The 420,000-nt window shown below is 65.2% G+C and carries 375 protein-coding genes, 2 tRNA genes, 1 pseudogene and 1 riboswitch (1 of these 379 only partly in view); of the genes and pseudogenes, 191 read left to right on the plus strand and 187 right to left on the minus strand.

Going from position 1 to position 420,000, the window contains the following annotated elements; genetic code table 11:
* The 15 genes in view from IB256_RS12295 to IB256_RS12365 are tightly spaced (at most 47 nt apart) and all read left to right on the plus strand, a layout consistent with a single transcriptional unit that may run on beyond the window.
* Positions 1 to 710, plus strand: the 3' portion of a protein-coding gene (locus IB256_RS12295) for a glycosyl transferase (RefSeq protein ID WP_225601754.1). 169 nt of this gene lie to the left of the window's left edge; only the last 710 of its 879 coding nucleotides appear in the window; its start codon lies beyond the left edge, outside the window; the stop codon is at positions 708 to 710.
* The gene (locus IB256_RS12300; protein ID WP_192402739.1) at positions 694 to 2,235 is read left to right on the plus strand and encodes an HAL/PAL/TAL family ammonia-lyase; all 1,542 of its coding nucleotides are present in this window, start codon (positions 694 to 696) and stop codon (positions 2,233 to 2,235) included. The genes IB256_RS12295 and IB256_RS12300 overlap by 17 nt, the downstream gene beginning before the upstream one ends.
* Entirely contained in the window at positions 2,228 to 2,665 is a 438-nt protein-coding gene (locus IB256_RS12305) for an acyl-CoA thioesterase (protein WP_192293132.1), read from the plus strand. The genes IB256_RS12300 and IB256_RS12305 overlap by 8 nt, the downstream gene beginning before the upstream one ends.
* Positions 2,659 to 3,252, plus strand: coding sequence for an outer membrane lipoprotein carrier protein LolA (locus tag IB256_RS12310; protein ID WP_192402741.1), 594 nt, complete (start codon positions 2,659 to 2,661; stop codon positions 3,250 to 3,252). Before IB256_RS12305 ends, IB256_RS12310 begins: the two co-directional genes overlap by 7 nt.
* The gene (locus tag IB256_RS12315) at positions 3,242 to 5,572 is read left to right on the plus strand and encodes an MMPL family transporter (RefSeq protein WP_192402969.1); all 2,331 of its coding nucleotides are present in this window, start codon (positions 3,242 to 3,244) and stop codon (positions 5,570 to 5,572) included. The genes IB256_RS12310 and IB256_RS12315 overlap by 11 nt, the downstream gene beginning before the upstream one ends.
* Positions 5,566 to 6,759, plus strand: a complete 1,194-nt coding sequence (locus tag IB256_RS12320) for a sodium:proton antiporter (protein ID WP_192402743.1) — start codon at positions 5,566 to 5,568, stop codon at positions 6,757 to 6,759. The genes IB256_RS12315 and IB256_RS12320 overlap by 7 nt, the downstream gene beginning before the upstream one ends.
* Positions 6,746 to 7,984, plus strand: a complete 1,239-nt coding sequence (locus tag IB256_RS12325) for an NAD(P)/FAD-dependent oxidoreductase (RefSeq protein WP_192293140.1) — start codon at positions 6,746 to 6,748, stop codon at positions 7,982 to 7,984. Before IB256_RS12320 ends, IB256_RS12325 begins: the two co-directional genes overlap by 14 nt.
* Positions 7,985 to 7,999: 15 nt before the next feature.
* A complete protein-coding gene (locus tag IB256_RS12330; RefSeq protein ID WP_192293142.1) occupies positions 8,000 to 8,722 on the plus strand; it encodes a class I SAM-dependent methyltransferase in 723 nt (240 codons plus the stop codon).
* A gap of 2 nt (positions 8,723 to 8,724) precedes the next feature.
* Entirely contained in the window at positions 8,725 to 9,228 is a 504-nt protein-coding gene (locus tag IB256_RS12335) for a hypothetical protein (protein ID WP_081515435.1), read from the plus strand.
* A complete protein-coding gene (locus tag IB256_RS12340; RefSeq protein WP_192402745.1) occupies positions 9,225 to 10,433 on the plus strand; it encodes a beta-ketoacyl-[acyl-carrier-protein] synthase family protein in 1,209 nt (402 codons plus the stop codon). Before IB256_RS12335 ends, IB256_RS12340 begins: the two co-directional genes overlap by 4 nt.
* Positions 10,430 to 10,927, plus strand: a complete 498-nt coding sequence (locus IB256_RS12345; protein ID WP_081515433.1) for a hotdog family protein — start codon at positions 10,430 to 10,432, stop codon at positions 10,925 to 10,927. Before IB256_RS12340 ends, IB256_RS12345 begins: the two co-directional genes overlap by 4 nt.
* Complete coding sequence (fabG, locus tag IB256_RS12350; RefSeq protein WP_081515432.1) at positions 10,924 to 11,652, plus strand: 3-oxoacyl-ACP reductase FabG; 729 nt, start codon at positions 10,924 to 10,926, stop codon at positions 11,650 to 11,652. The genes IB256_RS12345 and fabG overlap by 4 nt, the downstream gene beginning before the upstream one ends.
* Complete coding sequence (locus IB256_RS12355; RefSeq protein WP_192293146.1) at positions 11,652 to 12,878, plus strand: beta-ketoacyl-ACP synthase; 1,227 nt, start codon at positions 11,652 to 11,654, stop codon at positions 12,876 to 12,878. Before fabG ends, IB256_RS12355 begins: the two co-directional genes overlap by 1 nt.
* A gap of 47 nt (positions 12,879 to 12,925) precedes the next feature.
* Positions 12,926 to 13,324: a hypothetical protein gene (locus tag IB256_RS12360; protein ID WP_192402747.1), complete on the plus strand. Its 399-nt coding sequence runs from the start codon at positions 12,926 to 12,928 to the stop codon at positions 13,322 to 13,324.
* A 27-nt stretch (positions 13,325 to 13,351) separates the two neighbouring features.
* Entirely contained in the window at positions 13,352 to 13,792 is a 441-nt protein-coding gene (locus tag IB256_RS12365) for an excinuclease (protein WP_192293148.1), read from the plus strand.
* A 129-nt stretch (positions 13,793 to 13,921) separates the two neighbouring features.
* Here IB256_RS12365 and IB256_RS12370 read toward each other — a convergent pair whose 3' ends face one another.
* The gene (locus tag IB256_RS12370) at positions 13,922 to 14,815 is read right to left on the minus strand and encodes a LysR family transcriptional regulator (protein WP_081515428.1); all 894 of its coding nucleotides are present in this window, start codon (positions 14,813 to 14,815) and stop codon (positions 13,922 to 13,924) included.
* Between the two features lie 245 nt (positions 14,816 to 15,060).
* Between IB256_RS12370 and IB256_RS12375 the strand changes: the two genes are divergently transcribed.
* Positions 15,061 to 16,392, plus strand: a complete 1,332-nt coding sequence (locus IB256_RS12375; protein ID WP_192293651.1) for an MFS transporter — start codon at positions 15,061 to 15,063, stop codon at positions 16,390 to 16,392.
* A gap of 243 nt (positions 16,393 to 16,635) precedes the next feature.
* Positions 16,636 to 18,027: a GABA permease gene (gene gabP, locus IB256_RS12380; RefSeq protein WP_192293150.1), complete on the plus strand. Its 1,392-nt coding sequence runs from the start codon at positions 16,636 to 16,638 to the stop codon at positions 18,025 to 18,027.
* A gap of 191 nt (positions 18,028 to 18,218) precedes the next feature.
* Here gabP and hemE read toward each other — a convergent pair whose 3' ends face one another.
* The 11 genes from hemE to IB256_RS12435 all read right to left on the minus strand — a co-directional run bounded on the left by hemE (position 18,219) and on the right by IB256_RS12435 (position 34,144).
* The gene (hemE, locus tag IB256_RS12385; protein ID WP_138213939.1) at positions 18,219 to 19,283 is read right to left on the minus strand and encodes a uroporphyrinogen decarboxylase; all 1,065 of its coding nucleotides are present in this window, start codon (positions 19,281 to 19,283) and stop codon (positions 18,219 to 18,221) included.
* A gap of 156 nt (positions 19,284 to 19,439) precedes the next feature.
* Positions 19,440 to 20,858 (minus strand): FAD-dependent oxidoreductase, encoded by a 1,419-nt coding sequence (locus IB256_RS12390; protein ID WP_192293154.1) that lies wholly within the window; start codon positions 20,856 to 20,858, stop codon positions 19,440 to 19,442.
* Positions 20,859 to 20,885: 27 nt separating this feature from the next.
* Entirely contained in the window at positions 20,886 to 25,331 is a 4,446-nt protein-coding gene (gltB, locus tag IB256_RS12395) for a glutamate synthase large subunit (RefSeq protein WP_192293156.1), read from the minus strand.
* 461 nt (positions 25,332 to 25,792) lie between these two features.
* Positions 25,793 to 27,484, minus strand: a complete 1,692-nt coding sequence (locus tag IB256_RS12400) for an AAA family ATPase (protein ID WP_192402749.1) — start codon at positions 27,482 to 27,484, stop codon at positions 25,793 to 25,795.
* 6 nt (positions 27,485 to 27,490) lie between these two features.
* Entirely contained in the window at positions 27,491 to 28,597 is a 1,107-nt protein-coding gene (aroB, locus tag IB256_RS12405; protein ID WP_192293160.1) for a 3-dehydroquinate synthase, read from the minus strand.
* Positions 28,598 to 28,647: 50 nt separating this feature from the next.
* Positions 28,648 to 29,166, minus strand: a complete 519-nt coding sequence (gene aroK, locus IB256_RS12410) for a shikimate kinase AroK (RefSeq protein ID WP_081515781.1) — start codon at positions 29,164 to 29,166, stop codon at positions 28,648 to 28,650.
* Positions 29,167 to 29,174: 8 nt separating this feature from the next.
* Complete coding sequence (gene pilQ, locus IB256_RS12415; protein WP_192293162.1) at positions 29,175 to 31,253, minus strand: type IV pilus secretin PilQ; 2,079 nt, start codon at positions 31,251 to 31,253, stop codon at positions 29,175 to 29,177.
* 53 nt (positions 31,254 to 31,306) lie between these two features.
* Positions 31,307 to 31,831: a type 4a pilus biogenesis lipoprotein PilP gene (pilP, locus tag IB256_RS12420; RefSeq protein WP_192293164.1), complete on the minus strand. Its 525-nt coding sequence runs from the start codon at positions 31,829 to 31,831 to the stop codon at positions 31,307 to 31,309.
* Positions 31,828 to 32,490 carry a type 4a pilus biogenesis protein PilO gene (gene pilO, locus IB256_RS12425; protein ID WP_192293166.1) on the minus strand — a complete coding sequence of 221 codons (663 nt, stop codon included), beginning with the start codon at positions 32,488 to 32,490 and terminating at the stop codon, positions 31,828 to 31,830. The genes pilP and pilO overlap by 4 nt, the downstream gene beginning before the upstream one ends.
* Positions 32,487 to 33,080: a type 4a pilus biogenesis protein PilN gene (gene pilN / locus IB256_RS12430; protein ID WP_192293168.1), complete on the minus strand. Its 594-nt coding sequence runs from the start codon at positions 33,078 to 33,080 to the stop codon at positions 32,487 to 32,489. The genes pilO and pilN overlap by 4 nt, the downstream gene beginning before the upstream one ends.
* The gene (locus IB256_RS12435; RefSeq protein ID WP_017520515.1) at positions 33,080 to 34,144 is read right to left on the minus strand and encodes a pilus assembly protein PilM; all 1,065 of its coding nucleotides are present in this window, start codon (positions 34,142 to 34,144) and stop codon (positions 33,080 to 33,082) included. The genes pilN and IB256_RS12435 overlap by 1 nt, the downstream gene beginning before the upstream one ends.
* Positions 34,145 to 34,330: 186 nt before the next feature.
* Between IB256_RS12435 and IB256_RS12440 the strand changes: the two genes are divergently transcribed.
* Both IB256_RS12440 and IB256_RS12445 read left to right on the plus strand, forming a co-directional pair.
* Positions 34,331 to 36,760: a penicillin-binding protein 1A gene (locus IB256_RS12440; RefSeq protein WP_192402751.1), complete on the plus strand. Its 2,430-nt coding sequence runs from the start codon at positions 34,331 to 34,333 to the stop codon at positions 36,758 to 36,760.
* A gap of 176 nt (positions 36,761 to 36,936) precedes the next feature.
* Positions 36,937 to 37,404 (plus strand): hypothetical protein, encoded by a 468-nt coding sequence (locus tag IB256_RS12445; protein ID WP_192293172.1) that lies wholly within the window; start codon positions 36,937 to 36,939, stop codon positions 37,402 to 37,404.
* Here IB256_RS12445 and IB256_RS12450 read toward each other — a convergent pair.
* The 8 genes from IB256_RS12450 to tkt all read right to left on the minus strand — a co-directional run bounded on the left by IB256_RS12450 (position 37,398) and on the right by tkt (position 45,511).
* Positions 37,398 to 37,892: a YgjP-like metallopeptidase domain-containing protein gene (locus tag IB256_RS12450; protein ID WP_081515415.1), complete on the minus strand. Its 495-nt coding sequence runs from the start codon at positions 37,890 to 37,892 to the stop codon at positions 37,398 to 37,400. The two genes, IB256_RS12445 and IB256_RS12450, sit on opposite strands and share 7 nt — an antisense overlap.
* Positions 37,893 to 37,941: 49 nt before the next feature.
* Entirely contained in the window at positions 37,942 to 38,712 is a 771-nt protein-coding gene (locus IB256_RS12455; RefSeq protein WP_192293174.1) for a class I SAM-dependent methyltransferase, read from the minus strand.
* A gap of 37 nt (positions 38,713 to 38,749) precedes the next feature.
* Positions 38,750 to 39,181 carry a hypothetical protein gene (locus IB256_RS12460; RefSeq protein WP_192293175.1) on the minus strand — a complete coding sequence of 144 codons (432 nt, stop codon included), beginning with the start codon at positions 39,179 to 39,181 and terminating at the stop codon, positions 38,750 to 38,752.
* Positions 39,182 to 39,269: 88 nt separating this feature from the next.
* The gene (gene fba, locus IB256_RS12465; RefSeq protein ID WP_138213927.1) at positions 39,270 to 40,334 is read right to left on the minus strand and encodes a class II fructose-bisphosphate aldolase; all 1,065 of its coding nucleotides are present in this window, start codon (positions 40,332 to 40,334) and stop codon (positions 39,270 to 39,272) included.
* A 120-nt stretch (positions 40,335 to 40,454) separates the two neighbouring features.
* Positions 40,455 to 40,790, minus strand: coding sequence for an MliC family protein (locus IB256_RS12470; protein ID WP_192402753.1), 336 nt, complete (start codon positions 40,788 to 40,790; stop codon positions 40,455 to 40,457).
* 425 nt (positions 40,791 to 41,215) lie between these two features.
* A complete protein-coding gene (locus IB256_RS12475) occupies positions 41,216 to 42,379 on the minus strand; it encodes a phosphoglycerate kinase (RefSeq protein WP_138213924.1) in 1,164 nt (387 codons plus the stop codon).
* 28 nt (positions 42,380 to 42,407) lie between these two features.
* The gene (gene epd, locus IB256_RS12480) at positions 42,408 to 43,454 is read right to left on the minus strand and encodes an erythrose-4-phosphate dehydrogenase (protein WP_192293181.1); all 1,047 of its coding nucleotides are present in this window, start codon (positions 43,452 to 43,454) and stop codon (positions 42,408 to 42,410) included.
* A 59-nt stretch (positions 43,455 to 43,513) separates the two neighbouring features.
* The gene (gene tkt, locus IB256_RS12485) at positions 43,514 to 45,511 is read right to left on the minus strand and encodes a transketolase (protein WP_192293183.1); all 1,998 of its coding nucleotides are present in this window, start codon (positions 45,509 to 45,511) and stop codon (positions 43,514 to 43,516) included.
* Positions 45,512 to 45,735: 224 nt separating this feature from the next.
* On the opposite strand from tkt, the gene IB256_RS12490 reads away from it, so the two are divergent.
* From IB256_RS12490 to ligB, 3 genes are all read left to right on the plus strand, one after another.
* Positions 45,736 to 46,737 carry an ArsR/SmtB family transcription factor gene (locus IB256_RS12490; protein ID WP_192402755.1) on the plus strand — a complete coding sequence of 334 codons (1,002 nt, stop codon included), beginning with the start codon at positions 45,736 to 45,738 and terminating at the stop codon, positions 46,735 to 46,737.
* An 18-nt stretch (positions 46,738 to 46,755) separates the two neighbouring features.
* Positions 46,756 to 47,946 carry a methionine adenosyltransferase gene (gene metK, locus IB256_RS12495; protein WP_192293187.1) on the plus strand — a complete coding sequence of 397 codons (1,191 nt, stop codon included), beginning with the start codon at positions 46,756 to 46,758 and terminating at the stop codon, positions 47,944 to 47,946.
* A 148-nt stretch (positions 47,947 to 48,094) separates the two neighbouring features.
* Positions 48,095 to 49,762 carry an NAD-dependent DNA ligase LigB gene (gene ligB / locus IB256_RS12500; protein ID WP_192402757.1) on the plus strand — a complete coding sequence of 556 codons (1,668 nt, stop codon included), beginning with the start codon at positions 48,095 to 48,097 and terminating at the stop codon, positions 49,760 to 49,762.
* Between the two features lie 5 nt (positions 49,763 to 49,767).
* Here ligB and IB256_RS12505 read toward each other — a convergent pair whose 3' ends face one another.
* Positions 49,768 to 51,072, minus strand: coding sequence for a ferric reductase-like transmembrane domain-containing protein (locus tag IB256_RS12505; protein ID WP_192402766.1), 1,305 nt, complete (start codon positions 51,070 to 51,072; stop codon positions 49,768 to 49,770).
* A 172-nt stretch (positions 51,073 to 51,244) separates the two neighbouring features.
* Between IB256_RS12505 and IB256_RS12510 the strand changes: the two genes are divergently transcribed.
* Entirely contained in the window at positions 51,245 to 51,991 is a 747-nt protein-coding gene (locus IB256_RS12510) for a metallophosphoesterase family protein (protein WP_192293200.1), read from the plus strand.
* Here the strand turns inward: IB256_RS12510 and IB256_RS12515 are convergent.
* On the minus strand, positions 51,988 to 52,986 hold the full coding sequence (locus IB256_RS12515; RefSeq protein ID WP_192402767.1) for an alpha/beta hydrolase family esterase: 999 nt from the start codon (positions 52,984 to 52,986) through the stop codon (positions 51,988 to 51,990). The genes IB256_RS12510 and IB256_RS12515 overlap by 4 nt on opposite strands.
* A gap of 178 nt (positions 52,987 to 53,164) precedes the next feature.
* On the opposite strand from IB256_RS12515, the gene IB256_RS12520 reads away from it, so the two are divergent.
* Positions 53,165 to 53,563, plus strand: a complete 399-nt coding sequence (locus tag IB256_RS12520; protein WP_192293205.1) for a DUF1090 domain-containing protein — start codon at positions 53,165 to 53,167, stop codon at positions 53,561 to 53,563.
* A gap of 78 nt (positions 53,564 to 53,641) precedes the next feature.
* Here the strand turns inward: IB256_RS12520 and IB256_RS12525 are convergent, their stop codons facing one another.
* The 3 genes from IB256_RS12525 to IB256_RS12535 all read right to left on the minus strand — a co-directional run bounded on the left by IB256_RS12525 (position 53,642) and on the right by IB256_RS12535 (position 55,571).
* The gene (locus IB256_RS12525; RefSeq protein ID WP_192293207.1) at positions 53,642 to 54,109 is read right to left on the minus strand and encodes a c-type cytochrome; all 468 of its coding nucleotides are present in this window, start codon (positions 54,107 to 54,109) and stop codon (positions 53,642 to 53,644) included.
* A gap of 144 nt (positions 54,110 to 54,253) precedes the next feature.
* Positions 54,254 to 54,640: an MAPEG family protein gene (locus IB256_RS12530; RefSeq protein ID WP_151188562.1), complete on the minus strand. Its 387-nt coding sequence runs from the start codon at positions 54,638 to 54,640 to the stop codon at positions 54,254 to 54,256.
* Positions 54,641 to 54,740: 100 nt separating this feature from the next.
* Positions 54,741 to 55,571: an EamA family transporter gene (locus IB256_RS12535; RefSeq protein ID WP_192293209.1), complete on the minus strand. Its 831-nt coding sequence runs from the start codon at positions 55,569 to 55,571 to the stop codon at positions 54,741 to 54,743.
* A 146-nt stretch (positions 55,572 to 55,717) separates the two neighbouring features.
* Here IB256_RS12535 and IB256_RS12540 point away from each other — a divergent pair, with 146 nt between their 5' ends.
* Together IB256_RS12540 and IB256_RS12545 are read left to right on the plus strand one after the other, a co-directional pair.
* Positions 55,718 to 56,332, plus strand: coding sequence for a LemA family protein (locus tag IB256_RS12540; protein WP_192293211.1), 615 nt, complete (start codon positions 55,718 to 55,720; stop codon positions 56,330 to 56,332).
* Positions 56,329 to 57,321, plus strand: coding sequence for a TPM domain-containing protein (locus tag IB256_RS12545; RefSeq protein ID WP_192293213.1), 993 nt, complete (start codon positions 56,329 to 56,331; stop codon positions 57,319 to 57,321). Before IB256_RS12540 ends, IB256_RS12545 begins: the two co-directional genes overlap by 4 nt.
* 19 nt (positions 57,322 to 57,340) lie before the next feature.
* Here the strand turns inward: IB256_RS12545 and IB256_RS12550 are convergent, their stop codons facing one another.
* The 5 genes from IB256_RS12550 to gcvA form a co-directional block, all read right to left on the minus strand.
* Positions 57,341 to 58,117 (minus strand): ABC transporter ATP-binding protein, encoded by a 777-nt coding sequence (locus IB256_RS12550; protein WP_192293215.1) that lies wholly within the window; start codon positions 58,115 to 58,117, stop codon positions 57,341 to 57,343.
* Positions 58,117 to 58,923 carry an ABC transporter permease gene (locus IB256_RS12555; RefSeq protein WP_015479267.1) on the minus strand — a complete coding sequence of 269 codons (807 nt, stop codon included), beginning with the start codon at positions 58,921 to 58,923 and terminating at the stop codon, positions 58,117 to 58,119. Before IB256_RS12555 ends, IB256_RS12550 begins: the two co-directional genes overlap by 1 nt.
* 83 nt (positions 58,924 to 59,006) lie before the next feature.
* On the minus strand, positions 59,007 to 60,014 hold the full coding sequence (locus IB256_RS12560; RefSeq protein ID WP_192402769.1) for an ABC transporter substrate-binding protein: 1,008 nt from the start codon (positions 60,012 to 60,014) through the stop codon (positions 59,007 to 59,009).
* A gap of 193 nt (positions 60,015 to 60,207) precedes the next feature.
* Positions 60,208 to 60,615 carry an acyl-CoA thioesterase gene (locus IB256_RS12565; RefSeq protein WP_045215897.1) on the minus strand — a complete coding sequence of 136 codons (408 nt, stop codon included), beginning with the start codon at positions 60,613 to 60,615 and terminating at the stop codon, positions 60,208 to 60,210.
* 105 nt (positions 60,616 to 60,720) lie between these two features.
* A complete protein-coding gene (gene gcvA, locus IB256_RS12570; protein ID WP_192293219.1) occupies positions 60,721 to 61,629 on the minus strand; it encodes a transcriptional regulator GcvA in 909 nt (302 codons plus the stop codon).
* A 228-nt stretch (positions 61,630 to 61,857) separates the two neighbouring features.
* Here gcvA and IB256_RS12575 point away from each other — a divergent pair, with 228 nt between their 5' ends.
* The 6 genes from IB256_RS12575 (at position 61,858) to IB256_RS12600 (ending at position 70,022) form a co-directional block, all read left to right on the plus strand.
* A complete protein-coding gene (locus tag IB256_RS12575) occupies positions 61,858 to 63,039 on the plus strand; it encodes an acyl-CoA dehydrogenase (RefSeq protein ID WP_192293220.1) in 1,182 nt (393 codons plus the stop codon).
* A gap of 135 nt (positions 63,040 to 63,174) precedes the next feature.
* Positions 63,175 to 64,398 (plus strand): CaiB/BaiF CoA transferase family protein, encoded by a 1,224-nt coding sequence (locus IB256_RS12580; protein WP_192402772.1) that lies wholly within the window; start codon positions 63,175 to 63,177, stop codon positions 64,396 to 64,398.
* 329 nt (positions 64,399 to 64,727) lie between these two features.
* Positions 64,728 to 64,840, plus strand: a riboswitch (S-adenosyl-L-homocysteine riboswitch).
* A 22-nt stretch (positions 64,841 to 64,862) separates the two neighbouring features.
* Positions 64,863 to 66,272 (plus strand): adenosylhomocysteinase, encoded by a 1,410-nt coding sequence (gene ahcY / locus IB256_RS12585; protein WP_192293221.1) that lies wholly within the window; start codon positions 64,863 to 64,865, stop codon positions 66,270 to 66,272.
* A gap of 53 nt (positions 66,273 to 66,325) precedes the next feature.
* Entirely contained in the window at positions 66,326 to 66,856 is a 531-nt protein-coding gene (locus IB256_RS12590) for an HD domain-containing protein (RefSeq protein WP_192293223.1), read from the plus strand.
* A 54-nt stretch (positions 66,857 to 66,910) separates the two neighbouring features.
* The gene (gene metF / locus IB256_RS12595; RefSeq protein ID WP_138213901.1) at positions 66,911 to 67,759 is read left to right on the plus strand and encodes a methylenetetrahydrofolate reductase [NAD(P)H]; all 849 of its coding nucleotides are present in this window, start codon (positions 66,911 to 66,913) and stop codon (positions 67,757 to 67,759) included.
* 154 nt (positions 67,760 to 67,913) lie between these two features.
* Complete coding sequence (locus tag IB256_RS12600; protein WP_192402774.1) at positions 67,914 to 70,022, plus strand: DEAD/DEAH box helicase; 2,109 nt, start codon at positions 67,914 to 67,916, stop codon at positions 70,020 to 70,022.
* A 232-nt stretch (positions 70,023 to 70,254) separates the two neighbouring features.
* Here IB256_RS12600 and IB256_RS12605 read toward each other — a convergent pair whose 3' ends face one another.
* From IB256_RS12605 to pip, 7 genes are all read right to left on the minus strand, one after another.
* Positions 70,255 to 70,989, minus strand: coding sequence for an amino acid ABC transporter ATP-binding protein (locus IB256_RS12605; RefSeq protein ID WP_081515386.1), 735 nt, complete (start codon positions 70,987 to 70,989; stop codon positions 70,255 to 70,257).
* Positions 70,982 to 71,944, minus strand: coding sequence for an amino acid ABC transporter permease (locus IB256_RS12610; RefSeq protein ID WP_192293227.1), 963 nt, complete (start codon positions 71,942 to 71,944; stop codon positions 70,982 to 70,984). The genes IB256_RS12605 and IB256_RS12610 overlap by 8 nt, the downstream gene beginning before the upstream one ends.
* A 73-nt stretch (positions 71,945 to 72,017) precedes the next feature.
* Entirely contained in the window at positions 72,018 to 72,815 is a 798-nt protein-coding gene (locus tag IB256_RS12615) for a transporter substrate-binding domain-containing protein (RefSeq protein ID WP_081515384.1), read from the minus strand.
* A 223-nt stretch (positions 72,816 to 73,038) separates the two neighbouring features.
* Positions 73,039 to 75,612, minus strand: coding sequence for a glucans biosynthesis glucosyltransferase MdoH (gene mdoH / locus IB256_RS12620; protein WP_192402776.1), 2,574 nt, complete (start codon positions 75,610 to 75,612; stop codon positions 73,039 to 73,041).
* Positions 75,605 to 77,173 (minus strand): glucan biosynthesis protein G, encoded by a 1,569-nt coding sequence (locus tag IB256_RS12625; protein WP_081515382.1) that lies wholly within the window; start codon positions 77,171 to 77,173, stop codon positions 75,605 to 75,607. Before IB256_RS12625 ends, mdoH begins: the two co-directional genes overlap by 8 nt.
* Positions 77,174 to 77,374: 201 nt before the next feature.
* Positions 77,375 to 77,812, minus strand: coding sequence for a D-aminoacyl-tRNA deacylase (gene dtd / locus IB256_RS12630; protein WP_081515381.1), 438 nt, complete (start codon positions 77,810 to 77,812; stop codon positions 77,375 to 77,377).
* Positions 77,809 to 78,780 carry a prolyl aminopeptidase gene (gene pip / locus IB256_RS12635; RefSeq protein WP_192402778.1) on the minus strand — a complete coding sequence of 324 codons (972 nt, stop codon included), beginning with the start codon at positions 78,778 to 78,780 and terminating at the stop codon, positions 77,809 to 77,811. The genes dtd and pip overlap by 4 nt, the downstream gene beginning before the upstream one ends.
* Positions 78,781 to 78,958: 178 nt before the next feature.
* Between pip and IB256_RS12640 the strand changes: the two genes are divergently transcribed.
* Together IB256_RS12640 and IB256_RS12645 are read left to right on the plus strand one after the other, a co-directional pair.
* Positions 78,959 to 79,387, plus strand: coding sequence for a hypothetical protein (locus IB256_RS12640; protein ID WP_192293233.1), 429 nt, complete (start codon positions 78,959 to 78,961; stop codon positions 79,385 to 79,387).
* On the plus strand, positions 79,384 to 79,860 hold the full coding sequence (locus IB256_RS12645; RefSeq protein ID WP_192293235.1) for an NUDIX domain-containing protein: 477 nt from the start codon (positions 79,384 to 79,386) through the stop codon (positions 79,858 to 79,860). Before IB256_RS12640 ends, IB256_RS12645 begins: the two co-directional genes overlap by 4 nt.
* A 5-nt stretch (positions 79,861 to 79,865) precedes the next feature.
* On the opposite strand, the gene IB256_RS12650 is transcribed toward IB256_RS12645, so the two are convergent.
* The 3 genes from IB256_RS12650 to IB256_RS12660 are packed head-to-tail and all read right to left on the minus strand — an operon-like array spanning position 79,866 to position 82,425.
* Complete coding sequence (locus IB256_RS12650) at positions 79,866 to 80,765, minus strand: transporter substrate-binding domain-containing protein (protein ID WP_192402780.1); 900 nt, start codon at positions 80,763 to 80,765, stop codon at positions 79,866 to 79,868.
* 39 nt (positions 80,766 to 80,804) lie between these two features.
* On the minus strand, positions 80,805 to 81,155 hold the full coding sequence (locus IB256_RS12655) for a RidA family protein (protein ID WP_192402782.1): 351 nt from the start codon (positions 81,153 to 81,155) through the stop codon (positions 80,805 to 80,807).
* Between the two features lie 25 nt (positions 81,156 to 81,180).
* Positions 81,181 to 82,425 (minus strand): D-amino acid dehydrogenase, encoded by a 1,245-nt coding sequence (locus tag IB256_RS12660; RefSeq protein WP_192402784.1) that lies wholly within the window; start codon positions 82,423 to 82,425, stop codon positions 81,181 to 81,183.
* Between the two features lie 63 nt (positions 82,426 to 82,488).
* On the opposite strand from IB256_RS12660, the gene IB256_RS12665 reads away from it, so the two are divergent.
* Complete coding sequence (locus IB256_RS12665; protein WP_412547961.1) at positions 82,489 to 83,469, plus strand: LysR family transcriptional regulator; 981 nt, start codon at positions 82,489 to 82,491, stop codon at positions 83,467 to 83,469.
* Positions 83,470 to 83,598: 129 nt separating this feature from the next.
* The gene (locus IB256_RS12670) at positions 83,599 to 84,483 is read left to right on the plus strand and encodes a tetratricopeptide repeat protein (RefSeq protein ID WP_167523242.1); all 885 of its coding nucleotides are present in this window, start codon (positions 83,599 to 83,601) and stop codon (positions 84,481 to 84,483) included.
* Positions 84,484 to 84,598: 115 nt separating this feature from the next.
* On the opposite strand, the gene hutG is transcribed toward IB256_RS12670, so the two are convergent.
* The 9 genes from hutG to IB256_RS12715 all read right to left on the minus strand — a co-directional run bounded on the left by hutG (position 84,599) and on the right by IB256_RS12715 (position 95,990).
* Positions 84,599 to 85,402: an N-formylglutamate deformylase gene (gene hutG, locus IB256_RS12675; RefSeq protein WP_192402788.1), complete on the minus strand. Its 804-nt coding sequence runs from the start codon at positions 85,400 to 85,402 to the stop codon at positions 84,599 to 84,601.
* Positions 85,403 to 85,679: 277 nt separating this feature from the next.
* Positions 85,680 to 86,876, minus strand: a complete 1,197-nt coding sequence (gene hutI, locus IB256_RS12680) for an imidazolonepropionase (RefSeq protein WP_192402790.1) — start codon at positions 86,874 to 86,876, stop codon at positions 85,680 to 85,682.
* Complete coding sequence (gene hutH, locus IB256_RS12685) at positions 86,873 to 88,405, minus strand: histidine ammonia-lyase (RefSeq protein ID WP_192402792.1); 1,533 nt, start codon at positions 88,403 to 88,405, stop codon at positions 86,873 to 86,875. Before hutH (IB256_RS12685) ends, hutI begins: the two co-directional genes overlap by 4 nt.
* Before the next feature lie 49 nt (positions 88,406 to 88,454).
* On the minus strand, positions 88,455 to 89,270 hold the full coding sequence (locus IB256_RS12690) for a quaternary amine ABC transporter ATP-binding protein (RefSeq protein ID WP_192293251.1): 816 nt from the start codon (positions 89,268 to 89,270) through the stop codon (positions 88,455 to 88,457).
* A complete protein-coding gene (locus IB256_RS12695; RefSeq protein WP_045215843.1) occupies positions 89,267 to 90,121 on the minus strand; it encodes an ABC transporter permease in 855 nt (284 codons plus the stop codon). The genes IB256_RS12690 and IB256_RS12695 overlap by 4 nt, the downstream gene beginning before the upstream one ends.
* Positions 90,122 to 90,183: 62 nt before the next feature.
* Positions 90,184 to 91,155, minus strand: coding sequence for an ABC transporter substrate-binding protein (locus IB256_RS12700; RefSeq protein ID WP_192293253.1), 972 nt, complete (start codon positions 91,153 to 91,155; stop codon positions 90,184 to 90,186).
* A gap of 79 nt (positions 91,156 to 91,234) precedes the next feature.
* The gene (locus IB256_RS12705) at positions 91,235 to 92,647 is read right to left on the minus strand and encodes a purine-cytosine permease family protein (protein ID WP_192402794.1); all 1,413 of its coding nucleotides are present in this window, start codon (positions 92,645 to 92,647) and stop codon (positions 91,235 to 91,237) included.
* A gap of 202 nt (positions 92,648 to 92,849) precedes the next feature.
* Complete coding sequence (gene hutU / locus IB256_RS12710) at positions 92,850 to 94,517, minus strand: urocanate hydratase (protein WP_192293257.1); 1,668 nt, start codon at positions 94,515 to 94,517, stop codon at positions 92,850 to 92,852.
* 459 nt (positions 94,518 to 94,976) lie between these two features.
* Positions 94,977 to 95,990 carry an ABC transporter substrate-binding protein gene (locus IB256_RS12715; protein WP_192402796.1) on the minus strand — a complete coding sequence of 338 codons (1,014 nt, stop codon included), beginning with the start codon at positions 95,988 to 95,990 and terminating at the stop codon, positions 94,977 to 94,979.
* Positions 95,991 to 96,225: 235 nt separating this feature from the next.
* Here IB256_RS12715 and hutH (IB256_RS12720) point away from each other — a divergent pair, with 235 nt between their 5' ends.
* Positions 96,226 to 97,755 carry a histidine ammonia-lyase gene (gene hutH, locus IB256_RS12720; protein WP_192293261.1) on the plus strand — a complete coding sequence of 510 codons (1,530 nt, stop codon included), beginning with the start codon at positions 96,226 to 96,228 and terminating at the stop codon, positions 97,753 to 97,755.
* Between the two features lie 135 nt (positions 97,756 to 97,890).
* On the opposite strand, the gene IB256_RS12725 is transcribed toward hutH (IB256_RS12720), so the two are convergent.
* Both IB256_RS12725 and hutC read right to left on the minus strand, forming a co-directional pair.
* Positions 97,891 to 98,481 carry a HutD family protein gene (locus IB256_RS12725; RefSeq protein ID WP_192293263.1) on the minus strand — a complete coding sequence of 197 codons (591 nt, stop codon included), beginning with the start codon at positions 98,479 to 98,481 and terminating at the stop codon, positions 97,891 to 97,893.
* Positions 98,478 to 99,188: a histidine utilization repressor gene (gene hutC, locus IB256_RS12730; protein ID WP_151188577.1), complete on the minus strand. Its 711-nt coding sequence runs from the start codon at positions 99,186 to 99,188 to the stop codon at positions 98,478 to 98,480. The genes IB256_RS12725 and hutC overlap by 4 nt, the downstream gene beginning before the upstream one ends.
* A 235-nt stretch (positions 99,189 to 99,423) precedes the next feature.
* Here hutC and IB256_RS12735 point away from each other — a divergent pair, with 235 nt between their 5' ends.
* The gene (locus IB256_RS12735; RefSeq protein WP_192402798.1) at positions 99,424 to 100,788 is read left to right on the plus strand and encodes a formimidoylglutamate deiminase; all 1,365 of its coding nucleotides are present in this window, start codon (positions 99,424 to 99,426) and stop codon (positions 100,786 to 100,788) included.
* Positions 100,789 to 100,873: 85 nt separating this feature from the next.
* On the opposite strand, the gene IB256_RS12740 is transcribed toward IB256_RS12735, so the two are convergent.
* The 9 genes from IB256_RS12740 to thiI form a co-directional block, all read right to left on the minus strand.
* The gene (locus IB256_RS12740; protein WP_192402800.1) at positions 100,874 to 101,437 is read right to left on the minus strand and encodes a lipocalin family protein; all 564 of its coding nucleotides are present in this window, start codon (positions 101,435 to 101,437) and stop codon (positions 100,874 to 100,876) included.
* Between the two features lie 37 nt (positions 101,438 to 101,474).
* A complete protein-coding gene (gene bamE, locus IB256_RS12745) occupies positions 101,475 to 101,729 on the minus strand; it encodes an outer membrane protein assembly factor BamE (protein ID WP_081515360.1) in 255 nt (84 codons plus the stop codon).
* Positions 101,730 to 101,802: 73 nt separating this feature from the next.
* On the minus strand, positions 101,803 to 102,408 hold the full coding sequence (locus tag IB256_RS12750) for a DUF924 family protein (protein WP_192293269.1): 606 nt from the start codon (positions 102,406 to 102,408) through the stop codon (positions 101,803 to 101,805).
* On the minus strand, positions 102,408 to 103,421 hold the full coding sequence (locus tag IB256_RS12755) for a class 1 fructose-bisphosphatase (protein ID WP_138213875.1): 1,014 nt from the start codon (positions 103,419 to 103,421) through the stop codon (positions 102,408 to 102,410). The genes IB256_RS12750 and IB256_RS12755 overlap by 1 nt, the downstream gene beginning before the upstream one ends.
* A 232-nt stretch (positions 103,422 to 103,653) precedes the next feature.
* A complete protein-coding gene (gene estP / locus IB256_RS12760; RefSeq protein ID WP_192293271.1) occupies positions 103,654 to 105,561 on the minus strand; it encodes an esterase EstP in 1,908 nt (635 codons plus the stop codon).
* 101 nt (positions 105,562 to 105,662) lie between these two features.
* The gene (locus tag IB256_RS12765) at positions 105,663 to 107,027 is read right to left on the minus strand and encodes a DUF3999 domain-containing protein (protein ID WP_192402802.1); all 1,365 of its coding nucleotides are present in this window, start codon (positions 107,025 to 107,027) and stop codon (positions 105,663 to 105,665) included.
* A complete protein-coding gene (locus IB256_RS12770) occupies positions 107,024 to 110,740 on the minus strand; it encodes a DUF2339 domain-containing protein (RefSeq protein WP_192402804.1) in 3,717 nt (1,238 codons plus the stop codon). Before IB256_RS12770 ends, IB256_RS12765 begins: the two co-directional genes overlap by 4 nt.
* A gap of 201 nt (positions 110,741 to 110,941) precedes the next feature.
* Positions 110,942 to 112,762 carry a translational GTPase TypA gene (gene typA / locus IB256_RS12775; RefSeq protein WP_138523659.1) on the minus strand — a complete coding sequence of 607 codons (1,821 nt, stop codon included), beginning with the start codon at positions 112,760 to 112,762 and terminating at the stop codon, positions 110,942 to 110,944.
* A 170-nt stretch (positions 112,763 to 112,932) separates the two neighbouring features.
* Positions 112,933 to 114,387 (minus strand): tRNA uracil 4-sulfurtransferase ThiI, encoded by a 1,455-nt coding sequence (gene thiI / locus IB256_RS12780; RefSeq protein WP_192402806.1) that lies wholly within the window; start codon positions 114,385 to 114,387, stop codon positions 112,933 to 112,935.
* A gap of 331 nt (positions 114,388 to 114,718) precedes the next feature.
* On the opposite strand from thiI, the gene glnA reads away from it, so the two are divergent.
* Both glnA and IB256_RS12790 read left to right on the plus strand, forming a co-directional pair.
* Positions 114,719 to 116,128 carry a glutamate--ammonia ligase gene (gene glnA, locus IB256_RS12785; protein ID WP_045215805.1) on the plus strand — a complete coding sequence of 470 codons (1,410 nt, stop codon included), beginning with the start codon at positions 114,719 to 114,721 and terminating at the stop codon, positions 116,126 to 116,128.
* A 120-nt stretch (positions 116,129 to 116,248) separates the two neighbouring features.
* A complete protein-coding gene (locus IB256_RS12790) occupies positions 116,249 to 116,659 on the plus strand; it encodes a hypothetical protein (protein ID WP_192293279.1) in 411 nt (136 codons plus the stop codon).
* A 12-nt stretch (positions 116,660 to 116,671) separates the two neighbouring features.
* Here IB256_RS12790 and IB256_RS12795 read toward each other — a convergent pair whose 3' ends face one another.
* Positions 116,672 to 118,879, minus strand: a complete 2,208-nt coding sequence (locus tag IB256_RS12795; protein ID WP_192293281.1) for a mechanosensitive ion channel family protein — start codon at positions 118,877 to 118,879, stop codon at positions 116,672 to 116,674.
* A gap of 192 nt (positions 118,880 to 119,071) precedes the next feature.
* Between IB256_RS12795 and IB256_RS12800 the strand changes: the two genes are divergently transcribed.
* The 4 genes from IB256_RS12800 to ntrC all read left to right on the plus strand — a co-directional run bounded on the left by IB256_RS12800 (position 119,072) and on the right by ntrC (position 122,929).
* Complete coding sequence (locus IB256_RS12800) at positions 119,072 to 119,620, plus strand: DUF4124 domain-containing protein (RefSeq protein ID WP_192293284.1); 549 nt, start codon at positions 119,072 to 119,074, stop codon at positions 119,618 to 119,620.
* Between the two features lie 2 nt (positions 119,621 to 119,622).
* Positions 119,623 to 120,213: a DUF4124 domain-containing protein gene (locus tag IB256_RS12805; RefSeq protein ID WP_192293286.1), complete on the plus strand. Its 591-nt coding sequence runs from the start codon at positions 119,623 to 119,625 to the stop codon at positions 120,211 to 120,213.
* A gap of 206 nt (positions 120,214 to 120,419) precedes the next feature.
* Entirely contained in the window at positions 120,420 to 121,496 is a 1,077-nt protein-coding gene (glnL, locus tag IB256_RS12810; protein ID WP_192293288.1) for a nitrogen regulation protein NR(II), read from the plus strand.
* A gap of 2 nt (positions 121,497 to 121,498) precedes the next feature.
* Entirely contained in the window at positions 121,499 to 122,929 is a 1,431-nt protein-coding gene (ntrC, locus tag IB256_RS12815) for a two-component system response regulator NtrC (protein ID WP_138213866.1), read from the plus strand.
* Between the two features lie 325 nt (positions 122,930 to 123,254).
* On the opposite strand, the gene trmL is transcribed toward ntrC, so the two are convergent.
* Positions 123,255 to 123,716 carry a tRNA (uridine(34)/cytosine(34)/5-carboxymethylaminomethyluridine(34)-2'-O)-methyltransferase TrmL gene (gene trmL, locus IB256_RS12820; RefSeq protein WP_081515348.1) on the minus strand — a complete coding sequence of 154 codons (462 nt, stop codon included), beginning with the start codon at positions 123,714 to 123,716 and terminating at the stop codon, positions 123,255 to 123,257.
* A 52-nt stretch (positions 123,717 to 123,768) separates the two neighbouring features.
* On the opposite strand from trmL, the gene IB256_RS12825 reads away from it, so the two are divergent.
* Positions 123,769 to 124,167, plus strand: coding sequence for a hypothetical protein (locus tag IB256_RS12825; protein ID WP_225601728.1), 399 nt, complete (start codon positions 123,769 to 123,771; stop codon positions 124,165 to 124,167).
* 686 nt (positions 124,168 to 124,853) lie between these two features.
* Here IB256_RS12825 and secB read toward each other — a convergent pair.
* Genes secB through IB256_RS12840 form a run of 3 tightly spaced genes read right to left on the minus strand, consistent with a single transcriptional unit; the run spans position 124,854 to position 126,052 of the window.
* Entirely contained in the window at positions 124,854 to 125,336 is a 483-nt protein-coding gene (gene secB / locus IB256_RS12830; protein ID WP_017517171.1) for a protein-export chaperone SecB, read from the minus strand.
* A gap of 37 nt (positions 125,337 to 125,373) precedes the next feature.
* Positions 125,374 to 125,628, minus strand: a complete 255-nt coding sequence (gene grxC, locus IB256_RS12835; protein ID WP_045215790.1) for a glutaredoxin 3 — start codon at positions 125,626 to 125,628, stop codon at positions 125,374 to 125,376.
* Position 125,629: 1 nt separating this feature from the next.
* Complete coding sequence (locus IB256_RS12840; RefSeq protein WP_045215789.1) at positions 125,630 to 126,052, minus strand: rhodanese-like domain-containing protein; 423 nt, start codon at positions 126,050 to 126,052, stop codon at positions 125,630 to 125,632.
* A 145-nt stretch (positions 126,053 to 126,197) separates the two neighbouring features.
* On the opposite strand from IB256_RS12840, the gene gpmI reads away from it, so the two are divergent.
* The 4 genes from gpmI (at position 126,198) to IB256_RS12860 (ending at position 131,285) form a co-directional block, all read left to right on the plus strand.
* Positions 126,198 to 127,733, plus strand: coding sequence for a 2,3-bisphosphoglycerate-independent phosphoglycerate mutase (gene gpmI, locus IB256_RS12845; RefSeq protein WP_192293292.1), 1,536 nt, complete (start codon positions 126,198 to 126,200; stop codon positions 127,731 to 127,733).
* A gap of 138 nt (positions 127,734 to 127,871) precedes the next feature.
* Complete coding sequence (locus IB256_RS12850) at positions 127,872 to 129,161, plus strand: murein hydrolase activator EnvC family protein (RefSeq protein ID WP_192293294.1); 1,290 nt, start codon at positions 127,872 to 127,874, stop codon at positions 129,159 to 129,161.
* Positions 129,162 to 129,188: 27 nt separating this feature from the next.
* A complete protein-coding gene (locus IB256_RS12855; protein ID WP_081515343.1) occupies positions 129,189 to 130,499 on the plus strand; it encodes a S41 family peptidase in 1,311 nt (436 codons plus the stop codon).
* A 3-nt stretch (positions 130,500 to 130,502) separates the two neighbouring features.
* Entirely contained in the window at positions 130,503 to 131,285 is a 783-nt protein-coding gene (locus IB256_RS12860) for a divergent polysaccharide deacetylase family protein (RefSeq protein ID WP_192293296.1), read from the plus strand.
* Positions 131,286 to 131,373: 88 nt separating this feature from the next.
* Here IB256_RS12860 and IB256_RS12865 read toward each other — a convergent pair whose 3' ends face one another.
* From IB256_RS12865 to hisB, 7 genes are all read right to left on the minus strand, one after another.
* Positions 131,374 to 132,129: a substrate-binding periplasmic protein gene (locus IB256_RS12865; protein ID WP_192293652.1), complete on the minus strand. Its 756-nt coding sequence runs from the start codon at positions 132,127 to 132,129 to the stop codon at positions 131,374 to 131,376.
* A gap of 152 nt (positions 132,130 to 132,281) precedes the next feature.
* Positions 132,282 to 133,037, minus strand: coding sequence for a substrate-binding periplasmic protein (locus IB256_RS12870; protein WP_412547964.1), 756 nt, complete (start codon positions 133,035 to 133,037; stop codon positions 132,282 to 132,284).
* A gap of 298 nt (positions 133,038 to 133,335) precedes the next feature.
* Positions 133,336 to 134,106 carry an imidazole glycerol phosphate synthase subunit HisF gene (gene hisF, locus IB256_RS12875; protein ID WP_081515340.1) on the minus strand — a complete coding sequence of 257 codons (771 nt, stop codon included), beginning with the start codon at positions 134,104 to 134,106 and terminating at the stop codon, positions 133,336 to 133,338.
* Between the two features lie 110 nt (positions 134,107 to 134,216).
* Positions 134,217 to 134,954, minus strand: a complete 738-nt coding sequence (gene hisA / locus IB256_RS12880; protein WP_192293300.1) for a 1-(5-phosphoribosyl)-5-[(5-phosphoribosylamino)methylideneamino]imidazole-4-carboxamide isomerase — start codon at positions 134,952 to 134,954, stop codon at positions 134,217 to 134,219.
* Positions 134,955 to 134,994: 40 nt separating this feature from the next.
* Complete coding sequence (locus tag IB256_RS12885) at positions 134,995 to 135,255, minus strand: DUF2164 domain-containing protein (protein ID WP_045215778.1); 261 nt, start codon at positions 135,253 to 135,255, stop codon at positions 134,995 to 134,997.
* A gap of 3 nt (positions 135,256 to 135,258) precedes the next feature.
* Complete coding sequence (hisH, locus tag IB256_RS12890; protein ID WP_081515338.1) at positions 135,259 to 135,897, minus strand: imidazole glycerol phosphate synthase subunit HisH; 639 nt, start codon at positions 135,895 to 135,897, stop codon at positions 135,259 to 135,261.
* Positions 135,897 to 136,490, minus strand: coding sequence for an imidazoleglycerol-phosphate dehydratase HisB (gene hisB / locus IB256_RS12895; RefSeq protein ID WP_015479330.1), 594 nt, complete (start codon positions 136,488 to 136,490; stop codon positions 135,897 to 135,899). The genes hisH and hisB overlap by 1 nt, the downstream gene beginning before the upstream one ends.
* 140 nt (positions 136,491 to 136,630) lie before the next feature.
* On the opposite strand from hisB, the gene panM reads away from it, so the two are divergent.
* From panM to IB256_RS13105, 42 genes are all read left to right on the plus strand, one after another.
* A complete protein-coding gene (gene panM, locus IB256_RS12900; protein ID WP_192402815.1) occupies positions 136,631 to 137,029 on the plus strand; it encodes an aspartate 1-decarboxylase autocleavage activator PanM in 399 nt (132 codons plus the stop codon).
* A 140-nt stretch (positions 137,030 to 137,169) separates the two neighbouring features.
* The gene (locus tag IB256_RS12905; RefSeq protein WP_192402817.1) at positions 137,170 to 139,398 is read left to right on the plus strand and encodes an AsmA family protein; all 2,229 of its coding nucleotides are present in this window, start codon (positions 137,170 to 137,172) and stop codon (positions 139,396 to 139,398) included.
* Positions 139,395 to 140,462 (plus strand): A/G-specific adenine glycosylase, encoded by a 1,068-nt coding sequence (gene mutY, locus IB256_RS12910; protein ID WP_192402820.1) that lies wholly within the window; start codon positions 139,395 to 139,397, stop codon positions 140,460 to 140,462. Before IB256_RS12905 ends, mutY begins: the two co-directional genes overlap by 4 nt.
* Positions 140,459 to 140,731: an oxidative damage protection protein gene (locus tag IB256_RS12915; protein WP_138213851.1), complete on the plus strand. Its 273-nt coding sequence runs from the start codon at positions 140,459 to 140,461 to the stop codon at positions 140,729 to 140,731. Before mutY ends, IB256_RS12915 begins: the two co-directional genes overlap by 4 nt.
* Before the next feature lie 78 nt (positions 140,732 to 140,809).
* Positions 140,810 to 140,885: transfer RNA gene (locus IB256_RS12920), tRNA-Phe, on the plus strand.
* Positions 140,886 to 141,031: 146 nt separating this feature from the next.
* Positions 141,032 to 142,381 carry an alginate O-acetyltransferase AlgX-related protein gene (locus tag IB256_RS12925; protein WP_192402822.1) on the plus strand — a complete coding sequence of 450 codons (1,350 nt, stop codon included), beginning with the start codon at positions 141,032 to 141,034 and terminating at the stop codon, positions 142,379 to 142,381.
* 59 nt (positions 142,382 to 142,440) lie between these two features.
* Entirely contained in the window at positions 142,441 to 143,862 is a 1,422-nt protein-coding gene (locus IB256_RS12930; protein WP_192402824.1) for an MBOAT family O-acyltransferase, read from the plus strand.
* 259 nt (positions 143,863 to 144,121) lie between these two features.
* Positions 144,122 to 146,455: an LTA synthase family protein gene (locus tag IB256_RS12935; protein ID WP_192402826.1), complete on the plus strand. Its 2,334-nt coding sequence runs from the start codon at positions 144,122 to 144,124 to the stop codon at positions 146,453 to 146,455.
* A gap of 283 nt (positions 146,456 to 146,738) precedes the next feature.
* A complete protein-coding gene (locus tag IB256_RS12940; protein WP_045215765.1) occupies positions 146,739 to 147,512 on the plus strand; it encodes an ABC transporter ATP-binding protein in 774 nt (257 codons plus the stop codon).
* A gap of 14 nt (positions 147,513 to 147,526) precedes the next feature.
* The gene (locus IB256_RS12945; protein ID WP_192293306.1) at positions 147,527 to 148,279 is read left to right on the plus strand and encodes an ABC transporter substrate-binding protein; all 753 of its coding nucleotides are present in this window, start codon (positions 147,527 to 147,529) and stop codon (positions 148,277 to 148,279) included.
* A gap of 56 nt (positions 148,280 to 148,335) precedes the next feature.
* On the plus strand, positions 148,336 to 149,031 hold the full coding sequence (locus tag IB256_RS12950; protein WP_081515331.1) for an ABC transporter permease: 696 nt from the start codon (positions 148,336 to 148,338) through the stop codon (positions 149,029 to 149,031).
* The gene (locus IB256_RS12955) at positions 149,028 to 149,720 is read left to right on the plus strand and encodes an ABC transporter permease (RefSeq protein ID WP_138213830.1); all 693 of its coding nucleotides are present in this window, start codon (positions 149,028 to 149,030) and stop codon (positions 149,718 to 149,720) included. Before IB256_RS12950 ends, IB256_RS12955 begins: the two co-directional genes overlap by 4 nt.
* 66 nt (positions 149,721 to 149,786) lie before the next feature.
* Positions 149,787 to 151,007, plus strand: a complete 1,221-nt coding sequence (locus IB256_RS12960; protein ID WP_192293308.1) for a methyltransferase — start codon at positions 149,787 to 149,789, stop codon at positions 151,005 to 151,007.
* Between the two features lie 388 nt (positions 151,008 to 151,395).
* A complete protein-coding gene (locus IB256_RS12965) occupies positions 151,396 to 151,875 on the plus strand; it encodes a MarR family winged helix-turn-helix transcriptional regulator (RefSeq protein WP_192293310.1) in 480 nt (159 codons plus the stop codon).
* Entirely contained in the window at positions 151,872 to 153,353 is a 1,482-nt protein-coding gene (locus IB256_RS12970; RefSeq protein WP_192293312.1) for an efflux transporter outer membrane subunit, read from the plus strand. The genes IB256_RS12965 and IB256_RS12970 overlap by 4 nt, the downstream gene beginning before the upstream one ends.
* Before the next feature lie 14 nt (positions 153,354 to 153,367).
* Entirely contained in the window at positions 153,368 to 154,552 is a 1,185-nt protein-coding gene (locus IB256_RS12975; protein ID WP_192293314.1) for an efflux RND transporter periplasmic adaptor subunit, read from the plus strand.
* Between the two features lie 13 nt (positions 154,553 to 154,565).
* The gene (locus IB256_RS12980) at positions 154,566 to 156,104 is read left to right on the plus strand and encodes a DHA2 family efflux MFS transporter permease subunit (RefSeq protein WP_151188596.1); all 1,539 of its coding nucleotides are present in this window, start codon (positions 154,566 to 154,568) and stop codon (positions 156,102 to 156,104) included.
* A 74-nt stretch (positions 156,105 to 156,178) separates the two neighbouring features.
* A tRNA-Thr gene (locus IB256_RS12985) sits at positions 156,179 to 156,254 on the plus strand.
* 313 nt (positions 156,255 to 156,567) lie between these two features.
* Positions 156,568 to 158,004 (plus strand): mannose-1-phosphate guanylyltransferase/mannose-6-phosphate isomerase, encoded by a 1,437-nt coding sequence (locus IB256_RS12990; RefSeq protein ID WP_192402828.1) that lies wholly within the window; start codon positions 156,568 to 156,570, stop codon positions 158,002 to 158,004.
* 83 nt (positions 158,005 to 158,087) lie between these two features.
* Entirely contained in the window at positions 158,088 to 158,882 is a 795-nt protein-coding gene (locus IB256_RS12995; protein WP_192402971.1) for an ABC transporter permease, read from the plus strand.
* Positions 158,879 to 160,096 carry an ABC transporter ATP-binding protein gene (locus tag IB256_RS13000; protein WP_192402829.1) on the plus strand — a complete coding sequence of 406 codons (1,218 nt, stop codon included), beginning with the start codon at positions 158,879 to 158,881 and terminating at the stop codon, positions 160,094 to 160,096. Before IB256_RS12995 ends, IB256_RS13000 begins: the two co-directional genes overlap by 4 nt.
* Positions 160,093 to 161,496 carry a class I SAM-dependent methyltransferase gene (locus IB256_RS13005; RefSeq protein WP_192402973.1) on the plus strand — a complete coding sequence of 468 codons (1,404 nt, stop codon included), beginning with the start codon at positions 160,093 to 160,095 and terminating at the stop codon, positions 161,494 to 161,496. The genes IB256_RS13000 and IB256_RS13005 overlap by 4 nt, the downstream gene beginning before the upstream one ends.
* Positions 161,496 to 165,302 (plus strand): glycosyltransferase, encoded by a 3,807-nt coding sequence (locus IB256_RS13010; RefSeq protein WP_192402831.1) that lies wholly within the window; start codon positions 161,496 to 161,498, stop codon positions 165,300 to 165,302. Before IB256_RS13005 ends, IB256_RS13010 begins: the two co-directional genes overlap by 1 nt.
* Complete coding sequence (locus IB256_RS13015) at positions 165,299 to 166,714, plus strand: glycosyltransferase family 4 protein (protein WP_192402833.1); 1,416 nt, start codon at positions 165,299 to 165,301, stop codon at positions 166,712 to 166,714. The genes IB256_RS13010 and IB256_RS13015 overlap by 4 nt, the downstream gene beginning before the upstream one ends.
* A gap of 433 nt (positions 166,715 to 167,147) precedes the next feature.
* Positions 167,148 to 168,179, plus strand: coding sequence for a GDP-mannose 4,6-dehydratase (gmd, locus tag IB256_RS13020; protein ID WP_192402836.1), 1,032 nt, complete (start codon positions 167,148 to 167,150; stop codon positions 168,177 to 168,179).
* A 10-nt stretch (positions 168,180 to 168,189) separates the two neighbouring features.
* Complete coding sequence (locus tag IB256_RS13025; RefSeq protein WP_192402838.1) at positions 168,190 to 169,101, plus strand: NAD-dependent epimerase/dehydratase family protein; 912 nt, start codon at positions 168,190 to 168,192, stop codon at positions 169,099 to 169,101.
* A complete protein-coding gene (locus IB256_RS13030) occupies positions 169,098 to 170,252 on the plus strand; it encodes a glycosyltransferase family 4 protein (protein WP_192402840.1) in 1,155 nt (384 codons plus the stop codon). The genes IB256_RS13025 and IB256_RS13030 overlap by 4 nt, the downstream gene beginning before the upstream one ends.
* Positions 170,253 to 170,337: 85 nt before the next feature.
* Positions 170,338 to 171,480 (plus strand): glycosyltransferase, encoded by a 1,143-nt coding sequence (locus IB256_RS13035; protein ID WP_192402842.1) that lies wholly within the window; start codon positions 170,338 to 170,340, stop codon positions 171,478 to 171,480.
* A 191-nt stretch (positions 171,481 to 171,671) separates the two neighbouring features.
* The gene (locus IB256_RS13040; RefSeq protein WP_285887220.1) at positions 171,672 to 172,616 is read left to right on the plus strand and encodes a glycosyltransferase family 2 protein; all 945 of its coding nucleotides are present in this window, start codon (positions 171,672 to 171,674) and stop codon (positions 172,614 to 172,616) included.
* A gap of 4 nt (positions 172,617 to 172,620) precedes the next feature.
* Entirely contained in the window at positions 172,621 to 173,679 is a 1,059-nt protein-coding gene (rfbB, locus tag IB256_RS13045) for a dTDP-glucose 4,6-dehydratase (RefSeq protein ID WP_192293342.1), read from the plus strand.
* Positions 173,676 to 174,581, plus strand: coding sequence for a dTDP-4-dehydrorhamnose reductase (rfbD, locus tag IB256_RS13050; RefSeq protein WP_192293344.1), 906 nt, complete (start codon positions 173,676 to 173,678; stop codon positions 174,579 to 174,581). Before rfbB ends, rfbD begins: the two co-directional genes overlap by 4 nt.
* On the plus strand, positions 174,578 to 175,459 hold the full coding sequence (gene rfbA, locus IB256_RS13055) for a glucose-1-phosphate thymidylyltransferase RfbA (protein ID WP_192293346.1): 882 nt from the start codon (positions 174,578 to 174,580) through the stop codon (positions 175,457 to 175,459). The genes rfbD and rfbA (IB256_RS13055) overlap by 4 nt, the downstream gene beginning before the upstream one ends.
* The gene (gene rfbC / locus IB256_RS13060) at positions 175,459 to 176,004 is read left to right on the plus strand and encodes a dTDP-4-dehydrorhamnose 3,5-epimerase (RefSeq protein ID WP_192402844.1); all 546 of its coding nucleotides are present in this window, start codon (positions 175,459 to 175,461) and stop codon (positions 176,002 to 176,004) included. The genes rfbA (IB256_RS13055) and rfbC overlap by 1 nt, the downstream gene beginning before the upstream one ends.
* 64 nt (positions 176,005 to 176,068) lie before the next feature.
* Positions 176,069 to 180,043 carry a rhamnan synthesis F family protein gene (locus tag IB256_RS13065; RefSeq protein WP_192293350.1) on the plus strand — a complete coding sequence of 1,325 codons (3,975 nt, stop codon included), beginning with the start codon at positions 176,069 to 176,071 and terminating at the stop codon, positions 180,041 to 180,043.
* Positions 180,044 to 180,071: 28 nt separating this feature from the next.
* Positions 180,072 to 180,674 (plus strand): adenylyl-sulfate kinase, encoded by a 603-nt coding sequence (cysC, locus tag IB256_RS13070; protein ID WP_192402846.1) that lies wholly within the window; start codon positions 180,072 to 180,074, stop codon positions 180,672 to 180,674.
* 36 nt (positions 180,675 to 180,710) lie between these two features.
* A complete protein-coding gene (locus IB256_RS13075; protein ID WP_192293354.1) occupies positions 180,711 to 182,522 on the plus strand; it encodes a sensor histidine kinase in 1,812 nt (603 codons plus the stop codon).
* Positions 182,519 to 183,913 (plus strand): two-component system response regulator DctD, encoded by a 1,395-nt coding sequence (gene dctD, locus IB256_RS13080; RefSeq protein WP_192293356.1) that lies wholly within the window; start codon positions 182,519 to 182,521, stop codon positions 183,911 to 183,913. The genes IB256_RS13075 and dctD overlap by 4 nt, the downstream gene beginning before the upstream one ends.
* Before the next feature lie 586 nt (positions 183,914 to 184,499).
* The gene (gene arcD, locus IB256_RS13085) at positions 184,500 to 185,951 is read left to right on the plus strand and encodes an arginine-ornithine antiporter (protein ID WP_081515309.1); all 1,452 of its coding nucleotides are present in this window, start codon (positions 184,500 to 184,502) and stop codon (positions 185,949 to 185,951) included.
* Positions 185,952 to 185,967: 16 nt separating this feature from the next.
* The gene (gene arcA, locus IB256_RS13090; protein ID WP_081515308.1) at positions 185,968 to 187,224 is read left to right on the plus strand and encodes an arginine deiminase; all 1,257 of its coding nucleotides are present in this window, start codon (positions 185,968 to 185,970) and stop codon (positions 187,222 to 187,224) included.
* Positions 187,225 to 187,364: 140 nt separating this feature from the next.
* Positions 187,365 to 188,375 (plus strand): ornithine carbamoyltransferase, encoded by a 1,011-nt coding sequence (locus tag IB256_RS13095; RefSeq protein WP_192293358.1) that lies wholly within the window; start codon positions 187,365 to 187,367, stop codon positions 188,373 to 188,375.
* 69 nt (positions 188,376 to 188,444) lie between these two features.
* The gene (gene arcC, locus IB256_RS13100; RefSeq protein ID WP_065086519.1) at positions 188,445 to 189,377 is read left to right on the plus strand and encodes a carbamate kinase; all 933 of its coding nucleotides are present in this window, start codon (positions 188,445 to 188,447) and stop codon (positions 189,375 to 189,377) included.
* 255 nt (positions 189,378 to 189,632) lie between these two features.
* A complete protein-coding gene (locus IB256_RS13105) occupies positions 189,633 to 191,531 on the plus strand; it encodes a beta-ketoacyl synthase (protein WP_192402848.1) in 1,899 nt (632 codons plus the stop codon).
* Positions 191,532 to 191,605: 74 nt separating this feature from the next.
* Here the strand turns inward: IB256_RS13105 and IB256_RS13110 are convergent, their stop codons facing one another.
* Positions 191,606 to 192,430 carry an HDOD domain-containing protein gene (locus IB256_RS13110; RefSeq protein WP_139791463.1) on the minus strand — a complete coding sequence of 275 codons (825 nt, stop codon included), beginning with the start codon at positions 192,428 to 192,430 and terminating at the stop codon, positions 191,606 to 191,608.
* A 193-nt stretch (positions 192,431 to 192,623) separates the two neighbouring features.
* Here IB256_RS13110 and IB256_RS13115 point away from each other — a divergent pair, with 193 nt between their 5' ends.
* Together IB256_RS13115 and IB256_RS13120 are read left to right on the plus strand one after the other, a co-directional pair.
* Positions 192,624 to 193,163 carry a type 1 glutamine amidotransferase domain-containing protein gene (locus tag IB256_RS13115; RefSeq protein WP_192293364.1) on the plus strand — a complete coding sequence of 180 codons (540 nt, stop codon included), beginning with the start codon at positions 192,624 to 192,626 and terminating at the stop codon, positions 193,161 to 193,163.
* An 88-nt stretch (positions 193,164 to 193,251) separates the two neighbouring features.
* The gene (locus IB256_RS13120) at positions 193,252 to 194,448 is read left to right on the plus strand and encodes a class I SAM-dependent rRNA methyltransferase (protein WP_081515305.1); all 1,197 of its coding nucleotides are present in this window, start codon (positions 193,252 to 193,254) and stop codon (positions 194,446 to 194,448) included.
* Between the two features lie 164 nt (positions 194,449 to 194,612).
* On the opposite strand, the gene IB256_RS13125 is transcribed toward IB256_RS13120, so the two are convergent.
* Positions 194,613 to 194,927: a hypothetical protein gene (locus IB256_RS13125; RefSeq protein WP_192293366.1), complete on the minus strand. Its 315-nt coding sequence runs from the start codon at positions 194,925 to 194,927 to the stop codon at positions 194,613 to 194,615.
* A 376-nt stretch (positions 194,928 to 195,303) separates the two neighbouring features.
* On the opposite strand from IB256_RS13125, the gene ilvD reads away from it, so the two are divergent.
* Positions 195,304 to 197,142, plus strand: coding sequence for a dihydroxy-acid dehydratase (ilvD, locus tag IB256_RS13130; RefSeq protein ID WP_138213799.1), 1,839 nt, complete (start codon positions 195,304 to 195,306; stop codon positions 197,140 to 197,142).
* Between the two features lie 64 nt (positions 197,143 to 197,206).
* On the opposite strand, the gene IB256_RS13135 is transcribed toward ilvD, so the two are convergent.
* Positions 197,207 to 197,671 carry a pilin gene (locus tag IB256_RS13135; RefSeq protein WP_192293368.1) on the minus strand — a complete coding sequence of 155 codons (465 nt, stop codon included), beginning with the start codon at positions 197,669 to 197,671 and terminating at the stop codon, positions 197,207 to 197,209.
* Positions 197,672 to 197,939: 268 nt separating this feature from the next.
* Here IB256_RS13135 and IB256_RS13140 point away from each other — a divergent pair, with 268 nt between their 5' ends.
* Together IB256_RS13140 and IB256_RS13145 are read left to right on the plus strand one after the other, a co-directional pair.
* Complete coding sequence (locus IB256_RS13140) at positions 197,940 to 199,331, plus strand: nucleobase:cation symporter-2 family protein (protein WP_192402850.1); 1,392 nt, start codon at positions 197,940 to 197,942, stop codon at positions 199,329 to 199,331.
* Positions 199,332 to 199,379: 48 nt separating this feature from the next.
* On the plus strand, positions 199,380 to 199,847 hold the full coding sequence (locus IB256_RS13145; protein WP_192402852.1) for a metallophosphoesterase family protein: 468 nt from the start codon (positions 199,380 to 199,382) through the stop codon (positions 199,845 to 199,847).
* A 176-nt stretch (positions 199,848 to 200,023) separates the two neighbouring features.
* Here IB256_RS13145 and IB256_RS13150 read toward each other — a convergent pair whose 3' ends face one another.
* Together IB256_RS13150 and IB256_RS13155 are read right to left on the minus strand one after the other, a co-directional pair.
* Positions 200,024 to 201,397, minus strand: a complete 1,374-nt coding sequence (locus IB256_RS13150) for a GTPase/DUF3482 domain-containing protein (RefSeq protein WP_192293374.1) — start codon at positions 201,395 to 201,397, stop codon at positions 200,024 to 200,026.
* On the minus strand, positions 201,390 to 202,775 hold the full coding sequence (locus IB256_RS13155) for a DUF2868 domain-containing protein (protein ID WP_192293376.1): 1,386 nt from the start codon (positions 202,773 to 202,775) through the stop codon (positions 201,390 to 201,392). The genes IB256_RS13150 and IB256_RS13155 overlap by 8 nt, the downstream gene beginning before the upstream one ends.
* 163 nt (positions 202,776 to 202,938) lie before the next feature.
* On the opposite strand from IB256_RS13155, the gene IB256_RS13160 reads away from it, so the two are divergent.
* The 4 genes from IB256_RS13160 (at position 202,939) to IB256_RS13175 (ending at position 206,187) form a co-directional block, all read left to right on the plus strand.
* Complete coding sequence (locus IB256_RS13160) at positions 202,939 to 203,961, plus strand: hypothetical protein (protein ID WP_192402854.1); 1,023 nt, start codon at positions 202,939 to 202,941, stop codon at positions 203,959 to 203,961.
* Positions 203,958 to 205,025, plus strand: a complete 1,068-nt coding sequence (locus IB256_RS13165) for a hypothetical protein (protein WP_192402856.1) — start codon at positions 203,958 to 203,960, stop codon at positions 205,023 to 205,025. The genes IB256_RS13160 and IB256_RS13165 overlap by 4 nt, the downstream gene beginning before the upstream one ends.
* A gap of 20 nt (positions 205,026 to 205,045) precedes the next feature.
* The gene (locus tag IB256_RS13170; RefSeq protein ID WP_192402975.1) at positions 205,046 to 205,558 is read left to right on the plus strand and encodes a dihydrofolate reductase; all 513 of its coding nucleotides are present in this window, start codon (positions 205,046 to 205,048) and stop codon (positions 205,556 to 205,558) included.
* A gap of 359 nt (positions 205,559 to 205,917) precedes the next feature.
* Positions 205,918 to 206,187: a double zinc ribbon domain-containing protein gene (locus tag IB256_RS13175; protein ID WP_225601763.1), complete on the plus strand. Its 270-nt coding sequence runs from the start codon at positions 205,918 to 205,920 to the stop codon at positions 206,185 to 206,187.
* Positions 206,188 to 206,222: 35 nt separating this feature from the next.
* Here IB256_RS13175 and IB256_RS13180 read toward each other — a convergent pair whose 3' ends face one another.
* Together IB256_RS13180 and IB256_RS13185 are read right to left on the minus strand one after the other, a co-directional pair.
* Positions 206,223 to 208,013, minus strand: coding sequence for an acyl-CoA dehydrogenase C-terminal domain-containing protein (locus tag IB256_RS13180; RefSeq protein ID WP_192293384.1), 1,791 nt, complete (start codon positions 208,011 to 208,013; stop codon positions 206,223 to 206,225).
* Positions 208,014 to 208,015: 2 nt separating this feature from the next.
* On the minus strand, positions 208,016 to 209,251 hold the full coding sequence (locus IB256_RS13185) for a 3-hydroxyacyl-CoA dehydrogenase (protein ID WP_192402860.1): 1,236 nt from the start codon (positions 209,249 to 209,251) through the stop codon (positions 208,016 to 208,018).
* 104 nt (positions 209,252 to 209,355) lie between these two features.
* Here IB256_RS13185 and IB256_RS13190 point away from each other — a divergent pair, with 104 nt between their 5' ends.
* A complete protein-coding gene (locus IB256_RS13190; RefSeq protein ID WP_192402863.1) occupies positions 209,356 to 210,255 on the plus strand; it encodes a LysR family transcriptional regulator in 900 nt (299 codons plus the stop codon).
* Positions 210,256 to 210,475: 220 nt separating this feature from the next.
* Here the strand turns inward: IB256_RS13190 and IB256_RS13195 are convergent, their stop codons facing one another.
* From IB256_RS13195 to hslO, 5 genes are all read right to left on the minus strand, one after another.
* On the minus strand, positions 210,476 to 211,078 hold the full coding sequence (locus tag IB256_RS13195) for a nitroreductase family protein (protein WP_192293388.1): 603 nt from the start codon (positions 211,076 to 211,078) through the stop codon (positions 210,476 to 210,478).
* Positions 211,079 to 211,232: 154 nt separating this feature from the next.
* Positions 211,233 to 212,732, minus strand: a complete 1,500-nt coding sequence (locus IB256_RS13200) for a flavin-containing monooxygenase (protein WP_192293390.1) — start codon at positions 212,730 to 212,732, stop codon at positions 211,233 to 211,235.
* A 126-nt stretch (positions 212,733 to 212,858) separates the two neighbouring features.
* On the minus strand, positions 212,859 to 214,796 hold the full coding sequence (locus tag IB256_RS13205) for an ATP-dependent DNA helicase RecQ (RefSeq protein WP_192402865.1): 1,938 nt from the start codon (positions 214,794 to 214,796) through the stop codon (positions 212,859 to 212,861).
* A gap of 249 nt (positions 214,797 to 215,045) precedes the next feature.
* Positions 215,046 to 216,587, minus strand: a complete 1,542-nt coding sequence (locus tag IB256_RS13210; RefSeq protein WP_081515293.1) for a phosphoenolpyruvate carboxykinase — start codon at positions 216,585 to 216,587, stop codon at positions 215,046 to 215,048.
* Between the two features lie 168 nt (positions 216,588 to 216,755).
* Positions 216,756 to 217,649: an Hsp33 family molecular chaperone HslO gene (hslO, locus tag IB256_RS13215; RefSeq protein ID WP_138213783.1), complete on the minus strand. Its 894-nt coding sequence runs from the start codon at positions 217,647 to 217,649 to the stop codon at positions 216,756 to 216,758.
* A 119-nt stretch (positions 217,650 to 217,768) separates the two neighbouring features.
* On the opposite strand from hslO, the gene IB256_RS13220 reads away from it, so the two are divergent.
* Positions 217,769 to 218,569, plus strand: a complete 801-nt coding sequence (locus tag IB256_RS13220) for a phosphatase PAP2 family protein (RefSeq protein ID WP_192402867.1) — start codon at positions 217,769 to 217,771, stop codon at positions 218,567 to 218,569.
* A 45-nt stretch (positions 218,570 to 218,614) separates the two neighbouring features.
* On the opposite strand, the gene IB256_RS13225 is transcribed toward IB256_RS13220, so the two are convergent.
* A complete protein-coding gene (locus tag IB256_RS13225) occupies positions 218,615 to 219,007 on the minus strand; it encodes an RNA-binding S4 domain-containing protein (protein ID WP_045215645.1) in 393 nt (130 codons plus the stop codon).
* 134 nt (positions 219,008 to 219,141) lie between these two features.
* Between IB256_RS13225 and IB256_RS13230 the strand changes: the two genes are divergently transcribed.
* The 3 genes from IB256_RS13230 to IB256_RS13240 all read left to right on the plus strand — a co-directional run bounded on the left by IB256_RS13230 (position 219,142) and on the right by IB256_RS13240 (position 221,791).
* Complete coding sequence (locus IB256_RS13230) at positions 219,142 to 219,585, plus strand: ATP-dependent zinc protease (protein WP_263864846.1); 444 nt, start codon at positions 219,142 to 219,144, stop codon at positions 219,583 to 219,585.
* Positions 219,582 to 220,487 (plus strand): 30S ribosomal protein S6--L-glutamate ligase, encoded by a 906-nt coding sequence (gene rimK, locus IB256_RS13235; protein WP_038803545.1) that lies wholly within the window; start codon positions 219,582 to 219,584, stop codon positions 220,485 to 220,487. The genes IB256_RS13230 and rimK overlap by 4 nt, the downstream gene beginning before the upstream one ends.
* A gap of 374 nt (positions 220,488 to 220,861) precedes the next feature.
* Positions 220,862 to 221,791: a S66 peptidase family protein gene (locus tag IB256_RS13240; RefSeq protein ID WP_192293396.1), complete on the plus strand. Its 930-nt coding sequence runs from the start codon at positions 220,862 to 220,864 to the stop codon at positions 221,789 to 221,791.
* Between the two features lie 138 nt (positions 221,792 to 221,929).
* On the opposite strand, the gene IB256_RS13245 is transcribed toward IB256_RS13240, so the two are convergent.
* Together IB256_RS13245 and ompR are read right to left on the minus strand one after the other, a co-directional pair.
* Positions 221,930 to 223,249, minus strand: coding sequence for an ATP-binding protein (locus tag IB256_RS13245; protein WP_081515287.1), 1,320 nt, complete (start codon positions 223,247 to 223,249; stop codon positions 221,930 to 221,932).
* A 61-nt stretch (positions 223,250 to 223,310) separates the two neighbouring features.
* A complete protein-coding gene (ompR, locus tag IB256_RS13250; protein ID WP_192293405.1) occupies positions 223,311 to 224,051 on the minus strand; it encodes a two-component system response regulator OmpR in 741 nt (246 codons plus the stop codon).
* A gap of 274 nt (positions 224,052 to 224,325) precedes the next feature.
* Here ompR and IB256_RS13255 point away from each other — a divergent pair, with 274 nt between their 5' ends.
* From IB256_RS13255 to IB256_RS13270, 4 genes are all read left to right on the plus strand, one after another.
* Complete coding sequence (locus IB256_RS13255) at positions 224,326 to 226,668, plus strand: Tex family protein (protein ID WP_192402869.1); 2,343 nt, start codon at positions 224,326 to 224,328, stop codon at positions 226,666 to 226,668.
* A gap of 36 nt (positions 226,669 to 226,704) precedes the next feature.
* Entirely contained in the window at positions 226,705 to 227,067 is a 363-nt protein-coding gene (locus tag IB256_RS13260; protein WP_405307451.1) for a PaaI family thioesterase, read from the plus strand.
* Positions 227,068 to 227,232: 165 nt separating this feature from the next.
* A complete protein-coding gene (gene gshA / locus IB256_RS13265) occupies positions 227,233 to 228,819 on the plus strand; it encodes a glutamate--cysteine ligase (protein ID WP_192293409.1) in 1,587 nt (528 codons plus the stop codon).
* A gap of 143 nt (positions 228,820 to 228,962) precedes the next feature.
* Positions 228,963 to 229,409, plus strand: a complete 447-nt coding sequence (locus IB256_RS13270; protein ID WP_192402871.1) for a hypothetical protein — start codon at positions 228,963 to 228,965, stop codon at positions 229,407 to 229,409.
* Positions 229,410 to 229,416: 7 nt separating this feature from the next.
* Here IB256_RS13270 and argA read toward each other — a convergent pair whose 3' ends face one another.
* Both argA and argE read right to left on the minus strand, forming a co-directional pair.
* Entirely contained in the window at positions 229,417 to 230,715 is a 1,299-nt protein-coding gene (gene argA / locus IB256_RS13275; protein ID WP_081515281.1) for an amino-acid N-acetyltransferase, read from the minus strand.
* A gap of 180 nt (positions 230,716 to 230,895) precedes the next feature.
* On the minus strand, positions 230,896 to 232,035 hold the full coding sequence (gene argE / locus IB256_RS13280) for an acetylornithine deacetylase (protein ID WP_192402874.1): 1,140 nt from the start codon (positions 232,033 to 232,035) through the stop codon (positions 230,896 to 230,898).
* A gap of 187 nt (positions 232,036 to 232,222) precedes the next feature.
* Between argE and IB256_RS13285 the strand changes: the two genes are divergently transcribed.
* The 4 genes from IB256_RS13285 (at position 232,223) to IB256_RS13300 (ending at position 236,928) form a co-directional block, all read left to right on the plus strand.
* Positions 232,223 to 233,587: an inorganic triphosphatase gene (locus IB256_RS13285; protein ID WP_192293415.1), complete on the plus strand. Its 1,365-nt coding sequence runs from the start codon at positions 232,223 to 232,225 to the stop codon at positions 233,585 to 233,587.
* A 55-nt stretch (positions 233,588 to 233,642) separates the two neighbouring features.
* Complete coding sequence (locus IB256_RS13290) at positions 233,643 to 235,427, plus strand: GspE/PulE family protein (RefSeq protein ID WP_192293417.1); 1,785 nt, start codon at positions 233,643 to 233,645, stop codon at positions 235,425 to 235,427.
* Positions 235,428 to 235,552: 125 nt separating this feature from the next.
* Positions 235,553 to 236,479, plus strand: a complete 927-nt coding sequence (locus tag IB256_RS13295; RefSeq protein ID WP_081515277.1) for an SPFH domain-containing protein — start codon at positions 235,553 to 235,555, stop codon at positions 236,477 to 236,479.
* The gene (locus IB256_RS13300; protein WP_192293419.1) at positions 236,479 to 236,928 is read left to right on the plus strand and encodes an NfeD family protein; all 450 of its coding nucleotides are present in this window, start codon (positions 236,479 to 236,481) and stop codon (positions 236,926 to 236,928) included. Before IB256_RS13295 ends, IB256_RS13300 begins: the two co-directional genes overlap by 1 nt.
* 231 nt (positions 236,929 to 237,159) lie before the next feature.
* Here the strand turns inward: IB256_RS13300 and lgt are convergent, their stop codons facing one another.
* A complete protein-coding gene (lgt, locus tag IB256_RS13305; RefSeq protein WP_045215607.1) occupies positions 237,160 to 237,960 on the minus strand; it encodes a prolipoprotein diacylglyceryl transferase in 801 nt (266 codons plus the stop codon).
* A 20-nt stretch (positions 237,961 to 237,980) separates the two neighbouring features.
* Positions 237,981 to 238,763, minus strand: coding sequence for a sulfite exporter TauE/SafE family protein (locus IB256_RS13310; RefSeq protein WP_192293421.1), 783 nt, complete (start codon positions 238,761 to 238,763; stop codon positions 237,981 to 237,983).
* A gap of 114 nt (positions 238,764 to 238,877) precedes the next feature.
* Here IB256_RS13310 and IB256_RS13315 point away from each other — a divergent pair, with 114 nt between their 5' ends.
* Entirely contained in the window at positions 238,878 to 239,624 is a 747-nt protein-coding gene (locus IB256_RS13315) for an NRDE family protein (RefSeq protein ID WP_192402876.1), read from the plus strand.
* Here IB256_RS13315 and IB256_RS13320 read toward each other — a convergent pair.
* The 3 genes from IB256_RS13320 to IB256_RS13330 all read right to left on the minus strand — a co-directional run bounded on the left by IB256_RS13320 (position 239,621) and on the right by IB256_RS13330 (position 243,534).
* A complete protein-coding gene (locus IB256_RS13320) occupies positions 239,621 to 240,646 on the minus strand; it encodes a sensor domain-containing diguanylate cyclase (RefSeq protein ID WP_192293437.1) in 1,026 nt (341 codons plus the stop codon). The two genes, IB256_RS13315 and IB256_RS13320, sit on opposite strands and share 4 nt — an antisense overlap.
* A 97-nt stretch (positions 240,647 to 240,743) precedes the next feature.
* Positions 240,744 to 243,023, minus strand: a complete 2,280-nt coding sequence (ptsP, locus tag IB256_RS13325) for a phosphoenolpyruvate--protein phosphotransferase (RefSeq protein WP_081515272.1) — start codon at positions 243,021 to 243,023, stop codon at positions 240,744 to 240,746.
* Between the two features lie 31 nt (positions 243,024 to 243,054).
* Positions 243,055 to 243,534 (minus strand): RNA pyrophosphohydrolase, encoded by a 480-nt coding sequence (locus tag IB256_RS13330; protein WP_017520843.1) that lies wholly within the window; start codon positions 243,532 to 243,534, stop codon positions 243,055 to 243,057.
* A 147-nt stretch (positions 243,535 to 243,681) separates the two neighbouring features.
* Here IB256_RS13330 and IB256_RS13335 point away from each other — a divergent pair, with 147 nt between their 5' ends.
* Positions 243,682 to 244,338, plus strand: a complete 657-nt coding sequence (locus tag IB256_RS13335; RefSeq protein ID WP_192293439.1) for an HAD family hydrolase — start codon at positions 243,682 to 243,684, stop codon at positions 244,336 to 244,338.
* Between the two features lie 46 nt (positions 244,339 to 244,384).
* Here IB256_RS13335 and IB256_RS13340 read toward each other — a convergent pair whose 3' ends face one another.
* From IB256_RS13340 to ilvA, 3 genes are all read right to left on the minus strand, one after another.
* Positions 244,385 to 244,852: a DUF2269 family protein gene (locus IB256_RS13340; protein ID WP_192225113.1), complete on the minus strand. Its 468-nt coding sequence runs from the start codon at positions 244,850 to 244,852 to the stop codon at positions 244,385 to 244,387.
* A 10-nt stretch (positions 244,853 to 244,862) separates the two neighbouring features.
* A complete protein-coding gene (locus tag IB256_RS13345; protein ID WP_192293441.1) occupies positions 244,863 to 245,330 on the minus strand; it encodes a DUF2269 domain-containing protein in 468 nt (155 codons plus the stop codon).
* A 69-nt stretch (positions 245,331 to 245,399) separates the two neighbouring features.
* A complete protein-coding gene (gene ilvA, locus IB256_RS13350) occupies positions 245,400 to 246,926 on the minus strand; it encodes a threonine ammonia-lyase, biosynthetic (protein WP_192293656.1) in 1,527 nt (508 codons plus the stop codon).
* A gap of 189 nt (positions 246,927 to 247,115) precedes the next feature.
* Between ilvA and rpiA the strand changes: the two genes are divergently transcribed.
* The 3 genes from rpiA (at position 247,116) to IB256_RS13365 (ending at position 250,370) form a co-directional block, all read left to right on the plus strand.
* Positions 247,116 to 247,787 carry a ribose-5-phosphate isomerase RpiA gene (rpiA, locus tag IB256_RS13355; RefSeq protein WP_081515267.1) on the plus strand — a complete coding sequence of 224 codons (672 nt, stop codon included), beginning with the start codon at positions 247,116 to 247,118 and terminating at the stop codon, positions 247,785 to 247,787.
* A 93-nt stretch (positions 247,788 to 247,880) separates the two neighbouring features.
* Positions 247,881 to 248,213 carry a YegP family protein gene (locus IB256_RS13360; RefSeq protein WP_192402878.1) on the plus strand — a complete coding sequence of 111 codons (333 nt, stop codon included), beginning with the start codon at positions 247,881 to 247,883 and terminating at the stop codon, positions 248,211 to 248,213.
* Positions 248,214 to 248,426: 213 nt separating this feature from the next.
* Positions 248,427 to 250,370 carry an autotransporter outer membrane beta-barrel domain-containing protein gene (locus IB256_RS13365; RefSeq protein ID WP_192402880.1) on the plus strand — a complete coding sequence of 648 codons (1,944 nt, stop codon included), beginning with the start codon at positions 248,427 to 248,429 and terminating at the stop codon, positions 250,368 to 250,370.
* A 21-nt stretch (positions 250,371 to 250,391) separates the two neighbouring features.
* Here the strand turns inward: IB256_RS13365 and IB256_RS13370 are convergent, their stop codons facing one another.
* The gene (locus IB256_RS13370; RefSeq protein ID WP_192293448.1) at positions 250,392 to 251,315 is read right to left on the minus strand and encodes an SdiA-regulated domain-containing protein; all 924 of its coding nucleotides are present in this window, start codon (positions 251,313 to 251,315) and stop codon (positions 250,392 to 250,394) included.
* Between the two features lie 149 nt (positions 251,316 to 251,464).
* Here IB256_RS13370 and IB256_RS13375 point away from each other — a divergent pair, with 149 nt between their 5' ends.
* The 7 genes from IB256_RS13375 to IB256_RS13405 all read left to right on the plus strand — a co-directional run bounded on the left by IB256_RS13375 (position 251,465) and on the right by IB256_RS13405 (position 259,428).
* Entirely contained in the window at positions 251,465 to 252,481 is a 1,017-nt protein-coding gene (locus IB256_RS13375; protein WP_081515263.1) for an AraC family transcriptional regulator, read from the plus strand.
* 237 nt (positions 252,482 to 252,718) lie between these two features.
* Entirely contained in the window at positions 252,719 to 253,768 is a 1,050-nt protein-coding gene (locus tag IB256_RS13380) for an ABC transporter ATP-binding protein (RefSeq protein WP_081515262.1), read from the plus strand.
* Positions 253,765 to 254,679: an ABC transporter permease gene (locus IB256_RS13385; protein ID WP_081515261.1), complete on the plus strand. Its 915-nt coding sequence runs from the start codon at positions 253,765 to 253,767 to the stop codon at positions 254,677 to 254,679. The genes IB256_RS13380 and IB256_RS13385 overlap by 4 nt, the downstream gene beginning before the upstream one ends.
* Positions 254,676 to 255,464, plus strand: coding sequence for an ABC transporter permease (locus tag IB256_RS13390; protein WP_045215587.1), 789 nt, complete (start codon positions 254,676 to 254,678; stop codon positions 255,462 to 255,464). Before IB256_RS13385 ends, IB256_RS13390 begins: the two co-directional genes overlap by 4 nt.
* 43 nt (positions 255,465 to 255,507) lie before the next feature.
* Positions 255,508 to 256,557 carry an extracellular solute-binding protein gene (locus IB256_RS13395; RefSeq protein ID WP_081515260.1) on the plus strand — a complete coding sequence of 350 codons (1,050 nt, stop codon included), beginning with the start codon at positions 255,508 to 255,510 and terminating at the stop codon, positions 256,555 to 256,557.
* Between the two features lie 387 nt (positions 256,558 to 256,944).
* A complete protein-coding gene (locus tag IB256_RS13400) occupies positions 256,945 to 258,342 on the plus strand; it encodes an APC family permease (protein ID WP_192402883.1) in 1,398 nt (465 codons plus the stop codon).
* 54 nt (positions 258,343 to 258,396) lie between these two features.
* Positions 258,397 to 259,428, plus strand: coding sequence for a histone deacetylase family protein (locus tag IB256_RS13405; RefSeq protein ID WP_017520827.1), 1,032 nt, complete (start codon positions 258,397 to 258,399; stop codon positions 259,426 to 259,428).
* Positions 259,429 to 259,501: 73 nt separating this feature from the next.
* Here IB256_RS13405 and IB256_RS13410 read toward each other — a convergent pair whose 3' ends face one another.
* The 4 genes from IB256_RS13410 to IB256_RS13425 form a co-directional block, all read right to left on the minus strand.
* Positions 259,502 to 259,879 carry a NirD/YgiW/YdeI family stress tolerance protein gene (locus tag IB256_RS13410; protein ID WP_192293452.1) on the minus strand — a complete coding sequence of 126 codons (378 nt, stop codon included), beginning with the start codon at positions 259,877 to 259,879 and terminating at the stop codon, positions 259,502 to 259,504.
* A 118-nt stretch (positions 259,880 to 259,997) separates the two neighbouring features.
* Positions 259,998 to 260,915 carry an SdiA-regulated domain-containing protein gene (locus tag IB256_RS13415; protein WP_192402886.1) on the minus strand — a complete coding sequence of 306 codons (918 nt, stop codon included), beginning with the start codon at positions 260,913 to 260,915 and terminating at the stop codon, positions 259,998 to 260,000.
* An 84-nt stretch (positions 260,916 to 260,999) separates the two neighbouring features.
* Positions 261,000 to 261,665 carry a fumarylacetoacetate hydrolase family protein gene (locus tag IB256_RS13420; protein ID WP_192293456.1) on the minus strand — a complete coding sequence of 222 codons (666 nt, stop codon included), beginning with the start codon at positions 261,663 to 261,665 and terminating at the stop codon, positions 261,000 to 261,002.
* A 160-nt stretch (positions 261,666 to 261,825) separates the two neighbouring features.
* Positions 261,826 to 263,220, minus strand: coding sequence for an FAD-binding oxidoreductase (locus tag IB256_RS13425; protein WP_138213750.1), 1,395 nt, complete (start codon positions 263,218 to 263,220; stop codon positions 261,826 to 261,828).
* 190 nt (positions 263,221 to 263,410) lie between these two features.
* Here IB256_RS13425 and serA point away from each other — a divergent pair, with 190 nt between their 5' ends.
* Positions 263,411 to 264,640, plus strand: coding sequence for a phosphoglycerate dehydrogenase (serA, locus tag IB256_RS13430; protein WP_081515253.1), 1,230 nt, complete (start codon positions 263,411 to 263,413; stop codon positions 264,638 to 264,640).
* A gap of 62 nt (positions 264,641 to 264,702) precedes the next feature.
* Here serA and IB256_RS13435 read toward each other — a convergent pair whose 3' ends face one another.
* Both IB256_RS13435 and IB256_RS13440 read right to left on the minus strand, forming a co-directional pair.
* Positions 264,703 to 265,134: a DUF4399 domain-containing protein gene (locus IB256_RS13435; RefSeq protein WP_151188682.1), complete on the minus strand. Its 432-nt coding sequence runs from the start codon at positions 265,132 to 265,134 to the stop codon at positions 264,703 to 264,705.
* 143 nt (positions 265,135 to 265,277) lie between these two features.
* On the minus strand, positions 265,278 to 265,772 hold the full coding sequence (locus tag IB256_RS13440; RefSeq protein WP_045215561.1) for a DUF523 domain-containing protein: 495 nt from the start codon (positions 265,770 to 265,772) through the stop codon (positions 265,278 to 265,280).
* A gap of 255 nt (positions 265,773 to 266,027) precedes the next feature.
* Here IB256_RS13440 and IB256_RS13445 point away from each other — a divergent pair, with 255 nt between their 5' ends.
* The gene (locus IB256_RS13445) at positions 266,028 to 266,576 is read left to right on the plus strand and encodes a DUF6160 family protein (RefSeq protein ID WP_192293458.1); all 549 of its coding nucleotides are present in this window, start codon (positions 266,028 to 266,030) and stop codon (positions 266,574 to 266,576) included.
* Positions 266,577 to 266,588: 12 nt separating this feature from the next.
* Here the strand turns inward: IB256_RS13445 and IB256_RS13450 are convergent, their stop codons facing one another.
* On the minus strand, positions 266,589 to 267,227 hold the full coding sequence (locus tag IB256_RS13450) for a 2OG-Fe(II) oxygenase (RefSeq protein ID WP_192293460.1): 639 nt from the start codon (positions 267,225 to 267,227) through the stop codon (positions 266,589 to 266,591).
* Positions 267,228 to 267,327: 100 nt separating this feature from the next.
* Between IB256_RS13450 and IB256_RS13455 the strand changes: the two genes are divergently transcribed.
* The gene (locus IB256_RS13455; RefSeq protein WP_081515249.1) at positions 267,328 to 268,065 is read left to right on the plus strand and encodes a hypothetical protein; all 738 of its coding nucleotides are present in this window, start codon (positions 267,328 to 267,330) and stop codon (positions 268,063 to 268,065) included.
* 157 nt (positions 268,066 to 268,222) lie between these two features.
* Here the strand turns inward: IB256_RS13455 and IB256_RS13460 are convergent, their stop codons facing one another.
* Positions 268,223 to 269,161: an alpha/beta hydrolase gene (locus IB256_RS13460; protein ID WP_081515248.1), complete on the minus strand. Its 939-nt coding sequence runs from the start codon at positions 269,159 to 269,161 to the stop codon at positions 268,223 to 268,225.
* 123 nt (positions 269,162 to 269,284) lie between these two features.
* On the opposite strand from IB256_RS13460, the gene IB256_RS13465 reads away from it, so the two are divergent.
* Both IB256_RS13465 and IB256_RS13470 read left to right on the plus strand, forming a co-directional pair.
* Positions 269,285 to 269,860: a DUF6436 domain-containing protein gene (locus tag IB256_RS13465; RefSeq protein WP_192293462.1), complete on the plus strand. Its 576-nt coding sequence runs from the start codon at positions 269,285 to 269,287 to the stop codon at positions 269,858 to 269,860.
* Positions 269,861 to 269,948: 88 nt separating this feature from the next.
* The gene (locus tag IB256_RS13470; RefSeq protein WP_081515246.1) at positions 269,949 to 270,461 is read left to right on the plus strand and encodes a transcriptional regulator; all 513 of its coding nucleotides are present in this window, start codon (positions 269,949 to 269,951) and stop codon (positions 270,459 to 270,461) included.
* A 3-nt stretch (positions 270,462 to 270,464) separates the two neighbouring features.
* On the opposite strand, the gene IB256_RS13475 is transcribed toward IB256_RS13470, so the two are convergent.
* On the minus strand, positions 270,465 to 271,514 hold the full coding sequence (locus tag IB256_RS13475) for an AraC family transcriptional regulator (RefSeq protein WP_192293464.1): 1,050 nt from the start codon (positions 271,512 to 271,514) through the stop codon (positions 270,465 to 270,467).
* Positions 271,515 to 271,621: 107 nt separating this feature from the next.
* Here IB256_RS13475 and IB256_RS13480 point away from each other — a divergent pair, with 107 nt between their 5' ends.
* Positions 271,622 to 274,009 (plus strand): penicillin acylase family protein, encoded by a 2,388-nt coding sequence (locus IB256_RS13480; protein ID WP_192402888.1) that lies wholly within the window; start codon positions 271,622 to 271,624, stop codon positions 274,007 to 274,009.
* A 421-nt stretch (positions 274,010 to 274,430) separates the two neighbouring features.
* On the opposite strand, the gene IB256_RS13485 is transcribed toward IB256_RS13480, so the two are convergent.
* The 8 genes from IB256_RS13485 to IB256_RS13520 all read right to left on the minus strand — a co-directional run bounded on the left by IB256_RS13485 (position 274,431) and on the right by IB256_RS13520 (position 283,715).
* Entirely contained in the window at positions 274,431 to 275,303 is an 873-nt protein-coding gene (locus tag IB256_RS13485; RefSeq protein WP_081515243.1) for an ABC transporter permease subunit, read from the minus strand.
* Between the two features lie 82 nt (positions 275,304 to 275,385).
* Positions 275,386 to 276,267, minus strand: coding sequence for an ABC transporter permease subunit (locus IB256_RS13490; protein ID WP_138214270.1), 882 nt, complete (start codon positions 276,265 to 276,267; stop codon positions 275,386 to 275,388).
* Between the two features lie 26 nt (positions 276,268 to 276,293).
* Positions 276,294 to 277,448, minus strand: a complete 1,155-nt coding sequence (locus IB256_RS13495; RefSeq protein ID WP_015479458.1) for an ABC transporter ATP-binding protein — start codon at positions 277,446 to 277,448, stop codon at positions 276,294 to 276,296.
* Between the two features lie 149 nt (positions 277,449 to 277,597).
* Positions 277,598 to 278,668 carry a polyamine ABC transporter substrate-binding protein gene (locus tag IB256_RS13500; protein WP_225594893.1) on the minus strand — a complete coding sequence of 357 codons (1,071 nt, stop codon included), beginning with the start codon at positions 278,666 to 278,668 and terminating at the stop codon, positions 277,598 to 277,600.
* A 251-nt stretch (positions 278,669 to 278,919) separates the two neighbouring features.
* The gene (locus IB256_RS13505) at positions 278,920 to 280,020 is read right to left on the minus strand and encodes a polyamine ABC transporter substrate-binding protein (RefSeq protein WP_081515239.1); all 1,101 of its coding nucleotides are present in this window, start codon (positions 280,018 to 280,020) and stop codon (positions 278,920 to 278,922) included.
* A gap of 117 nt (positions 280,021 to 280,137) precedes the next feature.
* Positions 280,138 to 281,505: an aspartate aminotransferase family protein gene (locus IB256_RS13510; protein WP_045215532.1), complete on the minus strand. Its 1,368-nt coding sequence runs from the start codon at positions 281,503 to 281,505 to the stop codon at positions 280,138 to 280,140.
* A 61-nt stretch (positions 281,506 to 281,566) separates the two neighbouring features.
* On the minus strand, positions 281,567 to 282,925 hold the full coding sequence (locus IB256_RS13515; RefSeq protein ID WP_081515238.1) for a glutamine synthetase family protein: 1,359 nt from the start codon (positions 282,923 to 282,925) through the stop codon (positions 281,567 to 281,569).
* A gap of 40 nt (positions 282,926 to 282,965) precedes the next feature.
* On the minus strand, positions 282,966 to 283,715 hold the full coding sequence (locus tag IB256_RS13520; RefSeq protein WP_081515237.1) for a gamma-glutamyl-gamma-aminobutyrate hydrolase family protein: 750 nt from the start codon (positions 283,713 to 283,715) through the stop codon (positions 282,966 to 282,968).
* Between the two features lie 278 nt (positions 283,716 to 283,993).
* On the opposite strand from IB256_RS13520, the gene IB256_RS13525 reads away from it, so the two are divergent.
* From IB256_RS13525 to aguA, 4 genes are all read left to right on the plus strand, one after another.
* A complete protein-coding gene (locus IB256_RS13525; protein WP_024762139.1) occupies positions 283,994 to 285,373 on the plus strand; it encodes a glutamine synthetase family protein in 1,380 nt (459 codons plus the stop codon).
* 249 nt (positions 285,374 to 285,622) lie between these two features.
* A complete protein-coding gene (locus IB256_RS13530; protein ID WP_081515236.1) occupies positions 285,623 to 286,684 on the plus strand; it encodes a polyamine ABC transporter substrate-binding protein in 1,062 nt (353 codons plus the stop codon).
* Between the two features lie 55 nt (positions 286,685 to 286,739).
* The gene (locus IB256_RS13535; RefSeq protein WP_081515235.1) at positions 286,740 to 287,381 is read left to right on the plus strand and encodes a TetR/AcrR family transcriptional regulator; all 642 of its coding nucleotides are present in this window, start codon (positions 286,740 to 286,742) and stop codon (positions 287,379 to 287,381) included.
* A gap of 274 nt (positions 287,382 to 287,655) precedes the next feature.
* Complete coding sequence (gene aguA / locus IB256_RS13540; RefSeq protein WP_192402890.1) at positions 287,656 to 288,765, plus strand: agmatine deiminase; 1,110 nt, start codon at positions 287,656 to 287,658, stop codon at positions 288,763 to 288,765.
* 179 nt (positions 288,766 to 288,944) lie between these two features.
* Here aguA and IB256_RS13545 read toward each other — a convergent pair whose 3' ends face one another.
* The 18 genes from IB256_RS13545 to desA all read right to left on the minus strand — a co-directional run bounded on the left by IB256_RS13545 (position 288,945) and on the right by desA (position 312,586).
* Entirely contained in the window at positions 288,945 to 290,303 is a 1,359-nt protein-coding gene (locus IB256_RS13545; RefSeq protein WP_192293470.1) for an OprD family porin, read from the minus strand.
* A gap of 845 nt (positions 290,304 to 291,148) precedes the next feature.
* Entirely contained in the window at positions 291,149 to 292,270 is a 1,122-nt protein-coding gene (locus IB256_RS13550) for a polysaccharide biosynthesis/export family protein (RefSeq protein WP_192402892.1), read from the minus strand.
* A 31-nt stretch (positions 292,271 to 292,301) separates the two neighbouring features.
* Entirely contained in the window at positions 292,302 to 293,702 is a 1,401-nt protein-coding gene (locus tag IB256_RS13555) for an undecaprenyl-phosphate glucose phosphotransferase (protein WP_192293474.1), read from the minus strand.
* Positions 293,703 to 293,804: 102 nt separating this feature from the next.
* A complete protein-coding gene (gene rfbA / locus IB256_RS13560) occupies positions 293,805 to 294,680 on the minus strand; it encodes a glucose-1-phosphate thymidylyltransferase RfbA (RefSeq protein ID WP_192293476.1) in 876 nt (291 codons plus the stop codon).
* Positions 294,677 to 295,795 (minus strand): glycosyltransferase family 4 protein, encoded by a 1,119-nt coding sequence (locus IB256_RS13565; protein ID WP_192402895.1) that lies wholly within the window; start codon positions 295,793 to 295,795, stop codon positions 294,677 to 294,679. The genes rfbA (IB256_RS13560) and IB256_RS13565 overlap by 4 nt, the downstream gene beginning before the upstream one ends.
* 20 nt (positions 295,796 to 295,815) lie before the next feature.
* The gene (locus IB256_RS13570; RefSeq protein ID WP_192293481.1) at positions 295,816 to 298,431 is read right to left on the minus strand and encodes a GH39 family glycosyl hydrolase; all 2,616 of its coding nucleotides are present in this window, start codon (positions 298,429 to 298,431) and stop codon (positions 295,816 to 295,818) included.
* Positions 298,400 to 299,623, minus strand: a complete 1,224-nt coding sequence (locus IB256_RS13575; protein ID WP_225601731.1) for a glycosyltransferase family 4 protein — start codon at positions 299,621 to 299,623, stop codon at positions 298,400 to 298,402. The genes IB256_RS13570 and IB256_RS13575 overlap by 32 nt, the downstream gene beginning before the upstream one ends.
* 5 nt (positions 299,624 to 299,628) lie before the next feature.
* Positions 299,629 to 300,627, minus strand: a complete 999-nt coding sequence (locus tag IB256_RS13580) for a glycosyltransferase (RefSeq protein WP_192293485.1) — start codon at positions 300,625 to 300,627, stop codon at positions 299,629 to 299,631.
* 44 nt (positions 300,628 to 300,671) lie between these two features.
* Positions 300,672 to 301,199, minus strand: coding sequence for a transcription/translation regulatory transformer protein RfaH (rfaH, locus tag IB256_RS13585; protein ID WP_192293487.1), 528 nt, complete (start codon positions 301,197 to 301,199; stop codon positions 300,672 to 300,674).
* Entirely contained in the window at positions 301,196 to 301,945 is a 750-nt protein-coding gene (locus IB256_RS13590) for a WbqC family protein (protein WP_081515223.1), read from the minus strand. Before IB256_RS13590 ends, rfaH begins: the two co-directional genes overlap by 4 nt.
* 28 nt (positions 301,946 to 301,973) lie before the next feature.
* Entirely contained in the window at positions 301,974 to 304,187 is a 2,214-nt protein-coding gene (locus tag IB256_RS13595; RefSeq protein WP_192293489.1) for a polysaccharide biosynthesis tyrosine autokinase, read from the minus strand.
* A gap of 31 nt (positions 304,188 to 304,218) precedes the next feature.
* Positions 304,219 to 305,148, minus strand: coding sequence for a glycosyltransferase family 2 protein (locus IB256_RS13600; protein WP_192293491.1), 930 nt, complete (start codon positions 305,146 to 305,148; stop codon positions 304,219 to 304,221).
* 2 nt (positions 305,149 to 305,150) lie between these two features.
* Positions 305,151 to 306,671, minus strand: a complete 1,521-nt coding sequence (locus IB256_RS13605) for a lipopolysaccharide biosynthesis protein (protein ID WP_192402897.1) — start codon at positions 306,669 to 306,671, stop codon at positions 305,151 to 305,153.
* 10 nt (positions 306,672 to 306,681) lie between these two features.
* On the minus strand, positions 306,682 to 307,776 hold the full coding sequence (locus IB256_RS13610; protein ID WP_081515219.1) for a DegT/DnrJ/EryC1/StrS family aminotransferase: 1,095 nt from the start codon (positions 307,774 to 307,776) through the stop codon (positions 306,682 to 306,684).
* A 57-nt stretch (positions 307,777 to 307,833) separates the two neighbouring features.
* Positions 307,834 to 309,255 carry a hypothetical protein gene (locus tag IB256_RS13615; protein ID WP_192293495.1) on the minus strand — a complete coding sequence of 474 codons (1,422 nt, stop codon included), beginning with the start codon at positions 309,253 to 309,255 and terminating at the stop codon, positions 307,834 to 307,836.
* The gene (locus IB256_RS13620) at positions 309,255 to 309,722 is read right to left on the minus strand and encodes a hypothetical protein (RefSeq protein WP_192402899.1); all 468 of its coding nucleotides are present in this window, start codon (positions 309,720 to 309,722) and stop codon (positions 309,255 to 309,257) included. The genes IB256_RS13615 and IB256_RS13620 overlap by 1 nt, the downstream gene beginning before the upstream one ends.
* 576 nt (positions 309,723 to 310,298) lie before the next feature.
* Positions 310,299 to 311,267, minus strand: a complete 969-nt coding sequence (locus IB256_RS13625) for a sensor domain-containing diguanylate cyclase (RefSeq protein ID WP_081515216.1) — start codon at positions 311,265 to 311,267, stop codon at positions 310,299 to 310,301.
* 137 nt (positions 311,268 to 311,404) lie between these two features.
* Complete coding sequence (gene desA, locus IB256_RS13630; RefSeq protein ID WP_081515215.1) at positions 311,405 to 312,586, minus strand: delta-9 fatty acid desaturase DesA; 1,182 nt, start codon at positions 312,584 to 312,586, stop codon at positions 311,405 to 311,407.
* 178 nt (positions 312,587 to 312,764) lie between these two features.
* On the opposite strand from desA, the gene IB256_RS13635 reads away from it, so the two are divergent.
* The 7 genes from IB256_RS13635 to IB256_RS13665 all read left to right on the plus strand — a co-directional run bounded on the left by IB256_RS13635 (position 312,765) and on the right by IB256_RS13665 (position 320,355).
* Positions 312,765 to 315,038, plus strand: coding sequence for a putative bifunctional diguanylate cyclase/phosphodiesterase (locus IB256_RS13635; RefSeq protein ID WP_192402901.1), 2,274 nt, complete (start codon positions 312,765 to 312,767; stop codon positions 315,036 to 315,038).
* 140 nt (positions 315,039 to 315,178) lie between these two features.
* On the plus strand, positions 315,179 to 315,361 hold the full coding sequence (gene oscA / locus IB256_RS13640; protein WP_017520779.1) for a sulfur starvation response protein OscA: 183 nt from the start codon (positions 315,179 to 315,181) through the stop codon (positions 315,359 to 315,361).
* 168 nt (positions 315,362 to 315,529) lie between these two features.
* The gene (locus IB256_RS13645) at positions 315,530 to 316,528 is read left to right on the plus strand and encodes a sulfate ABC transporter substrate-binding protein (protein ID WP_045215475.1); all 999 of its coding nucleotides are present in this window, start codon (positions 315,530 to 315,532) and stop codon (positions 316,526 to 316,528) included.
* A gap of 124 nt (positions 316,529 to 316,652) precedes the next feature.
* A complete protein-coding gene (gene cysT, locus IB256_RS13650; protein ID WP_017520777.1) occupies positions 316,653 to 317,471 on the plus strand; it encodes a sulfate ABC transporter permease subunit CysT in 819 nt (272 codons plus the stop codon).
* Positions 317,472 to 317,481: 10 nt separating this feature from the next.
* Positions 317,482 to 318,354 carry a sulfate ABC transporter permease subunit CysW gene (gene cysW, locus IB256_RS13655; protein WP_192402903.1) on the plus strand — a complete coding sequence of 291 codons (873 nt, stop codon included), beginning with the start codon at positions 317,482 to 317,484 and terminating at the stop codon, positions 318,352 to 318,354.
* A 14-nt stretch (positions 318,355 to 318,368) separates the two neighbouring features.
* Entirely contained in the window at positions 318,369 to 319,358 is a 990-nt protein-coding gene (locus IB256_RS13660; RefSeq protein ID WP_138213714.1) for a sulfate/molybdate ABC transporter ATP-binding protein, read from the plus strand.
* Between the two features lie 247 nt (positions 319,359 to 319,605).
* Entirely contained in the window at positions 319,606 to 320,355 is a 750-nt protein-coding gene (locus IB256_RS13665) for a sulfite exporter TauE/SafE family protein (protein ID WP_192402905.1), read from the plus strand.
* 67 nt (positions 320,356 to 320,422) lie between these two features.
* On the opposite strand, the gene IB256_RS13670 is transcribed toward IB256_RS13665, so the two are convergent.
* Entirely contained in the window at positions 320,423 to 320,986 is a 564-nt protein-coding gene (locus IB256_RS13670; RefSeq protein WP_192293505.1) for a TetR/AcrR family transcriptional regulator, read from the minus strand.
* A 104-nt stretch (positions 320,987 to 321,090) separates the two neighbouring features.
* On the opposite strand from IB256_RS13670, the gene IB256_RS13675 reads away from it, so the two are divergent.
* Complete coding sequence (locus IB256_RS13675) at positions 321,091 to 321,819, plus strand: SDR family oxidoreductase (RefSeq protein WP_192402907.1); 729 nt, start codon at positions 321,091 to 321,093, stop codon at positions 321,817 to 321,819.
* A gap of 35 nt (positions 321,820 to 321,854) precedes the next feature.
* Positions 321,855 to 322,445: a 2-hydroxychromene-2-carboxylate isomerase gene (locus IB256_RS13680; RefSeq protein ID WP_192293509.1), complete on the plus strand. Its 591-nt coding sequence runs from the start codon at positions 321,855 to 321,857 to the stop codon at positions 322,443 to 322,445.
* Between the two features lie 110 nt (positions 322,446 to 322,555).
* Here the strand turns inward: IB256_RS13680 and IB256_RS13685 are convergent, their stop codons facing one another.
* Positions 322,556 to 322,957: a hypothetical protein gene (locus IB256_RS13685; RefSeq protein WP_081515207.1), complete on the minus strand. Its 402-nt coding sequence runs from the start codon at positions 322,955 to 322,957 to the stop codon at positions 322,556 to 322,558.
* 128 nt (positions 322,958 to 323,085) lie between these two features.
* Here IB256_RS13685 and IB256_RS13690 point away from each other — a divergent pair, with 128 nt between their 5' ends.
* Entirely contained in the window at positions 323,086 to 323,889 is an 804-nt protein-coding gene (locus tag IB256_RS13690) for a helix-turn-helix domain-containing protein (protein ID WP_192293511.1), read from the plus strand.
* Between the two features lie 6 nt (positions 323,890 to 323,895).
* On the opposite strand, the gene IB256_RS13695 is transcribed toward IB256_RS13690, so the two are convergent.
* Complete coding sequence (locus IB256_RS13695; protein ID WP_192402909.1) at positions 323,896 to 324,420, minus strand: DUF962 domain-containing protein; 525 nt, start codon at positions 324,418 to 324,420, stop codon at positions 323,896 to 323,898.
* A 74-nt stretch (positions 324,421 to 324,494) separates the two neighbouring features.
* Between IB256_RS13695 and IB256_RS13700 the strand changes: the two genes are divergently transcribed.
* The 3 genes from IB256_RS13700 to IB256_RS13710 all read left to right on the plus strand — a co-directional run bounded on the left by IB256_RS13700 (position 324,495) and on the right by IB256_RS13710 (position 326,942).
* Positions 324,495 to 325,184 (plus strand): Crp/Fnr family transcriptional regulator, encoded by a 690-nt coding sequence (locus IB256_RS13700; protein ID WP_192293515.1) that lies wholly within the window; start codon positions 324,495 to 324,497, stop codon positions 325,182 to 325,184.
* 204 nt (positions 325,185 to 325,388) lie between these two features.
* Complete coding sequence (locus tag IB256_RS13705) at positions 325,389 to 325,886, plus strand: outer membrane beta-barrel protein (RefSeq protein WP_192293517.1); 498 nt, start codon at positions 325,389 to 325,391, stop codon at positions 325,884 to 325,886.
* 288 nt (positions 325,887 to 326,174) lie between these two features.
* Entirely contained in the window at positions 326,175 to 326,942 is a 768-nt protein-coding gene (locus tag IB256_RS13710) for a hypothetical protein (RefSeq protein ID WP_192293518.1), read from the plus strand.
* 4 nt (positions 326,943 to 326,946) lie between these two features.
* Here IB256_RS13710 and ppk2 read toward each other — a convergent pair whose 3' ends face one another.
* Both ppk2 and IB256_RS13720 read right to left on the minus strand, forming a co-directional pair.
* Positions 326,947 to 327,828: a polyphosphate kinase 2 gene (ppk2, locus tag IB256_RS13715; protein ID WP_225601768.1), complete on the minus strand. Its 882-nt coding sequence runs from the start codon at positions 327,826 to 327,828 to the stop codon at positions 326,947 to 326,949.
* A gap of 241 nt (positions 327,829 to 328,069) precedes the next feature.
* Positions 328,070 to 329,035, minus strand: a complete 966-nt coding sequence (locus IB256_RS13720; protein ID WP_081515200.1) for a magnesium transporter CorA family protein — start codon at positions 329,033 to 329,035, stop codon at positions 328,070 to 328,072.
* Positions 329,036 to 329,124: 89 nt separating this feature from the next.
* Here IB256_RS13720 and IB256_RS13725 point away from each other — a divergent pair, with 89 nt between their 5' ends.
* The 3 genes from IB256_RS13725 (at position 329,125) to IB256_RS13735 (ending at position 332,663) form a co-directional block, all read left to right on the plus strand.
* Positions 329,125 to 329,406: a hypothetical protein gene (locus IB256_RS13725; RefSeq protein ID WP_192293522.1), complete on the plus strand. Its 282-nt coding sequence runs from the start codon at positions 329,125 to 329,127 to the stop codon at positions 329,404 to 329,406.
* Positions 329,407 to 329,487: 81 nt separating this feature from the next.
* Positions 329,488 to 329,721, plus strand: a complete 234-nt coding sequence (locus IB256_RS13730) for a TIGR02647 family protein (protein ID WP_081515198.1) — start codon at positions 329,488 to 329,490, stop codon at positions 329,719 to 329,721.
* A 92-nt stretch (positions 329,722 to 329,813) separates the two neighbouring features.
* A complete protein-coding gene (locus tag IB256_RS13735) occupies positions 329,814 to 332,663 on the plus strand; it encodes a class I adenylate cyclase (protein ID WP_192293524.1) in 2,850 nt (949 codons plus the stop codon).
* Between the two features lie 43 nt (positions 332,664 to 332,706).
* Here IB256_RS13735 and rnk read toward each other — a convergent pair whose 3' ends face one another.
* The 4 genes from rnk to IB256_RS13755 all read right to left on the minus strand — a co-directional run bounded on the left by rnk (position 332,707) and on the right by IB256_RS13755 (position 334,870).
* Positions 332,707 to 333,111: a nucleoside diphosphate kinase regulator gene (gene rnk / locus IB256_RS13740; RefSeq protein ID WP_081515196.1), complete on the minus strand. Its 405-nt coding sequence runs from the start codon at positions 333,109 to 333,111 to the stop codon at positions 332,707 to 332,709.
* Between the two features lie 181 nt (positions 333,112 to 333,292).
* Positions 333,293 to 333,499: a DUF1289 domain-containing protein gene (locus IB256_RS13745; protein ID WP_192293526.1), complete on the minus strand. Its 207-nt coding sequence runs from the start codon at positions 333,497 to 333,499 to the stop codon at positions 333,293 to 333,295.
* Positions 333,477 to 333,812, minus strand: coding sequence for an iron donor protein CyaY (gene cyaY / locus IB256_RS13750; RefSeq protein WP_024762102.1), 336 nt, complete (start codon positions 333,810 to 333,812; stop codon positions 333,477 to 333,479). The genes IB256_RS13745 and cyaY overlap by 23 nt, the downstream gene beginning before the upstream one ends.
* Complete coding sequence (locus IB256_RS13755; RefSeq protein ID WP_192293528.1) at positions 333,809 to 334,870, minus strand: AraC family transcriptional regulator; 1,062 nt, start codon at positions 334,868 to 334,870, stop codon at positions 333,809 to 333,811. The genes cyaY and IB256_RS13755 overlap by 4 nt, the downstream gene beginning before the upstream one ends.
* Before the next feature lie 153 nt (positions 334,871 to 335,023).
* Between IB256_RS13755 and lptM the strand changes: the two genes are divergently transcribed.
* The 6 genes and pseudogenes from lptM (at position 335,024) to IB256_RS13785 (ending at position 338,672) form a co-directional block, all read left to right on the plus strand.
* Complete coding sequence (lptM, locus tag IB256_RS13760; protein ID WP_081515193.1) at positions 335,024 to 335,164, plus strand: LPS translocon maturation chaperone LptM; 141 nt, start codon at positions 335,024 to 335,026, stop codon at positions 335,162 to 335,164.
* 145 nt (positions 335,165 to 335,309) lie between these two features.
* Positions 335,310 to 335,486, plus strand: a pseudogene (locus IB256_RS13765) (diaminopimelate decarboxylase); the annotation flags it as partial.
* Between the two features lie 13 nt (positions 335,487 to 335,499).
* Positions 335,500 to 336,330, plus strand: coding sequence for a diaminopimelate epimerase (gene dapF / locus IB256_RS13770; RefSeq protein WP_192293530.1), 831 nt, complete (start codon positions 335,500 to 335,502; stop codon positions 336,328 to 336,330).
* 11 nt (positions 336,331 to 336,341) lie between these two features.
* Positions 336,342 to 337,043, plus strand: coding sequence for a DUF484 family protein (locus IB256_RS13775; protein WP_192293532.1), 702 nt, complete (start codon positions 336,342 to 336,344; stop codon positions 337,041 to 337,043).
* Positions 337,044 to 337,077: 34 nt separating this feature from the next.
* The gene (gene xerC, locus IB256_RS13780; protein WP_192402911.1) at positions 337,078 to 337,983 is read left to right on the plus strand and encodes a tyrosine recombinase XerC; all 906 of its coding nucleotides are present in this window, start codon (positions 337,078 to 337,080) and stop codon (positions 337,981 to 337,983) included.
* On the plus strand, positions 337,980 to 338,672 hold the full coding sequence (locus tag IB256_RS13785) for an HAD family hydrolase (RefSeq protein ID WP_192293536.1): 693 nt from the start codon (positions 337,980 to 337,982) through the stop codon (positions 338,670 to 338,672). The genes xerC and IB256_RS13785 overlap by 4 nt, the downstream gene beginning before the upstream one ends.
* A 163-nt stretch (positions 338,673 to 338,835) precedes the next feature.
* Here the strand turns inward: IB256_RS13785 and sutA are convergent, their stop codons facing one another.
* The 4 genes from sutA to glnK form a co-directional block, all read right to left on the minus strand.
* Positions 338,836 to 339,168, minus strand: coding sequence for a transcriptional regulator SutA (gene sutA, locus IB256_RS13790; RefSeq protein WP_045215410.1), 333 nt, complete (start codon positions 339,166 to 339,168; stop codon positions 338,836 to 338,838).
* Positions 339,169 to 339,246: 78 nt separating this feature from the next.
* On the minus strand, positions 339,247 to 339,672 hold the full coding sequence (locus tag IB256_RS13795; protein ID WP_192293538.1) for a secondary thiamine-phosphate synthase enzyme YjbQ: 426 nt from the start codon (positions 339,670 to 339,672) through the stop codon (positions 339,247 to 339,249).
* Positions 339,673 to 339,779: 107 nt separating this feature from the next.
* Positions 339,780 to 341,114, minus strand: coding sequence for an ammonium transporter (locus tag IB256_RS13800; protein WP_192293540.1), 1,335 nt, complete (start codon positions 341,112 to 341,114; stop codon positions 339,780 to 339,782).
* Positions 341,115 to 341,156: 42 nt separating this feature from the next.
* Positions 341,157 to 341,495, minus strand: a complete 339-nt coding sequence (gene glnK, locus IB256_RS13805; RefSeq protein ID WP_003457590.1) for a P-II family nitrogen regulator — start codon at positions 341,493 to 341,495, stop codon at positions 341,157 to 341,159.
* 403 nt (positions 341,496 to 341,898) lie between these two features.
* Between glnK and IB256_RS13810 the strand changes: the two genes are divergently transcribed.
* Both IB256_RS13810 and IB256_RS13815 read left to right on the plus strand, forming a co-directional pair.
* On the plus strand, positions 341,899 to 342,186 hold the full coding sequence (locus tag IB256_RS13810; protein ID WP_081515185.1) for an accessory factor UbiK family protein: 288 nt from the start codon (positions 341,899 to 341,901) through the stop codon (positions 342,184 to 342,186).
* Between the two features lie 39 nt (positions 342,187 to 342,225).
* Entirely contained in the window at positions 342,226 to 343,716 is a 1,491-nt protein-coding gene (locus IB256_RS13815; protein WP_192402913.1) for a YifB family Mg chelatase-like AAA ATPase, read from the plus strand.
* On the opposite strand, the gene IB256_RS13820 is transcribed toward IB256_RS13815, so the two are convergent.
* Positions 343,713 to 344,201, minus strand: coding sequence for a RidA family protein (locus tag IB256_RS13820; RefSeq protein WP_192402915.1), 489 nt, complete (start codon positions 344,199 to 344,201; stop codon positions 343,713 to 343,715). The genes IB256_RS13815 and IB256_RS13820 overlap by 4 nt on opposite strands.
* A gap of 28 nt (positions 344,202 to 344,229) precedes the next feature.
* Positions 344,230 to 344,460: a DUF1127 domain-containing protein gene (locus IB256_RS13825; protein ID WP_192293546.1), complete on the minus strand. Its 231-nt coding sequence runs from the start codon at positions 344,458 to 344,460 to the stop codon at positions 344,230 to 344,232.
* 185 nt (positions 344,461 to 344,645) lie between these two features.
* Here IB256_RS13825 and IB256_RS13830 point away from each other — a divergent pair, with 185 nt between their 5' ends.
* Both IB256_RS13830 and IB256_RS13835 read left to right on the plus strand, forming a co-directional pair.
* On the plus strand, positions 344,646 to 346,094 hold the full coding sequence (locus tag IB256_RS13830; protein WP_192293548.1) for a PLP-dependent aminotransferase family protein: 1,449 nt from the start codon (positions 344,646 to 344,648) through the stop codon (positions 346,092 to 346,094).
* An 82-nt stretch (positions 346,095 to 346,176) separates the two neighbouring features.
* Complete coding sequence (locus IB256_RS13835) at positions 346,177 to 346,980, plus strand: TlpA disulfide reductase family protein (RefSeq protein ID WP_192293550.1); 804 nt, start codon at positions 346,177 to 346,179, stop codon at positions 346,978 to 346,980.
* 13 nt (positions 346,981 to 346,993) lie between these two features.
* Here IB256_RS13835 and IB256_RS13840 read toward each other — a convergent pair whose 3' ends face one another.
* The 3 genes from IB256_RS13840 to IB256_RS13850 all read right to left on the minus strand — a co-directional run bounded on the left by IB256_RS13840 (position 346,994) and on the right by IB256_RS13850 (position 351,462).
* Complete coding sequence (locus IB256_RS13840; protein ID WP_192402917.1) at positions 346,994 to 348,970, minus strand: methyl-accepting chemotaxis protein; 1,977 nt, start codon at positions 348,968 to 348,970, stop codon at positions 346,994 to 346,996.
* A 346-nt stretch (positions 348,971 to 349,316) separates the two neighbouring features.
* Entirely contained in the window at positions 349,317 to 350,369 is a 1,053-nt protein-coding gene (locus IB256_RS13845) for a haloacid dehalogenase-like hydrolase (protein ID WP_405307446.1), read from the minus strand.
* 184 nt (positions 350,370 to 350,553) lie between these two features.
* Positions 350,554 to 351,462, minus strand: coding sequence for an AraC family transcriptional regulator (locus tag IB256_RS13850; protein ID WP_192293554.1), 909 nt, complete (start codon positions 351,460 to 351,462; stop codon positions 350,554 to 350,556).
* A 229-nt stretch (positions 351,463 to 351,691) separates the two neighbouring features.
* Between IB256_RS13850 and rclC the strand changes: the two genes are divergently transcribed.
* Together rclC and IB256_RS13860 are read left to right on the plus strand one after the other, a co-directional pair.
* Complete coding sequence (gene rclC, locus IB256_RS13855) at positions 351,692 to 352,264, plus strand: reactive chlorine resistance membrane protein RclC (RefSeq protein ID WP_192293556.1); 573 nt, start codon at positions 351,692 to 351,694, stop codon at positions 352,262 to 352,264.
* Positions 352,265 to 352,290: 26 nt separating this feature from the next.
* Entirely contained in the window at positions 352,291 to 352,509 is a 219-nt protein-coding gene (locus IB256_RS13860) for a DUF2790 domain-containing protein (protein ID WP_192402919.1), read from the plus strand.
* A gap of 18 nt (positions 352,510 to 352,527) precedes the next feature.
* On the opposite strand, the gene IB256_RS13865 is transcribed toward IB256_RS13860, so the two are convergent.
* Positions 352,528 to 353,448 carry a LysR substrate-binding domain-containing protein gene (locus IB256_RS13865; RefSeq protein WP_192293560.1) on the minus strand — a complete coding sequence of 307 codons (921 nt, stop codon included), beginning with the start codon at positions 353,446 to 353,448 and terminating at the stop codon, positions 352,528 to 352,530.
* A gap of 140 nt (positions 353,449 to 353,588) precedes the next feature.
* On the opposite strand from IB256_RS13865, the gene IB256_RS13870 reads away from it, so the two are divergent.
* Complete coding sequence (locus IB256_RS13870; protein ID WP_192402921.1) at positions 353,589 to 354,983, plus strand: NorM family multidrug efflux MATE transporter; 1,395 nt, start codon at positions 353,589 to 353,591, stop codon at positions 354,981 to 354,983.
* Here the strand turns inward: IB256_RS13870 and IB256_RS13875 are convergent.
* Positions 354,980 to 356,656 (minus strand): putative bifunctional diguanylate cyclase/phosphodiesterase, encoded by a 1,677-nt coding sequence (locus tag IB256_RS13875; protein ID WP_138217084.1) that lies wholly within the window; start codon positions 356,654 to 356,656, stop codon positions 354,980 to 354,982. The genes IB256_RS13870 and IB256_RS13875 overlap by 4 nt on opposite strands.
* Before the next feature lie 293 nt (positions 356,657 to 356,949).
* Between IB256_RS13875 and rep the strand changes: the two genes are divergently transcribed.
* Together rep and IB256_RS13885 are read left to right on the plus strand one after the other, a co-directional pair.
* The gene (gene rep / locus IB256_RS13880) at positions 356,950 to 358,959 is read left to right on the plus strand and encodes a DNA helicase Rep (protein ID WP_138217085.1); all 2,010 of its coding nucleotides are present in this window, start codon (positions 356,950 to 356,952) and stop codon (positions 358,957 to 358,959) included.
* Between the two features lie 196 nt (positions 358,960 to 359,155).
* Positions 359,156 to 359,731: a xanthine phosphoribosyltransferase gene (locus tag IB256_RS13885; RefSeq protein ID WP_192402923.1), complete on the plus strand. Its 576-nt coding sequence runs from the start codon at positions 359,156 to 359,158 to the stop codon at positions 359,729 to 359,731.
* A 61-nt stretch (positions 359,732 to 359,792) separates the two neighbouring features.
* Here the strand turns inward: IB256_RS13885 and IB256_RS13890 are convergent, their stop codons facing one another.
* The 9 genes from IB256_RS13890 to IB256_RS13930 all read right to left on the minus strand — a co-directional run bounded on the left by IB256_RS13890 (position 359,793) and on the right by IB256_RS13930 (position 369,417).
* Positions 359,793 to 361,628 (minus strand): acetyl-CoA hydrolase/transferase C-terminal domain-containing protein, encoded by a 1,836-nt coding sequence (locus IB256_RS13890; RefSeq protein ID WP_318652559.1) that lies wholly within the window; start codon positions 361,626 to 361,628, stop codon positions 359,793 to 359,795.
* Between the two features lie 198 nt (positions 361,629 to 361,826).
* On the minus strand, positions 361,827 to 362,255 hold the full coding sequence (locus IB256_RS13895) for a c-type cytochrome (RefSeq protein ID WP_045217660.1): 429 nt from the start codon (positions 362,253 to 362,255) through the stop codon (positions 361,827 to 361,829).
* 172 nt (positions 362,256 to 362,427) lie between these two features.
* Entirely contained in the window at positions 362,428 to 362,976 is a 549-nt protein-coding gene (locus tag IB256_RS13900) for a cupin domain-containing protein (protein ID WP_024762080.1), read from the minus strand.
* 163 nt (positions 362,977 to 363,139) lie between these two features.
* Complete coding sequence (alr, locus tag IB256_RS13905; RefSeq protein ID WP_192293564.1) at positions 363,140 to 364,219, minus strand: alanine racemase; 1,080 nt, start codon at positions 364,217 to 364,219, stop codon at positions 363,140 to 363,142.
* Positions 364,220 to 364,298: 79 nt separating this feature from the next.
* Complete coding sequence (locus IB256_RS13910) at positions 364,299 to 364,652, minus strand: RidA family protein (protein ID WP_192402925.1); 354 nt, start codon at positions 364,650 to 364,652, stop codon at positions 364,299 to 364,301.
* Positions 364,627 to 365,922, minus strand: coding sequence for a D-amino acid dehydrogenase (gene dadA, locus IB256_RS13915; RefSeq protein ID WP_192293566.1), 1,296 nt, complete (start codon positions 365,920 to 365,922; stop codon positions 364,627 to 364,629). Before dadA ends, IB256_RS13910 begins: the two co-directional genes overlap by 26 nt.
* Before the next feature lie 361 nt (positions 365,923 to 366,283).
* Entirely contained in the window at positions 366,284 to 366,628 is a 345-nt protein-coding gene (locus IB256_RS13920) for a YdbL family protein (RefSeq protein WP_081515165.1), read from the minus strand.
* A gap of 14 nt (positions 366,629 to 366,642) precedes the next feature.
* Positions 366,643 to 366,834, minus strand: coding sequence for a YnbE family lipoprotein (locus IB256_RS13925; protein ID WP_081515164.1), 192 nt, complete (start codon positions 366,832 to 366,834; stop codon positions 366,643 to 366,645).
* Between the two features lie 18 nt (positions 366,835 to 366,852).
* A complete protein-coding gene (locus IB256_RS13930) occupies positions 366,853 to 369,417 on the minus strand; it encodes a YdbH domain-containing protein (protein WP_192402927.1) in 2,565 nt (854 codons plus the stop codon).
* Between the two features lie 172 nt (positions 369,418 to 369,589).
* On the opposite strand from IB256_RS13930, the gene dadR reads away from it, so the two are divergent.
* From dadR to IB256_RS13945, 3 genes are all read left to right on the plus strand, one after another.
* Positions 369,590 to 370,078, plus strand: a complete 489-nt coding sequence (gene dadR, locus IB256_RS13935) for a transcriptional regulator DadR (protein WP_015479539.1) — start codon at positions 369,590 to 369,592, stop codon at positions 370,076 to 370,078.
* Between the two features lie 150 nt (positions 370,079 to 370,228).
* Entirely contained in the window at positions 370,229 to 371,548 is a 1,320-nt protein-coding gene (locus IB256_RS13940) for an NAD(P)/FAD-dependent oxidoreductase (protein WP_192402929.1), read from the plus strand.
* Positions 371,549 to 371,617: 69 nt separating this feature from the next.
* Complete coding sequence (locus tag IB256_RS13945) at positions 371,618 to 373,171, plus strand: phospholipase D family protein (protein WP_192402931.1); 1,554 nt, start codon at positions 371,618 to 371,620, stop codon at positions 373,169 to 373,171.
* Here the strand turns inward: IB256_RS13945 and IB256_RS13950 are convergent.
* Both IB256_RS13950 and IB256_RS13955 read right to left on the minus strand, forming a co-directional pair.
* Complete coding sequence (locus IB256_RS13950; RefSeq protein ID WP_192293574.1) at positions 373,168 to 374,337, minus strand: MFS transporter; 1,170 nt, start codon at positions 374,335 to 374,337, stop codon at positions 373,168 to 373,170. The genes IB256_RS13945 and IB256_RS13950 overlap by 4 nt on opposite strands.
* Positions 374,338 to 374,650: 313 nt before the next feature.
* Positions 374,651 to 376,144 (minus strand): aldehyde dehydrogenase, encoded by a 1,494-nt coding sequence (locus IB256_RS13955; protein WP_192402933.1) that lies wholly within the window; start codon positions 376,142 to 376,144, stop codon positions 374,651 to 374,653.
* Between the two features lie 300 nt (positions 376,145 to 376,444).
* On the opposite strand from IB256_RS13955, the gene IB256_RS13960 reads away from it, so the two are divergent.
* The gene (locus tag IB256_RS13960) at positions 376,445 to 376,807 is read left to right on the plus strand and encodes a cupin domain-containing protein (RefSeq protein WP_024762072.1); all 363 of its coding nucleotides are present in this window, start codon (positions 376,445 to 376,447) and stop codon (positions 376,805 to 376,807) included.
* 126 nt (positions 376,808 to 376,933) lie between these two features.
* Here IB256_RS13960 and rpmG read toward each other — a convergent pair whose 3' ends face one another.
* A complete protein-coding gene (gene rpmG, locus IB256_RS13965; protein WP_017520721.1) occupies positions 376,934 to 377,089 on the minus strand; it encodes a 50S ribosomal protein L33 in 156 nt (51 codons plus the stop codon).
* A gap of 12 nt (positions 377,090 to 377,101) precedes the next feature.
* A complete protein-coding gene (gene rpmB / locus IB256_RS13970) occupies positions 377,102 to 377,338 on the minus strand; it encodes a 50S ribosomal protein L28 (protein WP_009614118.1) in 237 nt (78 codons plus the stop codon).
* A gap of 365 nt (positions 377,339 to 377,703) precedes the next feature.
* Between rpmB and IB256_RS13975 the strand changes: the two genes are divergently transcribed.
* The gene (locus IB256_RS13975) at positions 377,704 to 379,275 is read left to right on the plus strand and encodes an ABC transporter substrate-binding protein (protein WP_192402936.1); all 1,572 of its coding nucleotides are present in this window, start codon (positions 377,704 to 377,706) and stop codon (positions 379,273 to 379,275) included.
* A gap of 10 nt (positions 379,276 to 379,285) precedes the next feature.
* On the opposite strand, the gene radC is transcribed toward IB256_RS13975, so the two are convergent.
* A complete protein-coding gene (gene radC / locus IB256_RS13980; RefSeq protein WP_192402938.1) occupies positions 379,286 to 379,960 on the minus strand; it encodes a RadC family protein in 675 nt (224 codons plus the stop codon).
* 142 nt (positions 379,961 to 380,102) lie between these two features.
* Here radC and coaBC point away from each other — a divergent pair, with 142 nt between their 5' ends.
* From coaBC to IB256_RS14005, 5 genes are all read left to right on the plus strand, one after another.
* Positions 380,103 to 381,311 (plus strand): bifunctional phosphopantothenoylcysteine decarboxylase/phosphopantothenate--cysteine ligase CoaBC, encoded by a 1,209-nt coding sequence (gene coaBC / locus IB256_RS13985; RefSeq protein ID WP_045217692.1) that lies wholly within the window; start codon positions 380,103 to 380,105, stop codon positions 381,309 to 381,311.
* A 7-nt stretch (positions 381,312 to 381,318) separates the two neighbouring features.
* The gene (gene dut / locus IB256_RS13990) at positions 381,319 to 381,774 is read left to right on the plus strand and encodes a dUTP diphosphatase (RefSeq protein WP_045217694.1); all 456 of its coding nucleotides are present in this window, start codon (positions 381,319 to 381,321) and stop codon (positions 381,772 to 381,774) included.
* A gap of 40 nt (positions 381,775 to 381,814) precedes the next feature.
* On the plus strand, positions 381,815 to 384,439 hold the full coding sequence (locus IB256_RS13995; RefSeq protein WP_192402940.1) for a phosphomannomutase/phosphoglucomutase: 2,625 nt from the start codon (positions 381,815 to 381,817) through the stop codon (positions 384,437 to 384,439).
* A gap of 20 nt (positions 384,440 to 384,459) precedes the next feature.
* Complete coding sequence (gene argB, locus IB256_RS14000; protein WP_184596569.1) at positions 384,460 to 385,365, plus strand: acetylglutamate kinase; 906 nt, start codon at positions 384,460 to 384,462, stop codon at positions 385,363 to 385,365.
* 112 nt (positions 385,366 to 385,477) lie between these two features.
* Positions 385,478 to 385,924: an acyl-CoA thioesterase gene (locus IB256_RS14005; protein ID WP_192402941.1), complete on the plus strand. Its 447-nt coding sequence runs from the start codon at positions 385,478 to 385,480 to the stop codon at positions 385,922 to 385,924.
* A 32-nt stretch (positions 385,925 to 385,956) separates the two neighbouring features.
* Here the strand turns inward: IB256_RS14005 and IB256_RS14010 are convergent, their stop codons facing one another.
* A complete protein-coding gene (locus IB256_RS14010) occupies positions 385,957 to 386,589 on the minus strand; it encodes a DUF4124 domain-containing protein (RefSeq protein ID WP_405307447.1) in 633 nt (210 codons plus the stop codon).
* Positions 386,590 to 386,609: 20 nt separating this feature from the next.
* Positions 386,610 to 387,251 carry an orotate phosphoribosyltransferase gene (gene pyrE, locus IB256_RS14015; RefSeq protein WP_192293586.1) on the minus strand — a complete coding sequence of 214 codons (642 nt, stop codon included), beginning with the start codon at positions 387,249 to 387,251 and terminating at the stop codon, positions 386,610 to 386,612.
* An 81-nt stretch (positions 387,252 to 387,332) separates the two neighbouring features.
* On the opposite strand from pyrE, the gene IB256_RS14020 reads away from it, so the two are divergent.
* Entirely contained in the window at positions 387,333 to 388,112 is a 780-nt protein-coding gene (locus IB256_RS14020; RefSeq protein WP_045217700.1) for an exodeoxyribonuclease III, read from the plus strand.
* Between the two features lie 73 nt (positions 388,113 to 388,185).
* Here the strand turns inward: IB256_RS14020 and IB256_RS14025 are convergent, their stop codons facing one another.
* Positions 388,186 to 388,557 (minus strand): DUF4870 domain-containing protein, encoded by a 372-nt coding sequence (locus IB256_RS14025; protein ID WP_192293588.1) that lies wholly within the window; start codon positions 388,555 to 388,557, stop codon positions 388,186 to 388,188.
* 49 nt (positions 388,558 to 388,606) lie between these two features.
* Positions 388,607 to 389,326 carry a ribonuclease PH gene (gene rph / locus IB256_RS14030; protein ID WP_015479557.1) on the minus strand — a complete coding sequence of 240 codons (720 nt, stop codon included), beginning with the start codon at positions 389,324 to 389,326 and terminating at the stop codon, positions 388,607 to 388,609.
* A 166-nt stretch (positions 389,327 to 389,492) separates the two neighbouring features.
* On the opposite strand from rph, the gene IB256_RS14035 reads away from it, so the two are divergent.
* The 6 genes from IB256_RS14035 to IB256_RS14060 all read left to right on the plus strand — a co-directional run bounded on the left by IB256_RS14035 (position 389,493) and on the right by IB256_RS14060 (position 394,754).
* Positions 389,493 to 390,356, plus strand: a complete 864-nt coding sequence (locus tag IB256_RS14035) for a YicC/YloC family endoribonuclease (protein ID WP_192293590.1) — start codon at positions 389,493 to 389,495, stop codon at positions 390,354 to 390,356.
* Positions 390,357 to 390,408: 52 nt separating this feature from the next.
* Positions 390,409 to 391,020 (plus strand): guanylate kinase, encoded by a 612-nt coding sequence (gmk, locus tag IB256_RS14040; protein ID WP_045217706.1) that lies wholly within the window; start codon positions 390,409 to 390,411, stop codon positions 391,018 to 391,020.
* 100 nt (positions 391,021 to 391,120) lie between these two features.
* On the plus strand, positions 391,121 to 391,387 hold the full coding sequence (rpoZ, locus tag IB256_RS14045) for a DNA-directed RNA polymerase subunit omega (protein ID WP_045217709.1): 267 nt from the start codon (positions 391,121 to 391,123) through the stop codon (positions 391,385 to 391,387).
* A 60-nt stretch (positions 391,388 to 391,447) separates the two neighbouring features.
* Entirely contained in the window at positions 391,448 to 393,556 is a 2,109-nt protein-coding gene (spoT, locus tag IB256_RS14050) for a bifunctional GTP diphosphokinase/guanosine-3',5'-bis pyrophosphate 3'-pyrophosphohydrolase (protein WP_192293592.1), read from the plus strand.
* Between the two features lie 22 nt (positions 393,557 to 393,578).
* The gene (locus IB256_RS14055) at positions 393,579 to 393,959 is read left to right on the plus strand and encodes a RidA family protein (protein WP_017520704.1); all 381 of its coding nucleotides are present in this window, start codon (positions 393,579 to 393,581) and stop codon (positions 393,957 to 393,959) included.
* 60 nt (positions 393,960 to 394,019) lie between these two features.
* A complete protein-coding gene (locus IB256_RS14060) occupies positions 394,020 to 394,754 on the plus strand; it encodes a hypothetical protein (RefSeq protein ID WP_192293594.1) in 735 nt (244 codons plus the stop codon).
* 33 nt (positions 394,755 to 394,787) lie between these two features.
* On the opposite strand, the gene IB256_RS14065 is transcribed toward IB256_RS14060, so the two are convergent.
* The 3 genes from IB256_RS14065 to IB256_RS14075 all read right to left on the minus strand — a co-directional run bounded on the left by IB256_RS14065 (position 394,788) and on the right by IB256_RS14075 (position 397,148).
* Positions 394,788 to 395,411: a LysE family translocator gene (locus IB256_RS14065; protein ID WP_192402943.1), complete on the minus strand. Its 624-nt coding sequence runs from the start codon at positions 395,409 to 395,411 to the stop codon at positions 394,788 to 394,790.
* 67 nt (positions 395,412 to 395,478) lie between these two features.
* Positions 395,479 to 396,279: a helix-turn-helix transcriptional regulator gene (locus IB256_RS14070; protein ID WP_192293598.1), complete on the minus strand. Its 801-nt coding sequence runs from the start codon at positions 396,277 to 396,279 to the stop codon at positions 395,479 to 395,481.
* Positions 396,279 to 397,148 carry an NAD-dependent epimerase/dehydratase family protein gene (locus IB256_RS14075; protein ID WP_192293600.1) on the minus strand — a complete coding sequence of 290 codons (870 nt, stop codon included), beginning with the start codon at positions 397,146 to 397,148 and terminating at the stop codon, positions 396,279 to 396,281. Before IB256_RS14075 ends, IB256_RS14070 begins: the two co-directional genes overlap by 1 nt.
* Before the next feature lie 95 nt (positions 397,149 to 397,243).
* On the opposite strand from IB256_RS14075, the gene IB256_RS14080 reads away from it, so the two are divergent.
* The 3 genes from IB256_RS14080 (at position 397,244) to IB256_RS14090 (ending at position 401,746) form a co-directional block, all read left to right on the plus strand.
* Positions 397,244 to 398,176: a hydrogen peroxide-inducible genes activator gene (locus IB256_RS14080; RefSeq protein ID WP_081515145.1), complete on the plus strand. Its 933-nt coding sequence runs from the start codon at positions 397,244 to 397,246 to the stop codon at positions 398,174 to 398,176.
* Positions 398,173 to 400,248, plus strand: a complete 2,076-nt coding sequence (recG, locus tag IB256_RS14085; protein WP_169935469.1) for an ATP-dependent DNA helicase RecG — start codon at positions 398,173 to 398,175, stop codon at positions 400,246 to 400,248. Before IB256_RS14080 ends, recG begins: the two co-directional genes overlap by 4 nt.
* Positions 400,249 to 400,339: 91 nt before the next feature.
* A complete protein-coding gene (locus IB256_RS14090) occupies positions 400,340 to 401,746 on the plus strand; it encodes an aminoacyl-tRNA deacylase and HDOD domain-containing protein (protein ID WP_192402945.1) in 1,407 nt (468 codons plus the stop codon).
* Between the two features lie 81 nt (positions 401,747 to 401,827).
* Here IB256_RS14090 and IB256_RS14095 read toward each other — a convergent pair whose 3' ends face one another.
* The 5 genes from IB256_RS14095 to IB256_RS14115 form a co-directional block, all read right to left on the minus strand.
* A complete protein-coding gene (locus tag IB256_RS14095; RefSeq protein ID WP_081515143.1) occupies positions 401,828 to 402,229 on the minus strand; it encodes a helicase in 402 nt (133 codons plus the stop codon).
* A 135-nt stretch (positions 402,230 to 402,364) separates the two neighbouring features.
* On the minus strand, positions 402,365 to 402,637 hold the full coding sequence (locus tag IB256_RS14100; protein ID WP_017520695.1) for an HU family DNA-binding protein: 273 nt from the start codon (positions 402,635 to 402,637) through the stop codon (positions 402,365 to 402,367).
* Between the two features lie 196 nt (positions 402,638 to 402,833).
* Entirely contained in the window at positions 402,834 to 403,988 is a 1,155-nt protein-coding gene (locus IB256_RS14105; protein WP_081515142.1) for an NAD(P)/FAD-dependent oxidoreductase, read from the minus strand.
* A 101-nt stretch (positions 403,989 to 404,089) separates the two neighbouring features.
* The gene (locus IB256_RS14110) at positions 404,090 to 404,257 is read right to left on the minus strand and encodes a rubredoxin (RefSeq protein ID WP_017520693.1); all 168 of its coding nucleotides are present in this window, start codon (positions 404,255 to 404,257) and stop codon (positions 404,090 to 404,092) included.
* 198 nt (positions 404,258 to 404,455) lie between these two features.
* Positions 404,456 to 404,623, minus strand: coding sequence for a rubredoxin (locus IB256_RS14115; RefSeq protein ID WP_015479573.1), 168 nt, complete (start codon positions 404,621 to 404,623; stop codon positions 404,456 to 404,458).
* A gap of 235 nt (positions 404,624 to 404,858) precedes the next feature.
* Between IB256_RS14115 and IB256_RS14120 the strand changes: the two genes are divergently transcribed.
* Complete coding sequence (locus IB256_RS14120; protein WP_192402994.1) at positions 404,859 to 405,398, plus strand: chorismate lyase; 540 nt, start codon at positions 404,859 to 404,861, stop codon at positions 405,396 to 405,398.
* 27 nt (positions 405,399 to 405,425) lie between these two features.
* A complete protein-coding gene (ubiA, locus tag IB256_RS14125; protein WP_192293610.1) occupies positions 405,426 to 406,316 on the plus strand; it encodes a 4-hydroxybenzoate octaprenyltransferase in 891 nt (296 codons plus the stop codon).
* 75 nt (positions 406,317 to 406,391) lie between these two features.
* Here the strand turns inward: ubiA and IB256_RS14130 are convergent, their stop codons facing one another.
* Positions 406,392 to 406,757 (minus strand): hypothetical protein, encoded by a 366-nt coding sequence (locus IB256_RS14130; protein ID WP_192402947.1) that lies wholly within the window; start codon positions 406,755 to 406,757, stop codon positions 406,392 to 406,394.
* A 312-nt stretch (positions 406,758 to 407,069) separates the two neighbouring features.
* Between IB256_RS14130 and phoB the strand changes: the two genes are divergently transcribed.
* From phoB to IB256_RS14145, 3 genes are all read left to right on the plus strand, one after another.
* Positions 407,070 to 407,759, plus strand: coding sequence for a phosphate regulon transcriptional regulator PhoB (phoB, locus tag IB256_RS14135; RefSeq protein WP_054910046.1), 690 nt, complete (start codon positions 407,070 to 407,072; stop codon positions 407,757 to 407,759).
* Positions 407,760 to 407,798: 39 nt separating this feature from the next.
* Positions 407,799 to 409,103: a phosphate regulon sensor histidine kinase PhoR gene (phoR, locus tag IB256_RS14140; RefSeq protein WP_192402949.1), complete on the plus strand. Its 1,305-nt coding sequence runs from the start codon at positions 407,799 to 407,801 to the stop codon at positions 409,101 to 409,103.
* A 92-nt stretch (positions 409,104 to 409,195) separates the two neighbouring features.
* Positions 409,196 to 410,536: a hemolysin family protein gene (locus IB256_RS14145; protein WP_192293615.1), complete on the plus strand. Its 1,341-nt coding sequence runs from the start codon at positions 409,196 to 409,198 to the stop codon at positions 410,534 to 410,536.
* Between the two features lie 102 nt (positions 410,537 to 410,638).
* On the opposite strand, the gene IB256_RS14150 is transcribed toward IB256_RS14145, so the two are convergent.
* The 7 genes from IB256_RS14150 to pstS all read right to left on the minus strand — a co-directional run bounded on the left by IB256_RS14150 (position 410,639) and on the right by pstS (position 419,509).
* Positions 410,639 to 411,538, minus strand: coding sequence for a peptidoglycan DD-metalloendopeptidase family protein (locus IB256_RS14150; RefSeq protein WP_192293617.1), 900 nt, complete (start codon positions 411,536 to 411,538; stop codon positions 410,639 to 410,641).
* 123 nt (positions 411,539 to 411,661) lie between these two features.
* Positions 411,662 to 412,555 carry a response regulator gene (locus IB256_RS14155; protein ID WP_192402951.1) on the minus strand — a complete coding sequence of 298 codons (894 nt, stop codon included), beginning with the start codon at positions 412,553 to 412,555 and terminating at the stop codon, positions 411,662 to 411,664.
* A 133-nt stretch (positions 412,556 to 412,688) separates the two neighbouring features.
* A complete protein-coding gene (phoU, locus tag IB256_RS14160) occupies positions 412,689 to 413,432 on the minus strand; it encodes a phosphate signaling complex protein PhoU (RefSeq protein ID WP_045217747.1) in 744 nt (247 codons plus the stop codon).
* Between the two features lie 85 nt (positions 413,433 to 413,517).
* On the minus strand, positions 413,518 to 414,354 hold the full coding sequence (pstB, locus tag IB256_RS14165) for a phosphate ABC transporter ATP-binding protein PstB (protein WP_192402953.1): 837 nt from the start codon (positions 414,352 to 414,354) through the stop codon (positions 413,518 to 413,520).
* Positions 414,355 to 414,406: 52 nt separating this feature from the next.
* Positions 414,407 to 416,083 carry a phosphate ABC transporter permease PstA gene (gene pstA / locus IB256_RS14170; protein WP_192293623.1) on the minus strand — a complete coding sequence of 559 codons (1,677 nt, stop codon included), beginning with the start codon at positions 416,081 to 416,083 and terminating at the stop codon, positions 414,407 to 414,409.
* Positions 416,084 to 416,108: 25 nt separating this feature from the next.
* Positions 416,109 to 418,142: an ABC transporter permease subunit gene (locus tag IB256_RS14175; RefSeq protein ID WP_192293670.1), complete on the minus strand. Its 2,034-nt coding sequence runs from the start codon at positions 418,140 to 418,142 to the stop codon at positions 416,109 to 416,111.
* A gap of 395 nt (positions 418,143 to 418,537) precedes the next feature.
* Entirely contained in the window at positions 418,538 to 419,509 is a 972-nt protein-coding gene (gene pstS / locus IB256_RS14180) for a phosphate ABC transporter substrate-binding protein PstS (protein ID WP_024762034.1), read from the minus strand.
* Positions 419,510 to 420,000 lie beyond the last annotated feature (491 nt).

The following is a 420,000-nucleotide window of genomic DNA, read 5'->3' on the forward strand; positions in this document are numbered from 1 at the left end:
CCACCGGCCGCGTGTTCGGCCAGTTCATGGCCTTCGCCGACGCCATCCTCGACAAGCTCGATGTCTGGGCCGGCCGCCTGGACCTCGCCAGCATCGAACTGAACGACCCGCACAACCTGCGCGCGCAGTTGCGCAGCGGCCGTGGCCAGCTGCTGGTGGGCGCGCACCTGGGCAACCTCGAAGTCTGCCGCGCGCTGGCGGAACTGGGCGAGAAGGTGCGCATGAACGTGCTGGTGCACACCCGCCACGCCGAGCAGTTCAACAAGCTGCTGGGCGAGTCCGGCGCCAGCCACCTGCGGCTGATCCAGGTGAGCGAACTGGACCCTGCGATCATGCTGCAGCTGTCCCAGCGCCTGGACGCCGGCGAATGGCTGGCGATTGCCGGCGACCGCGTTCCGCTGCACGGCGGGCGCAACGTCGAGGTCGATTTCCTCGGCGCCCCGGCCGCCTTCCCGCAGGGGCCCTGGCTGCTCGCCGGGCTGCTGCAGTGCCCGGCCAACCTGATGTTCTGCCTGAAGGAAGAGGGCCGCTACCGCGTGCACCTGGAGCCCTTCGCCGAGCGCATCCAGTGGCGCCGCAGCGACCGCGCGGAGGTCCTGAAACACTGGACCCAGCGCTACGCGCAGCGCCTGGAACACTACTGCCTGCGCGCGCCGCAGCAGTGGTTCAACTTCTACCCGTTCTGGAAAGCCCATGACGACAGCCACTGAAGCGCCGGTTTTCGGCCAAGGCCACCTGAGCATCGAACAGATCGTCGCCCTCGCCGAGCGCCGCGTCGAAAGCCGCCTGGACGACGACGCCGAGTTCCGCGCGCGGATCGCCCGCGGCGCGCAGTTCCTCGACACCCTGCTGGACAAGGAAGGCGTGATCTACGGCGTCACCACCGGCTACGGCGACTCCTGCGTGGTGGCCGTGCCGCTGGAGCACGTCGAGGCGCTGCCGCAGCACCTGTTCACCTTCCACGGCTGCGGCCTGGGCAAGCTGCTGGAGCCCGCCGCCGTGCGCGCCGTGCTCGCCGCGCGCCTGCGCTCACTGAGCCACGGGGTTTCCGGCGTGCGCCTGGAGCTGCTGGAGCGCCTGCATGCCTTCCTCGAACTGGACATCCTGCCGCTGATCCCGGAAGAGGGTTCGGTAGGCGCCAGCGGCGATCTCACCCCGCTGTCCTACGTTGCCGCGACCCTTGCCGGCGAGCGTGAAGTGCTGTGGCGCGGCGAGCGTCGCAGTGCCGCCGACGTCCATGCCGAGCTGGGCTGGCAGCCGCTGGTACTGCGGCCCAAGGAAGCGCTGGCGCTGATGAACGGCACGGCGGTGATGACCGGCCTGGCCTGCCTCGCCTATTCGCGCGCGGACTACCTGCTCAAGCTGGCCACGCGCATCACCGCGCTGAACGTCATCGCCCTGCAGGGCAACCCGGAGCACTTCGACGAGCGCCTGTTCGCCGCCAAGCCGCATCCGGGACAGATGCAGGTCGCCGCGTGGATTCGCCAGGACCTCGCCATCGACGCGCCGACCCCGCCGCTGCACCGCCTGCAGGACCGCTACTCGCTGCGCTGCGCCCCCCACGTGCTGGGCGTGCTGGCCGACAGCCTGGGCCTGCTGCGGCAGTTCATCGAGATCGAACTGAACAGCGCCAACGACAACCCGATCATCGACGCCGAGGATGAGCGCGTGCTCCACGGCGGGCACTTCTACGGCGGCCACATCGCCTTCGCCATGGACAGCCTGAAGAACCTGGTGGCCAACGTAGCCGACCTGCTCGACCGGCAGCTCGCGCTGCTGGTGGACACCCGCTACAACCACGGCCTGCCGAGCAACCTCTCGGGCGCTCCGGCGGACCGCGCGATGATCAACCACGGCTTCAAGGCCGTGCAGATCGGCGCCAGCGCGTGGACCGCCGAGGCGCTGAAGAACACCCTGCCGGCGAGCGTGTTCTCGCGCTCCACCGAGTGCCACAACCAGGACAAGGTAAGCATGGGCACCATCGCCGCGCGCGATGCCCTGCGCACCCTGGAGCTGACCGAACAAGTCGCCGCCGCCACCCTGCTGGCGGCGCAACAGGGCGTCTGGCTGCGCGGCGGCGAAGCCGGTGCGCGCCCGCTGCCGGCGCCGCTGGGCGGCATGCACGAACAACTCGGCCAGGACTTCCCGCCGCTGATCGAGGACCGCGCCCTGGAAGGCGAACTGCGCCTGTGCCTGGAGCGCATCCGCGCGCGCCACTGGGGGCTCTATGCGTAAGGCCGGAGTGCTGCAGGCCGAGGTGGAAATTCTCGTGCCGTTCTTCGACGTCGACATGATGGAAGTGGTCTGGCACGGCCACTACGTCAAGTACCTGGAAGTCGCGCGCTGCGCCCTGCTCGACAGGCTCGACCACAACTACTCGCAGATGCGCGAGGCCGGCTATGCCTGGCCGGTGATCGACCTGCAGCTGCGCTACGTGCGCGGCGCCCGCTTCGGCCAGCGCATCAGCGTGCGCGCCGACCTGGTGGAGTGGGAGAATCGGCTGAAGATCAATTACCTGATCAGCGACGCCGAAACCGGCGAACGCCTGACCCGCGCCAGCAGCACCCAGGTGGCGGTGGCGATCGCCAGCCGCGAGATGCAGATGGCCTCGCCCGCGGTGTTCATCGACGCCGTGCAGCGCGCGCTGGAGGCAGAAGCATGCTGAAGCGCGCCCTGCTCGTCTGCGGCCTCCTGCTCGCCCCTCTGGCCCACGCCTTCGACCTGCCGCAACTGGCCGCGCAGCTCGGCAAGCCGGCGGTGGTGCGCGGCGAGTTCGTCCAGGAGAAGCACCTGCGTTCGCTGCCGCAGCCGCTGGTGAGCAAGGGCCACTTTGTCCTCGCCAAGCAGCACGGCCTCCTCTGGCTGCTGCAGACGCCGCTCAAGCAAGACTACCGCATCGACGGCCAGGGCATCGCCCGGCGCGACGCCAGCGGCTGGCAGCAACTGCCGCAACGTAGCGCCAGCGCGCAGCAGAACCGCCTGTTCCTCGCCGTGCTGGAAGGCGACAGCAGCGGCCTGCAACGCGACTTCGACCTCGCCCTCAGCGGCGAGGCGAACGACTGGACGCTCACCCTGACGCCGCGTGCCGTGCTGCTCAAGCAGATCTTCGACAGCATCGAGATCGCCGGCGGCGAACTGGTGCAGCGCATCGAACTGCACGAAGCCCAGGGCGACCACACCGTGCTGCGCATGACCAGCAGCCAGCCCGGCGACAGCCTGACCGATGCGGAGCGCAGTGACTTTGCCCGCTGAGCGGCCGCAGTGGCTGTCACGCCTGGTGATCGCCGGGCTGCTGGCGCTGCTCGCCCTCGCTGCCTGGCAATGGCGCGGTGCCGCGCCGCTGAGCACCGACCTGCTGGAGCTGGTGCCCGGCAGCAGCCGTGATGCCCTGCAGAAGCAAGCCGAGCAGCGCATGCAGGAGCCGCTCAACCGCGAACTGCTGGTGCTGGTCGGCTACCCCGAGCGCGACACCGCCATCGCCCACGCCCGCGAACTGGCCGAGCGCTGGCAGGCCAGCGGCCACTACGAGAAGGTGCAGTGGGGCGTTCAGGCCGACCTGCCGGCCCTGCGCGAACAACTGCGCGCGGGCCGCCTCGCGCTGCTCAGTGCCGATGACCGTCGCGAGCTTTCCGATGACCCCGCCGCCTTCGTCCAGCAGCGCGTCGAACAACTCTTCGATCCCTTCTCCGGCTTCGGCCTGTTGTCCAACGACCAGGACTGGTTCGGCCTGGCCCTGCGCATCCAGCACCACCAGCCGCTGACGGCGAAGGTGCAGCTGGACATCGGCAGCGGCGCGCTACTCGCCGAAGACGGCGGGCGCAGCTGGGTGCTGCTGCGCGCACGTACCCGCGCCGATGCCTTCGACATGAACCTGCCGCGCGCCGTGGCCGCGCAGATCGCCGAGGCACGCCAGCAACTGGCAGCCGACGGCGGCCAGCTAGTCGCCGCCAGCGGCCTGCTGTATGCAGCCGACGGCCAGCGCCAGGCCAGCCGCGAAATGACCTGGGTTGGCGGCGGCGCCGCGCTGGGCACCCTGCTGCTGTTGCTGCTCGCCTTCCGCCGCGGGCGCGCATTGCTGGCCTTCCTGCCGGTGCTGGTCGGCGTGCTGGCCGGGGCCACCGCGTGCATCGCGCTGTTCGGCAAGATCAACCTGCTCACCCTGATGCTGGGCGCCAGCCTGATCGGTGTGGCCTCGGATTACCCGCTGCACTATCTGTCGAAAGCCTGGACTGTCGCTCCTTGGCAGCCCTGGCGCGCTTTGAAGCTGAGCCAGCGCGGGCTGTTTCTCAGCCTCGCCACCAACCTGATCGGCTACCTCGCCCTGGCCTGCACGCCCTTCCCGGCGCTGACCCAGGTGGCGGCCTTCTCGGTGGCCGGCCTGCTCGCCGCCTACCTGTGCGTTATCGGCCTGCTGCCGCTGCTGTTGCGCGGCAACGCCATCGCTCCACAACCTCTGCTGCTCTCGCTGGGCGAGCGCCTGATCGGCCTGCGCCTGGCCCTGCTCCAGCGCACCGGCAGTTGGCCGCTGCTCGCGGTGGTTGTGCTGTTCTGCGCCGGCGGGCTGTGGCAACTGCAGGTGAAGAACGACCTGCGCCAGTGGCTGGGCGCCAAGCCGCAATTGCTCAGCGAGGCCCAGGCCGCCGCGCGCATCACCGGCTACCAGCCCACCAGCCAGTTCTTCCTGGTCCGCGCCAGCGATGAAACCGAGCTGTTGCAACGCCAGGCCGAACTGGCTGCGCGACTGGACAAGCTGGTCGCCTCCGGCCAGCTCAAGGGCTACCTCGCGCTCAACCAGTTGCTTGCCACCGCGCAGCAACAACAGCAGGCCCGCGAAGCGCTGCGCCAGCTGCCGCAACACTGGCAGGCACTGATCGACCTGGGCATTCCGCAGGCCGCGCTGCAAGCCGAGCTGGATCAGCTGGAACAGCTTCCGCCGCAATCCCTCGATCAAGCCCTGCAGGGTCCGCTGGGCGAGCCCTGGCGGCCGTTGTGGCTGGGCACGGTGGACAGCGGCGTGGCCGGGCTGGTGAGCCTGCAGGGACTGTCCGACGCCGGCGTGCTGGCCGAACAGGCCAAGGGGCTGGAGGGCGTGCAACTGGTGGATCGCCTCGGCGAGCTGAACCGCCTGTTCGCCGCCACCCAGCTCAGCGCCACCGAACTCAAGCTGCTCTCCTGCGTGCTGATCTTCGCCCTGCTGCTCAAACCCTTCGGTCCGCGCGGCGCCCTGCGCATCGTCCTGCTGCCCCTGCTGGCAGCGCTGTGCAGCCTCGCCAGCCTCGGCTGGCTGGGCCAGCCGCTGACGCTGTTCAGCCTGTTCGGCCTGCTGCTGGTCACCGCCATCGGCGTGGATTACACCATCCTCATGCGTGAGCGCGTCGGCGGCGCGGCGGTGAGCCTGGTCGGCGTGCTGCTGGCGGCCATCACCACCTGGCTGTCGTTCGGCCTGCTGGCGCTGTCGGCCACGCCGGTGATCAGCAATTTCGGCCTGGCCGTGGGGCTGGGCCTGGGGTTCTGCTTCCTGTTCTGCCCCTGGGCACAAGCCAGCACCCGAGAAGGAGCTGCGGCATGCTGACGATCTTCTTCTGGCTGGCCATGCCGCCGCTGTTCGCCCTGGCCGTGATCGGCGGGCGGCGCCTGCGCCTGCTGCCCATCGTCAGCCAGCTGCTGGTGGCCGGCCTGCTGCTGCCGCTGCTGTTCGTCGTGCTGCAGGGCCAGGGTTTCGAGGTGCGCACGCTGGTCACCGCGCCCTGGCTGCGGCCGCTCTACGACATCGGTTTCGCGCTGCTGCTGGGGCACATCCTCAGTGACGTGATCGACCTCGACGTTAGCCGCCAGAGCCTGAAGATCGCCCTGCCCAGCTTCGCCGTACCGCTGGCCTGCGGCATGGCCAGCGCCTGGTGGCTGCTGGGCGTGCGCGAGGGCATGAGCGTGCTGGGCATCGGCCTGCTGTTCTCGATCACCGCGATCCCGGTGCTCTACCTGTTCCTGCGCAACATCGAATACCCCGAGGACGCCACCCGCCGTCTGATGCACGCGGCGGTACTGATGGACCTGGGGTGCTGGAGCCTGTTCGGCCTGGCCCAGGGCAGCAGCGATCCGTCCCAACTGGTCTGGCCACTGCTGGCTGGCGCGGGGCCGCTGTTGCTAAGGCTGATCGGCATGCGCCAGCACCTGGTCTACAGCCTGCCGTTCTTCGGCCTGATGATCGCCTTCCAGCACTGGCACCTGAATACCCTGGTGTTCGCCATCACCTGGCTGATGGCCCAGGCCGCGGTGCGCCAGCCGTTCCGCCTGCCGGTGTCGCCACAGGCAGCGCTGGCCTTGCAGAACAATCTGCTGGTGCCGCTGGTGCTGGCCTTCGGCATCCTCCAGATCGATTTCCACCACGCCCTCGCCGGCTATTCCTGGCTCTACCTCGGCGCGCTGCTGGCGCTGCCGGTGCTCAGCAAGCTGGCCGGCAGCTGGCTCGGCCTGCGCTGGGCGCTGCCGGGCGCGAGCCTGGGTGAACGGTGGAAGGAAAGCCTGCTGCTGAACATTCGCGGGCTGACCGAGATCGTCTTCCTCAACCTGTTGTTCCAGCAGGGCTACATCGACTCGCTGCTGTATTTCAGCCTGCTGCTGATGAGCCTGTTCGCCACCCTGCTGCCCGCCCTTTGCGGCGTGCGCCGTCCGCGCGCCGCCACCGCTACCCCGCCTGATTCCCTGTCTTTGTCCCAGGATCAGGCACCGGCAAGGAGCCCTTCAGATGTCCGCCCCTGAACTGCAACAACGCACCGTCGTCGTCATCGGCGCCGGTCCGTCCGGCGCCATCGCCGCCGCCCTGCTCAAGCGCAAGGGCCACGACGTGCTGGTGCTGGAGCGCCAGCGCTTCCCGCGCTTCTCCATCGGCGAGAGCCTGCTGTCGCACTGCCTGGACTTCGTCGAGGAAGCAGGGATGCTCGACGCCGTGCTCGCCGCCGGCTTCCAGGTGAAGCACGGCGCCGCCTTCGGCTGGGGCGAGCGCTATACCGCGTTCGACTTCCGCGACAAGTTCACGCAAGGCAAGGGCTCGACCTTCCAGGTCCAGCGCGCGCGCTTCGACCAGTTGCTGGCCGACCAGGCCGAGCTGCAGGGCGTGGAAATCCGCTACGAAGAAGAAATCATCGCTGCCGATTTCGCCGGCGACTGCCCGCGCCTGCGGGTGCGCCGCCTGGACGGCAGCGAGTACGCGGTGGAGTGCGCCTTCGTCCTCGACGCCAGTGGCTACGGCCGCGTGCTGCCGCGCCTGCTGGACCTTGAGGCGCCGTCTGGCTTCCCGGTACGCCGCGCCGTGTTCACGCATATCGAGGACCGGATCGACGCGCCGGAATTCGACCGCGAGAAGATCCTCATCAGCATCCACCCCGAAGAGCGCGGCATCTGGTACTGGACCATCCCCTTCAGCGATGGCCGCACCTCGGTCGGCGTGGTCGCCGAGGACCGTCACTTCGAAGGCAAGCTGGATGATCTGGACGCCTGCCTGAAGGGCTTCTTCGACGCCGCGCCGAACCTGCACTCGCTGCTGAAGAATGCCGTGTGGGACACCCCGGCGCGCACCCTTGGCGGCTACTCGGCGAACGTCAAGCGCCTGGCCGGGCCGGGCTTCGCCCTGCTGGGCAACGCAGCGGAATTCCTCGACCCGGTATTCTCCTCCGGCGTCACCATCGCCATGCGCTCCTCCAGCATGGCGGCCAACCTGCTCGACCGTCAGCTCAAGGGCGAGACGGTGGACTGGGAAGGCGACTTCGCCCAACCGCTCAAGCGCGGCGTGGACACCTTCCGCGCCTACGTCGAGGGCTGGTACGACGGCAGCTTCCAGGACGTGATCTTCTACGAGAAGGCCACCCCGGAAATCCGCCGGATGATCTGCTCCATCCTCGCCGGCTACGCCTGGGACATGCGCAATCCCTTCGTCGCCGAACCGCAGCGTCGCCTGCGGGTGCTCTCCGAAATCTGTGCCAGCTGAAGGACAAGGACTGTCATGACCCGCCCCGCCTCCACCTACGTCGAAGAAACCCGATTCGGTTTCTGGTTCCTGCAGAGCCACACCTGGCAGCACCATGTGCTGCGCGTGGCGATCAACGACCTCAAGCGCCTGGTCAGCTGGGACATCCCGGCCAATCCGGTGCTGCTGGACGCCGGCTGCGGCCAGGGCCGCTCGTTCCGCCTGCTGCGCGATGCCTTCAGGCCCGGCCGCATGATCGGTCTCGACGCTGACCCGCACAGCCTCGACTGCTCGGCCGTGGAAGCGGCGCGGGAGAACATCGAGGTGGAACTGAACTGCGCCGACTGCGCCGACCTGATGCTGCCTTCGGACAGCGTCGATATCCTGTTCTGCCACCAGACCTTCCATCACCTGGTAGAGCAGGAGCAGGCGCTGCAGGAATTCTGGCGGGTGCTCAAGCCGGGCGGCCTGCTGTTGTTCGCCGAGTCCACCGAGGCGTACATCGATACCTGGGTGATCCGCTGGTTCTTCCGCCACCCGATGCACGTGCAGAAGAGCGCCGCGCAGTACCTGCAGATGCTCCGCGAGCAGGGCTTCGAGTTCAGCGAGAAGAACGTCTCCTACCCCTACCTGTGGTGGAGCCGCGCCAAGGACTTCGGCCTGCTGGAGCGCTGGGGCCTGCGCAAGCCGAAACCGTTCGGCCAGCGCGAGGAGACCCTGGTCAACGCCGTGGTGCGCAAACCCCTGGAGAGCCGCTGAGCATGATCCGCTGGCTGAGTCTTGCCTTCGTCCTGCTGCTGGCCGGTTGCGCCCAGCATGCGCCGTTGCCGTCCGCGTTGCCGCCGCTGGCGACGCCGTTGCAGCTGCACATCCAGCGCGAACAAGGCCAGGCCAGCCAACCCTCGACACAGGACTGGCTGCTGGTGATCCAGCAGGAAGGCACAGCGCTGCGCTGGTCGCTGATCGATCCGCTGGGCATCCCGCTGTCGCGCCAGCTGCTGCGTGAGGGAGAATGGAGCAACGACGGCCTGCTGCCGCCCAACCCCGAGGCGCGCGAACTCTTCGCCGTGCTGCTGTTCGCGCTGACGCCCGAGGGTGATCTCGCCTCGCGCTACCAGACCACGGACTACCGGGCGGACGAGCACGGTCGCCACCTGCAGCAACGCTGGAAGATCACCTACCGGTCAGCGCAGGAGTTCACCCTCGAATCCGCCGACCTTCGCTACCGGGTGACGCCCCTGAACGCCGAGAGCGCCGCACCATGACCGCCACCTTTCTCAACGAGCTGGGCCTGATCTGCGCACTGGGCAATGACCGCCGCGAAGTGGCCGCCGCGCTGCTGGCGGGCGAGTCCGCCGGCATGCAGGTGCAGGCCGGCTGGGTGCCGGGCAAGAGTGTTCCCGTCGGCACGGTGAAGGCACGCCTGGCAGCCATCCCCGACAAGCGCCACGACACCCGCAACAACCGCCTGCTGCTGGCTGCCGCCACTCAGATCGACCCGGCCATCCGCGCCGCCATCCAGCGCTACGGCGCTGCACGCGTGGCAGTGGTGCTGGGCACCAGCACCTCGGGCATCCAGGAAACCACCCAGGGCGTGCGCCACCACAGCCTGCACGGGCAGCTGCCCGAAGGTTTCCACTACTCCCACCAGGAGCTGTCGGACCCGGCCGTGTACCTCGCGGATCACTACCAACTGGCCGGCCCGACCTACGTGATTTCCACCGCCTGCACCTCCAGCGGCCGCGCCCTGCAGAGCGCGCGCCGGCTGCTGAACCTGGGGCTGTGCGATGCCGTGCTGTGCGGCGGCGTGGACAGCCTGTGCGAGCTGACGCTCAACGGCTTCAGCGCGCTGGAAGCAGTGTCGGATGAGCTGTGCAAACCGTTCTCCGCGAACCGCAAGGGCATCAACATCGGCGAAGGTGCCGCGCTGTTCCTGATGACCCGCGAGCCCGGTACAGTCGCCCTGCTCGGCACCGGTGCCAGCTCCGATGCGCACCACATCTCCGCCCCCGAACCCGAAGGGCGTGGCGCCCGCGCAGCGATGCGCAAGGCGCTGGCCGAGGCGCGGCTGGAGGCCGGGCAGATCGCCTACCTGAACCTGCACGGCACCGCGACCACGCACAACGACGCCATGGAGAGCCTTGCCGTCAGCGCGGAATTCCCCGCCGGCGTGCCCTGCTCCTCGACCAAACCGCTGTCCGGGCATACCCTCGGCGCCGCCGGCGCGCTGGAAGCGGCGTTCTGCTGGCTGCTGCTGGGCGAGCACAACCCTGACCGGCGCCTGCCGCCGCAACGCTGGGACGGCATCGCCGATCCGCAATTGCCGGCACTGCAACTGGTGGGCGACGACGCACCGCGATTGCCGGCCAAAGGCCCGCGCTACCTGATGAGCAACTCGTTCGCTTTCGGCGGCAACAACATCAGCCTGATCCTGGGCGAGCTGAGCAAGGATTCTGGAGTGACCCGATGATCGACTGGCCGATCGCCTCCCTGCTGCCCCACGCGGGCGACATGATCCTCATCGACGAAGTGCTCGACTTCGGCGACGAGGACATCCGCACGCGCCTGACGGTGCGCCCGGGCGGCCTGTTCAACGAAGCCGACGGCAGCCTGCCGGCCTGGGTCGGCGTGGAGCTGATGGCGCAGAGCGTCGCCGCCTACGCCGGTTGCCAGGCACGCTCGCGCGGCGAGCCGGTGGAGCTGGGCTTCCTGCTCGGCACCCGCCAGTACCAGTGCGACGTGGCGAGCTTTCCGGCCGGCGCGCAGCTCACTATCCATGCCATCCGCACCCTGCAGGACGACAATGGCATGGGCGTTTTCGAATGCCATCTGGAAGGACCGGGGATCAAGGCGCTGGCGCGCCTCACCGTGTTCCGCCCGCCAGAGGTTGCCAGCTATCTACAAGAACCCGCTCTCGCTGATCAAAAAACCGAGAACCGAGAGCCGAAAGAGCCAAGCGTATGACTGATTCCATCCTCGTAACCGGCTCCAGCCGTGGCATCGGCCGCGCCATTGCCCTGCGCCTGGCGCGGGCCGGCTTCGATCTGGTGCTGCACTGCCGCAGCGGCCGCGCCGAAGCCGATGCCGTGCAGGCCGAAGTCCAGGCACTGGGGCGCAGCGCCCGCGTGCTGCAGTTCGACGTGGCCGACCGCGAAGCCGCGCGCAACATCCTCGAGGCCGACGTGGAAACCCACGGCGCCTATTACGGCGTGGTGTGCAACGCCGGCCTGACCCGCGACGGCGCCTTCCCCGCGCTCACCGAAGAGGACTGGGACCAGGTGCTGCGGACCAACCTCGACGGTTTCTACAACGTCCTGCACCCGGTGATCATGCCGATGATCCGTCGCCGCCAGCCGGGGCGCATCGTCTGCATCACCTCGGTGTCCGGGCTGATCGGCAACCGCGGCCAGGTCAACTACAGCGCCTCCAAGGCAGGCGTGATCGGCGCCGCCAAGGCGCTGGCCATTGAGCTGGGCAAGCGGAAAATCACCGTGAACTGCGTGGCGCCGGGCCTCATCGATACCGCGATGCTCGACGAGCAGGTGCCGGTGGAGGAAATCCTCAAGATGATCCCCGCCCAGCGCATGGGCACCCCGGAAGAAGTCGCCGGCGCGGTGAATTTCCTGATGTCGGCCGAGGCCGGCTACATCACCCGCCAGGTGCTGGCGGTCAACGGAGGGCTGTGCTGATGAAGCGCGTCGTCATCACCGGCATGTCCGGCATCACCTCCCTGGGTTCGGACTGGGCGAGCATCGAGGCGAACTTCAGCGCCAACCAGAGCGGCATCCGCCGCATGGACGAGTGGGACCGCTTCACCGAGCTGAACACCCGCCTGGCCGGCCCGGTGCTGGACTTCACAGTGCCCAGGCACTGGACCCGCAAACAGCTGCGCAGCATGGGCCGCGTCTCGCGCCTGTCGGTGGGCGCCGCCGAGCGCGCGCTGGCCGACGCCGGGCTGCTGGGCGACGAATCCATCCGCGACGGCCGAATGGGCGTCGCCTGCGGCTCGTCCACCGGCAGCACCGACGAGATCAAGGCGTTCGGCAACATGCTGCTGAACTCGGTGGCCGACGGCCTCAACGCCAACTCCTACGTACGCATGATGCCGCACACCACGGCGGCGAATATCAGCATCTTCTTCGGCCTCACCGGCCGGGTGATCCCGACCTCCAGCGCCTGCACCAGCGGCAGCCAGGGCATCGGCTACGCCTACGAGGCGATCCGCTTCGGCCGCCTGCCGCTGATGCTCGCCGGCGGCGCCGAGGAGCTTTGCCCAACCGAGGCCATGGTCTTCGATGCGCTGTACGCCACCAGCCTGAAGAACGACACCCCGCAGCAGACGCCGCGCCCTTATGACAGCGGCCGCGATGGCCTGGTGATCGGCGAAGGCGCCGGCATGCTGGTACTGGAAGACCTGGACCACGCCCTCGCCCGCGGTGCGCGCATCCACGCCGAGATCGTCGGCTTCGGCAGCAACGCCGACGGCCAGCACACCACCCGCCCGGAACAGTCGACCATGCGCCGCGCGATGGAGCTGGCGCTGGAAGATGCCGGCCTGCCGACCGAGGCCATCGGTTACGTGAACGGCCACGGCACTGCCACCGAGCAGGGCGATATCGCCGAAACCCTGGCGACCAGCGAACTCTTCGGAAATCGCATGCCGATCAGCTCGCAGAAGAGTTTCCTGGGCCACACTCTGGGAGCGTGCGGTGCGCTGGAGTCCTGGTTCAGCATCGAGATGATGAACAGCGACCGCTACGTGCACACCCTCAACCTGGACGAGATCGACCCGCGCTGCGGCGACCTCGACTACCTGCGGGGCGAGCCGCGCGCGATGAGCCACGAGTACGTGATGAACAACAACTTCGCCTTCGGCGGGATCAACACCTCGCTGATCTTCCGCCGCTGGCGCTGAGCCTTTCTCACCGTTACCGTCCAACGACACTGCAAGGAGAGCAAACCATGTCCCGACTGATCCGCAGCCTGCTGCTCTGCGTGGCCACCGCGATGGCCGTCGGTTGCACCACCAAGCCCGTGGAAAACATCGACCAGAGCCTGCCGCCGGACAGCAACCGCACCTCGGTGCAGGTGCAGGCGGCAATCCACGATGCGCTGGAAGAGCAGAAATGGACCGTGCAGCAGGACTCCGGCAACGTGATCTACGCCGAGATCACCGTGCGTGAGCGGCACCACGCCGAGGTCAGCATTCCGTACAGCAGTCAGCAGTACTCCATCAAGCTGCGCAGCAGCCGCGGCCTGGACGAGAAGGGCGGGCAGATCCACCGCAACTACAACAAGTGGGTCGCCATCCTCAACAACAAGATCCTGCAGAACCTGCACCTCGCCCCGCCGAGCAACTGATCCCCCTCATCGACAAGGAGTCGATCCATGCAACGCAAGACCCTCGGGCTGTTCGCCCTCGCGCTCTGCGCGTCCATCCCCGGCATCAGCCAGGCTCGCGACACCACCCTGCACCTGCCCTTCGACGAAGTCGTCGCCGAGGCGGTGAAGGCCGGTCGCCTGGACGGCAGCGTGAAGTTCTACCTGGCGGGCAACCCGGCGGGTGACAAGCTGAACGTGGTCCAGTCCGGTGCCATCACCAACAAGAAGACCAACGCCTTCAACAAGAGCGACGAGGAAGCCTGCCGCTGGGCCCTGCAATCGGCGCTGATCACCCTGCAGGATTCGGCGAAGAAGGCCGGCGCCACCGCCGTGACCAACATCGTCAGCTACTACAAGCGCAACGAGTTCAAGGACGCCAAGCAGTTCGAGTGCCACGCCGGCGCGGTCATCGCCGGCGTCGCGCTGAAGGCCGACTACGCCAAATAAGCCCCTGTCCCGCAGCGCTGTCCGCCGTGCCCGACTTTGGGTATCGGCGGATAAAGCGTTCCGCTTTATGCGCCCTGCCCACCCGTAGGGCGCATAACGCCCCAGGCGTTATCCGCCGATGTGCCTGAGTCAGGCCTGGATTTGCTGGGTCACCAGGTCGAAGAACGACTGCGCCAGGCGGGACGTCTCGTTGCGCCGCCGCACGAGCCACACCGAACTGGTCGCGCCCGGATCGCTGAGGGTGCGATAGACCACGCCATCCACCCGCGTCCGGCGGAACGACGCCGGCAGCATCGACACACCGAGCCCCGCTGCCACCAGGCCGATGATGGTCATCGCTTCGCCCGCTTCCTGGGCGATGCGCGGGCTGAAGCCGGCCTGCCGCGACAGCGCCATCAGCTGGCTGTAGAGGCCCGTGCCGTAGCTGCGCGGGAAGAACACGAAAGGCTCGTCCGCCAGCAAGGCGAACTCCAGCCCCTCCTGACTGGCCTGCGCCAGCGGGTGATCGGCGCGCAGCACGGCCACCAGCGGTTCACTGAACAACTCCACGGCTTCCAGGGTTTCCGGCAGCGGGATCGGGCGGATCAGGCCGACTTGCACGCGCTCTTCCAGCAGCGCCTGCACCGCTTGCCCGCTGCTCAGTTCCTGCAGGTCCAGGTGCACGTCCGGGTAGGCCTGACGGAATGCCAGGATGGCTCGCGGGATGCTCGAGGTGAACGGCGCCGAGGCGGTGAAACCCACCTTCAACTCGCCGATCTCGCCCTGGTGCGCACGCCGCGCCAGCAAGACGGCGCGATCCACCTGCTGCAACACCTGCCGCGCTTCGTCGAGAAACAGCTTGCCGGCCTCGGTCAGCGCCACGCGGCGGTTGGTGCGCTCCAGCAGCCGCGCGCCGATTTCCTCCTCCAGCGCCTGGATCTGCTGGCTCAGCGGCGGCTGGGAAATCCCCAGCTGTTCGGCGGCACGGCCGAAGTGCAGCTCTTCCGCCACGGCGATGAAATAACGCAGGTGTCGCAGTTCCATCCGGCCTCCGCCATCAACGATTCGTAAAACGACTCAAATGTGTCGATTAATATATTGGAAATAATAAAGCTCGCTCCTTATCCTTTCCACACAAGCCCAATAACGACTACCAATCTGCTCCTTGCCTGGCCGCGCGGGCCTTTTTCCGCCACTCCAGGTCCTCTGCTGTCATCTACCCCAGCTTTTCCATCCAGAGGTGTGTCGTGAGTCAACCTGCCCTGCGGGCTTTGCGGGAAGAACATTCCATGGCGGCCGAGCCGCCTGTCGTACAAGAACCGGTAGCCGCCAACGACCCGGCCGAGCTGCTGGACGCTGCGCGTGAAGCCAACGACGACGTGGTGCGCGCCGTCGAAGAGATCGAAACCTACATCGAGAAAGGCACCCCGGAATTCATGCGCACATCGCTGGCGCTGTTCTCCGGCGGCTTCGCCACCTTCGCCCTGCTGTACTGCGTGCAGCCGATGATGCCGGTGCTGTCCAGGGCCTTTAGCCTGACCGCCGCGCAGAGCAGCCTGGTACTGTCGATCTCCACCATCACCATGGCTTTCGGCCTGCTGGTCACCGGGCCGATCTCCGACGCCATCGGGCGCAAGTCGATCATGGTCGCCTCGCTGGTCCTCGCCGCCCTGTTCACCCTCGGCAGCTCGCTGATGCCGACCTGGCACGGCGTGCTGGCCATGCGCGCGCTGCTCGGCCTGTCACTCAGCGGCCTGGCGGCGGTGGGCATGACCTACCTCTCCGAGGAAATCCATCCGCAGCACATCGGGCTGTCCATGGGGCTGTACATCGGCGGCAACGCCATTGGCGGCATGAGCGGGCGGCTGATCAGCGGCGTGCTGGTGGACTACGTGAACTGGCACGTGGCGCTGGCCACCCTGGGCGTGCTCGCCCTGGCCGCAGCGCTGCTGTTCTGGCGCATCCTTCCCGAATCGAAGAACTTCCGCCCGGCGCCGCTCAAGCCGCGTCGGCTCATCGAGGGCTTCACCGGGCACTTCCGCGATGCCGGCCTGCCCTGGCTGTTCCTCGAGGCGTTCCTGCTGATGGGTGCCTTCGTCACCCTTTTCAACTACATCGGCTACCGCCTGCTGGCAGAGCCCTATCACCTGAGCCAGGCCATCGTCGGCGTGCTCTCGCTGGTCTACCTGTCAGGCATCTACAGCTCGGCCTGGGTCGGCTCGCTGGCCGACAAGCTGGGCCGACGCAAGGTGCTCTGGGCGATGATCGCGCTGATGCTCGGCGGCGTACTGATCACCCTGCTGCAGCCACTGCCCCTGGTACTGGCTGGCCTGCTGGTGTTCACGTTCGGCTTCTTCGGCGCGCACTCGGTGGCCAGCAGTTGGATCGGCCGCCGCGCCCTCAAGGCCAAGGGCCAGGCGTCGTCGCTGTACCTGTTCTGCTACTACACCGGCTCCAGCGTCGCCGGCACCGCTGGCGGCCTGTTCTGGCACCAGTACGGCTGGAACGGCGTGGGCCTGTTCATCGCCAGCCTGCTGGGCATCGGCCTGCTGGTGGCTCTGCACCTGGCGCGCCTGCCAGTGTTACCGCGCGACCTGCCCGCGCTCAACAAGGCTGGGTAGTTTCTACACACAAGATAATCTGCATGCCTAAAAACGACATGGAACGGTCGTGCAAAGACATTTATCTCAGATCAGACAACGCCTGCCAGGCGGGCGTTGTGGGATAAATTCCCAACCTACGACTTAAGTCGTAACAGAATGTGGCGCGATCCTTGCGTTCATTATGTCGAACGACTTGTTGGAATCCTGAAACGGACCTCGACTCCCGCAGTACGCAATTCCCTCCGTAGTTGTAGGTAAAGCATGAGCAGCACCCCCTCTTCCGGGCTCTCCCAGGGCCTGCAAAATCGTCACGTCACGATGCTTTCGATCGCCGGTGCCATTGGCGCGGGCCTGTTCGTAGGCTCCGGCCACGCCATCGCCGAAGCCGGCCCGGCCGTCATGGTTTCCTATCTGGTCGCCGGCCTGCTGGTGGTCCTGGTGATGCGCATGCTGGCCGAAATGGCCGTCGCGCAGCCGGACAGCGGCTCCTTCTCCACCTACGCCGACCGCGCCATCGGTCACTGGGCCGGTTTCACCATCGGCTGGCTGTACTGGTGGTTCTGGGTTCTGGTGATCCCGCTGGAAGCCAACGCCGCCGCCGCGATCATCCACGCCTGGTTCCCCGGCGCGCCGATCTGGGTGCTGGCCTTCCTGATCACCTCCGCCCTGACCGTGACCAACCTGTTCAGCGTGAAGAACTACGGTGAGTTCGAGTTCTGGCTGGCGCTGATCAAGGTCGTCTCGATCATTGCCTTTCTGGTGCTGGGCTGTGCGGCCATCTTCGGCTTCTCGCCCAACAGCGAAGTCTCCGGCATCGGCCACCTGACCAGCGAAGGCTTTCTGCCCAAGGGCTGGGGCGCCGTGCTCGCCGCGCTGCTGACCACCATGTTCTCCTTTATGGGCTCGGAAATCGTCACCATCGCCGCCACCGAGTCCAAGGACCCGGAGCAGCAGATCACCCGCGCCACCAACTCGGTGATCTGGCGTATCGCGCTGTTCTACCTGCTGTCGATCCTGATCGTGGTCTGCCTGGTACCGTGGAACGACCCGCGCCTGGTGAGCATGGGCTCCTACCAGACCGTGCTCGAGCACCTGCACATCCCATACGCCAAGCTGATCGTCGACATCATCGTGCTGGTCTCGGTGACCAGCTGCCTGAACTCGGCGCTCTACACCGCTTCGCGCATGATGTACTCGCTGAGCAAGCGCGGTGACGCACCGAAGATCGCCCAGGTAACCAGCGCCAGCCGCACCCCGGTCTATGCCGTGCTGCTGTCCACCGCCATGGCCTTCCTGTGCACCTTCGCCAACTACCTGGCTCCGGCCGAAGTGTTCAACTTCCTGCTGGCCAGCTCCGGCGCCATCGCCCTGCTGGTGTACCTGGTGATCGCCATGTCGCAACTGCGCATGCGCAAGAAGCTGCTCGCCCAGGGCCACCAGCTGAAGCTGAAGATGTGGCTGTTCCCCTGGCTGACGTGGGCGGTGATCGTCTTCATCGTCGGCGCCCTGGTGATCATGCTGATCCGCCCGGATCACCGCATGGAAGTGGTCGCCACCACCCTGCTGACCGTCGTGGTGGTCTGCTCCGGCCTGCTGGTGTCCAACCGCCGCAAGTCCCAGCGCGCCGCCGGCCTGGTAGGCGACGCCGCGTGATGCACTCTGAAGGGGCCTGAGGCTCTTTGAGGGAATGAAGAAGCCCCGCTGCAGAGTGGGGCTTTTTTTATGGCGCTCACCTGCACGAGCCCCCCATGGATGCGATCGCGGGCATGGCCACTCCTTCAGGGAGCTTCGCTGCCGGTACAAAAAAGCCCCGCATTTGCAGGGCTTTCAGTGAAGCGTCAGGCTCAGTGATACTGCGCCGACAGCTCGTGTACCGCCTCAAAGAACGCGCCGGCATGGGCTGGATCGACCTCCGGAGTAACACCGTGGCCAAGGTTGAACACGTGGCCATTGCCGTTACCGAAGGCGCCGAGGATGCGCGCCACTTCGGCGCGGATGGCTTCCGGCTTGGCGTAGAGCACTGCCGGGTCCATGTTGCCCTGCAGGGCCACCTTGTCGCCGACGCGGGCGCGGGCGCTGCCGATGTCGCAGGTCCAGTCCAGGCCCAGCGCTTCGGCGCCGGTATTGGCCATGGATTCCAGCCACAGGCCGCCACCCTTGGTGAAGAGGATCACCGGCACGCGACGCCCTTCGTGTTCACGGATCAGGCCATCGACGATCTTCTGCATGTAGGCCAGGGAGAACTCCTGGTACGCCGCCGCCGACAGGCTGCCGCCCCACGAATCAAAGATCTGCACCGCTTGGGCGCCCGCCAGGATCTGGCCGTTCAGGTAGCTGGTGACCGACTGCGCCAGCTTGTCCAGCAGCGCGTGCATGGCCTGCGGATTTTCGTAAAGCATCGCCTTGGACTTGCGGAAGTCTCGGCTGGAGCCGCCCTCGACCATGTAGGTGGCCAGGGTCCAGGGGCTGCCGGAGAAGCCGATCAGCGGCACGCGGCCGTTCAGCTCACGGCGGATGGTACGCACGGCGTCCATCACGTAGCCCAGGTCCTTTTCCGGATCGGGGATCGGCAGGGCTTCGATGTCGGCCAGGCTACTGACGACCTTCTTGAAACGCGGGCCTTCGCCGGTCTCGAAGTACAGGCCCTGGCCCATGGCGTCGGGGATGGTGAGGATGTCGGAGAAGAGGATCGCCGCGTCCAGCTGCGGGTAGCGGTCCAGCGGCTGCAGGGTCACTTCGCAGGCCATCTGCGGGTTCATGCACAGGCTCATGAAGTCACCGGCCTTGGCGCGGGTGGCGCGGTACTCCGGCAGGTAGCGGCCGGCCTGGCGCATCATCCAGACAGGGGTGACATCGACGGGCTGCTTGAGCAGGGCGCGGAGGAAGCGATCGTTCTTCAAGACAGTCATAACGGCATCCGGCAAAAAAGTGCGGGTATTTTCGCAAAGCCCAAAAGAAAAGGCACGGCGGGTGCCGTGCCTTTCGTCCATCGCGACAGTTTGTCGCTGCGTCATCCTCGTAGGGCGCATAACGCCAAAGGCGTTATTCGCCTACGTGGATCGCACTCAGACGCCCAGGTAGTCCAGGATGCCTTCGGCGGCGGTGCGGCCCTCGAAGATCGCCGTCACCACCAGGTCGGAACCGCGGACCATGTCGCCACCGGCGAAGATCTTCGGGTTGCTGGTCTGGTGCTTGAACTGCGAGGCGGCCGGGGCGATGACGCGACCCTGGCTGTCGATTTCCACCTGATGCTGGTCGAACCACGGGGCCGGGCTCGGGCGGAAGCCGAAGGCAATCAGCACGGCTTCGGCCGGGATGATTTCCTCGGAACCCGGGATCGGCTCGGGGCTGCGACGGCCACGGGCGTCCGGCTCGCCGAGACGGGTCTCGACGACCTTCACGCCTTCCACCTTATCCTCGCCGACGATGGCGATGGGCTGGCGGTTGAAGAGGAATTTCACGCCCTCTTCCTTGGCGTTCTTCACCTCTTTGCGCGAGCCGGGCATGTTCTCTTCGTCACGGCGATAGGCGCAGGTCACGCTCTTGGCGCCCTGGCGGATGGAGGTGCGGTTGCAGTCCATCGCGGTGTCACCACCGCCCAGCACCACGACGCGCTTGCCCTTCATGTCGACGAAGTCTTCCGGCGACTTCTCGAAGCCCAGGTTGCGGTTCACGTTGGCGATCAGGAAGTCCAGCGCGTCGTGCACGCCGGGCAGGTCCTCACCGGGGAAGCCGCCTTTCATGTAGGTGTAGGTGCCCATGCCCATGAACACGGCATCGTACTCATCGAGCAGCTGCTCCATGGTCACGTCCTTGCCGATCTCGGTGTTCAGGCGGAACTCGATGCCCATGCCGCTGAAGACTTCACGACGGCGCGAGAGCACCTGCTTCTCCAGCTTGAACTCGGGAATGCCGAAGGTCAGCAGCCCACCGATTTCCGGGTTCTTGTCGAACACCACCGGGGTCACGCCATTGCGCACCAGCACGTCGGCGCAGCCCAGGCCCGCCGGGCCCGCGCCGATCACCGCGACGCGCTTGCCGGTGGGCTTGACCTTGGACATGTCCGGGCGCCAGCCCATGGCGAAGGCGGTATCGGTGATGTACTTCTCCACCGAGCCGATGGTGACCGCGCCGAAGCCGTCGTTCAGGGTGCAGGCGCCTTCGCACAGGCGGTCCTGCGGGCACACCCGGCCGCAGACTTCCGGCAGGGTGTTGGTCTGGTGGGACAGTTCGGCGGCGGCGAGGATGTTGCCTTCGGAGACCAGCTTCAACCAGTTGGGGATGAAGTTGTGGACCGGGCACTTCCACTCACAGTACGGGTTGCCGCAGCCCAGGCAACGGTGGGCCTGGTCAGCCGCCTGCTGCGGCTTGAACAGGTCGTAGATTTCCACGAACTCGCGCTTGCGCTGGCGAAGAAGCTTCTTCTTCGGATCCTTGCGCCCGACTTCGATGAACTGGAAGTCATTGTTAAGACGTTCAGACATTTTCAGACCTCATCAAACTTCTGGCGCTTATTGCGGGTTGGCACGAGTGCTGGTCAGCAGGGAACCGAGGCTTGCCGCCTTCGGTTTCACCAGCCAGAACCGACGCAGGTAGTCGTCGAGGTTCTCCAGCAGATGTGCGCCCCACTCGCTCGCCGTTTCCGCCACGTACTCGACCAGCACCTTGCGCAGATGGTTGCGCTGGGCCTCCATCGCCTCGCCGCTGATGCGCTGGATTTCCACCAACTCATGGTTCACGCGGTCGACGAAGGTGTTGTCCATGTCGAGAACATAAGCGAAGCCGCCGGTCATGCCGGAGCCGAAGTTGTAGCCGGTCTTGCCCAGTACGCAGATGAAGCCGCCGGTCATGTATTCGCAGCAGTGGTCACCGGTACCTTCAACCACGGCATGGGCGCCGGAGTTGCGCACGCCGAAACGCTCGCCCGCGGTACCGGCGGCGAACAGCTTGCCGCCAGTGGCGCCGTACAGGCAGGTGTTGCCGACAATGGCCGATTCCTGCGACTTGAATGGGCTGCCCTTGGGCGGGGTAACGATCAGCTTGCCGCCGGTCATGCCCTTGCCCACGTAGTCGTTGGCGTCGCCTTCCAGGTACAGGTGCAGGCCGCCGGCGTTCCACACGCCGAAGCTCTGGCCCGCAGTACCCTTGAAGCGGAAGGTGATCGGCGACTTGGCCATGCCCTGGTTGCCGTGGACCTTGGCGATCTCGCCGGAAATCCGCGCGCCGATGGAACGGTCGCAGTTGCAGATGTCCAGTTCGTACTCGCCGCCCTTGGCGCCCTGGATAGCGGAGCGCGACAGCTCGACCATCTTCTCGGCCAGCAGGCCCTGGTCGAACGGCGGGTTCTTCTCGACTTCGCAGAACTGCGGCTTCTCGGCCGGGATCAGGTCGCTGCCCAGCAGCGGCGTGAGGTCGAGGTTGCCCTGCTTGGGCGTCTCGCCCGGCAGGATTTCCAGCAGATCGGTACGGCCGATCAGTTCTTCCAGGCTGCGCACGCCGAGCTTGGCCAGCCACTCACGGGTCTCGCTGGCAATGAAGGTGAAGAAATTCACCACCATGTCCACGGTACCGATGAAGTGGTCCTTGCGCAGCTTGTCGTTCTGGGTGGCGACGCCAGTGGCGCAGTTGTTCAGGTGGCAGATACGCAGGTATTTGCAGCCCAGGGCGATCATCGGCGCGGTGCCGAAACCGAAGCTCTCGGCGCCGAGGATGGCCGCCTTGATGACGTCCAGGCCGGTCTTCAGGCCGCCGTCGGTCTGCACCCGGACCTTGCCGCGCAGGTCGTTGCCGCGCAGGGTCTGGTGCGCCTCGGCGAGGCCCAGCTCCCACGGGGAACCCGCGTACTTGATGGAGGTGATCGGCGAAGCACCGGTACCGCCGTCATAGCCGGAGATGGTGATCAGGTCGGCATAGGCCTTGGCCACGCCGGCGGCGATGGTGCCGACGCCGGGCTCGGAAACCAGCTTCACCGATACCAGCGCCTGCGGGTTGACCTGCTTGAGGTCGAAGATCAGCTGGGCAAGGTCTTCGATGGAGTAGATGTCGTGGTGCGGCGGCGGCGAGATCAGGGTCACGCCGGGGACCGCATAGCGCAGGCGGGCGATCAGGCCGTTGACCTTGCCGCCAGGCAGCTGGCCACCTTCACCAGGCTTGGCGCCCTGAGCCACCTTGATCTGCAGGACTTCGGCGTTGACCAGGTATTCCGGGGTGACGCCAAAGCGGCCGGTGGCCACCTGCTTGATCTTCGAACTCTTCAGCGTGCCATAGCGCGCCGGGTCTTCACCGCCCTCACCGGAGTTGGAGCGCCCACCCAGGCGGTTCATGGCTTCGGCCAGGGCCTCGTGGGCCTCCGGCGACAGCGCACCGAGGGAGATGCCGGCGGCGTCGAAGCGCTTGAAGATGGATTCCAGCGGCTCGATCTCGTCCAGGCTCAGCGGCTGCTCGACGGTCTTCACCTTGAGCAGGTCGCGCAGCATCGACACCGGGCGGCTGTCCACCAGAGCGGTGTATTCCTTGAACCTGGCGTAATCACCTTGCTGCACAGCGGCCTGCAGGGTGTTCACCACATCCGGGTTATAGGCGTGGTATTCGCCGCCGTAGACGAACTTCAGCAGGCCACCCTGCTGGATCGGCTTGCGGTTGTTCCAGGCCTCGAAGGCCAGCAGCTTCTGCTCGTTCTCGATGTCGAGGAAGCGCGCGCCCTGGATGCGGCTCGGGGTACCCGGGAAGCACAGGCCGGTGACTTCGTCGGCCAGGCCGATGGCTTCGAACAGCTGGGCGCCACGGTAGGAGGCGATGGTGGAGATGCCCATCTTCGAGAGGATCTTCAGCATCCCCTTGGAGATGCCCTTGCGGTAGTACTTGAAGACCTCATAGAGGTCGCCCAGCACTTCGCCGGTACGGATCAGGTCGGCCAGCACTTCGTAGGCGAGGTACGGGTAGACCGCGGACGCGCCAAAGCCCACGAGAACCGCGAAGTGGTGCGGGTCACGGGCGGTGGCGGTTTCCACCAGGATGTTGGAGTCGCAACGCAGGCCGGTCTGCACCAGGCGGTGGTGCACGGCGCCGACGGCCAGGGCCGCATGCACCGGCAGCTTGCCGGGGGCGATGTGACGGTCGGACAGCACCAGCAGCACCTTGCCGGCGCGCACGGCTTCCTCGGCCTGATCGGCGATGTTGCGTACGGCCGTTTCGAGGCCGACGGACTCGTCGTAGTTCAGGTCGATGTGGTGCAGGTCGAAGCCCGGACGCTCCAGGTTCATCAGGGTCCGCCACTTCGCCGGGGAGATCACCGGGGTGGTCAGGATCGCCTGGTTGGCGTGGTGCGGAGACTCTTCGAAGATGTTCTGCTCGATGCCCAGACAGGTTTCCAGGGACATCACGATCGCTTCGCGCAGCGGGTCGATCGGCGGGTTGGTGACCTGCGCGAAGACCTGGCGGAAGTAGTCGTAGGGCGAGCGGATGCGCTTGGACAGCACCGCCATCGGGGTGTCGTCGCCCATGGAGCCGACCGCTTCCTGGCCCTGCTCGGCGAGCGGGCGCAGCACCTGGTCACGTTCCTCGAAGGTGACCTGGAACATCTTCATGTATTGCTTGAGCTGGTCGCCGTCATAGCTGGCAACGCCCTGGTCATCATCCAGGGTCGCCTGGATGCGCAGCGCGCTCTGGCGCAGCCACTGCTTATAAGGGTGGCGCGACTTCAGGCGGTTGTCGATGTCCTCAGTCTGCAGCAGCTGGCCGGTCTCGGTGTCCACCGCGAGGATCTGGCCCGGACCGACACGGCCCTTGGCGATGACGTCCTCGGGCTTGTAGTCCCACACGCCGATTTCCGAGGCGAGGGTGATGTAGCCGTTCTTGGTGGTGACCCAGCGCGAGGGACGCAGGCCGTTGCGGTCGAGCAGGCAGACGGCATAGCGGCCGTCGGTCAGCACGACGCCGGCGGGGCCGTCCCACGGCTCCATGTGCAGCGAGTTGAATTCGTAGAACGCGCGCAGGTCGGCGTCCATGGTCTCGACGTTCTGCCAGGCCGGCGGAATGATCATGCGCAGGCCACGGAACATGTCCATGCCGCCGGTGACCATCAGCTCGAGCATGTTGTCCATGCTGGAGGAGTCGGAGCCCACGCGGTTGACCAGCGGGCCGAGCTCGTCCAAGTCCGGCATCCACTCGTTGGCGAACTTGGCGCGACGGGCCTGGGCCCAATTGCGGTTGCCGGTGATGGTGTTGATCTCGCCGTTGTGCGCCAGCAGGCGGAACGGCTGGGCCAGCGGCCATTTCGGCAGGGTGTTGGTCGAGAAGCGCTGGTGGAAGACGCAGATGGCGGTCTTCAGGCGCTCGTCGGAGAGGTCCGGATAGAAGGCGGCGAGGTCCGCCGGCATCATCAGGCCCTTATAGATGATGGTCTTGTGCGAGAAGCTGCAGATGTAGTGATCGGCGTCCTCGGCGTTGGCCACGGAGGAGCGGCGACGGGAGCTGAACAGCTTGACCGCGAATTCCTGGTCGGACAGGCCTTCGCCGCCGATGAACACCTGTTCGATCTGCGGCAGGCGCTCCAGCGCCAGGCGACCCAGGACGCTGGTGTCGATCGGCACCTTGCGCCAGCCGACCAGCTTCAGGCCGGCGCGCTCGATCTCGCGATTCATGTTCGCGCGGGCGGCTTCGGCTTTCACCGGGTCCTGATTGAAGAAGACCATGCCCACGGCGTATTGGGCGGGCAGCTCGGCGCTGAAGGACTCTTGGGCCACGGCGCGCAGGAACTGGTCGGGCTTCTGGATCAGCAGCCCACAGCCGTCCCCGGTTTTCCCGTCCGCGTTGATCCCACCTCGGTGGGTCATGCAGGTCAGTGCTTCGATGGCGGTTTGCAGAAGTTCGTGGCTTGCCTCGCCCGTCATATGGGCGATCAGACCGAATCCGCAGTTATCCTTGAACGTCTCAGGATGGTACAGACCTGCTTTCATAGGGAACTCTCACCGGCAAAACTTTTATAAATTCCAGGGTCTGCTGACGTTTCGCCATCGCCCTGTTTCGCCGTACAGGCTCGTTTCCCGCGCACCCCAAAGGCTCGGGCCGCATCTATCGTGCAGCGCCGTTGTAGCCCCTGGTTCACCTGGAATGACCGCTCCGCGCGAGATGCCACGTCTTACCCAACGTGGCGGCGGTTCCGGCCCTGGCCATGACGAAACGTCAGCAGACCCTCTTCAAGCACTTCGCCTGTCTACTCGCTCAAGCGGCAAGTTTCCGATAGGCAAAGGGAGGTCATTGTACACATGGGGAAAGCGACGTCACTGTTTTTTTTGACGCACTGCTGACACCCGATGTCGCATTTTTATAAGAATGCAGCAAAAGACACAAGCCAATAAAAAAGCCGAGCCCCAGGGTATGGGGCTCGGCTTTTTCAGCATTGCGACACTGCGACCTTTCAGCGCGCCCCGGCGATGTCCTGCTGGATGCTGGAGAACGGACGAGCCCAGGGCTTGGAAGCCTGGATCTTCGCCGGCAACTTCTTGATCGCCGCCTGCGCGGAGGCGCGGTCGGCGAAGCTGCCATAGGTCACGACGTAGAACGGCTTGCCCTGCAGGTTCTTGCGGAAGTAGCGGTAGTCGCCGCCGCCCTGCTGGCTGATGAAGGCCTTCGCGCTGGCTTCGGAGCCGGTGCCCAGCACCTGCACGGAGTAGCGCGAACCGGCCTGGGACTGGTACCAGCTGCTGCCGCCGGCACTACCGGTTGCTGCGGCGGGCTTGCTAGCAGCAGTCGCCGGCTTGGCGCTGGCAACGGTGGTGGCGGGCTTGGTCACAGCCGGCTTGGCGGCCTGGGCGGGCTTGGCCGGCGCGGTGGCGGCCGGCTTGACCGGCTCCGCACGCGGCGTGGGCGCAGGAGTCGGAGCTGGCTGGATCGCAGCCTGCTGCTGGACGGGAGCCGCCGGCACCGGGTTCAGTGGTTTCGGGCCATTGTTCGCCAGCGGGGTCACCGGCGGCGCGGTGGTGGTCACAGTGGGAGGGATGGCTGCCGAAGGCATGCCGCCTTCGTCGGCATCTTCCTGGCCACCGGCCTGGGCCATGGGTTCGCGGATCACCGGCTGGCTTTCGCCCACCAGCGGCAACGGCAGCGGCTGGTTGGAGCCGGCGAACTCCACCGACGGGCCATTGCCCTGGGCATCCGGCTGCGGCTGCGCGCCCGGCTGCGGAGCAGCAGCGCCACCCAGCGGCAGTTGCGACGAAGTCTGCGCAGTGGTGTTGCTCGCAGTCTCCGGCTTGGTAGTCTTGCCCTGCATGAACCAGGCGGCGATGACGCCGATGGCAACCACGCCAAGGATCGCCAGGTGCTTCTTCGGCAGCTTGAAGCCGGCACCGGCGGCTTTGCGCTCGCCACTGCGGTCAGCCAGCATCGCCTCGATCATGGCGTCGCGGGCGGTCTGGTTGATGGTGCCGGGCCAGCCGCCGGACTGCTCGTGGATGTCAGCCAGCAGGTCGGCCGAGATCAGCTCGATACCCTGTCCTGCACCCTCGAGGCGTTGCGCCAGGTACTCACGGGTCTCTTCCTCGCTGTACGGCTGAAGCTCGATGGCGTGGAAGCGCTCCTCGCCCTCGGACAGCACCTCGAGGCGCGACAGCAGCTCGGGCTCGCCGAACAGGAAGACGTGCAGGCGCGCTTCGGAGTTGCCGGCCGCCAGCAGCAGCAGAACTTCGAGGGCGTCGTCGCGCAGTTGCTCGGCGTCATCCACCAGCAGGTAGACGTCCTGGCCGGTGATCGCCAGCTGGGCGACCTTGGCGAGGATCGGCTCGATGCTGGTCTGGGTGATGCCCAGTCCTTGTGCGAGCTGACGCAGCAGAGTGGCTTCATCGGTCACCGAGCGACCGGAAATCACTACGCTGGAGACGGCGTCCTTGTTGGTGCTGGCCACCAGGGCCTGGCGCAACAGGGTCTTGCCACTACCCAGCGGGCCGGTCACGGCCAGCAGCAGCTGGCTGTATCGCGCCAGGTGGTGCAGCTGACCCAGTACGGGCTTGCGCTGCGCCGGAAAGAACTTGAAGCCCGGAACCCGCGGTGCGAACGGGTCGTGACTGAACTGGTAGTGGGCCAGGAAGGCCTCATCGGCATGCAAGCTGGACATGGGACCTCAGTGTTCTCCTGCCTGACCGACCAGTGCCTGGTAGTCAGCGCGCAGTGTTTCTTCCAGAATCTCACGGGGGAATTCGGCGGTCACGACCGCGCCCCCCAGCCCTTGGAGCAATACCAGACGCAGACGGCCATCGAGCACTTTCTTGTCAACGGCCATGTGCTCGAGAAAATGCTCGGCGTTCATTTCCTGCGGCGGGACCACCGGCAGCTTCGCTGCGGAGAGCAGACGGATGCCGCGATCGAGCTCGGCCTTTGTCAACCATCCCAGCCGATGCGACATCTCAAGTGCCATCACGGTTCCCGCACCCACGGCTTCGCCGTGCAGCCACACGCCATACCCCATGTGGGTCTCGATGGCATGGCCGAAGGTGTGGCCCAGATTGAGGGTGGCCCGGACGCCGGTTTCCTTCTCGTCGGCACCGACTACGCGGGCCTTGGCAGCGCAGGAGCGCTCGATGGCTTCGGTCAGCGCTGTCGGCTCCAGCGCCAGCAGATCATCCATGTGCGCTTCCAGCCAGGCGAGGAAAGGCTCGTCGCAGATGAACCCGTACTTGATCACTTCCGCCAGGCCCGCCGACAGCTCGCGCGGCGGCAGGGTCTTCAGGGTCGCGGTATCGATGATCACAGCCTGAGGCTGGTAGAAGGCCCCGACCATGTTCTTGCCCAGCGGGTGGTTGATGCCGGTCTTGCCGCCCACGGAGGAATCGACCTGGGACAGCAGGGTGGTCGGAACCTGAATAAAGTCGACGCCGCGCTGGTAACAGGCTGCGGCGAAACCGGTCATGTCGCCGATGACGCCGCCGCCCAGGGCGATCAGGGTGGTCTTGCGGTCGTGCCGCGCGGTCAGCAGACCATCGAAGATCAGCTGCAGGGTTTCCCACTGCTTGTAGGCTTCGCCGTCGGGGAGCACGACCGTGGTGACCTTGTAGCCGGCCAGGGTCTTCTGCAGTCGATCCAGGTACAGCGGCGCGATGGTTTCGTTGGTGACGATGGCTACCTGACGGCCACGGATGTGCGGCTCGAAGTAGCGCAGATCATCCAGCAGCCCTTCGCCGATATAGATCGGGTAGCTGCGATCGGCCAGATCGACGTTGAGTGTGCGCATGAAACCCCCAGGCAATAAAGGGGACTAGGATACCGCAGATTGCAGCGCCGTTAATGGCGCTCCAGCTCACGCAGGCGCTCGATGATCTCCAGCACGACAAGACGCGGAGGCCGCTCGTCGGTTTCGATGATCACGTCGGCAATTTCGCGATAAAGCGGATCGCGCATCTGCATGAGATCACGAAGGATCTGCTCCGGATTGGGCTTCTGCAGCAACGGGCGATTCTTGTCGCGCGCCGTACGGGAAATCTGCTGCTCGACCGAAGCGTGCAGGTAAATCACCTTGCCGCCACCCTTGAGGATGAGCCGATTGGCGTCACGCATGACGGCGCCGCCGCCCGTGGCGATGACCATGCCCCCTTCATCGCACAGCTCGGCCAGCATCGCCTGCTCACGCTCACGGAAGCCAGCCTCGCCCTCGACATCGAATATCCAGGGGATGTTGGCTCCGCAGCGCTGCTCGATTTCTTTATCCGAATCTTTGAAGACGAGGTGAAGCTCTTTGGCGAGAAGACGCCCGATGGTGCTTTTACCAGCCCCCATCGGGCCTACCAGAATCAAATTGGACACGACATTGATCAACGGCCGATTGCAATGGCCTGATTATTCATGATCCGCGGGGTAAGGAAAACCAGCAGCTCGTTCTTGCTGTCGGTCACATAGTCGTTCTTGAACAGGCGGCCGATCATCGGCACGTCGCCCAGGAACGGCACCTTGGCCGTGGACTTGGTCTGGGTGTTGGAGAACACGCCACCAATCACGATGGTTTCGCCATCGTTGACCAGCACTTTCGCGTTCACCTCGTTCTTCTTGATCGGCGGTACGCCGTTCAGGGCGTTGGCGTAGTCCGGCTCGTCCTTGTTGACCTTCACTTCCATGATGATGCGGTTGTCCGGAGTGATCTGCGGGGTCACCTCCAGGGACAGCGCCGCTTCCTTGAAGGACACCGAGGTCGCGCCGCTGGAGCTGGCTTCCTGATAGGGAATCTCCGAGCCTTTCAGGATCTTCGCGGTTTCCTTGTCCGAAGTGACGACCTTCGGCTGGGACACCACCTCACCGTTACCGGTTTTCTCCATGGCGTTGAGCTGGAGGTCCAGAATGGTGTTGCTGGTGGTGAAGCCGATGCTGATGCCCGAAGTCGGAGTGGTGCTTGAAGCCCCAAGGTCAACGAAGGTGTTTCCGGTGCTGTTGGTGCCGCCGGAGACATCGAAGTTGCCATGACCGGAGAGCGAGCCGCTCCAGTTCACACCCAGCTCCTTGGTGTAGTCGACGTTGGCTTCGACGATGCGCGCCTCGATCATCACCTGACGGACCGGAATGTCCAGCTGGGCCACGATGCGGCGGAGCTCGTCCAGGCGATCCTGGGTCTGGTAAGCGATGATGCTATTGGTACGGTCATCCACAGTGATCGAGCCGCGATTGTCGCCCTGTGCAGCCACCGCAACGCCGGGAGCGGAGGCACCGCTACCCGTGACAGAGCTGAACAGCTTGGCAATGTCCGCCGCCTTGGCGTAGTTCACCTGAATCAGCTCGCGACGCAGCGGAGCCAGCTCGGAGATCTGCTTCTGCGCTTCCAGTTCTTGACGTTCGCGAGCCGCGATCTCGTCAGCCGGCGCGACCAGCAGCACGTTGCCGACCTTGCGCTTGTCCAGACCCTTGGTCTTGAGCACCAGATCCAGCGCCTGATCCCACGGCACGTTCTGCAGGCGCAGAGTGATGTTGCCCTGCACGGTATCCGAAGCCACCAGGTTCAGGTCGGTGAAATCCGCGATCAGCTGCAGCACCGAGCGCACATCGATGTCCTGGAAGTTCAGCGACAGTTTTTCACCGGTGTAGGCGAAGGTGTCCTTCTTGCGCTTCTCGGCATCGTCCTGGGTCAGCGGCTTGATGCTGACGGTCATGCGATTGTCGGTCTGGTAGACGAGGTAGTCGTACAGGCCGGTCGGCTCGATGGTGATGCTGGCCTTGTCGCCAACCGTAGAAGCGTTGACCAGTTGCACCGGCGTCGCGAAGTCCTTCACGTCCAGACGGACGCGCAGATTGTCCGGCAGTTGGGTACGCGGGAAGTCCAGGCGGATCTTGCCGCCCTGCTCCTGGATGTCCGGGCTGACAGTCGGATCGGACAGATCGATCACGACATTGCCTTCGCCTTGCTCGCCACGCTGGAAGTCGATATTACGAATCGCCTTGCCAGCCGGGACGTACGGCTTGGGCTGAGCGGGCTTGGCCGCCGGAGCCGCTGTCGGCGCCGCGGAGGCATAGGAGCTGGAAGTCGCTGCGCCCGCGCCCACCACGACGAACAGGTTCGAACCTTCCGCACGGGTACTGTAGGGCACGAGGGTCGCCAGGTTGACGATCAGGCGAGTACGGTCCTTCGCCTCGACCACGGTGAGGCTGCGGGCATTACCCACGCCCAGCTCGCGGTTCTTGCTGCCCAGTTTGTTCTGCACACCCGGCAGGTCCAGCGCGATTCGCGCCGGCTGCTCGATGGTGTAGCCACGCGGCGCAGCCACCGGCTCGTCGAAGCCCAGCTTCAGCTCCACGCGATCACCCGGCAGCGCCGCCACGTCGACACTCTGCAGGTTCGCGGCCAGCAGGGCCGGCGCGAATACGGCCGCGAGCACGGAAATGCCGAGGCGGGAAAGCTTTCTATTCATCGTCTGAATCCGTCGTGCAGACTGCTGTTTGTTATCCATGTTCATCCCCGCCCTTAGGAGCGTTCCTTGAGAGTCAGACTGCGCGGACGCTCCAGCCAGCCACCCTCACCATCAGGAACGATTTCAATCACGTCGATCTTGGCTTCGTTGATCGCAACGATCTTGCCGTCGTTACGCCCAAGGTAGTCACCCACTCGCACCCGATGCACCCCTCCTGCACCTTTCACGAGGGCAAATACCTGACTGTCCTTGGCCAGGGTGCCGACCATTTCAAAGGTTTCGATGTTGAAGCCTTCGAGGAACTGCTTGACCCGCGTCTCATCGGGCTTGATGACCCTGTTGCCCTTCTGCTTGACCGCCAGGTCGATCTTCACCGGCGGCTGGAACGGGCTGCGCAGGGATGAAGCGCTATAAGTAAAGGCCTCGTAGGTCTGGAACTTGGGCAGCGGCTCGATCGTCCCCTTCGGGCGAGCGCGGACTTCGTCCATGTAACCCTGCAGGTCGGCAAAATCACTACCCGAACCACAACCGTTCAAGGTCAGGAGCAGGAAACTGCAAATGATCAGGCGCCCCCTCATTTCTTAGCTCCTGTCTTCGCTCCAGCCGCCGGGGCAGTTGCCTTCACGCCCTTGTCGTTGTACCGATAGGTTTTCGCCAGGATGCTCATGCGCAGCTTGGAGGTGCTGTCCGAACTCGCCGGCTTGATGTCGAAGTCATGCAGCGTGACGATCCGCGGCAGGCTGGACACGCCACTGACGAAGGTCGCCAGGTCGTGGTATCCGCCTACGACGCTGATCTGGATCGGGAGCTCGATATAAAACTGCTGAGTCACTTCCGGCAGCAGCTTGATCTCTTCGAACTCCAGACCGCTACCCAGGCCGGTGCGGGTGATGTCTTCCAGCAGGCCGGGCACCTCGGTATCACTCGGAAGCTGACGCAGCAGGGCACCGAAGGATTCTTCCATCTCCTTCATCTGCACCTTGTAGGCTTCCAGATTCGCCGCCTGGAAGGCCTTGGTCGAGAACTGCTGCTTGAGGGTCTGCTCTTCCTGGCGATTGCGGTCGAGCTGGTCCTGCAGGTCCTTCAGATGGAAGTTGTAGCCAAGCGCGAGAACCACGGCCATCAGCAGGATACAGGCGATGACCTTGACTGCTGCCGGCCAGGAACCAAGGTTATTCAGGTCAAGATCGTTGATATCGACCTTGCGCAAGCTCTCAAGAGAACTGGCCAGACTCATTTCTTGGCTCCTTGCGGGGTACTCTGCTTGTCCTGTTCCTCGCTACCGGGCTGGGTCTGCTGCACCGTCAACTGGAAGACGTTTGCCTGATCCAGGGCGCCCTGGGTGACAGCCTTCACTTCGGTCAGGTTCGGCGAAGTCAGCCATTCCGACGAATCGAGGTTGCGCATGAGGTTGGAGACGCGGTTGTTGGACTCGGCCGCGCCGGCAATGGCAATGGACTTCCCGGCCATCTTCAACTCAGTGAAGTAGACGCCATCAGGCAAGGTGCGGACCAGTTGGTCGAACACCCGGCCAATGATCGGACGGTTACCCTGCAGGTCCTGAATGATCTTCATCCGCTCCAGCAATTGCTGGCGACGGGTCTTCAGCTCACTGATCTCCTTGATGCGCGCATCCAGCACGGCGATTTCCTTGCGCAGGAAGTCGTTGCGCGCAGCCTGGTTCTCGATGGCAGAGTTGAAGTACTGATCCCCCAGGAAAACGATCGCCCCGGAAGCCAGCAGAACGGCACCCAGGATCACCAGGAAGCGCTGCTTGCGTTCCTCGCGCAGCTGCTCCCGCCACGGCAATAGGTTGATGCGTGCCATCAGTCGAAACTCCTCATCGCCAGACCGCAGGCAATCATCAGCGCGGGCGCATCACTGGCCAGCGCACCAGCGTTGACCTTGCCGCTCAGCACCATGTCCGCGAAAGGGTTGGCCACCAGGGTCGGAGTGCCGATCTTCTGCTGGATCAGGCGATCCAGGTCAGGAATGGACGCAGTGCCTCCCGCCAGCAGGATGTAGTCCACATCATTGAACTGGCCGGCCGCGAAGAAGAACTGCAGCGAACGCGACACCTGCTGAACCACGGCGTCCTTGAACGGCTGCAGCACTTCGCTGTCGTAGTCATCCGGAAGACCGCCCTGTTTCTTGGCGAGACCCGCTTCCTCGACCGACAGCCCATAGCGACGCTGGATCTCCTCGGTGAGCTGACGCCCGCCGAACAGCTGCTCACGCGTATAGATGGTGCGGCCATGGTGCAGGACGCTCAGCGTGGTCATGGTGGCGCCGATATCGACCACCGCAACTGTGAGCTCGTCGGCATTGCCGCCCAACTGGTCTCCCAGCAGACTGAACGCTCGCTCCAGCGCGTAGGCTTCGACGTCGACGACCTTGGCCGTCAGGCCCGCGAGCGCCAGCGCAGCTTCGCGCACCTCGACGTTCTCCTTCCGGCATGCGGCGAGAAGAACATCGACGCGATCCGCGTTGCGTGCGGACGTGCCCTGCACCTCGAAGTCGATCGCGACCTCTTCGAGGGGATAGGGGATGTACTGGTCGGCCTCGATCTTGAGCTGATTCTCCAGCTCGTCGTCCGAGAGTCCGCCATCCATCTCGATGGTTTTAGTGATGACCGCCGAGCCGGCAACCGCGACCGCAGACGTCTTCACTGCGGTCCGCGCCTTGGCGACCACACGTGACAACGCCTGGCCGACACCCTCCAGCTCAGCGATGTTCTTTTCTACCACTGCATTGGGCGGGAGCGGCTCGACAGCGTAGGCCTCTACCTTGTAGCGGCCTCCAGAGCGGCTCAATTCGAGAAGTTTGACCGAAGTCGAACTGATGTCTATCCCCAGCAGCGTGTTCGCTTTCTTATTGAAGAGCCCTAGCACGACTGATTTCCTATCAGCATCCGAGACTTACGGACGATTTATGTTTTTCCACATTAGATACCAGACTTGACAGCTTCGCAAATGGCTCGCCAGCAAAAAAACTGCTTATAATGTGATCAGCTTTTCCCTTTTTACCGCGCCATCCGCTTAACTCTTTCTTTTCCCTGGAAATCCAAGACCTTCCCGATGCGCCTGCTGAAGTTTCTGTGGTGGACCTGCGTCACCATTATTTGTGGAGTGCTGCTCAGTTTCAGCGGCGCCTATCTGTACCTCAGCCCGAACCTCCCGTCCGTGGAGGCCTTGCGCAACGTGCGGCTGCAGATGCCGCTGCGCGTGTACAGTGCTGATAACAAATTGATAGCAGAGTTTGGCGAGATGCGCCGAACGCCGATTCGATTTGCTGAAATCCCCCCGGATTTCACCCACGCACTGTTATCGGCTGAAGATGACAATTTCGCCAACCATTATGGCGTGGACGTCAAAAGCCTGATGCGTGCTGCCGCGCAATTATTGAAAACCGGCCACATCCAGACCGGCGGCAGTACCATCACCATGCAGGTGGCGAAGAACTACTTCCTCACCAACGAGCGAAGCTTCTCCCGCAAGATCAACGAGATTCTGCTCGCCCTGCAGATCGAGCGCTCGCTCACCAAGGACGAGATCCTCGAGCTCTATGTCAACAAGATCTACCTGGGCAACCGCGCCTACGGCGTCGAAGCCGCCGCCCAGGTCTATTACGGCAAGTCCATCAAGGACCTGAGCCTGGCGCAGATGGCGATGATCGCCGGCCTGCCCAAGGCACCGTCGCGCTACAACCCGCTGGCCAACGCCGCACGCAGCCTGGAGCGTCGCAACTGGATTCTTGAGCGCATGCTCAAGCTCGGCTTCATCGACCAGCCGCGTTATCAGGCCGCTATCCAGGAGCCTGTTGGTGCGTCCTACCACGTCCAGACTCCGGAGCTGGCGGCCCCATACATCGCCGAGATGGCCCGCGCCGAACTGGTCGGCCGCTTCGGTGGCGATGCCTACACCGAGGGCTATCGCGTCTACACCACGGTGCGCAGCGACCTGCAGGAAGACGCCAACACCGCCCTGCGCGAAGGTCTGCAGGATTACGATCAGCGACACGGCTACCGCGGCCCCGAGACGCGTCTCCCGGGCAAGACTCGTGACGCCTGGCGCCAGGCCATCGCGCAGCAGCGTCCGCTGGGCGGCCTGGAACCAGCCATCGTCACCCAGGTCGAGAAAAGCGGCGCCATGGTCATGACCCGCGACGGCAAGGAAGAAGTCCTGAGCTGGGACGGCATGAAATGGGCCCGCCCCTACCTGAGCAACAACAGCATGGGCCGCATGCCCAGCCAGCCCAGCGACGTGGTGCAGGCCGGCGACGTGATCCGCGTACAGCGCAAGGACGACGGCTCGCTGCGCCTCACCCAGGTGCCCGCCGCGCAGAGCGCCCTGGTGTCGCTCAACCCGCAGGACGGCGCGATCATGGCGCTGGTGGGCGGCTTCTCCTTCGAGCAGAGCAACTACAACCGCGCCACCCAGGCCCGTCGCCAGCCCGGCTCCAGCTTCAAGCCGTTCATCTACAGCTGTGCGCTGGACAACGGCTTCACCGCCGCCTCGCTGATCAATGACGCCCCGGTGGTGTTCTATGACGAGTACCTGGACAAGGTCTGGCGTCCGAAGAACGACACCAACACCTTCCTCGGCCCGATCCCCATGCGCGAGGCGCTCTACAAGTCGCGCAACATGGTATCGATCCGCATCCTCCAGGCCCTGGGCGTCGACCGCGCACGCAACTGCATCAGCAAGTTCGGCCTGAACAAGGACGACCTGCCGCCGAACCTGTCCATGGCCCTGGGCACCGCGACCCTGACCCCGATGGAGATCGCCAGCGCCTGGACCGTCTTCGCCAACGGCGGCTTCAAGGTCGCGCCCTACATCGTGCAGCGCATCGAAAGCCGCGACGGGCAGGTGCTTTACCAGGCCAACCCGCCGAGCATTCCGCAGAACGAGGAACAGGTGCAGGCGCAGCCGCAACCGGCCGCCACCGACGCCTTCGGCAACGACGACCCGAGCCAGGCCAAGACCACCATCGAGCCAGCGGCCGCCGAACGCGTCATCGATGCACGTACCGCGTACATCATGACCAGCATGCTGCAGGACGTGATCAAGCGCGGCACAGGCCGTCGCGCACTGGCGCTCAAGCGCGATGATCTGGCGGGCAAGACCGGCACCACCAACGAGTCCAAGGACGCCTGGTTCTCCGGCTTCAACGCCGACTACATGACCACCGTCTGGGTGGGCTTCGACCAGCCGGAAAGCCTCGGCCGCGCCGAATACGGCGGCAACGTCGCCCTGCCGATCTGGATGCGCTACATGGGCGCGGCGCTGAAAGACAAGCCGTCGCACTTGCTGCCCGAGCCGCCCGGCCTGGTCAGCCTGCGCATCGACCCGGTCACCGGCCGTGCTGCGCCTCCGGGCACCCCAGGCGCGTACTTCGAACTGTTCAAGAACGAAGACACGCCGCCATCGATGAACGAACTGGCGCCCGGCAGCGCTCCCGGCAGCGGCATGCCGGCGGACGAAGAAGCGCCGATCGACCTGTTCTGATAGAAAGGCCCCTCCCCGGAGGGGCCTTCTCATTTTCGGGAATCATTCCCGACAAAGTTATGGCATTTCGCCAAATCATTGATTAATCTGGGCTTTGCGGCGGCGAACAACCCCAGGCGACCGACCCCATCCGGCGCGTCAGGGGCTTCCCGCAGCAACTTCATCAGGAGCTTCGCATGCCACGCGCCCTGCCAGGCTGGCTGTTCTGCCTGATCGCCCTTCTGCTCGGCGCACCCTTGCTGCGCCTGCTCGCGCAACCCCGCTCGCTCGAACCCGCACCCGATCTCGTCTATCTCGACCAGTTGTTTGCCGTGCTGATCGCCAGCGCCGGCCTGGCTGGGATGCTGATCGCCTTCCTGCTGCGCCTCGCCGGGCGAGTCCTGGTGGCATCGGCCCTACTGGTGCCGGCAATCGCTCTTTGCGCATGGCACCTCACCCATACCCACCTCGGGCCGGTTTCGCCCACGACGGAGCAGTACGAATGGCTGCTGGCAGGCCTGGCGACCTATGCGCTGGTGCTGGCGGGCGTCAATTGGCTGAACCGGGGCGAGAGCGGCCCGCGCACGGCGCTGCGCTATCTGGGCTTCGCCCTGCTGCTGCCGTGGTGCCTGGGGCTGCTCTACCTGGGGCGACTGTACTACTGAGGCAGGTCGCGCCAGGTCAGATAGACACGCAGGTCGAACTCCAGCTGGTGATAGCCGGGCAGCATGTGCTCGCAGAGCTGGTAGAAGGCCTTGCTGTGATCGCGCTCCTTCAGGTGCGCCAGTTCGTGGACGACGATCATCTGCAGGAATTCAGGGGCCGCGTCCTTGAACAGCGAGGCGACGCGGATTTCCTTCTTCGCCTTGAGCTTGCCGCCCTGCACGCGGGAGATCGCCGTGTTCAGGCCCAGCGCACGCTGCACCACGTCCAGCTTGTTGTCGTAGAGCACCTTGTCCACCGCGGGCGCGGTGCGCATGTACTGCTGCTTGAGGTCCATGGCGTAGCCGTACAGCGCCTTGTCGCTCTGCACGTCATGACGACCCGGATAGCGGCGCTCCAGGTACTCGCCGAGGCGGTCCTGCTCGATGAGCTGGCGCACCTGATCCTGAAGTTGTGGCGGATAGGCCTGGAGATAGCGAAGCGGCTGCATGGGATACGACTGGCGGAGGAAACGCCCACCAGTCTACCGCATTCCCCGGTCAGGCCAGCGCGCGGGTGCTGTAGGCCTCGGTGCGATAGGGGAAGGCGACTTCGCTGCGCCCCTTCAGCGCGGGGTGCGTGGCGATCAGCTCGTGAAGTTGCTCGGCGACCCGCTGCTTCTGCTCGTCGGGCAACGCCGCGATGAAGCTCACCGACAGGGTACGCGCGACAATCACCTGCTCCGGCGGGCCGATGTGCTGGTAGCTGAATTCGCGCAGGCGCAGGTCTTCGAAGCGCGACCCGGCAAAGGCGCGGCGCCACTGCCCGGTGTGGAAGCGCGGCGTGCTGCCTTCGTAGCGTTCGAGAATGCGCGTCACCTGGGCAACCCAGTCGACGCGCTCGTCGCGCACATTCCAGACCAGCCCCAGGTGGCCGCCCGGCCGCAGCACGCGATGGATTTCCTCGAGCGCCCGCTCGTCGGCGAACCAGTGGAAGGCCTGGGCGCAGGTCAGCGCATCGACGCTTTCCGCCACCAGCGGCATCGCCTGGGCTGTGCCATCGAGCACCTTCACGACGGGCAGTGAAGCGCCGAGCTGCTCGCGCATGGCCGCCACCGGCTCGATGGCGGTGACCTGCGCACCGGTGCGCAACAACAAGGAAGTGAACTTCCCGGTACCTGCGCCGAGGTCGACCACTTCCTTGCCGGCACCGATGCCCAGCTCTTCGCCGAGCCAGCCCAGCAGCTCGTCCGGATAGTCCGGGCGCCCATGGGCGTAGGCCTTCGCTTCACGGGAGAAACCTTCCTGCGCACTGCCATGTACATCCGTCATCGTGCCTCCAGAGCCCGCCCGGCCCGAGCACCAGCGCTCAGCGGAACCGGCAGGCCTTGCCGTCGAGAGTGGTCTTTCCATCAAGGTAACTACGGTAGCAGCTGAGCAGACGCGATTCCTTGATACGGCAGCGCTTCTGCCGGCATTCGCTGGAGAACTCGAAGCGGCCACCATCCGGATCGGCGAGCTGGATGCGGATCGCCGGCCAGCCTTTCTTCGGCGCCTTTTCCGGCGTGCTGAGTACGCGCTTCTCGTTTTCTACCAGGGCTGCGCCCGCCTCGGCATAGTCGAAGACGAACAGCAGGGTGCGCGAGGTCTTCAGCGTGCACTCCTGATGGGTCAGGCAGTTCTGTGCGTCCACCGGCAGGTCCACCGGCGGCTCGGCCGGCGGCGCAACAGGCGCGGCCGGACGCAGCGAACAAGCGCTGAGAAGCGTCAGCAGCAGGACACAAAACAACGCACGCAGCATCGGCAATTTCCTTCTGGCGAATACGAAAGAGCCCCGCAGGGCGGGGCTCTTCAGCTCTTATGGAACAGAGCAGGGACCAGGCGCGGGATCAGTTGACCTTCGACACCAGCTCACCCTTGGCGTAACGCTGGAACATGCCTTCCAGGGAAATCGGCTTGATCTTGGAGGCATGGCCGGCGGTGCCGAAGGCTTCGTAGCGGGCGATGCAGATATCGCGCATGGCGACGATGGTCTGGGCGAAGAACTTGCGCGGGTCGAACTCGCTCGGCTGCTCGGCCATCATGCGGCGGATGGCTCCGGTGGAGGCCAGGCGCAGGTCGGTGTCGATGTTGACCTTGCGCACGCCGTGCTTGATGCCTTCGACGATTTCCTCGACCGGCACGCCGTAGGTTTCCTTGATGTCGCCGCCGAACTCGTTGATCACCTTCAGCCACTCTTGCGGCACCGAGGAGGAGCCGTGCATCACCAGGTGGGTGTTGGGGATGCGCTTGTGGATTTCCTTGATGCGCTCGATGGAGAGCACGTCGCCGGTCGGCGGCTTGGTGAACTTGTAGGCGCCGTGGCTGGTGCCGATGGCGATGGCCAGGGCATCGACCTGGGTCTTCTTGACGAAGTCCGCGGCTTCTTCCGGATCGGTCAGCAGCTGGCTGTGGTCCAGCACGCCTTCGGCGCCAACGCCGTCTTCCTCACCGGCCATGCCGGTTTCCAGGGAGCCCAGGCAGCCCAGTTCACCCTCCACGGACACGCCGCAGGCGTGGGCGAAGGCAACGGTCTGCTGGGTGACGCGGACGTTGTAGTCGTAGTCGGCCGGGGTCTTGCCGTCTTCCTTCAGCGAGCCGTCCATCATGACGGAGGAGAAGCCCAGCTGGATGGAGCGCTGGCAGACGTCAGGGCTGGTGCCGTGGTCCTGGTGCATGCACACCGGGATGTGCGGGAATTCTTCGATGGCCGCGAGGATCAGGTGGCGCAGGAAGGGCGCACCGGCGTATTTGCGGGCACCAGCGGAGGCCTGCACGATCACCGGGGAATCGGTCTTGTCGGCCGCTTCCATGATGGCGCGCATCTGCTCGAGGTTGTTGACGTTGAAAGCCGGAACGCCGTAGCCGAACTCGGCGGCGTGGTCCAGCATTTGGCGCATGCTGATGAGTGCCATGGTCTTCGCTTCTCCCAGAAGTCAGGCTCGGTTGCACGAGCCCCTTAACTACATGTTTGGAAGCCTGCCGCAGGGGCAGGCCGTGTTCAAGTCTTCCGGCGCGTGCCGGACAGTCGGCGCTCAGCGCGCCTTGCAACCGCGGCCGATCAGGTCGTTGCTCTCGACCCAGTAGACCAGGCCCTGGTCGCCTTTGATGCTCAAGCCGATCAGCCCGTCGCTATAGAAAGCGCCGGAGCCGCCGGGTTCCTCTTCCAGGTGATGAACCACGTCATCCTCTCCCAGCTTCAGATCGACGACCGACTTGCTGGGGTCAACGTAGCGCCACCCCACTTCGGCCTCGCTGTCGCAGAGCCAGTGGTTCCAGTCGCCCCCCGCAGCGGACTTGCCGCCTGCCGAGTGACTGGAACAACCCGCCACCAGCGCAAGCGCCAGGGCCGGGACGAGATAACGCAGCATCGGGCGATTCTCCTTCGGGCGGACGCGCCGCCGGATATCCAATGCGCCAGATTGCCCGTCCCGCCGCAGGAACGCCAGTACCGCCTGCGCCGGGGCGCGGGCGGTACTGTCAGATCGTGATCCCGGCCGCCAGGCCGCTGCCTCAGGGGCAGTTAACCGGCTTCTGCTCGGGCGTCGGATCGCCGCTGCTCTGGCTATCCACCCGCTCGCGGTTCTGGTCCGAAGGCACCATAACCGGGGGCGGGCTCATCACTTCACAGGTACTGGGGGCTCCACCGCTTCCGGCACAGCCGACCAGCACGAGGCAAAACGACAGCAGAGGGGTGACAGCTCGCATGACCGTTCTCCTTGGCATCCGTACAAGGCTTGTGACCCGGTGATGCCGCAGAGGTTTGCTTTACTGTCGCCCGGCCGTGTCGCCCGGATCAGGCCTTGGCGCGCTGCTCCAGCACTTCCACGGCCGGCAGGACCTTGCCCTCGACGAACTCGAGGAAGGCGCCACCACCGGTGGAAATGTAGGAGATCTGCTCGCCGATGCCGTACTTGTCGATCGCCGCCAGGGTATCGCCACCGCCGGCGATGCTGAAGGCGGAGCCTTCGGCGATGGCCTTGGCCAGGGTTTTGGTGCCTTCGCCGAACTGGTCGAATTCGAACACGCCAACCGGTCCGTTCCACAGGATGGTCTTGGAGGTCTTCAGCAGCTCGGCGAACTGGGCGGCGGTCTTCGGACCGATGTCCAGGATCATGTCGTCATCGGCCACGTCAGCGATATCCTTGACGGTGGCGACGGCGGTCTCGGCAAATTCCTTGGCAACCACGACGTCCACCGGCAGCGGAACGCTGACCTTGGCGGCGATGGCCTTGGCGGTATCGACCAGATCGGCCTCGTACAGCGACTTGCCGACCTTGTGGCCGGCCGCGGCGAGGAAGGTGTTGGCGATGCCGCCGCCGACGATCAGCTGGTCGCAGATCAGCGCCAGGCTGTTCAGCACGTCGAGCTTGGTGGACACCTTGGAGCCGGCGACGATGGCCGCCATCGGGCGCGCCGGGTTACCCAGGGCCTTGCCCAGGGCATCCAGTTCGGCGGCCAGCAGCGGGCCGGCGGCGGCGACCTTGGCGAACTTGGCCACGCCGTGGGTGGACCCCTCGGCGCGGTGGGCGGTGCCGAAAGCGTCCATGACGAATACGTCGCACAGGGCGGCGTATTGCTGGGCCAGCTCGTCGGCGTTCTTCTTCTCGCCCTTGTTGAAGCGCACGTTCTCGAACAGCACGACTTCACCCGGTTTCACTTCGACGCCGCCCAGGTAATCCTTGACCAGCGGCACGGCGCGGCCCAGGGCCTTGGACAGGTAGTCGGCGACCGGCTGCAGGCTGTTCTCGGCGGAGAATTCGCCTTCGGTCGGTCGGCCCAGGTGCGAGCAGACCATCACTGCCGCACCCTTCTCCAGGGCCAGCTTGATGGTCGGCAGCGAGGCCAGGATGCGCGCGTCGCTCTTGACCACACCGTCCTTCACCGGAACGTTGAGGTCTTCGCGGATCAGTACGCGCTTACCTTGGAGGTCGAGGTCGGTCATCTTCAACACGGTCATGACAGTCAGTCCTGTTGGGGCTGTTTGATTAACGTTCGGTAGCGGCGACCCGCAGGAAGTGCCCTGCAGTGTCGAGCATGCGGTTGGCGAACCCCCACTCGTTGTCGAACCAGGCCAGCACGTTCACCAGGCGGGGGCCGGAAACGCGGGTCTGGCTGCCATCGACAATGGCCGAGTGCGGGTCGTGATTGAAATCGCAGCTGGCGTGGGGCAGCTCGGTGTACGCCAGCAGGCCTTTCAGCGGGCCTTCGGTGGCGGCCTGGCGCAACACGCGGTTGATCTCCTCGGCGGACGTATCGCGGGAGACCTGCAGGGTGATGTCCAGGGCTGAGACGTTCACCGTCGGCACCCGAATGGCTTTGGCCTGGATTCGTCCGGCGAGTTCCGGCAGCAGGCGCTCGATGCCACGCGCCAGCCCGGTGGACACCGGGATCACCGACTGGAAGGCCGAGCGCGTGCGGCGCAGGTCTTCGTGGTGGTAGGCGTCGATCACCGGCTGGTCGTTCATCGCCGAGTGGATGGTGGTGATCGAGACGTACTCGATGCCCACCGCCTCGTTCAGCAGCTTGAGCAGCGGCACGCTGCAGTTGGTGGTACAGGAGGCGTTGGACACCAGCATCTCGGCGCCGGAGAGGCCCTGCTGGTTGATGCCGAAGACCACAGTGGCGTCGATGTCCGCCTCGCTGGCCATCGGCTGGGAGAACAGCACCCGCGGCGCACCGGCGCCGAGGAAGCGCTCGCCGTCGGCGCGGGTGTTGTAGACGCCGGAGCATTCCAGCACCAGGTCGATGTCCAGGGCGCGCCAGTCGATGGCCTCGGGTTCGGCTTCGCGGAACACCTTCACACAGTCGCCGCCGACATGCAGGCAGCCGTCGGCCACGCTCACCTCGCCGGGGAATCGGCCATGGGTGGAGTCGAAGCGGGTCAGGTATTCCAGGCTGGCCAGGTCCGCCAGGTCGTTCAGCGCGACGATGGAGAAATCAGCCTTGGCGCCGCGTTCGTGCAGGGCACGGAACACGCAGCGGCCGATACGGCCGTAGCCGTTGAGGGCAACTCGGTAAGGGCGCTTGGACATTGTTATCCCTTGGTGATCGCTGCCGGGGCCTGATAGGCCCCGGCAGGCTCAGGCGCTCGTCAGGCTTCGAGCAGCTCGGCGGCAACTTCCAGCACGTTCTCGACGGTGAAGCCGAAGTGCTCGAACAGCGCCGGGGCCGGGGCCGACTCACCGAAGGTGGTCATACCGATGACACGGCCTTCCAGGCCGACGTACTTGTACCAGTAGTCGGCGTGGGCGGCTTCGATGGCGATACGCGCAGCGACCTGCACCGGCAGCACGGCCTGCTTGTAGCCGGCGTCCTGCTGGTCGAAGACGCTGGTGGACGGCATGGAGACCACGCGCACCTTGCGGCCTTCGGCGCTGAGCTTGTCGAACGCCTGGACGGCCAGGCCGACTTCGGAGCCGGTGGCGATCAGGATCAGTTCCGGCTCGCCGTCGCAGTCCTTCAGCACGTAGGCGCCACGGGCCACGTCGGCCAGTTGGGCGGCGTCGCGCGGCTGGTGCGGCAGGTTCTGGCGGCTGAAGATCAGCGCGGACGGACCGTCGGCACGCTCGATGGCGTACTTCCAGGCCACCGCGGATTCCACGGCATCGGCCGGGCGCCAGGTGTCCAGGTTCGGGGTCAGGCGCAGGCTGGCCAGCTGCTCGATCGGCTGGTGGGTCGGGCCGTCTTCGCCCAGACCGATGGAGTCGTGGGTGAACACGTAGAGCACGCGCTGCTTCATCAGGGCGGACATGCGCACCGCGTTACGGGCGTATTCCATGAAGATCAGGAAGGTCGCGCCGTAGGGGATGAAGCCGCCGTGCAGGGCCACGCCGTTCATGATGGCGCTCATGCCGAACTCGCGCACGCCGTAGAACAGGTAGTTGCCGTTTGCGTCGTCGGCAGTCACGCCCTTGCAGCCTTTCCACAGGGTCAGGTTGGAACCGGCGAGGTCGGCGGAGCCGCCCAGCAGTTCCGGCAGCAGCGGGCCGAAGGCGTTCAGGGCGTTCTGGCTGGCCTTGCGGCTGGCAATGGTCTCGCCTTTCAGCGCGACGTCGGCGACGTAGGCGGCAGCCTTCTCGGCGAAGTCGGCCGGCAGCTCACCGGCAACACGGCGCTCGAACTCGGCGGCCAGTTCCGGGTGCGCGGCCTGGTAGGCGGCGAAGCGCTTGTTCCACTCGGCTTCACGGGTGGCGCCGGTGTCCTTGGCGCTCCACTCGGCGTAGATGTCCGCCGGGACTTCGAACGGCGCGTGGTTCCAGCCCAGCGCGGCGCGGGTGGCGGCCACTTCGTCGACGCCCAGGGCGGCGCCGTGGCTTTCTTCCTTGCCCTGCTTGTTCGGCGAGCCGAAGCCGATGATGGTCTTGCAGCAGATCAGGGTCGGCACATCGCTCTTGCGGGCGGTCTCGATGGCGGTCTTGATCTCGTCGGCGTCATGCCCGTCGACGTTGCGGATCACCTGCCAGCCGTAGGCTTCGAAGCGCTTGGGGGTGTCGTCGGTGAACCAGCCGTGGACTTCGCCATCGATGGAGATGCCGTTGTCGTCGTAGAAGGCGACCAGCTTGTTCAGGCGCAGGGTGCCGGCCAGCGAAGCGACTTCATGGGAGATGCCCTCCATCATGCAGCCGTCGCCCAGGAAGGCGTAGGTGTAGTGGTCGACGATGCTGTGGCCGTCACGGTTGAACTGGGCGGCCAGCACCTTCTCGGCCAGCGCCATGCCCACGGCATTGGCGATGCCCTGGCCCAGCGGGCCGGTGGTGGTCTCGACGCCGGCGGTGTAGCCATACTCCGGGTGACCCGGGGTGCGCGAGTGCATCTGGCGGAAGTTCTTCAGGTCATCGACGGTGACGTCGTAACCGGTGAGGTGCAGCAGCGAGTAGATCAGCATCGAGCCGTGGCCGTTGGACAGCACGAAGCGGTCACGGTCAGCCCACTGCGGGTTGCTCGGGTTGTGCTTGAGGAAGTCGCGCCAGAGGACTTCGGCGATATCCGCCATGCCCATGGGGGCGCCGGGATGGCCGCTGTTGGCTTTCTGCACGGCATCCATGCTCAGTGCGCGGATGGCGTTGGCTCGCTCACGACGGCTGGGCATCGCTAATCTCCTGCGGGGGCTGCTTCGAAAGATCGAAGGGAATGAAAAAAGGCCGGTATTTTCGCCCAGCCGGGCCCCGCGGGGCAATGACAGATCGGCAGATGCCTGATGCAAGGCACGCGCAGGGGGCATTCAACTGGTCAAAAACCGCTCATCCGCCAATATCAAAACTTTTTGATACAGCTATTGCCCACCCCGGAAGCCACGACTAGACTGCCCGACCTATGAGTCTGCGCCTGCCCGAAATCCGCCATGACGATTGCGACCAGCTGGCTGCCCTGTGCAAGGCCGGCGGTGATCCGCTGCGGCTGAATGTCCTGCGGGTGCTGGCCAACGACTCGTTCGGCGTGCTGGAGCTGGCGCATATCTTCGGCGTCCGCCAGTCGGGCATGAGCCACCACCTGAAGGTGCTGGCCCAGGCCGGCCTGGTCGCCACCCGCCGCGAAGGCAACGCGATCTTCTATCGCCGCGCCCTGCCCCAGGGCGAAAGCCTGGGCGGCACGCTGCACGGTGCGCTGCTCGAAGAAGTGGACGAACTGGCACTGGCCGATGTGGTCAGCGCCCGCATCGATGGCGTACACGCCCAGCGTGCCGCCGTCAGCCGTGATTTCTTCGCCCGCAGCGCGGAGAAGTTCCAGGCGACCCAGGACCTGATCGCAGGACTGCCGCAATACCGCGAAAGCGTGTTGGCGCTGCTCGATGCACTGAGCTTCGACCCCGGCGCCACGGCGCTGGAAGTCGGCCCCGGCGACGGCGGATTCCTCCCCGAACTGGCCCGGCGTTTCGGCCAGGTCACGGCGCTGGACAACAGCGAGGCCATGCTCGACATGGCGCGGCAACGCTGCGCCAGCGAAGGTTTGAACAACGTCCGGCTGCGGCTGGGCGATGCCCTGCAGGATGTCGACGATGCGGCGGACTGCGTGGTGCTGAATATGGTGCTGCACCACTTCGCCGCGCCGGCGGAGGCCGTGAAGCAGCTGGCACACCTGGTGAAACCCGGTGGCAGCCTGCTGGTGACCGAACTCTGCAGCCACGACCAGAGCTGGGCCCGCGAGGCCTGCGGTGATCTCTGGCTGGGGTTCGAACAGGAAGACCTGGCCCACTGGGCCGACGCCGCCGGGCTCGCGTCCGGCGAAAGTGTTTACATCGGTTTACGTAATGGCTTTCAGATCCAGGTACGGCACTTCGCCAAACCGGATTCGCGAAGCGTCCTCACCCACCGGTAATTGAATGGGAACCGTTAGATGAGCGAATACTCTGTTTTCACCTCCGAATCCGTCTCCGAAGGCCATCCGGACAAGATCGCTGACCAGATCTCCGATGCGGTGCTCGACGCCATCATCGCCAAGGACAAGCACGCCCGCGTGGCCGTGGAAACGCTGGTCAAGACTGGCGTCGCCATCGTTGCCGGCGAAGTCACCACCAGCGCCTGGGTCGACCTGGAACAGATTGTCCGTGACGTGATCTGCGACATCGGCTACACCAGCTCCGACGTCGGCTTCGACGGCGCCACCTGCGGCGTGATGAACATCATCGGCAAGCAGTCCCCGGACATCAACCAGGGCGTCGACCGCGCCAAGCCGGAAGACCAGGGCGCTGGCGACCAGGGCCTGATGTTCGGCTACGCCAGCAACGAAACCGACGTGCTGATGCCGGCCCCGATCCGCTTCTCCCACGCCCTGGTCGAGCGCCAGGCCGAGGCGCGCAAGTCCAACCTGCTGACCTGGCTGCGCCCGGACGCCAAGAGCCAGGTCACCTGCCGCTACGAAGGCGGCAAGGTGGTCGGCATCGACGCCGTGGTGCTGTCCACCCAGCACAACCCGGAAGTGTCGCTGGCCGACCTGCGCGAAGGCGTGATGGAGCTGATCATCAAGCATGTCCTGCCGGCCGAACTGCTGCACAAGGACACCCAGTTCCACATCAACCCGACCGGCAACTTCGTGATCGGCGGCCCGGTGGGCGACTGCGGCCTGACCGGTCGCAAGATCATCGTCGACTCCTACGGCGGCATGGCCCGTCACGGCGGCGGCGCGTTCTCCGGCAAGGACCCGTCCAAGGTCGACCGTTCCGCAGCCTACGCCGGCCGCTACGTGGCCAAGAACATCGTTGCCGCCGGCCTGGCCGAGCGCTGCGAAATCCAGGTGTCCTACGCCATCGGCGTGGCCCAGCCGACTTCCATCTCGATTAACACCTTCGGCACCGGCAAGATCAGCGATGACAAGATCATCCAACTGGTCCGCGAGCACTTCGACCTGCGCCCGTACGCGATCACCAAGATGCTCGACCTGCTGCACCCGATGTACCAGCCGACCGCGGCCTACGGCCACTTCGGTCGCAACCCGTTCGAGATGACCTACGGTGACGACACCTTCACCGCCTTCACCTGGGAGCGCACCGACAAGGCTGCCGCCCTGCGTGATGCCGCCGGCCTGTAAGACCCGGTAGCAGGAAAAGCCCCGCCTCGGCGGGGCTTTTTCGTTTCTGCGCTCCCACAAACCCTCGCGAAGAATCCACAGCCATCCCAGCGCCGAGTGTTGCGTCCCAGTCCTAGCCTTGCGGATTTCCGCTGCCCGGACGCTCGCCATGCTTCGCCTTGCCCTCGCCCTTCTACTGCTCCCTCCCCTTCTCGCCCATGCCTGCCCCGACTGGCCGGCCAAGCAGGCACCCCGGCAGATCGACGCGCTCCGCGCACAGCTGCGGCAGTGGGATGACAACTACCACCGAGACGGCCAATCACCGGTCGCCGACGAACTCTACGACCAGGCCCGCGAGCGCCTGCGCCAATGGCAGGCGTGCTTCCCGCGAGCCTCTGCCACCCCAGAATCGCCGCTGGCCAGCAGTGCCGGGGAGGTTCGCCACCCCTTCGTCCACACAGGCCTCGACAAGCTTCCCGACGCCTCGGCCGTGGGCACCTGGCTGGCAAACCGCAGCGATCTCTGGGTGCAGCCCAAGGTCGACGGCGTGGCGGTCACGCTCGTCTACCGCAACGGCCGGCTTGCCCAGGCGATCAGCCGCGGCGACGGCACCCGCGGGCAGGACTGGACCGCCAATGCGCAGCGGATTGCCGCAATCCCCAAGGAACTGCCCGGCACGGGCGGCGAATTGGTGCTGCAAGGCGAGTTGTACTGGCGCCTTCCGCAGCATGTGCAGGCGCTGAAGGGCGGTGCGGGCGCACGCGGCAGGGTCGCCGGGCTGATGGCGCGCAAGGAACTTGGCGACGAAGGAACGCAAATCGGCCTGTTCGTCTGGGAGCTGCCGGACGGCCCACTGGAGATGCCCGGGCGCCTGGCACGCCTGCGCCGACTGGGATTCGGCGACAGCGCCGAGCTGACCGAGGCGGTGGCAGGGCAGCCCGAAATCGAAGCCTGGCGCGAACGCTGGTATCGCCAGCCCCTGCCGTTCGCCAGCGACGGCATCGTCATCCGCCAGGGCCGCCGGCCGCCGGGCAAGGCCTGGAGCGCACAGGCACCGGGCTGGGCGGTGGCCTGGAAGTACCCGCATCAACAGGCACTGGCCGAGGTGCGGCGCGTGGAGTTCAAGGTCGGTCGCAGCGGGCGGGTGACGCCGGTGCTGCATCTCGCCCCGGTGGAACTGGATGGGCGGACCATCCAGCGGGTCGCCACCGGCTCGCTCAAGCGCTGGCGCAGCCTCGATATCCGGCCCGGCGATCAGATCGCCATCGCCCTCGCCGGGCTGACCATCCCTCGCCTGGACGGCGTGGTCTGGCGCTCGCCGATTCGCCCTGAACTGGCTGTACCCAAGGACGAGCAGTTCAACGCCCTCTCCTGCTGGCAACCCACCGACGGCTGCGCTGAACAGTTCCTCGCCCGCCTGCAATGGCTGAGCGGCAAGAGCGGCCTGGGACTATCTGGCGTCGGTCCGGGCACCTGGCGGCGCCTGCACGAAGCCGGCCTGCTGGCGGGACTACTCGACTGGATGACGCTGACCCCGGAGCAACTGCGCCAGGTGCCTGGGCTGGGCGAGCGCAGCGCCGCCAGCCTGCACCAGCAGTTCGGGCTGGCTCGCCAACGCTCGTTCGCTGTCTGGCTGCGCGCTCTCGGCGCGCCCTCGCCGAACGCCCATCCGGCGGGAGAAGACTGGTCCGCACTGGCCACCCGCAGCGCGCCGCAGTGGCAGGAGCAACCCGGCGTCGGCAAGGTCCGCGCGACGCAACTGGAAGCCTTCTTCAAGGCACCGGAAGTCGTGCAACTGCGCGAGCGGTTGCACGACCTCGGCGTCTCCGGTTTCTGAGCACCTCAGCGCATCTGGAAGGCTTCCTGGTGGAAGCGGCTGCCCGGCATGCCCTGGCGGCGCAGGTCACGGCGCAGCAATTCGGCCAGCGCCTGCGGACCGCAGAACCAGACGCTTGGCCAACGCCCCTGCGCTCCGGGCTGCAGACCCAGGTCCGCCGCCTGCAGGTAGCCTTCGCTTTCGCTGTAATGCACGCGCAGATCAATGCGTGGCAACTTCGCGCACAGCTCGCGCAGGTGCCCGGCGTAGATCGCGTCGGAAGGTGAGCGCACGCAATACAGCAGCGTCACTTCCGGACAGTCCTCCGGCCGTGCCTGCAGCGACTCGAGCCAGGCAAGAAACGGCGTGATGCCGATACCACCGGCGATCCACACTTGCCGCTCGCCCTTGTCACGACGGAAGTCGAAGCGGCCGTAAGGCCCCTCCACCTTCACTGGATCACCGACCTTCAGAGCACCCTGAAGGCGCTTTGTGTAGTCCCCGAGCGCCTTGATGCTGAAGCGCACCTCGCCGTTGCCCAGGTCGCCGCTGGAAAGGGTAAAGGGATGCTGTCCCTCCAGACGATCACAGGTGAGGAAGGCAAACTGCCCGGCGCGATGCTGCCAGTTGCCCTGCAGCTTGCAGGTGACTTCCAGCATGCGCTCGCCGGGGCGCTCGATCGCCACCACAACGCCTTCATGGGTACGCCGACGGCCGATCTGCCCGGTGAGCGACCAGAGCGCGCAGAGGCTGCCCACCACCGCACAGAACCCCACCAGCCAGCCCAAAGGCTGAGCCCAATAGCCCGCCGGCGCCAGCACTACGCCATGGAAGGCGAGCACCAGGTAGACCACCGCAAGGGTTTTGTGGACGTAGCGCCACAAGTGGTACGGAAAGCGTTGCCAGAGGGTGATGACCAGCATCGCCGCCAGCAGCCAGGCCGACCATTCGCCCAGGTCCTTGGCCGAGCCACGGAACACGTCGAGGAAGGTTTCCACCCGCGGCCCCTTGGCCGGCTTGGCGATGAACTCGGCGAGCAGCGGCCCGCCCAGTTCCATCAGGTAGTGCACAAGGCCCAGCACGATGGCCAGGATGCCCGCCCACTTGTGCGCACGGTACATGCGGTCGAGGCCGTCCAGCGGCTTCTCCAGCCAGACCGGGCGCACCGCCAGCAGCATGATCAGCGACATCAGCGCGAAGGACGCGACACCGGTAAAGAGAATGGCCTGCTTGCGCAGGACCCAGATATCCAGGGCGGCCGGCGGGTCGACGAACAGCGCCAGGCCAAAGGTGGCCGCCACGGCCAGCAGTACGATCCAGATGAGTTTCATGAGTCCTCCTTGGGGCGCCAAAGCAGCGAACCCAAGCGGAAGCTGAAGGAATCTTCTGAATCATCCCTTAATTTCGAAAGGTCTTTAGCCGGCCATCGGCAATGCCATGACCCATGTCAAACGCATCGTCCTTCGTTATGCTCGGCACATTCCTACAGACCAATTTCCTGCCATGCGCTTGCGAGTCCTGTCCGATCTCCACCACGAACACTTTCCCAACGGTCGTCGCGAACTGCCGCCGGCCGTTGCGGATGTCGTCGTGCTGGCCGGCGACATTCACGAGCATCTGCAAGGCCTGCACTGGGCGCGGGAGGAATTCCCGGACAGCGACATCATCTACGTCGCCGGCAACCACGAGTTCTACCATTCCGACCTGCCCGAGCTGACCCAGGCCATGCGCAACCTGGCCCGCGCGCTGGATATCCACTTCCTCGAGAAGGATGCGGTGATCCTCGGCGGCGTGCGGTTCCTCGGCACCACGCTGTGGACGGACTTCCAGCTCTACGGCGAACGCGCGTCGGATCTGGCCCGTGAGCAGGCGCAGTTGCTGATGCCTGATTTCAACACGGTGGATTACTTCACCCAGCCTTTCACTCCCGAGATGAGTCGCGAGCTCTGCGGGGCCAGCTGCGAATGGCTGGCGGCGGAGCTGGATCAACCCTTCGCCGGCCCGACGGTGGTGGTGACGCACCATGCACCCAGCGCCCGATCCATTCCCTCGCACTACGTCGGCGACGCCCTGTCGCCTGCCTTCGCCTCGAACCTGGAAGGCCTGGCCGAACGCTGCGACCTGTGGATTCACGGACACGTGCACGAGTGCCTGGACTATCGGGTCGGGCGGGGACGGATCGTCGCCAATCCCGGAGCCTATCCCGGCGAGGACAGCGGCTTCGAGCCCCGCCGGGTGATCGAACTCTAGAACGGCGGCCCGATGTGGGGCGGCTCGTCAGGTGACAGCTCGCTGAAGAAGCGCCAGATTTCAGCCGGCCCGTCCAGTTGCGGATCGACCTGACCGAGCAGGCGCGGCGGTCGGTATAGCGGCTGCGAAATCAGGTGCCCGCCGCCGAACACCGTCACCAGCTCCACGGGCGGCCCGTCGCCGGCAGCCCAGCGCTGCCGCTGCGTCCACACCGGGCCCGGTTGGGTCAGCTTGTCCACCTGCGGCTCGCCGCCCTGGCCGTTACGCCGCGCCAGCGCGAGGGCAGAGTCCTCGGCGGAGAGCACGTCGCCGCGATCACCGAAGCCGAACAGCGTGACCCGGCCACCCGCGTAAGGATTGATCGGATCACGCGTGCCATTCATCAACAGCGCGGCCTTGGGCTGTTCGGCGGGACGGCAGGCGTCGTTGCCGGCGCCCGGCAGGCTGGCAGCCACTGCGGCGACGCCATCGACCTTGTCCGGCGCCTCGGCGGCCAGGCGCAGGGCCATCTGTCCACCGTTGGAGTAACCGGTGACGAATACCCGAGCGGGATCGACGCCGCGCTCGCGTTGCAGGCTTTCGATCATCTGCGAGAGGAATCCAACATCGTCGATGTTCAGGCGCCGCGCACTGTAGGAAGCCACCCGCCGACAGTCGTTCCAGTGCCCTTCGAAACCATCGGGATAGAGCACCAGGAAGCCATCGCGATCGGCCAGGGCGTCGAAGCGGTAGCCGCTGTCGCGGCGCATGCGCTCGCCATTGCTCTGCGAGCTGTGCAGCACCACCAGCAGCGCCGGGCGCTCGTCCAGCTTCTGCGGCACGTAAAGGACATAGCTGCGGCGCCGTTCGCCCTGGCGCACCGAGGCATCTTCGCTGCTGCCGGTCAGCACCGGCTGCAACCTCAGCTCACCGGGCACGTACCACCAGCCGCCCACCAGCAGCGCCAGCACCAGCAGTGCGATGAGTGCCTGCACGATCCGCATCGCCACCCGCATACCGCCTCTCCTTGCCCGCCTGGCGGGCCTTGCGAGTCCCGGCCTTGTCCCGAGGCTATCGAACGGGGGCAATTGAGCTGGCGCAGTTGTCCTGGGGCAGCCCCTCGCCCGCCCGTCCATGGCAAACTCTAGCCGTTGACTCCAACGTCATAGTGTTTGGTAACCAAGGACTCCGAAAATGTTCCGAAGCTCTGCCCTGATGGCCGCCATTCTCGCCCTCGGCTGCGCAAACCCGCTGCTCGCCGCCGATGCCGCCAAGCAACCGCTGACCGGCTGCGCGGCCAAGCGTGCCGCCATCGAAACCCAGCTCGAACAGGCCAAGGCCCAGGGCAACGGCAACCGCGTCGCCGGCCTGCAGACCGCGCTGGAGAAGGTGAAGACCTACTGCACCGACGCCAGCCTCACGCAGGAGCGCAAGCAGAACGTGCTGGATGCCGAGAAGGAAGTCGCCCAGCGCGAAAAGGACCTGCGCAAGGCGATGAACAAGGGCGACGCGGAGAAGATCGAGAAGCGCAAGGACAAGCTGGCCGAAGCCCGCGCCGAACTGGAGCAGGCCAAGCGCGAGCTGGAGGAGTAACCAAAGCGCGAATCGGCCCGCCCCTGCAGGAGCGGGCCACGCCCGCGAAGGCGGACAAGGTCCGCCACTGTTCTGCGCTTAGAGCGCGCGGAATTTCTTGTGGCAGGCTTCGCAGGCGTCTTCCACCGCGGCGAAGTCCTTGCGCACACCCTCGGGCGTCGGCGCGGCGTTGCGGGTGTTCTCGTTCAGGGTGTGGACCGCCTGCTGGAAGGTCTTGGCGTCAGCCTGGAACTCCAGCTGGCGCTGCCAGATTTCCGCCTTGGCGCGGGTGTCGTCGCTTTCCACCTTGTCCGCCGGCGGCTGGGTGGTGGGGAAATACTGCCAGGGCTTGTCAGCCAGCTCGCCGAGCTTGGTCGAGTTCGCGCGGAACTTGTCCGCATCGAAGGGGATGCGTCCGCGCAGCATGCCACCCATGTCCTCGCTGGTCTTGAGCATCTCCTTGAACACCGCCTGGCGCTTGTACTCCGGCGAGTTGGGGTCCTGGCGATGGCAGCCGGCGAGCGCCGTGCCGGCGAGCAGCAGAACGAGCAGGGTCTTCAACTTCATGGGGGACTCTTGTAGGACGGCTATTCACGGAAGCGCCGGATTATCCGCCCCGATGTCCGAATGTTCCAGACCACGCCCAAGCAGCTGCGGCCATCCGCCGCAGCCGTGCGCCTTTCGTTCAGCCGCCGTTCAGGCGCGCACAGGTCAGGCCGAAACGACGAAGATCGCGATGATCAGGCCCATGCCGAGGAACCAGACCAACGAGCGCAGCAGCGCCAGGTCCGCGACGTAGAAGATCAGGTAGAGCAGGCGGCTGGTGACCCAGGCGATGGCCAGGCGGTCGATGGTGGCGGGTTCGGCGTTGTTCACCACGTAGGCGATGATCACCGCCGCGGCGAAGGCCGGGGTGACCTCGAAGCTGTTCATCTGGAAGGCGTTGGCGCGCTTGCGATAGCCCTCCAGGGTGGCGAGGAAGGTGCGCGGGTCGTGGTTCTGCCGGGGGCCGAAGCCGCCGCCGGTGAACTTGGCGAGGCTGGTACCGACATAGGGCAGGAAGATCGCGATCAGGACGCACCAGAAGGCAATGGGCATGGAAAGAATCTCGTCGAGGGGAAAGCGCGCAGCTTAGGTCATCGCCTCACGCCTCGTCCTTGACCGGCTTGGCGCTACGCGACGTAGCGCGGGCCAATCCTCAGAGTTTCATCACCAGCATGCCCGCCAGCACCAGGCTGCAGGCGGCCAGGCGTGGCAGGCCGAAGGGCTCCTTGAGGAAGCGCATGCCGAACAGCACCACCAGCAGCACGCTGGTCTCGCGCAGGGCGGCGGCCTCGGCGATGGAACCCATCTGCATGGCCCAGAGCACCAGCCCGTAGCTGAGCAGCACGCAGAAACCGACGCTCAGGCCGAGCTTCCAGTCGTTGATCCAGAACTTGGCGAAGGCCCGTGTGCGCCCGACCAGCGCCACCAGCGGGAATGGCAGGCCGGACAGCAGCGACAGCCAGACCAGGTAGTCCAGCGGCTTGGGCCAGAGCTTCAGCGCGTTGCCGTCGGTCCAGGTATAGCTGCCGATGCACACCCCCATCAGCAGCACGGTGGGATAGGCGATCCACGGCAGCTTCGAGCCGCCCCCGCCCTTGAGCAGGAACAGCATGCCGACCGGGATCAGCAGGATGCCGAGGATCTGCTTGTCGCTCAGGTGCTCGCCGCCGAAGGTCAGGGTCAGCGCCAGCACCACCAGCGGCGACAGGCCGCGCATCAGCGGGTAGACCAGCCCCAAGTCGCCGACCTTGTAGGCCTGGATCAGCAGCACCCGGTAGACCAATTGCAGCGACACGGCGGCCAGCAGCCAGGGCCAGACCTCGGCGGGAGGAATCTCGATCCACGGCAGCAGGACCAGCGCGGCGGCCAGGCCGACCATGTCCATGCAGGCGACCACCAGCAGGCGGTCGCTGCTGAATTTGACGAGGGTGTTCCAGGTGGCGTGCAGCAGGGCGGCCAGCAGCACCAGGGTAGTGGCGAGCACGAAAGCAAACTCCTGGTATAGACCAAGCCAATTCTACCCCGAGCCACCCCATGGGCCGCAAGCATCGGCTGTTTCGGACATTTCCATCTGACTCCTCAGCCGGAACTGACCTAGACTGGGCCTTTTCGCCAGCACGAGCGTCTGCCATGCCCCGTTTGATCAAGTTCCTCACCGGCTACATCCTGGTCACCCTGCTCTCCGGTTGCGGCTACAACGCCATGCAGGCCGGCGACGAACAGGTGAAGGCCGCCTGGTCGGAAGTGCTCAACCAGTACCAGCGCCGCGCCGACCTGATCCCCAACCTGGTCAGCACCGTGAAGGGCTACGCCGCCCATGAAGCCAGCGTGCTGACCCAGGTGACCGAGGCCCGCGCCAAGGTCGGCAGCACCACACTCAATGCCGACCAGCTGGACGATCCGGAAGCGGTCAAGCGCTTCCAGCAGGCCCAGGGCCAGCTCAGTTCGGCGCTCTCGCGCCTGCTGGTGGTCTCGGAAAACTACCCGCAGCTCAAGGCAGACGGCCTGTTCAAGGACCTGCTGACCCAGCTCGAAGGCACCGAGAACCGCATCACCGTCGCCCGTGGCCGCTACGTGAAGTCGGTGCAGGAATACAACGTGATGATTCGCCAGTTCCCGCAGGTGATCACCGCGAAAATCTTCGGCTACAAGCCCAAGGCCAACTTCAGCGTCGAGAACGAAGCCGCCATCTCCACCGCGCCTAAAGTGGACTTCGGCAACGCGCCGGCGCAGCCCGCGCAATGACCCTGCCGCGCTGGCTGCTGGCCGCCCTGCTGCTGTGCTGGGCGGGCCTGCTGCAGGCGGCACCGGTCGCCATCCCGCCGCTCAGCGCCCGCGTCACCGACCTCACCCAGACCCTCGATGCAGGCCAGCGCGCGCAGTTGGAAAGCCAGCTCGCCGGCCTGGAGCAGCGCAAGGGTGCGCAGATCGCCGTACTGCTGATCCCCAGCACCGGCGAGGACAGCATCGAGGACTACGCGGTCCGCGCCTTCGAACAGTGGAAGCTGGGCCGCAAGGGCGTGGACGACGGCGTGCTGCTGGTAGTGGCCAAGAATGACCGCGCGCTGCGCATCGAAGTCGGCTACGGACTGGAAGGCACCATCACCGACGTGCAGGCCGGGCGCATCATCCGCGACACCATAGTCCCGCACTTCAAGACCGGTGACTTCGCCGGCGGCATCCAGGCCGGCGTGGACAGCCTGATAGCGCTGATAGAACCGCCAGCGGCGGCCCCTGCCGAACCCGATACGGGCGCGACGGATCAACTGCCGCAGACGGGCCCGGTGACGGGCTACAGCGATGCGTACTCCAACCGCAACGCCAGCGCCGCTGAGGAAATCCCGCCTGCACGCCTGCTCGGCCTGCTCGCTCTGCTGGTGGGTGTGCCGCTGCTGTGCCTGCTGTTCCCGGTGCAGTGGCTGCGCCAGCGCAGCATGGGCCGCTACCTGCTGTGCAGCGCGCTGGTCGGCGGCGTGGCCTCGGCGGTATTGCTGTTCAGCGAAGCCAATCCCGCCGCCCTGCAGCAGCAGATGATCGGTTCATTCTCGATTCCGCTGGTGCTGTACATCTTCTTCCTGCCGCCGATGTGGCTGACCTCGGGCGTGCTGCAGCTGCTGCTGATGATCATCAGCTCGATCGGACGTGGCGGCGGTGGGCGTGGGGGCGGCGGGGGCGGTGGCTTCCGAGGGGGCGGTGGCTCCAGCGGCGGCGGCGGGGCCTCCGGCCGCTGGTAAGCCCATGCACGCTTGAGAATTACAGGGCGGCGACGCCCTGCTCTTCTTCGCGGATCGAACGCAGCACCTGGCGCTGCAGGTCGATGAACTCGGCACTGGCGGCCATGTCCTCATGGCGCGGGCGACCGAGCTTCACATCGAAGGTGGCCTTGATCCGCCCGGGGCCCAGGCCCATCACCACGATGCGGTCGGACAGGTAGACCGCCTCCTCCACGTCATGGGTGACGAACATCACCGTCAGCCGGTGGGTCTCCCAGATGCGCGTGAGCAGCTCCTGCATCTGGTGGCGGGTCATGGCATCCAGCGCGCCGAAGGGCTCATCCATCAGCAGGATCTTCGGCCGGTAGGACAGCGCTCGGGCAATCGCCACGCGCTGCTTCATGCCGCCGGACAATTCGTTCGGATAGGCCTCGGCGAACTTCGTCAGCTTCACCAGTTCCAGGTGCTCGTCGGCGATCTCGCGGCACTGCGCGCGGGACATGCCGGCCGCCTTGAGGGCGAACTCGACGTTCTGCCGCGCAGTGAGCCAGGGCAGCAGGGTGTAGGACTGGAACACCACGCCACGGTCCAGGCCGGGACCTGCGATCGGCACGCCGTCCACCTTCACGCTGCCGCTGTCGAATTCCTCCAGGCCGGCAGCAATGGACAGCAGCGTGCTCTTGCCGCAGCCCGAGGTGCCGACGATGGAGACGAACTCGTTGTCCGCCAGGGTCAGGTCGATGTTGCGCAGCACCTCGCGGCGCTCCTTGCCGACCGCGAAGCTCTTGTTCAGGCCGGAGATTTCCAAAGTCGCCATCAGCTGCGTCTCCGGTTGTAGCGGAACAGGACCTTCTCGCCGGCGCGCATGGCCTGGTCGGTGACCAGCCCGAGGAAGCCCAGCAGAAGGATGTAGCCGATGATGGTGTCGGTCTGGAAGAAGCGCTGGGACACGGTGATGCGGTAGCCCAGGCCCGAGGTCGCGGCCACCAGTTCGGCCAGCACCAGCCAGGTCCAGGCCCAGCCGAGGCTGATCCGCAGCGCGTCCCAGATACCCGGCAGGGCGCTGGGCAGGACGATCCTCAGGAGGATGCGGCGATCCGGCATGCCGAGGGTGCGGCCGAGGCCGACGAAGTCCGCCGGCACGCGCTTGATGGCGTCCATCACCATCAGCACCTGCTGGAAGAAGGTGCCGATCCAGATGATGAGGAACTTCTGGAAGTCGCTGGTGCCGGCCCAGAGGATGGTCAGCGGCACGAAAGCGACCACCGGCATGTAGCGCACGAAGTCCACCAGCGGCTCGGTGGCGGCTTTCCAGAAGCCGTAGCAGCCGGCGAACACGCCGATCACGATGGACATCGCCGAGGACACCAGGAAGGCCACGGCGATGCGGTACACGCTGACCTTCAGGTCCGACCACAGTGTGCCGTCGGCGGCCAGCTTGAGCATGCGCGCCCAGACGTCGCCGGGCGCCGGCAGGAATATCTTCGGCACCGCGCCGCTGGCGCCGGCCAGCCACCAGAGCAGCGCCAGCAGGACGAACACGGCGCCGCCGATGAGCAGGAAATGGCGCTGCGCGATCGGCTTGCCGATGGTGAACAGCGGGTTGGATTTACGGGCTTTCATGTCGGGCTCGTCGAACGGAGAAAGACGCGCGCCGGCTCAGGGCCGGCGCGCGCCGTGTCTCGGAAGATCAATGAATCAGAGAATCAGAGCGCCTCGACGAAACGCGCGTCGATGGCCTGCGCCGGGGTGACCGGCTGCTGGAGGATGCCGGCTTCGCTGGCGGCCTTCTGGATGTGCTCGAACGAGCCTTTCTGGAAGGCGCCCTTCAACTCGGCCTGATTCTCCTTCACCGAGTAGAAGTGCACGCCGTCGAAGGCACTGGTCAGCTCTGACTCGTCGGCGCCCACGCCCTTGGCAATGGCGGCGCGGCCTTCGGCGCCCTTTTCGTTGTAGTGCTTGAGGCCGGCCTCCCAGCTCTTGATCAGCGCCAGCACCTGGCCGGGACGCTCCTTGAGGACTTCGTCGCGGACCACGAACACGTCACTGATGATGCCCGGATCGTCCGAACCCTTGTACAGCAGGTTGACCTTGGGGTTCTGCTGCTTGGCGGCGGACAGGTAGGGCTCGTAGGTCACGGCGGCCGGAACCTGGCCGGCGATCAGCGCGCTGCCGGCGTTGGCGGCAGGCATCGGCACTGGCTGCACGTCGGCGATGGTCAGGCCGGCCTTGCGCAGGGCGCTGTGCAGGAGGATGTCGCTGGTGGTGCCTTCTTCGTAGGCGACCTGTTTGCCCTTGAGGTCGGTCAGGGTCTTGATCGACGGGTCGACGATCAGCGCGTCGGCGCTGGTGCTCTGGTCCAACAGCAGGACGATCTTCACCGGCAGGCCGGCGGCGACCATGGCCATCGCGGTGTGCGTGGCGAGGTTGCCGCCGTCGATCTGGCCGCTGGCCAGGGCGGCGTTCATGTCCTTGTCTTCGGTGAAGTTGACCAGCTCGACCTGTTCCAGGCCGTTGGCCTTGAAGGCGCCAGCCTGTTCGGCGACATACCACTGGCCGTAGCCCAGCCAGGGCTGCATGCCCATCTTGAAGGTGCCGGCTTCGGGCTTGGTGTCGGCCTTGATCGCTGCGGCGTGCGCGACGCCGGTCAGCAGAAGGCTGGCACAAGTGGCCACGGCCAGTTGGCGCAGCGCGGATGCGAAGGTGGTGTGCATGGTCTCTCCCCGGTCATTGTTTTGCAGGCACATTCGGGTGAATGCGTGCTGCTGGATCGGCGGGGAGCGTGCGTCGGCCCATGCCCGCCGTGGGCGGGCACAGGCTCACATTCAATCGGCGCAAATGCAAAGGTTTTCGCCGCAGTTCGGCTTGGCTCCGGGCACGCTGGCAATCACCTCGGCGAGTCAGCCATCAGGGCTGGGGAATGGCGTCGTCCTTGAACTGGTCCTTGATGTAGAGGATCTCGGTGCGGCCGTGGGGCGCCGGCTGACCGTCCGGGCCGATGTTGACGAAGACCATCTTGTCGACCGTGAGGATGCTCTTGCGGGTGATCTTGTTGCGCACCTCGCAGGTCAGGGTGATCGAGGTGCGACCGAACTCGGTGGCGGTGATGCCCAGCTCGATGATGTCGCCCTGGCGTGCCGAGCTGACGAAGTTGATCTCCGAGATGAACTTGGTCACCACGCGCTGGTTGCCCAGCTGGATGATGGCGTAGATCGCCGCTTCTTCGTCGATCCACTTCAGAAGACTGCCGCCGAACAGGGTGCCGTTCGGGTTGAGGTCTTCAGGCTTGACCCATTTGCGGGTATGGAAATTCATGGAAGCTCCTTCTTGGGAGGTTGCGCCTCGTGAGCGCGATGACGGGGAAAGCCCCGCCGGCTATGCAAGTCTGGACCCGGCCGATGCCTGTCTGCTTGTCATGGCTCAGCCAAGGCCGGCTTCGGCTCTGTACCGTGCCGCCTCGTCGACCAGCCAGTCGCGGAACGCGCCCAGGGTCGCCGACTCCACCTTGCGTTCGGGAATCATCAGGTAATAGGCATTTTCGCTCAAATAGGCATGTTGCATCGGCACGATCAGCCGGCCGTCGGCCAGCTCCTGCTGGATCAACATCGGCGGGATCAGCGCCACGCCCATGCCGTGCATCGCCGCCTGGGCGAGCATGGAGAACAGTTCGTAGCGGGTGCCGCTCATGTCGTGCGCCACGCTCATGCCCAGCGAACCGAACCACTGGCGCCAGGCGTAGGGGCGGGTGGTCTGTTGCATCAGCGGCAGCTCGGCGATCTGTGCCGCAGACAACGCCCGTTGCCCCCTCAGCAGCTCAGGGCTGCACACCGGCACCGGGTTCTCGTGCATGAGGAAATTGGCCACCGTACCGGACCACACGCCATCGCCGAAATACAGCGCGGCGTCGAACTCGGTGTCGGCGAAGAGGAACGGCCGGGTGCGGTTGGTCAGGTTGACCGTGACTTCCGGGTGCAGGCGCTTGAAGTCCTTCAGCCGCGGCAGCAGCCACTGGGTGGCGAAGGTCGGCACCACCGCCAGCTCCAGCGTACCGCCACCCTGCTGCCCCATCACTGCCAGGGTGTCGCGCTCCACCGCATCCAGGCGCTGGGCGACGCGGCGGCTGTAGTTGAGCCCCGCCTCGGTCAGCTTCACCCCGCGCCGCGAACGGCGGAACAGCTCGACGCCGAGGAACTCCTCCAGCGTGGCGATCTGCCGGCAAATGGCACTCTGGGTCAGCGACAGTTCGTCGGCGGCCTTGGTGAAGCTTTCGTGGCGAGCGGCGGATTCGAAGGCGACCAGCGCCGCGGTGGTCGGTATCTTGCGTCGCATCGAATGCCTCTTCGGAATATCGTGATGCGCAGAATTCGCCAGGAACGCCTGATATAGAGGCCATTCCTGGAAAAATCGCATCAACCCTGCGATTACGGAGTGACAAAATAGCACAACAGCGTGCGAATTAGTCGGTTGCCCGGCTTCCCGACGGCTGACTAGGATGGCCAACACCGAGCCCGCCTAGACTTGTGCGGGTCTTTCACTGTCTGCGTTCGAGGTTTCTCCATGGCGACCAAAGCAAGCTTCAACTGGGAAGATCCGCTGCTGCTGGATCAGCAACTCACCGAAGAAGAGCGCATGGTGCGCGACAGCGCCTACCAGTTCGCCCAGGACAAGCTGGCCCCGCGCGTGCTGGAAGCCTTCCGCCATGAACAGACCGACCCGGCGATCTTCCGCGAAATGGGCGAAACCGGCCTGCTCGGCGCGACCATCCCCGAACAATACGGCGGCAGTGGCCTGAACTACGTGTGCTACGGCCTGATCGCCCGTGAAGTCGAGCGCATCGACTCCGGCTACCGCTCGATGATGAGCGTGCAGTCCTCCCTGGTGATGGTGCCGATCAACGAATTCGGCAACGAAGCCACCAAGCAGAAATACCTGCCGAAACTGGCCAGCGGCGAGTACATCGGCTGCTTCGGCCTGACCGAGCCGGACCACGGCTCCGACCCGGGCTCGATGATCACCCGCGCCAAGAAAGTCGACGGCGGCTACCGCCTGACCGGCGCCAAGATGTGGATCACCAACAGCCCGATCGCCGATGTCTTCGTGGTCTGGGCCAAGGATGACGAAGGCCAGATCCGTGGCTTCGTCCTGGAAAAAGGCTGGGAAGGCCTGTCCGCCCCGGCGATCCACGGCAAGGTCGGCCTGCGCGCCTCGATCACCGGCGAGATCGTGATGAACAACGTGTTCTGCCCGGAAGAGAACGCCTTCCCGGACGTGCGCGGCCTGCGTGGTCCGTTCACCTGCCTGAACTCCGCCCGCTACGGCATCTCCTGGGGCGCCCTGGGTGCCGCCGAAGCCTGCTGGCACACCGCTCGCCAGTACACCCTGGACCGCAAGCAGTTCGGCCGCCCGCTGGCCGCCAACCAGCTGATCCAGAAGAAGCTGGCCGACATGCAGACCGACATCACCCTCGCCCTGCAAGGCTGCCTGCGCCTGGGCCGGATGAAAGACGAAGGCACCGCCGCCGTCGAAATCACCTCGATCATGAAGCGCAACAGCTGCGGCAAGGCCCTGGACATCGCCCGCCTGGCCCGCGACATGCTCGGCGGCAACGGCATCTCCGACGAGTTCGGCGTGGCCCGCCACCTGGTCAACCTGGAGGTGGTGAACACCTACGAAGGTACCCACGACGTCCACGCGCTGATCCTCGGCCGCGCCCAGACCGGCATCCAGGCGTTCTTCTAAGCGCCTCGCGCCAGCCCGGCTCTCATCGAAGGCCGGGCTGGCGACCGTTTACCTCTCGCCCGAGAGGCCCCGGGGAGGACCGTGGAGTCCCCGCACTGCGCCCTCCCCGCCCCTATTCACGTTGCAGGTGATTGCATGTCCGGCGCCCTTTCGCACATCCGTGTCCTCGATCTCTCCCGCGTTCTCGCCGGCCCCTGGGCCGGGCAGATCCTCGCCGACCTCGGCGCGGAAGTGATCAAGATCGAGCGTCCCGGCAGCGGCGACGACACCCGCGCCTGGGGCCCGCCGTTCCTAAAGGACAGCGATGGCCGCGACACCAGCGAAGCGGCGTATTACCTGTCGGCGAACCGCAACAAGAAATCCCTGACCATCGACTTCACCCAGCCCGAAGGCCAGCGCCTGGTGCGCGAACTCGCCGCCAAGGCCGACATCGTGCTGGAGAACTTCAAGGTCGGCGGTCTGAAAGCCTACGGCCTGGACTACGCGTCGCTGAAAGCGCTGAATCCGAAGCTGATCTACTGCTCGATCACCGGCTTCGGCCAGTTCGGCCCCTACGCCAAGCGCGCCGGCTACGACTTCATGATCCAGGGCCTGGGCGGCCTGATGAGCCTGACCGGCCGCTCCGACGCCGAGGAAGGCGCCGGCCCGGTGAAGGTCGGCGTCGCGCTGACCGACATCCTCACCGGCCTGTACTCGTCCACCGCGATCCTCGCCGCCCTCGCCCACCGCGATGTCAGCGGCATCGGCCAGCACATCGACATGGCGCTGCTGGACGTGCAGGTCGCCTGCCTGGCCAACCAGACCCTGAACTACCTGACCACCGGCAACCCGCCGCGTCGCCTGGGCAACGCGCACCCGAACATCGTGCCGTACCAGGATTTCCCCACCGCCGATGGCGACCTCATCCTCACCGTCGGCAATGACGGGCAGTTCCGCAAGTTCGCAGAACTGGCGGGCCATCCGGAATGGGCCAGCGACGAGCGCTTCGCCACCAACCAGGCGCGTGTGGCGCACCGCGAGGTGCTGATCCCGCTGATCCGCCAGTCCACCGTGATGCGCACCACTGCCGAATGGATCACGCTGCTGGAACAGGCCAGCGTACCCTGCGGCCCGATCAACGACCTGGCCCAGGTCTTCGCCGACCCGCAGGTCATCGCACGCGGCCTGCGCGTGGACCTGCCGCATCCGCTGGCTGGCAGCGTGCCGCAGGTGGCCAGCCCGATCCGTCTGTCCGAGACGCCCGTGGAGTACCGCAACGCCCCGCCGACCCTCGGCCAGCACACCCAGGAAATCCTCGAAGGCGTGCTGGGCCTGGACCAGGCCGCCATCGGCAAGCTGCGCGACGACGGCGTGATCTGACGCCCCCGCTCCACGATGAAACTCCCGTAGGGCGAATAACGCCTCAGGCGTTATCCGCCGTCCGTCGACTCAGAAGCCAGGAACGGCGGATAAAGCGTACCGCTTTATGCGCCCGACGACTGACAATAAGCGCCCGCTCCCGCGAGCGCCCAACGATCCCCGCAACGACGCCCGCGCCAGGGTTTTCACGGCCCCTGGCGCGGGCGCGACGGGGACCCCGGCCGCGATCCAGTACGCGAACGCGACCAAAAGCCTTTGGCTTGTCATGCGCCATGGCTATAATCCGCAAGCTTCAATAACGGCCGGCACTGTCCGGCTGTTCCCGCCACCTGTCCGAGGGGCGCTGCAGCAGGTCGATTCGCTTCGACATGTCAGGCTCGGATGGGGCGCGTCACGGTCGGCAACCGCCGATCGCCAAACGCATCAACGGCGCCCATTCGCAGACAACGAATGGAGAGTTACGCATGAGCGCTGTCATGACGCCTGCCGGTTTCACCGACTTCAAAGTCGCCGACATTTCCCTGGCCGCCTGGGGCCGCCGCGAGCTGATCATCGCCGAGTCCGAAATGCCGGCTCTGATGGGCCTGCGCCGCAAGTACGCCGCCAGCCAGCCGCTCAAAGGCGCGAAGATCCTCGGCTGCATCCACATGACCATCCAGACCGGCGTACTGATCGAGACCCTGACCGCGCTGGGCGCCGAAGTGCGCTGGTCGTCCTGCAACATCTTCTCCACCCAGGACCAGGCCGCTGCCGCCATCGCCGCCGCCGGCATCCCGGTCTTTGCCTGGAAAGGCGAGACCGAGCAGGAATACGAGTGGTGCATCGAGCAGACCATCCTCAAGGATGGCCAGCCGTGGGACGCCAACATGGTGCTGGACGACGGCGGTGACCTGACCGAAATCCTGCACAAGAAATACCCGCAGATGCTCGAGCGCATCCACGGCGTCACCGAAGAGACCACCACCGGTGTGCACCGTCTGCTCGACATGCTCAAGGCCGGCACCCTGAAAGTCCCGGCGATCAACGTCAACGACGCTGTGACCAAGAGCAAGAACGACAACAAGTACGGCTGCCGTCACAGCCTGAACGACGCCATCAAGCGCGGCACCGACCACCTGCTGTCGGGCAAGCAGGCCCTGGTGATCGGCTACGGCGACGTGGGCAAGGGCTCCGCCCAGTCCCTGCGTCAGGAAGGCATGATCGTGAAGGTTTCCGAAGTCGACCCGATCTGCGCCATGCAGGCCTGCATGGACGGCTTCGAGCTGGTCTCCCCGTACAAGAACGGCCTGAACGACGGCACCGAAGCCAGCGTTGACGCCGCTCTCTTGGGCAAGATCGACCTGATCGTCACCACCACCGGCAACGTCAATGTCTGCGACGCCGGCATGCTGAAAGCGCTGAAGAAGCGCGCCGTGGTGTGCAACATCGGTCACTTCGACAACGAGATCGACACCGCCTTCATGCGCAAGACCTGGGCCTGGGAAGAGGTGAAGCCGCAGGTGCACAAGATCCACCGCACCGGCGCTGGCGACTTCGATCCGGCCAACGACGACTACCTGATCCTGCTGGCCGAAGGCCGTCTGGTGAACCTGGGCAACGCCACTGGCCACCCGAGCCGCATCATGGACGGCTCCTTCGCCAACCAGGTGCTGGCGCAGATCTTCCTGTTCGAGCAGAAGTACGCTGACCTCTCCGCCGAGAAGAAAGCCGAGCGTCTGACCGTCGAAGTCCTGCCGAAGAAACTGGACGAAGAAGTGGCCCTGGAAATGGTCAAAGGCTTCGGTGGCGTCGTCACCCAGCTGACCCCGAAACAGGCCGAGTACATCGGTGTGACCGTGGAAGGCCCGTTCAAGCCGGACACCTACCGCTACTGATGTGCCAGAGGGCAGACGAGCAATCGTCTGCCCTCTTTGCCATCTGGTGCCCCATGGATCTGCAGGACAGCTACAACCAGGCCTGGCTCTTCGCCGCCGGCGCTCACGCCGGGCAGACGCTGACCGCCTCGTCGCTGCCCTACGCAGTCCACCTGGCGATGGTAGCCAATGAAGTGATGGCGGCCGACCGCGAAGCGCCCATCCAGCGCCTGGCGGAAACCGTCCAGATCGCCCTGCTGCACGACGTGCTCGAAGACACCCCGGTGCCCTTCGAGGAACTGCAGACGCGTTTCGGCGAGTTCGTCGCCGACGGCGCCCAGCGCCTGAGCAAGGTGGTGAATGGCGAGAAACTGCCATTCGACATCTACCTCGAAAGGCTGGCGACCGGCGCGGCGCAGTATGCGATCGTCAAGCTGTGCGACCGGATCACCAACCTGCAGCCGCCACCCTCGACCTGGGCGCGGAGCAAGATCGCCGAATACCATGCTCAGTCGCAGCGCATCCTGGCCGTCCTCGGCCATGCGCACGAGCCCAGCGCCGAGCGACTGCGCACGAAGATAGACAACTACCGCCGTCACTTCTGAAGTCGACGGCACATGCCGGCAGCCACGCGATGACGCGGCGCCGAAGGAACGACCATGAGTCAGAAAGAACGCCGTTTCAGCTTCGAGTTCTTCCCCGCCAAGACCGAAGCCGGCCATGAAAAACTGCTGGCCACCGCAAGCCAGCTGGCCGCGAAAAAGCCCGACTTCTTCTCCTGCACCTATGGTGCCGGTGGCTCCACCCGCGATCGCACCCTGACCACCGTGCTGCAGCTGGATGGCGAGGTGAAGGTGCCGACCGCACCGCACCTGTCCTGCGTCGGCGACACCAAGCCCGAGCTGCGCGCCCTGCTGGCCCACTACAAGGACGCCGGCATCCGTCGCATCGTCGCCCTGCGCGGCGACCTGCCCTCGGGCATGGGCATGGCCAGCGGCGAGCTGCGCTACGCCAACGAGCTGGTGGAATTCATCCGCGCCGAAACCGGCGATCACTTCCACATCGAAGTTGCCGCCTATCCGGAAGTTCACCCGCAGGCGCGCAATTTCGAGGATGATTTGGCGAATTTCGTGCGCAAGGTCAAAGCCGGCGCCGACTCTGCCATCACACAATACTTCTTCAACGCCGACAGCTACTTCCATTTTGTCGAGCGTGCGGAGAAACTCGGTGTCAGCATTCCGGTTGTACCGGGTATCATGCCGATCACCAACTACACCAAACTGGCCCGCTTCTCCGACGCCTGTGGCGCGGAAATCCCCCGTTGGATTCGCAAGCAGCTGGAAGCCTACGGCGACGACATCGCCAGCATCCAGGCCTTTGGTGAGCAGGTCATCACCGAAATGTGCGAACGCCTCCTCGAGGGCGGCGCACCCGGTCTGCATTTCTACACCCTGAACCAGGCTGAACCCAGCCTGGCGCTCTGGAACAACCTCAAGCTCCCCCGCTGAGGATCATTGCTCCGGGCTTACCGTCCGCGATCCCGGCCAGCGCAACGCCGGCGTATCGTGGACGGGGTGCTTCCAGCCATCGGCTGAGCGCTCGCCCCGAGCCTGAAATCACGCGCCCTCGAGCCGGCAGGTCGCCGGCCTACAGGAACCCCGCATGTCCTTTACTTCCCTCGGTCTCTCCGAGGCCCTGGCTGGCGCCGTTGAAGCCGCCGGCTACGCGCGCCCCACTCCCGTCCAGGAACGCGCCATCCCCGCCGTACTTCAAGGCCGCGACCTCATGGTTGCCGCCCAGACCGGCACCGGCAAGACCGGCGGCTTCGCCCTCCCGGTGCTCGAACGCCTGTTCCCCGAAGGCCACCCGGACCGCGAACACCGCCACGGCCCGCGCCAGGCTCGCGTCCTGGTACTGACGCCGACCCGCGAGCTGGCTGCCCAGGTGCACGACAGCTTCAAGGTCTACGCCCGCGACCTGCCCCTGAAAAGCGCCTGCATCTTCGGCGGCGTCGGCATGAATCCGCAGGTCCAGGCGATGTCCAAGGGCGTCGACGTCCTGGTCGCCTGCCCCGGCCGCCTGCTCGACCTGATCGGTCAGGGCAGCGTCGATCTGTCCCGCGTGGAAATCCTCGTCCTCGATGAAGCCGACCGCATGCTCGACATGGGCTTCATCCACGACGTGAAGAAGGTCCTCGCCAAGCTGCCGGCCAAGCGCCAGAACCTGCTGTTCTCGGCGACCTTCTCCAAAGACATCATCGACCTCACCAACAAGCTCCTGCACAACCCGGAGCGCATCGAGGTCACCCCGCCGAACACCACCGTCGAGCGTATCGAGCAGCGCGTGTTCCGCATTCCGTCGGTACAGAAGCGCGCGCTGCTGGCGCACCTGGTGACCATGGGCGCCTGGGAACAGGTGCTGGTGTTCACCCGCACCAAGCACGGCGCCAACCGCCTGGCCGAGTACCTGACCAAGCACGGCCTGCCGGCCGCCGCGATCCACGGCAACAAGAGCCAGAACGCGCGCACCAAGGCCCTGGCCGACTTCAAGGCCAACGACGTGCGCATCCTGGTCGCCACCGACATCGCCGCCCGCGGCCTGGACATCGACCAGTTGCCCCACGTGGTCAACTACGAGCTGCCCAACGTCGAGGAAGATTACGTCCACCGCATCGGCCGTACCGGCCGCGCCGGTCGTACCGGTGAAGCCATCTCGCTGGTGGCGCCGGACGAGGACAAGCTGCTCAAGGCCATCGAGCGCCTGACCAAGCAGCGTATCCCCGATGGCGATACCCTGGGCTTCGACCCCGACACCGTGCTGCCGGAAGTCCAGCAGCCCGAGCCGAAGGAAGCCCCGCAGCGCCAACCGCGCAAGGACAAGGCCAAGCGTGGCGAGCGCAAGGACCGCAACAAGGACAAGCCGCAGCAACCGCAGGCCGAAGAGCAGCAGAGCGCCGCTCCCAACGCTGAAGGCGAAGCCGCTGACGGCGACAAGCCGGCCGGCAAGCGCCGCCGTCGAGGCGGGCGCGGCAAGAAGAAGGGCGACGGCCAGGGCAGCGACGCGCAACCGAACGCCAACACTCAGGCTCGTGAGCCGCGCGAACCCCGTCAACCGCGCCAGCCCCGCCAGCAGCAAGACCAGCAGGGCCAGCAGGGCCAGCAGGGCCAGGGCCGTCAGCAGCAGGCCAAGCCGGCTCGCGCACCGAAAGCCGACGGCAACCGCGACCCGGAAGAGTTCCTCGACGACGACTTCGACAACTTCGGCAACCGCGCCGACTACGTCAGCCCGTTCCCGGACAAGGACCAGCAACGCGGCCAGCGCCGCCGTGGCGGTCAGGGCCAGGGGCAAGGCGCAGGTCAGGGCCAGAACCAGGGTCAGGGCCAGCAACGCGCCCGCAGCCAGGGTGGTCAGGGCGGCAGCCAGGGTGGAAGCGGTCAAGGCCGTAGCCAGGGCCAAGGACAAGGTCAGGGCCGCGCCGCCAAGAAGCCTAACGGCGGTGGTCGCACCCAGGGCCAAGGCCAGGGCGGCAACGCTCAGGGCAAGGCCGGCCAGCGCAAGCGCGGTGGCAAGGCTCCGGCTTCGCGCATGAACGACGCCCCGCTGCGCGAGCCGAGCGAGTACGGCGCCGCCAAGCCGACCCGCCAGCCGGTAGTGATCAACAAGCGCGACCTGGTTCGCACCGACCGCTTCCCGACGCCGGAGCAGCTGGAAGAGCTGGAACCGCGCCGCAAGACCGAGCGTCCCGCGCTGCTGACCCGCAACCGCGAGTGATGCTGTAGAAGAAACCGCCCTCCGGGGCGGTTTCTTTTTGCCCGCGATTTGGCGCCGATACACCCTGTGATCCTACAAAAGCCCTGCACCTCACCTGCCCGCATAGGGCGGATAACCCGTTCCGGATTATTCATCCAACGGGTGCCAGCGGCTGATCACAGAGAACAGACTCCCCCTCCGGGCAGGCACAAAAAAGCCGCCCGAAGGCGGCTTTTTCAGCAGTGCATGAAACTCACAGCACCTGCCGCAGGAAGCTCTGCGCGCGCGCATCCTTGGGCTGGGCGAAGAACTCCGCCGGAGCGGCGTCCTCCAGCAGCTTGCCGTGATCGAAGAACAGCACGCGGTCAGCCACTTCGCGGGCAAAGCCCATTTCGTGGGTCACGCAGACCATGGTCATGCCTTCCACGGCCAGGGTCTTCATCACGTCCAGCACCTCGCCGACCATTTCCGGGTCGAGTGCCGAGGTGGGTTCGTCGAACAACATCACCTTCGGCTCCATGCACAGCGCACGGGCAATCGCCACGCGTTGCTGCTGTCCACCGGAGAGGCGCGACGGGTACTCATTGGCCTTCTGGCCGATACCGACCTTTTCCAGCAGCGCACGGGCCTTGGCTTCGCGCTCGGCCTTGCCGCGCTTGCGCACGACCTTCTGCGCCAGGCACAGGTTCTCCAGCACGGTCATGTGCGGGAACAGGTTGAAGTGCTGGAACACCATGCCGACTTCGCGGCGGTAGGCGTTGATGTCGGTCTTCGGGTTGGCGAGGTCAACGCCGTCGATGCTCACCGAGCCGGAGTCGAACTCTTCCAGGCCGTTCAGGCAGCGCAGGAAGGTGGACTTGCCCGAGCCGGACGGCCCGATCACTACCACCACTTCGCCGCGGGCGACGCCGGTGCTGACATCGTCCACCGCGCGCACGACCAGCCCGCGGGTGTCGTAAACCTTGGTCAGATTACGGACTTCAATCACTTTGGCCGAGCCTCCGCTCCAGACGCCCCGCCAGATGCGACAGCGGCAGGTTGATCACGAGGTAGAGCGCGGCGACGCAGAACCAGATCTCGAAGGTGGAGAACGAGGTGGTGATCGCCTCGCGGCCGCTCTTGGTCAGTTCGGTGATGGCGATCACCGAGACCAGGGAAGTGTCCTTCACCAGGCTGATGAACTGCCCGGCCAGCGGCGGCAGCACGCGTTTGAAGGCCTGCGGCAGGATCACATGGCGCATCGACTGCGCAGCGTTCAGGCCCAAGGAGCGCGCGGCTTCATCCTGACCGCGGGCGATGGACTGCACGCCGGCGCGGACGATCTCGGCCACGTAGGCGCCGGTGAACAGCGCCAGCGCCGCCACACCGGCGAACTCGCGAGAGAGGTTCAGCACGGTGCCGATGAAGAAGTAGAAGATGAAGATCTGCACCAGCAGCGGCGTGCCGCGCACCAGTTCGACGTAGAGGGTCGAGAGATCGTGCAGGGTCGGGTTCTTCGACAGGCGGCAGAGACCGGTGAACAGGCCGATGAACAGGCCGAACGCGCCGGACACGAAGGAGATCCACACCGTGGTCCACAGGCCCCAGGCCAGCGGGCCGGCAGCCCAGTGGCGGGTCGAGCCAACTACATCGCCCTCGGCGACGTCGTCGTTCTCGGAAAACTGCAGGGTGTCGGCAGCCACGCTCAGCACCTGCTGCTTGCCGTCCTCGTCCACCAGGGTGACACGGGCGTTGCCGCCCTGATCCTCGATCTTCTCGACCCGCGAGACGTTGTCCGCGCGCAGCGGCTCTTCGGCCTGGTAGGCGAAGTACTGCGGGACGCGATTCCAGCGCCACTCGTAGGAAATCAGCGAAGTGGAGTACCAGAGGGCCAGGCCGATCAGCAGGAGGATCAGTCCGGTCAGCCCGTGCCAGGGCCAGGTTGGGCGTTTCGTTCTAGCCACGAATCTCTACCGTGAAAATGCGAACGCGCAGGCTCATGGCCTGCGCGTCGGGACAACCAGCGTCAGACGTGGATTATTCCATGTCCTTAAGCCAGTCGGTGTTCTTGAACCACTTGTCATGCAGGCGATCGTAGGTGCCGTCTTCGCGAATCTGCTTGAGGAAGTTGTTGATGAAGTTGATCGAGTCGTAGTCGCCCTTCTTCAGACCAAAGGCCAGCGGCTCGTAGGTGAACGGCTGGTCCAGGTGCACCAGCTTGCCGGCGCCGAACTTGCTCACGCCGACGACGTTGTAGGGCGAGTCGTAGATGAAGGCGTCCGCCTTGCCGTTGACTACGTCCATGACCGCTTCGGGCTCGTTGTCGAAACCGTGGTACTGAGCCTTGGACAGCTGCTTCTTGGCAACGAATTCGCCGGTGGTGCCGATCTTGGAGGTGATGCGGTATTTCGCGTCGTTCAAGTCCTTGTAGGACTTGATCTCGCCTTGCAGTTCCTTGCGGATCAGCAGGGTCTGGCCGACCACGATGAAGGGATCGGAGAAGTTCAGGCGCAGGTTGCGTTCCTGGGTCAGAGTCATGCCCGAACCGATCATGTCGAACTTGTCGGTGAGCAGGGCCGGGATGATGCCGTCATAGGCGGTGGAGACCAGCTCCAGCTTGACGTTCATGGATTTGGCCATGGCCTTGAGCAGGTCCACTTCGAAACCGACAATCTGACCGCGCTTGTTGGTCATCTCGAACGGCATGTAGGTCGGGTCCATGCCTACGCGCAGGGTGCCGCGCTTGGCCGCTTCATCGATGGCGCCGGCCTGAGCCGCGCTGACGCTGACCAGAGCGCAGACGCCCATCACCAGCGATGCCAGGTACTTTTTCATCCCCAAACTCCCAAGCAAGTGAAAGAACTTCTTGTTTTTTCCAGCGATCGAATCGCGCGCGCCCAGGCATGCCGGGCGCAGAAGGGTGCGAAGCGTACCCCATGCGGCGGATATCTCAATCTTTTCTGGATAGCTGGCGAAGGGTACCAGCAGCGGTGCGCGGGGAAAACAGGCTAAACCGCCACGCCTCCCTCGCCCCGGACGGGACGAGGGAGGCGCTGGGTCAGGATTGCGCGGCGGGCAGTGCCATGGCGCCCTGCTCCGCGACCGGCGCCAGAGGCACGGCCGGAGCATGAGCGTCGGCCTGCAGCGATTGCCGCCAGGGGCCGATCCACTGTTCCTTGTCACCCTGCCAGAGCGCCAGGTGCAGGCGCGACAGCGCCACCGGGTCACTCAGCAGCGCCAGGCGGCGGTTGCCGTCGAGCTGCTCGGGGCCGGCTTCCAGCGCCTTCTCGACCAGCGCGGTGCGGGTCGCCTCGATGGCGGCGGACTGGCCGTGGCGGGCAGTGCCCATGGCGCAGGCCAGGGCGTTCAGCACCGGGTCGACGGCGGAGCGGACGAAGCCGTCCTTCAGCGCCTGCCAGCGGTTCTGGTAGGTGTACTCGTCGGTGGCACGCAGCTCGCGCGGGGTGTCGTATTCCTCGGGGATGAGGAACAGCTTCTCGTCGCGCGAGGCCAGGCCCAGCTTGACCCGGCTGCTGATCACCGAGACCGGGATCGACAGCATCAGGGCGCCGACGATGGGCGACAGCCACCACAGGAAGCGCGGGTTCAGCCACGCCACCAGCAGGGCCCAGCACAGGCCCAGCAGGGTCTGCAGGCCGTGGCGACGGATCGCCTCGCTCCACGGGGTGTCGTCATCGTCACGCTGCGGCGACTTCCACTGGGCTTCCCAGCCGAGGAACGCGGCCAGCACGAAGCGGGTATGGAACAGCATGCGCACCGGAGCGAGCAGCACGGAGAAGAACATCTCCAGGAGCATGCTCAGGGTCACCTTGATCACACCGCCGTAGCCCTTGGCGCCCTTGGCCCAGATCAGCATGACGCTGAGCAGCTTGGGCAGGAACAGCAGAGTCAGGGTGGTGGAGAACAGGGCGATGGCCTTCTCCGGGTGCCACTGCGGCCAGATCGGGAACAGCTGGCGCGGCTCCAGGAAGTACTGCGGCTCCATCAACTGATGCACCGCCAGCAACGCGGTCGACAGCACCAGGAAGAAGAACCACAGCGGCGCCGACAGGTAGGACATCACGCCGGTGAGGAACACCGCGCGGTGCACCGGGTGCATACCCTTGACCAGGAACAGGCGGAAGTTCATCAGGTTGCCGTGGCACCAGCGGCGGTCGCGCTTGAGCTCGTCCAGCAGGTTGGGCGGCAATTCCTCGTAGCTGCCCTCCAGGTCGTAGGCGATCCACACGCCCCAGCCGGCGCGGCGCATCAGCGCGGCTTCGACGAAGTCGTGGGAAAGAATCGCGCCAGCGAAGGAACCCTTGCCCGGCAGCGGCGCCAGGGCGCAATGCTCGATGAAGGGTTTCACCCGGATGATCGCGTTGTGGCCCCAGTAGTGGGATTCGCCCAGCTGCCAGAAGTGCAGGCCGGCGGTGAACAGCGGACCGTAGACGCGGGTGGCGAACTGCTGCATGCGCGCATAGAGGGTGTCCATGCCCGACGCCTTGGGCGCGGTCTGGATGATGCCAGCCTCGGGGTTGGCCTCCATCAGGCGCACCAGCTTGGTCAGGCAGTCGCCGCTCATCACGCTGTCGGCGTCCATGACGACCATGTACTTGTACTGGCCACCCCAGCGACGGCAGAAGTCGTCGATATTGCCGCTCTTGCGCTTCACCCGGCGCCGGCGGCGACGGTAAAAGATGCGACCGAAGCCCAGGGCTTCCTTGCACAGCTCGATCCAGGCCTTTTCTTCGGCCATGGCGATGTCGGGCTGGTTGGTGTCGCTGAGCACGAAGAAGTCGAAGCGATCCAGCTCGCCGCTGGCCGCGACCGACTCGTAGGTCGCCCGCAGGCCGGCAAAGACTCGCGGGACATCCTCGTTGCAGATCGGCATCACGATGGCGGTGCGCGCCTCGGCGGCAATCGGCTCGCTGCCCGCACTGCTGCCGGAGATGCGGTAGCGGTCGCGGCCGGTGAGTAGCTCCCAGAAGCCCATCAGGGCAGTCCAGAAACCTGCCGAGACCCAGCAGAAGAGGATGGCGAAGAGCGCCAGCACGCCGAACTGGATGACGTACGGCAGCACCTGTTCCAGGGTCTGCAGGAAGGTCTGGCGGTTGATCTCTTCGAGGTCGACGAAGGCCCAGCCCTGGTAGGGCAGGATGCCTTTCATGTAGTAGGTGGCGACGCTGGTCTGGCCGAGCATGAGCAGGACCAGGATGAACCGGCGCAGCGAGCCGACCCGCTGCCAGCGCGCCTTGGGCAGGTCGCGGGAGGGCTTGGAGGGGTTGCTGCGCCCGGTCAGGCGACGCCAGCCGCGCATGATCGGGTTGGTGCGCCAGGGTTCGGGGATCACCTTGGTGCGCTGGATCGGCGGTGCGGCCTTGAGGTAGGTACGGCCGTTGTCGTCCATGCCCAGCATCTGGGCATCGTCGAGGTCCTGGCCGTAGCCGTGGCGCAGACGCGCACCGACCGAAGCCAGCGCAGCGTCTTCACCCTCGACGTCGCCAGCGAGCTGCTCGTGCAGCTCGCTGATGGAACCGGCCCTGGCCAGCCGCTCACGCTCCTGCGCCGAAAGGGGCAGGTGCGCGAGATAATCGGCCACCGGCGCGGTGGTAGCGGTGGAGTTATTCATCGGCAGGCAGCTGGTAGCTCCAGGTTTCGGAAATGGTCTGGCCGCCGTTCACCAGGGCAGCACGCATTTCCGTCGGCTTCTTCGGATCCTTGACCTTGATCCGCAGGGTCAGACGCCAGCCCTGGGTCACTGCGTTGTAGCGCAGGCTGTTTTCCTTCACTTCAGCGTTGTCGTCGGTGCTCACCTGGGTGCTCACCGGCGCATCACCTGCCAGCGCCTTCAGAGTCGGGCCGACGAAATCGACGACCAGGGCGACACTGCCATCCGGCTGGCGGATCAGGTTCTTCTGCTTCACGTCACCAACCGAGCGCAAGGTCTGCATGACCCAGGCGTTCTTCGGATCGTGCAGGGCCTGCTCGTCCTTGGTCCAGCGCATGCGGTAGGCGAAGTCCAGCGGTTCGCCAGCTTCCGGACGCTTCTCGGGGTTCCAGAAGGCAACGATATTGTCGTTGGTCTCGTCCGGGGTCGGGATCTCCACCAGCTCGATGGTGCCCTTGCCCCAGTCGCCCTGCGGCTCGACCCAGGCCGACGGGCGCAGGTCGTAGCGGTCGTCGAGGTCTTCGTAGCGGGAGAACTCGCGGCCACGCTGCAGCAGGCCGAAGCCTTTCGGATTCTCGACGCTGTAGGCACTGACGGACAGGTGTTTCGGGTTGTTCAGCGGGCGCCAGATCCACTCGTCGTTGCCAGCATGGATCTGCAGGCCGGTGGAGTCATGCAGCTCCGGACGGAAGTTGTGCTCCGGCGACGGCTGGTTGGAGCCGAACAGGAACATGCTGGTCAGCGGCGCCAGGCCCAGCTTGGTCACCTTGTCGCGCAGGAACACGCGGGCCTTCACATCGACCACGGTGTCATTGCCCGGACGGATGGTGAAGCGGTACGCGCCAGTCGCACGGGGCGAATCCAGCAGCGCGAAGATCACCAGGTGCTTGTCCTTGGGCTTGGGTTTTTCGATCCAGAACTCGCGGAAGCGCGGGAATTCCTCACCCGACGGCAGCGCGGTGTCCAGCGCCAGGCCACGGGCGGACAGGCCCCACCACTGGTCCTTGCCGATGATGCGGAAGTAGCTCGCCCCCAGGAAGGTGGCGATCTCGTCCTGCTTGTCCGGCGAGTTGATCGGGTACAGCAGGCGGAAGCCGGCGTAGCCCAGATCCTTGGTGGCATTGGCATCGAACTTCAGGGAACCGAAGTCGAAACGGGAGGGATCGTATTTGATCTCCTTGACGTCGGTCGCCGTGACTTCGTTGATCTTCACCGGGGTGTCGAAGTGCATGCCCTGGTGATAGAAGCTGATCTTGAAGGGGGTCTTCTCGTCGGCCCAGTAGGCCTTCTCGTTACGGAAGCGAATCTGCTGGTAATCGGCGAACTTCATTTCGCTGAATTCCGATGGCAGGTTGCTCGTCGGTGCGCTGTACTTCTCTGCAGCCAGCGCCTTGGCCTTTTCGCCAACGTCGTCGAGATTGAAGGCCCAGGCATGGGTAGCGCTCAACGCCAACAGGGCGGAGCCGACCAGTCCGCGAAGGATTTGGCGCGAAAGCGGTTGTTGAACGGAACGGAAAATCACGAGTCCCCCTCGTCCGTGAACACAAAACGATTAAAGCCAGCAAAGGCGATGCCAATCTGCTGGCGATTGAATTCCGACCCCGGTGAGCCTGAATGATTCCCCGATTTTTTCCACGGGTACTTCAGGCTCCCGGAGGCGCATTGTTCTAAGTGCATAAGCCCTAACCATCATCCCACGGCGATATGACAAGCTGCCGCGCGTTCAAGCCTCCAGTAGAAAGGTCACCGGGCCGTCATTGACCAGGTGGACCTGCATGTTGGCGCCAAAACGGCCAGTGGCGACCAGCGGATGACGCTCTCGCGCCTGTTCCACGAGTAGATCGAACAACGCGGCGCCCTTTTCAGGTGGCGCCGCGCTGGAAAAGCTCGGTCGCAGCCCCTTTCGGGTATCCGCGGCCAGGGTGAACTGCGAGACCAGCAGCAGACCGCCGCCGACATCGCTCAATGAAAGGTTCATTTTACCTTCATCGTCGCCAAACACTCGATAGTTAAGCAGCTTGTGCAACAAACGGTTCACTGACTCTTCATCATCCTGGGGTTCTACCCCCACCAGGGCCAGCAGCCCATGGTCGATGGCGCCGACGATTTCGCCGTCGACCTCGACGCGGGCACCACGCACCCGCTGGATCAGACCCTTCATTCAGCCTCCGGCGGCAGGTTCAGCAGACGCCGGCCGATCTCGTTGGTGGCGCGCACCAGCGCATCGGTGATGCCCGGCTCACCGGCCACATGGCCGGCGTCGCGGACGATCTGAAGCTCGCTGTTGGGCCAGGCCTTGTGCAGCGCCCAGGCGTTGTCCAGCGGGCAGACCACGTCATAGCGGCCATGGACGATCACGCCCGGCAGGTGGGCGATCTTGTGCATGTCGCGCAGCAGTTGGTCGGGCTCGAGGAAGCCGTCGTTGACGAAGTAATGGTTTTCGATCCGGGCGATGGACAACGAGCGGTGCGGGTCAGCGAAGCGCTCGACCACCGCCGGGTTCGGCCGCAGCGTGGCAGTGCGGCCTTCCCAGGTGGACCAGGCACGAGCAGCGTGCATCTGGGCGATCTGGTCCGGGCCGGTCAGGCGGCGGTGGAAGGCGTGCAGCAGGTCGTCGTGCTCGTCGGCAGGAATCGGCGCCAGGTAGTCCTCCCAGTAATCGGGGAACAGGCGGCTAGCGCCTTCCTGGTAGAACCAGCGAATTTCCTGCGGGCGGCAGAGGAAGATGCCGCGTACGATCAGCGCCAGCACGCGCTCGGGATGTGCCTGGGCGTAGGCCAGCGACAGGGTCGAGCCCCAGGAGCCGCCAAACAGCACCCACTTGTCGATACCCAGGTGCTCGCGGATGCGCTCGATATCCGCGACCAGGTGCCAGGTGGTGTTGTTCTCCAGGCTCGCGTAGGGCGTGGAGCGGCCACAGCCGCGCTGGTCGAAGGTGACGATGCGGTAGATATTGGGATCGAAGAAGCGCCGCGACATGGCATCGCAACCGGAGCCCGGGCCGCCATGGATGAACAGAACCGGCAGTCCGTCGGGCGTGCCGCTCTCGTCCACGTAGAGGACGTGCGGCGCTTCGACGGCCAGTTCATGGCGCGCGTAAGGCTTGATTTCCGGATACAAAGTTTGCATGGCTCGCTCCTGGATCAGTACGTACGGTCGCTCCGGACCAGTAACCATCCTAGGGCCTGTCGCCACCTTATAGAAAGTCGCGTTGCCGCGGCGCGACTTCCATCGAAAGTCTTCGGCCCCCACGGTGTCGGGCATGATACTCGGGCCAGCGAAAAACCCATAAGGGAGTTAGTGAGCCATGCCACGGAAGTTGTTTCTTTCTCTGTTCCTGCTGCTGTTCGCTCTGAGCGGCTGTGGCCGGGACGATCCGCGCGCGCAACTGGATGCCGCCGTCAAACAATTGCAGGACAACCTCGAAGCCAAGAATAGCGGGGCCGTGATCGATCAGCTGGCCGGCGAGTTCCGCGCCAATGGCGAGTTCGAGCGCGACTGGGCCAAGCGCACCATGACGCTGATGTTCCTGCGCCACCAGCAGGTCAAGGTGATCCTGCTCAGCAGCGAGAGCCGGATCGACCCGACCTATACCAATCGCGGCCATACTGACGCGCAAGTCGCCCTCACCGGCGCCGAGAACCTCATCCCCGACAGCGCCGGGCATTACGCCGTGAAGCTGGAGTGGTGGCGCGAAGGCTCTGAATGGAAACTGGCGAGGCTCGACTGGCAATGACTCTCCTCCTGCAACACCGCATCCGCGCCGCCGGCCTGCTGCTGCGCAACGACGAGATCCTGCTGGTGCGCCATGAGGTGGCCGGCGACGTGTACTGGATTCCGCCGGGGGGCGGCTTCGAGTCGGACAAGGACCAATCCACCCGCGACACGGTGCGGCGCGAGTGCCGGGAGGAAACCGGGCTGGCGGTGGAAGTCGGCCCGCTGGTCTACGTGCGCGAGTTCGCCGAGCCGGTGGCCGGGCGCTTCCACATGGAGCTGTTCTACCGCGTGGATGCCTGGGATGGCCGGGTCAGCCTGGACAACCTGCGCGGCATGGGCGGCGACGAGTTCGATATCCGCGAGGTCGCCTGGGTACCGCGCCAGGAACTGCCGCGCCTGCCCTCCTACTACCCCGCCGAATTGCTCGACGATGTCTGGGAGCGCCTGGCCGAGGTGCAGCCACTGATCCGCCACCTCGGCCTGCAACGCTAGCAGCGTTACTGCACCGGTTCGCTGGTGGGCTTGGCGATGATCGCCTGCAGCTCTGCGGTCATGGGGAATTCCAGGTTGAGGTTCTTCGGCGGGATCGGTTGCTCGAACCAGCGCTGGTAGATGCCCTTGATCTCGCCCGAGGCGTAGAGGTCAGCCAGCGTCTGGTTGACCAGCGCGAGGAACTGCGGATCGTCGCGGCGCACCATGCAGGCATAGATTTCCCGCGACTGCGGCTCGCCCACCACTACCCAATGATGCGGGTCGCGCGCCTTGGCCTTCTCGCCGTAGAGCAATGCGTCATCCATGTAGAAGGCTACCGCGCGGCCGGATTGCAGCATGAGGAAGGCTTCGCCATGGTCCTTGGCGCTGACCACGTTCATGCCCAGCTTGTGCTCGGCGTTGTAGGCCTTGAGGTAGCGCTCGTTGGTGGTGCCGGCGGTGGTCACCACGTTCTTGCCCTTGAGGTCATCGAAGCCCTGGATGCCGCTGTCCTTGGCGGTCAGCAACTGGCCCTTCACGTAGATGAAGCCGTAGGAGAAGGCGACCTGCTTCTGGCGCTCTGCGGTGACGCCGGTGGAGCCGCACTCCAGGTCGACCGTGCCGTTCTGCACCAGCGGGATGCGCGTCTGCGAGGTCACCAGGTTGTACTTCACCTTCAAGTCCGGCTTGTCGAGCTTCTGCTTGATGCGCTCGACCACCTTGCCGGCCAGGTCCACCGAGTAGCCCATGGGTTGGCCGCTGTTGTCGCCCAGGTAGGAGAACGGCACCGAGGCGTCGCGATAACCCAGGGTTATCGTGCCGCGATCGGCGACCTTCTTCAGCGTGCCGTCCAACGCTTCGTTCGCCTGCGCCAGCGCGCAGACCAGGCTGGACGCCGCCAGCATTCCCAGTGCGAGTCGTTTCATGGGTTCGATCCCTCTTGTTGTTGTGAGTCGGGTTGAGGCTCAGGGCCGTGCAGCGATCACGGTGATTTCCACCAACACGGACGGCCGCGCCAGCAGCGCCTGCACCGTGGTGCGGGTCGGCGCGCAGCCTTCGGGCAACCAAGCGGACCAGACGCCGTTCATGGCCTCGAAGTCAGCGACGATGTCCTTCAGGTAAATGGTCGCGCTGAGGATGTTCGCCTTGTCAGTACCGGCCTCGACCAGCAGTGCGTCGATCTTCGCCAGCACTTCGCGGGTCTGGTCCTGGATATCGGTGGCCTCTCCGGGCACCTGCCCGGAGAGGAAAACCAGCGAGCCGAAGACCATAGCGCCGGAAAGGCGGTCGTTGGTGGCGATGCGTGTGAGTTGCATGGTGGGTCTCCTAAATCCGATGGAATCAGCCGGCCAGCCGTTCGGGGGTCAGGCCGCTGGTGTCGATAGCCGGCCGGCGCCCGGCAATCTGCGCGGCAATCAGCTGTGCGCTGCCGCAGGCCAGGGTGAAGCCCAGCGCACCGTGGCCGAGATTCAGCCAAAGCCCGCGCGGCCCGCAGGCGCCCACCAACGGCACGCCGGTGGGCGTGGCTGGGCGCATGCCGGCCCACTCGACGGCGGCGCCGTAATCGCAGGCGTCGGGCAGGGTCTCCGCCGCCTGCTGACGGATCAGCGCCAGCCGCTTGGGCTCCAGGCTCGGGTCGAAGCCGACGATGTCGACCATGGCGGCAATGCGCAGGCGCTCGCCGATGCGCGCGTAGACCACCTTGCGGTCGTAGTCGGTCAGGCTCACGTCCGGCGCGTGATCATTGGCGCGGATCGGCGCGGTCAGGCTGTAGCCCTTCAGCGGATAGAGCGGCAGACGCGGCCCGCGCGGCAGCAGTGCTGCGCTGCGGTAGCCGGCGGCGAGCACGACGTGATCGGCCTTGAAGCTCTGCCCGCCCGCCTCCACCCCGATCACCGCGCCATTGCACAGAATCAGCCGGGATGCCGGATGGCCATAGAGGATGCGGCAGCGGCCGGACGCCTGCAGCCGCTCGGCCAGCCGCTGGCAGAACAGGAAGCAGTCGGCAACCTCCTCGTCCGGCGTATGGATGCCACCGACGAAGGGCGCGCGCTCCAGCGCCGGGTCCAGCTCGCGGCACTGCTGCGCCGAGAGCACGAATTGTTCGGCAGGGTCGGACAGGTTCTGCCTCGCACTGAGGAAGCTGCCTTCATCGCGGAAGGCCACCAGCTTGCCGTTGCGCCGCCAGTCGAAACCCGTCAGCCCGTCCTCGCGCCACTGCGCCAATGTAGCCTGGCTGAACAGCGCAAGACGCAGAAGGTGTTTGGCGTTGGCCTGGTTCACCGAGCGCCGGCAGGCGGCGGTGAACTCCAGCAGCCAGCGCCATTGCGCCGGGTCCAGGCGCGGGCGCAGGCGCAGCGGCGAATCGCCGCGCAGCAGCCAGCCCAGCGCCTGCTGCGGCACGCCGGCATCGGCCAGCGGCGCGACATAGCGGTAGGACAGCTGGCCGCCGTTGGCAAAGCTGGTTTCCAGCCCGGCCTGATCCCGAGCTTCCAGCACGGTGACGTCGAAGCCTTCGAGGACCAGCGCCTGGGCCGTGGCCAACCCGACCACGCCCGCGCCGATGATGCAAACCCGCTGTGCCATTGCCTTCTCACTGCCCATCCATTCCTGGCCCCGACCTTAGGCCCGCGTGACAGGCGGCGAACAATGAATAAACATGGGCAACCCATAACCTTGCGTTATACGCACAGGTTACCCACACCACGGGAGAGGCCCATGCGCCTGCGCCATATCGAAGTGTTCCAGGCCATCCGCGAGACCGGTTCGGTCAGCGGCGCTGCGCAACTGCTGCACGTCTCGCAGCCGGCGGTGACCAAGGTGCTGCAGCATGCCGAGCAGCAGCTGGGTTTCCCGCTGTTCCTGCGTGTACGCGGCAAGCTGCAGGCAACGCCCGAGGCGCTGGAGCTGGAGCGCGAAGTGGCCAAGGTCAGCGAAAGCCTGCAGGGCGTGCGGCGCCTTGCGCAGAGCCTGCGCGGCCAGCCGGAGAACCGCCTGCGCGTGGGCGCCACGCCAGCGATGGCGCTATCGCTGCTGCCGCCAGTGATCCGCGAATGGACCGACCGCTACCCGCAGAGCAGCTGCGAACTGGCCACCCAGCACTCCCGCGAACTGGTGCAGAACCTGCTGATGCGCGAACTCGACCTCGCCCTCACCCTGCAGCAGACCGACCACCCCGGCCTGCGCTCGCAGCCCATCGCCAGCGGCCCGCTGGTCGCCCTGGCGCCATGCGGCCACTGGCCGGAAGATCGTTTGGGCCAGCCCCTGACGCTGGACGAACTGGCCGGCGAACCGATGATCGGGCTGTCCACTTCCGACCCGCTGTCGGCACGCCTGGAAAGCCATCTGGCCAACGTCGAACCGCCACCGCGCGTGCGCATCGCGGTGCAGACCTATGCGTTGGCAAGAACGCTGGTGGAAGCCGGAACGGGATTGGCGCTGGTCGACCCCTTTACCGCCCTGGGTGCAGACGAGCGCCTGACAGTGCAGCGAACCTTGTCACCCACCGTAAAGGTGACGCTCTACGCCCTGACCCGCGCCGACGAAACACCTCCGCACACCCAGGCGCTGCTGCTGGAAATGCTGGTGCGGCATGCCGAGAAGCAACTGGCGCAGCACCGCTTCGAATAGTTTTCCCGGCAGTGCGGGCAAGCAGACCGGGCGGATCAACATCCTTGGTTTAAAGTGGCGCCCCATCTGCGCCCGTCTTCACCCGTGGGCGTTCAGGACACCGTTGAACCGGAATCGACAAGGAAAGCCATGTCTCGCGAGCAAGCCGACGCACTGCACCAACAAGCCATGAACCTGGACGACCAGGGCGATAGCGATGCGGCCCTGGCGCTGTATCTCCAGGCCATCGAGCTCGCACCGGAGAAGTCGGAAACCCACTACAACATCGGCCTGATCTACAAATACCGCGGCGACTGGCCGGCTTCGCAGCGCTACAACCAGCAGGCCGTCGACCTGACGCCGGACGATGAAGCGGCCAACTGGAACCTCGCCATCGCCGCCACGGCGCTGCGCGACTGGAGCTGTGCGCGGGCCGTGTGGAACCGGCTCGGGATCGCAATCGAGCTGGGTGACCAGCCCATCGAGGCCGACTTCGGCATGACCCCGGTGCGCCTGAATGCCGACGAGAGTGCCGAGGTCGTGTGGGCACAGCGCATCGACCCGGTGCGCGCCAGCCTGCTGAACATCCCCTACCCGGATTCAGGCTTCCGCCATGGCGACATCGTCCTGCACGACGGCGCCGCGGTCGGCTACCGCGAAAACCAGGGCCGCGAATATCCGGTGTTCAACGTCCTCGAGCTGTTCACCGCCTCCCCCCACAGCACCTACGAAATCGACCTCCGCCTCGGCTCGCCGGAAGACCTCGACGAGCTGCAGCAACACCTGGATGAGCTGGAGATCGCCAACGAATCCTGGTCGAAGAACGTGCGCGTGCTGTGCCGCCAATGCTCGGAAGGCCACCCGCACGAGCAGCACGATCACGAGCTGGAGGAAGAGGAAAGCTGGCAGCAGGAGCAGTTGCTTGCCGTCGCTACCAACGACGAAGCCCAGTTGCGCGCGGTCCTGGCCGACTGGGCGAACGATCAGCGGTGCGTCGAGCACATCGAATGCACGCTGGAAGGTGTGCGTTCCTGAAGCGATGTTGCGAATGAAAAGACAGCCCCCTGCCGCACCAGGGAAGCGCCGCCGGGATGCGTGGTCCGGCGGCGCCGCGCCGACAGTCCTGGCGCGGCAGGAAGCTGCGTAAAACTTAGCGGCCGTAGCGCTCGCGGCCCCAGGCGATGAAGGTTTCCAGCAGGCGCCGGAGTACCCGGGCGGTCGGTGCGGCGAGGTCTTCGCGGTAGCCGAAGGGCGCGCGCTCATCCATGTAGTTGCACTGCGCGAGCTCCAGTTGCACCGCGTGCACGTTGTCCTGCGGCTGGCCGTACTGGCGGGTGATGTGCCCGCCCTTGAAGCGGCCGTTGAGGATGTGCCGGTAGGCCGGTGCATCGGCGCACACCGCGAGCAGTCGCTCGGCCAGCTCCGCATCGCAGCTCGCGCCGCTGTTGGTGCCGATGTTGAAGTCCGGCAGCTTGCCGTCGAACAGGTGCGGGATCACCGAGGCAATCGAGTGGGCGTCCCACAGTAGCGCGTAGCCGAACTCGGCCTTCAGGCGCGCCAGCTCGTCGGCCAGGGTGCGGTGGTAGGGCGTCCAAACTTCGGCGAGGTAACGCGCGCGCTCCTCTGGCGACGGCGTCTGGCCGTCCTTGAACAGCGGGCGGCCGTCGAACAGGGTGTCCGGGTAGAGGCCGGTGGTGGCGGTGCTGTACAGCGGCTTGTCGTCGGCCGGACGGTTGAGATCGATGACGTAGCGCGAGTAGCCGGCGGCCAGGGTGCTGGCGCCCAGTTCTTCGGCGAAGGCGTAGAGCCGTGGGATGTGCCAGTCGGTGTCGGCCAGCTCGCGGGCTTCATCTACGAGGCCGTTTTCCACGGCCGGGGTCAGGCGGGTGCCGGGGTGCGGCATGCTGATCAGCAGCGGCACGCGGCCGCGTTTGAATTCGAGAACGTTGTCCATGGGGGCTATCTCCAAACCTAGCGAGATGTATTCGTTGTTCTTGGGAGCAGCGGTTTCCTGCTGCAAATCCGTGCCGCTGTTTCCCTCTCCCCCGCCCTGGCTGCGCGCCCCGCTCCGAAGGGAGAGGGAGCCGTCCGTGCCGGCTGATACCACCGCTTCATCCTGCACCGAACGGTCCCCTCTCCCGCTTGCGGGAGAGGGTTAGGGAGAGGGGTCTTTGCGCTTGGCTCCGCAGCGGGGCTGTTCGCGAGCAAGCTCGCTCCTACGAAGAGCAGACTCACAGCTCTTCGCCGTGACGAATGACGCGCTTGGGCAGGTCACCGCCGAGCCAGTAGGCGAGTTCGGCGGGGCGCTGGATGTCCCAGGCGATGAAGTCGGCGACCTTGCCCGCTTCCAGGCTACCGTGGCTGTCGGCCATGCCCAGCGCGCGCGCGGCGTTGAGGGTGACGCCTGCCAGGGCCTCTTCCGGGGTCAGGCGGAAGGCGGTGCAGGCCATGTTCAGCATCAGGCGCAGCGACAGCGCGGGCGACGTCCCGGGGTTGAGGTCGCTGGCGATGGCGATGTTCACGCCGTGCTTGCGCAGGGCATCCATCGGCGGCAGCTGGGTTTCGCGCAGGACGAAGAAGGCGCCCGGCAGCAGCACGGCGACGGTGCCGGCCTCGGCCATGGCAATGGCGTCGCTCTCGTCCATGAATTCCAGGTGGTCGGCGGACAGCGCGCCATACCGCGCGGCGAGGCTGGAGCCATGCAGCGAGGACAATTGCTCGGCATGCAGCTTCACCGGCAGGCCCAGGCGCTGGGCAGCCTGGAATACCCGCTCGACCTGCGCCGGGGAGAACGCCAGGTGCTCGCAGAAGGCGTCTACCGCATCCACCAGCCCCTCTTCGGCCAGCGCCGGGAGGATATGATTGCAGACCTGCTCGATGTACTCGTCAGCGCGGCCGGCGTATTCCGGCGGCAAGGCGTGGGCGGACAGGCAGGTGGTACGTACCGTCACCGGCAGCTCCTGCTCCAGCCGGCGGGCCACGCGCAGCATGCGCCGCTCGCTATCCAGGTCCAGGCCGTAGCCGGATTTCACTTCCAGCACGGTCACGCCATCGGCCAGCAGCGGGCGGGCACGCTTGATGGCGCTGGCCAGCAGCTCGTCCTCGCTGGCCTCGCGGGTGGCGCGCACGGTACTGGCGATGCCGCCGCCGGCTGCGGCGATCTCGGCATAGCTGACGCCGTTCAGGCGCTGCTCGAACTCGCCGCTACGGTCACCGCCGAACACCAGGTGGGTATGGCAGTCGATGAAGCCGGGCGTGACCCAGGCGCCGCCCAGGTCGGTGCTCTGGATCGGGCGCTCGGGCAGTTCGACGCGCGGGCCGATCCAGCTGATGCGCTCGCCCTCGGTGATGATCGCGGCGTCCTCGATGATCGAGTAACGGCCGTCCTTCATGGTCGCTGCGTGGCAGTGCTGCCAGAGGTGTTTCATTGCAGTCTCCCGATGCTCGCGCCGACGCTGTGCAGCGCCGCCGGGTTGGCCAGCAGCTCGGCGGCGCGGGCGATGTCCGGCGCCAGCCAGCGATCGCTGTCATAGGCCGGCACCTGCTCGCGCAGCAGGCTCCAGGCGCAGTCGGTGCCGCTGCCGAAGCGCTGCGGCTTGAGGAATTCGAAGGCCTGGGCGGCCAGCAGGTATTCGATGGCGAGGATGCGCCGGCTGTTGTCCAGGGCGCGGCCGAGCTTGAGCGCGGCGCTGGTGCCCAGGCTCAGGTGGTCTTCCTGCAGGCCGGAGGTGACGTAGTTGTCCACCACCGCCGGCTGCGCCAGCTGGCGGTTCTCGCCGGCCAGCGAAGCGGCGACGTACTGCACGATCATCATCCCCGAGTTGACCCCCGGCTTGCTGACCAGGAAGGCCGGCAGGCCGCTGACCAGCGGGTTGATCAGGCGGTCCAGGCGTCGCTCGGAGACCCCGCCCAGCTCAGCCACGGCAATCGCCAGCAGGTCGGCAGCCATGGCCACGGATTCGCCGTGGGGATTGGCCTGGGACACCACCCGGTAGTCGTCCGGCGTGCCCAGCACCAGTGGATTGTCGGTGGCGGAATTGAGTTCGGTCTCGATCTGTTTCGCCGCGTGCTCCAGTTGGTCGCGGCAGGCGCCGTGGATCTGCGGCATGGAGCGGATGCTCAGGGCATCCTGGGTGCGAATGCCCTTGCTGCTCGCGATCACTTCGCTGCCTTCAAGCAGCGCGCGCAGGTTGGCGCCGACCTTCTGCATGCCCGGGTGCGGCTTGAGCGCAATGATCTCGGCGTCGAACGCGTCGATCTGCCCGCGCAGGGCTTCGAAGCTCATGGCACCAATCACGTCGGCCCACTGCGCGAGGCGGTTTGCCTCGTCGAGGGCGAGGCAGCTCAGGCCAGTCATGCAGGGTGTGCCGTTGACCAGGCAGAGCCCGTCCTTGGCGCCCAGTTGCACCGGCTCCAGGCCTTCGGCGGCCAGGGCCTGGAAGGCCGGCACCACTTCGCCGCGATAGCTCACCTCGCCGATGCCCAGCAGCGCCACGCCGACGTGGGCCATGTGGGTCAGGTAGCCCACCGAGCCCTGTGCCGGTACGCGCGGGGTGATGCCGTGGTTGAGCAGCGCCAGCAGTGCTTCCACCACGCCGCGGTGCAGGCCGGATTTGCCATGGCTGTAGTTGGCGATGGCGGCGGCGATGATCGCGCGGGTCTGTTCGTCCTTGAGCGGCTCGCCCACGCCGCAGGCATGGCTGAGCAGGGTGTTGCGCGACAGCTGCGCCAGTTGCTCGCCCTGCAGCACCACGTTGCACAGCGCACCCAGGCCGGTGCTGATGCCATAGGCCCGCTCGCCCCGGCTGACGATGCTCTCGACGATGCCGTGGGCGTTGTCGATGCGCGCCCAGGCGGCCGTCGACAGTTGCAGGCGCGCACCCTGGCGCGCCACCTGGACCAGGTCCTGCCAGCGCAGCGGGCCGTTGCCGAAGGTGATGGTGGAAGAGGACGACATGCGGAGCTCCTGTAGGCGGGGAAGCCCCCTTCCCCGCCGGCGAATGGTGTTACAGCGCGGCGACGCGGCGCTGGACGAAGCGGTCGACGTACTCGTCGGCGGGCTTGTGCAGGATGTCAGCGGGCGCGCCCACCTGGATCAACTGGCCGTCCTTGAGGATGGCGATGCGGTTGCCGATGCGCACGGCTTCATCGAGGTCGTGGGTGATGAAGACGATGGTCTTGTGCAGGGTCTTCTGCAGCTCCAGCAGCTGGTCCTGCATGTCCGCGCGGATCAGCGGGTCGAGGGCGCTGAAGGCTTCGTCCATGAGGATGATGTCGGTGTCCGCGGCCAGTGCGCGGGCCAGGCCGACGCGCTGGCGCATGCCGCCGGAGAGCTGGTGCGGGTAGGACTTCTCGTAGCCCTTCAGGCCCACGGTGGCGATCCAGTGCAGCGCGCGCTCTTGGCACAGTGCCTTGCTCTCGCCGCGGATCTTCAGGCCGTAGGCGACGTTGTCGAGCACGCTCTTGTGCGGCAGCAGGCCGAAGCTCTGGAACACCATGCTGATCTTGCGCCGGCGGAAGTTCTCCAGCGCGGCCGAGTCATAGGCGAGCACGTCCTCGCCATCCACCAGGATCTGCCCGCTGGTGGGGTCGATCAGGCGGTTGAAGTGGCGCACCAGGGTCGACTTGCCGGACCCGGACAACCCCATGATGACGAAGATTTCTCCGGCCTCGATGGACAGCGAGAGGTCGTTGACGCCGACCACGCAATCGGTGGCGGCGAGCACCTCGGCCTTGCTCTTGCCCTGGCGGATCATCGCCAGCGCCGAGTCGGCCTTGGCGCCGAAGATCTTGTAGACGTTCTTGACCTGGATCTTGCTCATTTGCTGGCCTCATGGTGGCGCGAGCGGCCGTAAGCCTGGGTGATGCGGTCGATGACCACGGCGAGGATGACGATGGCGAGACCCGCCTCCAGTCCCTTGCCGACGTTGAGCGTCTGGATGCCCACCAGCACGTCCTCACCCAGCCCACGGGCGCCGATCATCGAGGCGATGACCACCATCGACAGGGCCATCATGGTGGTCTGGTTGATGCCGGCCATGATGCTTGGCAGCGCCAGCGGCAGCTGCACACCGAACAGTTGCTGGCGGCGGTTGGCGCCGAAGGCGGTGATGGCTTCCATCACCTCGCGGTCGACCTGGCGAATCCCCAGGTCGGTGAGGCGGATCAGCGGCGGAGCGGCGTAGATCACGGTGGCGAAGATCGCCGGCACCTTGCCCAGGCCGAACAGCATCAGCACCGGGATCAGGTACACGAAGCTGGGCATGGTCTGCATGATGTCCAGCATCGGCAGCAGCACGGCGCGGAAGCGGTCGCTGCGGGCGGCGACGATGCCTAGCGGGATGCCGATCAGCACCGAGATGATAGTTGCCACCATCATCAGCGCGAGGGTCTGCATCAGCTTGTCCCACAGGCCCACGGCGCCTACCAGGAACAGCAGGCCGACGATGACCACGGTCGGCAGGATGCGCCGGGTGGCGTGCCAGGCGATGCCGGCGACGATGGCCAGCATCAGCCACCAGGGAGTGGCCCGCAGCACGCTCTCCAGGTTGACGATGGCCCACAGCAGGGTGTCGGAGATGTGGCGGAACACGTCGCCATAGTTGGTAACCAGGGCATCGACCCAACCGTTGACCCAGTCGGCGATGGAGAAAGTGAAGCGCTCGGGAAACATGGCACGTACTCGTCAGGAGTGGGCATCGCCGGGGAAGCAGCGCCTCCCCGGATTCGGCGGCGTCAGAGCGCGGCCTGGACCTTCTTCGCAGCGTCCTCGCTGACCCAGGTGGTCCACACTTCCGGGTGCTCCTTGAGGAAGGCCTTGGCCAGTTGCTCGGAGGTGAGCTTTTCCTTGGCCATCTTCGCCAGGTTCTGGTTCAGCAGGTCGATGGGCAGGTTGACCTTCTCCAGCACCGCCACCAGTTCCGGGGCCTGATCGTGGAAGGCCTTGGACAGGCCGACCTGGATCTTCACGTCCTTGTTCACGCCCGGCTCGTCCAGCTTCACCAGGTCGGCCTGGCCCATCAGCGGCGTCGGCGACCAGTAGTAGAAGAGGATAGGCTCCTTGCGCTTGTAGCTCGACAGCACGGCGGCATCCAGCGCCGGGCCGGTGCCGGGGCGGAAGTTGGTGTACTTGTCCTCGAGGCCGTACTTCTTCAGCATCTCGGAGTTTTCCAGCTCGCAGGTCCAGCCGGCCGGGCAGTTGTAGAAGCGGCCCTTGCCCGGCTCTTCCGGGTCACGGAAGACTTCGGAGTACTGCGCAAGGTCGGTCACGGCCTTGAGGTTCGGCGCCTTGGCTTCGATGTTGCGCGCCTTGTCGCCCTCGATCACGAAGCGCGGCACGTACCAGCCCTCGGTGGCGCCGACGATGGGCGCGCCCACGCCGACCACCTTGTTGGCGGCGGCGGCCTTGTTCCAGGCGTCGCTGCGGCCGATCCATTCCTCACTGAAGATCTGGATGTCGTTGTTCGCCAGCGCCTGCTCCATGGTGATGGAGTTGCCCGGCAGGCTGTCGGTTTCGCAGCCGTAGCCGTTCTTCAGGATGATCTGCATGAGGTCGGTGAGCAGCATGCCGCTCTCCCAGTTCAGCCCGGCGAACTTCACCGGCTTGCCACTCTCGCACCAGCCGGCGGCCTGGGCCGATGCCAGGGTGCCGCCCAGCAGACCGGCAGACAGGAACAGGCCCAGCAGCGTCTTCTTGGTGTTGTTCATCTGATGCTCCTAAACGTGAATGAGGTTGGGCAGTGCAAGGGCCGCGAGTGCTTGTGGCCGCGCGGCCGGGCCGGTCTGTTCAGGTGCGGGCCGGCAGGATCAGCCGGTCCGGTACTGCCCGCGTGACGCGGCGGGCGACCGGGTAATAGAGAACGGCCGGAACCACGAGGCCGATGATCCAGGAGATGTCCACGCCACCCAGGGCGTCCACCAGCGGGCCGGTGTAGAACTTGGTGGAGATGAAGGGCAGCTGCACCAGCACGCCGATCACGTAGACGCTGATGCCCGGGATGTTCCAGCGGCCGTAGCGGCCATCGGGATCAGCCAGAGCCGGCACGTCGTAGTGCTCGCGGGTGATGCAGTAGTAATCGACCAGGTTGACCGCGCTCCACGGGGTGAAGAAGGCCAGCAGGAAGAGGATGAAAGACTTGAAGGCGCCGAGGAACGAATGCTGGCCGAGCAGCGCGATCAGGGTCGCGGCGCCGACGATCAGCAGGACGAACACCAGGCGCTGCACGCGGCTCACTTCCAGGTGGCCACGGAAGCCGCTGATCACCGTGGCGATGCACATGAAGCTGCCGTAGGAGTTCAGCGTCGAGATGGTGATCTTGCCGAAGGCGATGCTGAAATACAGCAGCGCGGCGACGGCGCCACTGCCGCTCAGGCCGACGATGTAGGCCACTTCATGGCCGGCGAACTGGCCGTTGGCCCCGGCCGCGGCGAATACGCCGAAGATCATCGCCACCTGCGCGCCGATCACCGAGCCTGCGCCCACGGCGAGGAAGGTCTTCACCGAGGAAGTCTTGCTCGGCAGGTAACGCGAGTAGTCGGCGACATAGGGGCCGAAGGCGATCTGCCAGGAAGCGGCCAGGGACACTGCGAGCAGGAAGCTGCTCCAGCTGAAATGACGAATCTGCAGCAGCGCGCCGACGTCGGTCTGGTTCACCAGGCGGCTGAACAGGTAGATGAAGGCGATCACCCCGATGACACTGGCGATGCGGCCGATCACGTGGATCACCCGGTAGCCGAGCACGGTCACCAGCACGATCACGCTGGCAAACATCAGGATGCCGACGCTGTCGCTGACGCCGAACAGCTGGCCCAGCGCCTGGCCGGACAGCACGGTGCCGGTGGCGGTGAAGCCCAGGTACATCAGACACACCAGCACGATCGGAATGGCCGCGCCGTAGACGCCGAACTGCACGCGGCTGGAGATCATCTGCGGCAGGCCGAGTTTCGGCCCTTGGGCAGCGTGCAGCGCCATCACGCCGCCGCCCAGCAGTTGGCCGATGAGCAGGCCGATCAGCGACCAGAACACATCGCCGCCCAGCACCACGGCCAGGGCGCCGGTGACGATGGCGGTGATCTGCAGGTTGGCACCCAGCCACAGGGTGAACTGGCTGTAGAGCTTGCCGTGGCGCTCGGCCTCGGGGATGTAGTTGATCGAACGCACTTCGATCAGGGGGTTGGAGCTATCACTGGCCTGGGACATCGTTATTGTTCTCCCGAAGGGATTTATTGTCTGTCGATGTACTGCTGCTTCACGGACCGGGCCGCCGCACGACGCCGTGCGGCGGCCCTCTCCCTGGTCCTGAATTTCTGCTGCATGGCAGGACCGTAGGGCGCATAACGCGCCAGCGTTATCCGCCAACACAACGGCGGATAACCTGTTCCAGGTTATCCGCCCTACGCGATTACTTGCCGGTGATCATCGGCAGGTTCAGGCCCTGCTCCTTCGCGCAGTCGATGGCGATCTGGTAGCCGGCGTCGGCATGGCGCATCACGCCGGTACCTGGATCGTTGGTCAGCACGCGGGCAATGCGCGCCGCCGCTTCGTCGGTGCCGTCGCAGACGATCACCATGCCCGAGTGCTGGGAGAAGCCCATGCCCACACCGCCGCCGTGGTGCAGCGAAACCCAGGTGGCGCCGCTGGCGGTGTTCAGCAGGGCATTGAGCAGCGGCCAGTCGGACACGGCGTCGGAGCCATCCTGCATGGCCTCGGTTTCACGGTTCGGGCTGGACACCGAGCCGGAGTCGAGGTGGTCGCGGCCGATCACGATCGGCGCTTTCAGCTCGCCGCTGCGGACCATTTCGTTGAACGCCAGGCCGAGCTTGGCGCGCTGACCCAGGCCGACCCAGCAGATGCGTGCCGGCAGGCCCTGGAAGCTGATGCGCTCGCGGGCCATGTCCAGCCAGCGGTGCAGGTGGGCGTCGTCCGGGATCAGCTCCTTCACCTTGGCGTCGGTCTTGTAGATGTCCTCGGCGTCGCCCGACAGCGCGGCCCAGCGGAACGGACCGACGCCACGGCAGAACAGCGGGCGGATGTAGGCCGGGACGAAGCCGGGGAAGTCGAAGGCGTTGTCCACGCCCTCTTCCTTGGCCATCTGGCGGATGTTGTTGCCGTAGTCGAAGGTCGGGATGCCCTGCTTCTGGAACTCCAGCATGGCTTTGACGTGCACGGCCATGGACTGCTTGGCGGCTTTCACCACGGCTGCCGGGTCGGTCTGCGCGCGGTCGCGGTACTGCTCCCAGGTCCAGCCGGCCGGCAGGTAGCCGTTGAGCGGGTCGTGAGCGGAAGTCTGGTCGGTGACCATGTCCGGACGCACGCCGCGCTTGAGCAGTTCCGGGAGGATTTCCGCAGCGTTGCCCAGCAGGGCGATGGAGATGGCCTTGCCTTCGGCGGTGTACTGGGCGATGCGCGCCAGGGCATCGTCGAGGTTCTTGGCCTGTTCGTCGACGTATCGGCTGGCGAGGCGGAAATCGATGCGGCTCTGCTGGCACTCGATGTTCAGCGAGCAGGCGCCGGCCAGGGTCGCGGCCAGCGGCTGGGCGCCGCCCATGCCACCGAGACCGGCGGTGAGCACCCAGCGGCCCTTGAGGTTGCCGTCGTAGTGCTGACGGCCGGCCTCGACGAAGGTTTCGTAGGTGCCCTGGACGATGCCCTGGCTGCCGATGTAGATCCAGGAGCCGGCGGTCATCTGGCCGTACATCGCCAGGCCCTTGGCATCCAGCTCGTTGAAGTGTTCCCAGTTGGCCCAGTGCGGCACCAGGTTGGAGTTGGCGATCAACACGCGCGGGGCATTGGCGTGGGTCTTGAAGACGCCGACCGGCTTGCCCGATTGCACCAGCAGGGTCTCGTCTTCATTCAGCTCCTTCAGGGTCTCGACGATCTTGTCGTAGCACTCCCAGTTGCGCGCGGCGCGGCCGATGCCGCCGTACACCACCAGTTCCTTCGGGTTCTCGGCAACTTCCGGGTCGAGGTTGTTCATCAGCATGCGCAGCGGTGCTTCGGTCAGCCAGCTCTTGGCGTTCAGTTGGGTGCCGCGCGGGGCACGGATTTCGACGTCGCGGAATTTGGTCACGGAGGGCTCCTTCGCTTTGCTCGGGTCGTTGGCCGTGGGGGCGGCCTGGCGGTTCGTCCGACGGTGTCGAGGGGTCGTCACCATCATGTCTATGCTTGTATGTACAAGTATAAGCAAAGCGAGGGCCAACCTTGGCTGGCGGGGTATCCCAGCAGCCGGAGATTCCTATCAAACTATTGATTTATAAGGAGTAAAAGCGGAATTCGAGTGCTTCGATAACGGCTGACAGCAATCGCTGTCCTTCAGACAATTGCACCAGAAGCAGGCTTCGCTGCACCGTTTCGTTGCGTTCGGTAACACCGCTCGCTACCAAGGGACACAGGTTGTATAGACAAGCTCATTGGAGCGAGATTTAGGCACAGCATCTCCCGGATGCGCCCTCTCCCCCGCCCTCTCCCTGAAGGGAGAGGGTTAGGGAGAGGGAGCCCCTAGCACCCTCAACTTCACCCAGGCACCCGCTCACTTCAACGCCGCATCGATCCTCGTCGCCGCATCGGCCGTCACCCACGTCGACCACAGCTCCCGGTGCTCGCGGAAGAACTTCGCCCGCACGTCCGCCACGTCTCGGTGGTGCTCGGCCATGTCCGCCAGCAGCGCGTTGAACAGCGGCAACGGCAGCTCGACCTTCTCGAACACCTGCACCAGCGCCGGCGCCTTGTCATGGAAGTCGCGGGACACACCGATGCTGATCTTCGCCGGCAGCGAGCGTGATCCCTTGGGGTTGGGATCGTTGGCATCGGTCAGGGTCTTCCACGCCGCCTCGTCGAACGGCGGCTCCTCCAGCTGCACCAGCTTGAAGCGCCCCAGCAGCGGCGTCGGCGCCCAGTAATAGAAGAGCACCGGCTTGCCCTGGGCGATGGCCGAGCTGATCGCCGCATCCAGCGCAGGGCCGGCGCCGGTGCGGAAGTTCACGTAGCTGGCCGTCAGGCCATAGGCCTTGAGCTTCTGCGTGTTGACGATCTCGCAGGTCCAGCCGGTGGGGCAGTTGTAGAAGCGGCCCTTGTCCGGCTCCTCGTCATCCTTGAACAGCGCCTTGTACCTGGGCAGGTCGCTGACGGACTTCAGGTCCGGCGCGGAGGCCTTGATTCCCCGCTTCGCGTCGCCGTGCACCACGTAATCCGGCACCCACCAACCCTCATTCGCGCCCTTCACCGTCTCACCCACGGAGAACACCTGGCCGGCCTTCTCCGCCTGCTGCCAGACGGTGCTGCGCCCGGCCCACTGCTCGCCGGTGACCTGGATGTCGTTCTGCTTCAGCGCGTTCTCCATGGTCACGGTGTTACCCGGCACGGCGTCGGTCTGACAGCCGTAGCCCTTCTCGAGGATGAAGCGCAACACGTCGGTGGTGAACATGCCGCTCTCCCAGTTCAGCCCGGCGAACACCACAGGCTTCGGGTAGGGGCAGGCGGCGAAGGTCTGCGCGCACAGGCCCAGGGCCAGCAGCAGCGCGAACAGGCAACGGGGGGTGGACATGGGCGTCTCCGGGCGCGTCGGTGTCCCATTGGGTTTAGCCGCCGATCCGCGATTTGCCCACGACCATCGGACTGGAAATGCCACCGGCGGTGACATTCACTCCCTCCATGCACCACCGCACGCCAAGGCGAAATGTCGAACCACGCGGCCCTGCGCGCCATGGCATAGCGATTGCTATACCTGTATATACAGGAACGATCCACGGTAACACTTCCACCGAACCCAGGATGCTGACATGTCCGAAACCCTGCTCCTGACGCCCGGCCAGTTCGACCTCGACCAGCTGCGCGCCATCTACCAGCACCAACCCGACCTGCAGCTCGCGGACCATTGCCGCGAAGCCATCCTGCGCAGTGCGCAGACGGTCAGCCAGATCATCGCCGACCAGCGCACCGTCTACGGCATCAACACCGGATTCGGCCTGCTGGCGCGCACCTCCATCGCCGAGGACCAGCTCGCCACCCTGCAGCGCAACCTGATCCTCTCGCACTGCACCGGCACCGGCCCGCTGCTGGACGACGCCAGCGTGGCGCTGATCATGGCGCTGAAGATCGGCTCCCTGGCGCGCGGCTTCTCCGGCGTCGGCCTGCCGGTGATCGAGACACTGCTCAAGCTGTACCAGGCGCGGGTCTACCCGTGCATCCCCTCGCAAGGCTCGGTGGGCGCCTCAGGCGACCTCGCGCCGCTGGCGCACATGTCCTCGACCCTGCTGGGCGTCGGCCAGGTGCGCCATGAAGGGCGCATCCTCGAAGCCACCGAGGGCCTCGCCATCGCCGGCGCCGAACCGCTGGTGCTGGGGCCCAAGGAAGGCCTGGCGCTGATCAACGGTACCCAGGTGTCCACCGCGCTGGCCCTGCGCGGGTTGTTCGCGGCGGAGAAGCTGTTCATCTCGGCCGTGGTCGCCGGCAGCCTGACAGTGGAAGCACTGAAGGGCTCGTTCGTGCCCTTCGATGCGCGCATCCAGGAAGTGCGTGGCCAGCCGGGGCAGATCGCAGTCGCTGCGCTGTACCGCGAGTTGCTGCACGACAGCCCGATCAACCACTCGCACATCGACTGCAAGCGCGTGCAGGATCCGTACTCGCTGCGCTGCCAGCCACAGGTGATGGGCGCGTGCCTGGATCACCTGCGCTTCGCTGCCGGCGTTTTCCTGCGCGAGGCCAATGCCGTTTCCGACAACCCTCTAGTGTTCAGCGCTGACGGCGATGTGCTGTCAGGCGGTAACTTCCACGCCGAGCCGGTGGCCATGGCCTCCGATGTGCTGGCGCTGGCGATCTCGGAGATCGGCGCGCTGTCCGAGCGGCGCATCGCCCAGCTGGTGGACCCGGCGATGTCCGGGCTGCCGGCCTTCCTGGTCAAGGAAGGCGGGCTGAACTCCGGCTTCATGATTGCCCAGGTCACCTCGGCGGCGCTGGCTTCGGAGAACAAGACCTGGGCCCACCCGGCCTCGGTGGACAGCCTGCCGACCTCGGCGAACCAGGAAGACCACGTCTCCATGGCCACTTTCGCCGCCCGCCGCCTGCAGGACATGGCCGGCAACAGCGCCGGCGTGGTCGCCATCGAATTGCTCGCCGCCGCGCAAGGCGTGGACTTCCACGCGCCGCTGCAGAGTTCTCCACAGCTGCAGGAAGTGCGCACGCTGATCCGCAGCCAGGTGCCGCACTACGAGCAGGACCGCTACTTCGCCCCGGACATCGCCGCGGCGCGGGCGTGGGTGGAAGACGGGGTGATGAGCCGCTGGATCGGTTACGCGCGGCTGTACGGCTGATAGATGGCGTTTTACGCCATGCCCGCGAACAGCGCCTGTAAGGCGCTTCTTGCGGACCGTGGAATGGTTGATGGGTATCGCTTCGCTCCACACATCCTGGAAAAGCAAAGGGCGCCTCCCGGCGCCCTTTTCTGTTCAGCGTGCTTCGAGTTCGATCACGCAGATATCCGCACGACCCGCCACTGTCAGCCGCCACTCGCGCAGCGCTCCATCGCCCTCGGCGATCAATGTGTCATGCAGGCCCAGAACTCCGCTGGCCACGCCGTTGAGGCTGATATGGATGCCCTCGCCGGCACTGAACAGCAGCACGGTCGAAGCGCTGCTGAAGAAGTGCGCCGAACCATCGAGCTTCAGCCATTGCAGGCGCGCACGGTAGCGAGCCGGCGAATAGATCAGGTTGAAGTCGCGGATCGCGCCGCCCAGCAGTGTGCAGTCCACCGCGCTCGCGCCATCGAAGGCGAAGGCATCGAGCGCGCGCAGGTCGCGGGAGTCGGCGCCGTCCACCTTCAGCCGCATGCCCTCGCCTTCCAGCACGCTGATGACGCGCTGGTAGCCGGTGAACGCGGAGAACGGGCCCGGTGCACCGACGTCGGCGATGGACACGCGCCAGCCGAAACCTTCCAGGCCGTCGCCGGCGTCGCGGACGATCTCGCGGGTGGTGCCCGCGCCGTTCTTCCAGGGCATTGCCGGATAGTCGGCGGCGCGCAGTAACTTGGTTGCGATCATGAACTGAAACGTCCTTCCAGGCGGTAGCGCGAGCCCGGATACAGCAGGCGCGCGCTGGTGACGGTATTGCGCCCCGACCAAGTGCGCCGGCGTATCAGCAGGCACGGCTCATGGCGGTCGACGGACAACAGCTTGCATTCCTCTGGGCTGGGCAGCACCGCCTCGACCACGTGCTCGCCCTCGCTCAGCGGCGCCACTTGTGTGAGGTAGGCGAACGGCGTTTGCCCGGTGAAATCCTGCTTCATGTAGTCCGGCGCCACGGCTGCGTTGACGTAGCGGTCCTCGATCTGCACCGGGATATCGTTCTCGTAGTGCACGATGATCGAGTGGAAGATGCGCTGTCCTTCGCGCACATCCAGCGCCAGCGCGCGCTCGGCGGTGGCCAGTTCCTCGATCAGGCTGACCACCACGCAATGATGCTTGTGGCCGCGGGCGGTGATTTCCTCGGCGATGTTCTGCACCTGGAACAGCGCCGACTGGCCCTTGGGCTCGGCGACGAAAGTGCCCACGCCCTGCATGCGCACCAGCAGGCCATCGGCGGTCAGCTCGCGCAGCGCGCGGTTGATGGTCATGCGGCTGACGCTCAGTTCCTCGACCAGCTCAGCCTCGGACGGCACGCGGTGGTGCGGCGGCCAGGTGCCGGACTGGATCTGCTGGATGATCAGTTGCTTGACACGGGCATACAGCGGCGCGGGAATTTCCCCCATCTGCGCGGCGAGCGACGAACCCTCGGCGGGCGGGGTAGGCGTGGACGATGCGGGCACGGGAAACTCCTTGTCGTGGCGACGGCTGGTCTGACTCCGGCATGTACCGGATTCGACCGGTGCATACAAGTCCTCTGACGACCGTCGGGTGCCTTGCAGTTTACGGTCTCGGCAAACGTCTGTATATGTATATACAAATTCCCCGCTTATTTAACAAGAACCCTGCGAGGCCCCGCGCATGCCCGTCCTGTTCGCCGAAACCGCCCTGCTGCCCTCCGGCTGGGCGCGCAATGTCCGCTTCGAGATCGATGCCGACGGCCTGTTCACCGCGATCACCCCGGACGCTAGTGCAGTGGGCGCCGAACAGGTTGCCGGGCCGCTGCTGGCAGGCATGCCGAACCTGCATTCGCACGCCTTCCAGCGCGCCATGGCGGGCCTGGCGGAGGTCGCCGGCAACCCCAACGACAGCTTCTGGACCTGGCGTGACCTGATGTATCGCCTGGTCGGCCGTCTGTCGCCCGAGCAGGTCGGCGTCATCGCCCGCCAGTTGTACATCGAGATGCTCAAGGCCGGTTACACCGGCGTCGCCGAATTCCACTACGTGCACCATGACGTCGACGGCAAGCCCTACGCCAACCCGGCGGAACTGGCCCTGCGCGTCAGCCAGGCGGCGACGGACGCCGGCATCGGCCTGACCCTGCTGCCGGTGCTCTACTCCCACGCAGGCTTCGGCGGCCAGGCGCCCAGCGAAGGCCAGCGCCGCTTCATCAACAGCACCGAAAACTACCTGAAACTGATCGACGGCCTGCGCGCGCACCTGGCGACCCGGCCGCAGCAGGGCGTCGGCCTGTGCTTCCACTCCCTGCGCGCCGTGACGCCGCAGCAGATCAGCGAGGTGCTGGGCGCCGACTCCAGCGGTTGCCCGGTGCATATCCATATCGCCGAGCAGCAGAAGGAAGTCGACGACTGCCTGGCCTGGAGCGGCCGTCGTCCATTGCAATGGCTGTACGAGAACGTCGAGGTGGATGAGCGCTGGTGCCTGGTCCACGCCACCCACGCCGAAGCCGACGAAGTGACCGCCATGGCCCGCAGCGGCGCGGTCGCCGGCCTCTGCCTGACCACCGAGGCGAACCTGGGCGACGGCATCTTCCCGGCGGTGGATTACCTCGCCCAGCACGGTCGCTTCGGCATCGGCTCGGACAGCCACGTATCGCTCAGCGTGGTCGAGGAATTGCGCTGGCTGGAATACGGCCAGCGCCTGCGCGACCAACGCCGCAACCGCCTCTACGGCCAGGACCAGCCGATGGTCGGCCGCACCCTGTTCGATGCAGCGCTGGCCGGCGGCGCCCAGGCTCTCGGCCAATCCACCGGCGAACTGGCGGTGGGCAAGCGCGCCGACCTGCTGGTGCTGGACGGCGGCGACCCGTACCTGCAGACCGTCCGTGGCGACGCCATCCTCAACCGCTGGTTGTTCGCTGGTGGCGATCGCCAGGTGCGTGACGTGATGGTTGCCGGGCAGTGGCGCGTCCGCGGGGGCCGGCATGCGCTGGAAGAACAGAGCGCCCGCGACTTCGCCCTCGTGCTCCGCGAGCTGCTGGGCTGATCCTGTCACCCATCCTGCGTCGAGGCTCCCGGTGAAATTCGGGAAAGGCCGGCCATGAAAAAACGCCCCGCGGGGCGTTTTTTCGTCAGGGCGCGGTAGAGGTCTCCCCCGCCCGCCAGATCAGGTCGTCGGTCTGGTAACCGCGCTCGTGAGCCAGCTCCAGCAGCTTCATGCGGGTGGCGTCCGGCACCACCGGTTGGCGCGAGAGCAGCCAGAGGTATTCGCGGTTGGGGTTGCCGACCAGCGCGGTCTGGTAGTCGTCGTCGACATAGAGCACCCAATAATCACCCTTGGCGAGGCCAGGGAAGATCCGCGAGAAGGTGTTGTCGAAGCGCACCCAGAGCTTGTCGGTACGGCCCGGCACCTGCGCCTCGGCGCGGCCGGTGGCCTGGTCCCACTGCCCATCGGTGGTCAGACAGCGGTTGGTCACGGCGACGCTGGCATCGTCCTGCAGGCGGTAGTGAGCTTCGGATTGCGCGCAGTGGCGCTGGAAGAACATCGGCTTGCGCGCCAGCTCGTACCAGGTGCCCTCGTAGCGCTTGAAGTCGACCTGCACGGTCTGCGGTGGCTGCTGGGCGGAGCCCGCGCAGCCACTCAGAGCGGCGAGGCAGGCCAGCCAGGTGAGGGATCGAGGGGTGTATCGACGCATTCTCTCCTCCTTGGCCGCCTGCCCTGCCCGAGTGCTCTTACTTCAAACCCTGGGCGGAGAACAGCAGCACTTTGTCGCCGGCGTACTGGATGCTGATGAAGGCCTTGTCGTCACCCCAGGTGCAGCTGGAAACGCCCAGTGCGCCGGAGCATTCGGTGGGTTTGCCGAGCAGGCTTTCCACTTCAGCCTTGGCCATGCCGGTTTTGATCTTGGAATAGTTCTCCTGGTTCACTTTGCTGCAAGCGGCCAGGACGACACAGAACGCGACGAGCGCGAGGCGGCGGAAGGACATCGACAACTCCATTGTTTTTGGGGGAGGCCAACAAGCTTGGCACAGGGCGACCGGTTCGGCCGCGGGGTTGGAGTCAGAAACGTGAGCCAGGTTCCGTGAGGAACGAAGCTTCTTCAGCCGTGGAGTCGCGGCCGAGAATGGCGTTGCGGTGAGGGAAGCGTCCGAAGCGCTCGACTACCACCTGATGCTTGCGTGCATAGGCGAGGTAGCCGGCGAACAGCACCTTCTCGCTCTCGCTGGATTCGCCCTGCAGGGCTTCATACAGACGCACTGCCTCGTTCTGGCTGGCCAGGTCTTCGGCGTGCTCCAGCACGATGTAGACAAACACCCGCTCGATGCGCGGCAGCTGGCGGTCGAAACCGGCCTGCAGGCCCATGCGCACCAGTTGCTGGGCGCGGGCGTCGCCGGCGTAGGCACGCGGAGAATCGCGGAAGACCATGCGCGGCAGCTGGTCCAGCAGCAGGATCAGCGCCAGCCAGCTCTGCGGCTCGCGCTCCCACTCCTGCAGCCCGCCGTCCAGGGCCTGGCGCACCAGGCCGCCGAAACGGTTTTCCGAATCCACGTCCTGGCAGCCGCTCTTGCCGAACCACAGCGCGTTGCGCTGGGCGGCGACCTCATTGGCATCCAGCGCAGTGCCGAACCACCAGTCGAGCAGGGTCTGCCAAGGCGCGGTACTCATCAGCCTTCCTGGTGGTAGGCGGTGGCGCGCTCGACTTCTTCCTTCGAGCCCAGGAACACCGCAACGCGCTGGTGCAGGCTGTCGGGCTGGATGTCGAGGATGCGCTGGCGACCGTTGGTGGCGGCGCCGCCGGCCTGTTCGATGATGAAGGACATCGGGTTGGCTTCGTACATCAGGCGCAGCTTGCCGGGCTTCTCCGGCTCGCGGGAATCACGCGGGTACATGAACACGCCACCGCGGGTCAGGATGCGATGCACGTCGGCCACCATGGAGGCGATCCAGCGCATGTTGTAGTTCTTGCCCAGCGGGCCTTCCTTGCCGGCCAGCAGCTCGCTGACGTAGCGCTGTACCGGGGCTTCCCAGTGGCGCTCGTTGGACATGTTGATGGCGAATTCGGCGGTGCTGGTCGGCACGGTGATGTTGTCGTGGGTCATCACGAAGCTGCCCAGCTCGCGGTCCAGGGTGAAGCCCTTCACACCGTTGCCCAGGGTCAGGATCAGCATGGTCTGCGGGCCGTAGATGGCGTAGCCGGCGGCGACCTGGGTGGTGCCCGGCTGGAGGAAAGCTTCCTCGCGCAGGCTGTCGTTCTGGCTCAGGTATTCCTGCGGGCAGCGCAGCACGGAGAAGATAGTGCCGACCGAGACGTTGACGTCGATGTTGGAGGAGCCATCCAGCGGGTCGAAGACCAGCAGGTAGGCGCCTTTGGGGTATTTGCCCGGAATCTGGTAGGGGTGGTCCATTTCCTCGGACGCCATGCCGGCCAGATTGCCGGCCCACTCATTGGCTTCCAGGAGGATTTCGTTGGACAGCACGTCCAACTTCTTCTGCACCTCGCCCTGCACGTTCTCGGTTTCCATGCTGCCGAGCACGCCACCCAGCGCGCCCTTGGACACGGCATGGCTGATCTCCTTGCACGCGCGGGCCACCACTTCCACGAGGTGACGCAGGTCGGCCGGGGTGTTGTGACTGCGGGTCTGCTCGATCAGGTAGCGGCTCAGGGTAACGCGGGACATGGAAGACTCCAGGGGAGAAGATGGAAAAAATCAGGGCGCATTCTAGCGTGGAAACGACCGCGATGCCTCCTTGCGCAGAGGCTCGCCGAATGCTTGGAGCCCGCCACGCACGGGCAGTTCCCCAAAGGCGATCGGCCCCGCGACCTTCGGCCGCGCGGCGAGCGGTGCACTGGAAAGAAAGCGGGGTGACGGCCGCAACCGCCCGTCACCCCGCGACGCTCGGATCAGACGATCAGAAGTCCAGGCTCAGCGCCAGGTTGATGCCCTGGGCCAGGTCGTCGCTGCTGCGGTGCGCGCTGTAGCCGCCGCGCAGCGACAGCTCCGGGGTCAGCTTCTGGGCGAAGCCGATGGTGGCACGCTGCAGGTGGCTCTGCGGGGTGTAGCCCTGCAGGCTGAAGCCGACGTCCGGCAGGCTGGTGAAGTTCATCCCGACGTTCTGGGTGTCGTCGGCGTATTCGCGCTCCACGGCGACCTCGCCGAACAGCTGGGTGTCCTGGGACAGATCCAGCTTGCCCTGCAGGCCGACGCCGAGGCGGCGGGAGTAGCGGTTCTGCTCTTCAAAGGCCAGCGCGGTGGAGCGGCCGCTGTCCTCTTCGTAGCTGTCCACCTTCACTCGCGCCCAGTCGGCACTGACGAAGGGCGATAGGTGCCAGTTCTCGCCACCCTGGGCGATGTCGTAGCCCAGGCGGCCACTGAACGCCAGCAGGCTGCCGTCGGTATCGGCCTTCTCTTCGACCTCGTGGTTGATGATGGAGAACTTCCGATTGGCGTCCTCGTAGTCGAGCTTGCCGCCAGTCACGGACGCGTCAGCCCACCAGCGGTTCTGCTGGAACTGCACGAACAGGCTGCCCAGGTAACTGTTGAGCTTGTAGTCGGAGTCGTCGGAGCCCAGCTCCAGCTTCTGCCGGTAGAAGCCCAGCGAGCCGCCGACACGCCAGGCGTCATCGAGGCGGTAGCTGGTGCCCAGGGTCAGGTTGGCACCGTAGCCGGAGCCGTCGGCCGCGCTGTCCTGGTCGTCGTAGTCCAGGTGCTGTGCGCCCCCGGTGACGAAGCCGCGCCACTGGCCGGTGCCCTGCCAGTTTTCCCAGTCCGCCAGCCACTGGCTGCGAAGTTGGTCCTGGTAGGCGTTGTAGGTGCCCAGGGCCATTTCCGGCAGCATGGTCGCTTCCCATGGGGCGGAGAGCACCGAGTAGGCGTAGTCGGCGATCAGGCTCTGGCCGGCGATGGTCGGGTGCACGCCGTCGTTGAAGATCAGCTTGGTCGGATCGGGGTTGCTGCCGTGGCGGCCGTACACCGCGTTCTCGGGGCAGCTGTTGCCACTGAAGCAGGTGCCGATCAGGTTCTGGTCGGTGGCCAGGCCGTAGGCGCCCGGGTTGGCCAGTACTTCCTTGAACATCGCCGGGATGTTCAGCGGAATGACGTTGGCGTCGGAGGCGGCCAGCTGGCTGACCAGCTCCTCGTTGAAGATGCCCGACAGCTGGGTCCCGAAGGATTCCAGCGCGGTGCCGTTGGTGGCCGGGGTCTGGCCGAGGTCGGGCAGCAGCCAGACCATGATGTAGCGCGCCCCCGCGTTATGCAGCGCATCCACGCTATCCACCAGACGGCCGGCCGCAGCACGTGCGGTGGGGTCGTTGGTGATGCGCAGCTGGAGGAAGTCGTTGCCGCCGCCGGTGAGGTAGTACAGCGCGTTCGGGTCGGCGCGGTTGTTCACCAGGTAGCCATCACGGGTGCGGCTGGTGGAACCGGAAGTGACGACCGATCCACCGGCAGCGGTGATCGAGTCGTAGATCTGGTCGGTGCGGTAGCCGCCGACGGCCCAGTTGTTGCCGTCCACGGTGCCGGGGACCAGCGAGGTCGAGGGGTTCAGGTCGGTGCCACTGATACCCAGCTTGCCGCCCAGGATCATCGGCGCGGTGGGGCCGAAGATCTCGCCGCTGCCGTCCAGGTAGGTCGGGCCGACGCGGTTGGTGAAGCGGGTGCTGGCGCCGGCCGGGCCGCCGGCGTCGGCGAACTGTCCGGAATCGCTCAGGCTGTCGCCGAAGACGACCAGGGTGGAATACGGCGAAGGGGCTGCGGAGGCCTGTGTGGCAATGGCCAACGCGCACGCAGCCGCCAGCGGGGTGAGCGCCTTTCTGATCATTCTGCTACTCCATGCTTTGTTGTTATTTGGCAATCAGAACAAGCAAGACAGTATCAGAATTTCTACAGGCGACACCCCTATCTTGCGGCGATCCGCGTCGATCAGCTCGCCTGGCGGTTGCTCCGCAGCAGGCTCAGCGCCATCAGCGCGAGCAGGCCGACGCCCGCCAGCAACAACGCCCACAGGCCGTAGCGTTTCCAGTGGGTATCGGCTTTCGCGACATCGGCGGGCAATTGTGTCGCCGGCGCCTGAAGAGTGCCCTTGAGACGCGCCTCGCCCATGTTCGCCAGGCGCTTGGGCTCGTAGCCGGGCACCAGGGTGGTCAGGGGCAGGCTGCCATCGCTGAGCGAGCCGCTGCCCACCGCCAGTTCATAGGGCGCGCCGCCGCGGGCGAGGAACACCAGTTCGCTGGCGCGGACGCCCACGCTCAGGTGCGCCGTCGAACCGCCGAGGCCGCCGCCGCGCGAATCCACCTGCAGCCGCAGCTGGCCCAGGGTGGTGCCGGGCAGTTGCAGCTCCTCCTGGGTGATTTCGCCGCCCTGCCCCGGCAGGCGATACAGCACGCCACGTGCCAGCGGCGACCACTGCACATTACCGTCGTGGCGGCCGGAGATCACCACCGGCGCCAGGGTGTTGTCCTGCTGCAGGGGAATCCGCACGCGCTCTACCGGCAGCGCCAGCGGCAGGCTCCAGCTGAAATCGCCATTGTTGTCGGCCTTGGCCGCCAGCGGCTCGGACCAGAGCATCGGCACCGGCCCGCTACTGCTGCGGCTGCCACTGAGCGTGGCGCCGATCAGTTGTGCGGCCTGCTCCGGCGACTCCCACCACAGGCGCAGGTAGCGCGCCGTCTGGCCGGGCAGCGCGATGTCGTTCTGCTCGATGCGCTGGCCGTTGAAATCCAGCCGCGCCAGCTGCCCTTCCCCCAGGGAACGCCAGTGCTCCAGATCGTCACTGGCCTCGATGCGCAGGCGCTGGAAGCCGTCGCTGTCCGCCGTCCAGTCCAGCAGCAGGCGGTCCAGCGGCAAATCGCCGGAGCCGGTTTCCAGCAGCCAGCCGCGCAGTACCTGGGTCTTGTCCTGAGCAGGCGCGTTCGGAGTGATTTCGAGGATGGTGCCGGTGGTGCTGCGGACGATCTTCAGGTTGTCGCCGGCCGCGCTGCCGGAAGCACCGCGCAGCGGGAAGATGCGCGCCTGCACTTCGCTGCGCACCTCCTTCTCGCTGGCCGCGCTGGTGCGCAGGCTGTAGGGCAGCGCCTCGCCTTCGGCATTGAAGATGCGCACGTCTCGCAGGTCGCCATGGCGGGCCGCGAACAGCACCTCGATAGGCAATTGCACGCGGTACCACGGACCGTCGCCGGACACCTCCAGCGGAACACGATGGGCGAAGTCGGCCGGCGTGGGTGCGGCACTGGCCTGGTTGCCCGACAGGCAGGCACCTGCGAGCAGGACGAGGGTCTTGAGCTTCATGCGGAGGGTTGCTCCTGTTGCGGTTGCGCTTCGGGCACCGGCCGGCGCGGCGGCAGCGGCGCGAAGTAGCCGACGATCAGCATCAGCACGCCGACGCCGATGAAGGAAATGATGCGTTCCAGGCTGCCGCCGCTGGCGCGGTCGACGAGGAACAGCTTGATCACCACCACGACCAGCAGCACCGCACCGACCAGCCAGAAGTCGCGGCGGCCGCGCAGGTGCCCGGCGATCATCAGGCCCAGGGCGATCAGCGCCCAGACGATGGACAGCCCGGCCTGCACCAGCATGGACTGGCTCAGGGAGTCGAACTCGAACGGCACGCTCCCCCAGTGGTGCGCGGTGCGGCACACGGCCATGGTCAGCAGGGCGAACAGCGAAGCACCGAGCACCGCCTGCACCGGCAGGCGCAGGGTCGACTCGGCCACGCCCAGTTGCGGCAGGCCCAGGCGCGTCCACTGGAAGACCGCCGCCAGCACGATGAGCATGCCCAGCTCCAACGGGTTCACCAGCGGCAGGTAGGGCAGCGGGTCGGCCGCGCCGTTGCTGAACAGGTTGACCAGCCAGAACCAGCCCAGCAGCGCCAGGGCTACCGGGGCGGCGGCGATGGCGCGGTACTCGCGCTCGAAGGCCGCCACCGGCCACGGCAGGCGCGCGACTCCGCCCATGAGGATGAGGAACAGGCTCGGCACCAGCGCCCAGCCCAGCCAGCGCCAGGCGTTGTAATGCTCGGCCAGGGCGAAGAACAGGTAGCGCAGCTCCAGCGCCAGCACACCGAGGATCAGCCAGCAGCCCAGCACATGGGCTGCCTGTGCCGCACGGTGCGGCAGCAGTGCAGCGAGCCGGCGCAGGGTGAAGAAATGCACCGCGAACACCGCCAGCCAGCCGAGCCAGCCCAGTTCCGCCAACGGGTGGTATTGCAGGTTCCAGGCACTGGCCAGCGCCACCAACGACACCGGCACCAGCGCCAGGCACAGCAGCGCCAGCGCGCGCCATTGTTCGCGCCGCGCCAGCAGCGACCAGAGGCCGACGCTGGCCGCTGCCACCAGCAACGCCGTGTGTTCACGCATCTCGCTCGGCACGAATCGGGCGATCTCCCACAGTGCAGTCAGTGCCCACCAGCCGGCGCCCCACACCAGTAGAAGTTGCGACAGTTGCTCCAGGCCAAGGCCACCCAGCGCCAGGCTGCGCTCGCGCTCGCTGGCTCGGTGCAGTCGCCAGGCGCCGACCAACGCGGCCAGCGCCAGCACCGCCGGGGTCCAGAAGCCCATGTGCGCCAGCGGCCTCAGACCTTCACTGGGCAGGTCGCCGAACAGTGCGGAGCCGCCGAGCAGGAAGGCTCCCGCGCCGATCACCTGCAGCACCAGGCCGAAGACGAAGGCCGCGCGCTGCTGCAATTGCAGGCTCAGCCAGAGGATCAGCAGACCGCTGCCGGCCCAGACGGCGGCGGAGGTCTGCCAAGGCAGCACGAAGAGTACGGCGAGGTTGATGAAGGCCAGGCCCAGCAGCAGAACCACACTCAGGCCGAGCATCAGCCGGCGGTCGTCACGTACCAGTGAATCGCGCGAGGCGATGAGCATGGCGGCGATCAGCGCCAGGCCGATCAGCGAGGCAGTCACCAGCCCGCGCCATCCCGAGCCAAGCACACCACCGCCCTCCTGCGCGCCGTGCAGATGCAGGAGGAACACCGCACCGCCCAGCAATTGCACCGCAAAGGCGCAGGCCAGGAAGGTGCGCGAACGCAGGCGCAGCGCGGCGAACAGTGTCGCCAGCCCGGCGACGGCCCAGGTCATGGCCGTGCCGTCCGCCCCCATCAGCAGCGGCGCGATCAGGTAAAGGAATGCCAGACCGAAGGCCGCCAGCACCGGGCGGGCGTTCGGCTCCCAGCTGCGCAGGGTCTGCGCATCGGCACCGCGCAGATTCCAGAAGCTGAACAGCAGCGCTACACCGAGCATCAACGCGCCCAGCGGTGCGCCGTCGAGCAGCGTCAGCGACTGCGGGTCGGCACGCAGTTCGCCGAGGAAGGCCAGCGCGGCACCGATTTGCAACAGCAAGGCGAAAATCCGCGCCAGCGGCCGCTGCTGGCGCAAGCCGAGCCAGAAGATGCCGGCGCCTTCCACGGCCCAGGCGGCGGAGGTCCAGCGTGCGTCCAGACCCAGCGGGATCGCCAGCGTGCCGAACACCACGCCCAGCGCCAGGCAGGTTTCCACCAGCAGCAGCGCGCGGCCGGCGGTGCGCCCGGCCAGCAGGCGGGCAAGCACCATATAGAACAGACCCAGCGCCAGGGCGCTGAACGCCGCACCGAATTCGAGGTGCTGGATGATTCCGTACTGCAGGCCGAAGCCCACCAGCGGCGTGCCGAACAGCACGGTGCCGTCGACGTAGTCGGTCTGCCGCGCCGACCAGCGCAGCAGCGCCTCGCGGGAGTCGTCCTCCGGCGCGCCAGCCGCCTCGCGCAGGCGACGGCGGGCGAACAGCAGGCCGATGGCGACGTAGGTGAGGAAGAACAGGATCAGGAACGGCTCGGTCGTGCCGAACAGCTCCGGCTTGTATGACCGCAGCCCCCAGGCCAGGCCGATGCCGAAGGTGCCGAAGAAACCGATCAGGTTGAGCATGCGCCAGGCCTTGAACCAGGCGATGGCGAAGATGCCGGCGTTGAGCAGGGCGAAGTAGCTGAACAGCGCGACATGGCTGCCACCGCCGGTGGACGCCAGGATCGGCGCGGCGAAACCGCCCAGCGCCGCGGCGGCGGCCAGGCCCACGGCGTCCTGCAGGATGGCGAGGATCGCCGAGAACAGGGTGACCGCCACCAGCAGCACGAAGCCGGCTTTCGGGTCGATCAGCACTTCGCCATGGTTCATCGCCGGGTACAGCTTGATGCTGGCGAACACCGTCAGGTAGAGCACCGCGACGCCGGTACCCTGGAGTACCAAGGCATAGGCCGGGCGACGATGACGCAACCACCAGCCGAGCCCGAGCAGCGCCAGCGCGGCGGCGGCGGTGCCGATGTAAGGGCCTTGCGGCGGCATGGTCATGCCTTCGGTGGCGTAGCGCAGCAGGAAGGCCAGGCCGAGGAACAGCAGCACAACGCCGACGCGCAGCACGGTGTTGCCGCCCAGCAGCCAGTCGCGGGCGGCGCCGAAGGCGCGGTCGAACAGGGACGGCGCGGGCGGAGATGGTGGCAGCGGTGGGGCGGCAGGAGTCGGCTGCGGATGGGCCTCGGACTCCTCGGCGCGAGCCTGGAAGGCGGGCCTTTGCATCGGTTCGAGCACCAGGTCGGACCACTCGATGGGCTCTTCCACCCGCGCGGCAGCGGCAGCGGCCGGCGCCAGCTCGTCGGCGGGCAGCTCGATGTTCCAATCAAGCTCGGTGGCAGCGGGTTCGCTGACGGGTGCCTCGTCCTCGGGCTGGACTACGGTCGGCGCAACCGGCATTTCCGGTGCAACGTACTCGACAACGGCCGGCGGCGGCGTCTGCCCGCTCGCGCCACGTTCCACCTGCAGCAGCCGCTCATACAAGGCCTTGGTGCCCTGGTCGAAGCGCTCGCCAAAGGCCTTCAGCTCACCGCGAAGGCTGGCGTTCTCCCGCTGCAGGCTGTGCAGCGCGAAGGTCTGTCCCAGCGCGAGGCCAACCACCGCGCCCAATACCGCCCCGGTGATCGACTCGCCCGCAGCGGCGCCGATGACCAGGCCGACCAGCATGAAAATCCATTGCATGCTTTCGAATCCTTGAGGTTCTGTGCGAATCCATCCCGAACCGGGCAGCAAGGCCCGGCAGGCTGAGTATATCGGCCCAGTTCCCTGGCCTGCGTCCACTAACTCTCAGCTTCATCGAATCAGACGTCGGACACAGCCTTTCGGCTACGCAGAAACGAAAAAGCCGGGCAAATGCCCGGCTTTTCCTTGCTACCAGTCGAATCAGACCTTGGCGCGCTCGTAGCGCTTGCGGTCGTTCTCGTTGAGCATTTTCTTGCGCAGACGGATCGACTTCGGCGTCACTTCCACCAGCTCGTCATCAGCGATGAATTCCAGCGCCTGCTCCAGGGTGAAGCGGATCGGCGGAACCAGGGCGATAACTTCGTCCTTGCCCGAAGCGCGCATGTTGTCGAGCTTCTTGCCTTTGGTGGGGTTGATCACCAGGTCGTTGTCACGGCTGTTGATGCCGGCCAGCTGGCCTTCGTAGATCTCGTCGCCTGGGCCGAGGAACAGCTTGCCGCGGCTTTGCAGGGTTTCCAGCGAGTAGGTCAGCGCGGTGCCGGTGGCCATGGAAACCAGTACGCCGTTCTGACGGTTGGTCACTTCGCCTGCCTTGATCGGGCCGTAGTGGCTGAAGGTCGAGGTCAGGATGCCGGTACCCGAGGTCAGGGTCAGGAAGTTGTTACGGAAGCCGATCAGGCCACGCGCCGGAATGGTGTATTCCAGACGCACGCGGCCCTTGCCGTCGGGGATCATGTTGGTCAGATCGCCCTTGCGCAGGCCCATCTGCTCCATCACCGAGCCCTGGTGCTGCTCTTCGATGTCGATGGTGACGTTCTCGTAAGGCTCCTGCTTCTCGCCTTCGGCGGTCTCGATGATGACCACTTCCGGACGGCCTACGGCCAGCTCGAAGCCTTCACGGCGCATGGTTTCGATCAGTACCGAGAGGTGCAGTTCGCCACGGCCGGAGACCTTGAACTTCTCCGGGGAGTCTCCTTGCTCGACGCGCAGGGCCACGTTGTGCAGCAGTTCCTTGTCCAGACGGTCCTTGATGTTGCGGCTGGTGACGAACTTGCCTTCTTTACCGGCGAACGGCGAGTCGTTGACCTGGAAGGTCATGCTCACGGTCGGCTGGTCAACGGTCAGCGGCGGGCGCGCTTCGACGTTCTGCGGGTCGCACAGGGTGTCGGAGATGTACAGCTCGTCCATGCCCGAGACGCAGACGATGTCACCGGCTTCGGCTTCAGCGACTTCAACGCGCTGCAGGCCCGAGTGACCCATGATCTTCAGGATGCGGCCGTTGCGCTTGGTGCCGTCGTCGCTGATGGCCACAACCGGGGTGTTGGTCTTGACCTTGCCGCGGGCGATACGGCCGATGCCGATCACGCCGAGGAAGCTGTTGTAGTCCAGCTGGGAGATCTGCATCTGGAACGGACCGTCGACGTCGACTTTCGGCGCCGGAACGTGGTCGATGATCGCCTGGAACAGCGCGTCCATGTTGTCGTCCATCTTCTCGTGGTCCATGCCGGCGATGCCGTTCAGGGCACTGGCGTAGACGATCGGGAAGTCCAGCTGCTCGTCGGTGGCGCCGAGGTTGTCGAACAGGTCGAAGATCTGGTCGATGACCCAGTCAGGACGCGCGCCCGGACGGTCGATCTTGTTCACGACGACGATCGGGCGCAGGCCGGCCTTGAACGCCTTCTGGGTCACGAAGCGGGTCTGCGGCATGGGGCCGTCCTGGGCGTCGACCACCAGCAGTACGGAGTCGACCATCGACATCACACGCTCCACCTCACCGCCGAAGTCGGCGTGACCGGGGGTGTCGACGATGTTGATGCTGTAGTCATTCCATTTCAGGGCGGTGTTCTTCGCCAGAATGGTGATGCCACGCTCTTTTTCCTGGTCGTTGGAGTCCATCACGCGCTCGTTTTCCGCTTCTTTGCGGTCGAGGGTGCCGGACAGGCGCAGGAGCTTGTCTACGAGGGTGGTCTTGCCATGGTCGACGTGGGCGATGATGGCGATGTTGCGCAGTTTTTCGATCACAGTGTCAGTCTCGATAGTGAATCTTCGGCTGCCGTTTTCGGCAGCGGGGGCCGGGCCTTGGCGCGGCGGTGCAAAAGGTCAGGGCGTGAGCCTACGCACCGAATGTGTCGGGAGGTCGGTGGCGGATACTGCCGCCGAACAGTCCGGGCTGGCGGCGTTGGTCCGCGCCTTTATTGCGGACGGTAAACACGCACATTGGTGTGCCCTTCGTTGACCAGGTGGTGGGCGTGCAGGCGACTCATCACGCCCTTGTCGCAATACAGGAGGTACTGGCGATTGGGGTCCAGTTCCTTGAACTTGCTGTTGATCGCGTAGAACGGCATGGCCAGGACTTCGATGCCCTCGATGGCCAGCGGTTCATCTTCCAGGGCATCCGGGTGACGGATGTCCACCACGATCTGCCCGGCCAGCACTTCGTCGACCATTTCCACGGCCAGGTCCTTGCCCAGTTCGTCGATCACGCGGTCGACGGTCATCTGGGTGGAACGCTCCAGGGCGCGATCGAGCACGGCCATGTCGAACTTGGTTTCTTCGTGGTCGACGCGGTACGGCTTGGCCTGGGTGGTCGGGTTCACCGAGATCACGCCACAGTATTCTGGCATGTGCTTGGCGAACTCGGCGGTGCCGATCTTCGTCGCGGTGTCGATGATGTCCTGCTTGTGGCTGACGATCAGCGGGCGCAGGACCAGGGTGTCGGTCACCCGGTCGATCACCGAGAGGTTCGGCAGGGTCTGGCTGGAGACCTGGGAAATCGCCTCGCCGGTCACCAGCGCATCGATCTCCAGGCGCTCGGCTACGCGGCTCGCGGCGCGCAGCATCATGCGTTTCAGGGTCACGCCCATGTAGCTGTCGTCGACCTTGGTGAGAATCTCGCCGACCACTTCCTCGAAGGGCACGCTGACGAACAGCACGCGCTGGGAACTGCCGTACTTCTTCCACAGGTAGTGCGCGACTTCCATCACGCCCAGTTCGTGAGCACGGCCGCCGAGGTTGAAGAACACGAAGTGGCTGATCATGCCGCGGCGCATCATCTGGTAGGCCGCCACGGTGGAGTCGAAGCCACCGGACATCAGCACCAGCACCTGCTCCAGCGCGCCCAGCGGGTAGCCGCCGAGGCCATCGTGCTGGGCGTGGATCACGTAGAGGCGGTCATGGCGGATTTCCACGCGCACTTCCACTTCCGGGTTCTTCAGCGAGACGCCCGCCGCGCCGCAATGCTGGCGCAGGCCGCCACCGACGTAGCGCTCCACATCGATGGAGGTGAAGGGGTGCTTGCCGGCGCGCTTGCAGCGCATGGAGAAGACCTTGCCCGGCAGCTTGTCGCCGAAATGGGCCTTGCACTTCTCGAGGATGTCGTCGAAATCGCCCAGCGGGTACTCGTGCACTTCCAGGAAGTGGCCGATGCCCGGCGTGCAGGTCAGGCGCTCGATCATCTCCCGCAGGGCTTTCGGGTCGGTGACCTTGGTCTCGACCTCGAGGTTGTCCCACTCGCCTTCGACCAGCAGCTCGGGATCGAGATCGCGGAGCACCGTGCGAATGTTCTTCGCCAGCTGGCGGATGAAGCGCTTGCGCACCGGCCGGCTCTTGATGGTGATTTCCTGGAAGACCTTGACGATGAGTTTCATGCGGATCGGGCGATTGCCATGGGACTGAAAAAAAGGGGCGGAATTATATCCGAAATTGCTCAAGACTTGAGCAGAAATCGGAGACTTTCTTTTTGATGCACCAAAATGGACTGACGCACCACGATGGAGCACCAAAGCGGTGCACTATTATCGCGCAATTCTCTGCAACACCCGCTACACCCCGTGATTTCAGGGCCCCTGCCCGTTTACGGGCACTGGCACGCAACTTGCTCTCTTGTGAGGCAGGTTGCCCTGGCCGACTATGCCGGCCGGCATCACCCGTTACTGGGGCACAGAAAGCTCCCAGCTCTAATCCCTCCTGGAGGACAGCATGTCGTACAAGTCGCAACAACTGATCAAAGATCATGACGTGAAGTGGGTTGACCTGCGCTTCACCGATACCAAAGGCAAGCAGCAGCACGTCACCATGCCCGCCCGCGACGCGCTGGACGACGAGTTCTTCGAAGCCGGCAAGATGTTCGATGGCTCCTCCATCGAAGGCTGGAAGGGCATCGAAGCCTCCGACATGATCCTGCTCCCGGACGACAGCACCGCCGTGCTCGACCCGTTCACCGAAGAGCCGACCCTGATCATCGTTTGCGACATCATCGAGCCGAGCACCATGCAAGGCTACGAGCGCGACCCGCGCAACATCGCCAAGCGCGCCGAGGAATACCTGAAGTCCACCGGTATCGGTGACACCGTATTCGTCGGTCCGGAGCCGGAGTTCTTCATCTTCGACGAAGTGAAGTTCAAGTCCGACATCTCTGGCTCGATGTTCAAGATCTTCTCCGAGCAGGCTTCCTGGAACACCGACGCTGACATCGAGACCGGCAACAAAGGCCACCGTCCGGGCGTCAAGGGCGGCTACTTCCCGGTACCGCCGGTCGACCACGACCACGAAATCCGTACTGCCATGTGCAACGCCATGGAAGAAATGGGCCTGGTCATCGAAGTTCACCACCACGAAGTGGCGACTGCCGGCCAGAACGAAATCGGCGTGAAGTTCAACACCCTGGTTGCCAAGGCTGACGAAGTTCAGACCCTGAAGTACTGCATCCACAACGTTGCCGACGCCTACGGCAAGACCGTGACCTTCATGCCGAAGCCGCTGTACGGCGACAACGGCTCGGGCATGCACGTTCACATGTCCATCTCCAAGGATGGCAAGAACACCTTCGCTGGCGAAGGCTATGCCGGCCTGTCCGACACCGCCCTGTACTTCATCGGCGGCATCATCAAGCACGGCAAGGCCCTGAACGGCTTCACCAACCCGGCTACCAACTCCTACAAGCGTCTGGTTCCGGGCTTCGAAGCCCCGGTCATGCTGGCCTACTCGGCCCGTAACCGTTCCGCCTCGATCCGTATCCCGTACGTCTCCAGCCCGAAAGCCCGCCGCATCGAAGCGCGCTTCCCGGACCCGGCTGCCAACCCCTACCTGTGCTTCGCCGCTCTGCTGATGGCCGGCCTGGACGGCATCCAGAACAAGATTCACCCCGGCGATGCCGCCGACAAGAACCTGTACGACCTGCCGCCGGAAGAGGCGAAGGAAATCCCGCAGGTTTGCGGCAGCCTGAAAGAGGCGCTGGAAGAACTCGACAAGGGCCGTGCGTTCCTGACCAAGGGCGGCGTGTTCACCGACGAGTTCATCGATGCCTACATCGAGCTGAAGTCGGAAGAAGAAATCAAGGTGCGCACCTTCGTGCACCCGCTGGAATACGACCTGTACTACAGCGTCTGATCCACGAATACCTATAAATAGCGACAGCATTAAGGCCTCCTTCGGGAGGCCTTTTTTATTGCCGGCCGCATCGACCATGACTAGATTTCACTCCGACGCCACTACCCAGGAAGGGTTTCGATGCACCATTTGTCCCGAATTCTGCCCCTGCTGTTCTGCCTGCCGCTTTCCGCTCACGCGCAGACCGATTGCAACGATGTGCGAGATCGCGACTTGCAACGAATGTGCGAGGCGGTGAGGAGCGGCAGCATCACGGACTGCAACAGCATTGGCGACCGTGACCTGCGACGGTACTGCGAGGCGAAGGTTGCGCCCGACAATGGCAGGACCGATTGCAGCGACATCCATGACCGTGACACCAGCCGGCAATGCCAGGCCATCGTCACCAACAACCCCGGCGACTGCGAAAGCATTGATGACCGCGACATGCGCCGCACCTGTCGAGCGATGACCAGCGGCACCGCGGCTGATTGCGAAGGCATCGACGATCGTGACCTGCGCCGCACCTGCCGTGCGCTGAAGATGCCCTGAAGTCCGCCGGGATCAGATCCCGCCGTCTGCCGGCACGCCCGACTCCTCGTCGTCCTCGCGGCGCGATTTGCGCATGCGCGAGAGCTGCACGTTCAGGCGCGGCATGGAGAGCTCCAGCCCGGCCTTGTCGAGCTTCTGCCGCAGGCGCAGGTTGAAGGCACGCTGCACTTCCCACTGGCGGATCGGCGCGGTCTTGAAGCGGAAGCGCAGGATCGCCTGGCCGGCGTCGAAGCTCTCGATGCCCTGGATTTCCAGAGGCGACCAGATGGCGCGGTTGATGGTGCGGTCGCCGCGCAGTTCGCCGGAGACTTCCTTGACCAGCGCCAGCGCGTCATCGATCGGCATGCTTGCCGGCACCGGCCAGCGGAACATGGCGTAGCCGAACTGCCGCGAGTAGTTCTTGATGCTCTTGATCTCGCTGAACGGGATGGTGTGCACCACGCCATCCAGGTCACGCAGGCGTACCGTGCGGATGGTCAGCCCCTCCACCGTACCGAGGTGGCCACCTACGTCGACGTAGTCGTCGATGGACAGCGAGTCCTCGATGATGATGAACAGGCCGGTGATCAGGTCCGCCACCAGTGATTGCGCACCAAAGCCGATGGCCAGACCGATGACACCAGCACCGGCGAGCAGCGGCGTGACGTTCATGCCCATGTTGGCCAGCGCGACGATCAGAGCAATCACCGCGATGGTCACGAACAGCACGTTTCGGATCAGCGGCAGCATGGTCAGCGCGCGGGCGTTGGCGCTCTTCTTGCCGCCCAGGCCGAGGCTGTGCTGCACCGCAGTGTCGGTAAGAATCCAGACCAGCCAGGCAACCAGCAGGGTGGTACCAAAGCTGAACAGCTTGAGGCTGATCTGCGAGCCGTCGCCTTCGGCGAAACGCACCAGCGACATGCCCCAGACGCGCAGGCCGATCTCCAGGAAGAACAGCAGGCTGCCGATGTGTAGCAGCGTGTAGCCAAAGCTCTGCAACTGCTCGATATACGGCGCATGGCGACGCGCACCGCGCCGCGCGGAGCGCTGGTGGGCGCGGCGGATCAGACCGTTGACGGTCATCGCCACCACCGCAACGGCGGCGCAGACCAGGGCGCGGCGCAGGGCGTAGCTGCTGTCGCCGGCGGTGACGATGGTGGCGAACAGCGAGATGCCCACCAGCACCAGCACCGGCAGGAACCAGATCGAGCCGATCAGCTCCACCAGGTCGCTCAGGCCCCGGCGCTTGAGGCGACGCTCCAGCGGCTGGTTGCGGATCAGGTGGGCGATGGGCCGGCGGAACTGCAGGACGAACAGCGCGGTGAGCAGCGCGGCACAGATGTTCGCCACAGAACCGACAAACAGCGAGATGTTCATCCCCAGACTCTCGATGACGCGCGGGTCGTGCATCACTTCACCCAGCGCCGCGAGGCTGCCGATCAGCCAGAGCGGCCGGAAGGCGCGGCGGCGCAGGATATCCAGCGCGCGCATGCGGTGCGGGCCGCTGAGCAGCGACAGGGAGATCACGCACAGCGCGGAGAACAGCGTACCGCACACCAGGGTGTAGGCGATCACCATCGCCACCAGCTTGCCGAGCGAGCTGGGCAGCACCAGGGACAGGTAGACGGTGATCAGGAAGGCCACCAGCCAGGGACCGAGCTTGCGCAGGGCAAACAGCAGCAGGTCGCGGGTCTTGGGATGTTGCGGCAGCTCGCCCTCCAGGCCGAAGCGCTTGCGCATGCGCCCGGCGATCCAGCGCAGGCCGAGCGCGACGCAGGCCCAGATGAGGATGACCAGGGCGAAATCGAGGATCATCCCCGGCCATTCCGCCAGCGACGGGGTGCGGGCGTCGAGCTCAAAGCCGGCGCCCTGGAACAGTTCACTCCAGCGCACCACCGGGCTGTTGGCGCCCTCGAACTGGCGCTCCAGGCTACCCAGGGTATCGCCGATCAGACCGAGCACGCCGCCCTGGTCCTCGGAACTCTTCTGCGTGGCGTCGCGCAACTGCTTGAGCTTCTTCAGCAGGTCGGCGCGCTGCTGGTCGTTCTCCAGGGTCTTGATCACCTGGTTCAGCGACTGCTCCAGCTGGGCGTCGCTGACCTTCGCCTCGCCACCTCCCGTCACCCCGGCCAGCGGCCCGGGAAGCGCCGCCAGCGCGGGCCCGGCGACGGACAAGCCGAGGCCCAGACAGCACAGCAGCAGCCACTGACGAAGCAGGTAACGAATCGGACTCACAGGCATACCCCACCAACATGGACAATCACGCTTGCCGCATCATACAGACGCCGGCGCCAGGCTCGGACCCGTCCCGCGCAGGAAAGGTCCCCCACGAGCAGCAGCGCACAACGCGCGGCGCCCCGCTGAAAGACAATAGGCAACTTGCCAGCCGCCGTCGGCGGTGCAAGGCTTGGCATGACCATCCGGAGATTTTTCATGCGCCTGATCCTCACCGCCCTGCTGCTCGCCGCCGCATTGCCAGCCAGCGCGCAGATCTACAAGTACACCGACGCCAACGGCAAGACAGTGTTCACCAACCAGCCGCCGACCGATGTCGACGCCAAGCCCGTGGAGCTGCCGCCGACCAACACCGTCGGCCCGCAAGGCCCGGTCGCAGCGCCCGCCGACAGCGGCACTGCGACCCAGACCGCCACTCCCTACGCCATTCTTGCGCTGAGCAACCTGCCGGATGACGAGTCGCTACGGCAGAACAACGGCACCTTCATCGTCAATGTCGTGGTGCAGCCCGCCCTGGCAGGCGGCCATCTGCTGCAACTGGTGCTCGACGGCCAGCCCTACGGCGCACCGACCAGCAGCACCAGCATCGGCCTGCAGGAAATCGACCGCGGCGACCACACCCTGGCAGTCCAGGTGCTGCAGGGAAGCCGCGTGATCCAGGCCAGCGCGCCGGTGAGTTTCACCCTGCAACGCATCAGCACCAACAGTCCGCAACGGCCCAAGGTCCAACCCAGGACGGGCGGCTGACGATGCGCTATCTGGCGACTCTCCTGTCGGTGACCCTGTTGTCGGCGCTGTTCTGCCTGTCGGCCAGCGCCGAGGTCTACACCTACATCGACAAGGAAGGTAATCGCGTCTTCACCGATCAGCCGCCGCGCGGCAACGCGCAAAAGCTGCAACTGGCGCCGATCAACTCGCAGCCCGGCTCGCCCAACGGCGTGCGCATGCCGCCGCCGCTGTACGCGCCGGCCACGCCCGAGCTGCCTCCCGGCCCGCCGGCCTACCAGCTGCTACGCATCATCGTGCCGGAGCCTGACGCCACCGTGCGAGCCAATGACGGCGCACTGATCGTCTCCGCCACCAGCGACCCGGCCCTGCTGCCCGGGCATCTCTACCGCCTGCTGCTGGACGGCAAGCCCGTGGGCGAGCCCGGCCGCAGCCCGGTGTTCCCGCTGAACAACATCGACCGGGGCACCCACCAGCTTTCGGTAGAGATCATCGACACCCTCGGCCGAACCATCGAGCAGACGCCCAGCCAGCCCTTCCACATGTTCCGCGTTTCCGTGGCCGAATCGGCCGATCTGGACACTTCCCACCCGCTCGCTGCCGCCGACCGCTGACGCGGCGTGCAGCCAGGCGCAAATGCACCATATCGGTGCATACGCCTGCACCACTTTCTATACTCTCCCCATTTCGGGTCACTTCCGCTGGCCGGATCGACCTCCTGCGCACCGCAAATCAGCGCGATGCCGCGAAATACGCGTCTTTTCAGGGCCTGGTTTGCTTTTTGCATTTTCCCGCACAGTCTTGGGACATCTCTTACGCCATGCCTACAGAAACCCAGCTCCGCCTGTTGCTCGACAACCTCACCACGGCGGTGATCCTGCTCAATGCCGAGCTGCGCCTGGAGTACATGAACCCGGCGGCGGAAATGCTGCTGGCAGTCAGTGGCCAGCGCAGCCACGGGCAATTCATCAGCGAGCTGTTCACCGAATCGCCCGAGGCGCTGCAGTCGCTGCGCCAGGCAGTGGAAGAGGCGCATCCCTTCACCAAGCGCGAGGCGAGCCTGACCTCGCTGACTGGCCAGACCATCACCGTGGACTACGCGGTGACGCCGATCCTCGACCGCCGCGACACCCTGCTGCTGCTGGAGGTCCACCCGCGCGACCGACTCCTGCGGATCACCAAGGAAGAAGCGCAGCTGTCCAAGCAGGAAACCACCAAGCTACTGGTGCGCGGCCTGGCCCACGAGATCAAGAATCCGCTGGGCGGCATTCGCGGCGCGGCGCAGCTGCTTTCCCGCGAGCTGCCAGAGGAATCGCTCAAGGACTACACCAACGTCATCATCGAAGAAGCCGACCGCCTGAGGAATCTGGTGGACCGCATGCTCGGCTCCAACAAGCTGCCGCAGCTCTCGGTGACCAACGTCCACGAAGTGCTGGAACGCGTCTGCAGCCTGGTGGAAGCCGAGACCCAGGGCACCATCCCGCTGGTGCGCGACTACGACCCGAGCATTCCTGACCTGCTGATCGACCGCGAGCAGATGATCCAGGCCGTGCTCAACATCGTGCGCAACGCCATGCAGGCGATCTCCGCGCAGAACGAACTCAAGCTGGGGCGCATCACCCTGCGCACCCGCACCCTGCGCCAGTTCACCATCGGCCACACGCGTCATCGCCTGGTGTGCAAGGTGGAGATCATGGACAACGGCCCGGGCATCCCGGCCGAACTGCAGGACACCATCTTCTATCCGATGGTCAGCGGGCGTGCCGACGGCACAGGCCTGGGCCTCGCGATTACCCAGAACATCATCAGCCAGCACCAGGGCTTGATCGAATGCGACAGCCATCCGGGCCACACCGTATTCAGTCTGTTCCTGCCCCTGGAACAAGGAGTGCATTGACCATGAGCCGATCAGAGACCGTCTGGATCGTCGACGACGACCGCTCCATCCGCTGGGTACTGGAAAAAGCCCTGCAACAGGAAGGCATGAACACCGTCAGCTTCGACAGCGCCGACAGCGTGATGAGCCGCCTGGGCCGGCAGCAGCCGGACGTGATCATCTCCGACATCCGCATGCCCGGCTCCAGCGGCCTCGACCTGCTGGCGCAGATCCGCGAGGTACACCCGCGCCTGCCGGTGATCATCATGACCGCGCACTCGGACCTGGACAGCGCCGTGGCCTCCTACCAGGGCGGGGCATTCGAATACCTGCCCAAGCCTTTCGACGTCGACGAGGCGGTCTCCCTGGTCAAGCGCGCCAACCAGCACGCCCAGGAGCAGCAAGGCCTGGAAGCGCCGGCCAACCAGACGCGCACCCCGGAAATCATCGGCGAGGCGCCGGCGATGCAGGAGGTGTTCCGCGCCATCGGCCGCCTCTCGCACTCCAACATCACCGTGCTGATCAACGGCGAGTCCGGCACCGGCAAGGAACTGGTCGCCCATGCCCTGCACCGCCACAGCCCCCGCGCGGCGTCGCCGTTCATCGCCCTGAACATGGCGGCAATCCCTAAGGACCTGATGGAGTCCGAGCTGTTCGGCCATGAGAAAGGTGCCTTCACCGGCGCGGCCAACCAGCGCCGCGGCCGCTTCGAGCAGGCCGACGGCGGCTCGCTGTTCCTCGACGAGATCGGCGACATGCCAGCCGACACCCAGACCCGCCTGCTGCGCGTACTGGCAGACGGCGAGTTCTACCGCGTGGGTGGCCACACCCCGGTGAAGGTGGACGTACGGATCATCGCCGCAACTCACCAGAACCTGGAAAACCTGGTGCGCGAGGGCAAGTTCCGCGAGGACCTGTTCCACCGCCTGAACGTCATCCGCGTGCACATCCCGCGTTTGGCCGACCGCCGCGAGGACATCCCCGCGCTGGCCCGGCACTTCCTCTCCCGCGCGGCGCAGGAACTGGCGGTGGAGCCCAAGCTGCTCAAGCCGGAAACCGAGGAATACCTGAAGAACCTCGGCTGGCCGGGCAACGTGCGCCAGTTGGAGAACACCTGCCGCTGGATCACCGTCATGGCTTCCGGCCGCGAGGTGCACATCGATGACCTGCCGCCGGAGCTGATGACCCAGCCGCAGGACAGCGTACCGGCCGCCAACTGGGAGCAGGCCCTGCGCCACTGGGCCGACCAGGCGCTGGGCCGCGGGCAGTCCAGCCTGCTGGATACCGCGGTGCCGGCTTTCGAACGGATCATGATCGAGACCGCGCTCAAGCACACCGCCGGCCGCCGCCGCGATGCCGCCGTGCTGCTGGGCTGGGGCCGCAATACCCTGACCCGCAAGATCAAGGAACTGGGCATGAAGATCGACGGCCCGGATGACGACGGCGAGGACTGAAGTCCTTCCACGAGAAAGGGGCCAGAAGGCCCCTTTTTTCTTGCGCGACGCTCTCCAAAAAAGGCCCTGGCCCAAGGGCTACGCAGGCTGAACGCGGTCATATCCCGGCAACATCTATCCCCAGAATCTGTGGATAACACTGTGCACGGAACGGGGAAGGAACGTGCTACAGCCCAGAGCACGCGCGGTCTGGAGGTTTGCGTGGTTTCTGTGCAGGAATTTCCGGCTTGCCCACATCCACTGTGTGCCCGCCTGTGGATAAGCTTGGGGCAACCCGCTGCGCTCCCCGCCTGGCGCGGGATTGCGAGAATTGATCAGAAAACGCTCAATCCATCGCGAAGCCGTGCTGACGCCAGGCTTCGTAGACGGTCACAGCCACGGTGTTGGACAGGTTCAGGCTACGGCAGCCAGGACGCATCGGCAGGCGCACGCGCTGTTCCGGTGGCAGGGCGTCACGCACTTCTTCCGGCAGGCCACGGCTTTCCGGGCCGAACAGAAAGGCGTCGCCGCGCTCATACGCCACTTCGTGGAACGGCTGCGAACCCTTGGTGGTGAAGGCGAACAGGCGCGGCTGGCCAAGCTGCTCCAGGCACTCTTCCAGGCTCGCGTACCGACGCACGCTGGCGTACTCGTGGTAATCCAGCCCGGCGCGACGCAGGCGCTTGTCGTCCAGCTCGAAGCCCAGCGGCTCGATCAGGTGCAGGCTGCAGCCCGCGTTGGCGCACAGCCTGATAATGTTGCCGGTGTTTGGGGGGATTTCCGGTTGAAAAAGGATTACGTGGAACATGCAGCGCTCCGAGCCTGAGAACGGCGGGCATTCTACCCCCGCCAAGGAGCAAATGCGGCCCAGGCCCTGGTTGAAGGTGCTGGTTTCGCTGTGCGTGCTCGGCCTGCTGCTGGGCCTGATGCTTGGCCGGCTGGTGAATCCGCCACACGAGGGGCCTCCGCAGATCCTTGCCGTAGAGCCTTCCGCCGATGGATTGGTAGTCACTCTGGACGCGCAGCCCGCCGTTCGCGCCGGCCATCTGGACGGCGCGCTGGCCGTGCAGATCGACGCCAGCGGCAACGCACGCCAGGGCCAGTTGCGGATCGGCGATGCGCCGGTGCGCTGGAAGCTGGAGCCAAGGGAGCGTGGGGTTCTGCTGACGCTGCTGTCGACCCGGCGCCTGCAGGGTACCTGGGACAGCACCGAGGTCGGGGGCCGGTGGCGCCTGACCATCAGCGCGCGGCCCGAATAAAAGCGGGGTTTTCCCGGCCTGCCTGGTCCGGGGCCCCGAAGCGGGAAGCGAACCCTCCGAAAGGAGGCTCGCGGGCATAAAAGAGGGGTTTACCCGGCCTGCCTGTACCAGGACCCCTAACGGGTGCGCGGTGCGCCGTGGCGCGCCTGCGGGCATAAAAAGGGGGCTTTCCCGGCCTGCCTGTACCAGGACCCCCGAACCGGCTGCGACGGCCACCGCCTCGGGCGGCACGCTCGCAAGTTGTAAAAGAGGGGTTCCCCAGCCTGCCTGTACCGAGGCCCCTGAAATCGCTGTTATCAGGGGTATTGCAGAGGGCGTGCCAAGATTGCTCGAAGGGCATTATGCCTCGCTCAAAAGCCCCCTCCGACGGCCTGAAGGCCGCGAAACCAGAGGTCTTCAGGAATATCGTCAGGCGTGCGAAGTGACTCCCGCCAGCGTCTACACCGGGTACTTCAGGGCCTCCCCGCCGCGACGTTCGCTGCGCCCTGCTAGTGCGCATGCACCAAACTTGAACGCGCCTCCCTTACCCACAGCAACCCTGAGCAACTGCTGGAACAGCCTGTGGATAAGCGTGCCTGAGCCCGGAGCCCCGTGGCACGCGCAACTCTGATCAAAATTCGATCAACACCGAATCGCAGGCAAAGAAAAAGGCGCCCGAAGGCGCCTTTCTCGTTCGGCGTCAGTGTTTACTGGGCCGGGATCTCGCCGGATGCCTGCATGCGGGCGATTTCCTGCGCGTACAGCGCATCGAAGTTCACCGGGGACAGCATCAGCGCCGGGAACGAACCGCGGACAACCAGGCTGTCCAGGGTTTCACGGGCGTACGGGAAGAGGATGTTCGGGCAGAAGGCGCCCAGGGTGTGGCTCATGCTGGACGCGTCCAGGCCCTTGATCAGGAAGATGCCAGCCTGCTGCACTTCAACGATGAAAGCGGTTTCCTCGTTGTTTTTCACGGTCACCGAAACGGTCAGGACCACTTCGTAGAAGTCGCCATCGAGCTGCTTCTGACGGGTGTTGAGGTCCATGGCGATGCTCGGCTGCCACTCCTGACGGAAGATTTCCGGAGCCTTGGGGGCCTCGAAGGAGAGGTCGCGCACGTAGATGCGCTGCAGCGAGAACTGCGGGTTGTTGTCTTGTTCGGCTGCGCCGTTGCTGGCTTGTTCAGTCATTTCGGGACCTTCTTGTGCATCGTTTCAGAATGAGGAATTACGCCGAGAGCAGCGTATCCAGCTTGCCCGCGCGTTCCAGCGCGTAAAGATCGTCGCAGCCGCCGATGTGGGTTCCGTCGATCCAGATCTGCGGCACTGAAGTCCGACCCGCCTTGCTGGCCATCTCGGCGCGCACGCCAGGCTTACCGTCCACGGAGATTTCCTCGTAGGCGACGCCCTTCTTGTCCAGCAGGGCCTTGGCGCGGATGCAATAAGGGCACCACGCGCTGGTGTAGATCAAGGTCGACGACATCTCACTTCACCAGGGGCAGGTTATCGCCACGCCAGCTGCCGATGCCGCCGGAGAGCTTGGCGGCGGTGTAGCCGGCCTTCTGCAGCACGCTGCACCAGGTGCCCGAATGCTGGCCCATGCCGTCGACCACGATGATGGTCTTGGCCTTGTGTTTGTCCAGTTCGCTCAGGCGGGCGTTCAGCTTGTCCGCCGGGATGTTCAGGGCGCCGACGATATGGCCGGTGGCGAACTCCTTGGTCGGGCGGATATCCAGCACCACGGCCTGCTCGGCGTTGACCATGGCGGTCAGCTCGCGGGTGGACAGCGCGCGGCCGCCCTTGCGCATTTCGTGCAGGGCCAGCAGCACCAGCAGGATGACCAGGGCACCGACCAGCAGGTAGTGGTGGGTGGCGAATTCGATCAGACGAGGAAGAAACGAAGACATGCGCAGGACATCCAGACGTAAAAATGCCGGCCAGTATACACGCGCGTATCTGACGGCTGAACCCTGCCAATCATGGCGTCTGTCGGCACCAACCGGTAAAATGTCGGTCCTTTTCTGACCCCTATTCTCGGAAAGAGCCGTACCTATGACTGCAACGCGCAAACCGCTGGTCCTGATCATCCTGGACGGCTTCGGCCATAGCGATAGCCCTGAATTCAACGCCATCTACGCCGCGAAGAAGCCCAACTGGGACCGCCTGCTGGCCAGCCAGCCGAACGGCCTGATCTCCGGCTCGGGCATGGACGTCGGCCTGCCCGACGGCCAGATGGGCAATTCCGAGGTAGGCCACATGAACCTGGGCGCCGGCCGCGTCGTCTACCAGGACTTCACCCGCGTCACCAAGGCCATCCGCGACGGCGAGTTCTTCCAGAACCCGGTGCTGACCGGTGCCGTCGACAAGGCCGCGGGTGCCGGCAAGGCCGTGCACATCCTCGGCCTGCTCTCCGATGGCGGCGTACACAGCCACCAGGACCACCTGATTGCCATGGCCGAGCTGGCCGCACAGCGTGGCGCGCAGAAGATCTACCTGCACGCCTTCCTCGACGGCCGCGACACCCCGCCCAAGAGCGCCGAGCCTTCGCTGAAGCTGCTCGACGACGCCTTCGCCCGCATCGGCAAGGGCCGCACTGCCAGTATCATCGGCCGCTACTTCGCCATGGACCGCGACAATCGCTGGGACCGTGTCGAAGCCGCCTACAACCTGATCACCGACGGCACCGCCGAATTCACCGCCGACACCGCCGTGGGCGCACTGAACGCCGCCTATGAGCGCGGGGAGAGCGACGAATTCGTCAAGGCCACCCGCATTGGCGAACAGGTGCGCGTGGAAGACGGCGACGCCGTGGTCTTCATGAACTTCCGTGCCGACCGTGCCCGCGAACTGTCGCGCGCCTTCGTCGAGCCGGGCTTCAAGGAGTTCCCGCGCCAGCGCGAGCTGCACCTGGCCGAGTACGTGATGCTTACCCAGTACGCCGCAAGCATCCCGGCACCCAGCGCGTTCAAGCCCGAATCCCTGGACAACGTCCTGGGCGAGTACCTGGCCAAGAACGGCAAGACTCAGCTGCGCATCGCCGAAACCGAGAAGTACGCCCACGTGACCTTCTTCTTCTCCGGCGGCCGCGAAGAGCCGTTCGAAGGCGAAGAACGCATCCTCATCCCTTCGCCCAAGGTCGCCACCTATGACCTGCAGCCGGAAATGAGCGCGCCGGAAGTCACCGACAAGATCGTCGACGCCATCGAGAACCAGCGTTTCGACGTGATCATCGTCAACTACGCCAACGGCGACATGGTCGGCCACACCGGCGTATTCGAGGCCGCAGTGAAAGCCGTCGAGTGCCTGGATACCTGCGTCGGTCGGATCGTCGAGGCGCTGGACAAGGTCGGCGGCGAAGCCCTGATCACCGCCGACCACGGCAACGTCGAGCAGATGGAAGACGCGATGACCGGCCAGGCGCACACCGCGCACACCTGCGAGCCGGTGCCTTTCGTCTACGTCGGCAAGCGCAAGGTCAGCATTCGCGAGGGCGGCGTGCTCGCCGACGTGGCCCCGACACTGCTGAACCTGATGGGTCTGGAACAGCCCAAAGAGATGACCGGCAAATCGATCGTCACCCTCCTTTAAGGACGACGATTGGGCGGGAACGTGAGCCATCTCCCGCCGGTCAGAGCAAACGCCCCACGCCATGCGGCCTGGGGCGTTTTTTTTAGCGCCCGCCACGGGCATACTAGCCCGGTCCAGAATCCAGGTGCCCGCCGCCCAATGCCCCGCGCCCTCCTCCCGCTGCTGCTGATCTGCCTCCTGAGCCCGCTCGCGGTCGTTGCCGACGAACGCGCCGACGCCCAACGTCAGCTGGAGCAGACGCAGAAAGACATCAATGAGCTGAAGAAGAACCTGAAGAACATCCAGGACGAGAAGTCCGGGGTGCAGAAACAGCTCAAGTCCACCGAAACCCAGATGGGCGACCTGGAAAAGCAGATCAGGCAGATCCAGGACGAGATGAAGAAGAACGAGGAAGAACTGCAGCGCCTCGATTCGGAGAAAAAAAAACTCCAGGGCGCACGCCTTGAGCAGCAGCGCCTGATCGCCATCCAGGCCCGCGCCGCCTACCAAAGCGGCCGCCAGGAATACCTCAAGCTGCTGCTGAACCAGGAACATCCCGAGAAGTTCAGCCGCACCCTCACCTACTACGACTACATCAACAAGGCGCGCCTGGAGCAGCTCTCGGCCTTCAACGAGACCCTGCGCCAGCTGAGCAACGTCGAACAGGAAATCACCTCGCAGAAGGACGAGCAGGTCGCCCAGCAGACCGCCCTCGAAGCCCGCCGCCAGGAACTGGCCGACGCCCGCAAGGCGCGCCAGGAGACCCTGGCCAAGCTCAACAGCGACCTGAAGGACGGCAGCAGCAAGCTCAAGGACCGCGAGCAGAGCCAGGACGACCTGAACAAAGTCCTCAAGACCATCGAGGAAACCCTCGCTCGCCAGGCCCGCGAAGCCGAGGAAGCGCGCCAGCGCGCCCTGGCCGCCGAACGCGAGCGGGTCAAGCGCGAGCAGGAACTGGCCGCACGCGGCGAGAAGCCCGCAACGCCCTCCAAACGCCCCGACTACAGCGGCCCGTTGGTTTCCAGCGGCACCGGCTTCGGCGGCGCGTTCGCCGCCACCAAGGGCAAACTGCCCTGGCCGGTGGATGGCCGCGTGCTGGCGCGCTACGGCAGCCCGCGCGGCGACGACCCCCGCGCCACCTGGGATGGCGTTCTGATCGGCGCCAACGCCGGCAGTACGGTGCGCGCCGTGCATGGCGGCCGCGTGGTGTTCGCCGACTGGCTGCGCGGCTCAGGCCTGCTGGTCATTCTCGACCACGGTGGTGGCTACCTCAGCCTTTATGGGCATAATCAAAGTCTTCTGAAGGACGCCGGCGATACCGTCAAAGCGGGCGATCCCATTGCAACCGTGGGAGCCAGCGGGGGTCAGAGTACCCCGGCGGTGTATTTTGCCATTCGCCATCAGGGCCGCCCGGCGGACCCTTCGACCTGGTGTCGCACGCAGGGATAAGCGGCGATCACGCATTAGGAGCCAAACATGTCGCAAGCTTTCCGTCTCACTACCCTGGCCCTGGCCTTGCTGCTCGGCGTCGGTGCGGTCCAGGCCGCCGACGCGCCGGCCGCATCCCCTGCGGCCAACGGCAAGGAGGCTCCGCTGCCGCTCGACGAGCTGCGCACCTTTGCCGAGGTCCTGGACCGGGTGAAGGCGGCTTACGTCGAACCGGTGGACGACAAGACGCTGCTGGAAAATGCCATCAAGGGCATGCTCAGCAACCTCGATCCGCATTCGGCCTACCTCGGCCCGGAAGAGTTCGCCGAACTGCAGGAAAGCACCAGCGGTGAATTCGGCGGCCTGGGCATCGAGGTCGGCAGCGAGGACGGCTTCGTCAAGGTGATCTCGCCGATCGACGACACCCCCGCAGCCAACGCCGGCATCCAGCCGGGCGACCTGATCGTCAAGATCGACGGCAAGCCGACCAAGGGACAGTCGATGAACGAGGCGGTGGACAGCATGCGCGGCAAGGCCGGCTCGCCCATCACCCTGACCATCGTGCGCGGTGGCGGAAAACCATTCGACGTAACCCTCAAGCGCGCCGTCATCAAGGTCAAGAGCGTGAAGAGCCAGTTGCTCGAACCGGGCTACGGCTACCTGCGCATCACCCAGTTCCAGGTGAACACCGGCGAGGAGACCGTCAAGGCGCTCTCCAAGCTGCGCAATGACAACAAGGGCAAGCTCAAGGGCATTGTGCTGGACCTGCGCAACAACCCCGGCGGCGTGCTGCAGTCCGCGGTGGAAGTGGCCGACGCCTTCCTCACCAAGGGCCTGATCGTCTACACCAAGGGCCGCATCCCGAACTCCGAGCTGCGCTTCTCCGCCGACCCGGCCGACCCGAGCGACGGCGTCCCGCTGGTGGTGCTGATCAACGGTGGCAGCGCCTCGGCTGCGGAGATCGTCGCCGGCGCCCTGCAGGACCAGAAGCGCGCGATCCTCATGGGTACCGACAGCTTCGGCAAGGGCTCGGTACAGACCGTGCTGCCGCTGAACAACGACCGCGCCCTGAAGCTCACCACCGCGCTGTACTACACCCCCAATGGCCGCTCCATCCAGGCCCAGGGCATCACCCCGGACATCGAGGTGGAACGCGCCAAGGTGACCCGCGAGAAGAGCGAATTCGACGGTTTCAAGGAAGCGGACCTGCAGGGCCACCTGGCCAACGGCAATGGCGGCCAGGATCGTCCGACCACTTCCGGCAAACCACCGGTGGATCGCCCGCAGGATGGCGACTACCAGCTCAGCCAAGCCCTCAGCCTGCTGAAAGGACTCAGCGTCAGCCGCGGCAACAACTGACCGATGCGCCCGGCCCGGCTGCTTTTCGGCCTGTGCCTGGGCGCGCTGCTGTGCCTGCCGGTGGCCGCCGCGCCCCGGCCGGACGGCGGCAAGCCGCTGGTCAGTATCGTCATCGACGACCTCGGGCAGAACCTGGCGCGCGACCGCCAGGTGCTCGACATCTCCCCCGCCATCGCCCTGGCGATCATCCCCGATACACCCCACGCCGCCGAACTGGCGCGCGAAGCGCACCATCGCGGGCGCACCGTGATGCTGCACATGCCGATGGACCCGGCCGGCGGTGGTTACGCCTGGGCCCCGGAGCTGACCCAGGAAGAGCGCGCGCGCCGTCTCGACGCCGCGCTGACGAAGGTGCCCTACGTGCAGGGCGTGAACAACCATGAAGGCAGCCGCATGACCGCCGACCGCCCGGCCATGGCCTGGCTGGCTGCTGAGCTGCAGCGCCGCCACCTGTTCCTGCTCGACAGCCGCACCAGCGCCGCCACCGTGGCTGCTGCCGAGGCACAGAAGATCGGCCTCGCCAGCCTGTCGCGGGACGTCTTCCTTGACGACGATCCGAGCGAAGCGGCGGTGATGGAGCAGATGCAGCGCGGCCTGAAACTGGCGCGCAAGCAGGGCACGGTGGTGATGATCGGCCACCCGAAGCCGGCGACCCTGGCTGTGCTCAAGCGCGTGCTGCCGACCCTGAAGGCCCAGGGCTTCGAGCTGGTGCAGCCGTCGCTGATGATCGCCGAGCGCGGCAACCGCGCCATGGCGGGGCATGGGCAGAACGGGATTTACCGCTAGACGCGCCTACAAAGCGGCAAGTTCTTCGTAGGAGCGAGCTTGCTCGCTCCTACGAAGTCCGGCCGTGCGCTTCGATGCCAAGCCGGCCTTACAGGTAGTTATTCGTCGCCTGCTCGATGAAGCCATCGGCGCGCATTTCGTCCAGCGCCTTCTGCAGCTTCGCCACCACCTCGTCCGGGGTGTCCTTGTTGATCGCCAGGTACAGCTGGGCCTCGTTGAAGCGCAGCACGGTCTGCAGGCCGGACACACCTTCCTGCTTGGCCAGGTAGCGACCCACCGGGTCGGTGGTGGCCCACAGGTCGATCTCGCCGGTGGTCAGCTTCTTCACGTTCTCCTGGTCGCGCAGCGCGTTGAGCACCGGGATGCCCTGGCTCTCCAGGTTCTGGCTGACGGCGTCGTTCTTGTAGGCGCCGAGCTTGTACTTGGCGGCGTCCTTGAGGTCCTTCACCTTGATCGAGCTGCCCGGCGGCGCGAGCAGGACCCAGTGGGTCTTGGCAATCGGCCCGACCCACTTGAACAGCGGCACGCGCTCAGGGGTGTAGGTGGTGGAGAACAGCCCGTAGTCGGGCTTGTCGAGGGCCAGCTTGTACAGGCGATCCCAGGGGAAACGCAGGCTCAGGCTGTACTGGATACCGGCGCGCTTGAACATCTCGCGGACGATGTCGGCGCTGATGCCGTCGATACCATCGTCACGGGCGAAGTTCTTGTCATCCACCGCCATGTTGAACGGCGGGAAGTTCTCGGTGAGCAATACCATCTTGTAATCGGCGGGCAACTCGGCGCGGGCCGTGGCGGCCCCCAGCAACAGACCCAGGGTAAGGGTCTTGGTCAGGACTTTCAGCATGGTCATACCGCTCGCTTGGTTATCGTTATTGGGCTTGCGGCATCCCTGCAGGGGGGACGGACTACTTCGCTCGTCTGCCTTCCGTGGCAAAACCGGCGCCGAGGGATGTCGGCGCCAAACACAAAGGCCGGCGAGTGGCCGGCCTTCGGGTGTTACAGGTAACTATTGAGCACGTCGTCAACGAAGCCTTCGGCGCGCATCTTGTCCAGCGCCGACTGCAGCTTCTGCACCACGGCATCCGGGGTCTCGCGGTTCAGGGCGAGGAACAGCTGGTCGCTGTTGAAGCGCAGCACGGTCTTCAGCCCGGTGACGCCCACCTGCTTGGCCAGGTAGCGACCCGCCGGGTCACCGCTGGCCCACAGGTCGATCTGACCGTCACGCAGCTTGGCGGCATTCTCCTGGTCGCGCAGCGCCAGCACCGGCTCGAAGCCGTGCTCGCTCAGGTACTGCGCCATGGCGTCGCCCTTGTAGGCGCCGACGCGGTATTTCTTCGCTTCATCCAGGTTGTTCAGGGCGATGGGGCTGTCCGCCTTGGCCAGCAGAACCCAGTCGTCCGGGCCGATCGGGCCGACCCATTTGAACTGGCTCTCGCGCTCGGGCAGGCGCGCGGTGACGAACACCCCGTAGCCGGGCTTCTCCAGCGCCAGCTTGTAGATGCGGTCCCAGGGGAAGCGCAGGGTCAGGCTGTACTGCACGCCGGCACGCTTGAACATCTCCTTGACGATATCCACGGCGATGCCGTCGATGCTGTCTTCCTGGGCGAAGTTCTTGCCGTTGATGGCCATGTTGTAGGGAGGGAAGTTCTCGGTGAGCAGCACCACGCTGTAGTCCGAAGAATCCGTTTCAGCCCTTGCCGCACTGGCCAGAAGCAGGCCGCAGCCTAGCCATGCGAGCAGAATGCGCTTCAGCATCGAGATATTTCCTGCGTATGACATTTCTGAGAAGGCGCAGAGCTTACTCGGAGAATTGACGTCAATAAACCCTATGAATATGGCGATGGGACATGGGTACGCCAGTACCTTGGGTTGAGAACGCCAGTACCTTGAATCAAGAGCGCCAGTACCTTGACTCGGACACGCCAGACCCTTGACCGATGGCTTCAGCTAGCAAGCTTCGTGCGCAGGAAGGGGATGCGGCCACCGGACGCAGGGGAAGGACGGCCCGGGAGAGAGCCATCGGGCCGGGAGAACCCCGGCCCGGAAGGAATCAGCGCACGACGATGCCGCGGCTGGCCAGGTAGGCCTTGGCCTCCGGCACGCTGTACTCGCCGAAGTGGAAGATGCTCGCCGCGAGCACCGCGTCGGCCTTGCCCTCGATGATGCCGGCGGCCAGGTGCTCCAGGTTGCCGACGCCGCCGGAGGCGATCACCGGCACGCCCACGGCCTCGCTGATGGCGCGGGTCACGCCCAGGTCGTAGCCGCTCTTCACGCCGTCCTGGTCCATGCTGGTCAGCAGGATTTCACCAGCGCCCAGGCCTTCCATCTTCTTCGCCCATTCGACCGCGTCCAGCCCGGTGGGCTTGCGGCCGCCGTGGGTGAAGATTTCCCAGCGCGGCGCTTCGCCCGGCGCCGAGACCTTCTTCGCGTCGATTGCGACCACGATGCACTGCGAGCCGAAGCGCGCGGCGGCTTCGCCGACGAACTCCGGGGTGAACACCGCGGCGGTGTTGATCGAGACCTTGTCCGCACCGGCGTTGAGCAGGTTGCGAATGTCCTGCACCGTCCTGACGCCACCGCCCACCGTCAGCGGGATGAACACCTGGCTGGCCATGCGCTCAACGGTGTGCAGGGTGGTATCGCGGCCATCGACGCTGGCGGTGATGTCGAGGAAGGTGATCTCGTCCGCTCCCTGCTCGTCGTAGCGGCGGGCGATTTCCACCGGATCACCGGCGTCGCGGATGTTCTCGAACTTGACGCCCTTCACCACGCGGCCGTTGTCCACGTCGAGGCAGGGAATGATGCGTTTAGCCAGTGCCATAGCAATGCTCTCGTAGGATGGGTGGAGCGCAGCGATGCCCATGCTGCCAGCCCACCGAATTCCTCATTGCTGGATGGCTCGCAGGGCGATCCATCCAGCGTGCGTTCAGATCAGCCTTTGAAGCTGTCGCACAGCGCCTGTGCTTCGGCGACGTCGAGGGTGCCTTCGTAGATCGCGCGGCCGGTGATGGCGCCGACGATGCCCGGCGTGCGGGCGTCCAGCAGCTTCTGGATGTCACCCAGGTTGTGGATGCCGCCCGAAGCGATCACCGGAATACGCGTGGCGTTGGCCAGGGCGGCGGTGGCTTCGACGTTGCAGCCCTGCATCATGCCGTCCTTCGCGATGTCGGTGTAGACGATCGCCGAGACGCCATCGGCCTCGAAGCGCTTGGCCAGGTCGATGACCTGCACCGAGCTCACTTCCGCCCAGCCGTCGGTGGCGACGAAACCGTCTTTCGCGTCCAGGCCAACGATCACCTTGCCCGGGAAGGCCTTGCACGCTTCGGCGACGAACTCCGGCTGCTTGACCGCCTTGGTGCCGATGATCACGTAGCTGACGCCGGCACGGACATAGTGCTCGATGGTTTCCAGCGAGCGGATGCCGCCGCCGATCTGGATCGGCAGGCTCGGGTAGCGCTTGGCGATGGCGGTAACCACTTCACCGTTGACCGGCTTGCCTTCGAAGGCGCCGTTCAGGTCCACCAGGTGCAGACGGCGGCAGCCGCCCTCCACCCACTTGGCGGCCATGGACACCGGGTCGTCGGAGAAGACCGTGGCGTCTTCCATCAGGCCCTGGCGCAGGCGCACGCAGGCGCCGTCTTTCAGATCGATTGCGGGGATGATCAGCATGGGTTGAACCTGCTCGAATCCAAAGGTGAATGGGGTCGGGTCAGCTCTTCTCGAGCGCCCACAAGTCGCTTTCGATGCTCTCGAACCGGTCTTTCAGGTGAGATTGCACGTCGAAGATCGCCTTGTTGTAGAACAGCGGGCCGAACTCGCGGAGGAAGAAGTCCAGCGCCTCTTCGGCCTCGAAGGAACCGACATCCAGCTCGAAGCGATCTTCGAGGAAGCGCTGGATCGCCCGCGCCGCGCTCTGGCGCTGGGCGCCATCGAGCTCGAGGATCGCCGGCTTGTCCTTCTGGCGGGCCATGGCTTACCAGCGCCCGTCCCAGGCGGCGAAGTTCTGCAGCAGCTGCAGGCCATGGGTATGGCTCTTCTCCGGGTGAAACTGCACGGCGAAGCGCGAACCGTCGGCCAACGCGGCGGCGAAATCGACGCCGTAATGGCCGCGACCGACCACCTGGCGCGGGTTACCGGCCTGGATGTAGTAGCTGTGCACGAAGTAGAAGCGCGCGCGGTCCGGGATGTCGTGCCACAGCGGGTGATCCACGCTCTGCGCCACCTCGTTCCAGCCCATGTGCGGCACCTTCAGGTGCTCGCCATCCTCGTGCAGGTCCTTGCCGAAGAAGCGCACCTGGCCGGGAAACAGGCCGATGCAGTCAACGCCGTCGTTTTCCTCGCTGCGCTCCAGCAGCGCCTGCATGCCGACGCAGATGCCGAGGAACGGACGGTCCTGGCTGACTTCGCGCACCAGGCTGTCGAAGCCCAGGCGCTTGATCTCGGCCATGCAGTCGCGGATTGCGCCGACGCCGGGGAACACCACGCGGTCCGCTTCGCGGATCACGTTGGCGTCGCTGGTCACCAGCACGCGACCGGCGCCCACGCGCTCAAGCGCCTTGGACACCGAGTGCAGGTTGCCCATGCCGTAGTCGATGACGGCTACGGTCTGCATTACAGGCACCCTTTGGTGGACGGCATCTGGCCGGCCATGCGCTCATCCAGCTCGATGGCCATGCGCAGCGCGCGGCCGAAGGCCTTGAACACCGTTTCGATCTGGTGGTGGGTGTTGTGCCCGCGCAGGTTGTCGATGTGCAGGGTGACGTTGGCGTGGTTGACGAAGCCCTGGAAGAACTCCATGAACAGGTCGACATCGAAGCCACCGACGCTGGCGCGGGTGAACGGCACGTGCATCTGCAGGCCGGGGCGGCCGGAGAAGTCGATGACCACGCGCGACAGCGCCTCGTCCAGCGGCACGTAGGCATGGCCGTAGCGGCGGATGCCTTTCTTGTCGCCGATGGCCTTGGCAAAAGCCTGGCCGAGGGTGATGCCGATGTCTTCGACGGTATGGTGGTCATCGATATGCAGGTCGCCCTTGCACTCGATGTCCAGGTCGATCAGGCCGTGGCGGGCGATCTGGTCCATCATGTGCTCGAGGAAGGGAACCCCGGTATCGAAGCGGGCCTTGCCCGTTCCATCCAGGTCGATGGAAACCTTGATCTGGGTTTCCAGGGTGTCGCGCGCGACGGATGCCTTGCGTTCGGCCATCACCAGCTCCACAGCTAACACTGCACGTAATTATAAGAAGGGGCGGCATTATAGGCGCGCCGGGCGCTGCGCGGCTATGGGCGGTGGTCGGCGCTGGCCGATAGTCCTACACTGCGCGGCTCGCCTTTCGAGGATTGCCCATGCCCGTCGTCGTCCAGCACCTGACCCAGCCCAGCGACCAGGACCGCCAGGACCTGCTGAAGATCTACGCCGATGCGCCGCAGTGGCTGCTGGCGCCGTTCACCGACGCCGATGAGCTGGTCACCCGCGGCCTCGTCGAGGGCCGGCTGTTCACCGGGCGCTTCAACGACCGCCTGCTGGGCGCCGCGTGGATCGAGCGAGACGACGACACCTGGCGGCTTTCCCGCCTGTGCGTGCGCCAGGTTACCCGCAACCGTGGTGTCGCCCGGCGCCTGCTGGAAGAAGCCCAGCGCCTGGCCGTCCTGCAAGGCGCCGCGCTACGCCTGAGCTCTCCGCAAGACCAGCCCGAAGCCGTGCGCTTCGCCGAGCACCTGGGCCTGACGCTGCTGCCAGCCTGACCTGTCATCGCCGGGAACCGCGCCGCAAGTCCCCGTTCAAACCCCGCAATACCTGCCCCCGCCTTTCCGGGCTGGGGCGCCGCTGCGTCATTGGTATACTTTCCCGCTACTCCACCCGCCGCCTGAACAAGGACCCGTACATGAAAGCGTTCGGCAAAATCATCGGCATCGTTGCCCTGGTCCTGCTGCTGCTCATCGTCGCCGCCGGCTTCGTGCTGACCCACTTCTTCGATCCGAACGACTACAAGGACGAAATCCGCCAGCTCGCCCGGGACAAGGCCAACCTCGAGCTGAACCTCAAGGGCGACATCGGCTGGAGCCTGTTCCCCTGGCTGGGCCTGGAGCTGCACGACACCAGCGTGGCGAGCCTGCAGACGCCGGACAAGCCGTTCGCTGATGCGCAGCTGTTGGCCATGTCCGTACGCGTACTGCCGCTGCTGCGTAAAGAAGTGCAGATGAGCGACATCCGCGTCGAAGGCCTGACCCTGTCCCTGAACAAGGACAAGAACGGCGTCGGCAACTGGGAAAGCATCGGCAAGCCCGCCCAGCCGGCCACCGGCACGCCGCCCGCCGCACAACCGGCGCCGGCGCCGAGCGAGCCGGCTAAACCCGCAGCCGGCGAAGGCCACCAGGCGATGAAGCTGGACATCGACAGCCTCAGCGTGAAGAACGCCCGCATCGACTACGCCGACACCCAGAGCGGCAAGAACTACAGCGTCGAAGGCATCGAGCTGACCACCGGCGCGATCCGCGAGGGCAGCAACATCCCGGTCAAGCTCAGCGCCTACCTGGGCACCAACCAGCCGGTGATCCGCGCGCGCACCGAGTTGACCGGCAACCTGCGCTTCGACCGCGCGCTCAAGCGCTACCAGCTCGAAGACGCCAAGCTCTCCGGCGAAGTCTCCGGCGACCCGTTCCAGGGCAAGACCGCCAACTACAGCGCCCAGGGCCAGCTGGTACTCGACCAGGCCGCCCAGATCGCCGAATGGAACGGCCTGAAGGTCACCGTCAACCAGCTGCGCGCCCTCGGCGAGCTGAAGGCCCGCGAGCTGGATAAAGAGCCCAAGTTCGACGGCGGCCTGTCGCTGGCACCGTTCAACCTGCGCGAATTCCTCGAAGGCATCGGCCAGACCCTGCCGGAAATGGCCGACACCACCACCCTCACCAAGCTGGAACTGGCCACCCGCGTCAGCGGCACCCGCAACAGCCTCGCCCTGAACGACATCAACCTGAAGCTGGACGACAGCGCCTTCAGCGGCAACCTCGGCATCGCCGACTTCGGCAAGCAGGCGATCCGCGCCCAGCTGTCCGGCGACAAGCTGAACCTCGACCGCTATCTGCCGGCCAAGGTCAAGAAGGCCCAGGAGGCCACCAACAGCGCACGCAAGGCCGAAGTCGACGCCACCGCGCAGAACGCCATCAAGGGCGACACGCCATTGCCCAGCCAGCCGACCCAGCAAGCCTGGAGCGACGCCCCGCTGCTGCCCATCGCCCGCCTGCGCGCGCTGGACCTCGACACCGGCCTGAACCTCGGCCAGCTGACCCTGGACAAGCTGCCCATCGACAACGCCGTGCTCAAGCTGCGCGGCCAGGGCGGCCTGCTCAACCTCGACGACCTGCGTGGCGAGCTTTACGACGGCAAGTTCAACGCCACCGCCACCCTCGACGTGCGCCAGGACGTACCGACCCTGCAGGCGAAGAAACACATCGCCGACGTACCGGTGGAGCGCCTGCTCGAATCCCAGGGCCAGAAGCCGCCGGTGAAGGGCCTGCTGGACCTTGACGCCGACATCACCACCCAGGGCAACAGTCAAAAGGCCTGGATCGACAACCTCAACGGCACCGCGCACTTCGTCCTGACCCAGGGCGTGCTGCTCAACGCCAACCTCGAACAGCAGCTGTGCCAGGGCATCGCCACGCTCAACCGCAAGTCGCTGACTGGCGAGCATGGCGGCAAGGACACGCCCTTCCGCGAGCTGCAGGGCAACCTGGTGTTCCGCAATGGCGTGGCCAGCAACCCGGACCTCAAGGCCAGCATCCCCGGCCTGACCGTCAAGGCCGACGGCGACCTCGACCTGCGCGTGCTGGGCATGGACTACCGCGTCGGCGTCACCATCGAAGGCGACAAGAGCGACATGCCCGACCCCGCCTGCGAAGTGAACAAGCGCTACGTCGGCATCGAATGGCCGCTGCGCTGCCGCGGCCCGCTGGAACTGGGCGCCAAGGCCTGCCGCCTGGACAAGGACGGCATCGGCAAGATCGCCGCACGTTTGGCCGGGGACCGGCTGAACCAGAAACTCGAAGAGAAGCTCGGCGACAAGGTCAGTCCCGAACTCAAAGACGCACTCAAAGGGCTGTTCAAGAAGTGACCCCGCAAAGCTTCAATTCGGCCGTGCTCGACTGGTTCGACACGCACGGCCGCCATGACCTGCCCTGGCAGCAGAACATCACGCCCTACCGGGTGTGGGTTTCGGAAATCATGCTGCAGCAGACTCAGGTCAGCACCGTGATGGGCTATTACGACCGCTTCATGACCGCGCTGCCGACGGTCGCAGACCTCGCCAATGCGCCGGAAGACGAGGTGCTGCACCTGTGGACGGGCCTGGGCTACTACACCCGCGCCCGCAACCTGCACAAGACCGCGAAGACGGTGATGGAACAGCACGGCGGAGAGTTCCCGCGTAACGTCGAACAGCTCGCCGAGCTGCCCGGCATCGGCCGCTCCACCGCCGGCGCCATAGCCAGCATTTCCATGGGGCTGCGTGCGCCGATCCTCGACGGCAACGTCAAGCGCGTGCTGGCGCGCTACATCGCCTGCGACGGCTATCCGGGCGAACCCAAGGTCGCCAGGCAGCTGTGGGACGCCGCCGAGCGCTTCACGCCGCAGGAGCGGGTCAACCACTACACCCAGGCGATGATGGACCTGGGCGCCACCCTCTGCACCCGCAGCAAGCCGAGCTGCCTGCTCTGCCCACTGCGCGAGGGCTGCCGCGCGCACTACCTCGGCCGCGAAACCGACTTCCCGGCGCCCAAGCCGCGCAAGGCGCTGCCGCAGAAGCGCACGCTGATGCCGATCCTGGCCAACCGCGAGGGCGACATCCTGCTTTATCGCCGTCCGTCGACCGGCCTCTGGGGCGGGCTGTGGAGCTTCCCCGAACTGGACGACCTGGCCGCCCTCGACCCGCTGGCCCAGCGCCACGCCCTGCGCCTGGGCGAGCGGCGCGAGCTGCCCGGCCTGACCCATACCTTCAGCCACTTCCAGCTGGCCATCAAGCCCTGGCTGGTGCGCGTCGAGGACGCAGCCCCCGCCGTGGCCGAGGCCGACTGGCTCTGGTATAACCTCGCCACCCCGCCGCGGCTCGGCCTTGCCGCCCCGGTGAAGAAGCTGCTCAAACGAGCCGCCGACGTGTTGAACGCAGGAGAAATGTCATGACCCGACTGGTGATGTGCCGCAAATTCAAAGAAGAGCTGCCCGGCCTCGATCGCGCGCCCTACCCCGGAGCCAAGGGCCAGGACATCTACGAGCACGTCTCGAAGAAAGCCTGGGAGGAATGGCAGAAGCACCAGACCATGCTGATCAACGAGCGTCGCCTGAACATGATGAATGCCGAGGATCGCAAGTTCCTCACCGCCGAGATGGACAAGTTCCTGTCCGGCGAGGAATACGCGCAGGCCGAGGGCTACGTCCCGCCCAGCGCGTAAGCTTCGGTATTATTTGAAAAATTTTTTCGCGACACGCTTGACACCCCTTCCGAAAACCCTTTTAATGCGCGCCACGTTGCCCAGGTAGCTCAGTTGGTAGAGCAGGGGATTGAAAATCCCCGTGTCGGCGGTTCGATTCCGTCCCTGGGCACCAAGCCTTACGAAAAGCCCCTGAAATCGCGAGATTTCAGGGGCTTTTTCATGTCCCGCTCCAAGTGCTGGGCACGGTTGATATCGCGCCTCGTACGTGGCCTACTACGCCCCTTTTGTCTCATCCGACAGTGCAACGCATGCCCCCTGATGGGCGCACTCATCGGCCTTGCCTGTGCTTCACCGCAACTTCCGGTGCCCCATCAAGCCTGGCAACGCCTGCAAGGAAGTGTGAAGCCATTTGTAAAGGAGCAGGAATTGGGGAAGCCCAGGAACAAGTCGTATCCGTCTGTCAGCAGCCTTTATCGACTGCCGATCGTCCTTGTATGGCTGATGCTCTTCGGCAGCCTCGCCCCATTGGCGATTCTGCTCACGGGCGCGACACCAGCGCTCCAGGCTTCCCGCAGCCAGTTCCTGGGAAACGTTCCGCTCCTAGGGCACCACTTCAAATCGCTGGAGCAGTGGTACGCCAGCCATGTGCCTCCGGTACAGGAACTTCGTCCGCTAACGCCATTCCCTGACTCTTGGGAGGGCTCCTGGCCGGAAGCCGACAAGAACTACTTCCGTCTGGAGCGCTGGTTCGGTGACAACCTTGGCCTGCGGGATCTGATGATTCGCACCAAGAACGAACTCGACTACCAGCTTTTCCGGTCTTCGTCGCGCGTTTACTTTGGCAAGGACGACTATATCTACGGCCGCCCACTTACCGACCGAGAGCTTCCAGCAACGGAAGAGGTGCTCAAAGATCCTTCCAGCATCACTGCAGTGCATCAGGGCATTACCGAACTTGCCGAATCACTCAGCAAGCGCGGCATGACGCCGATTTTCATTTTCCCCATGCAGAAGCAGTATCTGACGCCGGACAACCTGCCATTCTTTGCGCCACGCCTGCCGCAGAACAGCCACTTCATGCAGCTCTATCAATCTCTGAAGGACGACTCGACTCTCCATTTCGTGGATGTCTTCGAGATACTGAAAAAGTTGCGGGAAACCCATCAGATCTTCTACAAGCAGGATTTTCACTGGACTCACGCTTCAGCCATGGCGGTATCTGAAGTGACCGTCAACCTGATTGCCGAACTCGAAGGCTCAAGCCATCAGTGGCAGGACGCCATTGAGGTAGAACCGAAACCCTTTGTCGGCTCCGAAACGCGATTCTCCGCTCGACTCAACGCCCAGGAACAAATCATGGAACCTGAGCTCGTCAAGAGCTGGAGCGGCGAAGGGTTCAAGCCTCTCGATGCAAAGACGACAGGGTTGGAGTTCGTAACCAATCCAACTGCGCCTGAAGGCTTGCTGCCGCCCACCTGCTTATATGGGAACAGTTTCAGTGACGGAATGAACTTCGCTGGCCTGCCAGATCACTTTCAGAAACTCACGAAACTGGATCGTCAGCAACCGCTCAGTAAAATCCCGGAGCTGACCGAGGGGCGATGCAAGTACGTGATCATTCAGGTTCTGGACATTCAGTCAGCACACTGGCTCTCATTGAAAAAATAATGCTTCCAAGCACATCGATGCTGCTTGGGCAGGTAGCCAGGTTGCCATAGGGGCTCTACATGGTTTTTTCCTCACCCGCATTCCTGTTCGTATTCTTTCCGGTTTTCTTCATCCTCTACTCGTTGTTGCCGCGCCCCACCCGCAACAGTTTCATCTTGCTGGCAAGCGTGCTGTTCTATGTCTGCGGCGCTGGTGCACTGACCTTCGTCGCCCTGATCATGCTGGTTGCCAACTGGCTGCTGGCCCAGGTGCTCGGCAACCTGAGAGGCAACCCATCGTCGGGCAAGCTCTCATCTGTAGTATTCACCCTGTGCGTCCTTGCCAACCTCGGGCCGTTGCTCTTTTACAAATACCTTATCTTCTTCATCCATGTCTTCCACGACCTCACCGGCGCCTCCTGGTTTGCAAACGTTGAAACCTGGAAGATACTGCTGCCTCTGGGAATATCGTTTTATACCTTCCACTTCATCTCATATATAACCGATGTCTATACCGGGCATATCCGCCCCGAAAAGAGCCTGCAAAAGTTCGCAATTTACATCTTCCTGTTCCCTCATCTTATTGCCGGCCCAGTGGTTCGCTTCTCCGAAGTCAAACAACAGCTCGATGTAAAACGCAGAAAACTGGTCAGTAGTGACATTTTCTGGGGCATGGCAATTTTCGTGATTGGCTTATCGAAGAAAATCCTGATTGCTGATCCGCTAGGCGCAGTAGTGGATAGCGTCCACGCCCCGGGAGTGGTGGTAACGACATACTCCGCATGGTTGAGCGCCTTCTGCTACTCGTTCCAGATCTATTTCGACTTCTCTGGCTACACCGATATGGCCATCGGCATGGCGCGAATGCTCGGCTTCAGGTTCCCACGAAACTTCAACCGGCCTTACGCCGCGCACACTGTCACGGAATTCTGGCGTCGCTGGCACATGACGCTGTCTCGCTGGTTCAGGGACTACGTCTATATCCCTCTAGGCGGCAATAGAGCCTCCTCCTTTGGCACTTACCGAAACCTGTTTATCGTTTTCGGGCTTTGCGCCCTTTGGCATGGCGCCGCCTACACCTTCCTGATCTGGGGGGTAGGCCACGGCTCTTTGATCGCCCTTGAGCGGGCCGGAGTACTGAAACCAGAGAAATACCGGCTTGGTAGCGTACCAGTATTCCTCTTTGCCACTCTGCTGTGGGTTCCGTTCCGAGCGGCTGACATGGGCCAGACCACGACGCTGTGGAAGGCCATGTTCGGCCTTTCGAGCCAAGCCCCAGCCTGGGTTCCAGAGAATCTCGCACTTGCAGACTTCAAGGTCATCTTCCTGCTGGCGCTAGCAACTGTCATTTGCCTGGTCAGCGACAAGCGTTTCTACAAGATGCGCGCAGCCAGCTTCCGCAAGCCAGGTCTTGTTGCGATCTATTGCGTCCTCCTCTATGTGCTTTCGTGCATTTCCGTCGTCGAGCGTGGATTCCACCCGTTTATTTACTTCCAGTTCTAAGGCTGCTGCAGCCACTCCTGCCCCCCTTTCGGCAGCATGCCCGCCGCGCCAGCATCGCTAGCGCGGCGAGGCAACCCCGCCCCAGAACCCGCTCCGTGCCGCTTGCCAGCAATCGGCATGATTCCATTTCGAATGTTTGCCGCACTACACTGTCTACTGGCACATAGCACATCGATCTTTCAGAATCATGACCATCCGGACGATTTTCACTCTGCAGTGAGATACCCTCCGGGATTCGATGTTTTGTAGCGGAGTCACTGTGCGCAAACTCATAAGCTGGTGGAATTCCCGGGGCAACCTGGTTTCCCTGTCTGCCCTCTTCCTGCTGGTGCCGCTGATCGGCCGCTACAGCCTTGGCTGGGGCTCCCCGTTGGGCTACCTGTCGGACCTGGCGCTCGGCACCCTGCTGGTCGTCGCACTGCACAACCGACGACTGCTCATCGCCATCCCGGTCATGCTGGTCTGGGCGCTTTCGGTGATCGGCACCGCCGAGCTGGTCAGTGCCGTGGGCCGCATGCCTGCGCCGGAAGACCTGCACTTCCTCGCCGACCCGACCTTCGTCGCCAACTCCACCGAGGGCGGCGGTCTCAACCACCTGCACCTGGCGATCCTGATCGGCGCTGGCATCCTGCTCTGCGCGCTGCTCTGGCGCCGCCGCGAAAAGCCGCTGCCAGGCTACGCCTATGCTGTACCGGCCGTGCTGCTGGCCGCCCACGCAGGCGTTCAGTACTTCCAACCCAGCGATGCGGAAATGTGGAAGCAGTTCAACCTGCCGCACCAGCTGGTCTCCCGCGCCGTCACCAGCGGCGAGATGGCCTACCAGGACTGGCGCGACCGCGACCAGCCGGAGGCCCGCCCGGACGTCACCGGCCTGACCCAGCACGACCTCAATGGCACTTCGCTGTTGACCGGTCGCGGCCAGGCGAAGAACGTGCTGATCATCGCCATGGAAGGTATCCCCGGCGCCTACGTCGCCACCAACCGTGCCGCCCTGAGCAGCAGCTACGAAGAGTCGATGATGCCGCGCCTGAGCACCTGGGCCGAGCGCGCCATGACCACACCTGACTACGTGGTGCACAGCCACCAGACCATCCGCGGCCTCTACGCCATGCTCTGCGGCGACTACAGCAAGCTGGACAATGGCACGCCCAAGGGCGTCGAGCTGCTGGGCAACCCGACCCGCGCCGCCGAATGCCTACCGGCGCAAATGCACCAGGCCGGCTTCAGCACCCACTTCCTGCAGGGCGCCGGGCTGCGCTTCATGGCCAAGGACAAGGTCATGCCGGCCATGGGCTTCGACAAGACCCTGGGCCGCGACTGGTTCAAGAAAAAGCCCTACCTGGAATTCGCCTGGGGCATGGATGACAAGGCCTTCTTCGAGGGTGCGCTGGACTACGTCGGCCAGCTGCGCCAGAAGAAGCAGCCGTGGATGCTCACCCTGCTCACCGTCGGCACCCACCAGCCGTATTCGGCCACTCCGGAATACCTGGCCAAGTACCCGACCCCGCGCCAGGCGGCAGTCGCCTACCTGGATGACGCCGTCGATGCCTTCCTCAAGGGTCTGGAAGAGAAAGGCGTGCTCAAGGACACCCTGGTGATCGTCACCTCCGACGAATCCCATGGCATCGACAATGTGCGCCTTGCCTCGGCCTGGGGCCTGAACCTGATCCTTGCACCGGAACAGGCCGCGCTGCCGCCGGTTAAGGCCGGCGTCTACGGCCACGTCGACCTGGAATCCTCGGTGCTCGACTATTTCGCCATCAAGGCGCCGCAGGATATCGCCGGTCGCTCGCTGTTCCGCGAATACACCAGCGGCCGCGAGATGGTGACCTTCACCAACGGAATGCAGCGTTATCACGACGGCAAGGGCAACTTTACCGAGTGCGACTTCCAGCAGGTCTGCCGGCGCTACAAGAGTGACGGTTTCATCGCCGATACCGCCAAATTCGAAGGCCGCTTCAGTGGCCGCGACGCCCGCCTGATGACTGCCCGCGCGGACATCCTTGACCAATCGGTGACCAAAGCGCAGTCGGCTCGCGAATACCAGTTCGCGACCAAGGAACGCATCCGCCTGAAGCCACAGATCGACAACGAGTACACCGACAACCTGATCGGCGCGCAGTATCTGGAGTTTCCGGCCAACACCCACACCACGGTGCGCCTGAAGATCCGCGCGATCCAGATGGACGCCAATGGGGCGAAAGTGACGCTCAAGACGCGCTCGTTCGAGAAGCCCGTGCCCATCGAGATACCGGACTTCCCGCGGGTGTTGCGCAACCAGCCGCTGGAAGTGAGCTTCGGCTTCGACAACGAGGAAGCCCGCAAGGCCTTCTCCTTCCACCTGCTCGCCGAAGGCAAGGGCGTCATCGAGATCACCGACTTCCACGTGCTGACCCAGCCGCGCAAGTCGACGATCAATGCCACCGAAGGCGGTGGCACGGGCCTGGCCGACGCCAACCAGCCGCTGACGATTCCGCGGCTGTCCGGGCACCCGAACCTGATGGCCAGCCAGCCACCGGAATCCCAGGACGACATCACGCCCGCCGAAGCACTCGAAGATCCGAATCCGCAACTTCGGCAGATGATGCAGTAACTCTCACCGGCGGCCCCAGGGCCGCCGGACTTTTACCGGCCGGTCTAAACTGGCACTATCCCGCCCCCGCGCCATCAGCCGACGCCCTCATCCGGCGCAGCTAGTTCAGCCCAGGCGACAACGCCGAGCGGCAATGCGACAACTTGCCACTACAGCCGACGACCGCGGCAGATGGGCGCTTGGCGCACTCCGGAGTGCGTGTTAGGTTGCCCCTCGCCAGGATGGCCCCGATTCTGCAGTGACCTGCTGCGAAAGCGTCCGAATAACAATAGAGGAGCCCCCAATGGCCACGGCCATACCCGCACTGGAAATCCGTAACCTGCACAAGCGTTACGGTGACCTGGAAGTGCTCAAAGGCATTTCCCTGACCGCCCGCGACGGCGATGTGATTTCCATTCTCGGCTCCTCCGGTTCCGGTAAATCCACGTTCCTGCGCTGCATCAACCTGCTGGAGAACCCGCACCAGGGCCAGATCCTGGTCGCCGGTGAAGAACTCAAGCTGAAGAAGACCAAGGACGGCTCGCTGGTCGCCTCGGACAACAAGCAGATCAACCGTCTGCGCAGCGAACTGGGTTTCGTCTTCCAGAACTTCAACCTCTGGCCGCACATGAGCATCCTCGACAACATCATCGAGGCGCCGCGCCGTGTGCTGGGCAAGACCAAGGCCGAAGCCACCGAGATCGCCGAGGCCCTGCTGGCCAAGGTCGGCATCTCCGACAAGCGCCACAGCTTCCCCGCGCAGCTTTCCGGTGGCCAGCAGCAACGCGCCGCCATCGCCCGCACCCTGGCGATGCAGCCCAAGGTCATCCTCTTCGACGAGCCGACGTCGGCACTGGACCCGGAAATGGTCCAGGAAGTGCTTAACGTTATCCGCGCGCTCGCCGATGAGGGTCGTACCATGCTGCTGGTGACCCATGAAATGAACTTTGCCCGCCAGGTATCCAGTGAGGTGGTGTTCCTCCACCAGGGCCTGGTAGAAGAGCAGGGACCGCCGCAGCAGGTATTTGACAACCCGCAATCGGCACGCTGTAAACAATTCATGTCCAGCCACCGCTAACGGAGCATCACTGCATGAACAACTATAAGAAGATCGTTCTGGCTATCGCGGCCACCTTCGCACTGGGGAGCCAGGCCATCGCCGCGGACAAACTGCGCATCGGTACCGAAGGCGCCTACCCGCCCTTCAACGGCATCGACGCCAGCGGCCAGGTCGTCGGTTTCGATATCGAGATCGGCAAGGCGCTGTGCGCCAAGATGAAGACCGAGTGCGACGTCGTCACCTCCGACTGGGACGGTATCATCCCGGCCCTGAACGCCAAGAAGTTCGACTTCATCGTCGCTTCCATGTCGATCACCGACGAGCGCAAGCAGGCCGTTGACTTCACCAACGCCTACTACACCAACAAGCTGCAGTTCGTGGCGCCGAAGTCGACCGACTTCAAGACCGACAAGGGCTACCTCAAGGGCAAAGTGATCGGTGCGCAGCGCGCGACCATCGCCGGTACCTGGCTTGAGGACAACATGTCCGACACCGTCACCATCAAGCTCTACGACACCCAGGAAAACGCCTACCTCGACCTGTCCTCGGGCCGCCTCGACGGCGTCCTGGCCGACAAGTTCGTGCAGTACGACTGGCTGAAGAGCGACGCCGGCAAGGACTTCGAGTTCAAGGGCGATCCGGTGTTCGACAACGACAAGATCGGCATCGCCGTGCGCAAGGGCGACCCGCTGCGTGACAAGCTGAACGCCGCTCTGAAGGAAATCGTCGACGACGGTACCTACAAGAAGATCAACGACAAGTACTTCCCCTTCAGCATCTACTGATGCACGTGCCGCGCCGCCCCTCGCCGGGCGGCGCGCGCCTTCAGGCGTGACTCCCCATGATTTTCGACCTGCACGGCTTTGGCGATCAGTTGATCGCCGGCACCTGGATGACGCTCAAGCTCTCGCTCGCCGCAGTCTGCGTGGGACTGGTCCTCGGCCTGCTCGGCGCCATCGCCAAGACCTCGAAGAACGGTTTCCTGCGCATGCTCGGCGGTTTCTACACCACCGTAGTGCGCGGCGTACCCGAGACACTCTGGGTACTGATGATCTATTTCGGCACCGTGGCCGGCCTGAACGCCATCGGTGACCTCTTCGGCCACCCCGAATTCGCCCTCTCGCCCTTTGCCGCAGGCACCTGTGCCTTGGGCCTGTGCTTCGGCGCCTACGCCACCGAAGTCTTCCGTGGCGCGCTGCTGGCGATTCCCAAGGGCCATCGCGAAGCCGGCCAGGCGCTGGGGCTCTCCGCTCCGCGCATCTTCTGGCGCATCGTGCTGCCGCAGGTATGGCGCGTGGCGCTGCCAGGCCTGGGTAACCTCTATCTGATTCTTCTGAAGGACACCGCCCTGGTCTCGCTGATCACCCTCGACGAGATCATGCGCAAGGCCCAGGTCGCCTCCAACGCGACCAAGGAGCCCTTCACCTTCTACATGACCGCGGCCTTCATCTACCTGGGCCTGACCGTCTTCATCATGGCCGCCCTGCACTTCCTCGAGCGTCGCGCCGGCCGTGGCTTCGTGAGGAACGAGCTATGACCGATCTCGAGCTGATCCTCAAATGGCTGCCGAAGATGCTCCAGGGTGCCACCCTGACCCTGGAGCTGCTGGCCATCGCCGTGGTCGCCGGCCTGTGCCTGGCCGTACCGCTGGGCATCGCCCGCGCCTCGCGGCACTGGTACGTGCGCGCGGTGCCCTACACCTACATCTTCTTCTTCCGCGGCACGCCACTGCTGCTGCAGCTGTTCATCGTCTACTACGGATTTGCCCAGTTCGAGAGCGTGCGCAAGGGGCCACTCTGGCCGTACCTGCGCGACCCGTACTGGTGCGCCCTGCTGACCATGACGCTGCACACCGCGGCCTATATCGCCGAGATCCTGCGCGGCGCCATCCACGCCATCCCGGTGGGTGAAGTGGAAGCCGCCCGCGCGCTGGGCATGTCCCGTCGCCAGGCGCTGTTCCACATCATCCTGCCGCGCGCCGCGCGGATAGCGATGCCGGCCTACAGCAACGAGGTGATCCTCATGCTCAAGGCCAGCGCCGTGGTGTACACCGTGACCCTGTTCGACATCATGGGCATGACACGCACCATCATCGCGCGCACCTACGAGGCGATGCTGTTCTTCTGCCTCGCCGGCCTGTTCTACCTGGTCATCACCCTGCTGCTGACGCGCATCTTCCGCCTGCTGGAACGCTGGCTGAAGGTGGACTCGATGCAGGGCCGCTGACCGGCGCGCCGTTTGCCCACGGGGTCGCTATAATGCGCGCCCCGTGGCTTTCCCCCGCTTCGCACCGTGCTCCCGAACGAAACTCCCCTGACCGGTTCCGACCTGCTCCAGCGCTTCCAGGCACTGGACGGTTTCCTGCTGGATCATCAGGCGCTATGGCGACCGAAACCCTTCACCGCGCTGGAGTTGGACTGGGAGCGCGGCCACCCCGAACTGGCTGCCTGGCTGCGCGGCCGCAGCCTCGATGACGCCGACGCAGCGCACAACGCCCCCGAGCAGCTTGACGCCCCCGCCCCCTTCCCGGCGATGGCCGCCACGGCCGCAAAGTTGTCCGTCGTCGGCGAACTCCCGGCCACGCCGCTGGGCAAGTTGCCGAACCAGCTGACCGTCGACGTTCCCGGTCGCAAGTGGCAACAGATCGACGCCTTCGCCAGCCGTCTGGGTTTCGCCCAAGCACCGCAGCAATGGCTCGACTGGTGCGCCGGTAAAGGCCATCTGGGCCGTCTGCTGGCGCGCGACGGCAAGCCGCTGCTGAGCCTGGATTTCGACCATGCCCTGGTGGAAGACGGCCAGCGCCTGAGCGACCGGCTTCAGCTTCACGCCCGGCATCACCAGCAGGACGTACTCGCACCGGACGCCCGCGAGCACCTGCAGGCCGGCCACACCGCCGTCGCCCTGCACGCCTGCGGCAACCTGCACGTACGCCTGCTGCAGCTTGCCAGCGCCCAGGGCTGCCGCCAGCTCGCCGTGGCGCCCTGCTGCTATAACCGCATCGATAGCGAGTACTACCAGCCGCTCTCGCACGCCGCGCAGAGCTCCACCCTGGAGCTCTCGCGGGACGACCTGCGCCTGCCGCTCGCCGAAACCGTCACCGCCGGCGTCCGCGTGCGCCGCCAGCGCGACGGATCGATGGCGCGGCGGTTGGCTTTTGACCTGCTGCAACGGGAAGTCCGCGGCAGCAACGACTACCTGACAACCCCTTCCGTGCCGCCGACGTGGCTGGACAAACCCTTCGCCGACTATTGTCGCGACCTCGCCGCGCTCCGGGGGCTCGAACTGCCCGCTGGCACCGACTGGCAGCAACTGGAGGCCAGAGGCTGGCAACGCCTGGCCCAGGTCCGCAACCTCGAACTGGTGCGCGGACTGTTCCGCCGCCCCATGGAACTCTGGCTGGTGCTCGACCGCGCGTTATTCCTCGAGGAACAAGGCTATCGCGCCACCCTGGGCGCCTTCTGCGCCACCCGGATGACCCCGCGAAACCTGCTGCTACTGGCCGAACGCATCTGAGACGGGCGTTCCAGGGCTTCACCCACAGACCCTGTGGATAACTCTGTTCGTAACCCCGGAAAAAACTGCCCTTTCTTACCGTCCAGACCGCCTCGCTGCGATCTGGTCATTTTCTGTACATATAAATTAAGTCTTTAAAAAACAGATAGTTACGATACTTCGTGATTGCTATCACATCTCATATGCAATTTGCGCCCTAAAGCTTTCCCCCTTGTGCATAAAGGCCGCTGACGGTGTAGGAAATCAGCCATTCCTGTTGCCAATCCTGCTCCAATGGCGCTTCGTCGAACGGATTGTTGCGTAATCGCGACAATCGAATCTTGTCAATTGCTGCCTAGGCAGTATCATTTCGAAACATTTCACTGCCTAAGCAGCTATCTGTTTTGACATGAATCACTACGACGTCGCGGATTTTCCGTTCAAAGGCTCCATCGGCCAGTTGCTGGGCGCCACCGCCATCCTCAAGGATCGCCTGCTGGATAAGCACCTTGCGCACCTGGACATCACTGCTGCGCAGTTCAAGGTGCTGTTCTTCATCGGCAACGACCGCGCCAATACCCCGGCCGAGCTATGCCGCGAGCTGTCCATCGACAGCGGGTCCATGACCCGCATGCTCGACCGCCTGGCACGCAAGGATCTGCTGGTCCGCGAGCCCTGCCCAAACGATCGCCGCAGCGTGCGCCTGAGCCTGAGCCCGGCCGGACAGGCCGTGAATGACGAAGCCCCGAGCATCGCCGCTGCAGCCATGAACGAGCTGGTCGGCGGTCTCTCCCGCGACGAACTGCAGACCCTCACCGGCCTGCTCGACAAGATCCTGCGCGCCCACGGCGCCGCGGCCCATTGCGCGGCGCAGGAGAAAAGACCATGAACCACCTCCGTATCGCCCTGCTGCCGGCCGTCGTGTTTGCCGCCGTGCTGGGACTCTCCGGCTGCGTCAGCTACTCGGGCCTGGACACCAGCGGCAAGGCCGTCGACCCCGCTAGCCTGAAGGCCGGCGTTAGCCTCGACGGCACTCCGCTGTCCACCGCCGCCTGGCCCAGCGAACACTGGTGGACCAGCCTGGGCGACCCGCAACTGGACGGCCTGATCGGCGAGGCCCTGCGCGGCACGCCCGACCTGGATATCGCCAGCGCACGCGCCCGCCAGGCCATCGCCGCAGCGCAAGCACAGGACGCCGCGCGCATGCCCAGCATGAAAGGCACCGCCAGCTACGCCGGCATCCGCGCACCGGAAAGCGTGATTCCTGCGCCCATGGGCGGTCGCTACTCGGCGGTGAAATACCTGTCGCTCAGCTTCAGCTACGACCTCGATCTCTGGGGCGGCCAGCGCGACGCCTGGGAGGCCGCCCTCGGCCAGGCCAACGCCGCCGAAGTCGACCGCCAGGCCGCCTCGATCACGCTCTCCACCAATGTCGCCCGCGCCTACAGCGACCTGGCCCACGCCTTCGTCGCCCGCGACCTGGCCAAAGACGAACTGGACCGCTCGCAGCACCTCTTCCAGCTCAGCCAGAAGCGCATGGACGCAGGCCTGGACAGCAAGGTCCAGCTGCAGCAGACGCAGTCCCAGGTCGCCAGCGCCAAGCAGCAGCTGGCCGCCGCAGAACAGGAGATTGCCAGCGACCGCATCGCCCTCGCCATCCTGCTCGGCCAGGGCCCTGACCGTGGCCAGGACCTGCAGCGCCCGCAGGTGCTCAAGCCCGGTGCGCTTAGCCTGCCATCGAACCTGCCGGCCGAGCTGCTGGGTCGTCGCCCGGACATCGTCGCCGCACGCTGGCGGGTCGAAGCCGCCTCGAAAAGCATCGACTCGGCGAAGACCGAGTTCTATCCCAACGTGAACCTGGGTGCGATGGTCGGCCTGGCCGCTCTGCACACCAGCGACGTGCTTAAAGCGCCCAGCCGGTTCTTCCAGATCGCCCCGGCCATCTCCCTGCCGATCTTCGACGGTGGCCGCCTGCGCGCCAACCTGGCCGGGAAGGACGCCGACTACGACCTGGCCGTCGCCCAGTACAACAAGACCCTGGTCAACGCCCTCGGCGAAGTCACCGACGACCTCGGCAAGCTGCGCTCGCTGGAGCAGCAGATCGACGACCAGCGCGAAGCCCGCGACATCGCCAAATCCAACTTCGACCTGGCCATGCGCCGTTACGGCGAAGGCGTCGGCAACTACCTCGACGCCCTCAGCGTGCAGCAACAGTTGCTCCTCGCCGAGCGCCAGCTGGCCAGTCTGGACGCCCAGCGCATCGACCTCTCGGTGCAACTGGTCCAGGCCCTGGGCGGTGGCTACCACCCCGATACCACTTCCACTCCCGCCCCATTCGCCCAGGCGAACGCGGCCGCCGCGCACTGAACGAGGCACCCGACATGAGCACCGCCACTCAAGAAACCCCGAACGGCAACCCCAAGCGCAAGCGCTGGCTGCTGATCCTGCTCGCCGTCGTCATCCTCGCCGGCCTTGCCAGTGTCGCCTGGGAACTCCTCTACGGCCGCTGGCACGAGGACACCGACGATGCCTACGTAAACGGCAACGTCGTGCAGATCACCCCGCAGATCACCGGCACCGTGGTCAGTATCGGCGCCGATGACGGCGACCTGGTGCACAAGGGCCAGGTGCTGGTGAAGTTCGACCCCAGTGATGCCGACATCGCCCTGCAGCAGGCCGAAGCCAACCTCGCGCGCACCGTGCGCCAGGTGCGCGGGCTGTTCAGCAACGTCGACGGCTACAAGGCCGACGTCGCCACGAAGAAGGTCGCCCTGTCCAAGGCCGAGGCCGATTTCAAGCGCCGGCAGAACCTCGCCAACGACGGCGCCATCTCCCAGGAAGAACTGGCTCACGCCCGCGACGCCCTGGACACCGCGCGCAGCTCGCTGACCAACTCCGAGCAGCAACTGGACACCAACCGCGCGCTGGTCGACGACACCGTGATCGCCTCGCACCCGGACGTCAAAGCCGCCGCCGCCAAGCTGCGCCAGGCCTACCTGGACGACGCCCGCGCGGTGATCATTGCGCCGGTCACCGGCTACGTCGCCAAGCGCACCGTGCAGGTTGGCCAGCGTGTGCAGCCGGGCGCCGCGCTGATGGCGGTGATTCCCCTGGACCAGGTGTGGATCGACGCCAACTTCAAGGAAACCCAGCTCAAGCACATGCGCATCGGCCAGCCGGTGGAAATCCGTTCCGACCTCTATGGCGGCGAAGTGAAGTACTCCGGCACCGTCGACAGCCTCGGCGTCGGCACCGGCAGCGCCTTCTCCCTGCTGCCGGCGCAGAACGCCACCGGCAACTGGATCAAGATCGTCCAGCGCGTCCCGGTGCGCATCCGCATCAACTCAGAGGAGCTGGCGAAGAACCCGCTGCGCATCGGCCTGTCCATGGACGTCAACGTCAGTCTGCACGACCAGAGCGGACCCGCCCTCGCCCAGCAATCGCCGCACGAGGCGGTGTTCTCCACCGACGTGTACCAGGAGCAACTGGCCTCAGCCGACCAGTTGATCGAGAAGCTGATCCAGGCCAACCTCGCCGACGCCAACCACAGCACCGCGCAGCGCTGATCCGACTACCGTCATGAGCCAGCCCAACAGCAGCAGCTTCAGCCCACCCAGCCTGGTCATGGCCACCATCGGCCTGTCGCTGGCGACCTTCATGCAGGTGCTCGACACCACCATCGCCAACGTCGCCCTGCCGACCATCTCCGGCAACCTCGGGGTAAGTTCCGAGCAGGGCACCTGGGTCATCACCTCCTTCGCGGTGAGCAACGCCATCGCCCTGCCACTCACCGGCTGGCTGAGCCGCAAAGTCGGCGAGGTTCGGCTGTTCATCGCCGCCACCCTGCTCTTCGTGGTCGCCTCGTTCCTCTGCGGTGTCGCCCAGCAGATGGGGATGCTGGTGGGCTTCCGGGCCATCCAGGGCTTCGTCGCCGGGCCGCTCTACCCGATCACCCAGACCCTGCTGATCTCCATCTATCCTCCAGCGAAAAGGGGGATGGCACTGGCACTGCTGGCGATGGTGACGGTGGTCGCGCCCATCGCCGGGCCCATCCTCGGCGGCTGGATCACCGACAGCTACAGCTGGCCGTGGATTTTCTTCATCAACGTACCCATCGGCCTGTTCGCCGCCATGGTCGTCTACCAGCAACTGCGTGCTCGCCCAGTCGTGATCAAGCACGCGCCTATGGACTACATGGGCCTGGCGATGCTGGTGATCGGCGTCGGCGCCCTGCAGATCGTCCTCGACAAGGGCAACGACCTGGACTGGTTCGAATCCGGCTTCATCATCGGCGGCACGGTCATCGCAGCGATCGCCCTGGCGGTCTTCGTGATCTGGGAGCTGACCGACAAGCACCCGATCGTCAACCTGCGACTGTTCGTGCACCGCAACTTCACGGTGGGAACGTTGGCGTTGGTCGGCGGCTACGCCGGCTTCTTCGGCATGAACCTGCTGCTGCCGCAGTGGCTGCAGACCCAGATGGGCTACACCGCGACCTGGGCGGGCCTGGCGGCCGCACCAATTGGGATCCTGCCCGTATTCCTCTCGCCGCTGGTCGGCCGCTACGCAAACAACTTCGACCTGCGCCTGCTGGCGGGGCTGGCGTTCCTGGCGATGGCGGCGACCTGCTTCATGCGCGCCGACTTCACCACTGAGGTCGACTACCTGCACATCGCGCTGGTACAGATGTTCATGGGGCTGGGCGTGGCATTCTTCTTCATGCCGATCCTGAGCATCCTGCTCTCCGACCTGCCGCCCGACCAGATCGCCGACGGCTCCGGCCTGGCGACCTTCCTGCGGACCCTGGCCGGCAGCTTCGCCGCGTCCCTGACCACCTGGATCTGGAACCGCCGCGCGACCATGCACCACGCCTACCTGACCGAAAACCTCAGCCAGTACGACCCGGCCACCCGCGCCACCGTCGAACAGCTCGGCGGCCCCGGCCAGCACAGCGCCGCGCTGCTGGAACGGATGGTGGAAAGCCAGGCCTACATGATCAGCACCATCGACTACTTCACCCTGCTGGGCTGGCTGTTCCTCGCCATGCTGGTAGTCATCTGCCTGGCCAAGCCGCCCTTCGGCGCCAAGCCCGGCGCAGCGACTGCGGGCGGTCACTGACGAAAACTGCGGATCATTCTGACAAATCAGTGGTTTACACCAAGGGCGCCGTGACTATAATGGCGCCCCTCCTTGCCGGTATAGCTCAGCTGGTAGAGCAACTGACTTGTAATCAGTAGGTCCCGGGTTCGACTCCTGGTGCCGGCACCATCTTCAAAAAAGCCCGCAGTCATGCGGGCTTTTTCATTTCCGCCTGCCTTTCGCCTTCTTCTCCGTGCAACATCAAATCGCCACACCTTAAATGAACTCAGTATTTTCCCTACACTGCTAGGGAACGAGTCGAGTTACTGCAAGTCCAAGCGCGTTTGGTTGTGCCCCTATTCGCGTCTGGACTGATGGCGCTATGAGTGGCACAACTCATTGTGTATCTTCTGCAGCGCCTGACTCCGGGTCGATTCCGCTCTACACAACGACCGAGATCGGCGATGCTGCTTTAGGACGAATTTCTCAAAGGACACGATCGATGCTGATCCCTGTGATCATCTGTGGCGGCGCTGGCAGCCGGCTTTGGCCGGTATCTCGCGAGGCCCATCCCAAGCCTTTCATGGCACTGCCGGATGGGCAGAATCTGCTGCAGAAGACGCTGCTGCGAGCAACAGCTCTCGACGGGGTGACGGAAGTCATGACCGTCACCAACCGCGAGCTGTTCTTCAAGACCGAAGACGAGTACCGCAAGCTCAAGGCCAGTGCCAGCTGCCTCAGCTATGTGCTTGAGCCGTTTGGCCGCAACACTGCGGCAGCAGTGGTCTCCGCGGCGCTGCAACTGGAGCAGGCGCATGGTCCGGACGCCATCATGCTGGTGCTTCCCGCCGACCACCTGATCAAGAATACCGACGCCTTTGCCGACGCCGTTTCGCGCGCCAGCGCCCTCGCGTCCCAGGGCTGGCTGGTTACCTTCGGCATCCAACCGCAGTATCCGGAAACCGGGTTCGGCTACATCGAGTGCGACAGCCATGCCTTGGAGGGCGGGCTGCAGGTCAAGCGCTTCGTCGAAAAGCCGACGCAGGAAAAGGCCGAAGCGTACCTCGCGGCAGGCAACTACTTCTGGAACTCGGGCATGTTCTGCTTCCGGGTCGGCACACTGATCACCGAGATGCAGACCCACGCGCCCGAGGTCCATGATGCCGTCGCCCTGGCGATTTCCGGCTCCCGACTGGCGGAAGGGCCCGCCCACCGCTGCCTGACCCTGGACGGCGATCTGTTCGCGAAGGTTCCCGACATTTCGATCGACTACGCCCTGATGGAGCGGTCGGCAAAAGTCGCCACGGTCCCCTGCGACCTGGGCTGGAGCGACATCGGCTCCTGGAATGCCCTGAGTGAGCTAACCAGTGAAGATACGGACGGCAATCGCTGCGAAGGCGAAGTCCTTGTGCACGGAGCCAACAACAATTACGTGCACAGCCCTGAACGCCTGGCAGCGCTCGTCGGCGTGCAGAACCTGATCGTGGTGGATACTCCCGACGCACTACTGATTGCCCACAAGGAACACACTCAGGACGTCAAGCAGATCGTTGCGCAACTGAAGAAGAGAGGCCACAGCGCCCACCTTCTGCACCGCACCGTGCACCGCCCCTGGGGTACCTACACCACGCTCGAGGAAGGCCACCGCTTCAAGATCAAGCGTATCGTGGTCAAACCCGGCGCCTCGCTGTCGCTGCAGATGCACCATCACCGCAGCGAACACTGGATCGTGGTCACCGGCATGGCCAAGGTGGTCAATGGCGAAAGCACCCGGATGCTCAACAGCAATGAATCGACCTTCATCCCCGCCGGGCACAAACATCGCCTGGAAAACCCCGGCGTGATCGATCTCGTGCTGATCGAAGTGCAAAGCGGCGACTATCTGGGCGAGGATGACATCGTGCGCTTCCAGGACAATTACGGTCGCGCACCGAACTGAAGCCAGCCTGATACTGCGCCGGAGCCGCAATGGCCCCGGCGCAGCAGTGTGAATTTTTATTCGAGGCTCTTTCTGGAGCGACTATGTTTTCGATGTTCAGAAGTCTCTGGAATTACCGGAACTTCGTATTTTCCTCAATCAAGAACGAATTTGTCGTCAAGTTCTCCCGCAGCAAGCTCGGCAGCCTCTGGATCCTGATTCATCCACTGGTGCAGGTGGCCATCTATGCGCTGGTCCTGTCCAACGTTTTGGCCGCCAAGCTTCCGGGAATCGAAAACCAGTATGCGTACGCGATTTACCTGATGGCGGGCACCCTCGCCTGGAGCCTGTTCACCGAAGTGGTGAATCGATGCCTCGGGGTATTTCTCGAGCATGGGAACCTGCTCAAGAAGATCATGTTTCCACGCATCACATTGCCAGCGATCGTCGCTGGCTCCAGCCTGGTCAACAACCTCATCCTGGCCGCCGCCATCCTGGTAGTTTTCGGCATTCTCGGCCATTCGTTGTCGTGGACAACGCTCTGGCTGCTACCCCTGACCATCTTGGTGCTGGCCTTTGCCATGGGGATCGGCCTGGTCATGGGGGTACTCAATGTATTCATTCGTGATTTCGGACAGATTGTGCCAATCGTTTTGCAGGTGCTGTTCTGGTTCACCCCGATCGTCTACCCGAGCAATATCCTGCCGGAATGGCTCAAGGGCTATCTGGCCTTCAACCCGCTCTACCCGGTAGTCGACGCCTACCACGAAGTGCTTGTCTATGGACGCGCTCCGGCGCTCGATTCACTGCTCGGCATCAGCCTGTCCAGCCTGTTGCTCCTGGGCTTGGGCCTCTTCATGTTCCGGCGCGCCAATGCCGAAATGGTGGACGCGCTATGAAACTACTCAGCGTCAACGATCTGGGCAAAGCCTACCGTTCCTACAGATCCGAGTGGCAGCGGGTCGCAGCCTGGTTCAACCTGCCAAGCCGCCCCGCCGAGGAGCACTGGGTGCTGAGACACGTCAGCTTCCACATCAAGCCAGGCGAAGCTATCGGCATCATTGGCCAGAATGGAGCTGGTAAGTCGACCTTGCTGAAAATGCTGACCGGCACCCTTCAACCCACAGAAGGGAGTGTTCAACGCAACGGGCGGATTGCGGCCATCCTGGAGCTCGGCATGGGCTTCAACCCAGAATTGACCGGGCGCCAGAACGTTTACCATGCAGCCGGTCTCATGGGATTCAGCATCGAACAGATCGCCGGAGCGATAGGCGAAATCGAGGCATTCGCCGAGATTGGCGAGTACTTCGACGAGACTGTCCGCACCTATTCCAGCGGCATGCAGATGCGTGTGGCATTCGCCGTCGCAACTGCGTTTCGCCCAGAGATCCTGATCGTGGACGAAGCTCTGTCGGTAGGTGACAGCTACTTCCAGCACAAGAGCTTCGAACGCATTCGCGAATTCCAGCGCCAAGGCACCACCTTACTCATTGTTTCCCATGATCGAGGATCCATTCAGGCGCTGTGTGACCGCGCCATCCTTCTCGAGAAAGGAACGATCATCAAGGATGGCGCACCGGAAGAGGTGATGGACTTCTACAACGCGCTGATCGCCGAGAAGGAAAATGCCACTGTCACGGTTACCGAGCTCGAGGATGGCAGCCGACAGACTCGCTCGGGCACTGGGGAAGCGAGTATCGATCAAATCAGTCTGCGCAATCATGCCGACAAGCCCGTCGAATACGTGACTGTTGGCGAGCCGGTAAGGCTGTCGATCTCCACACGTATCAACAAGGCTATTCCCGAACTCGTCGTGGGTTACGCCATCAAGGACCGATTGGGGCAGACAGTCTTCGGAACCAACACTCACCACTTGGGCTGTGCACTTCGCGACCTCAAGGAAGGCGAGTCGATAAGCTACGGATTTACTTTCCCTGCGAACCTGGGCGTTGGCTCCTACTCGGTTTCCGTGGCCCTGCACACCATGGATACTCACATTGCCTGCAACTACGAATGGCGCGATCTCGCGCTGGTGTTCAATGTGGTCAATACCTCGAAGAAAGAATTCGTGGGGCTCTCCTGGCTTCCCCTGGATGTCGAGTGCAGCCGATGATTGGAACTTTCTACCGTGAGTTCGAAGATCGCCACCGCGGCTCCCGTGAACTGATCAAGACCCGGCTGAAGGCTTACCTACCCTTCCTGGAGCCGCTGAAATCGCTGCACCCCGACCTTCCGGCTCTGGATATCGGATGCGGGCGTGGCGAATGGCTTGAATTACTGCTGGAACTCGGAGCCCAGCCTCAAGGCGTCGATCTCGACGACGGCATGCTGCAGGCGTGTGTCAAGCTGGGCCTACCGGCCCGAAAGGGCGATGCGCTGGCCACTCTGCGCGAAATGCCTGACGCCAGCCTGGCGCTGGTTTCAGGCTTTCATATTGCCGAGCACCTGCCCTTCGATCTGCTGCTGCAAGTCACCATCGAAGCACTCCGGGTCCTTCGTCCGGGCGGGCTGCTCATCCTGGAAACGCCCAACGCGGAGAACCTGGCGGTCGGCAGTCACTATTTCTACATGGACCCGACCCACGAACGCCCCATCCCCCATCTTCTGTTGAGCTTTGTCACAGAAAACGGCGGTTTTGCCCGCAGCAAATTACTGCGCTTACAAGAGCCGGAGCAGTTGCGTGAAGCTGTTCAGGTACGCCTGATCGACGTCATTACCGGCACAAGCCCCGATTACGCGGTCATCTCGCAGAAAAACGCTCCGGAAGAAGCGCTGGCGATCTTCCAGCCAGCTTTCGAGCGGGAATACGGACTGTCGCTCGATACCCTTGCGCAACGATACGACGATCGGCTGGCCGGCTCCATGCAGGCGCTGGAACAACGGATTGAAGCTGCCGACGAGCATACTCACCAAATGTATATGAACGCCGAACAAGCCCTTGCGTCATTACGGACAGATCTTCAGCCACTCCTCGAAAGCGCGGAACAGAATCGAAGATTGCTGAGCGATCTCCCTTCGCTTATGGAAAGCGTCGCGCAGAACCAACAGTTGCTGATCGAACTGCATCACGCGCGCGAGCAGCTCAATGCCGCTCTGACCAATGCTGACCACTGGTATGCCCAGGCACAACTCCATATTGCCCACGGCCGAACACTGGAAAACAGCCTGTCCTGGAAAATCACCCATCCACTGCGCGTCAGCAGCCTCGCTCTTCGCAATCCAGTTCGCCAGGCCAAGGCGGCTTGCAAGCAAGGGCTGGTGTCGTCAATGCGATTCGTGCTGAAACGCCCGGAAACGCGCCAGCGCGTGATGACCCAATTGCGCAAGCATCCTCGACTCTATGAACGCCTCCGCCGAATCGCTGGCGCTCACGGACTAGTGGGGCACGCTCCTGTCATCGCACCGCAGAAGGCGCGGGAAGTCGCCGCTGCGGATCTGAGCAGGATGAGCCCGCGGGCTCGAAAGCTTTATCAGGAACTCAAGCAAGCCATTCGCGATAAGAGCAACGATTGATGCGCATCGTAGTCGACATGCAGGGAGCGCAAACGGAAAGTCGCTTCCGCGGTATAGGCCGCTATACCTTGTCCTTCACCCAGGCTCTGGTCCGCAATCGCGGCGACCACGAGATCATCCTGGTGCTGAGCGGGCTCTTTCCGGACACCATTGAGCCTATCCGTGATGCGTTTCATGACCTGCTTCCTGCGGAGAACATCCGTGTATGGAACGCCCCCGGCCCGGTCCAGGAAGTCCACGCAGAGAACCAGGACCGCAGAGACGCCGCCGAACTGGTTCGCGAAGCATTTCTGGCGAGTCTGAAACCGGACGTGATCCACGTCACCAGCCTGTTCGAGGGTTTCACCGACAACGCCGTCGTCAGCATTGGCCGCCTGGACACGGTAACGCCAGTTACCGCGACCCTTTACGATCTTATTCCGCTGCTGAATCCGGACCAGTATCTCCGCCCCAACCCCGATTATGGGCGTTACTACGAACGCAAGATCGGCCATCTGACACGGGCTGCCGCGTGCCTGGCAATCTCGGAATTCGCCCGCAATGAAGGCCTGGAGAATCTGAGTTTCGCGGACGACGGCATCGTCAATATGTCCACCGCCATCGAGGCGGACTTCCACCCACTGGACATTTCCGAATCGACTGCCAATGCCCTGAAGCAGAAATTCGGCCTGACCCGACCGTTCCTGCTGTATGCAGGCGGAGCCGACGAGCGAAAGAACCTGCCACGGCTGATCCAGGCCTTTGCTGCCTTGCCGCCACACCTGCGCACAACCCATCAGTTGCTGTTGGCCGGCAAGATCTCCCAGGTTGATCTTGACCATCTGCAACATCATGCGCGAATGGCGAGCCTGCGTGAGGATGAACTGATCTTCACAGGGTATGTGAGCAATCAGGAACTGCATCAGCTCTATAACCTGTGCCACCTCTTCGTATTTCCCTCCTGGCACGAGGGCTTTGGCCTGCCGGCGCTGGAAGCGATGGCCTGTGGCGCTGCGGTGATTGCCGCCAACACATCGAGCCTTCCAGAGGTCATCGGGCGGGAAGACGCATTATTCGACCCGCTGGATGTGCACTCCATTGCAGGCAAGATCGCCGAAGTACTAGGGTCGGAAGAGTTTCGCGCGGACCTTCAAGCCTACGGCCAGGAGCAAAGGAAACGCTTCTCCTGGGACAAGACCGCAGGGACCGCCCTGAAAACGTTCGAAGAACTGTATGCAGTCGCCCAGCAGATCCCGCTCCCGGACCTCGCGCCACAAAAGGTACAGACTCGCCTGCTCGATGCTTTGGGCTCGTCGAACTGCGTGGCACGCCTAACCGATCGAGATCAGGCCCTGCTGTGCATGGACGTGGCACAGAACCATCCCCCAATCGATCGTGTCCCACAACTATTCGTTGATATCTCCGAGTTGGTACAGCGTGACAGCGGTACGGGCATCCAGCGGGTTACCAGATCCATCTTGCGTGAATTGCTGGTCAATCCACCGGCGGGCTTCGAAGTCCGCGCCGTCCAGTCATTCCACGGCAGCGGTTGCTACCACTATGCGGACAGCTTCGCTCGCCATCTCATGGGCGATGGCAATGGGACCGCGGATGACTCTGCCATCGAACCCCAGAGCGGCGACCTGTTCCTGGGACTTGATCTCCAACCACAAGTTATTCCCGAGTGCAGAGAGTATTACCGGCATCTACGGAATATCGGCGTACAGGTGTACTTCGTAGTCTACGACTTGCTGCCGGTACTCATGCCACATGCCTTCCCCGCGGGTGCCAGCGATTCCCACGCCCGCTGGCTCGAGGTCGTGATCGAGAACGATGGCGCAATCTGCATATCAAAGGCGGTAGCCGATGAACTTTCCGACTGGATGTCTTCCCGTCGTCCACCCGAGCGCAAACCTTTCGCACTGAACTGGTTCCATCTGGGGGCTGATATCGAGAACTCGATACCTACTCGCGGCTTCCCGACCAATGCGGAGAGCGTGCTGAAAAATATGGCGGTACGCCCAAGCTTCCTGATGGTGGGCACGGTCGAACCCCGCAAGGGATATGCCCAGGCGCTGGCCGCCTTCGAGCAGCTCTGGCAAGAAGGAAAGGATGTCGCGCTGGTGGTCGTCGGCAAGCGCGGCTGGGAAGTCGACGCACTTGCGACGGCTCTCGACAGGCATCCCGAGCAGGGCAAACGCCTGTTCTGGTTGAGTGGAGTCAGTGATGAATATCTCGAGCGGATCTATGCGGAGTCGAAGTGCCTCCTGATGGCATCCGAGGGAGAAGGCTTCGGCTTACCTCTCATCGAAGCCGCAAGGCATCATCGTCCTATCGTAGCTCGCGATATCCCAGTCTTCCGCGAAGTTGCGGGGGACCATGCGCACTATTTTTCCGGGACTTCCGCCGAAGACCTTGCAACCAGCCTTACCGCCTGGCTCGACCTGAACAACGATGGCGTCGCGCCAAGCTCGGAGGGCATTACGCACCTGAACTGGGCACAGAGCGCCCAGCAATTGCTCGAGGCAGTGCTGCCTGGTGCGCCTCGTCACCCGACAGCGCCGTCCATCTCGACGGCCTCGGGGGCGGCCTCAGGCAGACCGCTCGCCCTGGTCATTGCACCGTATCCCATCCGCAAGCCCCGCCATGGTGGGCAACTGCGGACAGCCGCAATCTGCCAGCGCTTCCGCGAACATGGCTTCGATGTACGGTCTATCGGCTTCTATCAGTCGGAAGCTTACAGGCACGATGAGCTTTCTTCGGGTGACATCGCATTCCCTTCGCAAAGCCCGTTTCGCCTTTACAAAGGCCGCAGCATTCCTGAGCTTTCCGATTTCCTGATGTCCTCTTTCGCGACCGGGGATGAGCAGGTCTTTCGGCATATTGCCGACAGCATCCATTGCCCAGTTGACGCCATAGTCGTTGAACAGCCTTGGTTCTATCCGCTGGCGAAACGACTGCAGGCTGAGGTCGCGTTCTGCAAGCAGGCACGCGTCGTGTTCAGCTCGCAGAACATCGAAGCACCTATGAAGCAGCAGATACTAGAAGGTGCAGATCGCATCGTCGTGGAAGCCATTCAGGATATTTCGAGTCTGGAGCAGGAAGCGGCACGCAATGCCGATCTGAGCGTAGCGGTAACCGACGAAGACGCTGACGTTCTGTGTGCCTACGGCGCCGAAACCGTTCTTACAGCACCGAACGGTATCAATCCCTGGTCGGCCGACCCGCAGCTTCTGGAGCGATGGCGAGCTCGCCTGCCGCAGGCGCCATGGCCGCTCTTCGTTGCCAGTGCACACCCGCCAAACTACACCGGCTTCATCGCTTCAGTCGGCGACGCACTGGCGTGCATTCCTCCTGGGTCGCGGCTGGTGATTGCAGGCGGTGTAGGACTGCATCTGGAGAGAATACTACTGGCTTCGCCCTGGGGGCGACTGAATGCATCTCGTCTGCAGATCCTCGGTGTTCTCGATGATGACGACCTGATTGCGGTCAAGCATCTTGCGCATACCTTCCTTCTCCCAATAGGCGGTGGCGGCGGATCGAACATCAAGACTGCCGAGGCGCTCTATTCTGGCAAGCCTGTGATTTGCACGAGCACTGCACTGCGCGGTTTCGAGCAGTTCCGTGAACTGCCCGGAATCTCCGTCGCCGACTCACCCCAGACTTTCCAGGAACTCCTGCGGCAAACGCTAGCGCAGGACGGGGCCCCGAAATCCGGACGAGAAGTCGACCGCAGGCTTCGCCAGCGACTGACCTGGGCCGCCAGCCTTGCCGCGCTACCTGAGCGTGTAAAGAACCTGCTGAATGAAAATTGGAAGGTCCAATGAGTATCTGGCTAGATATCACTACAACCCTGGCCTGGGGACGGCCGGCATTGGGCATTGTGCGTGTTGAAGCAGAAACCCTGCGACATTTCCTCGGCATAGAGGATCATCCGGTACGGCTTTGCCGCTTCGAGCGCGAAAGCAGCAGCTACTACGAAGTCTCTCGCGAGGAAGCGCTTGCAGCATTGGCTCGACTCGATGCGGGCGGCCACGCGAAGTCAGCCCAACCCGCAGCAGCAGTGGCGTTGCCCAAATCAGCAGTGCCACCGACGGAGCCGCTGGAGGTTCGCCTTGAACGCTGGGGGCGTAAAACCATCGCCAGGCTGCCGGGGCGCTACCAGTTACAAGCCAGGCACTGGGCGCTCCAGTGCCGGTCCATTGTGCGCAAGTTCTCCAGCCCGCAACCTCAGATTGGTGAGAGCGTCCAGTCCGCCGCCACGGCAGCGGCGCGGACACATCACAAGTCAGCCTCGCCATTCGGTAAGGGTGACACCTACATTTCTCTGGGTATCGACTGGGATCAGAAGGACCTGTCGGTTCTCTACACTCTCAAGAAGAGCCTTGAACTAAAAGTCATTCTGTTCTGCCACGATATCATTCCCATCCTGATGCCTGAGTACTGCGTACCCGGCGTACCCGAGAAGTTCCCGAGTTACTTTGCTGATGTCGCCTGGTGCGCCGATCTGATCCTATGCAACTCGGAATGCTCGCGAAATGACCTGCTGGACTATCTGCACAGTGTCGGGGCTCCTGTTCCGGCATTGGGTACCGTGCGTCTCGGAGGCGATATTCCAGCCTCTGCAACTCAACTTCCTTCTGCCGAAATTGCCGATTTACTGAACGAGCGCTACATCCTCTTCGTTTCCACGATCGAAGCCCGCAAAAATCACAAGGTTCTCTATCAGGCCTACAAAAGGCTGCTGTCGGCAGGACATAAGGATCTCCCCAAGCTGATCTTCGTTGGAATGCAAGGCTGGGGAGTCGACCAGCTCATTCAAGATCTGGAGGAGCCTTCGATCCAATCCCACATACTTCGTCTGCAGAATGTTTCTGATAGCGACCTCGCCCACCTCTACCGGCATTGCCTCTTTACTACCTACCCTTCGCTCTATGAGGGTTGGGGAATTCCTGTCGCAGAGAGCCTGGCCTATGGCCGATTCTGCCTGGCATCCGATGCAGCCTCGATTCCAGAGGTAGGTGGCAACCTGATCGAGTACCTTTCACCTCAAGACGAGAATGCCTGGGCGGAGCGGATCGCGTGGTACATCAAGAACCCACAGGCGGTGGAAAGTCGTCAGGAAATCATCCGAAGTGACTATCGCCCAGTACGCTGGAGCGATACGGGAGCGGCCATTTTTCAATCCGCCGTCGCAGTACGAAGCTCTGCCTCGCAGAGCACCGCTCATTTGGCATGATGGGGCACCTTTCGGGGCAGCAATGCGCACCTTGCAGGTCAACCCGACTGTATCGAGAGTCTTTGCCACTGCCGTCGCGGAGCAACTCTGAAGAATCTTCATTCGTAACGGCATGGTGTCGTAGTTCGGTTGAGTCGACCCTCTCGCAGCGCCGCTCTCTTCCCGGAGTGGCGTGATCGAGCCAGCCTGCTATCAAGACATCGCATTCAACGTCTCGCAAGCTTGCCGGGATCAAATATCGAATCACTGCCTCAAGACCCCATCGCGACTGACTCTCAGGCGGTTTCAAGCGCTCCAGTGCACCCTTATCGGAAAGTGCTGGAGGAATGGTGTTTCACGTTGGTCACTCCGAATATTCGGAGCTATGATCGCGCCTCTTGTGTATGGCTGGCTGCTTCCAGGTGCACGCCTCAAGTAAAGGAATAGGATACTGATGAAAGCTATCGTTACCGGGATTACTGGCCAGGATGGGGCCTACCTCGCTCAGCTGCTGCTGGAGAAAGGCTACAAGGTCTACGGGACCTACCGCCGTACCAGCTCGGTCAATTTCTGGCGGATAGAAGAGCTGGGCATTGAAAAGCACCCGAACCTGCACCTGGTCGAATACGACCTGACAGACCTGTCCACCAGCATCCGCCTGCTGCAGACCACCGAAGCCACCGAGGTCTACAACCTGGCGGCACAGAGCTTCGTGGGCGTGTCCTTCGAGCAGCCAGTGACGACCGCCGAAATCACCGGCCTGGGCGCGGTGAACCTGCTGGAAGCCATTCGCATCGTCAATCCGAAAGTCCGCTTCTACCAGGCATCCACTTCCGAAATGTTCGGCAAGGTGCAAGCCATTCCGCAGATCGAAGAAACGCCGTTCTACCCGCGTAGCCCCTACGGCGTAGCGAAGCTGTATGCCCACTGGATGACTATCAACTACCGCGAGTCCTACGACATCTTCGGTAGCAGCGGCATTCTCTTCAATCACGAGTCGCCGCTGCGCGGCCGTGAGTTCGTGACCCGCAAGATCACCGACACTGTCGCCAAGATCAAACTCGGCAAACAGGAACGCCTCGAACTGGGCAACCTCGATGCCAAGCGCGACTGGGGCTTTGCCAAGGAGTATGTCGAGGGCATGTGGCGCATGCTGCAGGCTGACAAGCCCGATACCTATGTGCTGGCAACCAACCGTACCGAGACCGTGCGCGACTTCGTGAGCATGGCATTCAAGGCCACCGACGTTGACCTGGAGTGGAAGGGTAGCGCAGAGGCCGAGCAAGGTATCGACGCCGCGACCGGCAAGGTGGTCGTCTCGATCAATCCGAAGTTCTATCGCCCAGCAGAAGTTGAGCTGCTGATCGGCAACCCCGAGAAAGCCAAGCGGGAACTTGGCTGGGAACCTACCACTAACTTGGAACAGCTCTGCCGAATGATGGTCGAAGCGGATCTACGCCGTAACGAACAAGGCTTCTCGTTCTAAGGGGATACGCATGCCAACCGCTCTGGTAACAGGCGCTTCGGGCTTCACCGGAAGCTACATGGTCGACGCGTTGAAGCAACGCGGGTTCTATGTAGTGGGCCTCGGCAGCGAGGCCACCCATGCAGATGAAACCCTGGCATGCGACCTGACTGACATGGCGGCCGTCCGTACCGCCATTCAGAAGGCTCAGCCCGACTGGGTCATCCACCTGGCCGCTCTTGCCTTCGTCGGCCATGAAGACCAGGAAGCATTCTACCGGGTCAACGTCTTCGGCACGCTCAACCTGCTCAGCGCTCTCGCCGAACTGGAGAAATCGCCGAAGCGTGTGCTGATTGCCAGTAGCGCCAATGTTTATGGCACGCCAGGCATCGAGGTCATCTCCGAGGACATCTGCCCCGCCCCAGTCAATCATTACGCCTGCAGCAAGCTGGCGATGGAGCACATGGTTGCGAACTGGTTCGACCGCCTGCCCATCGTCATAGCGCGCCCGTTCAATTACACCGGGCCGGGCCAGAGCGATCGCTTCCTGATTCCGAAGATCGTCAGCCATTTCGCACAGCAAAAGCCTGTCATTGAACTGGGCAATCTCGATGTAAGCCGTGATTTCTCAGACGTCAGAGATGTAGTGGAAGCCTATCTGCACCTGCTCGACTCCGATGTGCACAGCAGGAAAATCAACGTCTGTTCCGGCAAGGCTGTCGCGCTGCGTGAGGTGCTGACCATGATGGAGGAACTGGCCGGCTACAAGATCACTGTGCAGGTTAATCCTGCCTTCGTTCGAGCCAATGAAATTCCGGTCCTGCGCGGCAGCTACGAGGCCCTGGCGCATACTACCGGCTTCACCCCCAGACACGACCTGAAGCAGACTCTGGAAGACATGCTGGCGGAGCAACGACGAGCTGCAGGCACCAGCACTTCATGAGGGTTGGGCTGGGCGCGACGCAGTGGGCCAGGGGAACCCTGGCAGGCCATCTGGATGGAATCGGCGTTTACACCAAGGCCCTATGGGAAAGCCTGCATCGCCATGAAGTCCAGCCTGGCTCCGAATTCGTCTGCAAGACATATGCTTTCGGCAGCCGCATGCCCGACTTGAAATGCGGTCGCCCTGAGGTTCTGGCGAATCATTTCCCTGTTCATGCGTTGTGCTCGACAGTCTTTGGCGCCCCCCGTCGACAGTCTGAAGCTCTGCGTCAGCAGATCGATCTGTTTCATGCAACGGACCACCATATCCCTCGCCTTCGGGGGATACCGGTCGTGGCCAATGTGATGGATCTGATTCCACTGCTACATCCTGAGTGGGTCTCCCCCCGGTTAAGAAGCGCCAAGAACTGGCTTTTCGGTCAAACCGTTCGGGGAAGCGATCACATCATCACGATCTCCGAGTACAGCAAACGAGACCTGATCGAACACCTCGGCGTTGCCGCCGAGCGAATATCGGTCACGCCCCTGGGGGTGGATCCGGTTTACTTCGAGCGAATCGAAGAAGCCGCACTAATGCAGGTTCTGCAGGAGAATGCCCTGAGACCTGGCTTCTTCCTGTGCGTTGGCACACTGCAGCCGCGCAAGAATCTCGAGCGGGTCCTGACCGCCCATCAGAGTCTTCCGGCGCATCTTCGCAAAGCACACCCACTGGTTGTCGTGGGACGCGCAGGCTGGAGAGCGGAAACGTTGATACCGCAATTGCGCGCCCTCGAATCCAGAGGCGAAGGGCGATGGCTCGACTATCTTCCCCGCAATGGCGTGCTTGCACTGCTACAGAGCGCCAGTGCAGTCGTATTCCCCTCGCTCTATGAGGGGTTCGGGCTGCCAGTGATCGAAGCATTCGCAGCGCGATGCCCCGTGATCACCTCCAACACCACATCACTGCCAGAGGTGGCCGGAGATGCTGCGTTGCTGGTCGATCCGCTGGACGAGTCGGCGATCGCGGCGGCCATGAACGAAGTCCTTGCCGCCCCAGACCAAACAGCTGCACGTGTCCAGCGAGGAGTTCTGAGAGCGCGGACATATTCATGGGATGCGTGCGGCTATCATACTCTGGACGTCTATCGCCGGGTCATTCAGCAATACCATTGACAAGTCGGCACGCCGCCCCAGGAGAAGTCAGCTTCAGTGACCTCAGCGGGATGGTGGAGTCGAATTCCCCTTCCTGAGAACAACGATGGCGAAAAAGCGAGTCCTGCTGGTCAACAAGTATTACGCCCCATCCACCGGCGGAATCGAAACGGCCGTCAAGCAATACGCCCACTGGTACAACGAGAGCGGTCACGAAGTAACCGTGCTGTGCTGCGCCAATGAGCGCATGATCCGCACCCGAGAGGAACGGGTCGACGGCATTCGGGTGCTGCGCGCCGCATCGCTGGGAAACCTGTTGTCGGTTCCCTTGAGCTTCGCCTTCTTCTGGCATTTCCTGCTGCAATCGCGCAAGGCCGATATCACCCATATCAACCTGCAGTTCCCCTCCGCCAGCCTGGCAATGTTCCTTACATGCTGGCTGATCAAGGGCAAGACGGTGGTCAGCTATCACTGCGACGTCTACCGCCAGCGCTATCTCAAACGAATAACCTACCTGTTCGATCGTTTTGCCGTGCGCAACGCTGATCTGGTCATCACCGGCAGCCCGGCATTACGCCAACACTCCGAAGTGCTTAGTGACATTTCCCGGGAGATCACACCCGTTCCCTACACAGTTGACCTTCCGTACATCGAGCACTGCCTGTCCCGCAGGGCCGAGCATGCCCTGCCCGAGCATTTTGAACGGGAAGGCTACTGCGTTTTCTTCGGCCGGCTTGTGAGCTACAAGGGCACCGAATCGCTGGACGCCGCATTTCGCCAAATCATGGCCCGTGGAGCGCCAGTCAATCTGGTGGTATTTGGGATCGGTCCGGAAGAACAGCGGTTCTGGAAGCTTGCCGAGGACTTCCCGGAGCGGATGCACTTCATCAATGACTTCGTCAGCGACGTCGAGAAATACCATCTCATCCGCAACTCGCGGATATTTCTCTTCCCGTCGGTCTATTACTCCGAAGCTTTTGGTATTGCGCAACTGGATGCCATGGCCTGTGCGAAACCCGTCATCAACTGCTGGCTGCAAACTGGCGTGAACTGGGTTGCGCCAAATGCCGAGGCAGCCGTCACGGTAGAAGCCGGCAATCCGGGCAAGCTCGCAGAAGCCATCATCGCCTTGCAGAATGACCCCTTGCAGCTGGCGACTCTGGGAGAAGGAGCGCTGCAACGCTGCAAATCAGTTTTCTCCGAGGATAAGGTCCGCGCTCGCTTTATCGAGCTGATCCAGAGGCTATGACGCGGCCAGCACAATCATCGACAAGTGCTTCACCAACGGGCTAGCCGGCCACAGGGAAACTGACTGACCAGTCATCCGCAAACAGGGTTGCCCGGCCGCAACCCAGACACTTATCCTGCGTCATATAAGCGATAAATAACTAATAAGAAGCAGGGGATGCCGCTTTGGAAAGACAGCATTCAGCGCTTGCCGTGTCTGACACAAGCCCCAACCGCCCGACCAAGGTCGCCATTCTTCTGTCGACCTACAATGGTGCCTCCTACCTTCGCGAGCAGTTGGAGTCCTTGATTGCCCAGACATGCCAGGACTGGGTCATTCATGCCTCGGACGACGGTTCCAGCGATGCCACGCTGGAGATTCTCCACGAATACCAGCACCTCCTGGGACCCGCTCGCCTGCAAATCCACGCAGGGCCACGCCAGGGATTTGCCGCCAACTTCCTTTCCTCTATCAGACGCGCCCGCGGCCAGGCCGATTATTTCGCGTTCTGCGACCAGGATGATCTTTGGCAGCCGGACAAACTCGAGCGCGGCCTGACCTGGGCCACCTCGCATCCGGCCAGCCTTCCCCTGCTGTACTGCTCTCGTACCCGATTGATCGACGCCAACGGCCTGGGCATCGGCTTCTCGCCGCTGTTCCGTCGCGCCCCCAGCTTCGCCAATGCCCTGGTGCAGAGCATTGCTGGCGGCAACACCATGCTGTTCAATGCCACCACTGCGCAACTGCTCAGCCTGACGCCCGCCCACCTGCCGATCATCTCCCACGACTGGTGGGCGTACATCATCGTGACCGGCTGCGGCGGCCGCGTGAATTACGATGCACATCCGGCGATCAACTACCGCCAACATGGCAACAACCTGATAGGCTCGAACTCGAGTGTCAGGGACCGACTCGTTCGTCTCCAACGCATGCTCAAAGGAACGTTCCGACACTGGAACGACGTGAATCTGGAGGCGGTTTCTCATTTCAGGCAGCACCTGACCCACGAAAACCAGCAGATCCTCGAGTTGTTCGGCAGTGCGCGCCGCGCGCCGCTGTATCGCAAGCTGTCGCTGATCAGCCAGTCAGGCGTTTACCGTCAAACGCTTCCCGGCAACCTTGGACTGGTTGCCGCATCGCTTATGCAGAGGCTGTGACCCAATGACGATCCTCGTAACAGGCAGCGCTGGTTTCATCGGCTCCAATTTCGTCCTCGACTGGCTGGCCGGACACGACGAAGCCGTTGTCAGCCTGGACAAGCTGACCTACGCCGGCAACCGCGAAAACCTGGCAAGCCTCGACGGCGATACCCGACACCAGTTCGTGCAGGGCGATATCGGTGATACCCGCCTGGTTTCCCAGCTACTGGAACAACACCAACCTCGCGCGGTGCTGAACTTCGCCGCAGAGTCCCATGTGGACCGCTCGATTCTAGGTCCGGAAGACTTCATCCAGACCAATGTGGTCGGCACCTTCCATCTGCTCGAAGGCGTGCGCGCCTACTGGAATGCCCTCGACGAACGGCGCAAGGCCGATTTCCGCTTCCTCCATGTGTCCACCGACGAGGTCTACGGCACTCTCGAAGCCAAGGCGCCAGCCTTCACCGAGCAGCACCCCTACCAGCCCAACAGCCCCTACTCCGCCTCCAAGGCGGCATCCGACCACCTGGTGCGCGCCTACCACCATACCTACGGGCTGCCGGTGCTTACCACCAACTGCTCGAACAACTATGGGCCATACCACTTCCCCGAAAAGCTCATCCCCCTGGTAATCCGCAACGCGCTCGCAGGCGAAACGCTGCCCATCTACGGCGACGGCCAGCAGATCCGCGACTGGCTCTACGTCAAGGACCACTGCAGCGCCATCCGCCGCGTGCTGGAAGCTGGCCAAGTGGGCGAGACGTACAACGTCGGCGGCTGGAACGAGAAGGCCAACCTGGAAGTGGTGCACCACATCTGTGACACCCTCGACCAGGCGGCGCCGCGCAGCGACGGTCGCAGCTACCGCGAGCAGATCAGCTTCGTGAAGGATCGCCCTGGCCACGACCGCCGTTACGCCATCGATGCCACCCGGCTGGAGCGCGAGCTGGGTTGGAAGCCGGCGGAAACCTTCGAAACCGGCATAGCCAAGACCGTATGCTGGTACCTGGACAACCAGGCCTGGGTCGAGAACGTCGCCAGTGGCGCCTACCGGGAGTGGCTGAGCCAGCAGTACGCATGAACGATATCCTGATTCTCGGCGCCAACGGTCAGGTCGGCTGGGAGCTGCAGCGCGCACTGGCGCCGCTCGGCCGCCTGACGGTCTGCGACCGCCAGCGCGGCAACCTGGAAGACCTCGACGGTCTGCGCCAGCTCATCGAGAGCGAGCGGCCTGCCATCATCGTCAACGCCGCCGCCCACACGGCGGTGGACAAGGCGGAAACCGATACCGAGCGGGCACAGCGGGTGAATGCCGAGGCCGTCGGCCTGCTGGCCAGTCTGGCCGGCGAGCTGGATGCCTGGCTGGTGCATTATTCGACCGATTACGTGTTCGACGGCCAGGGCGATCGGCCGTTTCGCGAAAAGGACCAGCCGGCCCCACTCAACGCCTACGGGCGCACCAAGCTGGCCGGCGAGCAGGCCATCCGCGAGAGCGGCTGCCGCCATCTGATCTTCCGCACCAGCTGGGTCTATGCCGCACGCGGGGCCAACTTCGCCAAGACGATGCTGCGCTTGGCGGCGGACCGAGAAGAACTGCGCATCGTCGCCGACCAGATCGGCGCACCCACCAGCGCCGAGCTGATTGCGGACGTCACCGCCCAGGTACTGGGGCAACTGCGCATTCATCCGCAGCCAGACAGCCTTGGCGGCCTCTACCACCTGGCGGCCGGCGGAGAAACCAGCTGGCATGGCTACGCTCGCTTCGTCATCGCAGAAGCCTCGCGCCTTGGCCTGCCGTTGCGAACGGACGACGCACGCGTCCTGCCGATCATGGCCCACGAATACCCGCTCCCCGCGCCAAGGCCCGCCAATTCCCGGCTCGACACAACCCTGCTCTGCTCGACTTTCGGGCTCCACCTGCCGGACTGGCAGTTCCACGTCCGGCGCATGCTGACCGAGCTGATCGGAGAGAATGTCGCATGAAGCGCAAAGGCATCATCCTCGCTGGCGGGTCAGGCACCCGACTGCACCCGGCCACGCTGTCGGTGTCCAAGCAATTGCTGCCGGTCTACGACAAGCCGATGATCTACTACCCGCTGAGCACGCTGATGCTGGCCGGTATCCGGGAAATCCTGATCATCTCCACCCCCCAGGACACCCCGCGCTTCCAGCAACTGCTGGGCGATGGTCGGCGCTGGGGGCTGGAGCTGCAGTACGCGGTGCAAGAGTCCCCTGAGGGGCTGGCGCAGGCTTTCCTGATCGGCGAAGAGTTCCTCGGCAACAGCCTCAGCGCCCTGGTGCTGGGCGACAACATCTACCACGGCCACGACTTCCAGGAACTGCTGGTCAGTGCCATGCAGCGCGACACCGGCGCCAGCGTCTTTGCCTACCACGTGCACGATCCGGAGCGCTACGGCGTGGTGGAGTTCGACGACCAGGGCAAGGCCATCAGCCTGGAAGAAAAGCCGACGACGGCCAAATCCAACTATGCCGTAACTGGCCTCTACTTCTACGACCAGCACGTGGTCGAGATTGCCAAGAGCATTCGCCCTTCGGCCCGCGGCGAGCTGGAGATCACCGACGTCAACCGCGCCTATCTGGAACGAGGCGAGTTGTCGGTCGAAATCATGGGGCGCGGCTACGCCTGGCTCGACACCGGTACCCACGAATCGCTGCTGGACGCCAGCCAGTTCATCGCAACCCTGGAAAACCGACAGGGGCTCAAGGTCGCCTGCCCCGAAGAAATCGCCTTCCGCCAGGGCTGGATCAGCGCCGAAGAGCTGCAACGCCTGGCCGCCCCGCTGGCCAAGAGCGGATATGGCCTTTACCTCCAACGCCTTCTGACGCAAACGGTCTACTGATGAAAGTCTCTCCGCTGGCGATTCCCGATGTATTGCTGCTCGAACCACAGGTTTTTGGCGACAGCCGAGGCTTCTTCTTCGAAAGCTTCAATCAACGAAAATTCGAGCAGGCCGTGGGCTATCCGGTCGAGTTCGTCCAGGACAACCACTCCCGCTCAGCCCGCCATGTCCTGCGAGGCCTGCATTATCAGATCCGCCAGGCCCAGGGCAAACTCGTGCGGGTGGTCCACGGCGAGGTATTCGACGTCGCCGTCGACCTGCGCCGCAACTCGCCGACCTTCGGCCGCTGGGTAGGTCAGGTACTGAGCGCCGAGAACAAACTGCAGATGTGGATCCCCGAAGGATTCGCCCACGGCTTCGTCGTCATCAGCGAAAGCGCCGAATTCCTCTACAAAACCACCGACTTCTGGGCACCCGAGCACGAGCGCTGCATTGCCTGGGACGATCCCGAGCTGGCCATCGAATGGCCGATCGAGGCTGCCCCGGAGCTGTCCGGCAAAGACCGCCTGGGCGTCAGTCTGGGAGAGGCCGAGCTCTTCCCGTGATCCAAAGGCCGCCCCCTGATGGAGGCCGGTTCGACCATAACGACAAGAAAGACGGAGATTCAGCGTGCAAGAGCGTCAACGGGCCATAGTCGTACTCGGCATGCACCGCAGCGGTACCAGCGCGATTGCCAGAGGCCTCACGACACTAGGGGTGGAACTGGGCGATAACCTGATGCCCGCGGCGCAGAGCAACAATGAGCGCGGCTTCTGGGAAGACCAGGAAATCGTCGATATCAACACCGATATCCTCAAGGAACTCGGACACACCTGGCACTCGCTCAAGCCGCTGTCGACCGAACGCCTCGCCAGCTTCGACAACTCCGAACTCCAACAGCGCGCGCTGAGCTACCTGCGCGAATTCTTCGGTGACGCCCCGTTGTTCGGCCTCAAGGACCCGCGCATCTCGCTGCTGCTGCCGTTCTGGCTGCGCGTCTTCGAGAAGGCCGGTATCCAGCCGGCCTTCGTGCTGAGCCTGCGCCACCCCCTGAGCGTGGCGCACTCGCTGCACAAACGGGATGGTTTCACCCAGGCCAAGAGCCTCTACCTCTGGCTCGACTACATGCTCCAGGGACTGCTGCACAGTCGTGGCCAGCGGGTCGCCGTGCTCAGCTACGACCGCCTGATGAGCTCGCCAGCCGAGCAGATCCTGCGGCTCGCCGAGCAACTGGGCCTGCCCGCGCCCGCCGAGGGCGAGCTGGCCGAATACATCGAAGAATTCCTCAGCAGCGACCTGCAGCACAGCCGGCTTTCCGCCGACGGCCACGAACTGGCCGAACAGGCCCCGAGCGAAGTGATCGAGTGCTTCGACCTGCTGAGGCGCCTGGCCGATGACGAACTGGCCATTGCCAGCACCGAGTCGCAGCAGAGCATTGGGCGGCTGCACGACCACTGCCTGGCCCTGCGTCCCACGCTGGAAGCGCTGCACCAGCAAGACAGGCTGCACAGCGAAGCCCTGTTGGAAGCGCGCGCCACCCTCGACAGTCTGCAATTCGTGATCGCCAAGCAAAGCCTGGAGTTGGAAGACGCGCAGCAGCGACTAAACGACATTGCCCGCCTGACAGCCAACCTGGAACACAGCGAGTCATTGCTGGCCAGCTCTCGCGCATCGCTCGAGGAGATTCACCGCTCGGCATCCTGGACCCTGACAAAACCCCTGCGCTTCGCTTCGCGGATGGCCCGGGGTCGGCGCGGCGAGGCGCTCGTCAGCCTGCGCAACTACCTGCATCAGATCGGCCGCGCCATCTACTGGCGCATCCCCGCCGCCCAGCGCGAGCGACTGCTGCTGACCGCTTACCGCCGCTTCGGCTTCGCCTTCAACGGCCTGGGCCACTACGAACGCTGGAAGCGCCAGCTCGACCAGCAAGCACAACCCCAAGCGCACTGGGCGACCGAACTGACCGACATCTATCAGGTGGAACCCTGCGAAAGCCTCGAAGGCCGCATCGCCATCCACCTGCACATGTACTACAGCGACCTCGCCGAAGAATTCCGCGATTACCTCAGCCACATGCCGTTCCCCTATGACCTGTACGTGTCGGTCAAGGACGAGATCGGCCTGCGGGCTTGCAAGGCCACCTTCGCCAACCAGCCGAACCAGGGCAGCCTGCGGGTCGAGATTGTCCCCAACCGCGGCCGCGATATCGCACCGATGTTCTGTCAGTTCGGTGACGCACTGAAGCAGTACGACTACCTGCTGCACCTGCATAGCAAGAAGTCGCTGTTCAACAACGGAGCCACCGATGGCTGGCGCGAATACTTGTGCCAGAGCCTGGCCGGAAGCGAGCGGCAGATCCGCGCGATCTTCGAACTGCTGTCCTCCGGCAAGGCCGGTATCGTCTATCCGCAGAACTTCGAGCGCCTGCACTACGTCGCCAATACCTGGCTGGCCAACCGCGCCATGGGGCACCAGTGGTGCCAGCGCCTGGGAATCAGCGATATCCCGGACGGCTATTTCCACTTCCCCGCCGGCAGCATGTTCTGGGCCTCGCGGCAGGCGCTGGCGCCGCTGTTCGAGGCAGGCATCACGCTGGAGGACTTCGCCGAGGAAGCCGGGCAGACCGATGGCACCTTCGCCCACTGCCTGGAGCGCCTGCTGGTGCTGACCAGCCAGAGCCAGGGCCTTCCGCCTGCCATCCTGCGCTGCCAGCACACCAACTCCTGGTCGGCCTGGCGCTTCGACAGCTATCTGGCGCGCAGCGAGGAGGATCTGCAACGGCAGATTTCCAACCCGAACATCAAGACGGTCGCCTTCGATATTTTCGACACCCTGCTGCTGCGCCCGCTGCTCGATCCAGAATCGATCAAGCGCTTGACCGCCCAGCGCGTGGACAAGGGCACCGCAGAGAAGTATCTGCGCTACCGTGCCATCGCCGAGGCCCGGGCCCGGGAGAAAGCCGGCCGCGACATCACCACCGCGGAAATCTTTGATGAACTGGGGCGTCTGGCCGGCATTGAGAAGGGCACACTCCTGGCCCTGCGCCAGCGCGAGGAAGAAACCGAGTTCGCCTGCGTCACGCCGCGTCCGGAAAGCATTGCCCTGCTGCGTTATGCCAAGCGACTGGGCAAGCGCGTGGTGCTGCTCAGCGATATGTTCCTGCCGCAGTCAGTGATCACCGCGATGCTGCAGAAATCCAGCATCCTGCAGTGGGACAAGCTCTACATCTCCGGCGAGATCGGCGTTCGCAAGGACACGGGCCAACTCTATGAACTGGCCCTGCGCGACGAACAGTTGCAGCCAGAACAGATGCTCATGGTGGGGGACAACGAACGCTCCGACGTGCAGATCCCCGGTGACATGGGGCTGGGCCTGCTGCATGTGCTCAAACCCATCGACCTGGCCCGCGGGCTGCCGCACTGGAACCGCCTGGTGGCGAATGTCCACCGCCGCGACGACCTCAGCGCTGAGCTGGCTCTGGGCCTGCTGTTGCGCCGCAACTTTGCCAAGATCGCCTTCGGCACCTTCCGGCCGACGGCCTTCTCCCAGGGGTCGGCCGAGCTGCTGGGCTATAACGTGGTCGGCCCGCTGCTCACCCATTTCGTCACCTGGCTGCGCGAGCGCGCCCAACGCGACGGTATCGAGCGCCTGTATTTCCTCTCCCGCGAGGGCAAGCTGCTGAAAGCCGCTTTCGACCTCTGGGACGAACGCGAACCGGCTGCCACCTCCTCGCGCTACCTGGTGCTGTCGCGCCGGGCGGTCAGCGTGCCGCGACTGAAAGACTTCGACGATGTGCTGACTCTCGCCCGACCCAATTACTTCGCCGGCACCTTGGAGAACCTGCTCGAAGCCCGCTTCGGGGTCACCCTCACTGACGCCGACCTGCGCGATCTGGAAGCCCGCGGCCTGTGGAAGGCCCGGCAACTGCTCGACATCGGCAACAACAATGTCAGCCACATCGAGCCGGTACTGCGCCACCTGCTGCCGCGCATACTGGCCCAGGCCGAAATCGAGGCCCCGGCATTGCGCCGCTACCTGGAAGACTCACAACTGACCGCAGGGGGCGCAGTAGCGGTCGTCGACGTAGGCTATTCCGGGACGATCCAGCGCCATCTCAACGCTTGGCTCAAGCACCCGGTCAACGGCTACTACCTGGTCACAGACGAACTCGTCGACGCTTTCGCCGGCGAGGCCGGAGTATTTGCCGATGGGTGTTTCTCCGACCGCGTGTCCCGCGCAACCCGTGGCAACTGCAGCCTGTTCGATCAGAACTTCATGCTTGAGCAGTTGCTCAGCGCCGACGATGCCCAGGTCAATCACTATCGTCTGGATACCGACGGCACGCCGCTGGCGCAGTATCAGGCGCTGGAGGATGAAGAGCTGGCTGCTCGTGAGATCCGCCACCAGATTCAGAGCGGGGCCCTGGCCTATCTGACCGATGTGCTGGACGTTCGCGCCACGCTGCATGCAGATTTCCTGCCTCCGCGCGAACTGGCCAGGGATATCTGGTCGACCTTCAGCGAAAATCCCGACGAAGACGAGCGTCAACTGCTCAAGCGCCTGGTACTGGACGATCACTATTGTGGTCGCGGCCTGGTCAGCTGAGTGAGCGAACGATAGGAACTGCGCGAGCATGAGTACCAATCAGAACATCCGCTGGCACACCGGCCGCCTGAGCATCGAAGAACGCGCCACCCGCATGCGCCAGCAGCCGGCAACACTCTGGCTGACCGGTCTGAGCGGCTCGGGCAAGTCCACCCTGGCCTTTGCCTTGGAATATGCGCTGCATGAACTGGGCTACTCCGCCGTGGTACTTGACGGTGACAACGTCCGCCACGGCCTGTGCAAGGACCTGGGCTTCAGCCACGATGACCGCACCGAGAACATCCGCCGGGTGGCCGAGGTGGCCAATCTGATGAACGACGCCGGACTGATCGTCATCACGTCCTTCATCTCGCCCTTTCGCCAGGATCGCGAGCAGGCACGCCAGATCATCGGCGAAGAGCGCTTCCGTGAAATTCACCTGAGCACCGATCTCAGCGTCTGCGAGGAGCGCGATCCCAAAGGGCTGTACAAGAAGGCGCGGGCGGGAACGCTGCCGGACTTCACAGGTATCGGCTCTCCCTATGAAGAACCGCTGGAGCCCTTCGAACGCATCGACACCAACCGCCTCAGCCTCGAGGAAAGCGTGGCGCGCCTGATGAAACTGCTGCAACTGCAGCCCATCGAACGCTGATCGGTGTAGCATCGGCGGCGGAAGCAACCGCATACGATGTCCGCCGCCTTGAATCCACACCTGACCCGCTGGCGATCGCTGGCCCTGCTGGCGCTCCTGCTCGCCCCGCTGCTCTGGCCACTGCACTTCTTCGCCGAGCGCTACTACAGCGAGCAACTGGCCGAGCAGAACCAGCAGACTCTCGACCTCTACGTCGCGAACCTGCTCGGCACCCTGCGCCGCTACGAGGACCTGCCGCCGATCCTCGGTGAACTGCCGACCCTGCGCACTGCGCTGCAGGCGCCGGAGAGCCTGACAGCACAGAACGCCGCCAACCTCGAACTGCAGCGCATCCGCGGGCGTACCGGGGCGGACGTTATCTACCTGATCCAGGCAGACGGCATGACCCACGCCGCCTCCAACTGGGATCAACCGGACAGCTTCGTCGGCCGCAACTTCGCCTTCCGCCCGTACTACAAGGAAGCGACCCAGGGCCGACAGGGCCGTTTCTTCGGCCTGGGCACCACCTCCAAACGACGCGGCTATTACTTCGCCAGCGACGTGCGTGACGGCGGCAAACTGCTCGGTGTACTGGTGGTGAAGGTCGACCTCGAACACATGGAGCAGCTCTGGGGCAATACGCCCGAGCAGCTGCTGGTGATGGACTCCAACGGCGTTGTCATCCTCTCGTCCAGCAACGCGTGGCGCTTTCACACCGGCAAGGAACTCTCACCCGCCAAGCAACGCGAGATCGCCGAAAACATTCCCTATCCGGTGCTGCACCCGGCACCGCTGAAGATCGACCAGCGCCGCTGGATCAGCCAGAGCCGTCACCTGCCGGAGACCGGCTGGACCGTCAGTATCTATACCCCCCGCACTCAAGTCGACGCACCGGTACGCAGTGTCATCCTGATCGGCGCAGCCACCCTGGTCGCACTCCTTCTGCTGCTGTCGCTGCTGACGATCAGCCGCCGCCATTACCTCGAACGCATTGCACTGGAGGCACAGGCCAAGCACGAACTGGAACTGCGCGTGCAGGAGCGCACCCAGGAGCTGGAGGGCGCCAACACGCGGCTGCAGCAGGAAGTCAGCAACCGCGAGCAGGCGCAGCGCGAACTGATGCACGCCCAGGATGAAGTAGTGCAGGCCGGCAAGCTCACCGCCCTGGGCACCATGTCCGCCAGCATCAGCCATGAGCTCAACCAGCCGCTGGCGGCGATCCGCAGCTACGCCGACAATGCCCGCGTACTGCTCGACCACGAGCGCTACAGCGATGCCCGTGGCAACCTCGAGCAGATCGGCGAACTGACCGGGCGCATGGCCTCGATCATCGGCCACCTCAAGGCCTACGCCCGCGGCGCCCGGCGCGCACCGGAGAACGTCGCCCTGCAACCGGCGATCAATGACGCCCTGGCCCTGGTCGCCCAGCGCCGCCAGGCGATGAACGTGGAGCTGCTGCGCGACCTGCCCGACGCGGCGATCTGGGTGCAGGCCGGCGAAACGAGGCTGCGGCAGATCCTTTCCAACCTGATCTCCAACGCCCTCGACGCGCTGACCGAGAAGGGACTGCCAAGGCGCATCTGGCTGACCGCCGAGCAGACGCCCGAGCGCATCATCCTGTCCCTGCGCGACAACGGTCCCGGCTTCTCCGAAGAGGCCCTGGCCCATGCCCGTGAGCCCTTCTTCACGACCAAGACCAGCGCGAAGGGCCTGGGTCTGGGCCTGGCCATCTGCGACACCCTGTTACGCACGCTGGGCGGACATCTTGAATTGGGTAATCACCCCGAAGGCGGCGCTCTCGTACAATTGCACCTGTTGCCGGGCATTCCCGGCGTGACGCTGACGCCGCAAGAGGAAACCCGCGCATGAGCTCGGCCGAGCCGTTCGACTCCACCACCCAGGTGCTGCTGATCGATGACGACCCACACCTGCGCCAGGCGCTCTGCCAGACCCTCGACCTCGCCGGCTTCAAGGTGGTCGCCCTGGGCGATGCACGGCAGATCGATCCGCAGCAGGCGCGCGACTGGCCGGGAGTGATCGTCAGCGACATCCGCATGCCAGGCATCGATGGCCTGCAGTTGCTGGAGCAACTGCACGCGCAGGATTCCGAGTTACCGGTGATCCTGGTCACCGGCCATGGCGATGTACCGCTGGCGGTGAAAGCCATGCGCTCGGGCGCCTACGATTTTCTCGAAAAACCCTTCCCCAGCGACGCGCTGCTGGACAGCGTTCGCCGCGCGCTCGATGTGCGCCGGCTGGTGCTGGAGAACCGCAGCCTGCGCCTGGCCCTGACCGAGCAGAAGGAAGTCCGTGGCCGCCTGGTTGGCCAGTCCGCGCCAATGCAGCGTCTGCAGCAACAGGTCGCGTCGCTCGCGGCGATCCAGGCGGACGTGCTGGTACTGGGCGAAACCGGCTCGGGCAAGGAAGTCGTCGCCCGCGCCCTGCATGACCTGTCGAGCCGCCGCAACGGTCCCTTTGTCGCCATCAACGCCGGCGCGCTGGCCGAGTCAGTGGTGGAGAGCGAACTGTTCGGCCACGAACAGGGCGCTTTCACTGGCGCGCAGAAGCGCCGCATCGGCAAGTTCGAGTTCGCCAACGGCGGCACGCTGTTCCTCGACGAGATCGAGAGCATGAGCCTGGACGTCCAGGTGAAGCTGCTGCGCCTGTTGCAGGAGCGCACCGTCGAGCGCCTGGGCTCCAACCAGCTCATTCCACTGGATATCCGCATCATCGCGGCGACCAAGGAGGACCTGCGCCTGGCCTCCGATGAAGGCCGCTTCCGCGCCGACCTCTACTACCGCCTCAATGTCGCCAGTCTGCGCATTCCACCACTGCGCGAACGGGGCGACGACATCCTGCTGCTGTTCCAGCACTTTGCCGAACGCGGCGCGCAGCGCCATGGCCTGAATGCCCGCCCGCTGGACTCCGCGCAGCGGGCGCAACTGCTGGCACACGGCTGGCCGGGCAATGTGCGCGAGCTCCAGAACGCCGCGGAGCGCTATGCTCTGGGCCTGGACCTGGGGCTGGACGACAGCCACGGGCAGGCCACCGCCGCCACTCCCGGCGCCGGACTGAACGAGCAGGTGGAATCCTTCGAGCGCTCACTGATCGCCGCCGAGATGGGCCGCTCACACAACTCCCTGCGCAGCCTTGCCGAAGCGCTGGGCGTACCGCGCAAGACCCTGCACGACAAACTGCGCAAGCACGGCCTGCTGTTCTCCGGCAGTGGCGGAAATTCCGCCGACGATGGCGACATCTGAGCAGAAATCCGCCGATGGCCTGGACTGCGACCAAGGGCGAACAGCGCTACAGAGCGCTCTGACGTAGTCTTCAGCCCTGGCACACACCTTGCTCTGCGACACGGGTGCGATTGCCTTGTGCATCACATCTCGCGACGTGCCCGCCACGTCGCGCCCGCCGGGCCACGAACCGGGCGGTGTCCTTCGGGCTTCTTGCCATCTCGCGCCTTCGATTCGACAGGCGCATCGCCGGGTGCAGTGATCCTGCCCCGGCCAATTTTCCCCTTCCGCATCTTCGTTCAGGACTTTCCTACATAGCGGTCCTGCGCCTCTCTGCACCTGCGAATCAAGCGCAACGGCGCGCCCTGCGTGGGCCTGCGAAATCGACTGCCATTCTGCGGTCATGAAACCGCGCTCAAATCTTCACGAAATCCCCTCTAAATCGGGCGCTAATGCAAAACCTCTCCTATGGTTTATGCGGGGTGGGCAGAGCAGGAAGTACTGCCCAATACATTGGATAGCAAGCTATTGACCTGAATCAGGAGTGCCCCGCCAAGACGGGCGCTAAATAGCCTCACTCTCCAACTTCCTATAGGGAGATTCTTAAATGTCGCAAGAAAGCAGCCAAAAACTAAAGCTAGGCGCTTTGACGGCTCTTGTTGTCGGCTCGATGATTGGCGGGGGCATCTTCTCTCTCCCGCAAAACATGGCCGCCAGCGCTGACGTCGGCGCGATCCTCATCGGTTGGGCCATCACCGCGGTCGGTATGCTGACCCTGGCATTCGTCTTCCAGACCCTGGCCAACCGCAAACCCCAACTCGACGGCGGTGTGTACGCCTACGCCAAGGCCGGTTTCGGTGACTACATGGGCTTCTCCTCGGCCTGGGGTTACTGGATCAGCGCCTGGCTCGGCAACGTCGGTTACTTCCTCCTGCTGTTCAGCACCCTGGGCTACTTCTTCCCGATCTTCGGCAAGGGCGACACCGTCGCGGCGATCGTCTGCGCGTCGATCCTCTTGTGGGCCCTGCACTTCCTGGTACTGCGCGGGATCAAGGAAGCGGCGTTCATCAACACCATCACCACGGTGGCGAAGATCGTCCCACTGTTCCTGTTCATCCTGATCTGCCTGTTCGCCTTCAAGCTGGACATCTTCACCGCGGACATCTGGGGCAAGAGCAATCCTGACCTGGGCAGCGTGATGAACCAGGTGCGCAACATGATGCTGGTCACCGTGTGGGTGTTCATCGGCATCGAGGGCGCGAGCATCTTCTCCTCCCGTGCGGAAAAACGTTCGGACGTCGGTAAGGCCACCGTGATCGGCTTCATCACCGTCCTGCTGCTGCTGGTACTGGTGAACGTGCTGTCCATGGGCGTGATGACCCAGCCGGAACTGGCCAAACTGCAGAACCCGTCGATGGCACTGGTGCTGGAGCATGTGGTCGGCCACTGGGGCGCGGTCCTGATCAGCGTCGGCCTGCTCATCTCCCTGCTGGGTGCCCTGCTCTCCTGGGTGCTGCTGTGCGCCGAGATCATGTTCGCCGCCGCCAAGGACCACACCATGCCGGAGTTCCTCCGCAAGGAGAACGCCAATCAGGTGCCGGCCAACGCCCTCTGGCTGACCAACATCTGCGTGCAGGTCTTCCTGGTCATCGTGTTCTTCACCTCCGGCAGCGCCGACGGTGGCATGGACCCGTACACCAAGATGCTGCTGCTGGCCACCTCGATGATCCTGATCCCGTACTTCTGGTCCGCGGCCTACGGCCTGCTGCTGGCAGTCAAGGGCGAGACCTACGAGACCGACTCGGCCGACCGCACCAAAGACCTGATCATCGCTGGTATCTCGGTTCTCTACGCGGTGTGGCTGATCTACGCAGGCGGCCTGAAGTACCTGCTGCTGTCGGCGCTGCTGTACGCGCCCGGCGTCATCCTCTTCGCCAAAGCGAAACACGAAGTGGGTCAACCCATCTTCACCAATGTCGAGAAGCTCATCTTCGCGGTTGTCGTGATCGGTGCACTGATCGCGGCCTATGGCCTCTACGACGGCTTCCTCACTCTGTAACTCCTGGAGACATCTCATGAGCACGGAAAAAACCAAACTTGGCGTCCATTCTGAAGCTGGCAAACTACGCAAAGTGATGGTCTGCTCGCCCGGACTCGCCCATCAACGCCTGACCCCGAGCAACTGCGACGAGTTGCTGTTCGACGACGTTATCTGGGTGAACCAGGCGAAGCGCGACCACTTCGACTTCGTCACCAAGATGCGCGAACGCGGCATCGATGTTCTGGAAATGCACAACCTGCTGACCGACATCGTGGCGAACCCCGAAGCCCTGAAGTGGATCCTCGATCGCAAGATCACCGCTGACAGCGTCGGCCTCGGCCTGACCCTCGAGCTGCGCTCCTGGCTCGAAAGCCTGGAGCCGCGCAAACTGGCCGAGTTCCTCATCGGCGGCGTGGCCTCCGACGACATCCCGGAAAGCGAAGGCGCCAAGGCGCTGAAGATGTACCGCGACTACCTGGGCCACTCCAGCTTCCTGCTGCCGCCGCTGCCCAACACCCAGTTCACCCGTGACACCACCTGCTGGATCTACGGCGGTGTGACCCTGAACCCGATGTACTGGCCGGCGCGACGTCAGGAAACCCTGCTGACCACCGCCATCTACAAGTTCCACCCGGAATTCACCAACGCCGAATACGAAGTCTGGTACGGCGATCCGGACAAGGATCACGGCATGTCCACCCTCGAGGGTGGTGACGTGATGCCCATCGGCAATGGCGTCGTCCTGATCGGCATGGGCGAACGCTCCTCCCGTCAGGCCATCGGCCAGGTAGCCCAGGCGCTGTTCGCCAAGGGCGCTGCCGAGAAAGTCATCGTCGCCGGCCTGCCGAAATCCCGCGCCGCGATGCACCTGGACACCGTCTTCACCTTCTGCGACCGCGACCTGGTCACCGTCTTCCCCGAAGTGGTGAAAGAGATCGTTCCGTTCATCCTGCGCCCGGACGAGAAGAGCCCCTACGGCATCAACGTCCAGCGCGAAGACAAGGACTTCATGACCGTCGTCGCCGAGTCCCTGGGACTGAAGAAACTGCGCGTCGTCGAAACCGGCGGCAACAGCTTCGCCGCCGAACGCGAGCAGTGGGACGACGGCAACAACGTGGTCTGCCTGGAACCGGGCGTGGTAGTGGGTTACGACCGCAACACCTACACCAACACCCTGCTGCGCAAGGCTGGCGTGGAAGTCATCACCATCAGCGCCGGCGAACTGGGCCGGGGCCGTGGCGGCGGTCACTGCATGACCTGCCCGATCATCCGCGACCCGATCGACTATTGATCGATCGGCACCCGATAAACGCGACTACCTCAACCAGAGCGCATTGACCTCACGAGGCGGCCCTTGCCAGGGCCGCCCGCCCCGCCAGCCACGAGCTGTACTGACGAGGGCCGAGATTGGATCCCACAAGGAGAAACACCATGGCTTTCAACATGCACAACCGCAACCTGCTCAGCCTGATGCACCACAGCACCCGCGAGTTGCGCTATCTGCTCGACCTGTCCCGCGACCTGAAACGCGCCAAGTACACCGGTACCGAGCAGCAACACCTGAAAGGCAACAACATTGCGCTGATCTTCGAAAAGACCTCGACCCGCACCCGCTGCGCCTTCGAAGTCGCCGCCTATGACCAGGGCGCCAACGTCACCTACATCGACCCGAACTCCTCGCAGATCGGCCACAAGGAATCGATGAAGGACACCGCCCGCGTACTGGGCCGCATGTACGACGCCATCGAATACCGTGGCTTCAAGCAGGAAATCGTCGAAGAGCTGGCCAAGTTCGCCGGTGTCCCGGTGTTCAACGGCCTGACCGACGAATACCACCCGACCCAGATGCTGGCCGACGTGCTGACCATGCGCGAGCACAGCGACAAGCCCCTGCACGACATCAGCTACGCCTACCTGGGCGACGCCCGCAACAACATGGGTAACTCCCTGCTGCTGATCGGCGCCAAGCTCGGCATGGACGTGCGCATTGCAGCTCCCAAGGAACTCTGGCCGACCGACGAACACGTCGCCGCCTGCAAGAAGTTCGCTGAAGAAAGCGGTGCCCGCATCACCATCACCGAAGACCCGAAAGAAGCCGTCAAGGGCGTGGACTTCATCCACACCGACGTCTGGGTATCCATGGGTGAGCCGGTCGAAGCCTGGGGCGAACGCATCAACGAGCTGCTGCCCTACCAGGTCAACATGGAAATGATGAAGGCCGCCGGCAACCCGCGCGTGAAGTTCATGCACTGCCTGCCCGCCTTCCACAACAGCGAGACCAAGGTCGGCAAGGACATCGCCGCCAAGTACCCGCACCTGAAGAACGGCATCGAAGTGACCGAAGACGTCTTCGAATCCCCGTACAACATTGCCTTCGAGCAGGCGGAAAACCGCATGCACACCATCAAGGCAATCCTCGTTTCGACCCTCGCCGACATGTAATGCCGGACAGCCCCGGACCGCGACAAGGTCGCCGGTCCGGGTGCTCCCACTCTTTCGGAGGAACTGAATATGCGTATCGTCGTCGCATTGGGCGGCAATGCCCTGCTGCGTCGTGGCGAGCCCATGACTGCCGACAACCAGCGCACCAACGTACGGATCGCTGCCGAACAGATCGCCAAGGTTGCCCCCGGCAACGAACTGGTGATCGCCCACGGCAACGGCCCGCAGGTCGGCCTGCTGGCCCTGCAGGGCGCGGCCTACGAGAAGGTCAGCCCGTACCCGCTGGACGTTCTCGGCGCCGAGACCGAAGGCATGATCGGCTACATGATCGAACAGGAAATGGGCAACCTTCTGCCGTTCGAAGTACCGTTCGCCACCCTGCTCACCCAGGTCGAGGTCGACTCCAAGGACCCGGCCTTCAAGAACCCGACCAAGCCCATCGGCCCGGTCTACTCCAAGGAAGAGGCTGAAGCCCTCGCCAAGGAGAAAGGCTGGAGCATCGCCCCGGACGGTGACAAGTTCCGCCGCGTCGTGGCCAGCCCGCGTCCGAAGCGCATCTTCGAGATCCGCCCGGTCAAGTGGCTGCTGGAAAAAGGCACCATCGTCATCTGCGCGGGCGGCGGCGGCATCCCGACCATGTACGACGAATCCGGCAAGAAACTCTCCGGCGTCGAGGCGGTGATCGACAAGGACCTCTGCTCCTCGCTGCTGGCCCAGGAACTGTCGGCCGACATCCTGATCATCGCCACCGACGTGGACGCGGCCTACATCGACTGGGGCAAACCGACCCAGAAAGGCATCGCCCAGGCCCACCCGGACGAACTGGAACGCTTAGGCTTCGCCGCCGGCTCCATGGGCCCGAAGGTCATGGCCGCCATCGAGTTCGCCCGCGCGACCGGCAAGGACGCAGTGATCGGCTCGCTGGAAAACATCGTCGCCATCACCGAAGGCAAGTCCGGTACTCGCGTCAGCACCAAGAAAGCTGGCATCGAATACCGCTGAGTTCTGCCGCGGTAAAAAACGGGAGCCCTCCGCGGCTCCCGTTTTCATTCATGAGCCCTGCAGGATTCGCTCGGGAACTCGTCGCCTTCTTCCGACAAATCCTGGCGCGAGCGTGACTCAGCGGTCATCATCCTCGTCAGCTAAAGCATTCCGAATCACTAGAAGCCACGCCTGGCTTTGTGCCACCGGGCCGCCCCGCCATGGGCCACCGTCGTCCGGCGCGCAAGATGCACTTGCTGAAGGAGTTTCCGAGAGATGTCTCGACTACCGGTCATCGTTGGTTTTGGTGGATATAACGCGGCTGGCCGCAGTTCCTTCCACCATGGGTTCCGCCGCACCGTCCTCGAATCCATGGAGTCCGCCGCCCGCCAGGAAACCCTCGCCGGTCTCGCGGTCATGATGAAACTGGTCAAGGTCGTCGACGGCCAGTACCAGGACGCCGACGGCAACAGCCTCGACCTGGCCACCATCGAGCAGCGCTTCGAGCAGCAGATTCGCCAGTCCACCCTGATCCGTCGCATCGAGCTGCAATACCTCGACGTCGACGCCGCGCACTGCCACAAGAGCCTGACCGTCAGCGCCGCCGGCAGCCCGGTGACCTTCACCACCCTGCGCAAGCAACTGCCCGAGCCGCTGCCGGCCAACTGGTCGGTGGAAGAACTCGAAGGCGGCGAAGTCCGCGTCACCCTGCACGACAGCTGCGAATTCAAGGTCGACAGTTACCGCGCGCTGCCGGTGAAATCCGCCGGCCAGCTGCCCACCGGCTTCGAGCCGAGCGAGCTGTACAACTCACGCTTCCACCCGCGCGGCCTGCAGATGTCCGTGGTCGCCGCCACCGACGCAGTGCGCTCCACCGGCCTCGACTGGCAGACCATCTGCAACGCCGTCCAGCCTGACGAAATCGCCGTGTTCTCCAGCAGCATCATGAGCCAACTGGACGAGAACGGCTTCGGCGGCCTGCTGCAGTCGCGCCTGCGCGGCCACCGCGTGTCGGCCAAGCAGCTGCCGCTGGGCTTCAACAGCATGCCCACCGACTTCATCAACGCCTACGTGCTGGGCAGCGTCGGCATGACCGGCAGCGTCACCGGCGCCTGCGCCACCTTCCTGTACAACCTGCAGAAAGGCATCGACGTCATCACCACCGGCCAGGCCCGCGTGGCCATCGTCGGCAACGCCGAAGCGCCAATCACCTCCGAGATCATCGAGGGCTACGCCGCCATGGGCGCGCTGGCCACCGAGGAAGGCCTGCGCCACATCGAAGGCCGCGACGAAGTCGACTTCCGCCGCGCCAGCCGCCCGTTCGGCGACAACTGCGGCTTCTCCCTGGCCGAGTCCGCGCAGTACGTCGTGCTGATGGACGACGCCCTGGCCCTGGAGCTGGGCGCCGACATCCACGGCTCGGTGCCGGACGTATTCATCAACGCCGACGGCTTCAAGAAGTCCATCTCCGCCCCCGGCCCGGGCAACTACCTGACCATGGCCAAGGCCGTGGCCGCCGCCGCTCAGATCGTCGGCGAGAAGAGCGTGCGCCAGCACAGCTTCGTCCACGCCCACGGCTCCAGCACCCCGGCCAACCGCGTCACGGAATCGGAAATCCTCGACCGCGTCGCCACCGCCTTCGGCATCGAGGGCTGGCCGGTCACCGCGGTGAAAGCCTTCGTCGGCCACTCCCTGGCCACCGCCAGCGCCGACCAGATGATCTCCGCCCTGGGTACCTTCCGCTACGGCGTCATCCCCGGCATCAAGACCGTCGACAAGTTCGCCGACGACGTCTTCAAGGACCACATCGCCCTGTCCAGCAGCGACGTGCGCCGCGACGACCTGGAAGTCTGCTTCATCAATTCCAAGGGCTTCGGCGGCAACAACGCCACCGGCGTGCTGCTGTCCCCGGCCATCACCGAAAAGATGCTGCGCAAGCGCCACGGCGACGCCGCCTTCGCCGACTACCAGGGCCGCCGCGAAGCCACCCGCGCTGCCGCCCGGCAGTACGACGAAGCGGCAACTCAGGGCCGCTTCGACATCATCTACAACTTTGGCAACGACATGATCGACGAGCAGGCCATCGAGATCAGCGACCGTGGCATCCAGGTCCCCGGCTTCAGCCAGACCATTGCCTACAAGAAGGACGCACGTTTCAGAGACATGCTTGACTGATCGCCGACGTTGAATGCAAAAGCCGGGCAGATGCCCGGCTTTTTCATATCCAGCTCCAGTGCAGGAACCTGAGGTCAGTACGTCCCCTGCCCCACACCCAACTCGAGAATGCTCGCCTTGAGATTCTCGAAGTCGTATTCGCTGAGCCCGACGTAATCCAGTACCAGCGCGCGCACGCTCTCCCACTCGTGGTCCTCGTCCTGGTTGCCCAGCACGCGGTAAGAGCCGCAGATGTGCTCGGCCATCTTGAGGATCGCCAGCAGGTTCTTCAGCTGGGTATCGCGGCAGTTGTCCTCGCTGAAAATCGACAGCGCATTGTGGTGGTTGGCGATAGCCTCGCAGACGTGCTCCGGCAGGCGCCAGGAGCGCGCGGTGAAGTAGCCGACCACCGCATGGTTGGTGTTCAGCACGCGGTTCTCGGTGTCCACCACGCGGCGCTCGTCGCTTGCGCTGGCGTAGGCCTCCTCCAGCACCGCCATGTAGTGCGGGAAGCGCTTGAGCATCAGCGGGATGCCGCAGTTGTGGAACAGCCCCAGCGCGTAGGCCTCGTCCACCGACTCGTAGCCGATGCGCTTGGCCAGCGTCAGGCAGCTCATGGCCACGTCCTGAGCGGTGTCCCAGAAGCGGTTGAGGGTGACGATGGTCGCGTCGCTCATCTCGCCCTTGATCGACTGGGCGTTGATCAGGTTGATCACCGAGCGGCTGCCCAGCAGGTTCACCGCGCGCTGGATCGAGGTGATGCGGTTGGCCAGGCCGAAGAACGGCGAGTTCACCAGCTTCAGCAGCGCGCCGGACAGCCCCGGATCCTGGCTGATCAGCTTGGCGATCGCCTTCAGGTCCGGGTTGGGCATGAACTGCTCCATCTGCAGGTCAACCATGATCTGCGGCTGCGGCGGCACGCTGATGCCCTGCAGGGCCTGACGGATCTGTTCGGCGGAGAGTTCTTGAGACATGGGCGCGCTGGGAAAAGTTGACGGGGCGCACAGTTTACCCAGAGCCAGGGCTTCTGGAAGTGCTGCTTTTGATTGAACTTTCATCGGCGGCTGTGTCGGAACCTTTACACCCAAGCGGACGAAATGGGAGACAAGCCACATGAGCCAGACACTCAAAGGCAAGACTATCGCCATCCTGGTCACCGACGGTTTCGAGCAGGTGGAGCTGACTGGCCCCCGCGACGCACTGAAGGAAGCCGGTGCCAAGGTGAAGATCCTCTCCGACAGCAAGGACAAGGTGCGCGGCTGGAACCACGACCAGCCGGCGGACAGTTTCAAGGTCGACGGCACCTTCGAAACGGCGCGCATCGAAGAGTACGATGCCGTGCTGCTGCCGGGCGGGGTGATCAACGCCGACCAGATCCGCAACCTGCCCAAGGCCCAGGAAATCGTGCAAAAGGCCGCTCACGCCGACAAACCCATCGCAGTGATCTGCCATGGCGCCTGGTTACTGGTCTCCGCCGGCCTGGTGAAGGGCAAGACCCTGACCAGCTGGAACTCGCTCAAGGACGACATCAACAACGCCGGCGGCCACTGGGTCGACCGACAGGTGGTCAACGATGGCGGACTGATCAGCAGCCGCAAGCCCGACGACATCCCCGCCTTCAGCAAGCAACTGATCGAAACCCTCGCCGCCTGAGAGCCGCCGATCAAAAGCCCGTGCGCCGCGCTCCGGCGGCGCACGCTGCTGCGCTATAATCCCGCTCTTTTTGCCGGAGCCCTCCCCCATGACCCTGCCCAGCCTGCGTCTGAAAGCCAACGCCGAGCGCCGCCTGCGCGCCGGCCACCTGTGGGTCTACAGCAACGAGGTGGACGTCGCCGCCACCCCGCTGAACGGATTCGGCGCCGGCGAACAGGCCATTCTGGAAATGGCCAACGGCAAGCCGCTGGGCATCGTCGCGATGAGCCCGAACAACCTCATCTGCGCTCGCCTGATTTCCCGCGATACCAAGCACGTTCTCGACAAATCCCTGCTGGTTCACCGCCTGAACGTCGCCCTGAGCCTGCGCGACCGCCTGTTCGACAAGCCTTTCTACCGCCTGGTCTACGGCGACTCGGACCTGCTGCCGGGCCTGGTGGTGGACCGTTTCGGCGATGTACTGGTGGTCCAGCTCGCCTCGGCGACCATGGAAAAACACCGCGACGACGTGCTTGCCGCCCTGCTGCAGGTGCTCAAGCCCAGCGCTGTACTGTGGAAGAACGATTCCAGCGCCCGTGACGCCGAAGGCCTGGAGCGCTATGTCGCCAACGCCTACGGCGAAGTCCCGGAATGGGTGGCCCTGGAAGAGAACGGCGTGAAGTTCGAAGCCCCGGTGCTGGCCGGCCAGAAGACCGGCTGGTTCTACGACCACCGTATGAACCGCGCCCGCCTGCAGCCCTACGTGCAGGGCAAGCGCGTGCTCGACCTGTTCAGCTACATCGGCGGCTGGGGCATCCAGGCCGCGGCCTTCGGCGCCAGCGAAGTGATGTGCGTCGATGCCTCCGGCTTCGCCCTCGACGGCGTCGAGCGCAACGCCACGCTGAACGGCCTCGCCGAAAAAGTCGCCTGCGTGGAAGGCGACGTGTTCGACGCCCTGCGCGAGCTGAAGGCCGCCGACGAGCGCTTTGACGTGATCGTTGCCGACCCGCCCGCCTTCATCAAGCGCAAGAAGGACCTGAAGAACGGCGAGGCCGCCTACCGCCGCCTCAACGAACAGGCCATGCGCCTGCTGTCCAAGGACGGCGTGCTGGTCAGTGCCTCCTGCTCCATGCACCTGCCCGAGGACGACCTGCAGAACATCCTGCTGGGCAGCGCCCGCCACCTGGACCGCAACATCCAGCTGCTCGAGCGCGGCGGTCAGGGTCCGGACCACCCGGTGCACCTGGCAATCCCGGAAACCCGCTACATCAAAAGCCTGACCGTGCGCCTGCTGCCCAACGGCTAAGGCTTCACGTCACTCCAGAAAACGGGGCGTTTCCGCAGGGGAACGCCCCGTTTTTCATTGCAGCAATGGATGGCGGATAACGCCGGGGGCGTTATGCGCCCTACGGTGTGCAGCCGCGTAGGGCGCATAAAGCGGAACGCTTTATCCGCCATCCCCTCCTGCGATTACTTCATCGGCATCAGCGAGTCCGCCTCGCTGATGACTGCGTTGCCGGTCTTGCGCTCGAACAGGCACAGCTCGCGGCCCGGCTTGCCCTTCATGTGCTTCTGCGCATAGGTCCCTCCGATCATCAGCGCCGTGTAGCCCACGCTGTCGTCGAACAGCACCGGCGAGCCCAGCACCTTCTTGTTCTGCAGATGGCTCAGCGCCAGGCAGGCTTCGCGCTGCTGCTTGTCCTGCGCCTGCCAGGCTTCGTCGGACGAGGCCTGCACACTGCCGGCAAACAGCGCGACGAGCAGGGCGATGCGGGTGACTTTCATGGGGTTGCTCCTTCAACGAACGGGACGGGAAAAGCGCCAGTGGCCATTCAGACCACGCCGGGGCGGCGAAAGTCTATGCCTTGTGCCGACCGCCAGCCTTTCCCTGGCGGCAAGGGCCGGCGTAGAATCCGGGGCATTCCTGCCATTTATCCCCCGGCGGGCCTGTGAGCCCCGGCCGAGCAGGCGGCGACCCCGCCAAGCCCCGCGCCGACCTCGCCCATGCAAGGCCATCTGCTGTTTGCATCCGGTGCGTACCGCGCTCACGATACGACTTAGAGTTTGCTCAAGGTCTCGCCGGCCAGCCCTACCCGCTGTACGCCGCCGCACAGAAGACCCGGATCGACTCCCACCGTGACCTGATGCGCAGGAACCTGTCATGCCCGATTACCGCTCGAAAACCTCCACCCACGGCCGCAACATGGCCGGCGCCCGTGCCCTCTGGCGCGCCACCGGGATGAAGGACGAAGACTTCAAGAAGCCGATCATCGCCATCGCCAACTCCTTCACCCAGTTCGTGCCCGGCCACGTACACCTGAAGGATCTGGGCCAGCTGGTCGCCCGCGAGATTGAAAAACACGGCGGCGTGGCCAAGGAATTCAACACCATCGCCGTCGACGACGGCATCGCCATGGGCCATGACGGCATGCTCTATTCCCTGCCGTCGCGCGAGATCATCGCCGACTCCGTGGAATACATGGTCAACGCCCACTGCGCCGACGCCATCGTCTGCATCTCCAACTGCGACAAGATCACCCCCGGCATGCTGATGGCCGCCCTGCGCCTGAACATCCCGGTGGTGTTCGTCTCCGGTGGCCCGATGGAAGCCGGCAAGACCAAGCTCGCCAGCCACGGCCTGGACCTGGTGGATGCCATGGTCGTCGCCGCCGACGACTCCTGCTCCGACGAAAAGGTTGCCGAGTACGAGCGCAGCGCCTGCCCGACCTGCGGCTCCTGCTCCGGCATGTTCACCGCCAACTCGATGAACTGCCTGACCGAGGCCCTGGGCCTGTCCCTGCCGGGCAACGGTTCGACCCTGGCCACCCACGCCGACCGCGAGCAGCTGTTCCTGCGCGCCGGCCGCCTGGCCGTCGAGCTGTGCCAGCGCTACTACGGCGAAGGCGACGAGTCCGTACTGCCGCGCAACGTCGCCAGCTTCAAGGCGTTCGAGAACGCCATGACCCTGGACATCGCCATGGGCGGCTCGACCAACACCATCCTGCACCTGCTGGCCGCCGCCCAGGAGGCGGAGATCGCCTTCGACCTGCGCGACATCGATCGCCTGTCGCGCAAAGTGCCGCAGCTGTGCAAGGTCGCGCCGAACATCCAGAAGTACCACATGGAAGACGTGCACCGCGCCGGTGGCATCTTCTCCATCCTCGGCGAGCTGGCCCGTGGCGGCCTGCTGCACACCGACGTACCGACCGTGCACAGCCCGAGCATGGCCGACGCCATCGCCGAGTGGGACATCACCCAGACCCAGGACGAGAAGGTCCACACCTTCTTCAAGGCCGGCCCCGCCGGCATCCCGACCCAGGTCGCCTTCAGCCAGAGCACCCGCTGGGACACCCTCGACGCCGACCGCGCCGAAGGCTGCATCCGCAGCGTCGAGCACGCCTACTCCCAGGAAGGCGGTCTGGCCGTGCTGTACGGCAACATCGCCCTTGACGGCTGCGTGGTGAAGACCGCCGGCGTGGACGAATCCATTCACGTGTTCGAAGGCCGCGCGAAGATCTTCGAAAGCCAGGACGGCGCCGTGAAGGGCATCCTCGCCGACGAAGTGAAGCCGGGCGACATCGTGATCATCCGCTACGAAGGCCCGAAAGGCGGCCCGGGCATGCAGGAAATGCTGTACCCGACCAGCTACCTGAAGTCCAAGGGCCTGGGCAAGGACTGCGCCCTGCTCACCGACGGCCGCTTCTCCGGCGGCACCTCGGGCCTGTCCATCGGCCACGCCTCGCCGGAAGCCGCCGCGGGCGGCGCCATCGGCCTGGTACAGGACGGCGACAAGGTGCTGATCGACATCCCCAACCGCAGCATCAACCTGCTGGTGAGTGATGAAGAGCTGGCCACCCGCCGCGCCGAGCAGGACAAGAAGGGCTGGAAGCCGGCTCAGCCCCGCGCGCGCAAGGTGAGCACCGCACTGAAGGCCTACGCCCTGTTGGCCACCAGCGCCGACAAGGGCGCGGTGCGCGACAAGGCGCTGCTGGACGGTTGAGTCTGGCGGTGACGTGAAAAAGCCCGGCGGATGCCGGGCTTTTTCATTGATGTGACGTGAAGACTTATGACTTGGTTGCTGGCACCTTCGGGCAATCACCCGACCCCGGCTTGAGCCCACGATCCGCATTGCAGATGGATCCCTTCTCCTCCCAAGCGACCGAGCTACCTCCCTCCGCTTTGGTAGGAGTCAGCTCGATCTTGAGTGAATTCCCATCCGCGTCGGTGGCTGCGGTCGTGGCCTTTATCACACCATTTTCCACCGCATAGTCGCCGGTGATGTTGGACGTCGCTGCAAAGTCTTTCGGAATCCCGTAATCACCCGCCTTGCAATCATCTGCCTTGCCCGTTTCGGAAATACAAAGGCTCACAGCAGTTTTGACGGCGGACAGCTCTGCCTTGGCTGCCGCAGCCCTTGAGCGCGACGAGTAATCCGAATACAGCGGCAAGGACACCGAAGCCAGAATCCCGATGATCGCCACCACGATCATCAGCTCGATCAGGGTGAAGCCTTGTTGTTGTCTGCGCATTTGCGTGTCCCTCGGGATTGAGCCGGAACCCCGAATGGCTCCGGATGCACTCCAGTGAAGCCATGCCAGCGGGCCATCACACTCAGACGCGTCCGCGCACCCTGTTGAAAATTCAGCAGTTTTTTCCATGCCGACAGCCTTCGGAGTGCCATCGCACAAAGACGTCGTAGGAACCCGGCCTTCCCCATTCATCCCGACTTGCCTCATGGCACTGTGCGATCCCGCCGTGGGCCAGTAAAATCGCGCTCTTTTTTCCGGACCGCCGCCCATGAGCTCCCTCGAGAACCCGTCCGCCGCCAAGGACCAGCCCGACCTGGTCTACGGCCTGGAAGACCACCCCGCCCTGCCCATTGCCTTGCTCGCGGCACTGCAGCACTTGCTGGCGATCATCGTGCCCATCGTCACCCCCGGCCTGCTGATCTGCCAGGCGCTTGGCGTGTCGCCGCGCGACACCAACCTGATCGTGTCGATGTCGCTGGTGATCTCCGGCATCGCCACCTTCGTCCAGTGCAAGCGCTTCGGACCGTTCGGCGCGGGCCTGCTGATCGTCCAGGGCACCAGCTTCAACTTCGTCGGCCCGCTGATCGCCGGCGGTGCGCTGATGGTGAAGAACGGCACTCCGGTGGAAGCGGTGATGGCAGCGATCTTCGGCGTGGTCATGGCCGGCTCCTTCGTGGAGATGGGCGTATCGCGCATCCTGCCCTTCGTGAAGCGCCTGATCACTCCGCTGGTCACCGGCATTGTGGTGCTGATGATCGGCCTGACCCTGATCAAGGTCGGCCTGATCAGCATGGGTGGCGGCTTCTCCGCCATGGGCAACGGCACCTTCGCCAACGGCGAGAACCTGATGCTGTCGGGCCTGGTGCTGGCAATCATCGTCATCCTCAACCGCATCCCGGTGGTGTGGATGCGCAGCGGCGCCATCGTCATCGCCCTGGCCGTGGGCTACGCGCTGGCCGGCTATCTGGGCCGTCTGGACTTCACCGGCATGCACGAGGCGCCGGCCTTCCAGGTCCCGGTGCCGCTGCACTTCGGCCTGGGCTTCTCCTGGAGCCTGTTCATCCCGATGCTGGTGATCTACCTGGTGACCTCGCTGGAAGCCATCGGTGACGTCACCGCCACCAGCAAGATCTCCAAGCAGCCGGTCGAAGGCCCGCTGTGGATGCAGCGCATCAAGGGCGGTGTGCTGGTGAATGGCGCCAACTCGCTGCTGGCCGGCCTGTTCAACACCTTCCCAAGCTCGGTGTTCGCGCAGAACAACGGCGTGATCCAGCTGACCGGCGTCGCCAGCCGCCACGTCGGCCTGTGGATCGCCGCGATGCTCATCGTGCTGGGCCTGTTCCCCAGCGTCGCCGGGGTGATCCAGGCCGTCCCCGAGCCTGTGCTCGGCGGCGCGGTGATGGTGATGTTCGGTGCCGTCGCCGCTTCCGGCATCAACATCCTCGCCGGCACCCACCTGGACCGCCGCGCGCTGCTGATCATCGCCGTCAGCCTGGCGCTGGGCCTGGGCATCTCCCAGGTGCCGGAGTTCCTCGCGCACATGCCCCACGCGATCCGCAACGTGCTGGAATCGGGCGTCGCCACCGGCGGCATCTGCGCCCTGCTGCTCAACTGGTTCCTGCCCGAGTCCGACGCCGCAAAGGCCTCGCACAACGGCTGAACCGCCACGACGCCACCTTCAGGTGGCGTCGTCGTTTATGCTCCCCGGATGACCACTTCCCTGCGCATCGGCGTCATCGCCGACACCCACGGCCTGCTGCGCCCCGAAGCGCTGGCGGCGCTGCAAGGCTGCGGGCGTATCCTGCACCTGGGCGACATCGGCCCCGCCTCATTGCTCGACCAGCTGCGCGCCCTGGCGCCGCTGGACGTGGTACGCGGCAACAACGACACCGACGACTGGGCCGCAGCCCTGCCGGAAACGCTACAGCTGGAACTGGGCGGGCTGCGGCTCTACCTGATTCATGACCTCAAGCAGCTGGCCATCAATCCGGCAGCCGAGTGCATCGACGTAGTGCTGGCCGGGCATTCGCACAAACCGCTGAACGAGGTCCGCGACGGGGTGCTGTACCTGAATCCGGGCAGCGCCGGGCCGCGGCGGTTCAAGTTGCCGATTGCCTTGGCGATCCTGGAGATCGCCGACGGGCAGCCAAGGGTCGAGATCGTCTCGCTCGTCTAGGAGCGTTCGCGAGCAAGCGCGCTCCTGCAAGGTGCGTCCGGAACAATGGTGTAGGGTGCATAACGCGCCAGCGTTATCCGCCGCTCACTGGCCGGCGGATAACCTGTTCCAGGTTATTCGCCCTACGGACTGCTTTTCGTAGGAGCGAGAATGCTCGCGCGCGCCCCGCGCGGTATTCACGGTTCCAGCAGATGCGCGGCCAACTGCGCCACCGCTTCCTGCCGCTCGCTCTTCTCGCCACGCCGGCGGCCATTGAGGGCGGACCACTCCGGATGCGCACGCGCCTTGCGCAACGCCTCGGGCAGCTTGCCCTCGCGCCACTGCTTGTCTTCAGGCGACTGCACCTGGATGGCCTCCACCGCCGCATGCCCGCGTGTCTGCAGGGCCGCCAGCAGTTGCCGCTGCCGCAGCGCCAGCAGACGCAGCACGCTGTCGTCCACCGACAGTTCGCGGCTGCCCTTGAGCTTGCCCAGCAGGCGCTGGCCGTAATGGCCGACGGTCTGCCAGGCGCCGCCGGCGATGGCGCCCAGCGCGGTGGCCGCGCCGAGGGTCAGGCCGCCGACCAGCAGGTCGATCCCCGCCCCTGCCGCCGCACCGGCCGCAACGCCACCACCCAGGCGAATGCCCAGTTGGCGCAGGGTTTCCGGGTTGAACAGGTCATCTCCCCAGCGTCCGTCGAGCAGCGGCAAGTCGGCGGCGCGGGCGTCGTCCTTGCGGAAGGCGTAGAGGCTGAGCAGCGCCTTCACGCAGGTGTCTTCGCGCTTGCGCACCTGATTGCGCAGCGTCTCGGTGGCCTCGCGCACCGCCGCATCACCGGCGGGTACCAGCTGACGGCAGGCGGCGACATCCACCAGCAGCTCGGCAATCAGCCGTGCCCCGGCTTCGCGGCGAGCGACGGCCTGGGCCTCGTGATCGGCGACGAGGCGATCCAGTTGCGGGCGCGCGCGCTCCAGCAGCAGCGCCAGGCTTTCGTACAGGCGCCGCTCGCCATCCAGTGGTGGCGCCACGCTGTCGAAACGCACCAGCGCGTGCAAACCGAGACGGGACAGCGCCTCGCGCCACTGCTCCTCGCGGTGCTGCGGGCTGGCGACAAAGTTGAGTACCGGCAACAGCGGCCGCGCACAGGCGGCGAGCACTGCCAGTTCGTCGCGGTACTTGGCCAGTACCGGTTCGCGGGCGTCGATCACGTAGAGGCCGGCGTCGGAGGCGAGCAACTGGCGCAGCACCTTGGCTTCCTGCTCGAAGCGGCCGCGAGCTTCACTACCATCCAGGAAACGACGCAGCTTCTCCGGGCCGTCCAGGCGCTCGCCGGGGCGCTCCAGCCCATCGAGGAAGTCGCGCAGGGCGATGGCATCTTCCAGGCCCGGCGTGTCGTACAGCTCCAGCAGCGGCTCGCCGTCCACCGACAGCCGCGCGCCTTCCACATGCCGCGTGGTGCTGGGGCGATGGGACACCTCGCCGAAGCCCACGTCGCGGGTCAGGGTACGCAGCAGAGAGGTCTTGCCGACGTTGGTGTGGCCGACCACGGCCAGTTTCAGCGCATCAGTCATGCCCGGTCTCCAGCCAACCCAGCGGCGATGCCGAGGTGTGCGGCAGTTGCAGGCGCTCGATGCCCGCGTGCCAGTCGCCCAGGCGCTCGGCGTCCAGCGCCTCGCCCGTCGGTGCCTGCAGCAGCCAGACGCGGGTGGCTGCGGCGCAGCGCGAGAGTTCGGCGATCAGCGCCAGGGTGCCGCGATCCGGCGAGCGACGCGGGTCGCAGGCGATCACCAGGCGCGCCGGCGGGTAGCGGGTGAGTTGCTCCAGCAGCCGACGGCGCTGGGCACCGTCGTCGAGGTCGCCGGCATTGGCAATGCCGTCGGCCAGCTTCGGCGGCCAGTTGGACCGGTCGAGCAGCTCGATGGACACCAGCACGGCGCCGTCGGCGGTGGTCGCCGGGGCCTGCGCCTGCGGCTCAATCAGTTCGTCCGGCGCGGCATCGCTGACGCCCAGGCGCTCGCTGGCCGGCATCAAACGCTCGCGCAGCAGGGCGTAGCCGGGCAGCGAGACATCCAGCGCCAGCTGCGCACGTCCGCGCTTCCAGCGCCACAGGCAGAGCAGCCAGAGCGCGCCGCGCAGCAGCACGCCGTACACCAGCAGGATACCCACCAGCCAGCCGGCCCAGGCGTGGCGCGCGTTCTCGCTGGCCACCAGGGCATCGCCGCTGGCGCGCACCAGCTCCGAGTCCGGCTGCGGGAAGCCGAGCAGCGACGGCAGCGCGCCGAGGCCGTGGGTCAGGGCGATGAAGGTATCGCCGCCGAGGATGGTGGTCTCCCAGACGAAGCCGTAGCGCCGCGTCGCCAGCAGCGCCAGCATCACGCCCAGCGCGCTGGCCAGGGCGACGAGCCAGAGACCGTGGACCAGCAGGCCGAGCGCCCAGCGCGTGAGCTTCTGCCGGTCCAGCAGCACCAGCAGCGCGGGCGCCAGCTGGGCGGCGTGGGCGTCGCGGGCGAGCTTGCCGCTCAGCCACAACCACAGGCGGCCGAGCGCACCGGCGGCCTCGCCGCCGGCAAAGAAGGCCAGGGTCCAGCCGATCAGGGTAATCAGGTGCAGGCCGAGCAGGCTGGCAAGGGCCCAGAACACGTTGACCGGACGCAGGCCGTCACCGAGGGCGGCGAAGGCCAGCCCACCGCCGGTGAACAGCGCCAGCGCCAGCAGCAGGTAGAGCGCCAGGCGCGAGCCCTGCCCCCAGGTGCGCAGGGCGGCACGCTGGCCGTCGCGTTCGGCGAGCAGCAGCGCACGGTGTTGCAGGCGGCGGGCAAGGTCACCGCCGCTGACGATGGCGCGGCGGTTGGCTTCGCTGTCTTCCAGCGGGCCGACCTGCTCCTCGCGCAGGCGCACGGCCTCGCACAGCCACAGGGATTCGAGGGCGGAAGCGGGGGTTTCGCTCACAGGGTCTCCGACAATCGGTACTCGGCACCAAGGATAACCGCTGCTCGCCGCCGCGTCCCGGCACCGCCGGTAACACCCGGTGGCGTCAACCAAACCAAGGGGGGGCTCTCGCCGTGCCCGGCCAGCCTCACACTCGGAAAAACAACAAGAATGAGGCCTCGCCATGCTGCGCTCGATGCTCAGTGCCTTGCCCCTGCTGCTGGCCGCCGCCACCGCGGTTGCCGTGGAAACACCGCCGGTGCGCCCCTCCGACTGGGGCCCGGACACCCCGCTGATGCAGGCGGTGCCGCCGCGCGTGCTGGACGCCAACGTCAGCGCTCGGCAGTCCGACAGCAACACCTCGCAACTGTGGATCAGCCACACCGACTTCCGCCTGCACGACGACATCGGCTTCTTCATCCGCAAGATGCTGATCCAGATGAGCCCGGTGGCTGGCGCCGGCACACCGCTGATGCTCGACGACCCGAAGTCCATGGTCGCGCACATCCAGGCCGGGGACATCTTCGTCGCCGACGCGACCCTCGCCAGCCTGCTCAACGAGGAGCTGCGCAACGCCAACGCGCCGGTGCGCAACCTCAAGCTCAGCACCCGCGCCGACGGCCAGGAAGTCCACGGCGAGCTGCTGCGCAAGGGCCGCTGGCGGCCGCTGCGGATGGTCACCGGGATCGAGCAGGCCGGGCCGCTGAAGGTGGCGCTGGTGCCGCAGCGGATCTTCGTGGACGGAGTGGACGTCACGCCGTCGCTGACCGCTGCTTCCATCGAGATGTCCGAGGTGCTGCAACTGCACACCGCGCACATGCAGCTGATCGGCAACCGCATCCTGGTCGACCTCGACGGCCTGTTCCCGCCGCCGCGCCTGGACTTCACGGTGAGCAGCCTGAAGCTCGCCGACGGCGGCATGGACCTGCTGCTGGGCAGCGACCTGGCCGAGCTCAAGTGGCCACAGCTCAAGGCGCCGCAGAGCTACATGTTCATCGAGGGCGGCGACATCAAGATGGCGCGGACCATCCTGGTCAAGGCCTACGCGCTGTTCACCAGCCTCAGCCCCGACGCCCCACTGCTGTTCAACCTCTACGACTACCGCCGCCAGCTGCAGTACGGCGAAATCCGCCTGCGCGAAGACGGCATGGTGCACATTGCCGTCTCGCCGGTTAAGGCGCCGGCCCCGGAGGAGAAAGCCCTATGAAAACCCTCCTTGCTTCCCTTCTTTGCCTCACGCTGGCCGGCCAGGCCGCGGCCGAGAGCGCCATCGACAAGCAACAGCGCGAACTGGGCGTGCTGCGCCAGGGCTGGTTCCAGCAGACGCCGCCGGCGGCGGACTTCAAGGCCAGCCGGCCGGGCGGCCTGCGTGACTCCGGCCAGGACGGCGTGGGCATCCTGCTGAACAACGTGGACATGTACTTCCAGGGCAACATCGGCTTCCACAGCCCGCTTCTCAAGGGCTGGCTGGTGCCGCTCAGGGCCGGCGAGCCGATTGACTTCGACCGTCCGCAGGACATGCGCATCAACGTCTCCGAGGGCGAGGTGATCCTCAGCCCCGAACAGCTCGGCAGCCTGTTCAACCAGCACATCCTCGCCTACCCGGAAACCATGCTGCGCGAGTTCAAGCTGAGCATCGAAGGCGACCGCCTGCTGGTCTCCGGCGAGGTGCAGCCGCTGGGCGTCGGCCCCTGGCTGCCGCTGCGGCTCGCCGGCACGGTGAAGCTCGACGGCGACAACCTCGACTACCAGCCCGACAGCGTGAAGGTGCTCGGCGTGCCCAGCTACGGCGCCATGAGCCTGGTGGGCCTGCGCCTGGATTCGCTGGTGACCCTGGAGCGGCCCGGCGCGGTGCTGCAGGACAACGTGATGCACCTGAACTACCACCAGGTCTTCCCGCTGGTGGGCATCGACGGCCGTGTCGAATCCACCTGGCTGGACGCCCAGGGCCTGCACCTGAAGTTCGCGCCGAAGGAAGGCGCCGCCTCGCTGGCCTTCGAGCCTCCGCGCCAGGCCGGACAGTCCTACATCTGGCTGCAGTCGGGCGACCTGAAAATCTTCGAAATCCTCATCACCTACTCGCAGGTGCTGCTCAAGGCCGAGCGCCCGGACCAGACCCTGGCCTTCAACCTCAAGGACTATCGCAGGGTGCTGGCCACCGGCATCACCCAGGTCAACGAGGACGGCACCTTCTTCATGCGCGTTCCGCCACCCGCCGGCCCCGCCGACGGCGAGCGGCTGGTATCCTCTGGCAACGGGAGTTCCCGCTGATGTTCACCACTGGAGTCGAGATGACCCAAGCACTGCCCCTGGCGATGATCGCCGCCCTTGCCGAGAACCGCGTGATCGGCGTCGACAACCGCCTGCCCTGGCACCTGCCGCAGGACCTCAAGCACTTCAAGGCCATGACCCTCGGCAAGCCGGTGATCATGGGCCGCAAGACCTGGGATTCGCTCGGCCGCCCGCTACCGGGCCGGCTGAACATCGTGGTCACCCGCCAGGCGGGCCTGACGCTCGACGGCGCGGAAGTCTTCACCAGCCTCGACGCCGCCCTGGAGCGCGCCGAGCAATGGGCCAAGGAAGAGGAAGCCGACGAGCTGATGCTGATCGGCGGTGCGCAACTCTACGGTGAAGCCCTGGGCCGCGCCGAACGCCTCTACCTGACCCGCGTGGGCCTGAGCCCGGCCGGTGATGCGCACTTCCCCGAAGTGAGCGAAAGCCAGTGGCACCTGGCCTCGAGCATCGAACATGACGCGGAAGGCGAAACGCCGGCCTATGCGTTCGAGGTATGGGAGCGGGCCTGATAGCCCTGCGTATCCGGAGCCCCTCACCCCAGCCCTCTCCCAGAGGGAGAGGGAGCCGTATGTGCCGAGATGAATCCTGCTCTCCCTGATCGACCGGCTGACGCCTGACTCCCAGAGCGCTCCGAACGGTCCCCTCTCCCTTCAGGGAGAGGGCTGGGGAGAGGGAACACCCAGCTCCGAACTACCAAAAGAAATCGCCGCCCCGATCACCCGGCGCGGCGTTTTTCATGGGCGCTCTTTTGCGAAATCTCCGCTCACACTCCCAAGCCTTGACCCTGTAGCAACTACAGGCTGCCCAATGACTCCACCCCACGACGGGAAACTGGAGGTACATCATGGGTTGGCTCGAACGTTTGATGATGGGCGGTCACCACGGCCGCGGCGGTCATGGCGGGCACGGTGGCGGTTACGGCGCACCGGGCTATCCGCCGGCGCCCGCGCCAGCGCCGACAGCCAATACGCTTCCCACTCAGCCCTGCCCGAAGTGCAGCACACAGAATCCTCAGGACAGTCGCTTCTGCCACAACTGCGGCGGGTCGCTACAGGCCAAGCCCTGCAAGGGCTGCGGCGCCGCTATCGCGCCCCAGGCGCGCTTTTGTGCGCAATGCGGCCAGGAGCGCGGCGGTTGACTGACGGGCCCGCGGAAACCCCGCGGGCCGTGGGGTCAGAACGCGAAATGCTCCGCGTCCAGCGCCATCAGGCAGTCCGCGCCGCCCAGCAGGGCCTCGCGGTGCATGCTGGCACGCGGCAGGATGCGCCTGACGTAGAACTCGGCGCTGGCGAGCTTGGCGCGGTAGAAGTCCGCGTCGCCCTCGCCGGCCGCCAGCTTCGCCTGAGCCACACCGGCAGCCTGTAGCCACAGGCCACCGAGCAGCACGTAGGAGCAGTACTGCAGGAAGTCCACCGAGGTGGCGCCGATTTCCTGCGGGTCGCGCTGGCAGGCGGCGATCACTTCGCTGGTGAGGCTGCGCCACTCCAGCAGGCGTTGCCGGACGGTTTCCGCCAGGCCAGCCAGTTCAGTGCGCGCGCCGACGGTTTCGCAGGTGGCCGCCAGTTCGCCGATCAGCGCGTTCAGTTCCGTGCCGCCGTCGCCCAGCAGCTTGCGGCGGATCAGGTCGAGCGCCTGGATGCCGTTGGTGCCTTCGTAGATCTGGGTGATGCGGCTGTCGCGCATCAGCTGTTCCATGCCCCATTCGCGGATGTAGCCGTGGCCGCCGTAGACCTGCACGCCGAGGCTGGAAACCTCCTGGCCGACGTCGGTGAAGAACGACTTCACGATAGGGATCAGCAGCGCCGCGCGCTTGCTCGCGGCCTTGCGGCCGCCCGCCTCGGGGTGGCCGTGTTCCAGGTCCAGCTCGCGGGCGCAGAGCGCGGAAATCATCCGGCAACCCTCGGTGAGGGTCTTCTGGGTCAGCAGCATGCGCCGCACGTCCGGGTGGACGATGATCGGGTCGGCCGCCTTGCTGGGCTCGGCCGCACCGGTCAGCGCACGCGATTGCAGGCGCTCGCGAGCATACGCCAACGCGCCCTGGCAGGAGCGCTCGGCGATGCCCAGGCCCTGCAGGCCGACCTGGAAGCGCGCGTCGTTCATCATGGTGAACATGCACGCCAGGCCCTGGTTGGCCTGGCCGATCAGCCAGCCGGTGGCACCGTCGAAGTTCATCACGCAGGTGGAGGCGCCCTTGATGCCCATCTTGTGCTCGATGGCGCCGCAGCTCAGGGAGTTGCGCGCGCCCGCCGTGCCGTCGGCGTTGGCGATGAACTTGGGCACCAGCAACAGGCTGATGCCCTTCACCCCGGCCGGCGCATCCGGCAGGCGCGCGAGCACCAGGTGGACGATATTCTCGGAGAGGTCCTGCTCACCGCCGCTGATGAAGATCTTGCTGCCGCTGACGCTATAGCTGCCGTCGGCCCGAGGTTCGGCGCGGGTGCGCAGCAGGGCCAGGTCGGTACCGGCCTGGGGCTCGGTGAGGCACATGGTGCCGCTCCACACGCCGCTGACCATCTTCGCCAGGTAGTCGCGCTGCAGTTCCGGCGCGCCGTGCTTGTACAGCGCCAGCACCGCGCCTTCGGTGAGACCGGAATAGACGCGGAACGACAGCGAGGCGGCCATCAGCATCTCGTGGAAGCTGGCCGCGACCATCTGCGGGAAGCCCTGGCCGCCGAACTCGGTCGGCCCGGTCATGCTCGCCCAGCCATTGTCGCAGTATTGCTGGTAGGCCTCGCGGAAGCCGTCGGGCGTGGTGACTTCGCCGTTCAGCAGAGTCGCGCCCTGCTCGTCGCTGTTGCGGTTCAGCGGGGCGACCACTTCGCCGGTGTAGCGCGCGCCTTCTTCCAGCACGCCGTCGATCAGCTCGCGGTCGAGGCCGTTGCCCAGTTGCTCGCAATGGGCGCTGACGTCGAACAGCTCGTGAAGGACGAAGCGCATGTCGCGCAGGGGTGCCTGGTAACTCATGTTCAGTGCTCCTGTTTCACGTCGGCGAAGCGGCCATTGGCGGCGGCCAGGCGCTCGATCAGCGCGGCCGGCTGCCAGTGCGCGCCGTGCTCGCCGGCCAGGTCACGCAGGCGCGCCAGCACGCTCTGCAGGCCCTGACTGTCAGCCCAGGCCATTGGGCCGGACTTGTCCTTGGGGAAGCCATAACCATTGAGGTAAACGGTGTCGATATCGGCGCTGGTGGAGGCGATGCCTTCGTCGAGGATCTTCGCGCCTTCGTTGACCAGCGCCAGCAGGCAGCGCTCGAGGATTTCCTCGGCGCCGATATCGCGGCGCTGGTAGCCCAGGCGCTCGGACTCGCGCAGCACCAGTGCGTCCACTTCCGGGTCATGCTCAGCCTGGCGGCTGCCCGGCTCGTAGTGGTAGAAGCCGTTGCCGGACTTCTGGCCGAAGCGGCCCATCTCGCACAGGCGGTTGTCCACCTGCACGGTCGGCGCATCCTGACCCTTGCCGGCCAGCTCGCGGGCGCGCCATTCGAGGTCGATGCCGACCACGTCGAACATGCGGAACGGCCCCATGGCGAAGCCGAAACCCTGGATCGCCGCGTCCACCTGATGCGGCAGCGAACCTTCGAGGATCAGCCGGCGCGATTCCTGGACGTACTTCTCCAGCATGCGGTTGCCGATGAAACCGTGGCAGTTGCCGGCGACCACGCTGACCTTGCCCATGCGCTCGCCCAGCTCAAGCGCCGCTTCGAGCACCGCAGGAGCGGTCTTCGCGCCGCGCACGATCTCCAGCAGCTTCATGATGTGCGCCGGGCTGAAGAAGTGCAGGCCAAGCACCTGAGACGGCCGCGAGGTCACTGCGGCGATGGCGTCGACGTCCAGGTAGGAAGTGTTGGACGCCAGGATGGCCGAGGGTTTCAGCGCCGCGTCCAGCTCGCGGAAGATCGACTGCTTGAGCTCCAGGTTCTCGTACACCGCCTCGATCACCAGGTCCACCTCGCGGATCGCCGCGTAGTTCGCCGCCTGGGAGATGCGCGCGCGGCGACGGGCCGCTTCGGCCTCGTCGATGCGGCCCTGGCGCACGTTGTGGGCGTAGGTGTCCGCCACGGCGCCAAGGGCCTGGGTGAGCATCTGCGGGTTGTTGTCCAGCCACAGGACCTGCACGCCGGCGTTCGCCAGGCACATGGCAATGCCCCGGCCCATGGTGCCGGCGCCGATGACGGCGGCGCTGGCGATGCGGATGTTCTGGCTCATGTTGTTCCTCTTGTCAGCCTGAAACGCTCGTTTGAAGACCACTCACCTTAGGGAAGGCGGTACTATTTTTGAAATTTTGAGTTGTGATAAGTGGAATTCAGCCAGTGAATATGACCACCTTCGACCTCAACCTGCTGCGGGTGCTGGATGCGCTGCTGCGCGAGCGAAACGTCTCGCGCGCGGCGGAGCGCCTGTCGCTGAGCCAGCCGGCGGTGAGCAACGCGCTGAACCGTCTGCGCGAGCTGCTCGATGACCCGCTGCTGGTGCGCGTGGGCCGGGCGATGCAGCCGACGCCTCGGGCGCTGGAGCTGGAAGCGCCGATCCGCGATGCCCTGCAACGCATCGGCCAGAGCCTGGCCGGCGGCGACACCTTCGACCCGGCGCGCAGTCGCCAGCGCTTCACCCTGGCGCTGACCGACTATGTGGAAGCGCTGTGCATGCCGCACCTGCTCGAAAGTCTGGGCAGTGCGGCGCCAGGCATGGGCCTGAGCATCCAGCACCTGACACCGACGCTGCCCGCCGACGCACTGGACAAGGGCAACCTGGACCTGGTGCTGGGGCGCTTCGAGGAGCTGCCGGCGCGCTTCCAGCGCCGCCCGTGGGCGAGTGAAACGCTGCGCCTGTTGGCCCGGCGCGGGCATCCGCAGGTCGATGGCGGGATCGATCTGCCGACCTTCCTCGGCCAGCGGCACCTGTGGGTGTCCGGCGGGCAGACCAAAGGCATGGTCGATCAGTGGCTGGCCAGCCAGGGGCTGAAACGGCAGATTGCCTATACCACGCCCAACTACCTGCAGGCGGCGCATCTCGTGGCGACCACGGATTTGCTGACGGTGCTGCCGACACGACTGGCGGCGTATTTCGCCCGGCTGCTGCCGTTGCAGGTGCTGGAGTTGCCGTTCGACGTCGGGCAGTTCCACCTGGAGCTGGTCTATCTCGCCCAGCGCGAGCGGGATACGGCGTTGCAGTGGCTGGTGGAGCGGATTGTGGAGTCCGCGCCGGAGTGAGGTCTACAAGATCAAATGCCCCTCACCCTAACCCTCTCCCGCAAGCGGGAGAGGGGACCGTTCGGTGCAGGATGAAACCTCAGCGTCAGCCGGGACGGACTGCCCCCTCTCCCTGAGGGAGAGGGCTGGGGTGAGGGGAGCGCCCTAGCGCTGATATTCCAGGAAAAGACAGTCACGCCTGCGTAAACAAAAACGCGCCCGGAGGCGCGTTTCGTCGGGATCAGAAACGATCGCGAACGATCGTCTCTTCCAGCGGCAGGCGGCCGATGCGCGGCCGGGCTTCAACCGCCTGCTTGCCTACGGCGATCATCAGGCCGATGGCGTGGCTGGCCGGCAGGTTGATCAGCTTGCCCACGGCATCGAAGTCGAAACCGACCATCGGCACGCTGTCCAGGCCACGGCCACGGGCGGCGAGCATCAGGGTCTGGGCCACCAGGCCGCTGCTGCGCATGGCTTCGTCGCGCTGGGTCTGCGGCTTGTCACGGTAGTAGCCGTCGATGGCGCCAACCATGTAGTTCTTCACTTCGACCGGGGCGCCGTCCCACACGCGCTCGGCGTTCTTCTCCCAGCTGTCGACCTGCGCGCAGACGATCACCAGCATCGAGGCGTCGGTCATCTGCACCTGGTCCCAGCCGGCTGCGCGAATCTGCGCGCGCAGCTGCGGGTCGCTGACTTCCACCAGGCGCACGTGCTGCAGGTTGAACGAGGTGGGAGCGAGCAGCGCCTGTTGCAGCAGGTCGTCCTTCTCCTCGCGGGTCATCACATAGGAAGTGTCGAAACCACGAATGGAACGGCGGCTGCGGATGGCGTCTTCGATCAGCATGGAAAATCCTCTGGCTGGCATGGGCGGGAATGGCGCGCATGGTAAGCCGAGAGGCTACCCCGTTGCAGAACGGCGTATCGATAATGTCCATCCGAAGCGTTGATAGATCAAACGACGCGGGCACTCTCCGGACCGAGCAAGTGCCCGCAGGGGATCAGCTCTCCAGCGCTTCCACCGGTGCCGCCGCGGCCTGACGCTGCCTGGGCGAGGTGAAGGCCAGGTAACCATCCTCGACCTTGCCGTAGCGCAGCAGGGCGAGGTCCAGCGCGTAGTTCTGGTAGAGCTTCCACGGCGTGCGGTCGCCCTGCTTGGGCATGCGGTCGGCGGCACGCTGGATGTAGCCGGAGTTGAGGTTGAGGAAGGGTTCTTCCTTCACCGACCCATCAGTCTGGCGCGGCGTGCACTGGCGCATGCCGACGGCATCGAGGTGGTTGATCAGGCGGCAGAAGTACTCGCTGGAAAGGTCGGCCTTGAGCGTCCAGCTGGCGTTGGTGTAGCCGACGATGGCGGCGAGGTTGGGCAGGTCGCGCAGCATGATGCCGCGGTAGCCCATGCTCTGGGTGACGTCGAAGGGCTTGCCGTCGATGGCCAGCTCGGCGCCGCCGAACATCACCAGGTCCAGCCCGGTAGCGGTGACGATCACGTCCGCCTCCAGCACCTGACCGGACTTGAGCAGGATGCCCTTCTCGCAGAAGCGCTCGATATGGTCGGTGACCACCGAAGCACGGCCCTGGCGCAGCGCCTTGAACAGGTCACCATCGGGCACGCAGCACACGCGCTCGTCCCACGGCTTGTAGCGCGGGCTGAAGTGGCGCATGTCGAAATCCTTGCCCAGCTGCAGGTTGGCCAGCTTCAGCATGAGCTTGCGCACCGCGCCGGGAAACGCCTTGGAGGCCATGAAGAAGATCATCTGCATGGTCACGTTGCGTGCACGCGCCTGGCGGTACACCCACTTCTCCGGCAGGAAGTTGCGCAGGAAGTTGGAGATCGGGTCCTTCGCCGGCAGGTTGATCACATAGGACGGCGAGCGCTGCAGCATGGTGACGTGGGCAGCCTTGTCGGTCAGCGACGGAACCAGCGTGACGGCGGTGGCGCCGCTGCCGATCACCACGATGCGCTTGCCGCTGTAATCGAAGCTCTCCGGCCACAGCTGCGGATGGATGACCTGCCCGGCGAAGCTCTCGCGTCCGGCGAATTCCGGGGTGTAGCCGGCGTCGTAGCGGTAGTAGCCGGTACACATGAAGAGGAACTGCGCGCTCATGCGCACCGGCTCCGCCTCGTCGCCGCGCTGCACGACAAGGTTCCAGCGTGCGCTGGCGCTGTCCCAGTCGGCCTTGAGCACGCGATGGCGGTAGCGGACCTTGTCCTCGACGCTGTACTCGCGGGCTGTCTCGCGGATGTAGCTGAGGATCGACGGACCGTCGGCGATGGCCTTGGGGTCGGTCCAGGGCTTGAAGTTGTAGCCCAGGGTGTACATGTCCGAGTCGGAGCGGATGCCCGGGTAGCGGAACAGGTCCCAGGTACCGCCCATGGCCTCGCGGCCCTCGAGGATGGCGTAGGACTTGCCGGGGCACTGCTTCTGCAGGTGGCAGGCGGCGCCGATGCCGGACAGGCCGGCGCCGATGATCAGTACATCCAGATGCTCGGTGGACATGCGCGGGGCTCCTTGCTGCAACGCCCTGAAGAGTCTAGGCGGGAATGCTCATTGCACACCCTACAAGGAGCCCAGCCGGCATCACGCCGACCTTTAGTCGTGCGTGGCGCCGGCGTCTTCAGGCGGTCACAGTTGCGCCTGAACCCAGTCACGGACCTGGGCGTAGGGGTAGTCCTCCAGCGTCGCGTAGCCCGGCAGCGTGCGGGCTCGCATGCGCGTGAAGGCCGGCACGCTGATGCCGCAGAGGAAGCGCGTCACGCAGTCGGCGCTGGGCGCAAGACCTCGTGCGCTGCGGAACTTTTCCAGAAACGCGGCGCAGCGATTTTGCAGTGACTGGCCGTCCAGCGGTGGCAGTGCGGGTGGCTCCGGCAGTCGGGCAATGCGGCCGGCGCAGACCGAGCAGTGCCCGCAGCGGCGCGGCGCGTACTGGTCGCCGAAGTACTGGGCAAGGCGCCAGCTCAGGCACTCCGAGCTGCCCAGCAGCTCGAGCATGGCGCCGATACGGGCGATCTCGCTGTCCTCGTGGCGCTTGAAGTAGCGATGCAGTTCCTCACTCAAGTTATCCACAGCGAAGGAAGCATCGCGCACCGAGTAGACCTCGGTCATCTGCTTGCTCTCCAACTCCACCCAGCCGCGCTCCTGGAAATAGTCCAGCGCCTTCACCACCCGCGCGCGCTCGGCGCCATGGCGGCTGTAGAGGGTGTCGAAATCCAGGGTCGCCCAAGTCCTGGCCCGCGCCGAGGTGGTGAGGATGGCGTCGACGAACTGCCGGCGCTCGCCTTCGAAATGACTCAGCAGCTCGGCGGAATCGATGTTCAGTTTGTAGCGATATTCGGCGAAGTAGGCGAAACGCGGGGCGATGATGCCGCGCAGCTCCAGCTGCACCAGCAGCGTCTTCAACGGCAGCTGACGGATGTTGGACTGGTCCGACAGCGGCACCAGCATGGTTTCCCACTGGCCGCCCCCCTGATCTCCAGCCGCCTGGCGAATCTCTTCCAGCACATGGCGAATGCCCTCGCGCTCGGGCGTGTCGCCGTAGACGAAGTTCTCCAGCACGTTGAGGCTGTCGCGGTTGGCCAGCACCAGGCACTCCGAACGCTGGCCGTCACGCCCGGCGCGGCCGATCTCCTGGCTGTAGTTCTCCAGCGACTTGGGCAGGTCGTAATGCACCACCTGGCGGATGTTGCTCTTGTCGATGCCCATGCCGAAGGCGATGGTGGCGACGATGCAGTTCAGCCGCCCGTCCATGAAGCGGCGCTGGATACCCTCGCGCTCCGGGTGCTCCATCCCGGCGTGGTAGGCACAGGCGGGAATACCGCGCTCGGCCAGGTGTGCCGCAACTTCCTCGGCGGTCTTCTGCTGGGTGACATAGACGATGGCTGGCTGCCCGGCGCGCTCGCCCAGCCAGTGCACCAGCCGCGCGCGACGGGCGGCGCTGGCCACCGGCTCCACCTGCAGGTCGAGGTTGGCGCGATAGAAGCCGGTGGTGACCACATCAACCTCGGCGATGGCGAACTTGGCGCGCATGTCGGCGATCACCGCCGGCGTCGCGGTGGCGGTGAGCAGCAACACCTGGGGAATGCGGAACTGCTTCTGGTAGTCCGGCAGCTTCAGGTAGTCGGGGCGGAAGTTGTGGCCCCATTCGGAAATGCAGTGCGCCTCGTCCACCACCAGCAGGGAAATCGGCACCTCGCTGATGAAGTTGCGGAAGCGCTCGTTCTTCAGGCGCTCCACCGAGATCATCAGCACCTTCAGCTCGCCGCTGCGCGCGCGGGCCATGGTCTGCGCGGTCTGCTCGCGGCTCTGCGCCGAATCGATGCTGGCGGCGGCGATGCCGTGGCGGGCGAGGAAGGCGAGCTGGTCCTGCATCAGCGCCAGCAGTGGCGAGACCACCAGGGTCAGGTGCGGCAGCAGCAGCGCCGGCAACTGGTAGCACAGCGACTTGCCCGAGCCGGTGGGAAAGATCGCCGCCGCCGAGCGCCCGGCCAGCACCGCGCTGACCGCCGTCTCCTGGCCGGGGCGGAATTGGCGGAAGCCGAAGACGCGTTCGAGGGTGTCGTGCATGGGGATAACTCCTTTCATGGGCGTCCACCCAGCCTAGGAACCGCTTTTGTAGGAGAGCGCTTACCAGCGAGTCGATCGAGGCCGTTCACCATACGCCGAAGCCGGCGTTTTTGTAGGAGCGCGCCGTGCGCGCGTTCGCGCCCACAGTTCCCTTCCAAAAAGAACGGCCCGCTCCTACAGGGGGATTCCGGCGTCGGGCCGAGAAATGAAAAAGCCGCCCGAAGGCGGCTCTTTCCAGAACGGGCTCGCTTACAGCTGCGGGCCGGCGTTCTTGATGGCGTCGCTCACGTCGAACTTCTGGAAGTTGTCGATGAACTTGGTGGCCAGGCCCTTGGCGGCTTCGTCGTAGGCAGCCTTGTCTTCCCAGGTGTTGCGCGGGTTGAGCAGGACGGTGTCGACGCCCGGAACGGCCTTGGGCACGTCCAGGTTGATGATGTCCAGGTGCTCGGTCTCGGCGCCGATCAGAGCACCGCTCTGGATGGCGGCGATCACGCCACGGGTGGTCGGGATGTTGAAGCGCTTGCCGACGCCGTAGCCACCACCGGTCCAGCCGGTGTTGACCAGGTAGACCTTGGAGCCGAAGGCCTTGATGCGCTTGATCAGCAGCTCGGCGTAGACGCCAGCCGGACGCGGGAAGAACGGTGCGCCGAAGCAGGTGGAGAAGGTCGACTTGATGCCGCCGCCCGAGCCCATTTCGGTGGAACCGACCAGCGCGGTGTAGCCGGACAGGAAGTGGTAGGCCGCCTGCTCGTTATTCAGGATCGACACCGGCGGCAGTACGCCGGTCAGGTCGCAGGTCAGGAAGATCACGGCGTTCGGCTCGCCCCCGAGGTTCTGCTCGGAACGCTTCTCGACGTTTTCCAGCGGATAGGCCGCGCGGGAGTTCTGGGTCAGGCTGTCATCGGCATAGTCCGGGGTGCGGTTTTCGTCGAGGACGACGTTTTCCAGCACGGCGCCGAACTTGATAGCTTTCCAGATCACCGGCTCGTTCTTCTCGGACAGGTCGATGCACTTGGCATAGCAACCGCCTTCGATGTTGAAGACAACGCCTTCGCCCCAGCCGTGCTCGTCGTCGCCGATCAGGTAGCGGCTTTCGTCGGCGGACAGGGTGGTCTTGCCGGTGCCCGACAGACCGAAGAACAGGGTCACATCGCCCGCTTCACCGATGTTGGCGGCGCAGTGCATCGGCAGCACGTCTTTTTCCGGCAGCAGGTAGTTCTGCACGCCGAACATGGCCTTCTTCATTTCACCGGCGTAACGCATACCGGCGATCAGCACCTTCTTCTGGGCGAAGTTGAGGATCACGCAGCCATCGGAGTTGGTGCCGTCACGCTCGGGCACGCACTCGAAGTTGGCAACGTTGAGAACCTGCCACTCTTCGCGGCCGGCCGGGTTGTACTGCTCGGGCTCGATGAACAGCGCGCGGCCGAACAGGTTCTGCCAGGCGGTAGCGGTGGTCATCTTCACGGCCAGGTAGTGGTCGTGGGCCGAACCTACATGAACGTGGGAAACGAAATGGTCCTGGGCGTCATTGAAGGCCTGGACACGGTCCCACAGGGCATCGAACTTGTCGGCCGGGAACGGACGGTTGATGGCGCCCCATGCGATGGAATCCTTGCTGCCCGGCTCTTCGACGATGAAACGGTCGGCAGGCGAGCGGCCGGTGCGGTGGCCGGTTTTCACCACGAGCGAGCCGTTGTCGGCGAGTTCGCCTTCGCCGCGGCGAATGGCTTCTTCCACCAGTTGGGCAACGCTGATATCGGTGTAAACGGCTTTATTGGCTTGCGTCATGTGGGTCCCCGTCGGCCGAAGCCGAGTCCTCCAAACATTGCGTAGTGACTTCTGATTCCCACTACCGCGGAAAAAAGTCGCGGGATTATGCCAGAAAAGAACTGTTCTCGTGCAGCCTCTGATCTGGCGAGAGCGCCATTGGTTCGGCTATCGGACAATTCGATGCGGTCAATGGCGGGTTTCTGACGGCGTCTGGCTACCGCCGCCCGAGAACAGCTGGGCAACGTCCGAACCGTCGAACTGGTAGCGCTGGTTGCAGAACTGGCAGTCGATGACGATCTCGCCATCCTCCTCGGCCAGCAGCCGCTCGGCGTCTTCCTGCCCAAGACTGACCAGCGCGTTGGCCGAGCGTTCCCGCGAGCAGCTGCAGCGGAACACCAGCGGCTGCGGCTCGAACAGGCGCACGTCGTCCTCGTGGTACAGGCGGTGCAGCACGGTGGCGTTGTCCAGGCCCAGCAGCTCCTCGGCGGTGAGGGTATCGGCCAGGGTGCTGACGTGCTGCCAGCTGGCTTCCCGCGACTCGGCGTCGCGCTGGCGGTCGGCCGGCAGTTGCTGCAGCAGCAGTCCACGGGCGCGGCGGCTGTCGGCGTTCAGCCAGAAACGGGTCGGCAGTTGCTCGGAGGTGGCGAAGTAGGTCGACAGGCAGTCCGCCAGGGTCGCGCCTTCCAGCGGCACGATGCCCTGGTAGCGCTTGCCGTTCTTCGGATCGACGGTGAGGGTCAGTACGCCCTCCGGCATCAGCTCCGGCAGACCGGCGGTATCGCCGATGGCGTCCGCGTCGTAGCGGGCCAGGCCGCGCACTTCGCGGTTGCTGGAGCACTCCACCATCAGCAGCGGCACGGCACCGCTGGAGCGCGCCTGCAGCACCAGCAGGCCATCGAACTTCAGGGTGCCGCAGAGCAGCGCGGCGGCGGCCAGCATTTCTCCCAGCAACTGGGCGACCGGCTGCGGGTAGGGGTGCTTGGCCAGCACTTCGGCGAAGCTGCGGTCGAGCTCTACCAGCTCACCACGGACATCGGTGTTGTCGAACAGGAAACGCTGACTTTGATCGATCTGGGACATGCTTGGCACAACGCTGCGATAGGCACAAATAAATGACAAGTTGATGGCAAAGGCCTATAAAGCGCGCTTTGCAGCACCCACCCATACTCGGGGGGGGTCCGTAAGGGGGTATCGATTTTATGGACAAAACCACGCCGTTCCAAGCCACCTGGTCCTGGAAGCCCTTCATCGCCTGTCACCTGATGGCGGTCGTCCTGCTCCTGCTGTGGCTCTGGGAGCCCGCTCGCAGCGCGATGGACCTGTTCGATTTCAGCCTGTTCAGCCTGCTCAACCAGCCGCTGGCGACCAACGAAGCCTGGCGCCTGACCTGGGCCGTGGCGAGCACCCGGCCGTTCGACCTGCTGGTCGGGGTGATCCTGCTGCTGCTGATGATCCGCGGCGACTGGATCTTCAAGGCCACCCAGGTCCGCGCAGCGACCTTCGGCTTTCTATGCGCGGCCGTCGTGCTGGTGGTCGTGCGCATCCTCTACGCCAAGGTCGCCCACAAGCTGGGCTGGCAGCACGCGAGCATTTCCAGCATCGCGCCGGATGCCGTACGCCTGGAACACTTCTTCCCGCAATGGGAAGACACCCCCTTCGAGGTGAAGGACGAGTCCGCCCGCAGCTTCCCCGGCGACCACGCCTCGGTGCTGCTGATCTGGGCGCTGTTCCTCACCCTGTTCGCCCGCAACGCCCTGCAGTGGGTGGTGATCTGGGGTCTGGCGCTGCTGTTCATGCTGCCGCGCCTGGTGGCCGGCGCGCACTGGGGCCAGGACGACTACATCGGCGGCGTGCAGATGGCGCTGGTGGCCCTGGCCTGGAGCTGCTTCACCCCCTTCGCCGCCAAGGGCAGCGCCGCCCTGGTGCGCTGGACCGACCCGCTGTTCCGCCTGGCCGCGAGAATCCCACTGGTCAATCGCCTGAGCGTCGTCGCGGCCTGACGGCTACCTGCTCCCGGCGAGGCGCCCGTCGCCCTCGCCGGTCGATCATTCCTGATCGCGGAAGCTGAACAACTGGCGTCGCTGCTTCTTGGTCGGCCGCCCGTCGGTCTGCACGCCCAGCGCGCCGGCCTTGCGCATGGCCGAAGCGTCCTCGCGGCGTTTCACGCTGTCCGCGGTCTCTTCATAGAGCAACTGTGCCTCGGGCGCGCCACGGCGCACCATGGACAACGCTTTCACCACCACGGTGCGCTCGTCGAAGCCGGTGCGGATCACGTACTCCTCGCCGACCTTCGGCTCCTTGCCCGGCTTGCAGCGCTCACCCCGGCAATGCACCTTGCCACCGTCGATGGCTTCCTTGGCCAGGGAGCGGGTCTTGTAGAAGCGCGCCGCCCACAGCCACTTGTCCAGGCGGACCTTGTCGTCGTCTTTTTCGCTCACTTCACAACCTCGTCATGCGGGTCTGAGAGTGTACCCCGCGCCCCGCTGGCGGGGCACAAGCGGCCTGACTAGAATGCCGGCAAACGCCGGGGACACCAGCCTTGAAGACTTTCGACCAGCTGTCGGTAATTGGTCTGCGCGAATGGATCGCCCTGCCCGAACTGGGCATGGTCGGCCTGCGCGCGAAGATCGACACCGGCGCCAGCACCTCCAGCCTGCATGCCAGCGACATCGTGCCTTTCGAGCGCGACGGGCAGAGCTGGGTGCGCTTCGTCGCCCACTTGGGCACCCAGGTGCAGCGCCGCCATCGCTGCGAGGCGCCGGTGGTGACGATGAAGACCATCAAGAGCTCCAACGGCCAGGCCCAGACCCGCTACGTGATCCGTACCCTGCTGGCGCTGGGCGACCGCGCCTGGTCGGTGGAATTCACCCTGGCCTGCCGCAAGACCATGCGCTACCGCGTGCTGCTAGGCTCCAAGGCTCTCGTACAGGGCCAGCTGGTGGTCAACCCGGGCCTCACCTACGTGCAAGACAAACCCCTCATCATGGTTCCCGCCACCCTTCCAGGTGATCAATGAAAATTGCTGTGCTGTCGCGCAATCCGCGCCTGTATTCCACCCGTCGGCTGGTAGAGGCCGGGCAGCAACGCGGCCACGAGATGGTGGTGATCGACACCCTCCGCGCCTACATGAACATCGCCAGCCACAAGCCGCAGATCCACTACCGCGGCAAGCCGCTGGAAGGTTTCGACGCGGTGATCCCGCGCATCGGCGCCTCGGTGACCTTCTATGGCTGCGCCGTGCTGCGCCAGTTCGAGATGATGGGGGTCTTCCCGCTCAACGAGTCGGTGGCCATCGCCCGTTCCCGCGACAAGCTGCGTTCGCTGCAGCTGCTGTCGCGCAAGGGCATCGGCCTGCCGGTGACCGGTTTCGCCCACTCCCCCGATGACGTGCCGGACCTGATCGAAATGGTCGGTGGCGCGCCGCTGGTGATCAAGCTGCTGGAAGGCACCCAGGGCATCGGCGTGGTCCTCTGCGAGACGGAGAAGGCCGCCGAATCCGTGCTGGAGGCCTTCATGGGGCTCAAGCACAACATCATGGTGCAGGAGTACATCAAGGAAGCCGGCGGCGCCGACATCCGCTGCTTCGTGGTCGGCGACAAGGTGATCGCCTCGATGAAGCGCCAGGCCGCGGCCGGCGAGTTCCGCTCCAACCTGCACCGTGGCGGCAGCGCCAGCCTGATCAAGATCACCCCGGAGGAGCGCATGACCGCCATCCGCGCCGCCAAGGTGATGGGCCTGCACGTCGCCGGCGTCGACATCCTGCGCTCCAACCATGGCCCGCTGGTGATGGAGGTGAATTCCTCGCCGGGCCTGGAAGGCATCGAGACCACCACCGGCAAGGACATCGCCGGGGTGATCATCGAGTACCTGGAGAAGAATGGCGGGCCGCATCTGGCGCGGACCAAAGGCAAGGGGTGAGCCAGGGCTTTTTTCGCGACGCATGCGTTGCACCGGCGAACGCCAGGCCACGGGTGGCTTGGCAGCGGTCACGGAGAAGCACGTAGTCGCCACAGGGGTCTCAGGAACAAACTCTCATGAGTCCCCCTTAAGCATCGCGCGGGGCTCCCCCTCACCCTAACCCTCTCCCAAAGGGAGAGGGGACTGATCGGTACAGGCTGAAATCGCATCATCAGCCGGCACGGACGGCTCCCTCTCCCACCGGGAGAGGGCTGGGGTGAGGGCAATCGCGGCACCCATACCAGCAGAAAGCACGCTGTCCATCGTTGCCCCATTGAACCCTTCACGAGCAAGCTCGCTCCTACAGGTCCTTTCCACCGTTGTCGGATGTACTCATGCCCGCTCCCCGCCCCCACGCCGAACTCACCTGGTCGCCCATCGAAGGCCGCGTCGCGCTGGTCGCGCCGGCCTCGGCGATTGCCGAAGAGGTACTCGAAGCCACCCTGCGCCAGTTGGAAGTACAAGGCATCGACTACCACCTGGGCGAGCACGCCGACGCCCGCTACCGCTACCTGGCCGGCACGCCGGAGCAACGCCTGGAAGACTTCCACGCCGCCTTCGAGCGGGAAGACGTCAGCGCCGTCTGGTGCCTGCGTGGTGGCTACGGCTGTGGACAACTCATCCCGCAGCTGGACTGGCAGCGCCTCAAGGCCGCCTCGCCGCGCCCGCTGATCGGCTTCTCGGACATCTCCATCCTGCTCAGCGCCTTCCACCGCCAGGGCCTGCCGGCGATCCATGGCATGGTCGCCACCGGCCTCGGTCTGCAGCCGCTGAGCGCACCCAGCGAGCAACGTGAACGCCTGGCTTCGCTGGCCTCGGTCAGCCACGTTCTGGCCGGCGGCCCCGGCAAGCTGGCGGTGCAGCATCTGGCGGGGCCGAAGGCGGCTGTGGAAGGTGAACTGATCGGCGGCAACCTCACCGCGCTGGCCTGCATGGCTGGCACAGCAGGTGCGCTGTATGTGCCGGACGGCGCGATCCTGATCCTCGAGGACGTTGGCGAGCCCTACTACCGCCTCGAGCGCAGCCTCTGGCAGCTACTGAACAGCCTGGACGGCGCACGCCTGGGCGCGATCTGCCTCGGCACCTTCACCGATTGCCCCCGCAAGGGCGTGGCCCACAGCCTGGAAGAAATCTTTGCCGAGTACGCCGCGCAACTGGGCGTGCCGCTCTACCACGGCCTGCCCAGCGGCCACGGCGCGCACAACCGCGCCTGGCCCTATGGGCGCCGGGCGGTTCTCGAAGGCAAATCCCTGCGCTGGGATTAGAGTCTGTTTACGATCTCGCGAGCTAGAGCAGAACAAGGCGAGGGCAGCTGAGAAAGCGGAGTTGACTGTAGTCAATGAGCACTTCTCGGCTGGCCTCAACGCAGTTATGCCGACGCGCAGCAGATCGTAAGCAGGCTCTTAGTGCGCGTCGCGCGGCAGCAGCAACCCCAACGGCAGGCAGACGCGCGCTTCCACGCCACCGCCCTCGCGGTTGCGCAGCTCGATGCTGCCGCCGTGCTGTTCGGCGATGCGCTTGACGATGGCCAGCCCGAGGCCGGTGCCCTTGCCGCCGCGTGCTTTGTCGCCGCGGAAGAAGGGATTGAAGATGTTCTCCAGCTCCTGCGGATCGACGCCCGCACCGCGGTCCAGCACGCTGAGCACCACATAGGGCGCGCCGCCACCACCGGCCACGTGGGCCGCCACTTCGACCTTGCCGCCGCCGTGGTTCAGGCCGTTCTCGATCAGGTTGCCGAGCAGGCGCTTGATCGACACCCGGCGGAAGCGGAACAGCGGCAGCGTCTCCAGGCACAGGCGCACGCGGTTGCCGCTCTGGTTGAAGGCGTCGGCCACCTCGCGGATCAGATCGGCGAGGTCGCCCTCTTCCACCGACTCGTCGCGGCCATCGCGGATGAAGGCGAGGAACTGGTCGAGGATGGCGTCCATGTCCTCGATGTCGCGGACCATGTCCTCGACCATCTCGCGGTCGCTGTCGGGCATCAGTTCCAGTGACAGGCGCAGGCGCGTCAGCGGCGTGCGCAGGTCGTGGGAAACCCCCGCCAGCATGAGCTCGCGCTCGCGACCGGCCTGCTCGACGTCGTCGGCCATCTGGTTGAACGCGCGGTACACCTCGGCCATCTCGCTGGGCGTTTCCGGCCCCAGCGGCAGGCGCACGCTGCGCCCCTTGCCGAACTCGCGGGAGGCGAAGACCAGGCGCTTCAAAGGCTGGCTGAGCAGGCGCACGAAGATCCAGGCGGCAGCGGTGGACAGCAGGCCGATGCCGAGGAACCAGCCCAGCACGCTCCAGATCTGCTGGCCGCGCAGCGGGTGCGGGTAGAGTGGTACGCCGATCCAGCCGTCACCCAGGGTTGGTGCGCGGACCCAGAGCATCGATGGATGGTGAATACGCAGGCGGGTCTCGGTATCGATGCCCAGCTCCATGCGCATCTGCCGCTGGAAGATTTCCGTGTACGGCCAGTGCACTTCCTCCGGCTGCCCCTGTTCGTGGGGCGCCCACTTCAACCCGGCGGACTGGGCGATGGCCTCGCGCGACTTCTCGTCCGCCGCCCAGTAGGCGCGCACGGTCAGCGCCGCGCCATGGCTGTACTGGCGGTCGACCAGCATGTCTTCGTTCATCAGCAGGTAGACCAGGGTCAGCGCCTTGGAGAACAGCACGACGATGAGCACCAGCCAGAGGGTGCGGGCGAAGAAGCTTTGCGGGAACCAGAGGGGTGTCTTCAAGAGGGCGTTACCAGAGGAACACGAACGGCCGGGGCGAAGGGCTTCGCCCCGGCGGGGTCAATCACTTGCGGGCGGCGCCGTCCGGCACGAATACGTAACCCACGCCCCAGACGGTCTGGATGTAGCGCGGCTTCGACGGATCGGGCTCGATCAGCCGGCGCAAACGGGAAATCTGCACATCGATGGAGCGCTCCAGGGCATCCCACTCGCGGCCGCGAGCCAGGTTCATCAGCTTGTCGCGGGTCAGCGGTTCGCGCGCGTGCTGGACCAGGGCCTTGAGCACGGCGAACTCACCGGTGGTGAGCATGTGCACTTCCTCGCCTTTCTTCAGCTCGCGGGTGGCCAGGTGCAGCTCGTAGTCGCCGAAGGTGACGATCTCGTCCTCGCCCGCCGGCGCGCCCGGCACCAGCGGCGCCTGGCGGCGCAGCACGGCCTTGATCCGCGCCAGCAGCTCGCGCGGGTTGAAGGGCTTGGCCAGGTAGTCGTCGGCGCCCTGCTCAAGGCCGGAGATACGGCTGGACTCGTCGCCCTTGGCGGTGAGCATGATGATCGGGATCTGGTTGTTCGACTCGCGCAGTCGCTTGCACGCGGAGAGGCCATCCTCGCCGGGCATCATCAGGTCCAGTACCACCAACTGGAACAGCTCGCGGGCCAGCAGGCGGTCCATCTGCTCGGTGTTTTCGACGGCGCGGACACGGTAACCCTGCTCATCGAGGAAGCGTTCCAGCAGACGGCGCAGGCGCGCGTCGTCATCGACCACGAGGATCTTTTCGCCTTCCGGCAGGGTGGCAGCGTTGGTCATGGAAACTCCCAGAATCTGATTCGACGGGCATTATCGCCCAGCCGCCGCGCATGACGGCCTGTCCATTGTTAGCAGATTTTTCCCCGACCAGTCGCCCACCCGGTGAAATTGTCGTGGGTATAATGCGGCGCTTTTGCGGCGGGGCGTTGTCACAGAGCCTGTCGAATGACCGGGAAGCCCGGCATTGGCGCTCTGTTATGGGCCTTTCGATGATCCTGCGAGCTAGCGCAGCAGATCATGCGCCCCGTTTTCGATTGTCTTGTCAGGTGGATTCATGGACAGCATCAACACCCGTATCGCCGAAGAGCTTTCCGCACTGCCCTCCGGCCGCGTTCAACCGCAGCAAGTCGCCGCTGCCGTCGCCCTGCTCGATGAGGGCTCCACCGTCCCCTTCATCGCCCGTTACCGCAAAGAAGTCACCGGCAGCCTGGACGATACCCAGCTGCGCATGCTCGAAGAGCGCCTGCGTTACCTGCGCGAACTGGAAGACCGCCGTGGCGCGATCCTCGCCAGCATCGAGGAACAGGGCAAGCTGACCCCGGAACTGGCCCGCGAGATCAAGCTCGCCGACACCAAGACCCGCCTCGAAGACCTCTACCTGCCCTATAAGCAGAAGCGCCGCACCAAGGGCCAGATCGCCCTGGAAGCCGGCCTGGGCGAACTGGCCGACGCGCTGTTCAACGACCCGAGCCTGACGCCGGAAACCGAAGCCGCGCGCTTCGTCGATGCCGAAAAAGGCTTCGCCGACACCCGTGCCGTGCTCGAAGGCGCCAAGTACATCCTCATGGAACGCTTCGCCGAGGACGCCACCCTGCTGGACCGCCTGCGCGGCTTCCTCAAGGACAATGCCACCCTCACTGCGCGCATGGTGCCGGGGAAGGAAACCGAAGGCGCCAAGTTCAGCGACTACTTCGAGCACGACGAGCCGCTCAAAAGCACTCCGTCGCACCGCGCCCTGGCGATCTTCCGTGGGCGCAACGAAGGCATCCTCAGCGTTGCGCTGAAGGTCGGCGAAGAGCTGCCGGGCACCTCGCACCCTTGCGAAATCATGATCGGCGAGCGTTTCGGCGTCTCCAACCAGGGCCGCGCCGCTGACAAGTGGCTGTCCGAAGTGGTGCGCTGGACCTGGAAGGTCAAGCTCTACACCCACCTGGAAACCGACCTGCTGGGCGAGCTGCGCGACGGCGCCGACGCCGAGGCGATCAACGTCTTCGCGCGCAACCTGCACGACCTGCTGCTGGCCGCACCGGCAGGCCCGCGCGCCACCCTGGGCCTGGACCCGGGCCTGCGCACCGGTGTGAAGGTCGCCGTAGTCGATGCCACCGGCAAGCTGCTGGACACCGCCACCGTCTACCCGCACGTGCCGAAGAACCAGTGGGACCAGACCATCGCCGTGCTCGCCGCGCTGTGCGCCAAGCACCAGGTGGAACTGATCGCCATCGGCAACGGCACCGCCAGCCGCGAGACCGACAAGCTGGCCGCCGAGCTGATCAAGAAATACCCGGCGCTCAAGTGCACCAAGATCATGGTCAGCGAGGCCGGCGCTTCGGTGTACTCGGCGTCGGAACTGGCCGCCAGGGAACTCCCCGAGCTGGACGTATCGCTGCGCGGCGCCGTGTCCATCGCCCGCCGCCTGCAGGACCCGCTGGCCGAGCTGGTGAAGATCGAGCCCAAATCCATCGGCGTCGGCCAGTACCAGCACGACGTGTCCCAGCTGCAGCTCGCGCGCAGCCTGGACGCGGTCGTGGAAGACTGCGTGAACGCCGTGGGCGTGGACGTGAACACCGCCTCCGCCGCGCTGCTGGCGCGCATCTCCGGCCTCAACAGCACCCTGGCGCAGAACATCGTCGCGCACCGTGACGCCAACGGCGCGTTCCGCACCCGCGACGACCTGCGCAAAGTCAGCCGCCTGGGCGACAAGACTTTCGAGCAGGCCGCCGGCTTCCTCCGCGTGATGAACGGCGACAACCCGCTGGACGCCTCCGCGGTGCACCCGGAAACCTACCCGCTGGTCCAGCGCATCGCCGCCGACACTGGCCGCGACGTACGCTCGCTGGTCGGCGACTCGGGCTTCCTCAAGCGCCTGGACCCGAAGAAGTTCACCGACGAGCAGTTCGGCCTGCCTACCGTCACCGACATCCTCAAGGAACTCGACAAGCCCGGCCGCGACCCGCGCCCGGAGTTCAAGACCGCCGAGTTCCAGGAAGGCGTCGAGAGCCTCAAGGACCTGACGCCCGGCATGGTGCTCGAAGGCGTGGTGACCAACGTCACCAACTTCGGCGCCTTCGTCGACATCGGCGTCCACCAGGACGGCCTGGTGCACATCTCCGCGCTGTCGGAGAAGTTCGTCAAGGACCCGTACGAAGTGGTCAAGGCCGGTGACATCGTCAAGGTGAAGGTCATGGAAGTGGACATCCCGCGCAATCGCGTCGGCCTGTCCATGCGCATGAGCGACACCCCTGGCGAGAAGGTCGATGGCCCGCGCGGCGGCGGCCGGCCCGGCAACGGTGCACCGCGTGGCGATCGCAGCGCGGCCCCGCGCCAGCAGGAGCAGGCCCCGGCGAACAACGCCATGGCCTCGCTGTTCGCCAACGCCAAGCAACTGAAGAAGAAGTAAGGAAGCCCCATGAGCGAGATGCCCGCCCGCGAGCTGATGATCAGCCGCTTCAGCGAAACCATCGGCGTGCAGCCGATTCGTGTCGCTGACGGCGAAGCCGAGGTGCTGCTGCCGATGGCCGAGCACCTGCGCAACCGCGGCAATGTCATGCACGGCGGCGCGCTCTTCACGCTGATGGACATGACCATGGGCCTGGCCTGCTCCAGCGCCCATGGTTTCGACCGGCAGAGCGTCACCCTGGAATGCAAGATCAACTACATCCGCGCGGTCGCCGAAGGCGAAGTGCGCTGTGTGGCGAAAGTCCTGCACGCCGGGCGTCGTTCGCTGGTGGTCGAGGCCGACATCCACCAGGGCGACAAGCTGGTCGCCAAGGGACAAGGCACCTTCGCCCAGCTGTAAATAGCCTCGGCGCAACTGACCTATGCTGTAGTCCGGAGCCCGCGAAAAGCGGGCGCCGGCGCGGCGTCTCCCCAAGCCAGGCGACCACGCCGGTTGTGTTCTCCCCTTGTAGACCGCCCAGTCCACCCCCATAGTGGGGCGATTGCCGTGTGAAGGACTTCCAACTTGAGCGACCAACTCTCCCGCCGCCTGGCCCTGCTTGGCGATGCCGCCAACCTGTCCCTGCTCACCCAGTGCCTGCACGGTATCGAGCGCGAATGCCTGCGCGTCGATGAACGCGGCAAGCTCGCCCTGACCCCGCACCCGCGTGCGCTGGGCTCGGCGCTGACCAACCCGCAGATCACCACCGACTACTCCGAGTCGCTGCTGGAGTTCATCACCCCGACGTCCACCAGCGTCGAGAAGACCCTGGACGAGCTGGGTGACATCCATCGCTTCGCCAGCGGCAAACTCGACGGCGAATACCTGTGGAGCCCGTCCATGCCCTGCGAGCTGCCGGATGAAGAGACCATCCCGATCGCCCGCTATGGCAGCTCGCACATCGGCCGCCTGAAGTACGTCTACCGCAAGGGCCTGGCCCTGCGCTATGGCAAGACCATGCAGTGCATCGCCGGCATCCACTACAACTTCTCCCTGCCCGAAGGCATCTGGGAGTTGCTGCGTGAGGAAGAAGGCAGCGAGAAGAGCGCACGGGACTTCCAGTCGCACCGCTACATCGCGATGATCCGTAACTTCCGCCGTTACAGCTGGCTGCTGATGTACCTGTTCGGCGCATCGCCCGCCCTGGACGCCGGCTTCCTGCGCGGCCGTCCGCACGGCCTGGAAGCCTTCGACGAGCACACCCTCTACTTGCCCTACGCCACCAGCCTGCGCATGAGCGACCTGGGCTACCAGAACAACGCCCAGGCCGGCCTGACGCCCTGCTACAACGATCTGGACAGCTACATCGACAGCCTGCGCCGCGCCGTCAGCACGCCGTACGCGCCGTACGAGAAGGTCGGCACCAAGGTCGATGGCGAATGGGTGCAGCTCAACACCAACATCCTGCAGATCGAGAACGAGTACTACTCGAGCATCCGCCCGAAACGCGTCACCTACACCGGCGAGCGCCCGATCCAGGCGCTGATGGCCCGTGGCGTGCAGTACGTCGAGGCACGTTGCCTGGACATCAACCCCTTCCTGCCGCTGGGCATCGACGTCACCGAAGCCCGCTTCCTCGACGCCTTCCTGCTCTACTGCGCGCTCTCCGACAGCCCGCCGCTGGGCGGCTGCGAGTGCGGCTCGGCCACCAGCAACTTCCTCAAGGTAGTCAAGGAAGGCCGGCGCCCGGGCCTGAAGCTGGAGCGCGGCGGCCAGCAGGTCGAAATGAAGGATTGGGCTAACGGCCTGCTCGACGCCATCGCGCCGATCATCGACCTGCTCGACCGCGCCAACGGCAGCAGTCTGCACGCGCAGAGCCTGGCCGAGCAGCGCGCCAAGGTCGCCGATGCCGACCAGACGCCATCGGCCAAGGTCCTGGCGGAGATGCGCGAACGCGGCGAAAGCTTCGAGGCCTTCGCCCTGCGCTACAGCCGCCAGCACGCCGAAACACTGGGCAGCGAACCCCTGTCGACGCAAGAGCAGGCCCGCTTCGAAGGCATGGCCAGTCAATCCCTGGCCGAACAGGCGGAGCTGGAAAAACAGCCCGAGGGCGATTTCGACACCTTCGTCGCCGCCTACCAGGCAAGCATCCTCGGCTTGATCAGCGTCTGAGACCCAGGGAATCCACTGACAGACCTTTCATATAAATCTTCTCCGCAGCTCGCTCACTCCGGGAGGAGAATCACCTCCCGCCCTGGCGTCGCCGGAAATCACCGCGCCGTCCGTGGCACCGACTCATCCCGGAGAGAGCTCCCATGCCCCCTACGAACGACTGGTCTCTGGACGATCTGGATGTGGCGTACTCCGATGGTCTCAAAATGGGCATCGCCGGGCAGCCATTCTCTCCGCCATCAGATGAAATCCTGGCGGCCAGTTGGGAGGCGGGCTGGATCGATGCCTGCGAACAGCTGCGTCGCCGGCAGGTGCTGCCCGACATCCCTTTCGTCTGGGACCACTTTCCACCCCTGCTGAGTGTGCGCATCCAGAACCGCAGTGCCCGACCACCACTAGACCTGCCCGACTTCGGCCTTCGCATGCAAACCCTGGTTCCCTCCAACGCCCCGGCGCCATGCGCCAGGCGAGGCTCAAACGCGCTTGAGCTGCGCATACGGATAAGCAACAGCTCATCGCGCCCGCCGCTTTCCACCCCCGACTTCGGCTTGCGTATGCAGCGCCTGACCGCGCTGGCGCCACCGAGCTGAACGTGGTCTACAGAGTCTTCTCGAACACCTGCGAATTGCGCTGGTAGTTGTACAGCGATGCCCGCGCCGCCGGTAGGCGCTCCACGCTGCTGGGCTGGAAGCCGCGCTCGCGGAACCAATGGGCAGTCCGCGTGGTGAGGACGTAGAGGGTCTTCAGACCAAGATTGCGCGCGCGCTGCTCGATGCGCTCCAGCAGGTCGTCGCCGCGTCCGCCGTGGCGGTACTCCGGGTTCACCGCCAGACAGGCCAGCTCGCCCGAATCCGAGTCGGCGATGGGATAGAGCGCCGCGCAGGCGATGATCAGCCCTTCGCGTTCGACAATGCTGAACTGCTCGATTTCACGCTCCAGCACCTCGCGGGAACGGCGCACCAGGATGCCTTGCTCTTCCAGCGGGCGAATCAGTTCCAGCAGTCCGCCAACGTCCTCGATGCCCGCCTCGCGCAGTTGCTCGAACTGCTCCTGGGCGACCAGGGTGCCGTTGCCGGTGCGGGTGAACAGTTCGCTGAGCAGTGAGCCGTCCTCGGTGTAGCTGACGATATGGCTGCGGCGCACGCCCGCGCGACAGGCCTGGGCAGCAGCATCCAGCAGTTCGCCCTGGTAGCTCGCACCGAGGCGCTCCAGGTGCGCCGGGACCTGCTGCGGGCGCAGCTCTCGCACCAGCTTGCCGGCGTCGTCCATCAGGCCGCGCTCGGCGCCATAGAGGATCAGCTTGTCTGCGCCCAGGTCGATGGCCGCGCGCATGGCCACGTCCTCGCAGGCGAGGTTGAAGATTTCACCGGTGGGCGAATAGCCCAGCGGCGAGAGCAGCACGATGCTGCGCTCGTCGAGCTGGCGGTTGATGCCCTTGCGGTCGATCCGACGGACCTCGCCGGTGTGGTGGTAGTCGATGCCGTCGACCACGCCGATCGGCCGCGCGGTGACGAAGTTGCCGGCGGTCACGCGCAGGCGCGAGCCCTGCATCGGCGAGGCGGCCATGTCCATGGACAGGCGCGCTTCGATGGAGATGCGCAGGCTGCCGACGGCGTCGATCACACAGTCCAGAGTCGGCGCGTCGGTGACCCGCAGGCCACGGTGGAAGCGCGGCGCCAGCCCGTGGGAAGCCAGGCGCGCCTCGATCTGCGGGCGCGAGCCGTGCACCAGCACCAGGCGCACGCCGAGGCTGTGCAGCAGCACCAGGTCGTGGACGATATTGCCGAAATTGGGGTCTTCGACGCCCTCGCCGGGGAGCATCACCACAAAGGTGCAGTCCCGGTGCGAGTTGATATAGGGAGAGGCGTGGCGCAGCCAGTTGACGTAGTCGTGCATTGCTTGAAAAGCCTGTCGTTCGAGTGGGCGGAAATCTGTCGGATGCGGCCGGAGTTCGGCCAGGGCGGCGCGGTTATCGTCGTCGCATGTACATCGACAGGTTTCTCCTCTTGGGTAGGTGGGGCCCGTTGTCGGGGCGCTCTACAGGCAACTCTTCATCAACAGTCTCGCGGACGATCCCTATAAGCAGTAATGCCGGATCAGTCCGCGCAGCAGTTCCACGCATGGCTCGATGCGGTCGAGCTCGAGGTGCTCGTCCGGCTGGTGGGCGCAGGCGATGTCGCCGGGGCCCAATACCAGGGTCTGGCAGCCGAGCTGCTGAAGATACGGTGCTTCGGTGCCAAAGGCTACCGCTTGTGCCGTGTGCCCGGTCAGACTTTCGGCCAGCCGCACCAACTCACTCTGCGCCGGTTCCTCGAAGGGCGGCACGGCGGGGAACAGCGGGGCGTAATCGATCTTCACGGCATGCCGTTCGGCGACCGGCTTGAGCCGCTCGCGAATGGCCTGGCGCAGGGTTTCGGGCTGCATCCCGGGTAGCGGTCGCAGGTCGAATTCCAGCGCGCACTGGCCGCAGATGCGATTGGGGTTGTCGCCGCCGTGGATGCAGCCGAGGTTGAGGGTCGGCTGCGGCACGCTGAACTGTGGGTTGTTGAACGCCTGCTGCCACTGGCTGCGCAGGCCCTGCAATTCGCCCATCACCGCCTGCATCGCCTCCAGCGCACTGCGCCCCAGGCTCGGGTCGGAGGAGTGGCCGCTCTGCCCGAGGATGTCGATGCGCTCCATCATCACGCCCTTGTGCAGGCGGATCGGCTTCAGGTTGGTCGGCTCGCCGATCACCGCCGCGCGGCCCAGCGGGCGCCCCGCCTCAGCCAAAGCGCGGGCGCCGGCCATGGAGCTTTCCTCGTCGCAGGTGGCGAGGATGATCAACGGCTGTTTGAACGGCTGACCGAGCAATGGCAGCAGCGCTTCGATGGCCAGGGCGAAGAAGCCCTTCATGTCGCAGGAGCCCAGGCCGAACCAGCGCCCGTCGCGTTCGTCCAGGCCCAGCGGGTCGCTTTTCCACAGGGCCTCGTCGTAGGGCACGGTATCGGTGTGCCCGGCCAGCACCAGGCCGCCGGGGCCGCTGCCCAGGGTCGCAACCAGGTTGAACTTGCCCGGCGACACCGGCTGCAGCTCGCAGGCAAAGCCCAGGTCCACCAGCCAGTTGCCCAGCAACTCGACCACCGGGCGGTTGGACTGGTCCAGTGCGGGCTGGGTGCAGCTGACCGAGGGGATCGCTATCAGCTCGGCGAAGCGTTGTTTCAGCGGCGGCAACGGCATGGCTTTCTCCAGACGATGGACTCCACTATGGACCATGCGGCGGTGCGGTAAAACCTCGCGGCGCCCGGCAGGAACGCCGAAGTCCTGTAAACTGCATGACTTTGAAGTCTTTTTCGCGCCCGTCGTTCCGTCCTTGCTACAAGAGGCCGGGAATCCGGGCGCGTCCGCTCTGACCCGGACCCCCGCCATGCAGAAAGAAACCGAAATCAAATTGCGCGCCAGCCGCGAGACCCTCGAAGCCCTGCGCGAGCATCCCGCGCTGAAAAAGCGCAACAAATCCGGCTGGGAGCCCCGCGAGCTGTTCAACCAGTATTACGACACCCCCGGCCGCGACCTGGCCCGTGCCCGCGTGGCGCTGCGCATGCGCAAGGATGGCGAGCAGTTCATCCAGACCCTGAAGACCCGTGGCCAGAGCGTGGCCGGCTTGTCCGAGCGCAACGAATGGGACTGGTACCTGGAGAAGAACAAGCTCGACCTGAAGAAACTTGACGACCAGTGCTGGCCGGCCGCGCTGGCGGATCTGGACAAGAAGTCCCTGAAACCGATCTTCAGCACCGACTTCACCCGCCAGCGCGCCGAGATCGCCTGGGGCCGGGGCAAGGCGAAGGTGGTGATCGAGGCTGCGCTGGACCTGGGCAAGGTCATCGCCGGCAAGCAGGAAGAGGAAATCTGCGAGCTGGAACTGGAACTGCGCCAGGGCGAGCCCGAGGCGCTGCTGGACCTGGCCATCGAACTGGCCGCGGACCTGGCGCTGATGCCTTGCGACATCAGCAAGGCCGAGCGCGGCTACCGCCTGTTCGACCCGGCGAGCTACAGCATCCAGCCCGACACCCAGAAGCTGCTGCATGAAACCCCGCTGGATGGCGCCTTCGCCGCGCTGTCCTGGTCGCTGCTGGGGAGCAGCCAGCGCCTGGCCGAGCAATACCGCTTCAACGGCCACTGGAGCCTGCTGGACAGCTGGCTGCAGCAACTGGTGGACCTGCGCGCCCTGCTCGGCAGTCTCGGCCAGGCCGTACCGCGCGCCACCACCCGAGAGCTGCGCGCCGCCCTCGACGCGCTGATTGCCGACTGGCAGCCGCGCATCGAACAGGGTCGCCACGACGACGCCGTGCGCCAGCAGATGCCGGCGGCCTTCCGCGAGGAACTGGACAACCTGCGCTGGGGTCAGTTCTCCCTGAGCACCTCGCGCTGGCTGCTGGGCAAGGCCTGGACCCTTGAGCGCAACGAGCGCGCCAACCGCCTGGGCGGCTCCGCCGTCGGCAAGTGGCTGCAGCGCACCCTGGCCGAGGAGGCCCAGGCCATGCCGCTGCAACGTGCCCAGCAATTGCCCGAAGTGCTCGCCGACCAACTGCCGCGCCTGCAACGCATGCTGGTCTGGCTGCGCCTGGCGCGCGGCGTGCTGGAGCTGCCGGAAACCGACCGCCTGTATGGCGAACTGGCCAAGCTTCAGGAGCTGCTCGTCACTCCCGACGCCGAGGGGCGCCTGGATGCCCTGGCGGCCCAGGCCCATACTGTGCTGACCCTCAAGCCGTGGAAGGCGCTTTTGAAATAAGCTGGCCCGGCAATGCCGCGGGCCTGTGACCCGCCACTGGAAGTAGGGAGTCCGCATGTCCGTCTTTGCCCCATCCGCCCAGGACCGTCCGCTCGACCTGGGCGACATCCTGCGCGAGCTGGTCACCCAGGGCCGCGTCGCCCAGGATGACGCCGAACAGTGCCTGGCGATCCGCCGCAGCGCCGTGAAGAACCAGCAGCACCCGCTGGAATTCCTCGCCGCGCAGCAGGTCGCGGACCGCCAGCGGCCGGGGCACAAGCTGGACCTGGACAACCTGGTGAGGTGGCTGGCGGACTTTTCCGGGCAGCCCTACCTGCGCATCGACCCGCTGAAGATCGACGTCGCCGCGATCACTCCACTGATGTCCTACGCCTTCGCCCAGCGCCACCAGATCCTCGCGGTCGCGGTGGCACCGGATGAAGTCACCATCGCCAGCGCGCAACCGTTCGTGCACGCCTGGGAGAGCAACCTCACCCACGTGCTCAAGCGCCCGATCAAGCGCGTGGTCGCCAACCCGGTGGATATCCAGCGCTTCACGGTGGAGTTCTACCGCCTCGCCAAATCGGTGACCGGCGCCAGCTCGCAGGACCAGAAGATCAGCGGCGTCGGCAACTTCGAACAGCTGCTCAACCTGGGCGCGGCCGACCAGGAGCCCGATGCCAACGACGCGCACATCGTCACCATCGTCGACTGGCTGTTTCAGTACGCCTTCCAGCAGCGCGCCAGCGATATCCACATCGAGCCGCGCCGCGAGCAGGGCACTGTGCGCTTCCGCATCGATGGCGTGCTGCACAACGTCTATCAGTTCCCGCCGCAGGTCAGCATGGCGGTGGTCAGCCGCCTGAAGTCCCTCGGCCGGATGAACGTCGCCGAGAAGCGCAAGCCGCAGGACGGTCGGGTGAAGACCAAGACCCCCGACGGCGCCGAGGTGGAACTGCGCCTGTCGACCCTGCCCACCGCCTTCGGCGAGAAGATGGTGATGCGGATCTTCGACCCCGAGGTGCTGCTCAAGAGCTTCGACCAGCTCGGCTTCTCTCCCGACGACCTGCGTCGCTGGGAGAGCATGACCAGCCAGCCCAACGGTATCATCCTGGTCACCGGCCCCACCGGCTCGGGCAAGACCACCACGCTCTACACCACGCTCAAGCAACTGGCGACCGACGAGGTGAACCTCTGCACCATCGAGGACCCGATCGAGATGATCGAACCCTCGTTCAACCAGATGCAGGTGCAGCACAACATCGACCTGACTTTCGCCAGCGGCGTCCGCGCCCTGCTGCGTCAGGACCCGGACATCATCATGGTCGGCGAGATCCGCGACCTGGAGACCGCCGAGATGGCGATCCAGGCGGCGCTCACCGGCCACCTGGTGCTTTCCACCCTGCACACCAACGACTCGCCCACTGCCATCACCCGCCTGCTGGAACTGGGCGTGCCCTACTACCTGATCCGCGCCACCGTGCTCGGCGTCATGGCCCAGCGCCTGGTGCGCACCCTGTGCCCGCACTGCAAGGCGCCGATGGAGCTGCAGGAGGAGGACTGGCAGGAAGTCACCCGCCCATGGAACGCCCCCCTGCCTGCCAGCGCGCACCAGGCGGTCGGCTGCCTGGAGTGCCGCGACACCGGCTACCGCGGACGTGCCGGCGTGTACGAGATCATGCTGCTGAGCGAGTCGCTGAAGGAACTGATCACCGCCGACACCGACCTCATTCCGCTGCGCCGCCAGGCCTTCAAGGAAGGCATGCGCAGCCTGCGGCTGTCCGGCGCGCAGAAGGTGGCCGCCGGACTGACGACCATCGAGGAAGTCATGCGGGTCACCCCGCAAAGCGAGCAGAAGTAAGGCTCAGGCCGGGCGCCCGAGGAAACCCCCGCGCTCGCCTGCCGGACTTTCCTGCATGCCTGCCGGGCGTGCCGGTTACACTCGACTCACACACCCATTACCCAAGCAGACAAGGAGTCCCTCGCATGGAAATCGGCAGTGTTGCCCTGCTGTTCGTCATCCTCGCCATCGTCATCGTCCTCATGGGGTTCAAGGTCGTGCCCCAGGGCTTCGAATGGACCATCGAGCGCTTCGGCCGCTACACCGTCACCCTGAAGCCGGGCCTGAGCATCATCATTCCGGTGGTGGACCGCGTCGGCCAGAAGATCAACATGATGGAGCGCGTACTCGACGTGCCGCCGCAGGAGGCCATCAGCGCCGACAACGCCATCGTGCAGATCGACGCCGTGTGCTTCTTCCAGGTGGTCGACGCGGCGCAGGCGGCCTATGAAGTCAGCGGGCTGGAAAACGCCGTGCGCAACCTGGTGATGACCAACATCCGCACCGTGCTCGGTTCCATGGAACTGGACCACATGCTCAGCCAGCGCGACGCGATCAACGAACGTCTGCTGCGCACCGTCGACGAGGCCACCGCCCCCTGGGGCCTGAAGGTCACCCGCATCGAGATCAAGGACATCAGCCCGCCAGCCGACCTGGTGGAAGCGATGGCCAGCCAGATGAAGGCCGAACGCCTCAAGCGCGCGCAGATCCTCGAAGCCGAAGGTCGCCGCGCTGCGGAAATCCTCACCGCCGAGGGCAAGAAGCAGGCACAGATCCTCGAAGCCGAGGGCCTGCGCCAGTCGGCCTTCCTCGAGTCCGAAGCGCGCGAGCGCCAGGCCGAGGCTGAAGCCAAGGCGACCCAGGTGGTTTCCGAGGCCATCGCCAGCGGCAACGTGCAGGCGATCAACTACTTCGTCGCACAGAAGTACGTCGACGCCCTTGGCCAGCTGGCCAGCTCCAACAACAGCAAGATCGTGCTGATGCCGCTGGAAGCCAGCCAGGTGATCGGCGCGGTCGGCGGCATCGGCGAAATCGTCAAGGCCACCTTCGGCGAAACCAAGGGCCGTAGCTGATGGCCGCCTTTCTCCAGAACCTCGGTTTCTGGGACTGGCTGGGCCTGGGCATCGTCCTGCTGATCCTGGAAATCTTCGGTGCCGGCGGCTACCTGCTGTGGATCGGTATCGCCGCGGCGCTGACCGGCGTGCTGTCGTTCCTGCTGCCGGGGCTGGACTGGGTCTGGCAGTGCCTGGCCTTCGGCGTGCTGGCGATCCTCACCGCGCTGTACTGGTGGAACCACCAGCGACTCAACAAGCGCCAGGCGGCACCCTCCAGCCTCAACCGTCGCGGCAGCGAGTTGGTCGGCCGGCAGTTCGCCCTGCATGACGCCATCGTCGGCGGGCGCGGCAAGATCCGCGTGGGCGACAGCGTCTGGCTGGTCAGCGGGCCGGACCTGCCCGTCGGCGCGCAGGTGCGCGTGACCGGACAGGACGGCGTGTTACTCCTCGTCGAACCCATCCTGTAGGTGCGCGGGGGACGCCATCGTTATTGCTCGCGATCCCGCCCCCGCTGCGGAGCTCGGTTCGCGAGCACGAATGTAGGATGGGTGGAGCTTGTGATCGCTATCGGCAGAGCCGGTAAGCACATTGATGGGTATCGCCTCGCTCCACACCATCCTACATAGCGGGAACAGCACCCTAAGCTGACCTCAACGAAAAAGCCCGCCAATCGGCGGGCTTTTTCATTCAGGCGAAACTCAGCTCGCGGCCGGTTGCGCCGGGGCGCGGCGGTATGCCCAGACCATCAGCGCAATGCCGCCCAGGACCATCGGCACGCACAGCACCTGCCCCATGGTCAGCCAGCCCCACGCCAGGTAGCCCAGCTGGGCATCCGGCACACGGACGAACTCGACGATGAAGCGGAAGATGCCGTAGCACAGCACGAACAGGCCGGATACCGAGGCGGTCGGGCGCGGCTTGCGGGTGAACAGCCAGAGCACGACGAACAGCGCCACGCCTTCCAGCGCGAACTGGTACAGCTGCGACGGGTGGCGCGGCTCCGGGCCGCCGGTGGGGAAAATCATCGCCCACGGCACGTCGGTCACCTTGCCCCACAGCTCGCCATTGATGAAGTTGCCGATACGTCCGGCGCCCAGGCCGATCGGCACCAGCGGCGCGATCAGGTCCATCAGCTGGAAGAAGCTCTTGTTGTTGCGTTTGCCGAACCACCAGGTGGCCAGCATCACGCCGATCAGCCCGCCGTGGAACGACATGCCGCCCTTCCACACCTCGAAGATCAGCGTCGGGTTGGCAATGTATTCGTCCAGGTTGTAGAACAGCACGTAGCCCAGGCGACCGCCCAGAACCACGCCGCACGCCACCCAGAACACCAGGTCGGAGAGTTTCTCCTTGGTCCAGGTCGGGTCGAAATCCTTCAGTTTGCGCGACGCCAGCAGCCAGGCGCCGCCGATGCCGATCAGGTACATCAGGCCGTACCAGTGGATTTTCAGCGGCCCGAGCGCTACAGCAACCGGGTCGATCTGTGGATAAGGCAGCATCCGCTTCTCCTAGCAGGAACTCAGATCAGGAAACTCAAGCCCACGCTGAACAGCAGCAGGGCGAATAAACGCTTGAGCACCAGGGGTGGCAGGCGATGGGCCAGCCGTGCCCCGATGCGGGCGAAGAACATGCTGGTGACGGCAATGCCCACCAGCGCCGGCAGGTAGACGAAGCCCAGGCTCATTTCCGGCAGCTTGTCGTTGTGCCAGCCGACAGCGATGAAGGATATCGCGCCGGCGATGGCGATCGGCAGGCCGCACGCCGAGGAAGTCGCAACCGCCTGTTGCATGGAGACGCCACGCCAGGTCAGGAAAGGCACGGTCAGCGAGCCGCCGCCGATGCCGAAAATGGCGGAAGCCCAGCCCACCACGCCGCCGGCCACGCCCAGGCCGAAGCGCCCCGGCAGGTTGCGCGCGCCCTTGGGCTGCAGGCCCAGCGCCATCTGGATCGACACCAGGATGGCGAAGGTGCCGATGATCTTCTGCAGCACCGGGCCCTGGATCTTCGATGCGGTGATCGCCCCCAGCGCACTGCCGACCAGGATGCCGACGGTCATCCAGCCGAACACCTGCCAGCGCACCGCGCCACGCCGATGGTGCTCGATGATCGAATTGATCGAGGTGAAGACGATGGTCGCCAGCGAAGTACCGACCGCCATCTGGGTCAGCACGTCGGGCGAGAAGCCGTGGGCGCCGAAGCTGAAGACCAGGGCCGGGACGATGATCAACCCGCCGCCAACGCCGAACAGGCCGGCGAGCACGCCAGCGCAGGCGCCAAGCACCAGGTAGAGCACGAACTCCATGGGCAACCTCGGGCAACAAAGCGGGCATGGTAGCCGAAGGCTCCCGGGCGCTCCAGCCACTCCGGGACATCGGCGGATGTTGATAGACTGCCGGAACACCACGGAGTTCGACCCATGTGCCTGATCGTCTTCGCCTGGCGTCCCGGCCACGCCACCCCCCTGATCGTCGCGGCTAACCGCGATGAGTTCTACGCCCGCCCGACCCTGCCGCTGGCGGCCTGGGAGGAATACCCCGGCGTCTATGCCGGCCGCGACCTGGAGGCCGGCGGTACCTGGCTGGGCGTGGCGCCCGACGGCCGCTTCGCCGCCCTGACCAACGTGCGCGACCCTGGCCAGCCGCTGGGCCCGCGCTCCCGCGGCGAGCTGGTGGCGGCCTTCCTGCAGGGCCGGCAGGCACCGCTGGAGTACCTGCAGCAGGTCGCCCGCCGCGCCACGGATTACAGCGGCTTCAACCTGCTGGTGGGCGACAGTGCGCAGCTCTGCTATTTCAACCCCCGCGTCGGCCCGCCGGTGGCGGTGGCGTCGGGTGTACACGGGCTCTCCAACGCCGCGCTGGACACGCCCTGGCCCAAGCTGCTGAATGCCCGCAACGGGCTGGAGGCCGCGCTGCAGAGGCCAGACACCAGCTCACTGGTGGCGCTGCTGGCCGACAACCGCCAGCCCAGCGAAGCCGAGCTGCCGGATACCGGCGTCGGCCTGGCCACGGAGCGCCTGCTCTCCAGCGTGTTCATCGCCAGCCCGACCTACGGCACCCGCGCCAGCACCGCGCTGATCGTCCACGCGGACGGCCGCCGCGAGCTGCTGGAGCACAGCTTCGGCCCTAGCGGAGCTCGTCTGGGTGAAGTGGCCCTGGCTCTCTAGCAGGTGACGATGCAGTCGCGCTGGGCCTTGGCGCGGTAGAGCCCTTCGTCCAGGCGACGCAGCATCACCGACAGGTCCTCGCCGGGCTGCATCGCCGTCACCGAGAAGCTGGCGGTGAGCTGGGTCGGCAGTGAGATATCGGCCCGGCGCAGGCTCATACGCAGCCGCTCGGCCAGTTCGCGCGCCGCTTCGCAGGTGGTTTCCGGCAGCAGCACGATGAACTCCTCGCCGCCCCAGCGGGCGAAGCAGTCCTCCTCGCGCAGACGCCGCCGCACCACTTCGGCCACCGCCACCAGCACGCGGTCGCCGGCCGGGTGACCAAGGCTGTCGTTGATGCGCTTGAAGTGGTCGAGGTCGAACATCATCAGCGAGCAGCCGTGGCCATGGCGCTGCAGACGCTGCCATTCGGCGTGCAGTTGCTGCTCGAAGCGCCGGCGGTTGGCGATCTGCGTCAGCGGGTCGATCTCGGAGAGACGCAGGGCAACGGCGGCCTGTTCGGCCAGCGCCTGATTGGCCTGGCGCAGGGCTTCGGTGCGCTGCAGCACCAGGTACTCCAGGCTCAGGTTGAGCTGGTGCAGCTCGTGATTCTTCTCCTGCAGCTCCAGCTCTGCGAGCTTGCGCTCGTGGATGTTGCGGTGCGCGCCGATCATCCGCGTTGGCTTGCCCTCGTCGTCGAACTCGAAGAAGCGCCCGTGATCGCTGACCCACAGGTAGTTTCCGTCCAGGCAGCGGCAGCGGTACTCCTCGCGGTAGACGCCGCTGCGCCCCTGCACATAGGCATCGAAGGCGAACATCACGCGGGAGAAGTCCTCGGGATGGATGATCTCGTGCCAGGTGGCGACGCTTTCCGGGAGGCTGTCGGGGTCATGGCCGAGCATGGCGTACCAGCCCGGACTGCGAGTGACATGGTTGCTGCGGATGTCCCAGTCCCAGATGCCATCGCTGACGATGCTCAGGGCATAGCGCAGGGTGCGGGCGCTGGCGCCGGTGTCCGTGCAAGGCGACTGGTCGAGCTCTTCCATAAGCTGCGTCCTGGCCGGTGATCCGGCCCTGTTACTTCATCTGCCCTGCGGTCATGCACGGTTCCGCAGGTAGCTTTCGTAAAGAACTGTCGCCGCGTCAGGCCTGGATGGTCGCGGCCGGGTTGATCACACGGCCCAGCCCCAGGTTGCGCAGGGCCAGGTGCAGCGAGCTGTGGATAACCTGCGGGTTGTCGAAGGTCATCAGCTGACTGAGCAGCTCCCGCGCCCGGGACAGGGTCATCTGGCGCAACAGCCATTTAACCTTGGGCAAGTTCGTGGCGTTCATCGACAGGGAGTCGAAGCCCATGGCCATCAGCAGCACGGCCGCCGCCGGATCGCCGGCCATCTCGCCGCAGATGCTCACCGGCTTGCCTTCGGCGTGGGAATCATCGACCACCTTCTTCAGCGCCTGCAGCACCGCCGGGTGCAGGTAGTCGTAGAGGTCGGCGACACGCGGGTTGTTGCGGTCCACGGCCAGCAGGTACTGGGTCAGGTCGTTGGAGCCGACTGAGAGGAAGTCCACCTGGCGCGCCAGTTCGCGGGTCTGGTACACGGCGGCGGGGATCTCCACCATCATGCCGATCGGCGGCATGGGGATGTCGACGCCTTCGTCGCGCACTTCGCCCCAGGCGCGGTGGATCAGGTGCAGCGCCTCTTCCAGCTCGTGAGTGCCGGAGATCATCGGCAGCAGGATGCGCAGGTTGTCCAGGCCTTCACTGGCCTTGAGCATGGCGCGGGTCTGCACCAGGAAGATTTCCGGGTGGTCGAGGGTGACGCGGATGCCGCGCCAGCCGAGGAAGGGATTGTCTTCCTTGATCGGGAAGTAGGACAGCGCCTTGTCGCCGCCGATGTCCAGGGTGCGCATGGTCACCGGCAGCGGGTGGAAGGCGGAGAGCTGCTCGCGGTAGATGGCGAGCTGCTCCTTCTCGCTGGGGAAGCGGTCGTTGATCATGAACGGCACTTCGGTGCGGTACAGGCCGACCCCTTCGGCACCGCGCTCCTGGGCGCGCGCGACGTCCGCCAGCAGGCCGGTGTTGACCCACAGCGGCATGCGATGGCCGTCCAGCGTCTCGCAGGGCAGCTCGCGCAGCGCGGCCAGGCCCTTGCTCAGTTCCTTCTCTTCGGCGACCACTTCGCCGTACTGCTTGACCAGCTGCGGCGACGGGTTGGTGTAGATCTCGCCGTGGTAGCCATCGACGATCAGGTCGATGCCGTCGACCTTGGAATACGGCAGGTCGACCGCGCCCATGACGGTCGGGATGCCCATGGCGCGGGCGAGGATGGCGACGTGGGAGTTGCCCGAGCCGAGTACCGAGATCAGGCCCACCAGCTTGCCTTCGGGCACTTCGCCGAGCATGGCCGGCGACAGCTCCTCGCTGACGATGATGGTCTGGTCGGGGTAGGTCAGCGACTGCTTACGCTCTTCCTGGAGGTACGCCAGGATGCGCCGGCCGATGTCCTTCACGTCCGATGCACGCTCACGCAGGTAGGCGTCGTCCATCAGCTCGAAGCGCTGCACGTGCTCCATGACCACCTGGCGCAGGGCGCCCTGTGCCCACTGGCCGGTGCGGATGATGCGCTTGACCTCGAGGCCGATGGAGGCGTCGTCGAGCATCATCAGGTAGACGTCGAACAGCGCCCGCTCTTCCTTGCGCAGCTGGGTGGCCAGCTTGCTGGAGAGATTGCGCATGTCCTCGCGGACCGACTCCAGCGCCTGCTTGAAGCGCTCGACCTCGGCCTCGACGTCGTCGATGGGTTTGTCCGGAACGACTTCCAGATCAGCCGGCGGCAGCACCACCACGGCCTTGCCCACGGCCACGCCGGGGGCGCCGGGGACGCCGACGAACTTGGCTTCGCTGATGCCCTTGCCCATCTTGCCCAGGCCGCGGATCGAGCCGGTGGCCTCGGCATGGGCGATTACGCCGGCGAGCTGCGCGCTCATGGTGACGAGGAAGGCTTCCTCGCCTTCGTCGAACTGGCGCTTTTCCTTCTGCTGCACGACCAGAACACCCATCACCCGACGGTGGTGGATGATCGGCGCGCCGAGGAAGGAGGCGTAGCGTTCCTCGCCGGTCTCGGCGAAGTAACGGTAACGGGGGTGTTCGGAGGCGTTCTCGAGGTTCAGCGGCTCTTCGCGGGTGCCGACCAGGCCGACCAGGCCCTCGTTGGGCGCCATGCTGACCTTGCCGATGGAGCGCTTGTTCAGGCCCTCGGTGGCCATCAGCACGAAGCGGTTGCTCTCCGGGTCGAGCAGGTAGACCGAGCACACCTGGCTGCCCATGGCCTCCTTGACCCGCAGCACGATGATGCCCAGCGCCGCCTTGAGGTCCTTGGCGGAGTTCACTTCCTGGACGATCTTACGCAGCGTGTTGAGCATGGCGTGGGGGTCTAACTCCTTGAACTTCGTGCTAGTCGCGCGCCAGCAGGCGCGGTGCCAATTCCTTCAGAGCCCGGCGGTAGACCTCGCGCTTGAAGGTCACGACCTGGCCCAGCGGGTACCAGTAGCTCACCCATTTCCAGCCATCGAATTCGGGTTTGCCGGTGACATCCATGCGCACCCGGCTTTCCTCGCCGGTCAGGCGCAGAAGGAACCACTTCTGTTTCTGCCCGATGCACAGCGGCTGGCTGTTGGTACGCACCAGACGTTGCGGCAGGCGGTAACGCAGCCAGCCCCGGGTACAGGCGAGGATCTTGACGTCCTGCTCTTCCAGGCCGACTTCTTCGTTCAGTTCGCGGTACAGCGCTTCCTCAGGGGTTTCTCGGGCGTTGATGCCACCCTGGGGAAATTGCCAGGCTTCCTGGTTGATGCGCCGTGCCCACAGTACCTGTCCGACATCGTTGCAAAGGATGATGCCGACATTGGGGCGAAAACCATCGGGATCGATCACGGCGGTACATCCTCGAAATCGCGTGTGCCCGCATTGTTCCACAAAGCTTGTGACAGCGGCAACGCGGGCTGCGGCGTCCTGTGCCGGGTGGGCAAAAGCCGTTACTCTAGGCGACTTTTCCGTATTGGCAACTGGCGGTAATCCATCGTGCGACTGGCTCTCTTCGATCTCGACAACACCCTCCTGGCCGGCGACAGCGACCACAGCTGGGGCGAATGGCTGTGCCAACGCGGGCTGGTGGATGCCGGCGAGTACCAGGCGCGCAACGATGCCTTCTATGCCGACTACATGGCCGGCACCCTCGATGTGTTCGCCTACCAGGCCTTCACCCAGGCGATCCTGGGCCGCAACAGCCTGGACCAGCTCGACACCTGGCACCGTCAGTTCATGCAGGAGGTGATCGAGCCCATCGTCCTGGCCAAGGGCGAGGCCCTGCTGGCCGAGCACCGCGCCGCGGGCGACAAGCTGGTGATCATCACCGCCACCAACCGCTTCGTCACCGGTCCGATTGCCGCGCGCCTGGGCGTGGAGACGCTGATCGCCACCGAGTGCGAGATGCTCGATGGCCTCTACACCGGCCGCACCTTCGACGTGCCCTGCTTCCAGGGCGGCAAGGTGACCCGACTCAACCGCTGGCTCGAAGAGACCGGCCTGAAGCTGGACGACGCCTACTTCTACAGCGACTCGCGCAACGACCTGCCGTTGCTGGAGCGGGTAGCCAACCCGGTGGCCGTCGACCCCGACGACACCCTGCGCGCTACTGCCACCGAGCGCGGCTGGCCGGTGATCAGCCTGCGCGACTGAGCGCCCGTCAACCTGCGCTGAGGGCTCCTCTATCTGCGCTGAGGGTTCAGAAGCCCTTGTTGACCATCAGGTAGAAGATCGCCAGGAAGGCCAGGAACGCCGGCCAGCCCAGGGCGAACCACCAGCGCATATAGAGGAAGGCCCTGGGCGGCAGCGCCGCACCATCACGGTGCGCCGCCTCGGCCATGTCGCGCACGCGGATCTGCAGCCACACCACCGGCAGCCAGCAGACGCCCGCGAACACGTAGAGCGCCAGGCTCCATAGCAGCCAGCCCGAATCCAGCGGCCAGCCAGCCATATGCGCCATGGCGATGCCGCTCAGCGGCTGGAACACCGCCGTGGTGGCGATGAACAGCCAGTCGGCAGTGACCAGATGGCGGAAGGTGATGCGAATGGCTTCCAGGTTGCCGCTGCGCCAGGCGCGCCAGCTGTAGTAGGCCGAGCCCAGCCCGGTGCCGAACAGCAGCGTGGAAGAGAGTATGTGCAGGGTCTTGAGCAGCAGGTAGAGGTTCACGCGGTGGGCATCACACCGGCTTGCTGATCATCAGCACCAGGATCGCAACTACGCACAGTAGCGCCAGCACGAAGAAAGCCAGGCCGAACTTCCACTGCCGCGCGGCGCCGGCAGAAATCGGCTCGCCACTGCTCTGCGCCACCAGCGCCAGGTCGCGGATGCGCCACAGGCGGGTGGTGAACAGCAGCCAGAAGATAGTCGCGACGATCAGCAGGCAGGCGCTGCCCAGCAGCCAGGTCTGCCCCAGAGGCCAGCCGACAGTCTGCACCATGCGGTAGCCGGTGACCGGCAGGCTGGCGACGCTACCGGCTACCAGCACCCAGCCGATCAGGCCGATGCGCTGCAGCGCCTTGGCGATCACCCCGGCGTCGCCGCCACGCCAGCTGCGCCAGCCGTACCAGGCCAGGCCGATGATGGCCAGGAACGGCAGCACCGCGGCGATGCCGTGGAGGATGCGGAAGGTCTGCAGGCTTTCCATTTCAATTCCCTGTGAAGAAGGCGGCGTTGCGACAAGCCTAGCAGCAGTCGCGCCGCCCCGGCCCGATCCTCAGCCGAGGAACAGGCGGTAGGCCGGGTTGTCCGTCTCGTCCCAGTAGGGGTAGCCGATCTCTTCCAGCGCGGCCGCCACCAGGTGGCGTTCGTCTTCCGGTACCTGCAGGCCCGCCACTACGCGCCCATCGGCCGCGCCGTGGTTGCGGTAGTGGAACAGGGTGATGTTCCAGCGCCCGCCCAGGCGGTTGAGGAAGTTGAACAGCGCGCCGGGACGTTCGGGGAACTCGAAGCGGAACACCTGCTCGCCGGAGACCCGCGGCGAATGGCCGCCGACCATGTGGCGGATGTGCAGCTTGGCCAGTTCGTTGTCGGTCAGGTCCAGTACCGGGAAGCCCTGCTCCTGCAACTGCTGCACCAGTGCCGCGCGCGGGTCGTTCTCCGGGTGCGTCTGCACGCCGACGAAGATGTGCGCTTCGCTGTTGGTGTTGTAGCGGTAGTTGAACTCGGTGATCTGGCGCTTGCCGATGGCCTCGCAGAAGGCCTTGAAGCTACCCGGACGTTCGGGGATGGTCACCGCGATGATCGCTTCGCGCTTCTCGCCCAGCTCCGCACGTTCGGCCACGTGGCGCAGGCGGTCGAAGTTGATGTTGGCGCCCGAGTCGATGGCGACCAGGGTCTCGCCCTTCACGCCTTCGCGCTCGACGTACTTCTTGATTCCGGCTACCGCCAGCGCGCCGGCCGGCTCGGTGATCGAGCGGGTGTCGTCGTAGATGTCCTTGATCGCGGCGCAGATTTCGTCGGTGCTGACGGTGATCACTTCATCGACATGGTCCTTGCACAGCTCGAAGTTGTGCTTGCCGATCTGCGCCACGGCGACGCCGTCGGCGAACAGACCGACCTGGCCGAGCACCACGCGCTCGCCGGCGGCCATGGCGGCCTGCAGGCAGTTGGAGTCGTCCGGCTCGACGCCGATGACCTTGATCTCCGGGCGCAGGTACTTCACGTACGCGGCAATGCCGGCGATCAGGCCGCCGCCGCCGACGGGCACGAAGATCGCGTCGATGCGGCCGGGATTCTGGCGAAGGATTTCCATGGCCACGGTCCCCTGGCCGGCGATCACGTCCGGATCGTCGTAGGGGTGGATGTAGACGTAGCCCTTCTCTTCCACCAGCTTCAGCGAGTGCGCCAGCGCGTCGGGGAAGGCGTCACCGTGCAGCACGGCCTTGCCGCCACGGGCGCGTACGCCCTGGACCTTCAGCTCCGGCGTGGTGCGCGGCATCACGATGGTGGCCTTGATACCCAGCTCGCGGGCGGCCAGCGCCACGCCCTGGGCATGGTTGCCAGCGGACGCGGTGACGACGCCGCGGGCGAGTTCTTCCGGGCTCAGCTGCGCCAGCTTGTTGTAGGCGCCGCGAATCTTGAAGGAGAACACCGGCTGCAGGTCTTCGCGTTTCAGCAGAATCTGGTTGCCCAGGCGCTCGGAGAGTTGGCGGGCGGGCTGCAGGGGCGTTTCCACGGCAACGTCGTAGACACGCGAGGTGAGGATCTTCTTGACGTAGTGTTCGAGCATCGGAAGGGCTATATCGGCGGCTTTTCGAGGAACCGCGAGTCTACTCCAGCCGGCGCGACGCGGGCCACCGAACAATCCGCGCGCAGATGACCATAACAGTTGCCCGGCGGCGCAACACCGGCGCGCCGTCGACCGCTATAATCCGCCCTTTCGACTATTCTCCGGCGCCGTTGCGCCCATCCAGGTAAGAAGACCCTCGCCATGAACCAGGATCAGCTCAAGCAGGCTGTGGCCCAGGCCGCCGTCGACCACATCCTTCCGCACCTCGACAGCAAGAGCATCGTCGGCGTGGGCACCGGCTCCACCGCCAACTTCTTCATCGACCTGCTGGCCAAGCACAAGGCCGAGTTCGACGGCGCCGTGGCCAGCTCCGAAGCCACTGCCCAGCGCCTGAAGGGCCACGGCATCCCGGTCTACGACCTGAACACCGTCAGCGAGCTGGAGTTCTACGTGGACGGCGCCGACGAGACCAACGAGCGCCTGGAACTGATCAAGGGCGGCGGCGCCGCGCTGACCCGCGAAAAGATCGTCGCCGCGGTCGCCAGGGAATTCATCTGCATCGCCGACGCCAGCAAGCTGGTGCCGATGCTCGGCGGCTTCCCGCTGCCGGTGGAAGTCATCCCCATGGCCCGCAGCCACGTGGCGCGCCAACTGGTGAAGCTGGGCGGCGACCCGGTGTACCGCGAGGGCGTGCTGACCGACAACGGCAACATCATCCTCGACGTGCACAACCTGCGCATCGACAGCCCGGTACAGCTGGAAGAGGCGATCAACAACATCGTCGGCGTGGTCACCAACGGCCTGTTCGCCGCGCGCCCGGCCGACCTGCTGCTGCTGGGTACCGCCGAAGGTGTGAAGACCCTCAAGGTCTGACGCCTCAAGGCGCCATCCGCCGGATGGCGCCTTCCAGAGCGCCTGCTGCCGTCTACGCTGGGATGACCCAACCCTCCCGGAAGGAGATGCAGCATGGCCGCCAAGTACCATCTGAAGAAGGCCAGTGATGGCCAGTTCCACTTCAACCTGCACGCCAGCAACGGCGAGATCGTCCTGACCAGCGAGCTGTACAAGGCCAAGACCTCGGCCATCGACGGCATCGAGTCGGTGCGCAAGAACTCCCAGCGCGAAGGCGCCTTCGAGGTCAAGGTCGCCGCCAACGGCAAGCACTACTTCGTGCTCAAGGCCACCAACGGCCAGGTCGTCGGGCAGAGCCAGATGTACGCCAGCAAGGCCACCGCCGATGCCGGCGTGGCGGCGGTCAAGCGTTACGCAGCCGAAGCACCGATCAGCGACGACACCTGACAGCGCACCGTTTCGGTGAGTGCTCCCGCACGCCCGCTCAGCACGGCCGGCCTTACCGCCGGTCGTGTATCACCATTGTTACAGTGGCGCGACACCCGCGGTCACTGACGCGTCAAATTCCGCCCATCTCCGGCGAACCGGTCCACATCCTGCTTTCCTCCGGCGCACGCATCGAAGACCGATGCGATTCCAATCGACACAGAGGAAAGTGCCGTGTTCAGACCCTTAGCCGTTGCGGTCAGCCTGGGCTGCGCTGCGCTGGCAACCGACGCCAACGCCTACGAATACGGGGAATATGCCGGGGACACCCTCGACACCCTGATCAACGATTACCCCGGCCGCTACCGCGGCACCGCCAGCTTCGCCGGCGCCACCGCGCTGATGCAGTCGCGCCTGGGCTCCGGCTACCAGACGCAGGTCCAGGATTTCACCTGGGCCGGCAACCGCAACTCGCAGAACGTCATTGCCAGCGCCCCGGGCAGCAGCGGCCAGTACGTGGTGCTGGGCGCCCACTACGACACCTACTACGGCCGCCCCACCCTGCAGGGCCTGGACGACAACGGTTCGGGCGCCGCCGTGCTGACCGAAATCGCCCGCAACCTGGGTGGCGTCGCCTTGGAAAACGGGCTGGAAGTGGTCGGCTTCGGCGCCGAGGAGGAAGGCCTGCGCGGTTCGCGCGCCTACGTCGCCTCCCTCAGCGACGAACAGCGCAGCAACCTGCTGGGCATGATCAACCTCGACAGCCTGATCACCGGCGACAAGATGTACGCCCACGCCGGCCTCAACAGCGTCGACAACCCCGCGCTGGGCGCCTACCGCGACCAGCTCCTGCGCATCGCCCAGGAACTGAAGATCCCGCTGTTCACCAACCCCGGCCTCAACGAGGAATACCCTGCCGGTACCGGTTGCTGCAGTGACGGCGAAAGCTTCGAGGGCCTGAACGTCCCGGTCCTGTTCATCGAGGCCACCAACTGGGAGCTGGGCGATCTCGACGGCTACGAGCAGACCGACAACCCCGCCATCCCCGGCGGCGCCACCTGGCACAACCCGGCGCTGGACAACGAGCAGGTGCTCACTGGCGCCTTCGGCCAGGAGCGCATCGACCAGCGCCTGCGCGACTTTTCGCGCCTGCTCACGCGCCTGGTGCTGGAACTGACCAACGCCGACCTGCTTGCCTCCACCGCCTCTGGCGGCGCCATGGCACGGCAGATGGAAGACCAGCTGCAACGCCAGCACCTGGCCCTGACCCGCCTTCACGACCGCCGCTGGCTGACGCTGCTGGGCAGCTCGCGCCCGGTCGGCAGCTTCGACGGCGCCGTCGGCGTGGAAGGTGAGACCACCCCCGAAAGCGGCTTCGACATGCCCGGCGACCCGCGTTCCCACCGTGCCGGCGTCAACCTGCTGGGCGACTACCGCGCCAGCGAGGCGGTGACCGTCGGCGGCAGCCTGAGCTTCCAGCGCAGCCGCGACAACCTCGACCACAGCGCCCGCCTGGAAGCGGAAACCTGGCAACTGGGGCTCTACGGCCTGCTCAACGATGGCGGTCCTGCCTGGCTGGGCGGCGAGCTGAGCGCCGGCTACGCCGACTTCGACAGCAAGCGCTCGGTATACCTGAAGGCGAACAACGGCCCGGTGCTGCTCGACCAGCGCATCGACGGCGACACCAACGCCTGGTTCTGGGGCGCGCGGGCCGACGGCGGCTACGACTTCGACATCGCTGGCATCAAGACCGGGCCGCAGGGCGGGCTGGACTTCGTGCACTACCGTATCGACGACTTCAATGAGGACGACGACCTGCGTACTGCGCTGGGCTACGAGAAGCAGGACTACGACTCGGTCGAAGCCAGCCTCGGCTGGGGCCTGCGCGGTGAGCTGCCGTTGGGCAACCGCATGGCCGTGCAGCCCTACGCCAGCGTGCGCTGGGTGAAGGAGCTGGCCGACGGGCGCCTGGACGACATCGCGCTGACCGCCCTGGGCGATGGCCGCACCCGCGTCGCCGATCTGGGCGACGTGGACAAGGACTTCGGCCGCGCCCAGCTCGGTGCCCTGCTGGCAGTCACCGAGCAATTGGGCGTGTTCGCCGAGGCCAACTCGCGCTTCGCCCACAGCGAAGGCAGCCAGGCGTCCTATTCCCTCGGCGTGCAGTGGCAGTTCTGAGCGCCGGAGAGCGAGGCGCCTTCAGTGCGCCTCGCGCTTCTTGAACACATAGAAGAGATTGGGCTCGCTGACCAGGTAAAGCGTGCCCTGGTCGTCCATGGCGATGCCCTCGGCCTGCGGCACGCTGCGCCGCAAACCCTGCATGCCGCGCAGCAGCGACAGCGAGCTGATCGGCTCGCCATTGGCGCTCAGCTCCAACACCAGCCGGGACTCGTCGGACAGCGCCAGCAGGTGCCCGCTGCGCTCGTCGTACTGCAGGCTGGAAAGGTCGCGGACGAACAGGTTGCGGTTGTGCTCGAGGTCTTCCACTACATGCACCGCGATGGGTTGCTCCGACTGCTCGTAGGGGAAGCCGCGCACCTCGTAGATATGCACCGGGTTGCGCTCCTTGGCGACGAACAGGCGCTTGCCCTGCGAGTCGTAGGCCAATCCCTCGAAACCGCTGTTCCCGCCGCGCCCCAGGGCCAGGGCGAGCTGCTGGGCGTCTTCGGCGTGCAGTTCCTTCGTGTCGTCGCGCAGCTCCACTCGCAGCAGGCGCTGGTGGGTCTCGTCGGTGATCACATAGACGTTGCGACTGATGTACTCGATGGCTTCGGTATCGCCGAAGCCATGCAAGGCGATCCTGCGCAGCACCTTGCCCTCCAGCGACAGTTCGACCAGCTCGTTCTGCTTGTTGGTGACGGTGAACAGGGTCTGCCGGTCCGGGTCGTAGGTCAGCGCCGAGACGTTGTCCTCCAGCCCCACGATGGGCTGCGCCTCCAGGACCACGCGGTAGTCGGGCAGCCAGAGGGACTGTTCCTGCCACTGCGCAGCGTGGCGCCACTCGTTGAACTTGAACCAGGCGCGCTCGTAGACCCGGAAGCTCTGGCCCAGCGCGAACAGCGCGGCCAGGGTGAGCAGCGCCAGCAGCAGGAACAGGCGACGGGGTTTGAGCAGACGGCGCATGGAGGACTCGGGGTGGGGATGGCGTGGCAGAGTGACAGCAGCGCCTGAAGCCAAACTTAAGGACCATCATCCGCTGCGGGCAGGCTAGAGTCAGGTTAGCGCAAGACTGTCCTGTGTTTCTTTTGCAAACGACTGCAAGAGGCGTATCGATGGCCCAGCACCTGCTTCCCGAACAACGCCAGCAAGCGACCCTGCACACGGTGGTACTGGCGACCGAGGTGCTGCACCACGCCGGCGTGCCGCGCCCGAAGCTGCTGGAGGGCAGCGGCATAGGCGAGGCGGACCTGCTGACGCCGGAGAAGCTGATCACCCACGCGCAGGAGCTGCGGGTCTTCGCTAACGCCCTTAACTGCCACCACGACCCGGCGCTGGGTCTGTATCTCGGCCTGCGCATGCACGTCTCGGCTTACGGCATCCTCGGGTACAGCATGCTCGCCAGCCGCACCCTGCGCGATGCGCTGCAACTGGCGCTGTCGTTCCCTGAGCTGCTCGGCACCTACTTCCGCCTGGCGCTGACGCCGCAGGGAGACGAGGTCCACCTGACCGCCGACGGCTACCGCTACGCGCCGGAGCTGACGGTGTTCAACACCGAACTGTGCCTGACTTCGCTGCTGACGGTGATCCGCGACCTGCTCGGCGAGTCGGTGCGCCCTCGGCGGCTGTTGCTGGCCTATCGGCCGCCACTGCACGCGGAAACCTACACCGAGCGCCTGGGTTGCCCGGTGGATTTCGGCGCCCCCACCAGTGCATTGTGCTTCAGTCCGGCGCTGCTGGACCGGCCGCTGCCGCTGGCCGATCCGGTCAGTTGCCACAACGGCGTGCAGCAGTGCCTGCGCATGAGCGGGGTGCTCAGCGCCCGTGGCGATGTGCTCGACCAGTTGCGCCAGCACCTTGCGAGCCACCTGCAGGACACCGCCAGCCTGGACACCGTGGCGCGCCACCTGCACCGCTCCACCCGCACCCTGCGGAGGCACCTGCAGCAGCAGAACACCAGCTATCAACAGGTGCTCGACGAGGTGCGCTTCGACCGCGCGCGGCAGTTGCTCAAGGACACCGACCTGCCGATCTACCTGATCGCCGAACAGCTGGGCTACAGCGAGACGGCCAGTTTCCGCCATGCCTTCCAGCGCTGGAGCGGGGCGAGCCCGAGTTTGTATCGGGGCTGATGCTCGATCATCCCCTCATGCCACCGCGCCGAGACCTCTCGAAACGACATCCCGCTGACGCCCGAAATCCAGCATGGCAGAGCGCATTTTCAACTTGGCCTGATTTATCCCTTATTGGCCTGATCTATCGTTCTGCGTATCCCGGCGCTTGGTCATTATCAATCCGCAGCTAGGTGAAACGGTCTTAGAAACCGTAAAACCTCAACAATAACAACTGCTTAACTGCATGGTACAAGCATGACCAGCGCGATCACCATCGAGCGGATATGCATGGAGTTCGGTACACCCGGACAAGGCCTCAAAGCCCTGGACGATGTGTCACTGGAAATCCGCGCCAACGAATTCTTCACCCTCCTCGGCCCATCGGGCTGCGGCAAGACCACCTTGCTGCGACTGATCGCCGGCTTCGAACAACCCTCCTCCGGCAGCATTCGCCTTTACGGCGACGCGATGGAAGGCCTCCCGCCCTTCCGCCGCCCGGTCAATACCGTCTTCCAGAGCTACGCCCTGTTCCCCCACATGACGGTGGCGGAGAACATCGCCTTCGGCCTGGAAATGCAGGGCAAGCAGCGCAGCGACATCGACGCCACCGTGCAGAAGATGCTCGACCTGGTGCGCCTGCCCGACGTCGGCAAGCGCCGCGCCGACCAGCTCTCCGGCGGCCAGCAACAGCGCATCGCCCTGGCCCGCGCCCTGGCCAGCCGACCCAAGGTACTGCTGCTCGACGAATCGCTTTCCGCGCTGGACCTCAAGCTGCGCAAGGAAATGCAGATCGAGCTCAAGCGCCTGCAGCACGAAACCGGCATCACCTTCATCTTCGTCACCCATGACCAGGAAGAAGCGCTCACCATGTCCGACCGCATCGCGGTAATGAGTCGCGGCAAGGTCATGCAGATCGGCACGCCCACCGAGATCTACGAGGCGCCGGTCAACCGTCTGGTGGCCGACTTCATCGGCGAGACCAACTTCCTCGAGGGCGAATCCAGCGGTGACAGCGTGCGCCTGGCCGACGGTCAGCTGCTGCCGGCCGCCACCACTCTGCCCGGCAAGGTGACCCTGGCGATCCGCCCGGAGCGCACCGAGCTTGCGCAGGATGGCCAGCTCGAAGGCGTGGTCGAGAACATCGTCTACGTCGGCACCGACACCGTGTACCACCTCAATGTCGCCGGTCAGGGCGGCTTCCGGGTCCGTCAGCAGAACCGCGACGGCGCCCTTTCCACCCACGCGCCCGGCGCGCGGGTGCGGGTCCGCATTCCCGCCACCGCCATCCGGGTGCTGGCCGAATGAGTACACTGCGCGCACTGGCGGAACGAAAGTCGCTGTTCAATCGCCTGGCCCTGACCAGCCCGGCGATGATCATGCTGGTGGTGTTCCTCGTCCTGCCGCTGGGCATCATGTTCGCCGTGTCGATCCAGGCACCGGGGGACTACGGCGGCGTGAAATGGGGCCAACACACCGTCGAGGCCTACATCAACTTCCTCTGGGAACGCGACCTGGACGACAGCCTGGCCTTCAACGCCGACTACCTGGGCATCTTCCAGCGCTCGTTCTGGCTATCGATCCTGACCACCCTGGGCTGCGTGCTGATCGGCTTCCCCACCGCGCTGTACCTGGCGCTGCAGGACGAACGCCGACGCAACCTGCTGCTGTTCCTGGTTACGGTGCCGTTCTGGACCAACCTGCTGGTGCGGGTCTACGCCTGGATGCTGCTGCTGCGCAACGGCGGGCTGATCGACGAAGGCCTGCACGGGCTGGGCTTCTCGGACGCATCCCTGGGCATCCTCTACACCGACAACGCGGTGATCATCGGTCTGCTCTACACCTACCTGCCGTTCATGGTCCTGCCCATCTACACCAGCCTTGAGAAGATGGACTGGCGCCTGGTGGAAGCGGCCTTCGACCTGGGCGCCAACCGCTGGAAGGCCCTCAAAAGAATCATCATCCCACTGGCCATGCCCGGCATCGTCGCCGGCTGCATCCTGGTGTTCATCCCTTCGCTGGGCAGTTACATCATTCCCGAGCTGCTCGGGGGCGGTAAGTCGCTGATGATCGGCAACCTGATCCAGCTGCAGTTCGGCACGGCGCACAACTGGCCATTCGGCGCGGCGCTGTCCTTCGCCCTGCTGGCCTTCGTGCTGCTGGCGATGATGATCTACAGCATGCGATTCAAACAGGGCGCGTCGGGAGGTCATCCATGAAGTCGGCCAACCCGCTCTGGCGGTTCACCGGGGTCCGGCCTGCCGCCTGGCTGTTCTTCGCCTTCCTCTACATCCCGATCTTCGTGCTGGTGGTGCTGAGCTTCAACAGCGGCCAGTCGGCGACGCTGTGGGAAAGCTTCAGCCTGAAGTGGTACTCGGTGGTGGCGGACGACCCGGAGATCCTTCGCGCCGCGAAGAACTCGCTGATCGTCGCGACCCTGGCCACCGTCGTCGCCACCACCCTGGCCACGCTCGCCGCACTGGGCATGCGCGGTCGCTCGTTCCGCGGGCAGACGCTGATGAGCGGCGTGCTGGGCCTGCCGCTGCTGGTGCCGGAGATCGTCACCGCCGTGGCGACCCTGATGTTCTTCGCGTTCATCGGCCTGAAGCTGTCGCTGTTCACCATCCTGCTGGCGCACATCGTGTTCTGCATTCCCTTCGCCTACCTGCCGATCCGTGCCCGTCTCGAGGGCATGGACCCGCGGCTGGCGGAAGCGGCGGCGGACCTCTATGCCTCGCCGTGGAAGACCTTCTGGAAGGTGACCTTCCCCCTGCTGACGCCGGGAATCGTGTCGGGGGCGATGCTGGCGTTCATCATCTCGATGGACGACTTCGTCATCACCTACTTCGTCGCCGGCGCCGGGGCCACCACCCTGCCGGTGTACATCTTCAGCTCCATCCGAATGGGGATTTCCCCGAAGATCAACGCCATATCTTCAATAATACTGTTGATTTCCATCGCGTTCGTTGCGTTGTCGTACTACGTCGGCCAGCGTCGCCGCTGACCTCCTGCCGCCAAACAAAACAACATTGCAAGGAGCTTCACCGATGAAATTCCGCCGTACCCCCATCGCCCGCGCGCTCGTCGCCGCCAGCCTGTTGCTGGCCGGCAGCGCCCATGCCGACGGCACCCTGCACTTCGCCAACTGGTCCGACTACTTCCCGCCGGAACTGCTGAAGAAGTTCGAAAAGGACACCGGCATCCACGCCACCCTGGACTCCTACGACAGCAACGAAACCTTGCTGGCCAAGCTCAAGGCCGGCGGCGGCGCCTACGACGTGGTCGTGCCGTCGGACAGCTTCATCGAGATCTTCGTCAAGGAAGGCCTGCTGCAGAAGCTCGACAAGTCGCAGCTGCCGAACCTGGCGAACCTGAAAGACAAGTTCAAGACCCTGACCTACGACCCGGGCCACGACTACTCCGTGCCCTACCTCTGGGGCACCACCGGCTACAGCTACGACAGCGCCAAGGTCCCCGGCGGCAAGCTGGACGAGAGCTGGAAGCCGTTCTTCGAGCCGCCGGCCGAGCTGAAAGGCAAGGTGGTGGCGCTCAACTCCATCGAAGAACTGTACGCCCCGGCGTCCTACTACCTGGGCATCGACGAGTGCACCGAGGACCCGAAAGAGGCGGCAAAGATCCAGGACCTGCTGCTCAAGCAGAAACCGATGCTGGCCATGTACAACAGCGACGGCACCATCGAGCGCATGGCCGCCGGCGAAGTCTCCATGCACCAGCAATGGAACGGCGCCTTCCACCGCGCCCACGCCCAGCGCGCCAGCCTGGTCTACGTCTATCCCAAGGAAGGCGTGCGCCTGTTCATCGACAACCTGACCATTCCCAAGGACGCCACCAACATCAAGGAGGCCCACGCCTTCCTGAACTGGATGATGCAGCCTGAGAACATCGCCCTGGCCTCCAACTTCGCCAAGTACAACAACGCTATCGAAGGCTCGGACAAGTACATGGACAAGGAGCTGTTCGACGACCCGGCGATCAACACCCCGGCGGACAAGCTGGATCGCCTGAAGCCCTTCAAGCTGTGCTCGCCCAAGGCACTGCAACTGCGCTCCAAGGTCTGGACCAAGCTGAAGAAATGACCCATAGGTCACCCGGCGCGGCGGTGCGCGCCGGGTGACTCTGACAGCCAATTTGGCCATTTCGATCCCTTTTTGACCCTTTGCAGGGTTCTGCCCGGCACCCCCGGTTGCTAGAGTCGGGCGGCTCGCGCAGGGAGCGGCTGGAAAGGCGGCCAGCCCTTGCCCCATCACAGATGGCGCAAGGATTTCCCGAGGGAACGCGAGCGCGTTATCCACAAGAACAAATGCCCCGAGAACGCCCATGACCAGCTTTTGCGTCACCCTGCAGCAAACACCCTCATTCCTCGCGCGTCGTCAGCGCTGCGGCTGAGCCGTAGTCGACGACATCAGGACGGCCACCGAACGCCGCCCGCCCGCAAGACCACATAAAAATCGCGAGGAATCCCCATGGCCAGCCAACACAGCGCCAGCACCACACGTACTGCACAGAGCACCCAACAGGGCACCCCGGCCAACGCCGACGCCCGCCTGAAACGCGTCCTGGGCCTGCCCGCCCTGGTCTTCTTCGGTCTGGTCTACATGGTCCCGCTGACCATGTTCACCACCTACGGCGTGGTCACCGAAATGACTGGCGGCCGTACCGCCACCGCCTACCTGATCACCCTGCTGGCGATGCTGTTCACCGCAGCGTCCTACAGCTTCATGGTGCGCAAGTACCCGATTTCCGGCTCCGCGTACTCCTACACCAGCCTGAGCTTCGGCCCGGTGGTCGGCTTCCTGTCCGGCTGGTCGCTGCTGCTCGACTACCTGTTCCTGCCGATGATCAACTACCTGCTCATCGGCCTGTTCATGAACATCGCCTTCCCGGAAATCCCGGCCTGGATGTTCGTGGTCGCCTCCATCGCCCTGGTCACCGTGCTCAACGTGGTCGGCATCAGCCAGGTCGCCGGCATGAGCAACGTCATCGTCGGCGCGCAGCTGGTGTTCATCGTGGTGTTCGTGGTCATGTCGATCAAGAGCCTGGCCGGCGGCGCCGCGATCGACTTCTCCTTGCCCTTCGTCGGTGACGGCACCCAGCCCGGCTTCGCCCCGCTGATGGCCGGCGCCGCCGTGCTGTGCCTGTCGTTCCTGGGCTTCGACGCGGTCTCGACCATGGCCGAGGAAACCCGCGACGCGCGCCGCGACATCCCCCGCGCGATCATCATCACCACCGTCATCGCCGGCCTGATGTTCACCCTGCTGGCGATCATCAGCCAGCTGGTGTTCCCCGGCAGCGTGTTCCAGAACGCCGACTCAGCGGCCAACGAAGTGATGCTCAAGGCCGGCGGCCAGTTCCTCGGCAACTTCTTCACCTCCGCCTACATCGCCGGCTGCATCGGCTCGGCGCTGGCATCCCAGGCTTCGGTGTCGCGCATCATCTTCACCATGGGCCGTGACGGCATCCTGCCGCGCAGCCTGTTCGGTGTCCTGCACGCGCGCTTCCAGACCCCGGTCGTGGCGATCCTGGTGGTCTCCGCCGTGTCCCTGCTGGCGGTCGTGCTGGACCTGACCACCCTCGCCTCGATGATCAGCTTCGGCGCGCTGGTGGCCTTCTCCGTGGTCAATCTGGCGGTGATCCGCACCTACTTGGGCGTCGAGCGCCGCCGCGGTGCGAAGAACGTCCTGCTGTACGGGGCGATCCCGTTCATCGGCCTGTGCCTGACCCTGTGGCTGTGGACCAGCCTCTCGCAGCTGACGCTGGTCGTCGGCCTGAGCTGGTTCGCAGTCGGCTTCGCTTACCTGGCGGTGCACACCGGCGGCTTCCGCCGCAAGGCACCGAGCGTGAACTTCGAGGAAAACGCCTGACGGCAGAGCTACTAGAACCCAACGGGCGCCCGGAGGCGCCCTCAGGAGCGCGTGATGTTGACGATCTATACCGACGACCATCGCTTGCACCACGGTCAGCACGAGCTGATCGGCGGCCAGTTCACCCCCTGCTTCGAAAAGCCCAGCCGCGCCGACATGGTGCTGGATCGGGCCAAGGCGGTGAAACTGGGCGACATCCAGGCCCCGCGGGACTTCGGCCTGGAACCCATCCTGAGGGTGCACAGCGAAGGCTTCGTGCGGTTCTTGCAGCACGCTTGGCGTGACTGGCTGGCCACCGGCCGGACCCACGACATGCTGCCGATCTGCTGGCCTACCCGCCGCCTGCGGCAGAAAGAACCGGACAGCATCGACGGCCGGCTGGGTTACTACAGCCTGGACGCCGGCGCGCCGATCACCGCCGGCACCTGGCAGGCGGTGCTCAGCTCGGTGAACGTGGCGATGACCGGCCAGGCCGAACTGGCCAAGGGCGCGCGCTCGGTGTTCTCGCTGTGCCGGCCGCCGGGTCACCACGCCTCGGCGGACTTCATGGGCGGCTACTGCTTCTTCAACAACGCGGCCATCGCCGCCCAGTCGATCCTCGATCAGGGCGCCAACCGCGTGGCCATCCTCGACGTCGACTACCACCACGGCAACGGCACCCAGGACATCTTCTACGACCGCGCTGACGTGCTGTTCACCTCGATCCACGGCGACCCACGCTTCGAGTACCCCTACTTCCTCGGCTACGCCGACGAAAAGGGCCAGGGCGTGGGCGAAGGCTTCAACTTCAACTACCCGCTGGCCTCGGGCAGCGACTGGTCGGTGTGGAGCCTGGCGCTGCAGGCGGCGATCCGGCAGATCTCGGCGTACAAGCCAGACGTACTGATCGTGTCGCTGGGCGTGGACACCTACAAGGAAGATCCGATCTCCCAGTTCAAGCTGGACAGCCCGGACTACCTGCGCATGGGCGAAGCCATCGGCAAGCTGGGCCTGCCGACCCTGTTCGTGATGGAGGGCGGTTACGCGGTGGAAGAGATCGGCATCAACGCGATCAACGTGCTGCAGGGCTTCGAAAGCATCGGTTGACGCCGCTCCTGCGGAGCTCTGAAAACAAGAAAGCCGCACCGGGGCCCCCGGCGCGGCTTTTTTTGGCGTTGGATTACTGAAGGATTTCGACGCGGTCCACGTCGATATCGGTGGCCTTCTGCTTGTGGTGGTCAACCTCGCCGGTCAGGCGCACCTTGGTGTTCTCGGAGACCGAGGCACCGGCGGGCCAGTCGTCGTGGTCGATCTCGACCTGGATGCTGCCGGTGGCGTCCTTGAACTCGTAGTGCTCACCGCCGATGCGCTTGGTGATCACGCCTTCCAGCACCACCGGGGTGTCGTCGGCGGCGGACTGTGCCTGCTTGACCGTGGTGATCTGTGCGGCGGCGGCAGCGGGCTTGGCGTCGCTGCCCGGGCCTGTGTAGCCGGCGGCCAGGGTCATGGTGGAGAACAGGCCAACGGCAGCGATCAGGGGGAGATGACGAAGTTTCATGGATGAGCCTCCTGGGGCGTTTTCGATGGGTTCAGCTTAGAACCGGTGGCTGAAACCAGCCTGAATCCGGACTTAACCCAACCTTAAAGCCATCCGACCCGCACTCCCCCGCTCTGGATCAATCTGTTTTGACGGTCGCCTCGCGCTTGAAAACGTAGAACAGGTCCGGCTCGCTCACCATGTAAATGGTGCCCTGCTCGTCGATGGCCACGCCCTCGGCGCGCGGGATGCGGTCATCCAGGCCGTTGAGGCCGCCGAGCAGACTGATGAAGCTGATCGGCTCGCCCTTCTCGTCCAGTTCCAGCAGCAGGTGCGACTCCGCCGACAGCACCAGGGTGTGGCCGGTGCGCGGGTCGATGCTCAGCGCCGACACGTTGGTCATCAGCAGGTCGCTGGGCAGGGGCTGCAGCGCACCGCTCAGGCTGGCCCCACCGTCGCTGGCGAGGCTGAACAGCGCCAGCGGATCACGCTCCTGGCCCAGCACCAGTCGATGCTGGCGGGGGTCCCAGGCGATGCCCTCGATGCCCTTGTTCTTCTTGCCGCGCGGACCGAGGTCAAAGCTGGACAGCTTCGCGGTGCTCAGTTCGCGGGGCTGCGGGTCGACATGGAAGATGGTCAGGGAATTCTGGCGTTCGTCGGTCACGGCGATGTTGCCGTTCTCCAGTACCGCCACGCCCTCGGGGTTCGACATGCCCAGCAGCGGGATCACCCGCAGCACATCACCGGTAAGCGACAGCTCGGCCAGCAGCGGCTTCTTGCCGGTAACGGTGAACAGGGTGCGGGTCACCGGGTTATAGGCCAGGTCGGAGGTTTCCTGCCCCTCGAGGCCACCCTTGAGCGGCTTGGCCTGGATCACTGCACGGTATCCGGGCAGCCAGACGCTTTCCGAGCGCGCCTGGGCGCTGGTGTCCTGTTCGCGCAGCCAGAGGCGCGCGCGGTCATCCCAGTGGAAGCGGGAGGTCAGGTAGCCGAGCACCACGAGGATGAACAGCAGGGCCAGCAGCAGCCAGCGGGGACGAAGGATGGACATGGTCATGACGACTCTTGTTGGTCAGCACGGCAAGGTGCCCCGCAACAAGCGAAGGCCGCACAAACGGCGGCCTTCGGCGGGACAACGGGGTTAAAGCACGCGGCTTTCGAATCGGCTGGCGCCGGGAAGTTCCAGCACCACCTCACTGCCGCTCGTGAGCGGGCCGACGCCGACCGGGGTGCCGGTGGAGACCACGTCGCCCGGCTGCAGCGAGAAGTGCCCGCAGATGTGCTGGATCAGCGGCACGATGGGGTTGAGCATGTCGCGGCTGTTGCCGTCCTGGCGGACTTCGCCGTCGATCACCAGGCGGATGCCGATGTCGGTCGGGTCCGGGAAATGGTCGGCGCTGACGAAGGGCGCCAGCACGAAGGCGCCGTCGAAGGACTTGGCCAGCTCCCAGGGCAGGCCCTTTTCCTTCAGCTTGGCCTGCACGTCACGCAGGGTCAGGTCCAGCGCCGGGGCGTAGCCGGAAATGGCGTCCAGCACTTCCTCGGCGCTCGGCTTGCGCGACAGCGGCTTGCCGATCAGCACGGCGATTTCCGCCTCGTAGTGCACCGAACCACGATCTTCCGGGATGGCGAAACCACCGGCCTGCGACACGGTGCAGGAACCGGGCTTGATGAACAGCAGCGGCTCGGTCGGTACCGGGTTGTTCAGCTCCTTGGCGTGCTCCGCGTAGTTGCGGCCGACGCAGACCACCTTGCCCAGGGTGAAATGGATCGGGGTGCCATCGACGTACTGATGCTGGTAACTCATGACCGACTCCTGACAACGCATGGAAGAGATGATCCGCGCGGGGCTCGTGATCCCGCGCGGTTGCCCGCATCCTGCCGGCGCACGCGCCACTTCCCGTGACGCTGACGTGCGAAGGGCCGGCCCCTCTATCCAAAGAACCGGCCCTTCTGGATACAGCAGCTTATTCGGCGAAGATCTTGCCGGGGTTCATGATCCCGTTCGGGTCGAACACCGCCTTGACCGCCTTCATGTAGCCGATTTCAGCCTCGGAGCGAGAGTAACCCAGGTAATCGCGCTTGGTCATGCCCACGCCGTGCTCGGCCGAGATGGAGCCGTTGTATTTCTGCACGGTCTCGAAGACCCACTTGTTGACGGTCGCGCACTTGGCGAAGAACTCGTCCTTGGTCAGGTTCTCGGGCTTGAGGATATTCAGGTGCAGGTTGCCGTCGCCGATGTGGCCGAACCAGACGACTTCGAAGTCGGGGTAGTTGGCCGCGACGATATCGTCGATGTCCTTGAGGAAGGCCGGGACCTTGCCGACGGTGACGGAGATGTCGTTCTTGTAGGGCGTCCAGTGGGAGATGGTCTCGGAGATGTACTCGCGCAGCTTCCAAAGGTTCTGCAGCTGCTGTTCGCTCTGGCTCATCACGCCGTCGAGGACCCAGCCCTGCTCTACACAATGTTCGAAAGTGGCCAGCGCCTCGTTGGCCACTTCCTCGGTGCTCGCCTCGAATTCCAGCAGGGCATAGAACGGGCAGTCGGTCTCGAAGGCCGGCGGCACGTCGCCACGGGCCATGATCTTGGCCAGGGCCTTGTCGGAGAAGAACTCGAAGGCGGTCAGGTCCAGCTTGTTCTGGAAGGCGTGCAGCACCGGCATGATCGAGTCGAAGTCCGGGGTGCCGAGGACCATCGCGGTGAGGTTCTTCGGCTGGCGCTCCAGGCGCATGGTGGCCTCGACCACGAAGCCCAGGGTGCCTTCGGCGCCGATGAACAGCTGGCGCAGGTCATAGCCGGTGGCGTTCTTGATCAGGTCCTTGTTCAGTTCGAGCAGGTCGCCCTTGCCGGTGACGACCTTCATGCCGGCCACCCAGTTGCGGGTCATACCGTAGCGAATGACCTTGATACCGCCGGCATTGGTGCCGATGTTGCCGCCAATCTGGCTGGAACCCGACGACGCGAAGTCCACCGGGTAATACAGGCCGTGCTCTTCGGCGAAGGTCTGCAGCTGCTTGGTGATCACGCCCGGCTGGCAGACCACGGTGCGGTCGAATTCGTTGAATTCCAGCACCTTGTTCATGTAGTCGAAGGCCACGACCACTTCGCCATTGGCGGCGACAGCGGCGGCGGAGAGACCGGTACGGCCACCCGAGGGAACCAGCGCGACTTTGTGCTCATTGGCCCAGCGGACGATGGCCTGGACCTGCTCGGTGCTCTTGGGGAAGGCGATCGCCAGGGGCGCCGGGGCGAAATGCTTGGTCCAGTCCTTGCCATAGGTCTCGAGGGAATCGGCGTCTGTCAGCAGCTTCCCGGCATCCAGCAGGGGCTTGAGCGATTCGATCAGGGCGTCGCGGGTCATTGGAGGAACTCTCAAATGGTTCATGGTCGTCCTGAGAACAGCTCAGGTCGCAACCGGGCAAGGAAAAGGGAGAACATGCTAGCATACGCACCCCACGCAGATCGCCACCTGGCGCCAAGCTTGGCACCGGCCGGTCCGGCCTGAGCTGTTCAATTTCTCGCCACATCCCGGGACTACAGGTTCAAAGCAGATGAGCAAGACTTCTCTCGACAAGAGCAAGATCAAATTCCTTCTCCTTGAAGGCGTGCACCAGAACGCCGTCGACACCCTCAAGGCGGCCGGCTACTCCAACATCGAGTACCTCAAGACCGCACTGTCCGGTGACGAGCTGAAGGAAAAGATTGCCGATGCACACTTCATCGGTATCCGCTCCCGCACCCAGCTGACCGAAGAAGTCTTCGACGCTGCCAAGAAGCTGATCGCCGTCGGCTGCTTCTGCATCGGCACCAACCAGGTCAACCTGAACGCGGCCCGCGAGCGCGGCATCGCCGTGTTCAACGCGCCCTACTCCAATACCCGTTCGGTCGCCGAACTGGTGCTGGCCGAGGCCATCCTGCTGCTGCGCGGCATTCCGGAGAAGAACGCCTCCTGCCACCGCGGCGGCTGGATCAAGTCCGCTGCCAACTCCTTCGAGATCCGCGGCAAGAAGCTGGGCATCGTCGGCTACGGCTCGATCGGCACCCAGCTCTCGGTCCTGGCCGAAGCACTGGGCATGCAGGTGTTCTTCTACGACACCGTGACCAAGCTGCCGCTGGGTAACGCCCAGCAGGTCGGTAACCTGCACGAGCTGCTCGGCATGTCCGACATCGTCTCGCTGCACGTGCCGGAACTGCCGTCCACCCAGTGGATGATCGGCGAGAAGGAGATCCGCGCCATCAAGAAAGGCGGCATCCTGATCAACGCCGCCCGTGGCACCGTGGTCGAACTGGACCACCTGGCCGCCGCGATCAAGGACGAGCACCTGATCGGCGCCGCCATCGACGTATTCCCGGTCGAGCCCAAGTCCAACGACGACGAGTTCGAAAGCCCGCTGCGCGGCCTGGATCGCGTGATCCTGACCCCGCATATCGGCGGCTCCACCGCCGAAGCCCAGGCCAACATCGGCCTGGAAGTGGCCGAGAAGCTGGTCAAGTACAGCGACAACGGCACCTCGGTTTCTTCCGTCAACTTCCCGGAAGTGGCCCTGCCGTCGCACCCGGGCAAGCACCGCCTGCTGCACATCCACGAGAACATTCCGGGTGTGATGAGCGAGATCAACAAGGTGTTCGCCGACAACGGCATCAACATCTCCGGCCAGTACCTGCAGACCAACGACAAGGTCGGCTACGTGGTAATCGACGTCGACGCCGAGTACTCGGACCTGGCGCTGGAGAAGCTGCAGCACGTGAACGGCACCATCCGCAGCCGCGTTCTGTTCTAAGCGCTGCTCGGTGACAAGAAAAAAGGAGGCCTCGGCCTCCTTTTTTCATGCCTGGGGAAAGGTCACTTCACGTTGACGGTGATCTGCTGCGACTCCACCGGCGGGTCGAACGGCACGTGGTTCTTGTCGCCCACCAGCAACTGCAGGGTGTGCTTGCCCGGCGGCAGGGTCACCTGGGTCTCGGTCTGGCCCTTGCCGAAGTGCTTGATCTGGTCGGTCATCGGCAGCGGCATGTTCATCGCCGGCTGCTCCTTGAGATCGATCAGCAGGTGGTGGTGGCCGGTAGCCGGCGAATCCACGCCCGCCGGCGCGACACCCATGCCCTTGAGGCCGAATTTGACGGTGAAGGTCTTGTCCACCGTAGCCCCGTCGGCCGGCTCGATGAAGTACACCTTGGCGCCTTCCGGGGCCGGGGTGCGCGGGATTTCCGCAGCGATGGCGGAAGTACCGGCGAGCAGCGCGGCAAGGCCGAGGCAAGGCAGCATGGTTCTCATGTTCTTCTCCTTCTGCATGACAATCGCAAAGGCGAAGGACCCGCTCAGGCCGGCCCGCGCCCTTGCGCATGGAACGCACAAGCATAGGCGCCAGGGCGCTGGGCTCAAGGAAAATAGTGCGTCTTCGAGTGTCGGCAGCCGCTCTAGCCTCCGGCTTCCAGCCCGGCCAGACAGACGGCAGCGGCATCCAGCTCTTCCTCGCTGAACACCAGCACGCCCATGCGCTTGAGGGCGGCGGCAGTGACGCCTTCACCAGCGACCTTCTGGCCGCTGAAGCTGCCGTCGTAGTTCTCGCGGTTGCCGCAGGAGGGGCTGCGCGCCTTGAGAACCGCCAGGCGGATGTCGTGGCGACGCACCAGCGCCATGGCTTCCTCGGCGCCGAGCAGGAAGGCGTCGCTGACGTCCTCGCCCTCCACCGTCATCACCGGGCGGGCGCGTTCCAGCACCGCCATGCCCTGGCCTCCAGGGATCTCTGCCGGGGCTCGGGGCGTCGGCAGGCCGCCGGCGACTTCCGGGCACAGTGCGACCACCCGCCCCTGGTCCAGCCAGCGCGACAGCAGGTCGAACGGTCCGTGCGCACCGCCGTCGTAGCGGACGCGATGGCCAAGCAGGCAGCGGCTGACGAGAACCTTCTGCATAGGCGAATCACTCCCTTTTGGAAGGGGACAGACTAGCCGCTCGCCGTTTACCGGTCACGCCGGGTAACGCAACTTTCATCGGCGCGTCTGTCGCAACAGGTTTCCGGCCCGCCGAAAGTCGGGTCCTTGAGCGGCGCGCCGGTCGTCGGCGCCCGCCCAAGCACAACCTTCGACGGGAACAGCCGTCCGGCACTGGCTGCCGGGCAGGCCGCCACCCAGACTCGCGCATCGGCCAATCGCCACGGAGCCTCCGTCATGCCTCGTCTCTTGCTTTGCACCGCCACCTTCGCCGCGCTGTCCTACCTGCCGCTGGCCTTCGCCGAACTCCAGGCGCTGGACAACGAGCACCTGGGCGCCGTGACCGGCCAGGATGGCATCAGCATCCGCGCCGACGTGCTCGCGCGCATGGACAGCGTGGCGTGGAAAGACGACGGCGGCAGCGTCTCGCTGCGCAACGTGTTCATCGACAACGGATGCGTGAGTGCCGGCGATTGCCCCGACGGACGTGGCGGCAGCCTGCCCTACGGGCCCGCGCAGCTGGGCCTGAGCCTGCCGATCTTCGGTATCGAGCAGCCGACCCTGCAGGTGGACGTGGTTCAGGGCGCTGGCGGCCAGCAGCAACTGGCGCTGACCCTGCCTGACCTGACCACCATCAACCAGCAGCTCAATGCCAGCGGCCTGCCGTCGCAGACCATCCGCCTGCGCGTGGCCGGCGACCTCTATGTGGGTGGCGGCAAGCTTGGGAGCATCGAGGTACGCGACATTCAGGACATCAGCGGCACCCTGAAGATCTGGGGCCACTGACGCCTTCGGAGTTCAGAGCGGGGCGTCGCCGCGACGGCGGAACCAGCCGGTGAGCGACAGGCGCTCATGGGTGGCCGGCAGCACCTCGTGGGGAAACTCGCCGGAGAGGAACACCACCAGCCGACCGGCCAGCGGCGGCAGGTCCAGTGTCCGCTCGTCGGCGAAGTACATCCGCAGTTCACCGCCCTGCGTCACCGGCCAGTCGTGGTTGAGGTAGAACACGGCGGAAAGAGCGCGGCGGTCATCGTCGCGGAAGCGGTCCAGGTGCCTCTGGTAGAACGCCCCGGGTGGATAGAGCGCGAAGTGCCCCTCGAAGTCTTCCAGGCCCAGGTACAACGAGCGATTGATCTGCTGACGCAGCTCGTCCAGCGCCCTCAGGTAGAGGTCGCAGGCCTCGGACTGGCCTGGCTCGAGCCACTGGATACGGTCGCCGCGAATGCCTTCGCGCACGGCCTGCCCTTCAGCCCGACCGATGGCGGCGGAGGCCAGCTTGCCGGCCGCATCGCGGGCACGGCATTCCGCCGCCAGCTGCGCGACCAGGGCGTCGGGAAGGAAGGCGTCCTGCTGCGACCAGCCCTTCTCGGCGAGGTCGTCAACGATGCTTTGCAGGAGGGGGCCTAGCACGAGTGGAGAAGGGACGTCGAAATACATGGCGTATTGTAACGTCCGGCGCCAGTGTCTCGACAAGCGGGGCAAGCCTTGCCGACAATAGCCCCCGGCGAGCGAACCCTGCCGCCCAAAAGGAGTTGCAATGCGCGTACTGCTGGCCCTCACCCTTCTTGTACTGGGCATGCCTGCCCTGGCCGACAACTACCAGCGCCTGTACCAGGCCGCCGGCTGGCCGGAACAGCGAGCGCACTTCAATGACGCCCTGCACGCCGCGCAGAAGCGCTACCAGGGCAACCTGCCACCGGCGCTGTACCAGACGCTGGTGGACAACAGCAACCAGCGCTTTGCCCCTGCCGACATCGACCAGCGCGCGCTCAATGGCCTGCGCCAGAACCTGCCGGACAGCGCCGCAGCGGTGAACTTCTTCGAATCGCCGCTGGGCCGCAAGGTCGCCGGCGCCGAGACCCTGGCCACCCGCAGCGACCAGTTGCAGAAGTACGCCAATGGCCTGCCGCGCCAGCAGGCCAGCGATGCGCGCAAGCAGATCGTCCACCGCCTGAGCCAGATCCTGCCGGCCCGCGAAGCCGGCGCCGAAGTCAGCCTCGCGCTGGCCAGCGTGGCCGCCGACAGCCTCAGCCAGATGCTCCCCGGCCTGCTCGGTGGCGGCAGCGCCCAAGGCATGCTCGAAGGCCAGCGGCAGAAGCTGATGAGCCAGATCGGTGCCGATCTCGACAACACCCTGCTGTACGTCTATCGCGGCCTGAGCGATGCCGAACTGGGCCAGTTCGCCGACTTCAGCGAGTCGCCAGCCGGCCGCACTTACTACCGCGCCGCCCTGGCTGCCCTCAAGGCTGGCTTGGCCGCACCATCGGGCGAGTAGTGATCGGAAAATACCGACCACGCTTGAGGACCACTCCGAGGAACGCTCCTCCTAGAATGGCACCCGCTGTACAGAGGGTGGCGCCTGAGGAGCATGGCGCAAGGAGTGTAGGGACACACCCTCGACTACAGCGGCGCCCTTCCCCGCATCATCCCCGCTAGGCCATCCGCTCACTGAGAAAGTCGAAGTAACGCCGGCGCAACGTCTCGCTCTCGTTCGCCAGATGGTGCCGCGCTCCGGTGAGCAGCAGGCACTCGATCTTCTCGAACTTGTCCTCCAGCACCTTCAGGTTGTAGCGCCAGTCCACCGTCTCGTCGGCATCGCCCTGCACCACCAGCAGGCTCTGCGCTCCGTGGCCGGCCGCCTCGATGCGCGGAATCCAGCGCGCCAGCGCGCCGACCCAGGCCGTGGGCAGGATCTTCGGCTGCAGCGGATCGCGGTCGCGCAGGAAGGAAAGGAATTCGGCGTCGTTGGAGTTCTCGCTGAAACGTCGCGGAATCGAATCCACGAACGGCCGCAGCATCTGGTAGCTGAACTTCGACCAGCCCCAGGCCCGTGGCCGTACCAGCGGCGCCAGCAGGATGGTACGGCCCAGCTCCGGGCGCGGTGCGCCGGTGAGCAGGTAGTCCAGCAGGATTGCCCCACCGGTACTCTGCCCGCAGAGATGCCAAGGTTGCGGCAGGTCCAACGCCTGCGCCTGGCCCAACAGCGCGCCCAGCACCACCTGGTATTCGGCGAAGTCGCCGATGCTGGCGGCGGCGCCACCCGACAGGCCGTGGCCTGGCAGGTCGCAGGCCAGCACCGCGAAGCCCATGCCCAGCGCCCAGTCGATCACATGGCGGTACAGGCCCATATGGTCGTAGTAGCCGTGCAGCAGGACGACGGTTCCCCGCGCCAGCACGGGGCGCCAGTACTGCGCGGCAATCTGGTAGCCGCCGGCCTCGAAAGTGCCCAGCCGGCTCTGCAGGCCGGGGTGCCGGGCGTGCAGGTCCAGGCCGTAGAAATGCTGGTACAGCGCGATGCCGACCTCGTTCGCCTCTGCGGTCAGAGGTCGCAGCAGGGTGCGCAGCAGATCGGGCTGGAAGGCTTCAGGCATGGGCGTTTCGCTTCTGGCAGGCGGGTGACGAAGGGAGCGCGTGCAGCAGCGGGATATTCTGCCGCGCTCGCCCCCGTGGCAAGCTTGTCGGCTATCTTACCGACTCTGTCACTGGTCGCCGCCATGTCCTCACGCCGAAAATCGCTGCTCACCTGGCTGATCGCCGTACTCTGCCTGGGCGTTCTGCTCGTCACCTACTGGTGGTACGAGAACCGCTTCATCCGTCCGTTCAGCCACCAGCCACAGCTGTTTTCCGGCGACCACCTGATGCTGCCCGCACAATTGGCCGGCCCCGGCAAGATCCGCCTGGTGCACTTCTGGGACCCGGCCTGCCCCTGCAACGTCGGCAACCAGCAGCACCTCGCCGAGCTGATCCAGCGTTTCAGCCCGCAGGGCGTTGAGTTCTTCGCCGTGCAGAAGCCCGGCAGCCGCGGGCACCTGCCCGACACGCTGAGCGCCATGCGCGCACTGGACTCGCTGCCCGGTGCCGAGCAGTTGCCCGCCAGCCCTGCCGTGGCGATCTGGGATACCCAGGGCAAGCTGGCCTACTTCGGCCCCTACAGCGAAGGAGCGGTCTGCACTTCGGGCAACAGCTTCATAGAGCCGATCCTCGACGCTCTGGTGGGCGGCCGCCCGGTCAACGCGACCCACACCCTGGCCGTGGGCTGCTATTGCCCCTGGGATGGCGCAAAGCACTGAGCCGCATCAACGAAGCCGATGGCCAATCCGTGACTACACTTGGATCGCCGGCCCATGAGGGGCCGATCGCCACCAAGGAGCTTTTCGCATGCGTCTTCCTTCCGCCCTCGCCTTCTGCGCCGTTCTCTCCACCGGGCTGGTGCTGCCCCTGGCCGCCCACGCCGAGGATGCCCCCAACAGCCAACAGGTGATGGAGCAGCACAAGCAGGCCATCAACAACCGCATCGCCGACATCGACTACAAGCGCAAGCGCATCGTCGAAGCCAACATGAAGCTCACCCCGCAGGAAACCGAGAAGTTCTGGCCGATCTACAACAGCTACCGCACCGAGGCGGACAAGCTGAGCAAGCAGACCCTGGCGATCATCATCGACTACGCCAACAGCTACAACACCGGCTCGGTGAGCAACGACGACGCGGCGAAGCTGCAGAAGCAGGTGCTGGAGCTGCAGGACGACCGCCAGGAGCTCAAGGAGAAGTACCTCAAGCGCATCGCCAAGGAAGTCTCGCCGCAGCGCGCACTGCGCTTCCTGCAGGTCGAAGACCAGCTCGACGCCATGGCGTTGCTGGAAGTCAGCCGCGAAATCCCGCTGGCCGAGTAATCCTCAGCCTTCGGTGCCGCCCTGCAGGCGCTGGCGATAGCGCTCGGGCGGCACCGAATACCAGCGCTTGAAAGCCCGATAGAACGGCGACAGCTCGGCAAATCCACAGGCCCGCGCCACCTCGCGAATTGCCTCGCCCTGCTCCAGCAATTGCGCGGCACGCTGCCGGCGCACCTCCTCCCGCACTTCCCTGAACGTCTGTGCCCGGCTCGCCAGGTTGCGCTGCAGCAGCCCCGGCCGCACGCCCAGCTCACGGGCGCAGCTTTGCAGGGTGCACTCCTCCTCCCCCAACCGCATGGCGATCAGGTAGCGCAGGCGATTGAGCAGATCGTTCTCGTCCAGCGTGCCCAGCTGTTCCCGTGCATGCTCGGTAAGCAACCGGTGCAGCACCGGGTTGCCGGTGCGTGACGGCCGGGCCATTTGCGCGCGATCGAACAGCAAGGCGTCATTGGCCTTGCCGAAGCTCGGCGTCAGGCCGAACAGCCGCCGGTGCTCGCTCAAGCGGCGCGGCTGCGGATGGCGGAACTCGATAGCCTGGACGCGGAACTCATCGTCGGTAATCAGCGCCAGCAGCTTGAGGAACAGCAGCATCAGGCACTCCATCTGCTGGCGCAGGTTGCTGATGCCCAGGTAGTTGAGGTCGAGGATCAGCCGTACCTGCTCTCCCTCCTCGCGCATCTGCGCCGCGAAGCCACCGGAGAGGATGTGCTGGAAGCGCAGGAAGCTGTGCAGCGCCTCGCGCAGGTCGCTGCTGGCCATCAGCAGGTAGCCGACCACGTCCAGCAGGCGCGGCTTCATCGCCTCCCCCAGGTGCAGGCCGATATCGGCATCGCCGGTAATTTCGTCAAGGGTCGTCCAGAACAATGGGGCGTCGTCGTGCACCAGGCGACCACTCTGCGCCGGCGGCGGCAGGCGGACCTTCTGCAGGGCCTGGCGGTAGATATCGGTGGGGTCGAAGCCCAGCACCGAGAGCGCCTCGTACAACTGGCGGCGCAGGGTGGCGGACTGGGTCAGCGCCGGGGTGGCGGGGAAGTTCAGCTCGGGGGCGGCCATGGTCACTCCTGGGATTGACCGGAGAATTCCAGTAGCGAGACGTTTGGTCAATGAGGGACGAACGCTATCCACTGCAGAATCGCCGCATAACAACAAGGAGTTGCTGCATGAAACGCACTTTGACTGTCCTCGCTGTCGTTGTCGCCGCTGCCGCGGCGGGCGCCGGCTGGTACCTGCACGGCAAGCAGCCGGTACGCGACGGACAACTGCCCCTGGCGGGCCTGGCCAGCGAAGTCACGGTTCGCTATGACGAGCGCGGCGTGCCGCACATCAAGGCCGGCAGCGAAGAGGACATGTACCGGGCAATCGGTTACGTCCACGCCCAGGACCGCCTGTTCCAGATGGAAATCCTCCGTCGCCTGTCCCGTGGCGAGCTGGCCGAGGTACTCGGGCCCAAGCTGGTGGACACCGACCGCATGTTCCGCAGCCTGCGCATCCGCGACCACGCCGCCGAATACGTGGCCAGGCAGGACAAGAACTCCCCGGCCTGGAAGGCGCTGGTCGCCTACCTCGATGGCGTCAACCAGTTCCAGGACAGCCACCCGCGCCCGGTGGAATTCGACATCCTCGGCATTCCCAAGCGCGCCTTCACCCCCGAAGACACCGTCAGCGTCGCCGGCTACATGGCCTACAGCTTCGCCGCCGCCTTCCGCACCGAACCGGTGCTGACCTACGTGCGCGACGAACTGGGCGCGGACTACCTGAAGGTCTTCGACCTCGACTGGCATCCCGAAGGCGTGATGACGCCCAAGGCGCTGGCCGCCGCCGACTGGCAGGACCTGAGCGCCATCGCCCGCCTGAGCCACGCCGCGCTGGAGAAAGCCGGCCTGCCGCAGTTCGAGGGCAGCAACGCCTGGGCCGTCTCCGGCAGCCGCACGAAGAGCGGCAAGCCGCTGCTGGCCGGCGACCCCCACATCCGCTTCGCCGTGCCGGCAGTGTGGTACGAGATGCAGGCCAGCGCACCGGGCTTCGAGCTGTACGGCCACTACCAGGCGCTCAACCCCTTCGCCTCGCTCGGCCACAACCTGCAGTTCGGCTGGAGCCTGACCATGTTCCAGAACGACGACGTCGATCTGGTCGCCGAGAAGGTCAACCCGGACAACCCCAACCAGGTCTGGTACCACGGCCAGTGGACGGACCTGAAAAGCGAGGAGCAGAGCATCGCCGTGAAGGGCGAGGCGCCGGTGAAGATCACCCTGCGCAGCTCGCCCCACGGCCCGCTGGTCAACGATGCGCTGGGCACTGCGGCAGGCAAGACGCCGGTCTCCATGTGGTGGGCCTTCCTGGAAACCCAGAACCCGATCCTTGACGCCTTCTACGAACTGAACCGCGCCGACACCCTGCCCAAGGCGCGCGCGGCAGCCTCGAAGATCCAGTCGCCGGGCCTCAACGTGGTCTGGGCCAACGCTCGTGGCGACATCGGCTGGTGGGCCTCGGCACAGCTGCCGGTGCGCCCGGACGGGGTCAACCCGAACTTCCTGCTCGACGGCGCCAGTGGCCAGGCCGACAAGAGCGGCTTCTACCCCTTCAGCGAGAACCCGCAGGAAGAGAACCCGGCGCGCGGCTATATCGTCTCCGCCAACTTCCAGCCGGTGCCGGCCAACGGTCGCCCGGTGCCGGGCTACTACAACTTGCCTGATCGCGGCCAGCAGCTGAACAAGCGCCTGTCCGACACTTCCGTGAAGTGGGACCTGCAGAACAGCCAGGCGCTGCAACTGGACACCGCCACCAGCTATGGCCCGCGCTTCCTCAAGCCGCTGCTGCCGATCCTGCGCGAAGCCGCCGCAACCGACGAAGAGAAGGCGCTGGTGGAGAACCTGGCCAACTGGCAGGGTGACCACCCGCTGGATTCGATCACTGCCACAGTGTTCAACCAATTGCTCTACCAGGTCGCCGACGGCGCCATGCGCGACGAGATGGGCGACGCCTTCTTCGACAACCTGCTGTCCACCCGCGTGCTCGACGTGGCCCTGCCGCGCCTGGCCGCCGACGAGAACTCGCCCTGGTGGGACAACCGCAAGACGTCGCAGAAGGAGACCCGCGCCGATATCGTCAAGGCCGCCTGGAAGGACAGCCTGGCGCACCTGCGCGCCAAACTCGGCCAGGATTCGCAGCAGTGGCAGTGGGGCAAGGCGCACACCCTCACCCACGGCCACCCGCTGGGCCAGCAGAAGCCGCTGGACCGCCTGTTCAACGTCGGCCCATTCGCCGCTCCTGGCGGCCACGAGGTGCCGAACAACCTGTCCGCCCGCGTCGGACCTGCGCCCTGGCAGGTGATTTACGGACCGTCCACCCGTCGCCTGATCGACTTCGCCGACCCGGCCCACAGCCTGGGCATCAACCCGGTAGGCCAGAGCGGCGTGCCGTTCGACAAGCACTACGACGACCAGGCCGAGGCCTACATCGAAGGCCAGTACCTGCCGCAGCACTACGACGACAACGAGGTGAAAGCCAACACCAAGGGCATCCTGCGGTTGATTCCCGTCCGTCGCTGAAGCGCCCTCGGCAAGGGCCACCCGGAAATGAAAAACCCCGCTCCTGCGGGGTTTTTCATGGGTGCGTTGTAGAGAGTGCTGCGGGAGATGCCGAAGCTCCCTGGCGCGTTATTTCCCCAAGGGATAACGATCGGGGTGTTGTATTGGGCGCCGTCTCCCGCACGGAGTGCCATAAGGCGTCACTGGAAGTTTGCCGGCTACGCGGCCCGGCCCTGGTTCGGGGGGTGGCCGGACAGCGCATCCGAACACTTCAAGCGTAGTTGGCAATCGGCCGGGAGCGAGCCTTTGCGACCCACGGTTTTTTCCGATAAAGCCCGAATTTCCAAGCACTTCGGAATAACGTGTGAGCAAAAAACACGGGCCACCCGAAGGTGGCCCGTGGTTCGACAATCGCCGGATACTACCGGCCGACAAGACGGCGTCAGGCGGTGGCTGTCGAACCCTTCTGCCAATCGGTCGCGTTGGACTCCATGGCTTCCTGGATCGCACGCTTGCGACGCTCTTCGGCCTGGCGGGTGAAGTACCAGGCGAAGAAGGTGAACAGCGAAACGGTCAGCAGGATCAGGCTGGCGACGGCGTTGATCTCCGGCTTCACGCCCAGGCGCACGGCGGAGAACACTTCCATCGGCAGGGTGGTGGAGCCAGGACCGGACACGAAGCTGGCCAGTACCAGGTCATCCAGCGACAGCGCGAAGGACATCATGCCGCCCGCCGCCAGCGACGGCGCGATCATCGGGATGGTGATCAGCATGAACACTTTCCAGGGCTTGGCGCCCAGGTCCATGGCTGCTTCCTCGATGGACAGGTCCAGCTCGCGCAGGCGCGCCGACACCACCACCGCCACGTAGGACGAGCAGAAGCTGGTGTGGGCGATCCAGATGGTCACGATGCCGCGCTCCTGCGGCCAGCCGATCAGCTGGGCCATGGCGACGAACAGCAGCAGCAGCGACAGACCGGTGATCACCTCGGGCATGACCAGCGGCGCGGTGACCATGCCGCCGAACAGCGTGCGACCACGGAAACGCGGGATGCGGGTCAGCACGAAGGCCGCCAGGGTGCCCAGCGCCACCGAGGAGATCGCGGTGTAGCAGGCGATCTCCAGCGAGCGGAACACCGAACCGACCAGCTGCTGGTTGTCCAGCAGGCCGACATACCACTTCACCGACCAGCCACCCCACACGGTCACCAGCTTGGAGCCGTTGAACGAGTAGATGACCAGGATGAGCATCGGCACGTAGATGAAGAGCAGGCCCAACACCAGCATGATGTTGGAGAACGACCAACGCTTGTTCATACCTTGCCCTCCAGCTCTTTCGCCATGATCTTGGGTGAAGAGTCTGTTGAAGGAGATGATGGGCAGATCGCCTTGAAGTGGCTCATACCTTGCCCTCCAGCTCTTTAGCCTGGTTCTTGTTGAAGAAGATGATGGGCACGATCAGGATCGCCAGCATCACGACGGCAAGGGCGGAAGCCACCGGCCAGTCACGGTTGTTGAAGAACTCCTGCCACAGCACCTTGCCGATCATCAGCGTCTCGGGGCCGCCCAGCAGTTCCGGGATCACGAACTCGCCCACCGCCGGGATGAATACCAGCATGCAGCCGGCGATGATGCCGTTCTTGGACAGCGGGACGGTGATCTTCCAGAAGCTGGTGAAGCTGCGCGCGCCGAGGTCGGAGGCGGCTTCCAGCAGGCTCATGTCGTGCTTCACCAGGTTGGCGTAGAGCGGCATGACCATGAAGGGCAGGTACGAGTAGACGATGCCGATGTACACCGCGAAGTTGGTGTTCAGGATCGTCAGCGGTTCGTTGATGATGCCCAGCCACATCAGGAAGCTGTTGAGCAGGCCGTTGTTGGACAGGATGCCCATCCAGGCGTACACGCGGATCAGGATCGCCGTCCAGGTCGGCATCATGATCAGCAGCAGCAGGACGGTCTGCATTTCCTTGCTGGCGCGGGCGATGGCATAGGCCATCGGGTATCCGATGAGCAGGCACAGGAAGGTGCTGATCGCCGCCATCTTCAGCGAGCCCAGGTAGGCGTCGATGTAGAGCGGGTCGTCCGTCAGCATCAGGTAGTTGCCCAGGTTCATCACGACCTGGAGCGTCTGGTCGGCGTACTGGAAGACTTCGGTGTACGGCGGAATGGCCACGTCCGCTGCCGCCAGACTGATCTTCAGCACGATGGCGAAGGGCAGCAGGAAGAACAGGAAGAGCCAGAAGAACGGCACACCGATCACGGCATGCCGGCCGTTCGGCAGGCGTTTCATGAGCGATTTGCTGATGTTCATGATTGCAGTACCACACCGCTGTCGTCGTACCAGCTGATGTAAACCGGCTGGTCCCAGGTCGGGCGCGCGACGTGGCGCTCGGCGTTGGCCATGAAGGCCTGGACGATGAAGCCGGAGGCCAGCTTGATGTAGTACACCGAGTGACCGCCCAGGTAGGCGATGTCGTGGACGGTGCCCTGGGCGACGTTGAAGCCTTCGTGTTCGAGGTTTTCCGGCTTCTGCGCGCTGACCATGACCTTTTCAGGACGCAGCGCGTAGGTCATGCGCTTGTTCTCGGCACGGGTGCTGATGCCGTGGCCGATGTAGATCGGGTTTTCCAGCTGCGGGCAGGCGATCACCGCGTGGTCCTGCAGGTCCTCGACGATCTCGCCGTCGAACAGGTTGACGTTGCCGATGAACTCGCAAATCAGGCGGCTGGCCGGCGTCTCGTAGATGTCCATCGGGCTGCCGATCTGCTCGATGCAACCCAGGTGCATGATGGCGATGCGCTGGGCCATGGTCATGGCCTCTTCCTGGTCGTGGGTCACCATCACGCAGGTCACGCCCACGCGCTCGATGATCTCCACCAGTTCCAGCTGCATCTGCGAACGCAGTTTCTTGTCCAGTGCGCCCATGGGTTCGTCGAGCAGCAGCAGCTTCGGCCGCTTGGCCAGGGAGCGGGCCAGGGCCACGCGCTGACGCTGGCCGCCGGAGAGCTGGTGCGGCTTGCGCTTGGCGTACTGGGTCATCTGCACGAGCTTGAGCATCTCGTCGACGATCTTGTCGATCTCCGCCTTGGGCAGACCGTCCTGCTTCAGGCCGAAGGCGATGTTCTGCGCCACGCTCATGTGGGGGAACAAGGCGTACGACTGGAACATCATGTTGATCGGCCGCTCATAGGGCGGCAGGTCGGTAATGTCCTGGCCATCGAGGAAGATGCGACCTTCAGTGGGACGCTCGAAACCAGCCAGCATGCGAAGCAGGGTCGACTTGCCCGAACCCGAACCACCCAGCAGGGCGAAGATCTCGCCTTTCTTGATGTCCAGGGACACGCTGTCCACAGCCAGCGTTTCGTCGAACTGCTTGCTGACCCGGTCGATTTTTACCAGAACCTCTTTAGGCTTCTGGTCGCCACTCAAGGCTTTCTTGTAGGCACCGGAGGCTATTGCCATTACCACAACTCCCAAATCATAGAGGCCCGGCCCCCGCGGCCGGGCATGCTTGGTATTACAGGGCTGGCGCAGTTTACGTGCGCCGCCGGGCCTTTCGAGGGGCCCTGCGACGCTCCGTGCCCGCGCGGACGGATTTGGGGAAAACCGTCTTACTTGCCCGACTTGATCTTGGTCCAGGAACGGGTCATGAGGCGCAGGATCTTCGGCGGCAGCTCATGCTGCACGAAGAGTTTGTCGAGAACCTCCTGGGATGGGTACACCTCAGGATTGTTGCGCACGGACTCATCCATGAATTCGCCAGCCTTGGGGTTCGGGTTGGCGTAACCGACGTAATCGCTGACCTTGGCAATCACTTCGGGTTTGAGCAGGTAGTTGATGAACGCGTGGGCCGCCTTCGGGTTGGAGGCATCCTTCGGCACGGCGAGGATGTCGAACCAGAGGTTGGCGCCTTCCTTGGGAATGGCATAGGCGATGTTCACGCCCTTGCCGGCTTCCTTGGCGCGGTTGGCGGCCTGGAATACGTCACCGGAGAAACCGGCCGCGACACAGATGTTGCCGTTGGCCAGGTCAGAGATGTACTTGGAGGAGTGGAAGTAGGTGACGTACGGACGCACCTTCATCAGCTTATCCTCCACCTTCTTGTAGTCATCCGGGTTGGTGCTGTTGGGGTCCAGCCCCATGTACTTGAGCACAGCCGGCATCATCTCGTCGCCCGAATCGAGGAAGGCGACGCCACACTGGCTGAGCTTCTTCATGTTCTCGGGCTCGAAGAGGACGGCCCACGAATCGATGGTGTCGACACCCAGCACGGCCTTGACCTTCTCGACGTTGTAGCCGATGCCGTTGGTGCCCCACAGGTACGGCACGCCGTACAGGTTGCCCGGGTCGTTGGCCTCGAGCTGCTTCATCAGGTGCGGATCGAGGTTCGACCAGTTCGGCAGCTGGCTCTTGTCCAGCTTCTGGAACGCGCCGGCCTTGATCTGGCGACCGAGGAAGTGGTTGGACGGCACGACCACGTCGTAGCCGGTACGACCGGCCAGCAGCTTGCCTTCCAGGGTTTCGTTGGAGTCGAAGACGTCGTACACCGGCTTGATACCGGTTTCCTTCTCGAAATCGGCGAGGGTGGTTTCACCGATGTAGTCCGACCAGTTGTAGATGTGGACGGTCTGTTCCGCCTGGGCCAGCGAAGTCAGGCCGAAGACGGAGACTGCAGCGATCAGGGTTCTGCGGAAGGGAATGCGCACACGTGAGTCCTCTCGTTGTTTTTGACTACTTCAGTCGGTTGCTGCCGGGGTTTCGACGGCCGGTCCGTGGATAGCGCCGAACCCTTTACAGCACGAGAGCGCCGGGGCTTGCGCGGCCATTCCACCGATGGAAGCTGTTTGTTGCTACCGGTAGCGGGCGAGGGAGCGCACTCCCCCGCCGCTGTCCGGACCATCCGCTGGCGCGCCAGGCGACAGCGATTACCCGATTACTTGCCGGACTTGATGGTGGTCCAGCTGCGGGTCATCAGACGCTGGGTCTTCGCCGGCAGGTCCGGGAAGGCGTACAGCTTCTTCATGGTTTCCGGAGTCGGATACACGCCCGGGTCGTTGCGGATCGCCTCGCTCACCATCGGGGTGGCTGCGGCGTTGCCGTTCGGGAACTGCACGACGTTGGTGATCTCGGACATGACCGCCGGCTCGAGCAGGAAGTTGATCCACTTCAGCGCGGCTTCCTGGTTCTCGGCATCCTTCGGAATGGCGACGGTGTCGAAGAACGCGCCAGCACCTTCCTTCGGAATGTTGTACTTCACAGTGACCTTGTTCTTGGCTTCTTCAGCGCGGGACTTGGCCTGGTACACGTCACCCGAGTAACCGATAGCCACGCAGATGTTGCCGTTGGCGATATCGGAGATGTACTTGGAGGAGTGGAAGTAGGAGACGTACGGGCGAATCTTCAGGAACAGCGCTTCGGCTTCCTTGAGCTCTTTCGGGTCCTGGCTATCGGGCTTGTAGCCCAGGTAGTGCAGGGCAGCCGGCAGCATTTCGGTCGGCGAGTCGAGGAAGCTCACGCCGCAGGCCTTCAGCTTCTGGATGTTTTCCGGCTTGAACACCAGATCCCAGGAGTCCACCGGGGCGTTGTCGCCCAGCGCTGCCTTGACCTTGTCCGGGTTGTAGCCGATGCCGATGGTGCCCCACATGTACGGGATCGCGTACTGGTTGCCCGGGTCGCTGATCTCCAGCGTCTTCATGATGTCCGGGTTCAGGTTCTTCCAGTTCGGCAGCTTGGACTTGTCCAGCGGCGTGTAGACGCCAGCCTTGATCTGCTTGGCCAGGAAGGAGTTGGACGGCACCACGATGTCGTAGCCCGACTTGCCGGCCAGCAGCTTGGCTTCCAGCACTTCGTTGCTGTCGTAGACGTCGTAGACGACCTTGATTCCGGTTTCCTTGGTGAACTTGTCGACCGTGTCCGGCGCGATGTAGTCCGACCAGTTGTAGACGTGCAGCACCTTGTCATCTGCCTGCGCCATACCAGCCACAGCGCCTGCCAGCGTTACAGCGAGCAGGGATTTGCCGAAGGTCTTGAACATGCGGGTAGCTCCGTTTGTTTTTTTGATGTTCCGGGTGGCGTGGACATCTCCTTCCGTCACCACCCGGTGAGCCTGGCCAACGCACAGGCGCAGTCTGTCAAAGGTCCGGTGAAAGACTCAAGACAGAACGGCTGCGGCGGTTTGATCGAGGCACTTGCGCGCCAGGGTGATCAGGTCATCGATCTGCGATTTCTCGATCACCAGCGGCGGCGAGATAATCATAGTGTCTCCCACCGCGCGCATGATCAGACCGTTGCGGAAGCAGTGCTCGCGGCACAGCATCCCGACACCCTTGCCTTCGAAGCGCTCGCGGGTCTTCTTGTTCTTCACCAGCTCCAGTGCTGCCACCAGGCCTACCCCGCGGGCTTCGCCTACCAGGGGATGGTCGGCCAGCTCTTGCCAGCGCTGTTGCAAATACGGTGCCGTTTCGTTCTTCACACGCTCGACGATCTTCTCTTCCCGCAGGATGCGGATGTTCTCCAGCGCCACCGCAGCGGCTACCGGGTGACCAGAGTAAGTGAAGCCGTGGTAGAACTCCCCACCCTCATTCAGGGTATGGACGATCTCGTCGCGAACGATCACGCCACCCATGGGGATGTAGCCGGAGGTCAGGCCCTTGGCGATCGGCATCAGGTCCGGGGCGTTGCCGAAGTACTGGCTGCCGAACCATTCGCCGGTACGGCCGAAGCCGCAGATGACTTCGTCGGCGATGAACAGGATGTCGTACTTGGCGAGGATCTCGCGGATCTTCGGCCAATAGGTCTTCGGCGGAATGATCACGCCGCCCGCGCCCTGCAGGGGCTCGGCGATGAAGGCAGCGACCTTGTCTTCGCCGACTTCGAGAATCTTCTTCTCCAGTTGCTCGGCCGCCCAGACGCCGAACTCTTCCGGGTCCATGTCACCGCCTTCGCCGAACCAGTACGGCTGGGCAATGTGCTCGATGCCGGGGATCGGCAGGTCACCCTGCTCGTGCAGGGCCTTCATGCCGCCCAGGCTGACGCCGGCGACGGTGGAGCCGTGGTAGCCGTTCCAGCGGCCGATGACCACTTTCTTCTGCGGCTGACCCTTGATGGTCCAGTAGTGGCGAACCATGCGCAGCACGGTGTCGTTGGACTCCGAGCCCGAGCCGGTGAAGAACACGTGGTTCATGCCTTCGGGGGCGATGTCGGCGATAGCCTTGGACAGCTCCAGCACCGGCGGGTGGGCGGTCTGGAAGAACAGGTTGTAGTAGGGCAGTTCCTGCATCTGCTTGTAGGCGACTTCAGCAAGTTCCTTGCGACCGTAGCCGACGTTCACGCACCACAGGCCAGCCATGCCGTCGAGGATCTTGTTGCCCTCGCTGTCCCACAGGTATACGCCTTCGGCCTTGGTGATGATGCGCGCACCCTTCTCGTTCAGTTGCTTGTAGTCGGTGAACGGAGCCAGGTGGTGATCGCGGCTGAGCGCCTGCCAGTGTTGGGTGTTGGCGCTGGTCTGGTTAGTCATCTTGATAAAACCTCTTCTCTAAGAAACACGGGGCCCGGCCACGCGCCGGACCCCACGCCGATCAGACAGAAAGCAGAAGGAACTCACGCTCCCAGGAACTGATTACTCGCTTGAAGTTCTCGTGCTCGGCGCGCTTCACCGCGACGTAGCCCCGAATGAACTTGTCACCCAGGTATTTCTCCAGGGTCTTGCTGCCTTCCATGCACTCCAGGGCGGCCTCGATGGTCAGCGGCAGGCGCAGGTTACGCCGTTCGTAGCCACGGCCTTTGACCTGGGCACTGGGTTTGAGGCCTTCGACCATGCCGATGTAGCCGCACAGCAGGCTGGCCGCCAGGGCCAGGTAAGGGTTGGCGTCGGCGCCGGCCAGGCGGTTCTCCACGCGGCGGTTGTCCGGGGTGGAATCCGGTACGCGCAGGCCCACGGTACGGTTCTCCTCGCCCCACTCCACGTTCACTGGCGCCGAGGTATCGGGCAGGAAGCGGCGGAACGAGTTGACGTTCGGGGCGAACAGCGGCAACGCCTCGGGGATCAGCTTCTGCAGACCGCCGATGTGGTGCAGGAACAGCTCGCTCATGCTGCCGTCGGCGTTGGAGAAGATGTTCTTGCCGGTCTTGAGGTCGACGATGCTCTGGTGCAGGTGCATGGCACTGCCCGGCTCGCCGGTCATCGGCTTGGCCATGAAGGTGGCGGCGACGTTGTGCTTGAGGGCGGCCTCGCGCATGGTGCGCTTGAACACCACGATCTGGTCGGCCAGGTCCAGGGCATCGCCGTGACGGAAGTTGATCTCCATCTGCGCGGTGCCTTCTTCATGGATCAGGGTGTCCAGATCCAGGCCCTGCAGTTCGCACCAGTCGTACATGTCCTCGAACAGCGGGTCGAATTCGTTCGCCGCGTCGATGGAGAAGGACTGGCGACCGGTCTCCTGGCGACCGGAACGGCCGATCGGAGCCTGCAGCGGGTAGTCTGGGTCGTCGCTGCGCTTGGTCAGGTAGAACTCCATCTCCGGCGCCACGATAGGTTTCCAGCCCTTGTCGGCGTACAGCTGGAGAACGCGCTTGAGCACGTTGCGCGGCGACAGCTCGATGGGGTTGCCCAGCTTGTCGTAGGTGTCGTGGATGACCATCGCAGTCGGCTCGATGGCCCAGGGGACGAGGAACACGGCATTCTCGTCCGGGCGGCAGACCATATCGATGTCGGCCGGGTCCAGCAGGTCGTAATAGATGTCGTCTTCGACGTAATCACCGGTCACGGTCTGCAGGAGAACGCTCTCCGGCAGGCGCATGCCCTTCTCGTTGAGGAATTTCGCGGTCGGCGCGATCTTGCCCCGGGCAATCCCGGTCAGGTCGGCGATCATGCATTCCACTTCGGTGATCTTGCGTTCTTTCAACCAGCCACTGAGCTGGTCTAACTTGCTAGTCATAAAGACCTCAGGGTTTGAGAGCCCGGCCCCAACGCCGGACTCAGCGGTTCCCCGCCCTCTTGCTGCAGGCTTTGCCGAATGCCTGGAAGATAGCGAGATAGTTGGGGTTCGTTTCGACCTGCCACTCCGGGTGCCACTGCACCCCGACGGCAAAGGCCGCACCTTCGACGGAGAAGGCTTCAACCAACCCGTCAGGCGCCAGAGCTTCTACACGAAGGCCGGGCGCCAGACGATCAACGCCCTGGCCGTGAATAGAGTTGACCTGGAACTGCGAGGGTAGCCCGATACCGGCGAAAACGCCGCCCGGCTGCACGTCGACGACGTGCCGCAGACCATATTGGATTTCGATCGGTTCACCCGCAGGTTCGCGGTGGTCCATCAAGCCTTCGACTTCGTGCACTTTCTGGTGCAGCGAACCGCCAAAGGCGACGTTCATTTCCTGGAAGCCGCGGCAGATGCCCAGCACCGGAATCCCGGCCGCGACGGCGCGGCGAATCAGCGGCAGCGTCGTACTGTCGCGCTCGGGATCATGAGGAGTGCCTGCAATGCTCGCGGAGCCACTATAATGATGGGGCTCGACGTTCGACGCCGAGCCTGTGAAGAGCAGGCCGTCGAACGCGGCCAACATGTCTTCCTGGTCGATGGCATCGCCCAGGGAGGGAATGATCAAAGGAATGCCCGAGGCCCCGGAGATCAGCGCTCTGAGGTATTTGTCGCCAGCAACATGGTAGGGTTTGGATGCGATCTGCTTGATGCAGGCGGACACGCCGATTAACGGCAGGCGAGACATGGGACACCCGTGTTTGTAAGTGTTATGGGCTTGAGGCCGAGCTTAGCCTTGTTCATTTTTTTACACAATAGTCATGTAAAAAATCAAACACGCCCCACTGAACAGCCCGCCACCAAAGGCTCTCCGCTCATCAAAAGCGGCTTGAAACGCCCCAAAAACGGCCCATCACGACAGGTGCGCCCCACTTTGGTGCGACATTGACAACCCTTGCCAATTCGGATTGACTCACACCTCAGCTTTCGAATGATTGAAATTTTTAACAATAAAGGTGTTACATCATGTCGGTACCCCAGAGTGCCGTGTCGCTCGAAGAAGCGAGTGAGTTCCTGAAGGAACACCCCGAGGTCCAGTTCGTCGACCTCCTTATTGCAGACATGAATGGTGTGGTCCGCGGCAAGCGCATCGAACGCACCAACCTGCCCAAAGTCTATGAGAAGGGCATCAACCTCCCCGCCTCTCTCTTCGCTCTCGACATTACCGGCTCCACCGTAGAAAGCACCGGCCTCGGCCTGGACATTGGCGACGCGGATCGCGTCTGTTTCCCAATCCCCAACACCCTCTCCATGGAACCCTGGCAGAAGCGCCCGACCGCGCAGCTGCTGATGACCATGCACGAGATGGAAGAACGCACGCCGTTCTTCGCCGACCCGCGTGAAGTGCTGCGCCAGGTAGTGCAGAAGTTCACCGACATCGGTCTGACCATCGTCGCCGCCTTCGAACTCGAGTTCTACCTGATCGACCAGGAGAACGTGAACGGCCGTCCGCAGCCGCCGCGCTCGCCGATCTCCGGCAAGCGTCCGCAATCGGTGCAGGTCTACTCCATCGACGACCTCGACGAGTACGCCGACTGCCTGCAGGACATCATCGACGGCGCCCGCGCCCAGGGCATTCCGGCCGACGCCATCGTCAAGGAAAGCGCCCCGGCCCAGTTCGAAGTCAACATGCACCACGTTGACGACGCCCTGAAGGCCTGCGATTACGCAGTCCTGCTCAAGCGCCTGATCAAGAACGTCGCCTACGACCACGAGATGGACTCGACCTTCATGGCCAAGCCCTACCCGGGTCAGGCAGGCAACGGTCTGCACGTCCACGTCTCGCTGCTCGACAAGGACGGCAAGAACATCTTCACCAGCGAGGATCCCGAGCAGAACGCCGCGTTGCGCCACGCGATCGGCGGTGTGCTCGAGACCCTGCCGGCGTCGATGGCGTTCCTTTGCCCGAACGTCAACTCGTACCGCCGTTTCGGTTCGGCCTTCTTCGTGCCGAACGCACCGAGCTGGGGCCTGGACAACCGTACCGTCGCCCTGCGCGTGCCGACCGGAGCGCCGGAAGCGGTGCGCCTGGAGCACCGGGTCGCCGGTGCCGACGCCAACCCGTACCTGCTGCTCTCGGCGGTACTGGCCGGCGTCCACCACGGCCTGACCAACAAGGTCGAGCCGGGCGCGCCGATCGAAGGCAACGCCTACGAGCAGCTGGAACAGAGCCTGCCGAACAACCTGCGCGATGCCCTGCGCGAGCTGGACGACAGCGACGTGATGAACAAGTACATCAGCCCCGAGTACATCGACATCTTCGTCGCGTGCAAGGAGCATGAGATGCAGGAGTTCGAGTATTCGATCTCCGACCTCGAGTACAACTGGTACTTGCATACCGTATAAGTGGTAAATGAAACGCCGGCCCTCGTGCCGGCGTTTCCTTGTGCCTCTGGCACATCTGGGGGACCGCGACATTGCCATGGCGAGGAGGGGCGCCAGGGCGATTCACATCCGTCGTTCCTTCCTGCCCGCGATGTCTCCATCCGCCTGTCCGGGCGTGCATCGCGTCTGTCGTGTCTTTGCTGTCGCGCTATCGAGCGGCGAATGAATGCCGCATCCGCTGATTACGTGGTTCATTCAGGGAGATCGCCAATGCCACGCCTGTACGCCTTGATTCTGATGCTGTTGTGCCCGCTGTCCGCCTGGGCCGACCAGGTCATCCGCGTCTACAACTGGAACGACTACATCGCCCCCGAAGTGCTCAAGGACTTCGAGAAGGACACCGGCATCCGGGTCGAGTACACGACCTACAGCACCGCCGAAGAGGTCAAGAAGGCCCTGGAGAGCGGCGAGAAATTCGACGTCGCGGTGCCCTCGCACAACGACCTGCCGGCGCTGATCCGCGACAAACGCATCCAGGCGCTGGACTTCAGCAAGCTGCCCAACCGCAGCCACCTCGATACCCAGCTGCTGAGCAAGCTGGCCGCCGTCGACCCCAACAACCAGCACGCCGTGCCCTACCTGTGGGGCGCCGTGGGCCTGGCGATCAACGAACCCGAAGCGGAGAAGGCCTACGGCGGCAAGCTGCCCGACAGCTGGAGCATCCTGTTCGACCCGCAGCAGAGCCAGCGCCTGAAGGCCTGCGGCATGAGCCTGCTGGACGCGCCGGATGAAGCCTTCTCGGTGCTGATGAACTACCAGGGCCGCAACTTTGCCCGCAGTGCGCCGTCACAGATTCGCCGCGCCGGCGAGGTACTTGCGCAGCTGCGCCCGAACCTGCGCTACATCGACAGCGAGCGCTACATCCAGGACCTCAATGCCGGCAAGCTGTGCGTCGCCATGGCCTGGGTCGGCGACGCCCTGGGCGCGGCCAACGCCGGCCAGCCGGTGCGCTTCGTGGTACCGCAGGAAGGCTCGGTGCTGTTCATCGACAACCTGGTGATCCCCAGCGCATCCGAGCACCCGGACCTGGCGCTCAAGTTCATCGACTACCTGATGCAGCCCAAGGTCGCCGCGCAGATCACTGCCGCCACCCTCTACCCCAACGGCAACAAGGACTCCGCGCAGTTCCTCGACGCCGCCCTGCGCGACCAGCCGGGTCTGTACCCGGACCAGGAGACCAAGCGTCGCCTGTTCGCCCTGGAAACCGCGCCGGAGAAGACTGCCCCGGTGATCACCGACGTCTGGGCCAAGCTGCGCGACGGCGGCAGCTGACTTGCCGAGCACCCCGGAGCTGGCGTCCAATAGCCGCCCAGCTCCGGAGGTCGTCATGCCCGCACCCTCTCCCACTCGCAAGCCCCGCGCCAGCAGCCAGGCACGCATCGCCGTGATCCTCGAGGCTGCCCGCGCCCTGCTGGCCGAGAGTGGCGCGGCGGGGCTGTCGATCTACGCGGTAGCCGAGCGCGCGGACATCCCGCCCTCCTCCGTCTACCACTTCTTCCCCAGCGTGCCGGCCCTGCTGCAAGGGCTGACCAGCGACGTCCACGCCGCCTTCCGAGCCTGCCTGGAACAGCCCGTCGACCACGCCGCCCTGCGCGACTGGCGCGACCTCGCACGACTGGTCGAACAGCGCACCCTGGCCGTTTACGCCGAAGACGCCGCTGCGCGCCAGCTGATCCTCGCCAGCCACGGCCTCGCCGAAGTCACCCAGGCCGACAGCCAGCACGACGTGCAACTCGGCCAGGCCATGCGCGAACTGTTCGAACGCCACTTCGAGCTGCCGCCGCTACCGCAGGACATCGAGGTCTTCAGCCTGGCCATCGAGCTGGGCGACCGCGTCTACGCCCTCTCCGTGCAGCGCCATGGGCAGATCACCGGGCGCCTGGCCGAAGAAGGCATGCGGGTGATCGACGCCTACCTGTCGCTGTACCTGCCACCCTGCCTGCCGAAGCGTCCCTCGCCGCTGAAATAATCGATTTTTATCCGATACAAATCTGGATAAACGGCCGAATTATTCCTTAACAGCTCTTCATAAACCGATTTTTATCGGATATAAATTCTCCCACCCTGGGAGAGTCCTGACGCGAGGCAGTGACTGGCGGCCTATACTGGACCGCTCTTGCGGCGCTACCGGCGACGATCTCCCGAATGACACAACCCCCTCCGTAGGATGGGCGGAGCGCAGCGATACCCCTCGATGGCTATCGGCTCGCCCCTTCCACGAAGCACTGACCAAGGACCGCCCCATGACCACGCTGACCAGCACTCCCCGCGCCGATGGCTTCCGCATGCCGGCGGAATGGGAACCCCAGACCCAGACCTGGATGGTCTGGCCCGAGCGTCCGGACAACTGGCGCCTGGGCGGCAAGCCCGCACAGGCCGCCTTCAGCACCGTAGCCCGCGCCATCGCCCGCTTCGAGCCGGTAACCATCGGCGTCTCCGCCGGCCAGTACGAGAACGCCCGTGCGCAGCTGGCGGACGCGGCCAACATCCGCGTGGTGGAAATCAGCAACGACGACGCCTGGGTGCGCGACACCGGCCCGACCTTCGTCACCAACGACCAGGGCGACGTGCGCGGCGTGGACTGGACCTTCAACGCCTGGGGCGGCCTGGAAGGCGGCCTGTACTTCCCCTGGCACCGCGACGACCAGGTGGCGAGCAAGATCCTCGGCATCGAGCGCTGCGACGGCTACCGCACCGAAGGCTTCGTGCTCGAAGGCGGCTCGATCCACGTGGACGGCGAAGGCACCCTGATCACCACCGAGGAGTGCCTGCTCAACCACAACCGCAACCCGCACCTGAGCCGCGAAGAGATCGAGGCCGTGCTGCGCGAACACCTGACCATCGACACCGTGATCTGGCTGCCGGACGGCCTGTTCAACGACGAGACCGACGGCCACGTCGACAACTTCTGCTGCTACGTGCGCCCGGGCGAAGTACTGCTGGCCTGGACCGAAGACCAGAACGACCCGAACTACGAGCGCTGCCAGGCCGCCATGCGCGTGCTGGAATCTGCCCGTGACGCCAAGGGCCGCCAGCTGACCGTGCACAAGATCCTCATCCCCGGCCCGATCCACGCGACCGAAGCCGAGTGCGAAGGCATCGACCTGGTGATCGGCACCCAGCCGCGCGATCCGTCGATCCGCCTGGCCGGTTCGTATGTCAACTTCCTGATCGTCAACGGCGGCATCATCGCCCCGCGCTTCGACGACCCGGCGGACGCCGAGGCCGAAGCCACCCTGAAGCGCCTCTTCCCCGAGCACGAGATCGTCATGGTGCCGGGCCGCGAGATCCTCCTGGGCGGCGGCAACATCCACTGCATCACCCAGCAGCAACCGGCACCGCAGAAGCGCTGATCCGCTGAAGACAAAAAGGCCGTCGCTCCCACCGGAACGACGGCCTTTTTCATTGCCCGAAACCTGCAGGAACGGGCCTCGCCTGCGACCGCGGACAAAGTCGCGCCCCCTGATACCAGAGGTCCGTGAGCCCTGCTCACGGATCGCGGGCGTGGCTCGCTCCTACAGAATTCGCAGCGTTACAGCAGCGGGATGGTGTAGCTGACGATCAGACGGTTCTCGTCCTGGTCACGCTGGGTCGCGGTGCCCGAACCAGTGGTCGGCAGGCCGCTGCGCAGGGCGGCGTTCTTCCAGGTGAAGCCCAGGCCCTTGAAGGTGCCATCCGGGATCACATAGGCCAGGGAGATATCACGCTCCCACTCGCTCTTGTCGCCGTACTTGGTGTCGATGTTGTCGCCGTGCAGGTACAAGGTCTGGAAGGTCAGGCCCGGCAAGCCGGCCTGGGCGAAGTCGTAGCCGTAACGGACCTGCCAGGTGCGCTCGCCGGCGCGCAGGAACTTGCCGATCTGCACGTCGGTGATCAGGTAGGCAGTGGCGCCGTCGCCGTTGTTGATGAACGGGAAGTCGCTGTCTCCGCTGAGCTGCTGGTAGCCGGCGCCGAAGCTGTGGCCGCTGACGGTGTAGGTGAACAGGCCGCTCCAGGCGCGGTTGTCGACTTCGCCCTTGGTCACACCGTTGCCGTAGTAACCGCTGGTGTAGAAGTTCTTGTCGTGACCGTTCTTGCCGTCATCGCTGCTGTGGAAGTAACGCAGGTCGCTCTTGAGCACGCCCGGGCCGATCGCCCAGTTGTGCTGCAGGCCGAGGAAGTGCTGTTTGTAGAAGTCCTGCAGGTTGCCGTAGTAGTACTGCAGCGTCAGGTCCTTGGTCAGCTTGTAGTCGGCGCCGCCGTAGTAGAACTTGTTGACGAACTCGCCCGTGCGCGCGTTGTTGGCGCCGGCGATGGACAGCCCTTCGTTGTTGCTGGAGCTGCGGCCCTTCATGTGTTCCAGCTGACCGCCGAGCAGGGTCAGGTCCTTGAACTCGTTCGAGGTGACCTGGCCACCTTCGAAGGTCTGCGGCAACAGGCGACCGTCGTTGTAGGTCACGACCGGCAGCTTGGGCAGCAGGGTGCCGTACTGCAGCACGGTGCTGGAAACCTTCACCTTGCCGGTGGCGCCCAGGTGAGAGAAATCGTCGACCGCGCGACCATCACCATCGGTGGGGAAGACAGTACCGGAAAAGCTCGAGCTGGTTGGGTTGTAATGTGTGCCCTTGCCGCTGTCCAGACGTACGCCCAGCAGGCCGAGTGCGTCGACGCCGAAGCCCACGGTGCCTTCGGTGAAGCCGGAGGTGTAGTTGAGCAGGAAACCCTGGCCCCACTCTTCCTGCTTGCTCGGCTCGGCGGTGCCGTTGCGGTTGTCGGTGTTGATGTAGTAGTTGCGCAGGGTCAGGTTGGCCTTGCTGTCTTCGATGAACCCACCGGCGACGGCGGATTGTGCGAGGCCTGCGGCAGCGATGGCGAGCGCGAGGCTCGATTGCGTGAGAGTGCGGCGTTTCATTGGAATTTCCCCATTTTATTGATCTTGGAAAGCAGGCCATTCAAGGCGACCACTGGCTCCAGCGGAGCCCGACCGAACGGCAAGCAGCGGCCATGGCGTGGCAGGCACGCTCGGCATGCGGTAATTCGGCGGTGTTCGGCGCTCCCCTATGCGGGGATCGAGCGCAGGCAAGCAGGCGGGAGGGCAGCAGAAGAATGGAATGGCATGGATCGGATCTCGTGTCTTGTTGTTGTGGCAATGCGCGGGGCATGCGTCAGTGGCTAGGCAATCCCCAGGCCAACCGGCCTTACCTGCCTGACACGCCCGCCATTTCCGACACTCGAACGATCTGCAAGCAAATTCCTTCGGAAAAATCAGCGGAAAACCGCCACGAGCCCCCTTCATCCTGGCGGATAACCGCCATCCCCTTTCGCTGTCACGGCAACGCTGGGGGCCACGATAAAAGAAGCTCTATAAATCAAAAAAGAATTAATTATTACTATGTAATTTCTTTTGGGAATATATGGTAGCACGCTGACTGTCCGGCGCCGCCTCCCTGACGAGGTACCCCGTTCGTACGTAATGGCTGCTCCATGGAAAGCGGTGTAGGGACCAGACCCTAGCTGCCGAACGCCGGGCAAAAAAAACCCGCCGGCGCTGCAACGCGGGCGGGTTCGGGACCCTGTGCTAGGGGAAGGTCCCAAAGGAGAGCGGCGGAGTGGAGCCCGCCTAGGAGTGGTGCGTCCCTGCACCCGATGGCGGCGATGATGGCCACCACCCGGCGCGGAGTCGATTCCAGCGATCCACCCGCAGCGGTGGGAAAATTCCCCAACGCTGCGGGCATTGCCAGAGAGTGCGGGTCGCGATCAGTTGCCGCCGACGGCGGCGCTGGTGCCAATGAAGTTGGCCGATGGCAGCAACTGGCTGATGAAGCGGTTCCAGCGGGTGATGTTGGCCGGGCCGATGAACACCACGTCCTGCGGCTGCATGGCGAATTCCTTGGCCAGGGCGTAGGCGGTCGGGCGCTTGGCTTCCAGGTGGAAGACCTGGGCCTGGAAGGTCCCCGGCGCGGTGCCGGCGACCGGTTCCGGATTGCCACGGATCACGTAGACCGAGTCGCCGTCGGAGGTTTCCGGGGCCAGGCCGCCGGCGTTGCCGAGCACTTCCAGCAGCGACAGACCGGTGGTGCGGTAGGTGACCACCTGCGGACGTTCCACTTCACCGACCACGTAGACTTTCTTGCGGTCGTTGTAGGGCAGGTGGATCTGGTCGCCATTCTTCAGGTAGATGCCGGTCAGGGTCGAACCGGAGCGGTTCAAGGCGTCGACGTCGAGCACGTACTCGCGGCCATCACGCTTGAGGACCAGGCCGGACAAGTCCGCTTCACCGGTGACCACCCCCGCCTTGCTGACTGCCTGCACCAGCGTGGTCGGCGTGTTGTTCAGCTCGACCTGCCCGCCGTTCTGGAAGGCCCCGGAAAGCACCACGTGCTGGCTGGCATAGCGCAGCACGGTGACGTCCACCTGCGGGTCGACGATACCCTTGTTCGCCAGCCGTCGGGACAGGCTCGTACGCAACTGCGCCGGGGTCTGTCCTTCGGCGCGCACCACGCCGGCATAGGGGAAGAAGATGTTGCCGTCGGCGCCGACCACGCGACCGTTGGCTTCCATCTGCTGGGTGGAACCGGGGCTGGTCAGTTCCGGGTGGTCCCAGACGGTCACCAGCAGCACGTCGCCGCCGCCGATCACGTAGTCCTCCTGCGGCGGGCGGTAGTTCAGCAACTCTGGGGGTACACCGGGTTTGGCGGCGAACGCGGCCTCCTGGCGTTGCAGCACCTGGGGCGTGATGGGCACGAGGGTGATGTTCATTCCCTCTTTCTGTGCCTCGCGTTGGATATCGGAATCCGTCATGTGCTGACCGGGGGAGAACACGCAGCCTTGTAGCGCCAGACTGCCGACTACAAAGCTGAAAGCGAGCAGGTTTTTCATGGCAATCCTTCCTTGAAGCTTGTGTGGAAACTCAATAGGCATTGCGGTGTACGAAACCCTTGAACAGGGTCAGCAAGACGATCTTCAGGTCCCACCAGACGGACCAGTTCTCGATGTAGTCCAGGTCGAACTCGATGCGCTTCTGCATCTTCTCCAGGGTGTCTGTTTCGCCACGCCAGCCGTTCACCTGGGCCCAGCCGGTAATGCCTGGCTTGACCTTGTGACGCAGCATGTAACGGCTGACCTGACGCCGGTATTGCTCGTTGTGCGCCACGGCGTGGGGGCGTGGGCCGACCACCGACATGTCGCCGAGCAAGACGTTGAAGAACTGTGGCAATTCATCCAGCGAGGTGCGCCGCAGGAAGGCGCCCAGCGGGGTGATGCGGCAATCGTTGCGCGAGGCCTGGATAACGGCGGCGCCGTCCTCCATGACCGTCATGCTGCGGAATTTCCAGACGCGGATGGGCCGGCCATCCATACCGTAGCGGGTCTGGCGGAACAGCACCGGGCCGCGCGAGGTGAGCTTCACGGCCACTGCGATGAACAGCATGGGCACGGCGATCAGCAACAGGATCAGCGAGGCCAGCACCACGTCCTCGATGCGCTTGAGCACCGCGTTGGGGCCGTCCATGGGCGTGTCGAAGATGCTGATGGTGGCCAGCCCGTTGATGCTTTCGCTGCGCGCGTGCAGCAGGTCGAACATGAACAGGTCGGGGATCAGGTAGACCGATACCGTGGTGTCGGAAAGCTCGCGGATCAGCTCGTTGAGCAGCGGCTCGCGGGACAGCGGCAAGGTCAGATAGACCTTGTCGATCTGCCCCGAGCGGGCGGCTTCGATCAGTGCCAGGCGGTCGCCTTTCACCGGCACCCGTTCGCCCAGTTCCATCTGCTGCGGGCGGTCGTCGTAGAAGCCGACCAGGCGCAGGCCCATCCAGGGTGCGGCAAGGATGGTCTCGGCCAGTCGCGCGCCGACTTCGCCGGTGCCGTAGATGGCCACGTTGCGGCTGTTGAAACCGTGACGGCGGGCGACACGCAGCAGCATGCGGATCGCCAGGCGGTAGCCGCACATGATCAGCAGCGCCGCGGCGAACCAGCCCAGCCGCCGGGGCTCTTCCAGCTCCACGTGGCGCAGCGAGATGTCCAGCAGCAGCACGGCGAAGAACGCCAGCGACCAGTACAGGGTGACGCTCAGCGACTCACGCAGCAGCGACTCGCCGCGCCAGGAGCCATAGAGCTGGTTTAGCTCGCCGAGCCAGTGGAACAGCATCACGCAGAGCAGCACCGAGACCCAGATCTGTGCATCCAGCACGCCATTGCCAGCACCGAGCAGCACGACCCCGGTGAGCACGATCACCAGGATGTCGCTCAGGCGGTGCGCCAGCGAGATGAGTGACTGGTGCGCACGCAGAATTCCTTTCGTCTTGTTGGGCATGATGACCTCACGACTGCCGGCGTCGCTCCTGGCGCCGCTGCATCGCAGTCCGTTATCGGGCGCAGTGCCGGCCAGCCCTCCACGGGCTCGCCGGGTGCGGGTTCACTGTCGCTTGTCCAGCAGCAATTGCTGCAGGTAGCGGCCATAGCCGGTCTTGCTCAGGCGCTCGGCCTGCAGGGCCAGCAGGCTCTCGCTGAGCCAGCCCTGCTGGAAGGCTATTTCCTCCAGGCAGGCGACCTTCAATCCCTGGCGTTCCTCGATGGTCTGCACGAAATGACCGGCCTCCATCAGCGACTCGTGGGTGCCGGTGTCCAGCCAGGCGAACCCGCGACCGAGCAGGCTGACGTGCAGTTCGCCCAGTTCCAGGTAGAGGTTGTTGATGTCAGTGATTTCCAGCTCGCCACGGGCCGAAGGGCGGATCTGGCGGGCCATCTCCACCACCCGGTTGTCGTAGAAATACAGGCCGGTGACGGCATAGTTCGAGCGCGGCACGCGGGGCTTTTCCTCGATGGACAGCACGCGACCTGCGTCGTCGAACTCGACCACGCCGAAGCGCCCCGGGTCCGCTACCTGATAGCCGAATACGGTGGCGCCCCGGGCTCGCGTGGCAGCTTCGCGCAGGGTTTCGGTGAAGCCCTGTCCGTAGAAGATGTTGTCGCCCAGCACCAGACACACCGAATCGTCGCCGATGAATTGCGCACCGATCAGGAAGGCCTGCGCCAACCCGTCCGGCGAAGGCTGCACGGCGTACTGCAGGCGCACGCCGAACTGCTCACCGTCACCGAGCAGGGCGCGGAAGTTCGGCAAGTCGGTAGGCGTGCAGATCAGCAGGATGTCGTCGATGCCGGCGAGCATCAGCACCGACAGCGGGTAGTACACCATCGGCTTGTCGTAGATCGGCAGCAGTTGCTTGGACACGCCCAGGGTAATGGGGTGCAAGCGGGTACCGGAGCCACCGGCGAGGATGATGCCCTTCATGATCTGCCTCCTTGCTTGGCGATCTGTTTGGCGTCGAAGCGCGCCGGGTAGTCCGAGCGCTCGGTCAGAAAGGAGTCGATCAGGCTGGAAAGCCGCAGGGCGGAGATGTCCCAGGAGTAGCGCAGGACGTTCTCCTGTCCCAGGCGGCGCAAGTCGGCGCGCAGCTTGTGGTCGAGCAGCACGCGGCGCAGCGCGGCGGCAATGCCGGGCGGATCGAGGGGGTCGAAGTACAACACCGAGTTGCCCAGCACTTCCGGGATCGAGGCACTGCGGGCGGCGACCACCGGGCAGCCGCAGGCCTGTGCTTCCAGCGGCGGGATGCCGAAACCTTCGTACAGCGACGGGAAGGCGAAGACGGCAGCGTTGCGGTACTGCTCGATCAGCTGATCGTCGTCCAGCCGGCCCAGCCAGCGCACCCGCTCGCCCTGCCCGCTCTGCTGCAACTGCGCATCGACAAAGCTGCGGTGGGCGGCGCCGACGATGCGCAGCTCCACATCCATCTCGCCGAGCAGGCGGAACGCTTCGATCAGCCGGGAGAAATTCTTGTGCGAGGCCGGCGAGGACACCGCCAGTACATAGGGACGCTCCAGCAGCGTCGGCTCGAGGCCGGTGCAAAACTCGGCGGACACTGCATTAGCGATCACATGGATGCCCTTGGGATCGACACCGTAGTGCGAGGCGATTTCCCCACGGGAGAACTCGCTGACCGTGACCTGCGCCAGCGAGCGACGCAGCATCAGCGGAATCATCAGGCGGTATAGCGCGCGGAACTTCCAGGAGAAGCTTTCCGGGTGGCGCACGTAGGTGATGTCGTGGTGCGTGACGACCTGCTTCGAATAGGCCAGCGGCGCCGTGCTGCACAGCGAGACCAGCAGCGGCCGGCCGTGACGGGCCAGCCACAGCGGCAGGTCGACCTGCTCCCAGAGGTGCCCGTCGCGACGGCCGATCTGCTCGACATTCAGCTGGCGGGCGACTTCCGGACGGAGGATTTCACCGGGCGGTGCGACGAAGTGGAGGTCGCTGCGCAGTCGCGCCAGCGACAGCGAAATCTGCTCGGCGAAACGCTGCACACCACTCACTTGCTGGGTGAGAAAACGCGCGTTGATCACGATCATGTGGGTTCTCCGCGATGGAGTCAGCGCAACGACAGTTGCGGGGCCGACGCGCTACGCACCAGGGTGGGCGACGCGTCGATGCGGATGCTGGCCTGGCAGTCGCCGCCCCCTGCGGGGCACTGCCAGGGCACCGGCCGGCCCTCGCGGCGGGCGATCCCTTCGACGGCATCCAGGCGCCAGAGGGTGTCGCTGCTGCCGGGCTTGCTGGTGATGTTCAGGGTCTGCTCATGGCCCAGGGTCCAGGCCACCAGAATTTCCTCGCTGGCCTTGGCGAAGCGCAGCAGGTAAACGTTCGGGTCTTCGTTCGGCACGCGGCCGACAAAGCGGTAGCGGCCGATGATGTCGGCGATGCTGGCCATCGCGTGGTAGGCCGGCTTGGGCTGTCCGCTGGCGGTAAGCAGGCCGAAGTTGTGTTCCATGTCCGTGCGGTCTATGCCGTCGTCCACCAGGTCGTACCACCAGGCGCCCTTCACGTTCGGCAGGCTGCGCACCAGCACGTAGGCGCGGGCCAGGTAGGCGGCCTGACGCTCGCGGCTGATGCCGCAATCGCCTTCGTGGGCCGGCCAGCTGAACTCGGTGAAGTACAGCGGAACCGGTTTGCCAGCGGCGTTTTCCAGCTTCTGGTTGACGCCCTGGAACCAGTTCAGCCAGGCCTCGGGGGTGGACATCTCGCGCTCGCAGTACACCGAAGGATGCAGCGAGATACCGTCGACGACATCCAGCACGCCACCACCGGCAATGCGCTCAGCGAAGCCCTGGCGAATACCCTTGAGAGTGACGGCCCCGGCGAGCACCTTGGCCTGCGGATCTTCCTCGCGGATCACCTTGGCGGCCGCGCGCACCAGGGTCAGGTAGTCGTCGCTGAAGTCCTTGTCGGTGGCGTTTTCCGAGTCCCACTCGTTCCACACTTCGTAGAAGGCGACCTGTCCCTTGAAGCTGCGCACCACGTAGCGCACGTAACGCAGGTAGCCCTCGCGGGAAGCGTCGTCGCGCGGCTTGGCATTGCCGTAGAACTGGTTCTCGTTGCCCAGGATCAGCAGCGTATCTATCCCTAAGCTGCGGGTGCTGCGCAGCTGTGCGCGCCAGGCGGCATCGATGGACAGCACGCCGCGCTCGCGCTCGACGCTGGACCAGTAGGCATCGTCGCGGAACGACAGGATGCCGGCCTCGCGAGCCAGGCGATTGATGCCGTCGCGGTTGCCCGCGCGGATGTTCTGGTGGGTACTGGCGCCGACGATGAATTCCGCCGGGCCGAGGCTTTCCACCGGAGCCTCGTTCGCCAGGCTGCGCGGTGACTGCAGTACCCCGCCGATCAGCAGTGCACAGGCCAGCAGACTGAGCATGCCACCCTGCAGGCGCAGGGTGCGCGGCGCCGGTTGCGGTGCGGTCTCGCCCGGCAGGCGCAGGGCGCGGCCGATGGCCAGGCCGAGGAACAGGCTGGGAATCGGCGACTCGAGCACGTCGCTGGTCCAGGCAATGAGCAGGATGCAGTAGGCGATGCCGAGCAGCGCACGGGCTTCGCGGCCGGGTTGGCGTTGCAGGCGCATCAGCATCGGCACCGCCAGCAGGTAGAGGGCGATACCTGCCACGCCGAACAGGCACCAGAGGTAGAGCAGCGAGTTGTCCGCCACCGCCAGCTGCTCGACGCCGAAGACCGGGAAGGCCGCGTAGGCGCTGCCGGTCATGCCCAGCCCGGCGCCGGTGTAGATCCAGCCGTTGTAGTCCATCACCTTGATCAGGTTCGGCCAGGTGTTGACCAGGCGATCCACCATCGACCCCATCAGGTTATCGCCGGTGGCACTGGCCAGGTACGGGTCGACATGGCCGTACAGGCCGTACAGCGGCAACCCCAGCGCGCCAAGCACCACCAGCAGCGCGGCCAGCAGGAACAGCAGACGCTGGCGGCTGATGCTCATCACCAGCAGGGCAAAGAAGAAAGCACCGGCGGAAGACTTGTTGGTGGTCAGGACGATACCGACCAGCGCCATCAGGTAGATCAGCCCACGCACCGGCAGTGCCAGGCGGAAGGACCCCAGGTACAGGCTGAACACCGCCAGCATCATCGCCAGGCTCGAGGACATCCGCGAGAAGCCGGCGATGCGATCCAGGCCATAGGCGCTCCAGGAACGGTTGCCGCTGATCTCGACGCCGCCCATGGAGTAGGTGTACCCCTTCCACGGCACGTTGATGGTGAGATCCAGGGCGATGCCCACCAGGGAAGCCAGCAGGCAGAAGAAGATGAGCCAGCCCACGGCTTTGCGGTGCATTTCCAGGTACTGGCCGCAGAGCAGGCCGAACAGCAGCGGCGCGTAGATGAAGACGGAGAAGAAGCCGCTCTGGGACTCGGCGCCATGCAGCCGGCCGAGCAGCAGCGAAGCTGCCGCGAGGATCAACAGCAGCCACAGGCCGCGCTGCTGCGGGCGGGTGAACAGCTCCCAGCCCACCGCGACGATGCAGGCGACCTTGGGCAGGTAGACGATGGCCGACAGGCCGGCCTGGTCAGTGTAGAAGCGCAGCGCGCCGTTGAAGGTCTCCACCAGCAGCAAGGCCACCAGTACCCCGAGCGCCAGCAAGGAGCGGTCGAAGGTCACGCGGCGGTCGACCTCAAAGCGTGGATACGGGGATTGCAGTTCCATGCTGGACTCCGCGGGTAAGCAGGGTGTGGCGCAGGATGGCTTCGTATTCGTCGAGCATCCGTTCCACGCTGAGCATCGGTGCCACGACTTCACGGGCGCGCGCGGCCAGGCGCTGGCGCAGCGTAGGGTCACGCACCAGGCGCTCGATGGCGTCGCCCAGCGAGTCGCTCCGATCGGGCGAGCAGAGCAGGCCGTTGATTTCGTCCAGGACGATTTCCGTCAGGCCGCCCATGCGCGAGGCGATCACCGGCAGGTGGTGGGCGCAGGCTTCCAGCGCCACCAGGCCAAAGGATTCCGGGGACAGGCTGGGCACCACGGCAACGTCGATCTCGCTGAAGAACTCGGCCGCCTTGCGGTAGCCGACGAAGTGCACGCGCTGGGGATCGGCGAGGGACTTCAGTTGGTTCACGTAGTGGTTGTCGCCCCGTCCGGCGATCAGCAGCGAGGCATCCTCGCCGCGCGCCTGGAACTGCTCGATCAGCCATTCCACGCCCTTGTTCGGGGTCAGAGCGCCGATGAAGCCGAAGCGCAGCGGGCGCCGTCCGCTTGAAGGCGGTGCTACGGGCACCTCCGCCATCGGCGAGCCGTTGTAGACCACGTGGGTCTGGCTGCCGGCAAAGTACCCGGCATCGAGCAGCGCATTGAGCTGGTAGCGACTGACGCCGACTACCGCATCGACCTCGCTCGAAGCCGATGCATGGGAGCGTCGCAGCAGCGCACAGGACGCGCACTGCTGCTCGCAGTGCCGGCCCTTGTTGAAGCGCACGCCGCGCGGGCAGGTCAGGTACTGGTCGTGAAGTATCTGGACCAGCGGCAGGCCGGCATCGCGGATCGCATCCCAGGCGGAGATCGACCAGCCCGACAGGTTATGGCAGACCACCACGTCCGGTTCGACCTCTTCCAGAACCTTCGCCAGAAGATTGCGCATACGGCGGTTGTAGCGGTCCAGCCCGTGCCAGGCGAGGCGCTTCAGCGTGCCATGGCGCTTCTCGTCGAACGGCCAGTAGAGATTGCGCAGGCCAGCGCGCAGTACCGCCACACCGTTCAGCGTCTCGCGCTGAAGGCCCGCGTCGGGCCCGGTGCAAAGCACCTGCACGTCGTGGCCACGCCCGCGCAGGCCCTCGGCCATGTGCTGCAGCATGACTTCCGTCCCGCCGCCGATGTGCGGGGCGTAGAGGGTGTTGAGCAGCATCACTCTCATAGCGGGTAGGCCCGGTTCATGCCGAGGCTGCCGGCCTCGCCGTCACGGATCGCCTGCAGCAGCAGGGCCAGTCGGCTGGCGCGACCATGGCGGCGGGCGAAGAAATGCAGCAGGCGAATGAACACCCAGCGGTTGAAGCGGTACATCAGCGGCGAGGTGACCCACAGGTTCTTGTCGAACCAGGCCTGGTTGCGCGCGGCGTAGTAGGCGCGCAGGTCGGAGCTGCCGAGCAGATAGGTCTCGTAGATGTTGGAGGTGCGCTCCTTGATGTTCCAGGAGTGTTCCAGGTCGTCCAGGCCCGCTTCGGGCACCAGGTAGAGGTGCCCGCCCAGGGCGCCGATGCGGAAGGTGTACTCGGTGTCGTCGGCGTAGAGCACAAGATCGCGGCGCGGCAGGCCGATGCGGCGGAACAGGTCGGCATGCCCGAGCAGGCCGCCATAGTAGGCAAACGGCAGCTCCAGCAGCGGCTGCGCCGGGCGCGGTTTCGGCTTGCCCCAGGGCGTGCGTCGCCAGAGCTTGTAGGGCAGCTGGCGGACATGGAAGCCGAAGTAGCTGGAGCGCGGCGGCGCGATGAAACGGGTCGGCACGCCGGAGGCGACGTCGGCCTGGTGGGTGGGACGGAAGCCCAGCACGGCGGTGTTGTCGGCGCCATGGCGCAGGGCGCAGTCGATCAGGCGTTGCTTGAGCAGGGGGAACGAACCCGGCGTCGGGGCGTTGTCGTCATCCATCAGCCAGATGAAATCGCAGCCGGTCTTCAGCGCGGCCTCGATGCCCACGGCATAGCCGTTGGCCGAGCCGGTGTTGCTGTCCAGTTCGATCACCTGCACGCGGTTGGGCCAGAGCATGAACAGCTGGTCAAGCTCAGCCACCGAGGCATTGCTCACGACGATGGCGCGGGTGATGTCCTTCTCGCGGAAGGCACGCGCCAGCAGTTCCTGCAGGTAGTCCAGGCGATCGCCATAGGTCAGCGTCACCAGCACGGTCGATCCATTCATCTCGCCACTCCTCCTTGTACCTGGCCTTGTCTGGGGTGTGCGCCTCAGGCGCGCCAGCCGTCGTTGCCGCTCAGCGCCGAGAGCTGGCTGAGCGGGACCCGGATGCGTTGTTCGCGTTGCAGCAGGTTGAGCAGGATCAGGGCGCGTTCGGTGCCATCGTCACAGAGGAAGATGGCCTCCACTTCGCAGTCGCCGGAGCACTTCAGGCGCACTATCTGACCTTCGTGGAAGCCACTGGAGGGGCGCTCGGGCATCGCCGCCAGGCGCTCGCGGATCCCTTCCACCAACTCGTCGGCCACTGCCAGCGGCTGCGCGCCGAAGCTGACGATGCGCGCTACGCCACGGGTGGAGCGGATCGGGAACCAGTTGTCATGCTGCTGATCGAGGCGGATGAACAGGTAGCCGGGGAACAGCGGCTGCGGCCGGCTGCCCTGCTTCACCACCGGGCGGTAGCAGGAGAAACCCTGGCGACCGAGGTTCTCCTCGGCGCGCAGTTCCTGGTGCGGTTTGGTCTGGATCAGGTACCAGCGATACTGCGCGGCTTGCAGGCCAACGCTGACAGCGGAATTCATGATTCGTACTCCCCAAGAAGGTCCGACGAGGGAGCGGGTCGCTCCAGGGTGTAGCGGCCTAGCAACCGCTGCATCTCGTCCGGCGGGTTGAACATCAGCACGTCGATGATCGACAGGCTGGGGACGAAATCCGGGCTGAACTGGGGGTAGCTCAGCTCGTCCATGCGCAGGAACTGCAACTCCAGGCCATGGGCCTGGAACACATCGGGCGAGTACAGGTGGCGACCGCCCTCCGGGTTGAGGTAGATGTCGCCGCCGCTCTGCTTCACCGCCTCGATCAGGCGCTGGTCGCGGCCGATGTCCTCGGCCAGCTCCAGCTCCGAGGCTCGCACCATCGGCGTGTCGATGCCGATGTAGTGGCAGATGCGGCGGATCGAGTGCTCGGCGAAGTGCGACAGGTTGCGTTCGGGGTGCTCGAGGATTTCCTCCAGCAGCGGCATTACCTGCTCGTAGCACGGCGCTCGGTGGTAGGCATGGCGAATGGTGTGCAGCAGCCGCCGGTTGCTCAGCTGCATCTGCTCGCTAAGCCTGCGTTCGTTGATCGCCTGGGTCTGCGAGCCCTGCTCCAGGGGAAAGCTGAACTGCCAGATCTTCCCGCCGACCAGCAGGCGATTACGGTTGATCCACCCACGCCGGGTGTACTGCAGGCTGTCGCCGAGAATGAACAGGCCGCTCGCGGCGATCAGCTGGAAGTACCCCAGGTAGGGGAACAAGTACGGCTGCATGAGGCTGACGATATGGACCATGGCTGCATCCTTTCCCTAGTTTCCCTTTTCAGTCCTTGGCGTCATAGCGGTAGGCGTAGGCGCCGTAGTCGTATGCCGCCGTCGAAGCCTTGCGTTTCACACCGTTGAGGATGGCGCCCTGCAGGTGGATGCCGCTCTGCGCCAGGCGCCGCCGCGCGGTGTCGATCTCGCTCGCCGGGCTCTGGCCGAAGCGCGTCACCAGCAGGCAGATGCCGCACAGCCGGCCGACCAGGGCGGCGTCGGTCACCGCCAGCACCGGCGGGGTGTCGACTATCACCAGGTCGTACATCGACGAGGCATCGCGCAGCAGTTGGGCGAAGTTGTCGTGCATCAGCAGTTCGGACGGGTTGGGCGCGGCGAAGCCACAGGAGATGAAGTCCAGCTCCGGTACCTCGGTGGGCAGGATCACTTCGCTCAGCGGACGGTGCGAACTCAGCGCGTCGGACAGGCCGTGGCGCGGGGTCAGGCCGAATACCCGGTGCAGGTAGCCCTTGCGCATGTCGGCGTCGATCAGCAGGGTGCGCAGGCCCGATTGCGCGACGATGGCCGCGAGGTTGCTGGAGACGAACGACTTGCCGGCGCCCGGTGCCGGGCTGGTGAGCATCACCACGTTGTTGCGCGCTTCGAGCAGGGCAAAGTGCAGGTTGGTACGCAGGCTGCGGATCGCCTCGTTGGCCAGGTCTCCGGGGGCGGACGCGGCGAGCAGCTTGGGCGTGTGGCCGAGGATGTCGCTCTTGCGCTCCTTCTCCAGGCGCTCCTGCTGCCGCGAGTAGGGAACCGCGGCGAGCACGGAGAGGCCCAGCTGCTCGATCGCCTCGGGATTCTCCACGCCACGGTAGAAGGCCTGGCGCAGGAACAGGATGCCGAGGGCAACGCAGAAACCGAGCAAGGTCGCGAGCAGCACGATGACCTTGCGCATGGGCTTGGCCGGTTGCTCGACGTTGGCCTGGGCGGTGTCGATCACGCGCACGTTGCCGATGGTGCCGGCGCGGATGATGTCCTGCTCCTGGGCCTTGTTCAGCAGGCTGGTGTAGGTCTGCCGGGTGACCTGCATGTCACGGGACAGGCGCAGCAGTTCCTGCTGGGTGGCCGGCAGGGTCTGGATGCGTTTCTGCAGTTGCGCCTTGCGGTCTTCCAGGCTGGACATCTGTTTGAGCAGGGCCTGGTAGGTCGGGTGCGACGGGGTGTAGAGACGGTCGTAATCGGCACGCTTGAGCTTGAGTTCGGAGAGCTGGTTGTCGATGCCCACCACCTGGTCCAGTACGCCGCGGGTCTCGACGCTGATGTCGGCGGACTTGGCGGTGGTCTGGTAGGCGTTGTAGGCGTTTTCGGCGCGCTCCAGGTCCAGGCGCACCACCGGCAGCTGCGAGCGCAGGAACTGCAGGCGCTGGGAAGCTTCGGCGGAGCTGCGTTCGACGTTCTGCAGCACGTAGAGGTGGCTGATCTTGTCGAGGATGCGGTCAGCCTGCAGCGGGCTCGGATCTTCCAGGGTCATGTAGATGATCCCCGAGTCCTTGCCGGCCTCGACCACCTTGAGCAGTTTCTGATAGTTAAGGGTGGTGGTCAGCAGACGGTTCTTGGCCACGATGAACTCGGTGCCGGGGCGCGCCACCAGTTCGTCCACCTCGATGCTGAAGCCCTTCTCCAGCACCGGCTTCTTCAGCTCGCCGCGAAGGATCAGCTGGTCGTCGGCGTTGAGCAGGTGGTAGGCGTCGCCGCCATCGGCCACCAGGGTCAGCGGCTCGCCCAGGTACTCCTCCGGCACATCGAGGGAGAACACCTTGATCTGCTCGCCACCCCAGCCATAGGAACCCATGCCCAGCCAGGGCGCGGACAGAGCGTCACCGGCTTCGGGCTGGTAGCGCCGCGCCAGGTAGTCACCGATCAGCGGCAGGTGCTTGGGCTTGGCGATGATGTCCAGCTTGAGCAGCTCGACCGCCTTGCCGAGCACCGCGCGGGACTTCAGCAGCTCGATCTCGGTGGCAGCGATGGACACGGAGTCGGGGCGGTTGATCACCTCCGGCGTGCCGTTCAGGCCGTTCTTCTTCTGCTCGATCTGGATCATCGCGCCGGAAACGTAGATCGGCGTGGCGATCACCGCGTAGAAGAGCCCGAGCACGGCGAACAGGCCGGTGACGGCGAGGATCATCTTCTTGTGATCGAACAGCAGGCGCAGCAGGCCGGCCACATCGATGCGGGTGTCCTGGAGCGTTTCCAGGGACGAGCGGGGCATGACACTCATGGACTTCCATCCTCCATTGAGGTGGCGCGGCTCAGCGCGCCGAAATCGGGTTCAGCCGCTTGAGCAGGTTGGCGCCGTGGTTGCCGATCAGCAGCAGGAAGGCCTGCACCTTGCGCATGGGCGAGACGGCGGCCATGGACATCCGGCAGACCTGCATCAGGAAGTATTCGTTGAGCTCCTGATTGCCCAGGCGCTGGTAGTAGCGCGACAGGCAGTAGTAGGTGTGCAGGGTCATCTGCTGCTGCACGCGATCGGCCTGCATGGAGAAGATCCCGCCCTGGTGAACGCGGTAGGCCGCCGGGCGGATTTCCTCGATGAAACGGCCCTTGCCGAAGGCGCCCAGCAGCGACCACCAGCACAGGTCGACCATGCGCGTGGTGCGCAGCTCCTCGGGCATCTCGGTGAGGACATTGCGGAAGCAGGTGGTGAGGGTGGAGATCGGCCGGGCCTTCTGCAGGTCCAGGCGGCTGGCGTCGCGGCGGTACTTGCCGGTGAGCTGCCGGGGCTTGATCACACCGTCCTCGTTGTAGGTGTAGGCGTCGTGGTAGGTGATCACGTAGTCCGGGTTCTTCTCCAGGAAGTCGACCTGGATCTGCAGTTTGCGCGGGTCGGTCCAGAAGTCGTCGCCCTCGCAGTAGGCGATGTAGCGGCCACGGCATTTCTTGAACACCGGCAGGCCGTGGGAGACGCCTTTCGAGTACTGGTTTTCCTTGTGGAAGATCGGCTTGATGATGTGCGGGTAGCGCGCGGCGTAGTCGGCGATCAGCTCGCTGGTGCCGTCGTTGGAGGCGTCGTCGTTGACCAGCACTTCAAAGCGGAAGTCGGTGACCTGCTCGAGGAAGCTGTCCAGCGTGCGGCCGATGTAGTTCACCTGGTTGTAGGCCAGGCAGACGATGCTCAGAAGAGGCTTGGGGTCTTCCGGCCAGTTGGAGAGGATCTGCAGCTCGGAGCGGATATCCATGTCTAGACACTCGGCTTGTGGGACGGTTTGAACAGGCGCAGCAAAGCCGGGGCAGAGCCCACGCCCACGAGAAACAGGGTGATCAGGCCGCACACGGCCAGCGCCGCCAGCAGCCACAGGCGCTCGCCGGAGCGGGCCAGCAGCGCGTAAAAGGGCTCGCTGAGCAACAGGCCGGCGGCGCTGAGCGCGGCGATCTGCAGGGTGTCGCGCAGCCACGGGCCATGCAGGCCCGGAGCGAAGGCGTGGTGCACGATCGCCGGCCAGATCAGGAACGACACCAGGCGCAGGCCGAACCAGCACAGCGCCACGCCGAGCACGCCATAGAGGTAGGCGCTGGCGATCACCAGCGGCACGGTCACCAGGGTGGAGATGACCGTGTACCAGACGTGCATGCGCAGCAGGCCGTGGGCGTATTGCAGGTAGAACTGGAAGCTGGCCACCGCCAGCAGGCCTGAGCCGAGTACGTACCAGGCCAGGATCGGCCGGCACCAACTGGCGGCCACGGCATCGCCGCTCCAGGCCAGAACCAGGTCATGACCATGAGCGGCGATCACCGCGACCATCGGGAACAGCAGCACACAGACGAAGCGGTTCGCCTTCAGATAGAGCTGCTGCATGTCTTCGTGGCGTTGTTCGGCGACCAGCACGGTCATGCGCGGCAGCAGCGACTGCGCCAGCGGATTGACCAGTGTGAGGACGCCGCCGGAAATCAGCGCCACCAGGGAGAAGTAACCGTACTGCTCAAGCGGCAGCAGGCTCGACAGCAGGACCTTGTCCAGCTGCGTGAGTACGATCCACAGGCAGGAGGTGAAGGACATGCCCAGGGCAAAGGGCAGCACCGGGCGCACCGTGCCCCAGCAGAAGCGGGTCAGCAGGCGCACGTCCATCCACAGGTAAGCCTTGCCGCCCAGCAGCAGCGCCTCGATCAGCGACACCGCGACCTGGAACTGGAAGAACACCAGCGGGTCCTGGCTGACCTGCGCCACCAGCAGCAGGCCGCCGAAGTAGCGCAGGGTGGTAATGAACACGTTCACCGCGTTGATGAAGCCATGCAGCTCCTGCCCCTGCAGCGCGCTGCGGTACAGGGTGGCGTACAGCCGCAGAGCCACCAGCAGGCCCATCAGGCTGATGCACTGCGCGACCAGCTCGGGCGAGAGTTGCTGCACATTGAGCCACTGCCCGGCGACCCAGTGGCTGCCGCCCCAGACCACCAGGCTGCTGAGGACAGTCAGCGGCAGCAGGATCAGCTCGAAGGAGCGCAGCAGGCGAGCCGGGGCCTGGTCTTCGCCACTGACGCCGCGGCCATGGGCAACCTGGCGCACCAGCGCCGGCGACAGGCCCATGTCCAGCAACAGCAGCCAGCTCTGCAGCACCGCGAAGAAGCCGATCAGGCCGTAGGCCTCGGCCCCCAGGTGGCCGAGGTAGAACGGCTGGATCAGGATGCCGATGACGATGGCGTACGCCTGCCCTGCGTAATTGATCAGGGTGTTGCGGACCATCGACAGCGAGCGTGCGGTGCGCATGATCGTCCCCCTACACCGCGACGGCGACGCGGCCGCTTTCCAGCAGCAGCACTTCGATCACCGCGCGCTGGATCTCCTGCGGCAGACCCGGGTACAGCGGCAGACAGAGGATGCGCTGGCTCAGCTCGCGGGACAGCACTTGCGGCACCTGCGGGGCGAGGTAATCGAGGGTATCCAGCGACGGGTAGAAGTAACGCCGCGGGTTGACCCCGATCTCATTCAGCGCGGTGCGCACGCGCAGCACCTGGGCTTCGTCGCGCAGGCCGATGGGGTAGTAGCTGTTGTTCAGCCGCGCGTAGCTCTCGCTGGCCTGCAGGTCGTAGTAGCCGCTGAGGGCTGCGGTGTAGCGGGCGGCGATCTCCTCGCGCTGGGCGAGGATGCTGTCGATCTCGTCGAGCACGCACAGGCCCATGGCGGCGGAGAACTCGTTGAGCTTGGCGTTGATCCCCAGGCCGACGATCTGGTCGACGCCAGCGATGCCGAAGTTGCACATCAGGCGGATCTGCTTCGCCAGCTCGTCATCGGAGGTGACGATGGCGCCGCCCTCGATGGTGTGGAACAGCTTGGTGGCGTGGAAGCTCAGGGTGGTGGCGTCCCCCCAGGCCAGCACCGACCGGTCGCGGTAGCGCGAGCCGAAGGCGTGGGCGCCGTCGTAGATCACTTTCAACTGGTTGCGCTGGGCCACCGCCTGAATCTCCTCCACCGCACAGGGATTACCGAACACGTGGGTGGCGACGATGGCGGTGGTATCCGGCGCAAGACTGGCTTCGATGCGAGCAGGGTCGAGGTTCCAGGTCCGCGGGTCGATGTCGGCGAAGCGCGGGCGGATGCTCTCCCACTGCAGCGTGCTGCTGGTGGCAACGAAGCTGAAGGGGGTGGTCACGGCACTGCCGGTCACGCCCAGGGCCCGGTAGGCCACTTGCAGGGCGATGGTGCCGTTGTTGGTCAGAATCACATGGCGAACGCCGAAGTAGTCCTGCAGGCGCTCTTCCAGTTCCGTGACGAAGGGGCCGTGGTTGGTGATCCAGCCGGAGGCATAGATCTGGTCCACGTAGGCCTTGAACTTCTCCGGGTTGCCCAGGTAGGTCTTGGTCACATTGATCACGGTCGCATCCCTCTCTTGGATGGAAAGTCCGTTGGCTGTCGAGCTGGCGCGCGCCGCTCAACCCAGTGCCGACAGCGCGAAGGGCGCGTCGTCGATGCCGGTGTGGCTGTGGTCTCGAGAAGCTTGCTCGGCTTGCGTTGCGCGGTTGGCCAGGTGCTCCTGCAGGGCCTCGATGACCCGGCCGCTGGCGTCGTTGTGGAACTGCCAGACGCCGTAGATACGGCTGTCGAAGGAGCGCTCGCTGCCCAGCATCGGGTTGGCCGCAAGGCCCGATCCGAGGCCGAAGCTGTAGAGGCCGGGAATCGGCCGGCCGGTGTGGTCGCGCAGGCAGCCGGCGGCGTCGGAGTCCAGCCCGCCCTTGCTCTCGCGCACCTGCAGCGGCTCGCCGTTGGCGCGGCGCAGGGCTGGCAGGCACGGCTGGTAGCCGATGGCCTGGACAAACACGCCATCGTCGCTGCAGCACTGCTCCAGGCGTTCGCGCGCGGCAGGTGAGCGATCTTCCAGGCACAGCAGCTCGACCTTCACCCGGGTGCCGCTGACCACGCCATTCGAGAGCACGTCGGTGCCGACCTGGTGGGCGCGGTAGCGCAGGCCACCGGAGCGGTTGACCCGACCGGACACCGGGCAGACATCCATGCCCTCGTCCACCCCGTAGCCGGCCGCGCGAGCTTCCTCGACACTCTCGAAGAACAGGCGGATCGGCGCGCGGTGCAGCAGGGTGATCTGCTCCAGGCCCAGGCAGTCCAGGGCGCAGGCAAGGTTATCGAGGATCGAGAAGGCACTGTGGGAACCACCGACCACGGTGAAGCGAGTGCCCGGGGTCACCCGGTCGCCGAACAGCTCTACCAGCTCGGCGGCGTTCAGGCTCAGCAGCGCATCGGAGGAGTAGACCGTGGGGCCGTCATGGGACAGGTGCAGGTCCTGCTCGGCCAGGCTCCAGTTCAGGTACTCGCGGTTCTGCCGGCCGCCCAGGTTCATCACCAGCGCGCCTGCGTCGATCTGCGCGGTATGAGAGCCGCTGCGCAGCGCCAGCTGGAAGCTGCCGTCGTCCAGTGCAGTGATCTTTTCGATACGCGTACCCAGCGCCACTTCGACCCCCAGGTGCTCGGTGACGTAACGCATGAACAGCGTCGAGGCATGCGCCAGCAGCTCGCCCACCTGGGTGAGCATCGGCGCGCCATGGGGATCGTTCTGCAGGGCGCGGAACGCCTGGGAATGCGCCAGCGGCGCAAAGATGGGCAACAACGCCGGATCGCGCAGGCAATCGAGGAACACATCGCCCACCGAGTTGGCAGTAATGTGGTAATCCCCCAACCGGCCACGACCGACCGCCAGTGCAGCGTCCACCACCAGAAGGCCATCGCGGGCGAGACTCGCCAGCGCACCGGTCTTGTAGGCGTTGAACAGGAAGCCCATGCCTGCCGGGCCGGCGCCGCCGACCACACAGGCATAGTTGGAACGAAGCGATTGCTCGGCCATCAGCCTTGACTCCCAGCGCGGCGGGGCGCGCGGCTCTCGTGAGGCCGGCGCTGTCGGCCGGCAGGGTGGCAGCGCTCGCGCCGGAATTCCGTCACTCGCGGCACAGCCGCCGTCGCGCGGGCCTTCTTCGGGAAGGTCACGGGAGTCAGTTCGGAATGGATGGCGAACGCCTGCAGAAGAACTTCGGCACGGCGCAGAAGTTGCTGTTTCAGAAATGAAACGAACACTGTCTGGCGCGGCTTAATCTCAGGGGAAAGTTCATGTTTGTTACACAACAAGGAGCCGGCATAACAAAATTTCGAACTAACGGAGTCAGCTCGACTAAACTTTTCATTAACGCCTCGGGGATTGGCGTCAAACTCCCGCAGTTTCATCAGCGAAGCACTTCCCGCCCGGGAAGCGTCGCTCTTTCTGCTTGTTTCAACGGCGCGATAAGTGCCGTCGTTTTCCATTGTTTCAGCGGCCATCGTCACTCACTCCAGTCCAGGAGGTGCTCTACGCCGGGCCAAATTGAAAATTCGAAGACAAGGCTACCGCCCGAGTTCGAATGACCCGATTCGATTAACGACAATCAACTGTTCGTCCCTGGAGTGGCCGTTACTTTTCGCTGGGCAAAGCTACCGCCCCTCGGCCAAGTTCCGAAAATCTGGAAAAACAAAAAGCAAAAAACTATCGCGCTTCCGCAGCGAGAGGCTGGCGAAAGTTGTCAGGCAGCGATAGGAAAATGACAGGAAGAAGAGGTGGCAGAATCTTCCATGACCTTACTGCTCGTGCGACTGCTCCCTGAGGTGTCTCATCCGGACACCACACGATATTGCTATGTGGATAGTAATAGTGGGGGGGACGAAGGCATGTCAACGTAGGAAGCAGTCCTACGCCGGGATTCCGACAGAAGGCAAATCACGCTCCGTAAGCTATTGATTTATAACGCGCCATAAAGCCGACACAGGCATTTTGACAGCAGAAACATACAGCCCCGAATCTGCGAAAAAGGGATTAATCAGAAAGTATTAATGTTTCCACCGCGGACAGGCTGGAGTGTTTCATCCCTGAACAATGCGGTCCTTGCCGGTGCGTTTCGCCTGATACAGGGCCGCATCGGAACGGCTGTAGAGCGCGGAAAGATTCTGGTCATCGGGCTGTAGCAGAGTCAGCCCCTGGCTGATGGTGACGCTGAAGAAATGCTCGGCTTCGTTGAAGCGCAGGCGCTGTACTTCCCGCTGCAGGCGCTCGCCGATCTGCCGCGCCATGCTCTCGTCGCACCCCGGCAGCAGCACGGCGAATTCCTCGCCGCCGATACGGCCGAACAGGTCGCCGCGACGCAGCGCGCCCGCCCCGCTCTGGGCGATGCGCTGCAGGACCACGTCACCGACCTGGTGGCCGTAGACGTCGTTGATCTTCTTGAAGTCGTCCACGTCCAGCAGCAGGAACGCCAGCGGCGTGGAGGTCGCCTTGCAGTCGCGGAAGGCCTGCTCGGCACTGTCGAAGAAGTAGCGGCGGTTGCTGCTCTGGGTCAGCACGTCGGTGGTGGCCAGGCGGTGCAGCTCGGTTTCCAGGTGCTTCTTGTCGGTGATGTCCTCGGCGATGCCGACGATCATCAACGGCAGGCCCGCGTCGCTGTGCTGGCTGACGAAGCATTTGTCGCTGAGCCAGCGCACTTCACCGTCGGCGCGCAGGATGCGGTATTCGCGCTGCTCGATGGCGCCGCGCTGCAGCACTTCCTGCAGGGTGCTCTGGGCATAGTCCAGGTCATCGGGGTAGATGCAGTTGCGCCACTCGTTGTAGTCCGCCAGCAGCAGCGCGGCGGAGCGGCCGAAGATGCGCTCGTACGCCGGGCTGACATAGACCATGCGCTGGGCCTGCCAGTCGAAGGCCCAGAGTACCGAGTTCACGCTCGCCAGCAGCGCGCTGAAGAGCTGTTCGCGCTCCTTCAGCCGCGTCACCTCGGCACGACTGTGCAGCAGCGCCAGCAAGGCCTCTTCCTGATCGGCCGGCAATTTATTCTCATCCATGTATCAGCATCCTCCCGCTCATTGACCGGGGCTATGACCGCAAACTACGCCAGGCTGCTGCAAATTAAACGAAAAGCCCGCCGAACGGCGGGCTTTTCTGAGACACATCTCTCAACGTCCTAGGACGTTTCCGCCAATCAGACGGCCGGACGCAAGGAATAGGTCTTCAGTTGCTCGGCAAACTCGCGCAGGGACTGGATACCGCTGGCTTCCGCCTCGTGCACCCACTGCTTGATCGCGGCGAGCATGTCGTGGCCGTTGGCGCTGGTTTTCACCCAGATCTGCTGCAGGGCCAGGCGCTTCTCGTAGATCACCTGCAGGGACTGGCTCTGCGCGAGCAGGTCCTGGATGCGCGCATGGTGGCGCTCTTCCAGCAGGCTGGTTTCACGCGAGAGCAGGCGCTTGGCGCGGCGGAACAGGTGGCGTACCGACTCGTCGGCCTTGGCCAGTTCCTGCTTCACCAGCGGGCCGATCACCAGCTTGCGGTACTGGGCCATGATCTGGAAACGGTTGTTGAGGATGGCCATGGCGGTGTCCATGTCCAGGTTGCCCTTGCCTTCCACGCGGTGCGCGATGGGAGCCACGCGGGCGACCTTGGCCAGGCGCAGGAAGCTGAACACCTTGATCCAGGCCCAGCCCAGGTCGAATTCCCACTTCTTCACCGACAGCTTCGCCGAGTTCGGGTAGGTGTGGTGGTTGTTGTGCAGTTCCTCACCGCCGATCAGGATGCCCCAGGGCACGAGGTTGGTGGCGGCGTCGCGGCATTCGAAGTTGCGGTAGCCCACGGCGTGGCCCAGGCCGTTGATGACGCCGGCGGCCCACACGGGGATCCACATCATCTGCACGGCCCAGACAGTCATGCCGAGCACGCCGAACAGGGCGAGGTCGATGATCGCCATCAGCACGATGCCACCGATGGGGTAGCGCGAGTAGACGTTGCGCTCGATCCAGTCTTCCGGGCAGTTCTTGCCGTAGATACGCAGAGTGTCGGGATTCTCCGCCTCCTTGCGATACAGCTCGGCGCCGGTGCGCAGCACGGTACCCAGGCCCTTGTACACCGGGCTGTGCGGGTCTTCGGCAGTTTCGCACTTGGCGTGGTGCTTGCGGTGGATGGCGGTCCACTCGCGGGTGTTCATGGCCGTGGTCATCCACAGCCAGAAACGGAAGAAATGCTGCAGCGCCGGATGCAGCTCGAGCGCGCGGTGCGCCGAGTAGCGGTGCAGATAGACGGTGACGCTGACGATGGTGATATGCGTCAGGACCAGGGTGACTGCCACCAGTTGCCACGGCGACAGGTCAAGGAAACCGTTGTACCACATAGGCGATACTGTACCTCGGAAGGGGGTAGAACTACGCCCTGCTGGGCGCACTGTACCGGGAAAAGACAGCCGCATTATCACCAAGCAGGTCCGGATTACCATCCGGTCTTTTAGATACGAATGTGGCCACGTGGCCATCATTTATACTGCACAGCCAATAAATCCAACCCACTACCGCATGAATCCTCGCCTCAGCGCCTTGCGCATCAGTCTGTTGTACCTGGCCCTGGGCTCCCTCTGGGTGCTGCTCAGTGACCAATGGTTACAAAAGCTGCTCATCGATCCCGCTTCGCTGATGCACTGGATGGAGGTGAAGAAGTACCTGTTCCTGGCTATCACCTCACTCGTGCTGTTCTTCCTGCTCTGGCGGCACTTTCGCCGGCAGCACGCCGCCTTCGCCGCGCTGGCCGACAAGGAGCAACGCCTGAGCCGCGCCTTCGCGGTGGTCGAGGACGGCATCTGGGACTGGGACCTGGAGACCCAGCGCGTCCATTATTCCTCCGGCTACGCCAACCTGCTCGGCCTGCCCCTGGAGCACCTGAGCGATGACCTGCTGCTGTGGGAAAATCGCCTGCACCCGGAAGACCGCGCGCGCGTCCTGGCCCTTCACCAGGATTGCCTCCAGGGCCTGAGCACGCGCCTGGAGTGCGTCTACCGCATCCGCCACAGCGACGACACCTACCGCTGGGTTCGCAGCAGCGGCCGCCTGACCCGCGGCGAGGACGGCAGCCCGCTGCGCCTGACCGGCGTCAACCGTGACATCACCCACCAGCGCAGCAACGAAGACCACCTGCGCCAAGCCGCCGCCGTGTTCGAGGCGACCCAGGAAGGCCTGCTGGTGACCGACGCGCGCGGCGTGATCGTGCACACCAATCCGTCCTTCTCGCGCATCACCGGCTACAGCGCCGAGGACGTGCTCGGCGGCCAGCCGTCGCTGCTCAAGTCCGGTCGCCAGGACGACGCCTTCTACCAGCGCATGTGGACCGCTCTGCACGAGAACGGCGTGTGGAGCGGCGAGATCTGGAACCGCCGCAAGAGCGGCGAGGTGTACCCGCAGTGGCAGCACATCCGCGCCGTGCGTAATGACGAGGGCGAGCTGACCCACTACGTCGCGGTGTTCTCCGACCTCAGCAGCCTCAAGCGCTCGCAGCACGAACTGGATTTCCTCGCCCACCATGACCCGCTGACCGGCCTGCCCAACCGCCTGCTGCTGCGCGAGCGCATCGAGCAGGCGCTGGCCCGTGCCGAGCGCGAACAGAGCGGCGGCGCACTGCTGAGCATCGACCTCGACCACTTCAAGCACATCAACGACAGCCTCGGCCACACCATCGGCGACCTGCTCATCCGCGCGGTGGCCAAGCGCCTGGAAGACTGCCTGGACGAACGCTGCTCCCTGGCGCGACTGGGCGGCGACGAGTTCGCCGTGGTCCTCGAAAGCCAGCAGCCGCACCACGCCAGCAGCCTCGCCCAGCGCCTGCTGGAAGCGATGAGCGCGCCCTTCGAGGTCAATGAACAGATCATCTACATGTCGGTGAGCCTGGGCGTCAGCCTGTTCCCCGAGGACGCGCGCAACGTTGACCACCTGCTGCAGCACGCCGACGCCGCGCTGTTTCAGGCCAAGGCCAGCGGGCGCAACCTCTACGCCTTCTATACCCCCGAGCTGACCGCCCGCGCGCGCTCCCACGTGCAGGTGGAATCAGCGCTGCGCCACGCGCTGGACCACGACGAACTGCGCCTGTACTTCCAGCCGGTGCACGACCTGGCCACCGGCCGCATGGTCGGTGTCGAGTCGCTGGTGCGCTGGCAGCACCCGAGCCAGGGACTGATTGCGCCCAGCGAGTTCATCCCGGTGGCCGAGGAAAGCGGCCTGATCACCGCCATCGACGCCTGGGTACTCGACCAGGCCTGCCGGCAGATGCGCCAGTGGCTGGACGCAGGCATCGACCTGGACTTCATCGCGGTCAACGTCTCCAGCCGGCTGTTCGGTCGTGGCGGCCTGGAAGAGCGCGTGGCCCTGGCCCTGGAGCAGAGCGGCCTGGAGCCGCATCACCTGGAGCTGGAAGTCACCGAAAGCGCGGTGATGGAGAACTTCGACCAGGCCCTGGAGCTGCTCTGCCAACTGCGCCTGCTGGGCGTGCACCTGGCCATCGACGACTTTGGCACCGGCTATTCCTCGCTGATGCGCCTCAAGCGCATGCCGGTACACAAGCTGAAGATCGATCAGGGCTTCGTCGCCGGCCTGCCGGACGAATCCGAGGATGCCGCCATCGCCTGCGCGGTGATCGCCCTGGGCCAGAGCATGGGCCTGCAGGTGGTCGCCGAGGGCATCGAGCGGCCCGACCAGGCCGCCTTCCTCCTCACCCACGCCTGCGATTTCGGCCAGGGGTACTGGTACGGCGCACCGCAGCCGGCCACCGAGCTGCTGGCACAATTGCCGCGCGACCCCGCATGAAATCGCGTTAAAAACTTTCGGATATATAAAAATTCTTAAACAGTATTTTTAAGAATATCCAGCTCCTGCCTAAGATGCGCTCACACCGCACGCGCCGACGATGAAACGGCCGGTGGTAAACCCACTAGGAGCAGATACCCATGAGCGCAACCCTCCGTAGCCTGGACGGCCAGGACGAAGCCAACATCCTGCGCGAAGTGCAGAGCGCCCTGCGTGGCCTGCGTTTCGGCGCCGTCGAGATCACCGTGCACAACGGCCAGGTCGTGCAGATCGAGCGCAAGGAAAAATTCCGCCTGCAGCAGAGCCCCGGCAAACCTGCCTGAGCCGACGCGCCCCTGTATTAAGGGGCATGACTGGACCACCGGAGCGTCGCCATGACCGCACTGCCCCACCGGTACTGCAGCAGCCAGCCACGAATGCGTGGCTGAGATCGCCCCCGAAAGACCCTGCCAAACAAACATAAAGAACTGCATTTTTTTCAGGAGCTGCACATGTCCATCCGCCGTTTCGCCCTGGCCGCACTGGCCAGCGCCCTCATCGCAGGCCCCGTTTCCGCCGCGACCCAACTGCTCAACGTTTCCTACGACCCGACCCGCGAGCTGTACCAGGCTTACAACGCCGCCTTTATCAAGCACTGGAAGGCCCAGGGCGGTGACGACCTGACCGTGCAGCAATCCCACGGTGGCTCGGGCAAACAGGCCCGCGCCGTGATCGACGGCCTGAAGGCCGATGTGGTGACCCTGGCCCTGGCCGGCGACATCGACGAACTGAACAAGCTGGGCAAGCTGCTGCCCGCCGACTGGCAGGCCCGCCTGCCCGACAACAGCACCCCCTACACCTCGACCATCGTGTTCCTGGTGCGCAAGGGCAACCCCAAGGGCATCAAGGACTGGGCCGACCTGACCAAGCAGGGCGTGGAAGTCATCACCCCGAACCCGAAGACCTCCGGCGGCGCCCGCTGGAACTTCCTGGCCGCCTGGGCCTGGGCGAAGAAGGAATACGGTAGCGACGAGAAAGCCCAGGAATACGTGCAGAACCTGTACAAGCACGTGCCGGTTCTGGACACTGGCGCCCGCGGTTCGACCATCACCTTCGTCAACAACAACATTGGCGACGTACTGCTGGCCTGGGAGAACGAAGCCTTCCTGGCCAAGAAGGAACAGGGCGGCGAGAACTTCGAGATCGTCGTGCCGTCGGTGTCCATCCTGGCCGAGCCGCCGGTGGCCGTGGTCGACAAGACCGTCGACAAGAAAGGCACCCGCAAGGTCGCCGAGGAATACCTGAAGTACCTGTACAGCGAAGAAGGCCAGCGCATCGCCGCGCAGAACTTCTACCGCCCGCGTGATGCCAAGGTCGCTGCCGAGTTCGCCAACCAGTTCCCGAAACTCAACCTGGTGACCATCGACAAGGACTTCGGCGGCTGGAAAGTCGCGCAGCCCAAGTTCTTCAACGACGGCGGCATCTTCGACAAGATCTACCAGGCGCAGTGATGTACCACCCGCCCGGCCTTGCGCCGGGCGGCCCGATCCGCGCGGGCCGGTGCACAGCCTGCGCGAAAAGGAAAACCCCCGCCCCATGGCGGGGGCTCAACGCGTTCATGAGAAAGGACAGACAATGTCGCGACGCATCTCCCCGGTCATACCCGGCTTCGGGCTGACTCTGGGCTACACCCTGGTGTATCTCAGCCTGTTGGTGCTGATTCCGCTGGGGGCCATGTTCCTCAAGACGACCCAGCTCTCCTGGGATCAGTTCTGGACCATCATCACCGCGCCGCGGGTCATCGCCGCGCTGAAGCTGAGCTTCGGCACCGCGCTGATCGCCGCCCTGATCAACGGCGTGATCGGCACCCTGCTGGCCTGGGTGCTGGTGCGCTACCGCTTCCCGGGACGCAAGATCATCGACGCGATGATCGACCTGCCCTTTGCCCTGCCCACCGCCGTGGCCGGCATCGCGCTCACGGCGCTGTATGCGCCCAACGGCCTGGTCGGCCGCTTCGCCACCGAGATCGGCCTGAAGATCGCCTACACCCCACTGGGCATCACCCTGGCGCTGACCTTCGTGGTGCTGCCCTTCGTGGTGCGCACCGTGCAGCCGGTACTGGCCGATATCCCGCGTGAAGTGGAAGAAGCCGCCGCCTGCCTGGGCGCCAAGCCGCTGCAGGTGTTCCGCCATGTGCTGCTGCCGGCGCTGCTGCCGGCCTGGCTGACCGGCTTCGCCCTGGCCTTCGCCCGCGGCGTCGGCGAGTACGGCTCGGTGATCTTCATCGCCGGCAACATGCCGATGAAGACCGAGATCCTGCCGCTGCTGATCATGGTCAAGCTGGACCAGTACGACTACACCGGCGCCACTGCCATCGGCGTGCTCATGCTGGTCGTCGCCTTCGTCCTGCTGCTGCTGATCAACCTGCTGCAACGCCGCATCGAAACACCCTGAGGAGCGCGCCATGAGTACCGCAAGCCTTTCCGCCGCGGCCGCTGCCAACGCTGCTCGCCGGGGTAATGTCTGGGGCCGCCGCGCCCTGATCGCACTGGCCTGGCTGGCCTTCGCCCTGTTCCTGCTGCTGCCGCTGTTCGTGGTGCTGAGCGAGGCGCTGAAGCAGGGCTTCGGCACCTTCTTCGACGCCATCCTGGAACCCGACGCGCTGGCCGCGCTGAAGCTGACGCTGATTGCCGTGGGCATCTCGGTGCCGCTGAACCTGGTGTTCGGCATCGCTGCCGCCTGGTGCGTGACCAAGTTCGAGTTCCCCGGCAAGAGCATCCTGGTGACCCTGATCGACCTGCCGTTCTCGGTCTCGCCGGTGATCGCCGGCCTGATCTACGTGCTGCTGTTCGGCGCCCAGGGCTACTTCGGCGAGTGGCTGTCGGACCACGACATCCAGATCGTCTTCGCCGTGCCCGGCATCGTCCTGGCCACCCTCTTCGTCACCTTCCCCTTCGTCGCCCGCGAACTGATCCCGCTGATGCAGGAACAGGGCACCCAGGAGGAAGAGGCCGCGCGCCTGCTCGGCGCCAACGGCTGGCAGATGTTCTGGCACGTGACCCTGCCGAACATCAAATGGGGCCTGATCTACGGCGTGGTGCTGTGCACCGCGCGGGCCATGGGCGAGTTCGGTGCGGTGTCGGTGGTCTCCGGGCACATCCGCGGCGTCACCAACACCCTGCCGCTGCACGTCGAAATCCTCTACAACGAATACAACCACGTCGCCGCTTTCAGCGTCGCCACCCTGCTGCTGCTGATGGCCCTGGTCATCCTGCTGCTCAAGCAGTGGAGCGAGTCGCGCCTGTCCCGCACCAAAGTCAAAGCTGACGATGAATAAGTGAGAGCCACGCCATGAGCATCGAGATCCGTAACGTCAGCAAGAACTTCAACGCCTTCAAGGCGCTGAACGACATCAACCTCGACATCCACAGCGGCGAGCTGGTCGCCCTGCTCGGCCCGTCCGGCTGCGGCAAGACCACCCTGCTGCGCATCATCGCCGGCCTGGAAACCCCGGACGTGGGCAACATCGTGTTCCACGGCGAGGACGTCTCGCAGCACGACGTGCGCGATCGCAACGTCGGCTTCGTGTTCCAGCACTACGCGCTGTTCCGCCACATGACGGTGTTCGACAACGTCGCCTTCGGCCTGCGCATGAAGCCGAAGAAGGAACGCCCGAGCGAGTCGCGCATCGCCGAGAAGGTCCACGAACTGCTCAACATGGTGCAACTGGATTGGCTCTCCGACCGCTACCCGGAGCAGCTCTCCGGCGGCCAGCGCCAGCGCATCGCCCTGGCCCGCGCGCTGGCGGTGGAGCCGAAGATCCTGCTGCTCGACGAACCCTTCGGCGCCCTAGACGCCAAGGTGCGTAAAGAGCTGCGCCGCTGGCTCGCGCGCCTGCACGAGGAGATCAACCTGACCTCCGTGTTCGTGACCCACGACCAGGAAGAAGCGATGGAAGTCGCCGACCGCATCGTGGTGATGAACAAGGGCGTGATCGAGCAGATCGGCTCCCCTGGCGAGGTCTACGAGAACCCGGCCAGCGACTTCGTCTACCACTTCCTCGGCGACTCCAACCGCCTGCACATCGGCGGTGACGAGCACGTGCTGTTCCGCCCGCACGAAATCTCGCTGTCGCGCTCCGAAGTGGCCGAGCACCGAGCCGCCGAAGTCCGCGACATCCGCCCGCTGGGCGCGATCACCCGAGTAACCCTCAAGGTCGACGGCCAGGACGAGCTGATCGAGGCCGAAGTGGTGAAAGACCACGACAGCCTGACCGGTCTGGCCCGTGGCGAGACGCTGTACTTCAAGCCGAAGGCGTATCAGCCGGTGGCGAATATCTGATCGGGCGGTCTTCCGCTTCATGCTCCTGCGCGAGGGCTTGCCCTCTCCCTAACCCTCTCCCTGAAGGGAGAGGGGACCGTTCAGCGTGATCTGAAACCCCGGTGCTAGCCGGCTGACGCTGAAGTGAAGGCGGTGCAGAGGATAGCTCCCTCTCCCTTCAGGGAGAGGGCTGGGGAGAGGGGCCACACGTTCCCCTGACTGCAAAACCCTCGTATCCTGCCGACCCTGCTTTCAACAAGGCCCGGCCATGTTCGACGCCCTCCCCCAGCACCTCGAACTGATCATCCTCACCTTCCTCCTCGCCGGCCTGGTGAAGGGCGTGGTGGGCCTCGGCCTGCCCACGGTCGCCGTCGGGCTGCTCGGGCTGGTGATGCCGCCGATGCAGGCAGCCGCGATTCTCGTCGTGCCGTCCACCGTCACCAATATCTGGCAGCTCGCCGCCGGGCCGCGCTTCCTCGGGCTGCTCAAGCGGATGTGGGGCATGCTCGTCGGCATCGTCATCGGCACCCTGGTGGTGGGCTGGCTGCTGGCCGGGCGCAACTGGCCGGCAGCCACGCCGCTGCTGGGCGTCGCACTCATCCTCTATGCATTGCTGGGACTGTCGAGCAAGCGCTTCAGCGTGGCGCCGAAACACGAGCGCTGGCTGTCGCCGCTGATCGGCGTGATCACCGGCGGCGTCACCGCCGTGACCGGCGTCTTCGTGATTCCCGCCGTGCCGTTCCTGCAGGCTCTCGGGCTGGAGAAGGACGATCTGGTGCAGGCACTGGGATTGTCCTTCACCGTCTCGACGCTGGCCCTGGCGATCACCCTCAGCCAGCACGGCTCGCTGCTGCAGGCGGACGTGCTCGGCCTGTCCCTGCTGGCCCTGTTGCCGGCACTGGCGGGCATGTACCTGGGTACCTGGCTGCGCTCGCGCATCAGCCCGCTGGCGTTCCGCCGCTGCTTCTTCGGCGGCTTGCTGCTGCTCGGTGCCGACCTCGCCATCCGCGGGCTTTAACCCGTAGGGTGCAAAACGCCTAAGGCGTTATCCGCCATCCCGGCGGATAACCCAGGGGGGCCGTTGTCTACTTTTCGTCGAGATGCCGCAGCAGGAAGTCCCGGCTCGACTCGATGATCGCCTTCTGCGTCTTCTCGCTGGCAACCATCCGCGCCACGACCAGCGCGCCGACGCATTGCGCCAGCAACGCCCAGGCGTCTTCCGGCGAACCCAGCGCCTCGGCCCACGCCTGCTGCAACTCCACCAGCGCATCCTCGGCGCTCTGCCGCACGGACTCATCGGCGCGGGCGATCTCCGCGCCCAGCGCCGGAATCGCACAACCGGCGCCAGCGTCCTGCACGTGGGTAACGCTCAGGTAGCGCTTCAGGCCGCGCTCCAGGCGCGCACGATCGAGCACCTTGCCCTTGGCCGCGAGGCGCTCGACGCTCTGCTGCAACTCGCGCTCGACGATGGCGGCGAACAGTTCGTCCTTGGAGCCAAAGTGGTTGTAGAACGCCCCGCCGGACAAGCCCACCGCCTTCATCAGTCCGTCCACCCCGCTGGTGGCGAAGCCGCCCTGCTTGGCGAGCGCGCCGCTGCTGTCGAGCAGGCGCTGGCGGGTTTCTTCCTTGTGGGTGGCTGAGTAGCGCATCGGGGCGACTCCGGTGAAGCGGTTGACGTTGGAGCCGAGAGTAACATAACGTTCGTTTACCTAACGACCGTTTACCAAATTCGCGCAACCCTGAGGAAACGAGCATGTCGAACAAGAAAGTCGTCCTGGTCATCGGCGCCGGCGATGCCACCGGCGGCGCCATCGCCCGCCGCTTCGCCCGCGAGGGCTACGTCGCCTGCGTCACCCGGCGCTCGGCCGACAAGCTGCAGCCGCTGGTGGAGCAGATCCGCGCCGAAGGCGGCGAGGCCCACGGTTTCGCCTCCGACGCGCGCAAGGAAGAGGCGGTGATCGAGCTGGTGGAAACCATCGAGCGCGACATCGGCCCCATCGAGGCCTTCGTCTTCAACATCGGCGCCAACGTGCCCTGCAGCATCCTCGAAGAGACCGCGCGCAAGTACTTCAAGATCTGGGAAATGGCCTGCTTCTCCGGCTTCCTCACCGGCCGCGAAGTGGCCAAGCGCATGGTCAAGCGCCAGCGCGGCACGATCCTCTTCACCGGCGCCACCGCCGGCCTGCGCGGCGCCTCGGGCTTCGCCGCCTTCGCCGGAGCCAAGCACGGCATCCGCGCACTGGCCCAGAGCATGGCCCGCGAGCTGGGACCGATGGGCCTGCACATCGCCCACGTTGTCGTCGATGGCGCCATCGATACCGAATTCATCCGTGAGACCTTCCCCGAGCGCTACGCGCTGAAGGACCAGGACGGCATTCTCGATCCCGAGCATATCGCCGACAGCTACTGGTACCTGCACTCCCAGCCGCGCGATGCCTGGACCTTCGAGCTGGACCTGCGCCCCTGGATCGAGCGCTGGTAATCCGCCCATAACGACAACAAGAAAGAGAGCCACTCATGAGCAAGAGCGTCGAGTTCTATTTCGATTTCGGCAGCCCGACTTCCTACCTGGCGTATACCCAGCTGCCAGCGATCTGCGCCGAGGCAGGAGCCGGGCTGGTCTATCGCCCGGTGCTGCTGGGCGGCGTGTTCCAGGCCACCGGCAATGCCTCGCCCATCGCCATCCCGGCCAAGGGCCGCTACACGATGATCGACATGCTGCGCTTCGCCCGCCGCTACGGCGTGCCGCTGAAGATGAACCCGCATTTCCCGATCAACACCCTCACCCTGATGCGCGCCGCCACCGGCGTGCAGCTGCGCCAGCCGGAACGCTTCGAAGCGCTGCTGGCCTGCGTGTTCAAGGGCATGTGGGTGGACGCGCTGAACCTGGGCGACCCGGCGGTGCTCGGCCCGCTGCTGGCTGAGGCGGGCTTCGACCCGCAGGCGCTGCTGGCGCTGACCGCCGAGCAGGAAGTGAAGGATGCGCTGAAGGCCAACACCGAGGCGGCGATCAAGCGCGGGATGTTCGGTGCACCGACCATGTTCGTCGGTGACGAGATGTTCTTCGGCCAGGATCGCCTCGATTTCGTCCGCGAAGCCTTGGCATAACGCGTTCCGCATCCCGCAGCACCGTAGGGCGCATAACCTGGAACAGGTTATCCGCCGGCTCCTGTCCGGCGGATATCGCTGGCGCGTTATGCGCCCTCCTGTTGTTGCATTCACAAGGCCAGGACAGCCGACCGGCGCAGACCGAAGAACTCCAGTTCGGCCAGCAGCAGGACCACCAGCGCCTGGCCGACGACGAAGGCGTAGCCCAGGGCGGTCGGCTGCACGTAGCCGGTCACCAGCAGGGCGACGCTCTCCACCACCCACAGCGCGTTCAGGGCGATGACCGCCCAGACGCCGGTGCGCGACAGAACGCTCTGATTGCTCATCCAGTAGAGCACCAGCGCCAGCGGCAGGAGCACGATGCCGGCCACCAGCAACAGCACGAAGGGCAGGCCCAGCAGTTCGCCCAGCGGTTGCGCGGCGAGGGCCATCAGCAGGCCCATGGCGCCACCGGCGATGGCATCGACTTTCAGGGTCAGGCGAAGCAGCGGGGAGGATTGCAGCAGAGTCATGGCGAAGCTCCTTCAGGGGTCGCCACCGGTTGGCGGCGTGTGGCTGAAGAATCCGCCCGGGACGTAGGAGCGTCGATTACCTGCCAGGTAATGGCCGTTACCGGACAGCAGGTCTATCGTTCGAAGCCATGAACAGATCAGCCCACGAAAACCCGGCCCAACCAGTCGGCGCCCTGCTCCGCCAATGGCGCCAGCGCCGCCGGCTCAGCCAGCTCGACCTCGCCTGCGATGCGGAGATTTCCACGCGTCACCTGAGCTTCGTCGAAACCGGTCGCGCCCTGCCCAGCCGCGAGATGCTGCTGCATCTGGCCGAACAGCTGGACATCCCCCTGCGCGAACGCAACCGCCTGCTCAGCGCAGCCGGCTACGCCCCGGTGTACTCGGAGAAGGGCCTGGACGACCCGGCGCTGACCGTGGCCCGGCAGGCCATCGATCAGTTGCTCAAGGCCCACGAACCGAACCCGGCGATGGTGGTGGACCGCCACTGGAACCTGCTGGCTTCCAACCGCACGGTGGACATCTTCCTGATTGGCGTCGACCCCGAACTGCTGCAGCCGCCGATCAACGTGCTGCGCATGAGCCTGCACCCGAAGGGGCTGGCACCGCGCATCCTCAATCTCGGGCCGTGGAAGGCGCATGTGGTGGAGCGTTTGCAGCGCGACTTCGAAGCCAGCGGCGATCCCGCGCTGGCGGCGCTGCGCGACGAGGTAGCAGCCTATCCGGCGCCACCCTGCGACGAGGCGACCAGCGGCGACATGGTGCTGATCCCGGTGCAGCTGCAGACGGAGCTGGGCGTGTGCAGCCTGATCGGCACCATCACGGTATTCGGCACACCGGTGGACGTGACGCTGTCGGAGCTGGCCCTGGAAACCTTCTTCCCGGCCGACCCCGACAGTGCGCGAATCCTGCGCCAACTCAGCGGTACGGACTGAAGCGAATCAGGCGGTCGCCTTTTTCTCGCGGATGCAGGTGGGGCCGGCGCGCTCTTCCACGGCGAGGCGCACTTCATCGCGCAGGCCGAGCAGGAAGGCCGCTTCGGCGGCAACGAACAGCGGACCGACGATAAGCCCGGTGAGGTCATCGACGAACGCCGGCTTGCGCCCCTCGTACCAGTGGCCGACGAACTGGATGATCCAGCCCACCACGAACAGGCCGATACCCCAGGTGAGCCAGTAGGCGGTGCTGCCGGCGGCAAAGCCGGCGCCCAGCCACAGCGACAGCGCCAACAGCGCGGTCATCAGCAGGCCGAAACGCAGGTCCAGGCGCAGGTAAAAGACCACCGAGGCCAGCGCCAGCAACGTGGCGGGCGAGATCAGCAGGCCTGCCAACTCGAAGCCGGGGCGCGACAGCAGGGTGGCGATGGCCAGCACGATCATCGGAATCCCGATGAAATGGCTGACGATGTTCCGCCGGTCACGGTGGTAGGCGGCATATTGGGCAAGGTGATCGACCAGAGTTTTCATTGTTGTTCTCCCGCAAGGTACTGGCATGATGGCGATCTGTGCCTTGCCACTCTGTCAGCTAGCCGACATTGCCCATGACCGACGCCAAGCCCTACCTCGCCTGCCTGCAAGATGGCCGCTGGTTCCAGACCCTCCCCGAGGGACTGCGCCAGGCCCTGTGCGACGCCGCCGCAGTGCGCCGCCTGCCCGCCGGTCAGCGTCTGTTCGCCCGCGGCGATGCGCCCTGCGGTCTGTACTGCGTAGTGGAAGGTGCGATGCGCGTCAGCGTGGTCGGCGAGACCGGCAAGGAAGCACTGCTGGCGCTGGTGGAAGCGCCCAACTGGTTCGGCGAGATCTGCCTGTTCGACGGGCAGCCGCGCACCCATGACGCCTACGCCGAAGGTGCCACCGTGCTGCTGCAAGTGCCTCTGGCGCCACTGCAGGCGCTGCTGGCGCGGCACCCGGAGTACTGGCGCGACTTCGCCCTGCTGATGAGCCACAAGCTGCGCATCACCTTCGCCGTGCTGGAGGAGCTGTCGCTTCTGCCGGCCGCGCCGCGCCTGGCCCGGCGCCTGATGATGATTGCCGAAGGCTACGGCGAGTCAGCCACCGCCAAGCGCGAGCTGCACCTGCCGCAGGAGCAACTGGCGGCCATGCTGTCGCTGTCGCGGCAGACCACCAACCAGATCCTCAAGGAGCTGGAAGCCCAGGGCATCGTGCGCCTGAGCTACGGCGGCATTGAGATACTGGACCGCGAACGCCTGCGCCAGGCCGCCCACGCCTGACGCTCGCCGACAGCCTCCAGAACGGCAGCCTCTAGAACAAAAGCCAGACGAGTCTCGACAAGCTTCGATGGTCGCGCACGCCACCGCCCCGCTCTAATGCCCCCGCCGCTGCGCCGGAGCCGAAAAGCCCGCGCCAGAGCGGCACCCAACCCTCCGCAAGACAGCAAGGCGGCCGGCGCTCAACGCCAGCCGCAAGGGAATCCTATGCGCCTTTCGAAACTCCTCTGCGCCCTCGCCCTGACCGCTCCGGCCCTGGCGATGGCCGACGACAGCGGCCTCTACGTCGGGGGCGGCGTCACCCGCCTCGAGATCGACGACCGCTCCTTCGATGACCAGGACGACAGCTACAAGCTGTACGCCGGCTACCGCCTGAACAACTACCTGTCCCTGGAAGGCGCGGTGGTCGACTTCGGCGACATGAGCGACGGCGACAAACACTTCGACGGTCAGTCGCTGCAGGCCAACGTGCACCTGGGCTTCCCCATCGGCCAGCGCATCCGCCTGTACGGCATCGCCGGCGTACACGCCTGGCACGCCGACAACGATGCCGCCGGCAAGTCCGACGACGTGGACCCACTCTACGGCTTCGGCGGCGAAATGGACGTGATTGGCGGCCTGGGCGTGCGCCTGGAACAGGAATACCTGGACGTCGGCGATATCGACCTCGACCAGACCACCCTTTCCGCCTACTGGCGCTTCTGACGCCAGCCTGCCCCTCAAGCCCGGCGGAAGGTCCGGCTCTCTCCCCAGAGCAGTCCTCCCCCCTCCTGACCTTCCGTCGGCACCTTCACCCGTACAGAGCCTCACCCGTTCAGGGCAACCCCTTACAAAGCATCGCCCGCACCAGGCATCACCTGCACAAATCACTCTTTCGGTCGGTTGCAGCGGCTGCGTTCGCGGCTAGCCTAGGGATAGCTGCGTTTCTGGCGCCAGAAAGACACACATCCGGCGAATCGCGCGGCTCACAATAACAATAAGGACGCCTCCGCCATGCTCCGGAATCTCGATGTCGTTCGTGGGTTCATGCTGTGCTGTTTCGGACTCTTCGCCCTCGCCGCCCAGGCCAACCTTCCCAGCGAGGAACTGCAGCTGCAGACCCTGCAGGTCTATACCTGCCGCTCGATCAACAGCCTGTTGCTGCTGCGCGGCGAAGGCTTCCAGGAAGGCCACGCCGCCCAGTTGGAGAAGGACCTGGCCACGCTGGACAACGCCGTCAAGGCCTACCCCAAGGCTGACGATGCCCTGCGCAAGGCCCATGCGGAATTCGTTACCCAGATTCGCAACGGCGTTTCCTACGGCCCCAAGGAAGAAGACCTGCCCTGGCGCTACAACCAGGACCTGAGCCGCTCCCTGCGCGACCTGCTCAACCAGATCGAACGTTTCGTCCCCGCCACCGCCGACGCCAGCCAGATTCCGTTATGGGAATTGCCGGTGCGCGTCGAGTACCTCGCCACCCAGTACCTGGGGCGCGCCTATATCAGCGGCCTGGAGCTGGCCCGCGAGCAGCCGCAGGAATACCTCGGCCAGGACGAGGGCGTACTGGTGCCGCTGTTGACCCAGCGCATCGACCAGCTGCCCGACAGCGACGCGACCAAGAAACTGCGCACCCGCTGGGAGTACCTGAGCAAGGCGCTGCTGGACATGAACAGCAAGAGCAACAGCGGCGTCAGCGCTTCCGGCCGGCCCTGGGCGCCGATCATCGTCGATCGCAACGCCCGCGCGGTCTCCGGCCAGCTCATGCTGATCAGCCAGCAGTAACGCCTCAGGCCGGGAGGGCTTCCGGCTCTGGTATCTGCACCGGGACCATTGCCTGCGCCGGGCGCTCCAGCTCGTCGCGGTCCATCAGCGCGGCGCGGCCCGTCAGCAGCGCATCCGGGGCACGGGCAATCTTCGGGTTCTTGCCCGGGTAGTCCAGGCTGTGCAGGAAGTGCCGCAGACAATTGAGCCGCGCGCGCTTCTTGTCGTCGGACTTGATCACCACCCAGGGTGCGTCGGCGGTGTCAGTGTGGAAGAACATCGCCTCCTTGGCCTGGGTGTAGTCATCCCAGCGGTCCAGCGACTGAATGTCGATCGGCGACAGCTTCCAGTGCTTGAGTGGATCGTCGCGGCGCGAGACGAAGCGGCGCAGCTGCTCCTCGCGGCTCACCGAAAACCAGAACTTGAACAGGTGGATGCCATTGCGCACCAGCATGCGCTCGAGCTCCGGCGTCTGCTGCATGAACTCCAGGTACTGGCGCGGCGAGCAGAAGCCCATCACCCGTTCGACCCCGGCGCGGTTGTACCAGGAGCGGTCGAAGAAGACGATTTCACCGGCCGTGGGCAGGTGCTGGATGTAGCGCTGGAAATACCACTGGCCGCGCTCGGCGTCGCTGGGCTTCTCCAGCGCCACCACGCGGGCGCCGCGCGGGTTGAGGTGTTCGGTGAAACGCTTGATGGTGCCGCCCTTCCCGGCAGCATCGCGGCCCTCGAAGAGCAGGACGATGCGCTGGCCGGTCTCTTTCACCCAGTTCTGCACCTTCAGCAGCTCGATCTGCAGTTCGGCCTTGGCCTTCTCGTACTCCCTGCGCTGCAGGCGCTTGCGGTAGGGATAACTGGCGGGCAGCTGGGCGGAGCCAGAGTCCTCGTTGCTGCCGCGCGGGGCCATGGCGACGGTCAGCGCGACCGGGCCCTGACTCTGCGCCTGGATCTGCGCGCCGCCCTCGGTGGTCACTTCGGGCAGCGCCGCGGCGGCGGGCTTGCTGGCTTCGGGTTGCGGCAGGCTCTCCTGGGAAATGGGCTGCCGGGGCTTGGGCTGCTGGGCCATGGTCTCCTCCTGTGAGACGTGGGGACGGCCCTCCACTGTGCTACCCGTGCCGCAAGCCCTTCTTGACCCGCATCAACCCCGTCTAGAGCCAGCCTTTGTACTTGAACCAGTAATAGGGAATGATCGCCGAGATCACCATCGCCACCAGCGCCATGGGGTAGCCGGCCAGCCATTGCAGCTCCGGCATGTGCGCGAAGTTCATGCCGTACACCGTGCCCACCAGGGTCGGCGGCAGGAACAGCACGGCAGCGATGGAGAACACCTTGATGATGCTGTTCTGCTCGATGTTGATCAGGCCCAGGGTGGCGTCCAGCAGGAAGGTGATCTCCCCGGCCATCTTCGTCTGGTACTCGCTGAGCGAGCGTACATCGCGCTCCACCGACTTCATGCCCAGCTTCACCTCGTCGCTGATCCAGCCATTGCTGCCCTGGCGGAAGTACGACAGCGGCCGGCTGATGCTCAGCAGGCTCTCGTTGAGCTTTGACAGCAGCGAGTTCTTGCGCCCCAGTTGCTTGACCACTTCCTGCAGGTCGGCTTTCTCGCTGGCCGGGCCCTCGCGGAAGATGCTGGTGCCCAGGCTGTCGAGCTGCTTCTGGACGATCTCCAGCACGTCGGCGATGCGGTCCACCACGCTGTCCATCAGGGTCACGAACAGCTGGTCGCTGCGACCCTCGCAGCCGCCGCGCTGGGTGCGCGTCTCGAAGGTGCGGAAGGCCAGCAGATCGGTATAGCGCACCGTAACCAGCCAATGCGGGGTCAGCACGCAGGTGACTTCCGAGACGGTGGGATTGTGCTCGCGGATGCCGCCGACCACGCTGGTGGTCATGTACAGCGCACCATTGCTCTCGTAGAAGCGCGAGGAATCTTCGATCTCGGCCATCTCCTCGCGGGTCGGCACATCCACCGCGATGATCGACTCCAGCAACTGCTCCTCTTGCGCCGTGGGCTGGAACAGATCGATCCACAGCGTGTCCTTGGGCATGCCGTGGCACTCGCTGCCGTTGTGGCGCACCAGGCGGTCGCCGACGAGGGTGTAATAGGTGATCATGTCGCCCGACGATCCTTTTACGCACCTGAAGTTGCCCCGCAGGGTGGCCAACTTCCCGGCGCTTCACAAGCCCAGCGGAGAATCCCGAGATGAGCGAACACGATGATGGCGAAGAGGCCTTCGCCGAAGACACCCTGATCCAGGCCATCGAGAACCAGATCGAGAGCGAGAGCCCGGCAGCGGCCCGCGCGGTGTTCAACAAGCTGACCCTGGTCGGCTACGAACGCGAAGACGCCCTGCACCTGATGGCCCTGGTGCTCGCCCACGAGATCGAGGCGATGCTGGCCGAGGACCGCCCGTTCAACGGCGAGTGGTACGAACAGGCCCTGCGCGCGCTGCCGACCCTGCCCGACGGTACTGTTGCCGAATGAGACAGCGGCATAACAGCGCTTGCCGAACCGGTCTGACTTGAGACTACACTGAAGCCTCATTGACCATCGGGAGTTAGGCGAATGGCTTTCACGAAAGAAATGGTTGAGGAACTGGACCTGCTGGCGCTCTTTGACCTGGAGAACAGCCAGGCGGGATTGAAAGTCCACCACGATGCTTCCGCCGAAGCCGTGGCGGCTGCCGGCCGGCTTCACGCCAAGGGCCTGATCGACAAGCAGGACGGCGGCTATCTCACCGGCCTGGGGCTTGACGCCGCCGAGCACGCCCAAGTCCTGCTCGGCATCCTGCGCAGCTGACCTCAAGTTCCCCCGCGAGCGGGCGATAAACTGGCACACTTCCGAGCGCCGCATTCCCTGATGCGGCGCCGCTGGCCAGACAGCAGTACGCCATGACGCTCACCCCCGAGATCCGCCCGGACATCGACGACGGCATCGACCGAAAGGTGCTGACGCAGCTGCGTCAACGCTTCCTCAAGGTCAACGCCGCGCGCCTGCATCGGGCCAGCGAAGCGCTTTCCACGCGCCAGCAGCTGGTTCTCAAGCTGTTGCCGCTGCTGCTGGACGTGAACCATCCGCTGCTGCCCGGCTACGTGTCGGCCAGCACGCCCGCCGGGTTGTCGAACTTCGTCCCGGACGACGAAATCCTCGCCGAAGCCCAGCGCCTGACCCGCTCCTTCAGCTACAAGACCCGCCGTGGCAACCTGCCGCTGCCGATCCATGGGCTGTTCCTGATGGGCAGCCTGGGCACCGTCGCCCAGGCCGAGCAGAGCGACCTGGACCTTTGGGTCTGCCACGCCTCCGACCTCACCGAGCGTGAGCTGGCGGAGCTGCGCCGCAAGTGCGAGCTGCTCGAACAATGGGCCGCCACCCAGGGCGCCGAAGTGCACTGTTTCCTGGTCGACCCGCAGCACTATACCCAGGGCGCCCGCGAGGCCCGGCTGACCTCCGACGACTGCGGCACCAGCCAGCACTACCTGCTGCTGGACGAGTTCTACCGCACCGCCATCTGGCTCGGTGGCCGCACGCCGCTGTGGTGGCTGGTGCCGGTCTACGAAGAGAACCGCTACGCCGAGTACTGCCAGACACTGCTGAGCAAGCGCTTCATCCGCGCCGACGACGTCCTCGACCTCGGCCACCTGGCGCGCATCCCGCCGGGCGAGTTCATCGGCGCCGGCATGTGGCAACTGTTCAAGGGCATCGAGTCGCCCTACAAATCGGTGCTCAAGCTGCTGCTCACCGAGGTCTACGCCAGCGAACACCCGCAGGTGTCCTGCCTGAGCCTGCGCTACAAGCAGGCGATCTACGCCGGGCGCCTGGACGTGGAGGAACTGGACCCCTACGTCATGCTCTACCGCCGCCTGGAGGAGTACCTCAAGGAGCGCGGCGAGACCGAGCGCCTGGAACTGATCCGCCGCTGCCTCTACCTGAAGGTCGGCAAGAAGCTCAGCCGCCCGCCGCGCCAGGGCCACAAGAGCTGGCAGCGCAAAGTGATGGAGCGCGTCTCGGCGCCCTGGAAGTGGGACAGCCGTGCCTTCGCCCAACTCGACAGCCGCAGCCAGTGGAAGGTCCGCCAGGTGCTGCTGGAGCGCCGCGCGCTGGTCAACGAACTGACCCACAGCTACCGCTTCCTCTCGCAGTTCGCCCGCCTGCAGCACGCCGCCAGCGGCATCAACCCGCGGGACATGGGCATCCTCGGCCGGCGCCTGTATGCCGCCTTCGAGCGCAAGGCCGGCAAGGTCGAGTTCATCAACCCGGGCATCGCCCCGGACATGGCCGAAGACATCCTCACCCTTGCCCAACTGCCTGGCGGCGAGGCTGGCAAACCGCCGTACTGGGCGCTGTTCGGCGGCAACCTGTCATTGCAGGAGATGGCCGACTTCGCCCCGCTGCGCCGCGCCCGCGACCTCATGGAATTGCTCACCTGGAGCCACCGCAACGGGGTGATCGACGCCACTACGCGGCTGTCCCTGCAACCGGGCAGCAGCGACCTGACCGAGTTCGAACTGCAGAACCTGCTGGGCTGCCTGCAGCAGGCCGTTCCGCTGCCGCTCAACGAGGTGCCGGAAAGCGCCCTGCTGCGCAGCGCGGTGCCTTCGCAGGTGTTGCTGCTGGTGAATGTCGGTGTCGACCCGCTGCGCCAGCACAGCCAGATGAACGTGCACATGACCACCGAGCGCACCGACTCGCTGGGTTATTCCGGCGTGCGCGACAACCTGGTGCTGACCCTCGACCAGATCACCCTGAACAGCTGGAACGAACTGCTGGTCAGCCGTTACTCCGGGCCGCACGCGCTGCTCGACTGCCTGCGCGAATTCCTCAACAGCGTGCCCTCCGACGCTCCGCCGCCGCGCCTGCTGGTGCGCTGTTTCTGCCGCAACCGCGCCACGGCCATCGCCCAGCGTGTGGAAGACCTGTTCCGCGACGCCCATGCACAACTCGCCAGTGGCAAGGGCGGGCGCTACCTGCTGCAGGTACGCCAGCACTTCCACCTGCTGCACCTGGTGCCGGGCAGCGTCAGCCATCGGGTGATCGACGGGTTGCCGGCGCTGGTCGAGCACCTGGGTGACACCCAGGACGACAGCGGCTTCCTGCAACTGGACCGGCATGCGCTGGAGGGCGACGACCTCGCCATGATCCTGCCGCTGGGCCGGGCCAACACCGTGCAGGTGTTCTACCGCCTGGACGAAGGCAGCGCGGAAGTCACTATCCTCGACGAGCGTAACGCCCTCTGGCGGCGCCGCCAGGAATACGACACCGAGGAAGGCCTGCTGCTGCCGCTGCAGCGTTTCCTGCAATCGGTGCAGTACCGCCGCAACGCGGTGATCTCGTTACTGGAGGCGCAGGGGCCGGTGGGCGCCGACATCCTCTTCTACGAAGTGGTGACCAACGGCCACCAGCGCGCCCAACGCATCGAGCGACGCAACGCGCCACAACCGCTGGAAGCCCTGCCGTTCTACAACGTGCAGGCGATCGTCGAACCGGGCGAAGGCCAGCGCGCGCGCACCACGCTGTTCTGCAACCACCGCGAGTTCTCGGAGCTGGAGTTCGGCAGCGAGCTGTTCCAGGCCGCGGCCCGGCATATCCTCGATCGTCGGCGTGGGCAAGAGCGCTACCCCTGCTACATCACCGACCTGGACCTGTCGGCCATGCGCGAAGGCGGGGAGCTGCAGACGGTGCATTTCCTGCGTTACAAGCAGAGCCTGGAGCAGGCTCTGAATCGGGCGCTGGCCGAGGCCTGAAGGCCGGCCGGACGCCCGGAGAGGGAGGCTCCCGAAGGGGAACTCAGCGATCGAAATCGCCGGCCGCTTCGGGCTGGTATTCCACTTCCAGCAGGGTCAGCTTCAGCGTCTTGCCGCTGGGTACCGGCCAGTCGATGCTCTGGCCGGTGGTCAGGCCGAGCAGCGCAGTGCCGACCGGAGCAAGAATCGAGACCTTGCCTTCACCGCCGACGCCAGCCGGGTAGACCAGGGTCAGGTGGTATTCCTTGCCGCTGCCTTCTTCGCGGCAGCGCACGGTGGAGTTCATCGTGACCACGCCCGGCGGTATCTCGTCGTGGCCGACCACCGTGGCGCGGGCCAGCTCGGCCTCCAGCGCCTCGGCCGCGGGGCCGTACTCATCCAGGCTGTCGAGCATGCGCTCCAGACGTTGCAGGTCGAGTCGAGTCACGGTGATGGGAGTCGTGGTCATGATGGTTGGCAGTCTCCTTACAGGAGAGCCCCGGACGCTCGCGCGTTCGGGGCCCTGGGTGTTCTGGCAGTAAAGACGTTCGGGGATCGAACGTAATGAAATCCGAAAAAAGAAAAACCCCGCCCAAGGCGGGGTTTTCCCGGACACTAACACAGCACAGAAAATAAGCAACACCGACCAGTCACCACTTCGGCCGCTGGTTGTTTCGGCGCTTTTCGCAGTCCGCCAGAATCGCCAGGCGCCGCTCGCCGTCGGCCTCGTTCCACTCCAGGATCTCGCCCAGGGTGCGCCCGCAGCCGACGCAGATGTCCGCGTCGTCCAGGCAACAGCGCCGGCAGCAGGGCGAGGCGACGCTCGCCCGCGGCTCAGATGCCGGGGAAGTCGACATCCTCGCCTGCCTGCTCCAGGGTCGCGCGATTGAGCAGCGCGCCCAGCGGTTCGCGGGTGCTGTCGCAGATCCACAGCGAGCCGGATTCGTCGTAGTCGAAGTGGAAGCCGCCGGAGCGCGCCGCCACCCACAGCTGGCGCAGCGCCGGCTGGCGGCTGAGGATCAGCTGGGTGCCGTTCTCGAAGCGCACGGTCAGCACGCCGCTGGAGTTTTCCAGGTCCAGGTCCAGGTCGCTGTCGTCGAAGGCGTCCTCCACCGTTACCTGTACGGCGTCCACCAGGTCATGGAAGCGGGCTTCGCTCAAAGTGCTCATGCATCGTCCTCGGGATCAGTCAAAGGCACCAGTTTACGCCGGTATTCGCCCAGACTCTGCCCCGTCCAGCGCCGGAATGCACGGGCGAGCGAGCCGGCTTCGCTGAAGCCGAGCAGGTAGGCGATGTCGGCAGTGTCCAGCGCCGGGTCGCGCAGGTAGTGCAGCACCAGTTGCTGGCGGGTTTCATCCACCAGCTGGCTGAACGACAGGCCGGTGTCGCGCAGCCGCCGCTGCAGGGTGCGCGGGCTCAGCGCCAGGGTCTGCGACAGGCGCTCCAGATCCGCGCCCTGCTCCGGCAGTTGGCGCGCCAGCTCCAGGCGCGCGCGGTCGAGCACGGTGTCGCCCTTGTTGATTTCCACCAGCAGACGTTCGGCGTAGGCATCCAGCGTGCGCTGCACCTGGGCATCGGCCTGGCCGAGCGGTAGCGAAAGCAGGCGTCTGGGGAAGACCAGGGCGTTGTCCGGCTGATCGAACAGCACCGGGCAGCGGAAGATGCGCTCGTGCTCGCTGACATCTGCCGGGGCGCTATGGCTGAAGCGCACTTCGAACGGCACCTCGTCCACGCCGCTGACCCAATGGCCGAAACTGACCCAGCCGGCCAGCGTCTCTTCGCTCATCTGTCGTTGCTGTTGCGGCAGCAGCGGCTCCCAGCTGTGCTTCACCAGCGCCTCGCAGCCCGTGCGCGGCGGCTCGTCGGCCAGCTCGACGCGGCCCAGGTTGCCTACCAGCGAGGCATAGCGCGCCTGCCGGTGCAGGGCGTCGGAGAGGGTCGCGCAACTCATGATCAGGTAACCGAGCACGCCGTAGTAGCCGGGCCGCACCGCCTCGCCCAGGTGCAGGCCGAGGTTGTCGTCGCCGCTCAGGCGCACGCCGGCGCCCACCAGCTCCAGGTAGGCGCTGGCGGCGATGCGCTGGTCGCGCTGGGCAAGGATCGAAGGCTCCAGGTGCACCGTCGCCAGCAACTGCGCCGGGTCCACGCCCTGGCGCTGCAGATGCTCCACGAGGCCCTGCAGGTAGGCCACCGACACCGAACTGGGCAGGGGATCGCGATAGTCCATCAGGCATTCCATTTTTTGCCCGCCATCATAGGGCCACCGGCCCTTCCCGCGCGAGCCGCAAGCCCCGCCAGGCGGGAGCCCGCTTGAATAGGCAAGCCGGCGGGGGGTCGGTATACTCCGGGTCAATTGACGCTTTATTACAAGGATTCCGCCATGAAGCGACTGCTGCTTCCCTTCGTCGCGCTCGCCGTCTTCACCGCCGCGCTGGCCGGCTGTGGCCAGAAAGGCCCGCTGTACCTGCCGGACGACCAGAAGGCCAAGAGCGAGCACAGCAAGGACCGCTACGGTCTCTGAGGGCGTTCCCATGGACGCCTTCGACGTCCGCGACGGGCAACTGTTCGCGGCAGACCTGCCGTCGCCGGCAATCGCCGGGCGCTTCGGCATGCCGCAAAGCGGTAACGGCGAACTCCTCGCCCGACTCCGCAACCCCGTCCGCGAAGAAGGCGGCCTGCTGGCCGTGCGTTCGGCCGGCGCCTATGGTTTCGTCATGAATTCCAACTACAACACCCGGGGCCGCGCCGCCGAGGTGCTGGTGGATAGCTCGGCCGCGCACTGGGTGCGTCGCCACGGAACACGACCAGAGCTGTTCGCCGGCGAAAGCCTGCTGCCGGACTGAGGCCGAGACGACGATGCTTCTGCGCTTTACCAAGATGCATGGGCTGGGCAATGACTTCATGGTCCTGGACCTGGTCAGCCAGCACGCCCATGTGCAACCACGCCATGTCAAACAGTGGGGCGACCGCAACTTCGGGGTCGGCTTCGATCAGCTGCTGATCGTCGAGCCGCCGAGCACGCCGGACGCCGACTTCCGCTACCGCATCTTCAACTGCGACGGCACCGAGGTCGAACAGTGCGGCAACGGCGCGCGCTGTTTCGCCCGTTTCGTGGTCGACAAGCGCCTGACCGCAAAGAAGACCATCCGCGTGGAAACCAAGGGCGGCATGATCGAACTGACCATCGCCAACGACGGCCAGGTCATCGTCGACATGGGCCCGCCGCGCCTGCAACCCGAGCAGGTGCCGTTCCAGGCCGGTGCTGAAGCGCTGAGCTACCCCCTCGAAGTGGACGGCCAGCAATACGAGCTGGCAGCGATCTCCATGGGCAACCCGCACGGCGTGCTGCGTGTGGATGACGTGGACAGCGCTCCGGTGCGCACCCTGGGGCCGAAACTGGAAATCCACGAAAGCTTCCCGCAGAAGGCCAACATCGGCTTCCTGCAGATCGTCAATCCGCACCAGGCGCGCCTGCGCGTCTGGGAACGCGGCGCCGGCGAGACACTGGCCTGCGGCACCGGCGCCTGCGCTGCCGCCGTTGCCGGCATCCGCCAGGGCTGGCTGCAATCGCCGGTACAGATCGACCTTCCCGGCGGACGGTTGTCCATCGAGTGGGCAGGACCGGGTCAGCCCGTTATGATGACCGGGCCCGCAGTGCGGGTGTTCGAAGGCCAGGTACGTCTATAACCGGGACGCTTATGACCGATACTCCGCAGGACCCCACCGTTACGCTCGAAGCCGAACAGGTCGCCGACTATCTTCGCCGGCACCCTGAATTCTTCGTCGATCATGACGAGCTGATCCCGGAGATGCGCATTCCGCACCAGCCGGGCGACGCCGTGTCGCTGGTGGAGCGCCAGGTACGCCTGCTGCGCGAGCGCAACATCGAGATGCGCCATCGGCTGTCGCAGCTGATGGACGTGGCCCGCGACAACGACCGACTGTTCGACAAGACCCGTCGCCTGGTGCTCGACCTGCTCGATGCCACCAGCCTCGAGGAAATCGTCAGCACGGCAGAAGACAGCCTGCGCCACGAGTTCCTCGTGCCCTACGTCAGCCTGATCCTCTTCAGCGACAACAACCTGCCGGTGGGCCGTTCGGTGAGCAGCGCCGAGGCGCACCAGGCCATCGGCGGCCTGCTGTCGGGCGGCAAGACCGTCTGCGGCGTGCTGCGCCCCCACGAGCTGGCCTTCCTGTTCTGCGAAAGCGAACGCGAGCAGGTCGGCTCCGCCGCCGTGGTGCCGCTGACCTTCCAGGGCCTGCACGGCGTATTGGCGATCGGCAGCCCCGATCCGCAGCACTACAAGAGCTCGCTGGGCACGCTGTTCCTGGGCTACGTCGCCGAAGTCCTCGCGCGGACCCTGCCGCGCTTCTCCACGCCACTGCGCTCGGTACGCTGATCCCGCCGGGCCTTCACCGCTGGGAGCTGATCGCTTGTCGCTCGAAGCCGATCTGGATGCCTACCTGGAACACCTGCGCAGCGAGCGCCAGGTGTCCGTCCATACCCTCGATGGCTATCGCCGCGACCTGCTGCGCCTCGCCGCGCTCTGCGAAAAATCCTCGCTGAACGAGTGGCCCGCGCTGCAGGTGCGCGACCTGCGTATGTTCGTCGCCCGCCTGCACCAGCAGGGCCTTGCCAGCCGCAGCCTGGCGCGCCTGCTGTCGGCCACCCGCGGGCTGTACCAGTACCTGATCCGCGAAGGCCGTTGCCGGCACAACCCCGCCGACGGACTCGCCGCGCCCAAGGGCGCACGCAAGCTGCCGCGTACGCTGGATACCGACCGCACCGCGCAACTGCTCGACGGCGGCGTCGAGGACGACTTCATCGCCCGCCGCGACCAGGCACTGCTGGAGCTGTTCTATTCCTCGGGCCTGCGCCTCTCCGAACTGGTCGGCCTCGACCTGGAGTGGCTGGACCTCAAGGACGGTCTGGTGCGCGTGCACGGCAAGGGCAACAAGGTGCGCGAGCTGCCGGTCGGCCGCGCCGCGCGGCAGGCCATCGAGAACTGGCTGCCGCTGCGTGCCCTCGCCTCGCCACAGGACAACGCAGTGTTCATCGGCCGCAGCGGCAAGCGCCTGACGCCCCGCGCGGTCCAGCTGCGCGTGCGCGAAGCCGGTGTGCGCGAGCTGGGCCAGCACCTGCATCCGCACATGCTGAGGCACTCCTTCGCCAGTCATATGCTGGAGTCCTCCCAGGACCTGCGCGCAGTGCAGGAGCTGCTCGGCCACGCCGACATCGCCACCACGCAGATCTACACCCACCTGGACTTCCAGCACCTCGCCACGGTCTATGACCAGGCGCACCCACGGGCACGCCGTAAACCCGGAGCAGAAGAATGAGTATCCGTCTGGTCACCTTCGACCTCGATGACACGCTGTGGGATGTTGCCCCGGTGATGAACAGCGCGGAAGCCACCCTGCGCGACTGGCTGGCGGTGAACGCCGCGCAACTGGGGCCTGTGCCCATCGAACACCTGTGGGCGATCCGCTCGCGGCTGATGGAGCAGGACCCGATGCTCCGGCACCGCCTGAGCGAACTGCGCCGGCGCATCCTGTTCCACGCCCTGCTCGACGCGGGTTATCCACAAGCGGAGGCCAGCGACCTGGCCGAAGCCGGGTTCCAGACCTTCCTCCACGCGCGGCACCAGGTGGCGCTGTTCCCCGAGGTGCACCCGACCCTGGAGCAACTGGCCAACCGCTTCATCCTTGGCGTGCTCACCAACGGCAACGCCGACGTGCGCCGCCTGGGCCTGGCCGATTACTTCCAGTTCGCCCTGTGCGCGGAAGAACTTGGCGTCGGCAAACCCGATCCGCACCCGTTCCAGGAAGCACTCAAGCGCGGCGGCGTGGCGGCGGAACACGCCGTGCACATCGGCGACCACCCCAGCGATGACATCGCCGGCGCGCGTCGCGCGGGCATGAAGGCGATCTGGTTCAACCCGGCGCGCAAGGCATGGGACGGCGAAGAGGCGCCCAGCGCGATCATCCACAACCTGTCCGAGCTGCCCGGCGTTCTGGCAAAACTCTGACGGCTTTTCCGGGGCGAGCCTGCTCGCGAACCAGAGCTCCCGGATACCGCAGGATTCAAGCGACTCGCAAGCAAGCTCGCTCCAACAAGTCCGTTACAAACGGACATGAAAAAGCCCCGCCGCTCCTCACGGAACGGCGGGGCTTTTCATGTCGCGTCAGATATCAGATAGGGCGGCTGCCGTATTTGCTATCCGGCTTCTTGGGCGGGTCGGCCACGACGTTCGGCTCGATCTCCTGCACCTTGCCACCGCGAGTGAGGAATTCCTCCATCGCGCGAGCCAGTGCATCACGATCCTTCTGCTTGGCTTCGACCGAGGGCAGTTCCTCTTCTTCCGCAGCGGCCTTGGCTTTCTTGCCACCGCCCTTGGGAGAAGGGGCTTCATCCCCATCGCCGCTGTCTGCTTCGGCGTCGCTGTCGTCCGCTGCGGCGAGTTCCTCGCCATCGTCCTCGTCAGCGCCGTCCAGCTCGTCCTGTTCCAGTTCTTCGTCGCTCATTGTTCAACCTCTGTGGTGCTGCAAAGCACGTTAGTTATAGCCCAGCTGCGCGCTTTGACGAACGCCGCCGGAAAAAATTCATACAAGCTCGCCCTGCCAGGTCGCCACTATGCTGCGCGGGCCTCCGTGGTCGCGGTGCTCGCCCAGATAGATACCTTGCCAGGTGCCCATTGCCAAGCCTCCCTCCTGTATCGGCAGCGTCAGCTGACAGCCCAGCAGGCTTGACTTGAAATGCGCCGGAAGGTCGTCCGGACCTTCGTAGTCATGTTCATAGCCGCTCTCGCCCTGGGGCACCAGGCGATTGAAGAATCGCTCGAAATCGCGGCGCACCGAGGGGTCGGCATTCTCATTGACCGTCAGCGAAGCGGAGGTGTGCTGCAACAGCAGGTGCAGCAGGCCGACCCGGCACTTCGACAACTCCGGCAGCGCGGCCAGGATCTCGTCGGTGACCAGGTGGAAACCTCGCGGTCGAGGGCGCAGGGTGATGGTCTTCTGCTGCCACATGGCGGGCAATCCTTGCGTCGCTAACGGTGATGCGCGCGCATTCTAGCGTGCTGATCGAAAAAACAAAGGGCGCCCGAGGGCGCCCTTCGTCGAACTTGCGCGAACCCTTACAGGTTGTAGCCGCGCTCGTTGTGCAGGGAGAGGTCCAGACCCACGGTTTCCTCTTCCTCGGAGACGCGCAGGCCCATGACCAGGTCCAGAACCTTGAGGATCACGAAGCTGACGATACCGGTGTAGACGATGGTGAAGGCCACGCCCTTGAACTGGGTGAACAGCTGCGCGCCGATGTCGGTCACGGTGCCGAAGCCGCCCAGTGCCGGGGCTGCGAACACGCCGGTGAGCAGGGCGCCGACGATACCGCCGACAGCATGCACGCCGAAGGCGTCCAGCGAATCGTCGTAGCCGACGGCGCGCTTGAGGCTGGTGGCGGCGAAGAAGCAGATCACGCCGGCAGCCAGGCCGATCACGATGGCGCCCATCGGGCCGCAGGTACCGGCAGCCGGGGTGATGGCGACCAGGCCGGCAACCACGCCCGAAGCGATGCCCAGGGCGCTCGGCTTACCGTGGGTGATCCACTCGGCGAACATCCAGCCCAGGGCGGCGGCGGCGGTGGCGATCTGGGTTACCAGCATGGCCATGCCGGCGGTGCCGTTGGCGGCAGCGGCGGAACCGGCGTTGAAGCCGAACCAGCCGATCCACAGCAGGGCGGCGCCGATCAGGGTGTAGCCCAGGTTGTGCGGGGCCATGGCAGCGGTCGGGTAGCCCTTGCGCTTGCCGAGAACGATGCACGCCACCAGGCCAGCGATACCGGCGTTGATGTGCACCACGGTGCCGCCGGCGAAGTCCAGCACGCCCCAGTCCCACAGCAGGCCGCCGTCACCGCTCCAGACCATGTGGGCAATCGGTGCATAGACCAGGGTGAACCACAGCGCGGTGAAGATCAGCATGGCCGAGAACTTCATGCGCTCGGCGAAGGCGCCGACGATCAGGGCCGGCGTGATGATCGCGAAGGTCATCTGGAACATCACGAAGACGCTCTCAGGGAACAGCGCGGCGGCGGACGTCAGGCCGCTGGTGGTCAGGCCGCTGAGGAAGGCCTTGTCCAGCCCGCCGACGAAGGAAGCGAAGTTGACCACGCCCTTTTCCATACCGATGGTATCGAAGGCCAGGCTGTAGCCGTAGACGACCCAGAGGATGCTGATCAGCGCGGTGATCGCAAAGCACTGCATCATGATCGACAGGACGTTCTTGGCGCGCACCATGCCGCCGTAGAACAGCGCCAGGCCAGGGATGGTCATCAGCAGCACCAGGGCGCTGGAAATCAGCATCCAGGCGGTGTCGCCGCTGTTCAGGACGGGGGCCGCAGCCTCGTCGGCCAAGGCCAGACCGGGCATTGCGAGGGGCAATAGGGCGCCTAGCCCTGCGTATTTGCGCAGAGTCATTGTTGTTTCTCCTGGGGCGTGGGGGTTCGGTGTGGGCTTGGCTTAGATCGCGTCGGTGCCGGTTTCGCCGGTACGGATACGAATGGCCTGTTCCAGATTTACGACAAAGATCTTGCCGTCACCGATCTTCCCGGTGTTGGCGGCCTTGGTGATGGCTTCGATAACACGATCCAGCTGGTCATCGGCGATGGCGACGTCGATCTTCACCTTCGGCAGGAAATCGACAACGTATTCCGCGCCACGGTACAGCTCGGTGTGACCCTTCTGCCGGCCGAAGCCTTTGACTTCGGTCACAGTGATGCCCTGCACGCCGATCTCGGACAGCGACTCACGAACGTCGTCCAGCTTGAACGGCTTGATGATGGCTGTGACTAGCTTCATGTAACTCTCTCCCGTGTTTTGGTGGACCCGCCCCAGGAAGAACGAACCCGGAGACAAGTCTAAGCGCAGTGTCTGGCTTTTGTAATGCGCCGGCCGCCCTACCTCAGCACTCCGACTGCCTTGATCGAAGCAATCCACCGCCTCGCCTGCCGCACCGGAACTGCATCGGTGCACGCCATATCTGCCCCAAAGCATGAAGCTTGCCAGTTCGTGAAAATTCCCGTCGCATCAGGCACTTGGCCTGAAACAGGGCTTTCTGGCGAATCGCCAGCGCCACTCTGGCGCACCGAAAGCGCGCACGCAGAGCGGGCACACTGCTCAAAAAGCGTGCAACCCGGCGCGCCGCAGCCAGCGCTGGCTGCGTGATAGACTGGGCTCTGATTCAATCCGGAACCCATGAACCATGCTGCCGCCCAAAGCCTTCCTCGATGCCATCAGCCAACAAGCCGGACGCCTGTTCGGTGGCGAATCGCCCCTGCCGAAGGCCGAGCTGGAAGCCCAGTTCAAGGTTCTGATGCAGAGCGCCTTCAGCAAGCTCGACCTGGTCAGCCGCGACGAATTCGACAGCCAGATGGTCGTCCTCGCGCGCACCCGCGCCCGCCTCGAGGCACTGGAAGCGAAGGTCGCGGAGATGGAAGCCAGGCTCTCGCCCGCCGATACCGCTGCACCTGCCCCCGCCGCCGAAGAATAAGCCCCGCCTGGCGGGCGGCATGGAATCCAGGAGTGATCCATGTCCCTCGCCATCGTCCATAGCCGCGCCCAGGTCGGTGTGGAAGCGCCCGGCGTCACCGTCGAGGCGCACCTCGCCAACGGCCTGCCGTCACTGACCCTGGTCGGCCTGCCCGAAGGCGCCGTGAAGGAGAGCAAGGACCGCGTGCGCAGCGCCCTGCTCAACTCGGGCTTCGACTTCCCCAACCGCAGGATCACCCTGAACCTCGCCCCGGCCGACCTGCCAAAGGACGGAGGGCGCTTCGACCTGGCCATTGCCCTGGGCATCCTCGCCGCCAGCGGCCAACTGGCCGATGCCGCCGGGCTGGATGGGCTCGAATGCCTGGGTGAGCTGGCGCTCTCCGGCACGTTGCGGCCGGTCCCCGGTGTACTGCCCGCCGCGCTGGCAGCCCGTGCTGCCGGACGCGCGCTGGTGGTACCGAAGGAGAACGCCGAGGAGGCCAGCCTCGCCAGCGGCCTGACCGTCTACGCCGTCGGCCACCTGCTGGAGTTGGCCGCACACTTCAGCGGCCAGGAACGCCTGCGCCCCTTTGAGGCCAACGGCTTGCTGCGCGCCACGCCGCCCTATCCCGACCTTGCCGAAGTGCAAGGCCAGGCCGCCGCCAAGCGCGCGCTGCTGGTGGCCGCTGCCGGCGCGCACAACCTGCTGTTCAGTGGGCCGCCCGGCACCGGCAAGACGCTGCTCGCCAGCCGTCTGCCCGGTCTGATGCCGCCGCTGGATGAAGACGAAGCGCTGCAGGTCGCGGCGATCCATTCCGTCGCCGGGGGCGGGCCGTTGACCCACTGGCCGCAGCGGCCTTTCCGCCAGCCCCACCACACTGCTTCCGCGCCGGCGCTGGTCGGTGGCGGCAGTCGCCCGCAGCCGGGGGAAATTACCCTGGCCCACGAAGGCGTGCTGTTCCTCGACGAGCTGCCGGAATTCGATCGCAAGGTCCTGGAAGTGCTGCGTGAACCGCTGGAAGGCGGCGAGATCGTCATTGCCCGCGCCAACGGCCGGGTGCGTTTCCCGGCACGCTTCCAGCTGGTGGCGGCGATGAATCCCTGCCCCTGCGGCTATCTGGGCGACCCCAATGGCCGTTGCCGCTGCTCGCCGGAGCAGATCCAGCGCTACCGGGCCAAGCTCTCCGGCCCCCTGCTAGACCGCATCGACCTGCACCTGACCGTCAGCCGCGAAAGCACCAGCCTCGCGCCCAGCGGGCCGAGTACCAGCAGTGCCGAACTGGCTGTGCAGGTCGCTGGCGCGCGCCAGCGCCAGCTCGCCCGGCAGGGTTGTGCCAACGCTTTTCTGACCCTGAAGAAAATGCACCAATATTGTGCATTGAGTCCGGAAGACCAGGCCTGGCTGGAGAAGGCCGGCGAGCGCCTGAACCTGTCACTGCGCGCCCTGCACCGGATTCTCAAGGTCGCCCGCACCCTCGCCGACCTGCAGCAGGCAGACGACATCGCCCGTCCGCACCTGGCCGAAGCGCTGCAATACCGCGCGGGGCACTAGCCCGGCAGGTCCTGCGCGACGGCAAGGAGATTCAGTTCGACCGTGGCGTTCTTCGGCAACTGATAGACGCCAACCGAAGTGCGCGTGTGCACACCGGCCGCGCCCAGCACCTCATACAGCACCGCCGATGCACCGTCGGCCACCTCGCTCAGTTGCGTAAAGTGCTCTGCTGACTGTACGAACACGTTGAGCTGCAACACTCTGCGCACCCGGTCGAGATCACCCAGCGCCTGCCGCAGCAAGACCAGCGCGCGCATGGCGCAGACCTTGGCAGCCAGTTGGGCATCGGCCATTGAGACTTCACTGCCCGCCCGGCCGGTGACGACGACTTCATCACCCACCCGCGGAATCTGCCCACTGATGTGCACCTGGTTTCCTTCGATGAGGAAGGGCACGTAGTTGCCGCCGATCTTCATTTCACCGCTGAAGTCGTAGCCGAGTTCGGCGGCGACTCGATCAAACGCAGCAGCGCGCGTCTCGCTCATAAGCACTCCCTGTTTGTTCAGTTTCTGATCAGCAACGCCAGAACGGCCGCATCGCTTCTATCCGCGCCTGTTCGCGGGTGACGCCGATATCCTTCAGTTGCGCATCGGACAGATCCATCAGCTGTTTGCGCGTGCGCACACGGCGCCAGAACTGCTGCCAGCGGCTCTCCTGCGGGGCGCGCGGGGCTTCGCGCACACCGGGGATTTCCAGCAGTTCCTGTTGGTAAAGGGTCAGCCGCACATCGCTCAGGCCGCTCATCTCGTCACTCCTCCAGTCGAGCTCTTTCGAACGTGGGACTAGCGTGGCGAATCGGCAGAAATCATTACAGATTCAACGCTGTGAAGTTTTTTCCATACAGAGACAGGCGAAATCCTTCTGAATGGCGTATTTTTTTCCAATCTGTACTGCATTCCGCCGAGCCTGTCCGGCACGGGAGATCTGTCATGAAACGCTACGCACAGCTGGCCGCCACCCTCGGCGACCGCATCGAGCAGGGCCTGTACCGTCCCGGCGACCGCCTGCCCTCGGTGCGCGCGCTGAGCGAGGAGCACGGCGTCAGCATCAGCACCGTGCAGCAGGCCTACCGTGTGCTGGAGGACTCCGGGCTGGTCGAGCCCAGGCCGAAGTCCGGCTACTTCGTACCCGAACGCCGCGAGCTGCCGCCGATGCCGGCCATGACCCGCCCGGCGCAACGGCCGGTGGACGTATCGCAGTGGGACCAGGTGCTGGAACAGGTGCGCCGCGCGCCGGGCGGCGATTTCGTCCAGCTAGGGCGCGGCACGCCGGACATTGCCAGCCCCTCGCTCAAGCCGCTGCAGCGAGCGATGGTGCACGCCGCGCGCCGCACCGACCTGCAGAGCCTCGGCTACGAAGGCATCCAGGGCTCGCTGCCGCTGCGCGAGCAGATCGCCCGGCTGATGCTGGACTCCGGCTGCCAAGTGCCGCCCAGCGAGATCGTCATCACCACCGGCTGCCAGGAGGCGCTGGCCATTACCCTGCGCGCCATCTGCGAGCCGGGGGACATCATCGCCATCGATTCACCCAGCTTCCACGGCGCCATGCAGGCACTCAAGGCCTATGGCCTGAAGGCGCTGGAAATCCCCACCGACCCCACCAACGGCATCAGCCTGGAGGCGCTGGAACTGGCCATGGAACAGTGGCCGGTGAAGCTCATCCTGCTCACCCCCAACTGCAACAACCCACTGGGCTACATCATGCCCGACGCCCGCAAGCGCGCTTTGCTCACGCTCGCGGCACGCTACGACGTGCCAATCCTCGAGGATGACGTCTACGGCGAGCTGGCCTACGCCTACCCACGCCCGCGCAGCATCAAGTCCTTCGATACCGATGACCGCGTATTGCTGGCCAGCTCCTTCTCCAAGACGGTAGCCCCCGGCCTGCGCACTGGCTGGGTGGTGCCGGGGCGCTACCTGGACCGCATCCTCCACTTCAAGTACATCGCCAGCGGCACCTGCGCGCCGCAACCGCAGATGGCGCTGGCCGAGTTCATTGGCGGCGGCCACTACGAGCCGCACATCCGCCGCATGCGCGCGCAGTACCAGCGCCACCGCGACCTGATGACCGAGTGGGTCGGCCGCTACTTCCCCGAGGGTGCGCGAGTCACCCGGCCGCGTGGCGGTTTCATGCTCTGGGTCGAGTTCGACCCGCTGTTCGACAGCGTGCGGCTGAACCAGGAGCTGCGCCGCGACAACGTGCAGGTGGCGGCGGGCAACATCTTTTCCGCCTCGGGCAAGTACCGCAACTGCATCCGCATGAACTACTCCCACCGTGACCTGGCGGTGATCGAGGATGCCGTGCGCAAGGTCGGCGCCTGCGCCAAGCGGTTGACCGCCGAGCTGCGCGAGCAGCAGGCCGAGCCGCTGCCCGCCTGAGGCGAAACATTTATCCACAGCCCGGCGCTGCCCCGTGGCGGCGCCCTGCTGTACCTTGGTTTCCTTTTGCCAGGCACCCGCTTTGACCAGTCTCACCCTCGGCCCTCTGGCCCTTCCCCTGCCCCACGTGCTGCTCTACCTCGGCTTCTTCGGCGCCCTGCTGGCCGGCTGGCTGGCCGGGCGCAAGCGCGGCGCCAACCCCGAAGGCGCGCTGTTCGCCATGCTCCTCGGTGGCCTGCTGGTGGCGCGGCTGGCCTTCGTCGCGCGCTACTTCGAGCAGTACGCGGCGACGCCGCTGAGCATCGTCGACATCCGCGATGGCGGCTTTCTCGCCCTGCCGGGGGTGATCGCCGCCGCATTGATAGGCGCGCTGCTGGCCTGGAAGCGGACAGAGCTGCGCCGCCCGCTGGCCGTCGCGGCCGTGGTCGGTGTGTGCCTATGGGGCGGCGGCAAGGCCGTGACCTCGGCGCTGGACCGCAGCCAGCAGATTCCCGAACTCACGGTGATGGACCTGCGCGGGGCCGCCGTGGACCTGCGCGCGCTGGATGGCCGGCCCATGGTGGTAAACCTCTGGGCCACCTGGTGCCCGCCGTGCCGGCGCGAGATGCCGGTGCTGGAGGCCGCTCAGCAACAGCGCAGCGATGTGCGCTTCCTGCTGGTCAACCAGGGCGAGAATGCCGAAGCCGTGCAGCGTTTCCTGCGCGAACAGGGCCTGAGCGAGGCGGCGGTGCTGCTCGACAGCGGCAACCGCCTCGGTCAGGCCACCGGCTCCTACGGCATGCCCACCACGCTGTTCTACGACGCCCAGGGACGCCTGAAGCACAGCCAGATGGGCGAGCTGTCCGCCGCCAGCCTGGAGTACGGGCTGGGCCAGCTCAAGGACTGACCCGCCCGGCGCTTCAGCGGAAGCGCCCGACCTCGTCGCGCAGGCCGGCGGCCAGGCTGTCCAGCTCGCGCACGGTCTGCGCCAGATCGGCCACCACCTGACGCTGTTCGCTGTTGGCCTGGGCGATGCCCTGCAGGTTGCTGCTGAGCAGGGTCGCGGTCCGGCTCTGCTCCTGGGTCGCGGTGGTGATGGCGGCGAACTGCTCGCCGGCCGCACTGCTCTGCTGGGAGATTTCCGCCAGCGCCGCGGCGACCTTCTCGTTCAGCGCCAGCCCGTGCTGCATCAGTTGGCTGCCCTGCTCGATGGTCTCGGTGGCGCTGCCGGTGTCCTGCTGGATGGCGCCGATCATCTGCGAGATTTCCGTGGTGGCGGCCTGGGTGCGCGCCGCCAGGCTGCGCACTTCATCGGCAACCACGGCAAAGCCGCGCCCCTGCTCGCCGGCACGGGCGGCCTCGATGGCGGCGTTGAGTGCCAGCAGGTTGGTCTGCTCGGCAATCGAAGTGATCACCCCGACGATGCTGCCGATCTCCTGGGAGCGCGCGCCGAGGCGATTGACCCGCTCCACGGTCTGCTGCAGTGCGCCGGCGATCTGCGCCAGCGAGGCGGAGGCATCGTCCATGGAGTGCAGGCCAATGCGCGTCTGCCGGGTGTTCTCGCTGGCCATGCGTTCGGTGCTGCGCATGTTGTCGGCGATGTCCATCGAGGTGGCGCTGAACTCTTCCACCGCGCCGGCCATGCTGTTGATCTCGCCGGACTGCTGTTCCATGCCGGCATAGGCGCCACTGGAAAGACCCGACAGCGAACGCGAGCAATGCCCCACTTCCTCCGCTGCACCGCGCACGCGCTCAACCATGCGGGAGAGCGCCTCGCCCATCTGGTTGAAGCTGCGCGCCAGGTCGCCGATCTCGTCACGGCTGGCAACTGACAGGCGCGCGCCCAGGTCGCCGGCGCCCAGCGCATGGGCCTGGCGCACCAGGTCGCCCAGCGGACGCAGGCGGCGTTGCAGCAGCCAGGTGGTGGCGATCACCGCCAGCAGCATGGCGATCAGGCTGCCCATGGCCAGCTGACCACCGACGCGCCAGGTCACCGCGCGGATCTCGTCCTTGGGCATGCTCGCGACGACGGTCCAGGGGCCGCCGGCAAAGGGCTGCGCCACGCTGTAGAAATCATCCTGGCCGTCGCTCCAGAAGCGGCCACGGCCGGGGTTGTCCAGCAGGCTGGCGAGGCTGTCGGCGGCGCGCTCGGGGTTGCGCGCGCCGGCCGGCGGCACCAGCCAGTGGTGTTGTTCGTCCAGCAGCGCCAGCGAGCCGCCCTGACCGAGGCGGAAGCGACCGAGGTTGTCGAACTGGCGTTTCTGCGCGTCGGTGTAGTCGAAGCCGACGAACAGTACGGCGATCACCCGCCCGCTGCCGTCGCGCACCGGGGTGTACTGGGTCATGTAGAAGCGGTCGAACAGCAGCGCACGACCGACGTAGCTTTCGCCGCGCATCAGCAGCGGGTAGGCCGGGCTGTTGTGGTCGAGCACGGTGCCCATGGCGCGGCTGCCGTCCTGCTTCATCAGCGAGGTGGTGATGCGCACGAAGTCGTCGCCATCACGCACGAAAACGGTGGCGACGCCGGCGGTGAGCTGGCGGAATTCGTCGACCAGGGTGAAGTCGCCGTTCAGGCGGGTGTCGCCCAGGTACAGCGCCGGGGCTTGCAGTGCGGCGACCGGCACGCGCTCATCGGTGTGCGCTTTCAGGCCGGCAGCGAAGCGCTTCTCGAACAGGCCGGCGAGGCGCTGGGTGCTCTCGCGCAGGGTGCCGTGGAAGGTTTCCAGCTGGTCCGCCAGCAGGCGCGCTTCGCTGGCGAGGTGTTCTTCGCGGGTAGTCAGGGTAGCGCTGTCTAGCGAGCGCAAGGCAAACAGCGTGCTGCCGCTGATCAACAGGATCAGGAGCACGGCCAGGGCCATCGCCAATTGCAGGGCGATGCGGGATCGGGGCTGGTTCATTTTTCTGCTTCTGCACGCAACGGCGGGCCGTCGCCCGTGGTTCGAGGAGCGGCCTGCTTCGGTTCGAGGGGAGTGCCGGCGTGGTTCGCCGGTCTGCACAGGCTATCGGCGGCGCGTGACAATACTTGAGTCATTCACCCGGATTTGGCTTGGGGCGGGGGCTCCAGTCCGGGCAACGGCGCTCCTACAGTGTGAGTCCGGAGTCAGTCCGCAGGATGGTGTGGAGCGCAGGGCCGTAGGGCGGATAACCCGGAACGGGTTATCCGCCGATAGCACCACGGCGGATAACGCTGGCGCGTTAAGCACCCTACCAGAGCGCCCGCGCTCCTACGCAAGCGCTACGCGCCTACTGGATCTCTTCCGGGGTGACGATCACCCAGTTCTTGTCGGCGGTGACCGGCTGGCCGAGCCCGGCCTGGGCCGCGGCATTCTTCTTGATCATGCCGTTGAGCTGGTCCATGTACTTGGCCTTGCGGTTGATCCACAGGTGCACGCCGTTCTCGGCGGTGCCGTTGAACAGCATGTAGCCATCGCTGCTGGGGGTATCGCCGCCGACCAGGATGGGCTTCTTCCACTGGTCGATGTAGGTGAGGATCGCCGCCTGCTTGCCGGCCATCCAGGTGGCCGGGGTCCACAGGTAGGGGGTGATCTCCAGGTTCAGGTTGGCCTTGGGATCGTACTTGCCTTCGGCAATCTGCTTGCGCGCGGTGGTCAGGGCACCGCTCTGGCGGTCCTTGAGCAGGGTGGTGACGCCGATAACGTTCTCGGGCTTCACGTTGTACCCGTACTTGGGATCGCTGGCGACCATACGCACCAGTTCCTCATGGGCGGCGGTCATCACGTAGACCTCGATGCCGTTCTCCATCAGCTTGTTGTACAGCTCGGTCTGGCCGGTGAAGACCTTGGGCGGGTTGATCTCGATGCTCTTGACCACGTCGCCTTCGTAGTAGGTGCTGGGCACCGGCTTGCCATAGGCCATCAGCTCGTCGACGTAACCCTTGAGCTCTTTCAGAGTGAAGCCGGAGAACACCTGGGCGACCCAGGGGTAGCAGACCAGGTCGTCGACCTCGCAGAGGCGGTAGTAGTAGCTGTTGAGGCTTTCCTTGTGGCCGTTGACGTCCTTGAAGGGGATCAGCTTGAGCGAGGGGTCGAGCTTCTCGCGGGTCAGCACGCCTTTCATTTCGAGGAAGGGCAGCAGCGATTCCTCGAGGTCGTAGCGGTAGCTGGTGTTGTCCATGTCGAAGACCGCGAAGGCGCCCTTGTTGGCGTTGGCGGCGATCAAGGCATCGAGCTGCTTGGCGGCCGGCGCGGGCCAGTGTTTCAGTTCGGTGGCGGCGAAAGAGGTACTGGCGAGGCCGGCCAGGATCAGGCCGGCGAGCAAGGTACGCATGGGCTTCATGGAATTCCCCCGAGTGGTCTTGTGGGTATGGGGAAGGCCCATGGCGGGCCTTCACTGGACTAGTCCAGCAATGACCCTAGCAAAGCGCTGTTTCAGCTCTGCGACGGCAGCGACGTGAACCGTCTCGAGGGCGGCAGGACATGTCCATGCGCGCCATGCGCCTTTGCTGGCGACGACGGCTGGTCTAGTTCACCGCGCGACGCAGGCGACCGGGGGCGTCGCCGTAGGTTTCCTTGAACTTCTTGGTGAAGGACGCCTGAGACTGGTAACCAACCTGCGCGGCGATGTCGGTGAGACTCAGCTGCGAGCTGCTCAGCAGGCGGTAGGCCAGCTCCATGCGCACCTTGGTCAGCAGCGCCCAGGGCGACAGCCCGGCCACCTGGGTGAACAGGCGCATGAAGGTGGCGCGGGACATGCTGGCACGCTCGGCCAGCGCCTCGATGGTCCACTCGTGGGCGGGGTCGTCGAGCATCGCCTGCCAGGCGCGGCTCAGGCGCTTGTCGGCGAGCAACGCCAGGGTGCCGCTGCTGGGGACGTACTCCTGCAGGTAGACGCGCAGGATCAGGGTGAAGAGGGCCGAGGACAGCGCATCGACCAGGAAGCGCGCACCAGGCTGGTCGCCGTCCGCCTCGGCGCGCAACAGGCTGACCAGCGACGCCAGTTGTTCGCTCAGGCCCAGAGCCCGGGTGGAGACGTTGAGGAACGCCGGCAGCGCACCGATCAGCAGCGAGTCGCGCTGGTAGTGGAAGCTGCCGCAAAGGATATCCAGCGACTCGCCTTCACTGCCGATGCGGTGCACCGGCAGCAGGCCGTCCTGGCTGACCTGGGTGGGCACCGGGATCACTTTCGGTCCCTGGCTGCGCAGCAGGTGCGCGCCACCGCGCGGGAAAACCAGGATGTCACCCGCTTGTAGCGCAAGGACCTGGCCGTCAGGCATTTCCGCCTGGCAGCGGCCGGACAGCAGGATGTGGTATTGCGCCACCCCGCACGGTGCCTGTTCGTGGTCCAGCGCCCAGTCGCCCTGGAGTTGGCAGCGCAGGTCGAGGCTGCCGCGCAGGCCGGCGAGCTGGATCAGGCGGTCAATGGAGTTCATGGCATTCCATACGCGGGAAAGGGACTACAGATTACGCGCAGGATCGGCCAAGTAAACGCGACTACCTACTTCTTCCCCTCTCCCGTATCCCCTTGGTGCAACACCCTGGGGCGGTCCGCTCGCATCCGAGAGCAACCGACAAAAAGCCGAGCACAACGCGAAAGAAGCCAAACGGCCGGATTCCGACAATAGGAACCACTGAATCCAACCGACTCTCAAGGAGTTCCCCATGACCTCTTCCGTAACCCAAGTCCTGCGTGCGCTGAGCCGACTCGACAGCCTCGGCGTGAACCTGATGCGGGTGGCCATCGCCGTGGTGTTCATCTGGATCGGCGCGCTGAAGTTCGTGCCCTACGAGGCCGACAGCATCACGCCCTTCGTCGCCAACAGCCCGTTCATGTCGTTCTTCTACGAGCACCCCGAGGACTACCGCGCGCACCTCACCCACGAAGGCGAGCTGAATCTGGAGAAGCGTGCCTGGCAGACCGACAACAACACCTACGGCTTTTCCTACGGGCTGGGCGTGGTGGAGCTGAGCATCGCGCTGCTGGTGCTGCTCAACCCGCTGTCCCGTCGCCTGGGCCTGCTGGGTGGGTTGCTGTCGTTTGGCACGCCGCTGGTGACGCTGAGTTTCCTGATCACCACGCCCGAGGCCTGGGTGCAGGCGCTGGGCGATGCGCAGCACGGTTTCCCCTACCTGTCCGGCGCAGGCCGGCTGGTGCTCAAGGACACCCTGATGCTCGCAGGCGGCCTGCTGGTGATGGCCGACTCCGCCCGCTCGCTGCTGCACGAACGCGCCTGACTCCACTCTTCTGAAGGAAAAACATCATGAAAGCGCTGATTGCTCTGCTGTTCTCCACCCTGTTCCTCGCCGCCTGCGGCACCGTGCCAGCGCACGAGAAGCCCGATGTCGCCCGCGTTATCTCTATCACCGATACCCAGGAAGCCTGCGGCATCGTGCCGGTGACCATGGTCTACGAAGACTCTCAGGCCCAGCAGCACGAGCTGCACTACCAGGTCTGGGCCAATGGTTGCAGCGGCTCCTGAGCCGCCGCGTCGCCGGTGTCAGTCGAGCAGCTGCACCGGCGGCAGCTGCATGGCCTGTACCTCAGCCTGTAGGAAGTCGCGCAACCGGCGCAGCCGCTCCTGATGCCGGCGCGCACGGGGCCAGACCAGGTAGTAACTCTCGCCACTGGCCACCGCGCTGGGCCAGGGCAACGCCAGCCGACCCTGGTTGGCATCCTCGGCGACCATTACCAGGTCGCCGATGGAAACCCCGTAACCACGAGCGGCGGCCACGATACCCAGCTCCAGGGTGTCGAACACCTGCCCGCCCTTGAGCGACACCTGCTCCCCCAGGCCCATGCGTTGCAGCCAGCGCCGCCAGTCGCGACGGTCGGGCGTGGGGTGCAGCAACTCGGCGGCGGCCAGTCGCCCGGCGTCCCACGGGCCATCGGCGAGCAGCTCGGGCGCACCCACGGGAATCAGCCATTCGGGGAACAGCAGGGTGGCCTCCCAGTCCGGCGGGAAGTGCCCGGAGCTGAGCAGCACCGCGCAATCGAAAGGCTCATGGACAAAATCCACGCGGTCCACGTCCATCCACGCACTGGTCAGCTGCACCTCGATCTCGCTGTGCTGCATGCGGAACCGGCTCAGCCGCGCCAGCAGCCAGCGCATGGTCAGGGTCGAAGGCGCCTTCAGGCGCAGCACGCCTTCTTCGGCGCGCAGGCTGGCGCAGGCGCGCTCCAGCGCGTCGAAGCCGTCGCGCAGGCCGGGTAGCAGCATCCGCGCCGTTTCGGTCAGCTCCAGCTGGCGCCCGCGACGCTGGAACAGGCGGCAGGCGAAGTGCTCTTCCAGGGTCTTGATGTGCCGACTCACCGCGCTCTGGGTGATCGCCAGTTCCTCGGCGGCACGGGTGAAGGACGCATGCCGGGCGGCCGCCTCGAAGGCGCGCAGGGCATAGAGGGGCGGCAACTGGCGGTTCATGGCGGGCTCCAAAGGGCGACTTGGCATGAGTATGACTCATGGATGGCATCGCATTTTTCCTTTTGTGCGCGCATCCACGGCGGCCGGAGAATGGGCGACTCCCTATCGATGCGGCACCTGCCGCTTGCTGAGCCTGACTCATGAAACGCCTGTACCGTGACGAACTTGCCGCCATCCTTCGCCTCGCCGGCCCGCTGATCGCCGCGCAGCTGGCCTACGTCGCCATGGTGTTCACCGACACCGTGATGATGGGCAAGCTCGGCCGCGAGGCGCTGGCCGCCGGCGGGCTGGGCGCGTCGACCTATGCGCTGGTGTCGACCTTCTGCGTCGGCGTGGTCGCGGCCACCGGCAACCTGGTGGCAATCCGGCATGGCGCGAAGGACGCGCGTGGCGTGGTGCAGGCGACCCAGGCCGGCCTGTGGATCGGCGGCGCCCTGGCGATGCTGGCGGGCCTGCTGCTGTGGAACCTCGGACCGATCCTGATCGCCTTCGGCCAAGCCCCGGAAACCGTCCATGGCACCATGACTTTCCTGCACAGCATCGTCTTCGCCCTGCCCGGCTACATGGCCTTCATGGTGCTGCGCGGTTTCACCAGCGCCATCGAGCGGCCGGGCCCGGTCATGGCCATCAGCCTGATCGGCGCGCTGGCCAACTTCGCCTTGAACTACGCCTTCATCGAGGGCCTGTTCGGCCTGCCGCGCCTCGGGCTGGCGGGGATCGGCATGGTCACCGCGGTGGTGATGAACGCTCTGCCGGTAATCTTCGCCCTGTACCTGCGCTGGCACCGGGCGTATGCGCCCTATCCGCTGCTGCCCGGACTGTCGACGCCGGACTTCAAGGTGATCGGCGACTCCCTGCGCCTCGGCATTTCCATCGGCGGCACCTACGCGGTGGAGTCGGGCATGTTCACCGTGGCCACCCTGTGCATGGGCGTGATCGGCAGCACGGCGCTGGCGGCACACCAGATCGCCATCCAGTCGGTGTACGTAGCCTTCATGGTGCCCATGGGGATTTCCTACGCGGTGACCTTCCGCATCGGCCAGCACTACGGCGCCGGCCGGCTGGTCGAGGCGCGCCGAGCCGGCCGGCTGGGCATCGGCTTCGGCGCCAGCTGCATGTTCGCCTTCGCCGCGCTGTTCTGGCTCGCGCCGGAGCTGGTCATCGGCCTGTTCATCGACCACAACGACCCGGCCAACCGCGAGGTGGTGAAGCTGGCCGTCAGCCTGCTGGCCATCGCCGCGTGGTTCGAGCTGTTCGACGGCACCCAGTGCATCGCCATGGGCGCGATCCGTGGCCTGAAGGATGCGCGCACCACCTTCCTCGTCGGGCTGGCGGGCTACTGGCTGGTGGGCGTTCCGATGGCGCTGCTGCTGGCCTTCCCGCTGGGCTGGGGGCCGAGCGGCGTGTGGTGGGGGCTGGCCTCCGGGCTGGCCTGCGCGGCCATCGGGCTGACGCTGGCGTTCGAGGCGAAGACCTCGCGCCTGCTGCGCCCGCACACGTCCGGCGCGGGCCTGGCTGTGCTGACTGACCGCTAGCTGACCGAGTCCTGCAGGCGCAGCGCGCGGTTGGCGCCGAACACCAGGAACCGCGCCAGCTCCGCGAGCGGCAATGGGCGGCTGATCCAGTAGCCCTGCACCTGGTCGCAGCCGAACTGGCGCAGCTCGTCCTGCTGGGCGATGGTCTCCACGCCCTCGGCGACCACTTCCAGGTTCAGGTTGTGCGCCAGGTTGATCATGGCCTTCACCAGTTGCAGGTTTTCCGGGCGCTCGTGCATGTCGCCGACGAAGCTCTTGTCGATCTTCAGCAGGGTGATGGGCAGGCTGCTCAGGTGCACGAAGGACGAGAAGCCGGTGCCGAAATCATCCAGCGAGAAGCGCACGCCCAATCGGCCGAGGGCCTGCATGGTCTGCTGGACCTGGTCGCTGCGGCGCATCACGGCGGTTTCGGTGAGTTCGAACTCCAGCCACTGGGCGTCGACGCCGCGCTCGCGGATCAGGCGCTCCAGAGTCGGCAGCAGCTGGCTGTCCTGGAACTGGCGGAACGACAGGTTCACCGCCATGTGCAGCGGCGGCAGGCCACGCCCGCGCAGCCATTGCATGTCGCGCAGGGCACGGGAAATGACCCAGTAGCCCAGCGGCACGATCAGCCCGCTTTCCTCGGCCAGCGGCACGAAGTCGCCCGGTGTCAGCAAGCCGCGCTCGGGATGGCGCCAGCGCACGAGAGCTTCGAGGCCGACGATTTGCCCGCTGTGCAGGTCCAGGCGCGGCTGGTAGTGCAGCTCCAGTTCGTCGCGGCGCAACGCCCGGCGCAGTTCGCTTTCCAGGTCGGCCAGACTGCGGGCACCACGGTTGATGCGTTCGTCGAAGACGTGGAAGGTGCAGCCCTGGCGCGACTTGGCCTGCTGCATGGCGATGTGCGCGTGCCACAACAGCGGGTCGGCAGCTTCGCCGGCGCGGGCATGGGCCACACCCAGGCTGCAGCCCAGCAACAGGCTTTCGCCCTCGACCCAGTAGGGTTCGCCCAGGGATTCGACGATCAGCTCGGCGATCTTTTCCACCCGCGCCGGGTCGCGGCGGGTGTCCAGCAGCAGGGCGAACTCGTCGCTGCCCAGGCGGGCAATGTCGTCGCCGTTGTCCAGGTGTGCCTTCAGACGCGCCACCACCTGCAGGATCAGGCGGTCGCCGGCCTGGTGGCCGAGGGCGTCGTTGACGTGACGGAAGTTGTCCAGGTCCAGGTGACCCAGCGCCAGGCCGCGCCCTTCGCTCTCGCTGAGACGGGCGGCAAGCAGGGTCTGGAAGCCCTGGCGGTTGGCGATGCCGGTCAGCGGGTCCTGTTCGGCCAGGCTCTGCAGGGTGTTCTGCAGCGAGGTGCGTTCACGCACGTAACGCAGGGTGCGGCGCAGGACTTCGACGCTGAGGGATTCGGCCACCAGATAGTCGGCGACGCCGACCGGCTCTTCCGCGGGCTCACGCTCCAGCAGCAGGACCAGCGGCAGGTGGCATTGGTGGGCGGACGGCAACTTGCCGGGCGTGGCGAGCACCAGGCCGACCTGATCTTCGTCGAACAGGCTGCTGGCGGCCTGCCAGGACGGGGCCGTGATCAGCGAATAGCCCTGCCCCAACGCGGCCAGATGCCCGCGCAGTAGCTGGGCCCACTGCGGCGCTTCCGCCAGCAGGAGCAGGCGCGTTGGTTCGACCGACGCTGCCAAGCGACCCCCATGTATCTCTGGAAAGGGGAGAAACTCCAGACGCCATCCCTGCGCCCACTTCTCCCGGTTTTGAAGTGACGCCATCCGGACATCCCACGGATGTAGACGAAACTTCAGAGAAACTCTTAAGAGTTTTCTTCAAGTAATGCTGTCACAAGCCTAATACATGTACAGATTTATCCAAAACACATAAGTACGATCGTGTCACAGATCGCCGCTATTCCGAGCGGCACCCCGACGCCCGGCACGGCCTGCTAGAATACGCGCCCGCTCCACTACAGACCCCGCCTTTCATGTCCCGACTCAATCCCCGGCAGCAAGAGGCCGTGAACTACGTCGGCGGCCCGCTCCTGGTGCTGGCCGGCGCCGGCTCCGGCAAGACCAGCGTGATCACCCGCAAGATCGCCTACCTGGTCCAGCAGTGCGGCATCCGCGCCCAGTACATCGTCGCCGTGACCTTCACCAACAAGGCCGCCCGCGAGATGAAGGAGCGCGTCAGCACCCTGCTGCGCCCCGGCGAGGGCAAGGGCCTGACCGTCTCGACCTTCCACAACCTGGGCCTGAACATCATCCGCAAGGAACATGCGGCCCTGGGCTACAAGCCCGGCTTCTCGATCTTCGACGAGAGCGATGTGAAGGCGCTGATGACCGACATCATGCAGAAGGAATATTCCGGCGATGACGGTCTGGACGAGATCAAGGGCCTGATCGGCAGCTGGAAGAACGACCTGATCCTTCCGGAAGAGGCGCTGGAAAAGGCGCGCAACCCCAAGGAACAGACCGCTGCGATGGTCTACCTGCACTACCAGCGCACGCTCAAGGCGTACAACGCGGTGGACTTCGACGACCTCATCCTGCAGCCGGTGAAGCTGTTCCAGGAGCACCCGGAGATCCTCGACAAGTGGCGCAACCGCGTGCGCTACATGCTGGTGGACGAATACCAGGACACCAACGCCAGCCAGTACCTGCTGGTGAAGATGCTGGTGCAGCAGCGCGCGCACTTCACCGTGGTGGGCGACGACGACCAGTCGATCTACGCCTGGCGCGGCGCGCGCCCGGAAAACCTGATGCAGCTGAAGGAAGACTTCCCCTCGCTGAAGGTGGTGATGCTGGAGCAGAACTACCGCTCCACCAGCCGCATCCTCAAATGCGCCAACATCCTCATCGCCAACAACCCCCACGTGTTCGAGAAGCAGCTGTGGAGCGAGATGGGTGAAGGCGACCCGATCCGGGTGATCCGTTGCCGCAACGAGGAGTCCGAGGCCGAGCGGGTGGCGATGGAAATCCTCACCATCCACCTGAAGACGCAGCGGCCCTACAGCGAATTCGCCATCCTTTACCGGGGCAACTATCAGGCGAAGCTGATCGAGCTGAAACTTCAGCACCACCAGATTCCCTATCACCTGTCAGGCGGTACCAGCTTCTTCGGACGCCAGGAAGTGAAGGACCTGATGTCCTATTTCCGCCTGCTGGTGAACCCGGACGATGACAACGCCTTCCTCCGCGTGATCAACGTGCCGCGCCGGGAGATCGGCTCCACCACCCTGGAAAAGCTCGGCAACTACGCCACCGAGCGCGGCTGCTCGATGTTCAACGCCTCCGGCGAGCTGGGCTTGTCCGAGCACCTGGACGCCCGCTACATCGAGCGCCTGCAGCGCTTCAAGCGCTTCATCGACAAGGTCCGCGAGCAGTGCGCGGGCAGCGACCCGATCGGTGCGTTGCGCAGCATGGTGATGGACATCGACTACGAGAACTGGCTGCGGCAGAACGCCTCCAGCGACAAGATCGCCGACTTCCGCATGGGCAACGTCTGGTTCCTCATCGAGGCGCTGAAGAACACTCTGGAGCGCGATGAAGAAGGCGACATGACCATCGAGCAGGCCATCGCCAAGCTGGTGCTGCGCGACATGCTGGAGCGCCAGCAGGAAGAGGAAGAAGGCGCGGACGGTGTGCAGATGATGACCCTGCACGCCTCCAAGGGCTTGGAATTCCCCTACGTGTTCATTCTCGGCGTGGAAGAGGAAATCCTACCGCACCGCTCCAGCATCGAGGCCGACACCATCGAGGAGGAGCGGCGCCTGGCCTACGTGGGCATCACCCGGGCGAAGAAGAACCTGGCGATGACCTTCGCCGCCAAGCGCAAGCAGTACGGCGAGATCATCGACTGCTCGCCCAGCCGCTTCCTCGACGAGCTGCCGCCCGAAGACCTGGTCTGGGAAGGCCAGGAGGACGCGCCGCAGGAGGTCAAGGTCGCCAAGGGCAACTCGGCGCTGGCGGATATCCGGGCGATGCTCAAGCGCTGAGCCGCTACACCTGCAGGAGCGCGCCGTGCGCGCGATCGCGGGCATTGCCCGCTCCTACAGGGGGGTTGCCTCTTCCGCCCATCGAAAAACTGTCCACTCGATCAGCAATTGCATTGGTCGGAACGTCGCGCAGAAGACCAATGGCGTTGTAGAATTACGCGCTTCATCAGCGACAGCCGCTTTCGGAAGCACCCCCGTGAACACTCTCAAAGACAAAATTCGCAGCGAAGGCATCGTTCTTTCCGAACAGGTCCTCAAGGTAGACGCCTTCCTCAACCACCAGATCGACCCGGCGCTGATGAAGTTGATCGGCCACGAGCTCGCCGAACGCTTCAAGAACCAGGGCATCACCAAGATCGTCACCATCGAAGCCTCGGGCATCGCCCCGGCGGTCATGGCCGGCCTCGAGCTGGGCATCCCGGTGATCTTCGCCCGCAAGTTCCAGTCGCTGACGCTGAAGAACGACCTGCTGATCTCCAAGGTCTTCTCCTTCACCAAGCAGACCGAAAGCACCATCGCCATCTCCGCCAAGCACCTGACCGCCGCCGACCACGTGCTGGTGGTGGACGACTTCCTCGCCAACGGCCATGCCGCCAAGGCGCTGATCGACCTAATCCAGCAGGCAGGCGCCAGCGTCGCCGGTCTGGGCATCGTCATCGAGAAGTCCTTCCAGGAAGGTCGTGCCCTGCTGGAAAGCGAAGGCTATCGGGTGGAATCCCTGGCTCGCGTGAAGTCCCTGGCCAATGGTCAGGTCGAGTTCCTCGAGGACTGATCCACCGCTCCACGAAAAAGGCGGGCGCCGACAGGGCCCGCCTTTTTTCATGCCTGCGCTCCTATGGCCGGGCGCTGGCCTTCAGGCCAGCCAGCACCAGGCGCTGGTACAACTCCTCGCGCAAACCTTCCGGCTTCGCCAACCCCATGCGCTCCAGGTGCGCGGGGAAAGCCTCCGGCTCCGGCGCGTCCAGGGTCGCCTTGCCCAGTTCGAGAATCTCGCTCAGGCGCAGCTTGCTCTTCAGCCAGCCCAATGCCCGAAGCAGGTCGCGCTCGTAATCGGTGAAGTCGCAGCCCAGCGGGAATTCCGGCAGCAACTGGCGCAACCCCTGAGTCGCTTCGCGCAGGCGCTCCGGCGTGTTGTTGCGGTAGCGCTCGTCCAGTTCGAAATTCTTCGGCAGCTTGCCGGCTTCCTGGGCCTGGGCGATCAGCTCATCCTGGAAACGCGAGTCGGCGATGGCCAGCAGTGCGGCGATCACCTCGGCGTCGTTCCTGCCGCGCAGGTCGGCCACGCCGTACTCGGTCACCACCATGTCGCGCAGGTGCCGGGGGATCGTGGTGTGGCCGTAGCTCCAGACGATGTTGGAACTCAGCTCGCCTTCGGATTCGCGCCAGCTGCGCAGCATCAGGATCGAGCGCCCGCCTTCCAGTTCATGGGCCTGGGCGACGAAGTTGTACTGGCCGCCGACGCCGCTGAGCACGCGGCCGTCCTCCAGCTGGTCGGCCACGCCGGCGCCCAGCAGGGTGACGGTGAAGGCGCTGTTGATGAAACGCGCGTCGCGGCGCTGCTCACGCTTGAGCTCCTCGTCGCGGTAGAGGTTGTTGACGAAGCCGATGCCGGTCATGCCGATCCCGGCCAGTTCCTCGCGGGGCATTTCGCGCAGACGTCGGTAGAAGGCCTGCGGACCGAGGAAGAAGCCACCGTGCAGCCAGACGCCCGGCTGGCTGGGCGACGAGCCCGGCCGTGCCGCAACACGCCGGCTCAACACACCGGCCTCGGCCAGCGCCAACAGGCCGGGAACGAACATCTCGCTGCAACCGTACAGGCCCTGTTCGAACACGCCGAGGCCACCGTCGCGCTCGATCAGCCCGGCGTGCCGGGCGGTAGAGTCGAGGCCGTCGAGCAGCGCGCGGTAGCCGTCATTGTTGCGCTGGCGGGTGAGCAGCGCCGAGGTCAGAGCGTCGCCCATGGAGCCGATGCCGATCTGCAACGTGCCGCCATCGCGCACCAGAGCGCTGGCGTGCAGGCCGATGCAATGGTCCTGCAGGCCAACCGGCAGGTTGGGCGTGGAGAACAGCGTGCTGCTGTCGCCCGGCGCATCCACCAGCAGGTCGAAGAAGTCCTCGTCCACCTCGGCGTCGCCGGGCATGTAGGGCAGTTGGTCGTGAACCACGCCGATGGTGACGATGGTTTCGCCGGCCGCGCGGCGACGCTGCAGCATCGGCAGCAGGTCGAGGGTGATGTCCGGGTTGCAGGCCAGGCTGAGCTTGCCCGGTCGCGCCGGGTCGCGGGCCACCAGTTGGGCAACGGCGTTGACGCCCTTGGCGTTGATATCGCGCGCCACGTGGCTGTAGTTGCAGCTGATGTAGTTCTGCTGCGCCGGGGCGCTGTCCAGCAGGCTGCCGGGCTGCAGGTAGAACTCCTCGACGCGGATGTTCTCCGGCAGGCTGCCGCTGCGCAGATCGTGCAGGTAGTCGAGCTCGGGGTAGTCGCCGTAGATGCGCTCGACGAAGGGTTCGAGGAAGCGCCGCTGCAGCTCGCCGCCGGCTTGCGGACGGCCGAGTGATAGCGCGGTATACAGCGTCAGCTGCCGGCGCGGGTTCTCGCGGATGTGCCGGTACAGCGCGTTGGCCAGCTGATTGGGCTTGCCCAGCCCGAGCGGCAGGCCGAGGCGGATGTGCCCGTCCAGGCGTTGCAGCAGTTCTTCGACGGCAGTTTCGATCGAGCAGGATTGCACCGGGCGTCCCTCCTGGTTCGTTTCAACGACAGGAGTTTGGACCGGCTTGACGCAAAAGTTGCTCCCGCGACTCACCAGGTGACAAATCGCGGGCATGAAAAAGCCGCCCTTGGGCGGCTTTTTCGCACAGGTCGGCTGTTACAGGCCGGACATGTGGTGAATCGCAGCTTTCAGCTCGTCATCGGAGCAATCAGCGCAAGTGCCCTTGGGCGGCATGGCGTTGATACCCGAGATGGCCTTGGCCAGCAGGCCGTCGAGGCCGCCCTGCTCTTTCGCACGCTTGCCCCAGTCAGCCTTGTCGCCGACTTTCGGCGCGCCCAGCAGGCCGCTGCCATGGCAGTTGGTGCAGACCTTGCCGACAATCTCTTCGCCCGAACGCGGAGCACCGCCACCACCGGCAGCAGCTACGGCGCCAACGCCTTCGCATTCCTTGCCCTGGACGCAGACTTTGCCGACAGGTTCGAGACGCTTGGCAATGGCGTCATCGTTGGTCGCGGCCTGAACGCTCACTGCCCACAGGGCCAGTACGGCAGCTTGGGCTGCCAGGATTTTTCTAATCAGGTTCACCCTTTCACCCTCATCGTGGCTTATCACGCCCGGTCGCGGTGCAGTCACAGTCTCGGGCCGCGCGAGCGGGCGCAAGTATAACGGCAAAGCCGGGAAGCTCGAAACAATTGCGCCACCTAGCCGGCGTTTGCGGCATTAGGTCGCAGCTGATCTGGCCGGTCCTACCGGCTGTTCAAAAATTTGCCGGTGTGGTCGCGCTGATCAGCCGCGCCGGGGCTTCGAACGGATTGCGGAAGCGATGCGGCTTGGTGCTGTCGAAATAGTAGCTGTCGCCGCATTCAAGGACGAAGGTCTCGTCGCCGACGGTCAGTTCCAGACGGCCTTCGACCAGCACGCCGGTCTCTTCGCCTTCGTGGGCGTACATGTCGTCACCGGTATCGGAACCCGGCGGATAGGTCTCGTCGAGCAGGGTGATGGCGCGGCTGGGGTAGTCCTTGCCGATCAGCTTCATGATGATCGAGCCGCTGGACAGGTCGCTGAGTTCGTCTGCCTTGTAGACCACAGGAGTGTTGCTGCTCTGTTCCAGGTCCAGGGAGAAGAACTCCACGAGGGACATCGGAATACCACCCAGCACTTTCTTCAGCGAGCTGATGGAGGGGCTGACGCTGTTCTTCTCGATCATCGAGATTGTGCTGTTGGTAACACCCGCCCGTTTAGCGAGTTCGCGCTGGGACAAACCTTTGAGCTTACGGATGGCTTGCAGACGAGCACCGACGTCCAAGGGTGGGGTCCTCCTTATTCTTGTGATCAGGCAGGCTCTGAAAGGCAGAACCCGCAACGGCTTGTGCCGAGCGGGTTCCAAGTGCCACGTATCATGGCAACACCGTTCAGTATTTACAACAGATCGCCCGCCGATCCTGCGCAAACTTTACGGGCGGTATCCGTCACTCGCCTGCGTAGACCCGCGGGACGCGCTTGAGGTTGCAGAACAGCTGATAGGGAATACTGCCGCACAGGGCAGCGAGCTGGCTGGCGGGCACGTTCGGGCCCCAGAGTTCCACGCGGCTTCCCAGGCCTGCGCTGGGCAGGTCGGTCAGGTCCACGGTGAGCATGTCCATGGACACACGACCGATGATGCGGCTGGGCTTGCCGTCGATGAACACCGGCGTGCCGTCCGGCGCATGGCGCGGATAGCCGTCGGCGTAACCCATGGCGACCACGCCGACGCGTACCGGGCGGTCGGCGATGAAGCGCGCGCCATAACCCACCGGCTCGCCGGCCGGCAGTTCGCGGATGCTGATGACCTGGGATTCCAGGGTCATTACCGGGCGCAGCTGGTCAGCCAGCGGGTGCGCCTGTTCGAAGGGGGTGGCGCCGTAGAGCATGATGCCGGGGCGCACCCAGTCGCTGGGCACGTCGGACCAGCCGAGGATGCCGGGGGAGTTGCGCAGGCTGATCTCGTGCCCCTGGCCTGCGGCTTCGCGCACGGCCTGGAAGGCGGCGACCTGTTCCTCGGTGCGCGCGCAGTCCAGCTCGTCGGCGCGGGAGAAGTGGCTCATCAGCACGACCTTGGCCACGTGCGGCAGCGCCTTCAGGCGCGCCAGCGCGGCGGCGTAGTCCTGCGGGAAGAAGCCGACGCGGTGCATGCCCGAGTCCATCTTCAGCCACACGGTCAGCGGCTTGCTCGGACGGGCGCGCTCGATGGCATCCAGCTGCCAGGCCGAGTGCACCACGCACCAGAAGTCATGGGCGTCGATCAGCTCCAGCTCGCTGGCTTCGAAGAAGCCTTCGAGCAGCAGGATCGGCGCACGGATGCCGGCTTCGCGCAGTTCCAGCGCTTCCTCGATGCAGGCCACGGCGAAACCGTCGGCCTCGCCTTCCAACGCCTTGGCGCAAACGACAGCGCCATGGCCGTAGGCATCGGCCTTGACCACTGCCAGCGCTCGGGCGCCGGTGACTTCACGGGCCAGGCGGTAGTTGTGGCGCAGGGCGGCGAGGTCGATCAGGGCACGGGCGGGACGCATGGCGAGGCTCTCTTATGGTGTACGGAACAAAAACGACGGACAAAAAGAACCCGGCGCTCCGGCCGGGCCACGCAAACGATCAGGGCAGTGCGGCGACGATGGAGACCTCGACGAGGATCTCCGGGTAGCACAGCGCCGCCTGGACGGTGGCGCGCGCCGGGGCGCAGCCCTGCGGGACCCACTGGTCCCAGACGCCGTTCATGCCGGAGAAGTCGGCGGCGACGTCTTTCAGGTAGATGGTTGCCGAGAGCACCCGCGACTTGTCGGTGCCGGCTTCTTCGAGCAGGCGCTCGACGCTGGCGAGGACTTCGCGGGTCTGTTGCTCGACTCCGGCGGAGAGGTCGTCTGCCACCTGGCCGGCGAGGTACACCGTGCCGTTGTGGACGACAACCTGGCTCATCCGCTGGTTAGTGTGCAGGCGCAGGATGGCCATTGTGGGCCTCCGAGGCAGAGCCGTAGCGGGAGATATCCAGACCTTCGGTGCTGATCTGCGGGCGCTTCTTGGCCATCAGGTCGGCGAGGTAGCGACCCGAGCCGCAAGCCATGGTCCAGCCGAGGGTGCCGTGGCCGGTGTTGAGGAACAGGTTGCGGTAGCGGGTGGCGCCGACGATCGGGGTGCCGTCGGGGGTGGCCGGGCGCAGGCCGGTCCAGAACTCCGCCTGGCTGACGTCGCCGCCTTCCGGGTAGAGGTCGGTGGTGATCATTTCCAGGGTGGCACGGCGGCGCGGGTTCAGCGACAGGTCGAAGCCGGCGATTTCCGCCATGCCGCCGACGCGGATACGCTGGTCAAAGCGGGTGATCGCGACCTTGTAGGTCTCGTCGAGGATGGTCGAAGTCGGCGCCATGTCCGGGTTGGTGATCGGCACGGTCAGCGAGTAGCCCTTGAGCGGGTAGACCGGGGCGTCGATACCCAGCGGCTTGAGCATCTGCGGCGAGTAGCTGCCAAGCGCCAGCACGTAGCGGTCGGCGGTAACCAGTTGGCCATCGACCCAGACACCGTTGATGCGGTCGCCGGCGAAGTCCAGGCGCTGGATGTCCTGGCCGAAGCGAAACTCCACGCCCAGGGCCTTGGCCATCTCGGCCAGCTTGGTGGTGAACATCTGACAGTCGCCGGTCTGGTCGTTGGGCAGGCGCAGGGCGCCGACCAGCTTGTCGGCCACCTTGGCCAGGGCCGGCTCGACGCGGGCGATGCCGGCGCGGTCGAGCACTTCATAGGGCACGCCGGTGCTTTCCAGGACGGCGATGTCCTTGGCAGCGGAGTCCAGCTGGGCCTGGGTGCGGAACAGCTGGGTGGTACCCAGGGAGCGGCCTTCGTAGGTGATGCCGGTCTCGGCACGCAGTTCGTCGAGGCAGTCGCGGCTGTACTCGGACAGGCGGACCATGCGCTCCTTGTTCACCGCGTAGCTCTTGGCGTTGCAGTTGCGCAGCATCTGCCACATCCAGGTGTACTGGCTGGGGTCGCCGGTCAGCTTGATGGCCAGCGGGGCGTGGGTCTGCATCAGCCATTTCATGGCCTTGAGCGGGATGCCCGGGGCAGCCCAGGGCGAGGCGTAGCCAGGGGAAACCTGGCCGGCGTTGGCGAAGCTGGTTTCAAGGGCCGGGCCGGGCTGGCGGTCGACGACGACCACTTCGAAGCCGGCACGGGCGAGATAGTAAGCACTGGCGGTACCGATCACACCGCTGCCAAGCACCAGAACGCGCATCTTTGCCTCCTACGTCGCGCCGGGGGCGCTGACGTTTCTTATTCTGAACGTAGATGCGCGCAGTATAGGAAGTCGAGCTCAGCGATATTCACTGAATGCGATGCGTGTTTTGACGGAAATTCCTGGCAAAAGTCGCTTTAACGGAGGGACATCCACCAGGAATAGCGCCATTTTACCCGAGACCGGATGGTCGAGGATCTGGCGAAAATTTCACCAGACCCAGAGGAAATAGCGAACGGAATGAGATCGACCAGAACTTCTCGCGCCAGCCCCATTGCGGACGGGACTTACCTGCTACCGGGCCGCCCCACCCCGCCTGCCCCGACAAGCGGCGACAGGCAGGGAAATCCCCTTGGCAAGCTTACTTGCGCACCCACTGACCATTGACCTGGACGTACTGCCCCGACGGCGTACGCTCGATGGCCTTCTTGCCGGCCAGGGATTCCACGTCCTTGAGGGTGGCGCCACTCTGGCTGGCGACCTTCTGGTACTCGGCGCGGCGCGCGGCGTTGATCTGCGCGGCGACATCGGCGGCATCACCGCCGTTCTTCACGACGCCGAGGTATCCGTCGGCCTGCTCGCCGACCAGCCCCTGGGACTTGGCGCTGCCCAGCGCGGACATCGCCTGCTCCAGGCTCATGGCCATGACCGGCAGGCTCAGGCAGAGGGCGACCAGCGCGACGCCCAGTTTGCGGTGCAATCTCATGCAAAGGCTCCTTCTCAGAACAGGCCACTGTTCTCGTTGATGATGCCGTCGAGCGCCTTGTCGACCTTGATATAGATCTCGTGCTCGATCTTCACGTTGAGGTTGATGTTGATCGGCTCCTTGGGCGCTGCCAGCTGCACGGTGGGCGTGCAGCCCTGGGCAAGGCCGGCCAGGAGCAGTAGGGCGAATAGGGCGCGGAGGCGCATTTCAGGATCTCCTTGCGGTCATGGCGCGGCGGCTGGGTCGTTGCGCAGGCGTTCCTGCACGCGCTTGCGGATGGTGTCACTGACCCGGTCGCTCAGTTGCAGGCTGGTGAGCAGCTTGGGCACGTTCTCCTCCAGATTGACGTTGAGGTTGATCGGCCGCCCCTGCTCCAGCTCGGGATTGCGCCCGCTCAGGCTCAGGGCGAGGAGCAGCTTGCCGGATTCATCATAATCCACGCGGCTGCTCAGCTTGTCGTAGCGGAAATCGTCGATGGCGGTGGCCACCAGCTGCATGGCCGGGTTGCTCTGGCCCAGCGACTGGATCTTCGGCGAACGGAACTGCAGCACGCCGGGTTGCCGCGCGGCCACTTCGCCATTGCGGATCACCAGCTTGCCCTCGTGTAGACCCAGCGGCAGGTTGCCGTCGATGATGCCGTTGCCGGAAAGGCCCTCCGCCGGATAGGCCGCGAGGATCGCCTCCAGCGCCAGACCTTCCAGCTTCAGGGTAAGACCCTGCCCCAGCGCAGAAAGATCCACGGCCCCGGCCGGCAACCAGGCGCGCCCCTTGAACAGTCCCAGCTCCGCCTGCTGCCAGTCGGCCCGGCCCGCCAGGGGCGCCGCCAGCGAGGCCTTGTAATTACCCTGCAGGGACAGCGGGCCGAGGGTGACGCCGGGGTTCAGCGTGGCGACTTTTACCTGCGGCAGATGCAGCGCCATCTGCGAGCCCTTCAGGGCGAACTTCGCCTGCAGGTCGAGGCCATGCACCTCGCTGCGATCGTAGACGCCCTCCAGCCCGCTGCCGCGCAGGTTCAGGTCGAGGCTCTGCGTCGCGGCGCCCGGCGGCAGGCGCCAGTTCAGGTCGAAGCTCGCCTTGCCGTTGTTCAGGCTGAGCAGGCCCGGCCAGTCGCCCAGGGACTTCTCCAGCGGGTTGCCGGTGCGCAGGAAGAACTCCGGCTGCCGCGCGACCAGGGCAACACCCTGCTTCATCGAGTGGCTCAGCTCGACCTCCGCATTCAGGCCACCGCTGTTGAGCAGCCGGCCCTTGAACTGCTGGGCTTCGAGGCTCGCCGCCAGTGTGCCCATGGCATTCCAGGACAGCGATTTGACGTGGGACTGGCGCAACTCGCCTACGGCCAGTTTCAGCGGGGCGTTGAATTGCAGGGTGGCCGGCGTGTCACTGGCGTAGCCCAGGCTCAGCGTGGCTTTACCCAGCGTGGCGGCGAGCTTGCTGGCCTTCAGCGACTGCGGGCCGGTCAGCGTGCCGACCTGCAACTGCGCGCCGTCGGCCAGGTTGAAACTCGCCGACTGTTGATCGATCCGACCGTCGAAGCTCAGGTCGAGTCGGCTGTTGTCGCCGCGCAGGCCGGCCATTTCCAGGTGCGGGACCTTCCCTTCCAGCCGCGAATCGCTCAGTTGCAGCGCCAGCGGGGTCGCCTCCAGCAGGGCCACGCGGGAGCGCAGGCGCAGGTCGGCGGCACCCACGGCGCGCAGGTCGGCGCGCACGCTGCCCACCTCTTCTTCCACGCCGGGCTCCAGATGCAACGTCAGGCGTGCCGGGCGCAGGCCGACCGGCAGCGCCTGCAACCAGTCGCCGTAAAGATCGGACAGGCGCAGATCACCGCTGACCACCGAAGGGCGCCAGCCGCTATCGGTCGCGCTGGCGATCAACCTCAGGTCGCCCTGCAGGTTGCCCGCGCCCGGCAGCGGCCAGGGCTGCGGTAGCTGCAGGGACAGGTCGATACTGCCGCGTCCATCACGCAGGCCCGGCCAGTCCGGCCAGGCGGCGTCGCCGGCCAGCTGGGTGTCCCAGCTCAGGCGCAGACGCCCGGCCTCGGGGATCGGCAACGGCAGGTTCGGTGTCGGCAACCACATGCCCAACCAATTGCGCACCGCCTGCACCGGTGGCACGGCGGGGCTGGCAATGCTGCCGCTGAGCTGGCGGCTGGCCGGCGCCCAGCTGGAATCCAGGGAAAGCAGCGGCTCGTTGTCCAGGTAGCTGTCCAGTTGCAGGCGCCACTGGCCGTCGCCCGGTTGCAGCAGGCCGTTGAATGCCAGTTGCTGTCCGCCCTGGCGTAGCTCGCCGCCCAGTGCCGCGGCACCGCCCTGGATCTGCTGCCAGTGCGCGCTGCCATTGAGCGTACAGCGTTGCTCGCGGGCGCAGGGCAATTCGACGGCGACGCGCTCCAGCGCCAGCCGCCCGGGCAGCAGAGCCAGCCAGCGGTTAAGCTGGGTGATATCCGGCAGCCCGGCATCTTCTTCCGGCGCGCCCTGCCCCGGCCACTGGCGGATATCGATGCTGCGGGCAGCCAGCTCCTTCAGGCGCCAGCGTCCGTCTTCATGCTCGGGCCAGCCGACACTCAGGTCCTGCAGCTGGATCGCCAGTCGTGAGCCATCCGGCGTCTGCCGCTGCAGGGCCAGGCGCTGAAGCGTCAGGCCCTCGCGGGAAATGCCCAGCCCCTGCCACTGCTCGACACTGACTCCGGCATTCCCCAGCAGGCGCGGAACCGCCAGCCACGCCGCGCCGGCCGCCATTGCCAGAAGCAGCAACAGCAGCAGGAGAACGGTGCGCAGACGGGGCAGCGACATACGAAAGCCTCGGCAGAAAGCGGCCGGCTTCGCCCGACAGGGGCAAAGCCTTGGCCTACAGGCTGGCCGTCCGGCGCGGGAAGTTCAAGGGATGCCAGTGATATTCCCTGCACAACCGACTATATTGCCGACATTCCCCCAAAGCTCATCGCTCGACTTCAGAGTCATACCCATGAGAACCCAGCATCAAAGCCGCCGCGAACTGGACAAGATCGACCGCAACATCCTGCGTATCCTGCAGGAGGAAGGTCGCATCTCCTTCACCGAACTGGGCGAGCGCGTCGGCCTCTCCACCACGCCGTGCACCGAGCGCGTGCGCCGGCTGGAGCGCGAGGGGATCATCATGGGCTACAACGCCCGGCTGAACCCGCAGTACCTCAAGGCCAGCCTGCTGGTGTTCGTCGAGATCAGCCTGGACTACAAGTCCGGCGACACCTTCGAGGACTTCCGCCGTTCGGTGCTCAAGCTGCCCCACGTGCTGGAGTGCCACCTGGTGTCGGGCCACTTCGACTACCTGGTAAAGGCGCGCATTTCGGAGATGGCCTCCTACCGCAAGCTGCTGGGCGACATCCTGCTCAAGCTGCCCCACGTTCGCGAATCCAAGAGCTACATCGTGATGGAAGAGGTGAAGGAAAGCCTCACCCTGCCCATCCCGGACTGAAAAGCGGTCTGATTCCCCGCCGTTCGCGGCAATCTCAAAAGATCTATTTACGACTTCCCGGCGTTTTTTCCCGTGCAGCTATTGGCTGGGCGGGAAGTCGGCGTTTATCCTGCGTAAAATTTTAACAACACAAAAATCAGGATATCGCACATGAACGCCCGCGTTCACCAGCCGGTGCACACCGACCGCCACGCCCCGTCCTACTATGCCGCGAGCGTCAATCGCCGCCTCGAAGTACCGCCCCTGGCGGGCGAGGAAAAGGCCGATGTATGCGTCATCGGCGGTGGCTTCTCCGGGCTGAACACGGCCATTGAATTGGCGGAGCGCGGGCTCTCGGTGATATTGCTGGAAGCGCATCAGATCGGCTGGGGTGCCAGCGGTCGCAACGGTGGCCAGTTGATCCGCGGCGTCGGCCACGGCCTGGAACAGTTCGAGCCGGTGGTGGGCGCCGACGGCGTCCACGCGATGAAGCTGATGGGCCTGGAAGCGGTGGAGATCGTCCGCCAGCGCGTCGAAAAATACGCCATCGACTGCGACCTGACCTGGGGCTACTGCGACCTGGCCAACAAGCCCTCGGACGTCGAAGGCTTCCAGGAGGACTTCGACGAGCTGAAAAGCCTCGGCTACCGCCACGAACTGCGCATGATCCCGCAGGATCAGATGCGCTCCATCGTCGGCTCCGACCAGTACGTCGGCGGCATGGTGGACATGGGCTCGGGCCACCTGCACCCGCTCAACCTCGCTCTGGGCGAAGCCGCCGCGGCGCAGAGCCTGGGCGTGAAGCTGTTCGAGCACTCCGCCGTCACCGGCATCGACTACGGCAGCGAAGTGCGCGTGCGCACCGCCCAGGGCAGCGTGCGCGCCAAGTCCCTGGTAATCGCCTGCAATGCCTACCAGAACGGCCTGAACCATTATCTCGACGGCAAGGTGCTGCCTGCCGGCAGCTACGTGATCGCCACCGAGCCGCTGTCCGCCGAGCAGGCCCACGCCCTGCTGCCGCAAAACATGGCGGTGTGCGACCAGCGCGTGGCGCTGGACTACTACCGGCTCTCCGCCGACAACCGCCTGCTGTTCGGCGGTGCCTGCCACTACTCCGGGCGCGACCCGGCGGACATCGCCGCCTACATGCGACCGAAGATGCTCAAGGTGTTCCCGCACCTGGAAAACGTGCGCATCGACTACCAGTGGGGCGGCATGATCGGCATCGGCGCCAACCGCCTGCCGCAGATCGGCCGCCTGCCTGACCAGCCCAATGTGTATTTCGCCCAGGCCTACGCCGGCCACGGGGTGAACGCCACGCACCTGGCCGGCAGGCTGCTCGCCGAAGCCATCACCGCCCAGCAGGGCAGCGGCTTCGAGCTGTTCGCCAAGGTGCCGCACATCACCTTCCCCGGCGGCAAGCTGCTGCGCTCGCCGCTGCTGGCCTTAGGGATGGCCTGGTACCGCTTCAAGGAAACCCTCGGCGGCTGACCGCCTGCGCGATCCACCGGCTAGAATCTTCCGCAGCCCGTCACCGGCGGGCTTGTCGGAGACTCCTCTTTGCTTCCACGCCTGCTCCTGCTGATCCTGCTGGCCCTGGGTGGCTGCGCCAGCGCGCCGCCGCCCGAGTCTTCGCACGTGCTGCCGGTGCAGGGCACCCGGCTGGACAACCAGATCAGCGAACAGGCCGCCGCCCATCCGGGGCAATCTGGCTTCCACCTGCTGGCCTCCAGCGTCGATGCCTTCCTCGCCCGCGCCGAGCTGATCCGCAAGGCCCAGCGCAGCCTCGACGTGCAGTACTACATCGTCCACGACGGCCTCACCACCCGCGCGCTGATCCGCGAGCTGCTGCACGCGGCGGACCGTGGTGTGCGCGTGCGCATCCTGATCGACGACACCAGCAGCGACGGCTGGGACTACGAACTGGGCACCCTCGCCGCCCACCCGAACATCCAGGTCCGCCTTTTCAACCCGCTGCACCTGGGCCGCAGCACCGGTGTCACGCGCAACCTGGGGCGGCTGTTCAACCTCTCCGAACAGCACCGGCGGATGCACAACAAGCTGCTGCTGGCGGACAACAGCGTGGCCATCGTCGGCGGCCGCAACCTGGGCGACGAGTACTTCGACGCCAAGGCCGAGATGAACTTCAGCGACCTCGACCTGATGGGCGTCGGCCCGGTGGCGCAGTCGCTGGGGCAGAGCTTCGACCAGTACTGGAACAGCCGCATCAGCCGGCCCATCGAGGACTACCTGTGGGGCGACCCGGACCTCGACGAGCTCAACCGCATGCGCCGCAAGCTGGACCACTACCTGGCGAAGGAGCGGGTGAAGAGTTCCAGCTACATCGCCCGGCTCAACCGCAACAGCGACCGCCCGCACCTGCAGAACTGGCTGGACGAACTGGTCTGGGCGCCGGGCAAGGCAGTCTGGGACACCCCCCTGAAAGTCCTCGACCACGGCGATCCGAAGGGCGAGTACCTGCTCAGCACTCAACTTCAGCCGCTGTTCGACGGGGTGTCGAAGGAACTGATCCTGGTCTCGGCCTACTTCGTACCGACCAGCGCCGGTGTCGACTACCTGACCCAGCGCGCCGACAGCGGCGTCAGCGTGCGCCTGCTGACCAATTCACTGGAGGCGACTGATGTGCCGGCCGTGCACGCGGGCTATGCGCCCTATCGATTGGAGCTGCTGGAGCACGGGGTGAAGCTCTACGAGCTACGCGCCGATCCGGACCAGCGCCTGTCCGGCGCACCGTGGATGGTACGTGGGTCGAGCAGCGCCAGCCTGCACAGCAAGGCAGCGGTGTTCGACCAGCGGAAGGTGTTTGTCGGCTCGCTGAATTTCGACCCGCGCTCGGTGCTGTGGAACACCGAGGTCGGCATCATCGTCGACAGCCCGGAGCTGGCCGACCAGGTACGCCGCCTGGCGCTGGCGAGCATGTCGCCGAGCGTCAGCTACCAGGTGAAGGTCGCACCGCACAGCGACCCGCCGAAGCTGGTCTGGATCGAAGAGCGCGGCGGCAAGCTGGTGGCGCTGGACCGTGAGCCGGGCAACGCCTGGCGCCGGCTCAACGCATGGATCGCCGGCGCCATCGGGCTGGAGAAGATGCTCTAGGAGCGCTCCTGCTGCAGCTGCGCGTCGGTCGAACGCATCACCGGCGGCAATCCGCGCAGGCTCACCAGGATCACGAAGCCTACCGCCCCCAGCGCCATCACCAGCGGCAGCGCGTGGCCGCTGATCCACTGGCTGGCCGCTCCCGTTGCCAACGGACCGATCAGGCAACCGATGCCCCAGAGCTGGGCGATGTGCGCGTTGGCACGGACCAGCGCGTCGTCGCGGTAGCGCTCGCCGATGAGGATCAACGACAGGGTGAACAGCCCGCCCGCACTGGCGCCGAACAGCACCAGCACCGGCCAGATGGCGATGTGGTGAAGCAGTGGCGGCATGGCCAGGCTGCTGAGGCACAGCACGATGCCGCAGCCCTTGAACAGCGTCTGCCGCGAGATGCGATCGGCCAGCCAGCCGATGGGCAGCTGCAGCAGCGCATCGCCGACCACCACCGTGCTGACCATCGCCAGCGCTACCGCCTGGGTGAAGCCCTGCTGGATGCCGTAGACCGGCAGCAGGGTGAGGATCATCGCCTCGAAGCCGGCGAACAGCACCACCGCCCAGGCGATCGCCGGGAGCTGGCCGCAGAAGGCGAACAGCCCACGCCCGCTGGCGCTGTGCGGGTCGACCCTGGGCGCGCCGGTACGGCCGAGCAGCAGCAGGGAGCCGCCCACCAGCAGGCAGACGCTGAACCAGAAGCCGCGGTTGTCGGCGGTGCCGATGAAGGTCAGCAGCACCGGGCCGGACAGCTGGCTCAGTGCATAGCCGGTGCCATACAGAGCGACCAGGCGGCCGCGCCATTTCTCGATGGCCAGCTGGTTGATCCAGCTTTCTCCGAGGATGAACACGACAGTCAGTTGCACGCCGATCAGCAGGCGCAGGAACAACCAGATCGGGTAGCTCTGCAACAGCGCCAGCAGGCCGACCGAGAAGGCTCCGGACAGCAGGCACAGGCGCATCAGCCGTGGCGTGCCGACCCGCGCAGCGAGGCGCCCGGCAATCATCGCGCCCAGCAGCACACCCACGGCCGGCGTGGACGCCATGACGCCGATGGCGAAGTTGCCATAGCCCCAGCCTTCCAGGCGCAACGAGACCAGCGGCATGGTCAGGCCCAGGGCCAGACCGATGCTGATGACGGCAGCACACACAGCGAAATACGGTCCCCAACGCATTGTCTTTCTCCCGTTCCATCCGGAGCGCACGCCAGGCGCGAGGGGTGCCCGATGCGCAATGCACAGCGGCCGGGCTTCCCTGAGGGAAACCCGGCCGCGGGTGTGGCTCTTTGTCAGAGCCGGCCCCTGACTCGGGGCCGACCTGTACCAGCCTGAATCGCTAAGCTCGCCACGGAGGGCGCGAGCTAGAGCCAGGCAAGGCGAGAACGAATTTTGGTGCGCCACCTACGCTCGTATGAACAACGTCCGCAAATGAGCAGCCAAAATTCGTTCTCAACGCAGCATGGCCGACGCGCGCCCCTCCGAACCGACCTTAGAGTTTGATCCAGGTGGCTTTTAGCTCGGTGTACTTGTCGAACGCGTGCAGCGACTTGTCGCGGCCGTTGCCGGACTGCTTGAAGCCACCGAACGGAGCGGTCATGTCGCCGCCGTCGTACTGGTTCACCCACACGCTGCCGGCACGCAGTGCCTTGGCGGTCAGGTGAGCCTTGGACAGATCGCTGGTCCACACCGCGGCGGCCAGGCCGTACGGGGTGTCGTTGGCGATGCGCACGGCTTCTTCGGCATCGGTGAACTCGATGACCGACAGCACCGGGCCGAAGATCTCTTCACGGGCGATGCGCATGGCGTTGGTCACGCCGTCGAAGATGGTCGGCTCGACATAGGTGCCGCCAGTCTCTTCCAGAGTGCGCTTGCCGCCGGCCACCAGCTTGGCGCCGTCGTCGTGGCCAGCCTGGATGTAGCTCAGCACGTTGTTCATCTGGGTGGTGTCGACCAGCGCACCGACGTTGGTTTCCGGGTCCAGCGGGTTGCCCGGCTTCCAGGCCTTGATGGCTTCGACGACCATCGGCACGAACTCGGCCTTGATCGACTTCTCCACCAGCAGGCGCGAGCCGGCGGTGCAGACTTCGCCCTGGTTGAAGGCGATGGCGCTGGCGGCAGCTTCAGCAGCGGCTTTCAGGTCCGGAGCATCGGCGAAGACGATGTTCGGGCTCTTGCCACCGGCTTCCAGCCAGACGCGCTTCATGTTGGATTCGCCCGCGTAGACCATCAACTGCTTGGCGATCTTGGTCGAACCGGTGAACACCAGGGTGTCGACGTCCATGTGCAGGGCCAGGGCCTTGCCGACGGTGTGGCCGAAGCCCGGCAGGACGTTGAATACGCCTTTCGGGATGCCGGCCTCGATGGCCAGTTGGGCGATACGGATGCCGGTCAGCGGGGACTTCTCGGAAGGCTTGAGGATCACCGAGTTACCGGTGGACAGCGCCGGGCCGAGTTTCCAGCAGGTCATCAGCAGCGGGAAGTTCCACGGCACGATGGCGGCGACGACGCCGACCGGCTCGCGGGTAACCAGGCCCAGTTCGTTGTGGGCGGTAGCGGCCACTTCATCGTAGATCTTGTCGATCGCTTCACCGCTCCAGCGCAGGCTGTTGGCGGCGCTGGACACGTCGATGCTCAGCGAGTCGCTGATCGGCTTGCCCATGTCGAGGGTTTCCAGCAGGGCCAGTTCCTCGGCGTTCTCCAGCAGCAGCTCGGAGAAGCGAATCATGACCTTCTTGCGCTTGGCCGGAGCCAGACGCGACCAGGAGCCGGAATCGAAGGCGGCACGGGCGACCTGCACGGCACTTTCGGCATCGGCCAGGTCGCAGCTGGCGACCTTGGCCAGGAAACGGCCATCCACGGGGCTGAGGCAATCGAAGGTGGCGCCGGATGCGGCGTCGACGTATTCACCGTTGATGAAGGCGCGGCCTTCGATCTTCAGGTCCTTGGCGCGAGCTTCCCAATCGGCGCGAGTGAGGGTACCCATGACAACGTGTCCTCTTATTAATGTACTTATCAGGTGCAGGCGCCCGGCGGGCGCGCTGTCAAAAATTTCGCAAGGCGGAGCAAACGCATGCTGTTGGCCACCCTAAACCGGAGGCTGCCAATTTTCAATATTTTTTACACTAAGCGGCCAAATGGCCTTGTCACGTTCGTTTTATTAAACATAGACTGCCCCGATTCGTCGGCTGATGGTTTTCCGACAGCCGCTTCGGAGTAAATATCCAACAGCGCTGCGCGTGCCCGCACGCACTCTCGCCAACAACTCTAAAGAACCGAGACCGCCATGAACGTCGAGCAGATCGTCGATTTCGCCCAGGCCACCACCGCCCCCGAACACTACCGCCCCGCCCCGGACCGCATCATCAAGGGCGACCCGGCGCAGAACGTGCGCAACCACTACGCCAGCGACTGCGGTCAGTTCAACGTGGGCATCTGGGAAGGCGAGCCGGGCCACTGGAACGTCAGCTACACCGAGCACGAGTACTGCGAGATTCTCCAGGGCGTGTCGGTGATCCGCGACGCCAACGGCGGCGCCAAGACCGTGCGCGTCGGCGACCGCTTCGTCATCCCGGCCGGCTTCAGCGGCACCTGGGAAGTGCTGGAGCCCTGCCGCAAGGTCTACGTGATCTTCGAACAGAAGGCCTGAGCCCCGCACACGAAAAAGCCCGCCGATCGGCGGGCTTTTTTTCGTCCACGAACTTCGCCAGGGGAAATCGCAGGCAAGAAAAAACCCGCCACGAAGGGCGGGTTTCTTCACAAGGGCGAAGATCAATTACTTGATCTTGGCTTCCTTGTAGATCACGTGCTTGCGAACAACCGGATCGTACTTCTTGATCTCGATTTTCTCAGGCTTGGTACGCTTGTTCTTGTCGGTGGTGTAGAAGTGGCCGGTACCGGCGCTGGACACCAAACGGATCAGTTCGCGCATGACTGCAGCTCCTTAGAATTTTTCGCCGCGGGCGCGCAGGTCGTTCAGAACGGCCTCGATGCCACGCTTGTCGATGATACGCATGCCTTTGGCGGAAACGCGCAGACGCACGAAGCGCTTCTCGGATTCAACCCAGAAACGGTGGTGCTGCAGGTTCGGCAGGAAACGGCGGCGGGTTTTGTTGTGTGCGTGGGAAATGTTGTTCCCGGTAACCGGACCCTTACCGGTCACTTGGCAAACTCTCGACATGGCTCAGCCCTCTGTAAACCACATGCCAAACCCGGCATGGGTTGGCTGCTTAACTCAATAGGATTCTCAGTTTCACCGGGGTCTTAACTGCCGCTTCGCCGCGATCGAGTCGCAGGATCAGAGCAGGGCCCCAGAAAAGAGCGCAGCTTTATATCAGAAAGACACTCAGCGCTGCAAGGGAAAGCATGACTCGGAAAACTCGACGCCAGCCCCCGTGGGGCGCGGCACCCGTGCCGTTCGTCGCCTGTCATCGTTGTGACCGGCGGCGGCTTGGTCTAGGGTAGCTCCTTCGAGGCTGCCAACAGCCTTGCATGACCCGCCCAGCCTCGCGGATGGGCATCTTGCCAGCTCACACGGAGTTCGTCATGCGTCTTGCCCTTCTTTCCCTCCTTCTTTCCCCTGCCCTCGCCAGCGCCGCCTCGCTGAGCGTGTGCACCGAAGCCAGCCCTGAAGGCTTCGACGTGGTCCAGTACAACTCGCTGACCACCACCAACGCCTCGGCCGACGTGCTGATGAACCGCCTGGTGGACTTCGACGCCGCCCGCGGCGAAGTGGTGCCGAGCCTGGCCGAAAGCTGGAAGGTCTCCGACGACGGCCTGACCTACGACTTCCAGTTGCGCGACGGCGTGGCCTTCCACCACACCGACTACTTCAAGCCGAGTCGCGACCTGGGCGCCGACGACGTGGTGTTCAGCTTCCAGCGCATGCTCGACCCGGCCCAGCCCTGGCACAAGGTCGCGCAGAGCGGCTTCCCCCACGCCCAGTCAATGCAGCTGCCGAGCCTGGTCAAGGCCGTGGACAAGGTCGATGAGCACCACGTGCGCTTCAGCCTCAACCACCCGGACGCCACCTTCCTGGCGATGCTCAGCATGGGCTTCGCCTCCATCTACTCCGCCGAGTACGCCGACCAGCTGATGAAGGCCGGCACCCCGGAGAAGCTCAACGCCCAGCCGATCGGCACCGGCCCCTTCGTCTTCAAGCGCTTCCAGAAGGACGCCGTGGTGCGCTACACCGCCAACGCCGAGTACTTCGGCGGCAAGCCGGCGGTGGATAACCTGGTGTTCGCCATCACCCCGGACGCCAGCGTGCGCCTGCAGAAGCTCAAGCGCGGCGAATGCCAGATCGCCCTGTCGCCCAAACCGCTGGACGTCGAAGCCGCGCAGAAGAGCGCCGAGCTCAAGGTCGAACAGACCCCGGCCTTCATGACCGCCTTCGTCGGCATCAACAGCCAGCACCCGCCATTGGATAATCCCAAGGTGCGCCAGGCGATCAACCTCGCCTTCGACAAGGGCAGCTACCTCAAGAGCGTATTCGCCGGCAGCGCCACCGCCGCCGACGGCGTCTACCCGCCCAACACCTGGAGCTACGCCAAGGACATTCCCGGCTACCCGCGGGACCTGGACAAGGCCCGTGCGCTGCTGGCCGAAGCCGGGCACAAGGACGGTTTCAAGACCACCATCTGGACCCGTCCTTCGGGCAGCCTGCTCAACCCCAACCCCAGCGTCGGCGCGCAACTGCTGCAGGCGGACCTGGCACAAATCGGCATCCAGGCCGAGATTCGCGTGATCGAGTGGGGCGAGCTGATCCGGCGCGCCAAGGCCGGCGAGCACGACCTGCTGTTCATGGGCTGGGCCGGCGACAACGGCGACCCGGACAACTTCCTCACCCCGCAATTCTCCTGCGCCAGCGTCAAGTCCGGGCTGAACTTCGCGCGTTACTGCGACGAGAAGCTCGACGGCCTGATCAGCCAGGGTAAGGCTGTGGCCGACCAGGCCAAGCGCAGCGAGCTGTATCACCAGGCGCAGCAGATCATCCACGACCAGGCGCTGTGGCTACCCCTGGCGCACCCGACCGCCTCGGCGCTGACCCGCCATAATGTGAAGGGCTACCAGGTGAACCCCTTCGGCCGCCAGGATTACTCGAAGGTACAGTTGTAGCGCGCCGGAGCTAGAGCATCCCCAGCTCGGCCATGGATTGCGGCTCGCCGTCGCCGACGATGAAGTGATCGAGCACGCGCACGTCGATCAGCGCCAGCGCCTCGATGATGCGCCGGGTCAGCAGGCGGTCGGAGTGACTCGGCTCGCAGATACCCGAAGGATGGTTGTGCGCGAGGATCAGCGCGGCGGCGTTGTGCGCCAGGGCACGCTTGACGATCTGCCGCGGGTAGACGCTGGCGCTGTCGATGGAGCCGTGGAACAGCACCTCGAAGTCCAGCATGCGGTGGCGGTTGTCCATGAACAGGCAGGCGAACACTTCATGAGGCTCGTGGCGCAGCCGTGCCTTGAGGAAGTCGCGCACCGCCTGCGGGCTTTCCAGGGCGGGGCCACGATCCATGTCCTCGGCCAGGTGCCGGCGACTCATCTCCAGCACCGCCTGGAGCTGGGTGAACTTGGCCGGCCCCAGCCCGCGATGGCTGCAGAACGCCTCGAGATCGGCCTCCAGCAGCGCGCGCAGACTGCCGAACTCGACCAGCAGCCGGCGCGCGAGGTCGACGGCACTGCAACCGGTCACGCCGGTGCGCAGGAAGATAGCCAGCAATTCGGCATCGCTCAGGCTCGCCGCCCCCTGCTCGAGCAAGCGCTCACGGGGCCGCTCCGACACCGGCCAATCGAGAATTCTCACGCAACCTCCCAGGTCTGGTCCGCCCGCTGTTCCGGCGCAGGCGCTGTGCTATCTTAGCCCCCTCGCTGCGCGCGGCCGGAGGCCTGGGGAGGCGTCATCGGCTTCAGCGCGCGTCATCCATTTCCGTATTTAAGGCTGGCCTATGCAGCGGCTCTATCGTAAACGCATCGTTCTGGGCGTCGGCGGCGGTATCGCCGCCTACAAGAGCGCCGAACTGGTCCGCCGGTTGCGCGACCAGGGCGCCGAGGTGCGTGTCGTGATGACCCAGGGCGGCCGCGAGTTCATCACCCCGCTCACCCTCCAGGCCCTGTCCGGCCATCCGGTGCATCTGGATCTGCTCGACCCCGCCGCCGAAGCGGCCATGGGGCATATCGAGCTGGCCCGCTGGGCCGATCTGGTGCTGATCGCCCCCGCCACCGCCGACCTCATGGCGCGCCTGGCCCAGGGCGTGGCCAACGACCTGCTGACCACCCTGGTGCTCGCCACCGACGCCCAGGTCGCCCTGGCGCCGGCAATGAACCAGGCCATGTGGCGCGACCCGGCCACTCAGGTGAATGCCGAGCTACTGCGTAGCCGCGGCCTGCATTTCTTCGGCCCCGCCGCCGGCAGCCAGGCCTGCGGCGATGTCGGTCCGGGGCGCATGCTCGAGGCCGAAGAGCTGGCGCAACTGGCCGCCGACTGCTTCGAGTTCAAGGCCCTGACCGGCCAGCACATCCTGATCACCGCAGGGCCGACCCAGGAAAACATCGACCCGGTGCGTTACATCACCAACCACAGCTCCGGGAAGATGGGCTTCGCCCTGGCCGAAGCGGCCGCCGAAGCCGGCGCCCGCGTGACCCTGGTGACCGGCCCGGTGCACCTGCCGACCCCGGACCGCGTTAGCCGCGTCGACGTGGTCAGCGCCCGCGACATGCTCGCCGCCTGCGAAGCGGCGATGCCGGCGGACATCCTGATCGCTTCCGCCGCGGTGGCCGACTACCGCCCGGAACTGGTCGCCACGCAGAAACTCAAGAAAGACCCCACCACTGGTGACGGCCTGCTCTTGCAGCTGGTGCGCAATCCCGACATTCTCGCCACCCTCTCGCTGCGCGAGGACCGGCCCTTCAGCGTCGGCTTCGCCGCGGAGACCGAGAACCTGCTCGAATACGCCTCGCGTAAGCTCAAGGACAAGAATCTCGATCTGATCGTCGCCAATGACGTCGCAAATCCGTCCATCGGCTTCAATAGTGAAGAGAACGCCATCACGGTCATCGACCGCGAATTGCACAAGACTGCGTTCGCCCAGACCAGCAAGGGCAAGATCGCCCGCCAGCTGATTGCCTTCATCGCCGAACGCATCAATCAACACTGAGAACTCAATGCATTCCCTGCAAGCCAAGATCCTCGATCCCCGCCTGGGCAGCGACTTCCCGCTGCCGCAGTACGCAACTCCCGGTTCCGCCGGCCTCGACCTGCGCGCCATGCTCCAGGAGGACTGCGTCCTCGAGCCGGGCCAGACCGTACTGATCCCTACCGGCCTGTCCATTTACGTCGCCGATCCGGGCCTGGCTGCGCTGATCCTTCCGCGCTCGGGCCTGGGCCACAAGCACGGCATCGTGCTGGGCAACCTGGTCGGCCTGATTGACTCGGACTACCAGGGCGAACTGATGGTCTCCTGCTGGAACCGCGGCCAGACAGCATTCAAGATCGCCATTGGCGAACGCATCGCCCAGCTGGTGCTGGTGCCGGTGGTGCAGGCGCACTTCGAGCTGGTCGAGTCTTTCGACGAGAGCCAGCGCGGCGCCGGCGGCTTCGGTCATTCCGGCAGCCATTGACCCTTTTTCCTTTCAGGATGAATCGCCGAGGAGACGTTGCATGAAACTTTTCCAACGCACTGCCAAGGACAGCGCCGAACTGCCGGAACTTGTACCGGCGGAGAAGCCCGTCAAAGGGCTGGCGGCCAAGGTCGACCTCAAACCGCTGCTGCCCGCCCTGGTCCTTACCGTCGGCGGCGTAGCGGCAGCCGGCGTGCTGCTGTGGTTCAGCCTGTTCGGTCAGGCGGACAAGACCCACATCGCTCAACTGAGCAGCGCCTGGTCGGAAAGCCAGGCCGGCGCGCTGCACCAGTCACTCAGCCTGCTGGTCGCGGACAGCCGCGCCATGGCCAGCGACTCGCAGCTGCTGCCGACCCTGCAGAGCAATGATCCGACGCGCATCGCCGCGCTGGAGAAGGCGCTGAGCCAGGGCCATCTGGACGGGCTGGTGGACGTTCACCTGAATGCTACCGGTCAGGCCGTACAGGACACCTCCCGCCCCGGCCCGCTCAACTATGCCGCGCTGGACATGCTGCACCGCGTCGAGAGCGGCCAGGCCGTGGCCCCGGAAGCCTACAAGGTCGGCACCCGCTGGCTGGTCTACAGCCCCACCGCCCTGCGCGGTGCGGACAACTCGATCCAGGGCTCGCTGCTGCTGGTCGTCGACCTGCAACGTCTGCTCGGCAGCCTGCCGCCGATGTCCGCCGATATCGGTCAGCTGCAGCTTTCCCAGCAGTTCGGCAACTCGCCGGCACAGGTGCTGCTGCAGCGCGGCCAGGCCAGTGAGGGTGCACCGCTCAGCATCGCCAGCGGCAACCCGAACTGGAAACTGAGCTTCACCCCTGGCCCAACCCTCACCAACCCGCTGTACTCGCCGGCCCTGCTGGGCATCGCCGCACTGCTCGCGCTGGCGGGCGGCCTGCTCGGCCTCTATCTTGCGCAAAGTGCGATGCAGCGCCGGGTCAGCAAGGATGCCCAGGCCCTGGGGCAGTTCATTCAGGAACTCGCCGGCCAACGCACTGCCAAAGCTCCTGAGCTGAGCCTGCCGAGCCTGCAGGCGCTGGCTCAGGCGCTGGCTCGTCAGCCGCGTCGCAAGACCGAAACACCGGGTGCCAGCGCTCCCGTCGCGCCTGCAGCCGCCGCCCAGCCAGTCCCGGCTGTCGCCGCTGCCAGCGCCCCGGCCGCTGCCACCGAAACGCCATTGGTCGATCCGCTATTCCAGAACACCGACATTCTGGACATCGACATTCTTGATGAAGACCAGGATCTCCTGGGATTGGAGCAAACACACGCTATGAGCACGCCTAAAGCCCCGCAGCTGCCCGCCAGCATCTTCCGCGCCTACGACATCCGTGGCGTGGTCGGCGACACCCTGACCACCGAGACCGCCTACTGGGTCGGCCGTGCAATCGGCTCCGAAAGCCTGGCGCGCGGCGAGCCGTGTGTCTCCGTGGGCCGTGACGGCCGCCTGTCCGGCCCCGAGTTGGTGCAGCAACTGATCCAGGGCTTGGTCGACTGCGGTTGCCAGGTGACCGACATCGGCATGGTGCCGACCCCGGTCCTGTACTACGCAGCCAACGTCCTGGAAGGCAAGTCGGGCGTGATGCTCACCGGCAGCCACAACCCGCCGGACTACAACGGCTTCAAGATCGTCGTCGCCGGCGAGACCCTGGCCAATGAGCAGATCCAGGCCCTGCGCGAGCGCATCCAGAACGACGACCTCGCTTCCGGCGTGGGCAACGTGCAGCAGGTCGACATCCTGCCGCGCTACTTCCAGCAGATCCGCGACGACATCGCCCTGGCCAAGCCGCTGAAAGTGGTGGTGGACTGTGGCAACGGCGTGGCCGGCGTGATCGCCCCGCAACTGATCGAAGCCCTGGGCTGCACCGTGATCCCGCTGTACTGCGACGTCGACGGCACCTTCCCCAACCACCACCCGGACCCGGGCAAGCCCGAAAACCTGGAAGACCTGATCGCCAAGGTGAAAGAGACCGGCGCCGACCTGGGCCTGGCCTTCGACGGCGACGGCGACCGCGTGGGCGTGGTGACCAACGAAGGCACCATCATCTACCCCGACCGCCTGCTGATGCTGTTCGCCAAGGACGTGGTATCGCGCAACCCGGGCGCCGACATCATCTTCGACGTCAAATGCACCCGTCGCCTGATCTCGCTGATCAGCGGCTACGGCGGCCGCCCGGTGATGTGGAAGACCGGCCACTCGCTGATCAAGAAGAAGATGAAGGAAACCGGCGCCCTGCTCGCCGGCGAGATGAGCGGCCACATCTTCTTCAAGGAGCGCTGGTACGGCTTCGACGATGGCATCTACAGCGCCGCCCGCCTGCTGGAAATCATCAGCCTGGACAAGCGCGATGCCGAGCGCGTGTTCTCCGCGTTCCCGATGGACATCTCCACCCCGGAAATCAACATCACCGTCACCGACGAGGGCAAGTTCGCCCTGATCGAGGCGCTGCAGGCCCGAGGCCAGTGGGGTGAAGCCAACCTCACCACCCTCGACGGCGTGCGTGTGGATTACCCCAAAGGCTGGGGCCTGGTTCGCGCGTCCAACACCACGCCGGTGCTGGTCCTGCGCTTCGAGGCGGATTCCCAGGAAGAACTGGAACGCATCAAGGAAGTGTTCCGCACCCAGCTGAAAGCGGTCGACCCCGCCCTCAGCCTGCCCTTTTGACCTCTATGCCGGAGCCCACCATGACCCAGAGCCGCGATGACGCCGCCCAGGTTGCCCGCGTCCTTGCCGAAGCCCTGCCCTACATCCGCCGTTTCGTCGGCAAGACGCTGGTGATCAAGTACGGCGGCAACGCCATGGAAACGGACGAGCTGAAGAACAGCTTCGCCCGCGACGTGGTGCTGATGAAAGCCGTCGGCATCAACCCGGTGGTGGTCCATGGTGGTGGTCCGCAGATCGGCGACCTGCTCAGCCGCCTGTCGATCGAGAGTCACTTCATCGATGGCATGCGCGTCACCGACGCGCAGACCATGGATGTGGTGGAGATGGTCCTCGGCGGCCAGGTGAACAAGGACATCGTCAACCTGATCAACCGTCATGGCGGCAGCGCCATCGGCCTGACCGGGAAAGACGCCGAGCTGATCCGTGCGAAGAAGCTCACCGTCACCCGTCAGACGCCAGAGATGACCAAGCCGGAAATCATCGACATCGGCCACGTGGGCGAAGTCACCGGGGTCAATGTCGATCTGCTGAACATGCTGGTCCAGGGTGACTTCATCCCGGTCATCGCGCCGATCGGCGTGGGCGCCAACGGCGAGTCCTACAACATCAACGCCGACCTCGTGGCCGGCAAGGTGGCCGAGGCGCTGAAGGCCGAGAAGCTGATGCTGCTCACCAACATCGCCGGCCTGATGGACAAGCAGGGCCAGGTCCTCACCGGCCTGACCACGGAACAGGTCAATGAGCTGATCGCCGACGGCACCATCTACGGCGGCATGCTGCCGAAGATCCGCTGCGCCCTCGAGGCGGTCCAGGGCGGCGTAACCAGCGCACACATCATCGATGGCCGCGTACCCAACGCAGTGCTGCTGGAGATCTTCACCGACAGCGGTGTCGGTACGCTGATCACCAACCGCAAGTCGCGCTGATCGAAACGACGACACCCGCCAGGAGCGATCCTCGCGGGTGTTTTTCTGCCTGCTCGAAACGGCGACAGCTTCATGGACGCGCCGCCTCGATCAGGTTTCCAGGAGCTTCCGCATGGCCGCATCTCCCGTTTCCCGCAACGACTTCAGCTTCTTCCACGGCCTGCGCGTGCGCTGGTCGGAGGTCGATCCGCAAGGCATCGTCTTCAACGGCAACTACCTGACCTATGCCGACGTCGCCACCACCGAGTATTACCGCCATCTGGGCGTGAGCTACCCGGCCGACCTGCTGCGCGGCGGTGGCGATCTGTTCGCGGTGAAGACCACCCTGGAATACCTGGCACCCGCACGCTTCGACGACTGGCTGGAAATGGGCGTGCGCGTCAGCCGGCTGGGCCGCAGCAGCCTGACCTTCCAGGTATCGATCTGGTGTGAGGAAACTCTGCTGACGTTGGGCGAGCTGATCTACGCCTATGCCGGCGAAGACCGGACGAGCCAACCCCTGCCGGACTGGCTGCGCGGTAAAATCAACGAATTCGAGCGCGTCTCGCCTCAGCAGTAAGGGCCGCAGTACGCGCGGCGAGAGCGTCGGCCTCAGTTGCCGCCGGATATCTGGGCGAAACGCGCCCGGTCGGAGGCGAAGCTGCTCTGCGCCTGGGTGCGCAGTTGCTGATAGCGGGCGATGTCCTGCTTCAGGCGTTGCTCATCGCTGCGCAGGTTGCTCAGCTGCGCGACCAGGTCCTCTGGCACCTGGCGCCCGGCGCGTTCCTGCTCGGCGGCGCGGGCTTGCAGGTTGGCCTGCTGCGCTTTCAGCGACTGCAGGTTGCCCTTGGCCACGCTGGCCAGCCCATCGAGCTCAGCCAGCTTGCGGTCGCGTGCGCGGTCGACGTCGTCCACGCTGGTGTACATGCGCATCAATTGCTGGTCGGAACTGGCTCGGGCGGCATCTGCCTTGCGCTGCTCGATCTCGGCGGCAGTCGGCGCTGGCGGCACCTCACGGATCACCCGGCCCTGGTCGTTGAGCACCTGGTAGCCCTTGCCGATGTACTGCGGCGGTACGCCAAGGCGGTCGATGACGGTGATGCCCCGGTCATCGACATAACGGTACAACTCCACTGCGCCGCCGGCACTGGCTGCCGGTTTGCCGGCAGCTAGCACCTGGCCTGCAAGCATGGCCCCCAGAAGCCCCATCAACACCCTGTAGCGGTAAGCACCCTGCTTGGCCATGCCCGACACCCTTGTTCCGGTTAGATACCGTACTGCGCTCGATAGGCCTCGACAGCCGCGAGATGCTGCTTGAGCTGCCCGTCACCAGCCAGATATTCCAGCACCTGCTCCAACGAGACAATGCTTACGACCGGGATCGAGAAGTCCCGTTCAACTTCCTGGATCGCCGACAGTTCGCCCTTGCCGCGCTCCTGGCGGTTCAGCGCGATCAACACGCCGGCGGCCTGGGCCCCCTGGGCGTCGATGATCTGCATGACTTCGCGGATCGCGGTGCCAGCGGTGATCACATCGTCGATGATCAGCGCGCGACCGGCCAGCGGTGCGCCGACCAGCGTGCCACCTTCGCCGTGGTCCTTGGCTTCCTTGCGGTTGAAGCACCAGGGCAGGTCGCGGCCGTGCTGTTCGGCCAGCGCAATGGCTGTAGCGGCCGCCAGCGGAATTCCTTTATAGGCCGGACCGAACAACACGTCGAAAGGTATGCCGCTGTCGACCACCGCGCTGGCGTAGAAACGACCCAGCTGGGACAGCGCAACGCCGGTATTGAACAGACCGGCATTGAAGAAGTACGGACTGGTACGTCCGGACTTGAGGGTGAATTCGCCGAAACGAAGAACGCCGCGCTCGATGGCGAAGCGGATGAAATCGCGTTGATATGGCTGCATGGGAGAGAACCGGCCGGTATGAATTTAGCTAAACCGTTTGAGCTCGGGTATCATACACACACGTGATTTTGGGGGCCATTTATGCGGATCATCAGTGTGAACGTGAATGGTATTCAGGCTGCAGCCGAGCGTGGTTTGCTCAGTTGGCTGCAAGCCCAGAATGCCGACGTGATCTGCTTGCAGGATACCCGCGCCTCCGCTTTCGATCTGGATGACCCATCCTACCAACTGGATGGCTACTTCCTGTACGCCTGCGATGCCGAAGTGCCCAGTCAGGGCGGCGTCGCAATCTATAGTCGTCTGCAACCCAAGGCTGTCATAAGCGGTCTGGGTTTCGAGATGGCCGATCGTTACGGGCGCTACCTGCAAGCCGATTTCGATAAGGTGAGTATCGCCACTCTCCTGCTGCCTACCGGGCAGGAAGGGGACGAGAACCTGAACCACAAGTTCAAGTTCATGGACGATTTCGCCCAGTACATGAACAAGCAGCGCCGCAAGCGCCGCGAATACATCTATTGCGGCTCGCTGTACGTCGCGCACCAGAAGCTGGACGTGAAGAACTGGCGCGAATGCCAGCAATCGCCGGGCTTCATGGCGCCGGAGCGTGGCTGGATGGATGAGATCTTCGGCACCATGGGCTATGTCGACGCCCTGCGCGAGGTCAACCGCGAAGGCGACCAGTACAGCTGGTGGCCGGACAGCGAACAGGCCGACCTGCTCAACCTGGGCTGGCGCTTCGACTATCAGATCCTCACGCCGGGTCTGCGCCGCTTCGTGCGCAGCGCCAAGCTGCCGCGCCAGCCGCGCTTCTCCCAGCATGCGCCACTGATCGTCGATTACGACTGGACCCTGAGCATCTGAGTCCTGTCGCGCCGCCGCAAGGCGGACAGAAAAAAGCCGGCTTCGAGCCGGCTTTTTCGTGTCTGGAGCGCGCTTACTTGATCGGCCGCCAGGTGAAGGGATAGCGGTAATCCAGCCCTTCGTTGGCCTTGATTCCGGCAATGATGGTCAGCACCAGCGCGCCGATGCTCACCAGCCCCAGCAGCAAGAAGCCGATCACCACCAGCATCAGCAGGCAGCTGACCACCACCGCGAGGCTCACGGTGATCTGGAAGTTCAGCGCTTCCTTGCCCTGACGGTCCACGAACGGGTCCGATTCACGCTTGATCTGCCAGACGATCAGCGGCCCGAGCAGGTTGCCGAAGGGGAAGATGAAGCCGAGGAAGGCGGCGAAGTGGCAGAACATCGCCCACTGGCGGGCTTCCTGGCTCGGCTGAACCTGCTGTACCGGTACTTCGTCGCTCATCCTTTCGCTCCTTGCACTTGAAGATCGGGCGGGCGTGCCGCCCGCCGGGTCAGTCTGCCAGCGCGGCGCGCTGCAGTTCGAACAGCTCGCGCAGGCCCTGCTGCGCCAGTTCCAGCATGGCATTGAGCTCGGCCGGCTGGAAGGGGGCGCCCTCGGCGGTGCCCTGGACTTCGATGAAGCCGCCGGCATCGGTCATGACCACGTTCAGGTCGGTCTCGGCAGCGGAGTCTTCCAGGTAGTCCAAATCCAGTACCGGCTCGCCCTGGTACATGCCCACGGACACCGCGGCGACCATCTGCTTGAGCGGGTTGCCCTTGAGCGCGCCGCGCTTCTTCAGCACGGCCAGGGCGTCGATCAGCGCCACGGTAGCGCCGGTGATGGAAGCGGTGCGGGTGCCACCGTCGGCCTGGATCACATCGCAGTCGATGTACAGAGTGTTCTCGCCCAGCTTGGACAGGTCCAGCGCGGCACGCAGGGAGCGGCCGATCAGACGCTGGATTTCCAGGGTGCGGCCACCCTGCTTGCCGCGCGCGGCTTCGCGCTGGTTACGCTCGCCGGTGGAACGCGGCAGCATGCCGTATTCGGCGGTCAGCCAGCCCTGGCCCTGGCCCTTGAGGAAGCGCGGCACACCGGATTCGGCGCTGACGGTGCAGATCACCTTGGTGTCGCCGAACTCGACCAGCACGGAGCCCTCGGCGTGCTTGGTGTAATGGCGGGTGATACGGATCGGGCGCAGTTGGTCGGCGGCGCGGCCACTGGGACGGTTCATGGAGGCATCCTGTACAGATTACTGGCGGGGGAATGTCCGCCATTATAGAGGCCAGCGGACGGGCGCAACCACCGCCGGCGTACTGCGGCACGCTACGCTGGGGTACAATTACCGGTTTCCGACGACCTGTCGGCCGTTTTCCCAGTCCATTCAGAGAGGTGACTCCATGGTCCACAGCATGACCGCCTTCGCCCGCGTCGAGCGCGCCAGCACCCATGGAACCCTGAGCTGGGAGCTGCGCTCGGTCAACCACCGCTACCTCGAGCCCAACCTGCGCCTGCCCGAAGCCTTCCGCGACCTCGAAGGTGCGGTGCGCGAGGCGCTGCGCCAGGGCCTGTCGCGCGGCAAGGTGGAATGCACCCTGCGCTTCAACGAGGAAAACGCCGGCAAGGCGCTGCAGGTCGACCGCGAGCGCGCCGGGCAACTGGTCGCCGCCGCCGAGACCGTCGCCGACCTGATCAAGAACCCCGCCCCGCTCGATCCGCTGGCCGTGCTGGCCTGGCCCGGTGTGCTGGTAGGCGATGCCGCCGATCCACAGGCGCTCAACGCCAGCGCGCTGGCCGCCTTCAACCAGGCCCTGGATGAACTCAAGGCCGGCCGGGCCCGCGAAGGTGCAGAGCTTTCGAAGATCATCGACGAGCGCCTGACAGCCATGCAGGAAGACGTGGCCAACCTGCGCCAGCTGGTGCCGGAAATGCTCGCCAACCAGCGCCAGAAAGTACTCGACCGCTTCACCGAGATGAAAGCCGAGCTCGACCCGCAGCGCCTGGAACAGGAAATGGTCCTGCTGGCGCAGAAGAGCGACGTCGCCGAGGAACTGGATCGCCTGACCACCCACGTCACCGAAGTACGCCGCGTGCTCAAGGCGGGCGGCGCCGCCGGCCGGCGCCTGGACTTCCTGATGCAGGAACTCAACCGCGAGGCCAACACGCTGGGTTCGAAGGCTTTCGACCCGCGCTCCACCCAGGCCGCAGTCAACCTCAAGGTCCTGATCGAGCAGATGCGCGAACAGGTCCAGAATATCGAGTAAGCCGGAAACATCCGGCTTCAACCACAGTCAACCGCAACTCCAGGAAAGCGCCATGTCCGGCACCCTCTACATCGTTTCCGCGCCGTCGGGCGCCGGCAAGACCAGCCTGGTCAAGGCCCTGCTCGACGCCATGCCCAGCGTGCGCGTCTCCGTCTCCCACACCACCCGCGGCATGCGCCCGGGCGAAGTGGACGGGGTGAACTACCACTTCGTCGGCCACGACACCTTCCGCGCCATGCTCGAGCGCAACGAATTCCTCGAGCACGCACAGGTCTTCGACAACCTCTACGGCACTTCCCAGCGCTGGGTCGAGAAGACCCTCGCCGAAGGCAACGACCTGATCCTGGAGATCGACTGGCAGGGCGCGCAGCAGGTACGCCGGCTGATGCCCCAGGCGCAATCGATCTTCATCCTGCCGCCGACCCAGGAAGCCCTGCGCCAGCGCCTGACCAACCGTGGCCAGGACAGCGACGAGGTGATCGAGCGGCGCATGCAGGAAGCCGTCAGCGAAATGAGCCACTATGTGGAATACGATCACCTGGTGATCAACGACGATTTCGCCCACGCGCTGGAAGACCTCAAGGCGATCTTCCGCGCCCGCCAACTCCGTCAGGATGCCCAGCAGCAGCGTCATACCGAGCTGCTGCAACGCCTGTTGGCCTGAAGTCGCCGAGAGAAGGCACTTCCATAAAGATTGGCGATTTTTTAGACTATCCAGTCCGCCCGGCATTTTCCGGGCCTACATTTTAGTAACGAGGAACACCATGGCCCGCGTCACCGTTGAAGACTGCCTGGACAACGTCGATAACCGTTTCGAGCTGGTCATGCTCGCCACCAAGCGTTCGCGTCAGCTGGCCACCGGCGGCAAAGAGCCGAAGGTACCGTGGGAAAACGACAAGCCCACCGTCGTCGCCCTGCGCGAAATCGCTTCCGGCCTGATCGACAACGAAATCGTTCTGCTGGAGGACGTGGTTGAAGAAGAACCGCTGTTCGCTGCCTTCGAAGACGAGGCCAACAACGAGGCTCTGTAAGTCGATGTCCGGCCGACGAATCGGTGCACTGCGACGTACCGCTCGGCAGGGGGTGAACCCATGCCGAGCATAGATGCCTTCGCCGATCGTCTGTCGAGCTATCTGGGCCCGGACCAGGTCAATCTGGTCCGCCGCGCCTACTACTACGCCGAGCAGGCCCACGACGGGCAGCGCCGCCGCAGCGGCGAGGCTTACGTCACCCATCCGCTCGCCGTCGCCAATATCCTCGCCGACATGCACATGGACCATCAGAGCCTGATGGCCGCCATGCTGCACGACGTGATCGAGGACACCGGCATCGCCAAGGAAGCGCTCACCGCGCAGTTCGGCGAAACCGTCTCGGAACTCGTGGACGGGGTCAGCAAGCTGACCCAGATGAACTTCGAGTCCAAGGCCGAGGCGCAGGCCGAGAACTTCCAGAAGATGGCCATGGCCATGGCGCGCGACATCCGCGTGATCCTGGTGAAGCTGGCCGACCGCCTGCACAACATGCGCACCCTGGAAGTGCTGTCCGGCGAGAAGCGCCGGCGCATCGCCAAGGAAACCCTGGAAATCTACGCCCCCATCGCCAACCGGCTGGGCATGCACAGCATGCGCGTGGAATTCGAGGACCTGGGCTTCAAGGCCATGCACCCGATGCGCTCCGAGCGCATCCGCCAGGCGGTGAAGAAGGCCCGTGGCAACCGCCGCGAGATCGTCGGCAAGATCCAGGAATCGCTGGTCAACTGCCTCGCCCGCGAAAGCATGGAAGGCCAGGTCCTGGGCCGCGAGAAGCACCTGTTCAGCATCTACAAGAAGATGCGCGGCAAGCGCAAGGCGTTCAACGAGATCATGGACGTCTACGCCTTCCGTATCGTGGTCGACAAGGTCGACACCTGCTACCGCGTGCTCGGCGCCGTGCACAACCTGTACAAGCCGTTCCCCGGTCGCTTCAAGGACTACATCGCGATTCCCAAGGCCAACGGCTACCAGTCGTTGCACACCACGCTGTTCGGCATGCACGGCGTGCCCATCGAGATCCAGATCCGCACCCGCGAGATGGAAGAGATGGCCAACCACGGCATCGCCGCGCACTGGCTGTACAAGTCCAGCGAAGAGGAAGCGCAGAAAGGCACCCATGCCCGCGCCCGTCAGTGGGTGAAGGGCATCCTCGAGCTGCAGCAGCGCGCCGGCAACTCGCTGGAATTCATCGAGAACGTGAAGATCGACCTGTTCCCGGACGAGGTCTACGTCTTCACGCCCAAGGGCCGCATCATGGAGCTGCCCAAGGGCTCCACGGCCGTCGACTTCGCCTACGCGGTGCACACCGACGTCGGCAACAGCTGCATCGCCTGCCGTATCAATCGCCGCCTGGCGCCGCTTTCCGAACCGCTGCAGAGCGGCGCGACGGTGGAAATCGTCACCGCACCGGGTACCCGGCCGAACCCGGCCTGGCTCAACTTCGTGGTCACCGGCAAGGCGCGTACGCACATCCGCCACGCGCTCAAGCTGCAGCGCCGCTCCGAGTCGATCAACCTCGGCGAGCGCCTGCTGAACAAGACGCTGGCCGGCTTCGACAGCCACCTGGAAAAGATCCCGCAGGAACGCATCCAGGGCGTGCTCAACGAATACCGCATGGAAGTCTTCGAGGACCTGCTCGAAGAGATCGGCCTGGGCAACCGCATGGCCTACGTGGTCGCGCGCCGCCTGCTGTCCAGCGAGGGTGAGCAGGCCCCCAGCGCCGAAGGGCCGCTGGCGATCCGTGGCACCGAAGGCCTGGTGCTCAGCTACGCCAAGTGCTGCACGCCGATTCCCGGCGACCCGATCGTCGGCCACCTGTCGGCCGGCAAGGGCATGGTCGTGCACCTGGAGAACTGCCGGAACATCAGCGAAATCCGCCACAATCCGGAAAAGTGCATCCAGCTCAGCTGGGCCAAGGATGTCACCGGCGAATTCAACGTCGAACTGCGCGTCGAGCTGGAACACCAGCGCGGCCTGATCGCCCTGCTGGCGACCAGCGTCAACGCCGCCGACGGCAACATCGAGAAGATCAGCATGGACGAGCGCGACGGTCGCATCAGCGTGGTCCAGCTCGTCGTCAGCGTGCATGACCGCGTGCACCTGGCCCGCGTCATCAAGAAGCTGCGCGCGCTCAAGGGCGTGATCCGCATCACCCGCATGCGCAACTGATCCCACCCCGTTAGGAGTCGACATGACCAAGACCGTTATCCACACCGACAAAGCCCCGGCCGCCATCGGCACTTACTCCCAGGCGATCAAGGCTGGCAACACCGTCTATGTCTCCGGCCAGATCCCGCTGGACCCGAAAACCATGGAACTGGTCGAGGGCTTCGAAGAGCAGACCGTCCAGGTCTTCGAGAACCTGAAAGCCGTCATCGAGGCTTCCGGTGGCTACCTGCACGACGTCGCCAAGCTGAACATCTTCCTCACTGACCTGTCGCACTTCGCCAAGGTCAACGAGATCATGGGCAAGTACTTCGTCCAGCCCTACCCGGCCCGCGCCGCCATCGGCGTTGCCGCCCTGCCCAAGGGCGCCCAGGTCGAGATGGACGCCATCGTCGTCCTGGAATAAGCACTGCGAAACACCTACGGGGCCCCAGCGGCCCCGTTCCTTTGTCTGCAAGGAGCAAACATGCGTCGCGCCCTGATCCTGAGCGCCCTGATCGGCCTGCTCACCGGCTGCGCCGGCACCCCGTCCGACCCTTCCGGCGTCTGGGTCAACCAGGCCGCCATCGATGCCGCCGGCAAGGGTGGCAAGCTGCGCGAGGCGCTGCTGGCCTACGGCCCGAACCTGGAATGGAAGCTGGACACCAAGGCCAGCCAGGCCACCTTCAGCAACGGCTTCGAGCTCGGCGAAGGCCAGCTGACCGCCGAAGATCCCAAGCACTACCGCGTCGACTTCTACGGCAGCAACCAGGAATCCCTGGAGCTTGACGGCAAGGAGCTGGTGCAGGTGGGCAGCGACAACTGGCCCGAGCAGCGCTTCCTGCGCCCCAAGGAGCAGCCCGCCGCACAGAGCCCGGCCGGCAGCACCTTCGAGAACGCCCTCTACGCCGCCTACCTGAACGGCACCTGGATCATCGAGGAAGGCGAAGGCAAGGGCAGCAAGGTCAAGTTCGCCGCCAACGGCAGCCTCGAAGGCATGCCCGGCTTCGATCGCTACGCGCTGTGCCTGGCCGGCGACTGCGCGGCCATGAGCGGCGACAACGACAGCATCTGGCTGCAACAGGGCCAGCAGGGCCGCGAATTCCTCTTCGAGCGCGACGGCGACAAGCTGGAGCTGTTCGAAGCGGTGAACCGCGCCCAGTCCGACGAGATGCCGCAGTACGCGCCCGGCAACAAGGTCTGGACCCTGGAGCGCGACTGATCCGCGCGAGCGGGCGGGCGCGAACGATAACCTTCAGCGCAGCCCGCTCCACAGCAGCCAGCCACCCAGCGCCAGCAACAGGCCGCCGCAAAGGCGGTCCAGCGCCGTGACCCGGCGCTTCAGCCAGCCGCGCCAGCGCGGGCGATCCAGCAGGCGCACCAGCGCCATGTCCCACAGCAGCACCACCGCGCCCATCCACAGCACGCAGACTCCCAGTGCCCAGCCCGGCAGGTGGAACTGCCCGAGCACGCCGAACAGCCCGGTGTAGAAGATCGGCAGCTTGGGGTTCAGGCTGCTGGCAAACAGGCCCTCGCGCATCCCGCGCAGAAATCCCCCGCTGCGCTGTTCACCCAGCTCCGCAGGAATCTCCAGCTCCCGACGCGCCAGCAGCGCCTGCGCGCCGAGCCAGACGAAGTAGACGCCACCCAGCAACTGAACCACCCGCAATCCATGGCTGGCCACTTCCGGCAACAGGCCGAGGACGAACAGCACCAGCAGCATGCTCGCCAGGTTGGCCAGGGCGATGCCCGCCGCACAGCCGTCGGCGTGGCGTCGACCACGCAGCAGCGCGGCGCGGATCAGCAGAAAGAAGTCCGGTCCCGGCGACAGCAGGGCGGCGAAGTGGGTGCTGGCGACCAGCGCGAAGGCGGCGAACATGGCGATCTCCCGGATAGCGGCGTCGCGCAGTCTGGAAGCGCCGGGGTTCGCCGGTCTTGGAAGAAAGTCAGGTGCGCGTGGCGCGCAGGAAGCGACCGGGCGTAACGCCGGTGAAGCGGCGGAAGGTCCCGGAGAAGTGCGCCTGGTCGTAGAACCCCAGGTTCAGCGCGACCTCCAGCGGCTTCTCGCCGGCCACCAGCAAGCGCTTGGCCTCGCGGATGCGCCGCTGCAGCAGGTAGGTGTGCGGCGGCACGCCGTAGGCGTTGCGGAAAGCTTCGATCAGGTGGCGCGGATGGCGCTGCAGCAGCTCGGCCAGCGCTTCGAGGCTGACCGCCTCGCGGTAATGCGCTTCCAGGTAGTCGCGCAACCTCGCGGTGACGCTGCCGTCGCGGGATGCCGAAGCATTCGGGCGCATGCCGCCGTGGCGGACGAACACCAGCTCCAGCAGCGCCAGCAGTTCGCTCTCCAGCGCCAGCGCGTCGTTGCGTTCGAACTCCGTGGCGACGCGCCGCAGCGCCTCCGCCACCTGCCCGTCATCGTGCGGATTGAGCGCCTGGAAGCCGCGCGGCAACTGCTTGCGGCCCAGCAGCGGGAGCAGGCGCGACTCTTCGATATAGAGCATGCGATAGACCAGCCGCTCGGACTCGGCATTGCCAGTGTGCGGCTCCTCCGGGTTCATCAGCGACAGGGTGCCGGCCGGCAGCACGTGGTGCGCGCCGCGGCACTGGTAGCCACCCGCGCCGTGCAGGATGGCGCCGATGGCAAAGGCATCATGGCTGTGGCGCCCGAACGGCTGGCCGGAGAAGTCCGCATGGAACAACTCCACCCCCGGTAACCAGGGGCGCACCAGCAGCCGGTTGGCGTCCATCAGTCCCGCTTACCCGCGAGGATGGCCGCGTAGCCTTCGCGGAAGCTCGGGTAACGCGGCTCCCAGCCCAGCGCGCGAGCGCGGGCGTTGCTGCAGCGCTTGCTGCCGGCGCGGCGTACGGTCTGCTCGTCGGCCCAGTGGGTGACGCCCAGATGCTCGCGCAGCCAGCCGACCACGTCGTGCAGCGCCGCCGGTTCGTCGTCGACACCGATGTAGCAGTCGTCCAGCGCCACGCCGCTGCGGTCGGCCTCCAACAGCGCGGCGAGCAGGCCGGCGGCGTCCTCGGCATGGATGCGGTTGGCGTACAGCGGCGGCTCGCTGGCGACGCGGTAGCCCTCGCGCACCTGTTTGAGCAGCCACTCACGACCAGGGCCGTAGATGCCGGTGAGACGCACGACACTGGCGGGAATGCCGCTCTGCAGCGCCAGCTGCTCGGCTTCGAGCATCACGCTGCCGGAATAGCTCTGGGCTTCGGCGGGCGAGGTCTCGTCGATCCACTCGCCATCGCGCTGGGCGTACACGCCGCTACTGGAGACGAACAGCAGGCGCTTGGGCAACTGCCCGCGCTGCTGCAGCCAGCCGAGGGTGTTGCGCAGGCCTTCGACGTAGGCAGCGCGATAGCCGGCTTCATCGTGCTGGGTCGCGGCGGCGCAGAACACCAGGTAGTCCAGTTTGCCCACCGGCCAGGTGTCCGGGCATTCGAGCTGGCCCAGGTCGCCGGCCACCGGCAGCACTTCCAGCGGCAGCGCGGCAACGTTGCGGCGCAGGCCGTGGACGCGCCAGTCACGGGCGGCCAGTTGGCGTCCCAGGCGGCTGCCGACATCGCCGCAACCGACGATCATCAGGCTGGGGAAGGTGCTCTTGCTCATGCTTGGCTCCGCGAATCAAAGCTCGGCAGTTTAGCGCGGTTGGTTCGCGGCGGTGCAGCCGCTATGCTTGGGCCACCTCAACGGACTTAGTCGCCATGACCCTTACCGAACTGCGCTACATCGTCACGCTTGCCCAGGAGCAACACTTCGGCCGCGCCGCGGAGCGCTGCCACGTCAGCCAGCCGACCCTGTCGGTGGGCGTGAAGAAGCTGGAAGACGAGCTCGGCGTACTGATCTTCGAGCGCAGCAAGAGTGCGGTGCGCCTGACCCCGGTCGGCGAAGGCATCGTGGCGCAGGCGCAGAAGGTGCTGGAGCAGGCCCAGGGCATCCGTGAACTGGCCCAGGCCGGCAAGAACCAGCTGACCTCGCCGCTCAAGGTCGGCGCCATCTACACCATCGGCCCATACCTGTTCCCGCACCTGATCCCGCAGCTGCACCGGGTTGCCCCGCAGATGCCGCTGTACATCGAGGAAAACTTCACCCATATCCTGCGCGACAAGCTGCGCACCGGCGAGCTGGACGCGATCATCATCGCCCTGCCGTTCCAGGAAGCCGACGTGCTGACCCTGCAGTTGTTCGACGAGCCCTTCTACGTGCTGATGCCGGCGGACCACCAATGGACCGCGAAGAAGACTATCGACCCGGAGCTGCTCAACGACAAGAGTCTGCTGCTGCTCGGCGAAGGCCACTGCTTCCGCGACCAGGTGCTCGAAGCCTGCCCGACCACCCACAAGGGCGGCGAAAACAGGCACACCACGGTGGAATCCAGCTCGCTGGAAACCATCCGCCACATGGTCGCCTCCGGCCTTGGCGTGTCGGTGCTGCCGTTCTCCGCCGTGGACAGCCATCACTACGCACCGGGCGTGCTGGAAGTGCGCCCGTTCAGCGCGCCAGTCCCCTTCCGCACCGTCGCCATCGCCTGGCGCGCCAGCTTCCCGCGCCCGCGCGCCATCGAGGTACTGGCCGACTCGATCCGCCTGTGCTCGGTCGCCAAGCCGACCGTCAAGGGTGAAGCCGAGCCGGCATGACCGATCTGTCGAACGTCCCGGTCACCGCGCTCAAGGGCGTGGGCGCCGCGCTGGAAGAAAAGCTGGCGAAGGTCGGCCTGGAAAACCTCCAGGACATCCTCTTCCACCTGCCGCTACGCTACCAGGACCGCACCCGCATCACCCCCATCGGCGCCCTGCGTCCGGGACAGGATGCCGTGGTCGAAGGCGTGGTCTCCGGCGCCGACGTGGTGATGGGCAAGCGGCGCAGCCTGCTGGTGCGCCTGCAGGACGGCACCGGCACCCTGAGCCTGCGCTTCTACCACTTCAGCCAGGCGCAGAAGGAGAACCTCAAGCGCGGCACGCACCTGCGTTGCTACGGTGAGGCTCGCCCCGGCGCTTCGGGCCTGGAGATCTACCACCCCGAATACCGCTCGCTCACCGACGCCGCCGCGGCGCCGGTGGAGCAGACCCTGACGCCGATCTACCCGACCACCGAAGGCCTCACCCAGCAGCGCCTGCGCCAGCTCAGCGAGCAGACTCTGGCGCGCCTGGGCCCCTCGAGCCTGCCGGACTGGCTGCCGGCGGAACTGGCCCGCGACTACCGCCTGGGCCCGCTGGACGAAGCCATCCGCTACCTGCACCGGCCACCGCCGGACGCCGACCTGGAAGAACTCGCCGAAGGCCGCCACTGGGCCCAGCACCGTCTCGCCTTCGAGGAACTGCTGACTCACCAGCTGTCGCTGCAACGCCTGCGCGAGAGCGTGCGCTCCCAGGCCGCGCCGCAACTGCCGCCGGCCAAGCGCCTGCCGGCGCTTTACCTGAAGAACCTCGGTTTCAAGCCCACTGGCGCGCAGCAGCGCGTCGGCGCGGAGATCGCCTACGACCTCGCCCAGCCCGAACCCATGCTGCGCCTGGTGCAGGGCGACGTCGGCGCCGGCAAGACCGTGGTCGCCGCCCTCGCCGCCCTGCAGGCGCTGGAAGCCGGCTACCAGGTGGCGCTGATGGCGCCCACCGAAATCCTCGCCGAGCAGCACTTCCTCAACTTCACCAAGTGGCTGCAGCCGCTGGGCATCGAAGTCGCCTGGCTGGCCGGCAAGCTCAAGGGCAAGGCCCGCGCCAGCGCACTGGAACAGATCGCCGGCGGCGCGCCGATGATCGTCGGCACCCACGCGCTGTTCCAGGACGAAGTGAAGTTCAAGCGCCTGGCCCTGGTAATCATCGACGAACAGCACCGCTTCGGCGTACAGCAGCGTCTTGCCCTGCGCCAGAAAGGCGTCGACGGCCGGCTCTGCCCGCACCAGCTGATCATGACCGCCACGCCCATTCCGCGGACCCTGGCAATGAGCGCCTACGCCGACCTCGATACTTCGATCCTCGACGAGCTGCCGCCCGGCCGCACCCCGGTAAACACCGTGCTGGTGGCCGACAGTCGCCGCATCGAAGTGATCGAGCGGGTGCGCGCCGCCTGTGCGGAAGGCCGTCAGGCGTATTGGGTGTGCACGTTGATCGAGGAATCCGAAGAACTCACCTGCCAGGCCGCGGAAACCACCTATGAGGAACTCTCCTCGGCGCTGGGCGAGCTGCGCGTCGGCCTGATCCACGGGCGCATGAAGCCGGCGGACAAGGCCGTGGTCATGGAAGCCTTCAAGGAAGGCATGCTGCAGTTGCTGGTCGCCACCACGGTGATCGAAGTCGGCGTGGACGTGCCCAACTCCAGCCTGATGATCATCGAGAACCCCGAGCGCCTGGGCCTGGCCCAATTGCACCAGCTGCGGGGCCGCGTCGGCCGGGGCAGCGCGGCGAGCCACTGCGTGCTGCTCTACCACCCGCCGCTGTCGCAGATCGGCCGCGAGCGCCTGGGGATCATGCGCGAGACCTGCGACGGCTTCGTCATCGCCGAAAAGGACCTGGAGCTGCGCGGCCCCGGCGAAATGCTCGGCACCCGTCAGACTGGCCTGCTGCAATTCAAGGTGGCCGACCTGATGCGCGACGCCGACCTGCTGCCGGCGGTGCGCGATGCCGCCCAGGCCCTGCTGGCACACTGGCCTCAATCGGTCAGCCCATTGCTGGCACGCTGGCTGAGACACGGGCAGCAATACGGGCAAGTGTGATCTATTTCACCTTCATCGGTCAGTTGACTGCTCGGTCACGCTGACTGCGTGGTTATACTCCGACCCAGCCGTTGATAACCGGATCACATTCATGAGCGACGCCGCACGCGCCCCATCCGACTCCTCGCAGGCCCCAGAGGTCATCCTGCAGCTGCTCGCCAAGCTGGGCATACCGTCTCGCGAAGTCTGCGATGTCACTACGCTCCCAGCCACGCGCCGGGTACAGGCCAGCCTGCTGGAAGATGCCGTCGGCACCCTGCTGGTGCTGTTCCCGCAAAGCCAACTGCTGGACCTGAACCGCCTGGCCGAACTCACTGGCCGCAAGCTGGTGGCGGTCAAGCCCGATCGCCTGGAGCGCATGCTCGGCAAGCACCAGCTCGGCCGCCTGCCGGCGCTGCCGCCGCTGACCAGCTCGCCGTGCCTGTATGACGAGCGCCTGTTGCAGGAACCCCAGCTGCTGATCGAATCCGGCGCAGCAGGCACGCTGCTGGAGATTCCCACCGCGTCCTTCCGCAGCCTGCTGGAAAAAGCCAGCGCGGCGCGCTTCGGCGTGGCGCTGGAATCGATCCGGCCGAACCTCGACCGCCCGGACGACGACCGCAAGGAAATCACCCAGGCCGTGCAGGCGTTCACCGCCCGCCGCATCCAGCAGCGCCTCGAGGAAACCATCGAGATTCCGCCGCTGCCGGAAACCGCACAGAAGATCATCAAGCTGCGCGTCGACCCCAACGCCACCGTGGACGACATCACCGGCGTGGTGGAGACCGACCCGGCGCTGGCCGCGCAGGTCGTCAGCTGGGCGGCCTCGCCCTACTACGCCGCGCCCGGCAAGATCCGCTCGGTGGAGGACGCCATCGTCCGCGTACTGGGCTTCGACCTGGTAATCAACCTCGCCCTGGGCCTGGCCCTGGGCAAGACCCTGAGCCTGCCCAAGGACCAGCCACAGCACGCCACGCCCTACTGGCACCAGGCGATCTACACCGCCGCGGTGATCGAGGGTCTCACCCGCGCCGTGCCGCGCGCCGAGCGCCCGGAAGCCGGCCTGACCTACCTCGGCGGCCTGCTGCACAGCATCGGCTACCTGGTCCTGGCGCACATCTTCCCGCCGCATTTCTCGCTGATCTGCCGGCACCTGGAGGTGAACCCGCACGTCGAGCACAACCTCGTCGAGCAGCACCTGCTGGGGATCACCCGCGAGCAGATCGGCGCCTGGCTGATGCGCACCTGGGACATGCCGGAAGAGATCTACACCGCGCTGCGCTTCCAGCACGACCCGACCTACGCCGGTGACTGCTCGGCCTATGCCAACCTGGTCTGCCTGGCGACCCGCCTGCTGCGCAACCACGGCATCGGCAGCGGCCCGGAGACCGACATTCCGCAGGACCTGCTGGATCGCCTGGACATCCCCCGCGAGAAGGCCGAAGACGCCGTGCGCAAGGTACTCGACGCCGAAGCGGTGCTGCGCGAGCTGGCCAGCCAGTTCAATCCCGCGCACTGAATGTACCAAGGCTGAAGCCGTCGCGATGCAGACATGAAAAAGGCCCCGTCAGGGGCCTTTTTTCTGTCCGTCGAAAGCGCCTCAGGCGGCTTTCTTGTCGCTGCCCGGCGCGGCTTTCTTCTTCGGCTTGAGGTACTTCACCAGGCCCTGGAACCAGATCACCAGGCCGGGGTTGCCCTGGATCTGGATGTCCTTGTTCTGGATGCCCTGCATGAACGCCAGCTGCGGGTTCTTCGAGGTCATGGTGGCGAAGCCGTAGGCACCGTCCTTGAAGCCCAGCGCGAAGGCCGGCTGTGGATGGGTGCCGCGACGGGCGCTGACCTTGAGGTCCTTGACGATGTAATGGCGCGCGACCTTGCCGTCGAGCGTGTGGAGCTGGAACACCAGGTCCTTGCCTTCGAGCTGCTTCTGGAACGCCGGGTTTTCGCGGCTGGCCTTGGCCATCAGGCGACCGAGCATCCACAGGAGTAGACGGAATTTCATGCACAAACCTCGACGTTCGAGACAATAGTCTGCGCATTGTAGCCAGTTTGAAAACGGACTACATCCGGTCTTTTGGAGGGATTATGTAACTGGAGGAGGCAACCCGGAGCCGCTCTGGCTCCGGGTCAGACGCGATCAGTTGACGGCGTCTTTCAGCGCCTTGCCCGGTTTGAAGGCAACGGTATTGCTGGCTTTGATCTTGACCGGCTGGCCGGTTTGCGGGTTCTTGCCGGTACGGGCGCCACGGTGGCGCTGAACGAAGGTACCGAAACCGACAAGGGTAACGCTGTCCTTGCGGTTGAGCGCGCCAGTGATTTCATCCAGCAGCGCGTTCAGCACCTTGTTGGCTTGTTCTTTGGTGAGGTCGGCCTTCTCGGCGATCGCGGCGGCGAGTTCTGGTTTACGCATAAATGCCTCTTTGACGGTTTGTTGTTGTTGTGTCCGTGCTGTCTTCCCAACAGCGCCCAAGGCACCGCAGGCTTGCCGTACAGGCTCTAGGCTGCGGCAGACGGGGGGAGAATGGCACGCCGAAAGCTGGTACGCCAGTATCGTCTGACAATTTGCGGGCACTTTCCCAAGGCAAAAACGCCATTGGCGACGCCTGTCACGCCAGTAGTGCCGGCAACTCCTTGTTCAGGGAGAGTTTTTCACTCACGGCGGCCCCAGTCAGGGCATAGCCGAGCAATCGACCGGCGGTATCCCGGCACAGCACCTTGAGGTCCGGGCCAGAGCCTTCCACCCGCCATTCGCCCTCGCTGCCACGCGGCGGCGGCGACACCACCAGCGGGCACACCGGCGTCTTCACGGTCACCGGCATGGCGCCGTAGGCAACCGGCGTCGGCTTGCCGGCCAGGGTCTGCGCCAGCGCGCGGGCACAGGACATCAGCGGCATCACGTAGAGCAGGTTGAGGCCGTCGACCTCGGCGCAGTCGCCCAAGGCATAGATGTTCGCGTGGGAGGTGCGCAGTTCGCGGTTCACCATCACGCCGCGATTGATATCCAGACCGGCGGCGGCGGCCAGGTCGATGCGCGGGCGCAGGCCGACGGCAGAGACGACCAGGTCGCAGGGGATCACCTGGCCATCGGAGAGGTGCGCTTCCAGGGCGTCGCCGGCGCGCACCAGGCTGTTCAGCACCGGGCCGAGGTGGAAGCGCACCCCGAGGCCTTCCAGCCCCTGCTGCACCGCCTGGGCGGCGGCCGGATGGAGCAGGCCGGGCATGACCTGCTCGCACGGCGCTACCACGTCGAGCTGGTAGCCGCCACTGGAGAGGTCGTTGGCGAACTCGCAGCCGATCAGGCCGGCGCCCAGCAGCAGCACGCGGCGCTTGCCGGCGGCGGCGCTGCGGAAGCGCGCGTAGTCTTCCAGGTCGTTGATCGGGAAGATCAGGTCCTGGGCGTCGCCCTCGACCGGCACGCGAATGGTCTCGGCGCCCCAGGCCAGTACCAGGTCGCGGTAGTGGATCTCTTCCTCGCCGATCCAGATGCGCCGGTGGCCCGGGTCGATGCCGGTGACACGGGTATGGGTGAGGATGCGCGCCTTGAGCTGGTCGGCCATGGCGCCCGCCTCGGCCATGGCCAGGCCGTCGGCGTCCTTGTCCTTGGAGAAGCCGGTGGAGAGCATCGGCTTGGAGTAGGAGCGCCCGTCGTCGGCGGTGATCAGCAGCAGCGGCGTCTCGCTGTCCAGCTTGCGCCACTCGCGGGCGAGGTTGTAGCCGGCCAGGCCAGTTCCGATGATCACCAGCGGTGCGTTGTCGCTCATTACTCTCTCACCTCAAGAATCGCCACCCGGTAAAGACGGCACTTCAGTACAGACGGCGCGGCGACCGTGGAGTCGCCGCATGAATTCGTTCGGGCAGGGGCTCAGGAGATTTCGATCATCTCGAAATCGATCTTGCCCACGCCGCAATCCGGGCAGACCCAGTCCGCCGGGATGTCCTCCCAGCGCGTGCCGGGGGCGATGCCCTCGTCCGGCAGGCCCAGTGCCTCGTCGTAGATGAAGCCACAGACCACGCATTGCCATTTGCGCATCAGCCAAGCCCTCCTGCGATTGCCCGGTGAAGCTAACGTATCGCCGCGCACCGGCCAACGGCGGGCGCGACGCCGGGCTCCGTCAGCAGGGTCAACCCGGCGCGCCTCCAGTCTACCGCGTCAGGCGCGGGCTTGCGGGGTGCGCAAACGCAGACGGCGGCCCGAGGGCCGCCGTCGCGGGAATCGATCCGGGCGGTATCAGCCGATCTCGATCATCTCGAAATCCAGCTTGCCGACGCCGCAATCGGGGCACAGCCAGTCTTCCGGCACGTCTTCCCAGCGGGTACCGGCGGCGATGCCCTCTTCCGGCCAACCCTTGGTCTCGTCATAGATCAGGCCACAAACCACGCACTGCCACTTCTTCATCAGCTATCACCCTCATGTTCTTGTCGCTTGGACGTCAGTGCATCCAATGTCCGGCTTTGTACTGGCGATGGGCTTGCGGCGCAAGCCCCATGGAAAACGCCGGGCGGCTGGCCAAACCTTTGGTGGGGTCTGGCGTAATGCACTCTTGCGGACAACGCAATCGGCCGCGCAAAGGCGCCATGTTAAGCTGCCGCGTCCCTGGCCAACCGCAGTCCAAGCCGTGCCCGAAGCCGCCCTGATCCATCCGCCCCGCTGGCTCACTTCCGCCCAGTTGCACCCCGCTCCCGCCGCCCAGGTCGTGGACTGGCTGTTCGACGAAGGCTCGCTGACGCGCCGGCTGACGGCTCTCTCCGCCGATAACTTCGCCGTGCAGCCGCTGGCCGAGGGCTGGCACCGCCTGCGTACCGACGAGTGCGTCGCGCTGGGTGTGCCGGACGGCAGCCAGGGCTGGGTGCGCGAGGTGTACCTGAAAGGCCACGGCACGCCCTGGGTATTCGCCCGCAGCGTCGCCGCGCGTTCGGCGCTGGAAGGCTCCGGCTTCGACCTGCGCCTGCTCGGCACGCGCTCCCTGGGTGAGTTGCTGTTCAGCGACCGCGCCTTTCAGCGCGGCCCCATCGAGGTCTGCCGCTACCCGGCCGCCAGCCTGCCGGCGGAAGTGCGCACCGAGCGTCTGTGGGGCCGCCGTTCCTGCTTCAGCCGCGACGGCCTGGGCGTGCTGGTCGCCGAGGTTTTCCTGCCATCGCTGTGGCACCGCGTGGAACAACAGCCCGTATAATTCCCGGATCGTTTTCCGGAGGCCGCCATGTTCGTCGCCCTGATCAAACCCCTCGCCCGCCTGCATCCCCGCGCCTGGGACTTCATCCAGCTGACGCGCATGGACAAGCCGATCGGCATCTACCTGCTGCTCTGGCCGACATTGTGGGCACTGTGGATGGCCAGCGGCGGCGTGCCGAGCTTGAAGAACCTGGTGATCTTCGTCCTCGGCACCGTGCTGATGCGCATGGCCGGCTGCGTGATCAACGACTTCGCCGACCGCAAGCTCGACGGCCACGTCGAACGCACCAAGGCGCGCCCGCTGGCGACCGGCAAGATCACCGTGCGCGAGGCCTGGATTGCCTTCTTTACGTTGCTGGGGCTGAGTTTCCTGCTGGTGCTGTGCACCAATGAGCAGACCATCTGGCTGTCCTTCGGCGGCGCGGCGGTGGCGGCGCTCTACCCCTTCATGAAGCGCTACACCTACTACCCGCAGGTGGTGCTGGGCGCGGCGTTCTCCTGGGGCATCCCGATGGCCTTCACCGCGGCCAGCGGCATGCTGCCGGCGGTGGCCTGGCTGCTGTTCTTCGCCAACGTGCTGTGGACGGTCGCGTACGACACCTACTACGCGATGACCGACCGCGAGGACGACCTGAAGATGGGCATGAAGTCCACGGCGATTCTCTTCGGCGACGCTGACCGGGTAATCAACCTGAGCCTGCAGGGCCTGATGCTCCTGCTGCTGATCCTGGCCGGCAACAAGCTGGCGATGCACCTGTATTACTACCTGGGCCTGGCCGTAGCGGCCGGCTGCTTCGCCTGGCAGTTCCACTCGACCCGCGACCGCGAGCCGATGAAGTGCTTCAAGGCCTTCCTGCACAACCACTGGGCGGGGCTGGCGATCTTCCTCGGCACTGTGGCGGACTTCGCCCTGCGCTGATCGGGGCCCCTGCAGGAGCGCGCCATGCGCCCGATCGCGGGCGTGGCCCGCTCCTACAGGGAAATGCGGATCACATCAGGGCTTGGCCATGTGCCAGACACCCATCTTGCCTTCTCCAGCCATGTCGCCGGCCTTCTGGTCCTGCACGAAGGTATACAGCGGCTTGCCCTTGTAGGCCCACTGCACGGTGCCGTCATCGCGCTTGATCATGGTCCAGTCGCCCATCGCCTTGGCGTCGGCCGAGGCCATCAGGGGCGGCCAGTTCTGCGCGCAGCCGCCATTGCACATCGACTTGCCGCCACTGTCCTTGTCGAAGGTGTAGAGGGTCATGCCCTTGGCATCGACCAGCATGCCGTTCTTCTCCATGCCGGGCGCCGCGGCCAGGGCAGACATCGCCGGCAGCATCAGACCCATTGCCAGGGCCGGGATTAGCAGTTTCATAGTGTTTCTCCTCTGGTGAGGTGGAAACGGCGCGAGCATCGGCGCAAAGGCGGCGGGATTGCAGGCAGGGCCGGCCAGGGCGACGTCGACAACGCACTCACTACCGTCATCGCAAGACTCCGGCAGGCTCTCTGCCGGGCACACCGCCGACCGGGCCGGTGGGTTCCGCTTGTGCCGCACGGTAAGCGTGCGGCGACCCCATGAGCATAGACGAGCGCTCTGGCACGAGGCTCAGCTACCATCGCGGTGTCACATTCATGAAATATTTCCGTTATCTAATGCGGCGCATTACAGAAATTCTGAGGCCTCAGCATGGTTGGCAAGACAATCCTCATCGTCGATGACGAAGCTCCGATCCGGGAAATGATCGCCGTGGCCCTGGAGATGGCCGGCTACGAATGTCTGGAGGCCGACAGCGCCCAGACGGCTCACGCGGTGATCGTCGATCGCAAGCCGGACCTGATCCTGCTCGACTGGATGCTCCCGGGCACCTCTGGCATCGAGCTGGCCCGCCGCCTCAAGCGCGACGAGCTGACTTCGGCCATCCCGATCATCATGCTCACCGCCAAGGGCGAAGAGGACAACAAGATCCAGGGTCTGGAAGTCGGCGCGGATGACTACATCACCAAGCCCTTCTCCCCGCGCGAACTGGTTGCCCGCCTGAAAGCCGTGCTGCGCCGCACCGGTGCCGGCGACAGCGAGACGCCGATCGAAGTCGGCGGCCTGATGCTCGACCCGATCAGCCACCGCGTGACCATCGACGGCAAGCCCGCCGAGATGGGTCCCACCGAATACCGTCTGCTGCAGTTCTTCATGACCCACCAGGAACGCGCCTACACCCGCGGCCAACTGCTGGACCAGGTCTGGGGCGGCAACGTCTACGTCGAGGAGCGTACCGTCGACGTGCATATCCGCCGTCTGCGCAAGGCCCTGGGCGAGGTATACGAAAATCTGGTTCAGACCGTGCGCGGCACCGGGTATCGTTTCTCGACCAAAAGCTGACCCGGCTTCTCATCTGGCGGGCACAAGGAACGGAATTTCGTGACCCAGAACTGGAGTGGCGTGCTGATACGCCACCTGCTGCTAGTCGTAGCCGCCGGCGCACTGCTCGGCCTGATCACCGGGCAGTACGGCTGGGCCATTGCCGTGGCGCTGGCCACCTACCTTGGCTGGTCGACCTGGCAGCTGCTGCGCCTGCACAAGTGGCTGAAGAACCACCAGCCCGATGAAGCCCCGCCCGATGGCTACGGCCTGTGGGGCGAGGTGTTCGACAGCATCTACCACCTGCAGCGACGCAACCAGCGCGCTCGCGGGCGCCTGCAGGCGGTGATCGACCGCATGCAGGAATCCACCGCGGCGCTGCGCGACGGCATGATCCTGCTCGACCGCGACGGCAACCTGGAATGGTGGAACCAGTCCGCCGAGCGCCTTCTGGGCCTGAAGAGCCCGCAGGACGGCGGCCAGCCAGTGACCAACCTGGTGCGCCATCCGCGCTTCAAGGAATACTTCGAGGGCGAGGACTACCGCGAGCCGCTGGAGCTCTCCTCGCCGATCAACGACAACCTGCGCCTGCAGTTCCACATCACTCTCTATGGCGCCGGCGAGCACCTGATGCTGGTGCGCGACGTGACCCGCGTCCATCAGCTGGAGCAGATGCGCAAGGACTTCGTCGCCAACGTCTCCCACGAGCTGCGCACGCCGCTGACGGTGATCGCCGGCTACCTGGAGACGCTGCTGGACAATGTCGAGGACGTGAACCCGCGCTGGACTCGAGCACTGCAGCAGATGCAGCAGCAGGCCGGGCGCATGCAGAACCTGCTCAACGACCTGCTCCTGCTGGCCAAGCTGGAAGCCACCGATTACCCGGCGGACAACAAGCCGGTGGCGGTGGACCTGATGCTGCTGTCGATCCGCAACGACGCCCAGGCGCTGTCCGGCGCGCGCAGCCATCGCATCAGCCTGGAGGCGGATTCGAAGGTCAAGCTCAAGGGCAGCGAGGCCGAATTGCGCAGCGCCTTCTCCAACCTGGTGTTCAACGCCGTGAAGTACACCCCCGACGAAGGCGAGATCCGCATCCGCTGGTGGGCCGACGAGCAAGGCGCGCACCTCGCCGTGCAGGACAGCGGCATCGGCATCGATCCCAAGCACCTGCCACGCCTGACCGAGCGCTTCTATCGCGTCGACTCCAGCCGCAATGCCAGCACCGGCGGCACCGGCCTGGGCCTGGCCATCGTCAAGCACGTGCTGCTGCGCCACCGCGGCACCCTGGACATCAGCAGCGTGCCGGGCAAGGGCAGCAGCTTCACCTGCCACTTCCCGCCGCAGCAGGTCGAGGGCCGCGCATAGCGGTGCCCGACTTCGACTCTGGTATAGACGGGCTTGCCAGCCAGGCCCCACGAACCGCATTCTTGTCCGTCCATTCTTGAACCAACAGAACCATGGACCCTTCCCCTAGTAGTAACTTCCTCACCTATTTCGCCGATTTCGGCCTGATCCTGTTCGCCCTGTTCCTCGTCGTGCTCAACGGTTTCTTCGTTGCCGCCGAGTTCGCCATGGTCAAGCTGCGCTCGACCCGCGTGGAGACCATCGCCAACCAACACGGCTGGCGCGGCACCATCCTGCGCAAGGTGCACAACCAGCTCGACGCCTACCTCTCCGCCTGCCAGCTGGGCATCACCCTGGCCTCCCTGGGCCTGGGCTGGGTCGGCGAGCCGGCCTTCGCCGAGCTGCTGGAGCCCTTGCTGGCCGCGATCGGCGTGCACTCCGAGGAAGTCATCCGCGGCGTGTCGTTCTTCAGCGCATTCTTCATCATCTCCTACCTGCACATCGTGGTCGGCGAGCTGGCGCCCAAGTCCTGGGCGATCCGCAAGCCGGAGCTGCTGTCGCTGTGGACGGCGGTGCCGCTGTACCTGTTCTACTGGGCGATGTACCCGGCGATCTGGCTGCTCAACGCCAGCGCCAACACCATCCTGAAGATTGCCGGGCAAGGCGAGCCGGGCCCTCACCATGAGCACCACTACAGCCGTGACGAGCTCAAGCTGATCCTGCACTCCAGCCGCGCCCACGATCCCAGCGACCAGGGCATGCGCGTGCTGGCCTCGGCGGTGGAACTGGGCGAGCTGGAAGTGGTGGACTGGGCCAACTCCCGCGAGGACCTGGTCTTCCTCGAGCGCAGCGCCCCGCTGGACGACATCCTCGCCACCATCCGCCGCCACAAGTACAGCCGCTACCCGGTGTACGACAGCGAGAAGGGCGAGTTCATCGGCCTGCTGCACATCAAGGACCTGCTGCTGGCCCTGGCCACGCTGGACAGCCTGCCGGAGTCCTTCGACCTCGACGAGCTGACCCACCCGCTGGAAATGGTCACCAAACACCTGCCGCTGGCCCGCCTGCTGGAGCAGTTCCGCCAGGGAGGCTCGCACTTCGCGCTGGTCGAGGAAGCCGACCACAAGGTCGTCGGCTACCTGACCATGGAAGACGTGCTGGAAGTGCTGGTCGGTGACATCCAGGACGAACACCGCAAGGCCGAGCGCGGCATCGTCGCCTACCAGCCCGGCAAGCTGCTGGTGCGCGGCGACACCCCGCTGTTCAAGCTGGAACGCCTGCTGGGCCTGGACCTGGACCACGTCGAGGCGGACACCCTCGCCGGCCTGGTCTACGACACCCTCAAGCGCGTGCCGGAAGAAGAGGAAGTGCTGGATACCGAAGGCCTGCGCATCATCGTGAAGAAGATGAAGGGCCCGAAGATCGTCCTCGCCAAGGTGGTGAAGCTCGACTGAGTCCCGCTTACGAAAAAGCCGCCCGATGGGCGGCTTTTTTGTGCCTGCAGGATGGGCTCTTCGCAGGAACGATGGTGCCCCTCGCTCCTACAATGGGTTCGATCAGTTGCCCTTCACCACCGCGAAATTCGGCAGCGTATCCACTGGCTGGGAGAAGTCGTAGGGTATCGACTCCAGCGCCAGGCCGACGTTGCGCTGCACCACGAAGTGCAGGTGCGGGCCGCTGCTGTTGCCGGTGTTGCCCGACTGCGCCAGCGGTGTGCCGGTGCCGACGCGCTGGCCCTCACGCACCAGCACCGAGCCGCGCATCAGGTGCAGGTACACGCCCATGGTGCCGTCGTCATGCAGTATCCGCACGAAGTTGCCGGAAGGATTCTTGCCACGCCCGTCCTGGCCGTTCTCGATCTTCACCACGGTACCGCCGCGCGCCGCGATGATCGGCGTGCCCACCGGCATGGCGATATCCATGGCGTAGCGGCCCTTGGGCGTGAAGTGGCTGTAGCGGCCATTGGCACCCTGGGTCAGGCGGAACGGCCCGCCGGTCCATGGCAGCGCGTACTGGTAGGACAACGGCGTCGGTCGCGGATCGCCCAGCGCATAGCGCAGCTTGGGCTTGTAGCGCAGCGGCCTGGCGGGGTCGAGCGGCGTCAGGGTGGCGAGACGAATCGAGCTGCGCGGCGGCAGCACCCAGCGGATTGGCCGCTCCGGCGCGCCCACGGCGTTCTGCGCACCGGTCACGCTCAGCTCGATTTCCACCGGTGCGTACAGGTCATTGCGCACCTGCAGGGTCTCGCCGCCCGCGTGCTTCTTCGTCTCCAGCTTCACCTGTTCTTCCAGGTGCTCGACCATGCGATCGCGGAAAACGAAGACAGCCGCACCCGCCACGGCCTTGTCCGTGTAGGTGACCACGCCATTGGCGTCGGTGTACTTGTAGATGGTCACGGCCGAAGCCGTCCCGGAGGCGGCCAGAAGACCGCACAGGAGGATACTGCGCCCTAGCATGTCGACTCTGGTTATAGGTATGGCGACGTTGGCAAGACTAGCAGCGTCGCCCGTGCGTCGCGACCTGCCGCCGGTCGGCCTGTGAAACAGTCCCGGTTGCCGGCGGGAGGATTTGTAACCGGATCAGGCGCCGGGCACGTAGTGCTTCTGCGAGCTGCCGCGGGCGATCAGGCGGGACAGGTAGTCGAGCTTCTGCGGGTCGCGGTCGACGAAGCGGAAGGTCAGCTGCAACCACTCGCTGTCCGGCTTGGGTTCCAGCGCGGCCACGGCGTGCAGGTAGCCGTTGAGGCGAGCGACGTCGCTGTCCTCTTCCAGATCGAGCACGGCGCTTTCCAGTACCTGGGGCAACGGCGTGCCGCGCTTCACCACCAGCAGCGCTTCCTTGAGGCTGAGCGCCTTGATCACGCAGGGCAGGCTCGCCGAGGGCAGGCGCAGCTGGCCTTGCTGGCCCTTGGCGCCACTGCGGGCGGCCGGAGCGGCGGCAGCCGGTGCCGGAGCCGCCGGGCGCGGCGCAGAGGGCGCGGCCGCCGGGCGCACCGTCTCGGCCTTGCCGCCGGTGAGGGCAGCCAGGGAGTCATTGGGCATGGAGCCGACCAGGCTGCGCTGCGGCGCCTGGGCTGCGAGGGCTTCCAGCTTGCCGGCGCGCGACAGCGCCTTCTTCACCTTGCTCACCAGCTGGTCGTTGGAGAACGGCTTGCCGATGAAGTCGGAGACGCCGGCCTGGATGGCCTGCACCACGTTGTCCTTGTCGCCGCGGCTGGTCACCATGATGAAGGGCGTGGTCTTCAGGTTGTCCTGCTCGCGGCACCAGGTAAGCAGCTCGATACCCGACAACTCGGGCATTTCCCAGTCGCAGAGGATCAGGTCCACGGCCTGGCGCGCGAGGAACTGCTGCGCCTTGCGGCCGTTGACCGCTTCTTCGATCTGCAGACCGGGGAAATGGTCCCGCAGTCCCTTCTTCACCAGGTCACGGATGAACGGAGCGTCATCCACGACCAGCACACTGACCTTGCCCATCGGCATCTCCCGAAAACGATAGGGCGAAGGATAGCCTTGCCGAGTGGCTACATGCCATTGGTGAGGGACCGCTCGGCCATAAAATGACGAACCCGGCGCGTTGGCCGGGTTCGTTCTGGTACGGGCGTCTGGCTTATTCGGCCTTGTCAGCCTTGCCAGCGGTGCCCTGCACCTCTTCCTTCATGCGGGTCAGGCCGATGTGGCGGACATCCGTGCCGCGCACCAGGTAGATCACCAGTTCGGCGATGTTGCGCGCGTGGTCGCCGATGCGCTCCAGCGAACGCAGGGCCCAGATGACGTTGAGCACGCGGGAGATGGCACGCGGGTCTTCCATCATGTAGGTGACCAGCTCGCGCAGGGCGGTCTTGTATTCGCGGTCGACGGTCTTGTCGTACTGCGCGACCGACAGCGCGAGGTCGGCGTCGAAGCGGGCGAAGGCGTCCAGCGCTTCCTGCACCATCTTGCGCACCTGGTTGCCGATGTGGCGCACCTCGACGTAGCCGCGCGGCGACTCGCCTTCCTCGCACAATTGGATGGCGCGGCGCGCGATCTTCGAGGCTTCGTCGCCGATGCGCTCGAGGTCGATCACCGACTTGGAGATGCTGATGATCAGGCGCAGGTCGGAGGCGGCCGGCTGGCGGCGGGCGAGGATGCGTAGGCATTCCTCGTCGATGTTGCGCTCCATCTGGTTGATCTGGTCGTCGATCTCGCGCACCTGCTGGGCCAGGCCCGAGTCGGCGTCGATCAGCGCGTTGACCGCGTCGTTGACCTGCTTCTCCACCAGGCCGCCCATGGCCAGCAGGTGGCTGCGCACATCTTCCAGCTCGGCGTTGAACTGCTGCGAGATGTGGTGGGTGAGGCTTTCTTTGTTGATCATGTTCGCTCCGCGAAAGCCGCAGGCTCCGGGCCGCTGGCTTGTGATGTTCTCCGGGAAGTTCTACCGCGCAGGCAATACCGCGAGACTAGCCGTAGCGACCGGTGATGTAGTCTTCGGTCTGCTTCTTGGCCGGATTGGTGAACAGGGTATCGGTATCGCCGAACTCGATCAGCTTGCCCATGTACATGAACGCCGTGTAGTCGGAAACGCGCGCGGCCTGCTGCATGTTGTGGGTCACGATGACGATGGTGAACTTGGATTTCAGCTCGTAGATCAGCTCTTCGATCTTCAAGGTGGAGATCGGGTCCAGTGCCGAGCAGGGCTCATCGAGTAGCAGGACTTCCGGCTCCACGGCGATGGTGCGGGCAATGACCAGACGCTGCTGCTGGCCACCGGAGAGGCCGAGGGCCGATTCGTGCAGGCGATCCTTCACCTCGTCCCACAGGGCGGCGCCCTTGAGCGCCCACTCGACGGCTTCGTCGAGCACGCGCTTCTTGTTGATGCCCTGGATGCGCAGGCCGTACACCACGTTCTCGTAGATGCTCTTGGGGAACGGGTTGGGCTTCTGGAACACCATGCCGACGCGGCGACGCAGTTCGGCGACGTCGACGTTCTTGGCGAAGATGTTGTGGCTGTCCAGAAGAATCTCGCCCTTCACGTTGCAGCCATCGACCAGGTCATTCATGCGGTTGAAGCAACGCAGCAGGGTGGACTTGCCGCAGCCGGACGGGCCGATGAAGGCGGTCACGCGCTGCTTGGGAATGTTCATGCTGACGTCGAACAACGCCTGCTTTTCGCCGTAGAACAGGCTCAGGCCGGGCACTTCGAGGGCGACGGTCTCGTTTTCCAGGTTCATGCCATGGCGGTCGCCGCGGCCGAGCGCGCCAATATCGATGCCGTGGGAAGCAGTTTCATGTTGCATGTTCAGTCTCCTTGGGAGGCCTGGCGACGGGCGTGGCCCGCCGCCTGCAGAATCAGTTTTCCAGCGCCTTGTACTTTTCGCGCAGGCGGTTACGGATGGCGATGGCCGAGAAGTTCAGCAGGGCGATGACCATCACCAGCAGCAGCGCGGTGGCGTACACCAGAGGGCGCGCGGCCTCGACGTTCGGGCTCTGGAAGCCGACGTCATAGATGTGGAAGCCCAGGTGCATGATCTTCTGGTCCAGGTGCACGTACGGGTAGTTGCCGTCCACCGGCAGCGCCGGAGCCAGCTTCACCACGCCCACCAGCATCAGCGGCGCCACTTCACCGGCGGCGCGGGCCACGGCGAGGATCAGGCCGGTCATCATCGCCGGGCTGGCCATCGGCAGGACCACTTTCCACAGGGTCTCGGCCTTGGTCGCGCCCAAGGCGAGGGAGCCTTCACGGGTGGCCCGCGGGATGCGCGCCAGGCCTTCCTCTGTGGCCACGATCACCACCGGCACCGCGAGGATGGCGAGGGTCAGCGAGGCCCAGAACAGCCCAGGCGTGCCGAAGGTCGGCGCCGGCAAGGCTTCGGGGAAGAACATCCGGTCAAGCGAGCCGCCCAGCACGTAGACGAAGAAGCCCAGGCCGAACACGCCGTAGACGATCGCCGGAACACCCGCGAGGTTGTTCACCGCGATGCGGATGATGCGGGTCAGCAGGCCCTGGCGGGCGTACTCGCGTAGGTAGACGGCAGCGATCACACCGAACGGGGTGACGATCACGGCCATCACCAGGGTCATCATCACGGTGCCGAAGATGGCCGGGAAGATACCGCCCTCGGTGTTGGCTTCACGCGGGTCATCGCTGAGGAATTCCCACAGCTTCTTGAAGTAGAAGCTCAGTTTGGTGGCCACGCCCATCTGGTTCGGCTGGTAGGCATGCACCAGCTTGCCGACGCTGATTTCGGTCTGCTGGCCGGTGGCGTCGCGCATAACGATGCTGTCGCGGTTGAACTCCTGGTGCAGGCCGTTGAGCTGCTCTTCCAGCACCTTGTACTGGGCGTTCAGCTCGGCGCGGCCGGCGGCGATGTCGGCCTCGGCGGTGGCATCCAGCTTGTTGTTCAGCTGCAGGCCACGCTCCTTGAGGCGCAGGCGCTCCAGACCATGGTTGATGCCGCCGATGTCCTTCTTCTCCAGCTGGTACAGCTTGGAGTAGAGCTCATCGACGCGCTTGAGACGGGTCTGCAGCTCGGCCATGGCGCCCGGACCTTCGGCAACCACCTTGCCATTTTCCTTCACGCTCAGCAGGTAGCCATAGAAGTTGCCCCACTCGCGGCGCTCCAGGGTGACCAGGTCTGCCGGGTGACGACGGTCGGCCAGCCATTCGCCGATCACCCAGGAGAAGTCGCTGCCGTATAGGTCGCGGTTGCCCAGCTTGAGCAGTTCGCGGGTCATGAACTCCGGACCATTGTCCGGCACCGGCAGACCGGCGCCGCGCAGGCGTTCACGCGGCACCTGCTCGACCTGGACTTCTTCGCCAATCAGGGTCTTGGGCGCTTCACCGGGGACGGTGTAGGTCGCTTCGATCACATCCGCCGGCCAGAAGTGGCCGAGACCGCGTACGGCGATCACGGCGAGCAGGCCGATGGTCATGATCACGGCGATGGACACCGCACCCGCGTTCATCCACACCCAGGGAGAACCGCTGGCAAACCACGCTTTGACGGATTCCTGTTTCTGTTTCACGGAACGTAGCCTCGTCGAGCGCCGCTTAGAGCGACGCGTATTTCTTGCGCAGGCGCTGACGGATCAGCTCTGCCAGGGTGTTCATCACGAAGGTGAAGGACAGCAGTACCAGTGCCGAGAGGAACAGCACGCGGTAGTGAGTGCCGCCGACCTCCGACTCGGGCATTTCCACCGCGACGTTCGCCGCGAGGGTGCGCATGCCCTGGAAGATGTTCACGTCCATCACCGGGGTGTTGCCGGTGGCCATCAGCACGATCATGGTCTCGCCCACGGCGCGGCCCATGCCGATCATCAGCGCGGAGAAGATGCCCGGGCTGGCGGTCAGGATCACCACGCGGGTCAGCGTCTGCCAGGGCGTGGCGCCCAGGGCCAGGGAGCCGTAGGTCAGGCTGCGCGGCACGCTGAAGATGGCGTCTTCGGCGATGGAGAAGATGTTCGGGATCACCGCGAAGCCCATGGCCAGACCCACTACCAGAGCGTTGCGCTGGTCGTAGGTGATGCCCAGGTCATGACTGATCCACAGGCGCATGTCGCCGCCGAAGAACATGGTCTCCAGATGCGGGCTCATCCACAGGGCGAAGGCACCGGTGGCGAGGACCACGGGGATCAGGATCGCTGCTTCCCAGCCGGCCGGCAGGCTCAGGCGGATGCGCTCGGGCAGACGGCTCCAGATCAGGCCGGCAGCGAGGATACCCAGCGGGGTAAGCAGCAGCAGGCTGAAGATTCCCGGCAGGTGGCCTTCGACGTACGGCGCGAGGAACAGGCCGGCGAAGAAGCCGAGGATCACCGTCGGCAGCGCTTCCATCAGCTCGATCACCGGCTTCACCTTGCGGCGCATGCCCGGAGCCATGAAATACGCGGTGTAGACGGCGGCGGCGATGGCCAAAGGAGCAGCGAGAATCATCGCGTAGAACGCGGCCTTCAGGGTACCGAAGGTCAGCGGCGACAGGCTCAGCTTGGGCTCGAAGTCGGTGGTCGCGGCGGTGGATTGCCAGACGTAGGACGGCTTGTCGTAGCTCTCGTACCAGACCTTGCCCCACAGCGCGCTGAAGGACACTTCCGGGTGCGGGTTGCTCAGGCTGAAGCGACGCAGTTCACCGCCCTGCTCGAGGATCAGTCGGTTGGCGCGCGGCGACAAGGCCATCGGGCCGGCGGACGGCGCGACATTCTCCACCAGCAGCGTGCGGTGCGCGGTGCTGTGGAAAATGCCCAGGTTGCCCTGCTTGTCGATGGCGAGGAAGCCCTTGCGGCGCTGCTCCGGCGCGATGCTGGAGATCGGCTGGTCGCCCAGCTTGAAGTCACGCACATGGGACAGGCGCGGCTCGCCGTCTTCGCCACGGGCCATGAACCACTGGCTGATGCCGCCCTTGGAGTCGCCGACCATCAGCGAGATACCACCCAGCAGCTGGCTGCTGGCGGTCACTTCGGCGGAGGCGTCATCCAGCAGCTTGTAGCGGCCGTTGAGCTGGTGGGAGTTCAGGTCGAACACGTCGGCCTGGGCGCGGCCATTGAGTACATAGAGCCACTGCTTGCGTGGGTCCATGTAGATGGCCTTCACCGGATCGGCGATCTGCGGCAGGTTGATGCGTTCTTCCTGCAGGGAGCTCTCGCCGGTCAGCATGTTTTCCTGCTGAGTCAGGCCGAGCAGGAGCATTTCGCTGCCGGTGGACGCGGCCAGCAACAGGCTGTCGTCACCCGAGACGATCGCCACGTGCTCCAGCGGACGGCCCTGGGGATCCAGGTTCATCGGCGCTTCGCCGTAGGGATAGTCGATGTGCGGGGTGATGGTCTTCTTGTTGTCCGGGTAGGTGACCTTGTAGTTGTGCTTGAACACCAGCACCTGGCCGTTGGACAGGCCCAGCGCGACGGTCGGATGCCCCGGCTGGTCCTCGGCGATGGAGGTGACGCTGGTGCCGGTGGGCAGCTTCAGCGCAACGCGGTCCATCTCGTCGCCTTTCTTGGCGTCGAAGAACACCACTTCGCCGTTGGCGGCGACGCGCATGCCCACCATGTTCTGCTCTTCGATGCTCAGCAGCAGCGGCGCCTGGGCCGTTTTCAGCCAGGTCGGAGCGAGGGGGTCACGCGTCTCCAGTTCGGCGCCGCGGAACAGCGGCAGCACGACGTAGGCGAGGTAGAAGAAGATCAGGGTGATGGCAGCCAGCACAGCGAGACCGCCGACCAGGACGTACCAGCGAGTCAGTCGATCCTTGAGCGCCCGGATACGGCGCTTGCGCTGCAGTGCAGGCGTATTGAAATCGATCCGCTCGGGGAGAGAAGAAGTCATCGGGGAGTTGGCCATGTCGTTCATGGAGTGACACCCTAGCGGCCCTATATGACAGAAAGATGACATGGAGGTGACGCGACAAAGCCCGCCAGCAGAGCCATGCTGGCGGGCTCGGTCGAGTAGGCGTCAGCCCATGCCGGACGGGGATCTCCGTCCGGTTGGAGGACTGATTACAGACCCAGGTCCTTGATCGCTTTTTCGGCGACTTTGGACGGCAACGGGATGTAGCCGTCCTTCACGACAACCTGCTGGCCAGTCTTGGAGAGCACCATCTTCAGGAACTGTGCTTCCAGCGGGTTCAGCGGCTTGTTCGGCGCCTTGTTGACGTAGACGTAGAGGAAGCGCGACAGCGGGTAGGTGCCGTTCAGGGCATTCGCCTCGTTGTCTTCGATGAACTCGCCGCCTTCTTTCTTGGCCAGGGCAACGGTCTTCACGCTAGCGGTCTTGTAACCGATACCGGAGTAGCCAACGCCGTTCAGGGACTGGCTGACCGACTGAACCACGGAAGCCGAACCCGGCTGCTCGTTCACGTTCGGCTTGTAGTCGCCTTTGCACAGGGCTTCTTCCTTGAAGTAGCCGTAGGTGCCGGAGACGGAGTTACGACCGAACAGTTGCACAGGCTTGTTGGCCCAGTCGCCAGTCAGGCCCAGATCACCCCAGGTCTTCACTTCCGACTTGCCGCCGCACAGGCGGGTGGAGGAGAAGATGGCGTCGACCTGTTGCATGGTCAGGCCCTTGATGGGGTTGTCCTTGTGCACGAAGATCGCCAGGGCGTCTACGGCAACCGGAACAGCGGTCGGCTTGTAGCCGTACTTCTGTTCGAAGGCCTGCAGTTCGACATCCTTCATCTTGCGGCTCATGGGACCTAAGTTGGCGGTGCCTTCGGTCAGAGCCGGCGGCGCGGTGGAGGAACCGGCGGCCTGGATCTGCACGTTCACGTTCGGGTACAGGCGCTTGTACTCTTCCGCCCACATGGTCATCAGGTTGGCCAGAGTGTCGGAACCGACGCTCGACAGGTTGCCCGACACACCGCTGGCTTTCTGGTAGTCCGGCAGGGCCGGATCGATCGCGGCTACCGCACTGGCGGTGCCTACGCCTGCAGCGACAAAAGTCAGGGCCGCCATCAAACGCTTGAGTTTCATGCCTTGCTCCTTAAGGAGAATGGGGTTGGATGGAACGGGGGCCAGTATCGGCAGGCCGCATGAAGACTCTATGACTGGAATGTGACAGTTGGATGAAATGCCATCAGTCTGCTGGCAAGCGGTTGTAACAAGCCAAATCGGATGGATGATGCGGCGGGAAATGGCGTTCCAGAGCCTCTGCTGGGCCGCTTGTGCCCTTTGCAGGAGCGAGTTTGCCCGCGAACAGCTCTTGCCTTGGCGCTACGAATTCAAGCTCGCAGGGTCCATAACCGTCCGCAGCTTTCCGCCTTCTATGACACTCCTCACGGCGACGATCTACGCCTCCTGGAGCGAGTGCCCAGCCTCATTGCGAGGCCAATGTTTCCGCGCGCAAAAGCAAAACCCCCGGCCAGCGATGCTGACCAGGGGCTTTGGGATAGGAGCTTGACGATGACCTACTCTCACATGGAGAAACTCCACACTACCATCGGCGATGCGTCGTTTCACTACTG

Source organism: Pseudomonas sp. PDM17 (assembly GCF_014851985.1).
GTDB lineage: Bacteria > Pseudomonadota > Gammaproteobacteria > Pseudomonadales > Pseudomonadaceae > Pseudomonas.

Excerpts from the sequence above, each read along its gene's own strand:
- IB256_RS13850 (WP_192293554.1), bottom strand. The coding sequence starts at position 351,462 with ATGAACTCCATTGACCGCCTGATCCAGCTCGCCGGCCTGCGCGGCAGC.
- hisA (WP_192293300.1), bottom strand. The coding sequence starts at position 134,954 with ATGCTGATCATCCCCGCAATCGATCTGAAAGACGGCGCCTGCGTGCGC.
- IB256_RS13370 (WP_192293448.1), bottom strand. The coding sequence starts at position 251,315 with ATGCGCCGTCTGCTCAAACCCCGTCGCCTGTTCCTGCTGCTGGCGCTG.
- ligB (WP_192402757.1), top strand. The coding sequence starts at position 48,095 with ATGCTTCGCCTTGCCCTCGCCCTTCTACTGCTCCCTCCCCTTCTCGCC.
- IB256_RS13550 (WP_192402892.1), bottom strand. The coding sequence starts at position 292,270 with ATGAAAAACCTGCTCGCTTTCAGCTTTGTAGTCGGCAGTCTGGCGCTA.
- IB256_RS12950 (WP_081515331.1), top strand. The coding sequence starts at position 148,336 with ATGATTTTCGACCTGCACGGCTTTGGCGATCAGTTGATCGCCGGCACC.
- glnL (WP_192293288.1), top strand. The coding sequence starts at position 120,420 with ATGCCTACAGAAACCCAGCTCCGCCTGTTGCTCGACAACCTCACCACG.
- rnk (WP_081515196.1), bottom strand. The coding sequence starts at position 333,111 with ATGACCACGACTCCCATCACCGTGACTCGACTCGACCTGCAACGTCTG.
- rfbB (WP_192293342.1), top strand. The coding sequence starts at position 172,621 with ATGACGATCCTCGTAACAGGCAGCGCTGGTTTCATCGGCTCCAATTTC.
- IB256_RS13570 (WP_192293481.1), bottom strand. The coding sequence starts at position 298,431 with ATGGAACTGCAATCCCCGTATCCACGCTTTGAGGTCGACCGCCGCGTG.
- IB256_RS14105 (WP_081515142.1), bottom strand. The coding sequence starts at position 403,988 with ATGAGCGACAACGCACCGCTGGTGATCATCGGAACTGGCCTGGCCGGC.
- arcC (WP_065086519.1), top strand. The coding sequence starts at position 188,445 with ATGCGTATCGTCGTCGCATTGGGCGGCAATGCCCTGCTGCGTCGTGGC.
- IB256_RS13200 (WP_192293390.1), bottom strand. The coding sequence starts at position 212,732 with ATGTCCACCGAGCATCTGGATGTACTGATCATCGGCGCCGGCCTGTCC.
- IB256_RS13865 (WP_192293560.1), bottom strand. The coding sequence starts at position 353,448 with ATGAACCGCCAGTTGCCGCCCCTCTATGCCCTGCGCGCCTTCGAGGCG.
- IB256_RS13425 (WP_138213750.1), bottom strand. The coding sequence starts at position 263,220 with ATGACCCGCGACGCCCTGATCGAATCGCTCAAGCCCCTGCTGGATGCC.
- IB256_RS13575 (WP_225601731.1), bottom strand. The coding sequence starts at position 299,623 with ATGCTGCTCAACACCCTCTACGCCCCGCACATCGGCGGCGGGACGGAA.
- IB256_RS14035 (WP_192293590.1), top strand. The coding sequence starts at position 389,493 with ATGGTCCACAGCATGACCGCCTTCGCCCGCGTCGAGCGCGCCAGCACC.
- lgt (WP_045215607.1), bottom strand. The coding sequence starts at position 237,960 with ATGCTGCCTTATCCACAGATCGACCCGGTTGCTGTAGCGCTCGGGCCG.
- IB256_RS14155 (WP_192402951.1), bottom strand. The coding sequence starts at position 412,555 with ATGGGCAAGGTCAGTGTGCTGGTCGTGGATGACGCTCCGTTCATCCGT.
- IB256_RS12335 (WP_081515435.1), top strand. The coding sequence starts at position 8,725 with ATGATCCGCTGGCTGAGTCTTGCCTTCGTCCTGCTGCTGGCCGGTTGC.
- IB256_RS13870 (WP_192402921.1), top strand. The coding sequence starts at position 353,589 with ATGAAACGCCTGTACCGTGACGAACTTGCCGCCATCCTTCGCCTCGCC.
- IB256_RS14145 (WP_192293615.1), top strand. The coding sequence starts at position 409,196 with ATGGACCCTTCCCCTAGTAGTAACTTCCTCACCTATTTCGCCGATTTC.
- alr (WP_192293564.1), bottom strand. The coding sequence starts at position 364,219 with ATGCGTCCCGCCCGTGCCCTGATCGACCTCGCCGCCCTGCGCCACAAC.
- IB256_RS12525 (WP_192293207.1), bottom strand. The coding sequence starts at position 54,109 with ATGAAGTTGAAGACCCTGCTCGTTCTGCTGCTCGCCGGCACGGCGCTC.
- bamE (WP_081515360.1), bottom strand. The coding sequence starts at position 101,729 with ATGTCCTTCCGCCGCCTCGCGCTCGTCGCGTTCTGTGTCGTCCTGGCC.
- IB256_RS13470 (WP_081515246.1), top strand. The coding sequence starts at position 269,949 with ATGCGTCTTCCTTCCGCCCTCGCCTTCTGCGCCGTTCTCTCCACCGGG.
- IB256_RS12540 (WP_192293211.1), top strand. The coding sequence starts at position 55,718 with ATGCCCCGTTTGATCAAGTTCCTCACCGGCTACATCCTGGTCACCCTG.
- IB256_RS13755 (WP_192293528.1), bottom strand. The coding sequence starts at position 334,870 with ATGGACTATCGCGATCCCCTGCCCAGTTCGGTGTCGGTGGCCTACCTG.
- IB256_RS12330 (WP_192293142.1), top strand. The coding sequence starts at position 8,000 with ATGACCCGCCCCGCCTCCACCTACGTCGAAGAAACCCGATTCGGTTTC.
- ppk2 (WP_225601768.1), bottom strand. The coding sequence starts at position 327,828 with ATGGCCCCGCGCGGCAGCAACGAGGACTCTGGCTCCGCCCAGCTGCCC.
- rpmB (WP_009614118.1), bottom strand. The coding sequence starts at position 377,338 with ATGTCGAGAGTTTGCCAAGTGACCGGTAAGGGTCCGGTTACCGGGAAC.
- IB256_RS12965 (WP_192293310.1), top strand. The coding sequence starts at position 151,396 with ATGAATCACTACGACGTCGCGGATTTTCCGTTCAAAGGCTCCATCGGC.
- rpiA (WP_081515267.1), top strand. The coding sequence starts at position 247,116 with ATGAACCAGGATCAGCTCAAGCAGGCTGTGGCCCAGGCCGCCGTCGAC.
- spoT (WP_192293592.1), top strand. The coding sequence starts at position 391,448 with ATGCCGAGCATAGATGCCTTCGCCGATCGTCTGTCGAGCTATCTGGGC.
- IB256_RS13730 (WP_081515198.1), top strand. The coding sequence starts at position 329,488 with ATGGCTTTCACGAAAGAAATGGTTGAGGAACTGGACCTGCTGGCGCTC.
- pilO (WP_192293166.1), bottom strand. The coding sequence starts at position 32,490 with ATGAGTCTGGCCAGTTCTCTTGAGAGCTTGCGCAAGGTCGATATCAAC.
- metF (WP_138213901.1), top strand. The coding sequence starts at position 66,911 with ATGAGTCAGAAAGAACGCCGTTTCAGCTTCGAGTTCTTCCCCGCCAAG.
- IB256_RS12915 (WP_138213851.1), top strand. The coding sequence starts at position 140,459 with ATGACCCGACTGGTGATGTGCCGCAAATTCAAAGAAGAGCTGCCCGGC.
- IB256_RS13535 (WP_081515235.1), top strand. The coding sequence starts at position 286,740 with ATGCCCGCACCCTCTCCCACTCGCAAGCCCCGCGCCAGCAGCCAGGCA.
- IB256_RS13185 (WP_192402860.1), bottom strand. The coding sequence starts at position 209,251 with ATGAGCCAGAACATCCGCATCGCCAGCGCCGCCGTCATCGGCGCCGGC.
- IB256_RS13840 (WP_192402917.1), bottom strand. The coding sequence starts at position 348,970 with ATGAACCAGCCCCGATCCCGCATCGCCCTGCAATTGGCGATGGCCCTG.
- IB256_RS12460 (WP_192293175.1), bottom strand. The coding sequence starts at position 39,181 with ATGCTGCGTGCGTTGTTTTGTGTCCTGCTGCTGACGCTTCTCAGCGCT.
- IB256_RS12325 (WP_192293140.1), top strand. The coding sequence starts at position 6,746 with ATGTCCGCCCCTGAACTGCAACAACGCACCGTCGTCGTCATCGGCGCC.
- IB256_RS13360 (WP_192402878.1), top strand. The coding sequence starts at position 247,881 with ATGGCCGCCAAGTACCATCTGAAGAAGGCCAGTGATGGCCAGTTCCAC.
- IB256_RS13775 (WP_192293532.1), top strand. The coding sequence starts at position 336,342 with ATGACCGATACTCCGCAGGACCCCACCGTTACGCTCGAAGCCGAACAG.
- IB256_RS13815 (WP_192402913.1), top strand. The coding sequence starts at position 342,226 with ATGTCCCTCGCCATCGTCCATAGCCGCGCCCAGGTCGGTGTGGAAGCG.
- IB256_RS12865 (WP_192293652.1), bottom strand. The coding sequence starts at position 132,129 with ATGCTGAAAGTCCTGACCAAGACCCTTACCCTGGGTCTGTTGCTGGGG.
- cysT (WP_017520777.1), top strand. The coding sequence starts at position 316,653 with ATGTCGCGACGCATCTCCCCGGTCATACCCGGCTTCGGGCTGACTCTG.
- desA (WP_081515215.1), bottom strand. The coding sequence starts at position 312,586 with ATGTGGTACAACGGTTTCCTTGACCTGTCGCCGTGGCAACTGGTGGCA.
- IB256_RS13820 (WP_192402915.1), bottom strand. The coding sequence starts at position 344,201 with ATGAGCGAGACGCGCGCTGCTGCGTTTGATCGAGTCGCCGCCGAACTC.
- IB256_RS13545 (WP_192293470.1), bottom strand. The coding sequence starts at position 290,303 with ATGAAACGCCGCACTCTCACGCAATCGAGCCTCGCGCTCGCCATCGCT.
- gmk (WP_045217706.1), top strand. The coding sequence starts at position 390,409 with ATGTCCGGCACCCTCTACATCGTTTCCGCGCCGTCGGGCGCCGGCAAG.
- IB256_RS13310 (WP_192293421.1), bottom strand. The coding sequence starts at position 238,763 with ATGGAGTTCGTGCTCTACCTGGTGCTTGGCGCCTGCGCTGGCGTGCTC.
- gmd (WP_192402836.1), top strand. The coding sequence starts at position 167,148 with ATGAAAGCTATCGTTACCGGGATTACTGGCCAGGATGGGGCCTACCTC.
- rph (WP_015479557.1), bottom strand. The coding sequence starts at position 389,326 with ATGAACCGTCCCAGTGGCCGCGCCGCCGACCAACTGCGCCCGATCCGT.
- fba (WP_138213927.1), bottom strand. The coding sequence starts at position 40,334 with ATGGCACTCATCAGCATGCGCCAAATGCTGGACCACGCCGCCGAGTTC.
- IB256_RS13205 (WP_192402865.1), bottom strand. The coding sequence starts at position 214,796 with ATGCACGACACCCTCGAACGCGTCTTCGGCTTCCGCCAATTCCGCCCC.
- dut (WP_045217694.1), top strand. The coding sequence starts at position 381,319 with ATGCATTCCCTGCAAGCCAAGATCCTCGATCCCCGCCTGGGCAGCGAC.
- IB256_RS13455 (WP_081515249.1), top strand. The coding sequence starts at position 267,328 with ATGCGCGTACTGCTGGCCCTCACCCTTCTTGTACTGGGCATGCCTGCC.
- IB256_RS12475 (WP_138213924.1), bottom strand. The coding sequence starts at position 42,379 with ATGACCGTGTTGAAGATGACCGACCTCGACCTCCAAGGTAAGCGCGTA.
- IB256_RS13300 (WP_192293419.1), top strand. The coding sequence starts at position 236,479 with ATGGCCGCCTTTCTCCAGAACCTCGGTTTCTGGGACTGGCTGGGCCTG.
- IB256_RS12545 (WP_192293213.1), top strand. The coding sequence starts at position 56,329 with ATGACCCTGCCGCGCTGGCTGCTGGCCGCCCTGCTGCTGTGCTGGGCG.
- IB256_RS13605 (WP_192402897.1), bottom strand. The coding sequence starts at position 306,671 with ATGCGCACCGCACGCTCGCTGTCGATGGTCCGCAACACCCTGATCAAT.
- IB256_RS13950 (WP_192293574.1), bottom strand. The coding sequence starts at position 374,337 with ATGCGTTGGGGACCGTATTTCGCTGTGTGTGCTGCCGTCATCAGCATC.
- IB256_RS12850 (WP_192293294.1), top strand. The coding sequence starts at position 127,872 with ATGCCCCGCGCCCTCCTCCCGCTGCTGCTGATCTGCCTCCTGAGCCCG.
- IB256_RS12555 (WP_015479267.1), bottom strand. The coding sequence starts at position 58,923 with ATGAAAGCCCGTAAATCCAACCCGCTGTTCACCATCGGCAAGCCGATC.
- IB256_RS13440 (WP_045215561.1), bottom strand. The coding sequence starts at position 265,772 with ATGCAGAAGGTTCTCGTCAGCCGCTGCCTGCTTGGCCATCGCGTCCGC.
- IB256_RS14020 (WP_045217700.1), top strand. The coding sequence starts at position 387,333 with ATGCGGATCATCAGTGTGAACGTGAATGGTATTCAGGCTGCAGCCGAG.
- IB256_RS14080 (WP_081515145.1), top strand. The coding sequence starts at position 397,244 with ATGACCCTTACCGAACTGCGCTACATCGTCACGCTTGCCCAGGAGCAA.
- IB256_RS13615 (WP_192293495.1), bottom strand. The coding sequence starts at position 309,255 with ATGGCCGAGCAATCGCTTCGTTCCAACTATGCCTGTGTGGTCGGCGGC.
- IB256_RS13525 (WP_024762139.1), top strand. The coding sequence starts at position 283,994 with ATGTCGGTACCCCAGAGTGCCGTGTCGCTCGAAGAAGCGAGTGAGTTC.
- IB256_RS13645 (WP_045215475.1), top strand. The coding sequence starts at position 315,530 with ATGTCCATCCGCCGTTTCGCCCTGGCCGCACTGGCCAGCGCCCTCATC.
- IB256_RS12990 (WP_192402828.1), top strand. The coding sequence starts at position 156,568 with ATGCTGATCCCTGTGATCATCTGTGGCGGCGCTGGCAGCCGGCTTTGG.
- IB256_RS12490 (WP_192402755.1), top strand. The coding sequence starts at position 45,736 with ATGAGTCTGCGCCTGCCCGAAATCCGCCATGACGATTGCGACCAGCTG.
- IB256_RS14075 (WP_192293600.1), bottom strand. The coding sequence starts at position 397,148 with ATGAGCAAGAGCACCTTCCCCAGCCTGATGATCGTCGGTTGCGGCGAT.
- IB256_RS13695 (WP_192402909.1), bottom strand. The coding sequence starts at position 324,420 with ATGAAAACTCTGGTCGATCACCTTGCCCAATATGCCGCCTACCACCGT.
- IB256_RS13995 (WP_192402940.1), top strand. The coding sequence starts at position 381,815 with ATGAAACTTTTCCAACGCACTGCCAAGGACAGCGCCGAACTGCCGGAA.
- IB256_RS12765 (WP_192402802.1), bottom strand. The coding sequence starts at position 107,027 with ATGAAGCTCAAGACCCTCGTCCTGCTCGCAGGTGCCTGCCTGTCGGGC.
- secB (WP_017517171.1), bottom strand. The coding sequence starts at position 125,336 with ATGACTGAACAAGCCAGCAACGGCGCAGCCGAACAAGACAACAACCCG.
- IB256_RS13195 (WP_192293388.1), bottom strand. The coding sequence starts at position 211,078 with ATGCTGATCGAAGACGCCATCCGCAGCCGCCGTTCCATTCGTGGTTTC.
- IB256_RS12740 (WP_192402800.1), bottom strand. The coding sequence starts at position 101,437 with ATGCGTCGATACACCCCTCGATCCCTCACCTGGCTGGCCTGCCTCGCC.
- IB256_RS12995 (WP_192402971.1), top strand. The coding sequence starts at position 158,088 with ATGTTTTCGATGTTCAGAAGTCTCTGGAATTACCGGAACTTCGTATTT.
- IB256_RS12565 (WP_045215897.1), bottom strand. The coding sequence starts at position 60,615 with ATGAATTTCCATACCCGCAAATGGGTCAAGCCTGAAGACCTCAACCCG.
- rfbD (WP_192293344.1), top strand. The coding sequence starts at position 173,676 with ATGAACGATATCCTGATTCTCGGCGCCAACGGTCAGGTCGGCTGGGAG.
- IB256_RS13725 (WP_192293522.1), top strand. The coding sequence starts at position 329,125 with ATGAGCGAACACGATGATGGCGAAGAGGCCTTCGCCGAAGACACCCTG.
- gpmI (WP_192293292.1), top strand. The coding sequence starts at position 126,198 with ATGACTGCAACGCGCAAACCGCTGGTCCTGATCATCCTGGACGGCTTC.
- glnA (WP_045215805.1), top strand. The coding sequence starts at position 114,719 with ATGTCGTACAAGTCGCAACAACTGATCAAAGATCATGACGTGAAGTGG.
- IB256_RS12970 (WP_192293312.1), top strand. The coding sequence starts at position 151,872 with ATGAACCACCTCCGTATCGCCCTGCTGCCGGCCGTCGTGTTTGCCGCC.
- IB256_RS12790 (WP_192293279.1), top strand. The coding sequence starts at position 116,249 with ATGCACCATTTGTCCCGAATTCTGCCCCTGCTGTTCTGCCTGCCGCTT.
- IB256_RS13170 (WP_192402975.1), top strand. The coding sequence starts at position 205,046 with ATGACCCAAGCACTGCCCCTGGCGATGATCGCCGCCCTTGCCGAGAAC.
- arcD (WP_081515309.1), top strand. The coding sequence starts at position 184,500 with ATGTCGCAAGAAAGCAGCCAAAAACTAAAGCTAGGCGCTTTGACGGCT.
- IB256_RS12715 (WP_192402796.1), bottom strand. The coding sequence starts at position 95,990 with ATGTCCACCCCCCGTTGCCTGTTCGCGCTGCTGCTGGCCCTGGGCCTG.
- IB256_RS13400 (WP_192402883.1), top strand. The coding sequence starts at position 256,945 with ATGGCCAGCCAACACAGCGCCAGCACCACACGTACTGCACAGAGCACC.
- IB256_RS12945 (WP_192293306.1), top strand. The coding sequence starts at position 147,527 with ATGAACAACTATAAGAAGATCGTTCTGGCTATCGCGGCCACCTTCGCA.
- IB256_RS13105 (WP_192402848.1), top strand. The coding sequence starts at position 189,633 with ATGTCTCGACTACCGGTCATCGTTGGTTTTGGTGGATATAACGCGGCT.
- IB256_RS13465 (WP_192293462.1), top strand. The coding sequence starts at position 269,285 with ATGTCCTCACGCCGAAAATCGCTGCTCACCTGGCTGATCGCCGTACTC.
- recG (WP_169935469.1), top strand. The coding sequence starts at position 398,173 with ATGACCGATCTGTCGAACGTCCCGGTCACCGCGCTCAAGGGCGTGGGC.
- dapF (WP_192293530.1), top strand. The coding sequence starts at position 335,500 with ATGCTTCTGCGCTTTACCAAGATGCATGGGCTGGGCAATGACTTCATG.
- IB256_RS13150 (WP_192293374.1), bottom strand. The coding sequence starts at position 201,397 with ATGACTGATGCGCTGAAACTGGCCGTGGTCGGCCACACCAACGTCGGC.
- IB256_RS13795 (WP_192293538.1), bottom strand. The coding sequence starts at position 339,672 with ATGTGGCAGCAGAAGACCATCACCCTGCGCCCTCGACCGCGAGGTTTC.
- estP (WP_192293271.1), bottom strand. The coding sequence starts at position 105,561 with ATGATCAGAAAGGCGCTCACCCCGCTGGCGGCTGCGTGCGCGTTGGCC.
- IB256_RS13320 (WP_192293437.1), bottom strand. The coding sequence starts at position 240,646 with ATGGAAGAGCTCGACCAGTCGCCTTGCACGGACACCGGCGCCAGCGCC.
- IB256_RS13660 (WP_138213714.1), top strand. The coding sequence starts at position 318,369 with ATGAGCATCGAGATCCGTAACGTCAGCAAGAACTTCAACGCCTTCAAG.
- IB256_RS13505 (WP_081515239.1), bottom strand. The coding sequence starts at position 280,020 with ATGTTCAAGACCTTCGGCAAATCCCTGCTCGCTGTAACGCTGGCAGGC.
- IB256_RS12575 (WP_192293220.1), top strand. The coding sequence starts at position 61,858 with ATGGCGACCAAAGCAAGCTTCAACTGGGAAGATCCGCTGCTGCTGGAT.
- IB256_RS12615 (WP_081515384.1), bottom strand. The coding sequence starts at position 72,815 with ATGAAAAAGTACCTGGCATCGCTGGTGATGGGCGTCTGCGCTCTGGTC.
- IB256_RS13375 (WP_081515263.1), top strand. The coding sequence starts at position 251,465 with ATGGCCCAGCACCTGCTTCCCGAACAACGCCAGCAAGCGACCCTGCAC.
- IB256_RS13690 (WP_192293511.1), top strand. The coding sequence starts at position 323,086 with ATGAACAGATCAGCCCACGAAAACCCGGCCCAACCAGTCGGCGCCCTG.
- IB256_RS13910 (WP_192402925.1), bottom strand. The coding sequence starts at position 364,652 with ATGGCCATCCTGCGCCTGCACACTAACCAGCGGATGAGCCAGGTTGTC.
- IB256_RS12660 (WP_192402784.1), bottom strand. The coding sequence starts at position 82,425 with ATGGCACAGCGGGTTTGCATCATCGGCGCGGGCGTGGTCGGGTTGGCC.
- IB256_RS13255 (WP_192402869.1), top strand. The coding sequence starts at position 224,326 with ATGGACAGCATCAACACCCGTATCGCCGAAGAGCTTTCCGCACTGCCC.
- IB256_RS13710 (WP_192293518.1), top strand. The coding sequence starts at position 326,175 with ATGCTCCGGAATCTCGATGTCGTTCGTGGGTTCATGCTGTGCTGTTTC.
- IB256_RS12355 (WP_192293146.1), top strand. The coding sequence starts at position 11,652 with ATGAAGCGCGTCGTCATCACCGGCATGTCCGGCATCACCTCCCTGGGT.
- IB256_RS12735 (WP_192402798.1), top strand. The coding sequence starts at position 99,424 with ATGCCCGTCCTGTTCGCCGAAACCGCCCTGCTGCCCTCCGGCTGGGCG.
- IB256_RS12655 (WP_192402782.1), bottom strand. The coding sequence starts at position 81,155 with ATGCAACTCACACGCATCGCCACCAACGACCGCCTTTCCGGCGCTATG.
- rpmG (WP_017520721.1), bottom strand. The coding sequence starts at position 377,089 with ATGCGCGAACTGATCCGTTTGGTGTCCAGCGCCGGTACCGGCCACTTC.
- IB256_RS12825 (WP_225601728.1), top strand. The coding sequence starts at position 123,769 with ATGCGGCCCAGGCCCTGGTTGAAGGTGCTGGTTTCGCTGTGCGTGCTC.
- thiI (WP_192402806.1), bottom strand. The coding sequence starts at position 114,387 with ATGAAACTCATCGTCAAGGTCTTCCAGGAAATCACCATCAAGAGCCGG.
- IB256_RS12975 (WP_192293314.1), top strand. The coding sequence starts at position 153,368 with ATGAGCACCGCCACTCAAGAAACCCCGAACGGCAACCCCAAGCGCAAG.
- IB256_RS13845 (WP_405307446.1), bottom strand. The coding sequence starts at position 350,369 with ATGAAGCCCATGCGTACCTTGCTCGCCGGCCTGATCCTGGCCGGCCTC.
- IB256_RS12855 (WP_081515343.1), top strand. The coding sequence starts at position 129,189 with ATGTCGCAAGCTTTCCGTCTCACTACCCTGGCCCTGGCCTTGCTGCTC.
- IB256_RS12320 (WP_192402743.1), top strand. The coding sequence starts at position 5,566 with ATGCTGACGATCTTCTTCTGGCTGGCCATGCCGCCGCTGTTCGCCCTG.
- aguA (WP_192402890.1), top strand. The coding sequence starts at position 287,656 with ATGACCACGCTGACCAGCACTCCCCGCGCCGATGGCTTCCGCATGCCG.
- IB256_RS12560 (WP_192402769.1), bottom strand. The coding sequence starts at position 60,014 with ATGCACACCACCTTCGCATCCGCGCTGCGCCAACTGGCCGTGGCCACT.
- IB256_RS12860 (WP_192293296.1), top strand. The coding sequence starts at position 130,503 with ATGCGCCCGGCCCGGCTGCTTTTCGGCCTGTGCCTGGGCGCGCTGCTG.
- IB256_RS13485 (WP_081515243.1), bottom strand. The coding sequence starts at position 275,303 with ATGAACAAGCGTTGGTCGTTCTCCAACATCATGCTGGTGTTGGGCCTG.
- IB256_RS12905 (WP_192402817.1), top strand. The coding sequence starts at position 137,170 with ATGAAAGCGTTCGGCAAAATCATCGGCATCGTTGCCCTGGTCCTGCTG.
- IB256_RS13395 (WP_081515260.1), top strand. The coding sequence starts at position 255,508 with ATGAAATTCCGCCGTACCCCCATCGCCCGCGCGCTCGTCGCCGCCAGC.
- IB256_RS12365 (WP_192293148.1), top strand. The coding sequence starts at position 13,352 with ATGCAACGCAAGACCCTCGGGCTGTTCGCCCTCGCGCTCTGCGCGTCC.
- IB256_RS12840 (WP_045215789.1), bottom strand. The coding sequence starts at position 126,052 with ATGTCTTCGTTTCTTCCTCGTCTGATCGAATTCGCCACCCACCACTAC.
- ubiA (WP_192293610.1), top strand. The coding sequence starts at position 405,426 with ATGTTCGTCGCCCTGATCAAACCCCTCGCCCGCCTGCATCCCCGCGCC.
- IB256_RS13680 (WP_192293509.1), top strand. The coding sequence starts at position 321,855 with ATGAGCAAGAGCGTCGAGTTCTATTTCGATTTCGGCAGCCCGACTTCC.
- IB256_RS13135 (WP_192293368.1), bottom strand. The coding sequence starts at position 197,671 with ATGCGCAGACAACAACAAGGCTTCACCCTGATCGAGCTGATGATCGTG.
- IB256_RS13260 (WP_405307451.1), top strand. The coding sequence starts at position 226,705 with ATGATCAGCCGCTTCAGCGAAACCATCGGCGTGCAGCCGATTCGTGTC.
- IB256_RS13860 (WP_192402919.1), top strand. The coding sequence starts at position 352,291 with ATGAAAGCGCTGATTGCTCTGCTGTTCTCCACCCTGTTCCTCGCCGCC.
- mdoH (WP_192402776.1), bottom strand. The coding sequence starts at position 75,612 with ATGAATAACTCCACCGCTACCACCGCGCCGGTGGCCGATTATCTCGCG.
- IB256_RS14095 (WP_081515143.1), bottom strand. The coding sequence starts at position 402,229 with ATGAAATTCCGTCTACTCCTGTGGATGCTCGGTCGCCTGATGGCCAAG.
- IB256_RS13975 (WP_192402936.1), top strand. The coding sequence starts at position 377,704 with ATGCGTCTTGCCCTTCTTTCCCTCCTTCTTTCCCCTGCCCTCGCCAGC.
- IB256_RS12800 (WP_192293284.1), top strand. The coding sequence starts at position 119,072 with ATGCGCCTGATCCTCACCGCCCTGCTGCTCGCCGCCGCATTGCCAGCC.
- IB256_RS13520 (WP_081515237.1), bottom strand. The coding sequence starts at position 283,715 with ATGTCTCGCCTGCCGTTAATCGGCGTGTCCGCCTGCATCAAGCAGATC.
- IB256_RS13590 (WP_081515223.1), bottom strand. The coding sequence starts at position 301,945 with ATGGTCCATATCGTCAGCCTCATGCAGCCGTACTTGTTCCCCTACCTG.
- IB256_RS13290 (WP_192293417.1), top strand. The coding sequence starts at position 233,643 with ATGTCCGTCTTTGCCCCATCCGCCCAGGACCGTCCGCTCGACCTGGGC.
- dtd (WP_081515381.1), bottom strand. The coding sequence starts at position 77,812 with ATGAAGGGTCTGATCCAGCGGGTGCGTGGTGCCCGCGTCGAGGTCGAC.
- IB256_RS14130 (WP_192402947.1), bottom strand. The coding sequence starts at position 406,757 with ATGAAACTGCTAATCCCGGCCCTGGCAATGGGTCTGATGCTGCCGGCG.
- IB256_RS12370 (WP_081515428.1), bottom strand. The coding sequence starts at position 14,815 with ATGGAACTGCGACACCTGCGTTATTTCATCGCCGTGGCGGAAGAGCTG.
- IB256_RS12885 (WP_045215778.1), bottom strand. The coding sequence starts at position 135,255 with ATGGCCCGCCAGAAGGACAAGCCGGCGATCCTCGAGCTCGATGGCGCC.
- IB256_RS13005 (WP_192402973.1), top strand. The coding sequence starts at position 160,093 with ATGATTGGAACTTTCTACCGTGAGTTCGAAGATCGCCACCGCGGCTCC.
- IB256_RS13385 (WP_081515261.1), top strand. The coding sequence starts at position 253,765 with ATGAGTACACTGCGCGCACTGGCGGAACGAAAGTCGCTGTTCAATCGC.
- panM (WP_192402815.1), top strand. The coding sequence starts at position 136,631 with ATGCCCGTCGTCGTCCAGCACCTGACCCAGCCCAGCGACCAGGACCGC.
- oscA (WP_017520779.1), top strand. The coding sequence starts at position 315,179 with ATGAGCGCAACCCTCCGTAGCCTGGACGGCCAGGACGAAGCCAACATC.
- lptM (WP_081515193.1), top strand. The coding sequence starts at position 335,024 with ATGAAGCGACTGCTGCTTCCCTTCGTCGCGCTCGCCGTCTTCACCGCC.
- IB256_RS13025 (WP_192402838.1), top strand. The coding sequence starts at position 168,190 with ATGCCAACCGCTCTGGTAACAGGCGCTTCGGGCTTCACCGGAAGCTAC.
- dadR (WP_015479539.1), top strand. The coding sequence starts at position 369,590 with ATGAGAACCCAGCATCAAAGCCGCCGCGAACTGGACAAGATCGACCGC.
- IB256_RS13735 (WP_192293524.1), top strand. The coding sequence starts at position 329,814 with ATGACGCTCACCCCCGAGATCCGCCCGGACATCGACGACGGCATCGAC.
- phoU (WP_045217747.1), bottom strand. The coding sequence starts at position 413,432 with ATGATCAACAAAGAAAGCCTCACCCACCACATCTCGCAGCAGTTCAAC.
- IB256_RS13035 (WP_192402842.1), top strand. The coding sequence starts at position 170,338 with ATGGCGAAAAAGCGAGTCCTGCTGGTCAACAAGTATTACGCCCCATCC.
- IB256_RS13210 (WP_081515293.1), bottom strand. The coding sequence starts at position 216,587 with ATGACGCAAGCCAATAAAGCCGTTTACACCGATATCAGCGTTGCCCAA.
- IB256_RS13410 (WP_192293452.1), bottom strand. The coding sequence starts at position 259,879 with ATGAAACTTCGTCATCTCCCCCTGATCGCTGCCGTTGGCCTGTTCTCC.
- IB256_RS12360 (WP_192402747.1), top strand. The coding sequence starts at position 12,926 with ATGTCCCGACTGATCCGCAGCCTGCTGCTCTGCGTGGCCACCGCGATG.
- hutI (WP_192402790.1), bottom strand. The coding sequence starts at position 86,876 with ATGAAACACCTCTGGCAGCACTGCCACGCAGCGACCATGAAGGACGGC.
- IB256_RS12650 (WP_192402780.1), bottom strand. The coding sequence starts at position 80,765 with ATGAAACGACTCGCACTGGGAATGCTGGCGGCGTCCAGCCTGGTCTGC.
- IB256_RS12510 (WP_192293200.1), top strand. The coding sequence starts at position 51,245 with ATGCGCTTGCGAGTCCTGTCCGATCTCCACCACGAACACTTTCCCAAC.
- serA (WP_081515253.1), top strand. The coding sequence starts at position 263,411 with ATGAGCAAGACTTCTCTCGACAAGAGCAAGATCAAATTCCTTCTCCTT.
- IB256_RS12505 (WP_192402766.1), bottom strand. The coding sequence starts at position 51,072 with ATGAAACTCATCTGGATCGTACTGCTGGCCGTGGCGGCCACCTTTGGC.
- IB256_RS12515 (WP_192402767.1), bottom strand. The coding sequence starts at position 52,986 with ATGCGGGTGGCGATGCGGATCGTGCAGGCACTCATCGCACTGCTGGTG.
- IB256_RS14010 (WP_405307447.1), bottom strand. The coding sequence starts at position 386,589 with ATGGCCAAGCAGGGTGCTTACCGCTACAGGGTGTTGATGGGGCTTCTG.
- IB256_RS12695 (WP_045215843.1), bottom strand. The coding sequence starts at position 90,121 with ATGTTTCCCGAGCGCTTCACTTTCTCCATCGCCGACTGGGTCAACGGT.
- hisH (WP_081515338.1), bottom strand. The coding sequence starts at position 135,897 with ATGCAGACCGTAGCCGTCATCGACTACGGCATGGGCAACCTGCACTCG.
- IB256_RS12550 (WP_192293215.1), bottom strand. The coding sequence starts at position 58,117 with ATGGCGACTTTGGAAATCTCCGGCCTGAACAAGAGCTTCGCGGTCGGC.
- IB256_RS13415 (WP_192402886.1), bottom strand. The coding sequence starts at position 260,915 with ATGACCATGTCCATCCTTCGTCCCCGCTGGCTGCTGCTGGCCCTGCTG.
- hslO (WP_138213783.1), bottom strand. The coding sequence starts at position 217,649 with ATGTCCCAGATCGATCAAAGTCAGCGTTTCCTGTTCGACAACACCGAT.
- IB256_RS13220 (WP_192402867.1), top strand. The coding sequence starts at position 217,769 with ATGGACAAAACCACGCCGTTCCAAGCCACCTGGTCCTGGAAGCCCTTC.
- IB256_RS13555 (WP_192293474.1), bottom strand. The coding sequence starts at position 293,702 with ATGCCCAACAAGACGAAAGGAATTCTGCGTGCGCACCAGTCACTCATC.
- IB256_RS13435 (WP_151188682.1), bottom strand. The coding sequence starts at position 265,134 with ATGAGAACCATGCTGCCTTGCCTCGGCCTTGCCGCGCTGCTCGCCGGT.
- IB256_RS13810 (WP_081515185.1), top strand. The coding sequence starts at position 341,899 with ATGCTGCCGCCCAAAGCCTTCCTCGATGCCATCAGCCAACAAGCCGGA.
- IB256_RS12340 (WP_192402745.1), top strand. The coding sequence starts at position 9,225 with ATGACCGCCACCTTTCTCAACGAGCTGGGCCTGATCTGCGCACTGGGC.
- rimK (WP_038803545.1), top strand. The coding sequence starts at position 219,582 with ATGAAAATTGCTGTGCTGTCGCGCAATCCGCGCCTGTATTCCACCCGT.
- IB256_RS13010 (WP_192402831.1), top strand. The coding sequence starts at position 161,496 with ATGCGCATCGTAGTCGACATGCAGGGAGCGCAAACGGAAAGTCGCTTC.
- hutH (WP_192402792.1), bottom strand. The coding sequence starts at position 88,405 with ATGTCGTCCTCTTCCACCATCACCTTCGGCAACGGCCCGCTGCGCTGG.
- IB256_RS13800 (WP_192293540.1), bottom strand. The coding sequence starts at position 341,114 with ATGACTCTGCGCAAATACGCAGGGCTAGGCGCCCTATTGCCCCTCGCA.
- IB256_RS13405 (WP_017520827.1), top strand. The coding sequence starts at position 258,397 with ATGTTGACGATCTATACCGACGACCATCGCTTGCACCACGGTCAGCAC.
- IB256_RS12300 (WP_192402739.1), top strand. The coding sequence starts at position 694 with ATGACGACAGCCACTGAAGCGCCGGTTTTCGGCCAAGGCCACCTGAGC.
- sutA (WP_045215410.1), bottom strand. The coding sequence starts at position 339,168 with ATGAGCGACGAAGAACTGGAACAGGACGAGCTGGACGGCGCTGACGAG.
- argA (WP_081515281.1), bottom strand. The coding sequence starts at position 230,715 with ATGCACGACTACGTCAACTGGCTGCGCCACGCCTCTCCCTATATCAAC.
- IB256_RS13625 (WP_081515216.1), bottom strand. The coding sequence starts at position 311,267 with ATGGATGAGAATAAATTGCCGGCCGATCAGGAAGAGGCCTTGCTGGCG.
- IB256_RS12345 (WP_081515433.1), top strand. The coding sequence starts at position 10,430 with ATGATCGACTGGCCGATCGCCTCCCTGCTGCCCCACGCGGGCGACATG.
- IB256_RS13120 (WP_081515305.1), top strand. The coding sequence starts at position 193,252 with ATGACCCTGCCCAGCCTGCGTCTGAAAGCCAACGCCGAGCGCCGCCTG.
- rclC (WP_192293556.1), top strand. The coding sequence starts at position 351,692 with ATGACCTCTTCCGTAACCCAAGTCCTGCGTGCGCTGAGCCGACTCGAC.
- IB256_RS14025 (WP_192293588.1), bottom strand. The coding sequence starts at position 388,557 with ATGAGCGACGAAGTACCGGTACAGCAGGTTCAGCCGAGCCAGGAAGCC.
- IB256_RS13140 (WP_192402850.1), top strand. The coding sequence starts at position 197,940 with ATGAGCTCCCTCGAGAACCCGTCCGCCGCCAAGGACCAGCCCGACCTG.
- IB256_RS13115 (WP_192293364.1), top strand. The coding sequence starts at position 192,624 with ATGAGCCAGACACTCAAAGGCAAGACTATCGCCATCCTGGTCACCGAC.
- IB256_RS12940 (WP_045215765.1), top strand. The coding sequence starts at position 146,739 with ATGGCCACGGCCATACCCGCACTGGAAATCCGTAACCTGCACAAGCGT.
- IB256_RS14005 (WP_192402941.1), top strand. The coding sequence starts at position 385,478 with ATGGCCGCATCTCCCGTTTCCCGCAACGACTTCAGCTTCTTCCACGGC.
- hutH (WP_192293261.1), top strand. The coding sequence starts at position 96,226 with ATGTCCGAAACCCTGCTCCTGACGCCCGGCCAGTTCGACCTCGACCAG.
- IB256_RS13595 (WP_192293489.1), bottom strand. The coding sequence starts at position 304,187 with ATGAGTGTCATGCCCCGCTCGTCCCTGGAAACGCTCCAGGACACCCGC.
- cyaY (WP_024762102.1), bottom strand. The coding sequence starts at position 333,812 with ATGAGCACTTTGAGCGAAGCCCGCTTCCATGACCTGGTGGACGCCGTA.
- epd (WP_192293181.1), bottom strand. The coding sequence starts at position 43,454 with ATGTCCAAGCGCCCTTACCGAGTTGCCCTCAACGGCTACGGCCGTATC.
- IB256_RS13480 (WP_192402888.1), top strand. The coding sequence starts at position 271,622 with ATGAAACGCACTTTGACTGTCCTCGCTGTCGTTGTCGCCGCTGCCGCG.
- IB256_RS12580 (WP_192402772.1), top strand. The coding sequence starts at position 63,175 with ATGTCCGGCGCCCTTTCGCACATCCGTGTCCTCGATCTCTCCCGCGTT.
- IB256_RS12520 (WP_192293205.1), top strand. The coding sequence starts at position 53,165 with ATGTTCCGAAGCTCTGCCCTGATGGCCGCCATTCTCGCCCTCGGCTGC.
- IB256_RS12445 (WP_192293172.1), top strand. The coding sequence starts at position 36,937 with ATGCCACGCGCCCTGCCAGGCTGGCTGTTCTGCCTGATCGCCCTTCTG.
- IB256_RS13390 (WP_045215587.1), top strand. The coding sequence starts at position 254,676 with ATGAAGTCGGCCAACCCGCTCTGGCGGTTCACCGGGGTCCGGCCTGCC.
- IB256_RS13635 (WP_192402901.1), top strand. The coding sequence starts at position 312,765 with ATGAATCCTCGCCTCAGCGCCTTGCGCATCAGTCTGTTGTACCTGGCC.
- fabG (WP_081515432.1), top strand. The coding sequence starts at position 10,924 with ATGACTGATTCCATCCTCGTAACCGGCTCCAGCCGTGGCATCGGCCGC.
- IB256_RS14070 (WP_192293598.1), bottom strand. The coding sequence starts at position 396,279 with ATGGACGCCAACCGGCTGCTGGTGCGCCCCTGGTTACCGGGGGTGGAG.
- IB256_RS13450 (WP_192293460.1), bottom strand. The coding sequence starts at position 267,227 with ATGTATTTCGACGTCCCTTCTCCACTCGTGCTAGGCCCCCTCCTGCAA.
- rpoZ (WP_045217709.1), top strand. The coding sequence starts at position 391,121 with ATGGCCCGCGTCACCGTTGAAGACTGCCTGGACAACGTCGATAACCGT.
- IB256_RS13240 (WP_192293396.1), top strand. The coding sequence starts at position 220,862 with ATGCCCGCTCCCCGCCCCCACGCCGAACTCACCTGGTCGCCCATCGAA.
- IB256_RS13125 (WP_192293366.1), bottom strand. The coding sequence starts at position 194,927 with ATGAAAGTCACCCGCATCGCCCTGCTCGTCGCGCTGTTTGCCGGCAGT.
- trmL (WP_081515348.1), bottom strand. The coding sequence starts at position 123,716 with ATGTTCCACGTAATCCTTTTTCAACCGGAAATCCCCCCAAACACCGGC.
- IB256_RS13825 (WP_192293546.1), bottom strand. The coding sequence starts at position 344,460 with ATGAGCGGCCTGAGCGATGTGCGGCTGACCCTTTACCAACAGGAACTG.
- phoB (WP_054910046.1), top strand. The coding sequence starts at position 407,070 with ATGGTTGGCAAGACAATCCTCATCGTCGATGACGAAGCTCCGATCCGG.
- metK (WP_192293187.1), top strand. The coding sequence starts at position 46,756 with ATGAGCGAATACTCTGTTTTCACCTCCGAATCCGTCTCCGAAGGCCAT.
- IB256_RS14110 (WP_017520693.1), bottom strand. The coding sequence starts at position 404,257 with ATGCGCAAATGGCAATGCGTGGTCTGTGGCTTCATCTACGACGAGGCA.
- pstB (WP_192402953.1), bottom strand. The coding sequence starts at position 414,354 with ATGCAACATGAAACTGCTTCCCACGGCATCGATATTGGCGCGCTCGGC.
- dadA (WP_192293566.1), bottom strand. The coding sequence starts at position 365,922 with ATGCGCGTTCTGGTGCTTGGCAGCGGTGTGATCGGTACCGCCAGTGCT.
- gabP (WP_192293150.1), top strand. The coding sequence starts at position 16,636 with ATGAGCAGCACCCCCTCTTCCGGGCTCTCCCAGGGCCTGCAAAATCGT.
- IB256_RS12725 (WP_192293263.1), bottom strand. The coding sequence starts at position 98,481 with ATGATCGCAACCAAGTTACTGCGCGCCGCCGACTATCCGGCAATGCCC.
- IB256_RS12665 (WP_412547961.1), top strand. The coding sequence starts at position 82,489 with ATGAATAAACATGGGCAACCCATAACCTTGCGTTATACGCACAGGTTA.
- IB256_RS13495 (WP_015479458.1), bottom strand. The coding sequence starts at position 277,448 with ATGGCAATAGCCTCCGGTGCCTACAAGAAAGCCTTGAGTGGCGACCAG.
- glnK (WP_003457590.1), bottom strand. The coding sequence starts at position 341,495 with ATGAAGCTAGTCACAGCCATCATCAAGCCGTTCAAGCTGGACGACGTT.
- IB256_RS14055 (WP_017520704.1), top strand. The coding sequence starts at position 393,579 with ATGACCAAGACCGTTATCCACACCGACAAAGCCCCGGCCGCCATCGGC.
- dctD (WP_192293356.1), top strand. The coding sequence starts at position 182,519 with ATGAGCTCGGCCGAGCCGTTCGACTCCACCACCCAGGTGCTGCTGATC.
- IB256_RS13620 (WP_192402899.1), bottom strand. The coding sequence starts at position 309,722 with ATGGCCGCTGAAACAATGGAAAACGACGGCACTTATCGCGCCGTTGAA.
- IB256_RS14060 (WP_192293594.1), top strand. The coding sequence starts at position 394,020 with ATGCGTCGCGCCCTGATCCTGAGCGCCCTGATCGGCCTGCTCACCGGC.
- arcA (WP_081515308.1), top strand. The coding sequence starts at position 185,968 with ATGAGCACGGAAAAAACCAAACTTGGCGTCCATTCTGAAGCTGGCAAA.
- IB256_RS13165 (WP_192402856.1), top strand. The coding sequence starts at position 203,958 with ATGAAAACCCTCCTTGCTTCCCTTCTTTGCCTCACGCTGGCCGGCCAG.
- IB256_RS12390 (WP_192293154.1), bottom strand. The coding sequence starts at position 20,858 with ATGTCTGAACGTCTTAACAATGACTTCCAGTTCATCGAAGTCGGGCGC.
- rfbA (WP_192293346.1), top strand. The coding sequence starts at position 174,578 with ATGAAGCGCAAAGGCATCATCCTCGCTGGCGGGTCAGGCACCCGACTG.
- IB256_RS13940 (WP_192402929.1), top strand. The coding sequence starts at position 370,229 with ATGAACGCCCGCGTTCACCAGCCGGTGCACACCGACCGCCACGCCCCG.
- aroB (WP_192293160.1), bottom strand. The coding sequence starts at position 28,597 with ATGCGCACACTCAACGTCGATCTGGCCGATCGCAGCTACCCGATCTAT.
- IB256_RS12805 (WP_192293286.1), top strand. The coding sequence starts at position 119,623 with ATGCGCTATCTGGCGACTCTCCTGTCGGTGACCCTGTTGTCGGCGCTG.
- IB256_RS12670 (WP_167523242.1), top strand. The coding sequence starts at position 83,599 with ATGTCTCGCGAGCAAGCCGACGCACTGCACCAACAAGCCATGAACCTG.
- coaBC (WP_045217692.1), top strand. The coding sequence starts at position 380,103 with ATGCAGCGGCTCTATCGTAAACGCATCGTTCTGGGCGTCGGCGGCGGT.
- cysW (WP_192402903.1), top strand. The coding sequence starts at position 317,482 with ATGAGTACCGCAAGCCTTTCCGCCGCGGCCGCTGCCAACGCTGCTCGC.
- IB256_RS12690 (WP_192293251.1), bottom strand. The coding sequence starts at position 89,270 with ATGAGCAAGATCCAGGTCAAGAACGTCTACAAGATCTTCGGCGCCAAG.
- IB256_RS13315 (WP_192402876.1), top strand. The coding sequence starts at position 238,878 with ATGTGCCTGATCGTCTTCGCCTGGCGTCCCGGCCACGCCACCCCCCTG.
- IB256_RS12640 (WP_192293233.1), top strand. The coding sequence starts at position 78,959 with ATGCCACGGAAGTTGTTTCTTTCTCTGTTCCTGCTGCTGTTCGCTCTG.
- IB256_RS12645 (WP_192293235.1), top strand. The coding sequence starts at position 79,384 with ATGACTCTCCTCCTGCAACACCGCATCCGCGCCGCCGGCCTGCTGCTG.
- grxC (WP_045215790.1), bottom strand. The coding sequence starts at position 125,628 with ATGTCGTCGACCTTGATCTACACCAGCGCGTGGTGCCCTTATTGCATC.
- pilN (WP_192293168.1), bottom strand. The coding sequence starts at position 33,080 with ATGGCACGCATCAACCTATTGCCGTGGCGGGAGCAGCTGCGCGAGGAA.
- IB256_RS12305 (WP_192293132.1), top strand. The coding sequence starts at position 2,228 with ATGCGTAAGGCCGGAGTGCTGCAGGCCGAGGTGGAAATTCTCGTGCCG.
- IB256_RS13015 (WP_192402833.1), top strand. The coding sequence starts at position 165,299 with ATGAGTATCTGGCTAGATATCACTACAACCCTGGCCTGGGGACGGCCG.
- IB256_RS13160 (WP_192402854.1), top strand. The coding sequence starts at position 202,939 with ATGCTGCGCTCGATGCTCAGTGCCTTGCCCCTGCTGCTGGCCGCCGCC.
- rfbA (WP_192293476.1), bottom strand. The coding sequence starts at position 294,680 with ATGAAGGGCATCATCCTCGCCGGTGGCTCCGGTACCCGCTTGCACCCC.
- IB256_RS12955 (WP_138213830.1), top strand. The coding sequence starts at position 149,028 with ATGACCGATCTCGAGCTGATCCTCAAATGGCTGCCGAAGATGCTCCAG.
- IB256_RS13685 (WP_081515207.1), bottom strand. The coding sequence starts at position 322,957 with ATGACTCTGCTGCAATCCTCCCCGCTGCTTCGCCTGACCCTGAAAGTC.
- tkt (WP_192293183.1), bottom strand. The coding sequence starts at position 45,511 with ATGCCCAGCCGTCGTGAGCGAGCCAACGCCATCCGCGCACTGAGCATG.
- IB256_RS13930 (WP_192402927.1), bottom strand. The coding sequence starts at position 369,417 with ATGTCGCTGCCCCGTCTGCGCACCGTTCTCCTGCTGCTGTTGCTGCTT.
- IB256_RS12795 (WP_192293281.1), bottom strand. The coding sequence starts at position 118,879 with ATGCCTGTGAGTCCGATTCGTTACCTGCTTCGTCAGTGGCTGCTGCTG.
- IB256_RS13785 (WP_192293536.1), top strand. The coding sequence starts at position 337,980 with ATGAGTATCCGTCTGGTCACCTTCGACCTCGATGACACGCTGTGGGAT.
- pip (WP_192402778.1), bottom strand. The coding sequence starts at position 78,780 with ATGCAAACTTTGTATCCGGAAATCAAGCCTTACGCGCGCCATGAACTG.
- IB256_RS14100 (WP_017520695.1), bottom strand. The coding sequence starts at position 402,637 with ATGCGTAAACCAGAACTCGCCGCCGCGATCGCCGAGAAGGCCGACCTC.
- IB256_RS12450 (WP_081515415.1), bottom strand. The coding sequence starts at position 37,892 with ATGCAGCCGCTTCGCTATCTCCAGGCCTATCCGCCACAACTTCAGGAT.
- IB256_RS13720 (WP_081515200.1), bottom strand. The coding sequence starts at position 329,035 with ATGATCACCTATTACACCCTCGTCGGCGACCGCCTGGTGCGCCACAAC.
- IB256_RS13075 (WP_192293354.1), top strand. The coding sequence starts at position 180,711 with ATGTCCGCCGCCTTGAATCCACACCTGACCCGCTGGCGATCGCTGGCC.
- ntrC (WP_138213866.1), top strand. The coding sequence starts at position 121,499 with ATGAGCCGATCAGAGACCGTCTGGATCGTCGACGACGACCGCTCCATC.
- IB256_RS14065 (WP_192402943.1), bottom strand. The coding sequence starts at position 395,411 with ATGTTCGCCGCCTTCGCGCTGGTCGCCAGCACCCACTTCGCCGCCCTG.
- IB256_RS12590 (WP_192293223.1), top strand. The coding sequence starts at position 66,326 with ATGGATCTGCAGGACAGCTACAACCAGGCCTGGCTCTTCGCCGCCGGC.
- IB256_RS13600 (WP_192293491.1), bottom strand. The coding sequence starts at position 305,148 with ATGGATATCCGCTCCGAGCTGCAGATCCTCTCCAACTGGCCGGAAGAC.
- IB256_RS13745 (WP_192293526.1), bottom strand. The coding sequence starts at position 333,499 with ATGTCGACTTCCCCGGCATCTGAGCCGCGGGCGAGCGTCGCCTCGCCC.
- IB256_RS13295 (WP_081515277.1), top strand. The coding sequence starts at position 235,553 with ATGGAAATCGGCAGTGTTGCCCTGCTGTTCGTCATCCTCGCCATCGTC.
- IB256_RS13345 (WP_192293441.1), bottom strand. The coding sequence starts at position 245,330 with ATGGAAAGCCTGCAGACCTTCCGCATCCTCCACGGCATCGCCGCGGTG.
- ompR (WP_192293405.1), bottom strand. The coding sequence starts at position 224,051 with ATGACCAACGCTGCCACCCTGCCGGAAGGCGAAAAGATCCTCGTGGTC.
- IB256_RS14150 (WP_192293617.1), bottom strand. The coding sequence starts at position 411,538 with ATGCTAGGGCGCAGTATCCTCCTGTGCGGTCTTCTGGCCGCCTCCGGG.
- IB256_RS13145 (WP_192402852.1), top strand. The coding sequence starts at position 199,380 with ATGACCACTTCCCTGCGCATCGGCGTCATCGCCGACACCCACGGCCTG.
- gcvA (WP_192293219.1), bottom strand. The coding sequence starts at position 61,629 with ATGCGACGCAAGATACCGACCACCGCGGCGCTGGTCGCCTTCGAATCC.
- cysC (WP_192402846.1), top strand. The coding sequence starts at position 180,072 with ATGAGTACCAATCAGAACATCCGCTGGCACACCGGCCGCCTGAGCATC.
- IB256_RS12700 (WP_192293253.1), bottom strand. The coding sequence starts at position 91,155 with ATGAACAACACCAAGAAGACGCTGCTGGGCCTGTTCCTGTCTGCCGGT.
- IB256_RS13270 (WP_192402871.1), top strand. The coding sequence starts at position 228,963 with ATGCCCCCTACGAACGACTGGTCTCTGGACGATCTGGATGTGGCGTAC.
- IB256_RS13675 (WP_192402907.1), top strand. The coding sequence starts at position 321,091 with ATGTCGAACAAGAAAGTCGTCCTGGTCATCGGCGCCGGCGATGCCACC.
- IB256_RS13510 (WP_045215532.1), bottom strand. The coding sequence starts at position 281,505 with ATGACTAACCAGACCAGCGCCAACACCCAACACTGGCAGGCGCTCAGC.
- ptsP (WP_081515272.1), bottom strand. The coding sequence starts at position 243,023 with ATGCTCAACACGCTGCGTAAGATCGTCCAGGAAGTGAACTCCGCCAAG.
- IB256_RS14115 (WP_015479573.1), bottom strand. The coding sequence starts at position 404,623 with ATGAAGAAGTGGCAGTGCGTGGTTTGTGGCCTGATCTATGACGAGACC.
- IB256_RS12930 (WP_192402824.1), top strand. The coding sequence starts at position 142,441 with ATGGTTTTTTCCTCACCCGCATTCCTGTTCGTATTCTTTCCGGTTTTC.
- IB256_RS12770 (WP_192402804.1), bottom strand. The coding sequence starts at position 110,740 with ATGCAATGGATTTTCATGCTGGTCGGCCTGGTCATCGGCGCCGCTGCG.
- IB256_RS12925 (WP_192402822.1), top strand. The coding sequence starts at position 141,032 with ATGGGCGCACTCATCGGCCTTGCCTGTGCTTCACCGCAACTTCCGGTG.
- IB256_RS12400 (WP_192402749.1), bottom strand. The coding sequence starts at position 27,484 with ATGTCCAGCTTGCATGCCGATGAGGCCTTCCTGGCCCACTACCAGTTC.
- hemE (WP_138213939.1), bottom strand. The coding sequence starts at position 19,283 with ATGACTGTCTTGAAGAACGATCGCTTCCTCCGCGCCCTGCTCAAGCAG.
- IB256_RS13955 (WP_192402933.1), bottom strand. The coding sequence starts at position 376,144 with ATGGGTACCCTCACTCGCGCCGATTGGGAAGCTCGCGCCAAGGACCTG.
- IB256_RS12375 (WP_192293651.1), top strand. The coding sequence starts at position 15,061 with ATGGCGGCCGAGCCGCCTGTCGTACAAGAACCGGTAGCCGCCAACGAC.
- pstS (WP_024762034.1), bottom strand. The coding sequence starts at position 419,509 with ATGAAACTCAAGCGTTTGATGGCGGCCCTGACTTTTGTCGCTGCAGGC.
- IB256_RS13665 (WP_192402905.1), top strand. The coding sequence starts at position 319,606 with ATGTTCGACGCCCTCCCCCAGCACCTCGAACTGATCATCCTCACCTTC.
- hisF (WP_081515340.1), bottom strand. The coding sequence starts at position 134,106 with ATGGCACTGGCTAAACGCATCATTCCCTGCCTCGACGTGGACAACGGC.
- IB256_RS13285 (WP_192293415.1), top strand. The coding sequence starts at position 232,223 with ATGCAGAAAGAAACCGAAATCAAATTGCGCGCCAGCCGCGAGACCCTC.
- IB256_RS13095 (WP_192293358.1), top strand. The coding sequence starts at position 187,365 with ATGGCTTTCAACATGCACAACCGCAACCTGCTCAGCCTGATGCACCAC.
- hutC (WP_151188577.1), bottom strand. The coding sequence starts at position 99,188 with ATGGGGGAAATTCCCGCGCCGCTGTATGCCCGTGTCAAGCAACTGATC.
- rfbC (WP_192402844.1), top strand. The coding sequence starts at position 175,459 with ATGAAAGTCTCTCCGCTGGCGATTCCCGATGTATTGCTGCTCGAACCA.
- IB256_RS13700 (WP_192293515.1), top strand. The coding sequence starts at position 324,495 with ATGACCGACGCCAAGCCCTACCTCGCCTGCCTGCAAGATGGCCGCTGG.
- pilQ (WP_192293162.1), bottom strand. The coding sequence starts at position 31,253 with ATGAATAGAAAGCTTTCCCGCCTCGGCATTTCCGTGCTCGCGGCCGTA.
- hutG (WP_192402788.1), bottom strand. The coding sequence starts at position 85,402 with ATGGACAACGTTCTCGAATTCAAACGCGGCCGCGTGCCGCTGCTGATC.
- IB256_RS12440 (WP_192402751.1), top strand. The coding sequence starts at position 34,331 with ATGCGCCTGCTGAAGTTTCTGTGGTGGACCTGCGTCACCATTATTTGT.
- hisB (WP_015479330.1), bottom strand. The coding sequence starts at position 136,490 with ATGGCCGAACGCAAGGCATCCGTCGCGCGCGACACCCTGGAAACCCAG.
- IB256_RS13530 (WP_081515236.1), top strand. The coding sequence starts at position 285,623 with ATGCCACGCCTGTACGCCTTGATTCTGATGCTGTTGTGCCCGCTGTCC.
- IB256_RS12470 (WP_192402753.1), bottom strand. The coding sequence starts at position 40,790 with ATGCTGCGTTATCTCGTCCCGGCCCTGGCGCTTGCGCTGGTGGCGGGT.
- IB256_RS13565 (WP_192402895.1), bottom strand. The coding sequence starts at position 295,795 with ATGATCGTGATCAACGCGCGTTTTCTCACCCAGCAAGTGAGTGGTGTG.
- IB256_RS12600 (WP_192402774.1), top strand. The coding sequence starts at position 67,914 with ATGTCCTTTACTTCCCTCGGTCTCTCCGAGGCCCTGGCTGGCGCCGTT.
- argB (WP_184596569.1), top strand. The coding sequence starts at position 384,460 with ATGACCCAGAGCCGCGATGACGCCGCCCAGGTTGCCCGCGTCCTTGCC.
- IB256_RS14090 (WP_192402945.1), top strand. The coding sequence starts at position 400,340 with ATGAGCGACGCCGCACGCGCCCCATCCGACTCCTCGCAGGCCCCAGAG.
- IB256_RS13380 (WP_081515262.1), top strand. The coding sequence starts at position 252,719 with ATGACCAGCGCGATCACCATCGAGCGGATATGCATGGAGTTCGGTACA.
- IB256_RS13460 (WP_081515248.1), bottom strand. The coding sequence starts at position 269,161 with ATGCCTGAAGCCTTCCAGCCCGATCTGCTGCGCACCCTGCTGCGACCT.
- ilvD (WP_138213799.1), top strand. The coding sequence starts at position 195,304 with ATGCCCGATTACCGCTCGAAAACCTCCACCCACGGCCGCAACATGGCC.
- pilP (WP_192293164.1), bottom strand. The coding sequence starts at position 31,831 with ATGAGGGGGCGCCTGATCATTTGCAGTTTCCTGCTCCTGACCTTGAAC.
- IB256_RS13920 (WP_081515165.1), bottom strand. The coding sequence starts at position 366,628 with ATGAGATTGCACCGCAAACTGGGCGTCGCGCTGGTCGCCCTCTGCCTG.
- IB256_RS12455 (WP_192293174.1), bottom strand. The coding sequence starts at position 38,712 with ATGACGGATGTACATGGCAGTGCGCAGGAAGGTTTCTCCCGTGAAGCG.
- IB256_RS13175 (WP_225601763.1), top strand. The coding sequence starts at position 205,918 with ATGGGCGGTCACCACGGCCGCGGCGGTCATGGCGGGCACGGTGGCGGT.
- IB256_RS12310 (WP_192402741.1), top strand. The coding sequence starts at position 2,659 with ATGCTGAAGCGCGCCCTGCTCGTCTGCGGCCTCCTGCTCGCCCCTCTG.
- IB256_RS13180 (WP_192293384.1), bottom strand. The coding sequence starts at position 208,013 with ATGAGTTACCAGGCACCCCTGCGCGACATGCGCTTCGTCCTTCACGAG.
- IB256_RS12530 (WP_151188562.1), bottom strand. The coding sequence starts at position 54,640 with ATGCCCATTGCCTTCTGGTGCGTCCTGATCGCGATCTTCCTGCCCTAT.
- IB256_RS13670 (WP_192293505.1), bottom strand. The coding sequence starts at position 320,986 with ATGCGCTACTCAGCCACCCACAAGGAAGAAACCCGCCAGCGCCTGCTC.
- IB256_RS13030 (WP_192402840.1), top strand. The coding sequence starts at position 169,098 with ATGAGGGTTGGGCTGGGCGCGACGCAGTGGGCCAGGGGAACCCTGGCA.
- IB256_RS12980 (WP_151188596.1), top strand. The coding sequence starts at position 154,566 with ATGAGCCAGCCCAACAGCAGCAGCTTCAGCCCACCCAGCCTGGTCATG.
- ahcY (WP_192293221.1), top strand. The coding sequence starts at position 64,863 with ATGAGCGCTGTCATGACGCCTGCCGGTTTCACCGACTTCAAAGTCGCC.
- IB256_RS12750 (WP_192293269.1), bottom strand. The coding sequence starts at position 102,408 with ATGAGTACCGCGCCTTGGCAGACCCTGCTCGACTGGTGGTTCGGCACT.
- IB256_RS13445 (WP_192293458.1), top strand. The coding sequence starts at position 266,028 with ATGCCTCGTCTCTTGCTTTGCACCGCCACCTTCGCCGCGCTGTCCTAC.
- IB256_RS12705 (WP_192402794.1), bottom strand. The coding sequence starts at position 92,647 with ATGTCCCAGGCCAGTGATAGCTCCAACCCCCTGATCGAAGTGCGTTCG.
- IB256_RS12755 (WP_138213875.1), bottom strand. The coding sequence starts at position 103,421 with ATGTCCCGCGTTACCCTGAGCCGCTACCTGATCGAGCAGACCCGCAGT.
- gltB (WP_192293156.1), bottom strand. The coding sequence starts at position 25,331 with ATGAAAGCAGGTCTGTACCATCCTGAGACGTTCAAGGATAACTGCGGA.
- rep (WP_138217085.1), top strand. The coding sequence starts at position 356,950 with ATGTCCCGACTCAATCCCCGGCAGCAAGAGGCCGTGAACTACGTCGGC.
- IB256_RS13420 (WP_192293456.1), bottom strand. The coding sequence starts at position 261,665 with ATGAGTTACCAGCATCAGTACGTCGATGGCACCCCGATCCATTTCACC.
- IB256_RS13960 (WP_024762072.1), top strand. The coding sequence starts at position 376,445 with ATGAACGTCGAGCAGATCGTCGATTTCGCCCAGGCCACCACCGCCCCC.
- IB256_RS13580 (WP_192293485.1), bottom strand. The coding sequence starts at position 300,627 with ATGAATGGATCGACCGTGCTGGTGACGCTGACCTATGGCGATCGCCTG.
- pyrE (WP_192293586.1), bottom strand. The coding sequence starts at position 387,251 with ATGCAGCCATATCAACGCGATTTCATCCGCTTCGCCATCGAGCGCGGC.
- argE (WP_192402874.1), bottom strand. The coding sequence starts at position 232,035 with ATGCCGTTGCCGCCGCTGAAACAACGCTTCGCCGAGCTGATAGCGATC.
- rfaH (WP_192293487.1), bottom strand. The coding sequence starts at position 301,199 with ATGAATTCCGCTGTCAGCGTTGGCCTGCAAGCCGCGCAGTATCGCTGG.
- IB256_RS13475 (WP_192293464.1), bottom strand. The coding sequence starts at position 271,514 with ATGGCCGCCCCCGAGCTGAACTTCCCCGCCACCCCGGCGCTGACCCAG.
- IB256_RS13000 (WP_192402829.1), top strand. The coding sequence starts at position 158,879 with ATGAAACTACTCAGCGTCAACGATCTGGGCAAAGCCTACCGTTCCTAC.
- IB256_RS13925 (WP_081515164.1), bottom strand. The coding sequence starts at position 366,834 with ATGCGCCTCCGCGCCCTATTCGCCCTACTGCTCCTGGCCGGCCTTGCC.
- IB256_RS13515 (WP_081515238.1), bottom strand. The coding sequence starts at position 282,925 with ATGACTAGCAAGTTAGACCAGCTCAGTGGCTGGTTGAAAGAACGCAAG.
- IB256_RS13830 (WP_192293548.1), top strand. The coding sequence starts at position 344,646 with ATGAAACGCTACGCACAGCTGGCCGCCACCCTCGGCGACCGCATCGAG.
- IB256_RS13705 (WP_192293517.1), top strand. The coding sequence starts at position 325,389 with ATGCGCCTTTCGAAACTCCTCTGCGCCCTCGCCCTGACCGCTCCGGCC.